Source organism: Streptomyces sp. BBFR51 (assembly GCF_044591655.1).
Lineage (GTDB): Bacteria > Actinomycetota > Actinomycetes > Streptomycetales > Streptomycetaceae > Streptomyces.
Map to the genome: position 1 here is coordinate 4,590,256 of NZ_CP172448.1, position 454,016 is coordinate 5,044,271.

The following is a 454,016-nucleotide window of genomic DNA, read 5'->3' on the forward strand; positions in this document are numbered from 1 at the left end:
ACGACCGCGACGTCCCAGCCGTCGCGGCACGGATGCTCTCCCGTGACGAATTCCAGTCGCGCGAAGATGTCGACGCGTAGATGGGGTGGAGGTACAGCCGCGAACTGGACCGGCGGGGTCAAGGGGGTATCGACCCATGATCGAGTGCCGCCCCAGTCGTCTGGGCGAATCTCAGGATCGGTGCCGGGCGGTGCGGCGTCCGATTCGCGGACGTACACGTGGGTGAGATGCAGGTACGCGGTGATCAAGGAGCGGGCGGCTGCTACCCGGGGAGACCCTGACCAAGATCTTCTCCCAGATTTCTCCCAAACGATCTCTAGGAACGAGTCAGGGGCCCGACCCGCGATGCGGATCAAGCCCCTGACCTGGTGTTTTAGCTGTCGGGGTGGCGGGATTTGAACCCACGACCTCTTCGTCCCGAACGAAGCGCGCTACCAAGCTGCGCCACACCCCGATTGTCGACGCTCGTCGCGGCGACGTCGTTTACTTTAGCCCACCGGTGGCCGGAGACGAAATCCGGTTTAACGGGGGCGGCGGAGCGGGTTCGGGCGGATGTGGTCGAGGGCGACGAGGAGCGCGGCCAGGGCGTAGAGGGCGAGGCCGATGAGGAGGGCGTTGCCGAGGACGCCCTTGTAACCGTGCTGGTCGACGTCGAGGAAGGGGTAGAGGTAGCGGTCCTGGGAGCCGGGGAGGAGCAGCTCGCCGCGGGCCAGGGAGAAGGCCAGGTAGGCCAGGGGGTAGAGGAGCCACGCGGGGGCCTGGCGCAGGTGCAGGTGGCCGGGGGCGGTGAGCAGGAGCCAGTCCAGGGCCGCGGCCACCGGCACCGCGGTGTGCAGGACGTGGGTCGCGGCGGTCTGCCAGCCCGCACCCGCGCCGTCCGTCACCGCGAACGGGCTCGACGCGTTGGCCAGGAGCACGTGGTGCACGAGGCCGGCGGCGGCGACGTAGAAGAGGGCCGCGCCGGTGAGGGCGCCCGGCAGGGGGTGGTGGGCGGACCAGGCGCAGCGGGCGGAGGCGAGCATGACCAGCGCCAGCAGGATGCCGCTCTGGATCGTGAAGTGACTCAGGACCGTCGTGGGCGAACCGCCCACGGCCAGCTCGATCGCCACGCCGGTCAGCGCCAGCACGGCGGTGAGGAGGCGGAACGCGGCGGCCGGCCTGCGGCGTACGGGGGTCACGACGGCCGTCGCGGGTACGACGGTGGGCAGCAGGGCGGCGTGGCCCGGGATCGGGGGGAGGTCCGGGAGATCCCTGGGTATCGGGGCTGTCATGGCCTCACGCTAGACAGACCGGACATAGGGGGCGATGTGGGTGGGCCGTGTGGGTTACCCCGCCCGATCGTCCCCCGGCCACGACCGTCCCCGGCCCGATCGTCCCCCGGCCACGACCGTCCCCCGGCCCGATCGTCCCCCGGCCACGACCGTCCCCCGGCCACGACCGACCTCCGGCCCGACCGTCCCCCGTCCCCGTCGGCCTCGACGCCGGCGTCAGCGCTCGCGGCTCACCAGCGTCAGCAGCGAGGCCTCCGGTGGGCAGGCGAAGCGGACCGGTGTGAAGCGGCTCGCGCCGCAGCCGGCCGAGACGTGGAGGTAGGACGTGCGGCCCTCGGCCGTGTGCGTGGACAGGCCCTTCACGCGGTCCGTGTCCAGGTCGCAGTTGGTGACCAGGGCGCCGTAGAAGGGGATGCACAGCTGGCCGCCATGGGTGTGGCCGGCCAGGATCAGCGGATAGTCGTCCGCGGCGTAGGAGTCCAGGACGCGCAGGTACGGCGCGTGCACCACGCCCATCGAGAAGTCCGCCGCGCCGGACGGGCCGCCCGCCACCTCCGCGTACCGGTCCCGCTTGATGTGCGGGTCGTCCAGTCCCGTCAGCTCGACCGACACGCCCTCGACCTTGAGCGTGCCGCGGGTGTTCGTGAGGTTCTGCCAGCCGGCGGCGTCGAAGCCGTCGCGGATGTCCTCCCACGGGTTGTGGACGACCCCCACGGCGGGCGCGTTGCCGTTCAGGCCGTGGCGGCCCTGGACCTTCTCGATCAGGTACCGGCCGGGGTTGCGGAACTTGGGGCCGTAGTAGTCGTTGGAGCCGAAGACGTAGGCGCCCGGGAACTCCATCAGGGGGCCCAGCGCGTCCAGGACCTCGGGGACGGCCTCCGGGTCGGACAGGTTGTCGCCGGTGTTGATCACGAAGTCGGGGCGCAGCCCGGCCAGCGAGCGCAGCCAGCGCTGCTTCTTGCGCTGACCGCCGACCATGTGGATGTCGGAGACCTGGAGCACGCGCAGCGGACGCATTCCGGCCGGCAGGACGGGGACCGTCACCCGTCGGAGCCGGAACGAGCGGGGTTCGATCCCCGTCGCGTAGGCCAGACCGGCGGCGCCAACCGCCGTGATTCCCAGGGGCACTCCGTATCGCGCGCGCATACGTCCATCGTGTCAGACGTGGTGGCGGGAAGCCGACCGTGCCCGGACGCGCCGGGGGCTCGCGAAATCAGGCGGCGCTCTTCCCCGCGCACCTGCGACAATCAGGTTCATGACCACGCTCAAGTCGAAGCTGCACGACGACCTCAACGCCGCGATCAAGAAGCGCGACGAGCTCCGCTCCTCGACCCTCCGGCTGACGCTCTCCGCGATCACCAAGGAAGAGGTCGCGGGCAAGGAGAAGCGGGAGCTCTCCGACGACGAGGTGCAGAAGGTGATCACCCGCGAGGCGAAGAAGCGCCGGGAGGCCGCCGAGGCCTTCGCCCAGGGGGGTCGTACCGAGAGCGCCGAGCGGGAGAAGGCGGAGGGCGAGGTGCTCGCCGCCTACCTGCCCAAGCAGCTGTCCGACGACGAGCTGAACGCGATCGTCGCGCAGGCCGTCGAGGAGGCGCAGGCGTCCGGCGCCGAGGGGCCGCGGGCCATGGGCGCCGTGATGAAGATCGTGAACCCGAAGGTGGCCGGGCAGGCCGAGGGCGGCCGGGTCGCCGCCGCGGTCAAGAAGCGCCTGGCCGGCTGAGCCGCACGGGCGCGAGCAAAGGGCGAGGGCACTCTCCGCGGCCGCGGAAAGTGCCCTCGCTTTCTCCACCCTTACGCCTGGTACGCGGGGTTATGACGCGTCAGTCCCGGCCGCCGGGGCCGTTGTTCCGGCCCTGGAACAGGTTGCCGGGGAAGCCGCCGTCGTCCGACCCGCCGTCGCCGGTCCCGCCGTCGCCCAGGCCGCCGATGAAGCCGCCGTCGTCGCCGTTGTTCCCGTCGTCGGGCTTGTCCTCGCCGCGGCCCTTGTCCTTGTCCTTGTTCTTGTCTTTGTTCTTGTCCTTGTCCTTGTCGCCGTCCGGGATGTCGACGAGGTTGAACGAGGGGGACTCCTTGCCCGACAGGGCGCCGGTCATGGCGTCCTTCCAGATCGGGCCCGGGACCGCGCCACCGAAGACGAGCGGGTGGTAGACGCCGCCGATCGTGATGTTCTTCATCTCGACCTTCTGGGTGGCGCTGCCGACCCAGACGGCGCCCGACATGTTCGGCGTGTAGCCGACGAACCAGGCGTTCTTGCGCTCGTCGGTCGTACCCGTCTTACCGGCGTTGTCGCGGTCGGTCAGGCCGGCCGCCGCGCCCGTACCGGAGTCGACCACGCCCTGCAGCAGGGTGTTCACGCTGTCCGCGGTCTTCTCGGTCATGGCCCGTGAGCAGGTCGACTTCGGGACCTCGAGCGACTTCTGCTTGTTGCCGACCTTCTGGGTGATCGACTCGATCGCGACCGGCGTGCAGTACATGCCGCGCGAGGCGAAGGTCGCGTAGGCGCTCGCCATCGTCAGCGGGGACATACCGACCGAGCCGAGGGCGAGGGCGGAGGGGTTCTGCGGCAGCTTGTCGCCGTTGCCCTGGTGGACGTGGAGCTTGTCCGCCATGTTGGAGACCGGGCACAGTCCGATGTCGGCGAGCATCTGCACGAAGTAGGTGTTGACCGACTTGGCCATCGCCTCCTTCAGCCGGTACGGGCCGACCTCCGACTCGTTCTCGTTCTCGACGCGGTAGCCCGAGTCGTTGATCCAGGGCTTGTCACAGGTCTGGATGGGGCTCGGGTAGTCCATGTCGTACGGCGACGCGTACTCCTTCGTCGCCGGGACGTTCTCCTCCAGCGCCGCGGCCGCCAGGAAGGGCTTGAAGGTCGAACCCGTCGGGAAGCCGTAGTTCGAGCCGCCGTAGGCCGCGTCGACCGAGTAGTTGTACTCCGTCTCGTTCTTGCCGTAGCCGTACGGCTTCGACTGGCCCATGGCGACGATCTTGCCGGTGCCCGGCTCGACCATCGTGATCGCCGCGGCCACCGAGTCCGCCTTGTAGACGTGGTCCTTCAAGGAGTCGTTCACCGACTCCTGGGCCTGCGGGGCGAGCGTCGTGCGGATGGTCAGGCCGCCCTGGTTCCAGATCTTGGCCCGGTCCTTGCGGTTCTTGCCGAAGACCGGATCGCTCAGGAACACCTCGCGCACGTAGTCGCAGAAGAAGCTCGCGCTGTTCACGGCGGTGATGCAGCCGTTCTTGGGCTTGCTGACCTTCAGCCCGAGCGGCGCCTTCTTCGCCTTGGCGGCCTCCGCCGTGGAGATGTCGCCGACCTGGGCCATGCGCGTCAGGACGACATTGCGCCGCTTGGTGGCCTCCGCCTCGTCGTTGACCGGGTCGTACCGGCTGGGCGACTGGACGATGCCGGCCAGGAGGGCGGACTCCTGGATGTTGAGGTCCTTGGCGTGCTTGGAGAAGTAGCGCTGGGCGGCCGCCTCGACGCCGTAGGCCTGCTGGCCGAAGAAGGTGATGTTCAGGTAGTTCTCGAGGATCTTCTTCTTGCCCAGCTCCTCCTCGACCTGGATCGCGAGCTTCAGCTCCTGGATCTTGCGGCCGATGGTCTGCTGGGTGGCCTGGGCGACCTTCGTCGGGTCGTCGCCCGCCTCCTCCACGAAGACGTTCTTGACGTACTGCTGGGTGAGGGTGGACGCGCCCTCGGAGACGCCGCCGCTGCGCGCGTTCTTGTTGAGCGCGCGCAGGACACCCTTCAGGTCGACCGCGCCGTGCTCGTAGAAGCGCGAGTCCTCGATCGCGACGATCGCCTTCTGCATGTACGGCGACATGTCCTTGAGGTCGACCACCGTGCGGTCGCGCGAGTACACCGTGGCGATGGTGCCGCCCTCGGCGTCGAGGATGGCGGTGCGCTGGCTCAGCGGGGGAGTCTTCAGGTTGGTCGGGAGGGCGTCGAAACTCTCCACCGACCCCTTGGCCGCCAGCCCCAGCGCGCCCACTGCGGGCAACGCGATGCCGGCCAGCACCGCTCCCGCGAGGACACTGACACCGAGGAACTTGGCGGCCTGCTGCGTTGGCGACAGACCACCGCCCGAGCGCTTCTTTGGCATGGAGGCAGCCTACGTTCTCATTCGCCGGACACGCGTATATGCCTTGGCCTAAGCTGCACTCAACTGTCACAGCAGTGCGGCCACGTATCAATACGTCCGGCGACCCCGAATCGTTCCGGACTCGCTCGATTTTTTTCCGAGGGGCCCCGCTGGGGGGCGCGTTGGTGTGTACCGGCGCGTGCCACGGCGTGTGGGGTACGTGTCCGAATCCGCCTCGTGTGTCAATCGGTGTCCGTTGTGGCGCAACGGAGATGACCTGAATGCCGGGATCATCACGCATGTCGCCAGCTCACTCCCCCGGGTGATCTGCCGCTTACCCATAGTCCGTTCGGGCCATTCAAGATTGGGCCCGACGGGGGTGTTGCGCTGTGCCCACCTTCCGTAACGTCCTCAACTGGCGGCGGTGAATATGCCGCTGCCGCCGTGGGGGAGCCTCGATTCGGGAGAGGACGGCGCCGGTATGGGCTGGGTAACCGACTGGAGTGCGCAGGCCGCCTGCCGCACTACCGATCCGGACGAACTGTTCGTTCAGGGAGCAGCGCAGAACAGGGCCAAGGCGGTGTGCACCGGATGTCCGGTACGCACCGAGTGTCTGGCCGACGCGCTCGACAACCGCGTCGAGTTCGGCGTGTGGGGAGGCATGACGGAGCGGGAACGCCGCGCACTACTGCGCCGGCGGCCCACCGTGACGTCCTGGCGCCGACTGCTGGAGACGGCGCGGACGGAGTACGAACGAGGGGTCGGCATCGTGCCTCTCGACGACGACGAGGTGTACGAGAACTACATGGCCGTGAGCGCTGTGAGCGCTGTGAGCGCCGTGAGCTGAGCCGGCCGGGCCTTCCGGAGACTCCTCGCACACCCCGGCCGGAGCCACGCTCTCCGGTCGGGATCACACGCCCGTCTCGGGCAGCTCGGGCCGGCCCGTCGCGAGACGGATGCCGATGTCCCGCAGCCCCGCGAGGTCGTGCACGTCGCCGGGCAGCGCGGCCACTTCGGTGACCGCGACCTCGGGATGACGCGCGGTGAAGCGGTCACGTGTGCGCTGCTCACGAGCGAGCAGCTGCATCCGGTCCGCGTGCAGCCTCAGCAGGCCCGCGGTGAGCCCGTCGACGGACCGCTCCGGAGTCCCGCCCGGCGCGGCGCTCGGTGTGTCGTCGGCTTCGCCGCCAGGTGCGGAGCCCGGTGTGTCGGAGACCTCGGAGTCGGGAGCGGAATCGGAGGGCTCTGAACTGCCGTACGTGTCGGGGGAGTTACGAACTCCAGCTTTCCCGCCGTCCTGATCCACAATGCGGGGATCCTCAAGATTTTCCGCGGCGGCGAGCGCCCGCTCGGCCGACAGCCGGTCGGCGCCGCTGCCGTGGACCCGGTTGAGCACCAGGCCGGCGAGCGGCATGTCCTCGGCCGCCAGCCGCTGGACGAAGTACGCGGCCTCGCGCAGCGCGTCCCGCTCCGGGGCCGCGACCACCAGGAACGCCGTCCCCGGTGCCTGGAGCAGCTTGTACGTCGCGTCCGCGCGCGTACGGAAGCCGCCGAACATCGAGTCCATCGCGGCCACGAAGGTCTGCACGTCCTTGAGGAACTGCCCGCCCAGCACCTTCCCCAGGACGCCGGTCATCATAGACATCCCGACGTTCAGGAACTTCATGCCGGCCCGGCCGCCGACCTTCGCCGGTGCCAGCAGGACCCGGATCAGCTTGCCGTCCAGGAAGGAACCCAGGCGCTTGGGGGCGTCCAGGAAGTCCAGCGCCGAACGGGACGGCGGCGTGTCGACGACGATGAGGTCCCACTCGTCCTTCGCCCGCAGCTGCCCCAGCTTCTCCATCGCCATGTACTCCTGCGTGCCCGCGAAGCCCGCCGAGAGGGACTGGTAGAAGGGGTTGCCCAGGATCGCCGCCGCCCGTTCGGGATCCGCGTGGGACTCGACGATTTCGTCGAAGGTCCGCTTCATGTCGAGCATCATGGCGTGCAGCTCACCGCCCGCCGAGTCGTCGACGCCCTTCACCCGGCGCGGGGTGTTGTCGAGCGAGTCGATGCCCATGGACTGCGCGAGCCGCCTGGCCGGGTCGATGGTGAGCACGACCACCTTGCGACCGCGCTCCGCCGCGCGCAGGCCCAGGGCCGCCGCGGTGGTCGTCTTGCCGACCCCGCCCGAACCGCAGCACACCACGATGCGGTTCTCCGGGTCCTCCAGCAGGCGGTCGACGTCGAGCACGCGCGCGGGGGTCAGGCGCCGCGCGCCCTCCTGGTGACGGGCCGGGTCGTCCGGACTCATGCGATCCCCTGCTTCCGCAGCTCGTGGGCCAGTTCGTACAGGCCCGCCAGGTCCATGCCCTCCGTGAGCAGCGGGAGTTCGTTCATCGGCAGGCCCAGCTCGCCCAGGGCCGCCCGCTGCTCCTGCTCCAGCGTGTACCGCTCGGCGTACTCCCCGGCCTGGGCGAGGAGCGGGTCCACCAGCCGCTCGGCGTGCCCGCCCCGCCGCGCCCCGCCCAGTCCCGCCCCGGACAGCGACCGGGCGAGCGCCGTACGCGGGGTGTCCCGTACGCGCTCCAGGTCGGTGGCGTCCAGGACCTGGGGCCGGACCATGTTGACGACGACGCGGCCCACCGGGAGCTGCGCCGCCCGCAGCTCGGCGATGCCGTCCGCGGTCTCCTGGACCGGCATCTCCTCCAGCAGCGTCACCAGGTGCACGGCGGTCTCCCGCGACTTCAGCACCCGCATCACGGCCTGCGCCTGATTGTGTATGGGGCCGACCTTCGCGAGCCCGGCCACCTCGTCGTTGACGTTGAGGAAGCGCGTGATGCGGCCGGTGGGCGGGGCGTCCATGACGACGTAGTCGTACGCGAAGCGCCCCTGCCGGTCCTTGCGTCGCACCGCCTCGCACGCCTTGCCGGTCAGCAGGACGTCTCTGACCCCGGGCGCGACGGTGGTCGCGAAGTCGATCGCGCCGAGCTTCTTCAGGGCCCGGCCGGCGCTGCCCAGCTTGTAGAACATCTGGAGGTAGTCCAGAAGGGCCAGTTCGGCGTCGATGGCGAGGGCGTACACCTCCCCGCCCCCGGGAGCGACGGCGATCTTCCGCTCCTCATAAGGCAGCGCCTCCGTTTCGAAGAGCTGCGCGATGCCCTGGCGACCCTCGACCTCGACGAGAAGCGCGCGCTTCCCCTCGGTGGCCAGGGCCAGCGCGAGGGCCGCGGCCACCGTGGTCTTGCCGGTACCGCCCTTGCCGCTGACGACCTGGAGCCTGCTCACGTATTCGAGCGTAACCAGTCCGCGCGCGGAGTACGCCCGGGGCTGTGGACAACGGCGCCGTGGTCGGCCCGCGAAGGCGCCTGTGACAACGGCTAGAGTCGGCCGCATGACCAAGTGGGAATACGCAACCGTGCCGCTGCTCGTCCATGCCACGAAGCAGATTCTGGACACCTGGGGCGAGGACGGCTGGGAGCTCGTCCAGGTCGTTCCCGGGCCGAACAACCCCGAGCAGCTCGTCGCCTACCTGAAGCGGGAGAGGCAGGCATGAGCGCCGTCGAGGCGAAGCTGGCCGAGCTGGGTCTGACGCTGCCCGAGGTCGTCCCGCCGCTGGCCGCGTACCAGCCGGCCGTGCAGTCCGGCCCGTACGTCTACACCTCCGGCCAGCTGCCGATGCTGGACGGCAAGCTTCCGGTCACCGGCAAGGTGGGCGCCGAGGTCACGGCCGACGAGGCCAAGGAACTGGCCCGCACCTGCGCGCTGAACGCCCTGGCCGCCGTGAAGTCCGTCGCCGGTGACCTCGACCGCGTCGCGCGTGTCGTCAAGGTCGTGGGCTTCGTCGCGTCCGCCACCGACTTCACCGGCCAGCCCGGTGTGATCAACGGCGCCAGCGAACTCCTCGGCGAGGTCCTGGGCGACAAGGGCGTGCACGCCCGCAGCGCGGTCGGCGTGGCGGTACTCCCGCTGGACGCGCCGGTGGAGGTCGAGGTCCAGGTGGAGCTCGTCCAGCCGTAGCGACGTCGGCGTCGAGGCGGGGGAGGCGTTGCCAGCCCGGCAACAAGGCTCGCCCCCGCCGCTCCGGCCCCGCAGGATCGAGTGCGGTGCCTCACAGGGGCCGGGAGGCGGTCGTGGCCGCCGGTCCCGGTCCGTTCGGGCGCCGACCGACCGTACGCGCCAGGAGGAGCCATGCCGCAGCAGCCCGTGACCGACCAGCACCCGGAGCGCGACCAGAACCCGGTGCACGTCCAGCACCCGGTGCGCGACCAGCCCGTCCACCGTCTGGTGCCCTCGCCCGCCGGCCGGATCCACCTGGTGGAGCAGGGCAGCGGACCGCTGGTCCTGCTCGTGCACGGTTTCCCCGAGTCCTGGTACTCCTGGCGCCGCCAGCTGCCCGCGCTGGCCGCCGCCGGGTTCCGCGCCGCCGCGATCGACGTGCGCGGCTACGGGCGCTCCTCGCGGCCGGACGCCGTCGAGGCGTACCGGATGCTCGACCTGGTGGCGGACAACGTCGCCGTGGTCGAGGCCCTGGGCGAGCACTCCGCCGTGATCGTCGGGCACGACTGGGGCGCGAACATCGCCGCACACTCCGCGCTGCTGCGGCCCGACGTGTTCCGCGCGGTCGGCCTGCTGAGCGTGCCGTACACCCCGCCGGGCGGCCCGCGGCCCAGCGACGTCTTCGCCGGCATGAGCGACCCCGCCGGGCCCTTCGGCGGGCAGGAGTTCTACGTCTCCTACTTCCAGGAGCCCGGCCGCGCCGAGGCGGAGATCGAGCCCGACGTACGGGGCTGGCTCGCCGGGTTCTACGCCGCGCTGTCCGCCGACACCATGCCCGCCGCCCAGGCACCCGACCCGCACTTCGTCGCCCCCGGAGGCACGCTGCGCGAGCGCTTCCCGGCCGGCGGGCGGCTGCCCTCCTGGCTGACCGAGGAGGAGCTGGACGTCTACGCCGGGGAGTTCGAGCGCACCGGCCTGACCGGCGCCCTCAACCGGTACCGCAACATGGACCGCGACTGGGCCGACCTGGCCGCACACGAGGGCGCCCCCGTCACCCAGCCCTCCCTGTTCCTCGGCGGCGCCCAGGACGCCTCCACCACCTGGCTGTCCGACGCGATCGAGGCGTATCCGGCCACCCTGCCCGGCCTGAGCGCCTCGCACCTCCTGGACGGCTGCGGCCACTGGCTCCAGCAGGAGCGCCCCGAGGAGACGAACCGGCTGCTCACCGAGTGGCTGACCGGCCTGCCCTCCTGACGCCCGCCCGGCCCCGGGGGCCACTCGAACATCCGCCCGTCACCGGATAGCCTCCGGCCATGGGGAACGATCGGGCGAGTGGTCGGGCAAACGGTCAGTGGTATCCGCCGGAGTGGCCGGACCGCATCCGCGCGCTGGCGGACGGCACCCTCACGCCGGTCGCCCCGAAGCGCGCGGCCACCGTCATGCTCCTGAAGGACACCGGCCCGGGCACGGACACCGCCGCGAGCACCGGCCCCGCCGTCCACATGCTGCGCCGCCGCACCTCCATGGCGTTCGCCGGTGGCGCGTACGCCTATCCGGGCGGCGGGGTCGACCCGCGCGACGACGACCGCGCCATCGGCTGGGCCGGCCCCACGCGCGCGTGGTGGGCGGACCGGCTGGGCGTCGACGAGGCGGGCGCCCAGGCGATCGTCTGCGCGGCCGTACGGGAGACGTACGAGGAGGCGGGCGTCCTGCTCGCCGGGCCGACCGCGGACTCGGTGGTCGGCGACACCACGGGCGCGGACTGGGAGGCCGACCGCGCCGCCCTGGTCGACCGCGAGCTGTCCTTCGCGGAGTTCCTGGACCGCAGGGGCCTCGTCCTGCGCTCCGACCTGCTGGGCGCGTGGGCGCGCTGGATCACCCCGGAGTTCGAGTCCCGGCGCTACGACACCTGGTTCTTCGTGGCCGCCCTCCCCGAGGGACAGCGCACCCGCAACGCCTCCACGGAGGCCGACCGCACGGTGTGGATCACGCCGTCGGACGCGGCGGCCGGCTACGACAGGGGCGAGCTGCTGATGATGCCGCCGACCGTCGCGGCCCTGCGCGGTCTCGCGGCCTGCGGCACGGCCGCCGAGGCGCTGGCGTCGGCTTCCGGCCGCGACATGACGCCCGTGCTGGCCCGGGCCCGGCTGTCCGGCGACGAGGTCGTCCTGTCCTGGCCGGGACACGACGAGTTCACCAAGCACGTCCCGAGTACCGCGCCGGCGCCGGCGACACCTTCCGACCCGACCGGGGGAGCCCCCGCATGACGGACGCAGCAGCACTGCCCGGGCAGCCGCGGGGCGGTGTCCTGTCGGGCCCGGCCACCGCGCGCGCGGTGAACGTCCTGGCGCCCAACGCCTCGGCGATGACCCTGGACGGCACGAACACCTGGATCCTCGCCGAACCCGACTCCGACCTGGCCGTCGTGGTCGACCCGGGCCCGCTGGACGACATCCACCTGCGGCACGTCGTCGACACCGCCGAGCGGGCGGGCAGACGCGTCGCGCTGACCCTGCTGACGCACGGTCACCCGGACCACGCCGAGGGCGCCGCGCGCTTCGCCGAGCTGACGCGCACGAACGTACGGGCACTGGACCCGGCGCTGCGGCTGGGCGACGAGGGGCTGGCCGCGGGTGACGTCATCGGGGTCGGCGGCCTGGAGCTGAGGGTCGTACCGACGCCGGGGCACACGGCCGACTCCCTGTGCTTCCATCTCCCGGCCGACCGGGCGGTCCTGACGGGCGACACGATCCTGGGCCGCGGTACGACGGTGGTGGCCCACCCCGACGGCCGTCTCGGCGACTACCTGGACTCGCTGCGCAGGCTCAGGTCGCTCACGGCCGACGACGGGGTGCACACGGTGCTTCCCGGCCACGGTCCCGTCCTGGAGGACGCCCAGGGCGTCGTGGAGTACTACCTCGCCCACCGTGCCCACCGCCTCGCCCAGGTCGAGACGGCGGTGGAGGACGGCCACCGGACGCCGGACGAGGTCGTCGCCCACGTGTACGCGGACGTCGACCGCTCCCTGTGGCCGGCGGCGGAGCTGTCGGTGCGGGCGCAGCTGGAGTACCTGGGCGAGCACGGGCTCATCTAGGCGGGCACGGGCTGACATCCAGGCGGGCACGGGCTGGTCCAGGCAGGCACGGGCTGCTTGAGCGGCCCGGCGCCCGCCGAGGTGCCGGCGTCGGCGTCGGCGTCAGCGGGAGCGCTTGGCGAGCCGCTCCACGTCCAGCAGGATCACCGCGCGGGCCTCGAGCCGGAGCCAGCCGCGCCCGGCGAAGTCCGCGAGCGCCTTGTTGACCGTCTCGCGGGACGCGCCGACCAGCTGGGCCAGCTCCTCCTGCGTCAGGTCGTGCACCACGTGGATGCCCTCCTCCGACTGCACGCCGAAGCGGCGGGAGAGGTCCAGCAGGGCGCGGGCGACCCGGCCGGGGACGTCCGAGAAGACCAGGTCGGACATGGCGTCGTTGGTCTTGCGCAGTCGGCGGGCGACGGCGCGCAGCAGCGCGGTGGCCACCTCGGGGCGGACGTTCAGCCAGGGCTGGAGGTCGCCGTGGCCGAGGGCGAGCAGCTTGACCTCGGTCAGCGCCGTGCCGGTCGCCGTGCGCGGGCCCGGGTCGAAGAGCGACAGCTCACCGATCAGCTCGCTGGGGCCGACGACGGCGAGCATGTTCTCGCGCCCGTCGGGGGACGTGCGGTGAAGCTTGACCTTGCCTTCCGTGACCACGTAGAGGCGGTCTCCGGGGTCCCCCTCGTGGAACAGGGTGTCGCCGCGGGCGAGGGTCACCTCACTCATGGAGGCGCGGAGCTCCGCGGATTGCTCGTCGTCGAGCGCCGCGAAGAGCGGGTTGCGCCGCAGAACGTCGTCCACGAGTTCTCTCCTTGTCGACCGGCTCAGAGGATCTTGTTCCCCCGGTGTACCAGGGGTCCGTGGTGCCCATTTTGCCGGACAGTCCAAACAGTGTGATCTGTCACAAGGATGCCGCACTGATGTCCGGGGGTATGCGGCAGGGGTCCAATTGGGCGCCGATCTTCGGGGTCCGGGGCGGATGTCGGTGCCGGGTCGTAGGCTGGCCGAGTGTCCAAATCGCCGGTGAGAGCACAGGCCGAGGGGGCTGCGCGGGTGAGTGTACGTCGCGATTCCGCTGTGGGCGAACAGGGCCCCGATGGCGGTAGGAAAACGGCGAAAGCGACAAAGAGGGCAGTGCCTGCCAACAGGGTGACTGCGGAGAAGGATGCCGTGAAGAAGACCACCGCCAAGAGCCCGGAGTCCGCGAAGAAGGCGGCCTCCGCCAAGAAGGCCGCGCCTGTGAAGAGGCAGGCGCCCGCGAAGAAGCCCGCCATCGCCCCCAAGAAGGCCACCGCCGCCGTCAAGGGAGTCGCACCGGCGAAGACCGTCGCCGCGAAGCCGCCGCGCGGCGAGTCGCGCACCGCACTGGTCCGCCGCGCCCGCCGTATCAACCGCGAACTCGCCGAGGTCTACCCGTACGCCCACCCGGAGCTGGACTTCGAGAACCCGTTCCAGCTGGTTGTGGCGACGGTGCTGTCCGCCCAGACCACCGACCTGCGGGTCAATCAGACGACGCCCGCGCTGTTCGCCAAGTACCCCACCCCCGAGGACCTGGCCGCCGCCAATCCGGAGGAGGTCGAGGAGATCCTGCGCCCGACCGGCTTCTTCCGGGCGAAGACCAAGTCGGTCATAGGGCTGTCCAAGGCCCTCGCGGAAGACTTCGGCGGCGAGGTCCCCGGCCGCCTCGAAGACCTCGTCAAGCTGCCCGGCGTCGGCCGCAAGACCGCCTTCGTCGTGCTCGGCAACGCGTTCGGGCGTCCCGGCATCACCGTGGACACGCACTTCCAGCGCCTGGTGCGCCGGTGGCAGTGGACCGAGGAGACCGACCCGGACAAGATCGAGGCCGCCGTCGGCGCGCTCTTCCCGAAGAGCGACTGGACCGACCTCTCCCATCACGTGATCTGGCACGGCCGCCGCATCTGCCACGCCCGCAAACCGGCCTGCGGCGCCTGCCCCGTCGCCCCGCTCTGCCCGGCGTACGGCGAGGGCGAGACGGACCCGGAGAAGGCGAAGAAGCTGCTGAAGTACGAGAAGGGCGGCCTCCCGGGCCAGCGTCTGAAGCCCCCGCAGGCCTACCTGGACGCCGGCGGGAAGCCGGCGCCGCCGCTGGGGGCCGGGTGACGGAACGATCTCGGGGGCGTCGGGCGTTGGAATCGGCAGGACGGGGGTGGAGATGACACGGGCGAGCGACACGCAGGGCCACACCCGGGGCGCGATTCTCAGCAAGGAGGGTCTGCCCGGCTGGCTGGACCCGGTGGTGCGGGCCGTCGAGACGGTGCGTCCCACACAGCTGAGCCGCTTCCTGCCGCCGGCGGACGGAGCCGGCCGTCAGTCCGCCGTCCTGATCCTCTTCGGCGACGGCGACGGCGACGGCGACAGCGACAGCGGCCGCAACGGCAAGAGCGCTGCCGAGCAGGGGGGCGTCGAACAAGCGGGTGAGGGCGGCAAGGGCGGCCGCGGCCCCGAGCTGCTGCTCATGGAGCGGGCCGGCTCCCTGCGCTCGCACCCGGGCCAGCCCGCCTTCCCGGGCGGCGCCCTCGACCCCGAGGACGGTGATGCTCTCGGTGACGGGCCGCTGCGGGCCGCCCTGCGCGAGGCCGAGGAGGAGACCGGCCTCGACCCGGCCGGCGTACAGCTCTTCGGGGTCCTGCCCAAGCTCTACATCCCGGTGAGCGGCTTCGTCGTCACCCCGGTGCTGGCCTGGTGGCGCGAGCCCACCCCGGTCGGCGTCGTCGATCCCAATGAGACCGCGCGGGTCTTCACGGTCCCCGTGGCGGATCTCACGGACCCGGCCAACAGGGTGACCACCGTCCATCCCAGCGGTCACCGGGGCCCGGCATTCCTGGTCGAATCGGCGCTCGTGTGGGGCTTCACCGCCGGCATCATCGACCGGTTGCTGCACTTCGCGGGCTGGGAGCGGCCCTGGGACCGGGAGAAGCAGGTCCCGCTGGACTGGCGCGCATGACAGGGTGGCCTGCGTACCGCAGACGACAAGGCGAGGCCTGAATCAGTGAACGTGCTGGACATCCTGTTGCTGCTGGCCGCCGTCTGGTTCGCGATCGTCGGTTACCGCCAGGGCTTCGTCGTCGGCATCCTGTCGGTGATCGGCTTCCTCGGCGGCGGGCTCGTCGCCGTATACCTGCTGCCGGTTGTCTGGGACGCGCTGACGGACAACGCGGAGGTGAGCACGACCGCCGCCGTCGTCGCGGTCGTCATCGTCATCGTGTGCGCCTCCGTCGGCCAGGCCCTGACGACCCATCTGGGCAACAAGCTGCGCCGGTACATCACGTGGTCCCCGGCCCGCGCGCTGGACGCCACCGGCGGCGCCCTGGTCAACGTCGTCGCCATGCTTCTGGTCGCCTGGCTGCTTGGCTCCGCCCTCGCGCAGACCACCATGCCGACGGTCGGCAAGGAGGTGCGGCGCTCCACCGTGCTCGCGGGAGTGCAGGAGGTGCTGCCCGAGCAGGCCAACAACTGGTTCCAGAACTTCACCTCGGTCCTCGCGGAGAACGGCTTCCCGCAGGTCTTCAGCCCGTTCTCCAACGAGTCGATCCCCCCGGTCCAGGCGCCCGACCCGGCGCTGGCGGGCAGCCCGGTCGCCACCACCGCCAAGCGTTCCATCGTCAAGGTCATGGGCACCGCCCCCGACTGCGGCAAGGTCCTCGAGGGCACCGGCTTCGTCTTCGACGACCGCCGCGTCATGACCAACGCCCACGTCGTGGGCGGCGTCGACGAGCCCACGGTGCAGATAGGCGGCGAGGGCCGGAAGTACGACGCGACGGTCGTCCTCTACGACTGGCGGCGCGACATCGCCGTACTGGACGTGCCGGAACTGGACGCGCCCGCGCTGCGGTTCACGGACGAGGACGCGGGCCGCGACGACGGCGCGATCGTCGCCGGCTTCCCGGAGAACGGAGCGTACGACGTCCGTGCCGCGCGGGTACGCGGGCGCATCACGGCCAGCGGACCGGACATCTACCACCGCGACACCGTCCGCCGGGACGTCTACTCGCTGTACGCGACCGTCCGTCAGGGGAACTCCGGCGGCCCGCTGCTGACGCCCCAGGGCGAGGTGTACGGCGTGGTCTTCGCCAAGTCCCTGGACGACCCCGACACCGGTTACGCGCTCACCGCGGACGAGATCCGCGACGACATCAGCAAGGGCCGCACCGCCGACCAGCAGGTGGACAGCGACAGCTGCGCGCTCTAGATCCAGAAGGTCCGGAGGCGGCCGGCCGGCTCCGGTGCGCTCAGGTGCGTGGATGGCGCAGGCGTACGGAGACCCAGCGGGCCCGGCGGCGCAGGATGCGCGGAATGCCCACCCGTAGGTCCGCACCCGCAAGTTGCGGGGTGCCGCCTCGTCGGTGGGTGCTGCTCACGCCGCTCGTGGAGCGGCCGTCGCGTGCTACGTCACTGTAGTCGTGCGTCCAGCCCATACCCGGACGTGTGCCCCCGCCCCAAGGTCGATAACCGTTCCCAGGGCCCCCAATTGGCCTATGCGCCGGGCAAGTGGCCGTTCATAGGACAACCATTCCGGTTCGGATACCGGGCGCGTCCGTTCGGTCACCGATGAGTCACCGATCGGGTTCGGGATCCTTCAGCCAGTTGATCAGTTCGGTCGAGAAAGCGACCGGGTCCTCTTCGTGCGGGAAGTGTCCGAGTCCGTCGAACAGCCGCCAGCGGTACGGCGCTTCGACGTACTGTCCGGACCCGGCCGCGCTCCGCGTCCGCATCACGGGGTCCAGCGAGCCGTGCAGATGCAGCGTCGGCACGCGCACCGGCCGCTTCATGCGGCGGTAGAACTGGATGCCGTCCGGGCGGGCCAGGGAGCGCACCATCCAGCGGTACGGCTCGACCGAGCAGTGCGCGGTGGAGGGGATGCACATGGCGCGGCGGTACGCCGTCACCGCCTCGTCGTCCAGCAGCCGGGGCCCCGACCAGTCGTGGAGCAGCCGGCCGACCAGCGCGCCGTCGTCCGCGGTCAGTTGACGCTCCGGGATCCAGGGGCGCTGGAAGCCCCAGATGTAGGAGCCCGCCCGGCTCTGGCGGACGTCCCCGAGCATGGCCGAGCGCCAGCGCCGGGGGTGCGGCATCGAGGAGACCGCGAGCCGCCGTACGAGCTTGGGGCGCATCGCGGCGGCCGTCCAGGCCAGGTAGCCGCCGAGGTCGTGGCCGACCAGCGCGGCGTCCGGCTCGCCGAGGGAGCGGACCACGCCGGTGATGTCCAGGGCGAGGCCGGCGGGGTCGTAGCCGCGCGGGGTGCGGTCGCTGCCGCCGACGCCGCGCAGGTCCATGGCGACCGCGCGGAAACCGGCGTCGGCGAGCGCCACCAGCTGGTGCCGCCAGGTCCACCAGAACTGCGGGAAGCCGTGCAGCAGCAGCACCAGCGGCCCGTCCCCCAGCTCGGCGATGTGGAAGCGGGCGCCGTTGGCCGCGACGTCCCGGTGGGTCACCTCGGGCCCGCCCGGGACACCGAGGCGTACGACCGAGTTGGGGTTGGGGTGCTGCGGCGAGGGGGTTTGCCCCGAAGGGGTGGTGGAGCCCGTCATGAGGACGAGCGTGCCACAGCCTCGATCGCTTCGGGGGACCGGTCCGCGGGCAGTTCCGGACGCGGGTGCGGCTTGGCGTTCTGGAGCACGCCCGCCGACTCCTTCACCGAGGCGGCGACCTTCTGCGGGCCGCGGCCCTTCTTGGCCTTCTTCGCGAAGACGAAGCCGATCAGGCCAAGGAGGCCGGCGACGATGAGATTCGCCAGGAAGGACAGCAGGAAGCAGAGCGCGAGGTTCCAGTCGCTCCAGGTCCGGATGCCGTAGGCCAGCGCGAAGCTCAGCATCGGCAGCGAGAAGAGCAGGACCAGGCCCGCGACCGACAACAAGCCGCCGCTCGTCACCCCGCGCTTGACGTCCTTCTTCAGCTGCGCCTTCGCCAGCGCGATCTCGTCGTGCACGAGCGCCGACATTTCGGTGGTCGCCGAGGCGAACAGCCGGCCGATGCTGTGTTCGGTGCCGACCGGGCTGCCGTCGGGTGCGCTCATCGCGGTCTCCCTCTTCTGCTGGCTCATCTGCGTACGGTTCCGTGGCGTCGCCCCGGGCCGGTCGTGTTCGGTCCGGCCCGGGTTGGGTTCGACTGCGTACGGTCCCGTCTTTTGTACCGTCTCGTCAGATCATGCCGGACCGTCGCCCTCATCGCCTGCCCCGCCCGCCACTTCGGCAAGCCGCGCCGACTCCATCTCCTCGGCGATCCGGCGGTGCTCGGCCGCCTTGCGCTCGTAGACGGCGGCCACGCGCAGGTGGTACGCGGGGTCGTCCTGCTCGTAGACGTCGGGGACGCCGCTGAGGTCGTCGTCGCGCTCCTCCTCCGCGACCATCCCCCGGTACTTGGCGTTCCGTATCTTCAGCAGCACCGTCGCCAGGGCCGCCGCGATGAGCGAGCCGGTCAGGACGGCGGCCTTGACCTGGTCCGTCATCGTCGCGTCGCCCTCGAAGGCCAACTCGCCGATGAGCAGCGAGACGGTGAACCCGATGCCGGCCAGGGTCGCCACCGCGAACACGTCGGCCCATTGCAGGTCGTCGCTGAGCGAGGCCCTGGTGAAGCGCGAGGTCAGCCAGGTGCCGCCGAAGATGCCCAGCGTCTTGCCGACGACGAGCCCGAGCACGACACCGAGGGTCTCCGGCTTGGTGAACACGTCGGCCAGCGCCCCGCCGGAGATGGCCACACCGGCGCTGAACAGCGCGAACAGCGGAACGGCCAGGCCCGCCGACAGCGGGCGGACGAGGTGCTCGACGCGCTCGCCCGGGGAGTGGTCCTCGCCTTCGCGCGTGTGGCAGCGCAGCATCAGGCCCATCGCGACGCCGGCGATGGTGGCGTGGACGCCGCTGTTGTACATCAGGCCCCAGATCACCAGGCCGAGCGGGACGTACACGTACCAGCCGCGTACGCCGCCCCGAAGCAGCAGCCAGAAGACGACGAGGCCGACGACCGCGCCGCCGAGCGCGGCGAAGTTGAGGCCGTCCGTGAAGAAGACCGCGATGATCAGGATCGCGAACAGGTCGTCGACGACGGCGAGCGTCAGCAGGAAGGCGCGCAGCGCGCTCGGCAGCGACGTGCCGATGACGGCGAGTACGGCGAGTGCGAAGGCGATGTCGGTGGCGGTCGGCACGGCCCAGCCGGACAGGGAGCCGCCGCCGGCCGTGTTGGTGACGGTGTAGACGACCGCCGGTACGACCATGCCGCACAGCGCCGCCACCACCGGGAGGGCGGCCGCCTTCGGGTCCTTCAGGTCACCGGCGACGAGTTCGCGTTTGAGCTCGATACCGGCGACGAAGAAGAAGACCGCGAGGAGCCCGTCGGCGGCCCAGTGCGCGACCGAGAGGTTCAGACCGAGGGCACCGGGGCCGAAGTGGAAGTCGCTGACGCTCTCGTAGCTGTCGTGCAGCGCCGGTATGTTCGTCCAGACCAGGGCGGCGATCGCGGCGACGAGCAGCAGGACACCGCCGACGGTTTCGGTGCGCAGCGCCTCCGCGACGTAGTTGCGCTCCGGGAGGGACAGCCGTCCGAAGGCTTTGCGGGGGGTGCGGGGCGCGGTCACGAGGAGAACCTCCGGTGGGTGGGCAGCACGGAACACATGCCGACCAGACTTCCCGGCGCACCATGAGGATCTTGATGAGTCTCTTACGTCCTCCCCAGCCTACCCGGGCCGCGGGCTCCGCACATGGCGAGGGCACCCGGCGCGTGTGCGACGCCGGGTGCCCTCGGTCCACGTGCCTCAGTCCTCGCTCGGTGCCGCCGGGAGCTTCGTCTGGATGAGGTCCATGACCGTCGAGTCGGTCAGGGTCGTCACGTCCCCGAGCTGCCGGTTCTCCGCCACGTCGCGCAGCAGGCGCCGCATGATCTTGCCGGAGCGGGTCTTCGGCAGCTCCGCCACCGGCAGGATCCGCTTGGGCTTGGCGATCGGGCCGAGGGTGGTGCCGACGTGGTTGCGCAGGTCGGCGACGAGGCCCTCGCTCTCCGCCGCCGTGCCGCGCAGGATCACGAAGGCCACGATGGCCTGCCCGGTGGTCTCGTCCGCCGCGCCGACCACGGCCGCCTCGGCGACCGACGGGTGGGAGACCAGCGCCGACTCGACCTCGGTGGTCGAGATGTTGTGGCCGGAGACGAGCATCACGTCGTCGACCCGGCCCAGCAGCCAGATGTCGCCGTCGTCGTCCTTCTTGGCGCCGTCGCCGGCGAAGTACTTGCCCTCGAAGCGGGACCAGTACGTGTCGATGAACCGCTGGTCGTCGCCCCAGATGGTGCGCAGCATCGACGGCCACGGCTCGGTGAGGACCAGGTAGCCGCCCCCGCCGTTCGGCACCTCGTTGGCCTCGTCGTCGACGACGGTTGCGGAGATGCCGGGCAGCGCGCGCTGGGCGGAGCCCGGCTTGGCCTCGGTGACACCCGGTAGCGGTGTGATCATCATCGCGCCGGTCTCGGTCTGCCACCAGGTGTCGACGACGGGGGTGCTGTCCGCGCCGATGTTCTTGCGGTACCAGATCCACGCCTCGGGGTTGATCGGCTCGCCGACCGAGCCGAGGACGCGCAGGGACGACAGGTCGAACTTCGCGGGGATGTCGTCGCCCCACTTCATGAACGTCCGGATCGCGGTGGGCGCCGTGTAGAGGATGGAGACCTTGTACTTCTGGACGATCTCCCAGAACCGGCCCTGGTGCGGGGTGTCCGGGGTGCCCTCGTACATGACCTGCGTCGCGCCGTTGGCGAGCGGGCCGTAGACGATGTACGAGTGCCCGGTGACCCAGCCGACGTCGGCGGTGCACCAGAAGACGTCGGTCTCGGGCTTGAGGTCGAAGACCGCCCAGTGCGTGTACGCCGTCTGCGTGAGGTAGCCGCCGGAGGTGTGCAGGATGCCCTTGGGCTTACCCGTCGTGCCGGACGTGTACAGGATGAACAGCGGGTGCTCGGCGTCGAACGCCTCGGGCGTGTGCTCGGCGGACTGCCTCTCGACGGTCTCGTGCCACCACTTGTCCCGGGAGTCGTCCCAGGCGACCTCCTGGCCGGTGCGGCGGACGACGAGCACGTGCTCGACGATCCCGGCGCGCTCGGCGGCCTCGTCGACGGCCGGCTTGAGCGCGGACGGCTTGCCGCGCCGGTATCCGCCGTCGGCGGTGATGACGACGCGGGCGTCGGCGTCCTGGATGCGGGTGGCGAGGGCGTCCGAGGAGAAGCCGCCGAAGACGACCGAGTGCGCGGCGCCGATGCGGGCGCAGGCCAGCATCGCGACCGCGGTCTCGGGGATCATCGGCATGTAGATGGCGACCCGGTCGCCCTTCCGCACGCCCAGCTCCAGCAGGGCGTTGGCGGCCTTGGAGACCTCGTCCTTGAGCTGCGCGTAGGTGATGGCGCGACTGTCGCCGGACTCGCCCTCGAAGTGGATGGCGACACGGTCGCCGTTGCCGGCCTCCACGTGCCGGTCCACGCAGTTGTAGGCGACGTTCAGGGTGCCGTCCTTGAACCACTTGGCGAACGGCGGGTTCGACCAGTCGAGCGTCTCCGTCGGCTCCTTCGCCCAGGTCAGACGGCGGGCCTGCTCGGCCCAGAAGCCGAGCCTGTCAGCCTTGGCCTGTTCGTACGCCTCTGCCCTGACGTTGGCGTTCGCGGCCAGGTCGGCGGGGGGCGCGAACCTGCGTTCTTCCTTGAGCAGGTTGGCCAAGGATTCGTTGCTCACGACATCTCCCTTTCTCAGGGTTGTCCGTTGTGTCCCAGGCCACAGCTCATCAGACCCGGGGGGCCGATGACAAGGGTCGACGGGCAACTGGTTTAGACCTGTGTGGCGGCCGCGTGTCCTGGTGCGTCCATGAGGGCCCTGCGTGTCCTTCGTGCTCCGTGGTCATCCGTACCCACGGATGCCGAAGGCGCGGGGTTCAGCGGCTGTAATGCCCCTCACACTCCCCGCGCCCCGGCTCCGGGAACGCTCAGGCGGTCAGGTCGGTCTCCAGCACCAGCTCGAACACGCCGTCTCCGGCGTCCTCGGAGAGCAGGTACGCCTGCGCCTCGCCCACGTGGAAGTACATGCCGTGCAGCTCCAGGTCCCCGGCGGCCAGTGCCCGGGACACCGACTCGTGGGCGCGCAGGTGCTCCAGCTGCTGGACCACGTTGGCCAGGCACAGCCGCTCGGCCGCGTCGGCCGGCCCGCGTCCGGCGAGCCGGGGTCGGGCACCCTCGTCCCCCTCCTCGCCCTCGGGCACCCGCTCCAGGCTCGGCAACCCGTGCCGCAGCCACCGCTGGAGCGGGGTCCGCGCACCTGCGGGCTCGGCGCTGAGCAGCGCCTGCATCGCTCCGCACCCGGAGTGCCCGCACACCGTGACGGACCGCACCTTCAGCACGTCCACCGCGTACTCGATCGCGGCGGCCACCGAGTCGTCGCCGCTCTCCGCGCCGGGCAGCGGCACGAAATTGCCGACGTTGCGCACCACGAAGAGGTCTCCGGGGCCGCTGGAGGTGATCATCGACGTGACCACCCGCGAGTCGGCGCAGGTGAGGAACAGCTGGGAGGGCTGCTGTCCCTCCCGGGCCAGCCGGGCCAGCTCACGGCGCACCAGCGGGGCGGTGTTGCGCTGGAACGCGCTGATCCCACGGGCGAGTTCGCGTCCGCTGGGACCACTGGGCCCGCTGAAGCCACTGGGTCTGTCGGGCCCGCCTGACCGTGGCCTTGGCTCGGGTGCGCCGGGCGTGCCGGGCGTGCCGGGTGCGCGGAGTGCGCCCGGGCCGGTTGGGACGGTCGGGTTGCTCGCCGTGCCGGGGGTCCAGCCGGTGGCGTCCTGCCGGTCCGTGCCGGATGGTGGCGCGGTCGGGGGGCGTTCGCACTGGTGGTTGCGCCAAGGTGTCCAGGGGCGGCAGCGGCAGCCGTCCACCTCGGCCGGTTCGGAGATCCGGGTGCCGGCCCGGCGGCCGGTGATGTCGACGGAACCGCCCTGCGCGGTGTGCGTCCTCTGCCAGTCCTGCAGCGACTCGTACGCGGCGTGGTCCATGAACGACCCGTCCAGCTCCACGACGGTGTCCGCCCCGTGGGGCACTTGGTGCAGGACCCGGCTGAGCCGTGGCACGGCCAGGAACGTCAACTGGCCTCGTACATGTACGTGGTGGACTCCCTCCGTCTCGTCGTGTGTGATCCGGGTGCGGGTCAGGCGGTGCAGGGCGACGCCGACGGCGGCGGCGATGCCCAGCGCGACGCCCTCCAGGACGCCGAGGAACACCACGCCGCAGGTGGTGACCGCGTAGACCAGCACCTCACGGTGGCGGGTCACCGTGCGAATGTGGTTCAGCGACACCATCTTGAGGCCGACGGCCATGACCAGGGCGGCGAGCGAGGCGAGCGGGATCAGCTCCAGGGCCGGGACCATCAGCAGTGCGGCGATCACTACGAGAACGCCGTGCAGCATCGTGGAGTTCCGGCTGACGGCGCCCGCCGCCACATTCGCGGAACTGCGCACGGCCACACCGGCGATGGGCAGCCCACCGAGGGACCCCGAGACGATGTTGGCGGCGCCCTGCCCGAGCAGTTCGCGGTCGAGGTCGGAGCGCTTGACGCGGCCGGTCGGGCTCGGCCTGGCGGCGGTCAGCTTGTCCACGGCGACCGCGCCGAGCAGGGACTGCACACTGCACACCAGCGTGGTGGTGAGGACGGCGGCGATGAGCCCGAGCACCGGACCGTCGGGCAGCGTGGCCAGGGCGTGGCTGCTCCATGACGGCAGGTCGACCTTGGTCAGGCGGAGCCCGGCGAGGGAGGCGACCGCGGTGGCGCCGGCGACGGCGATCAAGGCGGCGGGCAGCTTACCCAGAAGCTGCCCGGCCCGGCCCGGGACGCGCGGCCAGAGCAGCAGCAGGGTCAGGGTCAGCACGCTCACCGCCAGGTCGGCGGGGCGCGGGTGCGCCAACTGGGCGGGCAGCGCGACCAGGTTGTCGGGCACGGAGCTCTGCGGGGTGCCGCCGAGGACGATGTGGAGCTGGGCGACGGCGATGGTGACGCCGATGCCGGCGAGCATGCCGTGCACGATGGCGGGGCTCACGGCGAGCGCCGAGCGTGCCACGCGCAGGCAGCCCAGGCCCAGTTGGGCGAGACCGGCGAGAACGGTGATGGCGCAGGTCGTACGCCATCCGTAGTGCTGGATGAGGTCGGCGGTGACCACGGTGAGTCCGGCGGCGGGGCCGCTGACCTGGAGCGGGCAGCCGCCGAGCCGTCCGGCGACGATCCCGCCCACCGCGGCGGCGACGAGGCCGGCCTGGAGGGGGGCGCCGGTGGCGAGGGCGATGCCCAGGGAGAGGGGCAGGGCGATCAGGAAGACCGCGATCGAGGCCGACAGGTCGGCGCCCGCGACGCGGAAGCGCCGGGGGCCGCCGGGCGGCGGGCTGTGGGGTGGGTGGACGTGCTTGGTCCGGGCCGAATCGGCGCGGGCGGGGACGCAGGCAGACATGTTTTCCCGTCTCCTCCGGGGCTGCGCGGTCGCGGTCATGGGATCCCCGGCTGGGCGGGGAGGCGTTCGCGGCCGTGGGTCACGGCATGCAGCGGCGGGATACCCGAGCGCTCGGTGATTGCGCTCAGTAAACAGAGCGTAATTCAGAGTAAAGAAAAGGCATAGACTTTTCGCGCAAATGGAGTAATGGACCGCTCACCAGAGTGAATCAGGTATTTCATCGGCTTGTCGTACTAATTCCTTCTCATTTCCGTGTCACCTTGACGGCGCTGACGGCACGGCCCGGCTCAGCACCCGACATCGCCTCGTCGGCGTTGGCCCGAGAGAAGGAAGAAGGTGGGCGGACATGGCCGCCACCCGCAGGATGGCCACCCACAGGATGGCCACGCGTGCCGTGGTCGCCGCGATCTGCGCCGCGTCGCTCGCCGGTTGCGCGATCGACGGCGGCAGCGGTTCCGGCGAAGGGACGCACGGTCCGCAGAAGGAAAAGGGAAAAGCAGCCCCGGCGCCCAAGAACGCGGTCCGGCTGATCGGTGACGGCTCCACCGCGTACACCGGTGCCCAGCCGCACCTGCCCCGGCCCGAACGTCTCAAGCCGGGCCAGAAGCCCCCGCAGTTCGTGGTGTTCTCGTGGGACGGCGCGGGCGAGGACAGCCAGAAGCTGTTCTCCCACTTCCGCGAAGTGGCCAAGGAGAACAACGCCACGATGACGTACTTCCTGAGCGGCGTGTACATGCTGCCGAGCGAGAAGCGGGACCTCTACAACCCGCCCCAGCATTCCCCGGGCCGCTCCGACATCGGCTTCAACGACGAGCAGGGCATCGCCGACACCGTGAAGCAACTGCGGCTGGCGTGGCAGGAGGGCAACGAGATCGGCACCCACTTCAACGGGCACTTCTGCGGTGCCGACGGCGGGGTCGGCGAGTGGTCCGTCGAGGAGTGGAAGGAGGAGATCAGCCAGGCCAAGCAGTTCGTGAAGACCTGGAAGACCAACACCGGGATGAAGAACGCGGCGCCCCTCCCCTTCGACTACGACAAGGAGCTGATCGGCGCCCGCACCCCGTGTCTGGAGGGCCAGAAGAACTTCATGAAGGCCGCGAGCGAGATGGGCTTCCGCTACGACAGCAGCGGGGTGAACAACCAGGTCTGGCCGGCGAAGAAGGAGGGCCTGTGGGACCTGTCGATGCAGCTCGTGCCGTTCCCAGGCCACTCCTACGAGCAGCTCACCATGGACTACAACTACATGGTCAACCAGTCGGGAACGGCCACCCAGGGCGACCCCGCCAAGCGCGAGTTCTGGGGCGACCAGATGCGTGAGAGCCTCCTCAAGGGCTTCGACCGGGCCTACGACGGAAACCGCGCGCCCCTGATCATCGGCAACCACTTCGAGTCCTGGAACGGCGGCACCTACATGCGCGCCGTCGAGGAGGTCGTCGAGACGGTGTGCACCAAGAAGGAGGTGCGCTGCGTCTCCTTCCGGCAGCTCGCGGACTGGCTGGACGCCCAGGACCCGAAGGTCCTGAAGAAGCTGCGCACCCTCGGCGTCGGGGAGGCTCCCAAGAAGAGCTGGGCGTCCTTCCTGTCGGCCGCGCCCGCGCCGGCGCCCAAGGGCGTGCCCGGGGCGCCGGCCGCCAAGCAGTAGCGGCCGCCCGCCCGAAGGGCGTCACGCCGGGGCGACGATCTCCTCGCCCAGCACGAAGCCGGGGTCGACCTGCGCCGCCAGGTCGGCCCCGGTGCGCTCGTTGCCCCAGCTCTGGGCGTTCTTCAGGTGGAAGTGGACCATCTGCCGCGTGTAGCGCGCCCAGTCCCGCAGCTCGTACGTCGCGTCGGCGGCCGTGTGCAGCGCGCGCAACGCCCGGACGTTGGCCTCCTCCAGGAGCTCGAACCGGGGCGGGCGGCCCTTCTCCATGGCGCGCACCCAGTCCGAGTGCCCGACGGTGACCAGCAGGTCGTCTCCGACCTGTTCACGCAGGAAGTCGAGGTCGTCCGGCCCCTGCACCTTGTTGCCGACGACTTTCAGGGTGACGCCGAAGTCGCGGGCGTACTCCTTGTACTGGCGGTAGACGGAGACGCCCTTCCGAGTCGGCTCGGCGACGAGGAACGTGATGTCGAAGCGGGTGAACATGCCGGAGGCGAACGAGTCCGAGCCGGCGGTCATGTCCACCACGACGTACTCGTCACGTCCGTCGACCAGGTGATTCAGGCACAGCTCGACCGCTCCCGTCTTGGAGTGGTAGCAGGCGACTCCCAGGTCGGCGTCCGTGAAGGGCCCGGTGACCATCAAACGGACGGCCCCGCCGTCGAGTTCCACCGGCCGGGCGCAGGCCTCGTAGACCGGGTTGTCCCCGCGCACGCGCAGCAGGCGCGAGCCCTCGCCGGGCGGGGTCGTCTTGATCATCTTCTCGGTGGAGGAGATGCGCCGGTTGGTGCCGCGCAGGTGGTCCTTGATCAACGGAAGGTGCTCGCCCAGCGCGGGCAGAGCGGCCGCTTCGGCCTCGTCGAGGCCCAGCGCGGCCCCCAGGTGCTGGTTGATGTCGGCGTCGATCGCGACGACGGGTGCGTCGGTGGTGGCGAGATGGCGGACGAACAGGGAGGACAGGGTGGTCTTGCCGCTGCCGCCCTTCCCGACGAAAGCAATTTTCATGTTCACCAAGCGTAGTGCTTCGATAGCTGTACGTGGCACACGAGCCTGGTGACGGGTGAAGAAGACCACTCATTCGTGGGGCGTGGCGCCCGGGTGCGTAGGGTCGTACTCATGAGTACGACAGGGGCGAACGCCGATCCGCTCGCGGCCCTGGGCGCACTGCCCGGCGTGCCCGAGTCCGTGGAGTCCGTACGCAAGGCCGTGGACCGCGTCTACGGCCACCGGATCATGCGGCGCCGCAGCAACGAGATCACCTCCGAGGCGGCACTGCGCGGCGCCCGGGGATCGGCGGCACTGTCCGGGGCGGACTGGGCCCTGGAGGAGGTGCGCCGGCGCAGCGACTTCAGCGGCGACGACGAGGCGCGCGCGGTGGGCGCTGCGCTGCGGCTGACCGCGGAGGCGGGGCAACTGCTCTCCATCTGGCGCCAGTCGCCGCTGCGGGTGCTGGCCCGGCTGCACCTGGTGGCGGCCGCGGACAACGCCGACCAGGTGGGACGGCCCCGACAGCCGGGCGAGCCGGTGGACGAACCCCTCGTCGAGCTGCCGCTGCCCGACGCCGAAGAGGCGCACGGCCGTCTGGACGGGCTGGCCGCGCTGGTCATGGCCGGCGGTTCGGCGCCCGCGCTGGTGACGGCCGCCGTGGTGCACGGGGAAATCCTGGCGCTGCGCCCCTTCACCTCCCACAACGGCCTGGTCGCGCGCGCGGCCGAGCGCATCGTCCTGGTCGGCAGCGGACTGGATCCCAAGTCGGTCTGCCCGGCCGAGGTGGGCCATGCCGAGCCGGGGCGCGCGGCCTACCTGGCGGCGCTCGACGGCTACGTCTCCGGAACCCCGGAAGGCATGGCCGCCTGGATCGCCCACTGCGGCAGGGCGGTCGCGCTGGGCGCCCGGGAGTCGACGGCGGTGTGCGAGGCGCTCCAGCGCGGTGCGGCGTAGGCGAGCGGGACAGAAATGCGGCGGTACGAGTGCTCGTACCGCCGCTGGCATGACCACCCGGTTACCAGGCGTCCTCGATATGTGCCCATCAGGTCGGAACTTTGCCCGTCACCTGGTGCGGCTGGCCCGTAATCGACGGGTCGACGTCGCGTGGGTGCCCGGTGTCCATGCTCGGTCCGTGGGGCCAAATGCGTTTTTAAGGTGATCCTTTCGGATGTCCTTGGTCTCGCGGGCCGTTGAGTCCTTTGTACTCCTGGGCCCGAGCAAGCGGAAGTGCTCGCCGCACTTCTTTACTTTTGCGCGCATACGACGGTGAAAGGGCCGATCAGGCCGCGGCGGACCGCCGACGGCTCGCGTACCAGACGAGCCCCGCGGTGGCCGCCGCGGCGCCTATCGCCGCGGCGGCGACGAGCGCCGGCCGCGGCGGCACGGAGAATTTCCCAAGCCGCTGCTTGAGCCGCACCGGACGGTGGAAATCGAGAATCGGCCACTCGCGCGCGAGAGCCTCCCGGCGCAGCGCCCGGTCCGGGTTGACCGCGTGGGGGCGGCCGACGGCCTCCAGCATCGGCAGGTCCGTCGCCGAGTCGCTGTAGGCGTAGCAGCGGGACAGGTCGTACCCCTCGGACCGGGCCAGCTCACGGATCGCCTCCGCCTTGGTCGGGCCGTACGCGTAGTACTCCACCTCCCCGGTGAAGCAGCCGTCGTCACCCACGATCATGCGGGTCGCCACCACCCGGTCCGCGCCCAGCAGTTCACCGATCGGCTCGACGACCTCGGCACCCGACGTGGAGACGATCACGACGTCGCGGCCCGCGGTGTGGTGCTCCTCGATCAGGGAGGCCGCCTCGTCGTAGATGATCGGGTCGATCAGGTCGTGCAGGGTCTCGGCGACGAGCTCCTTGACCAACTGGACGTTCCAGCCGCGGCACAGCGTGGAGAGGTACTCGCGCATCCGCTCCATCTGGTCGTGGTCGGCTCCGCCGGCGAGGAAGACGAACTGGGCATATGCGGTACGCAACACGGCCCTGCGGTTGATCAGCCCGCCTTGGTAGAACGACTTGCTGAACGTGAGCGTGCTCGACTTCGCAATGACCGTCTTGTCCAGGTCAAAGAAGGCCGCTGTGCGGGGCATGGAGTGGGGCAAGGAGTGGTTTTCCACAACCCTGAGCATAGGCGCAGCCCATTCGGCGTAAGCTGGGGCGCGTGGGTTTGCCTGAGAAGGCTCTCGGGTACACCATGGAAGTCACGGATCGTTCGCGACCGTGCTAACCCGGTCCGACTCCTCCCCCCCCGAGTCGGCCGTGGAGACGACCCCCGCTCTCCCCCCCGGCGGGGGTCGTCGCATGTCCGGGTGGGTTTCTTCGCACTACCCGCGATCTGGGCCCCGCGCCGTTACGGCGCGGGGCCCACATGTCGTGCTACCCACTGTCGGCTACGCAGCGTAGTCGCCGGACTGCTCTGCGGGAGTCGCACAGGGGGTGGAGCGGGACGGGGCGAGGCTCACCGGTTTGGGTGAGTCGATATTCACAACCGTCGAGTTGTCCACAGTTTTTGACCAAGATCCACATGATTTTCCGGATCGCTGCACCGTGATTCCCATGCGTTCGGGCCGCGCCCGGTTCTACGGCCGGATCTTTTGCCGGACGCGTGTTGTCGGCCGTTGATGCGGGGACCGGTTTCCGGTTCTTCACACGGCTGCGGATCGCGGGGCCGCAGGGGCTGCGCGAGAGACCAGGAGACGCCGGGCGCGACCGCGGGAGCCGCGCCGAAGGGGGAAGCAGCCATGACCGGAATCATCACGCACGACCCACCGCCCGTAGCCGGAGGGCGCCAGAGCGGTCCCTTGATCGTCACCGAGGACACGGAGCTACTCGACGACCTGCTGCGCCTGTGCGCGGCGGCCGGCGCCACGCCCGAGGTGCACCACTCGCTGCCCGTGACGCCGGTGACGCCTTCGACGTCAGCGACGCCCTCCGCATCCCCGAGGTCCGGGCGGCGCACCGGCTGGGAGGCCGCGCCACTCGTCCTCGTCGGGGACGACGCGGCGCGGCGCGTGCGCGGAGCCGTGCGGAGACGAGGCGTCGTCCTCGTGGGCCGCGACCAGGACGACTCGGGGGTCTGGCAGCGGGCCGTCGAGATCGGCGCCGACCATGTCCTGATGCTGCCCGACGGCGAGCAGTGGCTGGTCGACCGCATCGCCGACGTGGCCGAGGGCGTCGGACGTCCGGCGCTCACCGTCGGCGTCATCGGTGGCCGGGGCGGCGCCGGAGCGTCCACTCTGGCCTGCGCGCTCGCCGTCACCTCCGCACGGGAAGGGCTGCGCAGTCTGCTGGTGGACGCCGATCCGCTGGGCGGCGGCCTCGACGTCCTCCTCGGCGGAGAGACAGCCGACGGGCTGAGATGGCCGGCGTTCGCGGCCTCCCGCGGGCGGGTCGGCGGCGGCGCCCTGGAGGAGTCGCTGCCCCAGCTGCATTCGCTGCGGGTCCTCAGCTGGGACCGGGGCGACTGCGTCGCGGTGCCCCCGCAGGCCGTACGTGCGGTACTCGCGGCGGCCCGGCGCAGGGGAGGCACGGTCGTCGTCGACCTGCCGCGCCGGATCGACGACGGCGTCGCCGAGGTACTCGCGCAGCTCGACGTCGGAATCCTCGTCGTCCCCGCCGAGCTGCGCGCCGTCGCGGCGGCGGGCCGGGTGGCGGCCGCGGTCGGCATGGTCCTGCGCGACCTGCGGGTCGCGGTACGCGGGCCCTACGCCTCCGGGCTGGACGACCGTGAGGTGGCCCGGCTGCTCGGCCTCCCCCTGGCCGGCGAAGTGCCGGTCGAGTCCGGGCTCCTGCGCGCCGCCGAGAGCAAACGTCCCCCGGGCACGTCCGCCCGCGGCCCGCTGGCGCGCTTCTGCCTGGGGTTCTGGGAGCGCGCGCTGGCGGAGTCGGCGGAGCGGGGTGAGGGCGGCTGATGAGTGACGTGACGCAGGGGGTGAGCGAGGTGGGCGAGATGGGCCTGACGAGTACCGGTGAGCACGGAATGACGCCCGTGGCGTGGCGAGGTGCCGGTGCGGCCGACGCGGACGGTCTGGCCGACGTGGCCGGGGCGGTGGATGCGGGGAGCGGTGGAAGGCGGGTCGAGGTGCTGGTGTCGGTCGCGGCGGCGGAGTCGGGCGGGAGCCCTGAGACGCTCGTGAGGCCGGCCTCCGGAGGGGGCATGGCCGGCCGAGGTTCCGGGCCGACTGGTGGGGTGACCGCGCGGGTGGCCCCGAGCTGGGCTGCCCGAGCGCCTGGAGGGTCGGCTGCTGGAGGGCCTGGGGGTGGGGCTGCCGGGGCTTCCGGGGCTCCTGGGGCTGTCGGGTCTTCGGGGGTTTTCGAGGGTCCTGGGGTTTCCAGGGGGTCGGCTGGAGGGCTTGAGGAGGTTTGGGCTTCCCAGGCGTCCGGGCGAGTGGGTAGTGGAGCGTCCGAGGGGTGGGCTGCCAGGACCCCTGCGGGACCGGCCCCTGTCGGGGGCACGGGACCGGCTTCCGGGGGAGTCGCCGGTTCGGCCGGTGGGCGGCCTTCAGGGCCGGTGTCCGAACCGCCTGCCGTGTTGCCCTCCGGGCGGGTACATGCGCGGGCCGCGGGAGGGTCTGCCGGGCCGGCTGCCGGGCGGGTGCGACCGCCGGCCCCCGGGCGGTACCCCGGACCTGCTTCCGGGCGGTTGCCGGCGCGAGTCTTCGGGGAGTCCCCGGGTGCTGCTCCTGGGAGGTCATCGGCGCCAGTCTCCGGGTGGTCCCCGGGTGCTGCTCCTGGGAGGACATCGGCGGCAGTCTCCGGGTCGTCCCCGGGTGCAGCTCCTGGGAGGTCACCGGCGGCACTCTCCGGGTGGTCCCCGGGTCCTGCTTCCGGGAGGTCACCGGCGGCGGCTTCGCGGAGCGGCCCGGGGCCCGCGCCCGGGATGCTCGACGGCGTGCGGCGGTGGCTTGCCGAGAGCGGGGCGGAGCCGACGCCCGCGCGTGTGGCGCAGGCTCTGCGGGAGCAGGGGCGGGTGCTCGGGGACGCCGAGATCCTCGGTGCCGCCGAACAGCTCAGGTCGGAGCTCGTCGGCAGCGGGCCACTGGAACCGCTGCTCGCCGACCCGTCGGTGACCGACGTACTGGTGTCCGCCCCGGACCGGGTCTGGGTGGACCGGGGCGGTGGCCTGGAGCTGGCGCCGGTCTCCTTCCCCGACGCGGGGGCGGTACGGCGGCTCGCACAGCGCCTCGCCACCGTCGCCGGACGCCGACTCGACGACGCCCGGCCGTGGGTGGACGCAAGGCTGCCCGACGGCACCCGGCTGCACGCGGTACTGCCACCGGTCGCCGTCGGCTGCACCTGCCTGTCACTACGGGTCGTACGGCCGCGCGCCTTCACCCTCGACGAACTGGCGGCGGCGGGCACCGTGCCGCCCGGCGGCGACCGCGTGCTGCGCGCGCTGCTGCGGGCCCGGCTGTCCTTCCTCGTCAGCGGCGGTACGGGCAGCGGCAAGACGACGCTGCTCAGCGCCCTGCTCGGGCTGGTCGGACCGGACGAGCGCATCGTGCTTGCCGAGGACTCCGCGGAGCTGCGCCCGGACCATCCGCACGTCGTCCGTCTGGAGACCAGACCCGCCAACCAGGAGGGCGCGGGCCTGGTGACCCTGGAGGACCTGGTGCGGCAGGCGTTGCGCATGCGACCGGATCGGCTGGTCGTAGGCGAGGTGCGCGGGCCCGAAGTGGTCCATCTGCTCGCTGCGTTGAACACCGGCCACGAAGGCGGCTGCGGGACGGTGCACGCCAACGCGGCCGCCGACGTACCGGCGCGGCTGGAGGCGCTGGGCACGGCCGCCGGTCTGGATCGCGCGGCCTTGCACAGCCAGCTCGCGGCGGCCCTCTCCGTGGTCCTGCACCTGGTCCGTGACCGCGCGGGACGCCGCCGGATCGCCGAGGTGCACGTATTGGAACGGGACCCGTCGGGGCTGGTGCGGACGGTGCCGGCGCTGCGATGGGGCACGGAGGCCTTCGTGGCCGAACGCGGATGGGAGCGGCTGCGCGAGCTGTTGCGCGGCGACGGGCTCGAAGGGCGAGCCGTCGGACGGGAGACGCGGAGGTGACGGAGGTGACGGAGGTGACGGGGATGACGGGGATGGCGGGCACGGGTGAGCTGTCGACAGGTGTGGCCCTCGCCTGCCTGGGGGCGGCCGCGTGGCTTGCCGGCGGGTGGCACTCCGGCGTGCGGCGGGCGCGGCGGGTGCTTGCCGAAGGCCGGACGGACGGGACGGCCGGTATCGGGCCGCCCCCGGCCCGCCGGGTGACGGACGAGCTGCGGCGCGTCCGTGGCCGGCTGAGGGCCGAATGGTGGTCACTTGCCGCCGGGCTGGTGCTGGCACTCCTGGGCCACTCGGTACTGCCGGTCGTCGCGGGGGCGGCCGGAGTGCCGGTGCTGCGGAGGACGCGGCTGGCCGGCCGGGCGAGGCGGGCCCGGGAGCATCGACAGGACGCGGTGATCGCGCTGTGCGGGACGCTCGCCGGTGAGGTGCGGGCGGGGCGTCAGCCGGGCGAGGCGCTGTTGTGCGCCGCGCACGACTCCGGGGGGCTCGGTGACGTGCAGGCGGCGGTGCTGGCCGCGGCCCGGTTCGGCGGGGACGTCCCCGGGGCGCTCACGGTGGCGGCGGGGCAACCCGGCGCCGAGGGACTGCGGGCTCTCGCGGCGTGCTGGCGGGTCGCGGTCGACCAGGGCGCGGGACTCGCGGCCGGTCTCGACCGGCTGGAGGGCGCTCTGCGCGCCGAGCGGGACCAGCGCTCCGACCTGCGCGCCCAGTTGGCGGGTGCCCGCGCCACGGCCGTGATGCTCGCAGGCCTGCCGGCCCTCGGCCTCCTGCTCGGCGTCGCCCTCGGGTCAGACCCCTTGCACGTGCTGCTGCACACCTCGGCCGGGCTGGGCTGTCTGCTGGCCGGCGGAGTCCTGGAGGGCCTGGGCGTGTGGTGGGTGACGCGGATCGTGCGCGGAGCGGAGGCGGCGTCGTGAACGGCGACCTTGTCCACAGGCTGTGGGCAGTGGCGGGGACGCTGCTGGTCACCGGCTGGCTGGTGTGGCGCTTCGGAGCCGCGCGGCGGGAGCGGGCGGTGAGCAGACGTCTCATGGGGCTGCTGACACCGGAACAGGACCACCCCGGTCCGCGACGCGCCGAGGCGTTGGGCGCCGCCCGCAGATGGCTGCCACTGGTGGGCACTGCGGTCGCCGGCTGGGCCGTGATCGGCGGCGTCGCCGGCGGCGTGGTGGGACTGGCGGGCGCTGCCGCCCTGTGGCGCTGGAGCACCCGACGCTCGGCCGCCGGTACATCGGCGGCGGAGGCCGCCGCCGCGGAGGCCGCACGCCAACTGCCCTTGGCGGCCGATCTGCTGGCGGCCTGCATCGCGGCGGGCGCGAGCCCGGTGGCGGCCGCTCGGGCGGTCGGCGATGCCCTGGGCGGGCCGGTCGGGGACGCGCTGGGCCGCGGCGCCGCCGAGGTGCGGCTGGGCAGCGAACTGGGCGAGGCCTGGCGCGGGTTGGCCGCGCTTCGGGGCGCCGGGCCCCTGGCGCGGCTGCTGGAGCGGGCCGAGGTGTCCGGTCTGCCCGCGGCGGGCCCGGTCGCCCGACTCGCCGCCCAGGCCCGTGCCGACTGGGCACGCACCACGACGACCCGGGCCCGTCGAGCGGCCGTCATGGTCACCGCGCCGGTGGGGTTGTGCTTCCTGCCCGCGTTCATCGCGGTGGGCGTGCTGCCGGTGGTCATCGGGCTGGCCGGCGGGGTGCTGGGCCCCGGGGGAGGTGGTGGCTGACGGATCGGGGACGACGTACGGGACGCGTATCGGCGCGGAGCCGGCGAGTGAGTGGCCTACGGACGACCGGACGACTTGACCGCCGGACGGCGGACGACTGGATGACCGAACGGCCGAGTAAGCAGCCGAGTAAGCAACAGGATCGAGCCACACGGGGGTTGCGATGTATCAGGTGGTACGGGCACGGGTGCGTGCCCTGGTGTGCGGAGTACGGACGGCGCTGCTGCGGCAGGCGGTGCGGCGGGACACGGGAATGGTCACTTCCGAGTACGCGATGGGGATCGTCGCGGCGGTGGCCTTCGCCGTGATCCTCTACAAGGTCGTGACGAGCGGCGCGGTCAGCGCGGAGCTGCAGGGCATCGTGAAGCGGGCACTCAATGCGAAAATGTGAGCGAGCGGCGAGGGCTTGGGCCCGCGGTGCCCGCGGACGCCACTCGGACAGAGGATTCGTGACGGCGGAGACGGCCGTGGTGCTTCCGGTGCTGGTGGTCTTCGCGATGGCGCTGGTGTGGGGGCTGCTCGTGGTGGCCGCTCAGATCCAGTGCGTGGACGCGGCCCGGACGGGCGCCCGTGCGGCGGCGCGTCAGGATCCGGCCGACGCGGTCGTCAAGGTTGCCAGCGAGGCGGCACCACGCGGGGCGCGGGTCACCCTCAGCCGTGAGGCGGACCTGGTCCGTGTGGTCGTCGTGGCCGACCCACCGGCTCTGCACGGGCTGCCCTTCGAGGTACGGGAGGAGGCCGTGGCATCGGTCGAGCAGGAGTTGGGGGCGGAGCCGTGAGGGGCGGCGCGCCGCTCCGGCCGGCTACCGACCGGACCCCCGGTCCTGGCTCCGGTCCCGGTCGCGGACCTGGCTCAGGCTCCGGTCACAGTCCTGGCTCAGGCTCAGGCTCAGGCTCCGGTGCCGGGGTTGGCCGTCGCCGTGGCTTCGGCTCCGACCAGGGGTCGGCCACCGTGTGGAGCGTTGGCGCGATCGCCGTTCTGTGCGTGGTGTTCGGCATCGTGCTGGCCCTGGGGCAGGCGGTCGTCGCCCGGCATCGCGCGGCCGGCGGTGCCGATCTGGCGGCGCTCGCGGCGGCGGACCACTGGGCACAGGGCGGCACGGCGGCCTGCGCCGGGGCTGAGCGGGTCGCGCGGGCCCAGGGCGCGCGACTGGTCCGGTGCGTGCTCACCAGGCAGGTCTCGGACGTGAAGGCGGCCTCGGGAAGGGGGCCGTTCGCGGCGGAGGTCCGGGCGAGGGCGGGCCCGGCCACGGAGGTGCCGGCGGTTGTGGGTGTACGCCCCGTGATGCCACCTCCGCCACCTCCGCCACTTCCGCCACTTCCGCCACCTCTCCCACCTCTCTCACGTCCTCTTCCGCCTACCCCGCCTCCGCGGCTCCCCGCAGCAGCACCGTGAGCAGGCGTACCGCCCCCCGCTTGTGCAGTGGCTCGTTGCCGTTGCCGCACTTGGGGGACTGGATGCAGGACGGGCAGCCGGCGTCGCACTCGCAGGAGGCGATGGCCTCCCGGGTCGCGGTGAGCCATTCGCGGGCCGTGTGGAAGGCGCGCTCGGCGAAGCCCGCGCCGCCGGGGTGGCCGTCGTACACGAAGACCGTCGGCAGCAGCGTGTCCGGGTGCAGGGGGATCGACACGCCGCCGATGTCCCAGCGGTCGCAGGTCGCGAACAGGGGCAGCATGCCGATCGAGGCGTGTTCGGCGGCGTGCAGGGCCCCGCCGAGGATCTCCGGGTTGATCCGGGCCGCGTCCAGCTGGTCCTCGGTGACTGTCCACCACACTGCGCGCGTGCGCAGCGTCCGGGGAGGGAGGTCGAGCTTCGACTCGCCCAGGACCTCGCCGGTGATCAGGCGCCGGCGCAGGAAGGAGACCACTTGGTTGGTGACCTCGACGGAGCCGTAGCAAAGGCGCCCGTCGCCCCAGGGGACCTCGACGTCGGTCTCCAGGACCGCGATCGCCGTCGTGTCGCGAGCCACCGTCGAATAGGCGGGGGTGGCCTGCTCGACGAGCGCGACGGAGTCCTCCAGGTCGAGGGAGCGGACGAGGTAGGTGCGCCCCTGGTGGAGGTGCACGGCTCCCTCGTGGACGCTCGTGTGGGCGGCGCCGGCGTCCACCGTGCCCAGCAGCCGCCCCGTACCGGCCTCGACGACCTGGACCGGACGTCCGCCCTCCCCGCGGATGTCCGTGAGGTCGGCGGCCCGCTCACGGCGTGTCCAGTGCCAGGCCCGGGTCCGCCGGCGCAGCAGCTTCGCCGCCTCCAGCTGGGGCAGCAGCTCCTCGCAAGCGGGACCGAAGAGCTTCAGATCCTCCTCGGTCAGGGGCAGCTCGGCCGCCGCCGCGCACAGGTGCGGGGCGAGGACGTACGGGTTGTCGGGGTCCAGGACCGTGGATTCGACGGGCTGGTCGAACAGCGCCTCCGGGTGGTGGACGAGGAAGGTGTCCAGCGGGTCGTCCCGGGCGACCAGTACGGCCAGGGCGCCCTGCCCGGCGCGGCCCGCCCGGCCCGCCTGCTGCCACAGGGACGCCCGGGTGCCCGGATACCCGGCGATCACGACGGCGTCCAGGCCGGAGATGTCGAGGCCGAGTTCCAGGGCGTTGGTCGCGGCGAGGCCGAGGAGATCACCCGAGTGCAGGGCGCGTTCCAGGGCGCGGCGCTCCTCGGGGAGGTAGCCGCCGCGGTACGCCGCCACGCGCCGGACCAGCGAGCGGTCGACCTCGGCCAGCCGTTCCTGGGCGATCACCGAGATCAGCTCCGCGCCACGCCGGGAGCGGACGAAGGTGATCGAACGCATGCCCTGCACGGTGAGGTCGGTGAGCAGGTCGGCCGCCTCTGCGGTGGCCGTACGGCGGACCGGTGCGCCCTTCTCGCCCTCCAGTTCGGTCAGGGGCGGCTCCCACAGGGCGAACACCAGTTCACCGCGCGGTGACGCGTCGTCGGCGACCTCGACCACCGGCAGCCCGGTCAGCCTGCGGGCCGCCACCGAGGGCTCGGCGGCGGTGGCGGAGGCGAGCAGAAACACGGGCGACGCGCCGTAGCGCGCACACAGTCTGCGCAGTCTGCGCAGCACCTGGGCGACGTGGGAGCCGAAGACGCCGCGGTAGGTGTGGCATTCGTCGATGACGACGTACTTCAGCGACTTCAGGAAGGAGGACCAGCGGGGGTGGGAGGGCAGGATGCCGCGGTGCAGCATGTCCGGGTTGGTCAGGACGTAGGTGCCGTACTGGCGGATCCACTCGCGTTCCTCGAACGGCGTGTCGCCGTCGTACACCGCGGCTCGCACGGAGGTGCCGAGAGGTTGTGAAAGTTCCTTCACGGAACGGCACTGGTCGGCGGCCAGCGCTTTGGTCGGAGCGAGGTAGAGGGCGGTGGCGCCACGCCCGTTCGGGGCCTCGGAGCCGTCCAGGAGCGTCGACAGCACGGGCACCAGGTAGGCCAGGGACTTGCCGGACGCGGTGCCCGTGGCGACGACCACCGAGTCGCCGTCCAGGGCGTGCTCGGCCGCGCGTGCCTGGTGGGCCCACGGGTGTTCGATGCCCGCGGCCTGCACCGCGGCGACGACCTCCGGCCGAATCCGGTCCGGCCAGACGGCATGACGGCCCGCACGCGGGGGCAAGTGCTCCGTATGAGTGATGCGCGCAGCCCGGCTCGGCCCCGCGGCGAGCCGGTCCAGGAGCATGCCCGGTTCCGGCCGGGAGCCGGGCTCCGCCGGGGGTTGATCGGGTCGGTGATTCTTGGCCATCGGCACCGAGTCTGTCACTGGCGTGACGGACAATGGGACCAAGGCGTCGTGCACGCCTGCCGGTAAGTGATTGAATGCCATCGCGGCTGGCGAACCGTCCTGGGGGCTTCAAGCCGAGGTGTCCCGAAGGGCGACCGCTCGATAGCAAGGTGCTGGAGGATCCGTGGACCTGTCCCTGTCGACCCGTACCGTCGGCGATCGTACGGTCGTCGAGGTCGGTGGCGAAATTGACGTATACACCGCGCCCAAGCTGCGTGAGCAGCTGGTCGAGCTCGTGAACGACGGGAGTTTCCACCTCGTCGTCGACATGGAGGGCGTGGACTTCCTCGACTCCACAGGGCTCGGCGTACTGGTCGGCGGACTGAAGCGGGTGCGTGCCCATGAGGGCTCGCTGCGCCTGGTCTGCAACCAGGAGCGCATTCTCAAGATCTTCCGTATCACCGGCCTCACCAAGGTGTTCCCCATTCACACCTCGGTCGAGGAAGCGGTGGCGGCCACCGACTGACGACCGGTTCCGGGCCCCTGGGGCCCGGGACAGCAAGAGAACGAGGGGGGTCCGGGCTGTCGGCGGCCCGGACCCTCGAAAGCACGCCCGCAGTTCCGAGGGGGATGCATGGCCACCGTCGAACTCCGCTTCAGCGCGCTGCCCGAGCATGTCCGCACCGCCCGTCTGGTGGCGGCTGCGGTGGCACGCAGGGCCGGAGTGGACGAGGCCGTCCTCGACGAGGTCAGGCTCGCCGTCGGCGAGGCCTGCACTCGGGCTGTGGGTCTTCATCAGCACGTCGGCATCACGGCGCCGGTCAAGGTGTCGCTGATCGAGGAGGAGAAGCAGTTCTCCATCGAGGTCGGTGACGAGGCGCCGCACGCGGTCCCCGGGGTCAAGACCTCGGGCGACGGCGCCGACGATCTGGAGGCCGAGGAGGACGAGATGGGCCTCGCGGTCATCAGTGGACTCGTCGACGACGTGGAGGTCACGGCCGGTGAGGGCGGCGGACTGATCCGCATGACCTGGCCGACCGCTCCGGCGGTGCTGCCGCCGGTCTGACATTCCCCGTGTCACCCAGAGGGCCCCACCTGGTGGGGCCCTCTGGCATGTGCGGACATACATTGGTCTCGTGCGGGCGCCAAGTGAATTCCTTCACGATCAGTCGCACGGGAAATCGATCATAAACAGGATCAGCAAAAGGATCACGAAAAGGATCACGCATTAATGCCGGAAGGGCATTACTACTTCCGGCGCCCTTGCGGTTGACAGGTCAATTCCTTTTGTCGTGCACTGTTTTGATCAGCTTCCGGTACCTACAATCCCGTCCACATCTTGAGCTCAGCCCAAGCGTCAAGGAGGACGAATGGCGGAGCTTTCCACCCCTCATCAGTTGGGCGACCCCTCGACCATCGCAGCCGCCGTGCTGACCGACTCGAACCGTGCCCTGGTCGCGGTCATCGCGGTCGTCGCGCTGGCCGCGCTGGTGCTCGCGGGAGTCCTGGTACGCCAGGTGCTCGCGGCGGGCGAGGGAACCGACAGCATGAAGAAGATCGCGGCGGCCGTCCAGGAAGGCGCGAACGCGTACCTGGCCCGGCAGTTGCGCACGCTTGGCGTATTCGCCGTCGTCGTGTTCTTCCTGCTCATGCTGCTGCCCGCGGACGACTGGAATCAACGTGCCGGACGTTCGATCTTCTTCCTGATCGGCGCGGCGTTCTCGGCGGCCACCGGCTATATCGGTATGTGGCTCGCCGTGCGCAGCAATGTGCGCGTCGCCGCGGCGGCGCGGGAAGCGACACCGGCCCCCGGCGAACCGGAAAAGGATCTCACTCTCGTCTCGCACAAAGCGACGAAGATCGCGTTTCGAACGGGCGGCGTGGTCGGCATGTTCACGGTGGGGCTCGGCCTGCTGGGCGCCTGCTGCGTGGTGCTGGTCTACGCGGCCGACGCGCCGAAGGTCCTGGAGGGCTTCGGCCTCGGTGCCGCGCTGATCGCGATGTTCATGCGGGTCGGCGGCGGCATCTTCACCAAGGCCGCCGACGTCGGCGCCGACCTGGTCGGCAAGGTCGAACAGGGCATTCCGGAGGACGACCCGCGCAATGCCGCGACCATCGCCGACAACGTGGGCGACAACGTCGGCGACTGCGCGGGCATGGCCGCGGACCTCTTCGAGTCGTACGCCGTCACCCTGGTGGCCGCGCTGATCCTCGGCAAGGTGGCCTTCGGCGACGCGGGACTGGCGTTCCCCCTGCTCGTCCCGGCCATCGGCGTGCTCACCGCCATGATCGGCATCTTCGCGGTGGCACCGAGGCGGTCCGACCGCAGCGGCATGAGCGCGATCAACCGGGGATTCTTCATCTCCGCCGTGATCTCGCTGGTGCTGGTGGCGGTGGCCGTCTTCGTCTACCTGCCCGGGAAGTACTCGGAGCTGGACGGCGTCACCGACGCGGCGATCGCCGGCCGGGACGGCGACCCGCGCGTCCTCGCGCTCGTCGCGGTGGCGATCGGCATCGTGCTCGCCGCCCTGATCCAGCAGCTCACCGGTTACTTCACCGAGACCACCCGGCGCCCCGTCAAGGATGTCGGCAAGAGCTCGCTCACGGGTCCCGCCACCGTCGTCCTCGCCGGTGTCTCCCTCGGTCTCGAATCCGCCGTCTACACCGCCCTGTTGATCGGCCTCGGCGTCTACGGGGCCTTCCTGCTCGGCGGTACGTCGATCATGCTGGCCCTGTTCGCGGTGGCGCTGGCCGGCACCGGCCTGCTCACCACGGTCGGCGTCATCGTCGCGATGGACACCTTCGGCCCGGTCTCCGACAACGCGCAGGGCATCGCCGAGATGTCCGGCGACGTCGAGGGCGCCGGCGCCCAGGTGCTCACCGACCTGGACGCGGTCGGCAACACCACCAAGGCCATCACCAAGGGCATCGCCATCGCCACCGCAGTCCTCGCGGCGGCGGCCCTGTTCGGGTCGTACCGCGACGCCATCACCACCGGCGCGGCGGACGTGGGCGAGAAACTCAGCGGCGAGGGAGCGCCGATGAGCCTGATGATGGACATCTCGCAGCCCAACAACCTGGTCGGGCTCATCGCGGGCGCGGCGGTCGTCTTCCTCTTCTCGGGGCTGGCGATCAACGCGGTGTCGCGGTCGGCGGGCGCGGTGGTCTACGAGGTGCGACGGCAGTTCCGGGAGCGTCCCGGAATCATGGACTACACCGAGAAACCGGAGTACGGCAAGGTCGTCGACATCTGCACCAGGGACGCCCTGCGGGAACTCGCCACGCCCGGGCTGCTCGCCGTGCTGGCACCCATCTTCATCGGGTTCACGCTCGGCGTGGGCGCGCTCGGCGCGTTCCTGGCGGGCGCGATCGGCGCGGGCACGCTGATGGCGGTGTTCCTCGCCAACTCCGGTGGCGCCTGGGACAACGCCAAGAAACTCGTCGAGGACGGCCACCACGGTGGCAAGGGCAGCGAGGCCCACGAGGCCACCGTCATCGGCGACACGGTCGGCGACCCCTTCAAGGACACCGCCGGACCGGCGATCAACCCGCTGCTGAAGGTTATGAACCTGGTGGCGCTGCTCATCGCGCCGGCGGTCATCAAGTTCTCCTACGGCCCCGACAAGAGCATCGGCGTACGGGTGCTGATCGCCGTCGTCGCGTTCGTCGTCATCGCGGCGGCGGTCTACGTGTCCAAGCGGCGCGGGATCGCCATGGGTGACGAAGACAACTCCGACCAGGAGCCCAAGTCGGCCGATCCGGCGGTGGTTTCGTAGCTCCCACCGCACTGCCTCACGCGAGGCGCAGCTCAAAGGACGGGCGGACGGCGCGTGTTGACGCGTCGTCCGCCCGTTTCGCGCGTACAGGCGCCCCTCACCGTGAGCCTTCTCTCTCTTGGTGCAAATGGCTTCAATACGGTCTTAACGGATGTTCGTCCGGCGGATGTCCCCCATCCGGCGTGTATGTTCCGGGGCCGAGAGCCATGGAAGGGGCCAATCCGGTGAACAAGAAGCTCGCGGCCGTACTGTCCGGCGGTGCGGTACTGGCACTGGCGCTGACGGGATGCGGCGGCAGCGACGACAACGAGAAGCTGGACGCCTGGGCGAAGCAGGTCTGCGAAGGGGTGCAGCCGCAGGCCAAGAAGATCGAGGCGGCCAACTCGGCGATCCAGAAGGAGACCTCGGACAACAGCACGCCGGCGGAGGTCCAGAAGACCGACGCCAAGGCCTTCCAGGACATGTCCGACGCCTACAAGGCGATGGGTACCACCGTGCAGAAGGCCGGTGCTCCCGATGTCGACGACGGCGAGAAGAAGCAGAAGGACGCCGTCACCGAGCTGAACGGCCTCTCCGCGTCGTACGCCTCCCTGCGCAAGCAGGTGGAGGAACTCGACACCAAGGACCAGGCGAAGTTCGCCGACGGCCTCAAGGACATCGCCACCGAGCTGAACAAACTCAGCAAGAGCGGCAGCAACGCGCTCAAGACCCTGGAGGAGGGCGACGTCGGCAAGGCGATGGCCGAGCAGCCCAGCTGCAAGGCGGCCACCCCGTCGGCGTCGACGGCCAAGAGCTGACGGCTGGGTCCAAGAACTGACGGCTACGGCCGAGAGCTGACGGCGGGGGCCAAGAGCCGACGACGACGGCCAGGAGCCGACCGGGACCGACCAGGAACCGGCGTCGGCTGCGGAGGCGCGGGGCGGGGTGCGGGCCACAATGGAGGGGTGAGTAACGCCAGCCTGTCCCCCCTGCCCTCCGCCGACCGCCCCGACGTCGCCGCCCGGCTGCGGGGCGCCCTGCTCGGGGCGTCCTTCACCGCCGACGGACTGCTGGAGCTGCTCGGCGCCCCCGCCTACGCGGCGCTGTCGCGCAGCGAGACCGTGCCCGCCCTCCGGGCGACCCGCGGCGACACGCCGCTCGAACTGCTCGTCCGGCTGTTCCTGCTCCAGCAACCCGTCCTCCACGCGCGCGTGGACGACGTTCTGCCCGTCGACGCCTGCCTGGAGAGCGGATGGCTCGTCCGCGCGGGCGACGAGGTCGCGGCCACCGTGGACGTACGGCCCTACGGCGGGCCCGGCGGTGAGGACTGGTTCATCGTCTCCGACCTGGGGTGCGCGGTCGGCGGCGCCGGAGGCATCGGCAGCCATGCCGAGGGCGTCGTCCTCGGCGTCGGCGGCGCCTCCACGACCCTCGCGGGCCTCACCGTCCGTACGCCCGTCTCCGCGGCCCTCGACCTCGGCACCGGCTCCGGCATCCAGGCGCTGCACGCCGCCGCGCACGCCACGCGCGTGACGGCCACCGACGTCAACCCGCGCGCGCTGCACATCACCGCGCTCACGCTCGCCCTGTCGGGGGCACCCGCCGCCGAACTGCGCGAGGGTTCCCTCTACGAGCCGGTCCACGACGACGAGACGTACGACCTCGTCGTCTCCAACCCGCCCTTCGTGATCTCACCGGGCGCCCGCCTCACCTACCGCGACGGCGGGATGGGCGGGGACGATCTGTGCCGCTCGCTCGTTCAACAGACGGGGGAGCGCCTGAACGAGGGCGGGTTCGCGCACTTCCTCGCCAACTGGCAGCACGTGGAGGGGGAGGACTGGACGGACCGGCTGCGCTCCTGGGTGCCGCGCGGCTGCGACGCCTGGATCGTGCAGCGCGAGGTGCAGGACATCACGCAGTACGCCGAGCTGTGGCTCCGCGACGCGGGCGACCACCGCGGCGAACCGGCCGAGTACCAGGCGCGGTACGACGCGTGGCTCGACGAGTTCGAGGCACGCAAGGTCAGAGCCGTCGGCTTCGGCTGGATCACCCTGCGCCGGACCGGGGCCGCCGAGCCCTCGGTCATCGCCGAGGAATGGCCGCACCCGATCGAGCAGCCGCTCGGCGAGACCGTGCGCGCGCACTTCGACCGCGTCGACTACCTGCGCGCCCACGACGACGCGGCCCTGCTCGAAGCGCACTTCACCCTGGCCGGCGAGGTCGTCCAGGAGCAGGTCGGGCTGCCCGGCGCCGAGGACCCGGAGCACGTCGTGCTGCGCCAGAACCGCGGCATGCGCCGGGCCACCCGGGTCGACACGGTCGGCGCCGGTTTCGCGGGCGTCTGCGACGGCACCATGAGCGCGGGGCGCATCCTGGACGCCATCGCCCAACTGGTGGGCGAGGACCCGGTGGCCCTGCGCGACCGCACGCCCGCCCAGATCCGGCTGCTGGTGGAGCAGGGCTTCCTCGAACCGGCGTAGTACGGCGTGGCACGGCGCGGCAGCCGGGCGTGGGTGTGCGCACCCAATTCTTTTTCCGCGCCGCGCCGCCCCCGCCCCGCCCCGCCGGCGTACCGGGAACGAGCCACGGCCGTCGGCGGGCGGCGGCCCCGTCGGCCCCGTCGGCCCCCCGTTCACCTCGGGTTCGCCTGCCCGCTGCCCGCGGGTGGCAGCCTCCCCGGAGGCTGGACACTCGCGGGCTTGAGAAAAGGGGCACGGGACCATGGAGCGCGGACCGGCGATCTTCGCGGGATTGGTGTTCGCCCTGTTCGGGGCCGGTCTGCTGGTGTGGACCACGACGCGGGTACGGCACGGCCGGCCCGTCGCGCACGGTGTGAGCCCCGTCGCATCGGCGACCGTCGCGAGCGTCGCCGCCGTGGTCGCGCTGGCCCTCGGCGCATGGTGCCTGACGCGCGTGTGAGAGGCCGGTTCCGACCCCTGCCCGCGGCGGCGCCCGAGTAATCGGGGGATCGCGCTCCGGATGCACGCGTCAGGGCAGGTGAGTACTCCGGGCGGCAGGAACTGGGTTCGTCGGGTTACCGTTCGAGTGGCCGTTGCGGGCTTTTCCCGTTTGACACGGGGGCGGGAGGTACCGTCACACTCCGCAGCGTCACGACCGAAATGCAGCACGACCCGACCCCGGGACCACGGCCTGGGGAGGCCCAGCGTCGACCGGAGAGAAGAGCGAAGTTGTCCCCGACCAGCGAGACCGCGAAGGGCGGCCGCCGACTCGTCATCGTCGAGTCGCCTGCCAAGGCGAAGACGATCAAGGGCTATCTCGGCCCTGGCTACGTCGTCGAGGCGAGCGTCGGGCACATTCGCGACCTTCCCAGCGGCGCCGCCGAGGTGCCCGAGAAGTACACCGGTGAGGTCCGCCGCCTCGGTGTGGACGTCGAACACGACTTCCAGCCGATCTATGTGGTCAACGCCGACAAGAAGGCGCAGGTCAGGAAGCTCAAGGACCTGCTGAAGGACTCCGACGAACTCTTCCTCGCCACCGATGAGGACCGCGAGGGCGAGGCCATCGCCTGGCACCTCCAGGAAGTCCTCAAGCCGAAGATCCCGGTCAAGCGCATGGTGTTCCACGAGATCACCAAGGACGCGATCCGGGCCGCCGTCGCCAACCCGCGCCAGCTCAACCAGAAGCTCGTCGACGCCCAGGAAACCCGCCGCATCCTCGACCGCCTCTACGGCTACGAGGTCTCGCCGGTCCTGTGGAAGAAGGTCATGCCGAAGCTGTCGGCGGGCCGCGTCCAGTCCGTCGCCACGCGCCTCGTGGTCGAGCGGGAACGCGAGCGCATGGCGTTCCGTTCCGCCGAGTACTGGGACCTGACCGGCACCTTCGCGACCGGCCGCGCGGGCGACGTCTCCGACCCGTCTTCGCTGGTCGCCCGCCTCCAGACGGTCGACGGCCGGCGCGTCGCGCAGGGCCGCGACTTCGACTCCCTGGGGCAGATCAAGAGCGCGAACACCCTCCACCTCGACGAGGCGAACGCCCGCGCGCTCGCCGCCGCCCTGGAGAACACACGCTTCGCGGTCCGCTCCGTCGAGTCCAAGCCGTACCGCCGCTCGCCGTACGCACCGTTCCGTACGACGACGCTCCAGCAGGAGGCGAGCCGCAAGCTCGGCTTCGGCGCCAAGTCGACCATGCAGGTCGCCCAGAAGCTGTACGAGAACGGCTACATCACCTACATGCGTACGGACTCCACGACCCTGAGCGACACGGCGATCACCGCCGCCCGCGCCCAGGTGACGCAGCTGTACGGCGCCGACTACCTGCCCGCGCAGCCGCGGACGTACGCCGGCAAGGTCAAGAACGCGCAGGAGGCGCACGAGGCGATCCGCCCCTCCGGCGACCGCTTCCGCACGCCCGCCGAGACCGGTCTGACCGGCGACCAGTTCAAGCTGTACGAGCTGATCTGGAAGCGGACCGTCGCCTCCCAGATGAAGGACGCGACCGGCAACAGCGTCACGGTGAAGATCGGCGGCGCCGCCTCCGACGGCCGGGACGTCGAGTTCAGCGCCTCCGGCAAGACCATCACCTTCCACGGCTTCCTCAAGGCCTACGTCGAGGGCGCCGACGACCCGAACGCCGAGTTGGACGACCGCGAGCGCCGTCTGCCGCAGGTCGCCGAGGGCGACGCGCTGACGGCCGAGGAGATCACGGTCGACGGCCACGCCACCAAGCCCCCGGCCCGCTACACCGAGGCGTCGCTGGTCAAGGAGCTGGAAGAGCGCGAGATCGGCCGCCCGTCGACGTACGCGTCGATCATCGGCACCATCCTGGACCGCGGCTACGTCTTCAAGAAGGGCACGGCGCTCGTCCCGTCCTTCCTGTCCTTCGCCGTGGTCAACCTTCTGGAGAAGCACTTCGGGCGGCTCGTCGACTACGACTTCACCGCCAGGATGGAGGACGACCTCGACGCCATCGCCCGCGGCGAGGCCCAGGCGGTGCCGTGGCTGCGGCGCTTCTACTTCGGTGAGGGCGGGGGCGCCGGCCACGGCGGCGCCGCCGACGCGGGCAACGGCGACGGGGACCACCTCGGCGGCCTCAAGGAACTGGTGACCGACCTCGGCGCGATCGACGCGCGTGAGGTGTCGTCCTTCCCCGTGGGCAACGACGTCGTGCTGCGCGTCGGCCGCTACGGCCCCTACGTCGAGCGCGGCGAGAAGGACTCCGAGAACCACCAGCGCGCCGACGTGCCCGAGGACCTGGCGCCGGACGAGCTGTCCGTGGAGCTGGCGGAGGAACTGCTCGCCAAGCCGAGCGGCGACTTCGAGCTGGGCCCCGACCCGGCCACCGGCCACGCCATCGTCGCCAAGGACGGCCGTTACGGCCCCTACGTCACCGAGGTGCTCCCCGAGGGCACCCCGAAGACCGGCAAGAACGCCGTGAAGCCGCGTACGGCCTCGCTGTTCAAGTCGATGTCGCTGGACACGGTGACGCTGGACGACGCCCTCAAGCTGATGTCGCTGCCGCGCGTCGTCGGCACCGACGCGGAGGGCGTCGAGATCACCGCGCAGAACGGCCGCTACGGCCCGTACCTGAAGAAGGGCACGGACTCGCGGTCCCTCCAGGCCGAGGAGCAGCTCTTCACGATCACGCTGGAGGAGGCGCTGGCGATCTACGCCCAGCCCAAGCAGCGTGGCCGGGCCGCGGCCAAGCCGCCGCTGAAGGAGCTGGGCACCGACCCGGTCAGCGAGAAGCCGGTCGTGGTCAAGGACGGCCGCTTCGGCCCGTACGTCACCGACGGCGAGACCAACGCGACCCTGCGCTCCGGCGACAGCGTCGAGGAGATCACGCCGGAGCGCGGCTACGAGCTGCTCGCCGAGAAGCGGGCCAAGGGGCCCGCCAAGAAGACGGCGAAGAAGACGGCCGCGAAGAAGGCCCCGGCCAAGAAGGCGACGGCCAAGAAGGCGACGGCGAAGAAGACCGCCGCCAAGACGACTGCCGCCAAGACGACCGCCAAGAAGACGGCCACCAAGAAGGCGACCGCCTCCAAGGCGTCGGAGGACTGAGCCCGGCTCAGAAACTTCGCGAAACGAACGCCCCGGCATCATTTCGGTGTCGGGGCGCGCGTACGTTCGGCCGGGCACGCCGGACTGTCGGTGACGACCGATAGGCTGAACGCATGACGCGAGCCGAGCAACCAACGGCCCCTCACCCCGCCCCGGACGACGCCCTGGTCGCGGACTCCCGCGAGCGCGCCGTCCGCGCCCTGCTGCGACGTCCGCAGCTGAGGCGTTTGTGGAGCGCACAGCTCGTGGGGGGTGTCGGCGACATCCTCGCCCTCCTGGTGCTGGTCCTCCTCGTCGTGCAGGCCGCGATCGGCGCGGGCTCGTTCGGCGGGGGCTACCGGGGCGTGGCGTTCGCAGTGGCGACCGTTTTCGGCGTACGCATCCTGGCGACGCTGCTCTTCGGCGCGGTGCTGCTCGGGCCCCTCACCTCACTCACCTCGCAGGACGGTCCGCTCGACCGCCGCTGGACCATGGTCGGCGCCGACGGGCTGCGGGCCGCGCTGCTCATCGTGGCGCCGCTGTGGATCGACTGGACGCCCGACGACGCCCTCGCCGTCCTCCTGGTGACCGCCTTCGTCACCGGAGTCGCCGAGCGCTTCTGGACGGTGTGCCGGGAGAGCGCGGCCCCCGCGCTGCTGCCGGCGCCGCCCCTGGAGGGCGCGACGGTACGGCCGCTGCCCGACCACATGGACGCCCTGCGCCGCCTGTCGCTGCGCACGGGCTTCGTGGCGATCCCCCTCGCCGGCGCGGCACTGGTCGTCGCGGGGCTGGTGAACAACCTGCTGGGCGCCGGCATCGACTGGTTCGCCGAGCACCAGGCGGCCCTCGGTTCGTACCTGGCGGCCGGGCTGTTCGCCGCGTCCCTGTCCGTGGTGACCTTCCTGGAGCTGCCCGGCGTGCGCACCCCCCGCGCGCGCTCGCCCCTGGAGGGCCTGCGCCGCCCGAAGAGCGGCACCGGCGTCGACAAGGGCCGCACCGGAGTGCTCCCGCTCCTGGTGTTCGCCTGCGCCGCGGTCGCCGCGGTGGTGGCCGCCACGGTCGCCGTGGCGGTGCTGCACGCCAAGGACCTGGGCGGCGGCCCCGTGCTGTACGGGCTGACAGTGGGCGCGCTGACCGGAGGCGTCGTCGTCGGCATCCGCACGGCCCCCGCCCTGCTGCCCTCCCTGTCCCGCCGGCGGCTCCTCGCCCTGGCGATCGCCTTCGTCGGCGTCGCCCTGCTGGCCGCCGGGCTCGTCCCGGACGACACCACCGTGCTGCTGCTCCTCGCGCTGGCCGGCGTCGGCGCGGGCGTGGCCGCGAACACCGGGCACGCGCTGCTCGACCAGGAGACCGAGGACCACCGCCGGGCCCGCACCACCGAGCACCTCCACGCGGTCGTCCGGGTCTACGTGGCGCTCGGCGCGGTCGTCGCGCCCGTGCTGGCCGCGGCGATCGGACCGCACCGGCTGGAGAACGGCAAGTTCGTCTTCGCCCACGGCGGCGCCGCGTTCGTCCTGATGCTGCTCGGCGCGCTGCTGCTGCCGCTGGCCGCGCTGGTGCTGGCCAAGGTCGACGACCGCTCCGGCGTGCCGCTGCGCCACGACCTGCGGGACGCGCTGCTCGGCGGCGACGACCCGGTGCCGACGCCCGCCACGGGCGGCTTCTTCATCGCCCTGGAGGGCGGCGACGGCGCCGGCAAGTCCACCCAGGCCGAGGCCCTCGCCGAGTGGATCCGGGGCAAGGGGCACGAGGTCGTGCTCACGCGCGAGCCCGGGGCGACCCCGGTGGGCAAGCGCCTGCGCTCCATCCTGCTGGACGTGTCCAGCGCCGGTCTGTCGCACCGCGCGGAGGCCCTGCTGTACGCCGCCGACCGCGCGGAGCACGTCGACACCGTGGTCCGGCCCGCCCTGGAGCGCGGTGCCGTGGTCATCTCCGACCGCTACATCGACTCCTCGGTCGCCTACCAGGGGGCGGGGCGCGACCTGTCGCCCACCGAGATCGCCCGCATCAACCGCTGGGCCACCAACGGGCTCGTACCGCATCTGACCGTCCTGCTGGACGTCGCGCCGGAGACGGCGCGCGAGCGGTTCACCGAGGCCCCGGACCGGCTGGAGTCGGAGCCCGCCGAGTTCCACGCGCGCGTGCGCTCCGGTTTCCTCACCCTGGCCGCCGCCGACCCCGGGCGCTACCTCGTCGTGGACGCGGGCCAGGAGCCCGAGGCCGTCACCACCGTCGTACGCCACCGGCTCGACCAGGTGCTGCCGCTGTCCGAGGCCGAGATCAAGGCCCAGGAGGAGGCGCGCCGCAAGGCCGAGGAGGAAGCCCGCCGCAAGGCCGAGGAAGAGGCCGCGCGCAAGGCCGAGGAGGAGCGCCTGGAGCGCGAGCGCCTCGAGGAGGAGGCGCGGGTGCGCGCCGAGGAGGAGGAGCGCAAGCGGCGCGAGCTGGAGGAGGCGCAGCGGCGCGAGGCCGAGCGCCAGGCCGAGGAGGCCCGGCAGCGGGCCGAGGAAGCGCGCCGGAAGGCCGAGGAGGAGCGGGCACGGCTCCTCGCGGAGGAGAAGGCGCGGGCCGAGGAGGAGGCGCGGCTGCGGGCCGAGGAGGAGCGGCGCCGCAAGCAGGCCGAGGAGGAGGAACGGCTGCGCGCCGAGGCCGAGGCCCGGCGACTGGAGAAGCAGCGCAAGGCCGAGGAGGCCCTGATGCGGGCCGAGGAGGCCCGCCGGGCGGCGGAGCAGGCGGCGGCAGCGGCCGCGGCCGGTCCCAGGTCGGCGGCCCCTGCGGCGGCTGACGCCCCCCGGCCTAAGCCGGCCGCTGCGCCGCCCTCCGACGCGGCGACCGTGCCGACGCCGGTCGTCACCCCGACGAACGCCTCCGGCGGACCCGTGGAGGACACGGCGGTACTGCGGCCGGTGCGGGACACGCGGGACGACGACCGGGACGACGACCGTGCAGACGCCGAGGGCGACGCGCGGGGTGGGCGCGGCGACGGCGGCCGGGCGCCCGGGGTGTCCGAGTCCGAGGTGACGACCGAGCTGCCCATGCCGCAGGTGCCGCCCGGCGCGGCGGACGAGACGGCCGTGCTGCCGGCGGTGGAGCCGAGGGACGCCGACGAGACGGCGGTCCTGCCGCCCGTGCCGCCGGGAGCCGTCGACGAGACGGCGGTGCTGCCGCCCGTACGCGCGGACGACCCCGCCGACCGGGTCCCGCCGGGCTACTTCCGGGAGGAGGAGCCGGCCGAGGGTGCCGACCGGACCGGGGAGCCGCAGGACACCACGCGCGAACTGCCCCAGATCGACCCCGACCGGATCCCGTCCCGCAGGCCCCGTTCCGACTGGGCCGAGGAGACCCCGCTGGACGACCTGCCGACGCTGGCGGACGAGCTGCTCGGGCCGCACGACGAGGACGAGGGCGGCCGGGACGACGACGGCCGGCACGACGGCGGCCGCGGAGGACGCGGCGGCGAGGGCGGCCGCCGGGGCAGGGGCCGGGGACGACGCTGAGGCACGAAGGCCACAGCGGGGACGCCCGGGGCCCGTGCCCGGGCGTCCCCGCCGCGTTGTCAGTGCCGCCCCGCACAATGGAGGACGCGGCGCCGATCAGGGCGGCGCGCAGTGCGACGGCGGACGTGACGGAAGGGCGGCGTGACCCATGACCGTGTGGGACGACCTCGTCGGGCAGGAGAAGGTGAGCGAGCAGCTCGCCGCCGCCGCCCGGGACGCCGACGCCTTCGTCACCGCCGCCGCGGCGGCGGGCCCCCTCCCCGAGGCGTCGAGCATGACGCACGCCTGGCTCTTCACCGGCCCGCCCGGCGCCGGGGTGACACAGACGGCGCGGGCCTTCGCCGCCGCGCTCCAGTGCGTGAGCCCCGACCGGTCACTCGGCGGCGTCCCCGGCTGCGGCTTCTGCGACGGATGCCACACGGCGCTCGTCGGCACCCACGCGGACGTCAGCACGGTGGCCGCCGTGGGCGCCGAGATCCTCGTGAGGGACATGCGGGACACCGTCCGCAAGTCGTTCACCTCACCGGCGAACGGCCGCTGGCAGGTCATCCTCGTCGAGGACGCCGAGCGGCTGAACGAGAAGTCCGCCAACGCCGTCCTCAAGGCCGTCGAGGAGCCCGCCCCGCGGACGGTCTGGATGCTGTGCGCCCCGTCCGTCGAGGACGTCCTGCCCACGATCCGCTCCCGCTGCCGCCACCTGAACCTGCGCACACCCTCGGTCGAGGCCGTGGCCGACATGCTCGTACGCCGTGAGGGCATCGAGCCGGACGTCGCCGCCGCCGCGGCCCGCGCCACCCAGGGCCACGTCGACCACGCCCGCCGTCTGGCCACCGACCCGGCCGCCCGCAACCGCCGCGCCGCCGTGCTGAAGCTGCCCCTGCGCGTCGAGGACGTCGGCAGCGCGCTCAGAGCCGCCCAGGAACTGGTCGACGCGGCGGCGGAGGACGCCAAGCAGCTCGCCGAGGGGATCGACGCCAAGGAGGCCGACGAACTGAAGGCCGCCCTGGGCGCCGCCCAGGGCGGCCGGCTGCCGCGTGGCACGGCGGGCGTCATGAAGGACCTGGAGGACAAGCAGAAGCGCCGCAGAACGCGCACGCAGCGTGACAGCCTCGACCTCGCCCTGACCGACCTCACCGCCTTCTACCGCGACGTCCTCGCCTACCAGCTCGGCTCCCGCGTGGCGATCGCCAACGCCGACGCGGAGGACGCCCTGGAGCGCCTCGCCCGCGGCGGCACACCCGAGTCCACCCTGCGCCGCATCGAGGCGATCGCCGCCTGCGGGGAGGCCCTCGACCGCAATGTGCCCCCGCTGCTCGCGGTGGAGGCGATGACGATGGCGCTCAGAGCGGGCTGAAAGGCTCCCCAGGCCGCCCGGGAGGCGCGGGGCACGGTTGACGACGTAACACGTACGAGGCACGCGAATCACACACCGCTCCTCCCTCGTCGCGGAGAGTTACGCTCGCTGAATGCACACAAGGCGCACTCACCGCAGGACCCGCACCGGCAGCACCCGTTTGCGAGCCACGCTGCTCGCCGCCGCGCTGCTCGCCACCGCCTGCTCGGCCGGGGGCGCGTCCACGTCCGCCGGTTCCCCCGCGGCGGAGGCGGCAGGCTCGACGGAGGCGGCGACGGCGTCCCTGGCCGCGCTGCCGAAGGCCACGCCGTCCGCGCTGTCGCCGTACTACGAGCAGAAGCTCGGCTGGCGCGACTGCGGCGTCCCCGGCTTCCAGTGCGCCACCATGAAGGCCCCCCTCGACTACGCGAAGCCGACCGAGGGGGACGTCCGGCTCGCGGTGGCCCGCAAGAAGGCCACAGGACCGGGCAAGCGGCTCGGCTCGCTGCTGGTCAACCCGGGCGGACCCGGCGGCTCGGCGATCGGCTACCTCCAGCAGTACGCGGGCATCGGCTACCCGGCGGACGTCCGCGCCCAGTACGACATGGTGGCCGTCGATCCCCGAGGCGTGGCGCGCAGCGAGCCCGTGGAGTGCCTCGACGGCCGTGAGATGGACGCGTACACGCGGACGGACGTCACCCCGGACGACCAGGGCGAGGCGGACGAGCTGGTCGACGCCTACAAGGAGTTCGCCGAGGGCTGCGGAAAGGACGCGCCGAAGCTGCTGCGCCACGTCTCGACGGTCGAGGCGGCCCGGGACATGGACGTGCTGCGCGCCGTACTGGGCGACGAGAAGCTGACCTACGTCGGAGCCTCGTACGGCACGTTCCTGGGCGCGACCTACGCCGGTCTGTTCCCGGACCGGGCCGGCCGTCTGGTCCTGGACGGCGCGATGGACCCCTCCCTGCCCGCGCGCCGCCTGAACCTGGAGCAGACGGCGGGCTTCGAGACCGCCTTCCAGTCCTTCGCGAAGGACTGCGTACGGCAGCCCGACTGCCCCCTCGGCGACAAGGGCACCGCCCCCGACCAGGTCGGCAAGAACCTCAAGGCCTTCTTCGACGACCTGGACGCGAAACCGATCCCCGCCGGTGACGCCGACGGCCGCAAGCTCACCGAGTCCCTCGCCACCACCGGCGTGATCGCGGCGATGTACGACGAGGGCGCCTGGCAGCAGCTGCGCGAGTCGCTGGCCTCGGCGATGAAGGAGAACGACGGCGCCGGCCTGCTGATCCTCTCCGACAGCTACTACGAACGCGAGGCCGACGGCGGCTACAGCAACCTGATGTTCGCCAACGCCGCCGTGAACTGCCTCGACCTCCCCGCCGCCTTCTCCTCCCCGGACGAGGTGCGCGACGCCCTCCCCGAGTTCGAGAAGGCGTCCCCGGTCTTCGGCGAGGGCCTCGCCTGGTCCTCCCTGAACTGCGCGTACTGGCCGGTGAAGCCCACCGGTGAGCCGCACCGCATCGAGGCGGCCGGCGCCACCCCGATCGTCGTGGTCGGCACCACCCGCGACCCGGCCACCCCGTACCGCTGGGCCGAGGCCCTGTCCGATCAGCTCTCCTCCGGCCGCCTCCTCACCTACGAGGGCGACGGCCACACCGCCTACGGCCGCGGCAGCACCTGCATCGACTCCGCGATCAACACCTACCTGCTGCGCGGCACCGCGCCGGAGGACGGCAAACGCTGCTCGTAGCCACCCCGCCCGGCCACATCCACCCCACCCGCCCCGGAGCCCCGGCCCTCGGGGCGGGTACGAAGCACCCCCGGAAACTGTGTAGACTTACCGACGTTGCTGATCGCACCATGGTGCCCAGCGCGCCGCCTTAGCTCAGATGGCCAGAGCAACGCACTCGTAATGCGTAGGTCTCGGGTTCGAATCCCGAAGGCGGCTCTGCCGAAGCCTCAGGACTCACTCGCCGTGACCTGGGGCTTTTGCTTTTGCCGGTCGGCGTCCACCCGCACCGTGGGCCGGGGTGGGCCGGGCGCCGACCGATGGTCTCGATCTTGGACTTCCGCCCTGGTGACGCCTCAGGCAACGTTCGCCCGCTTCTCGTCGTCCGGTGCCGAGGCGGCTGCGGTCAGCCGGTCGGTGATCTCTTCAGCGGTCAGCACGAGTGCGAAACCCTTGCGCAGGACCGCGAGTTCCGGTTCCTGCCGCGACTCGTCGTCGGTGGCCGTGACATCGGATCCGAAGACGACCTTGTAGCCACGTTCGTATGCCTGCCGGGCCGTGGTGCCACAGCAGTAGTTGGTGAGCGTTCCCGTGACGACGACCGTGTCGCGGTCGAGATTGCGCAGCATGGTGTCGAGCGGGGTGTCGTAGAACGCCCCGTAGGAGGGCTTACGGATCAGGACCTCATCGGGACGGGAGCCCATCTGGCCCCACACCTCTGCGGGGCCCGGTCGGCGCCAGTCGCTGTCGGCGTGCGGGAGATGGCGCAGTGCGTGCGGCCGGTCCAGACCGAGATGGGTGTCGTCGAAGATGGTCCAGATCACCGGGACCGAGGCGCCCCGGCAGTTTTCGACCAGCTGCCGCAGCCGGGGCGCCATCCGGGTGGCCGCGGGCACCCAGTAGGGACTCCAGCCGGGCCGGACGAACTCGTCCTGCATGTCGATGACCAGCAGCGCCGTCCGTTCGGGCCGTACGTCGAACGATGCCCGGCCGTGCTCGTACGCGTTGCGGGCTCGCTCGGTCACCCATTCCTCGGTGAACGTCATTTCCATCCCCTTCCATCGCCTTCCATCGCCTGACATTCCTACGTCGATTCGACGTACCTCGTATCGATGTACCTCGTATCGATGTGCGAGAGTAGCAGCATGCTCGAACTCGCGATCCTGGGATTTCTGGCCGAGGGGCCGCTGCACGGCTATCAACTGCGCCACCGGATAGCTCACTTGTCCGGCCATGCCCGGCCGGTCAGCGACGGCAGCCTCTACCCGGCGACCAACCGGCTGGTCAACGCCGGGCTGCTCGGCCGAATGACCGAACCGGGTGCCTCGGCCGCTCAGCGGCACACCCTGAGCCTGACGGATGCCGGCCGCTTCGAGCTGCTGCGCCGGCTGCGGGATGCCGACGGACTGGACATCAGCGACAGCACTCGGTACTTCACGGTTCTGGCCTTCCTGTCCCAGCTGCCCGACACCGCTGAGCAGCACGCGGTACTGCGTCGTCGGCTGGAGTTCCTGGAACAGCCCGCCAGCTTCTTCCACGAGGGGGACCGCCCGCTGGGTGCCGAGGACACCGAGGACCCCTACCGGCGCGGCATGCTCACCATCGCCCGCGCCACCAGCCGCGCGGAAAGGTCGTGGCTCCGCGGAGTGCTGGCCTGACGTGGCAGTCTCCGCAGGAGTGCCGTCAGGAGGGATCTGGCTGGGGGGCGGCGGGCGGTCGAGGCTGGGCGAATGGCTACCGCTGATACCGCCACCACCGCCGCGGCCGCCCCGCCGGACGGGGTCCGAATGACAGGCCCCACCTCCAGGCACCGGGAGTGCGCGGACACGCCGAGGCGGCTCTACGTGTCTGCGCACAGCGGGTCGAAGACCTCGCCGAGGAGCCGGAGCCGGAACTCATCGTCCTGATCGAGCGTGAACAGGGTCTCGCCGTACTTCTCCACTACGCGTCCCCCTGAGGCGTCGGCTGCCAAGTGACGTGCAGGAGCCATACACGTCACCGGCATGTGGAAGAGGGGCCGTCCGGCTTCTGACATCTTGCTGCCACCGCCCGCGAGCATCTTGCTGCCACCGCCCGCGAGCCGCGCCGAGGTGCGGCCCGGGCCGGCCGATCGGACCGGGAGTGTGGCCGGTCGGCAGGCGCGGGCGCGGGGCGGGGGTGGCTAGCGTCGTTCGGAGCAGTCGGGGCAGAGCGCCGCGCGGTGAGGAGACGTTCGATGAGGCAGCGAGGGACGACGGGAGACCGGGCCGGTGCCGGGCTCGGGGCGACCACGGAGTTCGAGCCGGACGTCGTGCGGCTGCTCGTGGCGACGGTGCGCCGGGCGGTGCGCAGCGAGCTGTCGGTCGTCGGGACGGACACCCTGCTGGGGGAGCTGGTGATGGGGGACTCGGAGGCGGGGGCGGTGATCGCCCCGGGGATGCGGAAGGCCGGGTCGCTCAGCGGACACATTCGGGCGCGGGCGGGCCGGGGCTGGGTGAGTGAGGACGACGCGCATCCGCGTGAAGCCGACGCAGACGCAGACGCCGACGAGGCCGAGGTCGACGCCGTCTGGCGTGAGGCGTGGTGGAGGTTCGGGCTGGGGCTGCGCGGGGCGGCGCGGGAGGATGCGCCGGTGCTGCCGCCCGCGATGACCGGGGCGATGCGGGACTGTCTGCTGCTCGCGCTCCGGTCGGCCCGTGCCGAGGGGACGTTCTCCGTGCGCTGCCGGCATGTGGCCAGGGCCCTGCTCGAGCTGCCGGACAGCAGGGCTCGGGAGGTGCTGCTGCTCGAGCGGCTGGACACGGCCGCGGCGGCGGCCGGGCTGGACCGGGTGGACGCCGAGGCCGCGACCGAAGTGGCCGAAGCGGCCGAGGGGGTGGAGTCGTACGGAGTGCTGCTCCTGCGCCGGGCCGGGACACTGGGCAAGAGCGGCAACCGGTTGACGCGTGCGCTGACTTCATGGACCTCACAGGTCGGGCTGAACGGCTCCCCGGTGCTGTTCGCCGTGAACGTCGAGGCCACGCGCCAAGCGGTGCGGTGCGGTCGCCGCGCGGCGGAACCGGTGGATCTGCTGCTGGCGGTGTTGGCCCTGGACCGGGCGTTGGCCGTGGCGGGGCGTTCGCTTCCGGAGAGCCTCGCCGAGGCCAATGCCGCGCCCGCCGTCCTGCGCAGGCACGGCGTGCGGCAGGAATCCCTCGTGGCTTCGGCTGTTGTCGCTACGGCCGCCTCTCCGGCTGATGGCTCTTCGGCCGCGGGGACTGCGGCCGACGGTGGGTCGTCGGGTGGGCCGGGTGGTCCCGGTGAGGATCGCGGCAGCGTGGGGCTGTCCGCCGCTGCCGACCGGGTCGTCGCGGTTGCCCGGCTGATCGCCGCCGAGCAGGGGTCGCCCACCGTCGGCACCGTCCATCTGCTGTCCGCGCTGCTCGACGAGACAGCGACGGCGACCACGACCGCGACGGCGACCACGACCGCGACGGCGACCACGACCGCGACCGCGACGGCTGCGACGGTGGTCGGCGACGATGCGGGCGGCGGTGGCACGGTCGTGGAGTTGCTGGTGGCCGAGCAGGTCGACGTGGCCGGGTTGCGGGCCGAGCTGGACGTCCGAGCGGGCGCGTGAGAGCGGCGACCGACCGGGCGGATACCGTTCGTTCCGGGGCAGAGGTGCACGGTGGGGCAGGGGTGAGCATGAGTCAGGTCTCCGACGGCCCGCGCGCGCCACGACCGTCCGGCCGGGTGCGCCGTGCGCCGGCCGATGCGTCGCGGTGGGTACGGCGGGAGGTGGTCGCCGGGTGGGCCGCGGCGCGTGGTGCCGAGCGTCGTACGGTCGTCGTCGAGGGGCTGCTCTGTGTCCTCGCGGCGGCCTTCGGGCTGGTGCCGCTGCTGTTGTTGGCACCGACCCGGCCGGTACCGGCGGTGCTGGGGGCCTTGTGGGCGGCGCTGCTCGTTCCCGCTCGCCGTGGCCGACCGGTCGCCGCCGTCCTGGGTGCCTCACTGCTGGTCGTCGGGAACAACGTGTGGGCGCTGGCGGTGCTGCCGCTGATCGTGATGTCCGCGGCCCGGCGCATCGCACCGACGCGACGTGCGTGGCAGGTCGTCGGAGCGGCCTGCGCCGTGGTCGGCGTGCTGACCGCCGTCACCGCCCCGTTCCGGGCCGAGCCCCTCGCGTTCCAGGTGGTGGGCAACGCGGTCTCCGTGGTGCTGCTTCTGGTACTTCCCGCCCTGGCCGGAACGCTGTTGGGGCAGCGGAGGCCCCTGGTCAGCCTGTTGCGGGAGCGCAACGCCTACCTGGAACAGGCTCGCACGCTGACCGCGACGGCGGCCCGCATGGCGGAACGGAACCGGATCGCGGGCGAGATGCACGACCTCCTGGGCCACCGGCTGAGCCTGATCTCCGTGCACGCCGGGGCACTCGAGCTGGCGGCGGCGAGGCAGGCGCCGGCCCTCGCCGGGCAGACCGAGCTGCTGCGCACGACCGCCGGTACGGCGATGGAGGAGCTGCGCGAGATCCTCGGTGTCGTGCGGCACGCGGACCTGGCCGGGGAGGCGGACGACCGGCCCGGGGGCGAGCGGGGCACGCGGGAGGACGTCGCCGCCCTGGTGGCGGAGTCCCGGCAGACGGGCAGCGTTGTCGAGCTGGACTGGTCGCTCTCCGACTCCGACGAGGTGGGGCCGCGTACGCGCCAGGCGATTCACCGGGTGGTCCGCGAAGGGCTGACCAACGTGCTCAAACACGCGTCCGGCGCGCCCACCTGGGTTCAGGTCAGGAGTGTGGGCGGCGGGATCGAGGTGTCCGTCACCAACGCCCCGCCCCGCGTGGCCCGCGCCTCCCACGGGGGCACCCACAGCGGGCTGGCCGGCTGCCAGGAGCGGATCGCGCTGCTCGGTGGCACGTTCGAGGCGGGGGCCCTGGTGAACGGCGGCTTCCGCGTCGCCGCCCGGCTGCCCGCGCAGGGGAACCCGCGCCAGGAAGCCGCCGGGTCCCCCGCGGGTGCCGCCCGTCCTTCCACCGCCCGTCCGGGACACGAGGGGGCCCGGGCTCCGCTGCCGGACGAGATCCTGACCTGGCCGCGTGTCCTCGGTTCGGGCTGCGCCGCACTGGTCGTGGTGCTGCCCACGGCGGGCTTCCTCGTCGTACTGCTGGTGCTGGCGGCCCTGAGATGACCTCTGGTGCCGCGGCCCGGGACGAGGGGCGCGGCACCCGCGGTCCTAGGATGAGCCGATGATCCGAGTCCTGGTCGCCGACGACGAGGCGCTGATGCGCGCGGGAATCCGGCTGATCCTGGCGAACGCCGACGACATCGAGGTGGTCGCCGAGGCGGGCGACGGCCGGGAAGCCGTCGAGGCCTGCCGCGCCCAGGACATCGACGTCGCCCTGGTCGACGTCCAGATGCCGGGCAGGGACGGCATCGCGGCCACCGAGGACATCTCCCGTCTCTCACCCCGCACCTGTGTCGTGATGCTGACGGCGTTCGGCGAGGATGCGCAGGTGACGCGCGCCCTGCGGGCCGGGGCCGGCGGCTTCCTCCTCAAGGACACCGGCCCCACCGAGCTGATCCGCGCCGTCCGGCTCGCCGCCCAGGGTGAACCGGTACTGGCCCCCCGGATCACCCGGCGACTGCTGGAACGGCACGTACGCTCCGGCCGGGACACCGAGGCCGCGCTGCGCCGGGTCGACGGGCTGACCCCGGCCGAACGGGACGTCCTGCGGCTGCTCGGCACCGGTCTGTCCAACGCGGAGATCGCCGACCGGCTGTATCTGAGCGCCGGCACGGTCAAGGCGCACATCAGCCGCATCCTCACCCGCACCGGCTGCGCCAACCGCGTCCAGGCGGCCGTCCTCGCCCACGACGCCGGGATGCTCGGCGACCGGTGAGCCCGGTGAGCCCGGTGAGCCCGGTGAGCCCGGCCAAGCGGCCGACCCGGTGAGCTACCCCCGCGCGGCCGCCGCCCCCGCTCACTTCGCGTCCGCGTAGCACTCCACCACCGCCGTCGTGAACGGGAACCGCACCGGCGTCGGCCCGAACGTCAGCCGTCCCGCCAGCTCCGCCGCGTCCCGGATCGCCGCGACGACGGTGTCGGCCTCCTCCTCGGGACAGTGCACGATCACCTCGTCGTGCTGGAAGAAGACCAGCTCGGCCGCCATGTCCGCGCAGGCCTGGCGCAGCCCGGCGAGCAGCAGCAGGGCCCAGTCGGCGGCGCTGCCCTGGACGACGAAGTTGCGGGCGAAGCGGCCCCGGGCGCGGGCGTTGGTGGAGGCGTACCCCGGCACCCATTCCTGCGGTCGGCCCGTGGAGTCGGAGGGATCGTCCTGCGGCAGGCCGGCCTCCTCGGCGCCGTCGGCCGCGCCGGCCGCGGGTGGGCAGGTGCGGCCCAGCCAGGTCCGCACCAGCCGGCCCTCCTCGCCCGCGCGGGCCGCGTCGTCGACGTACGCCACCGCGGCGGGGAAGCGGCGTCTGAGCGCGGCGAGGTTCTTCAGGCCGTCGCCGGAGGTCTGGCCGTAGACCGCGCCGAGCACGGCGAGCTTGGCCTGGGCGCGGTCGCCGGAGAAGGCGCGGTCGGAGACGGACTGGTAGAGGTCGCTCTCGCGGCCGGCCACCTCCATCAGCCCGGGGTCGCGGGAGATCGCCGCCAGCACGCGCGGTTCCATCTGGTCGGCGTCGGCGACGACCAGCCGCCAGCCCGGGTCGGCGACCACCGCCCGCCGGATCACCTTGGGGATCTGGAGTCCGCCCCCGCCGTTGGTCACCCAGCGCCCGGTGACGGTGCCGCCGGCCAGGAACTCGGGGCGGAACCGTCCGTCCCGCACCCAGTCCTGGAGCCAGGACCAGCCGTGGGCGACCCAGATCCGGTACAGCTTCTTGTACTCGATCAGCGGTTTCACGGCCGGGTGGTCCAGTGACTCCAGCTCCCACCGGCGGGTGGAGCCGACCTTGACGCCCGCCTGTCCGAAGGCCTTGAGCACGTCCGCGGGCAGGTCGGGCCGCACCCGGCGGCCGAACGCCGCCGACACCTCCTCCGCGAGCTCGGACAGGCGGCGCGGCTCGCCTCCGCCCGCGTACCGCTCGCCCAGCAGGTCGTGCAGGACTTCGCGGTGCACGTCGGCCCGCCAGGGGAGCCCCGCGTCGTTCATCTCGGCGGCCACGAGCATCCCGGCCGACTCGGCCGCGGTCAGCAGCCGCATCCGGTCGGGGTGCGCGGCCCGGTCGTGGCGGCGCTGCTGCTCGGCGTAGACGGCGAGCAGGTCGGCCAGGGGGAGGCGGACGGCCTGGGGTTCGAACAGCGGGGACTGCGCGCCCGGCTCGGCGGAGCGCTGCGGCGGATCGGGCGGTACGGGGCCGCCGTGCAGCCTGGCCAGGGCGGCGGTGGCCGAGTGCGGCTCCCCGTACCGCCCCTCGTGGCCGAGCAGGAGGGTCTCGGCGGCCTCCACGTCGTAGCACCGCTCCACTCGCACCCCCGTGGCGAGCAGGCGCGGCGCGACCTCGGTGGTGGACCGCCACACCCAGCGCGCGACCTCCGGCCGGCCCCGCACGGCCTCGGCGAGGCCGGGTTCGCGCCGCACGGGTCCGGCGGGCAGCCCGTCGGGGCCGAGGGGGGCGACGTCCACGCCACCGTCCTCGGCCACCGCGAGCGCCCACCTCTCGGCCATGTCGCGAGTGTCGCACCAGGGTCTGACAACGGCCCTCGCGGCGACCGGTCCTCAGCCCTCTTCGTGCCGGGGGCCGGACTCCCCGGACTCCTCAGTTTCCCCGGCTTCCCCAGCTTCCCCGGCTTCCCCAGCTTCCCCGGCTTCCCCGGCTTTCTCAGCCTCCCCGGATTTCTCCGTGACCTTGATGAACTCCGCCAGCGCCTCGGTGACGTAGCGCTCGGTGGCCTCCTTGCCGAGGCCGAGTCCGCTGAGCACGCCCTCGCCGTGCTCGTGCTCCAGCAGGGCGAGCAGGATGTGCTCCGTGCCGATGTAGTTGTGGCCGAGGCGCAGGGCCTCGCGGAAGGTGAGTTCGAGGACCTTCTTGGCCGCGGGGCCGTAGGGCACCAGCTCCGGGACCTCCGCGGCCGCCGGCGGGAGGGCCGCGGTCGCCGCCTCGCGGATCGCGTCCAGAGTCACGCCCTGCGCGGCGACCGCCTTGGCGGAGAGGCTCTCGCGCTCGGTGACCAGGCCGAGGACGAGGTGCTCGGGCAGGCCCTCGGCGTTGCCGGCGGTCTTGGACGCGTTGTGGGCGGCCATCACGACGTTGCGCGCGCGGGGTGTGTAACGGCTGAAGCCCTGGCTCGCGTCCAGGTCGGCCGACTCCTTGGGCACGAAGCGCTTCTGCGCCGCCTGCCGGGTGACACCCATGCTCCTGCCGATGTCCGTCCAGGACGCTCCCGAACGCCGGGCCTGGTCCACGAAGTGGCCGATGAGGTGGTCGGCCACCTCACCGAGGTGTTCCCCGGCGATGACGGCGTCCTGGAGCTGTTCCAGGGGCTCCGGATGCACCTTCTTGATCGCGGTGATGAGGTCGTCGAGTCGTACGGATGACGTGATGCTCGGGTTCGTCGTCATGTGTCAACCGTAGGTTGCGCTCTATGGGGTGTCAACCAGTGGTTGACACCCCCCTCCGGCCGTGGAAGTCGTGGCACCATCGCCGGGTGAGTACGCCCCGCACCGTCGAGCGAGCCTTCGAGGCCGCCCTGTACGACACCACCGACGACGCCCTCGACATCGCCGCCTCGCTGCTCGCGGCCGACCCGGCGGCGGACGCGGAACTGGCCGGGCGCGGCGAGGAGTTCGTGGCCACGGCCTGGCGGCGCGGCTGGCAGCCCGCCGACCTCGTACGCATCGTGCGGCGCGAACTGGACGACGTGCACGTCGCGCTGGTGGCCGCGCTGATCCGCGCCCAGGCGCCGCACGACCGCGCACGCGGGCCCCGCTGGGCCGCGCAGCTCGACGGCGTACGGGACGCGGACGGGACGGCGCCGCCCCGCACCGACCGTTTCTCGCACGCCACCGCCGTACTGGAGCTGTACCGCCTGCTGCTGCGGCTGCCCGCGCTGGAGCCCCTGGATGCGGGGGAGGCGGGGCAGGCGCCGCGCCGGGGCCGGGAGGGCCGGCCGGAGTCCCGCGCCCTCGCCCGCATCCGCGCGCTGCTCGCCAAGGCGGAGGCCACCGGGTATCCCGAGGAGGCGGAGGCGCTGAGCGCCAAGGCACAGGAGCTGATGGCCCGGCACAGCGTCGACGAGGCGCTGCTCGCCGCACAGGCGCACGCGCCCTCGCCCGACGCGCCGGGTGCCTGCCGGATCGGGGTGGAGGCGCCCTACGAGCAGGCCAAGGCGGTGCTGCTGGACGCGGTGGCCGACGCCAACCACTGCCGGGCCGTGTGGAACGAGCCGCTCGGCTTCTCCACCGTCGTCGGCTTCGAGGCCGACCTGGAGGCGGTCGAACTCCTCTACACCTCGCTGCTGGTGCAGGCCGAGGGGGCGATGACGAAGGCGGAGGCCACCCAGCGGGCCGGCGGCCGCAAGCGCACCAAGACCTTCCGCCAGTCCTTCCTCGCCGCCTACGCCTACCGCGCGGGCACCCGGCTGCGGGCCGCCGCCGAGCAGGCCACCGCCGAGAGCGGCACGGCGACGGGCGTGGACCTCCTGCCGGTCCTCGCCTCGCGCGAGGTCGCGGTCACCGACCGTCTGGAGCGCATGTTCCCCGAGACGACCACGACCCGTCTGCGCGGCGCCGGTGACGAGGCCGGCTGGACGGAGGGCACCCGCGCGGCCGACCGGGCCCGGGTCGGCCGCCGGCGGCCGCTGACGTAGCCCGCGTCGAGGCCGGGTGGCGTACGCCGTACAGGAACCGGAACCGGGCGCCGTTGAGGAACCGGAACCGGGCGCCGTTCAGGAACCGAGGCCGGCCGTCGGCAGTCCGGGCGGCAGTGAGCCGCCCTCGGACCTGGTGTACGTCTCCGCGCCCAGACCGCCCTGCCATGTCACCTTGAGCGATGTCCCGTCGACGGACTCGACCGTGCCGGTCGCCCGGTCGCCGCTGCCGTCGGCGCACTTCAGGTTGATGTGCCGGGTGCCGGAGTCCTCACCGGCGGTGCCGCTGCACACGGTCCCGCCGGTGGCGAAGAGGGCGGCCTTGTCCCCGGTGACCATCAGCGCGACGGCCTGGCCGTCGGTGGTGGCCAGCCAGCTGCCCTCGAGTTCGCCCGCGGCGGTCGGCGATCCGCCGGTACCGCCGGGGTCCGTGCTCGCGGACGCGTTGGGCGCCGCCGAGGACTTGTCGCCGCCCGCCGAGCCCTCGCCCGAGCCGCCGTCGTCGGAGTCACCCCCGTCGGTACACGCGGTCAGGGCCAGCGCGCCCACCAGAGCGAGCGTCACGCCGGCGGCGCGCACCGACCGCCGCACCGGGCGCGGGCCCTGCCCGTTCGCGCCCGCCGTACTCGCCGTACCCGATGTACCCGACGTACTCGTCTCGTTCGCCGTGCTCGCCGTACTCCGCGCAGTCACCAACGTCACCAACGTCACCGCAAGCTCCAAGCTGTAGCCGGACGGCCGGGTCGGCCCGGGACAGCCGCAAGCTACCAGGACGACTTGCGGACGCCCGGAAGATGTCCGGCGTGTGCCTGCTCACGCAGATTCACCCGGGACAGCCCGAAGACACGGAAGTAGCCGCGCGGGCGCCCGTCGATCTGGTCGCGGTTGCGCACCCGCGTGGGGCTCGCGTCGCGCGGCTGCCTGCGCAGTTCCCGCTGGGCGGCGAGCCGTTCCGCCTCCGTCGAGGAGGGCCGGCGGACGATCTCCTTGAGTTCGGCCCGGCGGGCCGCGTACCGCGCGACGGTCGTCCGCCGCTGCTCGTTCTTCGCGATCTTGCTCTTCTTCGCCATCAGATCCTCACTCCACGGGCACGAATGCGCGTCACGGCGGCCTCGACGCCGATCGCGTCGACCGTCCTGATCGCCTTCGTGGACAGCCGCAGCCGGACGTGCCGGCTCTCGCTGGGCAGCCAGTAGCGCTTGGTCTGGATGTTGGGGTCGAAGCGGCGGGAGGTGCGCCGGTGGGAGTGGGAGATGCGGTTGCCGAAGCCCGGCTGGGCGCCGGTCAGCATGCAGTGGGCGGACACGGGTGACGTACCTCTCCTTCAGGCCGGACGAGTCCAGCTGTTAATGGAATTCATTTTCAGTAAGATAGCAGTATGGCACGCAACGAACTCCGTCCGGTCATCAAACTCCGGTCCACCGCCGGGACCGGCTACACCTACGTCACCCGCAAGAACCGCCGCAACGACCCGGACCGGCTGACCCTGCGCAAGTACGACCCGAAGGCCGGCCGCCACGTCGACTTCCGAGAGGAGCGCTGAGACACCGTGCGCAAGGGAATCCACCCCGAGTACCGCCCGGTCGTCTTCCGCGACCGCGCCGCGAACTACGCCTTCCTCACCCGTTCGACCATGACGAGCGAGCGCACGGTCGACTGGGAGGACGGCAACACCTACCCGGTCGTCGACGTCGAGATCTCCGACGTCAGCCACCCCTTCTACACGGGCACCGCCCGCGTCCTGGACACCGCCGGACGCGTCGAGCGCTTCGAGCGCCGGTACGGGAAGCAGGACGGGGCATGAGTCACCCGGGCCGCCCCGGACCGCCGGTGGTGATCGTCGGCGGCCTGCACGCGGAGGCGCGCGGGGCGGCCGTGGCGCGGCTGCTGGCCGACGTGCCCGGCAGTGTCGTCCTCCACCACGACTTGGCGACGGCCACCGCGGGCACGGTCGTACGAACGGTGCGGGACGCCACCGGCATCCTCTCCGCCGGTGAGGCACCCCTCGTCAACGACTGCGCGTGCTGCGCCCTGCGCGAGGACCTCGTCCCCGAGCTGGTCCGGCTCGCGGAGGCCGGGGGCACCCCGCTGGCGGTGGTCGAGCTGTGGGACTCCGTCGAGCCCAAGGCGATGGCGGAGGTGGTGACCGCCGGCGGCTTCACCGTCACCGGCGTGATCACCGCCGTCGACCCGGCGCTCGTACTGCCGTACCTCGGCAACGGCGACGACCTCGCCGAGGGCGGCCTGGCCGCCGCGGCCACCGACCGGCGCACCGTCGCCGACACCTTCGCGCGCCAGCTGGAGTACGCCCCCGTCCTGGCCCTCGCCGACTCCCTCCCGGGCTCCCCGGAGGCCGACGACGAGGACCGCGAGCTGCTCGCCCAGCTGCATCCGACAGCCCGCCGGGTCCCGATCGGCCACGGCGACCCGGCGGGCGCACCACCGGCGTCCTCGGAGCTGGCGCGGGCCGCCCTCGCCGGGTTCGACGTCGAGGCCGCGGCCGCCGCGCAGCACCCGGCCTGCGCCCTGCTGCCCGCCGAGGCCGACGCGCACGGCGTCACCACCCTGGTCTGGCACCGCCGCCGCCCCTTCCATCCGGAGCGGCTGTACGCGGCCCTCGAGGACCTGACCTGCGCCGCGGCCCGCAGCCGGGGCCGGTTCTGGCTCGCCGGCAAGGGGGACACGCTGCTGCACTGGGACGCCGCGGGCGGGGCCCTGTGCGTGGAGGGCGCGGGTCCGTGGCTCGCCTCGCTCCCCGACGCCGCCTGGGAGCTGGTGCCGCCCGTGCGCCGTGCCGCCGCCGCGCTGGACTGGCACCCCGAGCACGGCGACCGCTGCCAGCACCTGGTCTTCACCTCACCCGGCCTCGACCGCGACGGCCTGGAACGGCTCCTGGAGTCCTGCCTGCTGACCGACGCCGAGTACGCCGCCGGGCAGGCCGCCTGGGAGCGGCTGCCGCCCGCGTTCGACGCCTTCCTGGAGGTCTGACCCCCGCCCCGCACGTACGTCGGCCACAAGGAGACCGATTTCCCGCGGCTCCTGCGAGGGGCCCGCTCCCGTGAGCGGGCCCCTCGGTGTTGTCGCAACTTGTTGCATATTCTTCGAATTCGGGGGCACATGCGGGAACGACTTCCAGGGAGCGGGCGTCAAAGAGAGCAGGGGCTCGGTAAAGCGGTCGTCAAAGCTGTAACCGCGGGAACACCGCGCGTGCACGTGCATTTGCTCATGCATCGGCACGTGAACAGGGTTATGATCCGGATCAGTTGACCACTGCATCAATGGCCACATCAGCCAGTGCACCACCGGGGAGCGACCTGTGGACCACGACGTGTACGACGTGTACAACGGCATGGCCGCCACGCAGTTGCACGACGCGGCCTGGCAGAAGAGCCGGCACAGCAACTCGCAGGGTTCCTGCGTGGAGTTCGCGCGGCTGCCCGACGGCGCGGTGGCGGTGCGCAACTCCCGCTTTCCCGACGGCCCCGCGCTCGTCTACACGCGTGCCGAGATCGAGGCCATGCTGCTGGGCGTCAAGGACGGGGAGTTCGACCACCTGATCGCGAGCTGAGCGCGGGTCACTCGCCGTGCGGCTGGAGCCGGAACAGGGCCCAGACGACCTTGCCGTTGAGCGTCCCGGCGAGCGGGTGCCAGCCCCAGCTGTCGCTGAATGAGTCGACGAGGAACAGGCCTCGGCCCGACTCCGCCGAGAAGTCGTCCGTCTCGCGGGCCACCGGGCTGTCGTGACTGGGGTCGCGCACCGCGCACACCAGCCGCTCGGTCCAGCGCATCAGGTGCAGGCGGACCGGACCGTTGCGCTCCTCGTGCCGCGGGGTGTCGGCGGGCAGCGCGTGCCGCAGGGCGTTGGTGACGAGTTCGGAGACCACCAGGCAGACGTCGTCGAAGCGGTCGTCCATGTCCCAGCCGTCGAGGGTCCTGCGCGTGAACCTCCGGGCCTCGCGCACCGCTTCGTAACGCGGCGGCAGGGCGCAGGAGGCGGCGTTGGACACGGCTGCGGGGTCGAGTGGCGGAAGGCCCTGCCGTAACGGCTGGAGCATGGTCGATCCATTCGTCCCCATGCGAGGCACTCCCGGGAGTTCGCGGTCGTAGCGATGCGGCGCGGTGGTGCGGGACCATGGTTTCGGATGCGTACCGCAGATGCAAGGGCAGATGCACGTGCACGTGACCGAAATGGACCTGCCCGTACCGCTTGTTGGTCAATTTTTCCGTCATCTTCGGCCCCCTTCCATCTCCCGTGAAGGCCGGTTCCTGCCCGCTCCGTGCATGATCCTGCGCGTTTCCTTTGGCTCGATTCCGTTTCCGTAACCGGACGAGTACTGCTCGGAGTGTTTTAGTGGCAGACTTCGGCCTCTGAAGACGGTTGGGGAGGCTGACGAACGTGAGCGCGGGAGAGCCCGGATCGGTGGTGCGGCGCATGCTGCTCGGATCACAACTCAGGCGACTGCGTGAGACGCGGGGGATCACGCGGGAGGCGGCGGGCTACTCGATCCGCGCCTCCGAGTCGAAGATCAGCCGGATGGAGTTGGGCCGGGTGAGCTTCAAGACACGGGACGTCGAGGACCTGCTGACGCTGTACGGCATCACGGACGAGCAGGAGCGCGCCTCCCTGCTCTCCCTGGCCAAGGAGGCCAATGTCGCGGGCTGGTGGCACAGTTACTCCGACGTGCTGCCCAGCTGGTTCCCCACCTATGTGGGCCTGGAGGGCGCCGCCTCGCTGATCCGGGTGTACGAGGTGCAGTTCGTGCACGGCCTGCTCCAGACCGAGGAGTACGCCCGCGCGGTCGTCCGGCGCGGCATGAAGGGCGCCGGCGAGGCCGACGTCGAGCGGCGGGTGGCACTGCGCCTGGAGCGGCAGAAGCACCTCGTCTCGGAGAGCGCGCCCGAGTTCCACATCGTCCTGGACGAGGCCGCCCTGCGCCGCCCGTACGGCGACCGCGAGGTGATGCGCGGCCAGCTCCAGCACCTGATCGAGATGTCCGAACGCCCCAATGTGCGCCTCCAGATCATGCCGTTCGGCTTCGGCGGGCACTCCGGCGAGAGTGGCGCGTTCACGCTCCTCAGCTTCCCCGAGTCCGACCTCTCGGACGTCGTCTACCTGGAGCAGCTCACCAGCGCGCTGTACCTGGACAAGCACGAGGACGTCACCCAGTACGAGACGGCGCTGAAGGAACTCCAGCAGGACAGTCCGGGTCCGGACGAGAGCCGGGACCTTCTGCGGGGGCTCCTTCAACTCTCATGAAACATCAGTACGATGACGCCCAATCAGGCGGCTCGCTCGGCTCGCGCGCGGCGGCTGCGGCAGCTAAGGGGATTGAGGGATCTCATGTCGTCGTACTTCACCGACCTCGCCCAGCAGTACATCGACGGTGAGTGGCGCCCGGGCACCGGCTCCTGGGACATCATCGACTTCAACCCGTACGACAACGAGAAGCTGGCCTCGATCACGATAGCCACGGCCGACGAGGTCGACGCCGCCTACCGGGCCGCCGAGCGGGCGCAGAAGCAGTGGGCCGCGACGAACCCGTACGCGCGCCGCGGGGTGTTCGAGAAGGCGCTGCGGCTGATCGAGGAGCGCGAGGACGAGATCAGCGAGGCGATCGTCGCCGAGCTGGGCGGCACCCGCCTGAAGGCCGCCTTCGAACTGCACCTCGCCAAGGAGTTCCTGCGCGAGGCGGTCCACCTGGCGCTGCGCCCCGAGGGCCGGATCATCCCCTCGCCGGTCGACGGCAAGGAGAACCGCGTCTACCGGGTGCCGGTCGGCGTCGTGGGCGTCATCAGCCCCTTCAACTTCCCCTTCCTCCTCTCCCTGAAGTCGGTCGCCCCGGCGCTCGCCCTGGGCAACGGCGTGGTCCTCAAGCCGCACCAGAACACGCCGATCGTCGGCGGCACCCTGGTCGCGAAGATCCTCGAGGACGCCGGACTGCCGGGTGGGCTGCTCAACGTCGTGGTCACCGACATCGCGGAGATCGGGGACGCCTTCATCGAGCACCCGGTCCCCAAGGTGATCTCCTTCACCGGCTCCGACCAGGTGGGCCGGCACGTGGCCACGGTGTGCGCCGCGAACTTCAAGCGCTCGGTCCTCGAACTGGGCGGCAACAGCGCCCTGGTCGTCCTGGATGACGCCGACGTCGACTACGCGGTCGACGCCGCCGTCTTCAGCCGGTACGTCCACCAGGGCCAGGTCTGCATGGCCGCCAACCGGGTGCTGGTGGACCGTTCGGTCGCCGACGAGTTCACCGAGAAGTTCGTCGCCAAGGTGAAGACCCTCAAGGTGGGCGACCCGCGCGACCCGTCTACGGTCATCGGCCCGGTGATCAACTCCTCGCAGGCGGACGCGGTCTCCGGTGTGGTCGAGCAGGCGCTCGCCGAGGGTGCCACCGCCCTGGTGCGCGGCTCGGTCACGGACAACCTGGTCGAGCCGTCGGTCCTGACCGGTCTGCCCGCCGACTCCGCGCTGCTGCGCCAGGAGGTCTTCGGCCCGGTCGCCTTCCTCGTCCCCTTCGACGGCGAGGAGGAGGCCGTACGCCTCGTCAACGACACCCCGTACGGGCTGAGCGGCGCCGTGCACACCGGGAACGTCGAGCGCGGCGTCAACTTCGCCAAGCAGATCGACACCGGCATGTTCCACGTCAACGACGGCACCGTGCACGACGAGCCGATCGTGCCGTTCGGCGGCGAGAAGCACTCCGGCCTCGGCCGCCTCAACGGCGACACCATGCTGGACGCCTTCACCACCCAGAAGTGGATCTCGGTGCAGCACGGGCGCAGCGGGTTCCCGTTCTGAGGCCACACAAGCCGGCGGACATGCATCCAGGTGTACACTAGATGCATGTCTGCTACTTACCCCATTGCCGAAGCGAGGGGCAAGCTCGGTGAGCTGGCCCGGCGAGCCGCGCAGCACGAACACATCACGCTGACCGACCGGGGTGTGCCGGCCGCGGTCCTCGTGTCACCGGCCGAGTTGGAGGACCTCGAGGACGCACTGGCGCTGGCCCGGTTGGAGCGGGACCGTGCGCTGGGGCGCAACGAGGCTCCCGTCCCGCACGCCGAGGCACGCCGCGCGCTGCTGGAGGCGGTCGGGCGGGGTGGCGAGTGACCTGGCAGGTCGTCTGGGAGCCGGCTGCCCTGGACGCGGCCACGGGGCACCTCAAGGGCGATCCTGCGGGGGTGGACGACCTCCTGCACGCCACTGATCAGCTCGCGGGGAACCCGCGGCCGGAGGGTTCCCGTGCCTGGGGAGTCGACCACCGGCGGCTCCATCACGGCCGATGGCGCATCCTCTACCGTCTCGGCGCGGAGGCCCGCACGCTGTACGTCGAGCACGTCGGGCGCACCGAAACCTGAGCGGGCGCGGGCCCTCGACGGCGCCTCGGCCTGGGACCTGGTGGCGAGGGAAGAGGCGGCGCCCGCCTAATCTGGACCCCATGTCAGCGATCCGTCTCCTCGTGCTCGGCGCCGTCCGCCAGCACGGGCGGGCCCACGGCTACCAGGTGCGCAACGACCTGGAGTACTGGGGCGCGCACGAGTGGTCCAACGCCAAGCCCGGCTCGATCTACCACGCCCTCAAGCAGATGGCGAAGCAGGGCCTGCTGCTCGCGCACGAGATCGCGCCGTCCACGGCGGGCGGGCCGCCGCGCGTGGAGTACGAGGTCACCGAGCGGGGCACCGAGGAGTACCTCACCCTGCTGCGCGCCTACCTCACCGCCTACGACCAGCGGCCGGACGTGCTCACCGCGGCGCTCGGCTTCATGGTCGACCTTCCGCGCGAGGAGGCCCTGGCGCTCCTTGAGGAACGGGTACGGAAGATCGAGGAGTGGCGCGCCTCCGTCACCGAGTACTACATGCCCGCGGAGGGGCCCGGCCAGTACGGGCACATCGGCGAGATCATGAACTTCTGGGTCCACTCGGCCGACTCCGGCGCCGAGTGGACCCGCGGTCTCATCGAACGCATCAGGGGCGGCGCATACACGTTCGCCGGCGAGGGCGAGCCGTTCGTCGGGGTGCTGGCGGAGGGCGAGGAGAACCCGTTCGCGGCGGGGCGGCCGCACTACGGGGACGCCCGCTAATCAAGTTTGACCTATCGAGGGAAGCGCGTTACCTTCGAGCCAGTAGTCAAATTTGGCTAGCAATGCCTGGCGAGGAGAGTGACAGTGGCCGACGCGGCGATCACCGTCGAAGGTGCACGCAAGAGGTGCGGCAGCAAGAACGCGCTGGACGGACTCGACCTCACGGTCGCCCGCGGCACGGTGCACGGCGTGCTGGGCCCGAACGGCGCCGGCAAGACGACCCTCGTCCGGGTCCTGTCCACCCTGCTGCGGCCCGACGCCGGCCGCATCGAGGTGGCCGGGCACGACGTCGTCGCCGAGGCGTACGCGGTACGGCTGCGCATCGGCCTGCTCGGCCAGCACGCGGCGCTCGACGAGGACTGGGCGGCCGGCAGAACCTGGAGACGTTCGGCCGCCTGCACCACCTGGGCACCCGACGGGCACGCGCGCGTGCCGACGAACTGCTCGCGCGCTTCGACCTCACCGACACCGGACGCAAGCCGGTCAGCGCCTACAGCGGAGGCATGCGGCGCCGCCTCGACCTGGCCGCGTCCCTCATCACCGAACCGGAGGTCCTCTTCCTGGACGAGCCGACCACGGGCCTCGACCCGCGCGGCCGCGCCGAGGTGTGGGACTCGGTCCGCTCCCTGGTCGGCGGCGGTACGACGGTCCTGCTCACCACCCAGTACCTGGAGGAGGCCGACCAGCTCGCCGACCGCATCTCGGTCGTCGACGCCGGCCGGGTCGTCGCCGACGGCACGGCGGACGAGCTGAAGGCCGCCACCGGCGGCGACCGCGTCGACGTCGTCCTGCGCGACGCCGGCCAACTGGGCGCCGCGGTGGCCCTGCTGCCGCTCACCGGCGTCCGCGTGGACCCCGACCGCCGGCTGCTCAGCGCCCCCGTCACCGACCGCATGGCCGCGCTCTCCGGCGTCGTACGGGCGCTGGAGGAGGCCGGTCTCGAGGCGGAGGACGTGGCCCTGCGCCGCCCGACCCTGGACGAGGTGTTCCTGCACCTCACCGACCGCACCAAGGAGGCCGTGTGAGTACCGGCGCGAGCACGGGCACCGTCCCGAAGCCCATGACGTACGCCCTGACCGACTCGTGGACCATGACCCGCCGGGAGCTGGCCCGCTGGGGACGGCAGCCGGTCGCGGTCGTCGTCGGCCTGGTCTTCCCGGTCATGCTGCTGCTGATGTTCGGCTACCTGGTCGGCGGCGGCCGGGGCGTGAGCGGCGAGTACGTCGACTACCTGGTCCCCGGGATGCTGGCCCTCACCATGGCCTTCGGCCTGGAGGGCACCATGATCGCCGTCACCCGGGACCTCGACAAGGGCGTCGTCGACCGCTTCCGCTCCCTGCCGATGACCAACGGCGCGGTCCTGGTGGGCCGTTCCGCCGCCGACATGCTCCAGTCGGCGCTCGGCCTCACGGTGCTGATCGCGGTCGGGTACGCGCTCGGCTGGCGGGCCCACGGCGGTCCGGGCGCCTTCCTGGGCGCGGTGGGCCTGCTCCTGCTCTTCCGTTTCGCCATGCTGTGGATCGGCATCTTCCTGGCCATGGTGGCGGGCAAGCCCGAACTGGTGCAGGCGGTGCAGATCCTGGTCTGGCCGGTCGGCTTCCTCTCCAACGCCTTCGCCACGCCCGACTCCATGCCCGGCTGGCTGGGCACGGTCGTCGAGTGGAACCCGATGTCCCAGACCGCCACGGCCGTCCGCGACCTCTTCGGCGGCCCCGGCGGCGAGTCCGGGCATCTCTGGGCAGCCGTCGCCTGGCCGCTGGCGCTGCTCGCGGTGTTCTTCCCGCTGGCGGTGGGGAGGTTCGCGCGGCTGAGCCGCTAGGGCAGGTCGGCCGAGGAGGCGCAGCCGCCTGTCGCCTACCGGACTTGCGTATGGGCGCGGATCTGTTCGGCCAGCCGCGCGAGTTCGGCCACCGTCGCGGGCGAGGCGTCGCTGAGTCCGCTGTGTACGGCCGTCGGGCTTCGCAGGAAGCGCCGCAGCGTGGCCACGAGCAGTCCTTCCGGCAGGGTCTGCAACGCGGCGAACCCGCGAGGGACCGGCGGCGTCGGCATGGCGGCCAGGTTCTGCCGCATGAGGCGGAGCATGCCGCGGACCGCGTCCGGATCGTCGGCCAGCGCCACCGGGCCGCCCGCCGTGTGCACCGCCTGCCCGAGCGGGACCTCGAACGCGGCGTGCGTCTTGAGCCAGGCATCCATCTTCGGCTCGGCCCTGGCGTTGATCCCGGTGGTCCGGAACGCCGCCACGATCCGTTCCAGTCGCGGGGTGGTCCGGCCGTCGGGTTCGCCGATCGGCGTCGCGATCCGGCGGGTCATGAAGTTTGGAGCGCGGTAGCGGACCACGTCGCCGTCCATCGTGCCGCCGGCCGTGCCGAAGCCGAGCAGCACCCGCTCGGGGCCGATCACCGCGCCCAGCGGCTCCGCGCCGGCCGCCCAGTTGAGCAGGAACAGCACGTCGCCTTCGAGACCAGCGAGTGACTCCAGCACCGCGTCCACCTGATGGGTGCGGACGAAGACCGCGATCAGGTCGTACCCGCCGGCCGGATGCTCGACCACCGGCACCGGCACCCGCCTGACGGCCGGGCTGTCCTCCTCGGCGAGCTGCACGCCGTGCCGGCGCAGGGCGGCCAGGCGCTTGCCCCGGGCGAGGAGCGAGACGTCGTGCCCGGCCTCATGCAGGCGGGCGGAGAACAGGCTGCCGAGCACCCCGGCGCCGTATACGAGCAGTTTCATGACCATCCCCTTTGTACGTTCGTTTCAGTCAAACGTTCGTTTCAATTGAACGTCTGTAGCGTACGCAGGTATGGCGCCACCTGACACCCGCACCCAGATCCTCGACGCGGCCGAACGCCTCTTCGCCGAGCGCGGTTACCGCGGCACCTCGGTCCGCGCGATCACCGACCTCGCCGGAGCGAACCTGGCCGCCGTCGGGTACCACTTCGGCTCGAAGGCAGAACTCCTGGCCGCGGTCGCCCGCCGCGTGATCGAGCCCATCAACGCCGCGCAGTGCGCCGGGCTCGACCGACTGCTCGCCAGCACCCCGGACCCTGCGGTCACCGAACTGGTGGAGGCATTCACGGGGCCGCTGTTCGACGAGATGCCGGCCGGTGACGAGGGCGGTGCCCGGACATCCCGGCTGATCGTGACGATCCTCAGCGACCCGGCCGAGGAGGTGCGCAGCTGGACCGGTCCGGCCGAGGACACGGTCCGTGAGCGCTACCTGGCGGCCTTCGGGCGCGCACTGCCCGGCCTTTCCCCGGAGGAGCTGCGGTTCCGGATGCGGGGGATCCTCGCCGTGACGGCGGTGGACCGCGTCGAGGTCTACCAGCAGCCCTCCCCGGCCTGCCAGTCCCAGGTGGCGGGCAAGGCAGCCCGGCACTGGGCGATCACGTTCCTGACGGCAGCGATGAGCGCACCACCGACGGGGACCTGACAACTCGGGTCGGTCCCCGCACACGGTGCGGGTACGTGGCCCTGGCACCCAAGGAATCCGCAGCGGGGTGGCGCAAGTCCTCCTACAGCAACGACCAGGTCGGCAGCTGCCTCGAAGTCCTCGACGGAACCCGCCGGCGGAGCCGTCAGTGGTGGAACCCGGTCGCCGCGCCCTTGTCCCGGGTCAGCGGGCCCGACTGGCGGCGCAGTTCCGGGAGCAGGCGCTCCAGATCGGCCAGCAGCAGGTCGGCCATGTCGGTCGAGAAGCCGTTGCGGCACACCACCCTCAGTACCGACAGGTCCTCGCGGTGTGGCGGGAAGGTGTACGCCGGTACCAGCCAGCCGCCCTCCCGCAGCCGCCGGGACACGTCGAAGACGTCGTACGCCCTCACGTCGTCGGCCGTCGTGAAGGCGAACACCGGCAACTGGTCGCCGTGTGTCAGCAGCCGGAAGTCGCCGAGCGCCGCCACCCGCCCGGCGAGGGAGCCCGCGATGTCCCGCGCGGACTGCTGCACGGCCCGGTAGCCCTCGCGGCCCAGCCGCAGGAACGTGTAGTACTGCGCGACCACCTGCGCGCCCGGCCGGGAGAAGTTCAGCGCGAAGGTCGGCATGTCGCCGCCCAGGTAGTTGACCCGGAACACCAGCTCCTCGGGGAGGGCGTCCGCGTCCCGCCACAACGCCCAGCCGACCCCGGGGTAGACCAGCCCGTACTTGTGCCCCGAGGTGTTGATCGAGGCGACGCGGGGCAGCCGGAAGTCCCACACCAGGTCCTCGTCCAGGAAGGGCGCGACCATGCCGCCGGAGGCCCCGTCGACGTGTACCGGGATGTCGAGTCCGGTCCGCTCCTGGAGTGCGTCGAGGGCGGCGCACAGCTCGGCGATCGGCTCGTAGGAGCCGTCGAAGGTGGAGCCCAGGATGCCGACGACCCCGATGGTGTTCTCGTCGCACAGCTCGGCGGCGGCCTGCGGGTCCAGGTGGAAGCGGTCGCCCTCCATCGGGACCTGGCGGGCCTCCACCTCCCAGAAGTTGCAGAACTTCTCCCAGCAGACCTGCACGTTCACGCCCATGACGAGGTTGGGCCGTACGTCCTTCGACGGATAGCGGTCGGCGCTGCGCAGCGCCCAGCGCCGCTTCAGCGCCATCCCGGCCAGCATGCACGCCTCGCTCGACCCCGTCGTCGAGCAGCCCACGGCCGCCTCCGGGTCCGGCGCGTGCCACAGGTCGGCGAGCATCGCCACGCAGCGCCGCTCCAGCTCGGCGGTGCGCGGGTACTCGTCCTTGTCGATCATGTTCTTGTCGCGGCACTCGCTCATCAGCACCCCGGCCTGCGGCTCCATCCAGGTGGTGACGAAGGTGGCCAGGTTCAGCCGCGCGTTGCCGTCCAGCATCAGCTCGTCGTGGACCAGCCGGTACGCGCTCTCCGGCGGCAGCGGGGAGTCGGGCAGCCGGTGGGAGGGCGGGGCCTCGGTCATGCCGCCGAGCGGGTTCGCCGCCGCGTGGAAGGGGTTCACGGCGAGCCGGCGCCGGTCCCGATCGTTGTCGTGGGGCGGGCGGGGACCCTGGTGCAGTGACATGCAACCGACGGTAGGTCCGGGCCCCGGACCCCGCATCCGGGCTTGCACCTCACGTCACGTGAGGCGGCAGCGTGGAGGGCGTCAGAGAAAGGAGCGGAAGTGAGCTACTCCGTGGGACAGGTGGCCGGCTTCGCCGGAGTGACGGTGCGCACCCTGCACCACTACGACGACATCGGCCTGCTCGTACCGAGCGAACGCAGCCACGCGGGCCACCGGCGCTACAGCGACGCCGACCTCGACCGGCTGCAGCAGATCCTGTTCTACCGGGAGCTGGGCTTCCCGCTCGAGGAGGTCGCCGCGCTGCTCGACGACCCGGCCGCGGACCCGCGCGCGCACCTGCGCCGCCAGCACGAGCTGCTGTCCGCCCGGATCGAGAAGCTGCAGAAGATGGCGGCGGCCGTGGAGCAGGCCATGGAGGCACGCAGCATGGGCATCAACCTCACGCCCGAGGAGAAGTTCGAGGTCTTCGGCGACTTCGACCCCGACCAGTACGAGGGGGAGGTCCAGGAACGCTGGGGCGACACCGACGCCTACCGCCAGTCGAAGGAGAAGACCGCCTCGTACACCAAGGAGGACTGGCAGCGCATCCAGGACGAGGCCGCCGAGCTGACCCGGCGCTTCGTCGCCCTGATGGACGCGGGTGAGCCCGCCGAATCCGAGGGGGCCATGGACGCCGCCGAGGAACACCGGCAGGGGATCGCCCGCAATCACTACGACTGCGGGTACGAGATGCACACCTGCCTGGGCGAGATGTACGTATCGGACGAACGTTTCACGCGAAACATCGACGCGGCCAAGCCGGGCCTCGCCGCCTACATGCGCGACGCGATCCTCGCGAACGCCGTCCGGCACACCCCCTGAACGGTGGTCGTGGCCCGGGTCTCACGCCCGGGTCTCGCTCCTGGGTCTCACTCCCGGGCCACGACCACCGCCGTCCCGTACGCGCACACCTCGGTGCCCACGTCCGCCGCCTCCGTCACGTCGAAGCGGAACGCCAGCACCGCGTTGGCACCACGCGCGCGTGCCTGCTCGACGAGCCGCTCCATCGCCTGGTTGCGCGTCTCCACCAGTGTCTTGGTGAGACCGCGCAGCTCACCGCCGACCAGCGACTTCAGCCCGGCACCGATCTGGCTCCCCAGGTGCCGGGAACGCACGGTCAGCCCGAAGACCTCCCCCAGCACCTCCTGCACCCGGTGGCCCGGCAGGTCGTTCGTGGTCACCACGAGCACCTCGGGCTGCGGACCCTGGCCGCCGCCGTATTCTTCAATACCCATGGTTCACAGGTTTCCCCGGGGAACGTCACAGTGCACCCCGAGAAGCCCGGTGGAACCTGGGGTGCCACGGCTGCGTTGTACGTTTGGGCAGCCAGGTCCAGCCCGCCTCCCCCAGCAGCAGGAGCCACAATCCCGTGACCACCCTTGCGCTCGGTCCCGAGTGGATCAGCCCGGACTATCTGATCGAGACGTTCAGTCTGCCGGGCATCCTGCTCATCGTCTTCGCCGAGTCCGGACTCTTCGCCTTCCTGCCCGGCGACTCGCTGCTGTTCACCGCGGGCCTCTTCGTCGCCCAGGGGCAGTACATCAGCCAGCCGCTGTGGCTGGTGTGCACCCTGATCGTGGCCGCCGCCGTCCTCGGTGACCAAGTCGGTTACATGATCGGCAAGTTCTTCGGTCCCAGGCTCTTCAGCCGCCCCAACTCCAAGCTCTTCAAACAGGAGAATTTGGAGAAGGCACACGAGTTCATGGACAAGTACGGCCCCAAGGCGATCGTCCTGGCCCGCTTCGTCCCGATCGTGCGCACCTTCGCGCCCATCGTGGCGGGCGCCGGCCGCATGAAGTACCGCACCTTCCTCACGTACAACGTCATCGGCGGTGTCGCCTGGGGCACCGGCGTCACCCTCGCGGGCTACTGGCTCGGCCAGATCGAGCTCATCCGGACCCACGTCGAGGCCATCCTCGTCCTGATCGTCCTGGTCTCCGTCGTCCCGATCGCCATCGAGTACCTGCGGGAACGCAAGAAGAAGAAGCGCGCCGCCGCGGCCGAGCCCGTCCCTGCGGCGGCCGGGCAGCCCGAGTACCCGTACCAGCCCATGGACGACGCCACCACCCAGCTCCGCCGCGTGGACCCGTACGACCAGCCGCAGCAGCAGTACGACCAGGGCTACGGCAACCAGTCCCACGGCAACCAGTCCTACGGCAACGAGTCCTACGGCGAGCAGCAGCAGCCCTACGCCCAGCAGTACCCGCAGGGCTACGGTCAGCAGCCCTACGGCGACCAGCAGGGCGGGCAGTACCCAAACAACCAGGGGTACTGAAACCCACCAGGGGCGCGGGGACCTGCGCGACCAGCCACAACGTGCTCGCAGCCGCCGACGGACAGAACCGTCCAAGCTCGTAGGCGCCCCGCCCTAGAAACCTCGCGTCCGCTTCGCCGCCCGGCGCCCCGCCGCACTCGCCGCGCCGGGCACCTTCAGGAACAGCCGCGAGATCTCCCCGCCCAGGTTGACCCCGATCGCGATGGCCATCGCCAGCGCCACCGCCTTGGACAGCGACAGCAGTCCCTCGTCGACCTCGCTCTGCGCGATCGCCAGCAGCCCGAAGTACGTCGCCGAACCGGGCAGCAGCGGACCGATCGCCGCGGTCGTGTAGGGCAGGGCCGACGCGAACCGGTACCGGGACATCAGCTGCCCGAACAGGCCCACGAGCCCCGCCGCCGCGGCCGTGGAGGCCACCGGTGAGATGTCGCCCACGTTGTGCATGGCGCCGTACACGCACCAGGCGACGCCGCCGTTCAGTGTCACCGCGAGGACGGTGGATCGTTCCTGCTGGAGCAGGATCGCGAAGGCCAGCGACAGGAGCATCGAGGCGAAGATCTGCACGATCGGATCGTCGCCCGAGCCCAGCGCCGCATCCGGATTGAGCTTGGCGCCCAGCTGGACGCCGAAGTACAGCACGATCAGCACCCCGCCGACGATGCTGACGAAGAAGTACATGACCTCCAGCAGGCGCGCGGCGGCGGTGATGTAGAAGCCGGTCAGACCGTCCTGCACCCCCGCGACCAGGGCACGCCCCGGCAGCAGCGCGAACAGGCCACCGGTGATGACCGCGGACGCCTTCACCTCGACGTGCGTCAGCGTCAGCGCGATACCGATCGCGGCCGGCGGCATCGCGGCCACCGCGAACTGGTAGAACTCCGGCAGCCCGCGCCCCGCGCACAGCCACGCCAGCCGGTCACCGAGCATCGCGCCGATCATCGCCGCGAAGAACACGACCACGTCACCGCCGACGAGCAGCGAGGCGCCGCCCGCGAGCAGTCCGCTCGCCGTGGTCAGCACCCATGTGGGGTACGGGTGCCGGTTGCGGCGCATCTCCGCGAGGCGCCTGTAGGCCTCCTCCAGGGAGATGCTCGTGTCGGGGTCGCTGAGGTCGTCGACCAGGTGGAAGACGGCCGCGAGCCGCGTGTAGTCGGTGCCCCGGCGGCGTACCGTGCGCGACGCCGTCACCGGGTCGTCGACCAGGGACGGCTGGTAGGAGATCGACAGCAGGGTGAACGTGACGTTGGGCTCGCAGCGGTCCAGGCCGTAGGACCGGCAGACGGCGAACATCGCCGCCTCCACGTCCTCGGCGCCCTCACCGCCCGCCAGCAGCAGCTCCCCGATACGCAGCGTCAGGTCGAGCACGCGCGGTACGGCGGGGCCCGTCTCGTCGTCGTGCTTCTGCGACGGCTCGGGAGCGGGCCGGTCGGCCACCGGCATCCGCAGCATGGCGCGCATCCGGTCCTGCCAGGGCACGTCCGTCAGGTTCACCGCCGGGAAGCCGCTCGCCGGGGTGAAGGCGGCCGGGGCGGTCCAGGCGCTGTGCGTGCTCGGCAGGGTGAAGGCCGAGCCCTCGGCGTCCGCGGGGGCGGGGGACGGCGCCTCCAGCCCGTCGGGCAGCGAGAACTCCGAGGTCGTCTCGGACTCCGTGTCCGCCTGCGGCGCGACGGTGAGCCCCTGCGGGATCTCGAATTCGGATGTCGTCGACGACTCGCCCTCGGCCGGTGCCGCGAGCCCACTGGGCTGCCGGAAGGCACTGCGGGCCTCGTCCGTCTGCGGCTTGCGGTCCTCCGCCTCCGTCACCTCGCGACTCTCCCTGGTTCGAACACACCCTCCTGTAGCCCTCAGTATGCGCAACCAAACGCGAACGGGCCGCACGCGTGTGCGTGCGGCCCGTTACGGGAGGGGCGCCTGATCAGTGGCCGCCCTGGTCCTTGAAGCGCTTGTACGACCGCTCGATCTCGGCCTCGGCGTCGGTGCGGCCCACCCAGTCGGCGCCCTCGACGGACTTGCCGGGCTCCAGGTCCTTGTAGACCTCGAAGAAGTGCTGGATCTCCAGGCGGTCGAACTCCGACACGTGGTGGATGTCCCGCAGGTGCTCCACGCGCGGGTCGGTCGACGGCACGCACAGCAGCTTGTCGTCGCCGCCGGCCTCGTCGGTCATCCGGAACATGCCGATCGCGCGGCAGCGGATGAGGCAGCCCGGGAAGGTCGGCTCGTCCAGGATGACCAGCGCGTCCAGCGGGTCACCGTCCTCGCCGAGGGTGTTCTCGACGAAGCCGTAGTCGGTCGGGTAGGCGGTCGAGGTGAACAGTCGGCGGTCCAGGCGGATACGACCGGTCTCGTGGTCCACCTCGTACTTGTTCCGCGAACCCTTCGGGATCTCGATCGTGACGTCGAACTCCACCGGACGCTCCTCCATGATCAGCACATAGTTCTGGTGGTTAAGTGTCCCTCACGCAGGTGGGTGATCGCGAAAGGGGCTGGTGATAGTGCCAGAGCTGAGGCCATGGCGGACCGTGAGACCGCACGTGGTGCGGGCCGCGGGCGCCGTACGTCCCCGTCTGGCACGCGTCGCCCGGGCCGCCGGACCGCGGGTCGCGCGGTTCGCACGGGCCACGACGCCGCGGCTCGCCCGGATCACGAGGCCGAAGACCTGGCAGTACACCGCCGGTGCCGCCACCGCCGGGCTGGCGCTCGCCGCCGGTGTGGTGACCGCCGCCGGCCCCTGGGACTCCACGGGTCAGCGTACGGCCGAGCGGGACCGGGCCGTCGCCCTGGAGCACACGGGTGGCACAGATCACGGCCGTGGACCCGGGGCCTCCGGACCCCGCCCCGCGCCCAGCGCGGGAGCCGTACTGGCCGGCCTCGGCGGCGACTCCGCGCCCGGCGGTGTCAAGGCGGCGCCCGGAGGCACGGCCCTCGCGGACCTCCTCGGGCCCCTGCTGGAGGACGACCCCGCGCTCGGCGAGCGCCGCGCGGCGGCCGTCGTCGACCTCACCACCGGCAAACGCCTCTACGGCCTGGGCGCCGACGTCCCCCTCACCCCCGCCTCCACCACGAAGATCGCCACCGCCGTCGCCGCCCTCACCGCCCTCGGCCCCGACCACCGCCTCACCACCCGCACCGCCCTGGAGGCCGACACCGGCGAACTCGTCCTGGTCGGCGGCGGCGACCCCACCCTCACCGCGCGCAAGGACGCCCGCGGCCTCGCGAGCCTGCGCACCCTCGCCGAGAAGACCGCCGCGGCCCTGAAGAAGCGGGACGTGCGCAAGGTGACGCTGTCCTACGACACGACGCTCTACTCCGGTACGGAAATGCACCCGATCGGGGTCAACGAGAACCTCGCCCGCGTCACCGCGCTGATGGCCGACGAGGCCCGCACCGACGACTCCGCCAGCGGCCCCGCCCCGCGCGCTGAAGACCCGGCCGCCGACGCCGCCCGCACCTTCGCCGGCTTCCTCGAGCAGCACGGCATCACCGCCTCGGCCCCCGGCCCCTCCAAGGCCACCAACCGCGCCGACACCCTCGCCAAGGTCTCCTCGCCCCCGCTGTCGGCCCTGGTCGAGCGGATGCTGACCAACAGCGACAACGACCTCGCCGAGGCCCTGGCCCGCCACACCGCCCTGGCGACCGGCAAGCCCGCCGACTTCGACGGGGCGGGCGCGGCCGTCGCGGCCCGGCTGAAGCAGCTCGGCCTTCCGGTGCGCGGCGCACGGTTCCACGACGGAAGCGGCCTGGACCGCGAGGACCTCGTCTCCGCCGAACTGCTCACCGCCCTGCTGGCCAAGGCGGCCGACCCGGCCGGGCCGCAGCTGCGCACGGTGCTCACCGGCCTCCCGGTCGGCGGCTTCACCGGCACGCTGACCAGCCGTTACACGGACGGAGCAGCCGGCCTCGTACGCGCCAAGACGGGCACCCTGACGGGCGTGAACACCCTCGCCGGCACGGTGGTCACCACCGACGGCCGCCTCCTGGGCTTCGCCTTCCTGGCCTCCGCGACGACGGACGCGTGGGCGGCCCAGGCGGCCCTGGACCGGGCGGCGACGAGCCTCGCGTCCTGCGGCTGCGCATAGCCCCGACGGCGCCGACGGCGCCCGCACAGCCTGCCCCAAGCGGCAGCGCTCCCGTACCGTTGACGCATGACGAGCATCGGCGCAAATTCCGGCATGGTCGACTGGAACCTCGCGGTGGCGACCGCGACCCGGCTCGTACGGCCGGGCCCCGAGGTGAGCCGCGACGAGGCCAGGGCCGTCGTCGCGGAGCTCCGCCGCCATGCCAAGGTCTCGGAGGAACACGTCCGGGCCTTCACCCGTATGGCCACCGACGAGATCCACGACACCCCCGTCCTCGTCGTCGACCGCCCGGGATGGGTCCGGGCGAACGTCGCCGGATTCCGGGAGATCCTCAAGCCCCTGCTGGAGAAGATGCAGGAGCGACGCGGCGGCGGCGCGGGCAACGCGGTCCTCGGCGCCGTCGGCGGCAAGGTCACCGGCGTGGAGCTGGGCATGCTGCTGTCGTTCCTGTCCTCCCGCGTCCTCGGCCAGTACGAGACGTTCGCCCCGGCCAGTCGCGAACTGCCCGCGGGCGCGAACGGCGGCGGCCGGCTGCTGCTGGTCGCACCGAACATCGTGCACGTCGAACGGGAACTCGACGTCGAACCACACGACTTCCGCCTGTGGGTGACCCTGCACGAGGAGACCCACCGCACGCAGTTCACCGCCGTGCCCTGGCTGCGCGACCACCTCGAGGGCGAAATCCAGTCGTTCCTCGCGGAGACCGACGTCGACCCCATGACCGTCCTCGAGCGGGTCCGCGAGGCCGCCCAGACCCTCGCCGGGGGCCGCCCCGAGGCGGAGGAGGACGACGGCGGCCGGTCGCTGGTGGAGCTGGTGCAGACCCCGGCCCAACGGGAGGTTCTCGGCCGCCTCACCGCCGTGATGTCCCTCCTGGAGGGGCACGCCGACTTCGTGATGGACGGGGTGGGCCCGGAGGTCGTGCCGAGCGTGGGGGAGATCCGCGAGAAGTTCCAGCAGCGCCGCGCCAAGGGCGCCTCCCGCCTCGACATGGCGCTGCGCAAGCTGCTCGGCCTGGACGCCAAGCTCCGCCAGTACCGGGACGGCGAACGCTTCGTGCGCGCCGTCGTCGAGGAGTGCGGCATGGACGGCTTCAACCGTGTCTGGACCTCGCCCAACACCCTCCCCACCAAGTCGGAGATCGCCAAACCGGCGGACTGGATCGCGCGGGTGCACCGCAAGCCGGAGTCGTGAGCCCCGCGGGCGGGGCGTGAACGATTCCGGCCGACGGCAGGCGAACGACCCTCCAATCACCCGTCCGAGGGACCGTGAGCCTTCGACAGGCGTGCGATGCTCGGGGAACGGCCCGTTTCTGTCACCATCTACACACTCTGCGTGACCGAACCTCGGGCTCATCCCCGAAAACTTCATGAAGGGCACCGGACATGGGTCCCCATCCTGCGGTCGCGGCGATACGCCTGGCGGTCCGCCGCGTCCTCCACGACGTCCTCTCCGAAATCACCGAACCGAGCACCACGGCCGGCGTCCCCGCCGCGACGGCCGCCGAACGAACGCCCGGGCGACCGCCGTCACCGCTCGTGCTCGTGGCGTGCTCGGGCGGCGCCGACTCGATGGCGCTCGCCTCCGCCCTCGCCTTCGAGGCCCCCCGCCTCGGCATCCGGGCCGGCGGCGTCACCGTCGACCACGGCCTGCAGAACGGCTCGGACCTGCGCGCCGAAGACGTCGTCCTGCGCCTGCGCGAACTCGGCCTGGACCCCGTCGAGGCCACCGCCGTGAGCGTCGGCCGCGCGGGAGGTCCCGAAGCCGCCGCCCGCGACGCACGCTACGCCGCCCTGGACGCCGCCGCCGCCCGCCACGGGGCCGCCGCCGTCCTGCTCGGCCACACCCGCGACGACCAGGCCGAGACCGTCCTGCTGGGCCTCGCCCGCGGCTCCGGCATCCGCTCCCTGTCGGGCATGGCCGCGGTCTCGGGGGCCGACGGCCGTTACCGGCGCCCCTTCCTCCAGGTCGACCGGCAGACCGCCCGCAAGGCCTGCATGGTCCAGTCCCTCCCCGTCTGGGACGACCCGCACAACGCCGACCCCGCCTACACCCGTTCCCGGCTGCGCCACGAGGGCCTGCCCGCCCTGGAGAAGGCCCTCGGCAAGGGCGTCGTCGAGGCCCTCGCCCGTACGGCCCAACTCTCCCGGGACGACGCCGACGCCCTCGACACCTGGGCCCGCCAGGCCGAGGCCGCCGTCCGCGACGCCACCGGCGTACTGGAGTGCGCCAAGCTCTACGCCCTGCCGCCCGCCGTACGCCGCCGGATCCTGCGCCGCGCCGCCATCGAGGCCGGTGCCCCCGCCGGCGCGCTGTTCGCCCGTCACATCGAGGAAGTCGACCGGCTGATCACCGGCTGGCGCGGCCAGGGGGCCATCAACCTCCCCGGCAAAGTCGTCGCCCAGCGGCAGGGTGGCAGACTGGTGATTCGGCAAGGCTGAATCCGGCCGGTGGGACGACCGAAAGTGATGCGGGTGGACGCGAACGACATGGGTGCCGACCTCGAGAAGGTACTCATCACCAAGGAAGAGATCGACGCGAAGCTGGCAGAGCTGGCCGCGAAGATCGACGCGGAGTACGCGGGCAAGGACCTGCTCATCGTCGGCGTCCTCAAGGGCGCGGTGATGGTCATGGCCGACCTCGCCCGGTCGCTGTCCACCCCCGTCACGATGGACTGGATGGCGGTGTCCTCGTACGGCGCGGGCACCCAGTCCTCCGGCGTGGTGCGGATCCTCAAGGACCTCGACACCGACATCAAGGGTAGGCACGTCCTGATCGTCGAGGACATCATCGACTCCGGACTGACCCTGTCCTGGCTGATCTCCAACCTCGGCTCGCGGGAGCCGGCCTCCCTCAAGGTGTGCACGCTGCTGCGCAAGCCCGACGCCGCGAAGGTCGCCATCGACGTGGAGTGGGTCGGCTTCGACATTCCCAACGAGTTCGTCGTCGGCTACGGCCTCGACTACGCCGAGAAATACCGCAACCTCCCGTTCGTCGGTACGCTCGCGCCCCACGTGTACGGCGGCTGACGCGGCGCTGTAACGGGCTTCACGGCGTTTCGGCGGGCGGACCGGGAACCCCGGAGGCCCTCGCGCCGTTGGAGCATGCAGACGGGACGCCAGCCCTCCCGTGCGGCTGACGGCCGCCGCGCTGGGGTACCGTCAGAAGAACTGTCTTATCAAACTCACTATGGCAGGAGGGACGGGGCGACACCGCTCCGTGTGGATGGACGTGAAGCGATACTTCCGTGGGCCAATCATGTGGATCGTGCTGGCCGTCCTTGCCGTGGTCGTGTTGATGCAGGTCGTGGGCTCGTCCGGTGGCTACAAGACGGTGGACACCGGCCAGGTCGTCCAGGCGATCAACGACAACAAGGTCGAGTCGGCCAAGCTGACCACCGGCGACGAGCAGACCATCAAGGTCCAGCTCAAGGACGGCACAAAGGTCGAGGACAGCTCGAAGATCCAGGCGAGCTACATCGGCGACCAGGGTGTGACCCTCGCCAACACACTGCAGAACAAGTACCAGGACAAGCAGATCCCCGACGGCTACACGGTGTCGCCGTCGAAGCAGAACCCCTTCGTGGGCATCCTGCTCTCCCTGCTCCCGTTCGTCCTGATCGTCGTCGTCTTCCTGTTCCTGATGAATCAGATGCAGGGCGGCGGCTCCCGGGTCATGAACTTCGGGAAGTCCAAGGCCAAGCTCATCACCAAGGACACCCCCAAGACGACGTTCTCCGACGTCGCCGGTTCCGACGAGGCCGTCGAGGAGCTCCACGAGATCAAGGAGTTCCTCCAGGAGCCGGCCAAGTTCCAGGCCGTCGGCGCCAAGATTCCCAAGGGCGTGCTGCTGTACGGCCCGCCCGGCACCGGCAAGACCCTGCTCGCGCGTGCTGTCGCGGGCGAGGCGGGCGTGCCGTTCTACTCGATCTCGGGTTCCGACTTCGTCGAGATGTTCGTCGGTGTCGGTGCCTCCCGAGTGCGCGACCTGTTCGAGCAGGCCAAGGCGAACGCCCCGGCCATCGTCTTCGTCGACGAGATCGACGCGGTCGGCCGCCACCGCGGCGCCGGCCTCGGCGGCGGTCACGACGAGCGCGAGCAGACCCTGAACCAGCTGCTCGTCGAGATGGACGGCTTCGACGTCAAGGGCGGCGTGATCCTCATCGCCGCGACGAACCGGCCCGACATCCTCGACCCGGCGCTGCTGCGCCCCGGCCGCTTCGACCGCCAGATCGCCGTCGACCGCCCGGACATGCAGGGCCGTCTGGAGATCCTCAAGGTCCACCAGAAGGGCAAGCCGGTCGCCCCCGACGTCGACCTGTCGGCCGTCGCCCGCCGTACGCCCGGCATGACCGGCGCCGACCTGGCCAACGTGCTGAACGAGGCCGCCCTGCTGACGGCCCGCAGCAACCAGAAGCTGGTCGACAACCACATGCTGGACGAGGCGATCGACCGTGTGGTCGCGGGCCCGCAGAAGCGGACCCGGATCATGTCGGACAAGGAGAAGAAGATCACCGCGTACCACGAGGGCGGACACGCCCTGGTCGCGGCGGCCTCACCGAACTCCGACCCGGTCCACAAGATCACCATCCTGTCCAGAGGCCGGGCCCTCGGCTACACGATGGTGCTCCCGGACGAGGACAAGTACTCGACCACGCGCAACGAGATGCTCGACCAGCTCGCCTACATGCTGGGCGGCCGCGCGGCCGAGGAACTGGTCTTCCACGACCCGACGACGGGCGCCGCCAACGACATCGAGAAGGCCACCGGCCTCGCTCGTGCGATGGTCACGCAGTACGGCATGACCGAGCGCCTCGGCGCGATCAAGTTCGGCGGCGACAACAGCGAGCCCTTCCTCGGGCGTGAGATGGGTCACCAGCGCGACTACTCGGAAGAGGTCGCCGCGCTGGTCGACGAAGAGGTCAAGAAGCTCATCGAGACGGCGCACAACGAGGCCTGGGAGATCCTGGTCGAGAACCGCGACGTCCTCGACAACCTCGTTCTCGCGCTGCTGGAGAAGGAGACGCTGGGCAAGGAGGAGATCGCCGAGGTCTTCGCCCAGATCGTCAAGCGCCCGGCCCGGCCCGCCTGGACCGGTTCCTCCCGCCGTACGCCCTCGACCCGGCCGCCGGTGCTCTCCCCCAAGGAGCTCGCACTGACGAACGGAGCGAACGGCGCGACGGCGGCGATCTCCACCGCCAAGAGCACCACGGTGGAGCCCGCCCCGGCACCGGAGCGAGCCCCGGAGGACCGCCCGGAGAGCTGACCCGGCCCTCCCGGCGGCCCCACCAGGCCCGGAATGTATGCCGCACCCCCCAGGTTTTAGCCTTGGGGGGTGCGGCATTTCCGTATGCCGACCGCAGGACGGATCAGGAACGAGGCATCACATGACCGACCCCGTGACGTTGGACGGCGAGGGCCAGATCGGCGAGTTCGACGAGAAGCGGGCCGAGAACGCCGTACGCGAGCTGCTCATCGCGGTCGGCGAGGACCCGGACCGCGAGGGTCTGAGGGAGACTCCGGCGCGCGTGGCGCGGGCGTACAAGGAGATATTCGCCGGCCTGTGGCAGCAGCCGGAGGACGTGCTGACGACCACGTTCGACCTCGGACACGACGAGATGGTCCTGGTGAAGGACATCGAAGTGTTCTCGACCTGCGAGCACCATCTGGTGCCCTTCCGGGGTGTGGCGCACGTCGGCTACATCCCGTCCGCCAACGGCAAGATCACCGGTCTGTCCAAGCTCGCCCGTCTCGTGGACGTCTACGCGCGCCGCCCCCAGGTGCAGGAACGTCTCACCACGCAGATCGCGGACTCCCTGATGGAGATCCTCGAGCCGCGCGGGGTGATCGTCGTGGTCGAGTGCGAGCACATGTGCATGTCGATGCGGGGCATCCGCAAGCCCGGCGCGAAGACCCTCACCTCGGCCGTGCGCGGTCAGCTGCGCGACGTCGCCACCCGCAACGAGGCGATGAGCCTGATCATGGCGCGCTGAGGGCGGCCGCGCTTCAGGTCGCCGACGCGGTGCCCGGGTGGTCGTCGTCCTCGTCCTCCGGGAGTTTGCAGACCCGCTCCATGAAGACGGCGGCCGCTATCACGGCGATGCCCGCCACGACCGAGAAGCCGGCGTAGATGGCCTGGTCGCGGCGGGCGGGGATGTCGAGGTACTCCAGCAGGAAGACGCCCGTGCCGCCGTACATCCCGGCGACGAGGGCGGCCACCAGAGCGCTGGCCTGCCCGAAGACGACCGCGCGGGCCGCCATCATCGGGTCCACGCCCTTGGCGCCCTGGACGCGCTCCCGCTGGGCCTTCAGGCGGGCGCGGATCGAGAGGGCCGTGGCCAGCAGGATCACGGCGATCAGGGCGAGGACGACGGGCGCGGCCAGCGGGACGCTCGGGAGGGTCCCGACCGAGTTCCACAGGCGGGCGCCGGCCCAGGACAGGATCCCGGCGACGACGAACACGCCGGCCAGCACCCTGATGCGCAGCTCTTTCACGGTGTCCCGGTGTCCCTTCGGTTCCCCTGCGTGGTCGTCCTGACCTCGTCGACCTTAACGACTACTCGGGCAGCCGGAGTTCCAGGTCGGCGCGGGGCGCGACACCGGCGCGGGTGACGGACTCCAGGAGGTCGGCGACAGAGCCCTGCCCGGGCAGGGCGGCCTCGGGGTCCACGTCGAGCCAGGGGGCGAGCACGAAGGCGCGCTCGTGGGCCCGCGGGTGGGGGAGGGTGAGCTGCGGGTCGTCGGAGACGACCTCGGCGTAGGCGACGATGTCGACGTCCAGGGTGCGCGGGCCCCAGTGCTCGTCGCGGACGCGGTGGAAGGCCTCCTCGACCGCGTGCGCGCGCTCCAGCAGGGACGACGGGGGCAGGGTGGTCTTCACGACCACGACCGCGTTGAAGTACGACGGCTGGCTGCCGGGGTCGACGCCCCACGGCTCCGTCTCGTACACCGGAGAGACCCCTTTGACGCGTACGCCCGGGGTGTCCTCCAGGGCGTCGATGGCTCCCTGGAGGGTCTCCAGCCGGTTGCCGAGGTTGGCGCCGAGGGCGATCACGGCGCGCTTGGGGTTGGACAGGGTGGTGTCCGCGGCGTCGACCTGCTCGATGACGGAGGCGGGCACGGGCTGTACGGTCGGGTCGCTGGGACCGCCTGCGAAGGGGGCGCTCATACACGGCTCCGGATGATGGTGACGGTCACGTCGTCGAAGGGCACGGTGATCGGCGCGTCCGGCTTGTGGACGCAGACCTCGACCTCCTCGACCCCTTCGTGCTTCAGACAGACCTGGGCGATGTGCTCGGCCAGCGTCTCGACGAGGTTCACCGGCTCGCCCTCCACGACGGCCACGACCTCTTCGGCCACGATGCCGTAGTGCACGGTCTTCGCCAGGTCGTCGTCGGCCGCGGCCGGTCGGGTGTCCAGGCCAAGGACGATGTCCACGAGGAAGGTCTGGCCGTCCTCGCGTTCCCTGGGGAACACACCGTGGTGCCCGCGGGCCTTCAGGCCGCGCAGCGCGACACGATCCACGCGAATCACTCCTGCAGTCGTCGGTCTCGGCCGGTCGCACCACGTGCGGGCGGTACGGCGGCCCCAGTCGAATCTACCCGCGGGCACCGACAGTGCCGGGCCGCGGGGGGTGTGGAGCCGGACGGGGACCGGCAGGTTTCACCGTGCGTTTCCCCTGGCGGCCCCGGTGGATCACGGGTTGGTAGCCGCATTTACCCGCCGGTCCGTGATTCCAACCACTTCTTGGTACGCCGGGTCAGTCAGGTGTGTCCTCGACGTCCCCGTCGTCGGTGTCGTCGGTCTCCGCCAGTACGGGGGAGGCGTGGTGGGACCAGAGCTTCCAGCCCGCGGGCGTGCGCCGGAACGTGTTGGTGGCGACCACGAGCTGGCCGACGAGCGGGCCCAGCTCCTCGTCGCCGTCGGGGGCGGGGCCGCCGCTGAGGATGTTCTCGGTGCAGGTGACCAGGGCGGTGTCGCCGGTGACGGAGACGTGCACGTCGGTGAGGAAGAACTGGATGTAGTCGGTGTTCGCCATGATCAGCGCGTAGGACCGCAGGACCTCGCCGCGACCGGTGAGGACCGGCCAGCCGGGGTGCACGCAGGAGACCACGCCGGTGTCGGCCGGGTCGTGGTACGACTCGTCGACGCCCAGGTCGGACGGGGTGAGCCAGAACGCGGAGACCTTCTCGAAATCGCCCTCCTCCAGCGCCTCGTAGAAGGCGGTGTTGGCGGCCTCGACCTGCTCGACGTCGAGGTGCGGCGCGTTCACCGGGCTCCTTCGACGGCGCGGGCGACCCGTACGGCGTCGGCCGTGGCGCGCACCTCGTGCACGCGTACCGCCCACGCGCCGGCGTGCGCCGCGAGCGCGGAGACCGCGGCGGTGGCCGCGTCGCGCTCGCGCGCGGGGGGCGGGGAGGCCCCCGGGCCGGCCAGGACCCGGCCGAGGAAGCGTTTGCGGGAGGCGGCGACCAGGAGGGGGTGGCCGAGGCCCAGCAGACGGTCGAGGTGGGCGAGGAGGACGAGGTCGTGCTCGGCGTCCTTGGAGAAGCCGAGGCCGGGGTCGACGACCACGCGGTCGGGTGCGATGCCGCCCTCCAGAACCGTCTCCACGCGCGCGTGCAGTTCGTCGGCCACCTCGGTGACGACGTCGTCGTAGACGCCCCTGACGTTGCCGCCCTCCAGGAGGCCGCGCCAGTGCATGACGACGAAGGGGGCGCCGGTGTCGGCGACGACCGGGATCATCCGGGGGTCGGCGAGGCCGCCGCTGACGTCGTTGACGAGGGCGGCGCCGGCGGCGAGGGCCTGCTCGGCGACGGAGGCGCGCATGGTGTCGACGGAGACCGTGACGCCCTCGGAGGCCAGGCCGCGCACGACCGGGACCACGCGCCTGAGCTCCTCGTCCTCGTCGACGCGGGTCGCACCCGGGCGGGTGGACTCGCCGCCGACGTCCACCAGGTCGGCGCCCTCGGCGACCAGGTCGAGGCCGTGCTTGATGGCGGCCGTGGTGTCGAAGAAGCGGCCGCCGTCGGAGAACGAGTCGGGGGTCACGTTGACCACCCCCATGACCGCGCAGCGGTCCCATGCGGTCAGTCCCGCGAGGTGGCGGCGGCGGCCGGTCTGCTTGCTCATGTGTTCAGCGTAGGCCCAGTGGGCGGGACACCTGCGGCGACCGGTGCGGGTCGGGCGACCGGGACCCGCCGGACCGTGCACGGCCTCACCCCCCTCTCCCCGCCCGCCCGGCCCCGCTCCGGACCCTCACGCCGCCCGCTCGGTCACCCCGTGCCCGCAGGGCCGCCGCACGGGTGCCCGGCGGCGCAGGAACCGCGGCAGCGGCACCGCGAGGGTGACGAACCCCTCGGCCTGCATCGCGGCGAAGCCGATGCGGGGGAGGTCGGCCGAGGCGCGGTAGACGACGAAGCGCGGCTCCCACCGGGGACGGAACTTGGCGTTGAACTTGTACAGGGACTCGATCTGGAACCACCGGGAGAGGAAGACCAGGAGTCCGCGCCAGACGCGGAGGACCGGGCCCGCGCCGATCTTCTCGCCGCGCGCCAGCGCCGCGCGGAACATGGCGAAGTTCAGCGAGATGCGCGCGATGCCCAGCTTCGGGGCGGCCTGGAGCGCGGCCACGATCAGGAGTTCGTTCATGCCGGGGTCGGCCGCGCGGTCGCGGCGCATGAGGTCCAGGGACACCCCGTCCGTGCCCCACGGCACGAAGTGCAGGATCGCCTTGAGGTCGCCGTACTCGCCCGGCTCGTCGTCCTGCTTGTGTGCCGTCGCGATCAGGCAGTCCCCGTCGGCGGGGTCGCCGACGCGGCCCAGGGCCATGGAGAAGCCGCGCTCGGTGTCGGTGCCGCGCCACGCGTCGGCGGCGCGGCGGACGCGGTCCAGTTCGGCGTCGGAGAGGTCAGCCACGCGTCGTACCCGGGTCTCGTAACCGGCGCGCTCGATGCGCTTGACCATCTGGCGCACATTGCGCATCGCGCGGCCGGCCAGGGAGAAATCCGCGACGTCCACCACCGCCTCGTCGCCCAGTTCGAGGGCGTCGAGCCCGGTCTCGCGGGTCCACACCTCGCCGCCGGTCTCGGAGCAGCCCATGACGGCCGGGGTCCAGGAGTGGGCGTGGGCCTCGTCCATGAAGCGTTCGATGGCGCCCGGCCAGGCCTCGACGTCGCCGATCGGGTCGCCGCTGGCCAGCATCACGCCGGAGACCACGCGGTAGGTGACCGCCGCCTTGCCGCTGGGGGAGAAGACGACGGCCTTGTCGCGGCGCAGCGCGAAGTGGCCGAGGGAGTCCCGGCCGCCGTGTCTGGCCAGCAGGGCGCGCAGCCGCGTCTCGTCGTCCTCGGTGAGGCGCGCGGCCGGGTGTTCGGGGCGGAAGGCCAGGTAGACGGTGGTGATGGCGGTCAGCAGGCCGAGCGCGCCCAGGGAGAAGGCGACCGTCCAGGAGGTGGTGCCCCGGTAGTCGACCGGGCCCTCCACGCCGAACAGGCCGTAGAGGACGTGGGTGATGCGGTCGGCCAGGCTCGGGTCGCCGAGCATGCGGTGCGGGTGGGCGTTGACGACCAGCAGGCCGAGCAGGACGGAACCGGCGCTCATGAGGACGAGGTTGGCCAGGGCCCGCCAGCGGCTGCGCGGGTCGGGCAGGGCCGCGAACTGGTCGCGGTGGCGCAGCAGCGGTGCGAGCAGGACGAGGGTGAGCAGCACGCCGAGGAGCGAGTGGCGGTAGCTGAACTGTGCGACGGCGCCCACCGGGAGGAGGGCCACCGCCGCCCGCCACGCCCGGCGCTTGCGGCGCCTGAGGCCGTGCGCGAGCAGCAGGAGCAGGACGCCGGCGCTGAGCGAGAGGGCCGCGGCGAACGGGCCGAACGCGCCCGGCAGCACCTCGGCGAGGGCGTGCATACGGCTGTGCCTGAAGCGCGGGAAGACGCCTGCGGCGATGTCCAGCAGGCCGACGAGCGCGCAGGCGCGGCCGACGAGGAGCGGCACGTTCGCCGGGCGGGGGCCGCGCAGCACGCGACGCACGCTGGTGGGCCTCGTCGGAACCGCACCCGACATTTCCTCATCTGTCCTGACAGACATCGCACCTGTAGTTCCGCGAGAGATCCGAGAGATCGTGGATCCGGGCCCGTTTCGGGCATCCGGCGACATTGCGCCCTCTAGGACGGTGTCTTGGGGGGACAGGTTCACTCCCCTTGATCGAAAAGCCCGGAAGGGCGGTCCGGGCGGAGGGTCCGCACGGATGCGTGGAAGAGCGCGGGCGGTAGCAAGGCATGGGTCTGACGAGCGACAAGGTGCTGGCAGTGGCGGTACTGGCCGGCGTGCTGCTGTTCGCCTGCACGGTGTGGCTGTGGCCGCGGCTGGCGCGGCCGAGTGTGCGGGCGGTACTCGGGCGGGTGGGCCTGCTGTTCGCGACCCAGCTGGCCCTCTTCGCGGCGGTGGGGCTGGTCGCCAACCAGTCCTTCGGGTTCTACGGCAGCTGGGCCGACCTGTTCGGCCGGGAGGACGGCCAGGGGATCGTCGTCGACCACTCCGCCGGTGACGCCGGTGTCATCGGTGACACCGGCGCGCCGCTGCGGGTCGTCGGCGACCGGCGGGTGACCCGGGCGGGCTCGACGCGGCCCGAAGTCGCGGGGCGGGTCGAGGAGATACGGGTCGTCGGCCGTACGACGCGGATCGCGGCGCCCGCGTACGTGTATCTGCCGCCGGAGTACTTCCAGGCGCGAAACCGGGGCCGTACGTTTCCCGCGGCGGTGGTGCTGACCGGTTATCCGGGCACCGCCGAGGCGTTGGTGGACAAGCTCCGCTATCCGCGTACGGCGCTGGAGCTGGCGAAGTCCGGCCGGATGCGGCCGATGATCCTGGTGATGCTGCGGCCCACGGTGGCGCCGCCGCGCGACACGGAGTGCGTGGACGTGCCGGGCGGGCCGCAGACGGAGTCGTTCTTCGCGAAGGATCTTCCCGAGGCCGTCACGGCTCATTACCGGGTGGACCGGGGGCCGGGAAGCTGGGGCGTCGTCGGCAACTCGACCGGGGGCTACTGCGCGCTGAAACTCGCCGCGCACCATCCGGAGGTGTACGCCGCCGGGGCGGGGCTGTCCGCGTACTACGACGCGCCGAGCGACCCCACCACGGGCGACCTCTTCCAGGGCGACACGGCGCGCAGGAACCGGGCCGACCTGCGGTGGTATCTCGAGAACACGCCCGCGCCGGACACTTCACTGCTCGTCACCAGCAGCAAGGTGGGCGAGACGAACTACAAGGACACGCTGAAGTTCATTGAGCTGGTGAAGGACAAGAAGCCGACGCGGATCTCGTCGATCATCCTGGAAAGCGGCGGGCACAACTTCAATACCTGGCGGCGTGAGATTCCCGCGACGCTGCGGTGGCTGGGCGAGCGGCTGGGCGGACGACAGAAATGATCATGGATTAATTCACCCGTCGTCGGGCTTGTGGATTCCTGATCCCGTGTGAACGCGTCGGAGATGGCGGTGTTTTTACGGGGCGGGGCGCCAAGATTCGCCTACGCGCGGTAAGTTTCTGGCCATGCCACGTGGACGTCACCGCCATTCCCCGCCTCTGCACAGGCTGCTTCCTCCGTCGGCGATCGCAGGCGTCTCCGTCGTCTGCGCCCTCGGCCCCTGGGTGTTCAGCGAGACCACGATCCTTCGCGTGCTGGCCGCGGCCGCCGCGGTGACGGCCGTCGTCGGCGCGGTCGTCATGCGGCACTGGGACGCCCAGGCGGGCAGGCGCGTCGCCGACCTCACGCGCGCGCGGGCCAGTGACGAGTGGCGTTTCGAGGAACGGGTCGCCGAACTGGAGTCCGACCTGGAGGAGTCGCGCGAGCTGCGGCAGAAGCTGGAGCACCGGCTGCGGGCCAAGCGCACCGAGCTGGCGGGCCTGCGCAACGAGCACGCCTCGCTGCTGCGGCGCTACGCCACGGCGGAGACCGAGCGCGCCAGTGCGCTGGAGGGCCGCCGCCTGCTCGAGATAGAGGCCGCGCCGCAGGCGCCCGCGCTGCCGGCGGCTCGACCGGCCCCGGAGCAGGACTCGGAGGCCGAGGACGGCATCCCGGCCGCCGAGGACGCCCACGAGGACACCAACGGCGAGACGAACGACGAGACGAGCGAGGCGACGGACGAGGTGGCGGGCGAGGAGAGCGGGGACGCCGAAGAGGCTCCCGCGGTCTTCTCGCCCGAGGGGTCCCGGCTGTTCCTGCGCGCGAACGCGGCGCTGGCACGCTTCGACGAGGACAAGCCCGCCGGCCCGGACGGTGACGACCGGGACGACGCCCGCGACGCCTCCGACGACGGTGACGACGACGCCCGCGACGCCTCCGACGACGGTCACGACGACGGAGACGACGGAGACGGTGGGGACGGCGGCGGCAAGGGCGGCGGCGGTGAGAGCGCGGCCGAGGCCGAGGCGGCGCAGGAGGACGAGGCGCAGGGGCAGCCCGAGGCGGCCGACGGACACGAGCGCACCGCCGCCGCCTCCCCGACGACGCAGTCCGGCGAGCGGCCCGCGCAGCCCACCCAGACCCACCAGCCGACCCGGCGGACCGACGGGCACTTCACGGTGCCGACCGCGGTGGCCGTCGTACCGGCGGCTCCGGCGCGGCGTCAGCCGGCGGAGGGCGGCTTCGACTTCTTCGGCACGAAGGCCCCCGGGGACGCGGCGGACGGGGCGGTCTCGTCCGACGCCCTGGAGACCGTCCAGAACGAGGACCTCGCCGACGTGGTCGGCCAGGAGGCGCTCGCCCTGCACAAGGCGGAGGCCGAGGCCTCCTTCAAGCCGGCCGGCGAGGAGTCCCGGGGGGTGGGCCAGGTCATCGACCTGACGGCCCACGACGAGACCGAGCAGATCGACGTACAGGGGCTGCGCAGCGCGGTGTCCTGACCGCGGTCGGCGGGGTCGGCGGGGTCGGCAGGGGGGCGGGGGCGGCGGGGTCCGTCTCAGGCCATCCACCGGTCCGGCAGCGCGTCCCGGCGCCCGGTCCGGGACCGTTCCGCCTGGCTCCGCAGCAGCTCCGCCGCCTCGTCGGCGTCCCGCAGCCGCGCGGTCACGGTCTTGTTCGCGCCCGTGTCCACCCGTACGTCGGCCAGCCGCAGGGCCCGCCGCCAGGGCCCCTGGGTCAGGCGGACGCTCTGGACCTTGGCATGTGGCACGAGTGCCAGGCTGCGGCGCAGCAGTCCGTACCGGGCGGCGAAGACCGTGTCGGTGACGGCGAGTCCGTAGCCCCGCCACCACAGCGGCCTGCACCGCGCCGCCCGCCGGGGCGGGCGCGACAGCACCGGACCCGCGGGCACGCTCACTCCGGGCAGCACGCGTGCGACGACCGACTCGGCGATCTCGCGCGGGGCGACCGGCAGCAGTACGGAGTTCGACGATCCGGCCACGTCCAGCTCCACCCGCACCCAGCCGCGGCGCCGCCACAGCAGCGGCTCCACGATCCGCACGGTCTGCACCCGGCCGGGCGGCACCGTCTCGTGGGTGCGGTCCAGCAGTCCGTGGTCGATGCGGAGCCCGTCCTGGGACTCGGCGACCGTCCAGTCGTACTCCCCGACGAACCGGCCCGCGCTGCTCGCGCCCGCGGCACCCACCAGCGGCAAGGCGGTCGCCAGCACCGTCCACAGGTTGTGGGTGGCCAGCCACAGCAGCGTCGGTACGACGGCGGCGGCCAGCAGAGTGCCCCAGGTCGCGCCGGTCAGCAGCAGCGAGACGGCGAGGACGCCGGGCGGCACCCGCAGCAGCTGCCGGGCGGGGGCCTCGCCGACCTCCTGCGCGGTCTCGGGCGCGAAACCGGCCGCCCGCGCGAGCAGCTCGGCCCGCAGCGCACGCGCCTCGTCGGCGCCCAGGAAGGCCAGTTCGTCCTTCTTGCCGGTGCCTATGACGTCGAGTTTGAGTTTGGCGACCCCCGCGACACGGGCCAGCAGGGGCTGGGTGACGTCGATGGCCTGGATGCGTTCGAGGCGGATGTGCGCGGTGCGCCGGAAGAGCAGCCCGGTACGGATGCGCAGCTCGGTGTCGGTCACCGCGAAGTGGGTGAACCACCAGGTCAGGAAGCCGTACAGGGCGGCGGCCGGGATCAGCACGGCGAGGCCGATCAGCAGGTGGGTCGTGGTCAGCCGGGTCAGCTGGCGCTGGGCCTGGTCCGGATCGTGCACGGCCCACCCGACGAGCACGGCGACCGGCGCCCACGCCCGCCGCAGGGGCGTGACGGGATGCAGCCGCCGCTCGACGACGCCGTCCGGGAGCGGGGGCGTGCGGTTCTTCGCCTCTCTCGTACCGCCCTCGGCCCCGGGCCCGGTCACAGCCCCGCCGATCGGGCCTCGCCCAGTTCGGTGAGGCGGTCGCGCAGGCGCTCCGCCTCGGCCGGGACGAGACCGGGGATGGTCGCGTCGGTCGCGGCGGCGGCCGTGTGCAGTTGCACGCTGGCCAGGCCGAAGTGCCGCTCGACCGGTCCGGAGGTCACCTCGACCAGCTGCATCCGCCCGTACGGGACGACGGTCTCCTCCCGCCACAGCACACCCCGGCTGATCAGCAGGTCGTCGGCGCGCTCGGCGTACCGCCAGGAGCGCCAGTTGCGCCCCAGCATCACCCAGCCCCAGGCCAGCAGGGCCAGCGGCAGCGCCGCCAGGGCGGCCCAGAAGGGGCCCAGGAACAGTCCGGGCAGCAGGCCCGCGGCGAGCGTCAGCAGCCCCAGCCACACCACCAGCAACAGCCGCCGCAGGTGGAGCAGTCCCGGCGGCAGGCCGGTCCACACCGGCTCGCCCGGTGCCGCCTTCGTCGCCCCCGCCGTGCCCGGGTCGTCCGGGCTCCCCGTCTCCATGCGCCCAGCGTACGTAGGGGAGACTGTGTTCATGACTCCTACGACGGAGACCACGGTCGGCATCGGCGGTGCCGCGGAGAGCACCGACATGGTGCTCAACATCGGACCCCAGCACCCGTCCACGCACGGCGTGCTGCGCCTCAAGCTGGTCCTGGACGGCGAGCGCATCACGAGTGCGGAGCCCGTGATCGGCTACATGCACCGCGGCGCGGAGAAGCTGTTCGAGGCCCGTGACTACCGTCAGATCATCATGCTCGCCAACCGCCACGACTGGCTGTCGGCGTTCTCCAACGAGCTGGGTGTCGTCCTCGCCGTCGAGCGGATGCTCGGCATGGAGGTCCCCACGCGCGCGGTGTGGACGCGCACGCTCCTCGCGGAGCTGAACCGCGTGCTCAACCACCTGATGTTCCTGGGCTCGTACCCGCTGGAGCTGGGCGGCATCACCCCGGTCTTCTACGCCTTCCGGGAGCGGGAGGTCCTCCAGAACGTCATGGAGGAGGTGTCCGGGGGGCGCATGCACTACATGTTCAACCGCGTCGGCGGCCTCAAGGAGGACCTGCCGGCGGGCTGGACCACCCGCGCGCGTGCCGCCGTCGCCGCCGTGCGCTCGCGCATGGACGTCTTCGACGACCTGGTGCTCGGCAACGAGATCTTCCGGGGGCGTACGCGGGGCGTGGGCGCCCTCGCCGCCGAGGCCGTGCACGCCTACGGTGTCAGCGGCCCGATCGCGCGCGCCTCCGGCGTCGACTTCGACCTGCGCCGCGACGAGCCCTACCTCGCCTACGGCGAACTCCAGGACACCCTGAAGGTCGTCACCCGGACCGAGGGCGACTGCCTGGCCCGCTTCGAGGTCCTCCTGGAGCAGACCCACAACGCCCTCGACCTCGCCGACGCCTGCCTGGACCGCCTGGCCGAGCTGCCGCCCGGACCGGTCAACCAGCGGCTCCCGAAGGTGCTGAAGGCGCCCGAGGGCCACACGTACGCCTGGACCGAGAACCCGCTCGGCATCAACGGCTACTACCTGGTCAGCAAGGGCGAGAAGACCCCGTACCGGCTGAAGCTGCGCTCGGCCTCGTTCAACAACATCCAGGCGCTGGCGGTACTGCTGCCCGGCACGCTGGTCGCGGACATGGTGGCGATCCTGGGGTCACTGTTCTTCGTGGTCGGCGACATCGACAAGTAGCGCGGCGGCGTCGAGGGCCCCCACCGGCTGGAGCAGCCACAGGAAGTCCCCCAGACCGCCCGGCCCGGTCAGTTCGGCGGCCTCGGAGGCGCTCGCGAGGGCGCGCACGTACGCCGCCGGGTCGCTGGAGGCCAGCGCGAGCGGGGGGCGTGCGCCCGTGACACCGAGGGCGCGCAGGGCCTCGCGCTGGGGGCGCGTGAGTGCATCGGGGGGCGTGCGATCCGGAGCGCACCTCGCTGCGTGGGCCGCCGCGCACGCGTCCAGCGCGACATGCGCGGTGAGGTCGCACGACCCGTCCGGCACCGGGAGGGTCTCCCGCCCCGCCCGGAAGCCGGTGAGCGTCCCGAACGGGGGGCGGGCGGCCGCGGTGTGCGCGTAGTCGGCCGCCACCGCGAGACCGCCGTCCAGGGCCGCCACGGCGGTCGCCCAGGCCTCGTCGCGGGGCAGCCCGATCTCCGCCCGCAGCCCCTCCTCCCCGGGCAGCGGCCACCACCGGGCCAGCCACCGGGCCTCCGCCCCGGCCACCGGCTCCCCTAGCCGCTCGGTCCCGTCGCCCCGGACGAGTACCCGCCGTGCCACGCCCGCGGCGTCCACCTCCGCCACCTCCACCGGCACGTTGTCCAGCCACTCGTTGGCGAACAGCAGCCCGCTGACGCCGTCCGGCGGCTCCCGGAGCCACTGGATCCGCGCGTCCAGCCCCTCCGGGCGGCCGGCGACCTCGACGGCGTACGCGCGCGTGCGGGCGGCCACGTCGGCGGGCAGGGCGGCCAGCACGCCGGTGACCAGCTCGCCCCGTCCGGCTGCCATGTCCACGAAGTCCAGCGACGCGGGCCGCCCCAGCGCCCGGTCGACCCGGCACAGCAGCCGCGCCACGGCCCCGGCGAACAGCGGCGAGGCGTGCACGGACGTGCGGAAATGTCCGGCCGGTCCCTCGGGGCCCGCGCGGTAGAAACCCTCCGGTCCGTAGAGGGCCTCCCGCGTGGCCTCCCGCCAGCCCCGCCAATCCCCGTGCGCCTGAGGGGCCCCGCTGAACCCTGCCGTCCCTGGTGTCACAGGCCCAGGCTAGGGGGCACGGAAGTGCACAGAAGATCGGAGCCTCCACCTTGCGGAGTATGCGCGGGGGATGCGGATCGGCCCTCCGGTTGACCCCTGCACCTATTCCGCTTCCCTACGCTGGGTTACGTGCAGCGCCTCTACGATTTCCTCCGCAGACACCCGACCGGGGTCGACACCTTCTGGGCCCTCGTCGTGCTCGGAATCTCCGCGGTCTCTGCCGCGACCCCGGGGACGCGGGCGGACGGGACGGACAACCTGGCGCTGATCCTGCCCTTCGTGGTGCTGCTCAGCTTCGTGATCGCGCTGCGCCAGCGGGCGCCGGAGCGGATGCTGCTGCTCGCCGTCGCGCTCGGCGTGGGACAACTGGCGCTCGACGTCTCGACGATGCCCGCCGACTTCGCGTTCCTGGTGATCATCTACACCGTCGCCGCGACCGGCGCCCGCTGGGCCTCCCGCACCGCGCTGGCCACGGGCCTGTGCGCGGCGCCCCTCGCCCAGTTGCGCTGGGCCGACAGCGAACTGGGCATGGGGACCACCGTCGCCGTGACGGTCTTCCAGGCCGTGCCGTTCGCGCTCGCCTGGGTGCTCGGCGACTCCATCCGCACCCGCCGCGCCTACTTCGCGCAGTTGGAGGAGCGGGCCGCCCGGCTGGAGAAGGAGCGCGAGGCGCAGGCAAAGGTCGCGGTCGCCGCCGAGCGCGCCCGGATCGCGCGCGAGCTGCACGACGTCGTCGCGCACAACGTCTCCGTCATGGTGGTGCAGGCCGACGGCGCCGCCTACGTCCTGGACGCGGCCCCCGACCAGGCGAAGAAGGCCCTGGAGACCATCTCCTCCACCGGCCGCCAGGCCCTCGCGGAGATGCGCCGCCTGCTGGGCGTGCTGCGCACCGGCGAGCACAAGGAGGCCGGCGAGTACGTCCCGCAGCCCGACGTCCAGCAGATCGAGGACCTCGTCGAGCAGTGCCGCACCTCCGGGCTGCCCGTCGACTTCAAGGTCGAGGGCACCCCCAGGCAGCTGCCCAGCGGCGTGGAGCTGACCGCGTACCGCATCGTGCAGGAGGCGCTCACCAACACCCGTAAGCACGGCGGGGAGAACGCGGGCGCGAGCGTGCGCCTTGTCTACTTCGACGACGGTCTCGGGCTGCTCATCGAGGACGACGGCAAGGGCGCCCCGCACGAGCTGTACGAGGAGGGCGGCTTCGACGGCCAGGGTCACGGCCTGATCGGCATGCGCGAGCGGATCGGCATGGTCGGCGGCACCCTGGACGCGGGCCCGCGTCCGGGCGGAGGATTCCGCATCAGTGCGCTGCTGCCGCTGAAGCCCGCACACTGACCACCGTGCCCGTACGCACGTACGGCATTGACACCTGTAAGGCAACGGAAGAAGAGGCCCGATGGCGATCCGCGTGATGCTCGTCGACGACCAGGTGCTGCTGCGCACCGGGTTCCGGATGGTGCTGGCGGCCCAGCCGGACATGGAGGTCGTCGCGGAGGCGGGGGACGGCGTCGAGGCCCTCCAGGTGCTGCGCTCGACCACCGTGGACGTGGTCCTCATGGACGTCCGCATGCCCAAGCTCGACGGCGTCGAGACCACCGGCCGGATCTGCGTCGACCCGAACGCGCCGAAGGTGCTGATCCTGACCACCTTCGACCTCGACGAGTACGCCTTCTCGGCACTGAAGGCGGGTGCCTCCGGCTTCATGCTCAAGGACGTGCCGCCCGGCGAGCTGCTCGCCGCGATCCGCTCCGTGCACAGCGGCGACGCGGTGGTCGCCCCCTCCACCACCCGGCGGCTCCTGGACCGGTTCGCGCCGATGCTGCCGGCCACCGGCCAGGAGCCCCGGCACAAGGAGCTCCAGCGGCTCACCGAGCGGGAGCGGGAGGTGATGGGGCTGGTGGCGCAGGGCATGTCCAACGGGGAGATCGCGGCGCGGCTCGTGCTGTCCGAGGCGACCGTGAAGACGCACGTGGGCCGCATCCTGACCAAGCTGGGCCTGCGCGACCGCGTGCAGGTGGTGGTCCTGGCCTACGAGACGGGGCTGGTGCGGGCCGGTGGGGGGCAGGGCTGACGGGGGCTTCGCGCAGGGCCCCGCTTCGGTAGGGTCTGCGCATGCTCCTGTGGATCAACGGCCCCTTCGGGGGCGGCGATCCGTCCAGTCGCTGCCTGCGCACGAGATACGGCGTCGGCTCCCCGGCAGCGTCGTCTGCGACCCCGAGCACGCAGGCTTCGGTCTGCGCCGCATGCTGCCGCCCGAACTGCGGGCGGACTTCCAGGATCTGGCCTCCTGGCGGCAGGGCGTCGTGGAGGTGCTGGACCTGGCCCTCACCCAGCACGACGGCGTGGTCATCGCGCCCATGACGGTCACCGACTCCGGATACTTCGCCGAGACCGTCGGGCGACTGCGCGAACTGGGCCACGACGTCCACCACTTCAGCCTCCTCGCCGAACGCGAGACCGTCCTGCGGCGGCTGCGCGAGCGCGGCCTCGGGCACCTTCTGCGCCACGTCGGCGGGAAGCGGCCCGGGCCGCGCGGCGAGAGCTGGGCCGTGCGGCAGCTCGACCACTGCCTGGAGCGGCTGGCCGAGCCGGAGTTCGCCGAGCATCTGTGGACGGACCACACGACCGTCCCGAAGACCGCCGACCGGATCGCCGTCCTGGCGGGACTCACCCTGAAGCCCAACAACGAGGGCGCGCTGCGCACCCGGCTGCGGCAGGCGGGGGTCGGGATCCGGCACATCCGGACCGACTGACCGCTCACGGCCCGGTGCGGGGCTACCGCAGGATCCCCTCCAGGAAGTCGCTGCCCAGCCGGGCCACGACCGTGACGTCCAGCTGGTGCAGCACGTACCGCCCGCGGCGGCGGGTGGTGATCAGCCCGGCCTTCTTCAGGACGCCCAGGTGCCGGGATATCTCGGGGGCCGTCATGCCGTGCACCTGCGCCAGCTCGCCCGTCGTGTACGCGCTGCGGGCCAGGTACCGGCAGATCCGCATCCGGACCGGGTGGGACAGCGCGGTCATCCGCATCGTGAGCTGCTCGACCGAGGGCGGCGACACCAGCTCGGGGGAGCCGACGGGGTAGTGCAGCACCGGCTGCCAGCCGTGCCGGTGCAGGACCATCAGGTGCGGCCAGCCCAGGCTGGTCGGGACGAGCAGGAGGCCGCCGTCCGCCGTCGCCGAACGGCCGTCGCCCAGCTTGTCGACCGTGATCCGCGCGGCGCCCTCCTCCAGCGTCACCGCCGGGGACACGGCGGCCAGCGTCTCCGCGAGGCCCTTGTGGCGCAGCAGGTCCGTCTTGTGACGGGCGTCCGCCGCGAGCTGGTGGCGCAGCCGGGACCAGGTCTCGGCGAAGAACGCCTCGTCGCAGTCCCGCGCGAACTGCCGCAGCCAGTCCCGGATCCGCGGCGGATCCGCCAGCAGCCGCTCGCTGAACCGCAGCTGCTGCGGTCCGCGCGCCGCGGCCAGGTCCAGCGCGCGCCGGCGCACCTCGGGGTCGTCGAGCGCCGAGACCCCACCGGTGCTGTACGGCAGCGCGCAGGTGAACTCCAGGGCCGCGTCCACGAACTGCTCGTCGGACAGCTTGTCGAGCAGGTCCAGGTCGTCGGCGAGGGTGGCGCCGGGCAGGGTGCTGCGGCCGGGCACGCCGGCGAACGGCATGAACAGGTCCGAGAAGGTCGTCCGCCACAGGAAGTCGGCCTCGCACATCCGGTCGGCCAGATGCGAGTCGAGCCGGGCGGTCACGCCCGTCGCCCAGCCCTGGAGGCCCGGGTGGTGCCCCGGCTCGGACAGCGCGTGCAGCGCCATGCCCAGCTCGGCCAGGGGTGAGGGCACGACGGCGATCCTCTCCGGCCGCAGCCCCGCGATGTCGATGCGCACGCTCATGCCCCCATGGTGCACGCCGCCACCGACAACGCCGCCGCCGATTGACCGCCGTCGTCAATCGGCGCGACCGCGCAGCCGTGGCGGAGCAGGCTGGGACCACCGGGGCAGCCGCGGAACCCGTCCCTTCCTCACTTCCACCTCTCGCTTCACGTCTCCATGAGAAGGCGATCCGCCATGAGCATCACGCAGCAGTACCTCCTCGACACCTACCGTGCCCGGCAGCTCGGCGAGCCCGCGCCGCCGGCGCCCGGCACCCACGACCGGCAGGTCGTGCGCGAATGGCACGACCGCCGCCAGTTCCAGGCCGTGCTCGCCGGCCGCCCCGCACACGGCCGCGTACGCCGGGCCCTGCGCCGGTGGTGGTCACTGTGGCCGCGCGCCCTGGGCTGAGCCGGCCAGGGCCAGCCTGGCCGCGAAGTCGGCGACCGCCGCCTTCACGTCGTCGGCCGTCCACTCCAGGCCCGCCGCCTCCACGCCGACCTCGGTGACGGCGATCCCCGGGCCCGCCGCGTCCCAGGCGCGGGAGAAGAGCACCGTCCCGGTCTCCTCGCCCTGCCGCAGCGCGGCCTCGCCCGCCGTGTCGGGATCGCAGGGCAGCCAGACCTGGAACTCGTGCGTGTGCGGCACCTCCGGGTGCACCCGCGCCCACGGCAGCCCTGCCTCGGCGAAGCCCTCGCGCAGCGCGGCGGCCACCACGCGCGCGTGGGTCACGTACTCGGGCAGCCGGGGCAGCTCACGCTCCAGGCCGGCCAGCGCGGACAGCACCGTGGGGAACTGCTGGAACAGCTGGCCGCCGTACCGGTGCCGCCAGGCCTTCGCCTCCTCGATCAGGGGCCGGGGACCGGCCAGGGCGGCGCCGCCGTAGCCCTTGAGGGACTTGTAGAACGAGACGTACACGCTGTCCGCCAGGCCGGCGATCTCGGCCAGCGGGCGGCCGAAGTGGACGGTGCACTCCCACAGGCGGGCCCCGTCGAAGTGCACCACCGCGTCGCGCTCCCGGGCGGCCTCGACGACCTCGGTGAGTTCCTCCCAGGTGGGCAGCAGATAACCGGCCTCCCTGAGCGGCAGCTCCAGCATCAGCGCCCCGAACGGCTCCTCGAAGTCGCGCACCTCGTCGGCGGTCGGCGGCCGGGGCGCGTCGGTCAGCCGTACCGGGTGCAGTGCGCTGACCCGGCTGAAGGCGTTGCGCTCGTGCATCTCGGGGTGGCCGAGCCCGTGCAGGGCGACGACCGGATTGCCGGTGCGGCCCGCCCAGCAGCGCAGGGCCACCTGCTGGGCCATGGTGCCGGTCGGGAAGAAGGCGGCGGCCTCGGCGCCGAGCAGGGCGGCGGTCTTCTCCTCCAGGGCCTCCACGATGCCGTTGCCGTACATGTCGGACGGCGCGTCGAGGTCGTACAGCTCGTCGGCCCCGTCCAGCAGGGCGATGCGCTCCCGCAGGGTCGTGATGAAGCCCGGGCGGGCCAGTACGCGCCGCGCGTCGCGGTGGACGGCCACGCGTCGCTCACGCTGCCGCCGGTGCCGCCGCTCCTCCGGTTCCGCCGGTTCTGCCTGGTCCGCCTGCTCCTGCTCTGCCGTATCGCTCATGCCGGGATCATGCCGCGCGGGCCGCCCGCCGGGCACCCGGGTTTCCCCACAGGAACCGACACGCGCGCGTGGTGTGTGCACCCGAGCCGCACGGAAACCCACAGCCTGTGGACAACCGGACGTCGCCCGAACCAATCGCGTTAACATGACGAGAAATCGTCCGGTACCCCGAGCGGACTGGAACGGGAAGGCCGCCGTCGCGTGAACACAACCCCACAGCCAGATCCCAAGGACCGCCCCGCGCGGCTCACCGTAGGCGTTGTCGGCGCCGGACGCGTGGGCCCCGCGCTGGCCGCGTCCCTGCAGCTCGCCGGGCACCGCCCGGTGGCCGTCTCCGGGGTCTCCGACGCCTCCAGAAGGCGCGCCGCGGCCCTGCTCCCCGACGTGCCGCTCATGCCGCCCGCCGAGGTCCTGCTCCATGCCGAGCTGGTCCTGCTGACCGTTCCCGACGACGCCCTGCCCGGCCTGGTGACCGGGCTCGCCGAGACCGGGGCGGTGCGCCCGGGCCAGCTGCTGGTGCACACCTCCGGGCGGTACGGCGCGAGGGTCCTGGACCCCGCGCTGCGCGCCGGCGCCCTGCCGCTGGCCCTGCACCCGGCGATGACCTTCACCGGCACCCCGGTGGACGTCCAGCGCCTGGCCGGCTGCTCCTTCGGCGTCACCGCGCCCGAGGAGCTGCGGCTGGCGGCGGAGGCCCTGGTCATCGAGATGGGCGGCGAGCCGGAGTGGATCGCCGAGGACAGGCGCCCGCTGTACCACGCGGCTCTCGCGCTGGGGTCCAACCACCTGATCACCCTGGTCGCGCAGTCCATGGAGCTGCTGCGCACGGCCGGCGTGGAGGCCCCCGACCGGATGCTCGGCCCGCTGCTGGGCGCCTCCCTCGACAACGCCCTGCGCTCCGGTGACGCGGCCCTCACCGGCCCCGTCGCGCGCGGGGACGCGGGCACGGTCGCCGCGCACATCGTGGAGCTGCGCGCACACGCCCCGCAGGCCGTCGCCGGCTACCTGGCGATGGCCCGCGCGACCGCGGACCGGGCGCTGGACCACGGGCTGCTGAAGGCCGAACTCGCCGAGGACCTGCTCGGAGTACTCGCCGACGGAGCCGACGGCACGACGGGCAGCACGGGCACCACCGGCAGCACGGGCACGGGCACCACCGGCACGGGCAGCACGGGCACCACCGGCACCGAAGAGGACCCGGGCACCGACGGCCCCGAGGGAGACGCCCGATGACCACCACCACGCCCGCCCTCCTGCGCACCGCCGACGAGCTGCACGCGCGCGTGCGTCACGGCCGCCGGGCCGTCGTGATGACCATGGGCGCCCTGCACGAGGGCCACGCCACCCTGATCCGCGCGGCGCGCGATCTGGCGGGCCCGGACGGCGAGGTCGTCGTCACCGTCTTCGTCAACCCCCTGCAGTTCGGCGCCGGCGAGGACCTCGACCGCTACCCGCGCACCCTGGACGCCGACCTGGGGATCGCCGGCCAGGCGGGCGCCGACGCCGTCTTCGCACCCTCCGCCGGCGAGGTCTACCCGGGCGGCGAACCCCAGGTGCGCATCACGGCCGGCCCCATGGGCGGACGCCTGGAGGGCGCCTCCCGCCCCGGCCACTTCGACGGCATGCTCACCGTCGTCGGCAAGCTGCTCCACCTCACCCGCCCCGACCTCGCCCTCTACGGACAGAAGGACGCCCAGCAGCTCGCCCTGATCCGCCGCATGGTCCGCGACCTGAACTTCGGCGTGGAGATCATCGGCGTGCCCACCGTGCGCGAGGAGGACGGCCTGGCCCTGTCCAGCCGCAACCGCTACCTCTCGACCCGGGAACGCCGTACCGCCCTCGCGCTCTCCCAGGCGCTCTTCGCCGGCCTGGACCGGCACGCCGCGCAGGAGGCGCTGTGCGCGCGGGCCCGCGAGGTGCCCGCCACCCAGGCGCGCGCCGAGGCGCTCAGCGCCCTGGGCGAGTCCCGCGCCGCGGCGGACGCCCACGCCGTCGCCACGTCCGCCCCGGGCAGCGCCACGGCCGTCCGGGCCGCCGCCCGCCTGGTGCTGGACGACGCCGCCCAGGCCGATCCGCCGCTGGAGCTCGACTACCTCGCGCTGGTCGACCCGTCCGACTTCACCGAGATCGACGACGACCACACCGGCGAGGCCGTCCTCGCCGTCGCCGCCCGGGTCGGCGCGACCCGCCTGATCGACAACGTCCACCTGACCTTCGGACCCCTCGGAGCCGCCTCGTGACCAGCACAGGCATACGACTGCACGCCCCCGCGCCCGGCTGGGCCCTCGCCGCGGACGTGGTGGTCGTCGGCTCCGGCGTCGCCGGCCTCACCGCGGCCCTGCGCTGCGAGGCCGCGGGCCTGCGCACGGTCGTCGTCACCAAGGCCCGCCTCGACGACGGCTCCACCCGCTGGGCGCAGGGCGGCGTCGCCGCGGCCCTCGGCGAGGGCGACACCCCCGAGCAGCACCTGGACGACACCCTGGTCGCCGGCGCGGGCCTGTGCGACGCGGAAGCGGTCCGCATCCTGGTCACCGAGGGCCCCGACGCCGTACGCCGCCTCATCGCGACCGGCGCGCACTTCGACGAGTCCACCGAGGGCGGCCTGGCCCTCACCCGCGAGGGCGGTCACCACCGACGCCGCATCGCCCACGCCGGCGGCGACGCCACGGGCGCCGAGATCTCCCGCGCCCTGGTGGAGGCGGTACGCGCGCATGGCGTGCGCACCGTCGAGAACGCCCTGGTCCTCGACCTCCTCACGGACGCCGAGGGCCGCACCGCGGGTGTCACCCTGCACGTCATGGGCGAGGGCCAGCACGACGGCGTGGGGGCCGTCCACGCCCCCGCGGTGGTCCTGGCGACCGGCGGCATGGGCCAGGTCTTCTCGGCGACGACGAACCCCTCCGTCGCGACCGGCGACGGCGTCGCGCTCGCCCTCCGCGCGGGCGCCGAGGTCAGCGACCTCGAATTCCTGCAGTTCCACCCCACGGTCCTCTTCCTGGGCCCGGACGCCGAGGGCCAGCAGCCCCTGGTCTCCGAGGCGGTGCGCGGCGAGGGCGCCCACCTGGTGGACGCGGACGGCGTGCGCTTCATGGTGGGACAGCACGAACTGGCCGAACTGGCCCCACGGGACATCGTCGCCAAGGGCATCACGCGCCGCATGCAGGAAAAGGGCGCCGCGCACATGTACCTGGACGCCCGCCACTTCGGCGCGGCGATGTGGGAGAACCGCTTCCCCACGATCCTCGCCGCCTGCCGCGCCCACGGCATCGACCCGGTCACCGAGCCGATCCCGATCGCCCCGGCCGCCCACCACGCCTCCGGCGGCGTCCGCACCGACGCCCACGGCCGTACGACGGTCCCCGGCCTCTACGCGTGCGGCGAGGTCGCCTGCACCGGCGTGCACGGCGCCAACCGCCTGGCCTCCAACTCCCTCCTCGAGGGCCTGGTCTACGCCGAACGGATCGTCTCCGACATCGCGGCGGGCCACGCGGACGGCACCCTCCACGCGCGCGTGCCCGCCCCCCTTCCGCGCCCGGCGGACCCGGCGCACCCCCTGCTGCCGTCCGAGGCCCGCCTCACGATCCAGCGGATCATGACCGAGGGCGCCGGCGTCCTGCGCTCGGCCGAGTCCCTCACGCGGGCGGCCGACCGGCTGCACCACCTCCACACCGAGGCCCGCGAGGCCCTGCACGACAACGGCAAGACGTCCGAGCCCGGCGTCGACACCTGGGAGGCCACCAACCTCCTGTGCGTGGCCCGCGTCCTGGTGGCCGCGGCGGCGCGGCGCGAGGAGACCCGCGGCTGCCACTGGCGCGAGGACCACGCGGACCGCGACGACACGACGTGGCGCCGCCACATCGTCGTACGGCTGAACCCGGACCGCACCCTCGCCGTGCACACCACGGACACGCCAGAATTCCCCCCGACCGTCCACGGCGCCCAGCCGACGCACCGTCCCCAGGAGCAGTGACAGCAGTGAACCCCTCCGACCTTCCCCTCGCCTCCGGCGGCGGCTGCGGCGACGACTGCGCCTGCGGCGCGGAAACCGAAGAAGACACCTACATGGAGTGCGGCCTCGACCCCGCGCTCGCGGCACTCCTGCTGGACTCCGGGCTCGACCCGGTGGAGGTCGAGGACATCGCGAACGTCGCCATCCAGGAGGACCTGGCGGGCGGCGTGGACGTGACGACGGTCGCGACCATCCCCGAGGACGCGGTGGCCACGGCCGACTTCACCGCCCGTGAGGCGGGCACGGTGGCCGGTCTCAGGGTCGCCGAGGCGGTGCTGTCGATCGTCTGCACCGACGAGTTCGAGGTGGAGCGCCACGTCGAGGACGGCGACCGCGTGGAGGCCGGCCAGAAGCTCCTCTCCGTGACCACCCGCACCCGCGACATCCTCACCGCCGAACGCAGCGCGCTGAACCTGCTGTGCCGCATGTCGGGCATCGCGACGGCCACGCGCGCGTGGGCGGACGTCCTGGACGGCACCAAGGCCAGGGTCCGCGACACCCGCAAGACGACGCCCGGGCTGCGCAGCCTGGAGAAGTTCGCGGTTCGCTGCGGCGGCGGCGTGAACCACCGCATGTCCCTCTCGGACGCGGCGCTGGTGAAGGACAACCACGTGGTGGCCGCCGGGGGCGTGGCAGCGGCCTTCCAGGCCGTGCGCGAACACTTCCCCGACGTGCCCATCGAGGTCGAGGTCGACACCCTGCACCAGCTGCGCGAGGTGCTGGACGCGGGTGCCGACCTGATCCTGGTGGACAACTTCACGCCCCAGGAGTGCGAGGAGGCGGTGGCCCTCGTCGCGGGCCGCGCCGCGCTGGAGGCCTCGGGCCGCCTCACCCTCGTCAACGCCAAGGCGTACGCCGACACGGGCGTCGACTACCTGGCGGTGGGGGCCCTCACCCACAGCTCCCCGATCCTGGACATCGGCCTGGACCTGCGAGCGGCGGAGTAGGCCCATGCTGCTGACGATCGACGTGGGCAACACGCACACCGTGCTGGGCCTCTTCGACGGCGAGGACATCGTCGAGCACTGGCGCATCTCCACGGACTCGCGCCGTACGGCCGACGAGCTGGCGGTCCTCCTCCAGGGCCTGATGGGCATGCACCCGCTCCTCGGCGACGAGCTGGGCGACGGCATCGACGGCATCGCCATCTGCGCGACCGTCCCCTCGGTGCTGCACGAACTGCGCGAGGTCACCCGCCGCTACTACGGCGACGTCCCCGCGGTCCTGGTCGAACCGGGCGTCAAGACGGGCGTCCCGATCCTCACCGACCACCCCAAGGAGGTCGGCGCCGACCGCATCATCAACGCGGTCGCCGCGGTGGAGCTGTACGGCGGTCCGGCGATCGTCGTGGACTTCGGCACGGCGACGACGTTCGACGCGGTCAGCGCGCGCGGGGAGTACATCGGCGGGGTCATCGCGCCCGGCATCGAGATCTCGGTCGAGGCGCTCGGCGTCAAGGGCGCCCAGCTCCGCAAGATCGAGGTGGCCAGGCCGCGGAGCGTGATCGGCAAGAACACGGTCGAGGCGATGCAGTCCGGCATCGTGTACGGCTTCGCCGGTCAGGTCGACGGGGTCGTCAACCGCATGGCCCGCGAGCTGGCCACCGACCCCGAGGACGTCACGGTCATCGCGACGGGTGGGCTGGCACCGATGGTGCTGGGCGAGTCCTCGGTCATCGACGAGCACGAGCCGTGGCTGACGCTGATCGGACTCCGCCTGGTCTACGAACGCAACGTGTCCCGCATGTAGCGCGAGGGCGCCCCCGTGGTCCGGCGCTTGCCGGGTGCCGCTGCGCCCACCCGTGCCGCCCTGGGGGAGGCACGACTGCCCGCAGCTGCGGGGTGGCGGGGGCGACTGCCCGCGGCTGCGGCGGAGAGCCGCGGACGGCGGACGGGCGCGGGCGGCGGGAGGCGGGCGGAGAGCCGCGTGCGGCGGGAAGGGGTCGTGTCGGGGGGTGTCCGCCCGCAGCGGTTGGCGCGTCAACGCGTCCGGCATCTGTGGCCGACCGATTCCGCGCCGTTCCGAGGACGGACACCCCCCGGCGCGGCACCGACCCACCACCGAACCGAACGCGCTACGCGCACCCCCACCCACCCCGCACAGGCCGCCGCAGGCACCCCCGCACCCCCACCGGACCCGCACAGGCCGCCGCAGGCACCCCGCACCCCGCCCAACCGCCGGAGGCACCCGCATCCGGGTAAGTCCCCGCGCCACACCCGCCCCCTATGCCGAGTTTGTCTGATTAGCGCGTATCGTCGCCGCATGCCCACGCCCTACGGACCCCGCGGCGGCATGGCGTTCGGTGCTCAGGAGCTGCGCGTGCTCCGGCGAGCCCTCGCCCTCGCCCTGAACCCCAGCCCCGTCTCGGCCCACGAGGCCCAGGACTGCCTCCGCCTCGCAGAGTCGCTCGACGAGGCGATGCGGGAGAGTGCCCGGCTGCGCGCCTTCCTGGTGGCCGACCTCGCCCGGTACCGCGCCGCCCTCCCCGGCACCGCCACCGGCTACCTGGCGCTCCTGGACGAGGCCCTGGGCGCCGGCCACCACCCCCACGGGGACGACCTCGCCGCCCTGGGCGCCCTGCGCGGCAACCCCGTCGCGGCCGCCCTCCTGGCCCGCTGCGCCCCCGGAACGTCCACGACGTCCACCACGGCCACCGTCACGCTCCCCGCCGCCCGCACCCGCCTCCACGCCCTCCCCGGCGGCCGGCAGTCCGACAAGGACCCCGCGCAGAAACCCGCCGAGAAACCGGCCCCGCGCCCCGCCCCGGCCACCCCAAAGCGCCCCGTCCCCACCCCCGGCGAGGTCTTCCCGCGCCGCAAGCCGGCGCCCCCGCCCGCCCCGCCCGCGCCGGGCTCCCGGCACCACCTCGCCGCCGGCTGACGGCGCCTGGCTACCCTGGTTCCATGGACTACGTCTCCGCGCTCCTGCCCCCGGCCGTCATGGCCGTGTTCTTCATCGGCTTGATCAGGGTGATCGTGAAGACCCAGGGTGGCGCCAACAAGGCCAAGGAGGACGCGGTCGTCGACGCCGCCCTCGCGCGCGCGGAGGGTGCCCGGCAGGCGTCCGCGCACCCCGAGGCCTGACCGGTCCCGTCCCGGCCCCGTCCCGGCACCGGACCGCACCGCACCCCGCGTACGACTCCCGCATCCCCGCGCGGAGTCGTACGCCCCTTTTGTGCACGTTTGCCAGCGAAAGCGCACGTCCGGCACGCGATCGCCCCCATCTCCCACTATCGTTCGAAGCGTGCCTCGCCCATTGGGAGAACTCGAAGACGCGGTCATGACGAGGGTGTGGAAGTGGAACCGCCCCGTGACCGTTCGAGAAGTCCTGGAAGACCTGCAACAGGAACGGTCCATCGCGTACACCACCGTGATGACCGTTTTGGACAATCTCCATCAGAAGGGCTGGGTGCGCCGCGAGTCGGAAGCCCGGGCCTATCGATATGAGGCGGTCTCCACTCGCGCCGCCTACGCCGCCGCCCTCATGAACGACGCCTGGTCGCAGAGCGACAACCCCGCCGCCGCCCTCATCGCCTTCTTCGGCATGATGAGCGAGGAACAGCGCGAGGCACTCAGAGACGCCATCCGCATCGTGCAGGGACCGGAAACCCCCGCGCCGGGCCCCGGCGCGGTACCGGACGGCGGCGAACGATAGCGTCCCCACATGTCAAATGCCATCAGCGTCCGGCGGGCCCGCACCAGGGATGTCCCGGACGTACGCCGGCTCCTCGACACGTACGTCCGAGACCGCATCCTGCTCGACAAAGCGATGGTGACGCTTTACGAGAGCATCCAGGAGTTCTGGGTCGCGGAACGGGACGACAACGCCGAGGTGGTCGGCTGCGGCGCCCTGCACGTGATGTGGGAAGACCTCGCGGAAGTGCGGACTCTCGCGGTGAAGCCCGGCCTGAAGGGTGTGGGCGTCGGTCATCAGTTGCTGGGGAAGTTGCTGGACACGGCACGCTGGCTCGGTGTTCGCCGCGTTTTCTGTCTGACCTTCGAAGTGGACTTCTTCGGCAAGCACGGCTTCGTGGAGATCGGTGAGACACCGGTCGACACCGATGTGTACGCGGAGCTGCTGCGTTCCTATGACGAGGGCGTTGCGGAGTTCCTGGGTCTCGAACGAGTGAAACCGAACACCTTGGGCAACAGCCGGATGCTTCTGCACCTGTGATCGCCCGAGAGTGACGGCATCCACGGCCCTTCGTACGGCATCGCACACTCCATCGCACACTGCACCGTAGTCCTTCGCAGCCCTTCGCAGTCCTTCGCCAGGTTTATTCCACCGACAGACCCTTCGCGGGTTCCCTATGTCCGAAACGCGCATGTTTCCGGCCCGGAGACGGACTACCGGTCTCTGCCGGGGGTTTGTGTTTTTCCGGCAAAAGCGGTTTGCTTTCCGGCGTACTGCAGTACTGCATATAACAAGGGACGGCGATACGGCGGACGCCGGCGGACCTCCGGCCCTCAAGTTATCGATGAAAGGAAATCCGGTGGCACAGAAGGTTCAGGTCCTTCTTGTCGATGACCTCGACGGTGGCGAGGCAGACGAGACCGTGACGTTCGCACTGGACGGCAAGACCTACGAGATCGACCTCACCACCGCCAACGCGGACAAGCTCCGTGGTCTTCTCGATCCGTACCTGAAGGGTGGCCGTCGCACCGGGGGCCGTGCCTCGGGCGGTCGCGGCAAGGCCCGCGCCGCTTCCGGCGGCAGCCAGGACACCGCGGCGATCCGCGCCTGGGCGAAGGAGAACGGCTACGAGGTCAACGACCGCGGCCGTGTTCCCGCGAAGGTGCGCGAGGCGTACGAGCAGGCCAACGGCTGATCACCCGACCCGCGCCACGGGCCGAGTCCGCGGTGGGCCGGACGTGGCGAGTCGGACCCGGTGGCACTGCGTGGCCAGTGTGTGGACCAGCCGTGCGAGATCGAGGGCGGTCCCCGCACCCCCAAGGGCCGACAGCGCCGGCAGCGAGGACTCGACCTCGCCCCCCGGCTCCGGGGGCCGCAGCCAGACGGCGGCCCCCCGCAGGCCGTCGCGGTCCGGGGGACGCGACGGCAGGCCGGCCGGGCCGGGCTCCGGGGCAAGGGGCGCGTCCATGAGGCCGCCCGCTCCGAGCGCCGTCAGGTCGAGCGCCAGCGAGCCCCACTCCAGCCACTCCAGGAGCCCGGGCAGCTCCTCCGCACCGCCCGCCGCCACGAGCAGCAGCATCCGCTCGCCCCGCACGGCCACCGGAAAGTCCGGCCACGACGGGACCGCATCGCACCGTCCGGGTGACCGCTCCGGCGTCCGCTCGGGCGACCGCGCAGGCCGCCACAGCCGTTCCAGCGCCGCGTGCCCGGCCTCGGCCGGGACGTCCAGGACGTCGAAGCGGACCCCCGTGCGCAGCCGTACCGGCTCCCCGGGCGCCGTCGGCCAGCCGAGCGCGCTCTCGTACCAGCACCGCACCCGCTCCCGGGCCGAGCCGCCGTGTTCGGCGGGCGGGCGGGGCGACGGCACGAGGCGGGCCCCGGCAGTGACGGGGGCAGCGACGGGGGCAGTGAAGGGGACCGGGGGCAGGGCGCCAACCATGCCAAGTGCAACAGCCCGAAAAGCCCTCGGGTTACGCTGGGTGGTGTTACGAATGCGCAGAGTGCCGGAAAAGGGGGCGTGCGGGGGTGCGGGGAGGCGCAAGGTTGTTCGCCCGTAGCGGAGGGAACCGGTACACGCGGCATGGAGTGTCAGTCCCCGCGGGTAAGACATCCCTAGTGGGAGGGGGCGACACGCAGCCCGGGCCGTCTCGCGTTCGCCATCGGCGTACTGGCGAGTGGGGTAAGTGCCTGGCCTGCGGGAACATCGTCTCGCACCATCGGGTTGTGGCAGATGTCGGCGTCAGGGGTCAGGAGGCCATCGACGGTGTCGGCAGTTGGAATGAGCGGTCCCCGCTTGCGGGACTAAGCTGCGGAAGGACAGGGAGGGGAAGTTCCCCTTACTGCCTGACCGCTCTGAGGAGCGATTAACGATGTTCGAGAGGTTCACCGACCGCGCGCGGCGGGTTGTCGTCCTGGCTCAGGAAGAAGCCCGGATGCTCAACCACAACTACATCGGCACCGAGCACATCCTCCTGGGCCTGATCCACGAGGGTGAGGGTGTCGCCGCCAAGGCCCTTGAGAGCCTCGGGATTTCGCTCGAGGCGGTCCGCCAGCAGGTGGAGGAGATCATCGGGCAGGGCCAGCAGGCCCCGTCGGGTCACATCCCCTTCACCCCCCGTGCCAAGAAGGTTCTGGAGCTGTCGCTCCGCGAGGCCCTCCAGCTGGGCCACAACTACATCGGCACGGAGCACATCCTGCTCGGCCTGATCCGCGAGGGCGAGGGCGTCGCCGCCCAGGTCCTGGTCAAGCTGGGCGCAGATCTGAACCGGGTGCGGCAGCAGGTCATCCAGCTGCTCTCCGGCTACCAGGGCAAGGAGACCGCCACCGCCGGCGGTCCTGCGGAGGGCACGCCCTCCACGTCCCTGGTCCTCGACCAGTTCGGCCGGAACCTCACCCAGGCCGCTCGTGAGTCCAAGCTCGACCCGGTCATCGGGCGCGAGAAGGAGATCGAGCGGGTCATGCAGGTGCTGTCCCGCCGTACCAAGAACAACCCGGTGCTGATCGGTGAGCCCGGCGTCGGCAAGACCGCCGTCGTCGAGGGCCTCGCGCAGGCCATCGTCAAGGGCGAGGTGCCCGAGACCCTCAAGGACAAGCACCTCTACACCCTGGACCTCGGCGCGCTGGTGGCCGGCTCCCGCTACCGCGGTGACTTCGAGGAGCGCCTGAAGAAGGTGCTCAAGGAGATCCGCACCCGCGGCGACATCATCCTGTTCATCGACGAGCTGCACACGCTGGTCGGTGCGGGTGCCGCCGAGGGCGCCATCGACGCCGCGTCGATCCTGAAGCCCATGCTGGCCCGCGGTGAGCTGCAGACCATCGGTGCGACCACGCTGGACGAGTACCGCAAGCACCTGGAGAAGGACGCGGCCCTCGAGCGCCGCTTCCAGCCGATCCAGGTCGCGGAGCCGTCGCTGCCGCACACGATCGAGATCCTCAAGGGCCTGCGCGACCGGTACGAGGCGCACCACCGCGTCTCCATCACGGACGAGGCCCTGGTCCAGGCGGCGACGCTCGCCGACCGCTACATCTCGGACCGCTTCCTGCCGGACAAGGCGATCGACCTGATCGACGAGGCCGGCTCGAGGATGCGCATCCGCCGGATGACCGCGCCGCCGGACCTGCGCGAGTTCGACGAGAAGATCGCCGGCGTCCGCCGCGACAAGGAGTCCGCGATCGACTCGCAGGACTTCGAGAAGGCCGCCTCCCTGCGCGACAAGGAGAAGCAGCTCCTGGCCGCCAAGGCCAAGCGGGAGAAGGAGTGGAAGGCCGGCGACATGGACGTCGTCGCCGAGGTCGACGGCGAGCTGATCGCCGAGGTCCTCGCGACCGCCACCGGCATCCCGGTCTTCAAGCTCACGGAGGAGGAGTCGTCCCGCCTGCTGCGCATGGAGGACGAGCTCCACAAGCGGGTCATCGGCCAGATCGACGCCGTCAAGGCGCTGTCCAAGGCGATCCGCCGTACCCGTGCCGGTCTGAAGGACCCCAAGCGTCCCGGCGGCTCGTTCATCTTCGCCGGTCCGTCCGGTGTCGGTAAGACCGAGCTGTCCAAGGCGCTCGCGGAGTTCCTCTTCGGTGACGAGGACGCGCTGATCTCCCTCGACATGTCGGAGTTCAGCGAGAAGCACACGGTCTCGCGTCTCTTCGGTTCGCCCCCCGGCTACGTGGGCTACGAGGAGGGCGGCCAGCTGACGGAGAAGGTCCGCCGCAAGCCGTTCTCGGTCGTCCTCTTCGACGAGGTCGAGAAGGCCCACCCGGACATCTTCAACTCGCTGCTGCAGATCCTGGAGGACGGTCGCCTGACCGACTCCCAGGGCCGGGTCGTGGACTTCAAGAACACGGTCATCATCATGACGACCAACCTCGGCACCCGGGACATCTCCAAGGGCTTCAACCTCGGCTTCGCCGCCGCGGGTGACAAGAAGACCAACTACGAGCGCATGAAGAACAAGGTCCAGGACGAGCTCAAGCAGCACTTCCGGCCCGAGTTCCTCAACCGCGTCGACGACGTGGTCGTCTTCCCGCAGCTCAGCCAGGACGACATCCTGCGGATCGTCGACCTGATGATCGACAAGGTCGACGAGCGACTCAAGGACCGGGACATGGGCATCGAGCTCTCCCAGTCCGCCAAGGAGCTGCTGTCCAAGAAGGGTTACGACCCGGTGCTGGGCGCGCGTCCGCTGCGTCGCACGATCCAGCGCGAGGTCGAGGACACGCTTTCGGAGAAGATCCTCTTCGGCGAGCTGCGCCCCGGTCACATCGTGGTCGTGGACACCGAGGGCGAGGGCGAGACCAAGACCTTCACCTTCCGGGGTGAGGAGAAGTCGGCCCTCCCCGACGTCCCGCCGATCGAGCAGGCCGCGGGCGGCGCTGGGCCCAACCTGAGCAAGGAGGCGTAGCCCTCCGGGGTGAGCCTGGAAAGGGGCTGCCCGGGACTTCGGTCCCGGACAGCCCCTTTCCCCTTTCGCAGTCAGATCCCGAGGATCCGGGCCCCGGGGAAGAGGCCGGTGAGCCGGGTGGTGTCACGCCCGCGGGAACCGAGCAGTTGGACGGTGCGCACGCCGGGCAGGGCGGGCAGTGCGTCCGGGTCGATCTCCAGGACTGAAGCGTCCAGCAGCAGAAACGCGAGCTGTGGCAGCTGGGAAAGCTCCGTCCAGTCCGCGGTGGTGACGCGGAAGCCGGGCAGGCTGAGTTCGCGCAGCATGGACCAGTGGGACAGGCCGCGAAGACCGGTGTCCGCGGTGACCCCGCGGCCGAGATAGAGCTGCCTCAGGCACGCCACCATCGGGAGGGAGTCGGTCAGGCGGGTGCCCGGGAGCCGTTGCATCACGGACAGTTGCTGAAGCGAGGCCAGTTCGTTCAGGCCCGTGAGGTCGCCGCCGCCGACGATCGTGAGGTTCTCCAGAGGCAGTGCGGAAAGGCGCCCGATGCCCCGCGCGGGCCCGCAGTCGAACAGTGCCAGGTGCCGCAGGGAGCTGAGGACCGCCAGCGCGTCCAGGTCGCTCACCTCCGGGTTGTCGAGCATGGACAGCTCCTCGACCGCGCCCGGATCCGGCACACAGGCGAGGATGTCGTCCAGGGTGTGCGCGCCGCGGAACTGGAGCTTGGGCCACGGCCGCATGCTCGCGAGCACCGCGCGCTGCGCCGCTGTCGTGCAGGCCAGGAACAGCTTCGTCGGGTCCAGGTGATCCAGAACCTCCACCGCGTACTTCCGCGCGTCGAACCGCTCCCACGTCCCCACGAGCTGCCGCCGCACGCTGAGAGCCGCGTGCTCCCGGAACCGGCGCAGGACCGCCAACGCACCGCCCGGTTCCTGTCCCGCCAGCAGCGAGGCCGTAACCGTCACCCCGTGCGCCTGCGCGTCCGTCAGCCCCTCCGGCCCCGGCAGCAGCTCCAGCACCAGCGGTCCCGCCTCCGCCAACACCTTCGCTTCCTCCGTCGACCCCGGCGGAATCAGCGCCCCGGCCCGCGCCTCCACCTCCGTCCGCACCGCCGGGTCCAGGGCGGTCGCGTGCTCCAGGCAGGCCAGGGCGAGCAGCGTCAGCCGCGGCTCGTTCTCCGCCAGCAGCCGCCGCAGGAGCATCGCCCGCTCCCCGGGCCGGGCGTGGGCCACGGCCATGCGGATGACGTCCTCCCACTGGGTGTCGCCGGCGTGCCCGGCCAGGACGTCGAGGTGGCCCTCCTCGACCGCGTACCGCGCGCCCAGGTAGTCCTGGAAGGTGCGGTGGACGAAGTGCAGGACCCCCTCGCCGGGCTGCCGGAGCAGCCCGCTGCGCAGGACCAGCGCGCGCAGGACCGTCGCCGCGTCGCCCTGCCCCGCCGCCGAGGCGACCGACGGCAGCGAGCGCTCCACGATGCCCTCCGCCGTCTCCACCTCCATCTCCGTGCGCCCGCTCAGCACCAGCGCGTACGCCAGCCGCTGGAGCAGCTCGAGTTGGGCCTCCTCGCTCAGCTCCACCGTCTCCATGCCGCGCTCCCGGTCCCGGCGGGCGAGCAGCATCGTGAGGGCGGCGTCGTACAACTCCTTGCGTCCGGTGGGGAGGTAGCCGCGCCGTTCCCGGTGCAGGGCGCAGATCAGGCCGCACATCAGCGGGTTGGTGGCGAGCCGGGCGAGGTCGCGCTTGGTGCGCAGCGCGTCCAGCAGCCGCGCCTCGTACTCGGGTGCCCGGGCCGCCGCGTGCCAGCGCCGTACGAAGGTCGCGACGTCGGCCTGGCGCATCGGGGTGAGGGCGAGTTCCCGGAAGCCCTCGGCGGCCAGCCAGTCGGGGCGTACGGCGGAGGGGCGCGAGGTGAGCAGCCAGCGGTTGCCGGGGAAGGCGCGGATCAGGGCGAGGAGCCAGTCGCGGGTGCGGTGCCGGTCGGCGGCGGGGATCTCGTCCAGGCCGTCGACGAGGACCAGGCCCCGGCCGGCGCTCAGCACCCGTTCCGCCCAGCCCTCCGCAGGGGTGAGCGGGCAGCCCACCGCGGTGAGGAAGGCCGCGGGGGAGGGCAGCGCGCCCGCACGGATCAGCGTGCGCAGCGGCAGCACGTACGGGATCCGGTCGCCGTCCCGCGCGGCGGTCACCGCGAGCCACTGCACCAGCGTCGTCTTGCCGGAGCCCGCGTCGCCGCGCAGCAGTACGCGCTCGTGGGTGAGCAGTGCGTCCTCGGCGGGGAGGCGGACGGTGCGCTCCGGTTCCGTGTACTCCACCGGGAGCGCGGCGGGTTCCTCGTCCCCCGTCGCCTCCAGGCTCAGGTAGGCGACTTCGAGGGGCCAGCGGTCGGGGGAGTCGCGCAGGTCGATGCCGTAGATGGTGACGCGGTTGTGCTGTTCGGCGACGTACGGCAGGTAGCGGCGCTCGAAGGCCGTGTCGCGGGCGTCGGGCCTGGGCGTGCGGGTGATCAGCTCGTCGATCTTCGCGATCAGCTCGGCCTGGCCGCGGGCCTGTTCCACCAGCGTGCGGGCGACGAACGTGGAGCGCCGGGTGAAGAACTCCAGGATGTGCAGGCAGGCACACTCGGTCGCCGAGTCGAGGAAGTAGCGGGCGTCGCCGCAGAGGCCGTCGCCGGACCGGGGGGCCTGCCGCCGCAACCGGACGGCCAGCTCACCGTGTCCCAGCCGCACCGCCTGGACGTCGTCCATGTCCAGGTCGCCCAGGGCGAGGAGCCGTGCCGCCAGGGCGTCGGTGACGGCGTCGGTCTCGTCGGGTGGGAAGGGCGGCTCTCCGGGGAAGTCCAGGGCCGCCCCCACCAGCCGCCCGGCGAGCCGCCGCACCTCCGTCTCACCGAGGTGGCGCCGCTCGCCCCTGAAGGACACCAGGTCGGTCAGCCGGACCGGTCGGTCGACCAGTCCGGCGCCGGGCCCGCCCGTCACGAAGAGCTTCTTCACCAGCGGGGCGACCAGGCTGGACGCCAACTTCCCGCCGAGTACCGCCGGTTCCATGCGCCCCCCGTGGTCGGTCGCCGTCCACGGGAGCCTAGCGGGCGTCAGGACACCCGCGTCACGACAACTGGCCGTCGTAGTCCGGGAGATTGAACGTCCGCTCGGCGTGGCCGCCCGACAGGTCGGTGGCGCTGTTGCCGATGTTCGCGATGATCGTGTAGCCCTCCGACTCGATCTCGGCGCGCTGCTCGGTCTTGTACTCGGCGACGTCCTTGAACAGGTCGAGGAACCCGCGGACGTACAGGCCGGAGGACTCGTACCCGGCGTGGGCGAGGTTCCACTCGGTGGGCGCCTCGACGATGCTGCGGCGGTAAGGTGCTTTCGGGGGTCGAGTTAGCCCGATCGTGTGATGGTACGGGCGCAGGCTTGCGGTTCTCTGGGCTGATCGGGTTGACGTGATCGTGCGATCTGGGACGCCGGGAACGGAGCCGGCGTGCGGGGCCCCCTCTCCTCCGGAGTGAAGGTTTGGGGCTTCTCCGTCGCCCTCTGTCCGTGCCCACTTGGCTAGGTCGTGAGGGAACTGGCCTGCCTGGGGCGGACCACGCACGGGATGCGTGTCGCCACCCAGGGGTCGAGTACGCCGGGGACCAGTGCACCCAGGACCGTTCGGGGTGTGCGGCTGAGCAGACTCCTGCTCAGCCTCCAGGGACGGTGGGGTCCCCTCATGTCAACGCGGATGCCTGACGGCAACTATCGCGTGCATGCTTGACCGGGCAGGTGGCCGGACGGCAGCGATCGGACTACTGAGTGGTAGTCAGCCGTCCGGCCAGAGCTCACGCCGTGATCTCCACCCCGTTCGGCACGTTCCGCACCCGGGGCAGCCGGGGGTTGACCCGCAGCACCCGCAGCCGGGGGAAGCCGGACAGCCAGGAGACGTCCGTGTCGGGCAGCTCCGCGTTGAGCCACAGGTGGGTCAGCTGATCGGGGAGCAGCCCCGCCAGCAGCTCCTCGGCCCGCATCACACCGGCCACCTGGATGCGCGGGCGTCCGCCGAGTTCACGCAGCGCCGCCAGCTCGGCGGTGTCGGAGACCGGGAAGTAGAGGCCGTCCGGGTCCAGGTGGGCGATGATCTCCTGGGCGTACCGCTCGGTGTCGAAGTGCCGCCAGCCCCGAGCGAGTTCGGTCCGCACCGGCAGCGCGGCGCGGGAGCGCAGACGGACCAGGTAGTCGATGGCCGCGTCGTCCTGGACGCGGGTCGCGGTGTACGCGAGCAGCAGCGCCTGCCGGTCGTCGGGGACCTGGCCGGGGTCGGGCAGCAGCTCCAGGACGATGGGGCCGACCCAGCCGAGGCCCCGGGCGGCCAGCTCCGTCGTCGGGCGCACCAGGTTCTTCGTCCGGTCGTGGACGAGCCGCTGGACGGCGGGGTCCAGCTCGGTGACGTGGTCCAGGCAGGCCGCGGCCATCAGCCTGCGGTGGTTGATCTGCGACCGGCGCAGTCCCGGCGCGGGCGCGAGCAGCCGTTCCAGGAACTGGGCGCACTCCTCGGGCCGGGCGTGGGCGGCGGCCATGCGGATGACCTCCTCCCACTCGGACTGGTGGGCGTGGTCCACCAGCGTGGGGAACCGGCCGCGCGCCACGATCTCCTTCGCGGCCAGGTAGTCCTGGAAGGTGCGGTGGACGAAGTCGACCGACTCGCCCGACCGTTCGCGCAGCAGGCCCGTACGGTGCAGCAGATGCCGGAAGATCTTCGCGCCGTCCCCCTGCGCGCGGGCGGCGGGCATCGCGGGCAGCGCGGCGTCCAGGATGCCGACCGCCCGTTCCCGGGTCAGCTCGGAGGCGTCCTCCTCCAGCATCGCGTGGGCCAGCTTCTGCAGCAGCCGCTCCCGGGTGCTCTGCTGGAGCCGCACGTCGTCGGCGTACAGGACGTCCCGTTCGGGGTCGCGGCGCTGAAGGAGCATCTCCAGGGCGGCGTCGTACAACTCCTTGCGGCCGCTGGGCAGGGAGCCGGCCCGGTCCCGGTTCAGCGCGCATATCAGGCCGCACATCAGGGGGTTGGTGGCGAGCTGGCGCAGCTCGCGGTAGATCCGTACGGAGTGCAGGAGCCGCTGTTCGTACTCGTCCAGCGTGGCCCGCTCCCGCTCCCGCGGCGCCGGGGAGCGGCTCTGCTCGTCCAGCCGGGCCGCGGAGTGCCAGTCCCGGATGAACCGCGTCACCTGGTCCCGTGACATGGGCGCGAGGGACAGTTCGACGAAGTCCTCCTCGGTCAGTCCGTCCCCCGAGAGCCAGCCGTCCGACACGGCGGAGGGCCGGGAGGTGACCAGGCAGCCGTTGCCGGAGAAGACCCGCAGCAGGCGCCGCAGCCGGTCGCGCAGCTCGCCGCGGGTCTTCTCCGGCGCCTCGTCGATGCCGTCGACCAGCAGCACGGCCCGGCCCGCGAGCAGGGTCCGCACCACCCAGCCCTCCGGCGCCCGGTCGGCGAGCGGGTGCCGGACCGCGTGCAGGAAGTCGTCCGGGACCGGAAAGCCCTCGCGGGCGAAACGGCGTACGGGGAGCACGAAGGGGACCCGGGAGCCCTCGCGGGCGGCGGCCACGGCCAGCCACTGCACCAGGGTCGTCTTGCCCGAGCCCGCGCCGCCGCGCAGCAGCACACGGTCATGGTCCTCCAGGGCTCGGTCCGCAAGCAGCACGGTGCGCTGCTCGTCATCCGCGCCGGCCACGCCGCCGCTACGCTCCTCCGCCTCCAGGCTCAGATAGGTCTCCTCCAGCGGCCAACGGTCGGGCGCGTTGGGGAAGTCCACGCCGACGATGGTCAGCCAGCCGTGCCGCCGGGCCACCCATTGGGCGTACTCGGCCTCGAACGCCACGTCCTCCTCGGGCCGTTCGGGCTGCCGGGCCGCGACCTCGGCGTCACCCAGGTCGACCAGCTGGGCGATCCGGCCGGCCCGCCCCGCCAGTTGGCGCTGGAGGTAGGGGGAGCGCCGCACCAGGTGGTGCAGGACGTGCAGGCACACCGAGACCAGCAGAGCGTCGTGGAACCAGGCCGCGTCCGGCGACAGTTCCCGGTCCGCGCCCTGCACCGCGCCCCGCAGCCGCCGCGCGTAGTCCTGCGGCCCGAGCCGCACGGCGTCGGCGTCGGTGACGTCGACCTCGGCGATCGCGAGCAGGGTGCGGGCCAGGACGTCGACGACGGGGGCCAGTTCGGCGGTGGGCGCGGCATGCCGCTCGGCGGCGAGGTGCACCAGGTCGGCGGCGGTGCGGTGGACGTCGTCCGGAGTGGCCGAGGCCTTCGTGCCGCGCCAGGTGACCAGGCCGGGGACCGGCTCGGAGAACACGGGCGGCCGGGCGGGGTCGCGGAAGAGCCGGTGGACGAGGGGGGCGGCCAGGTGGGAGGGGGTGCGGACGACGGCATCCATGAATGTGGGCTACTCCCCGAGGTGGGTGCGGTCTACGGTCGCCAGGGTCTCGAACTCCTCCACCCAGGCCGGTATCTGCCCGGCCACGGACCCGTCCACTTCCCCGCCCACGTAGACGGAGGTCAGGCGGGGGAAGGCCGACAGCCAGGACAGCCCCTCCACCGGATGCGGCGCCTCCAGCGCCAGGTGGGTGAGCTGCTCGGGCACGATCAGCGCCGTCAGGTCCTCGACCCGGTAGGCGCCCCGGATCGTGAGGCGCTGCCAGCCGCCCAGTGAGTGGAGGGTGCGGAGATCATCGGGCGTGGTCACCATGAGGTACGACTGGTAGGACAGGTGCGCGAGGATCTCGTGCGCGTACCGGGCCCGGTCGAACTGGTCCCAGGCGCCGGCCAGGGCCCGCTGGACGTCCTCGCTCGGATGGTCCCGGAAGCGGGTCAGGAAGTGCAGCGCGGCCTCGCTGCCCACCTCGATCGCGGTCTGCACGGTCATGTAGGCCGTCCGGTCCTCGATGCCGTCCGGGCCCGGCAGCATGCCCAGCACCAGATCGCCCCCGGCCCGCGCCACCTCCTGCGCCGCAGCCAGGCCGGCCGGCGGGACGTGCGCCGCCAGCCCCTCCTCCACCCGCTCGCGCACGACCGGCTCCACCTCCGCCGCATAGCGCAGCCCGGCCGCAGCGAGCAGCGAGCCGCGGGGGGTGCCCTGGTCGGCGAGCCGGCGCAGCATGTGCTCCGCCTCCTTCGGGCGGGCGTGCGCGACGGCGAGCAGGATGACGTCCTCCCACTCGTCCCGGTGGGCGTTGTCGACCAGCAGGTCGAAGTCCATCTCCTGCACGGCCAGCCGTGCGCCCAGATAGTCCTGGAAGGTGCGGTGGAGGAAGTCCACCCGCCCCTCGGCGGGTTCGCGCAGCAGCCCGGAGCGCAGCAGCAGCGCGTCGTAGACCCCCTCGCCGCCGACAGCGGACAGATTCAGCGCGGGCAGGGCCCGGCCGATGATCTGGAGCGCCTCGGCCCGGTCCATCTCCGCACGTCCGTTGCGGATCAGCCACCACGCCAGCTTCTGCAGCAGCTGGACCTGGGTCGTGTACGGCAGCGCGGTCCCGGCGGGGGCGTGCAGCTCGCGCTCGCGGTCCCGGCGTTCGAGGAGCATGGTCAGGGCGGCCTCGTACAGGGACCGGCGGTCCTGCGGGAGGAAGCCGCGCCGGTCGCGGTGCAGGGCACACAGCATGCCGCACATGAGGGGATTGGTGGCGAGCCGGTTCAGTTCGGAGGAGGTCCGCACGGAGTGGCGCAGCGCCACGCCGACCGACTCCTCCGCGCCGGCCGCGCGGTGCCAGCGCCGTATGAACGTGTCGACCTCCGCACGACCCATCGGGGCGAGGTCCAGCTCGTGGAAGCCCTCGGCGGCCAGCCAGTCCTGCGGTACGGCCGAGGGGCGCGAGGTGACCAGCCACAGGTTCCCCGGGAAGACCCGCACCAGTTCACGGAGCCAGCGGCGGACGGTGGCGCGGCGGTCGTCGGCGATCTCGTCGATGCCGTCGACCAGCAGCACCCCGCGGCGCGCCCGCAGGACGCGCTCGACCCACCCGGGCGGCTGCTCCCCCGCCACGGGGGCGCCGACGGCCCGCAGGAAGTCCCCGGGCACGGGCAGCTCGGCCCCCGGGCGCACGATCCGGCGCATGGGCAGCACGAACGGCACCCGCCCGATCAGGTGGGGCAGCCCGTGGTCGTAGGAGCGGCTCGACGTGGTGACCGCGAGCCACTGCACGAGCGTGGTCTTGCCGGAACCGGCGACTCCGCGCAGGAACACCTGGTCGTGGCCGGCCAGCACCTGCTCGGCGGACAGGCGCAGCCGCTCGGCTCCGACGGGCTCCTGGCGTCCGTGGCGTGCGCGGGTCGCCGCCAGGCTCAGATACGCCGTGTCCAGCGGCCACTCCCGGGTCCCCGCGTCCAGCCCGTAGATGGTGAGCGTGCCGTGGCGGGCGGCGATGTGGTCCGCGTAGCGCTCCTCGAACCCGGCGTCCTCGGCCGACTGGGACGGCAGCCGTTCCAGCAGTACGTCGACGGCCTGGACCAGCCGGGCCAGCTGCTGGGTCTGGACGGTCTGCTGGCGGGCGACGTAGGTGGAGCGCTGGGTGAGGAAGTTCAGGATGTGCAGTGAGGCGGTGTGCAGCAGCCGCTCGTACAGCAGCAGGCCGCTCTCGCCGAGCCCGTACGGGGACAGCGGCACCCCGGTGCGCAGCTCGCGGGCGAAGCGCTCGGGGCCGAGCCCGACGGCCTCGTAGTCCTCGACGGTGATCTCGCCGAGCCGGGCGAGGGTGCGGGCGAGGGCGTCCTTGACGGCGGTCGCCTCGGCGGCGTCGACGGGCTCCTCCCCGGGCCCGGCCGCCGTCAGGGCCCTGCGGACCAGCTCCCCGGCGATCTTTTCGACGTCCTTGGGCGAGACGGTCCGCTTCTCGCCCCGGAACGACACCAGCGCCGATATCCGCACCGGCCGGTCCACAAGACCCGCTCCCGGGCCGTCCCGGACGAAGAGCCGGCGGACCAGGGGCGCGACCGCGCTGGACGCGACACGGGCCCCGAGTGCTGTGACGTCGACCATGGTCCGAGCCTAGGTGAACCCCCTTGCGCGGGGGGCGGGTTAGCCGGGACGGGAGTAGCCCCCGTCACATTCACCGGTGCTTCGATCATGGGCGCCGGTGATGTGCCGCACAGGGCTTTTGCCCCGTACTACGGGGAATAGTGGAAACGGCAAGAGCCAGCAAATCGGACATATCGGGACGTGTGAGGGGTCGGCGTCCGGGGTCCTGAGCTGGTTTTGTCCTGAATGGCGGCTCTGTCGAGAGTCATGACGTTTCGCGCTCAAGTACTAAATACGGTCGTAGGTCACACCTTTGTGCGGTTCGGGGCCGTCGGGTTACCAAGGTGGAGCCCGCCCGACGAGCGCCCTGTGCGTCCCGCCGGAGGGGCATTCCTCTGCTCCCGTCCCCATGAGGTTCGAATGTTTCCGCGTGTCACGTCCCGTTCTTCCCGTACGACCCTCCGCACTCGCGCCGCGGTGATGGCCGCAGGCCTCGGAGCCTCGGTCGCACTGGGAGCCGGGGTCGCGGCCGCCACCGGCACCACGGCGGCCTCCAGCACCAACGCCGCCGCGAGCGCCGTAGAGGCCCAGGCCGCGGCGCAGGCCAAGGCGGCCAAGGCCGAGAAGGCCGCCGCGAGCGCCAAGAAGAGCACCACCGCCACGAAGACGGCCACCAAGAAGAAGGCCGCCTCCTGGGTGGACCCGGTCAAGAAGTACGAGCTGAGCGCCAGCTTCGCCCAGAACGGCGGCATGTGGGCGCACAAGCACAGCGGCCAGGACTTCGCCGTGCCGATCGGCACCAACGTCGTCGCCGCCCACGGCGGCACCGTCGTCAAGGCCGGCGGCAACGGCGCCGGTGACGGCCCCGCCTACGGCAACGCGATCGTCGTCAAGCACGGCAACGGCATGTACTCCCAGTACGCGCACCTGTCCAAGATCAACGTGAAGATCGGGCAGGTCGTGAAGACCGGCCAGTCGATCGCCAAGTCCGGCAACACCGGTAACTCCAGCGGTCCGCACCTGCACTTCGAGATCCGCACGACCCCGAACTACGGCTCGGCCGTCGACCCGGTCTCCTTCCTGCGTGCCAAGGGCGTGACCGTCTAAGGGCCCGTCCAAGGGCCGTCTAAGAAGCGGGGGCCTCGCGCCCGCCCGCGGTACCCCGGTGCGCCTGGGTGACCAGATCGGTGGCGACCTCGAGAACAGCGACACGCTGCTCCTCGGGGTCGCCTTCGAGGTCCCGCAGGATGAACATCCCGGCGTGCAGCGTGAACAGCGCGCTGATGCAGCGGACCTGGTCCACCAGGTCCGCTTCCGGGTCCATGAGGATGTCGCGCAGGCCGAACATGCGGGTCTTGAACAACTCGCCGATGCGCAGGTCCCGCACCGTCGCCTGGTTCTCCTGCATGAAGCGGAACAGTGGCGCGGCGCCCGCCAGCGCCGCGCTGTAGCGACGGATGATCTCCTGCTTCGTCTCCAGGGTGTGCGGCTGCTCCCGCCCCCAGGCGATCAGGTCCTCCAACGGCCGCGAGAGATCCTCGAAGATGCTCACGAGGATCTCTTCCTTGGTCTTGAAGTGGTAGTACAGCGCGGCCTTGGTCACGTCCAGGCGCTCGGCGATCTCGCGCAGCGAGGTCTTCTCGTACCCCTGCTCGGCGAAGAGTTCGAGTGCCACGTCCTGGATGCGCTGGCGGGTGTCCCCGCGGCGCCGCTGCTGCCTGGTGCCGTTCATCGTGCCGCCCATCCTCCTACGCACCTCCTGCTCCGCGCACTCTGCCTGCTCCGCGCACTTTCCGAAAAACTTACTTGACGCCCGGCTAGTTACGCGTCTACCTTCCCGAGTGTAGTCAACTTGCCGGGCGGCAAGTAAGTGGGAAGCGCAAACAGCGGTAGCTGGGGGAGTAGGAGTCATGGCGGACACAGTGGAGGCGGCGACCGGCGGCGCCGGCGCCGGTGCCGGAAAACAGCCGAGGAGCGTGCGGGTCGTCCTGCTCGCCCTCATGATCGCGATGATGCTCGCGATGCTCGACAACATGATCATCGGTACCGCGATGCCGACGATCGTGGGTGAGCTGGGCGGCCTGGAGCACCTCTCCTGGGTCGTCACCGCCTACACCCTGGCCACCGCGGCCGCCACCCCGCTGTGGGGCAAGCTCGGCGACATGTACGGGCGCAAGGGCGTCTTCATGACGTCCATCGTGATCTTCCTGGTCGGCTCGGCGCTCAGCGGCATGGCGCAGGACATGGGCCAGCTCATCGGCTTCCGCGCCGTTCAGGGCCTGGGCGCCGGCGGTCTGATGGTCGGCGTCATGGCGATCATCGGCGACCTGATACCGCCCAGGGAGCGCGGCAAGTACCAGGGCATGATGGCCGGCGTCATGGCGCTGGCGATGATCGGCGGACCGCTGGTCGGCGGCACCATCACCGACAACTGGGGCTGGCGCTGGTCCTTCTACATCAACCTGCCGCTCGGCGCGATCGCGCTGATCGCCATCAGCGCCGTACTGCACCTGCCGAAGAAGCGCAGCCAGGCGCGGATCGACTATCCGGGCGCCGCGCTGCTGACCGTCGGCATCACCGCCATCGTGCTCGTCACCACCTGGGGCGGCACGGAGTACGCCTGGACCTCCGCGCGGATCATGGAGCTGATCGGCATCGGAGTCGTCGCGCTGGTCGGGTTCGTGTTCTGGCAGACCAGGGCCGCCGAGCCGATCCTGCCGCTGCACATCTTCCGCAGCCGCAACTTCACGCTGATGTCCGTCATCGGCTTCATCGTCGGCTTCGTGATGTTCGGCGCCACGCTCTTCCTGCCGCTGTACCAGCAGTCGGTGCAGGGCGCGTCCGCCACCAACTCCGGGCTGCTGCTCCTGCCGATGCTGGGGGCGATGCTCGTCACCTCGATGGTCGCCGGGCGGATCACCACCAACACCGGCCGCTACAAGATCTTCCCGCTGGCCGGCGGCGCGCTGATGACGGTCGGGCTGTATCTCCTGTCCACGATGGACACCGACACCACCCGGTTCACCTCCGGTCTGTACATGGCCGTCCTCGGTCTCGGCATGGGCTGCCTGATGCAGATCACCATGCTGGTGGCGCAGAACAGCGTGGAGATGAAGGACATGGGCGTCGCGTCCTCCTCCACGACCCTCTTCCGTACCCTCGGAGCCTCCTTCGGCGTCGCGATCATGGGCGCGCTGTTCAACCACCGCGTCCAGGACGTCATGACCGAGCGGGCCGGTGCGGCGGGCTCGAAGATGACCGAGCAGTCGGCGCAGCTGACGCCGGACGCGCTGGCGAAGCTGCCCGAGGTGCTGCGCGACGCCTACCAGCACGCGGTGTCCTCCGGTGTCCACGGCGCCTTCCTGCTCGGCTCCGTGGTGGCGGTGGTCGCGCTGGTCGCCGCGGTCTTCGTGAAGGAGGTCCCGCTGAAGGGCGCGGGCTCGAAGCCGGCCGACGCCCCGGCCGACGGCGACGACGCCACGGCGAAGGCACCGGTGACCGAGTCGGTCTGACCCCGCGGCGGTCCGCCGCCTGCCCCGCACCGGGCCTCCGGGTGGTTTCGGCCACCCGGAGGCCTTCGTCGTGGCCGTCCGGGTTCGGGGCCGGGGTTGGGCGTCACCTCCTGCGCGCGGTGACCAGGGCGAAGGAGAGGTACTCGCCGCGGTCGGCGTGGAGCATGTCGATCACGGCCCGGTCGGCATCCGTGCTCGCGTCGTCCGTGCTCCGGGCGTCGACCCGGTACGCGGCCCCCGCCCGGGCCCACAGCAGCCAGTCCCGCCAGGCGCCCGGTTGCAGGCGCGCGGAGGTGACGTCCACCAGCTCGGTGGTCGCCCACTGGAAGCGCCACCACTCGGCGGTGTGCCAGGCCATCGCCTCCCAGCCGACCACGTCCCTGATGTGCGGCGGTATCGCCCCCAGCTCACGCACCTCCCGCGTCATGGCGGGAGTCGCCACGCCCAACTGCCCACCGGGCCGCAGGAACCGGACGAGATACGGCAGATAGCCGTCCGCCGTCCCGAAGTACTCGAACGCGTCGACGCTGACGACGGCATCGAAGTCCGCCTCCTCGAACGGCAGGGCGTGCGCCTCCGCCCGCACCGCCGTCACCCGGTCGCCGACCCCCGCCTCGGCGAAGACGGCCGCCGCCTCCTCGGGCGCGATCCACCAGTCGGCCGCGACGACCTCCGCGCCGTACTCACGGGCCAGGAACACCGACGTCGCGCCCTTCCCGGAACCGAGGTCGAGAACCCGCATCCCCGGCCGCAGCTCCAGGTCCCGGGCGAGGTCCTCCAACAGCCACAGCGGGTTCGGCCCCATGTCGAGATCGAGCAGCCAGCCGGGGTCGTAGCGGGAGGAGCGCGGATAGCGGTCCGGACGTACGAGATCACTCAAGTCGGTCACGCCCACGAACCCAAGCCGATCGCCCAGCCGGGGACAACCGGGTTTCGCCGACCCGGGTGGCTAGGGTGGATGCGCAATCGCCGGGGCGGCGGGCGGGGACTGGGGTGCGGCATGGATGGCAACAGCGGAAGACCTTTCCGACGAGCGGAGCTGATGGGCGCCGCCGGGACCGCGGTCCTACCGGTCGCCGCGGTCGTCCTGGCGGGCGTGAGAGCCTCGTTGCCCTGGTGGGCGGTGGCCGGTATGGCCGTGCTGACGGCCGGCCTCGCCGGTTGGGCGGGAGTACGGATCGGCCGACGCCGCTCCGCGCGCGCCGAGGCCCTGGAGCCGGGGGAGAAGGTCCTCGGCACCTACACCGTCCGGCCTCCGTACCGCGAACACACGCCACCCGCGGCGCACGAGGGCCCGCAGTACCAGCTGGTGGTGACCAGCCACGGCCTGCAACTGTGGGAGCGCTCCGCACTCCTGTGGCGCCACCCGTGGCCGGAACTGCGCGTCCTGGTCGACGGCCCGCGCCTACGCGTCCACCACGAGGGCCGTGAGGCCGGGAACATGCTGCTGGAACCACCGGGCGCCGCCCAGGAGATACGCCTCGCCGCCACACGGCACGCGGCGGGCTGAGGTGCCGGTCACGAACGCGGCGACGGCGGGCCCGCTTTGCCGGCGCACTCGAACCAAACCACCTTGCCCCGACCGTCCGCGTACGGCGTGACACCCCACCGGTCGGTCACCGCCGCGACGATCACGAGCCCGCGCCCGCCCTCGCTCAGCGTGTCGGCAGCCGCCGGAACCGGCAGCTCCGGGCAGCCGTCGGCGACCTCCACCCGCACCCCGCCGGGCTGGAGCAGGAAGCACACGCGGCAGCGACGGCCGGGCACGTGCCGTACGACGTTGGCGACCAGCTCCGTGAGCGCCAGCTCGGCGGCGTCGGCCACGTCCGGCATCCCCGAGCGGACTAGGTACAGCCGCAGGACGCGGCGCAGATGGCGGGCCGAGTGCGCGCCCATGGCGAACTCGGCGTTGTACTGGCTCTCAACGTCCGCCGCCTGCGGACCGGTTACGTGATTCACGCCACAAGACTGCGACGCGCTGCGTACGCTCGACTACGCAGCGAAGCGAACATCGTCGGACGTTGCCGTCCGCAGCCCCGGAGTGAGGTGCCGCAGTGGCCAACATCCAGTCCCTCGACCCGACCGCGTCCCCCCTCGACTACTACGGCTGGGAACTGCGCCGCCAGCGCGAGGCCCACGGCCTCAAACAGGGCCAGCTCGGCGACATCATCTTCTGCACCGGCTCACTGGTCGGCCAGATCGAGACCACGAAGAAGGTCCCGACGCGGGACTTCTCCGAGCGCGTGGACGCCGCGCTGGGCACGGACGGCTTGTTCTCGCGGCTGATCGGCCTGGTGCTGCGCAGCCAACTCCCCACCTGGTTCCAGCCGTACGCGGAGATGGAGGCGAAGGCGGCGTACATCTCCACGTATCAGGCCCAGTTGGTGTACGGGCTGCTGCAGACGGCGGAGTACGCGCGGGCGGTGTTGGCGACGGGTATGCCGGACGACGTGGAAGGTCTGCTGGCGGCCCGGATGGAACGCCAGCGCATTCTGGAGCGTGAGCGGCCGCCGCTGGCCTGGGTGGTGCTGGACGAGGCCGTCCTGCACCGCCCCATCGGAGGTCACGAGGTGATGCGGCGGCAACTGGCCCGGCTGTTGGAGTTCGCCGGTCACCGCTGGATGCATGTCCAGGTGCTGCCGAACGAGGCGGGGGCCCACGCCAGTCTCGCCGGTTCGTTCACTGCCATGCGCTTCGATGACAACCCGGACATCATCTACACGGAAGACGTCATCTCCGGTCACATGACGGCCAATCCGGAGACCATCAGGGAAGCCGCGCTCCGTTACGCTCGCTTGCAGGCCGCTGCCCTCTCCGTGGAGGATTCGGCGGAACTGATCATCCGGGTGATGGAGGAACGCTATGGACACGGCTCCCAGCCAGAGGAACAGCCAGTGGCGTAAGTCCAGTTACAGCGGAAACACCGGCGGCGAATGCGTCGAGGTGGGGGCGAACGGCCCCGTCGGGTCCGTTCCCGTGCGGGACAGCAAGAACCCGGGCGGTCCGATCCTGACCATCCCCGCCCCCGCCTGGCACTCCTTCATCCAAGGACTGCGCTAGCCATCTGTCATCGGGCCGCTCATTCGAGCAGCCCGATGACAGTCACCCCCAACATGCTCACGCTTCTTACTGCCCACCCGGGTCTGCCTGCCGGGCGAGGAACTCCTCGGGGTGAGCCAACTCCGGCCCCTCCGTCCCGGCGTGGTCCGCCGCCGGGCAGGCGGTGGGCGCCCAGTGCTCCCAGCCGAGCCCTGCCTGAATCCTTAGGCCCATGGCGCCTCAGGCCATGGGCACGCCCCGAGGCCTAGACCAGCCGCTCCACCAGCAGCAGGGCGCCGACAAGGATCATCGCCGCGCCCGAGAAGCGGGACACCACCGTGGCGACGGCCGGGCGGGCGCCCAGGATCCGGCGCGCGGTGGTGCCGACCCCGGCGTAGACCACGGCACAGTTGGCCGTGTGCACCAGGCCGAGGGCGACGATCTGCGCGGCGAAGGGCCAGTCGGCGTCCCGGGCGGCGAACTGCGGCAGGAGGGCGAGGAAAAGCAGCAGCGCCTTGGGATTGAGCCCGCTGATGCCTGCCCCTCTGGCCACCCGCCCCACCCACGAGTCGGCCCCGCCGTCACCGCCCTCGGCCCGGGGCGCGGCGGGGCGGACCAGGGTCGTGGCGCCGAGCCAGACCAGGTACGTCGCCCCGGCGGCCGTCAGCGCGGTCAGTACCGTCGGCGAACCGGCGACCGCGGTGGCCAGGCCCGCGGCGACGACGGCGGTCAGCAGGACGTAACCGCTCAGCAGCCCGCCGACCGCGGGCAGCACCGACCGGTGCCGCAGCCCCGCCGTGATCGCGTAGGCCCAGTCCGCTCCCGGAACGAGCACCAACAGGAAGGACACCGACCAGAACGCCCCGATGCCGGCGATTTCCACGTCTCCACCTCACACTTCTTCCGACTCTCCGGGGCAGATTAGGAGAGATTGCCGGAAAGATGCTTTCAAATTTTCCCCACTTCCTTCCCGCAAGTGGAAGAATTTCCCCCATGGACGACGTGGACCGGAAGATCCTTGCCGAGCTGCAGAAGGACGGCCGGCAGACCCTGACCGAACTCGCCGAGCGGGTCCGGCTCAGCGTCTCCCCGTGTCACCGGCGTCTGCGCGCCCTGGAACGCTCCGGTGCGATCACCGGCTACCACGCGGCACTGAACGCGCCCGCGCTCGGCCTGGGCTTCGAGGCTCTGGTCTTCGTCACCATGCGCTACGAGGACCGCCAGACCGTGGCCGCCTTCGAAGCGGCCGTGGCCGAGATCCCCCATGTCCTCCAGGCCCAGCGGCTGTTCGGCGACCCCGACTACCTCCTGCGCGTCGTCACCCGCGACCTGGAGGCGTACCGGCGCCTCTACGACGAACGCCTCGCCTCCCTCCCCGGCGTCCAGCGCCTCAGCTCCACCCTCGTCATGGCCAACCTGGTCGAGGCCCGCCCCCTGCCCCTGTGACATCCGGCATCGGGCATCCGGCCGTTGTCAGTGCCCCGTGCCACCTTCGGCGTACGGACAAGCTGCGGCAGTTGCGGCCCGGCCAGTACCTCAGAGCCGCCCGGGCGGCCTAGGACCGGCTCTGCGACCCGCTCGGGGTCCGGTCCGGGAGCATCGGGTAGCTCCCCGTGTTCGTCGGTGCGTGTTCCGGCAGCCACAGGACGGCGACCGCACCCTCGGCCGGTACGTGGGCGGGGGCGCCGGGTGGGCGTACGTTGCGGAAGGTGAGGCGGGCGCCCAGTACGCGGGCCTGGCCGGCCGCGATGGTCAGGCCGAGCCCGTGTCCGCGGCCGGCCCGGTCCGTGCTGCCGGTGCGGAAACGGCTCGGGCCCTCCGCCAGCAGGTCCTCGGGGAAGCCCGGCCCGTGGTCGCGGACCCGGATCACCCGGCCCTCGACGCCGACCTCGACGGGCGAGCGGCCGTGCCGGGCGGCGTTGGCGAGCAGGTTGAACAGCACGCGCTCCAGGCGGCGCGGGTCGGTGGTGACCTCCGACTCGTGGATCACCCGGACCTCGACGGCCGGGTCCTTGGCCGCCACCCGCCGGGTCACGAAGTCGCCCAGCATGATGTCCTGCAGCTCGGCCCGCTCCGAGGCCCCGTCGAGCCGGGCCACCTCCAGGACGTCCTCGACGAGCGTGCGCATCGCCTTCGCCCGGTCCAGCACCAGCTCGGTGGGCCGCCCCGGCGGCAGCAGCTCGGCGGCGGTGAGCAGGCCGGTCACCGGGGTGCGCAGCTCGTGCGCGATGTCCGCGGTGACCCGGCGCTCGGCCTCGATGCGCTGCTGCAACGCGTCAGCCATCGCGTCCACGGCACTCGCGACGTCGTCCGTCTCGTCCCGGACCACGCCGCCGATGGCGTCCCGCACCCGGACGTCCGCCTCACCGCCCGCGACCCGGTTCGCCGCGGCGGCGGCCTTGCGCAGCCGGCGCGAGAGCTGACCGCCGATGAGCACGCCGAGCGCGCTGCCACCGAGGACGACCGCGATGGATCCGATGACCAGGGCCTGGTCGAGGTCCTTGAGGATGTCCGCGCTGCGGTCGGTGAAACCGGAGTGCAGGGACATCACGTGCCCGTCCTTGAGCGGCACCGCGGCCCAGATGTCCGTCACCCCGTCGGGTCGCTCGGAGACGTAGGTCGCCCGGCGCCCGGCCTCGATCTTGTGACGCAGCTCGGCCGGCAGCTCGGGGTCGTCGATCTTGGCGTTAGGGAAGTTCTGGCGCCCGGACAGCTCGTAGTTGCGCTGGGCGATCAGGACCCGGTCGTCCGCGAGGTCACGGGCGTTGTCCAGCATCGACACCCGGGCGGCGTTGTGCACGACCAGGCTCAGGGCGACCGCCACCAGCGCGCCGACCAGTGCGATGGCCGCGCTCAGCTTCCAGCGCAGCCCGGTGCGGATGCCGCGCGTGAGGACGCCCGGCCCCCCGCGGTCGTCCGGGCGCCCCGGAGGCGAGGCGGTCCGGCGTCGGAAGAACCCCCGCATATCCCTGTATCCCCGCTCAGGCCTTCAACTTGTAGCCGAAGCCGCGGACCGTCTCGATCCGGTCCTGGCCGATCTTGGTGCGCAGCCGCTGCACATGCACGTCGACGACGCGGGTGTCCCCGCCCCAGCCGTAGTCCCACACACGCTCCAGGAGCTTGTCGCGCGAGAGCACGGTGCCCGGCGCGGAGGAGAACTCCAGCAGCAGCCGCATCTCGGTGGGGGTGAGCGCCACCGGCCGCCCGGCCCGGTGCACCTCCATGCCCTCCGTGTCCACCTCCAGGTCACCGAAGGTGAGCACGCCCCCGGTGTCCGCGGCGCCCGCGCCCTCGCCCCGGTCGTCGCCGGCGGCGTGACCGAAGCGGCGCAGCACCGCCCGGATCCGGGCGACCAGCACGGCCCCGTCGAAGGGCTTGGTGACGTAGTCGTCGGCGCCCGCCTCCAGGCCCAGCACGACGTCGATGGAGTCCGCCCGCGCCGACAGCATGATCACCGGCACGGTGGACTCGTCCCGGATGCGGCGGCACAGGCTGACGCCGTCGAGACCGGGGACCATGACGTCGAGGAGCGCGATGTCGGGGCGGTCGGCCCGGAAGGACTCCAGGCCCGACAGCCCGTCGGGCATCGCGGTGACCGCGAAGCCGTCCCGCTCCAGGGCGAGCTGGGTGGCCTCGCGGATGACATCGTCGTCCTCGACGAACAGGACGTGGGTCTGGTCTGCCATCCCGGTGCTCTCAGTCCTCGTTGTGTTGTCGGGTCGGTCGGTCGGGTCGGGCGTGGGGTCTGTCGGGTGCGGTCGGCGGACGCGGAGCGGTCACTCGCGCCCGCTCGGGCAGACGCCCGGATCGCGCACCGCGTTCACTCCCTCATCGGTGCGGGCGGCCCGATCGGTTCACGAGCCGCCCGCTACGTCAGCTGTCCGGCTCCGGAACCGGGGTCGGCGCGTTCCCCACGGCGTTGCTGTAGTCGTTGTGGGTGCGGTACTCCTCGGCGAAACGGCCCGACGCCCAGCGGTACGTGATCACGTTCTCGCCTGACGGACTGGACACCGGGTCGCCCTTCTCGTACACCTGCTTGGTCACCACCAGGTCGCCGCGGTCGATCTCCGCGTAGACCGGAGGCTCCTCGGCCTTGAACACATTCTGGTACGCGCCGTCCTCCTCGCGGTACACGTAACTGCCCACACCCACCGCGTCACCGCACGTCAGCACGTTGACGACGACGTCCTCCGCCGAGCCCTTGGTCAGCTCGCCGTACGACACGTCGACGGGGTACTCGTCGGCGACACACGGCTTCAGCTCGCGCTTGACCTCCGCGGAGACCTTGGGGTCGGACTTGACCAGCCGCACGGCGTCCACGCGGTCGGGGACCTTCGAGGGGGACGCCTTCGCCGCGGGCGAGGAGGAGGCCGCGCCGCCCACCGCGTCCGCGTGGGCCGGGCCCTCGTCGCGGGCGCCGGTGCCGCCGGTCCCGCAGCCGGAGAGGGAAACGCCGAGGGCGACGAACACGGCCACCGCCGTACTCGCCGCCTGCGTGGTTCTCCGGGTCTCCCCGGGAGTCCGACCGTCGGTCAGGCCGCGCAACGCTCCCGCTCCTCACGCTCCAGCGCCCGCGCGTCCAGATCGCGGGCGACCAGCTCCTCGCGGAGCCGGGCGAGCGCCCGGTGCAGCGTGCTCTTGACCGTTCCCGCCGACATGCCGAGGGCGGCGGCGGTCTCCTCCGTTGACATCTGCTCCCAGTGTCGCAGCACCACGACGCTGCGCTGCTTCGGGGCGAGCACCTTCATGACGTCCATCAGCAGGGCGCGGTCCGCGTGCTGCTCGGTGGCGTCGTCCATGGGGGACTCGGGGAGCTGCTCGGTCGGCACCTCCTCCAGCTTCCGCGCCCGCCACCACTCGGTCCGCGTGTTGATCATCACCCGGCGCAGGTAGGCGTCCGCGAGGCGCTTGTCCTCGATCGTCGACCAGCGGCGGTACGTGCGTGCCAGCGCGGTCTGCAGCAGGTCCTGGGCGTCGACGGGGTCCGGGACCAGGCGCCGGGCGCTGCGCAGCAGCGCGTCCTGCCGGGTGCGGACGTACTCCTCGAACTCGAGCACCTCGCCCATGTCAACCGCCTTCCGATCCCCGTACTCCGCCGGTGTCGTCACCGCCGGCCCACTGCCTGTGGTCCGTAGTCGTGCTGTGCCCAGGGGGCATGCAAACGAAGGTAGGGAAGCGTTGTCACGGCGCTGTGCGAAGCAGCCTGCGGCAAACCCTCGGCTGTCCGTCGGTTGTGTAACGGAGGGAGGAACCGGGCACGTCAGCGGGCCACTTGATTGTCATATCGGACGATTTGCCCGACTTGGGAGCCGTCACAGAAGTACCTTCCACCTCTGTGCTCCGGCTGTCCGTCAGCTCGGCTCAGCTCAGCGGCAGCCTGTACAGCCCGTCCGCCAGCGGCTCCACCAGACCGTCGGCCACGAGGCCGTCCAGGGCGCGGGCGCGCTGGACCGGCTCCTGCCACACCTGGTCGAGGGCCGCCTGCGGCACCGGCCCGGTCGCCTCGCGCAGCACCGCGAGCAGCCGCCCGCGCACCTGACGGTCGGTGCCCGCGTACGTCTGACCGCGCCGCGGCGGCCCGTCGTGCGCGGGCTTGCCGGCCAGCCGCCAGGCGCACTGGGCCGCGATCGGACAGCGGTGGCACGACTCGTTCTTCGCCGTGCAGACCAGCGCGCCCAGCTCCATCGAGGCGGCGGCCCAGCGGGAGGCGCTCGCGTCGTCCTGCGGCAGCAGCGCCCGGGCCAGTTTCCGCTCGGCGGCGGTGGTGGCGTTCGGCGGGTACTGCACACCGGTGACCGCGCGGGCGAACACCCGGCGGACGTTGGTGTCCAGCACGGCGTGCCGCTGGCCGTAGGCGAAGGAGGCCACCGCGGCGGCCGTGTACTCGCCGATGCCGGGCAGCGCCAGCAGCTGGGCGTGGTCGGCGGGTACGTCACCGCCGTGCCGTTCCGTTATGGCCGCGGCGGCGCCGTGCAGGCGCAGGGCGCGGCGCGGGTAGCCGAGCCGGCCCCAGGCGCGGACGGCCTCGCCGGGCGCCTCCGCGGCGAGGTCGGCGGGGCGCGGCCAGCGGGCCAGCCACTGCTCGTAGACGGGCTGGACGCGGCTCACCGGCGTCTGCTGGAGCATGAACTCACTGACCATCACACCCCAGGCACCGGCCTCCGGGCGCCGCCACGGCAGGTCACGGGCGTGCTCGTCGAACCAGTCGATCACGGGGGAGTGCAGCGGCACACCGGACGCGGCCCGCCCGCCGGCCGGGGTGGCGGCGGAGGCCGCGGCCGCGGCGGGGTCGGAGGGGCCGTTGGGCGAGGGCTTCGTGGGCGCAGTCATGACCCTCCGATCCTGCCACGGGAGGACCACCACACGGGCGCATCGCCACCCGGTGGCGCCCAGGACACCTGACGATCGACAGGGGCGCGGCCCTGCCCGCCGCTTGTAGCGTCGCTGCCATGAACGCCACCCACCCGGCCGACGCCGCCGCAACCGGCGAGGACACCCTGGGCGGCAAAGCGACGCCGACCGCCCGACCGACACCGAGCACAGAAGCACCACCTGGCGGGGACACGGTGCCTGGTGGGGGCGCGGCGCCTGGTGGGCACACGGTGCCCGGCGGGTACGCCACGCCTGGCGGGGACACGGTGCCTGGTGGGCACACGGTGCCCGGCGGGTACGCCACGCCTGGCGCGGACACGGTACCTGGCGGGGACGTGGCGCCCGGTGGGGACACCGCGCCTGGTGGATACGCCACGCCTGGCGGGGGCACGGTGCCTGGCGGAGACGTGGTGCCTGGCGGGGGCACGGTGCCCGGTGGGGACACCGCGCCTGGTGGGGACACCGGGCCTGGTGGGGACACCGGGTCTGGTGGGGACGCGGCGCCTGGTGGGTACGCCACGCCTGGCGGGGGCACGGTGCCTGGCGGGGGCACGGTGCCCGGTGGGGACACCGCGCCTGGCGGGTACGCCACGCCTGGTGGAGACACCGGGCCTGGTGGGGACACCGGGTCTGGTGGGGACGCGGCGCCTGGTGGGTACGCCACGCCTGGCGGGGACACGGTGCCTGGTGCGGACACCGCGCCCGGCGGGTACGCCACGCCTGGTCGGGACGCCGCGCCCGACGAGGACAGCGCACCCGCCGGAGAAACGGCGCCCAGTGGGCATGCGAAGCCTTGGAGGCGTGCCGTGTCCGGCGTTGGCGCCAACGGGCCGGTGGAGGCCGATCGGGGAGAGGCCGTCGGCCGGACGGGCCGCGCCGACACGGCTGCCTCCGGCGTGAAGCCTGCCGACATCGCTCCCGACCCCACCGCAGGCTCCGCTGCCCCCGCCGTACGCCCCGCCCGCCTCGCCTCCCTCGGCCGAGGCGTCCTGCTGTGGGCTGTCCTCGCCCTGCCCGCGATCACCGCGGACCGGCTGGGGATGAATGAACCGCGTGCGATGTGGCAGCAGCTGGCCGGCCTGGGGGTGCTCGCCGCGGCCGTCGCGCTCGCCCGGCGCCGGCCGCTCGCCGCGTACGCGCTGGCGGCCGTCCTGAGCGTGGCCGCCGCCCCGGCCCTGTTCAGCGTCTCCTACGGCCCCGCCCTCGGCACCCTCGCCCTCCTGCTGGGCCTGCGTGCACAGCGGCCGCACCCCGCGGTGGCCGGTTTCGTCGGCGTCGGTGTCGCCGGCACGGTACGGATCGCGCTGGCCGGAGTCGACCCGGTGCCCGAGACGCTGGTCCTGACCGGCACGCTGCTCTTCGGCTGCGTCTTCCCCTGGCTGGCCGGACGCTACTGGCGGCAGAGCCGGGCGCTCGCCGAGGCCGGCTGGCTCAGGGCGGCCCGGCTGGAGGACGAGCAACGGCACGCCGAGGAACGGGCCAGGCTGCGCGAACGGGCCCGCATCGCCCAGGACATGCACGACTCCCTCGGCCACGAACTGAGCCTGCTCGCGCTGCGCGCCGCCGCCCTCCAGGTCGCCCCCGGTCTCGCCGCCGACCACCGTGCCGCCGCGGCCGACCTGCGCGCCGCCGCCGCGGACGCCACCGACCACCTGCACCGCATCATCGGCGTACTGCGCGAGGACGACGAACCCGTCCCGCTGGCCCCGGCGGGCGAGAGCGTCGAGGAACTCGTCGCCCGCGCCGCCGAGTCGGGCCTCCCCGTCCGCTGGGAGGCGCGGGACACCGCCGAGGCGGCCCCCGAGCCGGGCGGCATCGCCGAACGGCTGCTGCACCGGGTCGTGCGCGAGGCCCTGACCAACGCCGCCCGGCACGCCCCGGGCGCCCCCGTCGTCGTGGCGCTCGGCGGGCAGCCCGCCGGAACCACGGTCACGGTCACCAACGGACCGGCCACCGAACCCGCTTCCCACTCCTCGGGCGGCTCGGGCCTGCTCGGGCTGCGCGCCGCCGTGACCTCGGTCGGCGGCGACTTCAGGGCGGGCCCGCACGGAGAGGGGTTCCGGGCCTGCGCGTACGTCCCCGCCCAGCCGAGCGCCCCCCGTGTCTCCCCGCCCGCCCCCACGGCCCCCTTCACCCGCGCCCGCCGCCGCGTCGCCCTCGGCCTGGGCGCCGCGGCCGGTGCGGGACTCGTCCTGGTGGGCGCCGCGTTCGGCTGGTACGCGTTCACCGAGACGCACTCGGTGCTCACCCCGAGCGCGTACGCGAAGCTGCGCCCGGGCACGCCGTACGACGAGGTCGCCCCCGTCCTGCCGGACCGCGAGGCCCACGATCCGCCGACCGACCGCGCCCCGGCGCCACCGGAGGGGACGGACTGCCACTACTACCGGGCGAGCGGCGAACTCCTCGTCTCCATCGACCACTTCCGGCTCTGCTTCGACGAACACGGGGAGCTGGCCGCCAAGGACGTCGTCCCCGGCGTCGGCGGACCGGACCACAAGAACGAGAAGGAGCCCGCACGGTGATCCGGGTACTGCTGGCCGACGACGAGGCGATGGTGCGGGCCGGCGTCCGCGCCATCCTGGCGAGCGGCGGCGAGAGCGAGGTCGTCGCCGAGGCGGGCGACGGCCGCGAAGCGGTCGAACTGGCCCGCGCGCACCGCCCCGACGTGGCCCTGCTGGACATCCGCATGCCCCGCCTGGACGGACTCGCCGCCGCGCGGGAGATCGTACGGACCGCACCCGGCACCGCCGTCGCCATGCTCACCACCTTCTCCGAACAGGCCTACGTCGCCCGCGCCCTGGCCGCGGGCGCCACCGGCTTCCTGCTCAAGTCCGGTGACCCCTACGAACTGATGGCCGGTGTGCGGGCCGTGGCGCAGGGCGCCGCCTTCCTCTCCCCGAAGGTCGCCCGGTACGTCATCGAGGACCTCGGCAGGGGCGGTGGTGGCGGCCGCCTCGCCCGCGAGGAGCTTGCCCGCACGCGGGCGGCGCGGCTGAGCCCCCGGGAGCGCGAGGTCCTCGGCCTCGTCGGCGCGGGCCTGTCCAACCCGGAGATCGCCGCCCGGCTCCACCTGGTCGAGGGCACGGTGAAGGCGTACGTGAGCGCGGTCCTGGACCGGCTGGAGGTACGCAACCGGGTCCAGGCCGCGATCGTGGCCTACGAGGCGGGACTGGTCGAGCCGGGCGCCTGAGCCGCCGCCCCGAGGCGCGTCAACGGCGCCGGTGCGAGGCGACGCAGGAGGCCGGAGGCTCGGCGGAGGCGGCAGGCCCCGGCCCGGTCAGCCACCGCACCCCGGGCGCCGTCGAGGCACGCATCGCCTCGGCCAGCCGCGTCACCGGTCGCGTGCCCAGACGTACGGCCGCTGCGGCGACGACGGCGCCCAGCAGCAGACCGGCGGCGACGTCGTGCGGGTAGTGCACGCCGACGAAGACCCGGGAGAAGGCCATCAGGAGGGCGAGCGGGGCCGTCAGCAGGATGACCGCCCGCCGGACCAGGGCCAGGGCGACGGCCGAAGCGCCCGCGATCGTCGCGTGGTTGCTCGGGAAGGACCAGTCACCGGCCGCCGGACACTCCACCAGGGACGGCACCGCCGCGGAGACCGCCCGGCACGGACGCTCCTCCGTGAAACCCGACTTGAGCAGCTCACTGCACACATACGCCAAAGCCGTGGCCACAGGTGCAAGCACCGCGATGGCGAACGCCCGGGTGTCACCACGCCGCGACCGCCACCAGGCGACGACGAACAGCGCCCCGAACACCAGGATTCCGGCCTCCGTCCACACCTCCGCCGCGTGCCGCACCCACGTCGGGGTGTCCTGGGCGAAGCCGGTGATGTCGCGGTACAGCTCGTCGTCTCCGAAGGTCATGCTCACGGACGGTAGGCGGGCGCCCGATACGGTCACACCCTGCGATCGACACGTGGGTCACCTGACGATCGGCAGGGGTCCGGAACGATCTCCGGAATGATGATCCGTAAAAGATGCGCGCCCGAACGGCGGGTGGGACAGGGGAACGCGCCGATCTCTCGTACAGTTTGCGCCGTGGGATCTCTGCGCAATCCGGTCGGGCCGCTTCCCTCCTCCATCTACTGGCGACGGAGGGGCGTACTGCTGTCTCTTTTCGCCCTGTTGGCGCTACTGATCACGTGGATCGTGGTCTCCGGCGGCGGGGACGGCGGCAAGGGACGCGACGACGGAGCCAACGGCAAGAACCCGGCGCCGTCGATCACGCCGGGGCCCTCGGGATCCGGGCCCGCGATCAGTCAGGCCCCGGGCGGGCGCGACGAGTCGGGCAGCGGGGGCTCCGGCGGGTCGGACAGCGGGTCGGGCTCCGGTTCCGGCGAAGACGACGGCAACGGAACCGGCGACGGCAACGGAACCGGCGAAGGCTCCGACTCCGGTGGCGACGACGGGTCGGCCGGTGGCGGCGGTGGCGGCGGCTCCGCGGGCGGTGCGGCGACCGGCGTCGGCGCGGGCGACACGCTGCCGGGCGGATCGTCCCTGCCCAACTGCACGCCGGGCGCGGTGAAGTTGAGCCTGCGCAGCGTGCGCAACAGCTACACGCCCGGGCAGACTCCCGCCTTCGAACTCACCGCGCGGAACACCTCGGGCAGCGACTGCCAGGTCGATCTCGGCCCGAAGCACGCGGTGTTCACGATCACCCCGGCCGGCGCCGACGACGCCTACTGGTCCTCCGACGACTGCGTCGAGGGCTCGGGCAGCCTCAAGTACCGGGTGGCCGCCGGCAGCGGCATCGCCTACACCGTGAAGTGGGACCGCAAGCCGAGCGCCTCCGAGTGCGGGACGCCTCCGGCGGGGTCGGCCAAGGCGGGGACGTACCTGGTGGAGGCCAAGGCGGCCGGCTTCGAGAAGGTGCGGACGTCGTTCGTGCTCAAGAGCGACTGACGAGGGCGCGGCCGTCCCGACCGCGCCCACTCGTGACGCAGCGCTGAGACACGACGCCCAGCCGGAGCGCTCAGCCGGAGCCCTCAGACGTAGCGCTCAGCCGGAGCCCTCACACAGCCCTCACACAGCCCTCAGACGTAGCGCTCAGCCGGAGCCCTCAGACGTAGCGCTCCAGGATCGACGACTCCGCCAGCCGCGACAGCCCCTCCCGCACGCTGCGCGCCCGCGCCTCGCCGACGCCGTCCACCGTCTGGAGGTCGTCGACACTGGCGGCGAGCAGCTTCTGCAGGCCGCCGAAGTGCTCCACCAGCCGGTCGATGATCGCGCCCGGCAGCCGCGGCACCTTCGCCAGCAGCCGGAAGCCGCGCGGCGACACGGCCGAGTCCAGCGTCTCGGGCGACCCGGTGTAGCCCAGGGCACGGGCCACCGTCGACAGTTCCAGCAGCTCGGCGTGGCTGAGCTTGTCCAGCTCGGCGAGCGCCTCGTCGACCGTGCGGGAGCGCTTCGCGGTCGGCTCGGGCACGTAGTCCCGTACGACCAGCTCCCGCTCCGGCTCCACACCGGCGATCAGCTCGTCCAACTGAAGCGCCAGCAGCCGCCCGTCCGTGCCCAGCTCCACCACGTACTCGGCGATCTCGGTCGCGATGCGGCGCACCATCTCCAGGCGCTGGGCGACCGCCGAGACGTCCCGGACGGTGACCAGGTCCTCGATCTCCAGCGCCGACAGCGTGCCCGCCACCTCGTCGAGCCGCAGCTTGTACCGCTCCAGGGTCGCCAGCGCCTGGTTGGCCCGGGACAGGATCGCCGCCGAGTCCTCCAGCACACGGCGCTGGCCGTCGACGTACAACGCGATCAGCCGCATCGACTGCGAGACGGACACGACGGGGAAGCCGACCTGCTTGCTGACCCGGTCCGCCGTACGGTGCCGGGTGCCGGTCTCCTCGGTGGGGATCGTCGGGTCCGGAAGGAGCTGCACCCCCGCCCGGAGGATCTTCGACAGGTCCGAGGACAGCACGATGCCGCCGTCCAGCTTGCACAGCTCGCGCAGCCGGGTCGCGGTGAACTCCACGTCCAGCACGAAGCCGCCCGTGCACATCGACTCGACGGTCTTGTCCGAGCCCATCACCATGAGCCCGCCGGTGTTGCCGCGAAGGACCCGCTCCAGGCCGTCCCGCATCAGCGTGCCGGGCGCCACGGCGCTCAGCGAGGCGCGCATCAGCCCGTCGGCACCGGCACTCCCACCGGACTTTCCGGGAGCTGCCGCCCGGTCGTTGGCTGCCACTGCACTCCTCCGGTCGCAGGTTCTTCAGGCGCTCCCCTGTCGCACACTCGGTCGTACGGACGGGCGAGACCAGGGCAAAGTCTACCGGCGGTCCTCGTCCTCCCGCGGGGCCTCTCGCCGACGCGAGCGCGGAAGCACCCGCAGGGCCTCCCCTATGTCCGCGACTTCCAGGACCTTCATGCCGTCAGGGACCCTGCCCGGATCGGCCGGTACCAGGGCATGCGTGAAGCCCAGGCGGTGCGCCTCGGAGAGCCTGCGCTGCACGCCCGTGACCCGTCTCACCTCACCGGCGAGGCCGACCTCACCGATCGCGACGAGGTTCTTGGGCAACGGGGTGTCGCTCGCCGCACTGGCCAGCGCGAGCGCGACGGCGAGGTCCGCGGCGGGCTCGGACAGCTTCACCCCGCCCACCGTCGCACTGTAGATGTCCCTCTTGCCCAGCGCGCTGATCCGACCGCGCTGCTCCAGCACGGCCAGCATCATGGACACCCGGGACGTCTCCAGACCGGACGTGGTGCGCCGCGGGGACGGAATCTGGGAGTCGACGGTCAGCGCCTGCACCTCGGCCACGAGCGGCCGGCGGCCTTCCAGGGTGACGGTCAGACAGGTACCGGGCACGGGTTCGGCACGCCGGGTGAGGAACAGCCCGCTGGGGTCGGTCAGGCCCGTGATGCCCTCGTCGTGCAGCTCGAAGCAGCCGACCTCGTCCGTCGTCCCGTACCGGTTCTTGACGCCCCGCACCAGCCTCAGCCGCGCGTGCCGGTCGCCCTCGAAACTCAGCACGACGTCCACGAGGTGCTCCAGCAGCCGCGGACCCGCGATGGCGCCGTCCTTCGTGACATGGCCCACCAGCAGCGTGGACATGCCGCGGTCCTTGGAGGCGCGGATCAGCGCGCCCGCCACCTCCCGCACCTGCGCCATGCCGCCGGGTGCGCCGTCGATCTCGGGCGAGGCCACGGTCTGCACGGAGTCGAGGATCAGCAGCGACGGCTTCACGGCGTCCAGGTGCCCCAGGACCGCCGCGAGGTCGGTCTCGGCGGCGAGGTACAGGTGGTCGTCGATGGCGTGGATCCGGTCGGCCCGCAGCCGCACCTGGCTGGCCGACTCCTCACCGGTGACGTAGAGAGTCCGGTGCTCGTCGCTCGCGGACTTGGCCGCCACGTCCAGCAGCAGCGTGGACTTGCCGACACCGGGCTCGCCCGCGACGAGCACCACGGCGCCGGGCACGAGACCGCCGCCGAGCACCCGGTCCAGCTCGGGCACCCCGGTGGAGCGAGCGGTCGCCTGCCGCCCGTCGACCTGCCCGATGGGCAGCGCGGAGGTGGTCACCCGCCCCGGCGTGGTCGTACGCACCGCGGGCGCGCCGTACTCCTCGACCGTGCCCCAGGCCTGGCATTCGGGGCAGCGGCCGAGCCACTTGGCCGTCTGCCAGCCGCACTCGGTGCAGCGGTAGGACGGCCGTTCCTTGGTGGACTTCGTACGGGCAGCCATGCACGAACCGTAACCGCCCCCACTGACAGCGAACCCCGGGCTCCGCCCCCGGGACACCCCCGCCCCCCACCGCCGGAGACCCCGGCAGGCACCCCGAACCACCCCGAACGGACGACCGTCACCCCGAACCGGGCGCGGAACAACAGGTTCCTGTCCCCTTATGAGGGATCGTTTCACCCGTACGGATTAAAAGTGCCCAACGCGCCAGTTCGCGCCACCCATAGGCCCCTACGGTCGCCGAGTGATGAGGAGCAGTCCGGAGACCACGACCCGCACGACCGGCGCACACCGGGCGCACAGGGAAGCGCGCGACCGTACCGCGGCGCGCACGCTGGCCCAGCGCCCGCCCGCGCGCTACGCCGCGTACGACGCGTATCTGGACGGCCTGTTCACGTACTGCCTGTCCGTGCTCTGCGATCACGACGCCGCGACCGCCGCCCTGGGCGACGTCCTCGCGCTCGCCGAGCGCCGCGGCCACCGCGGCCCCGGCTCCGTGGCCGACCGCAGGGCCTGGCTGTACGCGCTGGCCCGCTGGGCCTGCCTGCGCAAGCTGGCCGAGGCCAAGCAGAAACGTCCGAGCAGCCACGCGGCGGGCCGCCCCGACCCCGGCGGACCACGCACCGCACCACGGCAGCGCACGAAGCCCGCGAAGCCGACGCAGCCCACGAAGCCCGTGCAGCCCGCCACCGGCACCGACGAGGCCCGGCAGCAGCACCGCCGCGAACTCGCCCTCCTCGCCTGGCCGGAGGCCGCCGGCACCACCCCCGAGCAGCGCGAGGCCCTCGAACTCGCCGTGCGCCACCACCTCGCCCCGCACGAGGTCGCCGCCGTCCTCGGCATGGACCCGGCCGGCGCCCGGGAACTGCTCGCCTCCGCCGCCTGCGAAGTGGAACGCACCCGGGCCGCCCTGGCCGTCGTCGAGACCGGCACCTGCGCGGGCGTCGCCCGCCTCACCGGCGACAACCGCTACGTCCTGAGCAGCGCCCTGCGCCGCGAGCTGGTCCGGCACGTGGACGACTGCCCCCGCTGCCGCCGCACCGCCGAGCGCGCGATCCCCGGCCGCTGGCCCGGCACCAGCGTCACCCCCGCCGAGCTGCCCGTTCTGGAGGCGCCCCGCACGGCGCTGCACGTCGCGTCGGCGCACGCCCCGCGGGCCAGGGGCACCGCACCCCGCTTCGACCGGCGCGGCTTCCCGATGGACCCCAAGGACCGCGCGGCCCGCCGGGACCGCCTGCGCGCCCGTGCCGTCACCACCACCGTCGTCGCCACCGTCGTGGCGGCCCCCGTGCTCGCCCTGTGGGCGGCCTACCGCGGCACCCCGGTCGTCGAGGGCGAGGGCGGCCGCTCGGCCAGCGCCAGCGAGGCACAGGACCCCGACGGCCTGGAGGGCGCGTCGGCGGGCGGCTACGAGAACGCCGGCAACGCGAGCACCAGCCCCGGCACGGACACGGACGACGGCTTCGGCGAGAACGGCAAGGCCGACGTCTCCGTGGAGGTCGTCAGCGTCTCCGGCGCCGGCGAGAAGGGGGCAGGCCACCTGGCGGTGACCGCAGGACACGACCGCGACACCACGCTGGTCACCCTCACCGCGACCGGCGACGCCCCGGTGCGCTGGTCCGCCTCCACGGGCGCGTCCTGGCTCTACCTCAGCCAGTCCTCGGGCACCCTGCGTCCCGGCGAGGCGTCGACCATCAGGGTGTACGTCGACCATCTGCGCGAGCCGTCCGGCCACTGGAGCGCACGGGTGGCCGTCTCGCCCGTCGGCGCCGTCGTCTCCATCGAGGGGTACGGCACCGCGCCCGGTCCGTCCCACCCGGGCCCGCGCCCAAGCCCGCCCGACGACACCCCGTCCCCGTCCCACCCGGGCCCGGATCCGGACCCCGACCCGACCACCTCGCAGCCGCCGGACCCGACGCCCACCGACGACCCGCCGCCGACGTCACCCGGCCCGGACCCGACGCCCACCGAGCCGTCCCCGACCGGCGGTACGGACGGCTCGTCGCCGCCGCCGGGCGACAGCGGCGACCCGAGCCCGTCCACCTCGTAGGACCGGGCCGGCGCCGGCCTCGTACGGCCGGCGCGGGTATGGCCGGCGCGCGAGGGGCCTCAGCGAGCGGGGTCCGCCGGATGCGGTGCCAGCAACGGCAGCTGCGAGGCCAGCCGCTCCTCGCACAGCTCGACCAGCCGGTCGTAGCCCGCCTTGCCCATCAGCTCGACCAGCTCCGGCCGGTAGGAGACGTACACCGGGTCGCCCGCGCCGTGCGCGGAGGTCGCCGAGGTGCACCACCAGTGCAGGTCGTGACCGCCCGGGCCCCAGCCGCGCCGGTCGTACTCACCGATCGACACCTGGAGCACGCGTGTGTCGTCGGGCCGGTCGATCCACTCGTAGGTCCGCCGGACCGGCAGCTGCCAGCACACGTCCGGCTTGGTCTCCAGCGGTTCCCGCCCCTCCTTCAGGGCCAGGATGTGCAGCGAGCAGCCCGCGCCCCCGGAGAACCCCGGCCGGTTCTGGAAGATGCACGAGCCCTGGAAGGGCCGGGTCTGTCGGGAGCCCTCGTCGTCCTCGGAGACCCAGCCGTCGCGTGTGCCCTCGCCGTGGTGCTGCCAGATGTCCGGCGTGAGCCTCGCCACGTGCTCGGCGACCCGCTTCTCGTCGTCCTCGTCGGAGAAGTGGGCGCCCAGCGAGCAGCACCCGTCGTCCGCGCGGCCCGCCTGGATGCCCTGGCAGCCGCTGCCGAAGATGCAGTTCCAGCGGGAGGTCAGCCATGTCAGATCGCACCGGAAGACCTGCTCGTCGTCCGCCGGATCCGGAAACTCCACCCACGCGCGCGCGAAGTCGAGACCCTGCTCGTCGCCCGCTTTGCGCTTCTTGTCGCTCTTGGCCGACTTTTCGTCCTTCGCCTTTTTCGTCTTTGGCACGGCTCCAGGGTAAGTCGCCGAAGCCGGATGACGGCACCGCCGCACACCTGGGCGGCAGTAGCGTTCCGTACATGAGACTCGGTGTCCTCGACGTGGGTTCGAACACGGTGCATCTGCTGGTGGTGGACGCACACCCGGGCGCGCGCCCGCTGCCCGCCCACTCGCACAAGGCGGAACTGCGCCTCGCCCAGCTCCTCGACGAGGACGGAGCGATCGGCCCCGACGGCGTCGAGCAGCTCGTCGCGGTCGTCCGGGAGGCGCTCCAGGCCGCCGAGGACAAGGGCGTCGAGGACCTCCTGCCGTTCGCCACCTCCGCCGTGCGCGAGGCGAGCAACGCCGACGACGTCCTCGCGCGCGTGCGGGCCGAGACCGGCGTCGAGCTGACGGTCCTCGCCGGCCCCGAGGAGGCCCGGCTCACCTTCCTCGCCGTCCGCCGCTGGTTCGGCTGGTCCGCGGGCAGGCTGCTGGTCCTCGACATCGGCGGCGGCTCCCTGGAGATCGCCTACGGCATCGACGAGGAACCCGACGCCGCCGTGTCGCTGCCGCTCGGCGCGGGCCGGCTGACCGCCGCCCGGCTGCCCGGCGACCCGCCCCACCCGGACGACGTCAGGACACTGCGCCGCCACGTCCGCACCGAGATCGCCCGCGAGGTCGGCGAGTTCAGCCGCTTCGGCGCCCCCGACCACGTGGTCGCCACCTCCAAGACCTTCCGGCAGCTGGCCCGCATCGCCGGCGCCGCCCGCTCCGCCGAGGGCCTCTACGTCCAGCGCGAGCTGAAACGGGCCTCCCTGGAGGCCTGGGTGCCCCGCCTGGCCGCCATGACCAGCGCCGAGCGCGGCGAACTCCCGGGCGTCTCCGAGGGCCGCGCCGGCCAGCTCCTGGCCGGCGCCCTGGTCGCCGAGGCCGCGATGGACCTCCTCCACGTCGAGAGCCTGGAAATCTGCCCGTGGGCCCTCAGGGAGGGCGTGATCCTGCGCCGCCTTGACCACATGGGGGATGAACGTGCCCCTGAAAGGGGCGCGGGACCGTATTGATGTGCGGCTCCGCCGCGTGGGCGCGAGCGACCGCAACGGACCGGCACCCGCCAGGTATGGCAATCACCACAACGGCGAATAGGCACCCCGCAGCTCCCAACCCCCACCCCGTAACCTGACCCCCGTGGCAAAACCAAGGGACGTAGTCCGCATCCCGGACGCGAAGGTCGCCCTGTCGACGGCTTCCGTCTACCCGGAGTCGACGGCGACGGCCTTCGAGATCGCCGCGCGCCTCGGCTACGACGGCGTGGAGGTCATGGTCTGGACCGACCCGGTCAGCCAGGACATCGACGCGCTGCGCAGACTCAGCGACTACCACCGCATGCCGATACTGGCCGTGCACGCGCCCTGCCTGCTCATCACCCAGCGCGTCTGGTCCACCGACCCCTGGGTCAAGCTCCAGCGCGCCCGCGCCGCCGCCGAGAAGCTCGGCGCGTCCGCCGTCGTCGTGCACCCGCCGTTCCGCTGGCAGCGGCAGTACGCCCGCGACTTCGTCAACGGCATCTGGCGGATGGCGAACGAGACGGACGTCCGGTTCGCCGTCGAGAACATGTACCCCTGGCGCTACCGCGACCGCGAGATGCAGGCGTACGCCCCCGACTGGGACGTGACCAAGGACGACTACCGGCACTTCACGATCGACCTCAGCCACGCCGCCACCTCCCGCACCGACGCCCTCGACATGATCGACCGCATGAGCGACCGCCTCGGCCACGTCCACCTCGCCGACGGCAAGGGCTCCGCCAAGGACGAGCACCTCGTCCCCGGCCGCGGCAACCAGCCCTGCGCCGAGGTGCTGGAGCGCCTCGCGCACACCGGCTTCGACGGCCACGTCGTCGTCGAGGTCAACACCCGCCGCGCGATGTCAGGCGCCGAACGTGAGGCCGACCTCGCCGAGGCGCTGGCCTTCACCCGCCTGCACCTGGCGTCGGCGTCGTCGGCGTCGGCGCCCTCCGGGGCGCGGACGGACCGCCGGTGAGCGACGCCGGCGGGGCCACCCGTCGCCGCGGCCGCCCGCCCCGTACGGAATCCGCGGACACCCGCGACCGCATCCTCGCCACGGCACGCGAGGAGTTCTCCGAGCGCGGCTACGAGAAGACGTCGGTGCGCGGCATCGCCAAGACGGCGGGCGTGGACCCGGCGCTGGTGCACCACTACTTCGGCACCAAGGAGCAGGTCTTCGCGGCGGCGATCGAAGTCGCCTTCGCGCCCGCCCTCGGAGCCCCCGAGGCCATCGGCGACGGCCCCCTCGACGGGGTCGGCGAGCGGTTCACCCGCTTCATCTTCGGCCTCTGGGAGAACCCCACCACCCGCACCCCGCTGCTGGCCATCGTCCGCTCCGCCGTGAACAACGAGACGGCCGCCGCCGTCTTCCGCCGCCTGATCGCCGCCCAGCTGCTGCGCCGCGTCGCGGCCCAGCTGGACCTGCCGGACGCGGAGCTGCGCGCCGAGCTGGCGGCGGCGCAGCTGGTGGGGTGTGCGATGCTCCGGTACGTGATCAAGGTGGAGCCGCTGGCCTCGGCGGATCCGGAGCAGATCATCGCCCGCGTGGCACCGGTCGTACAGGGCCACCTCACCGGCCCCTGAGGGCACCCGCCGACGGCGTACGACGAGATGCTCGTCCCGCATTCCGGACACCCTGTCCCGACCCCTGGATGACCGGCGTACGCTCGACGGCAGTCATAACTCTCCGAAGGAGCGAGCGACGATGCCCGAACTGAGGTCCCGCACAGTCACCCACGGCCGCAACATGGCGGGCGCCCGCGCCCTTATGCGTGCCTCCGGTGTACCCGGCGCGGACATCGGGCGGAAGCCGATCATCGCCGTCGCCAACAGCTTCACGGAGTTCGTGCCCGGCCACACGCACCTCGCCCCGGTCGGCCGCATCGTCAGCGAGGCGGTCGTCGCGGCCGGCGGCATCCCGCGCGAGTTCAACACGATCGCCGTGGACGACGGCATCGCCATGGGCCACGGCGGCATGCTGTACTCCCTGCCCTCCCGCGACCTGATCGCGGACAGCGTGGAGTACATGGTCGAGGCCCACTGCGCCGACGCCCTGATCTGCATCTCCAACTGCGACAAGATCACCCCGGGCATGCTCAACGCCGCCCTGCGCCTGAACATCCCCACGGTCTTCGTCTCCGGCGGCCCGATGGAGTCCGGCCGCGCCACCCTGGTCGACGGCACGGTCCGCACGCTCGACCTGGTCGACGCGATGTCGGAGGCGGTCAACGACAAGATCTCCGACGCGGACATCCTCCGCATCGAGGAGAACGCCTGCCCCACCTGCGGCTCCTGTTCCGGCATGTTCACCGCCAACTCGATGAACTGCCTGACCGAGGCCATCGGCCTCTCCCTGCCCGGCAACGGCTCGGTCCTGGCCACCCACACCGCCCGCAAGGCGCTCTACGAGAACGCCGCGCGCACGGTCCTCGACCTGACCCGCCGCTACTACGAGCAGGACGACGACTCGGTCCTGCCCCGCAACATCGCCACCTCCGCGGCCTTCGAGAACGCCATGGCGCTGGACATCGCGATGGGCGGCTCCACCAACACGATCCTGCACCTGCTGGCCGCCGCCCAGGAGGCGGAGGTCTCCTACGGCCTCGCCGAGATGGACGCCCTCTCGCGCAGCGTCCCCTGCCTGGCCAAGGTCGCGCCCAACGTCGCCAAGGACCGCACGTACTACATGGAGGACGTGCACCGCGCCGGCGGCATCCCCGCCCTCCTCGGCGAACTGCACCGAGGCGGCCTGCTCAACGAGGACGTCCACTCCGTGCACAGCCCGTCCCTGGCCGACTGGCTGAAGACCTGGGACGTGCGCGGCGGCTCCCCCTCCAAGGAGGCGGTCGAGCTGTGGCACGCCGCTCCCGGGTGTGTGAGGTCGGCGGAGGCCTTCTCCCAGTCCGAGCGCTGGGACTCCCTGGACGAGGACGCCGAGGGCGGCTGCATCCGCTCCGTCGAGCACGCCTACTCCAAGGACGGCGGTCTCGCGGTCCTGCGCGGCAACCTGGCCGTCGACGGCTGTGTCGTGAAGACGGCGGGCGTCGACGAGTCGATCTGGACCTTCGAGGGCCCGGCGGTCGTCTGCGAGTCGCAGGAGGAGGCCGTCGAGAAGATCCTCACCCAGCAGGTCAAGGAGGGCGACGTCGTCGTCATCCGCTACGAGGGCCCCAAGGGCGGCCCCGGCATGCAGGAGATGCTCTACCCGACCTCGTACCTGAAGGGCCGCGGCCTCGGAAAGGCCTGCGCCCTGGTCACCGACGGCCGCTTCTCCGGCGGCACCTCGGGCCTGTCCATCGGCCACGCCTCGCCCGAGGCGGCGGCCGGCGGCACCATCGCCCTCGTCGAGGACGGCGACCGGGTCCGCATCGACATCCCGAACCGCTCCATCGAGCTGCTCGTGGACGACGCCGAGCTGACCCGCCGCGAGCAGGCACTGGGCGGCGTGTACGCCCCGAAGAAGCGCGACCGCAAGGTCTCCGCGGCCCTGAAGGCGTACGCCGCCATGGCGACCAGCGCCGACAAGGGCGCGGTCCGCGACGTGTCCAAGCTGGGCTGACCTCGCCGGGGCCCCGCTCACCAGGCGGCGGGGTCCCGCCCGTCCACGCCGAACACGGTCCCGTCGGGCGCCCCGGCGTAGACGTGCCCGCCCGCGAGCACGGGCTGGGGCAGCGACGCAGGGACGCGGTCGGAGTCGGCGCCCAGCCGCGGCCGGGTCTGCCCGAGGAGCCTGCCGCTGCGGGCGTCGACGCCCAGCAGCCGCCCGTCGGGAGCGGTGACGTACACGTGCCGGCCGTCGGACACCGGCGCCGAGCCCCGGCTGACGCCCGTCTCCAGCCGCCACGCCTGCTTCCCGGCCGCCATGTCGACGGCCACGAGCGAGCCGCCCGTCCCCGCGAGGTAGACGGTGTCCCCGTGCACGCCGACGGCCGCCGCCTCGACCGGCACCGGCAGGTCCACCCGGTGGGTCTCCCCGGTGGCGGGCGTGTAGCGGACCACGGCCTTCGCGTTGCCGTCGGTCGTTCCTTCGGGGACGAGGTACACGGACCCGTCCGCCGCCCCCTCGAGCGCCAGCGTGCCCTCCAGCTCCGCCTCCCACCGCACGTCCCCGCTCGCCGGGTCCACCGCGGTGACCCGGGTGCGGTTCCCGTCCGCGGACGGGCTCGCCGCGTACGCCGCCGGCCGCTTCTCCCCGGCGAACGAGGTGAAGTACGGCACGGACTGCCCGGGGATCCGGTGCGCCCACCGGGTCCGTCCCGAAGCGCTGTCCACGCCGGTGACCATCCCGTCGGCGCGGGTGAGCAGGAGCATGTCGCCGACGCACCGCATTCCGTCGTACGCGGGCATGTCCTCCTGCCACGCCGGCTCGCCCGTGGCGGGTTCGAGCGCCTCCAGCGGGCCCAGCAGACCGACCTCGGGCTGCACGAGCCCGCCCGACACGACCGGCGGTTCGCTCCGCACGGTCTCCTCGACGGCGTGCCGCCACAGGATGCCGCCGTCGGCCGGATCGACGGCGAAGACCAGGCCGGGCCGCGCGCACAGCAGCCGCCCCGCGGCGTACGAGCACTGGGGCATGCCACCGCCCTCGGCGGCGGGCGTCGCCTCCCACGCGCCGAAGCCGTCCGAAGCACTCCGGACGGCGCCCGCCTCCCGCGTCGGCGCGGCGCTGCCGCCGCCCCACACCTGGACCGAGGCCAACCCGCCGACCACGGCCAGGCAGAGCACGCCGGCCACCAACACCGTCCGTCGGCCGAGCCGACGCGCGGGCCGCTTCCCGACGGCGTCGGCGTCGGCGTCCGCTTCCGCGTCGGCCCCGGCCGCGCCCTTGGGCCGCGCGTCGTGCGTCTCCTCGGCCCCGTCGTCGCCCCGCGGCCGCTGCGCCGGTATGAACACCTGCGTGTCGTAGGCCGCCGCGACCGACCGCAGCTCCCGCATCAACTCGTCCGGCGTCGGCCGGTCCTCGGGTTCCTTGGCGAGGCACCGCAGCACCAGCGGCGCGAGCGACTCCGGTACGCCGGTCAGATCGGGCTCGTCGTGCACGACCTGGTAGGCGACGACGTACGGGCTGTCGGAGTCGAAGGGCCCGCGCCCGGTCGCGGCGTGCACCAGGAGCGACCCGAGCGCGAAGACGTCGGCCGCGGGCCCCACCTCCCGGGGCCGCCGGAATTGCTCAGGCGCCATGAACGGCGGCGTCCCGATCAACTTCCCGGTCTCGGTGCGCAGTTCGCTGTCCTTCGGCCGGGAGATGCCGAAGTCGATGACCTTGGGCCCGTCCTCGGCGAGCAGTACGTTGCTCGGTTTCAGGTCCCGGTGCACGACGCCGACCCGGTGGATGTCGCGCAGCGCCTCGGCGAGTCCGGCCATCAGCCGGCGCAACTGGGCCTCGTCCATCGGCCCGTTCCGCTTCACCTGTTCCGAGAGGGTCGGACCGGGGATGAACAGCGTGGCCATCCAGGGCCGGCCGGCCTCCGGATCGGCGTCGACGACCGGTGCCGTGAAGGCCCCGCTCACCCGCCGCGCCGCGGCCACCTCCTGCCGGAACCGGCCCCTGAACTCGGGGTCCTTGGCATACGTCGCATGCACGACCTTCACCGCGACACGCATCCCGGAGGTGCTGCGGGCCAGGTGCACCACGCCCATGCCGCCCGAGCCCAGGCACGACTCCAGACGGTAGTGACCGGCGTACTCCGGAAGTTCCGCTTCCGCGCCCGCTCCGGCATCCCGCTGCGGCGCCATGGAACCACCCCCGTGCTGTTCGTTCGCGCGAGCGACGTTCGGAGCCTAGTCGATGGGGCGTACGGGACAGAGGAGGCCTGCCGACCTCCGTGTGCGAGTTGCGAACTGGTGTTTTATGGCTTGTTCTTGGGGTATCAACGGCACCCCATGACAGTCGTGGGGTTCAACGGGGGAGGTTTCTTATGTCTGTCGACCAGGTCCAGGGCATCGGCGGCGGCGAGGACGAGAGCGCGACCCAAGCAGCGACCGAGGGGGCCAACGACGGGGCGGCCGAGGGGGCGGTGACCACGGTGGCCGCGGCCCTGCGTTCCTACCCGGTCGCGCCGGGCTACCGCCTGAACGTCCGCAGCGGCCCGGGCACCAACTACTCCGTGGTGCGGGTCCTGTCCGAGGGCGCCAAGGTCGCGATCAACTGCCAGCGCCCGGGGCAGTGGGTGGCGGGCCCCTACGGCACCTCGAACGTGTGGGACAACATCGGCAGCGGCCAGTACGTCTCCGACGCGTACATCCTCACCGGAAGCGACGGCTACGTGGCTCCTCGCTGCTGACCGTGTAACAGGGACGTCTTGGCGCTGTACCAGGGAGGTGCTGGGCGGAACGGGGTGCCGGAGGGGCGGGTCTTGATGATCAGAAACGCTCCGGCACCCCAACCGACACCGAGGAAAAAACGATGCGCGTTCGCAAGCTCACCCTCGTAGCCGTGGCCGTCGTCGCGGGCCTCTCGCTCACCGCCTGCCAGAACGACGACGGCGGCACGGCAGAGAGCGCCCCCTCGGCCGCCTCCACCGAGTCCTCCTCGAACGGCGGCTCGGAATCGACCGGCTCGGGCTCCGCCGGCTCGGACTCGGACCAGGGCGGCGGTACGGACTCCGCGGGCAATAGCCCCGACGGGCAGGGCACGGCCGCCGGGACCGGCTCCAACGAGGACGGCAAGGCCACCAAGTGCCGCACCGACGAGCTGGAGATCACGGCGATCGACAGCACCATCGGCGGCGACACCGAAGGCACCGTCGCGGTGGACCTGAAGAACGGCGGCGGCCGGGACTGCACGCTCGCCGGTCACGCGGGCGTCGACCTGAAGACCAGCGCGGGCACGCTGTCCGCGACGCGCACGGGTGAGCCGGCCGACACGGTCGTCCTCAAGGACGGCGAGACCGTCTCCTTCGGCATCGGCTACCCGATCAACGACTCCGGCGGCTCCGGCGTCCGCGTCACGGGCCTGGTCGTGACCCCGCCGGACGAGACGAAGTCGGTCACCCTCGACTGGCCGGGCGGCGCCACGCTGCCCGTCACGGACGGCTCCGGCTCCGCGGTGGAGGTCGGCCCGATCGGAAGCGCCGGCCAGGGCGGCTGACCCGCACCTCCCGCGGGGCGGGCCCGGCGCCATAATCGAGGCGTGAGCGCAGAGAACGGTAAGAACGGCATCCCGGACACACCCGCGGGCCCCCGCCCCGAACCCCTCCGGTTCTACGGCACGACCTGGGTGGACCACTCCAGCGGCTACGCCGCCCGCCGGGCCGGCCTCGCCGTCGGGTCCCTCGCCGCGGCGGCCGCCGCCTGCCTCGTGCTCCGCCTCGCCTACCAGGGCCTCCAGATCGCCGACATCGGCAGCTTCGTCTCGCTGCTGATGATCGTCATGTTCGCGATCTGCAGCGCCCTGGCCTTCCGCCACACCTGGACCGGCTTCACCAGCCGCCCCGACCCCGACCGCCAGGCCTCCATGCGCGGCCTGCTCGCCATCGGCTTCGTCGGCTCCCTCCTCGCCTACTTCTTCCGCACCCTCACGGAGGCCCCGGGCGAGAAGCTCCACCGCGAGGAGTACGAAAAGTCCCGCACGGACTACGAAAAGCGCACCACCCGCCGCTCAGGCAACCCCTCAAAGAAACGCCGCCACCGCTAGCACCCCCGAACGCCGGCCCGATCACCCACGGCGCCGCCCAACCACCCCCGAACGCCGGCCCGATCACCCACGGCGCCGCCCGCACGGCCCCGGGCGCGTCCCCGCAGGAGCCCGCGCGACCCCCGGGCCGCCGGGGGACCGGTCGCCGGGCGGACCGTCCGGCCTCACGGGCGATCGGCTGCGCAGGGTGCCTCGGCCGCTGGCCGATCCGGAGGCAGTCCGTACTTCAGTTCGCTGCGTATCTTGGCGGGTCACCGTGGCAGCTTGCGTGCCCTCTGGCCGGGGGGGCCGGGCGGACCGTCCGGCCTCACGGGCGACCGGCTCCGTAGGGTGCCTCGGCCGCTGGCCGGTCCCGGAGGCCGTCCGTACTGTGGCTCGCTGGTCACCTTGGCGCGTCACCGCGGCCGCCCGCGCGGCTCCCGCGGCACCTGCTGACCGTCTTCCCGGACGGAGTCGTCGAGGAGGCGTACGACGTCCACCTGCTGCTGGCGACGACCCCGGCGCCGCCGCACCTCCCAACGGCTTGACGTCATCGGCGCTTCGGGAGGAGTATTCATCGGATGATGAATTACCCCTCCCGGTCGTCCGGAGAACCCGGAGAACAGGGTGGCGACCCCGCCCCGCCCGCCGTCCGCGCCGAGGACCTCACCGTCGTACGCGGCCCCCGCACCGTCCTGCGCGGCCTCGGCTTCACCGTCCCGCGCGGCCGGATCACCGGTCTCCTCGGCCCCTCCGGCTGCGGCAAGTCGACCCTGATGCGAGCCGTCGTCGGCACCCAGGCCAAGGTCACCGGCACCCTGGACGTCCTCGGCCGCCCGGCCGGCCACCCCGCCCTGCGCACCCGCATCGGCTACGTCACCCAGGCGCCCTCCGTCTTCGACGACCTCACCGTCCGCCAGAACCTCGACTACTTCGCCGAGATCCTCGCCCCGGGCCGCGCCGCCTCCGACCGGCGCCGCGAGAACGTCATCCGGGTCATCGCCGACGTCGACCTCACCACCCACGCCGACTCCCTGGCCGGCAACCTCTCCGGCGGCCAGCGCAGCCGCGTCTCCCTGGCCGTGGCCCTGCTCGGCGCCCCCGAACTCCTGGTCCTCGACGAACCGACGGTCGGCCTCGACCCCGTCCTGCGCCGCGACCTGTGGACCCTCTTCCACTCCATCGCCGCCGACCGCGGCGCCACCCTCCTCGTCTCCTCCCACGTCATGGACGAGGCCGAGCGCTGCCACCGCCTGCTCCTGATGCGCGAGGGCGAGGTCCTCGCCGACGACACCCCCGACGCCCTGCGCACCCGCACCGACTCCGAGACGGTCGAGGAAGCCTTCCTGCACCTGGTCGACGAGGCGACCGCGGCGGCCCGCACGAAGGAGACCACCCGATGAGCACCCCGGCGGCCCCCAGCACCCCCACGGCACCACCCCCCGCCCCCACCCGCCCCCTGAGCCTCTCCCGCACCACGGCCACCGCGACCCGCGTCCTGCGCCAGCTCGGCCACGACCCGCGCACCATCGCCCTGCTGATGCTGATCCCCTGCGTGATGCTCTTCCTGCTGCGCTACGTCTTCGACGGCAGCCCGCGCACCTTCGACAACATCGGCGCCTCGCTCCTCGGCATCTTCCCCCTGATCACGATGTTCCTGGTGACCTCCATCGCGACCCTGCGCGAGCGCACCTCGGGCACCCTCGAACGCCTCCTCGCCATGCCGCTCGGCAAGGGCGACCTCATCGCCGGCTACGCCCTCGCCTTCGGGGCCCTCGCCATCGTCCAGTCGGCCCTCGCGACCGGCCTCGCGGTCTGGTTCCTCGGCCTGGACGTGACGGGCAGCCCCTGGCTCCTGCTCCTGGTCGCGCTGCTCGACGCCCTCCTCGGCACCGCCCTCGGCCTCTTCGTCTCGGCCTTCGCGGCCTCCGAGTTCCAGGCGGTGCAGTTCATGCCGGCCGTGATCTTCCCCCAGCTCCTGCTCTGCGGCCTCTTCACCCCGCGCGACAAGATGCACCCGGCCCTGGAGGCCATCTCCGACGTCCTGCCCATGTCCTACGCGGTCGACGGCATGAACGAGGTCCTGCGCCACACCGACATGACCGCCACCTTCGTACGCGATGCCCTGATCGTCGCCGGCTGCGCCCTCCTGGTCCTGACCCTGGGCGCGGCCACGCTGAAACGCCGAACGGCATAGTCAGCCCGTCCGGCGCCTGAGGACGAGGCCGTCCAGGCCGAATAAAAGGGGGGTCTGGGGGCGCAGCCCCCAGGGACGGGAACGGGAAGGGGCGGCGGGGGCGAAACCCATTGACGGCACCCCCACCAACGTCCCGCGGACTGGACCCCACCCCCCACCCACCCCCACGAATGCGAGGATGACGACGACGGACGACGCACCACGCACCACGCACCCAAGAACAGCCAGGGCACCGGAGGGCACCAAAACCCATGACCCAGAAAGTCGCAGTCCTCGGCACCGGCAAGATCGGCGAAGCCCTCCTCAGCGGCATGATCGGAGCCGGCTGGGCCCCCGCCGACCTCCTGGTCACCGCCCGCCGCCGGGAACGCGCCGACGAACTCCGCACCCGCCACGGCGTCACCCCGGTCACCAACGCCGAGGCCGCCAAGAACGCCGACACCCTGATCCTCACGGTCAAGCCGCAGGACATGGGCACCCTCCTCGACGAACTCGCCCCGCACGTCCCCGCCGACCGCCTGGTCATCAGCGGCGCGGCGGGCATCCCGACCTCCTTCTTCGAGGAACGACTCGCCCCCGGCACCCCGGTGGTCCGCGTCATGACGAACACCCCGGCCCTCGTCGACGAGGCCATGTCCGTGATCTCGGCCGGCACCCACGCGACCGCCGCCCACCTGACCCACACCGAGGAGATCTTCGGCGCCGTCGGCAAGACCCTCCGCGTCCCCGAGTCCCAGCAGGACGCCTGCACCGCCCTCTCCGGATCGGGACCGGCGTACTTCTTCTACCTGGTCGAAGCCATGACCGACGCCGGCATCCTCCTCGGCCTGCCCCGCGACAAGGCCCACGACCTGATCGTCCAGTCCGCGATCGGCGCGGCGAAGATGCTCCGCGACAGCGGCGAACACCCGGTCAAGCTCCGCGAGAACGTCACGTCCCCCGCCGGCACCACCATCAACGCCATCCGCGAACTCGAGAACCACGGCGTCCGGGCCGCCCTCATCGCCGCCCTCGAGGCAGCCCGCGACCGCAGCCGCGAACTGGCCTCCGGCACCAAGGACTGACGACTGGGGGGCGAGCCCTCACACCCGAGCCCTCCCACCCGAGGGCTCACTTCGCCGCGTTCAGAACGTCCCCCGTCGTCACCACCTCGGCGAACCCGCCCCCGTGCAGCGACACCGCCGACGCCCGCGCCAGCTCCTCCGCGCTCTGCCGCCAGCCGAAGGGCCCCTCCAGACCGAAGGTGTACGTCGCGTCGAACGCGACCACGACCTCGTACCCGAGGTTCCCGCCCATCCGTGCCGTCGTCTCGACGCACATGTTCGTCTGGATTCCGGCCAGCACGATCTGCGAGACCCCGGCCGCCCGCAGCCAGTCACCCAGGTCCGGCGCCCCGAGGAACGCCGAGTTCACGCTCTTCGTGACCAGCAGCTCGGCCCCGCCCCCCTTCCCGCGCCGCCGCTCCACGTACTCCTTGAACCCGTTCCCCTCGTACCCCGCCCGCAACGGCGACCCCGCCTTCACCGAGTCGTGCCGCACGAAGACGACCGGCCGCCCCGTCGACTGCCATACGTCGATGAGGGCGGCGATGTTGTCGTCGGCCGCCGGGTTGTTGCGCGTACCCCAGAAGTCCAGCTCCTCGAAGCCCCTCTGCACGTCCACGACCACCAGTGCTGCGTTCTGCGCGATGTCCATGCCCCGATCGTGCCGCCGGGCACCACCAGGACCCAGGGGTCCATAAGCCAGCGATCGATGATTTACTGCCACCCATGGCAGCTCCTCCGGCAGCCCCTTACCGCGTCGCCCTCGTCGCCTTCCCCGGCATCCGCGCCTTCGACGTCTCCGTCATCACCGAGGTCTGGGGCACCGACCGCACCGACCGCGGCGCCCCCGCCTTCGACCTGCGCCGCGTCGCCACCGACGGCACCACCGACGTGCCGATGCGCGGCGGCCTCGCCCTCCACCCCGACCGCGCCCTCGACTGGCTGGCCGACGCCGACCTCGTCGTGGTCCCCGGCCTGGACGACCACCTCACCCCGGCACCGGCCCCGGTCCTCGACGCCCTCCGGCGCGCCCACGCCCGCGGCACCACCGTCGCCGCCCTGTGCGGAGGCGCCTTCACCCTCGCCCAGGCCGGCCTGCTCGACGGCCGCCGCGCCATCACCCACTGGCGGCTGATCGACCTCCTGCGGACCCACCACCCCCAGGTCACCGTCGTCCCCGACGCCCTCTTCATCGAGGACGACAACATCTGGACCGCCGCCGGCACGGCAGCCGGCATCGACCTGTGCCTCCACCTGGTCCGCCTGGCCCACGGCGCCGAGGCCGCCGCCACCATCGCCCGCTCGATGGTCACCGCGCCCTTCCGCACCGGCACCCAGGCCCAGTTCATCGAGCACCCCACGCCGCACGCCGACCGCGACGCCGACGCCCTCGCCGCCGTCCGCGAACACGCCCTGCGTCACCTCGACGAGCCCCTCACCGTGGCCGACCTGGCCGACCGCGCCGGCATGTCCCCGCGCTCCTTCGCCCGCCACTTCACCGCGGCCACCGGAACCACCCCGCTCCGCTGGCTTCTGGACCAGCGCGTCGCCGCGGCCCAGAAGCTCCTCGAACGCACCGACCTGCCCATGCCCGAGGTCGCCCGCCGGGCCGGCTTCGGCAGCGAGGTCACCATGCGCCAGCACTTCGCATCGCGCCTCGCCACCAGCCCCCGCGCCTACCGGTCCGCGTTCACCGGAGGCAGCAACCCGATGGCCCGATAGGCGGCGTCCACCGTCGGCCGCGCCATCGCCCGCGCCATCCCGGCCCCCTCCCGGAGCACGCCCTCCACATACCCGGGATCCGCGCACAGCTCCTTGTGCCGCTTCTGCACGGGCCGCAGCACCTCGACGACCGCCTCCGCGGTGTCCTTCTTCAACGCGCCGTACGAGTCGTACGCCCCCGCCAGCTCCGCCGGGTCGCCGCCCGTGCAGGCGCCGAGGATCTCCAGCAGATTCGCGAGCCCCGGCCGCTCCGCCCGGTCGTACACGACCTCGCGCCCACTGTCGGTCACGGCCCGCATGACCTTCTTCCGCGCCACGTCGGGCTCGTCCAGCAGATAGACGATCCCGGGCCCGACGTCGTCGCTCTTCCCCATCTTCGACTCGGGTTCCTGCAGATTCATCACCCGGGCCGCCACCGCCGGACTGGTGGCCCGCGGCACCACGAACGTGTGCCCGTACCGCTGGTTGAACCGCACCGCGAGATCCCGCGCCAGCTCCACATGCTGCGTCTGGTCGTGCCCGACCGGCACCTCGTCGGTCCCGTACGCCAGGATGTCGGCCGCCATCAGCACGGGATACGTCAGCAGCGACAACCGCACACTCCCGCCCCGCTCCCGCTCCCGCGCGGCCTTCTCCTTGTACTGGATCATCCGCCGCATCTCCCCGTCCGTCGCGACGCACTCCAGTACGTACGACAGCCGGGCGTGCTCGTCCACGTGGCTCTGCACGAACACCGTGCACGACTCCGGATCCAGCCCCGCCGCCAACAGCAGCGAGGCCGCCTGACGGCTCAGTCTGCGCACCCGCGCCGGATCATGGTCCACGGTCAGTGCGTGCAGGTCGACGACGCAGAACAGCGCGTCCGACCGGTGTTGGTCCTCCACGGCCCACCGCCGCATGGCTCCCAGATAGTTCCCCAGCGTCAGATGCCCGGTCGGCTTGACCCCACTGAAGACCCGCGTCATCTCTCTACCTCCTGGTCGGGGCCGCCGCCACCGGCCGGCCGCCCCTCCTGGAGGGAGATACGAAAACGGCCGCCGAAGCGGCGGCCGTTGAGTGCATACGTGCGTACGGCCGCCGTCAGGCGGCCCACCAGAGCTGAGTACACGTACGCGTCATCACGCCTCCCACACTACGCCCGCGGAGGCCGCCCGTCCCGGGATTTGACACGCCCCTGCCGCGCTCGTAGTGTTCTCCGAGTTGTCCGACGTGAGCGCCGACTCCGGTCGGTCCCCGGACAGCGATTCCGCGAGTACCAACCACTCTTCGACGAACAGTCGCGTTGTCGGCGTCGTCTTCCTGTCGGTGCGTGTATTCACGGAATGAGGAATCCACGTTCGAAAGAACGCGGCCCCCCGATTAGCTCGGGAGCCGGGACTCCGCTAGAGTCTCACTTCGTCGAAACGGCCCAACGGCCGTGGAGACAACCCCTTCTGACGGGGAATCAGAGTCCGAAAGGATCTGATAGAGTCGGAGTCGCCGGAAAGGGAAACGCGAAAGCGGGAACCTGGAAAGCACCGAGGAAATCGGGTCGGAAAGATCTGATAGAGTCGGAAACGCAAGACCGAAGGGAAGCGCCCGGAGGAAAGCCCGAGAGGGTGAGTACAAAGGAAGCGTCCGTTCCTTGAGAACTCAACAGCGTGCCAAAAGTCAACGCCAGATATGTTGATACCCCGACCTGATCGGTTCTTCTGATCGGGTTGAGGTTCCTTTGAAGTAACACAACAGCGAGGACGCTGTGAACGGTCGGATTATTCCTCCGACTGTTCCGCTCCCGTGATGTAAAGCATTCACGGAGAGTTTGATCCTGGCTCAGGACGAACGCTGGCGGCGTGCTTAACACATGCAAGTCGAACGATGAACCACTTCGGTGGGGATTAGTGGCGAACGGGTGAGTAACACGTGGGCAATCTGCCCTGCACTCTGGGACAAGCCCTGGAAACGGGGTCTAATACCGGATACTGACCCTCGTGGGCATCTGCGAGGTTCGAAAGCTCCGGCGGTGCAGGATGAGCCCGCGGCCTATCAGCTTGTTGGTGAGGTAATGGCTCACCAAGGCGACGACGGGTAGCCGGCCTGAGAGGGCGACCGGCCACACTGGGACTGAGACACGGCCCAGACTCCTACGGGAGGCAGCAGTGGGGAATATTGCACAATGGGCGAAAGCCTGATGCAGCGACGCCGCGTGAGGGATGACGGCCTTCGGGTTGTAAACCTCTTTCAGCAGGGAAGAAGCGAAAGTGACGGTACCTGCAGAAGAAGCGCCGGCTAACTACGTGCCAGCAGCCGCGGTAATACGTAGGGCGCAAGCGTTGTCCGGAATTATTGGGCGTAAAGAGCTCGTAGGCGGCTTGTCACGTCGGTTGTGAAAGCCCGGGGCTTAACCCCGGGTCTGCAGTCGATACGGGCAGGCTAGAGTTCGGTAGGGGAGATCGGAATTCCTGGTGTAGCGGTGAAATGCGCAGATATCAGGAGGAACACCGGTGGCGAAGGCGGATCTCTGGGCCGATACTGACGCTGAGGAGCGAAAGCGTGGGGAGCGAACAGGATTAGATACCCTGGTAGTCCACGCCGTAAACGGTGGGCACTAGGTGTGGGCAACATTCCACGTTGTCCGTGCCGCAGCTAACGCATTAAGTGCCCCGCCTGGGGAGTACGGCCGCAAGGCTAAAACTCAAAGGAATTGACGGGGGCCCGCACAAGCGGCGGAGCATGTGGCTTAATTCGACGCAACGCGAAGAACCTTACCAAGGCTTGACATACACCGGAAACGTCTGGAGACAGGCGCCCCCTTGTGGTCGGTGTACAGGTGGTGCATGGCTGTCGTCAGCTCGTGTCGTGAGATGTTGGGTTAAGTCCCGCAACGAGCGCAACCCTTGTCCCGTGTTGCCAGCAAGCCCTTCGGGGTGTTGGGGACTCACGGGAGACCGCCGGGGTCAACTCGGAGGAAGGTGGGGACGACGTCAAGTCATCATGCCCCTTATGTCTTGGGCTGCACACGTGCTACAATGGCCGGTACAATGAGCTGCGATACCGCAAGGTGGAGCGAATCTCAAAAAGCCGGTCTCAGTTCGGATTGGGGTCTGCAACTCGACCCCATGAAGTCGGAGTCGCTAGTAATCGCAGATCAGCATTGCTGCGGTGAATACGTTCCCGGGCCTTGTACACACCGCCCGTCACGTCACGAAAGTCGGTAACACCCGAAGCCGGTGGCCCAACCCCTTGTGGGAGGGAGCTGTCGAAGGTGGGACTGGCGATTGGGACGAAGTCGTAACAAGGTAGCCGTACCGGAAGGTGCGGCTGGATCACCTCCTTTCTAAGGAGCAATAGCCGACTGCAGGCAAATGTCCTGCACGGTTGCTCATGGGTGGAACGTTGACTACTCGGCACGATCGACTTGAAGGATCACTAGTACTGCTTCGGCGTGGAACGTGGTTTCTGAGAGGGATCGGGTCGGGCACGCTGTTGGGTGTCTGAGGGTACGGCCGTAAGGCCTTGTCTTCAGTTGCCGGCCCCAGTGAACTTGCCTGTGAGGGCAGGGTGATGGGTGGTTGGTCGTTGTTTGAGAACTGCACAGTGGACGCGAGCATCTGTGGCCAAGTTTTTAAGGGCGCACGGTGGATGCCTTGGCACCAGGAACCGATGAAGGACGTGGGAGGCCACGATAGTCCCCGGGGAGTCGTCAACCAGGCTTTGATCCGGGGGTTTCCGAATGGGGAAACCCGGCAGTCGTCATGGGCTGTCACCCGCTGCTGAACACATAGGCAGTGTGGAGGGAACGCGGGGAAGTGAAACATCTCAGTACCCGCAGGAAGAGAAAACAACCGTGATTCCGGGAGTAGTGGCGAGCGAAACCGGATGAGGCCAAACCGTATACGTGTGAGACCCGGCAGGGGTTGCGTGTGCGGGGTTGTGGGATCTCTCTTCTGTTGTCTGCCGGCAACAGGACGAGTCAGAAACCGTTGATGTAGGCGAAGGACATGCGAAAGGTCCGGCGTAGAGGGTAAGACCCCCGTAGTCGAAACATCAGCGGCTCGTTTGAGAGACACCCAAGTAGCACGGGGCCCGAGAAATCCCGTGTGAATCTGGCGGGACCACCCGCTAAGCCTAAATATTCCCTGGTGACCGATAGCGGATAGTACCGTGAGGGAATGGTGAAAAGTACCGCGGGAGCGGAGTGAAATAGTACCTGAAACCGTGTGCCTACAAGCCGTGGGAGCGTCGGACGGAGAGCTTGCTCTTCGTCTCGTGACTGCGTGCCTTTTGAAGAATGAGCCTGCGAGTTTGCGGTGTGTTGCGAGGTTAACCCGGGTGGGGAAGCCGTAGCGAAAGCGAGTCCTAATAGGGCGTTTGAGTAGCACGCTCAAGACCCGAAGCGGAGTGATCTAGCCATGGGCAGGTTGAAGCGGCTGTAAGAGGTCGTGGAGGACCGAACCCACCAGGGTTGAAAACCTGGGGGATGACCTGTGGTTAGGGGTGAAAGGCCAATCAAACTCCGTGATAGCTGGTTCTCCCCGAAATGCATTTAGGTGCAGCGTCGTGTGTTTCTTGCCGGAGGTAGAGCACTGGATAGGCGATGGGCCCTACCGGGTTACTGACCTTAGCCAAACTCCGAATGCCGGTAAGTGAGAGCGCGGCAGTGAGACTGTGGGGGATAAGCTCCATGGTCGAGAGGGAAACAGCCCAGAGCATCGACTAAGGCCCCTAAGCGTACGCTAAGTGGGAAAGGATGTGGAGTCGCACAGACAACCAGGAGGTTGGCTTAGAAGCAGCCACCCTTGAAAGAGTGCGTAATAGCTCACTGGTCTAGTGATTCCGCGCCGACAATGTAGCGGGGCTCAAGCGTACCGCCGAAGTCGTGTCATTGCAGCAATACGGCCAACGCCGGCTGTGATGGGTAGGGGAGCGTCGTGTGCCGGGTGAAGCAGCCGCGGAAGCGAGTTGTGGACGGTTCACGAGTGAGAATGCAGGCATGAGTAGCGATACAAACGTGAGAAACGTTTGCGCCGATTGACTAAGGGTTCCTGGGTCAAGCTGATCTGCCCAGGGTAAGTCGGGACCTAAGGCGAGGCCGACAGGCGTAGTCGATGGATAACCGGTTGATATTCCGGTACCCGCTGTGAAGCGTCAAACATCGAACCAGGCGATGCTAAGTCCGTGAAGCCGTTCCGGACCCTTCGGGGAATGGAAAGTGGTGGAGCCGGCGAACCAGACTTGCAGTAGGTGAGTGATGGGGTGACGCAGGAAGGTAGTCCATCCCGGGCGGTGGTTGTCCCGGGGTAAGGGTGTAGGCCGTGCGGTAGGTAAATCCGTCGCACACAAGGCTGAGACCTGATGCCGAGCCGATTGTGGTGAAGTGGATGATCCTATGCTGTCGAGAAAAGCCTCTAGCGAGTTTCATGGCGGCCCGTACCCTAAACCGACTCAGGTGGTCAGGTAGAGAATACCGAGGCGTTCGGGTGAACTATGGTTAAGGAACTCGGCAAAATGCCCCCGTAACTTCGGGAGAAGGGGGGCCACACCCGGTGACCGGATTTACTCCGTGAGCTGGGGGTGGCCGCAGAGACCAGCGAGAAGCGACTGTTTACTAAAAACACAGGTCCGTGCGAAGCCGTAAGGCGATGTATACGGACTGACGCCTGCCCGGTGCTGGAACGTTAAGGGGACCGGTTAGTCACATTTCGGTGTGGCGAAGCTGAGAACTTAAGCGCCAGTAAACGGCGGTGGTAACTATAACCATCCTAAGGTAGCGAAATTCCTTGTCGGGTAAGTTCCGACCTGCACGAATGGCGTAACGACTTCTCGACTGTCTCAACCATAGGCCCGGTGAAATTGCACTACGAGTAAAGATGCTCGTTTCGCGCAGCAGGACGGAAAGACCCCGGGACCTTTACTACAGTTTGATATTGGTGTTCGGTTCGGCTTGTGTAGGATAGCTGGGAGACTTTGAAGCTCGCACGCCAGTGTGGGTGGAGTCGTCGTTGAAATACCAGTCTGGTCGTGCTGGATGTCTAACCTGGGTCCGTGATCCGGATCAGGGACAGTGTCTGATGGGTAGTTTAACTGGGGCGGTTGCCTCCTAAAGAGTAACGGAGGCGCCCAAAGGTTCCCTCAGCCTGGTTGGCAATCAGGTGTTGAGTGTAAGTGCACAAGGGAGCTTGACTGTGAGACCGACGGGTCGAGCAGGGACGAAAGTCGGGACTAGTGATCCGGCGGTGGCTTGTGGAAGCGCCGTCGCTCAACGGATAAAAGGTACCCCGGGGATAACAGGCTGATCTTCCCCAAGAGTCCATATCGACGGGATGGTTTGGCACCTCGATGTCGGCTCGTCGCATCCTGGGGCTGGAGTCGGTCCCAAGGGTTGGGCTGTTCGCCCATTAAAGCGGTACGCGAGCTGGGTTTAGAACGTCGTGAGACAGTTCGGTCCCTATCCGCTGTGCGCGTAGGAGTCTTGAGAAGGGCTGTCCCTAGTACGAGAGGACCGGGACGGACGAACCTCTGGTGTGCCAGTTGTCCTGCCAAGGGCATGGCTGGTTGGCTACGTTCGGGAGGGATAACCGCTGAAAGCATCTAAGCGGGAAGCCTGCTTCGAGATGAGGACTCCCACCCCCTTTGAGGGGTTAAGGCTCCCAGTAGACGACTGGGTTGATAGGCCGGATCTGGAAGCACCGTGAGGTGTGGAGGTGACCGGTACTAATAGGCCGAGGGCTTGTCCTCAGTTGCTCGCGTCCACTGTGTTGGTTCTGAAACCACGAACAATCAGACCGTGTTGGTTACCGGTTGGTTGTCTGTTTCATAGTGTTTCGGTGGTCATAGCGTAGGGGAAACGCCCGGTTACATTTCGAACCCGGAAGCTAAGCCTTACAGCGCCGATGGTACTGCAGGGGGGACCCTGTGGGAGAGTAGGACGCCGCCGAACAATCATTGCGAGAAAACCCCGCACCGGGAACGGTGCGGGGTTTTCTGCGTTTAGGGTCTTCGTATGCGCTACGACTTGGTTATCTTCGACAACGACGGCGTCCTCGTCGACAGTGAGCCGATCTCCAATCGGCTGCTCGCCGGCTATCTCACCGAGCTGGGGCACCCGACGTCCTACGAGGACTCCCTCAGGGACTACATGGGCGGCGCGATGCACCGCGTCCATGACCTCGTCCTGGAGCGGACGGGGCGGCGGCTGCCCGAGGACTTCGACGACGTCTTCCACGAGCGCGTGTTCGCCGCCTTCGAACGTGATCTGGAGCCCGTTCACGGAGCTGTCGGCGTGCTGGAGAAGCTCGCCGCGGACGGGGTGGCGTACTGCGTGGCCTCCTCCGGGAGTCACGAGCGGATCCGGGTGGGGCATCGGAAGGCCGGGCTTGACCGGTGGTTCGACGACGGGCGGATCTTCAGTTCGCAGGACGTGGGGCGCGGCAAGCCGGCGCCGGACCTGTTTCTGCACGCGGCCGGGCGGATGGGTGTGGCGCCGGAGCGGTGTGCCGTCGTCGAGGACAGTCCGCTCGGTGTGCAGGCCGCGGTCGCCGCCGGGATGGACGTGTACGGGTTCACCGCGATGACGTCGGCCGCGAAGCTCGCCGGAGCCACCCGACTCTTCGCGGACATGGGGGAGTTGGCCGACCTGCTCGTGCGCTGACGGCTGACATTTGTCATGCGTGGCTCTGGACGGTTGTTTCTACTGGAGGACCCCGCTCTGCCGCGAAGCTGAGTGCATGACCAAGCCTCGTAAGTCTCGTACCTTCGTGTCGCTGCTCCTGGACGTGGGAGTACCCGTCGGGTCGTACTACCTGTTCAAGGGTGCGTTCGGGATGAGTGCCGTCGCGGCGCTGGGGTGGAGCAGTGTGGTGCCCGTGCTGCGGACCGGGTGGGGGCTGCTCAGGCAGCGGGAGGTGAACGCGCTTCCTCTGCTGATCCTGCTGGCCAACCTGGTCGGGCTGCTCCTCAGCTTCGGGACGGGGGACGCCCGGCTGATGCTGGTCAAGGACAGTGCGGTCGGGAGCCTGGTCGGGTTCGCGCTGCTGGGTTCCGTGGTCCTGGGGCGGCCGATGATGACGGCGACGCTCAAGCCGTGGCTGGTCAAGGGGGACGCGGGACGGGAGGCGGCCTGGGGGAGGCTGGGGCGGGAGTCGGTGGCGTTCCGGCGGGCGGAGTCGCTGTTCTCCGCGGTGTGGGGTGTCGCCTTCGTCGCCGAGTGTGCGCTGCGGGTCGTGGGGGTCTACACGTTTCCGGTCGACACGATGGTCTGGCTCGGGACGGTCGTCATGGTCCTCACGATGGTGCTCGCCTTCGTGGTGAGTGGTGCGCTGGGGGCAGGGCCCATGGCCCACATGGTCGGAGCCGCCGCTGCTGCGGATCGTGCTCCCGAGAGTGTCACCGCCGGCCTCGAAGCTGAGAAGAATTCATCTTTGGCTGGATCTACCCACGGGTAAGCCGGGGCTCTACGCTCGCCGCCATGACTGATGTGCTGCGGCGCGGCAGGGCCTCGCTCGCGTTCGGCTTCTTCGCCCAGGGGGTCGCGTTCGCGCTGTTGGTGACGCGTATCCCGGCCATCCAGGACCGGTACGGCGTTTCCGACGCGCTGCTGCCGGTCTTCCTCGCCGCCGTGCCGATCCTGGCCGGCGTCGGGAGTGTGGTGACCGAGCGTCTGGTGCGCCGGGTGCGTCCGAGCCGGCTGCTGCGGTGGTCCCAGCCCGTGGTGCTCCTGGCGCTGCTCGGGGTCGGGGCGGGGGACCGGGTGGCGCTGCTGACTGTGTCACTGGCCGTCTTCGGGCTGGCCGTGGGTGCGCTGGACGCCTCGATGAACATGCTCGGGGTGAGCCTGCAACGGGCGTACGGGCGCAGCATCATGCTGGGGTTTCACGCGGCGTACAGCCTCGGCGGGATCTTGGGGGCCTCGCTGGCGTGGGCGGGCGCGCACTGGGATCTGGCGCTGTGGGTGTCGTATCTGCCGGTGGTCGTCGTGCTGATGCCGGCCGCGATGGTGGGGAGCCGGTGGTACGTCGACGCGGCGGGCGCCGGTGAGGTCGAGGGGACGACGGAGGCGCCGCGGAAGGGTGAGGGCGGCGCGGGAGTCGGCTTCAAGGTGCTGTTGCCGCTGTGCCTGGTGATGACGTTCGCGTACATCGGGGACTCCACCGTCTCCAACTGGAGCGCGAAGTACTTGCAGGACGTGCTGGGGAGTTCGGAGCAGCTGGCCACCGTGCCGTACAACGTCTACATGGTGACCACGCTGGTGGGGCGGGCCGTCGGGGATTTCGGGGTGCGGCGGTTCGGTGCCGTGGCGGTGGTGCGGGGTGGCGCTGTCGTCGCGGCGGGCGGGTTCGCCGTGGTGGCGTCGGCGCCGGGGGCCTGGGTGGGGATGCTCGGGTTCACGCTGCTGGGTCTTGGACTGTGTGTGCTGGTACCGCAGACGTTCGCGGCGGCGGGGCGGCTGGCGGCGGAGCGGGACGGTCGTCCGGGGGCGTCCGACGCGGCGGTGGCGCGGCTCAACGTGTTCAACTACGTCGGCTTCCTGATCGGTTCGCCGTTGGTGGGGGCGCTCGGGGACGCCTGGAGCTATCGCGGGGCGATGCTCGTACCGATGGTGTTGGTGCTGGTGACGGTCGTGTACGCCAGGTCGTTCGAGGCTCAACCGGACCGATACGGTGGCGGGCATGAGCGGCCGCGCACAGCTGATGTGGGACGAGGCAGTAACGGGCTATGACTTCGGTCCGGAGCATCCGATGGATCCGGTCCGGCTCGCCCTGACGCGAAGTCTGGTCGGCGCCCTCGGGCTCGACCGGGAGGTGGAGGTCGTCGCGGCGCGCCCGGCCGGCGAGTCGACGCTGCGGCTGGTCCACCGGGGGGACTACATCGACGCGGTGAAGGCGGCGTCGGCGAATCCGCGTGCGGCGGACGGGTCGTACGGGCTCGGCACGATCGACGACCCGGCCTTCGCGGGGATGCACGAGGTGTCCGCGCTGATCGCCGGGCAGTCGGTGGGGGCGGCGGAGGCGGTGTGGCGCGGGGACGCGCCGCACGCGGTGAACTTCGCGGGCGGGCTGCACCACGCGATGCCGGGCGCGGCGTCCGGGTTCTGCGTGTACAACGACGCGGCGCTGGCGATCGCGCGGCTGCTGGAGCTGGGGGCCGAGCGGGTCGCGTATGTGGATGTGGACGTGCATCACGGGGACGGGGTGCAGGCGGCGTTCTGGGAGGACCCGCGGGTTCTGACGGTGTCGCTGCACGAGCATCCGGCGACGCTGTTCCCGCAGACCGGGTGGCCGGAGGAGACCGGGGCCGACTGCGCGGAGGGCTCGGCGGTGAATGTCGCGTTGCCGGCGGGCACCGGGGACGCGGGGTGGGTGCGGGCGTTCCACGCGGTGGTGCCGGAGGTGCTCGCGCAGTTCCGGCCGCAGGTGCTGGTGACGCAGCACGGGGCGGATACGCACTTCGAGGATCCGCTGGCGCATCTCGCGGTGTCGCTGGACGCACAGCGGGCGGTGCAGGTGGCGTGTCATGAGCTGGCGCACGAGTACGCCGGGGGGCGGTGGGTGGCGCTCGGCGGGGGTGGATATGCCGTGGTGGAGGTGGTGCCGCGGTCGTGGACGCATCTGGTGGGGATCGCGGCGGGGCGGCCGGTGGAGCCGGAGACGGTGATTCCCGAGGGGTGGCGGCAGGAGGTGTTCGCGCGAACGCGGGAGCTGGGGCCGCAGCGGATGACCGATGGGCGGTGGCCGGTGTCGTGGGCCTCGTGGGAGGCGGGGTACGACCCTGCGGATCGGTTGGATCAGGCAGTGCGGGCGGCTCGGCGGGCGGCGTTTCCGCTGCGGGGGCTGTTGGCCTGACGGTGTGCCGCCTCGCCTTTGCGGTGAACCGGCGTTGCGGTGAACCGGCGTTGCGGTGGGCCGGGGGGTGGGTCGCGCTGCCCGGCGCTTACGGGGGCGCCGCCTGCGCCCACCCGTGCCGCCTGGGGGTACCTCCCGGGCCGTTCAGGCACTGGGGGAGGCACGACTGCCCGCGGCTGGGATGGGATCGGGGGCGGGCGACTGCCGGCAGCTGGGCGGGGGGCGACTGCCCGCAGCTTGGGTGGGGGCGACTGCCCGCAGCTGGGTGGGGGAGCGGGTGTTACGCCGACCGTGCGGGGATTCTTCCGTTTTCTGTTCCGCTTGCCGGGAGATCCGGCAGCATCGGAGGGGTGTTGACCCGTGGAGCTCTTCGGGCTCATCTTCTGGATGTCCGGCTTGCCGGGGTGGTGGCCACCTCTCGGGAGGTGAGTCTGCGGAGTTATCGGCTGTTCGCCGCCCGGGATCCGCGGGTGCTGATCGGGATCGACCCGGCGGGGGACTGGGGGCAGCGGGAGCTGCTCGGGCTGATGGCGGACAGGTGCGGGGTTTCGGCCGATCCGCGTGACACCTCGGGCCAGGACGTGATCGACCCCGATCGGACGCTCGCGGCCCTGGACGCCTTCGCGGGCCGGCTCGCCGCGGTTGCCCGGCGTCGCGCTCCGGTGCTCCTCGGCACCGGGCATCCGCATCGACTGCTCGGTTTCTACGTCGCCTTGGCCGAGGCGCTGTCGGCGGCGGGATGTGCCGTCCTCACCCCGGCGAAGGGTCGCTGTGTCGACATAACGACCCGGTTCGGTCTACGCACGCACAACCTCGACTACGTCCGGGGAGTCGCGTTGGTGCGGGAACCCGACGCCGGGCGCGCCGGTGGTGAGCCCGGCGCGCACACGCACTCGCCGCTGCCGGTTCGGGTCGCGCTGGCCGCCGCGGCCGAGCGGGGCGGGCCGCTGCCCGAGCTGGTGATCGGGGATCACGGCTGGGTCTGCGGAGCAGGTCAGCTGGGGTTCGAGGCCATCGGTCCGGCCGATACGGATGATCCCGCGCTCTTCGTCGGGGAGGCCGAGGGGTTCGTGTCCGTCGCCGTTCCACTTGATGACGCTGTGCGGTCTGAGTACTACCGGCCGCTTACCCGCTACGTACTCAATCGGGCGTGTCTGTCACGGTAGGGAAGCGATGGGTGCACCTCTTCCCCATTCGCATCACCCGCCCCTACATTGGGGAGTGAGCACGCAACGACGAAGAGTCACCGGAAGGGGAAGCCGGTGGCCGTCGAGTGCGGAAGGTTCAGGTGTGTCATGGCTGCAGCTGGCGAAAGGCCTCTGAACGAGGTTCAGTTCCTTACCGTGGCGGAGGTCGCCTCGGTGATGCGCGTGTCCAAGATGACCGTGTACCGGTTGGTGCACAGCGGTCATCTGCCCGCGATCCGGGTGGGACGGTCGTTCCGCGTCCCGGAGCAAGCGGTTCACGAGTACCTCCGCGAGAGCTACGTGGGGGTGGAAACGGCCTGACGGGCCTCGATTACGAGCTCAGCGCTCGGACCGGTAGGCTGGCCCCTCGTAGGTCGTGTGGGCCCATGGCGCTCACCAACCGAGTGATGAGAAGTGAGCGAGGATAGTCGTGGGCTCTGTTATCAAGAAGCGGCGCAAGCGGATGGCCAAGAAGAAGCACCGCAAGCTGCTGAAGCGCACGCGCGTTCAGCGTCGCAACAAGAAGTAGGCGACGCTGCGCCGTCAGCGTGTTCTGTGGCCCCCCACCGCATCCGGTGGGGGGCCACAGTCGTTCGGCCGCGATTTTTCGTCACGTGCCGCGTCCGGCGGTCATCACGGCGCAACACCTACCGGCTAAGTTGGGCCGCAGGCGGGGAACGCGGCAGGCTGTGGTGCAGGCGGAAGGAAGGCGCTGATCTTGGGCAAGGTCGTGCTCGTGACCGGAGTGGCCCGGCAGCTGGGCGGCCGGTTCGTCCGGCGCATCCAGCGTGATCCCGACGTGGACCGGGTCGTCGGCGTGGACGCCGTCGCGCCGGAGCACCATCTGGGCGGCGCGGACTTCGTGCAGGCGGACATCCGGCAGTCCGCCATCGGGCGGGTGCTCGCCCAGACCCGGGCCGACACGGTCGTCCACCTTGACGTGACGGGCACGCCGCTGGGCAGCGGCAGCCGAACGTCGGTCAAGGAGACCAACGTCATCGGCACGATGCAGCTGCTCGGCGCCTGCCAGAAGTCGCCGACCGTGCGGCGGCTGGTGGTGAAGTCCAGTACCAACGTCTACGGGTCCGCGCCGCGCGACCCGGCCGTCTGCACGGAGACCACGGCGCCCAAGTCCCTGCCCAGCGGCGGCTTCGCCAAGGACGCGGTCGAGGTCGAGGGGTATGTGCGGGGCTTCGCGCGCCGTCGGCCGGACGTCGCGGTGACCGTGCTGCGGTTCGCCAACATCCTCGGCCCGGCCGCGGACACGCCGCTCGCCTCGTACTTCGCACTGCCGGTGCTGCCGACGGTGTTCGGCTACGACCCGCGGCTGCAGTTCGTGCACGAGGACGACGTGATCGAGGTGCTGCGGGTCTCCTCGCACGAGGCCCGGCGGGGCACGCTGAACAGCGGGACCTTCAACATCGCCGGGGACGGTGTCCTGACGCTCTCCCAGTGCTCGCGCCGCCTCGGCCGCCCCACGGTGCCGTTGCTGCTGCCGGCGGTCACCTGGGCGGGCTCGCTCGTGCGTACGCTGGGGATGACGGACTTCTCCCCCGAGCAGATCCGGCTGCTCACCCATGGGCGGGTGGTGGACACCACGCAGATGCGCGAGACGCTGGGTTTTCGGCCGAAGTACTCGACGGCCGGGGCGTTCGCGGACTTCGCGCGCGGCCGCGGTGCCGGGCTGCTGCCGCCCGAGGCCCTCGCGGGGGCCGTCGACCGGATCGCGGAGCTGTCCCTGCGGGGCAGCGGCCACCTCCCGACGCAGAGCGCCAACTGAGGAGCGCATCAACGATGGCGGACGCCAAGGTCATTCCGTTCGACGACGACCGGTCGAGGGGGAGCGGTGCGGGCGGCGGGAGCGGCGGCGGTGCGGCACCGCGCCCGGCGCGGCGTCGCGGTGCGGGCAGCCGGCGCAAGGGTGCGGCCGATCCGGCGTCGGTGGGCGAGGTGCAGCCGCTGCCCGTGCGGGGGGCCGCCGGGGAGAAGGACGACCCCGTGCCGCCCGGGTCGCGCGAGTCGCCCAAGTCACCCGGGGCGCCCGGGTCGCAGTCGCGGGCCGGGGGTGGCGGCGACGAGGACGGCGGCCTGGAGCGGCGTATCGCGGGCGGCCTGTCCTTCCTGCGTCGCCGGCTCACCGGGGACTACGAGGTCGACGACTTCGGCTTCGACGCCGAGCTGACCGACCAGGTGCTGATGTCCCTGCTCCGCCCGGTGTACGAGAAGTACTTCCGGGTCGAGGTGAAGGGCGTGGAGAACATCCCCGCCGAGGGCGGTGCGCTGATCGTCGCCAACCACTCCGGGACGCTGCCGCTGGACGGGCTGATGATGCAGGTCGCCGTGCACGACCACCATCCGGCCGACCGGCATCTGCGGCTGCTGGCGGCGGACCTGGTGTTCGTGCTGCCGGTGGTCAACGAGCTGGCCCGCAAGCTCGGTCACACGCTGGCCTGCGCGGAGGACGCCGAACGGCTGCTCGGTCAGGGCGAGCTGGTCGGCGTGATGCCGGAGGGCTTCAAGGGCGTCGGCAAGCCGTTCGGCGAGCGCTACAAGCTCCAGCGCTTCGGGCGGGGCGGCTTCGTGTCCACGGCGCTGCGGCAGGGTGCGCCGATCGTTCCGTGCTCGATCGTCGGGGCGGAGGAGATCTACCCGATGATCGGCAACTCCAAGACCTTGGCACGGCTGCTGGGCTTCCCGTACTTCCCGCTCACGCCGACCTTCCCGTGGCTGGGACCGCTGGGCGCGGTGCCCCTGCCGACGAAGTGGACGATCCAGTTCGGCGAGCCCATCCCGACGGACGGCTACGCACCGGAGGCGGCCGAGGATCCGGTGCTCATGTTCAACCTGACCGACCAGGTGAGGGAGCAGATCCAGCACACGCTCTACAAGTTGCTGGTGCAGCGGCGGTCGGTGTTCTTCTGACGGGCCATGCGGTACGGCGGTGGGGCGCACCCGAAGCAAGGGGGCGCCCCACCGCCGTACGCACGTCGGCTCAGTCCGCGTCGTCCGCCTCGATGCCCAGGCCGGGCAGGAGGCCCGGGAGGAGGGGCGGGAGGGTGACGTCGGGCTCCGGGGGCGGGGTGTTGCCGCCCGTGGGCGGGGAGGCGGTGCCGGTGTGGTCCTTCGGCGGGTCGAGCAGGCCGCCGGTGCCGCCGCCGAGCAGGCCGTCGTCCTCGTGGCCGGAGTCGGCGGACTCGCTGGGCCGGTCGGTGCCGGTGCGCCCGCGTTCGGACGTGCCGTCGTCGCCGGTGCTGGGCGCGGACGAGTGACCGGAGCCGGGGGTGTCGGTGGTCGCCGAGCCGGAACCGCCCGGCCGGCCGCCGGTACCGCTGTCGTCGTCCTGGGCCGGCGGCTGCGGCAGCATGGACTGCAGCGGGGCGACGTCGTCCTCTATGGCGTCGAACACCGACGACACCTGCTCACTGACGTCCCCGAGCTGCACGGGCAGCCGATCGCGCAGTGCTCCCCAGGTCTCCCGGTGGGACCGGGAGAAGGCGGAGAGGGCCTGCATGGGGGCGAGCGAGTCGGGATCGTGGGCGTAGGCCGCGCTGAGCAGGCGGTGCCCCTCGGAGGCGTCGTGCCGCATGCCGGACAGGGCGCGTCGGACCTCGCCAAGGGACTCGTGGTCGAGGGGGCCGCTGCGGCCGCGCTCCATCAGCCTGCGTGCTTCGCTGAACCGGGTCGAGGCGAGGTCCAGGTAGGCCCGGCCGCGCTCGTCGTTGCCGTCGGCGAGGCCGAGGCGGAAGTCCTCTATGCCGCGCTTGAGGCCGTACAGCGAGTCCCCGGGCAGGGCGTCCGAACTGGCGGCGGCGACTCCGCCGAAGGCTCCGGCGGCCACGCTCACGCTCAGTCCGCCCGCGGTGAGGCCCTTGGCCAGCCGCGAGCGGGGCCGGAACCTCGCCGCGCGGTGGGTGCCACGCGCCCGGCGCTGCTCGGGTACCGAACGGTCCGCCGCCCCGCCGCCCGCGGTGCCCTCCTGCAGCATGGCCTCGAAGGCGGCCACGAGCTGGGCCCGCTGGACGACCTTGACCTCGGGATCCAGCTGGGGCCGGGGCAGCGTCCCCAGACCGTTGGCGAGGGTCACCAGACGACCCTGCTCGGTCGGTTCCGCGGTGGCCCCGGCGGTTGCCGGTCCTCCGGACTGCTCGGCCGCCGCCCCGGGATCGGACTGCTCCTCCAGAGCCTGGGCGAAGGCGTTCGCCCGCCGGTGTGCCGATACGTTCGCGATCACTGGCGGCACCTCCTCTCGTCATCACGGTCGACTCCCCAGGGGGTCCTGAGGGTTGCACGCCCTGATCGGAACCATCCGATCGGGTGATCGGAGTCGGCCAGGGAGTGACCACAGGGAGCCTGCATCCGGCACAACGAGCGGCGCGGCACTTGGGTTACGGACGGCGGATGATCGGACCGCGGACCCAACCGACTTTCACCGAAGGTGATTTGGCGGATGCGGAGCGTTCTGGTGGGTTGGGGCACCCCGGGGGCGCCGGAGGGTCAGCGCGCGTCGTCCGGGAGCAGCCGGGCGAGGGTGCGCACGGCCCGGTACTGGAGCGTCTTGATGGCGCCCTCGTTCTTGCCCATGACGCGGGCGGTCTCGGCGACCGAGAGGCCCTGGAGGAAGCGCAGGGTCACGCACTCCTGCTGCTGCGGGTTGAGCCGCCGCACGGCCTCCAGCAGGGCGGCGTTGGAGAGTGATTCGAGGACGGAGTCCTCGGGGGAGCGCTCGACCTCGTTGGCGTCGAGCATCTCGCCGGTGGTGACCTCGAGGCGGAAGCGGCTGGACTTGAAGTGGTCGGCGACCAGGTTGCGGGCGATGGTCACCAGCCAGGCGCCGAAGTCGCGGCCCTGCCAGGTGAAGGTGCCGATGCGCCGCAGGGCGCGCAGGAACGTCTCGCTGGTGAGGTCCTCGGCGGTGGCCTTGCCCCCCACGCGGTAGTAGATGTAGCGGTACACGGTGTCGCTGTACTGGTCGTAGAGCCGGCCGAAGGCGTCGGCCTCGCCCGCCTGGGCCCGTTCGACCAGGTCCATCATGCGGGCGCTGTCGCTGTCCGCGGCGGGGCGGCGGTGGGTGGTGGCGGCGGCCCCGGACGAGGACGACCGCGCGCGTCTGCCGACGGCGGCGCTTCCTTCGGCCAGTGCGTAGCACGGACCGGCGGGCACGGCGGCCGCGGCGAGGGCGGGGACGGCATACGCGGTGGGGACGAAGCCGCGCAACAGGTCTTGGGCTGATTTGACCGTTGCGCGCAGCGTAGCCAGGCCCGAGGCGTCAACCCCGACGTGTGGGTACACGGGACTCCCAGAGGCAGAGCTTCCATCACGTGCAGTACGGAACCATTCACCCGTCGTAGCGAAGGTGGGGTACCGGAATGCGTCTGAGGAGAATAACGCTTCGTGCAGGCACTGCTACGCCCAGTTGCTCAAATCATCGATTACGTCGCTTCTGTGCCCGATTGACGCTCGATCAGGTGTGACGAAGTGATCGGTTGATGACCGGAACGGTTCGGATTCTTGGTAACTACAGAGCGTGTTGTGGCCGATGTGAGGAAAGGTGACTGGAGGGCGTGTCCCTGGGGTACGTCATCCCGATTGGGGCGAGGTCACCGGCGGCGGCGGTGCAGCGCGATGGCGGCCGCGGTGCCGCCGGCCACCGCGCCGACGCCCGCGGCCGCGGGGATGCCGACCTTGGCCGCCTTGCGGCCGGTGCGGTAGTCGCGCAGGCGCCACTCCAGCTCGCGGGCGTGCTTGCGCAGCTTGGAGTCCGGGTTGATCGCGTACGGGTGTCCGACCAGGGACAGCATCGGGATGTCGTTGTGGGAGTCGCTGTAGGCGGCGCAGCGGGACAGGTCCAGGGCCTCGGCGGTCGCCAGGGCCCGCACCGCCTCGGCCTTCGCGGGGCCGTGCAGCGGTTCGCCGACCAGCTTGCCGGTGTAGACGCCGCCGATGGACTCGGCCACCGTGCCGAGCGCGCCGGTCAGGCCGAGGCGGCGGGCGATCACCTGGGCGATCTCCACCGGGGCCGCGGTGACCAGCCAGACCTTCTGCCCGGCGTCCAGGTGGGCCTGGGCGAGGGCGCGGGTGCCGGGCCAGATCCGCTCGGCCATGTACTCGTCGTAGATCTCCTCGCCGATCGACTTCAGCTCGGAGACGCGGTGGCCCTTGACGATCGACAGCGCGGAGTCGCGGGCGTCCTGCATGTGCTCCGGGTCCTCGAGCCCGGCCAGCCGGAAGTACGCCTGCTGCCAGGCGAAGCGGGCGAGGTCGCGGGTCTCGAAGAACTTCCGCTTGTACAGGCCGCGGCCGAAGTGGAAGATCGCGGCGCCCTGCATCACGGTGTTGTCGAGGTCGAAGAAGGCGGCTGCCCTGTCGTCGCCGTGGACCGGGAACTCCGCTTCCGCGCCGGAGTCGGGGGCGGTCTCCTCCGCCGTCTGCGCGGACTTGCGGGCTGCCTCCGCCGAGGCCTCGCCTGCCAACACGCTCCGCGCCGTGGCGGAGCGCCTACGGGGAGTGAGCCATCGAAGAGCGGCCATGCCCGTGAGCATAGCCAGTTTGTTCGGAGGCTTCGGACTCGAGAGGTTCGCGGGCCGTGAACTCTGGGCGACCGTGTCGTTAAAGGGCCGCCCGCGGGGGTGGGCCGGCGGGCCGACCCGGCAGGCGGTCCGCCCGTCGCCGAGGGGTCGGCTTACGCGGGCCCGCGCGCGAGAATGGCCGGCATGAGTCCCCTCTTCCGCCGAAAGCCCGCGCAGACTTCGCAGGACCCCGGGGCTCCGCAGCCCGCGCAGCCCCCTGAGCACTCCGAGAACCATCTCGTCACCCTCATCCGCAAACCCGGCTGTCATCTGTGTGATGACGCACAGCTCGTCGTCGAGAAGGTCTGTGCCGACCTCGGTGTCCCCTGGGAGGGGAAGGACATCACCCAGGACCGCCAACTCCACGACGCGTACTGGGAGCAGATCCCGGTCGTGCTGGTCGACGGCAGGCAGCACACCTTCTGGCGTGTGAACGAGGAACGACTGCGCAAGGCACTGACCGACCAGTCCAAGTAGTCCGTATGGTCGCTTAGGATCGATGGCGACTTGGTCTCGGGGGCGTTGATCGTGAGGAGCGTGTGCGGCTTTGCCCTCGATGAGTGAGGAACGAGAGTCCGTATGCGCCGGTTCCCGTACCGTGCGCCGGGGGCGCGTGACCCCGGTCACGTTGGCCGGGCAAATCGGACACCATCTTTGTGCACGCGTTCACAAAGACATAGCCTGCATTCGACGGGGCGGTCATGTAGGGACGTATGACCGCCTACAGCCCCGCTCTACCCGCAGGAGCACCGTGGCAACTGGCCGAGCACACCGACCGGCGACCCGCAGCCGAGGGATTCCCGAGGCCACCGTCGCCAGGCTTCCGCTGTACCTCCGCGCGCTGACCGCGCTCTCCGAGCGCTCGGTGCCCACGGTCTCCTCCGAGGAGCTGGCGGCCGCGGCGGGAGTCAACTCCGCGAAGCTGCGCAAGGACTTCTCCTACCTCGGCTCCTACGGGACCCGGGGCGTCGGCTACGACGTCGAGTATCTCGTCTACCAGATCTCGCGTGAACTCGGCCTGACCCAGGACTGGCCGGTTGTGATCGTAGGAATCGGCAACCTCGGCGCCGCCCTCGCCAACTACGGCGGGTTCGCCTCCCGCGGATTCCGGGTCGCGGCCCTCATCGACGCCGATCCGGGGATGGCCGGAAAGCCCGTCGCCGGGATCCCGGTGCAGCACACCGACGAGCTGGAGAAGATCATCCAGGACGACGGTGTCTCGATCGGTGTGATCGCGACCCCCGCCGGTGCCGCCCAGCAGGTCTGCGAACGGCTCGTGGCCGCCGGTGTCACCTCCATCCTGAACTTCGCGCCGACCGTGCTGAACGTCCCCGAGGGCGTCGACGTGCGCAAGGTCGACCTCTCCATCGAGCTGCAGATCCTCGCCTTCCACGAGCAGCGCAAGGCCGGCGAGGAGGCCGCCGCCGACGGCGCGGTGCCGCCCGTCGCCGCCCGCAAGCAGCGGCACTCCACCGACCAGGGACCCGACGGGGACGTACCCGCCGTGATGCCGGCATGAGCCTCCTCGTCGTCGGGCTGAGCCACCGCAGCGCCCCCGTGAGCGTGCTGGAGCGGGCCTCCCTGAGCGTGGACGCGCAGCTCAAGCTGCTCCAGGACACGGTCGCCACCGAACCGGCCGCCGAGGCCGCGGTCCTGGCCACCTGCAACCGCATCGAGCTCTACGCCGACGTGGACAAGTTCCACGCCGGTGTCGCCGAGCTGTCCACGCTGCTGGCCCAGCACAGCGGGGTCGGCCTGGAGGAGCTCACTCCCCATCTCTACGTGCACTACGAGGACCGGGCCGTCCACCACCTGTTCTCGGTGGCGTGCGGGCTGGACTCGATGGTGGTCGGCGAGGGGCAGATCCTCGGCCAGATAAAGGACTCCCTGGCCCGTGCCCAGGACCTGCACACCGCCGGACGCCTGCTGAACGACCTGTTCCAGCAGGCGCTGCGCGTCGGCAAGCGCGCCCACTCCGAGACCGGCATCGACCGCGCCGGACAGTCCCTGGTCACCTTCGGCCTGGAGCAGCTGTCCGCCGGAGCCGACGTCCAGCAGTGGGCGCGGGGCAAGAAGGCGCTGGTCATCGGCGCCGGTTCGATGTCCTCGCTGGCCGCCGCGACGCTGGCGCGAGCCGGGGTCGCCGAGATCGTGGTCGCCAACCGCACCATCGAGCGCGCCGAGCGCCTCGCACAGATCCTTTCCGAGGGCGACGACACGGACGTGCTGGCCCGCGCGGTACCGATGGACGCGGTGCCGGGCGAGCTGACACGTGCCGACGTGGCCGTCTCCTGCACCGGCGCCACCGGACTGGTCCTCACGGCCGACTCCGTGGCGGCGACGGTCGCGGGCCGCACCGGCGCGCCCGCCGTCGAGGCCGACTCGGGCTCCGTCGGCGGCTCCGTCGGCGTACGCGACGAGCGGCAGGGTGCGGAAACGCCACTGCCGGGCGCGGGCGCCGACGAGAACTGCCCGCTGGACCTGTCGTCCGTGCCGTCCGGCTTCTCCGTCATGGGCGAGGCCGCCGTGGCTGGCATGGACGCGGCGACACTGGAGCAGCACGGCGCCTGGGCCGCCGGCGGTACGGCGGTGGACCGCACGCGCGAGGCCGGACGCCCCGGACCCGAGGCGGACGCCGAGCTGATCGACGCGCTCGCCGCGACGGCGACGCGCGTCGGCCGCATCCCCGAGCGCCGCCGCCCGGAGCCGGTCGCCGAGGTGCCGCGCCCGCAGCCCGTGCTCTTCCTCCTCGACCTCGCCATGCCGCGCGACGTCGACGCCGCCGTGCAGCGGCTGGCCGGGGTGCGCCTGGTGGACATCGAGTCGCTCGCCGACGCCTCGGCCACGGTGTCCAATCAGGGGACCGCGTCCGCGGGCCCGATGGCCGCCGACGTCGGCATGGTCCGCCGGATCGTCGCCGACGAGGTCGCGGCCTTCGGTGCCGCCCAGCGGGCCGCGCACATCACGCCGACCGTCGTCGCGCTGCGCAGCATGGCCGCGGACGTCGTGGCCGGCGAGATCGCCCGCCTCGAGGGGCGGCTGCCGGCGCTCGACGACAAGCACCGCGCCGAGATCACCCAGACCGTCAAGCGTGTGGTCGACAAGCTGCTGCACGCGCCGACGGTGCGGGTCAAGCAGCTCGCCGCCGAACCCGGCGGTGCCGGGTACGCGGACGCGCTGCGCACCCTGTTCGACCTCGACCAGGAGACGGTGGCCTCCGTCTCCCGCGCCGAGAACAGCACTGAGAAGAACCGAGGGCCGGCATGACTGAGAAGGCACTGAGGCTGGGGACCAGGCGAAGCAAACTCGCCATGGCCCAGTCCGGGCAGGTGGCGGACGCCGTGAGCCAGGTGACCGGTCGGCCCGTTGAGCTGGTCGAGATCACCACGTACGGCGACACGTCGCGCGAGCACCTGGCGCAGATCGGCGGCACGGGCGTGTTCGTCGCCGCGCTGCGCGACGCACTGCTGCGGGGAGAGGTGGACTTCGCGGTTCACTCGCTCAAGGACCTCCCCACCGCGGAGCACGAGGGCCTGGTGGTGGCCGCCGTACCGGAGCGCGAGGACCCGCGGGACGTGGTCGTCGCCCGGGACGCGCGCAAGCTGACGGACCTGCCGCGCGGGGCGCGGATAGGTACGGGCGCGCCGCGTCGCATGGCGCAGCTGAACGCGTACGCCCGCAGCCACGGGATGGAGATCGACACGGTCCCGATCCGGGGCAACGTCGACACGCGCATCGGATACGTCCGCAGCGGTGAGCTGGACGCGGTCGTCCTGGCCGCGGCCGGGCTGAACCGGGTGGGACGCATCGACGAGGTGACCGACTTCCTGTCGGTCGACACGGTTTTGCCGGCCCCCGGCCAGGGGGCACTGGCGATCGAGTGCGCGGCGGACAACGCCTCGCTGATCGCCGCGCTCGGCGAACTCGACGACCCGTTCACGCGGGTCGCCGTAACGGCCGAGCGGTCACTGCTCGCCGCCCTGGAGGCCGGCTGCAGCGCCCCGGTGGGCGCGCTGGCCGACCTCTTGGCCGACGGGCAGATTGTCAAGGAGATGCGCCTGCGCGGCGTCGTCGGCACGACCGACGGCTCGACGCTGGTGCAGCTGTCCACCACCGGTCCCGTGCCTGAAACGCACGAGGCGGCACTCGCACTCGGTCGCGAACTCGCCACCGAGATGCTCGCCCAGGGCGCGGCCGGTCTGATGGGGGAGCGAGCACATTGAGCCCCACCGCCTTTCCCGCCGGTCCGGAACACGGGCACGTCACCTTCCTCGGTGCCGGACCCGGAGATCCGGGACTACTGACTCTGCGCGCCGTGGAGGCGCTGTCCCACGCGGACGTACTGGTCGCCGAGCACGAGGTGCTCGACGTCGTACGCACGCATGCGAGGCAGGGCGTGTCCGAAGTGCACACGGATGCCGATCCGTCGGATCCGGGCACAGGCGCGCCCCAGCTGAAGGTAGTTGACGGAGCGTCAACGACCTCGGGCGTCCCCGCCGTGCGGGATGCCGCACATCTTGTCATGGAGGCCGCGCGGGGCGGCAGGCGGGTCGTGCGTGCGGTGACCGGGGACCCCGGGCTCGACGCGTACGCCGCCGAGGAGATGCTGGCGTGCGCCGCGGCCGGGGTGCCCTTCGAGGTCGTCCCCGGTATCGCGAACGCCGTCGGCGTGCCCGCGTACGCCGGTGTGCCGCTGCGCGACGCCGAGGGCGCCGACGTGCGGTTCGTGGACGCCCGTACGGCGTCGGACCGCTGTTGGACCGAGGTCGGCGCCTCCGACGGCACGGTGGTCGTGTCGACGACGCTGGACTCGGTCGCGGCGGCCGCCGGCGAGCTGGTGTCGGCGGGCCGCAAGCCGGACACCCCGCTGACGGTGACGGTCGCCGGTACGACGACGAGGCAGCGCACCTGGACGGCGACCCTCGGCACGGTCGCCCAGACGCTGAAGCAGGCGAAGGTGCTGCCGTCCCCGGACGGCGGCCGCCCGGTGATAGCCGTGGTCGGCGAGCGCAGTGCCCCCGCCCGGCGCGACCAGCTGTCGTGGTTCGAGTCCAAGCCGCTGTTCGGCTGGAAGGTCCTCGTCCCGCGTACGAAGGAGCAGGCGGCGTCGCTCTCCGACCAGCTCAGGTCCTACGGCGCGGTCCCGCACGAGGTCCCGACCATCGCGGTCGAGCCGCCCCGCACCCCGCAGCAGATGGAGCGCGCGGTCAAGGGCCTGGTCACCGGCCGCTACGAGTGGATCGCGTTCACGTCGGTCAACGCGGTGAAGGCGGTCCGCGAGAAGTTCGAGGAGTACGGCCTCGACGCCCGCGCCTTCGCCGGCATCAAGGTCGCGGCAGTGGGCGAGCAGACGGCCAACGCCCTCATCGCCTTCGGCGTGAAGCCGGACCTGGTGCCGAGCGGCGAGCAGTCGGCGGCGGGCCTCCTGGAGGACTGGCCGCCCTACGACCCGGTCTTCGACCCGATCGACCGGGTCTTCCTCCCCCGCGCCGACATCGCCACCGAGACCCTCGTCGCCGGTCTCATCGAGCTGGGCTGGGAGGTCGACGACGTCACCGCCTACCGCACGGTGCGCGCGTCGCCGCCCCCGGCCACGACCCGGGAGGCCATCAAGGGCGGCGGCTTCGACGCGGTGCTCTTCACCTCGTCGTCCACGGTCCGCAACCTGGTCGGCATCGCGGGCAAGCCGCACAACGTCACGGTGATCGCCTGCATCGGCCCGGCCACGGCCAAGACCGCCGAGGAACACGGGCTGCGCGTCGACGTCATGGCTCCCGAGCCGTCCGTCCACAAGCTGGCCCAGGCCCTGGCCGACTTCGGCCTGCGCCGCCGCGCGGCGGCCCTGGAGGCGGGGGACCCGGTGACGCGGCCGAGCGAGCGGCGGCCGGGGGCGCGGAGACGGCGGTCCTCTACCTGAGGTGAGGCGGGGCGCTCCTGGTTCGGGGCGCCCCGTTGTCGTTGCGCGGCTCAGGTCGCGGAGGGCCAGTCCAGCACGGGTCAGCTCGGGCCACCGTTGACGCCAGCGGGCTGCCTTCGCCTCGTACACAGCGCGTGGTGCGAGGAGGGGGTTGGGGCGTACGACGAGTCCGAACACGTCGGAGAGCCCGTGCGGCGCGTAGACGCGCCACCGGCCGTCGGGCTCCAGCCGTACCCCGAGACGGCAGGTGGTGGCGGCGAAGCTGTCGATCGCTGCTTCCGTGGACGTGTGCGGGGCGCGGGCGACGCCGAACTTCGGCTCGTACCACAGATGGACTCGGGCCTCGTCACCCGGTCCTTCGCCTCCCACGACAGATCACGGTCGTCGACGTAGAAGACGTCGTAGTCCTTGATTCCGTCGGTGGGAGCCCGGCCCGTGACCGTGTTCCACGGCCGGTGCCGTCTTGGCCGAACACGCGGTGGGCGGCGCCGTCGAGCTCGGGGTTCAGGTCCGCTGACGCAGCCAGTGCGCGGTGTCGGCGTAGTCGAACTCGACGCGGGCCACGTCGGCCAGGGCGGGCGGAAGTCGGCGGTCGTCGTCGGGTGTCTCGGTCACGGGCGCACCGTAGCCGTCCGCCCTGACACCGGCCGGTGCAGGCCGGTCAGGTCCATGGGTGGCGCCGGTGGGAGGGGGCCGGGGCGGGACGGTGGGTGGGCCTGGAAGGACTGGAAGAGGTAGGTGAGGAGGCGGTGGGCGGCGGGGAGGGCGGTTTCGGGGGGTTGGGTGGCCAGGCCGCTTACCGCGAGGAGGAGGAGGGGGATGTCGGCGGGGGCGAAGTCCTCGCGGAGCTGGCCGGCGTCGCGGGCGCGCTGGATCAGGTGGGCCAGGCCCTCCTCGGCGCAGGCGCGTTCCCGGTCGTAGTCCAGTGCCTCGGGGAAGCCGGCCATGAACACGGTCTCGAAGCCGCGGTCCGTGACCAGGGTGGTGCACACCTTTTCCAGCAGGCCGTACAGGCCGTGGCCCGGGTTGGGGTCGGCCAGGGCGTCCTCCAGGGCGGCCGCGCACACGGCGAGCTGGTCGTCGAAGGCGGCGGTGACGAGTGCGGAGCGGGTGGGGAAGCGGCGGTAGAGGGTGGCCACGCCGACGCCGGCCCGGCGGGCGACCGCGCTCATGGGGGCGTCGACGCCCTGGGCGGCGAAGACCTCGCGTGCCGCCTCCAGGACGCGTTCGCGGTTGCGGCGGGCGTCGGCGCGCAGGTCCCGGTCCGGCGGAGCGTCCGCGGCGGGGTGCTCGGGGGGTTTGTGAGAGGGCTGATCAGGCATGTTTCTCACTTCCGGCCAAGTGGATGGTGTCGTCCACTTATGGGTCCAGCATGAGGGTAGCAGCGGGCGTATGCGATGCCCCGCGCTCCCCGAACGCGATATGGGACATGAATCATGAGCGAGATGGACGCGGTTCTCTTCGATCGTTACGGGCCTCCGGACGTGCTCTACGTCGGTCGGCGGCCGGTGCCGGTCATCACCCCCGGGCAGGTGCTGGTGCGGGTGCGTGCCGTCGGGGTCAACGGCGGTGAGCTGCTGGCCCGGGCCGGGAAGGTGCCGCTGGTGAGCGGCCGGTCCTTTCCCAAGGCGAGCGGCATCGACTTCGCGGGGGAGGTGGCCGAGGTCGGGGCGTCCGTCACCGGGGTGCGCGAGGGGGACCGGGTGTGGGGGCTGCTGGGGCGCAGCACGGGAAGTCTGGCCGAGTACGTCGCCGTGAGCCCCCGGCGGATCGCCTCCGCTCCGGAGAACCTCACCCTGGAGGAGGCCGTCTCGATGCTGGCCGGCGCGACCACGTCGGTGACCGCCCTGCGTGACAAGGCCGGACTCCAGCCCGGTGAGCGGCTCCTGGTGCGGGGCGGGAGTGGTGGCGTGGGCAGCTTCGCCGTCCAGATCGGCAAGCTCCTCGGGGCGCATGTCGTCGCCCTCGCGGGTGGGAAGAACCTCGACTTCGTGCGCGGACTGGGCGCCGACGAGGCGCTGGACCACCGTACGACCGCGCTGTCCGCCCTCGGCCGCTTCGACGTCGTCGTCGACACGGTCGGCACCGAGCAGTCCCGCGTCCGTCGCCTGCTCGCGCCGGGTGGGCGCATGGTCGCCGTCAGCGTCGACTTCGACCGGCTCCTGGCCGGGATCGCCACCGTTCTCGCCTCCACCGTGCACGGGAGGAGCCGTATTCGCGCCTTCAGCGGCAACCCCGACAGCGCGCTGCTCAGCGAGGTCACCCGACTCGCGGAGCGCGGCGACATCGTCCCCGCCGTGGACACCGTCCACCCGCTCGACCGCGCCGCCGAGGCCCACCGGGCCCTGGAGGCCGGCGGCGTCCGGGGCAAGCACGTCATCCGGGTCGGGTAGGCGGCAACCGGCGGCACCGGGGCCTGCGTTGACAGGCCGGTGGGCGGATGCGTGTAATGACGGTGGTGCCGCGTGGCGCCGGTCGAAGAGCAGTGGGCAGACCGGTGGTCGGGCGAGCGCCCTTCATCCAAGGGGTACGTGATGCGTTCATACTCCGCGCCCTGATTCCGACGTAGCGCTTCCGCACGTCGTCATCCCTCACTCGTCGCATCTTCCGGCGTGTGCCGCTGCCGCGGCCTGCCGTCATGGAGACACAGAACCGTATGCCCACGTCATTCCAGCAGTCCGTCATCGATGAGTTCCGCGCCAACGAGGGGAAGGTCGGCGGCCCCTTCGAAGGCGGGGACCTGCTCCTGCTGACCACCACCGGCGCCAGGTCGGGCGCCTCGCGGACCACGCCGCTCGGTTACGTCCGCCACGGGGACTCCCTCCTCGTCGTCGGGTCCAACCTCGGTGGCCCGCGGCACCCCGGCTGGTACCACAACCTGCTCGCCCATCCCGTGGTCCGGGTGGAGGTGGGCACGGCGGGCTTCGAGGCGCTCGCGGTGCCCGCCGAGGGGGCCCGGCGCGAGGAGCTGTTCGCGCACGTCGTGCGGGCGGCGCCCGGGTACGGCGACTACCAGGCCCGCACCAGCAGGGCGCTGCCGGTCGTGGTGCTGGAGCGGGCCGAGCCCGAGGGCTGGGAGGGGCGGCCCCGGGAGGTGCGTACGCTCGCCGACAAGCTTGTGGACGTGCACAGTTGGCTGCGGGGGCAGGTGAGGCAGGTGCGGGCGGAGGTCGAGGCCCACTTCGCCTCCCCGGGGGCAGCCGGTGCGCCGCCGAGTCTCGGGCTGCAGATCAGGCAGCGCTGTCTGGCGTTCTGCCAGGCGCTGGAATTCCACCACGCGAGCGAGGACGGGCACCTCTTCCCCGGGATCGCCCGTCACCATCCCCACCTGACCGGCGTCTTCGACCGGCTCGCCGACGAACACCGCACGGTCGCCCGCATCCAGGGCGAGCTGGCCGCCCTGCTGGACGGCGTGGCCATCGCCGACCCGGCGCGCTTCCGGGCCGAGCTTGAGGAGATGTCCGCACGGCTCAACGCCCACCTCGACTACGAGGAGGAGGTGTTGCTGCCGCTGCTGGCCGACGTGCCGTGGCCGCCCCTCACGCCGCCGGCCGGGCCGCCCGCCGCGCCTTAGGCGGACTCCATCAGCTCCTTGAGCCGGGCCAGGTCGGCGGCGACCGTGCCGGCGTCGCGCTCGAAGTCGGCGTCGCTCGTCTCCGGCTGCCGGCGGAGAGTGAACACCACCTCGCTCCCCGTGGCGTCGGCGATGACGCGGACCGGGTTGTAGACGGTCTCCCCGGTGGGCAGCGTGACGTGGTGGTCGAGGACGCCCAGCTCGTTGCGCGGGGCGAAGGCGACCGCGACCCGGCCCAGCGGGGCGGACTCCGCGATCCATCGGTCTCCGACCCGCTCGATGGATCCGCCGAGGCCATGGGCCCAGGCGGGCAGGTTGGCGGGGTCCGAGGCGTAGGCGTAGACGGCGTCGACGCTGCGGTCGACATGGATGCTGAGGTGGCGTGATCCCGTGCCGGTGCCGTTCATGGCAGCGACGGTAGCGGGCCGTCGGGGCCGTTCTCTTGAACGAATCGGACACCTTCCGGGCCGACTCCCCGTCGGCAAAGGCATGGGTGGAGCGGGCGTAGCGTAGGTGGTATGTCGACGTACGGATCCTTTCCCGGCACCCGGCCCCGGCGGCTGCGGAGCACTCCTGTCATGCGTCGGATGGTCGCCGAGACCCGGCTGCACCCCGCCGACTTCATCCTCCCCGCCTTCGTGCGCGAGGGAGTGCGCGAGCCGGTGCCGATCGCGGCGATGCCGGGCGTCGTCCAGCACACGCGGGACACGCTGAAGAAGGCCGCCGCGGAGGCGGTCGAGGCGGGGATCTCCGGGATCATGCTCTTCGGGGTGCCGCAGGACGAGAAGAAGGACGCCGCCGGGACGGCGGGCACCGACCCCGACGGGATTCTGCAGGTCGCGCTGCGGGACGTGCGGGCCGAGGTCGGGGACGAGCTGCTCGTCATGTCCGACCTGTGCCTCGACGAGTTCACCGATCACGGGCACTGCGGGGTGCTGGACGGTCAGGGGCGCGTCGACAACGACGCCACCCTCGAGCGGTACGCCGAGATGGCGCAGGTCCAGGCCGACGCGGGCGCCCACGTGGTGGGCCCCAGCGGGATGATGGACGGGCAGATCGGGGTCGTTCGCGACGCCCTCGATCAGATCGGGCGGGAGGATGTCGCGATCCTCGCGTACACCGTCAAGTACGCCTCCGCCTTCTACGGGCCCTTCCGCGAGGCCGTCGGCTCCTCGCTCAAGGGGGACCGCAAGACCTACCAGCAGGACGCCGCCAACGGGCGGGACGCCATGCGGGAGCTGGCGCTGGATCTGGAGGAGGGCGCCGACATGGTGATGGTCAAGCCGGCCGGACCCTACCTCGACGTCCTCGCCAGGGTCGCCGACGCCGTGGACGTGCCCGTCGCCGCCTACCAGATCTCCGGCGAGTACTCGATGATCGAGGCCGCCGCCGAGAAGGGCTGGATCGACCGCGACCGGGCCATCCTGGAGGCACTCACCGGGATCAAGCGGGCGGGCGCGCGCAACATCCTGACGTACTGGGCAACCGAGGTCGCTCGCACGCTGCGCTGAGCGACCTGTGCCGGCCCGTCACACAGGGGGTGCGGGTGCGCGGACCCCTTCAGTACTCGAGCGCGTTCGCCGCGCTGGTCTGCCAGTAGGTGACCGTCAGCGCGGTGTCGACGTACACGCCGCCCGAGGGCAGCCCGACCGTGGCGATGGAGCCGTCCTCGAAGGGGATCGTGAGGGTCTTCGCGTCGTAGCCGTTCTCGCCGCTGCCGTCGGCGGACGACAGGAGCACGCCCGCGTAGCCGGCCTCGCCGGGGGCCAGCGTCGTCAGCGCCTGCGGCTGGCTGGACTCGGCGACCGGGGGCACCGACTGGGCCTCGCCGAACCGCGCCGCCGGGTACGGGGGCAGCGCGCACGTCTTCGAGCCGGTGTTGGTGGCGGTCAGCAGCAGGTGGTTGACCGGGCGGGGGGCGTTCGCCGCGGTGATGCGCACGTCGGACGCGGAGCACTTGCCGGGCAGGTCCGAGTCGGAGCCGTCGCCGGCTCCCGCGCCGGAACCGGAGCCCGAGCCGGAGCCCGAGCTGCCGGAACCGCTGCCGCCGGAACCGCCGCTGCCCGAGTCCGACGCGTTGTCCTTGTCCCCGGAGCCGTTCGAGCCCGACGCACCGGTGTCGCCCTTCGCGTCGTCCGAGGGCGGGGCGGTCTTCCCGTCCGCCGGCGTGGAGGTGGAGGAGGCGGGCGCCGGGGAGCCCGTGAGTTCGTCGCCCTCGCAGGCCGTCAGGGAGAGTGCGGCCAGCGCGACCGTGGTGGCGGCGAACAGGCGGGTACGGCGGGTGCGGCGTGTGGACATGGAAGTTCCCCTTCGGATGTGAGAGTTGAGGGCGAGCCGCTCGACCGTTCACCGGGAGCGGCTGCTTTGATGACCACAGCTTGCGGCCGTGCTCGTCCCGGCCGCCAGCGATGGGGGACCATGAGGGACGATGGGACGCCCGGAACGCTCTGACCTGCGGGAACAATGTCCCTCTGGGATGCGGTACGGGGATGCGAGGAGAGGGAGGAACGGTGGCGGGGGACGACTTCGCGGGACTGCTGCGGGAGCTGAAGGAGCGGTCCGGACTCAGCTACGGGGTACTCGGCAAGCGGCTGCACATGAGCGGCTCGACGCTGCACCGGTACGTCAGCGGAGAGGTGGTCCCGGTCGAGTTCGCGCCCGTGGAACGCCTCGCCCGCGTGTGCCGGGCGACGCCCGAGGAACTGCTCGAACTCCACCGCCGCTGGATCCGCGCGGACGCGCTGCGCGGCCTGAAGAAGGAGGAGCCCGAGGGCGGAGGGGCCGGAGGGGTCGGAGAAGCGGGAGAGGCCGGAGAGGCCGGAGACGTCGGAGAGATCGGCGAGGGCGGTGAGGGTCCGGTCGCGGACAGTGCGCCGCCCCCACCGACCGCCACCCAGACCGCCACCCCGACCGCCCTCACCGCACCCGGAGGCCCGTCCCGCCGCCGCGTTCCGCGCGCCGCGCTCTACGCCGCGACCGGCGTCGTCGCCGTCAGTGCCGCCGTGGCGCTCGTGGCCAACCTCGTGTCGACCCCGGACGGCGAGGGCCGGCACGGTCCGGCCGGGGCCGTCGCGCGGACCTCCGCGTCGGTGTCCGGCACCGCCACCGCCCCGGCGTCGCCGAGTCGCAGCGCCTCACCGTCACCGTCCCGCTCCTCGTCGCCGCCCGCGTCCCCCTCGACCGCCCCGTCGCGTCCGGGCACCGCGACGCCGAGCCGCGAGGCAGCCGACGAGGGCCCCCCGCTGACCGTGTCGACCACCCCGTACTACTGGGACCTGCCCTGCGACCACGCCTTCCTGGTCGACCGCAGCCCGCAGAACGTGCCGAAGCCGCCCCCTCAGCAGGACGCGGTCGGCTGGGCCACGCCCCTCAACGCGGTCTCCGCGAACCGGCAGACGGTCGTCCTCACCGTGCAGGGCACCGGCCCGGAGACGGTGGTCCTGGAGGATCTGCACGTCCGGGTGAAGAGCAGCGGACCGGGGCTGGACTGGAACCAGTACGTGATGGGCAACGGCTGCGGCGGCCAGGTGCACACCACGGCCTTCGACGTCTCGCTCGACCTGGCCACCCCGACGGCGACCCCGATCGGGGGCCAGCGGGACTTCCCGTACAGCGTCAGCGAGTCCGACCCCGAGGTCTTCCACGTCAACGCGCACACCAGCGGCCACGACGTCAGCTGGGAGCTGGAACTGGAGTGGTCCAGCGGCGGCCGGCACGGCACGACGCTCATCGACGACAACGGCAAGCCGTTCCGCACCAGCGCCTCCCGGGACGAGTCCTACTACGCCTACCCCCTCGGCAGCGACGCCTGGGAGCTGGTCGAGGGCGGCTGAGACGGGACCCGGGCTCCGCCAAGTGCTCCCGGGGGCTAGGTTGTTGGCCGACACTCCGGTTCGCTTCGTCAGGAGACGCCCATGCCCGGTGACGCCCTCAGTCAGGACCCCGCGGAGCTGCGAAGGAGGATCGACAGCAGCAAGGCGCACCCGGCGCGCGTCTACGACGTCTTCCTCGGGGGCAAGGACCACTACCCGGCCGACCTCGACGCGGCGGCCGCCGGGCTCGCCGCCAACCCGCGCGGCTACCTCGACGTACGGCACAACCGCGACTTCCTGCGGCGCGCGGTGACCACGCTCGCCCGCGAGGACGGCATCCGGCAGTTCCTCGACATCGGCACCGGGCTGCCGACCGCCGAGAACGTGCACCAGATCGCCCAGCGCATCGCCCCCGAGTCGCGGGTCGTCTACGTCGACAACGACCCGGTCGTCCTCGCCCACGCCCGCGCACTGCTGACCAGCGGAGCCGAGGGGCGTACGGACTACATCGACGCCGACCTGAAGAATCCGGCGCAGATCCTCGAACAGGCCGCCAAGACCATCGACTTCGACCGGCCCGTGGCGCTGTGCCTCGTCGCCATCCTGCACTTCGTCGAGGACGCGGAGGCGTACCCGATCGTCCGCGAACTGGTCGACGCGCTGCCCGCCGGCAGCCGTCTCGTGCTCAGCCACCTCACCGAGGACCTCAACGCGGAGAACGTGCGCGCGGTCCAGCGGACGTACACCGAGCGGGGCTTCACCTTCGTGCTGCGTTCCCGCGACGACGTCGAGCGGTTCTTCACGCAGAGCGGGCTGGAACTCGCCGCCCCGGGCGTCGTCCCGGTGCACCACTGGCGGCCGGACCACGCGGCGCCGGTGCCCGAGCAGCCGGAGGCGTCGTACCTCGCCGAGCTCGACGACATCGAGAAGGTCCGGTACAAGGACATCAACGACGTCACGGACGCCGACATCAACGTGTACGGCGGGCTGGGCGTCAAGGCCTGACGCCCCCGGCGGTCGCACGGGTGTCCGGATCGCGGAAAGTTCCCTGTAAGCGGCACGTATTTACCTACGCTGCGCGCATGACCGTGACTGAGACCGCGTCCGCCGCCACCGCCCACGCCCCGCTGCCGCCGCTCGCCGCGCGGGCCCGGTCGACCGGCGGTTCGCCGGTCCGGGACATCCTCGCCGTCACCGCCCGCCCCGAGGTGATCAACTTCGCGGGCGGGCTGCCGGCCCCCGAGCTGTTCGACGCGGAGGGCATCGCCGCCGCGTACCGGGACGTCCTCGCCGAGGCGCCCGCGCGGGCCCTGCAGTACTCCACCACCGAGGGCGAGCCCACCCTGCGGGCCGCGCTCGCCGCCCGCACCTCGGCGCGCGGACTCGACACCGTCGCCGACGACGTCCTCGTCACCACCGGCTCCCAGCAGGCCCTGTCGCTCCTGGCCACCGCCCTGCTCGAACCCGGCGACACCGTCCTCGTCGAGAGACCCTGTTACCTGGCCGCGCTCCAGGCCTTCGGCTTCGCGGGTGCCCGGGTGGTGGCCGTGCCGGGGGACGAGGACGGGATCGACCCCGAGGCGCTGGAGGAACTGGTGGTGCGCGAGCGCCCCAAGCTGCTCTACACCGTCCCCACCTTCCAGAACCCCACCGGCCGCACCATGCCCGCCGCCCGCCGCGCCGCGGTGGCCGAGGTCGCCGGGCGGTGCGGGCTGTGGATCGTCGAGGACGACCCGTACGGGGAGCTGCGCTTCGAGGGCGAGCGGCTGCCGTGGATCGCCTCCTACGAGGGTGCCCGGGACCGGACCGTGCTGCTGGGCTCCTTCTCCAAGGTCATGGCACCCGGCCTGCGCCTGGGCTGGCTGCGGGCGCCCGCCGAGCTGCGCCGGGCCTGCGCGGTCGCCAAACAGGCCGCCGACCTGCACACCCCGACCGTCAACCAGCTCGCCGCCGCCCGCTACCTGGCCGACCGCGATCTGGACGCCCACGTCGCCCGCGTCGCCGCCGTGTATGGCCGGCGCCGCGACGCCATGCTCGCGGGCCTGGCCGACGCGCTCCCGGCGGGGTCGGTGTGGACCCGCCCCGAGGGCGGCATGTTCCTGTGGGCCCGGCTGCCCGAGGGGTACGACACCACGGCCCTGCTCCCCGAGGTGGTCCGGCACGACGTGGCGTACGTCCCCGGCGCCCCCTTCCACGCCGGCGAGCCCGACCGCGCCACGCTGCGGCTCTGCTTCGTCACGCAGACGCCGGACGAGATCGCGGAGGGGCTGCGGCGGCTCGGGGAGGGGCTGCGGGCCACGGTCTAGACCGGCGCCGGCGGGGGCACTCGCGGGCCGTCGCGACCGTGACCGCCCGGACCCGCAGGGCCGCCCGGCCGGTCATGCCGACGCCGAACGCGGTCAGGACGGACAGGGCGATGGCGCTGCCGAGTGTGGTGGCGAGCAGGAGCAGCGACAGGGTCTCGGTGCGCAGCATGCGCAGCACCTGGCGGCGGGTGGCCCCCGCGAGGCGCAGCAGCGGCGAACTCGCGGACCCGCTCGGAGACCGACATGGCGAGCGTGTTGACGACCGCGACCGCAACCGCGATCGCGGTGAAGGCGGAGGACGAGGCCCATGGCGTGGAGGTTCACCTCGGCGTCGGCCTGTTGGCGCTCGGCCTGGGGGGAGTCCGCGGCGGCCGGGGTGAGGACGGTGAGCCCCGGGAAGTCCCGCAGCGCGGCGGCCGGTTCGCCACGGGCCGGTCCGTGCCGACGAGCAGGGTGGCGGCCCATCGGACCGCCAAGACCGGCCCGTAGGCTTCTGGGTGTGAGGGACCCCGCCCCCGTGTTCCCGCACCACGGACACGATCCGTGCCACCGGACAGGGCGCGAACGCGGGCGACCAGGACACCCGGAACCGTTCGGGATGTCCGCAGCGACCAGGATGGGGCCAAGACCCACTCCTGCTCACTGAGTCGGAACGGTTGTCCCCACCCCGGCGCCGAAATGCCGGGACGTCCCCGGCGGGCGCCCGTACGGTGTGGCCATGTCTGACAGCGCACCGGCACCTCGGTTCGACCTCGACGCGTACCTCGAGCGCATCGGCTGGGAGGGCGGGCGGCGGCCCGACGCGGCCACCCTCCGCGGCGTGCAGCTCGCCCACCTGCGGGCCATCCCCTTCGAGAACCTGGACGCCCTCGGCGGCACGGCCCCCTCCCTCGACCTCGCCGACCTGACGGTCAAACTGGTCCACGGCCGCCGGCGCGGCGGCTACTGCTACGAGCACAACACCCTGTTCGCGGCGGCCCTGGAGGCGCTCGGCGTCCGGGTGACCCGGCTGACTGCGCGGGTCGTCGTCGGCGCGGACCGCTTCGAGGACCGCCCGCGCACCCACATGGCCCTGCTCGCCGAAGCGCCCGGCGACCCGCGGCCGTACCTGGCCGACGTCGGCTTCGGCGCCCTCGGCTCCCTGCTGGAACCGGTGCCGCTGACGGCGGACACGGAGTTCCAGGACGCCGGACGCCGGCACCGGCTGGTGCACACGCCGCACCGGGGGCCGCTGGAGATGTGGGTGCTGGAGGCCCACGGCGCTGGAGGCTGGGTGGCGCAGTACGCCTTCACCCTGGAGCCGTTCGAGCCGTCCGACTACGAGATGATCAACTGGCACATCGCCACCAACCCGCGCTCCCCGTTCTCCCGGCGCCCCTATGTCCAGCGCCTCACCCCGGACGCGCACCTGCTCCTCGACGGCGACCGTCTCACCGTGACGCGCGCCGACGGCGGAGTCGAGGAACGGAAGTTGGCCGACGAGGCGGCGGCCCGCCGGGCGCTGGCCGAGGAGTTCGGCATCGACGTCCCGGACGGCCTGACGCTACTGCGGTGAGGGCGACCGGCTCGCGCCCGCGGCACCGCCCACGCGGGCGTCGACGCACTCCCGTTCGCCGTCGGCCGACGCGGGCCGGAAACAGGCCCGGACGACGGCCCCGGGGCGGGCCGCGGTCATGACCGTGTAGACGTAGTTCTCCGCGTCCACCTCGTCCGCGATGCGCGCGCGCCGGATCGGCCCGCCCGCCGTCATCTCCAGCCGGTCCCCGACCCGCGTCCCCCACATCCGGGCCCAACTGGCCCCGCACCCGCGGCTGTAGCGCACCTCCACGCGAGCCCCGGTCGTGGTCCGCTCCGCGGTGAGGGTGTCGGGGCCGGCTCCGCAGTACATCTGCATCGGGTCCTGGCCCTCGCAGGCGGTGCCCCGGCAGCGGGGGCCGGGACCCGATGCCGACGCGGCGCCGGACTGCGGGCCCGCCCCGTCCTGCCGGTGCGGCAGCAGCAGGATCCCCGAGACGACACCGCCCACGGTGACGGCACCCACCACCGCCAGCACCGCCACCAGCCGTCCCCGTCCCCGGCCGCGTCCCTCTCCCGGGCCGGTGCCGGTTCCGGTGCCGCCGCCGTCTGCGCGGGACGGGCGCGGGTCGGAAGGGTCCGGGGCGGTCTCCGCCGCGCGTCCGCTCGACTCCGACTCCGCGATCTCCCACAGCGCCAGCAGCCGGCCCTCCGGTTCCCGGGCGAGCCGGCACAGGTCCTGCACGGCCCGGCGCGGTGGCACGGTCTTGCCGTTGAGGTACCGCTCCCAGGACGACTTGCTGAACGTCGTGCGCTCCGCCAGCGCCGCCAGGCTCAGGCCCGTACGCATGCGCAACTCCCGTAGCGCCGCGCCCAGTTTGCCCCGTTCCGGCGTCACGCCGGTGCCTTCCCCCGCAGCGCCTTCCAGGTGTGCGGGCCGATGATGCCGTCGACGACGAGGCCGTTCCGCTTCTGGACGCGTTTGACCGCGCGCTGCGTCAACGGGCCGAAGATCCCGTCGATCTCCCCGGGCGAGAGCCCCGCCCGCTCCAGCAGGCACTGCGCCTCGGCCACCTCGGGCCCGGCCTCGCCGTAGGCCACGATGGCGTCCCGTGTGCGGCTGTTGCCCGCGTACCAGCGGCCGTCGGCCTGTTTCAACCGGCACGTGTGGGTGACCGGTGAGCGGGATGCCGTCGAGGCGGCGGACGCCCGTGCGGCCGTCGCCGTACCGCCCGCACGGTCTCCGTCCCCGGAGCCCGGGGTACCGGTGAACCGCACGGCCAGCAGGACGGCCGCGGAAACGGCCAGTACCAGGGCCACTGCACCGGCCACCACGGCCACGCGCGACGAACGCCCCAGGAAATCCCCGCTCCTGCCGCTCCTGGCGCCCCTGCCGCCTCTGGGCACGGGCTCGGCCACCGTGCTCTCCGGCTCGGCGAGGACGATCCCGCGCGTCCGCGCCCAGCGCTCGGCGGCGACCTCGTGCAGCGCGAGCAGCCGGGTCGGCTCCTCACCGGCGATCCGGGCCATCGCCTCGACGGCGTCCCGGGGCGGCAGCGACCGTCCGCCCAGATAGCGCTCCCACGACTTCGCGCTGTACCCCGTCTTCGCGGCCAGTTGCCGCATGCTCAGTCCGCCGTGGTCCTTCAGCCGCCGTAATCGCACCACCAACTGGCGCACACGCGGGTCAAGTTCGGCGGGCAGCTCTTTCCAACGCGACATGTTCCCCCCACTCGCGTCCGGGCTCGCTCTGCATCAGTGACCACGACACCCACCGGGTGGCGGTTCCCGTGCCCGTACGGAATCGGCCATCGCCGCCCCAGCCGTCCCGCCGCGCCGTCCCGGCGTACGGCATTCCCGCAGGCAGAGGGGTGGGACGTCCCGTCCGGACGTCAGTCGTGGGGCGAGTGTGGCGGGCCGGGCCGCCCGGGCCACAGGCTCGTCGTCGACAGCACCGCGAACGCATCGGAGGGGAATCATGCGAGCTTTGACCAGGGCACTGGTGAGTGTGACCACCGCGGCCGGGATCGCCGTCGGGGGTCTGGCCGCCGCGAGTACCGCGACGGCGGCGCCCGAGCCGGCACAGCAGCGGACGGCGAGCGCCGGGGCGGTCTCCGTGCTCGCGGTGAACAACCTGGGGCTGAGTACGGGGCCGGCCAGGGAGTGGCAGCGCCACCTGCTCAAGTACGGCTACAACCCCGGCAAGCTCGACGGGCTGCTCGGCACCCAGAGCTGGAAGGCGGCGCAGGACTATCTCAACCACATGGGCTTCAGGGCCGGCACGGTCGACGGCATCGTCGGACCCGACACGATCCGGGCGCTGCAGCGCTTCCTGAACCACGAGGGCTTCCACCTCGTGGTCGACGGGGTCGCCGGGGCGCAGACCAAGGCCGCCTTCCGGCACTACAACTGCGGCTGCTGACCCGGCCCGGCGCCCACACAGCCACGCACGGCCCGTCCTCCACCGGGGGAGAGGACGGGCCGTGCGTGTCTGTGTGGGCGCTCGCTCAGGTGCTCGGGTGCTCAGAGCCGCTCGGGCGTCCGGATGCCCAGCAGGGCCATGCCCCGGTGCAGGGTGCGGGCCGTGACCTCGCACAGGAGCAGCCGGTTCTCCGCCACCTCCCGCGGGGGCGCCGGCTTGATCACCGGGCACTTGTCGTAGAACGACGTGAACAGGGACGCCAGCTGGTACAGGTACGCCGTCAGCTTGTGCGGGGCGTACTCCGCGGCCGCCTCGAAGACCGTGTCCCCGAACGCGTCCAGGTGCAGGCCCAGCGCGCGCTCCGCCTCGTGCAGCTCCAGCTCCGGGTGGGCCGCGGGGCCGACCTCGCCGGCCTTGCGCAGGATGGACTGGATACGGGCGTAGGCGTACTGGAGGTACACGCTGGTGTCGCCGTTGAGCGAGACCATCTGGTCCAGGTCGAACTTGTAGTCGCGGCTCGGCGACGTCGACAGGTCCGCGTACTTCACGGCGCCGATGCCGACCTGCGCGGCCCGCTCCTGGATCTCGTCCTCGGTGAGGTCCCGCGCCTTCTCCCGTACGACCTCCGCCGCACGCTGCACCGCCTCGTCCAGCAGGTCCTCCAGGCGTACGGTCTCGCCCGCACGCGTCTTGAAGGGCTTGCCGTCCGCGCCGAGCACCGTGCCGTAGCCCATGTTGTGCGCGGTGACGTCGTCGCCGAGCCAGCCGGCCCGGCGGGCGGTCTCGAAGACCATCCTGAAGTGCAGCGACTGGCGTACGTCCACGACGTACAGCAGCGTGGTGGCGTGCAGGTCCTGGACCCGGTTGCGGATCGCGGTCAGGTCGGAGGCCGCGTAGCCGAAGCCGCCGTCCGCCTTCTGCACGATCAGCGGGACCGGCTGGTCGTCCTTGCCGCGGATCTCGTCGAAGAACACCACGAGCGCGCCCTCGGAGCGCACCGCGACGCCCATCTCCTCCAGGAGGCGGGCGGTCTCGGGCATGCCGTCGTTGTACGCGGACTCGCCGACGATCTCCTCGTCGCGGATCTCCATGTCGAGCTTCTCGAAGACGGAGTAGAAGTAGACCTTCGACTCGTCCACGAACTGCTGCCACAGCTCGAGGGTCTCCTTGTCGCCGGACTGGAGGGCGACGACCCGCCTGCGGGCCCGCTCCTTGAACTCCTCGTCCGAGTCGAAGACCGCACGCGACGCCTTGTACACCCGGTTCAGGTTCGACATGGCCTGCTCGCCGTCGACGTCCTCGGCCGGGGCCAGCTCGCCGGGGTGCTCGAACAGGTACTGGATGAGCATGCCGAACTGGGTGCCCCAGTCGCCGATGTGGTGCCGGCCGATCGTCCGCTCGCCGGTGAAGTCGAGCATGCCGCGCAGGGCGTCGCCGATGACCGCCGACCGAAGGTGGCCGACGTGCATCTCCTTCGCCACGTTCGGCTGGGCGTAGTCCACGACCGTGACGCCCGCGTTCTCCTTCAGCGGCACGCCGAGGCGCTCGCCGTCCGCCAGCCGCGCGGCGAGGTTCCCCGTGATCGCGCGGTCGCCGACGGTGATGTTGAGGAAGCCGGGCCCGGAGACCTCGACGTCCTTGATCAGGTCGCCGGTGGTGATGTGCGTGACGACCTCGGTGGCCAGCTCCCGCGGATTCGCCTTCGCCTTCTTGGCCAGCGCGAGGATGCCGTTGGCCTGGTAGTCCGCCCGGTCGCTTCGTCGCAGCAGCGGGTCGACGCCGGCGGCCTCCGGCCGGGTGGCCGTGAGGGCGGACGCGAGGTGCTGCTGGACGGAGGCGCTGAGGGACGTGACCGAGGCCATGAAGTGGCTGCCGTTCTGCTCGGGTTCCTGGAGTACTGCGGAAACCGAGTATCCCACGCGGTGAAAAGCGGTTTTCGCGGATGCGTGCCGGGCTGGGAGAATGGAACGGTCAGCCGTGCGACCGTACCGGCTGCTTCAGGAGTAGTTCCAGAGAGTTCCAGGGAAGAGGACGTGCCGATCGTGGCTCAGAGCACAGAGACCACCGACTGGGTCTCGCGTTTCGCGGACGAGGTCATCGCCGAGTCGGAGCGCCGTGCCGCGGGCGCGAAAACGTCGGACGCCACCGCCCCGGGTGTCGTCGTCGCGTCCGGACTCTCCCCCTCCGGCCCCATCCACCTGGGCAACCTGCGCGAGGTCATGACCCCGCACCTGGTCGCCGACGAGGTGCGCCGCCGGGGCCACCGGGTCCGGCACCTGATCTCCTGGGACGACTACGACCGCTACCGCAAGGTCCCGGCCGGTGTCGCCGGGGTCGACGAGTCCTGGGCCGAGCACATCGGCAAGCCGCTGACCTCCGTCCCGGCCCCGAAGGGCTCCCCGTACCCGAACTGGGCCGAGCACTTCAAGGCCGCGATGGTCGACTCGCTCGCCGAGATGGGCGTGGAGTTCGACGGGATCAGCCAGACCGCGCAGTACACCTCCGGCGTCTACCGCGAGCAGATCCTGCACGCGATGAGGCACCGGCGGGACATCGACGCGATCCTCGACCAGTACCGGACGAAGAAGGCGCCCGCGAAGAAGTCGCAGAAGCCCCTCGACGAGGCCGAGCTGGAGGCCGCCGAGGGCTCCGGCGCCGCCGCCGAGGACGACGGCGGCTCCGGCTCCGCCGGGTACTTCCCGTACAAGCCGTACTGCGGCAACTGCGAGAAGGACCTCACCACCGTCACCGCCTACGACGACGACTCGACCGAGCTGACGTACGCCTGCACCGCCTGCGGCTTCTCCGAGACCGTGCGGCTGAGCGAGTTCAACCGCGGCAAGCTGGTCTGGAAGGTCGACTGGCCGATGCGCTGGGCCTACGAGGGCGTGATCTTCGAGCCGAGCGGTGTCGACCACTCGTCACCCGGCTCGTCCTTCCAGGTCGGCGGGCAGATCGTCGGGATCTTCGGCGGCGAGCAGCCGATCGGGCCGATGTACGCCTTCGTCGGCATCAGCGGCATGGCGAAGATGTCCTCGTCCAAGGGCGGGGTGCCCACCCCGGCCGACGCGCTGAAGATCATGGAGCCGCAGCTGCTGCGCTGGCTGTACGCCCGGCGCCGCCCCAACCAGTCCTTCAAGATCGCCTTCGACCAGGAGATCCAGCGGCTGTACGACGAGTGGGACCGCCTGGACGCCAAGGTCGCCGAGGGCGGCGCGCTGCCCGCCGACGTCGCCGCGCACGCGCGGGCCGTGGGCACCGCCGCCGGTGAGCTGCCGAGGACGCCCAGGCCGCTGCCGTACCGCACGCTCGCCTCCGTGGCCGACATCACCGCCGGCCACGAGGACCAGGCGCTGCGCATCCTCGCCGAGCTGGACCCGGCCGACCCGATCGCGTCGCTGGAGCAGGCCCGGCCTCGCTACGACAAGGCCGAGGCGTGGATCAACACCCACGTCCCCGCCGACCAGCGCACCGTCGTACGCCAGGAGCCCGACGCCGAGCTGCTCAAGTCCCTCGACGAGCCGAGCCGGCAGTCACTGCGGCTGCTGCTCGACGGGCTGGCCGACCACTGGTCCCTGGACGGACTCACCCACCACGTCTACGGCGTCCCCAAGGTCCAGGCCGGCTTCCCCGCCGACGCCACGCCCAAGGAACTGCCGCCCGAGATCAAGACCGCCCAGCGGACGTTCTTCGCGCTGCTCTACCACCTGCTCGTCGGCCGCGACACCGGCCCGCGCCTGCCCACGCTGCTCCTCGCGGTGGGACAGGAGCGGGTACGGACCCTGCTCGGGGAGTAGCACCCGCCCGGTACGGCGGATGCAGGACCCGCCGCCACGGCCAAGGGGGCGCCCGGTGTTCTCCGGGCGCCCCCTTCGCCGTACGCACGCAAGCGCGGGCGTCAGGCGATGTGGTCCTCCTCCAGCTCCGCGCTGTGGCGGTTGGTGAACTGGGTGACCAGGCGCTTCGTCTCGTGGTCGGCCAGCTGCGTGCCGTAGGTCGCCTCCACGTTGTCGCCGAACTCCCGGGGCGTCGGATAGCTGCCGTTGATCGACTGCTTGAAGACCTGGTAGTACGCGTCCTCGTCCGGGCCCTGCGGCGCCGGGGGTCCGCCGCCCTCACCCAGCGCGCGGGTACGGCCCGGGACGACCGGTATCGGGAAACTGCCCGTCTCCTCCGGCGAGGGCTCCTGGAGCGGGGGCTCCTCCTCGTACTGGTCCCGGTACTCGTCGGCCTGCTGCTGCTCCTCGTACCACTGGGCGTACTGCTCGGCCGGGTCGTAGGTGGGGTCGTAGCCGCCCTGGTAGGCGACCTGGCGGGTGTTGAACCAGGGGCTCTGCTCGGGCCCCTCCTCCTCGCCGCCCTGCGGCGACTGCTCCGGCTGCCGCCGCCGGTCCGCCTCGGGGCCCTTGACCAGCTCGGGACGCTGCTCGGCCGCCGGCGCCGCCTGCGGGTCCGCCGGCTGCGGCCGGGGCGCCGGCGGCAGCAGGGCCGGCTCGATGCCCGCCGCCGCCAGGCCCGACGGGGCGGTCTGCGCCAGGGGGACGCCGTAGCGGGCCAGCCGCAGCGGCATCAGGGACTCCACCGGGGCCTTGCGGCGCCAGGCGCGGCCGAAGCGGGAACGCAGCCGGGCCTGATAGACCAGCCGCTCCTGCTCCAGCTTGATGACCTGCTCGTAGGAGCGCAGCTCCCACAGCTTCATGCGCCGCCACAGCAGGAACGTCGGCAGCGGCGAGAGCAGCCAGCGGGTGAGGCGGACACCCTCCATGTGCTTGTCGGCGGTGATGTCGGCGATCCGGCCGATCGCATGCCGGGCGGCCTCGACGGACACCACGAACAGGATCGGGATCACGCCGTGCATGCCGACACCCAGCGGATCCGGCCAGGCCGCCGCGCCGTTGAACGCGATCGTCGCCGCCGTCAGCAGCCAGGCCGTCTGCCGCAGCAGCGGGAAGGGTATGCGGATCCAGGTCAGCAGCAGGTCCAGCGCCAGCAGCACGCAGATGCCCGCGTCGATGCCGATCGGGAAGACGTAGCTGAAGTTGCCGAACCCCTTCTGCAGGGCCAGCTCCCGCACCGCCGCATACGAACCCGCGAAGCCGATCCCGGCGATGACGACGGCGCCGAAGACGACCACGCCGATGAGCACACGATGCGTCCGTGTCAGCTGAAGTGGCGCGGCCACCCGTACTCCCCTCCCAGTGCGTGTTGTTGCGCGCAACAGAGTGGCACATGTGTGCGGGGGACGGGTGGCCGGTAGGTGGAAGAGAGCGTCAGCTCGACTTCGCGGGCGCCTTCGAGGACGACTTGGACGACTTGGACGCCGAGTCCGAAGGGGACTTGGAGGACGTCCCGGAGGGCGACGGCGCGCCGCTCGACGCGCCCCCGCCGGCACCGCCGTTGGCCTTCGTCACCGCGGCCACCGCCTCCTTGGCCGCCTTCTGCGCGTCCTTCACCAGGTCGTCGGCGTCCGGCGTCTTGTCGCCGGCCAGACCCGCGCCGTTGTAGTCGACGGTGACGACGACGTTCTCGACGCGCGCCACGACCGTCTGCTGCTTGAAGGTGCCCTCCTTCTTCTTCAGGTCGTAGCGCACCACCGACGCCTCGTCGCCCACGCCGCTCACCGGCGCGGTCTTGACGCTCTTCGCACCCTCCGCGCCCTGGGCGTCCTTGAGTTGCTTCAGGTAGTAGTCGCGCGCCAGCTTGTCGCCCTCGCCACGCGTCACGTCCGACTCGAAGCGCAGCATCGACACACTCAGCCAGCGGAACTGAGAACCCTTCACGCCGTTGTCGTCGAGGCTGTCCCAGGAGCAACTGGAGCGCATGGCCGTGTCGTTGGACGCGCCCTCCTTGCCGGAATCAGCCTTGGGCGCCAGGTCTTCCAGCGTCTTCTTCGGCAGCACCGCACACGGCTCCGGCAGCTTGCGGAACGCCGCCGCCTGCACCGTCGGGGACGGGCTCGCGGACTTGGACGCGGCGGACTCCTGCGCGGCCTTGTCCTTGCCGTCGTCGGAGCCGGAGTCCGAGGAGCAGCCGGCTGCCACCAGCATCACGGGTACGGCGGCCGCGCCGACAAGGACGCGGGTGAGTCGCTTCGCTCGCTTCGCTTGCTGGTCTCGCTGGTCACGCTGGGCTCGTAGCTGCATGGTTCCTTCACCTGATTCTTGTGACGAGGCTCCGGCCTTCACACCGGGGAGAAATGGCATCCGGGTGTTGGGGCGCGGAGCCTCGACGCAGTCCGGTCCCGGGCGCGGAGCGCCCGTATTGCTGTCAGCACGATCCAAGGCAATGGGAACGTGCGTTCCCGGGATCGCTGGTCGGGGTTGCTGGTGTGGGATTGGCGGTTGCTTGTACGGCTGTCGTACGTATGGTCCTTCGTGGGGGTCGGGACGGCACGGTTCCTGTTCGCGGCCGTGAAGGGGGGCGAGATGGCGCAGGCGGGGGCGGATGAGACGGGCCGACATGTTCGGTACACGTACCGGTTGCGGGTGTCGTCTGCGGCTCGCGCCCTGCTGGCGGCGGAGTGGGGCCGGTGTCGCTGGGTGTGGAACGAGTGCGTCGCCAGGTCCAGGGCGGTGCATCTGCACAACAGGGCGACTGGTGAGAAGGCCACGTGCGGTCCGGCCCAGCTCGACAGGATGCTGACCGAGGCCCGTTGCCGTACGCCATGGCTGCGGGAGGGCTCGTGCGTTCCCCAGCAGCAGATCATCCGCGACTTCGGTCGCTCCCGTGCCAAGGCCCTGCAGGGCATTGCCGAGCACCTGCCGTCGGCGCGTCGAGCCGGGATGCCGACATGGAAGACCAGACGCGAGGCACTGCCGACCCTCAACTACACCAAGCGCGGATTCCGGCTGAAGGGTGACCGGCTGTACTTGGCGGGGGACATCGTTCTGACAGTGGTGTGGTCGAGGAAACTCCCGGCCGAGCCGTCCTCGGTACGCGTGTACCGGGACAGCCTCGGACACTGGTACGCCTCTTTCGTCGTCCCCGCCCAGGTCCAGCCCTTGCCGAAGACGGGCCGCGTCCTCGGTGTCGACTGGGGCGTGCAGCAGACCGCGACGACGACGTCCGACGCGCACGACCAGCCGCACCCCGGGCATGGCGGAAAGGCACGGGCGAGGCTGACCCATTACGACCGGATGATGGCCCGCCGCAGGCCGAAGAAGGGGACGGCCGGAACGAGGGGCTACCGTGCAGCGAAGAGGCTGCGAGCGAAGGCTCACAAGAAGGTCGCGAGGCAGCGTGCGGACACCGGCCGCAAGTGGGCGAAGAAGGTCGTCCGCGACCATGACGCCGTCGCGGTCGAGGACTTCCGCCCGAAGTTCCTGGCCAAGACGAACATGGCCCGCAAGGCGGCGGACGCCGCCATCGGCGCCACCAAGACGGCTTTGATCGAGATGGGACGCAAACACGGGCGGGACATCCGCCTGGTCCACCCCGCGTACACCACGATGGACTGCGCGCAGTGCGGAGCGAGAGCCAAGCACGCCCTGCCGTTGGGTGAACGCACTTACACTTGCACTGCCTGCGAAACCGCGTCCCCACGGGACAAGAACTCCGCACGCGTCATGCTCCTCCGGGCTGGTCTCAACCCGGCTGACGTCGACGGCGCAAGACCTCCTGGAGCGCTGCTCCAGGAGGCAGCCTGAGTCAGGAATCGCCTCCCGTGAGGGAGGGGAGGATTCAATCATGGCACTCGTGGTTCTCCTGCGTGCGGAACGGGTCCGAGGGGCCACCGTACGCGGTGAAGAAATCGTGCGGTCCCGCTTCGGCGGCAGCGCACGCGGGCGCGGGGGAGCCCCGGAACGACTCAACCGCCCAGTGAATCCGCCAGCTGGGAAGCCAGTTTCCGCGCCATGTCCTGCATTTCCTCACTGTCCGGCACCACTCCGAGCGCCGCCGACTGCTCCGCGTACTCGATGGTCACCACGACGTTCGACGTGCGGAACGCCACAGTCACCGTGCGCCGCTTCGCCGTCGAACCGGAGTCGCTCAGCGCCTCGTCCACGAACGCCTCGTCACCCAGATCGTCGAGAAGCCGGGGCTGCACCTCGGTGGGCGTCGCGCCGGGAGACGCGCTCGACGATGACGAGGGGGCGGTGGCCGAGCCGGAACCGGAGGCCGGGGCGGAGGGCGAGCCGCCGGAGCCGGCGGACGGCGACCCGGAGGACGGAGTGCCGGACGGCGAGTCCGAGGCGGACCCGGACTCCGAGACGACCGGTTCGGGCAGGTCGGCCGCGTCCACCTGCTTCGCGAACAACTGCTCGGCCTGGCTGTCGTCGCTCACGGAGTTGTCGTACGACACCACCCGCTCGAAGTCGACGAAGAGGTGGTCGGTCGCGTCCGCCGACTCCACCTTCCAACGGCAGCCGACCTTGCGGTCGGTGTCGTACGCGAGGGTCGGCTCGCCCGCGTACGCCTTCTCGCGTTGCTCCTCGTCCGTGATCTCCTCGATGCCGGGCAGCAGCGAGTCGAGCGCCTTCTGGCCGACCGCGCCGCACGGCTCCGGGAGGGTGCGGTACTTCCCGGGCTCGGCCGCCTCGGTCGCGACACCGGGCTGGCCCGGATTCGAGTCGTCCGCCGTGGCACCGTCGCCCGAGCCGCCGGTGCAGCCGGCCAGCAACGCCGCCAGGAGGGCGGCGACGCCGGGTACGTAGGCCTTCCGCTGCACGGTGCGGCTCCTCTCGCCGGGGTGGCTGTGGTTCGGGACTCCAGTGTCCCCGCTGGTTATTCGCTTGCCGCACGGGGGCGTCCCCTGGAGACAATGTGTATCGCACGCGCTGCCGTGAACGCCGGTCGGTCGTCCCTTTGGCTGCCTTTGGCGCCGGTTTTGCGCTTCGAGACTTCTGTTTGTTTTCCGGGGGAATGAGGACGATATGTCGTACGTGGAAATGCCGGGCGCGAAGGTGCCGATCCGGATGTGGGCCGACCCGGCGACGGTCGAGGACGGCGCGCTCCAGCAGCTGCGCAACGTCGCGACCCTGCCGTGGATCAAGGGCCTCGCGGTCATGCCGGACGTGCACTACGGCAAGGGCGCGACGGTCGGCTCCGTGATCGCGATGCAGGGCGCGGTGTGCCCGGCGGCGGTGGGGGTCGACATCGGCTGCGGAATGTCGGCCGTGAAGACGTCCCTGACCGCGAACGACCTCCCGGGCGACCTCTCCCGGCTGCGCTCGAAGATCGAGCAGGCGATTCCGGTGGGGCGCGGCATGCACGACAGCCCGGTCGAGCCGGGGCGCTTCCACGGGCTCGCGACGGGCGGCTGGGACGGCTTCTGGGGGCGGTTCGACGGGGTGGCGGAGGCGGTGAAGTTCCGTCACGAGCGGGCCGGGAAGCAGATGGGGACGCTCGGATCCGGAAATCATTTCATCGAAGTGTGCATGGATACGACCGGTTCTGTCTGGCTGATGCTGCACTCCGGTTCTCGCAACATCGGCAAGGAGCTGGCCGAGCATCACATCGGAATCGCCCAGAAGCTTCCGCACAACCAGGGCCTGATCGACCGCGACCTCGCGGTCTTCGTCGCGGACACCCCGCAGATGGCCGCGTACCGCAACGACCTGTTCTGGGCGCAGGAGTACGCGAAGTACAACCGCACCCTCATGATGGCGCTCCTGAAGGACGTGGTCCGCAAGGAGTTCAAGAAGGCCAAGCCGGTCTTCGAGCGGGAGATCAGCGCACACCACAACTACGTGGCCGAGGAGCGGTACGACGGGATGGACCTGCTGGTGACTCGCAAGGGCGCGATCCGAGCGGGTTCCGGGGACTACGGGATCATCCCCGGTTCCATGGGCACGGGTTCGTACATCGTCAAGGGCCTCGGGAACGCCAGGTCCTTCAACTCCGCGTCCCACGGAGCCGGTCGGCGGATGAGCCGGAATGCCGCCAAGCGCCGCTTCTCCACCAAGGACCTGGAGGAGCAGACGCGGGGCGTGGAGTGCCGCAAGGACTCGGGCGTCGTGGACGAGATCCCGGGCGCGTACAAGCCGATCGACCAGGTCATCGACCAGCAGCGCGACCTCGTGGAGGTCGTGGCGAAGCTGAAGCAGGTCGTCTGCGTGAAGGGCTGACGCGCCGGTGCACCGGGGGGCCTACGCCTCCCGGTGCACCTTCGTGTTCGAGGCCTGGGCGCGGGGGCGGACGACCAGGAGGTCGATGTTGACGTGGGCGGGGCGGGTGACCGCCCAGGTGATGGTGTCGGCGACGTCGTCGGCGGTCAGGGGGTCGGCGACGCCCTGGTAGACCTTGGCCGCCTTGTCCTGGTCGCCGGCGAAGCGGGTCAGGGCGAACTCGTCGGTCTTGACCATGCCGGGCGCGATCTCGACGACGCGGACCGGGCGGCCGACGATCTCCAGGCGGAGGGTCTCGGCGAGGACGTGTTCGCCGTGCTTGGCGGCGACGTAGCCCGCGCCGCCCTCGTAGGTGGCGAAGCCCGCGGTCGAGGAGACGACGACGATGGTGCCGTCGCCGCTCGCCTCCAGCTTGGGGAGCAGGGCCTGGGTGAGGTTGAGGGTGCCGATGACGTTCGTCTCGTACATGCGGCGCCAGTCGTCGGGGTCGCCGGTGGCCACCGGGTCGGCGCCGAGCGCGCCGCCCGCGTTGTTGACCAGGACGCCGACCGACTTGAACGCGGTCGCGAACTCGTCGACCGCTTCGCGGTCGGTGACGTCCAGGGGGTACGCCGTCGCCTTGTGTCCGGCCGCCTCGATCTCCTGCGCCAGGGCCTCGATGCGGTCCTTGCGGCGGGCGGTGAGGACGACGCGGTAGCCGGCGGCTGCGAGCTGCCGGGCCGTGGCGGCACCGATGCCACTGCTCGCACCTGTGACGACGGCGATGCGGGAGGCGGCGGACGGGGCGGCTGCGGTGGCCATGGGCTGCTCCTTGGTCGGGGTTGCCGGTCGCCGCCCAGGGTAGGTCGTGGGTCAGCCGCCGTTGCGCGGCGCCCACATGATCACGGCCATTCCGGCGAGGCAGATCAGCGCGCCCGCCACGTCGAAGCGGTCCGGCCGGTAGCCGTCGGCGGCCATGCCCCACAGGATCGAGCCGGCCACGAAGATCCCGCCGTACGCGGCGAGGATGCGGCCGAAGTGGGCGTCGGGCTGGAAGGTGGCGACGAAGCCGTAGGCGCCGAGGGCGAGGACGCCGCCGGTCGCCCACAGCCAGCCGCGCTGTTCGCGCACCCCCTGCCAGACCAGCCAGGCGCCGCCGATCTCGAACAGGGCGGCGACGACGAAGAGGGCGGCGGAGCGGAGCACGAGCATGCGGGCAGCTTCGCACGCGAGCACGCGCGCAATGGGCCTGCGGGGATCTGCGGGGACCTGCGGAATAACGGCCCGGGGTCCGCCGTTCCCCCGGTATAGTTGAAGCGTCAACAAACTGGAGGTTGAGCGATCATGCAGTTCGGCATCTTCACCGTCGGCGACGTCACGCCGGACCCGACCACGGGTCGTACGCCGACCGAGCGTGAGCGCATCAAGGCCATGGTCGCCATCGCGCTCAAGGCTGAGGAGGTCGGGCTCGACGTCTTCGCCACCGGCGAGCACCACAACCCGCCCTTCGTGCCCTCGTCGCCGACCACCATGCTCGGCTACGTCGCGGCGCGCACCGAGCGGCTGGTCCTGTCCACCTCCACCACCCTCATCACCACCAACGACCCGGTGAAGATCGCCGAGGACTTCGCGATGCTCCAGCACCTGGCCGACGGCCGGGTGGACCTGATGATGGGGCGCGGCAACACCGGCCCGGTCTACCCCTGGTTCGGCAAGGACATCCGCGAGGGCATCAACCTCGCCGTCGAGAACTACGCCCTGCTGCACCGCCTGTGGCGCGAGGACGTCGTGAACTGGGAGGGGAAGTTCCGTACGCCCCTGCAAGGGTTCACGTCCACGCCCCGGCCGCTGGACGGCGTCGTGCCGTTCGTCTGGCACGGGTCCATCCGCTCGCCGGAGATCGCCGAGCAGGCGGCCTACTACGGCGACGGCTTCTTTCACAACAACATCTTCTGGCCCGCCGACCACACCAAGCGGATGATCGAGCTGTACCGGGCCCGCTACGCCCACCACGGGCACGGCACGCCCGAGCAGGCGATCGTCGGCCTCGGCGGCCAGGTGTTCATGCGGAAGAACTCGCAGGACGCCGTGCGCGAGTTCCGGCCGTACTTCGACGAGGCGCCGGTGTACGGGCACGGACCGTCCCTGGAGGACTTCACCGAGCAGACGCCGCTGACCGTCGGCTCGCCGCAGCAGGTGATCGAGAAGACGCTCGCCTTCCGCGAGTACGCCGGTGACTACCAGCGCCAGCTGTTCCTGATGGACCACGCCGGGCTGCCCCTGAAGACCGTCCTCGAGCAGCTCGACCTGCTCGGCGAGGAGGTCGTGCCGGTGCTGCGCGAGGAGTTCGCCAGGAACCGTCCGGCGAACGTGCCGGACGCGCCGACCCACGCGTCCCTGCTGGCCACCCGGAAGGAAACCGCCGAGGAAACCGCCGAGGAAGGAGTCCACGCATGAAGCTCGTCGTCGTCTCCGCGGGACTGAGCGTCCCGTCGTCCACCCGGCTGCTCGCCGACCGGCTGGCCGCGGTCGCCGCCCCGGCCGCCACCGCGCCCGAGCCCGCTCCGGCCGACGTCCGGGTGATCGAGCTGCGCGACCTCGCCGTGGAGATCGCGCACACCTTCACCAGCGGGTTCCCGGCCGCGGCGCTGGCCGAGGCCTTCGAGGCGGTCGCGGCCGCCGACGGCCTGATCGTGGTCACGCCGGTGTTCTCGGCGTCGTACAGCGGGCTGTTCAAGTCGTTCTTCGACGCGCTGGGCGTCACCGACGAGGACGCCCTCACCGGGAAGCCGGTGCTGATCGCCGCGACCGGCGGCACCGCCCGGCACTCCCTGGTGCTGGAGCACGCCCTGCGTCCGCTCTTCGCCTACCTGAAGGCGGTCGTCGTCCCCACCGGTGTGTACGCCGCCTCGGAGGACTGGGGCGCCGAGGGCCTCGACGCCCGGATCGAGCGGGCCGCGGGCGAGCTGGCGGCCCTGATGGCGGGCCTGTCCGGCACCCGCCCGCTGCCCGGGCGGGACTCCTTCGAGCAGGTCACGCCGTTCGAGGAGCGGCTCGCCGCGCTGAGCGTCCCGGGCCGGACCCCGGCGCCGTAGGGCGCTCACCCCGACCCGGCGCGATACACGCCGCGTCGCCGTGACTCGCCGCTCAGTGCCGGGCCGTCACCGGATCGGGTGACGCCGACCGGGTTCCCGTCCGGGCCCGGCCGGCGGCTTCCTACGGTGTGCCCGAGATGAGCAGAACCGAGCCCGCCCGCCAACCCCACCCGTCACCCGAGCCCCCGATTCCCCGGTGGTTCCCTGCGGTGTTCCCCGTGTCCGTCCTGGTCGCCGTCCAGTGGGGACCGACGTACGCCGCGGTGCTGTGCGCCGTGGCCACCGTGGCCGTGCTCCACGCCACCACCAGGAAACCGGCGCTGTGGCACCTGGCCGGCGGGACCGCCCTGTGCTGCCTGGGCGTCCTGTTGCTGGCCTATGCCCACCACCGGACCGTGCGGACCGGATTGCTCGGCGGCAACTTCTCCCTGTACCTCCTGGGCCACCTGGTCTTCGTGCGGGGGACGAAGGCGCGGCACGCGGCCCAGCTCGCCCTGTCCGGGCTGCGGCGCCACCGGGAGGAGGCCGGGCTGCTGAAGCGGGCCGAGGCGCCCGGCGAACCACGTGCCGGGGGGCGACTGGTGCCGTTCACGCTGACGGGCGCCACGGGGTCGGTGGTCTGCGGAGTCGGCGCGATGTGCTTCTCCTTCGCCGCACTGGCCCTGCACGACATCCTGACGACCGACGACCATCCGTGGTGGGGGCCGCTCGCCGTCGCCGTCCTGCTCGTACAGGCGGTCGTCATGGTGGGCATGGGCAACACGATCCTGCGCACCGGAGTGCAGTACTACGACAAGGTCATCTCCTCCCCGGACGACCTCGCGGGCCGCCCGTACGTCCTGTACCTGCGCTCCTTCCGCGACGACCACCGGCTGTCGCGCCCCCATCGCGTCCCCCTGGTGGGCGCCTGGCTGGCCGCGGCCGTCGGCCTGGGCCGGGGCGAGGAGGAGCGCATCGCCGCCGCCCTCTCCTGGGCCGCCCCCCTCGTCGGCGTCGGAGCCCCCGGGGAACGGGTGCCCAAGGCCGGCGCCCGGCGGATGTACCTGCCGCGGGACGACTGGCAGACCCCCGTGAGCACCATGATGCGCGGCGCCACCCTCGTCGTGATCGTGCTCGGCAGGGGGCAGGGAACGCTCTGGGAGATCCGCGAGGCGATGCGGATCCTGCCCCCGGAGCGGCTGCTGCTGCTCGTGCCGATGAAGGAGAAGGCGTACGACGAGTTCCGCGCCCTCGCCGCTGACTGGGCGCCCGTCGACCTGCCCGCGTACCGGCGCGGGCGCCTGCTGTCGTCCCGGGTCCGGGGGCTCGTCCACTTCACGCCGGACTGGGAGGCGGAGTTCGTCGCCCTGAAACGGCCCTCACCGCTCGAGGACCAGCTCATGGGCTCCCTCGACCGTGCCCTGTGGCCCGTCATGGAGCGGCTGACCGCACTCGAGCGCGGGGCGGACGGGAGGGGCGTCGGGTCGTGAGTGACATCGGGGACGCGTTGTGGAACCCGGCGGTCGGCCCGTCCGAGTACACGGAGGCCGACAACCGCTACCGGGAGGCGGTACTCGAGCAGTACAAGCTCTGCGTGGAGATGGCCGACCGGATCAGTTCCCGGCGCAATCTGACCAACACGTTCTTCCTGTCGCTCAACAGCGCGGTCGTGGCCGTCGCGGCCGCGGTGTCGGCCGGCTCGCTGTCCCGTCTGTCGGTCCCGCTGCTGCTGGCCGGTCTGGTCGTCCTGCTCGCCCAGTGCGCCGCCTGGTGCGTCATGGTGCGCTCGTACCGGCAGCTCAACCGTGCCAAGTACGCGGTGATCGGTGCCCTCGAGGAGCGGCTGCCGGCGTTCGCGTACTCCCGGGCGGAGTGGGGCGCGCTGGGCGAGGGCCGCGACTGGCGCAGGTACCTGCCGCTGACCTACGCCGAGCAGTGGGTCCCGGTCGTCTTCGCCGTCTCCTACCTGGTGGGCTTCTGCGGCGTCCTCGCCCGGTGAGTCCCCGGCCGGATAGGATCCGTGGCCTGCCGTAGGGCCACCGACCGAGGGGGAGACCGTGACGGTTCTCGCGGTGACCGGGCACATGGACCTCACCGAGGGCAGTCTCGGTCCGGTCCGCGCCGCCCTGGACGAGCTGCTGGACCGCTACCGGGGCCAGGGCCAGGGCCAGGGCCTGGATCGGGATCGGGTCCCGGGCCGGGACCGGGACCCCGGGGAGACGCTCGTCGGGATCTCCTGCGTCGCCAAGGGCGCCGACTCCCTGTTCGCCGAGGCCGTCCTGGCCGCCGGCGGCCGTCTGATCGCCGTCATCCCCTCGCGGGACTACCGGCGCAACACCGTCGAGCCGGCCGACGCGCCCCTCTTCGACCGCCTGGTCGAAGCCGCCGACGAGGTCGTCGTACTGCCCCGCGAGAGCGCCGACCGGCAGGCGTACGAGGCCGCCAACGCCCTGCTCCTCGAACGCGCCGACCGGCTGGTGGCCGTATGGAACGGGGAGCCGCCCGGCGGCCGGGGCGGCGGCACCGCCGACGTGGTCCTTCAGGCGCGGGCGGCGGGCATGCCCGTCGACGTCGTGTGGCCGGACGGGGCCGCCCGCCGGGTGAGATCTGGGTAAGAAGCCCGGCCGTCCGGTCGCCGTGCCGTTCGCCTTGGCAGACTGGACGCGTGCCCCGGACTGTTCTGCTCGCCGAAGACGACCGCGCCATCCGCCACGCCCTGGAGCGCGCCCTCACCCTGGAGGGGTACCGGGTCACCGCGGTCGCCGACGGCGTCGAGGCGCTGGCGCAGGCCCACCGCGGCCGGCCGGACGTCCTCGTCCTCGACGTGATGATGCCGGGGATCGACGGCCTCCAGGTCTGCCGGGTGCTGCGCGCCGAGGGCGATCCCACGCCGATCCTGATGCTGACGGCGCTGGTGGAGACCGCCGACCGCATCGCCGGCCTGGACGCGGGCGCCGACGACTACGTCGTGAAGCCCTTCGACGTCGAGGAGGTCTTCGCCCGGCTGCGCGCCCTGCTGCGCCGCACCGACCGGGCGGAACCCGACGCCGCCGGGCCCGACGCCCCCGAGCAGGCCGCCGGGCCGGAGGAGCCGGACCGCCGATACCTGGAGGCGGCGGGCCTGCGCATGGACCCGCAGGCCCGGCGCGCCTGGCGCGACGGACGCGAGCTGGAGCTGACCCGCACCGAGTTCGAGCTGCTGGAGCTGCTCGTGCGCAACGCGGGCATCGTGCTCGACCACTCCACGATCTACGACCGCATCTGGGGCTACGACTTCGGGCCCGGCTCCAAGAACCTCGCCGTGTACGTCGGCTATCTGCGCCGCAAGCTCGACCAGCCGGGCGCCCCGCAGCTGATCCAGACCGTGCGCGGCGTGGGTTACGTGCTGCGGGCGGACTGAGTGGGCGCCGCCCCGCTCGGGCGCCGGCCCCGGCTGCTGTCGCTGCGCACGACGTTCATGGTGTCCTTCGCGACGATCACCGCCGTCGTCACCGTCCTCGTCGGAGGACTGTCCTACAACGCGGCGGCCCGGCTGGTGCGGGTGGACCAGGAGTCCGTCTTCGAGCAGGCCGTGCGGGACCTGCGGGCCGAGGTGGGCAGACAGCGGCTGTCACCCGCCGACTTCTCCTCCTCCGCGCCCGGCCACGACATCGTGCGCCCCGCCCGCACCGACGTACAGGTCCTCGGGCCGGACGGCGGGGTCCTGGACCCGGCCGAACCGCGGCTGCCGGTGACCGACGCCGACCGGCGCACCGCGGGCGCGAGAACGGCCGGGCGGGTGGTGCAGCACGACGACGTCGACGTCGGCGACGACGTCTTCCGGGTCGCGACGGTCTCCCTCGGCGACGGCCGGGGCGGGGTGCAGGTGGCGCAGGAGTTCAGTGACACCGAGGACCTGCTGCGGGCCCTGCAGCGGCGGACCCTGCTGCTGATGGCGGCGGTGGTGGTCGCCGCGGGCCTGTTCGGCTGGTGGCTGGCCCGGCGTATCACCCGGCGGCTCGTGGTCCTCACCTCCGCCGCCGAGAGCGTCGCCCGCACCCGCCGGCTCGGCGTCCAGGTCCCGGTCACCGGACCCGACGAGGTGGGCCGGCTCGGCCGCGCCTTCGACCTCATGCTGGGCCGCCTCGCCCAGTCGGAGGAGGACCAGCGGCGGCTGGTCCAGGACGCGGGTCACGAGCTGCGGACGCCGCTGACCTCGCTGCGGACCAACATCTCGTTGCTGCGCCGGATCGACGAACTCCCGCCGGACGCCCGCGAGGAACTCGTCGCGGACCTGGGGCAGGAGGCCCGGGAGCTGACGGACCTGGTGAACGAACTGGTCGAGCTGGCGGCCGGGCAGTCCGCGGGCGAGCCTCCGCAGCCGGTCGACCTGGCCGGCGTCGCGCACGACGTGGCGGCCCTGGCCCGGCGCCGTACCGGGCGGGAGATCGCCGTACGGGTCTGCGGCGAGACGGCGACCGAGGGGCGGCCCGCCCTGCTGACCCGGGCGATCTCCAACCTGGTCGAGAACGCCGCGAAGTTCGACCCCGACGGCACCGGCCCCATCGAGGTCGCCGTCGCCGGACCCGCGCTGCCCGGCGCCATCCGCGTCGAGGTCCTCGATCGCGGCCCGGGCATCTCCGACGCCGACCTGACCCGGGTCTTCGACCGCTTCTACCGCGCCGCCGGCGCCCGCTCCCAGCCCGGCTCGGGCCTCGGCCTGTCCATCGTGCGCGAGGTGGCGCTGGCCCACGGCGGCGCGCCGTTCGCCTACCGGCGGGACGGGGGCGGGTCGGTGATCGGCTTCACGGTCGGCACGGTGCCCGCGGGGGACGACGCCGGATACGACGCGGGGTACGGGGACGACGGGCGTACGTGAGGGGAGACCGGCTGCGCCCAGCGCGGGCGAGGGGCTTGCGTGAGGGACGGTCCGGACCGCCACGTACGCGGAAACGGCGGGCGCGGGCGCGAGGCCACCCGCCCCTCACGGGCACGGGGTCGCGTGTACGACGGCGGGCGTGCGGGGTACCCGCGCACGGCGTGGGCGTGCGCGCGGCCCTCGCCGCCACCGTCCGGGCCGGAAGCGGTTCGGAAGCGGTGGGCCGGTGGTGTCGGAAGCGGGAACGTTGGTGCCCTTAGGGCATGTCGACGTCACCGGCGGCCGTACGCCCCACCGCTGTCGCCGGCGCCGGCTCCGGTGTCCTGGCTCCCGGTGCCGGCGCCGACGTCGGTGCTGGTGCCCGGCCGCCGCGAGGTGCGCAGATAGGCGCCGAGCGCCGACAGGTCGGTCCGCTCCAGGTCGGCCGGGCGGATCACGACGCGCAGCTCCGGGGCGGTCGTCGGCTCGCGGCGGCAGTGGGCGGCGAAGCTCTCCACGATCATGAGCAGCAGCTGGGTGCGGTCCAGTTCCACGACCCGGGCGAGTCCGGAGCCGATCAGCGGGATCGCGACCGGCTTGTACATGCCGTACCGGGCGACGGCCGGCCAGAGGGTGTCCAGGCTCGCCCGCAGATCGGCCGGACCGGAGCGGGCGACCAGGTCGTTGCCGAGGCGGGAGTAGGCCACGGCGAAGACCCGGCGGCCGTCCACCGCCAGCGGGACGGTGGTGCCGAGCGGATAGCGGACGCGCCGGCCGCGCGGCTTGTCCTGGGGGCGTTCGGTGCGCAGCGGGGTGAAGGGCCGCAGACCGGCCTGGATCCGGTCGTCAAGGAGCTTGCGCTCACCGCCGAACAGCCGCTCCACCAGCTGCCCCTGGACGCTCTCCCGGCTGATCACCAGGTCCTGCTCGGTGGCGGTGTCGAAGGTGTCGGTGAACCCGACCACCAGGTTGGCGTCCTCCTGGTCGAACAGGTCGCCGCGCACCACCACGAGGTCCCCGGCGCCGGGGAACGGCTGCCGCAGCAGCTCCCTCCCGTGCCGCTCCCGCAGCCGGGTGCGCAGCGATCCGAGCAGCTCGGCGACGTCCCTGTCGTCCGGCCGCTCCCGGGCCATCCGCTCCGCGACCGGCAGGGCGAGGTCGTGGCGGCCCAGGTCCATGCGGCTGCGGATCAGCTGCCGGCGGGCCGTCTCGTGCAGCGCGGTCAGCCGGCGTACCAGCGGCCGTGCGAAGTCCTCGTCGCCGGCCTCGGCCAGCGGCGCGCCGCGGACGAGGGCGAGCGCCGCGGCCAGCCGGTCGGCGGCCGACGCGGGGGCCGCGAGCAGCGCGGAGTTGACCAGCTCGGTGAACTCCGCGCAGTCCAGCTCGTCGGGTTCGAGCACCAGCCGGTACGCCGTCTCGGGCGCCGGGGCGGCCAGCAGCTGCTCGGTGCGCAGCACCCGGGCGCCGTCACCGCGGTGGGCGGCGTCGAGGGCGCGGCGCAGTTCGAGGACGCGCTTTTGCACCTCGTTGCGGTGCCGCACGGCCGCGTGCGGCTGCCCGCCGTCGACCGCCCACACGTCCCGGTGCAGCCGGCGGACCGGTACGGGCTCGCCCTCCGCCGCCACCAGGCGGACCAGCAGCCGTGTCGTCAGCGGCGTCAACCGGGTGGGCACACCGTCGACTTCGAGCTTGGCCGGGCCCAGGACGCTCACACGGATGCGCGCCATACAAGTGGTCTCCACTCGCTTCGCCCTCTCCCGCCCGGTGGTCGCGGGAGAGGTTTCGGCAGCGTATCAATTGTCCGTTTGGGGGAGTTGTGGATTCGGTCGGTTCGCGCGGGGCCCCTCCGGCCGTACGTCCGTCGCGGCGGGGCGGCCGGCTGAGTCCCGGGGGCGGGCGACGCGGGCCGGGGGCCCGTCGGGGCGCGGTCGGCCGGCGCGGCCCGTTCGGCGGGGCGCGGACCCGGAGGCTGTTCGTCGGCAGCGTGATGGCGGCCTTCGGCGGGGTGTCGGCGGTGCTCCAGTTCGTGGGGCAGCTGTGGCCGGAGGCCATACCCGCTCCGGCGCCGGTGACGGCGGCGTCGGTGCTGCTGTGTCTGGCCTGGGCCCTGGTGCGCAGCCGGCCCACGGTGGTCGTGCGCCAGGAGTTCGGGCGGCCCCGGATGTCCGTGACGGTCGGGCCGGGCGACCTCTTCGACGAGTCCGCCCACCTCGTCGTCGGGTTCTGCGACACCTTCGACACCGACGTCCGCGACGGCGTCGTCATCAGCGGCACCAGCGTGCAGGGGCAGTTGCTGGAGCGCCGGTACGACGGTGACGCGCGGCGGCTGGACGACGAGCTGGACGCCGCTCTGCGCGCGGCCGTGCCGGTGGCCCGGGAGACGCGTGAGGACAAGCCGTACGGCAAGCTCGACCGCTACCCGGTCGGTACCGTGGCGGTGCTGGGCAGCCGGCCGCGGCTGGTCTTCGGGGTCGCGTACAGCCGGATCGGCAACGACTGCGTGGCCCGGTCGAGCACGGAGGACCTGTGGCTCAGCCTCGGCCGGGTGTGGGACGCCGTTTACCGGCACGGGCAGCTGGACCGGGTGGCGGTGCCGTTGATCGGCTCGGGCCTGTCCCGGCTGCACGGGCTCGACGAGGAGAGCCTGCTGCGCCTGATCCTGCTCTCCTTCATCACCCACTCCCGGGAACGGGTGATCTGCCGCGAACTGCGGGTCGTGCTGCGGCCCGCCGAACTGGAGCGGGTCGACCTGGCGGAGGTCGCGGCGTTCCTCGGGGTGCTGGCGGCGGCCGGCTCGGGCAGCGCGGGGTAGGCGGGTCCGCCCGAGCGGTGGCCGGGGACGGCGCCGGCCCCCGGGGCGCGTTCCGTGGTGACGGGACGTGCCCCGGGGGCCGGTTGCGCCGGTCCCCCGAGCGGCGCGGGATCCGCCGGACCACTACGGCCGGCGGTGGTAGGCGGACAGGTGCTGGAACGGGTAGGTGTGGCGCCAGTCCGAGCCGGTGTCGTTGACCGTGCAGCCCGCCAGCTTCAGCCGCTCCACGACCTTGCCCAGCGCCGTTTCGGAGCCGTCGAAGCGGATGACGTTGCGGCCCGCGATGTCGGCGATCGGCCGTACGCCGCCGACCTCGACGATCAGCGTGCGCTCGGGGTAGGCCATCAGCACCATGCCCAGCTCGATCAGGACGTTCGGGCGCGGCTGGCACACGGGCCGGGTCTCGTACTCGGGCTCGTGGTGCCCTCGCAGGTCCGGGTGGAGCGTGACGACGTCGTCCGGAGTCAGCAGGACGAGCGCCGCCTGGGCCTGCGCCGGGGCGCCCGCGACCACGTCGCCGAGGAAGGGGGAGGCGTGACCGGTCGCTCTGACCAGGTCCTCCCACTCCTTGGGGCGCAGATCGAGCCGCCGCAGCAGCTCGTACATCTCGCGCCGCACCTGGTCGTCGCGGCCGTGGACGACGAAGACGCTCCGCGCCCGGTCGGCGTCCGAGGGCACCGCGGCCGCGTCGGGCCGCCACCCGCCGGCGTACGGCTGTCCGCCCGGGGCCGGGGCCGGGGCGTGGACCGGGGAGTTGTCGCCGAAGGTCTGGGTGGTGTCGCTGTTGCCGACGCTCTGGTTGCCGCCGAAGTTGTTGATGCCGCCCTGACCGAAGCTGTTGCCGTGGAACTGCTGGCCGCTCATGCCTGCCGTGCCTCCCTGGTGACGCCGGAGTTGTTGCCGAAGGTCTGGGTGGTGCCGGTGTTGCCGACGCTCTGGTTGCCGCCGAAGTTGTTGGTGCTGTTGGCGCCGAAGTTCTGCTGGAGGATGTTGGTCTGGTTCGCCTCGTGCTCACGGGTGTCGACGTCGTGGTCGCGCAGGAAGTCGCCGACGATCTGCAGCAGATGGCGCTCGATGATCTGGATGTACTTGATCGTGTCCGACTCCTGGAAGAAGTGGTGGAAGTCGTGGTTGGGCGCCAGTTCGCGGACACTGGTGAGGGCGCCGCAGTCCACGGCGGTCAGGGCGTAGCGGCCGAGCCGGAACTCGCTGGTGTCGGCCGGCTGGCCGACCAGCTTGCGGACGGTGTCGGTGCCGAAGCGGCTGGGCAGCCGCTCGCGCAGCGGGTTGGCGATCAGCCGCAGGAGTTCGCCGGGAGCGCTGCGGGTCACGTCCCAGGCGATGCGGCCCATGAGCCTGCCGTCGATCGTGGCGGGCAGCCGGTCGGCGAGGTGGAAGCTCTCCGGCACGGGACCGAGTACGTAGGTGTAGAACTCGGTGTGCAGGGTGCTGCCCTTGATGTCGAAGCCGATGAACACCGAGGTGACCAGCTCCTGTTGCCAGGCGCCGATCCGGATGCACAGGTACTCGCGGCTGGCGTCGTAGTCCTCCCGCCAGTGCTCGTCCGTGTGGTCGGGGTCGGGCGAGTCGAGGAGCACGGCGACGGGGTCGGAGCCCTCCGCGGTGCGTACGGCCTTGCTGAAGCGGCGGCGGTCGACGGAGAGCAGCTGGATGCGGTCGCTCGGCGCGGGCTTGTCGCGCAGTTCGGCGAGCATCTCCGCACGGACCCGGCCGGTGATGTCCTCGACCGTGAAGGGGATGATCGGCTTGCGTTCGGTCCGCCCCGGCTCGCCCGCGCCGTCCGCTCCGTCGGCCGGCCCGTGCTGGGCGGGGACGTGCCCGTTGAGCAGCCCCTGGCCGAGCGCGCCGCCCCGGGACTTCGGGGCGCCGAGCAGCAGCTCCGCGTTGGCCCACCGCTTGATCGAGTGGCCCGCGCCGACGAACGGCTTGTAGCCGCCGTAGTACACCGTGTCGGAGGCCTGCTCCCGGTTGATCTTGCCGACCAGCTCCGGGGTGAGGCGCGAGGTCACCGGGTGGGCGCCGTCGAAGCCCCGCCGGTCGTCGGCCGGCGGGGCGAGGTGCTCGGCGAGGGTCTGGAGGATGGCGAGCCGGCGCAGGAACATCGTCGCCCAGGCGATCCAGAAGACGAACAGGACCGCGGTGAGCCCGTTGAGCACCCCCGCGGCCAGCAGCAGGGCGACGAGGACGGCGCCCGTCCCGAGGGCGATCAACTGGTTGCGGCGCAGGTTGTGGGCGGCGAGCGCGTGCGCCAGCACGGGCGCGGCGTCGTAGCCGTAGGAAGGGGCCACGACCCGGTAGCGGTGGGTCAGCAGCTCCCGGATGACCGCCTTGCGGTAGACCGGGTCGAGGTAGGTGCCCGCGCACAGCAGGCGGGTGGCGTTGCTCGTCGCGTCCGGCGGCGGCGGGCCGGCGTGGGTGGTCATGGCTGCTCAGTTCCCTTCCCGCATGTCGGCCGAGGTGATGACGCCGTCGCTCACCGTGTAGGTGCCCTCGTACGTCGTCTGCGTGCCGTCGGTCTCCCAGGCCACGATCGTGATCGACACGTCGTCGCCCGACGTGCCGGTCACGGTGACGTCGTCCCGCTGGGTCGTCTCGAAGCCGGCGACGAAGTGGTCGTAGTCCTGGTCGAAGTTCTTGCCGCCAAGCTCCCAGGCCGTCGCGAAGTCGCGGTTGTTGATGGCCTCGAAGTACGCCGTCACGGTCGCCTCGGGCCCGTCCTCGTCCGTGGCCGTGTCGTCGGTGGAGGTGTCGTCCGTGGCCGTGTCGTCCGTGGGGTCGTCGTACGTGCCGTCGTCGTACGTGCCGTCGGTCGGCTCGTCGGTCGTTCCGTCGTCCCAGGGGTAGGTGTCCTCGCCGGTCAGGCCGCCGGAGCCGTCGGGGTTGGTCCCGTCGTCCGAGGTCCCGTCGTCCGTCGTGCCCTCGTCCGCGCCGTCGGCCCCCCAGTCCGGAAGCGCACCGCTGCCGTAGAGCCCGTCGGTGGAGGAGGTTCCGTCGTCGCGGCCGGTCGTGGCGAGCACGACGGCCAGCACGACTATGAGGACGAACGGGATCGCGATCACGGTCAGGGCCTGGTTGCGTACCTGACCGGGCGTGAGTGCGAGCCCGGGTGCGGGGTAGGAACCCCGCGCGCCGGGCGGGACGCGTGTATTACTCATCTGTCACCTCATTGCCGCCGGTATCCGGCCGAGCGGATACGGCACGCGCCCCGAGTGGGCCGATGTGCCTTGTGCATCGACCGATCCGACCAGTGGCAGCGCTTCCGGAACCAGATTTCTGCAGTTCCGATGCGCTTCCGATCGGCTTCCGGTATGGCGCGGCGCGGGTACGCCGAAGGGCCTTGGAATATACCCCTGGGGGGTATTGTTCCTCCGGTGTGACCGACACACGTACCGGGAAGGGAAGGCCATGGACGACACCGCTCACCACACCGCCCCGCACACGGCGTCCTGGGGAACGGCGGCGCGGGCGACCCTGCACTGCCTGACCGGCTGTGCCGTCGGCGAGATCCTCGGCATGGTCATCGGCACCGCCCTGGCCTGGGGCAACGCGCCGACCATGGCCCTGGCGATCGCCCTCGCCTTCGTCTTCGGCTACTCCTTCACGCTGTTCGGCGTGGTCCGGGCCGGCCTGGACCTCAGGTCCGCGGTCAAGGTCGCGCTGGCCGCCGACACCGTCTCCATCGCGGTGATGGAACTGGTCGACAACGGGATCGTCGCCCTCACGCCGGGTGCGATGGACGCCCAGCTGTCGGACGGCCTGTTCTGGGCCGCCCTGCTCGGTGGCCTCGCCGTCGCCTTCGTCCTCACCACGCCGGTCAACAAGTGGATGATCGGCCGCGGCAAGGGCCACGCCGTCGCCCACGCCCACCACTGATCCACCCGCCGAACCGGGTCCGTACGGCGCCCACTTGGCGGATCACCGGCATTCAAGCACCGGTGAACGCTTCCGGAAACCGGCAATGCGCATAGGTGGCACCCTCACGCATCATGGGTGCACGGGGAGCACTGCGGAGACGGGGGGCAGACGATGACGACGAACAGTCCTTTCGTCCGCCCGCTCCACAGGCTCCGCCCGGACGAACCCGGCCGCGCCGCTCGCGCCGCCCACGCCGTCTGACGACCGCACTTCGCCCCTGGCCGGGGCCTCGGCACGGCCGCCGCCTGCCGTGAACCGGCCTTCGCCCGCCCGACGGGCCCACCACATCGAACGGCCGCCGTCCCAGTCGTCTGGTGCCGTCTCGTGCCGCCTCATGCCGTCTCATGCCGTCTCATGCCGTAAGGACGTACGCCTCATGGAAGTCATCGGTGTCCTCGCCGTCGTCTGTCTGCTCCTCGTCGCCGTCGTGCTGTTCGGCGTCTCGCGGCTCTTCCGCAAGGTGGAGCAGGGCAAGGCGCTGATCGTCTCGAAGATGCGCAAGGTGGACGTGACCTTCACGGGTCAGGTGGTGCTGCCGGTGCTGCACAAGGCCGAGGTGATGGACATCTCGGTGAAGACGATCGAGATCACGCGGGCCGGCAAGGAGGGGCTGATCTGCCGGGACAACATCCGCGCGGACATCCGCATCTCGTTCTTCGTCAAGGTCAACAAGACCGCCGAGGACGTCGTCAAGGTCGCCCAGGCGGTCGGCACGGCCCGCGCCAGTGACCGGGACACGTTGCAGGAGCTGTTCCACGCGAAGTTCTCCGAGGCGCTGAAGACCGTCGGCAAGCAGCTGGACTTCACCGACCTCTACACCAAGCGCGAGGAGCTGCGGTACCGGATCATCGAGGTCATCGGCGTCGACCTCAGCGGGTACCACCTCGAGGACGCGGCGATCGACTACCTCGAGCAGACGCCGCTGACCCAGCTGGACCCGGCGAACGTCCTGGACGCCCAGGGCATCCGGAAGATCACCGAACTGACCGCCGTGGAGCACGTACGCACCAACGAGGCGCGGCGCACGGAGGAGAAGGAGATCACCCGGCAGAACGTCGACGCCCGCGAGGCCGTACTGGAGCTGGAGCGCCGGCAGGCGGACGCCGAGATCAAGCAGAAGCGCGAGATCGACACGACCCGGGCCCGCGAGGAGGCCGAGACGGCGCGGGTGGTGGAGGAGGAGCGGCTGCGGTCGCAGGGGGCGTTCCTGCGCACGGAGGAGCAGCTCGGTGTGCAGCGCGAGAACCAGGCCCGTGAGGTCGCGGTCGCCGCGAAGAACCGCGAGCGGGTCATCGCCGTGGAGAACGAGCGCATCGAGAAGGACCGCATGCTCGAGGTCATCGGCCGCGAGCGGGAGACCGAGCTGACGCGGATCGCCGCCGAGAAGGAGGTCGAGGCGGAGAAGCGGGACATCGCCGAGGTCATCCGCGAGCGCGTCGCCGTGGACCGTACGGTCGCCGAGCAGGAGGAGTCCATCAAGAAGCTGCGCGCCGTGGAGGAGGCCGAGCGGGACCGGCAGACCGTGATCATCGCCGCCGAGGCCCAGGCGCAGGAGCGGCTGGTCAAGGACATCAAGGCCGCCGAGGCGGCGGAGGCGGCGGCCACCCATCGTGCCGCCGAGGAACTCACCCTGGCCGAGGCGCGGTTGAAGAGCGCCGACCTCGACGCGCAGGCCAAGCTGCGGATGGCCGAGGGGCTCCAGGCCGAGGCCGCCGCGACGGGACTGGCCGCGGTGCAGGTCCGCGACAAGGAGGCCGAGGTCATCGAGAAGGCCGGCCGCGCCGAGGCGGAGGCGACCGGGGCCCGGATGCGTGCCGAGGCCGAGGGCGCGCGGGCCAAGGCCGTCGCCGAGGCGGAGGCCATCGGCGCAAGCTGAAGGCGGAGGCCGCCGGGCTCACCGAGAAGGCCGCGGCGATGGCCGCCCTGGACGACGCCTCGCGCGGCCACGAGGAGTACCGGCTGCGCCTGGAGGCGGAGAAGGACATCCGGCTCGCCGGTCTCGACGTGCAGCGGCAGGTCGCCGAGGCGCAGGCCACGGTGCTCGCCACCGGCCTGGAGAACGCCGACATCGACATCGTGGGCGGCGACACGGTCTTCTTCGACCGCCTGATGTCCTCGATCGCGCTCGGCAAGGGCGTCGACGGGTTCGTGAAGCACTCCGAGACCGCACAGGCCCTGGCCGGTCCCTGGCTGGACGGTTCGTCGAGCTTCACCGACGACCTGACCCGCGTACTCGGCTCGTTCTCCACGGCCGACGTGCAGAACCTGACGGTCTCCGCGCTGCTGATGAAGCTGATGAAGTCGGGCGGCACGGACTCCGGGCAGGTCCAGCGGCTCCTGGACCGCGCGGGTGAACTGGGCCTCGCCGACACGCCGCTCACCGCCCTGAACGGCACGACCAGGGTCTGACCGGCCACCACAGACCGGGTGCCGAGGCTGCCGCACGGGGGTCGGCGGCTTCGGCACCCCGCATCCTGGAAGGACCAACCGCTCATGGCCACCGCTCCGGAGACGGCTACGACGGGCACGAGGGACACGACGGGTACGAGGGACACGACGGGGACGCACGACTCCGCCGACGCCGGCGCGTACGAGGTGCTGCGCGACCGGCTCGCGGCGCAGAGCGCCGAACTCACCCACCGGGCCGAACTCCTCAACACCCGCCGGGTGGAGGAGTTCGGGTCGGCACGGCTCGAACTGGCCGGCACCGAACGGCTGCGCACCGGGCACCCGGGCGTGCCGTGCGACATCGCCGCCGTCGGCGACACCCTGCTCCTCGGCTCCACCGGCCGCCCGGGCCACCGCGCGCAGACCGAGGTGGCGGACGTCTTCACGCTCTACGACCGCGACCTGAACCCGCTGCCCCACTCTGCCGTACCCGGACTGCTCGACGACCCGGCCTTCGTGCGGGAGTTCGCCGACCTGCACCGCTACTACCGGCAGGCCCGGCTGCTGCGGCTGCGTCCCGTCGACGGCAGACTGCTGGCCGTCTTCCGCACCGGCGAGAAGGCCGACGACATCCGCGTCCTGCGCTGGACGCTCACCGAGGACGGGCGGGCCGCGTTCCTGGACGCGCGGGGGGAGCGTGACGACGTCTTCCCCCCGTCCCACGACTTCGAGTGGACCGGCGCGAGTCGCGAGGACCACGTCCTGGGCCGCCACCCGCACGTTTCCGTCCGGGGCGAGTTCTACGTCAGCGCCGTGGGCGGCACCCTCACCGTCAAGCTGGACGACGACACCGAGACGGACCGGGGCATCCACAGCGAGCCGGTCGCCGAGCCCCTCCAGGCACTGGCCGACGCGGACATCGCCCACGCCCGGGTCGGGGCCCTGATCCTGCTGCGCGTACGGCCCTACAAGGAGGACACCGACCGCCACCTGGTGTTCAACACCCTCACCAAGTCGGTGGTCCGCCTGGACGGCATCGGCCTGGCCTGCCGCCGCCTGCCCGACGACCAGGGCATCGTCTTCCCCGGCGGCTACTGCCTGGCCACGGGCGCCCACAAGGCGTACGAACTCGACGCGCAGGGGCTGGAGTTCGAGCGGGAGGTGCGCTCCCCGAACGGTGAGGACGTGCTGTACGCCTTCCACGCGCGCGGCGAGAGCCGGGGCCTGCTGCTGTCGTACAACACCATCCGCAAGGAGGTCGCGAACCCGCTGCCCTGCCGGGGCTGGGCGCTCTCCGGCGACGGCACCTTCGCCGTGCTGCGCGCGGACGGCGACGAACCGGCCCAGGTGCATCCCGTGCAGCTGTGGCACTCGCCCTACGTATCCGACACCCACGCCGCCGCCGCGCCCACCGGGAGCGGCCCGCTGGGCCGCGTCGGCAACGCCGACCTCGTGCGCGGCATCTCCGCCTGTCTGTCCGTCGCGGGCGCCGTCGGCGAGGGCATCACCACGGCCGAGGGCTACCGGGCGCTGACCGCGGCCTGCGTGCGCGCGGCCGACGGCCACCACTGGCTGGGCGAGACGGATCTGGGCGACCTGGCCGGCGCCCTGGCCGCCGTACGGGAGACCGCCGAGCAGGTACTGGCCGAGTTCGAGACGGTGCGAGACCTTACCCGGCGGGCGGCCGAGGCCCGCGACGAGGCCGCCGAGCGGATCGCCGCCGTGGTCCGGCGGCTGCGCGGCGAGGCGCCCAAGGAGGCCGCCGCCTGGGTACGCGGCCTCACCGAACTCCGGCACGCCCACGGTCACCTGCTGAACGTCAAGGAGTTGCGGTACGCCGACGCCCCCGGCATCGACGCCCTCGCCGAGGAGGCCGAGGACGCCCTCGCCGAACTCGGACAGCGGGCGGTGACCTTCCTCGCCCGCGAGGACGCCTTCGACGCCCAGCGCGAGGACGTGGAGCGGCTCGTCGCCGACGCGGAGGCCGTCACCACCGTCGCCGAGGCGGGCCCGGTCGCCGCCCGGCTCGACGAACTCGCCGACGGACTGCGCACGGTCACCGACGTCGTGGCCGAACTCGACATGGGCGACGCCACGGTCCGCACCTCCCTGCTGGAGCGCGTCGCCGCGGTCCTCGGCGGGGTCAACCGCGCCCGCGCCGTCCTCGCCGCCCGCCGCCGCGCGCTCCTCGACCACGAGGGCCGCGCCGAGTTCGCCGCCGAGACTGCCCTGCTCGGCCAGGCGGTCACCGCCGCGCTCGCCGCCGCCGACACCCCCGAGCGCTGCGACGACCAACTGGCGCGGCTGCTGGCCCGCCTGGAGGACCTGGAGTCCCGCTTCGCGGAGTTCGACGGCTTCCTCGGCGAACTCGCCGACAAACGCGCCGAGATCTACGAGGCGCTCGCCGCCCGCAAGCAGACCCTCAACGACACCCGCGCCCGCCGCGCCGAACAACTCGCCGCCTCCGCCGCCCGCATCCTGGAGACGATCACCCGGCGGTGCGCCGGCCTCGCCGACGCCGACGCGGTCACCACCTACTTCGCCTCCGACCCGATGCCGGCCAAGGTCCGCCGCACCGCCGACGAACTGCGTGCCCTCGGCGACACCGTCCGCGCGGAGGAACTGGACGGCCGCCTCAAGTCGGCCCGCCAGGAGGCGGCCCGCGCCCTGCACGACCGCACCGACCTGTACGCCGACGACGGCCGCACCCTGCGCCTGGGCGCCCACCGCTTCGCCGTCAACACCCAGCCCCTCGACCTCACCCTCGTCCCCGACGGCGACGGACTCGCCTTCGCCCTCACCGGCACCGACTACCGGGCGCCGGTCACCGACCCCGGCTTCGCGGCCACCAGCCCCTACTGGGACCGCTCCCTGCCCTCGGAGTCGCCCGAGGTCTACCGCGCCGAACACCTCGCCGCCCGCCTGCTGCGCGAGCACGGCGCGAACGCCCTCGCCACCGCCGACGACCTGCCCGCCCTGGTCCGCGAGGCCGCGCAGGAGGCGTACGACGAGGGCTACGAGCGGGGCGTGCACGACCACGATGCGACGATCCTCCTGACCGCGCTGCTCCCCCTGCACGAAAGGGCCGGGACGCTCGTCCACGAGCCCGCCGCCCGTGCCGCCGCCCAGCTCTTCTGGACCCACGGCACCACGCCCGACGCGCGCCAGACATGGCAACGGCGCGCGGCGTCCCTGGCCCGGGCCCGCGACACCTTCGGCCTCTCCACCGCGATCGCGGATCTGGAGGCCGAACTGGCGGAGGCCATCCGCGCGTGGTCCCGTCCAGGGGAGGCTGCGACGGGTCGTGCGGGTCGTGCGGGTCGTGCGGGTCGTGCGGGCCGTACGGGCCGTACGGGCGGTACAGGCCGCACGGGCCCCACGGTTCGTACGGCCGCGGTCGCGGGCCTCGGCCGAGCGGCGGCCGGCGGCTCGGGGGGCCCGGCGGGCCCGGCCGGTGAGTCGGCTGTCCCGCTGGTGGAGGCGGTGGGGGCGGCGGGCCCCGGGGTGGAGGTTGCGGGTCCGGCCGGTCCGGCGGCGGGGAGAGCCCATCCGGCCGTCGGGACGGTCGTGGCCGCGAGCGGGACGGCCGGAGCGCCGCAGGAGTCGGCGGGCTCCGGCGAGGAGGTCGCCCGCGCCGCCGCCTCGTACCTCTTCCACGAACTGACCGCCGCCCCCGAGGGCTTCGTCCTCGGTGCGGGGACGCGCACGCTGCTGGAGAAGTTCCGCCGCACGGTGGGCACCCCGGCCTACGACGAGGACCTGGCCGCGCTCGACGACCCGGCCGCGCGCCGGCAGCTCGCCGAGGCGTGGATCTCGTCGTACGCCGCCGCCACCGGCACCGACCTGACCCCCGGTGACCTGGCGGAGGCGGTCGCCGCCGAACTCTGCCCCGACCTGACCCGCTACGACGGCGACGCCCCGCCCACGGCCACGGCGGAGGGGCTGCTGGGCTCGCACCCGCGCGTCACCGGTGGCCGACTGGCGCTGCGCCTCGACGAGTTCCTCGCCCGTACCGCGCGCTTCGCCGCGACGGACGCACCCGCCTTCCGCGCCTACCAGCGGCGGCGCACCGCGCTGGTCGCGGCCGAGCGCGCCCGGCTGCGGCTGGACGACCACCGCCTGCGGGTCATGTCCGCCTTCGTCCGCAACCGCCTCGTGGACGAGGTCTACCTCCCGCTCATCGGCGACAGCCTGGCCAAACAGCTCGGCGCCACCGGTGGGAGCAAGCGCACCGACACCGGAGGCCTCCTGCTGCTCCTCTCCCCGCCCGGCTACGGCAAGACCACCCTGGTCGAGTACGTCGCCGACCGCCTCGGCCTGATGCTGGTGAGGATCAGCGGCCCCGCGCTCGGTCACACCGTCACCTCGCTCGACCCGGCCGACGCCCCGAACGCCACCGCACGCCAGGAGATCGAGAAGATCAACTTCGCGCTGGCGGCGGCGAACAACACGCTCCTCTACCTGGACGACATCCAGCACACCTCCCCGGAGCTCCTCCAGAAGTTCATCCCGCTGTGCGACGCCACCCGCCGCGTCGACGGCGTGTGGGACGGCCGGCCCCGCACCTACGACCTGCGCGGCAAACGCTTCGCCGTCTGCATGGCCGGCAACCCCTACACCGAGTCCGGCGCCCGCTTCCGCGTCCCCGACATGCTCGCCAACCGGGCCGACGTCTGGAACCTGGGCGACGTCCTGACCGGCAAGGAGGACGCCTTCGCGCTGAGCTTCCTGGAGAACGCGCTCACCGCGAACCCGGTCCTCGCCCCGCTCGCCGGCCGCGACCGGGCCGACCTGGAGCTGCTCGTCCGCCTCGCCGCCCAGGACCCCACCGCCCGCGCCGACCGCCTCGCCCACGCCTATCCGCCGGCCGAGCTGGAGCGCGTCCTGTCCGTCCTGCGCCACCTCGTCGCGGCCCGCGAGACGGTGCTGGCGGTCAACGCCGCATACATCGCCTCCGCGGCCCAGGAGGACGCCGCGCGTACGGAGCCGCCCTTCCGGCTCCAGGGTTCCTACCGCAACATGAACAAGATCGCCCAGCGCGTGCGCCCCGTCATGAACGACGCCGAGCGCGCCGCCGTCCTCGACGACCACTACACCGCCGAGGCGCAGACCCTGACCCACGGTGCCGAGGCCAACCTCCTCAAGCTCGCCGAACTGCGCGGCACGCTCACCCCCGAGGAGGCCGCCCGCTGGGCCGAGGTGCGCACCGCCCACGTCCGCGCCCGCACCCTCGGCGGCCCGGGCGACGACCCCCTCACGCGTGCCGTCGCCGCCCTCGGTCTCCTCGCGGACCGCGTCGCCGCCGTCGAGTCCGCCATCACCCGCGCCGCCGACCCCCGCCACCTGCTCGCCAACCCGCACGCCCGCCATGCCGACGGCGGAACGGAGCGGTGATCACGGGGGCGTTCACCGTTCCGGCACGTCCGACAGGTCGAACGCGTCCAGCAGGTCCGACGGGTCCGGCGGCCCCGCGTCGAGGTTCTGCTCGGACCAGATGGTCTTGTCGTGGCGGCTGTGCCGGACGCCCCAGTGGGTGCTGAGCCGCATGACGACGAACAGGCCGCGGCCGCCCTCGTCGCTCTCCCGGGCCCGGCGCAGGTGGGGGCTCGCGCTGTTGGCGTCCGTGACCTCGGTCAGCAGCCGGCCGCTGTCGTGGATGAGCCGCAGCCGCACCGGGCCCTTGCCGTAGCGGATGGCGTTGGTGACGAGTTCGCTGACGACGAGTTCGGTGGTGTAGGCCGCCTCGTCGAGGCCCCAGGCGGCCAGTTGCCGGTCGACGAGCCGGCGTGCCGTGCCGACGACGGAGGCGTCGGCGGGCAGCGTCCAGTCCGCGACGTGTTCCTGGGACAGGGCGTGGGTGCGCGCGAGCAGGAGGACGGCGTCGTCGTGGCGGGAGGGCGCCATGTGGTAGACGGCGGTGTCGCACAGTTCCTGCAACGGCCGCGTGGTGGAGGCGAGGATGTGCTCGAGCCGGCGGGCGGCGGTCGCGCGGTCGCCGCCGTCGCCCCTGACGAGGCCGTTGGTGTAGAGGGCGAGGAGACTGCCCGGGGCCAGTTCGAGCACGGCCGGGGTGAAGACGTGTCCGCCGCCCGTCCCCAGCGGCGGCCCCTGCGGAACCTCCACGTTGCGGGGCGCTCCGTCGGGTTCGATGACGACGGGGGCGGGGTGTCCCGCGCGGACCATGGTGCAGTGCCGGGAGACGGGGTTGTAGACGGTGACCGCGCAGGTCGCCACCGGGGCGCCCGCACCCGGCGCGGAGGCGTCCGCGAGCTGGGAGGCGACCTCGTCCAGGCGGGTCAGCAGCTCGTCCGTCTCCAGGTCCTGGAGGGCGAGGGTGCGCAGGGCCAGGCGGAGCTGACCCATCGTGGCCGCCGCCTCGATGCCGTGGCCGGCGACGTCGCCGACGACGAGGGCGACGCGCGTACCGGAGAGGGGCACGACGTCGAACCAGTCGCCGCCCGCGCTCTCGGGCAGGTACACGTGGGCGGTCTCCACCGCCGTGAGCCGGGGGATCGCGCCGGGCTGGAGTCTGCGCTGAAGGGCGGACGCCACGGTGTGCTCGCGCCGGTAGCTGTGCGCGTTGTCCACGTGCACGGACGCGGTGAAGGCCGCCTGCCTGGCCACGTCCAGATCGGCCTCCTCGAAGGGGTCGGTCCGGTGCCGGTACAGGGTCAGCAGCCCGAGGACGGTGTTCCGTGCCATGAGCGGGGCGACGATCATGGAGTGCACGCCCGTCCTGATCAGCGGCGCGAAGCGGTCCGGGTCGGCGGACAGCCAGGGGTCGTCCGGCGAGACCCGGACCAGACGGGCCCGCATGTCGTTGAGGACCTGCGTGTACGGGGTGGGGAAGGGAAGCGGACGGCTGTCGCCCTCCCTCCGGCTCACCTCGGCGGTCGGGGGAGCGAAGGACACCCGGCGCAGCGCGACCCCCGGCGGCGGGGGGCCGGGCGGGCGTTCGGGCCCGGTGACACCGTCGTCCAGCAGGTCGACGGTCGCCGCGTCGGCGAAGTCGGGCACCAGGGCCCGTACCAGCTCGTCGCCCGTGGCCCGCACCTCCAGCGTGGAGCCGACGGTCGCGTGCACCTTGCTGAGCACGGCGAGCCGGTCCGCCGAGGCCTGCCGCTCGGTGACGTCCTCGACCACGCCCACCAGCCCGGGCCTGCCGTCGCCGAGGTCGTGCAGCGGGAAGAGGGACACCTCGACCGAGAGGGTGCGGTGCGGGTCGGACGGCGACTTCCCCCGCACCAGCCGCCCCCGCAACGGCCGGCCGCTCGCGAGTACCTCGTCGATCAGGTCCCGGAGTTCACCCGCCTCGAAGCCGGGGGTGAAGTCCCCGACGCCCCGCCCGATGACCTCCTCGGCGGCCAGCCTCCGCACTCCCCGGCCGGCCGGGTTGTAGCGCGTGACCTTCTGCTCGCTGTCGAAGACGAACAGACCCTGTGGTGAGTTGGCGAACAGCGCGTTGAGCACCGCGGCGTCGCCGATGGGATCGCCTGTCACCGCACGCCCCCTTCCCGGGCCGCCCCCCTCACCTTCTCGCATCGGCCCCGCCCGGCAACTCGGCCGGCGGGGCGGCACGTGCCGCGTCCGGTGCCGATCACCGCCGCGTCGCGCCCCTGCGCCCGGTGCCGGTCACCGCCGCGTCACGCCCCCGCGCCCGGTGCCGGTCCCGGCGGCGTCAGGTGCGGCGGCGCCCGGCGTCGATCTCGGCGACGAGGGCCTCGACGCGGGTTCTGATCTCGTCCCGGATGGGGCGGACGGCTGCCACGCCCTGGCCGGCCGGGTCCTCCAGGGCCCAGTCGAGGTACTTCTTGCCGGGGAAGACCGGGCAGGCGTCACCGCAGCCCATGGTGATGACGTAGTCGGACGCCTGGACGGCCTCGGGGGTGAGGATCTTCGGCCGGGCCTCGGCGATGTCGACGCCGGCCTCCTTCATCACCTCGACGGCCGCCGGGTTCACCCGGTCGCCGGGAACGGAACCGGCGGAACGGACCTCCACGCGGTCGCCCGCGAGGTGCTGGAGGAACCCGGCGGCCATCTGGGAGCGGCCGGCGTTGTGGACGCAGACGAACAGGATGGACGGCTTGTCGGCCACGGTGATCGTTCTCTCTCGTCGCATGGCGGAAGGTGCCGCCCATGACTTCAGCCTCCGCTGGTATCAGCAGACGGTGATGTGAAAGTATCAGTGCATGCTGACTTCAGTCGATCCTGACGTGATCCGCGTGCTGGGTGATCCGCTCCGCCTGAGGATCGTGACCCTGCTGGCGCGGGAGACGCTCTGCACGACGCACCTGGTCGAGGAGACCGGAGCCAAGCAGACCAACCTCTCCAACCACATGAAGGTGCTGCGCGAGGCCGGGATCGTGGAGACCGAGCCCTGCGGCCGCTACACCTACTACAGGCTCAAACCCGAGGTCCTGGCCGGGCTCTCCGAGGGGTTCGCCGAACTCGCCGCCTCCGCCCGCGCCGCCGCCGGGAACAAGAGGGCCTGCCCGTGACCTCCACCGAGCCCACCACCGCCTCCGCTCGGGCCGGGGGCGGGGACGACTCGATCGTCAGGAAGCTCTCCACCCTCGACCGCTACCTGGCGGTGTGGATCCTCGTCGCCATGGCCGTCGGTCTCGGGCTCGGACGGATCGTCCCGGGGCTGAACGACGCGCTGGCGAAGGTGGAGGCCGGCGGGATCTCCCTGCCGATCGCGCTCGGGCTGCTGATCATGATGTATCCGGTCCTGGCGAAGGTCCGTTACGACCGGCTGGACGCCGTCACCGGCGACCGGAAGCTGATGATCTCCTCCCTGGTCGTCAACTGGATCCTCGGGCCGGCGGTCATGTTCGCCCTGGCGTGGATCTTCCTGCCGGACCTGCCCGAGTACCGCACGGGCCTGATCATCGTCGGCCTGGCCCGCTGCATCGCCATGGTGATCATCTGGAACGACCTCGCCTGCGGCGACCGCGAGGCCGCGGCCGTGCTGGTCGCGCTCAACTCGGTTTTCCAGGTCCTGGCGTTCGGCCTGCTGGGCTGGTTCTATCTCGACCTGTTGCCCGGCTGGCTCGGCCTGGGCGACGGCGAGCACCTGGACATCTCGATGTGGGAGATCGCCCTGAACGTGGTCGTCTTCCTCGGCGTCCCGCTGCTGGCCGGCTTCCTGACCCGCCGGATCGGTGAGAGGAGGAGTGGCCGCGAGTCCTACGAGCAGCGCTTCCTGCCGAAGATCGGGCCGTGGGCGCTGTGCGGGCTGTTGTTCACGATCGTCGTCCTCTTCGCCCTGCAGGGCAGGACCATCACCTCTCAGCCGCTGGACGTCGCCCGGATCGCGCTGCCGCTGCTGGTGTACTTCGCGGTCATGTTCTTCGGCACCTTCCTCCTCGGCAAGAGCCTGGGGCTCGCCTACGACCGCACCACCACCCTGGCCTTCACCGCGGCGGGCAACAACTTCGAGCTGGCCATCGCGGTGGCCATCGCCACCTTCGGCGTCACCTCCGGCCAGGCCCTGTCCGGCGTCGTCGGGCCGCTCATCGAAGTCCCGGTCCTGATCGGCCTGGTCTACGTCGCGCTCGCCTGGCGCAAGAGGTTCACCACCGAGGCGGTGCCCACGGCCCCGTGACGCAGCACGCCGATGCGGTCGGTGGTGGTCGGTGGCCGCGGTGCCCGGCCGCGGGTCCGGCTCGGGCGGCGGTCAGCCGCGCAGGTCGAGCATGGCGGACATGGCCGCCACCACGGACGGGGCGACCCGGTAGTAGACCCAGGTGCCGCGCCGCTCGGAGGTCAGCAGGCCCGCCTCGCGCAGCTTCTTGAGATGGTGGGAGACGGTCGGCTGGGAGACGCCGACGTCGGCGATGTCGCACACGCAGGCCTCTCCCCCCGGGTGGGCGGCGATCTTGGAGAACAGCCGCAGCCGTACCGGGTCCGACAGCGCCTTGAACATGGCGGCCATCCGCTCCGCGTCCGCCCGGGACAACTCCCCGGCCGTGATCGGCGGGCAGCACGGCACGACATCGCCGCCCTGCACGGCCTCGCCGCCCTGTATGACGGGCAGCTCCACAACTTCCGACTTCGACATGCGTCTATGTTGACACCTGTCGATGCCGGTGCCAAGCTCCGATGTATCGACAGATATCGAAACAAGGAGACGTCATGAGCAGCAGGCAGCTCCCGGTCGTCGTCGTCGGAGCGGGCCCCGTCGGCCTCGCCGCCGCCGCCCACCTGGCCGAACGGGGCATCGAACCCCTCGTCCTGGAGGCGGGCCACAGCGCCGGTGCGGGCGTACGCGAGTGGAGCCACGTGCGCCTGTTCTCCACCTGGCGCGAGGTCGTCGCCCCGGCCGCCGAGAAGCTCCTCGCCCCCACCGGCTGGACCCGGCCCGACCCCGCGACGTACCCGTCCGGCGGCGACTGGGCCGAGCGCTACCTCCAGCCGCTCGCCGACGCCCTCGGCGACAGGGTCCGTACCGGCGCCACCGTCACCGGGGTCTCCCGGGCAGGCCGCGACCGGATTGTCGACGCCGACCGGGAGCAGCAGCCGTTCGTCGTGCACGTCGCGTACGCCGACGGCCGCGAGGAGCGGATCCCCGCCCGCGCCGTGATCGACGCCTCGGGCACCTGGACCACCCCGTCCCCGGCCGGCGGCAGCGGCCTGCCCGCGCTCGGCGAGAGGGCGGCGGCCGACCGCATCACGTACCGCGTCCCGGACCTGACGGACCCGGCCGTCCGCGCCCGCCACACCGGCAGGCGCACGGCCGTGATCGGCTCCGGCGCCTCCGCCTTCACCGCGCTCGCGTACCTCGCCGAGCTGGCCGAGGCGGCCGACGGGGCCGGCACGAAGGCGGTGTGGATCCTGCGCCGGGGCGTCTCCGGTTCCACCTTCGGCGGCGGCACCGCCGACCAGCTGCCCGCCCGCGGCGCGCTCGGCCTCGCCGCGAAGGCCGCCGTCGACGACGGCCACGCCGACGCCGTCACGGGCTTCCGCACCGAGGCGTTCGAACGCGACGGTGACGGCCGCCTGGTCCTGGTGGGCGAGGACGGCCGCCGCCTGGAGCCGGTGGACGAGGTGATCGTGCTGACCGGATTCCGTCCCGACCTGTCCTTCCTCTCCGAGGTCCGCCTCCGCCTCGACGAGCGCCTCCAGGCCCCGGTGGAACTCGCCCCGCTGATCGACCCCAACCAGCACTCCTGCGGCACCGTGTACCCCCACGGCCACCGCGAGCTGTCCCACCCCGAACAGGGCTTCTACCTGGTCGGCATGAAGTCCTACGGCCGTGCCCCGACGTTCCTCGCCATGACCGGGTACGAACAGGTCCGCTCCGTCGTCGCCGCGATCGCCGGCGACCTCGACTCCGCCGACCGCGTCGAACTCACCCTCCCCGAGACCGGGGTCTGCGGCGGCGCGGGCCTGTTCGACACCCCCGACGCGCAGCAGGACGACGACGGCGGCGGCTGCTGCGCGCCCGCGCCGCAGCTCGTCCAGCTCGGGGCGATCGCGACGACGGGGGCGGCCGCCGAGGAGACTTCAGGCGGGGGCTGCTGCGGCTCGTAACCGCCCGCGGCGGGCGGGAGGCCGGACCGTGTGCTTGGGTGTGGGGCGCTGCGACGACTGCGACGGCTCCCCGGCCGACCGCTCCGCGAAGGGAACACGCCCCACGTGCACGTGCTGATCCTCGGCGGCACCACGGAGGCCCGCCGCCTCGCCGAACTGCTGGCGGCCGGACCGCCGCCGGGGCCGCGCGTGACGAACTCCCTGGCGGGACGGGTGACCACGCCCCGGACGCCGCCCGGCGAGGTCCGCATCGGCGGCTTCGGCGGCGCCGAAGGACTCGCCGCCTGGCTCCGCGAGCACACGGTCGACCTGCTGGTCGACGCCACCCACCCCTTCGCCGGCACGATCGGCTTCCACGCGGCACGGGCCGCCGCCACCGCCGGTGTCCCCCTCCTCGCGCTGCGCCGCCCCGGCTGGACGCCGGTCGAGGGGGACGTCTGGCACGACGCCGGTTCCCTGGCGGAAGCCGCGGCACTGCTGCCCGCGCTCGGCCGGCGGGTCTTCCTGACCACCGGCCGACTGGGCCTCGCCGCCTTCGCCGGCCCGGCCGGACCGGCCGACCTGTGGTTCCTCGTACGTTCCGTCGAGGCACCCGAGGCACCCGAGGGGCCCCTTCCGCCCCGCACGGAGATACTGCTCGACCGCGGCCCCTTCACCCTCGACGCGGAGCGCGCACTGCTGCGCCGGCACCGGATCGACGTCCTGGTCACCAAGGACAGCGGGGGAGCGGCCACCGCCCCCAAGCTGACGGCCGCCCGTGAGGCCGGGGTGCCCGTGATCGTGGTACGCAGGCCACCGGTGCCCGAGGACGTCCCGGTCGCAACCGGGCCGGAGCAGGCGGCACGGTGGGTCCGGGAGGCGTACGCGCGACGCCCGCCGGGGGTCTGACCCGGTGCCGGACCCGACCGGGACGCCCGCCCGGGGTCTGACCCGGCGGCGGACTCCACTGGGACGTCCGCGCGGGGGACTGCCCGGCCGGGACCGCGCGCCCGCCGGCGGGACGCCCGCCCGGGGGTCTGACCCAGCGGCGGACTCCAATGGGGCGTCCGCGCGGGGGACTGCCCGGCCGGGACCGCACGCCCGCCGGCGGGACGCGCGTCCGGGACCGCACCCCCCGGCGGAACGCCCACCCCGGGACTGACCCGGCGCCGAACCCGACCGGGACGCCCGCCCGGGGACCGTCCGTGCGGGGGACCGTTCGTGCGGGGGACCGTTCGTGCGGGGGACCGGCCAGCCCGGGGGACGGGCAGCCCCGTACTACCTCCCCCCGCCGCTCATTCCTCCTCGCTCGCGATCGCGTTGATCGCGGCGGCGGCCATGGCACTGCCGCCGCGACGGCCCCGTACGACCAGGTGCTCCAGGCCCGAGGGGTGGGCGGCCAGGGCGTCCTTGGACTCGGCCGCGCCGACGAAGCCGACGGGTACGCCGATGACGGCGGCCGGGCGCGGGGCCCCCTCCTCGATCATCTCCAGGAGGCGGAAGAGCGCGGTGGGCGCGTTGCCGATGGCGACCACGGCCCCCTCCAGCCGGTCCCGCCACAGCTCCAGCGCGGCGGCACTGCGCGTGGTGCCGAGCCTCGCCGCCAGGGCGGGGACGGCGGGGTCGGAAAGGGTGCACAGGACGTCGTTGTTCGCGGGCAGCCGCCTGCGCGTCACGCCGCTGGCAACCATCCGCACGTCGCAGAGGACGGGCGCCCCGGCCCGCAGGGCCTCGCGGGCGCGGGCCACCACACCGGGCGTGTGACCGAGGTCGCGGACGAGGTCGACCATGCCGCAGGCGTGGATCATCCGGACCGCGACCCGGCTGACGTCGGCGGGCAGACCCGAGAGGTCGGCCTCCGCGCGGATGGTGGCGAAGGACTGGCGGTAGATCGCCGCGCCGTCCTTCTCGTAGTCGTACGTGGTCACGGCGGGGAGCTTACCGACCGCCACCCGCGGGCACGCCCCGCCCTCCCGCCGTGCTCCCGGGGCAGAGGCCGTTTGCCGTGCGCCGCGCGGTGAAACCCGGCAGGCACCGAGGCGAGGGGCGCTGCTCGGTGCCCCGGCCGACCGCCGAAGAGGAGCGCCACCATGACCACCACCGTCAACGACCTTCTCCGCACCTACCCGGCCGACCTGGGCGGGGTGGACCGGGACGCCATGGCCACGTGCATCGAGGAGTGCCTCGCCTGCGCACAGACGTGTACCGCGTGCGCCGACGCCTGCCTGTCGGAGAGCACGGTCGCCGAGCTGACCAAGTGCATCCGCACCGACCTGGACTGCGCCGACGTCTGCAACGCCACGGCCTCCGTCCTGTCCCGGCACACGGGCTACGACGCCAACATCACGCGGTCCGTCCTCCAGGCCTGCGTGACCGTGTGCAGGGCGTGCGGCGACGAGTGCGCCCGCCACGCCGGCATGCACGAGCACTGCCGGGTCTGCGCCGAGGCGTGCCGAAGCTGCGAGCAGGCGTGCGACGAACTGCTCGCCCACCTGGGCTGAGCGGGCTCGGACCGCGTCACCACGCCTCCGAGTCCCGCTCGCCGCCCCGCCCGCCGCCGTTCGGCGAGGGCGTCTGCCGGCCGCCGGTTCCGCGGGCCCCCGAGCGCAGCCGCATCGCGATCAGCGGGAGCACGAGAACGGAGATCATCGAGGCGCCGACCAGCGAGGCCGCCTGGTCGGTGTCGAGGAGTTCCTGATCGACACCGATGGTGGTGATGGCGACGACCAGCGGCAGGCACGTCGAGGCGAACAGCGCCAGCGCCACCCGGTCCGTACGGCCGAGATCCCTGGGCGCGAGCGCGTACACGGGGACACCGCGGACCAGAAGGACGAGCAGGAGGAAGCCCGGCACCAGCAGCAGGGCGCCCGGTTCGTGCAGCAGCGCCGCCAGGTCGAACTCGATGCCCGTGACCACGTAGAAGAGGGGCACGAGGAAGCCGAAGCCCATGGCCTCCACCTTGCCCAGGACCACCTCGCTGCTGGCGGGCGCGGCCCGGTGCAGCACGAGACGGGTCAGGACGCCCGCGGCGAACGCGCCCAGCAGGACGTCGAGGCCGAAGACCTCGGCCAGGCCCAGCATGCACGCGAGCAGCAGCATCACGAACCGGACCGCGAACTGGCCGCTGCTGTGCAGGGTCCGCTCGGTCAGCCGCGCGAACCACGGCGGCCGCGGGCGCAGCGCCCAGCACACGGCGGCGGCGGTGATCGCCCCGAACGCGGCCAGCAGCGCCGCCGACTCGGCCGGCCTGCGCCCGCTGAGCAGCAGCGCCACGGCGACCACGGGCCCGAACTCGCCGACCGCGCCGAACGCCGACATGACCGCCCCGAACCGGCCGCGCTGTTCGCCGCTGTCCCGCAGCATCGGCAGTACGGTGCCCAGCGCGGTGCTGGTCAGCGCGGTACCGATGACGAACGCCTCGAAGACGTCCCCGCGGCTGATCGCCAGGGCCAGCGCGATGCCGGCGGCGAGGGAGACCAGCCAGGACCACAGGGAGCGGCGCAGCGTGTCGCCCCGGACGGCGGCGAAGTCGATCTCGTACCCGGCCAGGAAGATCAGCATGGACAGGCCGAGGTCGGCGAGCGTGTCGACGACGTCGTCGGGGTGGGCCCAGCCGAGCACGTCCGGGCCGATCAGGATGCCCAGGCCGATCTCGAAGATGACCAGGGGGATGCGGATCCGCCGCCCCGTCGCGTGGACGAGGAGAGGCGCCAGCACGGCGGCGGCCATGATCAGGACGAGGGTCCCCGGGTGCGTCATGAGGCGGGACCGCGGCGCACGTCCGCCCGCACCGCGGCCCGCGGCTCCGTGGTCCGAGACATCGACGCTCCCTCGCAGACGGTGGACCGGGACCAGGACCGGGACCGGGACCGGGACCAGGACCGGGACCAGGACCGCGACCTGGACCGCGACCTGGACCTGGACCTGCACCTGGACCCGGGCCGACAGCGCACGGCCAGTGCCACTGTCGCCCGCCGAGGAGACCCGGACTACCGGGCGTACGCCGTAGGAGGGACCGCGTGAATCCACCTTTTGCGCCCCAAATCTACCCGTAAGAGAATTGGGAGGCGTTGCACTTGGAGGTGCGCCATGTCCGCTCCCGGCCCGGCCCTCACCCGACGAGGCACGACCGCGGCAGAACGAGGACCCGATCCGGTCCGGATCACGCTGTCGGTCAACGGCACCGAGCACGGCCTCGACATCGAACCACGCGTCAGCCTTCTGGACGCGTTGCGGGAGGACCTGGACCTGACCGGCGCCAAGAAGGGCTGTGACCAGGGCACCTGCGGAGCCTGCACCGTGTGGGTCGACGGGCGGCGGGCGCTCGCCTGTCTCACCCTGGCGGTGACCTGCGAGGGCCGCGAGGTCACGACGATCGAGGGACTCTCCCCGGGCCAGGGTCCGGGTGACGAACTGCACCCCGTGCAAAGGGCCTTCGTCGAGCAGGACGCCTTCCAGTGCGGCTACTGCACGCCCGGCCAGATCATGTCCGCGGTGGCACTGATCGAGGAAGGACACGCGGGCGACGACACCGAGATCAAGGAGTGGATGAGCGGCAACATCTGCCGCTGCGCCGCCTATCCCAACATCCGCGCCGCGATCCGCGCCGTCCGCGACCAGAGCCAGAGCCACAGCCAGAGCCAGAGCCAGAGCCAGAGCTAGGAGACTCCTCGTGCGGCCCATCGCCTACCTCCGCGCGACCGACGCGGCGAACGCCGTCGAGGCCGTCAGCACGGACCCCACCAGCGACTTCCTCGCCGGCGGTACCACCGAGGTCGACCTGCTCCGTCAGGAAGTGCTGAACCCGCGCCGGCTGGTCGACATCAACGACCTGCCGCTGACCGGCATCGACGTCACCCCCGAAGGCGGCCTGCGCATCGGCGCACTGGCCCGGATGAGCGACGTCGCCGCCGACCCCGTCGTACGCGAGCGCTTCCCGATGATGGCCGAGGCGCTGGAGTCGGGAGCGTCCCCGCAGTTGCGCAACATGGCGTCCATGGGCGGCAATCTGCTGCAACGCGTGCGCTGTTCGTACTTCCGCGATGCCGAGTCCCCGTGCAACAAGCGGGAACCAGGCACCGGCTGCTCGGCGATCGACGGGTTCAGCCGCACCCACGCCGTGCTCGGCACCAGCGAACACTGCATCGCCACCCACCCCTCGGACCTGGCCGTGGCCGTGGTGGCACTGGACGCCCGGGTGCACACCCTGGGACCGAAGGGTGAACGGACCCACGCCGCCGACGACTTCTTCCTCCTCCCCGGTCACTCCCCGCACCGTGAACACCCCATGGAGCACGGAGAGTTGATCACCGGGATCGAGGTGCCGGCCACACCGGTGGCACGCCAGTCCCTCTACCTCAAGGTCCGCGACCGCGCGTCGTACGAGTTCGCGCTGGTCTCGGTGGCGGTCGCGCTGTCCATGGTGGACGGCACGATCGCGGACGTGCGCATGGCCCTCGGCGGCGTCGCCACCAAACCCTGGCGGGCCCGCCGGGCCGAGGACTTCCTCGTCGGAGCGGCCACCGCACCCGACAACTTCGCCATGGCCGCACGCGTGGAGATGGCCGACGCCCGGCCCACCTCCATGAACGCCTTCAAGGTCGAACTCGCCCAGCGCGCGATCGTCCGCGCCCTGCGCACGCTCAGCGAGAAGACGGGAACCGGGCAGGCTCCCGGGCCCGGGACCGGGAGCCCGTCATGACCGCGACCATCCCGCCCGCGACGGGACAGCCCCTCGACCGCGTCGACGGCCACGCCAAGGTCGCCGGACACGCCCGGTACTCCGCCGAGATTCCCATCCCGGACATGGCGTACGCGTACGTCGTCGGCTCCCGCATCGCCGCCGGACGCGTCACCGGCATCGACGCCGGTGCCGCACAGGCCGAGGAGGGCGTACTGGCCGTCCTCACCCATCAGACGCTGCCGAGAATCGCCGAACAGCCCCCGCTCATCCCCTCGCTCGGCGGCACGGCGGCCCCCGGACAGACCTTCTTCCCCATGCAGGACGACACCGTGCACTACGCGGGCCAGCAGATCGCGCTGGTCGTCGCCGACACCTGGGAGCGGGCCCAGCACGCGGGGCGGCTGCTGCGCGTGACCTACGAGGAGACTCCTCCCGTCACCACCCTCGACCAGGGCCGCGACCTGGCCTACGAACCGGAGCGGATCTTCGGGGGCTGGCTGCCGGGCCGCATCGAACGCGGGGACGTGGACGCCGGGCTGCGGGAGGCCGACGTCACGGTGGACGGCACGTACACCTACGCGGCCAACCACCACAACCCGCTCGAGGCGTCCTGCACCACGGCCCAGTGGGACGGCGACGACCTGCTGCTGTACGACGCCACCCAGGGCGTCAATGCCACGCAGATGACCGTCTCCCGGCTGCTCGGCATTCCGATGTCGCGGATCCGGGTCCTCGGCCACTTCGTCGGCGGCAGCTTCGGATCGAAGGCGATGATCCACGCCCACCCGGCCCTCGCCGCGATGGCGGCACGCGCGGTCGGCAGGCCGGTCAAGCTCTTCCTCACCCGCGAGCAGATGTTCACCTCGGTCGGTCACCGCGAGGAACAGGAGCAGCACCTGACGCTCGGTGCGACCCGCGAGGGCAGGCTGACCGCCATCCGGCACCTCAAGCTCTCCCCGACCTCGCACTTCGACGACTGGGCGGAACCGTCCATCGGCACGTCCTCGCAGATCTACGCCTGCCCCCACTACGAGGGCGCGTACCGGCTGTTCCGCGCCAACACCATGACCCCCACCTTCATGCGCGCGCCGGGCGAGGCCAGCGGCATGCACGCGCTCGAGTGCTCACTGGACGAACTCGCGCACGAACTCGGCCTGGACCCGATCGAGCTGAGGCTGCGCAACCACACCGACGTCGACGCCATGACGGGACATCCCTGGTCCAGCAGCGGCCTGCGGGAGTGCTACGAGCGCGGTGCCGGCCGCTTCGGCTGGGCCGGCCGCGACCCCCGCCCGGGCACCCGCAGAGAGGGCGACTGGCTGATCGGCACCGGCATGGCCACCGCCAGTTACCCGGTCGCCCCGCTCGCCAACCCGCAGCGGGCCCGCGCGCGTCTCTACGCCGACGGCACGGCGGTCGTCCAGGCCGCCACCCCCGACTTCGGCACCGGTGTCGCCACGGTCATGGCCCAGGTCGCGGCCGACGGCCTGGGAATCGGCGTGGACCGGTGCCGCTTCGAGAACGGTGACACCGACCTGCCCAGCATCGCCGCCGCGGTCGGCTCGGCCGGCGCCGGCATGATCAGCGCGGCCGTGCACAGCGCCGCCACGGCTCTGCGCCGGCAACTCGTGAACAGCGCCGTCGCCGACCCCGGCTCGCCCCTGTACGGCGCGGACCCGATCCGCGTGGTCGTGCGGGACGGCGTCATGATCGCCGAGGACGCGTCCGAGTCGTACAGCGACCTTCTGCGGCGCACCCTGCGGCCGGACGCCGAGGCCGTGGGGCAGTGGAATCCGCCCGCCCACGACATTCCCTACGGGATGATGACCTTCGGTGCCCAGTTCGCCGAGGTCGCCGTCGACGCGGACCTGGGCGTCGTGCGGGTGCGGCGGCTGACCGGGGCCTTCGCGCCCGGCCGGGTCCTCAACGCCAAGACGGCGCGCAGCCAGCTCATGGGCGGCATGCTCTGGGGCCTCGGCCAGGCCCTGCTGGAAGCCAACCACACGCACCCCGACACGGGACGCTGGTCCAACACGAGCCTCGGCGAGTACCTCGTGCCCGTCAACGCGGACGCACCCGACGTCGACGTCGAACTCATCGAGGTCGAGGACGAAGTCGTCAACCCCCTCGGCGTCAAGGGTGTCGGCGAGATCGGCCAGGTCGGCGTCTCCGCCGCCATCGCCAACGCGGTGCACCACGCCACCGGCCGGCGGATCCGCACACTGCCGATCACGATCGAGGACCTGATCTGAGCCCACGCGCTCCCGCTCAGGAGCGGGGCGAGGAGGTGCCGGTGCCCCTGCCGACCTGGGAGCGGTGGGCACGGATCTCCTCGTGGTGGTCCGCGGCCCAGCCGATCAGCCGCATGGCGATCTCGTGCAGGCCGCGGCCGAGCGGGGAGAGGGCGTACTCCACCCGCGGCGGAACCTCCGCGTAGGCGGTGCGCGTGATCAGGCCGTCCTCCGCGAGCTGGCGCAGCGTGTGCGTGAGCATGCGCTGGGAGATGCCGGGGATCTGGCGCTGCAGGTCGGTGTAGCGCACCGGGCCGTTCTCCAGGACGGCGATGATCAGCATGCTCCACTTGTCGCCGACCCTGTCCAGCACCTGCCGGATGAAGGCCATGCTGTCGGCGGGGATGCTCGCACACGGCCCGATCGCGGCCGCCATCTCCGTATCGGTGCTGTCCGGCATGGCACCCATTCCTCTCCGTCGCGCACACCTGTGTGCCTTTTGTAACGCCTTCCATACTGTCGCATCATGGCGCTACGAACAAAGAGTAGGAATTGGAGGTAGGGCCATGAAAGTAGAGATCTGGGCCGAGGTCACCTGCCCCTGGTGCGGGCTCGGCAGCCACCGTGTGGCCCGGGCCGTGGAGCGGTTCGAGCACAGCGACGAGGTCGAGGTCGTCCACCACCCCTTCCCGCTGGGCGACAGCCTCCCCACCGACCGCACGATCAGCGTCCGCGAGCTCCTGCTGCGCAAGTACGGCATGAGCGGCGCGCGGGCGGAGACGGCGACCCGGCAGATCGAGACGCAGGCCGCCGCCGAGGGACTGAGCCCCTACCGGGTGCTGGACAACGTCGTCGGCAACACCGACCTGGCACACGAGTTCCTGGCCCACGCCTCCGCGCAGGGCAGGAACCGCGAAGCCTGGGACACGGTCTTCCGCACCTACTTCGGCAAGGCGGAGCCCGTCTTCACCCTGGACGACCTGCTCCGCCTCCCCGACGAGCTGGGCCTGGACCATGACCTGACGCGCCAGGCCCTCACCGAGCGCCGCTACCGCCCCCAGGTCCAGGCGGACGCCCGCCGCGCCCGGCGCCTGGGCGCCACCGGCGCCCCGTTCACCGTCGTCGACGGCCGCTACGGCGTCCCCGGCGCCCAGAGCAGCGACGCCCTGCTCGACCTGCTCCGCACCGCCTGGGACGAATCCCACCCGCTCACCCTCACCCCCGCGGGCGCCGCCCCGAGCTGCGGCCCCGCCGGCTCCTAACGATCACCTTCTCCCTCCGAATCTCTTCGAAAGGCACAATCGCCATGTCGTACCTGCTGCACATCGACTCCTCCGCGCGCGGCGAGGCCTCCGTATCCCGCCAGGTCGCCCAGTCCTTCCGCGACCAGTGGCAGGGTCCGGTCGTCCACCGCGACCTCGCCGCCGCACCGGTGCCGCACCTGACGGCGGCGGGCGTCACGGCCCGCGACATCGACCCGGCCCGGCACACCCCCGAGCAGGCCAAGGCCCAGGCACTCCAGGACGAGCTGATCGAGGAGTTCCTCGGCGCCGGCGCCTACCTGTTCACGGTGCCGATGTACAACCTGTCCATGCCCTCGGCCTTCAAGGCGTGGCTGGACCAAATCCTCGTCACGGACCGCACCTTCACCCACGCCGGCCCCTCCCCGGCCGCGGGCCGCCCCGCCCTGCTGATATCCGCCCGTGGCGGCAGCTACGGCCCCGGCGCCCCCAGGGAGGGCTTCGACTACCTGGTGCCCACGCTGGAAGCCGTCCTGGGCCACGAAGACCTCCTCGGCCTGGACGTCACCACCGTGACTCCCGAACTGACCATGGCCCCCCACGCCCCGGCCCTCGCCGCCCTCCTCCCCCTCCACGAGGCGTCCATGACGTCCGCCCACACCCACGCCCGCACCCTCGCCACGACCTTCGGCGCCCCACGGGCCGCCTGACCCCCAACTGCCCCGGCCTACCGCAGGTCGGGGCAGTCTCGTGCATCCACCGACCGCTACCGCTGGGAGGAAGTGCTGGAGCTGCTGGCTCCCCAGCTGCCCGCAGGGCGCTGATCAGTGATGCCGTGATGACCTCGCCGCCCGACGGCCCTCCCCGGCACGGAAAACGGAAAAGGGCGAGGCCCGAAGACCCCGCCCACGATCACCGAAACCCGGCTCAGGGCCACACCAGGCAATACGGCTGATGCCCCGCCTCATGCAGCCGATGCGAGAAGTCCTGCCACTCGTGCAGCAGCTGGTACACGTTGAACGCGTCGCGCGGGCCGCCCCGGTCCGGGACCGTCGACCAGATGAAGGCGGCCGCGCCGACCGCTTCCTCGCCGATGCCGCGCAGGGGGTCGACGACGGTCATCGGGAGTTTCACGACGGCGTAGTCGGGGTGCAGGACGACCAGTTCCAGCGGGGGGACCTTGTACAGGGGGACGCCCTCGATGCCGGTGAGGACCATGGCGGCCATGGTCTCCGGCTTGATCTTGGTGAACATGCCGTTCATCCCGAGCTCGTCTCCGCCGAGTTCTTCGGGGCGCATCGAGATCGGGACGCGGGCCGCGGTCGCGCCGTCGGGCGCGCCGAAGTACTTGTAGGTCACCCCCACCCGACCACCATTCCTGCTCCCCGCCCCCAGCTGGTCGGCCCGCCTCCCGAGCCCGTCGGGCTCGCTCGGTGTGCCGTGTGCCTGACGTGCTTCGGACGCTTCCTCCGCCTCGCGTCGGTGCCTTCCCCGCCGGGCACGTCGAGGACCCAGGTCGTCGGTCCCCTCGCCCAGTCCGCCACCGCGATGCATATCTCCACCCGACTGCTTTTCTAGGACGCGTGGCCCCCGCCGCGCAACCCGATCATCGTGTCAGTGACCTCCCCCACGTCCGCTCGGCGAAACGTGCGGTGAAACATATGTCCGCAGGACGCCGGCAGCCGCTCTCCACGCCGCCCTGGTGAGCTGTGTGGACGGGCTCCAGTCTGGCAGACGGTACGGCGATCGGGGCGGTTGTCTACCCTGAGGAGGTCACCCTGGGCAACCAGAGGTCGGGCGCGGGCCGAGCAGGGCCCGAGCGGAGTCCGAGCAGAGTCCGATACGTCGGAGAAGGTCAAGAAGGTCGGAGAAGTCGCAGGTCATGAGCGAACTGGCATATCCATACGAAGCACCGGCCTCGCAGGCTCTGTTCGACCGTGCGGCGGCCGTCACACCCGGCGGTGTGAACTCGCCGGTGCGGGCCTTCCGCGCCGTCGGCGGCACGCCCCGGTTCATGGTGTCCGGCACGGGGCCGTATCTGACCGACGCCGACGGGCGGGAGTACGTCGACCTGGTCTGCTCCTGGGGGCCGATGATCCTCGGGCACTCCCACCCCGAGGTGATCGCCGCCGTGCAGGACGCGGTCGCGCGCGGGACGTCGTTCGGTACGCCCGCCGAAGGTGAGGTCGCCCTCGCGGAGGCGATGGTCGAGCGGGTCGCCCCGCTGGAGCAGGTGCGGCTCGTGTCCAGCGGGACCGAGGCCACCATGTCCGCCATCCGGCTCGCCCGCGGCTTCACGCGGCGCACCAAGGTGATCAAGTTCGCCGGGTGCTACCACGGCCACGTCGACTCGCTGCTGGCCGCCGCCGGCTCCGGCGTCGCCACCTTCGCGCTCCCCGACACCCCGGGCGTCACCGGCGCCCAGGCGAGCGACACGATCGTGCTGCCGTACAACGACCTGGAGGCCGTACACGCCGCCTTCGCCGCCCACCCCGACGAGATCGCCTGCGTGATCACGGAGGCGTCCCCCGGCAACATGGGCGTCGTACCGCCGCTGCCCGGCTACAACCAGGGGCTCAAGGACGCCTGCGCGGCGAACGGCGCGCTGTTCGTGTCCGACGAGGTGATGACCGGATTCCGGACCAGTCGCGCCGGGTGGTACGGGGTGGAAGGCGTCGTTCCCGACCTGATGACCTTCGGGAAGGTCATGGGCGGCGGGTTCCCCGCGGCCGCGTTCGGCGGGCGGGCCGACGTCATGGCCCACCTCGCCCCCGCCGGGCCCGTCTACCAGGCCGGCACCCTCTCCGGGAACCCGGTCGCCACCGCCGCCGGCCTCGCCCAGCTGCGGCTCCTCGACGACGCGGCGTACGACAAGGTCAACGCCGTGTCGGCGCGGATCCAGTCGCTCGTCACCGAGGCGCTCACCAAGGAGGGCGTCGCGCACACGGTGCAGAACGCCTCCAACATGTTCTCCGTCTTCTTCACCGACCGGCCGGTCGTCAACTACGAGGACGCCAGGGCGCAGGAGTCCTTCCGGTTCACCGCCTTCTTCCACTCGCTGCTCGCGAACGGCGTCTATCTGCCGCCTTCCTCCTTCGAGTCCTGGTTCGTGTCCACCGCCCACGACGAGCGGGCCGTCCAGCGCATCGCCGACGCCCTCCCGGCGGCGGCCCGCGCGGCCGCGGAGGCGACGGCATGAGCAACGACAGCCACGACAGCAACGCAGAGCTGACCGTCGTCCATGTCATGCGGCACGGCGAGGTCGAGAACCCCACCGGCGTCCTCTACGGCCGGCTGCCCGGCTACCACCTCTCCGAGCTGGGCCGGCGCATGGCCGACCGGGTCGCCGAGCACCTCGCGCCCCGCGACGTGACGTACGTCGTGGCCTCCCCGCTGGAGCGGGCGCAGGAGACGGCGACGCCGATCGCCAAGACGCACGGGCTCGACCTCGACACCGACGAGCGGCTCCTGGAGGCCGAGAACGTCTTCCAGGGCAAGACCTTCGGCATCGGCGACGGCGCGCTGCGCCGGCCCGCCAACTGGAAGCACGTGGTCAACCCGTTCAAGCCGTCCTGGGGCGAGCCGTACGTCGACCAGGTCGTGCGGATGAAGGGTGCGCTGGACGCGGCCCGGGACCGGGCCCGCGGGCACGAGGCCGTGGTCGTCAGTCACCAGCTGCCGATCTGGATCCTGCGGTCCTATGTCGAGCGGCGGCGGCTGTGGCACGACCCGCGCAAGCGGCAGTGCACGCTGGCCTCCCTGACGACGTTCACGTACCGGGGCGACCGGATCGTCTCCGTCGGCTACACCGAGCCCGCCCGCGACCTCGTCCCGGCCCACCTCCTCGCGGGGGCCAGGCCCGTGAAGGGGCAGGGGAAGGCCTACGGGGCCTGACGGACGGCGCACGGCCTGACCGGCGTCGTACGGCCTGACGGGCGGCGCACGCCTGACGGTCGTACGGCCTGACGGTCGTACGGCCCGGTGGGCCGTGACACCTGTTACCGAATCCGCACAGATTTCCGGAACCCGCTCGTTCGTCGCGTCCTCTCACCTAGTGACCACCAAGGACGCGACGAACGAGGTTGCGATGCGCACTTCCAACCGCACTCTCACCCGCAGGGGGATACTCGGACTCGGCGCGGGGGCCGCGGCCGCCGCCGGGCTCGCGGGCTGCGGCTCCGGCTCCCACACGTCGGGGGACGGCTCGCACCAGACCGGCGATTCCGCGAAGCCCTCGCCCTCCGGCAGCAGCAAGGCACCCGCGAAGCCCATCGGCGACGGCTCCACGTCGTACACCGGCAAGCAGCCGCACCAGCCGGACGCGCCCGTGCCGCTCGAGCCCGGCCAGACCCCGCCGCAGTTCGTCGTCTTCTCCTGGGACGGAGCGGGCGAGGTCGGCAACGGGCTCTTCCCGCGCTTCCTGGACCTCGCCCAGGAGCACGACGCGCACATGACCTTCTTCCTCTCGGGCCTGTATCTGCTGCCCGAGTCGAAGAAGCGCCTCTACGACCCGCCGAACAACCCGCGCGGCGCCTCCGACATCGGCTACCTCACCGACGAGCACATCAAGGCGACGCTCACCAACGTCCGCCGGGCCTGGCTGGACGGCCATGAGATCGGCACCCACTTCAACGGCCACTTCTGCGGGGGCGGCGGCAGCGTCGGCAACTGGACGTCCGCGCAGTGGCGCAGCGAGATCGACCAGGCGAAGTCCTTCGTGAAGGAGTGGCGGACCAACAGCGGCTGGACCGACCTGCCGTCCCTGCCCTTCGACTACGACAAGGAACTCGTCGGCGGCCGCACGCCCTGTCTGCTCGGCCAGGACAAGCTGCTGCCCACCGCCCGCGAGCTGGGCTGGCGCTACGACGCCTCCTCGCCCGGCGGCCGGCAGGTGTGGCCGGCGAAGAAGGACGGGATCTGGGACCTGCCGTTGCAGCAGATACCCTTCCCCGGCCACTCCTTCGAGGTCCTCTCGATGGACTACAACATCCTCGCCAACCAGTCGGTCAACTCGACCAACGCCCCCGCGCACAACTACCCGGGCTGGCGCGAACAGGCCACGAAATCGTACATATCCGGCTTCAAGCGGGCGTACGAGTCGAACCGGGCGCCCTTCTTCATCGGCAACCACTTCGAGGAGTGGAACGGCGGCATCTACATGGACGCCGTGGAGAGCGCCCTCAAGCACATCGCGCGGGAGAAGGAGAGGGGCGGGGACATCCGGCTCGTCTCCTTCCGCCAGTTCACCGACTGGCTGGACGTGCAGAAGCCGGAGGTGCTCGACAAGCTCCGCACCGTCGAGGTCGGGCAGCAGCCCACCGGCGGCTGGAACGCGTTCCTCAAGGACTCGCCGGCCACCTCGGGAGCGCCCTCGAACGCCGCCTGAAATGCGGGTTTCCGCCCGTGAGGGGGGTGCGCAAGATCCCCGGAACGGACATGCGAAACTTTTCACATGAGTGCCGCCAGCCGCGCCCCCCTGCGCTCGAACCGCTCGAACCGCCCGAACCGCACGCTCCGCGTCGGCATCGCCGCCCGCGCCCGTCGCCGGGCCGCCCTGACCACCGGCGCCGCCGCGGTCGTGCTGCTCGCCACCGCCTGCGGCTCCGGCGGCACCTCGGGGGGCGGCGGCGACACCGGCTTCGTCACCGGCGCGGACGGCATCTCCACCGTCGACAAGGGTGAGCGGGCCGACGCCCCCGACCTGTCCGGCAAGACGGTCGACGGAGGGCAGCTCGACGTCGACGACTACAAGGGCAAGGTCGTCGTCCTCAACGTGTGGGGCTCCTGGTGCCCGCCCTGCCGCGCCGAGGCCAAGAACTTCGAGACGGTCTACCAGGACGTCAAGGACCAGGGCGTCCAGTTCGTCGGCATCAACACCCGCGACACGTCCACCGGACCGGCCCGCGCCTTCGAGAAGGAGTTCGGGGTCAGCTACCCGAGCCTGTACGACCCGACCGGCAAGCTGATGCTCCGCTTCGCGAAGGGCACCCTCAACCCGCAGGCCATCCCCTCCACGCTCATCATCGACCGGGACGGGAAGGTCGCCGCGCGCACCCTCCAGGCGCTCAGCGAGGAGAAGCTGCGCAAGATGCTCGCGCCGCACCTCGACGCCGGGTCGGGCAAGACGGACGGCTCGGGGAAGTGACGTGTCCGCAGTGACCACGCTCGCCGCCGAGGGCTACAACGGCACGGTGCTGAACGGCGCCCTGCTGGTGGCCCTCCCCATCGCGCTGCTCGGCGGCCTCGTCTCCTTCTTCTCGCCCTGCGTCCTGCCGCTCGTCCCCGGCTACCTCTCCTACGTGACCGGTGTCACCGGCACGGACCTGGGCGAGGCCCGGCGCGGCCGGATGGTCGCCGGCGCCTCCCTCTTCGTCCTCGGCTTCACCGCCGTGTTCGTCTCCAGCGGGGCCCTCTTCGGCTACTTCGGCTCCACGCTCCAGGAGGAACGGGGCACCCTGACCAAGGTGCTCGGCGTGCTCATGATCCTCATGGGCGTCTTCTTCGTCGGCCTCATGCCCTGGTTCACCCAGCGCGAGTTCCGCTTCCACAAGCGCCCCGTGACCGGCCTGGTCGGCGCGCCCCTGCTGGGCGCGCTGTTCGGCATCGGCTGGACGCCCTGCATCGGCCCGACCCTCGCGTCCGTCCTCGCGCTCTCCGCCGACCAGGGCACCGCGGGCCGCGGCGCCATACTGACCGTCGCGTACTGCGTCGGCCTCGGCGTGCCCTTCGTCCTCGCCGCGGTCGCCTTCCGCAAGGCGCTCGGCGCCTTCGGCTGGATCAAGCGCCACTATGTCTGGGTGATGCGGGTCGGCGGCGTCATGATGATCGCGACCGGCCTGCTCCTGCTGACCGGCGCGTGGGACAGCATCGTGCAGGACATGCAGACCTGGTCCAACGGCTTCACTGTAGGGATCTGACCGATGAGCAACACCACCACGGGCAAGACCCCGACGACCGACGAGGACCAGGACCTCGGCGCCGCCGGCTCCCAGCTCTCCACCGCCCCCAAGGAGGAGGCACCCAACCTCCCCTCCCTCGGCGTCATCGGCTGGGCCCGCTGGTTCTGGCGGCAGCTCACCTCGATGCGGGTCGCGCTGCTGCTGCTCCTGCTGCTGTCGCTGGGCGCGATCCCCGGCTCGCTGATCCCGCAGGACGGCGTCGACGCCGTGAAGGTCGAGGACTTCCGTCAGAAGCACGACGTCCTCGGGCCGCTCTACGACAAGCTCGGCCTCTTCCACGTCTACAGCTCGGTGTGGTTCTCCGCGATCTACATCCTGCTGTTCGCCTCCCTCATCGGCTGCATCGTCCCGCGCACCTGGCAGTTCGTCGGCCAGCTGCGCGGCCGCCCGCCCGGCGCCCCCCGGCGCCTGAACCGGCTGCCCGCCTACACCACCTGGCGCACCGGCGCCGAGCCCGAGCAGGTCCGCGAGGACGCGCTCGCCCTGCTGAAGAAGCGCCGCTTTCGCGCCCACACCGTCGGCGACGCCGTCGCCGCCGAGAAGGGCTACGTCCGCGAGGCCGGCAACCTGGCCTTCCACGTCGCGCTGATCGTCATGCTGATCGCGTTCGCCTGGGGCCAGCTGTTCAAGTACGAGGGCAACAAGCTGATCCTGGAGGGCGACGGCTTCTCCAACACCCTCACCCAGTACGACGACTTCAAGTCCGGCAACCTCTTCGACCCGGACCACGACCTGGCCCCCTTCAGCTTCGGCCTGAAGGACTTCCACGGCACCTACGAGGCGACCGGCCCCAACCGCGGCACCCCGCGCATCTACGAGGCCAAGGTCAACTACAGCGAGGGCGCCTACGGCGAGGACCGCACGACCACCATCAAGGTCAACGAGCCGCTGGAGATCGACGGCTCGAAGGTCTACCTGGTCAGCCACGGCTACGCGCCCATCCTCACCATCAAGGACGCCAAGGGCGACGTCGTCATGGACCGCGAGGCGACCGCCCTGCTGCCGCTGGACTCCAACGTCACCTCGTCCGGCGCCGTCATGGTCCGCGACGGCTACCGCAACGCCAAGGGGGACAAGGAGCAGCTCGGCTTCAACGCCTTCTTCCTGCCGACGTACGGCGGTCAGGGCAGCACGATGCTGTCGACCTTCCCCGCGCTGACGAACCCGATGCTGGCGCTCTCCGCCTACCACGGCGACCTCGGCGTCGACGCGGGCTTCGCGAAGAGCATCTACCAGCTCGACAAGACCAACCTGAAGGAGTTCAAGGACTCCGACGGCAAGCTGTTCAAGAAGCAGCTCAAGGTCGGCGAGACCATGACCCTCCCGGACGGCGCCGGCACGGTCACCTTCAACGGCGTCCAGGAGTGGGCGGGCTTCCAGGTCACCCAGCAGCCCGCCAGCGGCTGGGCGCTCGGCGGCGCCGTCGTCGCCATCCTGGGCCTCGCCGGCTCCCTGTTCATCCAGCGCCGCCGGGTCTGGGTGCGCGCGGTCGAGGGCGCCGACGGCGTCACGGTCGTCGAGATGGCCGGCCTCGGCCGCAGCGAGTCCGCGAAGGTCCCCGAGGAACTGGGCGACCTCGCCGGAATCCTGTACGAGCGGGCACCGGACGCGCCCGAGGACGCCGCGCCCGAGAGCGACGCGGCCGAGAACGACGACGACACCCCCGATTCCCCCGACACTCACGTCGTATCTGCCGAAGGGGCTGAGAAATGACTCTCGCCGCCGCAACCGAGCTGGCCGCCGCGACCAACGAGAACCTCGCGAACGTCAGCAACACGCTGATCTACTCCGCGATGGCCGTCTACACACTGGCGTTCTTCGCCTACATCGCCGAGTGGCTCTTCGGCAGCCGCAGCAAGGTCGGCCGTACCGCGGCCGCCCTGACCGCCCAGGCCGACGCGAAGGCGAAGGCCGGTCCGGCCGTCACCGTGAACAAGGCCGGCGGCACCGCCGTACTGGAGCGGCCCAAGGTCGTCGTCCGCTCGGCGACCGGCAGCCGTGACGTACCCGACGGGCCCGGCGCGCACGGCGGCACCGTGCAGGGCGACCTGTACGGGCGGATCGCCATCTCGCTCACCGTCCTCGCGTTCGCCGTCGAGGCGGGCGGCGTGCTCACCCGCGCCCTGTCCGTGAAGCGGGCGCCGTGGGGCAACATGTACGAGTTCAACATCACGTTCACGACGGTCGCCGTCGGCGTGTACCTCGTCCTGCTCGCCCTGAAGAAGAACGTCCGCTGGCTCGGCCTGCCCCTGATCATCACGGTCCTGCTGGACCTCGGTCTCGCCGTCACGGTCCTCTACACCGCCAGCGACCAGCTCGTCCCGGCGCTGCACTCGTACTGGCTGTACATCCACGTCTCCACGGCGATCTTCTGCGGCGCGGTCTTCTACGTCGGCGCGATGGCCGCGATCCTGTACCTGTTCAAGGACTCCTACGAGAACAAGCTGGCCACCGGCGGTACGCCCGGCCGCTTCGCCAACTCCGTCCTGGACCGGCTGCCGGCCGCCGCCTCCCTCGACAAGTTCGCCTACCGCGTCAACGCGGCCGTCTTCCCGCTGTGGACGTTCACGATCATCGCGGGCGCCATCTGGGCGGGCGACGCCTGGGGCCGCTACTGGGGCTGGGACCCGAAGGAGACCTGGTCCTTCATCACCTGGGTCGCCTACGCCGGCTACCTGCACGCCCGCGCCACCGCCGGCTGGAAGGGCCGCAAGGCCGCCTACCTGGCCCTGGTCGCCTTCGGCTGCTGGCTGTTCAACTACTACGGCGTCAACATCTTCGTCTCCGGCAAGCACTCCTACGCGGACGTGGGCCTGGGCGCCCTCCAGTCGGTCGGTTTCTGAACCGGGCACCTCACCGGGCCGGTTCCCGTGGTCCACGTCACGGGAACCGGCCTTCGCGGGTCCCGGTCGGCCCGCCGCCTACCGGCCGGCCGGAATGAGCCCCAGGTGGGGTTCCACGCCGGTCAGTTCGCAGGAGGCGGCCCACAGGCGGGCGGCCACGGCGGCGTCCGCCATGTGGGCCGGGACGGGCTCGGAGCGCGGTGCGCCGCGCAGGCCGAAGACCCTCGGCCCCCACAACTGTCCTCCCCGTACGCCCGGGTCCAGGACCGCCCGGACGACGGGCCACGCCCCGGCCTCCTTGCCCTGCACCATCAGCGCGGCGGGCAGAGCGCGCAGCCGCTCTCCGGCCGTCGTCGTGTGGAGCGGCGGCCGGGAGGGGGTGAGGGAGTCCAGGGCGCCGCCGGGATGGGCCACCACGCTCGACACGGTGCTCCCGGCGGCACGCAGACGCCGGTCGAGTTCGAAGCCGAAGGTCATCTGCGCGAGCTTGGAGCGGCCGTAGGTGCGCCCCGGCCGGTAGTCCCCGGCGGACTCCAGATCGTCCAGGTCCAGCCGCTCGGACCGGGCCGCGAAGCTCCCCACGGTCACGACGCGGGCGGCCGGCGCGGCGGACAGCAACGGGGCCAGCCACCGGGTCAGCGCGAAGTGGCCGAGGTGGTTGGTCCCGAACATCAGCTCGTGACCGTCGTCGGTCTCGCGCCGCGGCGGGTCGTCCAGCGCGACCCCGGCGTTGTGGACGACGGCGTCGAGGCGCTCCACGTCCAGCCGCTCCACCGCGCCCTCGAGCGAGGAGAGGTCGGCGAGGTCCAGCCGCAGGTGCCGCACCCGGGCGTCCGGGACATGTGCACGGATCGAGTCCGCGGCGGCGCCCGCCTTCCCGGCGTCCCGGCTGCCGAGGACCACGACGGCGCCGGTGGCGGCCAGTTGCTCCGCCAAGAAATAGCCGATGCCGGCATTGCCACCGGTGACCAGGAAGGTCCGGTCCGCGGCGACCGGCAGCCGGTGAACGTCCCACGGCGGATTCGGGGGATTCGGGGGTGCGGAAGACATGACGGCGGACTCCTTCGTACGGGGGCGGCGCACCGGACGGTTTCGCCGACTCCGCCAAGGTCACAGGTGCGACCGACATGACGCCGACAGATTCCCTACAGCACCGACAGATCCCCGACCTTCCCACGACGATCGTGTGACCATGCATTTCCGCCGTGGACAGTGCCGTAGCCCCTTTGATAGGGCTGAGAGCCTGAAGGGGCAAAAGAGTCAGGCATATTGAATGGGGGAAAAGTGAAACTGCTCGACCGACGTAAGGCATCGGGTGCGGCGGTCGTCGCGGCCGCACTCTCGCTGTCCTTCGCGCAGGCCGCCCAGGCCGCCCCGGCCGGCGGCGGATGGGACGACCTGGGTACGCGCGAGGTGTACTACCAGAGCCACTACCGGACGAAGACCGTGAAGTCGGCCGGCGGCGACTTCCGGGCCTGCATCACGTCCTCGACCACCACGAAGCGGTCCTACAGCCTGTACGAACAGGACGCCGAGGTCTACAACGCGAAGCTGGTGGCCACGGCCGAGGGCGCCGGCTGCCTGGTGTTCCGCGACATCGGGGATTATGTCGACGGGGACAACAATCGCGCGGAATTCTACATCGGCACGGAGGACGACCCCGAAATGGTGCGCGTCCACTATTACGACTGACGCCTGAGTCAATTCGCCGCCGAATGAGAACGGGCGACGCCCGTGACGATGTCCCGCAGCCGCTCGACGTACAGCCGCAGGTTCTTGTGCGCGATGTCGGTGTCCGGATAGCGGCTCGCGAACCACAGGCCCTCCGGGAGCCGGGTGACCCACGCGCACACCTGGTCGCCGTACGACACCCGGAGCAGGGCGTACGCCGTCCGGTCCGGCCACTGGCCGGAGCCGGGGACGTCACGGGCGTCGACGTACGACACGATCGAGTACAGATCGGGTGAGGTCGGCCGGAAGTCCGTGCCGAGCAGACGCAGCACCCGGTCGATCGGCATGCGGGACATCCGCCGGTTGGCCTGGAGTTCGGCGCGGACGGTGCGCAGGGCGCTCGGGAAGTCGTGCGCCCGCGCCACCGGCACCTCGATCGGCGCGCCGCCCACATACCAGCCCACGGACTCCGACCACTGGGACCGCGACCTGGTGTGGAAGGGCACGACCGTGCGGTAGACGGGCTCGCCGCCGATCTCGTGGACGATCAGCGCGGTCGCGGCCAGGACGCCGACCAGACTGCCGCCGTGGGGACGGCAGTACGCCTCGAAGGCGGCGGCGTCCTCCGCGTTCACCAACGGCTCGCGCAGCAACCGCTGTTCGGGCAGCGTTTCGCCGGGCTCCACGCCGAGGTCGACCGGGAAGGAGGGCAGCACCCCGCCGCAGCGCCGGATGAACTCCCGCCAGCGGGCCACGATGTCGTGGGTGCCGTCGATCCGGTCCGCGTCCGCGCGCTCGGCCTCGCAGAAGTCGACGTAGGAGCCGACCCGGGGCTGCGGCACGGTGCGGCCCTCGACGCCGGCCGTGTACAACTCCTGGACCTCGGCGGGGATGCGGTAGATGGAGTAGGCGTCGACGTTGCTGTGGTCGAAGGCCATGTAGACGCTGACGCCGTCGTCGCGGACGACCGCCGTGTAGATGAGGTTGGGCCAGCGCAACGCGTCGGCGACACGGTCGAAACGGTCCTGGAGATGCCGGGCGAGGCCGGTCGCGTCCGGAAAGTCACCGACGACCTCGCGTTGCAGGGTCACGGCGTCGGGATCGAGGGTGAAGCGCCGCATCACGTCACCGGCCGCCCCGCTCCACCGGAAGCCGCTGCGCAGCGTCTCGTGCCGCAGGGTCCAGGCGCGCAGGGCCCCCTGGAGCACGTCGAGGTCGACCGGGCCCGGGATGTCGAAGGCCGCACCGAGCCAGGTGGGCACGAACAGGCCGTCCTCGCGCACCGACCGGGCCGTCCGGATGTGCGACTCCTGGATGTACGCCGGCGGTCGCGCGTCCTCGGGCAGCGCCGCCGCGATGTCGAGCGTCCTGGGACTGAGCGTCCACTCGACGAGGCGCCCGGGCCGGATCTCGCAGCGTTGGATGTCGGTCATTCGCACGAGGGGGGTCTCCGTTCGCAGATGTAACAGACCCGACCAAGGGAATGCCGTGTCCGCGACCGTGCACCTGGTGTGTCGGCACTGTTCAACGAAACGGATGGCTCTTCGAACGCCGATACGCCCGCAACCCCGGGCCACCGGACCGTTGTTCACGCGAGGTACGCGTGCAGGGCGCCCGCCCCCGCCAGCATCGCCCGCGTCCGCGCGGTGAGCCGGTGCCCGCGTGCCTCGAGCGCCGCCCGCAGCGCCTCGCTGCCGCCCTCCCGCCGCAGTCCGTCCAGTACGGGCCTGATCTGGTCGAAGAGGTGATGACCGCGACGCAGCGTGCGCACCACCCGCGCGTCCCGCACATCGGCGGGCCCGTACACGCGGTACCCGGTGCCGCGCTCCCGCCCGGGCGTGAGCAGCCCCGCGCCCTCCCACACCCGCAGCGCGGACGTCCGTACGCCGATCAGCGAGGCCACCTCGCCGATGCGCAGGCCGCCCGGACCGGGCAGCGGCTCGGGCTCCCGGCCGGCCAGCGCCTGAAGCGCCTCGCTCGCGGCCCGCAGCGAGACCCGCTCCTCGTGCAACTCGGCGTGCGCGGCGTCGACCAGCGCGAGCGCCCCGGGTACGTCCCCCTCGTGCACGGCCCGCATGACCCGCGGGGCCGTCACAGGCCCGTACCCCTGCCGCAACGTCCGGTACGTCAGCAGCGCGTCCCGGTGCCGCTCGCCGAACACCCGGTACCCGGCCTCGGTCCGCCCGGCCGGAGGCAGCACCCCGGCGTCCTCGTAATTGCGCACCTGCTGCGTCGAGAGCCCGACCGCGCGGGCCAGATCGACGGTCCGCAGAGGGCGATCGTCGTTCCTCATCGGCGGCAGCCTAGGCGGGTTCATAATGCGGGGCATGTCGCTGCGGGGGACGGACGCCTACGAGGACGACGCCACTCTTCCGACCCCGGTCGCCCGGGCGGTGGCGGCCGCCCGCGCACACGGCTTCGCCTTCTCGTGCCGTCCCGAACAGGGGCGCCTGCTCCAACTGCTGGCCGCGGGCGCGTCGCACCGCATCGCCGAGACCGGCACGGGCTGCGGCGTCGGACTGGCCTGGCTGGCCTCCGGAGCCCGCCCGGGTGTCCGCCTGGTCAGCGTCGAACGCGACCCGGAGCGGGCCCGCGTCGCCGAGTCCGTCTTCCGGGACCACCCCCGGACCGAGATCCTGCACGGCGACTGGCGGCGCGTCGAGGAACACGGCCCGTACGACCTGCTGGTGCTGGACGGCGGCGGCCAGGCCAAGGGCGACGGCACCGCGGACCCCACTCGCCTCCTGACCCCCGGCGGCACGCTCGTGGTCGACGACTTCACCCCCGCCACCACCTGGCCGCCCCTCTTCGCCGGCGCCCCCGACCACCCCCGACCACCCCCGACTCCACTGGCTCACCCACCCCGCCCTGCACTCCACCGAACTCCACCTCGCCCCTGACCTCGCGGTGATCGTCGGTACCCGGCTGCCTGGTGTCCCGGGTGTGCCCGTGCCGCCATCCCGCTGAGCGAGGTCCTCAGCGAGGCGATGAAGGCAGTACGCGGGTGCGATCAGTGGTCGCGGTCACCCCGGGGTGTCGGCCGTCCCGCGAAGGGCGGTGCTCGCCACGTCCGCGAGGAGGGCGTAGTACTCGGCGGGCCGGGTGTCGAAGTCGACCCGCGCGCAGAGGCCGGCCGGATCACCGTCCGCCCCTCTCAGCAGGTCGACGGAGGCCTGGGCGAACTGCTGCGCCACACCGTCCCGCTCGGCCTCGTACAGCAGGCTGCGCAGCTCGGCCACGGCCGTCGGCACCGCCTTGCGCTCTTCACGACCCGCGTCCAGCATCGGCCTCCATCCGGAAGCCGGCGCGGCGTCGGCCAGTCCCGCTTCCAGTGTCGCGGCCAGCCGGCCGCCCCTCTCCGCCACCCTCCGCGTCGCCGGTCCGGCCTCCACCAGTACCCGCAGCGCGTTGAGCAGCGCCACGGTGGGGGCGTCGGGCCGGTCCGCGTCCAGTCGTACCGTCGTGTCCTGGCCCACGCTGTCGGCCGTCCGTCGCGCGGCTGCCCACACCTTCTCGGCGTCACGTCGCCCCAGGCCGGAAGCGTGTGCCACACCCCATGTGCCGGCTTCGAGTACGTCCCGCACGGTGCGGATGCCGTTCCGCTCCAGTTCCGTCACCGGCAGGCGCTCCCGGGTGGCCTTGCGCAGCCGTGCGACCGGGATCCGGCCGAGTTGTTCACTCACCAGTTCCTCGTGCAGGGGCGCCCACGCCTTCCGTACCGCCGCCACGGCTCGCGCGTGGTCCTTCGCCACCTGAGCGGCTACTTCCCGCAGTCGCCGCGCCCGGCGGACGACCGCCGGGGACACGCCGCTCAGGCGGGACAGCGAGCGGATGTTCCCCCCGATGACGCCGACGATCGTCAGGAGTACTCCGGCCACCAGCAGTTGATCGGACACTCGCAGCGACTCGTCGGTGTCCTCGTCCTCGTCCAGTGAGTACAACTCGCCCTTGTGCGGGCCCTCGGCGAGGACCCAGCCCGAGTCCCAGCCGAGGTTGGTACCCGGTTTGTAGTCCGGTGCCTTCAGTATGTCGTCCCGGTCCGGGTCGCACCGGTACGGCCCCACGTGCTCGCCGAGTTCGAACGGATCGGTCCACCGAACCGTGCAGGCGCCGTCGGTGTCCTCCCGCAGGACGGTCAGATCGACCTGTTCCAACTCGGGATAGTCCGACGCCGCGTATACGCCCACGGCACAGCCGATCAGCACCAGCCCCAGTGCCACGACCCACCGGAAGAACGGCACGTGCTTCATCCCGGCCCCCTGGCTCTCGCCCGCCGCGGCAGTTGCCGCCGGGCAAGTTTGTCCGTGTCCCATCACGCCGACAAGGGCGGAGACCGGCAATCGCACCCCCGCGCACGCTTCCGGAACAGCGACAAAGACCCCGGGCCGTGGCGGGGGAAGCCACGGCCCGGGGCCGGTCTGTGGGGTGGGGCGGGTCAGTGCTGGTGGGCGGCGCGGGCCGTGACCTTCTGGACGGCCTTGAGGGCGAGGTCGGGGCGGTCGACGTGGATGTAGTGGCCGCTGCCCTTGGCGGTGGTGAGGTGGCTGTTGCGGGAGATCCGCTGCCACTCGTGCTGGCCCTTGGCCCACATGCGCTCCAGGGCGGGGCCGTACTCGGGGACCTCGCCGTACTGGGACTCGTGCTTGAGGATCTCGACCGGGATGCGTCCGGCGGAGTGGACGCGGCCGTCGGCGATGACGAACTGCTCGGGGTTCTGGCCCTCGTTGGCGGCGATGGCGCCGTCGCGGACCTGGGCGGCCATGCCGGTGGCGTCGGCGGGGATGGTGCGGTTCATGTCGCGGGTGAGGTGGGGGATGGTGGCGTCGAGGAGGACCAGGCCCTTGACGCGGTCGGTGTGGCCGGGGGTGTAGCGGGCGGCGATGTAGCCGCCCAGGGAGTGGCCGGCCAGGACGACGGGGCGGTCGCCGGCGAGGCGGTCGAGGACCTTGGTGAGCAGGGCGCCGGTGTCGGCGGCGGTCTGCAGGCTGCCCGCCTCGGGCTTGTCGCTGGCGCCTTCGCCGAGGCGGTCGTAGGAGCAGACGCGGGAGGTCTTGCCGAGGGACTTCTGGAGCGCGGCCATGTTGTCCAGGCCCTCGCCGCCGCCGGCCATCAGCATCACCAGGGGCTCGCCGCGGTGGGTGCGGCCGGAGCAGGAGACGTTGACCGAGTGGCCGTCGATCCGGATCTTCTTCGTGCCGGTGAAGGACTCCCCGACCGAGGCCGCGACCGTGGTCGTGGTCGCCGCGGTCGCCGTCGTGTCGGACTGCGCCCCGGCGTGCTCCTCGTCGAGGGCGAGTCCCGCACCGGCCACGGTGCAGACGACGGCGATGGCGGCGGTCGTCTTGGCGAGGATGCGGAACATGGGGGCCTCCAGCAGGCAAGGGTGGGGTACGGATCGGCTACTCGGGGGTTTCTCGGGGCTTGTTCCCGGGGTCTGTCTCAGTCGGCCTGTCGTTCCCGGCGACTGATGAAAACTCTATGGATCCGGCCGCCCCGGATCGTCACCCCGCGGTGGACACCTGCGCGTAGCTCCCCCGGGGGACAAGCGCGACGGCCCTACGTCCCGTCCGTGCTGATCGACCGCCAGATCCGCTCCGGCAGGATCCGTGCGGCCTCGTCCAGGTCGACGTCCCGGACCCCGGAGAGCCGGCGGCGGGCGACGGCGACGACCGGGCCCATGACCAGGGTCTCCAGCAGGGGCAGCGGGAGCGGCGCCACCTCACCGGCCTCGATACGGGGCTGGACCCACCGGGCGAACGCCGAGACGGCCGGCCCCTGCGCGGCCCGCACCTCCTGACCCCGCGCCATCAGGCGGCGGTCCGCGCGCGGGGAGTGGACCAGGAGTGCCGCGCCCGGATGGTCGCGGACGAAGGCGAGGTAGGCCCCGACCACCGCACGGATTCCCTCGCGGGCGGTGTCGGTGCTGGTCAGGGCGGTGAGCAGCTGTCCCAGCAGTCGGCCGGTCCAGCGGTCGGTGAGGGCGGTGAGCAGTCCGTCGAGGCTGCCGAAGTGGTGGTAGAGGCTGCCGAGGCTCACCCCGCTCGTCCTGGTGACGGCGGTGACGGTGACGCCCTGCTCGCCCGACTCCGTGTACAGGCGCAGCGCGGTGTCCAGGAGGAGGTCGGAGGTGACCTCGCCGCGGTGCTGCTTGGGAGACATCGCAGGCCGCCCCCCTCGTCGTCCGTCAGTTTCTAGATCGGGTTTCTAGAAAGTTCTTCCAATCATACCCGCGCCTGGCTCAGACTGTCCCCGTCGGATGCGCGCGTCCGCCCGGATTCAGGAGGGGAACGGGCGGGCCGCGGGTCTGCGGTCGGCAGGACAACGGGGAGACGAGGCAGGCGTGTTGGAGCTGAACGGCAGTGGGGCCGAGCCGTTGGAGGACGAGGACCCGCGGCGGGTCGGGCCGATCCCGTTGATCGGACGGCTCGGCGCCGGCGGCATGGGCCGGGTCTACCTCGGCGTCCACGAGGGGCGCTACGCCGCCGTCAAGCAACTCCTGCCGTCGATCGTCGCCGAGGACCAGGACTTCCTGCGCCGCTTCGGACACGAGCTGGACAACCTCGCACGCTTACCCGAGGGAGCCACCGCTCCGCTCCTCGCGGGCGACCGTACGGCGCGGCCCCCGTGGTTCGCCACGGCCTACGTCCCGGGACTCACCCTCACCGAGGCGCTCGAGGTCCACCAAGGGCCGCTGCCCGCCGACGCACTGTGGCTGCTGCTGCGTCATGCCGCCTCGGGGCTGGCCGCGGTGCACGCGCTGGACATGGTGCACCGGGACCTGAAGCCGTCCAACGTGATGCTCACCCTCGACGGACTCACCCTCATCGACTTCGGCGTGGCCCGGGCCGCCGAGCAGAGCCAGGTGACCAGGACCGGCATGGTGGTGGGCACGCCCGCCTTCATGTCGCCCGAACAGGCCTCGGGGGCCAGGAGTTCCTCGGGGGCCGTCGACGTGTTCGCGCTCGGCTCCGTCCTCGCGTACGCGGCGAGCGGCCGACCGCCCTTCGGCGAGGAGTCGGGGCACGCGGTGCTCTACCGGATCGTGCACGAGGAGCCCGACCTCGACGCCGTACGCGAGCTGGACCCGGATCTCGCCGAGGTGGTCGCGGCCTGCCTGGACAAGGACTACGAGGGCCGGCCCACCGCCGCCGAGCTGACCGGACTCGCCGAACGGCACGGTCCGTTCACCCCGCCCCTGTGGCCGGAGTCCATCACCGCGCGCCTGACCGAGCGGGCCGACTTCGCGGGCAGGCCGGTGCCGGACGCGAAGGACCTGCCCGCGCCCGTCGTCCCCGCCACCGCCGCCCCCGCCACCGCCGAGCCGGAGCGCCGCGAGCGCCGACGCCGTACGCGCGTCGTGCTCGCCGTCCTGCCGGTCGTGTTGGCCGCCGCGGGCACGCTCGCGGTCCAACTCCTGCCGTACGCCATGGACTCGGGCGCGGACTCGGGCTCGGGAGCGGACGCGGGCGCCGCGCCGAGCGCCTCGGTCCCGGCGTCGCTCGACCCGACGGCGGCACCGTCGAAGTCCCGGGACGCGGGTCCCGGGGCGAGCACGTCCGCCTCCTCGTCCTCGTCCCCGTCGCGGGCCGCGGACTCGCCGTCGTCCGGGGAGAACGGGGCCGGCGGCGGCTCGGCGGACGGAGGGGACAGCGGGCGCTCGGGTGCGGGCGCCGGCACCGGTACGGATAGCGACACCGGGACCGGGACCGGGAGCGGCACCGGCGCCGGTGGCGGCGATTCCGGCGACGGAAAGGGCTCGGGCGGAGGTTCCGGCGGTGGCACGGGCGACTCCGGCGACGCCGAGGCACCCGCCTCCGGTTACGCCGGTCTGAAGAACGGTGAGGACGGCAAGTGCCTCGTCCAGGTCTTCAGCGCCACCGACACCGGATCCTGTGCGGGCGCGGCGGCCCGATGGACGTTCAGGAGTGGCACGGGCGGTGCGGTCAAGGTCGTCAACGAGTCGGGCTCCTGCCTGAGCGCCAACATGAAGGGCCAGTCCGTCGTCACCGCCGACTGCGCGGCCAACAGCACCGCCCTCCTGTGGCGGACCGGCTCCGGCGGCACCCTCAGGAGCGTCTTCAACGACGGCTGCCTCGACCTGGCCTTCGGCTCCGGCACCGCCACCCAGACCTGCGCGTCCGGAGCGTCGTCGCAGAGCTGGACGCGGACCTAGAGGGACCCCCATGGGACCCAGAGGCGCCTAGGGTGCCTCGTACGCCGCGATCGCGGTCCGGACGAACGAGCGGACCAGCGGATTCGGGGCACCCCCGGTCCAGGCCACCAGCACGCGGCTCGGCGGCATGCCGGTCAGCGGCACCACGGTGAGCCCGGCGGCCGGCTCGTGATCCAGGAGGGTCATGCCGACCGTGCCGTTCCACAGGACGGCCTGCTGGCACTCCTGGACGGTGCGCACGACCGGCCCCCGGCGCGTCCGTCCGCCGTTCCAGTACGTCTGCCACTGCGGGTCGGTGCCGGCCGGGAACCGGAACCAGTCGCGGTCGGCCAGGTCGGCCGGCGTCAGGCTGTCGCGGCCGGCGAGCGGATCGTCGGCGCGCAGCAGTGCCCCCACCGGGTCGGCGCGCAACTCGTGCGTGTCCAGGCCGGTCCGGTCGAAGGGGCCGCGGGTGAGCGCCACGTCGACCAGCCCGGCGTGCAGCCCGCAGGTGGGATCGGTCAGGTCCGTCTCGCGGATGGTGACCCCGACGTGCGGGTACCGCCGCCGGTAGGCGTCGGCCAGCCGTGTCACACCCGGGTCGGCGCTGTCACCGAGGATGCCGACGGTGAGGCTCGCGGCACCGGCCGCGGCGGCCACGCGCGCGCGTGCCCGTTCCGCCCGGTCGAGCAGCTCGCGCGCCTCGGCCAGCAGCACCGCCCCGGCCCCGGTGAGCGTGACGCCGGTGGAGCTCCGGTGGAACAGCGTGGCGCCGAGTTCCGTCTCCAGCCGCTTGATCGCCCGGCTCAGCGGCGGCTGGCTCATGTGCAGGCGGACGGCCGCCCGGCCGAAGTGGAGTTCCTCGGCGACCGCCACGAAGTAGCGCAGCGTACGCAGCTCCATCCGATCCATCCTGCGACGATACCCGTGCGGTATCAAGCGCGCCGAACGGGTCTTGGACGCTCCCGGTGCCCCGGCGGTGGAATCGAAGCATGACCGACGAACCGCAGAACAGTGAGCCGGGCGCGGACCCCGCCGTGGAGGACCCCGCCGTGGCGGACCCCGCCGTGTCGGTGGTCGGCCCGGGAGACGGCGAGACGATCCTCCTCGGCACCACCCGCATGCGCGTCCTGGAGGACGGCAGCCGCACCGGCCACCGCCTCGGGATGGCCGAGTCCGTACTCGCCCCGCACACCCCGGGGCCGCCCCAACACCGTCACGCCCGACACGACGAGGGCTTCTACGTCGTCTCCGGCACGGTCCGGTTCACCGTGGGGGACGAGGACGTCGACGCGACGGCGGGCACGCTCGTGATGGTCCCGCCCGGCGCACCGCACACCTTCGCCAACACCACCGACGAACCCGCCCGCATGCTCAGCACGTTCACCCCGGACCTGTACGTGCAGTACTTCCGGGACCTGCGGGAGCTGTACGCCGACGGCCGCACCCCGACACCGCGGGAGAGCCTGCGGACGATGAGCCGCTACGCGACCGAGCCCGCCGCCGACTTCCCCCGGGGAGCCGGCTCGTGAACGTCGCGTACTGGATCGTCGCCGCTCTCCTCGCCGCCTTCTACCTCTACGGCGGCGGAGTGAAGGTGGTCCGCAGCCGTGAGCGGCTCCGGCCGATGATGGCGTGGGTGGACAGCGTGCCGATGCCGGCCGTCCGGGCCGTCGGGCTGGTCGAGGTACTCGGCGCGGCGGGCCTGCTCCTGCCTCCGCTGACGGGTGTCGCGCCCTGGCTGGCCCTGGCCGCGGCCGTCGGGTTCGTGGTCCTCCAGATCGGCGCGACCGGCGTGCATCTCAGGCTCGGGGACCGCCAAGTCGCCCTCAACATCACGCTCCTGACCACCGCCGCCGTCACCGCCTGGCTGGCCACGACCTGGCTGTGACCGGCGTCCGGGTCAGCCGGAGGTGCGTCGGGCCGACTCCATGAGCCGGTCGGCGAGGCCCGCGACGAGATCACGCAGCGCGTCGGGCCGCTCGACGACGAACGGGCGGTCCAGCGAGGCCAGTGCACCCGGCAGCCAGTCGAGGCGTTCGGCACGGATCTCCACCCGGGACCACGGCTCCTCCCCTTCTTCCATTTCTTCTATTTCTTCCATTTCTTCCGTCCCGGTCACGATCGCGACGCTGCCCGGCAGCCGGGTGCGGATCTGCTCGGCCGTCCCCTGGATCCGCAAGGTCACCGCATGCCGGTACGGGGCGGTGGCGAGCGAGGTCAGGACGCGCTCCGCCGGATCGTGCCCGGCGGGCGGCTCGAACGAGCCGGGCAGGATCCTCGCACCGGCGACCCGGTCCAGCCGGAACGTCCGCTCCTCGCCGGCCGACAGGTCCCGGCCCGTCACGTACCACCGGCCCGAGTGGGCGACGAGCCCGTACGGGTACAGCGTGCGTTCGCTGCGCCGGCCACCGGCGGCGGTGTACCGGATCGCGACCGGCCGGTGACGGCGCACCGCGTCGGCGATCGGCAGCAGCACGGCGGTCTCCGGAGCGGGCGGTTCGGCCGGCGGGGCCGTGAAGGTGAGGGAGTCGAGTACGGCGTCCAGGCGGTGGCGCAGCCGCTCCGGCAGCACCCGCCTGACCTTCGCCGCCGCCGTCTCGCCCGCCGTGCCCGCCGTCGCGGTCATCCCGCTGCGCCGGCCGGCGACCAGACCCAGCAGCACGGCCAGCGCCTCCTCGTCGGTCAGCATGAGCGGCGGCATGCGGTGGCCGGGGGCGAGCCGGTATCCGCCGTAACGGCCGCGCACCGACTCCACGGGGATGTCGAGGTCGACGAGGTGGTCGACGTACCGGCGCACCGTGCGCTCGCCGACGCCGAGCCGGCCGGCGAGTTCGGCCACGGTCCGGACGCCGCCGGCCTGGAGGAGTTCGAGCAGCGTGAGCACGCGGGACACGGGACGGGACATGCCCGCAAGTCTGCCGCCGATACCGGCCGGATAGTGACCGGTATCGCTCGTAGCGTGCGGGTTGTCAGCACCGACGACCAGGACGGCCGAACCGGACGACCAGTACGGCCGAACAAGGAGCCCCCATGAACCTCGTCTCGATCCGCGTCATCACGGACGACGTCGCCCGCCTCGTCGACTTCTACGAGCGCGCCACCGGCATGCCCGCGACCTGGTCCACCGAGGACTTCGCCGAGCTGCGCACCCCCTCGGGCACCCTCGCGATCGGCAGTACCCGCACCGTGCCGCTGTTCGCCCCCGGATCGGCCCGTCCGGCCGACAACCGCAGCGTCGTCATCGAGTTCCTCGTCGACGACGTGGACGCCGTGCACCGGAACCTGACCGGCTTCGTCACGGACTTCGTCAAGGAACCCACCACCATGCCCTGGGGCAACCGCGCGCTGCTGTTCCGCGACCCCGACGGCAATCTGGTCAACTTCTTCACCCCGGTCACCCCGGCCGCCGTGGAGAAGTTCGCGGGGTTCGCCCGCTGAGATCACGGCCGTTCGAGCGGCGTACGGACGTTCGAGGCGGTGTGGGTGCCTGCCCCTATGCTGGATCCGCCCGCAGGGCCGAGATCGAGATCGCACGCCGGGAGGCATCTGTGTCAGCGCTGGAGCCGGACGACCCGCGCTCCGTCGGGGAGTACCGGTTGCTGAGCCGGCTGGGCGCGGGCGGCATGGGCCGGGTCTTCCTCGGCCGTTCGCCGGGCGGGCGGCTCGTCGCGGTCAAGGTGGTGCACCCCGAGCTGGTGCGCAGGCCGGAGTTCCGCGACCGCTTCCGCCGCGAGGTCCAGGCCGCCCGGATGGTCAGCGGCGCCTTCACCGCCCCGGTCGTCGACGCCGACCCGGACGCGCCCCTGCCCTGGCTGGTCACCAGCTACATCGCCGGGCCCTCGCTGGAGCAGGCGGTCGCCGAGCGGGGCCCGTTCGACCCGCGCGCGGTGCTCGCGCTGGCGGCCGGGCTGGCCGAGGCGCTGGTGTCGATCCACGCCGCGCACCTCGTCCACCGCGACCTCAAGCCCTCCAACGTGCTGCTCGCCGAGGACGGGCCCCGCGTCATCGACTTCGGCATCGTCCGCAGTATCGACGCCGACTCGATCACCGGCACCGGGCACATGGCCGGCTCCCCCGGGTTCATGTCCCCCGAGCAGGTCAACGGGGACCCGGTCACCTGGGCCAGCGACGTCTTCTGCCTGGGCGCGGTGCTGGCCTTCGCGGCCACCGGCGCCAACCCCTTCGGCAGCGGCCCCACCCCCGCGCTGCTCTACCGCGTCGTGCACAGCGCCCCCGACGTGGACGCCGTCACCGAGCCGGCCCTGCGCGCCCTGATCGGCGACTGCCTCGACAAGGACCCGGCCCGCCGGCCCGCCCCGCGCGAGATCCTCGCCCGTATCGGCCCGCTGGGCGAGGAGAGCACGGCGGCCCTGCCGTACGCCGGTCAGTGGACACCGGCCGCCGGTCCGACCCGCGCGGACGCCGTGCCCACCATGGTCGTCCCACCTCCCGCGCCGCCCCACCCGCACACCCGGGTCGACGGCACACGTCCGCCGGCGCCCGCACCGGCGGACGTCCACCCGACGGCGACGGCGACGGGGAGCGGCGGCCGCGGCAGCCGGCGGGCCTTCCTGCTCTCCGGGGCGGGCGCTCTCGCCGCGCTCGGTGTCGGAACGGGGTTCTGGCTCAACCGCCCCGCCGCCTCGGACGCGTCGGACGGCGCCGCACCCTCGCCGTCGCCCTCCGCCACGAAGCCGAAGCCCGCGGGACCCGTCGGGCGCTGGCCCCTCGACGAGACCTCAGGCCGGGTCGCGCGGGACACCGCCGGCGGACACGACGGCACCGCGACCCGCGTCGCCTGGCAGCCCGGCGGACCAGGAGCCGCCTTCGACGGGACCGGCAGCCAGATCGTGACCGACGGGCCGGTGCTCAGGACCGGAGCGGGCCGCAGCTTCACGGTCGCCGCCTGGGTCCGCCTGGCCGCCGTGCCGGGGACCTTCGCCACCGCCGTCAGCCAGGACAGCGACACCGCCAGCGGCTTCTACCTGCAGTACGCCGGCGCGGACAAGGGCTGGGCCTTCGCCCGCCCCGGCCGGCGCGCCGTCGGCCGCAGCGCGCCCGCCGCGAACGTCTGGACCCACCTGGCCGGCGTCTGCGACGGCCCGGCCCGCAAGCTGCGCCTGTACGTCAACGGCGTCCAGGAAGCGGTCGTCGAGGACACCGACCCGGTCCCCGCCAACGGCGCCTTCGTCATCGGCCGGGCGTCCTTCGACGGGCAGCCCCACGACTTCTTCCCCGGCGCCATCCGGGACGTGCGGGCCTTCGACCGTGCCCTGGCACCCGCCGGCATCAGGACGCTGGCCAGGCGCAACTGACGGCCCCTCACCCGATGTTCACCGCACCGCACTTGGGACGGGCGTGCTAAAGATGTAGCTTCCCGGGAGCGGCCGTGACGGCCCGCCCCGGGCTCGCGGAAGCCGGTGAACGGGGAGAGAGTTGAGCGGGGAAGCCGGATTCGGTCTCACGGGCAGTGGCGCCGAACCCTTGGAGGACGACGACCCACGCCGGATCGGAGCGATCCCGCTGCTGGGCCGGCTCGGGGTCGGCGGCATGGGCCGCGTCTATCTCGGCGTCCACGAAGGCCGGTACGCGGCCGTCAAGCAGGTACTGCCGTCGGTCGCCGGGGAGGACAAGGACTTCCTGCGCCGCTTCGGACACGAACTGGACAACCTCTCCCGGCTCCCCGCCGACGCCACCGCGCCGCTGCTCGCGGGGGACCGGGACGCCCGCCCGCCGTGGTTCGCCACCGCGTACGTGCCCGGCATCACGCTGCGCGAGGCCGTCGACCTGCACGGGCCGCTGCCCGCCGAGGCGCTGTGGCTCATCCTGCGGGACGCCGCCGCCGGACTCGCGGCGGTGCACGCCCTGGACATGGTCCACCGCGACCTCAAACCGTCCAACGCCATGCTCACCCTCGACGGCCTCACCCTCATCGACTTCGGCGTGGCCCGGGCCGCCGAGCAGAGCCAGGTGACCAGGACCGGCATGGTGGTGGGCACGCCCGCCTACATGTCGCCCGAACAGGCCTCCGGGAAACGCGCGTCGAGCGGTGTCGTCGACGTCTTCGCGCTGGGCTCGGTGATCGCGTACGCGGCGTCCGGCCGCCCGCCCTTCGGCGACGAGTCCGGGCACGCCGTGCTGTACCGCATCGTGCACGAGGCCCCCGACCTCCAGCCGCTGCGGGACCTGGACCCCGAACTCGCCGACGTCGTCGCGTCCTGCCTCGACAAGGACCACGAGGGCCGACCGACCGCCGCCGAACTCGTCGAACGCGCCTCGGGACACGGTCCGTCGGCCGCGCCCCTGTGGCCGCGCGCCATCACCGAGCGGCTGTCCGAACGGGCCGCCTTCGCCGCACGCCCACCGGATCCGGAAACCCTCGCACTGCTCGGACCCGCGACGCAGCCGGACCTGAAACCGGACCTGAAACCGGACCCCGAGCCGGGCCCGGCGGCGAAACCGAAGACGGACCCGAAGACGGAGCCGGAGAAGGAGCAAGGGAAGGCGGGTAAGCCCGAGGCGCCCCGCAAGGAGCGCCGCCGCCGCATCCTGCCCGTCTTCATCCCCGTCGTGGTCGTCGCGACGGGAACGACCCTCGCCTTCCAACTCCTGCCCCACGTCACCGACTCCAACGACGCCACGGGAACCGCCCCCTCCTCCTCCGTCACGGTCTCCGCGACCACGACGCCGTCGGGGACCGCCGGCGCGTCCGCGAAGCCGTCGCCGTCCACCAGCGCCTCCTCTTCGAAGAAGCCGAAGCCGGAGGGGAAGGAGTCAGCGACCGCCCCCGGGGCGGCGGACGCGGGGGACGGCAAGGACGGCAAGGGCGACGGCGGTGCGGACACGGGTGCCGGTACAGGCTCGGGCGCCGGCGGTTCCGGCAGCGACTCCGGCAGTGGCAGTGGCAGCGCTGGCGGTGACGACTCCTCCTCCGACACGGGAACGGAGACCAAGGCCCCCTCGACGGGCGGCTTCACCCTGCTCAACGCGTCGAGCAACCGGTGCCTCGTCGCCTCCGACAGCGCTTCGTACGGCAATGTCTCCGGCGGTGGCTGCGGTGCCGCGACGGCCCGCTGGAGCCTGCGGAGCGTCTCGTCCGGTACATACCGGATCGTCCACCAGGCGTCCGGCACCTGCCTGTCCGGCTACGGCTCGATGCACAGCGCGACCTGCGGTGCGGACAGCGCCCAGGAGTGGCGTCTCGGTTCGGGCGGCACCGTGATCCTCACGAACCAGGACCTGTGTCTGGAGCACGCCTCCCCGAGCGGCATGATCATGCGGCGGACGTGCTCCGGCTCGGCGACCCAGAGCTGGACCCGGGCCTGACGCGGGGCTCGCCCGGCGCCGACGCGGGGCTTCCCCCGGGGTGCGGTCAGGCGGGTCCGCCCCGGTCGCCGTCCCCGGGCTTGTCCCCGTCCTTGTCCCCGTCCCTGTCGTTCTCCTCGTCCTTCTCCAGGGACTTCAGGAAGTCGGGGTTGTCGTCCGGCGCCACCCACTGGCGCCGCCCGCCGCCGCCCTGCCAGGGCGCCGCGCCGGCCGGCTGCCGCTTCTTGCCGGCGATGATCCAGGAGATCGAGCCCACCAGCGGGAAGACCAGCACGAGGATCGCCCACAGCGGCTTGGGCATGTGGCGGATGTCGGCGTCCTTCGTGCTGATGCAGTCGATGAAGGCGTAGACGCTCAACGCCAGTGGAACGAGGAACATCAGCACCCGGAGCATGGGGCCTCTCCAGCGGGAAGCGAGGGGTGGGGACGCGTCACGGCCCCCAGGTACAGGGCCAGGGTAGCCGCTCGGGGATACTGGACGGCATGGCTTACGACGATCTTCGCTCCCTGCTCAGGGCGCTGGAGCGCGAGGGCGACCTCAAGCGCATCAAGGCCGAGGTGGATCCGTACCTGGAGGTCGGGGAGATCGTCGACCGGGTGAACAAGGCCGGCGGCCCCGCCCTGCTCTTCGAGAACGTGAAGGGCTCCGACATGCCCCTCGCGATGAACGTCTTCGGAACCGACCGGCGCCTGCTCAAGGCCCTCGGCCTGAAGTCGTACTCCGACATCTCCGACAAGATCGGCGGACTGCTCCGCCCCGAGCTGCCCCAGGGCTTCGTCGGCATGCGCGAGGCCTTCGGCAAGCTCGGCACGATGGCCCACGTACCGCCCAAGAAGGTGAAGCCGGGCAGCGCGCCCGTCCAGGAAGTCGTCCTCACCGGCGACGACGTGGACCTGGACCGCCTCCCCGCCCTCTTCACCTGGCCGGACGACGGCGGCTCCTTCTTCAACCTGGGCCTCACCCACACCAAGGACCCGGAGTCCGGCATCCGGAACCTGGGCCTGTACCGGCTCCAGCGCCACGACAAGCGCACCATCGGCATGCACTGGCAGATCCACAAGGACAGCCGCAACCACTACCAGGTCGCCGCCCGGCGCGGCGAGCGCCTGCCCGTCGCGATCGCCTTCGGCTGCCCGCCCGCCGTGACCTACGCCTCCACCGCCCCGCTCCCCGGCGACATCGACGAGTACCTCTTCGCCGGGTTCCTCCAGGGCAAGCGGATCGAGATGGTCGACTGCAAGACGGTCCCCCTCCAGGTCCCGGCGCACGCCGAGGTCGTCATCGAGGGCTGGCTGGAGCCCGGCGAGATGCTGCCCGAGGGCCCCTTCGGCGACCACACCGGCTTCTACACGCCGCAGGAGCCGTTCCCCGCCCTGAAGATCGACTGCGTGACGATGCGGAAGCGCCCGCTGCTCCAGTCGATCGTGGTCGGCCGCCCCCCGACGGAGGACGGTCCCCTCGGACGCGCCACGGAGCGCTTCTTCCTCCCGCTCCTCAAGATCATCGTCCCGGACATCGTGGACTACCACCTGCCCGAGGCCGGCGGCTTCCACAACTGCGCGATCGTCTCGATCGACAAGAAGTACCCCAAGCACGCCCAGAAGGTGATGCACGCCATCTGGGGCGCGCACATGATGTCCCTGACCAAGCTGATCGTGGTCGTCGACTCCGACTGCGACGTCCACGACCTGCACGAGGTCGCCTGGCGCGCGCTCGGCAACACCGACTACGGCCGCGACCTCACCGTCGTCGAAGGCCCGGTCGACCACCTCGACCACGCCTCCTACCAGCAGTTCTGGGGCGGCAAGGCGGGCATCGACGCGACGCGGAAACTGCCCGAGGAGGGGTACACGCGGGACGGGGGCTGGCCGGACATGGTGCTGTCCGACCCGGATACGGCGGCGAAGGTCGACCGCCGCTGGAAGGAGTACGGACTGTGACGTCGGCTTCCGCCGCCCTGCCGCAGCAGCCGGGGCGCACCAAGGCGTTCCTGCGCCTGGTGATGATCGAGCACTCGGTGTTCGCGCTGCCCTTCGCCTACATCGCCGCGCTGACCGCGATGTACGAGTGGGACGCGAACATCCACTGGGGCCGGCTGCTCCTGGTCACCGTCGCCATGGTGGGCCTGCGCACCTTCGCGATGGCGGTCAACCGGATCATCGACCGCGAGATCGACGCCCGCAACCCCCGCACCGCCCACCGCGAACTGGTCACCGGCGCCATGTCGGTCAAGCACGCCTGGACCGGCGCGCTGATCGCCCTCGTCGTCTTCCTGGGCGCGGCGGCCCTGCTCAACCCGCTCTGCCTGGCCCTCGCCCCCGTCGCGGTGATCCCGATGGTGGTCTACCCGTACGGCAAGCGGTTCACGAACTTCCCGCAGGCCATCCTCGGCCTCGCCCAGGCCATGGGACCGATCGGCGGCTGGCTGGCCATCACCGGCGAATGGTCCTGGGACGCGGTGCTCCTCGGTCTCGCCGTCGGCATCTGGATCGGCGGCTTCGACCTGATCTACGCCTGCCAGGACGTCGAGACCGACCGCGAGGTCGGCGTCATGTCGGTCCCGGCCCGCTTCGGCGTCCCGGCTGCCATCTGGGGCGCCCGCGCCTGCCACACGATCACCACGGCCCTGTTCGTCTGGTACGCCGTCGCCACCGACGCCGGTGTCTTCTTCTGGCTCGGCCTGCTGATCGTCGCGGGCGCGTTCCTCTACGAGCACACCATCGTCCGGCCCACCGACCTGACCCGCCTCAACAGGGCGTTTTTCTCGGTCAACGGCTTCATCGGCATCGCCCTGTTCGTGTGTGCGCTGCTGGATCTGCTGGTGCGGGGCCTCACGGTCTGAAAACCCTGAGCCTGCGACTAGGCTCGACACCATGAACCCAGGACAGACGCAGCGCGTGCCTTGGATCGTGGGGGTGTCCGGAGCATCCGGCACCCCGTACGCCGCCGCCGTGCTGCGCGCGCTGCTCGCCGCCGGCGAGAGCGCCGACCTGGTGGTCAGCCGGGCCTCGCGGCTCACCCTGCTCGACGAGACCGGCATCTCCTTCCGCGACGCCCACTGGCGGCACGACCTGCGCGAATGGCTGTCCCGCGGAGCCGACGGCAAGCCCGGCACCTTCGACGTCGACCTCGAAGGGGACCGGGTACGGCACTGGAGCGCGGGCGACCTCGCGGCCGGGCCGTCCTCGGGGTCGTACGCGACGAAGGGCATGCTGATCGTGCCCGCGTCGACGGCCTGCGTCGCGGGCGTCGCGCTCGGACTGTCGAAGGACCTGCTCCAGCGCGCGGCGAGCGTGACCCTCAAGGAGCGGCGCAGGCTGGTCGTGGCCGTCCGGGAGACCCCGCTGGACGGCCGGACGCTGCGGCACCTGGTGACCCTGGACGACGCCGGCGCGAGCGTGGTGCCCGCGTCCCCGGCCTTCTACGCCGGGGCGACGCACATCCAGGACCTGGTGGACTTCGTCGCCGGACGCGTCCTCGACGCGGCGGGTGTCGGACACGACCTCTACCGCCGCTGGCGCGGCGAGCTGGGCGGGGCCCGCCCCACCGGCTGAGCAGCGCCGCAGCACCACCTCCCCCCCACATGTTCGTGACCCACACGTTTGTTACCCACATCTTCAGAACTCTTCAGTGGAAGGCTTCGATCGCATGGACGCGGTGGACAGGCAGCTCATCCAGGCCCTGAGAGAGAACGGCCGGGCCTCGTACGCGGAGCTGGGGCGCCTCGTCGGACTCTCGGGACCCAGCGTCACCGACCGCATCAACCGGCTGGAGGCGGCCGGGGTCATCACCGGCTACCGGGCCACCGTGGACGCCGCCTCGCTCGGTCTCGGCGTCACCGCCCTGATCGGCGTCTCGCTCTCCGACGCCGCCGACCACGAGGACGTGGCCCAGCGCCTCAAGGAGCTGCGGGAGATCGAGGACTGCTGGTTCATCGCCGGCGACGACTCCTACATGCTCATGGTGCGCGCCGCCGACGTCGACGGCCTGGAGAGCATCATCCGGCGGCTGTCGGGCACCAAGGGCGTGTCCAGGACCCGTACGACCATCGTTCTCTCCACCAAGTGGGAGAACCGGGTGGGCGAGCTGCCGGAAGAGGTCCAGTAGCAGGGGCGTACGGTTGACGAGTCGGTCTCAGAAAGAGGTATCGCATGGACGCCGGGCTCAAGCGGGAGCTGGAGCAGAAGGTCCGCTCCGGGGAGCGGCTGACCCGCGAGGACGGCATCGCGCTGTACGAGTCGGACGACCTGGCCTGGCTCGGCGGCCTCGCACACGAGGTGCGGACGCGGAAGAACGGCGACGTCGTCCACTTCAACGTCAACCGCCACCTCAACATGACCAACGTGTGCACCGCGTCCTGCGCGTACTGCTCCTTCCAGCGCAAGCCGGGGGAGAAGGACGCGTACACGATGCGCATCGAGGAGGCGGTGAAGCTCGCCAAGGCGATGGAGGGCGAGAACCTCACCGAGCTGCACATCGTCAACGGCCTGCACCCCAACCTGCCGTGGCGCTACTACCCGCGCTCGCTCAGGGAACTGAAGGCCGCGCTGCCCGACGTCTCGCTCAAGGCCTTCACGGCCACCGAGATCCACCACTTCGAGACCATCTCCGGGATGAGCGCGAGCGACATCCTCGACGAGCTGATCGACGCCGGTCTGGAGTCCCTGACCGGCGGCGGCGCGGAGATCTTCGACTGGGAGGTGCGGCAGCACATCGTCGACCACCGCACCCACTGGGAGGACTGGTCCCGCATCCACCGCCTGGCGCACGAGAAGGGGCTGAAGACCCCGTGCACCATGCTCTACGGCCACATCGAGGAGCCGCGCCACCGCGTGGACCATGTGCTGCGCCTGCGGGAACTCCAGGACGAGACGGGCGGTTTCCAGGTCTTCATCCCGCTGCGCTACCAGCACGACTTCGTGGACATGAAGGACGGCAAGGTCCGCAACCGGCTCCAGGCGCGGACGCAGATGGCGACCGGCGCGGAGGCCCTGAAGACCTTCGCCGTCTCCCGCCTCCTCTTCGACAACGTCCCGCACGTCAAGGTCTTCTGGGTCATGCACGGCGTCCAGACGGCCCAGCTGGCCCTCCAGCACGGCGCCGACGACATGGACGGCTCGGTCGTCGAGTACAAGATCACGCACGACGCTGACGACTTCGGCACGCCGAACAAGCTGACGCGGGACGACCTGCTGGACCTCATCCGCGACGCCGGGTTCCGTCCGGTGGAGCGGAACACGCGGTACGAGATCCTCCGGGAGTTCGAGGGACCTGACGCGGGGCGCCGGGAGGCGCCGCAGCCGATGCGGGTCTGATCTCTCGCGGTTGCTCTCCCACTGCCGGCCGGTGGGCGCTGGTCGCGCCCACGCGGCGGAGCCGCGCATCGGCGCAGCCCCGCGCTCCGAAGGGGCGCGTTGCCCGGATCGTCGTTCCGGGTCACACGGGTGCGGGCACGGTGCTGGGGGAGGAGATTCACGTAATGGTTACTATGGCTTGGTGCCTCTTACCTTCACTTTCGAACCGGCCGTCACCCCCGACCTCCGCGACGGCGTCCTCGACCTGTGGACCGACGTCTCCAACGCGGGCGGCTCCGTGGGCTTCGTGCCGCCGGTGACGCGGGAGGACGTCCGGCCCGAGCTGGTCAAGCACCTGGTGGGCATGGCCGAGGGCCGTACCCGCCTGCTCGTCGGCCACGACGAGGAGGGGCGGGTGGCCGCCACCGCGTTCCTCGCCCTCAACACGCACCGGCTGATGCGGCACTGGCTGTGGCTCTACACGGTCATGGTCCACCCGAGCCACCAGGGCCGGGGCTACGGCCGGGACCTGATGGCCGCCGCCGCGGACGCCGCCCGCACCTGCGACGGCGTCGAGGCGATACGGCTCACCTGCCGCGGCGGGCTCGGCCTGGAGCGCTTCTACGAGTCCTGCGGCTACAAGGAGGTCGGCCGGGTGCCCGGCGCGATCCGGGTCGCCCCCGGCGACGACCGGGACGACGTCTTCATGCTGCTGCCGCTGGGCTGAGCCCGGCCCCGCGGGACACGACCCCCCTGCAAGATCGGCAGACCGGCATGTTTCACTGGACGGTGCCTCTTTGTGCCAGAAACGGAAGAGTGGATTGAGATGCTCCGCTACACGCTGATGCGCCTCGGGATCTTCGTGGGCTGCCTCGTGGTCGTCTGGGGGCTCGTCTACGCCGGAGTGTTCCCGCGCGGCCTCGGCGACTCCAACGGCATGTGGATCCTCCTGCTCTCCCTGCTGATCTCCGCCCCCATCAGCTACGTCGCACTGCGCAAGGAGCGGGACCGGGCCTCGGTCCAGGTCGTGGGCCGGGTGGACCGCATGAAGGCCAACCTGGAGGCCAGCCGCGGCCAGGAGGACACCGCCGACGACGCGGCGCGGGCCCAGGGCCAGACCTCGTAACGTCCGTCACGCACCCGAACGCCCCGGTCTCCTAATTCACAGGAAACCGGGGCGCTTTGCGTTTTGCGGGCAGTAGTGCACTCCTGCCTCTCAAAGTATGGCTTTGGGGGTCCCAAAGCATGGGTGTTAAAGTCGTGTGCATGAAGCACGCAGTCGCGCCCTCCACACCGCCGAGCCTCGCGCTCGTGGCGCGCCTGCACGTGGACCTCTGTCGGTGCGCGTCCGCGAACTGTCGCCCCTGACGTCCCCCCTCATCCCGTCGTTCTCCACGTCAGCTCAGCGCATCCCTTTCCGCGTCCCGTCCCCCTCCGGAGCCTGTCCGTGTCTTCAGCCCCTTCACCGTCTTCGGTGTCCTCCGTCACGAAGTACTTCAAGGTGCCCTTCTGGGCCCAGATACTCGCCGGCCTCGTCCTCGGCGTCCTGCTGGGCTGGCTGGCCCGCAACCAGGACATATCCTGGCTGGTCACCACCCTGGAGAAGGTCGGTGACACCTTCATCGGCCTGCTGAAGCTGGCCGTCGCACCGCTCGTCTTCTTCGCGATCCTCGTCTCGATCACCAACCTGCGGAAGGTCAACAACGCGGCCCGCCTGGCGTCCCGCACCCTCCTCTGGTTCATGATCACGTCGCTGATCGCGGTGGCCATCGGCCTCGTCATCGGCCTCGTCACCAACCCCGGCTCCGGCACCGGCCTCACCCCGGCCGACGGCGCGAAGCCCGAACACACCGGTTCCTGGATCGACTTCCTGACCGGCATCGTGCCGACCGACGTCATCACGCCGTTCACCGAGCTGAACGTCCTCCAGATCGTCTTCATGGCCGCCGTCGCCGGCATCGCCGCCCTCCAGCTCGGCGAGAAGGCCCAGCCGATCCTCAACCTGAGCGAGTCGATCCTCGAACTCCTCCAGAAGGCCCTGTGGTGGGTCATCCGCCTCGCCCCGCTCGGCACGGTCGGCCTCATCGGCAACGCCATCGCCACCTACGGCTGGGACCTCATCGGCAAGTACGCCACCTTCACCGCCGACATCTACGTCGGCTGCGCCATCGTGATGTTCGTGGTCTACCCGGTGCTGCTCGCCACCGTCGCCAAGGCCAGTCCGCTCCAGTTCTTCAAGGGCGCCTGGCCCGCCATCCAGCTGGCCTTCGTCTCCCGCTCCTCCGTCGGCACCATGCCGCTGACCCAGAAGGTCACCGAGCGCCTCGGCGTCCCGAAGGAGTACGCGTCCTTCGCCGTGCCGTTCGGCGCGACGACCAAGATGGACGGCTGCGCCGCGATCTACCCGGCCATCGCCGCGATCTTCGTCGCGCAGATCTTCGACATCCAGCTCGGTGTCGGCGACTACCTGCTGATCGCCTTCGTCTCGGTGGTCGGCTCCGCCGCCACGGCCGGCCTCACCGGCGCCACGGTCATGCTCACCCTGACCCTGTCCACCCTGGGCCTGCCCATGGAGGGCGTCGGCCTCCTCCTCGCCATCGACCCGATCCTGGACATGATGCGGACGGCGACCAACGTCGCAGGTCAGGCGCTGATCCCCGTGATCGTCTCGGCCCGCGAGGGCATCCTCGACCGCAAGGCCTACGACGAGGCGCACGCCTCGCCGATCGACGAGCCCGAGCGGGAGAAGCAGGAGTCCGAGCCGGTTCCGGTCGCCGCCTGACCGTCGTGATCGGGGTGTCGGCGTCGCGCTGACGCCCTGATCACCGCCGCACGGACCGTACGCTGATTCGCATGGGTGCAGGGAAGACCAAGCGGATGCCGCGTGCGGTCCGTGAGCAGCAGATGCTGGACGCCGCAGTGAGCGTCTTCGGGCAGCGCGGGTACATGGCGGCGTCGATGGACGAGATCGCCGAACTGGCGGGCGTGTCCAAGCCGCTGGTGTACCTCTACCTGAACTCGAAGGACGACCTCTTCAGCGCCTGCGTACGCCGCGAGGCCCGCGCCCTCACCGAGGCGGTGCGGGCCGGTGTGCGTCCGGGGCTGCCCGCCGACGGGCAACTCTGGTCGGGACTGCGGGGGTTCTTCACCCACACCGCGCACCACCCGGACGCCTGGCGGGTGCTGCACGTGCACGCCCGTACGCACGGCGAGCGGTTCGCGGCCGAGGTCGCGGTCATGCGCGAGGACATCGTCGCGTTCGTGACGCAGCTGATCGCCGCCGCCGCGCGGGACGCGCACCGGGACCCGCACCTGCCCGAGGGCGAGGTCGCCGGTCTTGCCGAGGCACTGGTCGGCGCCGCCGAGTCGCTCGCCGACTGGGCGGGCGCCACCGAGGGCGTCACCGCGAAGCAGGCGGCGGCGACCCTGATGAACTTCGCGTGGGCCGGCCTCGGCGACCTGATGGCGGGGCGGCCCTGGTCCCCGCCGGAGGAGCCCGAGGTGAGGCCCGAGGCGGAGCCCGAGCCGATGGCTCAGGTCGCGGGGTAGGGCCCGACCTCGCCGGACAGGTGCAGCCGCCGCCCCTCGTCGCCGCGCAGCTCGAACCGGCCGACCTCGCCCCCCGCGCCGTACTCGGCCCCGTACGTCACCGTCCCCGGCAGCAGCACCGGTGCCCGGAAGTCCGCCCGCACCACGGCCGCGTCCGGTGTCCCGTGCTCGGCCAGACACCGGGCGACGGTCCACATGCCGTGCGCGATGGCCCGGGGGAAGCCGAACAGGCGGGCGGTGAGCGGGTGCAGGTGGATCGGGTTGCGGTCCCCGGACGCCGAGCCGTAGCGCCGCCCGACGTCACCGGCGAGGCGCCACTCGGCGCGGGCGGTGAGCGGCTCGGGGGTTCCGGGGGCCTCCTTGACGGGGTGCCGGGTGCTGGTGCTGGTGCGGTGCCGGGCCAGGTAGGTGCTGCGGGACTCCCACACGAGGTCCGTTCCCGAGCGCAGCTCCGTCACCACCGACGCCTCGGTGCCGCGCCAGTGGGGGGCCAGCCCCTCGACGTACGTGGTGAGTTCGTACTCGGCGGTCGCGGGCACGGCGGTGCGCCGGGTGATGCCGATCGACGTGTGGACCAGCCCGAGCAGGGGCAGCGGGAAGTCCCGGCCGCTCATCAGGCGCATGGCCATCGGGAAGCCCAGCACGTGCGGATACGTCACCGGTAGCGCGTCCGCGCCGGTCGGGAAGCCGCAGACCCGCTCGTACGCCGCCAGCCGCGCGAGGTCCACACGCAGGCCGGGCAGGACCAGCCGGGTGCGGGGGAAGTCCGCGTCCGGGCGGGGCCGCTTGAGGGGCGACAGCAGGGCGCCGCGGGCGAGGAGCGGCGCGAGGGCGGGGACGCCGGTGAGGGTGCTGGTCGTCGGGGCCGCGGTGGTCATCAGGCCCCCAGCAGGCTCTGGCCGCAGACCCGTACGACCTGGCCGTTGACCGCGCCGGAGGCCGGGTGGGCGAGCCAGGCGGTGGTCTCGGCGACGTCGACGGGCAGGCCGCCCTGGGCAAGGGAGTTCATGCGGCGGCCGGCCTCGCGGATGAGGAGCGGGACCGCCGCCGTCATCTTCGTCTCGATGAACCCGGGCGCCACCGCGTTCACCGTCACCCCGTGTTCGGCGAGCGCGCGCGGCGCGAGGGAGCGGACGAGTCCGACGATCCCCGCCTTGCTCGCGCCGTAGTTGGTCTGGCCCGCGTTGCCCGCGAGCCCGGCGATGGAGGCGGTCGCCACGATCCGGCCGCCACGGTTGACCGCACCGGCCGCGAGCAGCGCGTCCGTGGTGCGCAGGACACTCGCGAGGTTGACGTCGAGCACGGAACTCCACCGGTCGGCGGGCATGTTGACCAGGCGCCGGTCGCGGGTGACGCCGGCGTTGTGGATCAGTACGTCGAGTCCGCCCGGCAGGGCGGCGGCGATGCGTTCGCCCGCGTCGGCGGCCGTGATGTCGAGGGCGAGGGCGGTGCCGCCGAGGCGTTCGGCGGCCTTGCGTGCCTCCTGCTCGGCCTGCGGCACGTCGAGGACGACGACCTGGGCGCCCTGCCCGGCCAGCGTCTCGGCGACCGCCGCGCCGATGCCCCGGGCGGCGCCGGTGACCAGGGCGGTACGCCCGGCGAGGGGCAGGTCCCAGTCGTCGGGGGCGGCACTCTCGGCCGTCGCCGCGACCTCGATCACCTGGCCGCTGACGTAGGCGGAGGCGGGGGAGAGGAGGAAGCGGAGGGTGGACTCGGCGGCGGACGCGGCGGACGCGGCGGACGCGGTGGTGAGGCGGACGAGGTTGACCGTCCTGCCCCGTCCGATCTCCTTGCCGAGGGAGCGGGTGAACCCCTCCAACGCCTGCTGGGCGGCGGCCTGGTGGTGGTCGGCCGGGTCGAGCGGGGCGCCGAGCACCACCACGCGGCCGCTCGCGGCGACGGACCGTACGACGGGGTGCAGCGCGGCGTGCACCTCGGCGAGGGAGTCGACGTCCCGCACCCCGGTGGCGTCGAGGACGACGGCGGCGGGGCGGCCGTCCTCGTCCCGGGCGAGGCCCGTGCGGGCCAGGACCGGCGCGAGGTCGAGGTCCGTCTTGCCGGCCGCGAGGTGCAGCAGGCCGCCGGTGAGCGAGCCGCGTTCCAGCGCGGCGGGCTGCGGCAGCCCCAGCCTGCGGGTGAGGAATCGGCCGGGTGCGGTACCGGTGAAGCTGAGATAGCGGTCGGCCATGTCCTGTCTCCCCAACGCGTCTGTCGTGCCCACACGTGATCACGAGTGCTTACTCCAGAGTAAGGTTACCGGAGGTAAGCCTGTGTCGTCCTGTGTCGTGCGGGCACTGCCGACTACGTCCGGACCGCACCCCACGGCGCCCCGCTCCCCTCCCAGGGGTTCGCGCTGAGACCGCACACGTACGTCGCGGAGGTGAGCAGCCGGGGGGTCACGCGGATGCCCGTGAGGCGCTCGGCGAGGGCGAACGAGGCGTTGACGGTGGAGTACCCCCAGCCGTGCGTGTCGTCGTCGTTCTCGCCGGTGAGGTCGAAGCCGCATTCCGCCATGTCGGCGAGGAGTCCGTCCGGGTCACCGCCCTCGCGGGAGTCGGCGAAGAGCGCGTCGAAGTCCAGCCGGAGCGTGCCGTCGGCGAACCAGCAGAAGCGGTGCAGCGCGTTGGCGTTGCGGTAGTGCGACACCACCGTGCGGCCCGCGGAAAGGGGCTGCAGGGCCTCGTCGGTGGCCCCGAGGAAGCCGTTGTACTCCACCATCACGGACCAGTCGCCGAGCGAGGTGGCCCCGACGAAGAACCGCTCGTCCTCCTCGATGTGGGCCGCCGTCAGCTCCGGCAGCCGGCTCACACCGGTGATCCGCTCCGTCAGGTCGGCGCCCAGGGTCCGCAGGAGTTCCCCGGGCGCGATCCCCTGGACGTAGGTGACGCAGTACGCCTCCATCCAGTCCTCGTACTGCTCGGTGATCCACAGGTAGTCGGCGGCGGTGGGTTTGTCGGTCATGCCGGCATCCTGCCATCCGGCAGAGCCGCCGATGGCTGACCCCCGGCCCCGCGTAACATCGCGCCGGGGGACGACCGTTGGGACCATTGAGGGGGAGTACCGCATGGCCGGCAGGGCCGGACGGGTTCTCGTGGCCGACGACGACGTGAGCACACGGCGTTCGCTGGCACGAGGGCTGCGGCTGGGGGGTTTCGAGGTCGCACTCGCCGAGGACGGAAACGCCGCGCTGGAGGCGTTGCGCGGACAGCCGCCGGACATCGTCGTCCTCGACGTCTGCATGCCGGGGCTCAGCGGCATCGAGGTGTGCCGGGCCCTGCGCGAGAGCGGGGACGACGTGCCGGTGCTCATGCTCTCCGGGCTGGACGAAGTGGCCGACAGGATCGCCGGGTTAGAGGCCGGCGGCGACGACTACCTGGTCAAGCCGTTCGCACTGCAGGAACTCAAGCTGCGGCTGCACGCCCTGCTGCGCAGACGCCCTCCGGCCGCCACGGACCGCGTCCAGGCCGGCGGCCTGGTCCTGGAACCGTCCGCCCGCCAGGCGTCACTGGACGGACGGCCACTGCGCCTGACGCCCCGCGAGTTCCACCTGCTGGAGATGCTGGCCCGCAACGCGGGCATCGTCCTGACCCGTGGCCGGTTGCTGGAGCAGGTCTGGGGGTACGACGCCGACGTCCGCACCGACGCGGTGGACACGTTCGTCAGCTATCTGCGGCGCAAGACGGAGGCCCACGGACGCCCCCGCATCCTGCACACCGTGCGCGGCCTCGGGTTCGTGCTGCGCGTGGACGAGAGCGCCCGAGAGGCCGGGACCGCCCGGGAGCCCGGGACCGCCCGAGAGGCCGGGACCGCCCGAGAGGCCGGGACCGCCCGAGAGGCCGGGACCGCCCGGGAGCCCGGGACCGCCCGAGAGGCCGGGACCGCCCGGGAGGCCGGGACCGCCCGGGAGGCCGGGACCGCCCGGGAGCCCGGGACCGCCCGAGAGGCCGGGACCGCCCGAGAGGCCGGGACCGCCCGAGAGGCCGGGACCGCCCGAGAGGCCGGGACCGCCCGAGAGGCCGGGACCGCTCCGTGAGGCTCTCCACCCGCATCGCCCTGTCCGCCGCCCTGATCGTGCCCGTGCTGGCCCTCGCCACCAACTACCTGCTGCTGGCCTGGTTCACCGGCGACCTGCGCGCGGAGCAGGAGAGACAGCTCCTTTCCCGTGCCACCACCCTCACGCACAACGCCCAGGCCTATCTGCAGGCCGTCGAGGCCGGCCACCCCGTCGCCGCCAGGAACGCCCGGCGCCGGCTGGTCGTCTCGTCGCCGGACGTCGGCTTCCGGCTGACGGGGCCGAAGGGTGTCGTGGCGGCCGGTCCGCGGCACGACCCGGCGCTGTCACTGCCGGCCGAGGCCAAGCAGCCCGTCGTCCTGGACGGCGCGGACGCGGGCGGCACGAAGTGGCTCGTCATGTCCCGCCGGATCACCCCGCCGAACGGCACACCCCCGGACCGGCCCAACCTGTGGATGTTCTCCCCGGACACCGCCTACCGGGCGCAGCTGTCGCGGGTGCGGCAGCGGATCCTGATGGTCGCCCTGCTGTCCGCCCCCGTCACCGGGGCGATCGCCTGGCTCATCGCGAGCCGCGCCACCCTGCCGCTGCGCCGCCTCCAGCACCGCGCGAACGGACTCGACCCCCGCATCACCGTGCTCCGCCTGGAGCACACCCCGAGCGGGGTCACCGAGGTGGACGACCTCGCCGGCACGCTGAGGACCGTACTGGCCCGGTACGACGAGCAGGCGGCGCGCGCCAAGGAGGCGCTGGAGACCGCCCGGTCCTTCGCCGCGGCGGCCTCCCACGAGATGCGCAACCCCCTGACGAGCATGCGCACCAACCTCGACGTCCTCACCGAGTATCCGGATCTGGACGCGGCCGACCGGGAGGAGGTCCTCGCCGACCTGGCGCGCGAGCAGGCCCGGCTGCTCGGACTGCTGGGGATGCTGCGCACGCTGGCCCAGGGCGACCTGGTCGAGGCCGACGCCTTCACCTCGCTCGACCTGGGCGAACTCGTCCGCGCCTGCGCGGCGGACCTGCGCCGGTCCCGTCCCGACGCGCGGTTGACGGTGCGGGTCGCCGGGGGTCCGCTGGTCCACGCCTGGCACGAGGGGCTGCGCTCGGCCGTGGACAACCTGCTGGTCAATGCCTGGACCCACGGCCGTACGAAGACGGGTGACGTCCGGGTGGAGGTGACCCTGCGGACCGTCCAGGAGGCCGGCGCGCCGGTGGCCGTCCTCACCGTCGACGACCACGGACCCGGTGTCCCACCGGCCCTGCGCGAGGCGATATTCCGGCGCTTTTACCGCAGCGGCGACAGCCCCGGCTCCGGCCTCGGTCTCACCCTGGTCGCCCAGCAGATCGCCCTGCACCAGGGCCGGATCGTGGTGAGCGACCGTCCGGACGGGACACCCGGAGCGCGCTTCGAGGTGCGTCTGCCGGTCACCGGCGTCCAGGACGTCACGCACACCCTGCCGCTGCTCCGCCGCGACTGGCTGACCGCCGCCGACTGACCGGGCGGGCACGCCGCAGGAGTCACAAAGATTTCACAAGGTCGGTCCCTACGTTCCTCCCCACAGCAGGCACGGACTGCTACGGGGAGGGATGCCGGAAGTGCCGGATGTGCGAACGCACTCGGACCAGGTACTGCGGTCGTTGCGCCAGTCGGGCCCCCTGACCAGGGGCGAGCTGGCGGAGCTGTGCGGACTGTCCCGCACCACGCTGTACGAGGTCGTCAGCAGGCTCGTGGACCACGGGCTGGTGGTCGCCACGGTGCCGGACACCGTCCCGCGCGGACGCGGGCGCCCGGCGGAGCAGTTGGCGCTGAACCCCGATGCCGGGCGCAGCCTTGGCATCGACTTCGGCCGGCGGGTCGTGCGCGTGGCCGCGATGGCCGTGCTGCACGACGACATCGGCACCGCCAGTGAGCCGTGCCGCCCCGACGCCCCCTGGCCGGAGCGTGTCGCCCTCGCACGACGACTGGCGGGCACCCTGACCGGCGGGCGGCCGCGGTTTGACGTGCTCAACGGGGTCGGGGTCGCGGTGACGGACCCGGCCGCCGATGCGTCCGCCCAGGTCGACCGGCGGGCCCTGGCGGCGCTGATCGGCCGCGGCTTCGGCACCCGGGTACGGCTGGACGGCGCCCCGCGGCTCGCCGCGCTGGCCGAGACGGTGTGGGGCGCCGCCAAGGGGCAGCGGGACGTGCTCTACCTGCAACTGTCCGACCGGGTCGGCGGCGCGCTGGTGAGCGCAGGCGCGCTGCACCACGGCGCGCACGGCCGGTCGGGGGAGTTCGGGCACATCGGCGTGGAGCCCGCGGGCACGCCCTGCGCCTGCGGCGGCCGGGGATGTCTGCAGACGGTGGCCTCCACCACGGCCGTACTGAACGCGTACCGGGCCACGGCCGGCGTACGGGACCTGGCGGCCGCGCTGTGCGCCGGTGAACCGGCCGCCCACGCGGCGGTACGGCGGGCGGGCACGTACGCGGGCCGAGTGCTGGCCGGCCTGGCGAACGCGCTCGGACCCGGTGCCGTCGTCGTGGGAGGTGAACTCGTCACCGCCGCACCGGCACTCATGGAAGCGGTGCGGCGAGAACTGTGGGCGAACGTCGTGCGGTGGGGTTCGCGGCCGCCGTTGCTCGTCCGCCGCGCCGAACTGGGCGACTTCGCCGCCGCCCTCGGCGCCGTCCTCCTGCTGCGGCGGCCCGCCGACACCGCCTCGATTAAATCCGCCCGCGGGGCATTTAATCCGGCCCCGGAATATTGACGGTCCTCGACGGCAGAATTGACGGCTTTCTAAACTCGCGATGTCCGGGTGTGTTCATTCCACCCGCCCTCAGAAGGGACCAACTCACCATGCTCATCAATCGCCGTGTCAGTGGTGTCGTCAGCATCGGCCTGGCCGCCGCCCTTCTGGGTGTCGCGCAGGCGAGTCCGGCCTCCGCGGTGCCCATCGGAAAGGTGCGGAAGGGGAAAGCCACCTTCTACACGAGCAGTGGTATCGGCGCCTGCGGCAAGTGGGTCGACGCGTCGACCCAGTCGATCGTCGCCGTACCCCGGAAATGGTGGACGACCGCCAATTCGACCAAGGACCCGCTGTGCCGTCTCAACGTGGTCGTGACCTACAAGGGACATTCCGTCATCGTGCCGGTCATGGACAAGTGCGGCGGCTGCGGACCCAACCAACTCGACCTCGGACGGCTCGCTTTCGCGAAGCTGGCCGCTCCCTCCAAGGGCGTCATCAAGGGCGTCAAGTGGAAGTTCGTCCGGTAACGGATCAGACGACACCGGTAACGGATCAGACGACAAAGGAGTTCGATCGATGGCCAAGCCCCGCATACTCACCGGGCTGCTCGCAGCCCTGACGCTCTCGACCCTGGCCGGACCGCTGGCCACCACGGCGTCGGCCGCCCCGGCCTCCCCGACCGCACAGGCCGGATTCGTGGTCGGCAAGGCCGAGTTCAACCGGATGTTCCCGCAGCACAACACGTTCTACACCTATGCCTCGCTGACGAAGGCGATGAAGGCGTTCCCGGCCTTCGCCCACACCGGCAGCGCCGCCGTCAGGAACCGCGAGGCCGCCGCCTTCCTCGCCAACGTCTCCCACGAGACCGGTGGGCTGAAGCACATCGTCGAGCAGGACAAGTCCAACTACGACCACTACTGCGACACGAGCAAGCCCTACGGCTGCCCGGCCGGCAAGGCCAAGTACTACGGACGCGGCCCGATCCAGCTGAGCTGGAACTACAACTACAAGGTCGCGGGTGACGCCCTCGGCATCGACCTGCTGCACAACCCCGGTCTGGTGCAGAAGAACCCGGTCGTCGCCTGGAAGACGGCCCTGTGGTTCTGGATGCGGCAGACGGGCTCCGGCCCCATGACCGGCCACCGCGCCATGGTCGGCGGGGCCGGTTTCGGCCAGACCGTCCGCAGCATCAACGGTGCCGTCGAGTGCGACGGCCGCAGGCCGGACCAGGTCCGCCACCGGGTGGCCCTGTACGACAGGTTCGCCAAGGTCCTGCGCGTCGCGCCCGGCAAGAACAAGAGCTGCTGAGGGAACGGGAACATGCCCATATCGCGGTACCTCGCCACGGCCCTGACCGTCGCCGCGGCGACGAGCGCCCTGTCCGCCGGCTCCGCCACCGCGGCCTCGGCCGCCGTGCCGTCGCCCAAGGCGCTCAAGGCCAATGTGCTCAAGCTGACCAACGCCGAACGGGCCAAGGCCGGCTGCCCCAGGCTGAAGTTCGACGCGGCGCTCGCCGGGGCGGCGCAGCGGCACTCCGCCGACATGGCGGGGCACGACTTCGTCGGCCACGTCGGATCGGGCGGCAGCACGATCGCGACCAGGGCCGAGGCCGCCGGCTACACCCACTGGAACGCGCTCGCGGAGAACGTCGCCGCCGGCCAGAAGACCGCGGCCGCCGTGGTGAGGAGCTGGATGAAGTCCCCGGGGCACCGGGCCAACATCCTCAACTGCTCGCTCGAGCACCTGGGCGTCGGCTATGTGAAGAGGCCCGGAACGCGCTACGGGACGTACTGGACCCAGGACTTCGGCGCGAAGTTCTGACCCACGGATTCCGACGCCGACCGCCGCGTGCGGTGTGCCGCTGCATCGGCACACCGCACGCGGCGGTGGTGTGTCCGGGGGACGGGGGCGTCGCGGATCAGAAGGGAGTGAGCGTCAGGCGCAGGCGCTGGGGCGCGTTGTCCTGGATGTACGTGGCGAAGTCGCCGACGTCGTCGAAGGCGAAGCCGTACGCCTTGCCGTTGTTCACCACCGAGTGGATCGCCTGCGCGTAGTGGTTGGTGACGGGGGTCCGGTAGAAGGCCGCAGCGCCGGTCGTGGGCTGGGCGCCGGCGCGCAGGAGCACGGAGCGGTTGAAACCGGCGCCGAGGACCGCGGCCACCGGGCCGCGCAGCCCGTCGTTGGGCGCGGCGAGGCTGCCGTCGCAGAAGAGGATGTCGCGGGTGGTGGGCCGGTCGAAGGTGAGCGTGGCGGGACCGTGGAAGGTCAGCTTTCCGTCGCGTACCCGGCCGGTGAAGGTGCCCGCGTTGGTCCGGACGGTGAGGTTCTGCCGCGTGTAGCGCCGCCAGACCTGGTCGATGTACGGGCCGTAGTAGTTCCCCGGGAAGCGGCCGGCGTCGAGACCGTGTCCGGGGGCGATGGCCCGCAGGTCCTTCACCACCAGACGGTCGAACGCGCCGCGCCGCCGCAGGGCGGCGAAGACGGCCTTCCTGCCTCCCTTGCGCACCGCGCCGGTGGTGTGCCGGCCGCGCCCGGTCAGCTGAAGGCTCATCGGGACGCTGAACATGTCGACCATGGTGGTGTTGCAGAACATCCCGTCGGCGTTGTGCGTGAACTCCGCGCAGTCGTGCAGCACCGGGTGGTTGGGGTCCGACGCGACCCAGCCGGCCGGGGTCTGCAGCGCGGGCCGCCCGTTGCCGTCGCGAACCACCTTGAGTTTCAGTTTCCCGCCCAGGGACACGTAGATGCGGCCCGACATACGGGGGAGTGAGAGATGCGTTTCCCCCTTCGCCGCGAGCGGGATCGCGTAGTCGGTGAATCCGCCCGCCTTGTTGTCCGCGAGGGCGAGCGGGACGGCCTTTCCGGACCGGTCGACCCTGACCTGCCGGTCGTTGCGGGTTCCCACGATGTACACGTGGACCGACGCGTTCTTGAATTCCCCGCTGTTGTTGACGATCGTCAGTGGCAGCCGCCCTCCGGCCGCGGCGTGGGCCACCGGCGCGGTGGCGGAAAGAAGCGGACCGGCCAGTGCGGCCCCTCCCGCCGCCACGAGAAGTGAACGGCGCGCTATTGCGCTCGGACGGTCGTGCGTCCGGTCGTGCGTCCGATCGTGCTGCGTCATCCCGTAATTCTCCTTATTTGGTGAAGGGTTACGGCGAAGGTGAACGTACAGCAATTCAAGGCGCTCTCTGATTTGTCCCGGATTTTTTCCCGTAGGCGCCACAAGGGGCTACTCTGGAGTAGGGTTACCGGTGGTAAGTCCCATGTCCCGGGTGAGGAGCAGGTCGAGATGAGTCCCCTGGCAGCGCAGTCCACCCGCCGCGTCGCGGTCGTCGGCGGCGCGCGCGTCCCCTTCGCCCGCTCCGACGGGCCGTACGCCACCGCCTCCAACCAGGAGATGCTCACCGCCGCCCTCGACGGCCTGGTCGAGCGCCACGGACTCCAGGAGCCGGGCGCGGTCGGCGAGTTCGTGGCCGGTGCGGTCCTCAAGCACAGCCGCGACTTCAACCTGGCCCGCGAGACGGTCCTCGGCTCGGCGCTCGACGCGCGCACCCCCGCCTACGACATCCAGCAGGCCTGCGGGACCGGACTCCAGGCCGTGATCGCCGCCGCCAACAAGATCGCCCTCGGCCAGACCGAGTCGGCGATCGCGGGCGGCGCGGACACGGCGAGCGACGCACCGCTCGGGGTCAACGACCGCCTGCGCCGCATCCTGCTGGAGGCCCGCCGGGCGAAGTCCCTCGGCGGTCGGGCGAAGGCACTGGCCGGGATCCGCCCGGGTCACCTGGTCCCCGACATCCCGCGCAACGCCGAGCCGCGCACCGGCCTTTCGATGGGCGAGCACGCCGCGGTCACCGCCCGGACCTGGGGCATCGGCCGCGAGGCCCAGGACGAACTGGCCGCCACGAGCCACCAGCGGCTGGCGGCGGCGTACGAACGCGGCCTCTTCCAGGACCTGGTGATCCCCTTCCGGGGCCTGGCCCGCGACCAGAACCTGCGCCCCGGCTCGACGGTGGAGAAACTGTCCACCCTGAAGCCGGTGTTCGGCCTGGACGGCGCCGCCCCCACGATGACCGCGGGCAACTCCACGCCCCTGACCGACGGCGCGGCGACCGTGCTGCTGGCGAGCGAGGAGTGGGCCGAGGCCCGCGGCCTGGAGCCGCTGGCCTACCTGACGGCGTACGAGACGGCGGCCGTGGACTTCGTCGGTGGCGATGTCGCGGGCGGCGAGGACGGGCTCCTGATGGCACCGGCGTACGCGGTCCCGCGCATGCTGGAGCGGGCCGGGCTCGGGATCGAGGACTTCGACCTCGTCGAGATCCACGAGGCGTTCGCGTCCCAGGTACTGGCCACGCTGGCCGCCTGGGAGAAGCGCGGTCTGGCCCCGGTGGACCGGGCCCGCCTGAACGTGGCCGGCTCCTCCCTCGCCACCGGGCATCCCTTCGCCGCGACCGGCGCCCGGATCGTGGCGACGCTGGCCACGCTGCTCGCCGAGCGCGAAGGGCCGGGGCGCGGACTGATCTCCGTCTGCGCGGCGGGCGGCCAGGGCGTCACGGCCGTACTGGAACGAACGTGACTTACCCTCAGGTAACTCCCAAGCTTGCACACACCCGGCGCGGGACCATCCCGGAACACGCACCAACTCCCCACGCGGGCGCCGTACGATCCCGAGACTGACCGCCGGTAACCCATGTCCGCGGGACCGGCGATGAACGCCTCGGCGCGCGAGGCACGTACGTCATGCAGCAGAGCAGTGACACCACAAGCAGTGTCTCTGCTGCACGTCCCAGGAGCCGCCCGTGTCCACCCCGCTTCCCTCCTTCGCCGCATCCGCCGCCTATGCCGACTCGCCCGGCCCCACCCTGGTGGCCCCCGAGACGCGGCGGCTGGACGGGGCCGTACGGGAGGCCTACGTACCGCCGTTCGCCCCGCCGGTGCGCCGCGGCTCCCTCGCCGACCTGCCCTTCGACAACGCGGCCGCGGTCCCGGGCCAGGTCGTCCTCAGCCGCCGCTCGCCGGACGGCGACTGGTCCGACGTGACGGCGGCCGAGTTCGCCGGGCAGGTGCAGGCGGTGGCCAAGGGCATGATCGCGGAGGGCCTCATGCCGGGCGACCGCATCGCGATCATGGCGCGGACGACGTACGAGTGGACGCTGCTGGACTTCGCCGCGTGGGCGGCCGGCCTGGTCACCGTCCCGATCTACCCCACCTCCTCCCTCTTCCAGACCCGCTGGATCCTCCAGGACTCCGGCGCCGTCACCCTGGTCACCGAGACCACCGCGCAGGCCGCGGCCCTCGGCCCCGAGCTGGACCGCATCCCCGACCTGGGGCACCTGTGGGTGATGGAGAAGGGGCACGTGGAGCGTCTCGCGGAGCTGGGCGCGCGACTGCCGGACGCGGAGGTGGAGGTGCGCCGCGGCATGCTCGGCCCGAGCACGCTGGCCACCCTGATCTACACCTCGGGCACGACCGGCCGCCCCAAGGGCTGCGTGCTGACCCACGGCAACTTCTTCGCCGAGGTCGACAACGCGATCGAGCTGCTCTACCCCGTCTTCAAGGCGGAGACCGGCGAGGAGCCCTCGATCCTGCTCTTCCTCCCGATGTCCCACGTCTTCGGCCGCATGGTCGCCGTGGCCTGCGTCCGCGCCCGGGTCCGCCTCGGCCACGCCCCGAGCCTGAAACCCGAGGACCTGCTGCCCGACCTGGCGGCCTTCCGCCCGACCTGCCTGCTGACCATCCCGTACATGCTGGAGAAGGTCTTCAACAGCGCCCGCGCCAAGGCCGAGTCCGGCGGCCGGGCCTCGGCCTTCGACCGCGCGGTCTCGGTGGCGGTGCGCTACGGCGAGGCCAAGGAGGCCCGCCAGCTGGGCTCGGGCGGCGGCCCCGGCCGCGGCCTGCGGACCGCCCGCTCCTTCTACGATCCCCTCGTCTACCGCAAGATCCGCAACGCCATGGGCGGCCGGGTCAAGTACGCCATCTGCGGCGGCTCCCCGCTCGGCCGCCGCCTGGCCGCCTTCTACACCGGGGCCGGCATCGAGATCTTCGAGGGCTACGGACTGACCGAGACCACGGCCGCGGCCACCGTCACACCCCCGCTCAAGCCACGCCTGGGCACCGTCGGCTGGCCGCTGCCCGGCACCCGCATCCGCATCGCCGCCGACGGCGAGATCCTCGTCGCCGGCGAGCAGGTCCTGCACGGCTACTGGGACCCGCAGGCCGGCGGCGTCGTCCAGGCCGCCCCCGGCGGCTGGTTCGCCACCGGCGACATCGGCAGCCTGGACGACGAGGGGTACCTGACGATCACCGGCCGCAAGAAGGAACTGCTGATCACCGCGGGCGGCAAGAGCGTCGCCCCGGCCCCGCTGGAGAACTGGCTGCGCTCCCACCCCCTGATCTCCCAGTGCATCGTCCTGGGCGACCGCCGCCCCTACGTCTCCGCCCTGTTCACCCTCGACCCCGACGGCGTCACCCACTGGCGCCGCATGAACGGCAAGCACCCGGTGCCGCCGGAGCTGCTGACCGACGACGAGGAGGTCCACGCGGTCCTCCAGCGGGCGGTCGACGAGGCCAACAAGCTGGTCTCCCGCCCGGAGTCCATCCGCCGCTTCGCCGTCCTGCCCAGGGACTTCACCGAGTGGGACGGCCACCTCACGCCCTCGATGAAACTGCGCCGCGAGGCGATCATGCGGGACTTCGCGGGGGCGGTGGAGGGGCTGTACGAGGCGTAGGGCCCGCTCGGGCGGGCTCAGCGGGGGCTCAGCGGCGGGCGATGAGGAACGCCTGGGGGACCTGGGCGACGGTGGTCTCCTCGGTGGTCCGCACCGTCCGGGACAGCACGGTGAACCCGGCCTGCTCCAGCAGCTCCGCCATCGGCTCCGGCCGCCGCCGTTCGAAGTCCAGGGCGACCGGGTGGCCCCACGGTCGGTCGTGGTGGTTGGGCTCGTCACCGACCTGGAAGCCGAGCAGCAGGTGCCCGCCCGGGGCCAGCACGCGCCGCACCTCGCCGAAGAGGTCCGGCAGCCGCTCCCACGGCGTGTGGATCGACGAGTACCAGGAGACCGCCCCCGCGAGGGCGCCGTCCGGCAGGTCGAGGTCCAGCATGGACCCCTGCTCGAACCGCAGCCCCGGGTTCTCGCGGCGCGCGATCGAGAGCATCGAGGAGGACAGGTCGAGGCCGAAGACCCGCAGGCCCAGCGAGGCGAGGTGCGCGGTGACCAGGCCGGGCCCGCAGCCGAGGTCGGCCACCTGCCCGTCCGGCCCCACCAGCTCGGCGAAGGCGCCCATCAGCGCCCGGTCCAGCGGGGCGTCGTCGAGCACGGTGCGGAAGCGGACGTGGTAGTCCTCGGCGACGGCGTCGTAGAAGGTCCGTGTGGTGGTCACGAAGGCGGGGTCGGTCATGGCGGCGTCGGTCATGGCGGGACCCTAGCGGCAGCCACTGACAGCAAGGCCGGGTGAAAAGGGCAGGAGCCCCGTCGCCGAAGACGGCGCGGGGCTCCTTGGGTACTGCTGTCAATCAGACAGGAGTGACATTCTCCGCCTGCGGGCCCTTGGGACCCTGCGTGACGTCGAAGTTCACCTGCTGGTTCTCCTCGAGCGAGCGGAAGCCGCTCGCGTTGATCGCGGAGTAGTGGACGAAGACGTCGGGGCCGCCGCCTTCCTGGGCGATGAATCCAAAGCCCTTTTCGGCGTTGAACCACTTCACGGTTCCGGTAGCCATAAGCCCTCCTTGGGCCCAAAGGGTTGCCCTGCTCCAGAACCAGCAAGTGTGAAGACTGGAATTCTGCACAACTGCATATGTCTGAGAACGACGAGAGCCCGCGGTCACATGCTCCGCAGGCTCTGTACTGCAAGGGAAACCAAACTGCAACTTGCTGTGAGCCTAGCACGCAGGCCCCCGAGCGCAACAGAGGCCAAGATCACTTCACCCGGACGTTTGAACAACTGCGCCGTTCGGCTGACACCCGCCGGCGCCGGGGGTCGGCGGCGGGCGGCCGCCGGGGGAGGGCTAGCCTCGCGATGTGGACAATTCTCGCACCCGGCCGCGCGTCGGCCACATCCAGTTCCTGAACTGCCTGCCCCTGTACTGGGGGCTCGCGAGAACAGGCACGCTCCTCGACTTCGAGCTGACGAAGGACACCCCGGAGAAGCTCAGCGAGCAGCTGGTGCGGGGCGATCTCGACATCGGTCCCGTGACCCTGGTCGAATTCCTCAAGAACGCCGACGACCTGGTCGCCTTCCCCGACATCGCCGTGGGCTGCGACGGCCCGGTGATGTCGTGCGTGATCGTCTCGCAGGTCCCGCTGGAGCGGCTGGACGGTGCCCGGGTCGCCCTCGGGTCGACCTCGCGCACCTCCGTACGCCTCGCCCAGCTCCTCCTGGCGGAGCGCTACGGCGTCCAGCCGGACTACTACACCTGCCCGCCGGACCTGAGCCTGATGATGCAGGAGGCCGACGCGGCCGTCCTCATCGGCGACGCCGCCCTGCGGGCCAACATGATCGACGGCCCGCGCTACGGCCTCGAGGTGCACGACCTGGGCGCGCTGTGGAAGGAGTGGACGGGCCTGCCGTTCGTCTTCGCGGTCTGGGCGGCCCGGCGCGACTACGCGGAGCGCGAGCCGGTCATCACCCGCAAGGTGCATGAGGCCTTCCTCGCCTCCCGCAACCTCTCCCTGGAGGAGGTGGAGAAGGTCGCCGAGCAGGCGGCCCGCTGGGAGGCCTTCGACGAGGACACCCTCGCGAAGTACTTCACCACCCTCGACTTCCGCTTCGGCGCCCCGCAGCTGGAGGCGGTCACCGAGTTCGCCCGCCGGGTCGGCCCCACCACGGGCTTCCCGGCCGACGTGAAGGTCGAGCTGCTCCAGCCCTGACCCGCCGGGGGTGCCCGCACGGGGCGGCCCACTACCCTGCTGGCAGGTACCGGCGTACGGGGGAGGGGTGGACGCCATGCGGCCGCTCGAAGTCGACGAACCCACCGTCGTGGGGCCCTACCGGCTGCTCGGCCGGCTGGGCTCCGGCGGCATGGGCCGGGTCTACCTGGGGCGCAGCGCCGGCGGTCGCACGGTCGCGGTGAAGATCGTGCACCCGCACTTCGCGCTGGACGAGGAGTTCCGGGCCCGGTTCCGGCGCGAGGTGGACGCCGCGCGCCGGGTGGGCGGCGCCTGGACCGCGCCCGTACTGGACGCCGACCCCGAGGCGCGCGTGCCGTGGGTGGCCACGGCGTACGCGGCCGGTCCGTCCCTGACGGCGGCCGTCGCGGACGGCGGCCCGCTGCCCGCCCACTCGGTACGGGCGCTCGGCGCGGGCCTCGGCGAGGCGCTGGCCGCGGTGCACGAGCTGGGCCTCGTCCACCGAGACGTCAAGCCGTCCAACGTGCTGCTGACCCTCGACGGCCCCCTCCTGATCGACTTCGGCATCGCCCGCGCCACCGAGGGCACCGCCTCCCTGACCTCGACGGGCGTCTCGATCGGCTCACCCGGCTACATGTCGCCCGAGCAGATCCTCGGCAAGGGCGTGACCGGCGCGGCGGACGTCTTCTCCCTGGGCGCCGTCCTGGCCTTCGCCGCGATGGGCGCGCCGCCCTTCCCCGGGGACTCCTCGGCCGCGCTGCTCTACAAGGTCGTCCACGAGGAGCCCCGGCTCGACGACCTGGACGGGGAGCTGCGCGCGCTGGTCGCGTCCTGCCTGGCGAAGGACCCGGCCGCCCGCCCGGCCCCCGCCGAGGTGGCCCGGCGCCTGGCACCCGGGGGCGCGGCACGGCTGGTGACCGGCGGCTGGCTGCCGGGGGCGCTGGTGGAGCGGGTCAGCCGGAGCGCCGTACAGCTGCTGAACCTGGAGGCGGCGGAGTCGGAGCCCGGGGTATCGGGACCCGTGGGGTTCAGCCGCCCGTCGGTCACGGCGGCAGGCGAGGCCGGGGCGGCGGACCCCACTGCCGGTGCGGCGGCGGACCCCACTGCCGGTGCGGCGGCGGACCCCACCGCCGGTGCGGCGTCCGCCCCCACTGCCGGTGCGACGGCAGCCCCCACCCCCAGTGCTGCGTCGGCCCCCATCGCCGGCGCCTTCGGGCCCCCGCCGGTGATGCCGACGCCCACCCCGCCCTCATCGTCGTCCTCGTCCGTCCCCGGCCCGAGGGACGCCGACCCGGGTGCGGAACCGGGCACGGCGCACCCGCCCGGCAGGCTCGCCCTCTCCGTCGCGGCGACCTCCACCCAGGGCGCCGGGGGCCGCGGCCGGCGCCTCAGCTGCACCGTCGCGCTCGCGGTGGCGGGAGCGCTGGCGGCGGTGACGGTCGGGTCGGTGTTCGTCCTGGACCTGCTTCCGGGCTCGGGCAACGACACGAACAACGCGGGCGGCAGCGACGCCTCCCACGAGCCCCCCGCCGCCACCTCCGGCAGCCTGCCCTCGCGCTACGTCGGCACCTGGGAGGGGCAGGCCGCCGCCCTGGACGGCAAGCTGCCGCTGGGCACCTTCCGCATCACGATGAAACAGGTGAACGTCGGCCAGGAGCTGGGCAAACTCCGCCAGACCGACGCGCTGGGCGGTGTCTGCGTGGACGTGATCACGCTCAAGAAGGTCACGGGCAAGCAGATCGTCGCCGCGTCCGTCGGCGCCGAGGGCAACCACGACGGCTGCAACCCCGCACCCACCACCGTCACCTTCACCCCGGTCGGCGACGACCTCGACTACGCGTCGGAGAGCGAGGAGTCCGGGCGGCCCGAGGCGCGGCTGTCGAAGGTCAAGTAGCGGGTTCCGGCACGGTCTTGCCGCGCGTGACGCGGCGGACGAGCAGCGCGACCAGTACGGCGGTCACGGCGACCGCGGCGGCCAGGCCGACGGCCCACAGGTACGGGAACCGCTCGTGCACCCAGCACGCCCCGCCCTCGCGGTGGCAGTCGCCGTCCCAGTCCTGATGCTCCTTCGGCCGCCAGGTCGCGCCGATCACCCCGAGTACCAGCCAGCCGGCCGCGAGGGCGGGAAGGGCGGCGACGGCCCAGGCCAGCGAACGGAGCCTGCTCGCCCGCCACTTCATCCGGGTCAGCGGCGCCACGAGGGCGGCCAGGAGCAGGGGCAGCAGAGCGCCCAGGGTGGCGCCGAAGGCGTACGTGCCGCCCGGCCACGCGGGCGCCAGGTCGCCCCAGACCTCGTGACCCCAGCGCATGTCGACGAGGACCAGCGGCAGGATCAGGGCGAGGAACGCGGGGAACATCAGGCAGCCGAACACCCGGTCCCGGCGGCGCGTGCCGGAACGCGGGGCGGACGACCGCCCGTCCCGACGGTGCTCGTACCGCAGGGCGGGCCCGGCGGCCCTGCGCCGTCCAGGTCGCGCCGATCCGCCTGCCACCGGCTCAGCCCGGGACCACGACCGTGCGCAGCTCCCCGTCCCCGAGGTGCAGCATGCCCTTGCCGGGCGTGACCTGGCCGCCGACCATGCCGCGGGAGACGCGCAGGCCGATGAGGTCGCCGCTGGAGGACTCCTGCGGGGAGAGCAGGATGCCGCGGCGGGCCTTCTTGGCGTCGACCTGCCAGCCGGAGAAGCCGCTGCACACGTCCTCCTCGTCACCGGCGATGACGAGGGCGAGGCCGCGTTCGGAGCCCCGGGAGACGATCTTCTTCATCTGGCTCTCGGCGTCGCAGTCCTCGAGGATCTCGCCGTCGTCGATCAGGACGGCGATCGGCTCCTGAGGGCTGGCCTCGTCGATCAGCTCCTCGAACTCGTCCTCGTCGATGTCGTCGCCGGTGAAGACCTTCAGCACGCCTTCCGAGCCGTCCAGTTGACGCAGCGGCGACTGGCGGGGCGCTGCGACGACGAGGCGGGTGCCCTGGGCGAGCAAGGAGTTCGCGATGTTCATCAGCACCGTGGAGCGGCCCGACTTGGCCGGCCCCGCGATGACGAACGCCGGGACGCCGTCGGCGAGGTCGGGGCCGAAGCCGACGATCTCGTCGCCGCCGATGCCGACCATCGCCCACAGCTTGGAACGGGACGCCTCCGGGTCGCGCAGCTCCCAGGCCTCGGTGAAGGAGATCCGGCTGGGCAGGCTGTCGACGCGGAACGGACGCCGGGCGCGGGGGACTTCGGCGTCGCGGGCCGCGGCCGCCTCGCCGATCGCGGTGATCGCCGCCGCCTGCCCCTGACCGGTGGTGTCCTCGGAGAGCAGCGCGAACTGCGTCTCCGTACCCGCTTCGTTGCGGAAGGCGCGGCCCGGCGGGATCTCCTCCGGCACCTTGCGGGACGGGATGCCGAGGGAGGCGAAGTCGCTGCGGTCGGCCAGGCGCAGGCCGTACTTGTCCTCGGTGAGCGTCGCGATGCGCCCGACGAGGAGGGTGCGGTCGCCGGTGAGGACCAGGTGGATGCCGACGCTGGCACCCTCGCGCATCATCGTCTGCAACGCGTCGGTCAGCGAGCCGTGGTCCACCTCGCCGAGGGTCGGCACCCAGCCCTCCCAGCGGTCCAGCAGGACGACGATGTGCGGCAGCCGCTCGTCCTGCGCCGCCGAGGCCCGCTGCTCGCCGATGTCGGCGAAGCCGGCGTCCGCCAGCAGGTCCTGACGGCGCGACAGCTCGCCCTTGAGCCGGTTGACGAGTCGTATGACCCGCTCGGTCTGGTTGCGGCCGACGACCGCGCCGCAGTGCGGCAGCCGGGTCAGCGCGTTCAGGGCACCGTTGCCGCAGTCGATGCCGTACAGGTGGACGTCGGCGGTGGAGTGGGTGCGGGCCAGCGAACCCGCGATGGTCCGCAGCACCTGGGAGCGGCCGCTGCGCGGGGCGCCGCCGATCATCAGGTGCCCGAAGCTCGCGAAGTCGACGACGACCGGGCGGCGGGCCTGGTCGGAGGGCAGGTCCTCGATGCCGTACGGGGCGGGCGGCAGCTTGCCCGGGGCGGCACCGGCGAGGACCGGGGCCTCGATCTCGTCCAGCAGCAGCGTCTCGTCCAGCGCGGGCAGCCAGGGGCTGTGCTGGGCGGGGATGGCGAGGGAGCGGTTGGCGTCGAGCACCGCGTCGACCAGGACCTTCAGGTCGGTGATCTCGTCGTCCTCGCGGGACTCGGTCTTCGGCTTGGTCAGCGCCGACCGGCCCAGGTCCTCCCAGCTCAGCGGCCCGACCCAGGGCGCGAGCGCGGCCGGGTCGGCGGCACCGGGCCGACGGCCTCCCACCCGGCCCGACTGGAAGGGGACCAGGGAGGAGTGGCCGAGGCGGACGTAGGCGCGGCCCGGGGTGTTCTTGGAGATGTGCCCGGCCTCGGGTGCGTCGATGACGTCGGACGACTCGCCGCCGTCGGTCACGCGCAGCGCGATGCGGAGGTTGGTGTTGGCGCGGATCTCGGGAGACACGACACCGCTGGGCCGCTGCGTGGCGAGCAGCAGATGGATGCCGAGGGAACGGCCTCGCTGGGCGATGTTGACGAGCCCGGTGACGAAGTCGGGCAGGTCGCGCACCATGGACGCGAACTCGTCGATGACGATGAGCAGCCGAGGCACCGGAGCATGCGAGGGATCCCTTCTCACGAGATCCTGGTAGTCCTCGATGTCCTTGGCGTCGGCGGCGGCGAGGATGTGCTCGCGCCGCTTCAGCTCGGCGCCCAGCGACTCCAGGGCCCGCTCGACGAGGTGCGCGTCGAGGTCGGTGACCATGCCGACGGTGTGCGGCAGCTTGACGCAGTCCTTGAAGGCCGAACCGCCCTTGTAGTCGACGAGGACGAAGGTCATGTTCTCGGGCGTGTTCGCGACGGCCAGCGCGGCCACGATGGTCTGCAGCAGCTCGGACTTGCCGGAACCGGTCGTACCGGCGATCAGCCCGTGCGGCCCGTCCTTGCGCATGTCGATGCCGAAGGGGCCGTCGTACGACTCGCCGATGACGGCCATCGTCGACTGGCCGCCCATCCGCCACCGCGCGCTGATCGCGTCGGCCGTCGGCGGCTCCAACTGGAGCACGTCCAGGAGCCGGCTCGAGCCGGGCAGTGCCGAGTCCTCGCTCTCGCCGCTGATGTCGCGCAGCGCGGACAGCGCACGCGCCAGCCGCAGACACCAGGCGGGCGTGACGAAGTCGGGCCGTACGTCCGTGATGCGCTCGACGCCCGCCTCCTCGACGCGCAGCCGCAACCGGTCGGCGACGGCCCGCTGTTCGGGTTCGGCGGGAGCACCGGTGTGCCAGGCCTGGAAGGACGGAAACCCACCGGCGACCTGCTGCGCCTGCCGCTGCTCGTTCTGCTCCGGCCCGCCCGTCCCCGTCCCCGTCCCCGTTTCCTCGGCCTTGGGCTCGGCGACGACGAACGCCTGGCACTCGCCCGGCAGGAACCGCTCCTCGGCGTCGAGACACACGGCGAACATGGACACGGCCGGACCTTCACGCAACAGCCGTACGACACCCGGCAACGACCGCAGCCGCCGCGACCCGTCCCATACGACGACGATGTCCGGATCGCTGAAACTCGACCCCTGCGCGCTGTTGCCCTTCTGCTCGGCGGCCTTCTTGCGGGCGTCGAGGATCTGCGTCAGCTCGCCGATGCGGGCGCCGACGGTCTCCGCGTCGGTGCCGATGAGGATGTTGACGTCCTGGCCACCGAGGGGCCGCGAGTGCGGCAGCCAGCGCACCCAGTCCCACTCGGCCTGCGCGGAGTTCTCGCTCAGCACATAGAACTGCACGTCCATCGGGCTGTGCAGCGCGGCGGTCTGCGCGACGGCCCAGCGCCCCAGCGACCGGGCGGAGTCCCCCGGCCCCGCGATGCCGACGACTCCGAGGCCGCGCAGCGACAGCGCGACGGGCGCGTCCTCGATCTTCCAGGTGACCTGCCGGCGGTGGTCGTCCTGCTCGGGGTCGTCGAGCACGACTTCGGAGGGCAGTCGCCCCGTCCCCACCCGCACCAGCAGATGATCACGATCGGTCCGCCGCCGTTCCCACAGCCGCGTCCGCGGCCCGGTCCCCACGGAGAGCACGACCGCCGGGTCGGGTATGGCCTGCCGCCGGTCGGTGCGCTCGGCGACCAGCGCGTCCTGCGCGTCCTTCTCGATGCGCGCCTTCTGCTCCTCGTACTCCTTGACCTGCTTGGCGTGGGACTTGCGCCCGTGCTTCTTGTCGTTGAAGTAGTTGGCGAACAGGAGGATCGGGCTGAGACCGGCCATGATCAGGTAGTACCAGCGCCCGAACACCATCACGGCGACCACGGCACCGACGAGCGGCGTCAACGCCATCAGCCAGGGCAGCGGCCGGGCCTCGTAGTCGCGGGGCGGAGAGGGCAGCCGGAAGTTGGTCTGCCGCTCGGGCGGACGCAGCCGCGGCGGCCGGTTGTAGTCCAGCCCGACCCCGTCCTCGGACCACTTCAGGGCGGCGTTGGGAGCGGTGTACCGGGCCAGCTCGACGAGCGAGTTCCCGACGCCGATCTGCGCCCCCAGCGGCCATGCGTCACCGTCCCGCTCCTTCACGGACTCGCCGTCGAGGGTGACCTTGTCCTTGTCGCAATGCACGGCGACCTTGCAGGTGCCGTCGGTGGCGACGGAGAGGGTGAGGGCGCGCGCGTCCACCTCGGGATCGTCGATCCGGATGTACGACGCGGGCCCGCTGCCGATGTCGTACTTCCCGACGCCGAGCCGGTGCACGAACCCGGCGCCCGGACCGCCGACGACCCGCAACTCCACGAGCCCGGTGGGCTCCCCGGGCAGACATCCCGACGGATCCTGGAGACTGACGACCGCACCCTCGCGCAACGGCGACCCGATCACGGTGGCCGACGGATCGACGGCGTACCCGTCGACGTAGACGAGGGGCGCGTCGCCCCCGGCCCCCTGACGCTGATGCCCGATGGGAATGACCTGCGCACCCGCGACACCGACCTGCTTGGCCAGCTCCTCGGCGATGTCCCCGACGGTGGACTCGGGATCGGCATCGAGCACGACGTCGGCGGCGTTCCCGCCGTACGGGTCGACGACGGTCAGAGTCAGTCGCACGCTTGTCCTCCCCAGGAGAGCCCCTGCGGCCGCTTCCACAACACGGTTCACAGTCCAGGCGACGATATCCGCTGGGTGTCGCGGTCCGGCAACAGGGCGGTGACCGGTCGTTCCCGATGGCAATGCGGGGATGTGACACCAAGGGCCTCCCCCGTAAGCTGCTGCCTCAAGAGCGGACGATCACACCGGTTGTTACCCACGACCGGCGTGACCGGTGCGCCGGTTCGATCCGCAAACGAGGAGCCACGGGGGTTGGCCCTGCGGCGTTGTGAGAGGAAGCGGCTTCATGCCCAAAGACCTTGACATCACATATCAGGACATGCGGGATGCCGCCAAGCATGTCGTGAAGGAGAAGGAAAAGCTCCAGGAGAAGCTCGACGGCCTCCGCAAGTACATCGCGAACCTGGTCGAGTCGGGCTACGTCACGAAGTCCTCCTCCAAGGCCTTCGACGACAACTTCGACGAGTTCACCCGCGGCGCCAAGGACACCCTCGACGGCCTCGACGGCATGGGCGACTACCTCACCATGGCAGCCGACAAGTTCGAGCAGATCGACGATGAGCTGGCGAAGCAGGCTCGGAGCAAGTAGCGCCGCACGGACGCCCGGTGCAACGGCGCAGGCCCGTGCGCCGGGCGTCCGTCAGGTCGGCGATCAGTGCCGGGTGAGAGGGTCAGTTGTCGGGCAGGGGCTGACGGAGCAGATAGGCGTGGAGACTGCTGCGAGGCTCCTCCGTGTCGAGGCGCAGCCAGGAGCCGTCCCGGAAACGAATCAGGACCATGCGTGTGTCGAACTCACCATTGAAGGGGTCTATCAGCATGGCTTCGGCGGCGGGGAGACGAGCGACGATCTGCATCCGCTTCTCCCTTCCTGTGGTGACACGCTGAGGCGGAGCTGCAAGGACAATGCCGTCCTCGGTCGCGAGGATCAGTCGCTGATGGTGGGTGGAGTGGCTGTACCAACGCAGCAGGAACTGACCGGCACCGCCGTGCCAGTTTCCGTCGAAGACCTGGTCGAACCCCCGCTCGGCAGTGATGGTGTCCCGGCGGTTGTCGTCCTCGTCCTTGGCCCGCAACCGCTCCCTCTCCTCCTTTGTGGCGAGCGCCCGCTTCAGCGCTTCCTCCGCATTGGACAGAAGTGTCAACAGCAGTACGAGGGGCGTGAACAAGACGGCGAGTGCAGCACCGACCATGCCCAGGGGCCGCAGTCTTCCCGGGCGAAGTCGGGGGTTGCCTGCGGACTCGAGCACGTCCGTCGGCGGTTGCGGGACCTTGTCGATCGTGCACCACTCGCAGGCCTCGGCGTGGACACCGAGGCGGTCCGCTATCACGCGCTGCTCGCTCCTGGATGTCACGGCAGGGTCTCCTTAAGCTCTACGCGGGACGTATCCACTTTCACGAGAGCGTATCCGGTCCGGGCCATCGCGAGCAGTGGGAAGGCCCGCAATCGGACCCATACTTGGGGTATTTCGACGATATCACCACAGAGAGGAAGCGCTCATGGGGGACCATATCAAGGCGGATCTCGCCACGATCAAGAAATGTTCACGTGATCTGGGCAAGATCCACGGGGAGTTCGAACGGAATGGCAACCCCGCAGAAGACTACGGGCAGGCGGTAGGCCATGGCGGATTGAAGGATGCCTTCGAAGAATTCGGAGACACCTGGAAGAAGACGCGGAAGAAACTCATGAAGGAACTCGAGTCCCTGGCTGAGTTCACGGCCACCGCTGCGAAGGCATATGACAAAATAGATCAGGAACTGGCAAAGGCCATCCGGGACGCCAAAGCTAAGAGCAAGGGGAAGAAGTGAGCAGGACGGACTCCGACTGGCCTCCTCTGTGGCACGACGACCCGACGCCGGGTGACCCGGAGGAAGTGGCTGAACTTGGTCGCAAGTTGCGCAAAATGGCCGAGATGATCGATGAACAGTCCCGGGTTATCGAGGCGCTGGCTTCTGTGGAGGGATGGGACAGTGAAGCCGGCAAGGGATTTCATGAACTGGCCGATGGTACGGCAGACAAGCTGAAGAAGTCCTTCGAGCGCTACGATGAGGCCGCCAAGGCCATCGGTGAAGACGCGAGTGAGGGTAGTTCCGACAAGTTCGCAAGTGAAATGCGTCGCGCCCAGCGGAAGGCAGACAAGGCGCTGAGCGACTATCGCGAGGCCAAGGGAGAGCATGACCTGGCCGACCGAGAAGTGAAGAAATTCACTGATAAGCACCCTCTTGGTGACATTCCGGCGGGGGACAAGGAAGAATACGACCGCTGGGTGAAGAAGCGGGCCGACGCTCTACACGACATCGGAAGCGCCCGAAAGGCCGTGAAGGACGCACGAGAAATTTACGACGACGCGGGTGACAAAGCTGCTCGTCATATCAAGAATATCGTCCATCATGATGCAGTTCGGGATCCGGGTGGATTCATGAACTTCCTCGCGGACTGGGCAGACATGCTGTCGAACATCTCGGCCGTCCTGTCGGTGCTCGCGGTGATATGTGCCTTCGTCCCACCCCTGCAGTTCCTGGCCCCCATTTTCGCCGCCCTTGCCGTACTGACCAGTGCGGCCGCCCTTGCAGGCCATGCTTACGACATGAGCGTGCGCGGCGGGAAGGTGGACTGGCTGAAACTGGGTGCCGATGCGCTCGGAGTACTGCCTGGTCTTGGAGCGCTGAAGGGGTTCCGGGCCCTCACTGGCCTCAAGGGGTTGGCGAAACTCAAGGCGTTTGGAAAGCTGAAGACGTGGGGGTCGTTCAAAGGTCTTGCCGCGGTCGACGGAATTGGCCACAACTTTCTGAACGGCGTCAGCGTATCGCTGGTCAACAAGGTTCTCGGCAGAACCGCACGAAATGAACTGATCGACGGCAAGAAGATCACGGCTGTGATCAAGGGCACCGGACTCGCGAGCGCCTTGAACAGAATGCTCAGTGGTGAGAACGGCGGTAAGACGGGCTATCAGGCCCCAGCGGCCACCGGTCCCACTCCGTCGCCGTCTCCAGGCCCCGCGCCGAGCGTTTCGCCGAAGGCGTTCAAGGCGGCCCTGGCTGCTTAGGGACTTGGAGGAGCAGTGAGGGAGACAAAATGAACACGAGCGAAAATCGCGACTTGGGTGAGTGGGAGTTCATCGGTCGCCGGGGCGGGGATGTCGTCACTCTGGTCGGCGGTTCGGTGATCGCTGCTGTGCCGGAGGCCAGGGAAGTTGCCGAGAAGTCTCGGGACGAGCTCCGATTCGACTTCCTGGACGACGGTGCCGTGCTCGCACTCCTGCGCAGTCGACACCTCGACGAAGAGGACATGTTCAGGGCAGGGTTCGTGCACGGTGTTCCCCTGGCGTTCGTGGGCCTTGGGGCCTTCGTGTACTGGGGTGGTGTGGTTCAGTACTGGGAGACCGCTGCCAACCGCACCGCCTATTTCGCAGTTGCAGCCGGCGTCGTGGGCACCCAACTCTTCTTTTTCCTGCGGAGCGCCATGGCCCACTGGGGTGATCCGATACGCCAGAACCTGCGGGCAAGAGCTCGAAGGTACCGGGAGATCGCCCACATCGCGCGACGAGGAGGAGCCGAGATTCCGGCACACTATCCGCATTACGGACCGTATCCTTTCGCTGCGAGATTCCATCCAGAAGTAGACACTGCCGCACGGTCTGAGAGCGAAGGTCCGGATGAGCACTGACGCCGTTGACGAAACCCGGCGCAGCCTGATGGAGGCCAGTGGCATAGAGATTCGCTGGATCATGCCTGAAGGCTTCCTGGAGTTGCCGTTCGAGGCAGACGACTTGGACGAACTCGCCGATCGAATAGTTGAGCTGGCCAAACGGGCGCTCCCAGGCGCAGACGAGGAAGTGCAGCGGCAATGGGCTGCCATGTGTGCTGCGAATTATGATGACTTCATTGAGGCTGGGGTACAGTACGCCGGCTTTGTCACGACGGAGGTCGACGGAGTTCGCTGCACGGCTACCGTGAATGTCAGCATCATGGACCTGGACGACAGAGCCGGCAGCAACCCCGTGGGCTTCATAGCCTCCACGCTGCGACACTTGGAACTCGGGCAGATCGAGGAAGTTCCCTTGCCCTGCGGGCCGGCCGTGATCTGCGTCGGCAATCGATCCGCTGACGTCGACGCCAGTCTGACGCAATCGGGTCGGCCCGAACCGATCTGGACCTCGTTCATTCAGGTCCACATCCCATTGGTCAATGGGACTGTTCTGCTACTGGAGATGGGAACACCGACGGCGGAAGGATGGGACGTGTTCTCCGCCATGTTTGCCGGTGTCACCAAGAGCGTCCGCCTCTTCGACGATCAGGGAGCGCCCTTGGTGATGCCAGGGTGAAGGGAACGCCACGCACCGAAGCCACGCCACCGGGAGGCATCCCGAAGGACTACAAACTACTTGTTCCCCGCGAGTGGTTCCGTATCGACCTCACGCGAGACCGGTGGCGCGCCCAGCTCAAGACTTTCGTAGACCGGCAGATCCAAGGCAGGCAAGTCTCCGCAGAGCTCACACGGAACGTGTGGACCACCTTGCGCAACACCGCAGAAGTCGGCCGGGCGCGAGGCGCGATGGAGTTCTTTCTTCTGACAACCTCCGAGAACGGAGGTATGCCCGCTTCCCTCCTCGTCTCATCGGTGCCGCTGAGCAGGACGCCGGCCGATCCGGAGAAGTACGCGGCATGGCTGGAGTTGCGCCAGGCAGACAGCCGGGACCGAAGGGCGGTGTCGGTGGTCGAACTCTCTGCAGGGTCTGCCGTGCGGCTGCTGGGCAACACGACACTTGACTTCCACGTCTGTATGCCTGGCGGGATTGGCTACCTGACGCTCTGCTTCTCGGCGCCCGTGACGGGGATGTCCGCGCCGATGGAGCAGTTGTGTGACGCGGTCGCGGGCTCTCTGCGATGGGTCAGGTGACCAGGGAGGGGGTGCCCTGGTTCCGGGACTCGGAGCGCAACGACATCCAGCACGAGCTTCCGGGGTGGCCGGAAGGCCCGTCCTTCACCCCTCCGTCCACCGGTGACACTGTCGCTCACCGGTTGTTCAGAGGTGCAGCAAGGGTCACTGGAGCGACCGTCATGGCTGGTCGTCGAGCTCCCTTACGACGGGAAAAATCTGGAAGCAATCGACGACGAACTCCTCTTGCAGGCTCCTCGCGCCGACATCAGTGTGGTCGAGCCGAAGGATCTCAGGATGGCGATGACTTTACGATCACGTTCCTGGACGGGTCGTGTTGCAGGCTGAGCTGCAAATCGCGGGTGCAGATGACCTGAGATCTCACGCGTGGGCCGGAATTGATTTCTTTGGCTGACCTTAACGAGTCGTCCTCCGGAGGCATGCGGCTGTTCTTCCTCTACCTGTACCTTGTTCGTCTCGCCGTGACGCTTCACCGTCGGGCGAGGTACCTCGGGCGACTTAGGTGAGTGAAGGATTCGGGGGCCAGTCGACCCCGGCGTTGCGCAGTACGCGACGGTATTTCGTGTGCCGACGTCGCGCGATGCCCAGACCCGCCAGCCACAGTGCGGCGAAGAACAGCCAGACAGCGGCGCACACGAGTAGCGACTGAGGACTGAACCCGGTCTGGGACAGTGGAATGAGCATGATTACCGGGATGACCAGGAGAGCGGTCAGTCCTCGCCGCCTGTGGGTGCGGCTGTAGTCGACCATGATGCGGGCGTGCAGGAGATCCACCTCGTGCTGCACCTCGGGCAGTGGCCGCAAGCGGTTGCCCTTGGGCCGCATGCCGGGAAGCTGCCCACCTTCCGGGGCGGCGGGATAGTGCTGTGCGCTCCAGGCTGCTCGCTCCGGCGCGTCCGGCAGTCGGCGGAAGGCGAAGTACGGGTTCGGGCTTCCCTTGGGGGAGAGCGGGGACAGCCCCTCATACCTGTATCCGTACTGTTCGGCGATGTAGGCGAAAGCTGCGAATTTCCGCCACGAACGTTGCAGATTGCGGGCGTCATGCCGTTCGGCCCCCTGAGAGCCGTCCCGCAGCAGTGCTCTGAGCTGGGGCTGCAGGAACATCGAACCAACCTCCTGGGACCGGGCCGTAGCACGACGCCGGGACGCCGTTACCGTGTGATCGGCGAGATGGCGGAACCACTCGCCCCACGGATAGCTTCCTATCACTGGGCCAGGCAAGCTCCCCGCCGCGGGAGGCACTCGACACACAGTTCGATACGCAGGGGGACAGCAGTGGGTTCGTCCAAGTACCCCAATCTGGGATTCGACCCGGCTCCGGGAGACCTGGAGACGGTGCGGTTGATGGTGGGTGCGATCGGCCGGGTCAGCCGCGAAAGCGGCACGGCGCACACGCAGCTCAGCAAGATCGGTACCTCCGACGGCATCTGGACGGGCAAGGCCGCCGACGCGTTCGCGAAGTCCGTCGACAAGATCCCGCCCTACCTGAAGAAGGCCCTCGACTCGGTCGGTTCCGCCCACCGGGCGCTGTCCAACTGGGAGACGAGCCTGGACGGGTTCCAGTCGCGGGCTCGCTCCCTGGAGGAGGAGGCGGCAGCCGCGGCCCGGAAAGTGAGTACGGCCAAAGGCACCTTGGACGGCCTGCCCGACGACACGTCCCGGATGACGGACAAGGAGAAGGAAGAGCACGACAAGGACAAGAAGGGCAAGGAGGCGGCCTACGACTCGGCGAACGGTGAGCTGGAGGCCGTGCGGGGACGGGCGCACACCCTGCACGCGGAGTACGTCACCGCGGCGGACACGACGGCACGTACGGTCAAGCAGGCCGCGGACGACGCCCCGCCCGAGCCCGGCTGGTTCGACGACCTCGTGGACGGTTTCACCGAATTCCTGTCCGACGCCTGGAATGTCCTCAGCGACCCCAACTTCTGGAAGCTCGTCGGCGACATCCTCGCCGACATCGCCATGGTCATCGGCGTGGTGTGCCTCGTCGCCCTGATGCTGGGCACCGGCGTGGGGGCGCTGGGGCTCATCGGTTTCATCGTCGGTGTCGGCGCGCTGGCCGCCCACGGTGCCGCGATGGCCGGCGGCGCGGAGGGCGTCACGTGGCAGACCCTGGCCTGGGACGCGCTCGGCGTGGTCGCGGGCGGTGCCTCGCTCGGCGGGGCGAAGCTGGCCCAGGCCGGACGGGCGCTGGTGCAGTCCGGACGCTCCCTGCGTGCCTCGCAGGGAATCATGGCGACGCTCGGCAGGATCGGGCCCGGCGGGTGGGGCAACATCGCGAAGATTCCCAGCGGTATGGCGAGCTCGCTGCGTGGGTTCGCCACGGCGGGCAAGGGCTGGGTGCACGTCGCCACGGGCAGGACTCTCGACGTCGTGGGTACGGTGACCGGCGCGGGCTTCGCGTTCGGCTCCAACACCAATGACGGCCGATGGCTGGACGGCGACTGGAACATCTCCGACATACCCGTCGTCGGTCCCGGAGCCGGCTTCGTCGACTACGAGGCACCGGACAACGAGCCGAAGACGATGGCACCGGGTCCGCTGGGCCCCCGGTTCGACAGCAGCACCACACTCACCTCGGCCGGCGACAGCTTCACCAAGGGCCTGCAACCCGGCAACTTCGGGACCGCGGCATGACACGAACACCGATCGACGACGCCGCCGCCGCCCGTCAGGTTCCCTACGCGTTCCAGTACACGGTCCCCGACGAATTCGTGCGGCTGCCCGACCCCACCGCTGCCGAGGGCTGGGAAGAGGCGCTCAAGAGACTCGTCCCGGATGCCGACGACGAGCAGTTGGCCTCGGCCTCGGAACAGATGCGAGCCACGCTGCCGGGGCTCTCCGCGGGTGGCGAGGACACCGTCGACCTGACGGCGATGTGCCTGGGCACCGAGGACGTCTCGGGCGAGGAACGGCTGTCCATGGGCCTGCTCGCCGTCACCGTGAAGCCGAGCGAGCACCACGACCGGCTTCTGACGGCCGAGGGTATCTACCGGGCGAAGCACCACAGGTTCTTCTCCGACGAGAGCGGGTTGCAGGAGCTCGACTTCGACCTGGGCAAGGGCGTGCAGGGGCGACAGGACATGCTCCTGGCGGTCAAACTGCCCTCCGGCCCGGCTGTGATGTCCGCTTCGTTGCGTCTGCTCACCCTGCCCGCGAGCTTCGTCGCCGAGAGCGGGGTCATGGACGGCGCCGACTCCGGCGACGACGGCGAGGTGATACGCCCGACCTTGCCGGTGGCTTCACTCCAGCTGATCGTCCCCGCGCCACGTGACTACTGCGTCTACGTGACGATCTCCACGCCCTCGGTGTTCCTGCTCGACTCGTACTGCGGGCGGCTCGCCCAGATCGGCCGGACCTTCACCTTCGAGGTGGACAACGGCAATCGCTGAAGTCGAGTCGTGAAGCCCACCGAGTTACTTCTTACCCTCGTTCTGCTTCTTCTTCAGCTCGTCGTACAGCTTCTGATCGAGCTTGGTGAACTCCTCCGAGGACTTCTTGGCGAATTTGGAAACGCCCTTGGTCAGCTTCGACAACTGGCCGAAGCCGTAATCCCAGGAGTCCGCGAAGTCGTCGCACGCGGACTCCAGACCGCTGTGCCCGACCTGCTTGGAGTCGGCGTGCTTCATCTCCTTCGACGCGGATTTCATCTGGCCGCCACTGGTCTCCAGCGTTCCGGCCATCCCAAGGACCTCATCACTTGCGAACCGCAGGAAGGACAACCTGGCCCACCTCTTCCCCTCTCGATGAGCACGGGTACCTGAGCGTACCCCCGGCTCATCGGTTGACGGACTGGATCTCCTGAACGGTGATGGCCTGCGCGTTCTCGAAGGTCCCGTCGGGCAGGTCGCCGCCCGCGCCGCCGGTGCCGGTCCAGGCGATCTCCCAGGTGATGGTGGCCTGGAGGTCGAAGGTGCCGTCTCCGGACGAACGGAGGTACTTGATGCCGCAGGGCGGGGTCCGGTCGGCCTTGCCCTTGGCGTAGGGCTCGCCGATGGAGCCGTCGTCGTTGATCGTGCACTCGCCGGACGCCGGATAGGTCTGGGCGTCCTCGGTGCCCGGCTCCAGCCTGAGGGACACCGGCTTGGCGGTGGTCGTGGCCTGGAGGGCGAAGCCGGGGACGTTGATGGCCGCCGTGGCCTGGACCTCGTGGAAGTCGGCCTTGTCGAGCCAGGCCCAGGTCGGCAGGTTCACCTTCGTGGTCTGCGCGGGGGCGAGAGTGACCTCGGTGCCGGGAAGCTCCATGTGCTGGTAGGCGAGGGCGGCGAGTATCTCCGGAGTGATGGCCTCCTCGTACTGGGGCGGCGGGGCCTCGCCGTTGTCGACCCAGAAGGGGAGGTCGGTGCAGGAGTTCCGCTTGAGGAAGTCCGGTTCGTTGGGATTCTCGACGCCGGCCCAGAACATCCCCTCGCCGTCCTTGGCGACGTTGTAGTCCTTGTAGCCCGGCGTGTCCTCCCAGCCGTAGTCGTCCTCGTAATGCCGCTTCGTCTCACCGATCGCCGCGGCAGGAGTCCCTGTCATACCAGGTGCGCTCGCGGCCTCCTCGATGTCGGCGGACATCTTCTTCTTGAAGTCCTTGGCGCCGAGGTAGGGGGCGTACCAGCAGGGCGGCGGGGTCCAGTTGACATTGCTGGACGTTACGTTCCCCGTGCCGCCCTTCGGGGCGACGGATCCGGAGTACTGGATGCGGGCGGCAGCGTGGATGCCGGTTTCGTCAGCTCCGCCTTCCTGCTCCGTTTCAGCGCCATTGTCAGAGCCGACTGGCTTCGCCGCGTAGGCAGGCGCAGTGAGAAAGAGAGCGCTGAGGGCGAACGTCAGTGTCGTGATGCCGACAGTTGTGCGTAGTGATGACCTCACTGGCACTTTGCCGCCTTTGTCTCGACGAAGACCTTGGATGCCTGCCACAGCTCATCAGACGTGGGGTACTTGACCATGATGAGCTTGTAGTAGTCGAAGTCCTCGATGCTGGGCTTGGTGGTGAGGACCTTGTTGGTCTTGATCTCTTTGCCGTAGAACTTGCTGGAGTCGGCGCAGAACGCCACCTCCACGGATGTGCCGTTCTCGGCAGACCGCGTGGTGACGTCGTAGTGGCGAAGAGTGCCCGTGGCGGTCCAACCACCCTCGACCCAGGCCTCGATCTGCGTTTGGGCGTACTTCAGCCCACCGCCCGTCGAGTATGCCGCCACGGCGGCGTCCTTGGTCGTGCGCTTGTCGACGCCCCGATAGATGGCCCGGAAGAAGTTGGCCGCGTCGTCCATGGCGGCCGCTTCGTTCGCGTTCTTCGGCTTGTTCCAGTCGAAGACCAGGTTCATGTCCTTGGGAAGTGACACGTCCACGCCGTCCGGCTTGTCCTCCGTCGGTGCGCCCGAGGGCTTCGCCGACTCCTTCGGTGTCTCCGTTCCCTGGTCGGCCCCCGCGATCTTGTCGTTGTCGCTGGACTTGTCGTCCCCGCCCCCGCAGGCCGTCAGCAGCAGGGCTGCTGAGGCGGCGAGCGCGGCAGCAACGGGCAAAGAGCGGCGCTTCACAGTGAACTCCCCGTGAGACAGAAGTGCGGTCAAGGCTACTGACGGTATCCGCGGGGTTGCTGGTTTCGCCAGAGTGAACTGCGTCAGGCATCGTTACGGTGCCCTGGTCGACCAGGGAGCCAGTGAGGGGTGGGGAGCCACGTGGCTGACGTCATATTTGGGACGCGGGTCAGATCCGACGTGGTGCGGTGGCTGGTGTTCAGCCTCGTGTGCGCCGGCGGCTCGTTGGGGCTGTTCCTGGCTGGGGCCCGTCGTGCCGCTGATCGCCGGAATGGCCATGGGGTTCCCTCGGCATGGCCGCCGGGGGCACGGCTGCCCTGGCGGACCGGGGCGTGTGGGCCGACGCGGTGGTCGTCAGTGCGGACTACAGCAGTACCAACCACTGCGAACTGCGCACCGTTGACGGACAGAACATCTCACCCTCGCTGTCGGAAGGCGACGGCTGCCGGGACTCGGTGTCGAAGGGCGACGAGCTGCGCGTGCGGTATGACCCCGAAGGCGTCGCGAGTCCCGATGTCGGGCGCGCCAGCTCTGACGTAGTGCTCCTCGCGGCGCTTTTCGGGGCGGCCGTCGTGATGGGCACGTGGGGCGGCGTGCGTCAGAGCCGGTGGGATCGGGCGTATGACGGGGCGTGAGCGGGGCGCGGTGGAGGCGACGGCTCGCGACCCTCGGTTCCGGGTGCGCGACGGCATCGGGTTGGTGCTGTCCGTCGTGGTCGGAGCCGCGGTGCTCGTCTGCGTCTTCGGACTTTCGCGGTGGGCCGCACGCGCGAGTGCGCCCATGCTGTACGACCTGCCCGGAGGGTCTTGGGGTATCGGGGGTGTCCTTGGGGTGGTCACCCTCCTCGGGTGGGGCGGTGCCATGGCGAAGAGGTTCGAGAGCCGGACAGCGACCGGCTCGGGCATGGCGTCCAGGGTGTTGGGCGGGGTTGCCCGCGGTGGGTGCTACGTGGCTGCCGGAGCCAGGTTGCTCGTACGTCCCCGGGGCGGGCCCCGCGCTCCTCGTGTACGTCGGCTGCGTGGCCGCAGTGGGATGGCTCAGCTACCGCCGGCGGCGCGCCGTCCTCGAAGAGCGCCGTGCTCGAGAGCGTGAACACCTGCGGAAGCTGCGCAAGAAGGGCAAGGGGAAGAGTCGCGCCGCTCGGCAGCGGTAGGCATGCCGGGTCGGGCCTCTCCCCTCACCCGAACGCCCCCTTCGGTATCTCCACGGTCTGCAGACTCACCCACCGCCCCAGCCGCACTCTCACGGCCCCGCCACCACGAACGGCAGGAGCGGCGCCGGCACCAGTACGCGGACCGGATCGAGGCCGACGGGCTCGCCATGGCCTGTCCGTCACGCCGGAAAGGCGAACGCGCGACCGAGCCGTGCCGCGGGCGCTCACCGTGTGCTCATCGTCGGGTCCTGACACGGCCCCGTCGCCCGCTCCCCCGGGATGCCGCTGCCCGGTCTCGGGCCTCCTGCTCCGCCTGGCAGAGCGCGAGCCCCTGCTCGGTGGCCCGAGTGTCGGGGTGGTCGGGGCCCAGCACCCGCCGCCGCTGGGCGAGCACCTGTTCGTAGCGGTCCGCCGCATCGGCGTGGTCACCCGCGTCGCGAAGCGCCCCGGCGAGCTGATGACCACTGAGCAGCGTGTAGGGGTGGTCGGGGCCCATGACGCGCATACGGTCGGCCAGTACTCGTCCGTGCAGTTCCAGCGCGCGGGTGTGTTCGCCGCACCGGCTCAGCGACTCGGCGACATGGCTCCGGCTGGCGAGGGTGTCCCGGTGGTCCGGTCCCAGGAGTCGGAGCCGGTCGGCGAGGATCTCCCGGTGCAGGGTGACGGCCAGCAGGTGGTTGCCCCGGCCGTCGATGGCGTTGGCGAGATTCTGCCTGCTGACCAGGGTGTGCCGGTGGTCGGGGCCCAGAACCGTGAGCCGGTCGGCCAGGGTGTGCTCGTGCAGCGCCTCGGCCTCCTCGTAGTCACCAAGCAGCTCGCAGACGAAACCCACGTTGTTCCGGCTCACCAGGGTGTCGGGGTGGCGGGGGCCGAGTACACGCTCGCGGGCGGCCAGCACCGTTCGGTGGGCGGCGAGCGCCTGGGCATGGTGCCCGAGACTCAGCACGCTGTTGGTGACGTGGTTGCGCGACAGGAGCGTGTCGGGGTGGTCCACCCCCAACTCCTGTTCGCGCCGGTCGAGCACGGCCTGGCGGACCACGCGTTGTAGAGCGTAGTCACCCGAGTCGCCGAGCACGTCCCCGAGCCGGTCGACGACCGCTGCCGCCTCCGTGAGTGGGACGGTCCGTGGCGCGGACAGCAGCAGCGGCGCGTGCCGAGCCAGCAGCCGGGCCGTCGGCCAGCCTGGCAGCCCCTCCGGCAATCCGGTCACCGCCGTGGAGAGGGCGTGCGCCCGGGCGCGGACACAGCGGTCGAGGTCCGCGCCGCGGTCCGACCGCAGGGCCAGGGCACTCATCTCGCGCACCAGAGGATGGAGCAGAACGGAGCCCGGCACCTCGGATTCGGTACCGAGTAGCCCGTAGCGCTCCAGCGCGGTGAGGGCGCCGTCGACCTCCCCGGCGCTCACTGAACGGCCCACGGCCGTGGTCATCAGACGGGGAGTGATGAGTACGGGCGGTATCGCGGCGGGCCCGTAGAGGGCCAGTTGCCGCAGCAGGGGGCGGGCCAGTGGCAGGCCCTCGCTGTCGAGCTGGTCAAGGGACAGTTCCCAGGTGTGGCGCAAGAACGTGCGCGCCACGGCCGGATCGCGCGCATGCGAGGGGTCCGTGCCGACGAGCAGCTCCGCCTCCCGGTCCAGGGCCTCCCGGTAGGCGGCGAAGTCACGGTGACGGCTCGTGGCGGCCCCCACGTAGCGACTGGCGGCCTGGAGCGCGAGGGGCAGGCCGCCGAGTCGGCCGGCGAGCGCCTTGGCCTCCTCGTGACTGCCCGCGCCGGGTGCCGAGTCCAGCAGGACCCGGCCACCGGACGCGGTGTCGAGGGGGCCGAGCCGCAGGATGTCGGCAGCCGGCCCCCAGGTCTGCGCGCTGGTGTCGCGGCTGGTCACCAGCAGCAGCCCGCGGCCATCCGGTCGGACCCAGCCTCGGTAGTGGGCGACCGGGTCGTCTGGGCCGCCCAGGCGTTCGGTCTCGTCGGCGTTGTCGAGGACCACGAGCCACTTTCGGCGCCCTGCCAGGTACCGCCACACGGCGTCCGGGAGGCTGTCGCGACCGGACCGGGCCGCCCGTACATCCTCCTCGGGCATCCCGCAGGCCATCGCGACCCTGACCAGGTCGTCGGCGGTCGTGCCAGGGTCGCGCCACCGGGTCCAGAAGACCGACCAGCCCTCGGCGTCGGCCCGTGCGGCCACGGCGGCGGCCAGCGTGGTCTTGCCCACGCCGCCCACCCCGCAGACGACCGCAAACTTCTTTGCCGGGTCGCGCAGCAGGGCGGTGAGCCGCTCCAGTTCCGCCTCCCGGCCGCGCAGGCGCCGTTCGATACGGGGCGGGCGCAGAGAGGTGGTCGTCGCGGCGGCGACCGGTTCGACGGGCCCGGGGGCGAGCGGAGGCGGGGCGTCCGCGGTGGTGGCACCGCTCGGGGGAAGGAACGTGCCGAGCACTCCGCCCAGCACACACAGCAGGACGAACAAAGACCAGGCGGCCCAGGGCTGCACGGTCGCTCCGTCGGTGAGCGACGAACCAAGGTGCTCGGTCAGCGGTGCGAGCACCCCGCCCAGCAGAGCACCGGCTCCGGCACCTGCCGCTCCCCGCCCCCGTCTCATGCCTCATCCCCCCGGTGGACGGCGGCTTCCCGGCGACCCGGTGCGCCGCGCCGGCCGAGCCCCGATGCGCCCGTCGGGGGCACGATAGACGCGTTGGCGGTGTCGGCCAATAGCGCGTCGGTCTGCTCCCCGCACCGGTAGTAGGCCCATTTGCGCCTCTCCAGTCTGTCTGCGTATCCGCCGTCGCCGATCCGGGCGAAGGCCATGGCAAGCGCCGCCCGCTCCCGCGTGAGTGAATCGTGCAGGGCTCATGGGTGCACCGTGACGAACAGCACGCGGACGGTGCCCGGCCCTGGCCGTTTTCCATTCGCGTGAGCACAGTGGGAGTGACTGCTTGGCGGCCCGCGCTCAAGGGGGTTCCACCGGTGCGAAGTTGCAGATGAGTAACGCTGTGCGGGGTGAGCGAGCAGGGGGCCGGCACGCCTTGAGGGGCTTATGGGCGGCTGATACGGTGCGATGGCTTGACACTCGCCTTACTGCTGGTGATTCGCCCAGGTCGGGCGGGTGCGTCAGGGGATGTGTCCCCGGACGTCACCGGTCGGGCGGGCGCAGGTGGAGTGTCCGAATTTGCAGGTGATTCCGCGTACTTGGGTGATCGGCGCCCGAGTTGGTACGTGGCAGACAATTTTCTTGGGTGTACGGGGAGCGGTTGCGTGAAGATCCAGGAGCGTACGGGGGCGGGCGCGGGGCGTTCCGCGGCTCCGGCTCAGCCGTCGGTCGGTGACCGGCTTCCCAGCCCTCCTCGCGAGCGCAAACCGGCGCTGGCGGCGCTGGCGGTGCTGCTGATCCTGGTAGGGGCGCTGGGTGCGACGATGCTTGTGTTGCGTGCCGGGGACCGGGTCGAGGTCGTCAAGGTGACCGCGGACGTCCAGGCAGGCGAGTCCGTCGGCAACAACGTCACGTCCGTGATGGTGGCCGCCGACGACAGCATCAACTACATCGAGTGGTCAAAGCTCGACGCGCTCAAGGACTTGAAGGCCAAGTCCACGATCTACGCCGACACGGTCGTGATGGGGCAGATGTTCAGCGCGAAGGAACAGCTTCCCGAGGGCAAGGCGTCGGTCGGCCTCGCCCTCAAGGAGGGGCAGTACCCGGCGGGTGTCAAGACGGGTGACATCGTCGCCGCCTACCGCGTCGGCTCGAACGGCTCCAGCAGCTCCGACTCCTCCGACAAGGACGCGTCGTCCGCCTCCGGTGGCGCGATCGTCCCCGACGCCCGCGTGAACAGCGTCACGGACGAGAGCGACTCCACCGTGAGTACCGGCAGCAAGTCGCTCACGCTCCTGGTGGACGAGGCCGACGCGGCCGCACTCGCCTCGGCCGCGGCCGCCGGCGAAGTCGCCATCGTGCGCGTTCCCGGCAACTAGAAGGGGCCCAGAAGCCATGGCCCTCATCGCCCTCGCCGCCGACAAGGGTTCCCCCGGCGTCACCACCGCGGCCGTCGCCCTCGCGGCGGTCTGGCCGCGCCGTGTCCTGCTCGCCGAGACCGACCCGGCGGGCGGCGACCTGGTGTACCGGTCGGCCGCCGCGCACGGCGGTCCGCTGAACCCGAACACCGGCATGCTGTCGATCGCCGCGACGGCCCGCCGCGGCCTCGTACCCGACCAGCTCTGGGACCACGTACAGCCGCTCAGCGGTGGCCTCGAGGTCCTCGTCGGACTCGGCATCTCCGAGCAGGCCGCCGGGCTCGCGGGCCTGTGGCCCACCCTGGGCCGGGCCTTCGCCTCCCTCGCCGACTCCCCGAACGCGCCCGCCGACGTCATCGCCGACTGCGGCCGCATCAGCGGGGACTCCCCGGCGACCGAGCTGTTCCCGCACGCGGCCCTGGTGCTGCTGATCTCCCGTACCGAGCCCGAGGCCATCGCCCGCGTCCGGGACCGCGCCGCCGCCCTGAACAACAGGCTGCACGGCGGGCCGCGCGGTGTCGGGAGCCTCGGCACGCCGTTGATCGGCGTCGTCCTGGTCGCCGACACGAACAACGCCGCCAAGCTGTCGGGCCAGGTCAACGACATGCTGGTGCACGCCCAGACCGGCGCCCGCGTGGTCGGCACGATCGCCGACGACCCGGCGGGCGCCGACCAGTTGGCCGGACGCAGGCGCGGGCGGCTGGAGAAGTCGCTGCTCATCCGCTCGGCCCGCAAGGTCACCTCGGACCTGTACCAGCAGTTCGGCGCCGCCTGGTCCATGCCCACCGGACCCGGGCCCGCCGGCGCCGACCTGACCGGTCACCCGGGGGCCGGCCGATGACCGCTGTCGACCACTCGTTGGTCAAGCGGTTCCGGCAGGACGCCGGCGACCGCATCTCCGAGCAGCGCCGCCAGGACCAGGCCGGCGGCGTCACGCCGATGTCCACCGAGGACGAACGGCACTACGCGCGCGCCGTCATCGCGCAGATACTCGAGGAGTACGCCCGCGCCGAGATCAACGCCGGGCGTACGCCGCTGGACGCGGAGACGGAGGAGGCGTACGCGGCCGCCGTGCACGCCGCGCTGTTCGGCGTCGGGCGGCTCCAGCCGCTCCTGGACGACCCCGAGGTCGAGAACATCGACATCAACGGTTGCGACCACGTCTTCGTCGGCTACTCCGACGGGCACGAGACGCGCGGCGAGCCGGTCGCCGAGACCGACGAGGAACTCATCGAGCTGATCCAGATCCTCGGCGCCTACTCGGGCCTGTCGTCCCGCCCCTTCGACTCCGCCAACCCGCAGCTCGACCTGCGACTGCCGGACGGTTCGCGTCTGTCGGCGGTCATGGACGTCGCCCGGCGCCCGGCACTGTCCATCCGCCGCGCCCGTCTGGGCAAGGTCTTCATCTCGGACCTGGTCGGCAACGGCACCCTCACCCCCGAGCTGGGCCACTTCCTGGCCTGCGCGGTCCGCGCCCGCAAGAACATCATGATCGCCGGCGCCACCAACGCCGGAAAGACGACGCTGCTGCGCGCCCTCGCCAACGAGATCCCGCCGCACGAGCGGCTGATCACCGTCGAGCGCGCACTGGAGCTGGGTCTCGACACCTTCCCCGAACTCCACCCCAACGTCGTGGCGTTCGAGGAGCGGCTGCCCAACTCCGAGGGCCAGGGCACGATCGGCATGGCGGAACTGGTCCGCCGCTCCCTGCGTATGAACCCCTCCCGCGTCATCGTCGGTGAGGTGCTCGGCGACGAGATCGTCACCATGCTGAACGCGATGTCGCAGGGCAACGACGGCTCGCTCTCCACGATCCACGCCAACAGCTCGCACGAGGTCTTCAACCGCATCTCCACGTACGCCCTCCAGGCGACGGAGCGGCTGCCGATCGAGGCCAGCCAGATGCTGGTGGCCGGCGCGGTCAACTTCGTCGTCTTCGTCCAGCGGCGCAACGACTTCCAGAGCGGCGGACGCCTCCAGCGCATGGTCACCTCGGTCCGCGAGGTCAACGGCGTCGACGGCCGCGTGCTGTCCAGCGAGGTGTTCGCCGAGGCGCCCGACGGCCAGGTCGTACCGCACGCCCCCATCGCCTGCCTGGAGGAACTCATCGCCTACGGCTACCGGCCCAACGGAATGTGGGGGTGAGGCGGACATGAGCGACACGAAGGGCATGACCACCACACTCGCGGCGCTGGACTCGCTCGGCTCCATGGGCGGGCTGTTCTCCACCACGGTCCTGTACGCGCTCGGTTGCGGCGTCGCCGTCGGCGGCGGCCTCGCCCTCTTCCTGGTCGCCGTACGCGGACTGCCCGCCAAGCCCGAGCACGAGAAGCGGCAGGCCAGCGAGCGCGTCAACGAGCTGATCCGCTGGGCGGGCAGGCGCGGCTCCGCCGCGGCCATCGTCGGCCTCGTCGTCCTGCTCCTCACCCGCTGGGCGGTGCTGGGCATCGCGGCCGGGATCCTCGTCTTCTTCTGGGACCGGCTCTTCGGCGGCGCCTCCGAGGAACGCGCCGCCATGAAGCGGGTCGAGGCCCTCGCCTCCTGGACCGAGTCGCTGCGCGACACCATCGCGGGCGCGGTCGGCCTGGAGCAGGCCATCCCGGCCTCCGCCCGCGCCGCCGCCCCGGTCCTGCGGCCCCACCTGGACTCCCTCGTCGACCGGCTGCGCTCCCGCACCCCGCTGCCCGAGGCGCTCCAGCACCTCGCCGACGAGATCGACGACGCGTCGGCCGACATCATCGTCGCGGCGCTGATCCTCAACGCCCGGCTGCGCGGCCCCGGTCTGCGCCAGGTCCTCGGCGCGCTCGCCAAGTCGGCGCGCGAGGAGGTCGACATGCGCCAGCGCGTGATGGCGCAGCGCGCCTCGACCCGGCGCTCGGTGCAGATCGTCGTGGCGGTGTCGGTCCTCTTCGTCCTCGGCCTGTCCATCTTCAACCGGGACTTCGTCGAGCCGTACGGCTCGCCCGTCGGCCAGCTCGTCCTGGCCTGCGTGTGCGGCCTGTTCGCGCTGGGCTTCTGGTGGCTGCGCAAGCTGTCGACCATCGAGACGCCAGAGCGCTTCCTGGTCCGGGACGGCTCCGACGTCCAGTTCGTGCGCCCCCGCACCCCGGGCCAGCCGGGCCCCTCCGGCCGGCCGGGGCAGCCCGTACAGCGCCTGCCGCAACCGTCCCAGCCGTCGCCGGCGTCTGGGGACGAGGGGGTACGACGATGAACCTGACAATGCCGGTCCTGGTCGGCGCCGTCATCGGCCTGGGCATCTACGCCCTGGTCCGCGCCCTGATGCCGAGCAGACGCAGCCCGATCCAGCAGGTCGCCCGCATCGACGCGATGCGGGCCCGCGGAGCGGCGTACGAGTCGTCCCGTGCGGCGAAGGACACCAGCCGCCTCGGCTCGCTGCGCGCCCAGGTCGGGGCCCGTGTCGCCGAGTTGTACCTCCAGCAGGGCTGGGAGCAGCGCTCGCTGCGCGCGGACCTGGCGGTGCTGGACCGCAGCTGGGAGAAGTTTCTGGCGACGAAGGCACTGCTGGCCGCGGGCGGGCTGTTCTTCGGCCCGTTCCTGTTCGCGATCGTCTGGCAGCTCGGCTTCGGCAGCAGCCCGATCATCCCGGTCTGGCTGGCCCTGCTCTGCGCGGCGCTCTTCTTCTTCCTCCCCGACCTGGAGGTACGCCGGGACGCCGCCGACAAACGCCGTGACCTGCGGCGCGTGATCGGCGCGTACTTGGACCTGGTGTCCATGAGCCTGGCCGGCGGCCGCGGCCTGCCGGAGGCCCTGATGGCGGCGGCGGAGGTGTCGGACGGCTGGGCGACGCACCGCATCCGCAACGCCCTGGCCGACGCGCGCATCACCGGCATCAGCCAGTGGCAGGCGCTGGGGCAGCTCGGCGAGGACCTGGGCGTCGAGGAACTCAAGGACCTCTCCGCCTCGCTCGCCCTGGTGGCGGACGACGGCGCCAAGGTCCGCGAGTCCCTCGCCTCCCGCGCGGAGACCATGCGGCACCGCGAACTCTCCGACATCGAGGGCAGCGCGGGTGAGAAGTCCCAGTCGATGCTCGTCGCCCAGCTCCTGCTGTGCGCCGGGTTCCTGGTGTTCCTGATCTATCCGGCGGCGATGCGGGTGTTCCAGGTGTGACGCGGCTTTCGACGCGGTTGTCCCGGTTCCGATACTGCAGCTCCGAGCCGCTTCGCTCCCAGAACCCCCAGAACTCCCTGAACTGCCAGAACTACCAGAACTGACACGAGAGGACACAACCCACCATGAACGGACGGAACCTCCGCACCGGCACCACGGGCATCGTGCCCGTGGACTTCCTGATCACCTTCCTGCGGGCCCGCGTCGAGCGCGCCCGCTCCGGCGAACTGGACCGCGGTGCCTCCGCCGTGGAGTGGGTCATCATCTCCGCGGTCGTCGTCGCGATCGTCGGCGTGGTGGCCGCCATCATCAACGCCGCGCTCAGCGACGGCGCCAACAAGGTCGGCGACTGCATCAAGGGTGCGGACGCGGGCAAGACCTGCTGACCGGCCGACGTACGGCGCTGACGGGGACGACGTGACGTGACGGGACAGACGGGGATGGGGACGGAGACGCCGGGCGCTGTGCGCGGCGTGCTCAGCGGCTTCCTCAGACGGGTGCGCCGCAGGGTGGACACCGCGCGCGAGGCCGCGACCACCCGCGGCGACGACTCCGGCATGACCGCGATCGAGTTCGTGCTGCTCACCCCGGTCCTGTTCTTCATGATCTTCGCGACGGTGCAGTTCGGGCTGTACTTCTTCGCCGACCACGTGGCGCAGGCGGCGGCCCAGGCCGGTGCCCGCAAGGCCCGCGCGACGGCCGACGCCCAGCCGGGGGCGTGGCGGGGCGAGGCCCAGGACGTGGTCGACAGCTACATCCGCCAACTCGGCCCCCAACTGGTCCTGTCACCGGACGTGAAGACCCTCCAGCCGGAACAGAACACGGTCGGAGTGGAGATCACGGCCCGTATCCCCACCGTCTTCCCGGGCCTGGACCTGACGGTGCACGCCCAGTCGATGGGGCCGGTGGAGCGGTTCGTGCAGGAGGGGGAGAACTAGATGAACCCGCACGGGGACGGGGGTGACCGGGGCTTGTCCACCATCGAGGTGGTCATCCTGGCCCCCGTGATGATCCTTTTCATCCTCGTCCTGGTGGCCTTCGGCCAGCTGGTCGACGGCCGCGGCGCACTCGACGGCGCGGCCAGGGACGCGGCACGCGCGGGCTCGATCCAGAAGGACCACGGTACGGCGATCGCGGAGGCGAAGAAGGCCGCCGAGTCCAACCTGACGGACGTCTGTTCCGGTCCCGTCTCGGTCGTGCAGAAGAGCGCGGGCTTCGAACCGGACACCCTCTTCACGGTCGAGGTGAGCTGCGAGGTACGCGGCCTGGACTCGATCGGCCTGAACATCCCGACGACCCTGTCGGCGACCTTCAGCTCCCCGCTGGACCCGTACCGGAGGACGGCGTGAGATCTCTCGTACGCGAGTGGCTCGCGGACCGGCGCACCCGGCTGGACGACCGGGGTTCGGGCGCCGGCGCGGTCATCATCTTCGCCCTGGTCTTCCTCTCCCTCTCGGCCTTCGTCATCGACGGCGGCATGTCCATCTCCAAGCGCGAACGCGCCGCGGACATCGCCGAACAGGCCGCCCGCTACGCCGCCCAGGACATCGACCGCGAGGCGCTCTACGACGACGTGGGCGGCCCCGCCCCCATCAACTACGAGAACTGCGACGCCCGGGTCAAGGCCTTCGCCGCCGAGATGGACATGACCGGCGCGGACATCGCCGCGACCCACTGCGTCACGGCCGACGCCGCCCAGGTGGAGGTCGAGGTGCAGCTCACGTACTCCCCGGTCTTCACCGGCATGTTCTACGGCGGCGACGTGGTCGTCCACGGGCAGGCGGTGGCGGAGAACGAGGTGGGGTGACCGGGCGGGCCGGGGCGATGGGCCGGGCTCAGCGCTGGTCGTCGCCCCGCATCTTGCGCAGCGCCTCGTCGGCGGTGGCGATCTCCGTGTAGTACTGCCGGTGCACCTTGTACGTCCGATCCAGCTCGATCTTGTGGTACATCCCGGTCGGCTCGCCGAAGCGGAGGTCGCGGGGGAGTCGTTGCACGCCGCCGCGGCCGATGATCAGGACGGCGCGGTCGGTGGCCACGAACGTCCACACCCGCACGGTGAAGACCGACGAACCGCTCTGCGCGATGAACCCCGTCTGGATCTTCTCTCCGGGCTCCAGGTGCGGTGCGGCCCGTTTGGCGATCAGTGCGACTCGTCGTTCCTGGTAGCCCACGATTTCCTCCGCAGCGAGACGTGCGCACATCGTAGGGCGGGGCCCCGGGACCGGTCCCGACCGTGACCGACCGCTTCCCCTGGCCGCGGCGCGCGCCTACGGCTCGGGGAGGCGGGCGAGGGCCTTGCGGGCCAGCTCCTGGGCGAGGGAGCACAGCTTCTGCCTCGAGGAGTCGCCGGCGACTCCCACCGTGACCACCTCGGTACGACCCTCGACGGTCGGTCCCGCCGCGCCGTACTCGGCATCGACCGAGCAGCTCGGCAGGGAGGGTCCGAGCAGCGAGCTGTCCTCGTCGACGGGGCTGTACTTCACCGCCGCCTTGCGGCCCCCGACCGTGAGCGGACGTCCCTGCAGCGCGTCGTCCTGGTGCCCGAAGAGGATGTACAGGTGCGGTTCGTCTATGTTCTCGGGGCCCCAGGTGCAGCTCTGGCCGGTGAACGTGGCGTGCCGGTCGCGGGGGTCGATGTCCGGGACGCGCGCCGCCTCGCTCTCCTTGATCAGGTCGCACGCGTCCTGGTTCGCCAGCGAGTCGGGAGCGTGACGGGCAGAGGGAAGATCGCCGGACTTGAGCAGGCGGATCACGCCGGTGGCGGCGGTGTCGGCGATCCGGCAGGCGCGGGTGCCCGTTTCGTCTCCGTAGACGCCTATCGCGACCGCCCCGGTCCCCTCCGGTACCATCACGTCCCGCGTGCAGTCCTTGTCGTCGCTGAGCTCGCCGTAGCCCTCGCTCTCGTAGACGGTGACGCCGTCCCGCAGCACCGGCGTCGGTGCGGGATTGTCCGGGGACACCTCGCTCGGTCCGGACTGCAGCTCCACGAAGATCGAGACGGACCAGTCGTCGCGTCCGTCGAGCCGGATGTCGCACTCGCCGTACCTGATCCCCCGGTCGTACTCGACCTTCCCGAACCCGGCCAGCACCTTCCTGTCGATCAGCTTGCAGGGATCGGCGCCCCGCAGATCCTCGGGGGCGACGGGCAGGGAGACCTCGCTGGGTGCGGAGGTTGCGGAGGTTGCGGAGGTTGCGGAGGGTGTGGAGTCGGCCGAGGCGCGAGAAGGTGCGTCCTGAGACGCGCTGTCCTGTGCGGAACATCCCGCCGCGAACAGCGCGATGGCCAACGCCCCCGCGGATAGCGCCGACCCACGAGCCACCCGCCCGGAGCGACCTGTGTCGTTCACCTGTGTCCTCCTTCGTCCCCATCCGCGAACAACGGGCCGCAGCCCACGTACGAGCTGGGCGTCATCGAATATGGGTCAGGGCAGCGGCGGCGACGGACGCCCCGGCGGGACACGTGGTGTCCTGCGGTTCCCCGGGCTCCGGAATGGTGGTGGTGCCGACCAGGCGATCGGTGTCGTGCACCGCGACGAAGATGAAGCAGATCCGTTGGAATTCGGCTTGGATGGCCTTGTGCTGCCCCACCGGCACCTGCGTGACGCGACCGTTCTTGGTCATGGTCTTCGCGTAGGACAGGGGCAGGTCCAGGCCGAGGTTTACGCTCTGCCCTGCCAACTTCCACCTGCAGGTCGGTCCGTTCTTGCCGGACTCCTGTTCTCCCCGGCCGGTGATACCGAGGGCGGCGAGGTCGTGCCCGTCGAGAGCGAGACACGGCTGCGACGCCAGCTGCGCCTGGCTGTACTTGCTCGGCTGCGCTTCGGCGGAGGGTGAGGACGGGGCGGCGGTGGCGGACGGGGTGGCGACGGAGGTCGAGGTGGGCTGCGTGGACGACGACCCCGGCGTGCCTTGCCCGCCCGAACACCCGGCGCTGAGCAGGCCCACGGCGACTACAGCCCCGAGTGCGGCTGTTCGTCGGGAGCGCCCGCGCCGGGAACGCTGATCAGGATCGAATCGCGGCATGTCGGCACGGTAGTGGCGCCGAGCCGGGACCGGTCCCGGCACAAGTCCGCCTCGCAGACCGGACTCACTGAGGGGCAGGGCTCATCCGGAGGCCACCACGGAGTCGGCGCCCAACGACCCTACTTGCCCCCGCTGTTGCCCTTGCCGCCCCGCTTGTCCTCCGTCTTCACGGCGTCGTTGACCTGCTTGGTGAGTTCGTCGTCGAGCTTCTTGAACTCGCGGACCACGGCGTCCGACATGCTGCCGAGGGCGTCGAGCTGCTGGGTGATGTCCTCGCGGCCGTCCTCCCAGTTGGACTCGAAGTCGTCGAGCGCGTCGTTGACGCTGCCGTCGCCGATGTCGTCCTTGTAGGACTCGAAGAGCTTCTTGGTGTGGTTCAGCCGCGTCTTCAGTGACCGCAGCCGGCGCCCGTAGTCCTCCAGCTCGGTCAACGGCAGTGCGAGGTCGCTCTTGCCCATGGCCCGAAGTCCTCTCTGCGGGTCAGACGAAACGGAACGTGCCGGTCACAGCGTCGAAGATGTCGTGGAACGCCTCGGCGAGATCCAGCACCGGGCTGGCTCCGGAGACGAGGACCACCTGGTCGGTGGTTCCCGGTACGGGGATGTACGTCTGCGTCAGCACCATACGAAGGGTACGGCTGTCGCCCTGCGCGACGGGCACGTCTTCCACGCCGTACGTCCGCGCCGCCGGGCCCACTTCGGGAATGTCGACGGTCGTCACCTTGCGCCAGGCGTCGCCTTCGCGGCGCGCGGTGATCGTACGCAGGCTGTCGGCGATGGCCCGGGGATCGGTGGACAGGGCGACCCCCTGCTTGTTCCTGGCGCCCAGAACGGACACGGTGACGGTCGCGGCGAGCGGGACACCCTCGAAGTTCTCGGCCATGCATCCCAGGTAGAGGGCCCCGGAGTCGTGGGCTTCCTTGGCCATCTTGCGGAGCATGGCGGTCAGGTCGGCGCGGTACGGCGCCAGTTCCGGTGTTTCGTCGAGGCGTTCATCCACCAACGCGCGGATCGTCGCGTCCCGACCCTCGGGGCGGATATCGAACTCCCACCAAGTTTCCGGGACGGAGAGCGAGAGACCACCGGAAAGTGCAGGGGCACCTGCGGCGCCTTCGTTCGAATCATCACTTCTTTCGGTAGTCAATTCCTGTCACCTCTTCCAGGATGGAGAACAATGTGTCCTGGCTGAGTTGCGGCACAACGTAGTCGTGCGATCTGATGGTCTGGAGGAAATCTTCCGGTAGAGCCACATGGTAGGAATCCACGTAGTGAGGCAGATCGAGGCGCCACACCCAGTCGCCATCTGTCTTCAAGGACGCGCCGCCTGCGATGGGGAAGTTGTCGGCGGACAGGATATCCGGTTCTGCGCCCATCTCGCTGAAAATATCAGTCCCGTTGGCCAGGTAGTTGACGATCTCTACCTCATCTGCTTCGCCGGCTGGGCGTACAAGGTCGTGGATCGAACATTCCCTTTCGATTCCCCAACTGGAGGGCTGTTCTCGGAAGAAGCCGACGGTTCTGATCATTTCACTTTCCTTGCTGTTGGTCAGTCACAGGAGAGGAAGGAAGGTTCTCCAGCTTCCATTGTCCATGATGGCGGGTGCGAATGGTCCGTCACCGATGGTTGGTACCCCTACCGCGTTGGTGGGGGCTTTTACTGTGGTTCCAAGAATATTGGCCATCTCCTGGGCGGGTGCAATTCCGCCGGTCGGTATTGCACCGCTGTGGCACGATAGCAAGCGGACCGGGCCGCCGTCGTAGTCAGGTGACCGGCGGATTGCGTCCGCCACTTGGTGTGGGTTGACGGTCTCTCCCGCAGCCCGGAAGCCGGACAGGTTGTCAGCGCCGGCCAAAAACGTTCCGTCGCGCAGACCATGGATCACTGCGTCCTGATGTCCTGGGAGGCGCTCTGCTACTTGGAAGTTGCGTAGCGTCGAGCTGTCGTACCCGATGGCGAGTATGCGATTGCCGTGGTAGATGGGCATCCCTGAGGCGAGCGCATCGTCGCCGGGATGCTTCGGAGGAGCGGCAATCTTGGATCCCGTTCGCTCTGGGTGGCCCTTGCCCATAGTGCGGAGGAAAAGGATCTTGAGACCCGATCGTCCACTTCTGATAACGGCTGCGAGGTTCTTCAGACCGCCGCCGATGCCGCCCATGGCCCCGGCGCCAAGAGCTTTCAGGCCCCCGGCTTTCCAAAGCTTGCCGAGCTTGGCGAGGCTGGTGAAGCCCTTCGTGGCGGGTATGCAGTCCAGGGCAGCCCATAGGAGATCGCCCCAGCCGGCCTCTCCCTTGATGACTTTTCTTATCGTGTCGGCCATCACGACGAGCGCCGCCGCGAACACCAGCCAGCCCAGCGGGCCGCCCACGATCATCACGATGATGCCGACGATCGTCACGACCCACTTGCATATGGTGACGATCTCGTCCCAGTGGTCGGAGACCCAGTCGCCGATCTCCTCCCACCAATGCCGGTTCGGAACCCCGGCGTCGGAGGCTTCCCGGAGCTTGGTCACCGTCCGGCGAGCGGCTTCCTCGCGCAGGCCCTTCGCCTGACCGGCGAGCCTCTTGGCCGCGTCCAGGGCGCTCTGAGCGCCTTCGACGTTCCGTTCCGCTGCCGTCTGGCGAGCCTTCGCGTGCTGGGCGTCGCGGGTGGCGCGGCGGACGTCGGCCTCGTCGGGCTTGGGGACGTCCTTGCCGCCGTTCTTGGCGGGGTCGTACGAGTCGGTCTTCTCGGTCGCCCTGCGGACCCAGTCGTCGGCGCCGGTCAGAGCGGTCTGGGCCGTGGTGAGTTCCTCACGGGCCTTGCGGCCGTCGCGCAGTGCCTTGTCGGCCTTCTCCTGGGCGTCCTGGAGATCGGGCCAGAAGGTGGCCAACGCGTCGCCCGCCAGGTTGTACGACTTCTTCAGCTTGCGCAGCTTCTTCGGGGCGTCCTCGAACTCCTCGGCGAACACCTCCGCCGTCTTGCCCGCCCACGAGAGGATCTCGTCCTCCTTGGCGATGCCCTTGAGGTCGCGCAGGACGTCGGACACGTCGTCGGCGAAGTCGTGCAGGGTGCCGGCGAGTTTGCGTATGCGGTCCGGGTCTCCCGGTGTCGGGTCCTTGTCCAGGTCGAGTACGTGCCAGTCCGCCGGCCTGTGTGACACCGTGTTCTCCCCCGTACACGTGCGATGCCCACTGCTTGGAACGCGCGTCTGAATTTATCGCATGCGACCGCCTTGCAGATCAGGCGATAGTCCTCTTGAGGCTATGGACGAGGGCGGTGAAAGAGCCGACCGGGACGGTGAGTGTGCCCTGGGACGGGGCCTTCGAGTCGCGTATCGCGACTCGGGTGCGCAGTGGTGCGATCTCCACGCACGTGTTGCCGTCGCCGCCGCCGGAGAACGACGACTTCCGCCAACACAGCGTCTCGGTCACTGCTCGCCTCACAGTTCCTTCGTCATACGGTGGATGAAGTCCCGCGACGCCGTGGGGCTCAGCGACGCCTTCTCCACCTTACGGAACAGTGTTCGAAGCTGGTTCAGTTGAGGTTCCGCGTCGATGAAGGCGGTCCCTGTGGGGGAGTCCCGAAGTACGGTGTCCAACTGGGCCACGGGCCCGCAGGCCTGCATCATCGAAGCCTCGGCGCCGGCGAAGCCGTCCTGGTCGGCGGGGATGACCCGGACCGTCGTGTGACCGTCCTCGATCTGCGCCAGGATCCGGCGGAGTTGAGCCTGGGCCACTGAACGGTCGGCCACACGAACTCTGAGTGCGAACTCGTGGATGATCGTCTCGTACGGCTTCGGATTGTCGCCCTCGATCACGGAGCGCCGCCGCGCCCGGTGCTCTACCCGGGGGACCAGTTCGCTGTCGGGCAGGCCCGGCATCATGTACGTGTACACGGCGCGGGCGTAGTCGGTGGTCTGGAGCAGCCCAGGGACGTGCGTGATCACGATCTCGCGCAGGGCCGTCGCGTGGTGTTCGACCTCGGCGGTGTCCAGGAACACCGGCGGCAGTACGCCCCGATACTCCTCCCACCAACCACGGGTGCGGTCGGTCGCCATGGCAACCAGCGCCTCGATCAGCCCTTCGTCCGTGCAGGCGTAGTGAGCCGCGAGGCGCCGTACGCGTTTGGCGCTCACCCCCGCGACCCCGGACTCGATCTGGCTCATCTGGACGGAGTCGGCACCCAGGAGTTCTGCGGCCTCCCTGGACTTCATTCCCATGGCTTCGCGAAGTTTGCGCAGCTCAGCGCCCAACCGCACCCTGCGGGCCGTGAGATGTCTCTTCGGCGGCAACCGATGCCTCCTGGTTTCAACTGCTCGCGCTGTGTAGCTCGTTCGGGGGTCAGAATACGGCAGCCACTTGCTGTTTCCTAAAACTAGGAAATACCGTCTGTGGTGTGACGCGCACCCTGTGGCGTCAAAAGTGCCGGAAGTGCACCGTTTCGTCGTGCCTCGACGAGCGGCGATGCCACCAGGCGCCCCATCCACCGAACGGAGTTCACCCATGCCCGAGACCGAGCCCGTCGACTCGACGGCCCCCTGGGAGTACACCCTCTACATCCCGAACGACCTGCGCGCCGTCACCGTCTGCCGTCGCGCCCTCCGACTCATCCTCACGATGCACGGCCTCATCCGCCTCGTGGACACCGCCGAGCTGCTCGCGACCGAGCTGGTCTCCAACGCCGTACGCCACACCAAGGGCCCCGCCGCGCTGCGGGTGCGGTGGGCGGCCGGCGTGCTGCGGGTCGGGGCGTGGGACGCCGACCCGGGGCCGCCCGAGCCGCCGGGGAGGCTGGACGCGCTCACGGAGGCGGAGGAGGGGCGAGGCCTCGCGCTCGTGCGGGCGTGCGCGGACCTGTGGGGGTGGCAGCCGCTGACCAGGGACGGGAACCGGGGGAAGTACGTGTGGGGTGACCTTGTCGCGGCGTAGCTCGTTGATCGCGTCGTACAGGAGGGAGAGCTGATGGTCAGCTCGTCGCACGAGGCGCTGCACTGGGTCTTCCAGAAGGACCCAGCGCTGCTGACGCGGGCGTTTCAGAAGGTGCTGCGCGTTCCGTTCCCGGAGCCGCGTGACTTCGCGGTCCTGAACGCCGACGTCACGGAGATCGAGCCCGTCGAACGGCGCGTGGACACGCTGATGCGGGTGGAGACGGACGACGGAGCCTACCTCCTCGTCGTCGAGGCTCAGGGGAAGAGGGACGAGAAGAAGCGCGGCAGCTGGCCGTACTACCTCGCGTATCTGTACGAGAAGTATCGCTGTGAGCCGGTACTCGTCGTGATCACGCAGAACAGCGCGACGGCGCGCTGGGCGGCGCAGCCGATCCGGCGGGGGTTGCCCGGCTGGGATTCGCTGACGGTACGACCGCTGGTGATCGGTCCGGACAACGTGCCGGTGATCGCCAGTGAGCGGGAGGCCGAGAGGGACGTCCCGCTTGCCGTTCTGTCGGCCATGACACACGGGCGAGGCTCACAGGCCGCCGCCATACTGGAACCGTTGGCTTCCGCTCTGCGGACCGTTGACGGCGACAGCGCTGCGGTGTTCGGACAGTTCATCGAATCATGCCTGGGTGACCCCCGGGCCAAGGACCTCTGGAGGGACCTGATGTCGGAGATCCGCTACTTCTTCAACAACCCTGTGGCCGAGAAGGTCCGTGAGGAAGGCCGCGTGGAGGGGCGCGAAGAGGGCCGGGTCGAGGATCGGGCCGGGATGACTCTTCGGATTCTGGAGTGGCGGGACATCCCGGTGCCCGGTGCCGTGCGGGAGCGGGTGCTTTCCTGCGCGGACCTCGGCCAACTCGAAGTCTGGGCCCGGCGGGCGCTGACGGTGGAGCGGGCCGAGGATCTGTTCAGCGGTTGATGGACTGGATCTCCTGGACTTCCATGTCCTGGGTCGTCTCGAAGGTGCCGTCCGGCAGGTCGCCCTGGGCGCCGTCCGTGCCCTCCCAGGAGATCTCCCAGGTGATCGAGGCCTTCAGTTGGTACGGGTCACCGCTCGAGGCGCGCAGGTAGCGGATGCCGCAGGGTGGGGTCTGGTCGGCCTTGCCCTTCGTGTACGGCGTGCCGATGGAGCCGTCCGCGTTGATCTCGCAGTCGCCGGATGCGGGGAACGTCTCGGCGTCGGCCGTGCCGGGCTCCAGGTGGAGGGCGACGGGCTTCGCGGTCGTCTCCGCCCACAGACCGGTGTTGGGCAGCTCGGCGCGGACCTTGACCTCCTTGAAGGTGCCCTTGTCGAGCCAGACCCAGGTCGGGAGGTTGACGGTCGATTTGGCTGCCGGCTTCGCCTCGATCTCGGTGGCGGGGACCTCGACCTTGTCGTAGGCGTACTCCGCGAGTGTCTGCGGCGTTGGAGCGTTCGGCACGTCGGGGATGTCGCCCGCGTCCTGCCAGAACATGAGCCTGTTGCAGAGTGACGTGTCGTCAAGGGCGGCAAGCTTCGGGGCGACTCCGCGCCAGAAGTAGCCCTTCTTGCCGAGGTTGTAGTTCTTGTAACCATTCGCGGACGACGGGGTTCCGAAGTAGTTGGGTGCGTCCTTGCCGTCCTTGAAGTGGTCGGTCCACAGCTTGGATCCGTACCAACCCTGGCGGATGCTGACGTCACCGCCGCCGTCGTTCTCCGCGAAGTCCTTCAACTGCTCGGGTGTGAAGACCGGCTCGTACCAGCAGGGCGGGGGCTCCCAATCGACGTCGGTCGCGCTCAGGCTTCCCCGCTTGCCGCCGGTCGGGCCGCTCACTTGCGTGACCTTGATGCTGGTGTGCTGTGCCGAAGCGGTCAGTTCCTTGCCCTCTGCCTCGCCCCTTGTGTCGGATCCGCCGAAGGCGTGGGCAGGGGTGGAGTACGCGAGGGCAGTGGCCAGTGACGCGGCGATCACCGGCAGCCCCCTGTGCCAGGCCCTCACTTCGCGCACTCGCCCCTCTCCGAGCGGACGGAGTCGTTCTGCCACACGCCTTGGCTGCTCTTCTTGAGCGTGACCAGGTAGTACACCTCGGGATCCATGTCCTTGGGATTTCCTTCGACCTTGCCGGTCTTCCGGTGCTTGGTGTACGCCTCGCTCTCGTTCGTGCAGTAACCGAGAGACGCCGTCGTGCCGTCGTCGAGGAGAGTCACCTTCGGGTCGAAGACCGGGAGCTTGCCGATGACCGTCACGTTCTTGTCCGTGTACGACTTGATCCACTTCTTGCTCTGCGAGCGGCCGGAATCGGTGTCGTAGAAGGTGACGGCTTTGCTGTCGGGGTCGTTGGCGATGATCGCGGCGTATCCCGCCCGCAGCTCTTCCTTGGCATCGTTGAGCACGGCCTGCTGCTTGGCGTCGCTGTTCTCCCAGTCTTCGAAGGTCAGCTGGAAGCTGCTGGGAAGCTCGATCACCGGACGCTCGACGCCGGGCGCTGCGGAGGGGGACGTGGACGCCGACGGCGAAGAGCTCCCCGTCCCCGCCCCCTTGATGTCGTCCGGTGACGCGTCGTCGCCGTTTCCGCCGCAGGCGGTCAGGAGCAGGGCCGCCGTTGCGGTGAAGGTGGCGGCGGTCATGGTGAGGGCGCTGCTGCGGGCCACTGGTGTTCCCCCCGGGGTACGGCGTGTGCGACAGGGAACGAAGTTATCAGGGGGGCGTGCACGCACTCTGGCCGGTTTTCGGGGATTGTGTGCGGGGTGTGAAGGGGTGGTCGACGTAAGCGGGCAAACGGCGTGAAGCGGGCGGACGTTGTGATGTGGGCCTCTCTTGCCCCTTCGCCGCTGTCGGTGGGAGTCCATAGGATCTCTGTAGGCTCAGCACACCCCTCATACCGGACGCCCCCGCGGCCTCCTCCGCCCACGACCACGACCCAGGACTCCACCCATGCCGCGACGCCGCACATCAAGCTCCTCCAGCTCGACGGCTCCCTCGGCTCCCTCGGCACCCTCGGCACCCTCGGCACCCTCGGCACCGAGGAACCGGACACCCCAGCGGGTGCGGGTGCGGCGGCGGTCGTTCGGGGACCTCGTCAAGGCGTTCCTCGCCTTCCTCGTGCTGGCCGTGCTGGTCGTCGGGGTGCCCCTCGCGCTGGCCGTCACCGCCGGGTGGCCGTTCCCCGGCGGTGCGCCCAGCCTCGACTGGCTGCAGCGTGAGATCACCGTCACCACCTTCCTGCACATCCTCACCGTCATCGTCTGGTTCGCGTGGGCGCAGTTCACCGCCTGCGTGCTCGTCGAGGTCAAGGCCGCGCTGTCCGGCGTCGGGGTGCCGGGGCGGGTGCCCGGGTCCGGGCCCAGTCAGCTGCTGGCCCGGCAGCTCGTCGCCGCACTGCTCCTCGTCGGCGCCACCGCGGCGAGCCTCACGCCGGGGCTGTCGCAGCTCGGGCAGAGCCTGGAGGGGAACCAGAAGCCGTCCGTCGCCGCCGCCCAGCAGACGCCGGGGCTCTTCGCCCAGCAGCAGGAGCAGGCCGCCGCCACGGCCAACGCCCTTGCCGAGCAGGCCGGACAGGCCGGGCAGGCGGCGGCCCGGGCCGACGGTGGGGCCTCCGCCGCGCACGGCGACACGAAGTACTACCGGATCCAGCCGCCAGAGGGGCGTCACCACGACTCCCTCTGGGAGGTCGCCGAGCGGCACCTCGGTGACGGGCGCCGGTACAAGGAGATCTTCGAGCTGAACAAGGACCGGGTGCAGCCCGACGGGTCGAGACTTTCGGAGGCCTCGCTCATCCGGCCCGGGTGGATCATGGAGATGCCCGGCGACGCCCGCGGCGGCGAGCTGGTCGAGATGCCCGACGCGGCGCCGAACGTCTCCGAGCAGGTGCAGCAGCAAATCAGCGACTACGCCCGGAGCGGGGACCACGCGCAGGGCGGAGGCGGAGCGCAGGGGAGCGGTGACGCCCAGGTCTCCCTGCCCGAGCAGCGGCCCGCACCCACCCCCGCCACTCCCGCCAACCCCGTCACGCCCGCGACCCCCGCTCCCAGCGCCGGGCAGGAGCATGCCGCCCCCGCCGCCGAGCAGACCGGCCGGTCCTTCGGGCTGCCCGAAGCCCTTCTCGCCGCGCCCCTTCTCGCCGCCGGTCTCCTCGGCGCCCTCGGACGGCGACGCCGGCAGGCGCTGTGGCAGTCGGCGCTCGGAGCCGTCGGCGGGCGGCGCGGCATGGAGCCGCCCACGCCGACCGGCGACGCCCAGGACGCCCACGACGCGCTGCTCGTCGGCGCCGACCCCGAAGGCGTACGCCTGCTCGACCGGTCGCTGCGCGGGCTGGCCGCGTCCCTCGCCGCCGAGTCCCGCCCGCTGCCCGTCGTCTACGCGGCCTGGATGAGCGGCAACGGCGACCTGCACCTCCAGCTCGCCCAGCCGGCCGGGAAGCCGCCCTCGCCCTGGCGGCAGGGACAGGACCAGACCTTCTGGATGCTGGCCCGCGCCGACGCCGAGCGGTACGAGGACGCCGACACGGCCGCGCCGTACCCCGGTCTCGTCAGCCTCGGCACCATGGACGACTCCCGGCTGCTGCTGAACCTGGAGGCCGTGCCCGGCCTGGTCTCGCTCAGCGGCGCCGAGGCCGACCGGGCCGCCGTGTTCGCGTCGGTCGCCGCCGAACTGGCCACCAACGGCTGGTCGGACCGTATGACCATCACGCTCGTCGGGTTCGGGGACGACCTCACGCCTCTCGCGCCCAACCGGATCCGTCACCTCGACGGCTTCGAGGACCTCTTCGAGACGATGTCCGCCGAGACCCGGCAGCGGCGCGGCGCGCTCGGCGCCGCCGGGCACGACTCCGTACTCACCGGGCGCACCGGACCCGCCCAGCACACGCGTTGGGCTCCGCACCTGGTGCTGCTCGCCGCCCAGCCCTCCGACGAGGACGCCCTGCGCCTCGCCGAACTCGCCGCCGACGCCGGACGCCTCGGCATCGGCTACCTCGTCGGCACCGAGGGCGCCGACCTGCCCGGCGCCGCCTGGGAGATGGAGATCACCGGCGAAGGCAGGCTCCTCGCGCCGCTCCTCGGCCTCGAACTGGACGCCCAGTTGCTGCCGGCCGCCCAGCAGCGCGCCGTCGTCGAGCTGTTCACCGAGGCCGACCCCGAGCGCGGACCCGGCCGCCCCGCCAACACCCCGCCGTTCCTCGTCGACATCAGCGAGCAGGGGCGGCCCGCGGTGTACGCCCGCCTCGTCGGGTCGTACGAGATCATCGGCCTGGACGCGCCCGACGGCGAACGCAGCGCCCAGCTCCACGAGGCGCTGGCGCTGCTCCTGCTGCACCGCGAGGGCGTCCACCCGCGGGTGCTGTCCTCCGCGCTGTGGCCGCGCGGTGTGACGGGCGACGTGCGCGACGCGCTGCTCGAGCGGCTGCGGGCCTGGCTCGGCACCGACGCCGACGGCGCGCCGAGGCTCGGCACCGACGCCACCGGGCGGCTCACCCTCGCCAAGTCCGTCGTCTCCGACCTCGACGTACTGCGCTCCCTCTACTACGAGGCCACGCAGGGCCGGGGCGTCGACAGCCGCCAGGTACGCGGGCGGCTGCTCACCGACGCGCTGGTGCTGGTGCGCGGGCCGCTGCTCGCCGACCGGCCCGAGGGCCGCTACCGCTGGCTCACCCACGAGATCATCGACGCCCAGCTCCCGCTGCTCGTCGCGGACACCGGGCTGGCGCTCTCCGAGTTCCACCTGGAGAGGAACCGCGCGGAGAAGGCCATCGAGGCGCTGAACGCCGCGCTGCGCACCGCCCCCGCCGACGAGCGCCTGTGGCACGAACTGCTGCGCGCCACGCACGCCACCGACGACACCGGCCGGCTCCGCGCCCTCGCCGCCGACCTCATCGGGCGCAGCGGCGCGCGCGGTCTGCCGCCGCGCACCGAGGCACTGCTCGACGAGCTGCTGCCGACCTGGCGCGACGGCGTCGCGGCGGCGGGCTGAGCATGCCGAGCGGGCTGAGCGGGCTGAGCATGCCGATTGGGCTGAGCCGAATGGCCGGGTGGACCTCCTGATCGCCATCGACATGGGCATCGGCATCGACCTCCTGGTCGTCCTCGTCGCCGCGTTCTGGGGCGCGGCGGCGGGCGGGCTGCTGCCGCGCGCCGCCTACCGCTTCTCCGCCCCCTCCGGGGAGGCGTGGCGTCAACGGTGTCCCCGGGAACACCCGGTGCGCGGCTGGCTCGGGCGGGCGCGGTGCGGGCAGTGCGACGCCGGCCAAGCGTCGTACGGCGCTCGAACCGCCTCCCTCGCCGTCGCCACCGCGCTCGTCTGCGCCGCCCTCGCCGCCGCCACCGGGACCCGTCCCGAGCTGGCCGTCTGGCTGCTGCTCGCGCCGGTGGGCGTGCTGCTGGCCGTCGTCGACCTGAAGGTACGGCGGCTGCCCGACCCCCTCACCCTGCCGCTCGCCGCCGCCGCGCTCGTCCTCCTGGGCCTCACCGCGCTCGTGCCCGAGCACGCCGGGGAGTGGACCACCGCTCTGCTGGGCGCCCTCGCCCTCGGCGCCGGCTACCTGGTGCTCTTCCTCATCAACCCGGCCGGCATGGGCTTCGGCGACGTGAAGCTCGCCCTCACCGCCGGTGCCGTCCTCGGCTGGTACGGCTGGCCCACGCTGATGCTGGGCACCTTCGCCGGGTTCCTGCTCGGGGCGTTCTACGGCGGCGCCCTCCTCGTCGCCCGGAAGGCGGGGCGCAAGACGGCCATCCCCTTCGGGCCGTTCCTGATCGCGGGCGCCTTCCTCGGCCTCCTGGTCGGGGCCTACGCGGCCTGAGCACGAGCGGGCAAAAGGCCTGGCGTACGCTGGGCAGGTCTGTCCACAACCCTTACGAACCTTGCGAAAGGGACGCCGGTGACCGAGAAGGCCGACCTTCAGCCCATCCTCGACCGCGCCGCCGCCGGTGGGCGGATCACCCCGGAGGAAGCGCTCGACCTGTACCGCGACGCCCCGCTGCACGCGCTGGGCGCCGCCGCCGACGCCGTACGCAGGCGCCGGTACGCCGGTACGGAGCACATCGCCACGTACATCATCGAGCGCAACATCAACTACACGAACGTGTGCGTCACCGCGTGCAAGTTCTGCGCCTTCTACGCGGCCCCCAAGGACACCAAGAAGGGCTGGAGCCGCGACCTCGACGACATCCTGCGCCGCTGCGCGGAGACGGTCGAGCTGGGCGGCACCCAGATCATGTTCCAGGGCGGCCACCACCCGGACTACGGCGTCGAGTACTACGAGAAGCACTTCGCCGCCATCAAGAAGGAGTTCCCGCAGCTCGTCATCCACAGCCTGGGGGCGAGCGAGGTCGAGCACATGGCCCGGATCTCGAAGGTCTCCGTGGAGGAGGCGATCCAGCGCATCCACACGGCCGGGCTCGACTCCTTCGCCGGCGCCGGTGCCGAACTCCTGCCGGAGCGTCCGCGCAAGGCCATCGCGCCGCTCAAGGAGTCCGGCGAGCGCTGGCTGGAGATCATGGAGATCGCGCACGGCCTCGGCGTGGAGTCGACGTCCACCATGCTCATGGGCACCGGCGAGACCAACGCCGAGCGCATCGAGCACCTGCGCATGATCCGGGACGTGCAGGACCGCACCGGCGGCTTCCGCGCCTTCATCCCGTACACCTACCAGCCCGAGAACAACCACCTGAAGGGCCGCACGCAGGCCACGCTCTTCGAGTACCTGCGGATGATCGCCATCGCCCGGCTGTTCATGGACAACGTCGCCCACATCCAGGGCTCCTGGCTGACGACCGGCAAGGAGGTCGGCCAGCTCTCCCTGCACTACGGCGCCGACGACCTCGGCTCGATCATGCTGGAGGAGAACGTGGTGTCGTCGGCCGGGGCCAAGCACCGGTCCAACCGGCTGGAGATCATCGACCTCATCCGCAAGGCGGGGCGCGTCCCGGCGCAGCGCGCCACGACGTACGAGCACCTCGTCGTGCACGACGACCCGGCGAACGACCCCGTCGACGAGCGCGTCGTCTCCCACATCTCGTCCACGGCGATCGAGGGCGGCACGGCCCATCCCGAGCTGAAGCTGCTCGCGTCCAACTGATGCCGCCATGCTGACGATCCACGTCTGTGAAGCCTCGCCCGAGGCGGCCGTCGTGGTCGACGGTGCGCGGCTCGCCGCCGTCGGCCCGTACGAGGCGCTGGCCGCCGATCACCCGCGGGCGCGGGTACGCCGGTGGCCCGGCATCCTGACGCCCGGGCTGCTCAACCCGTACGGCCCGGAACTGCTGGAGCAGGCGTACCACCCCGACCCGCGCGAAGCGGACCGGCTGGGCACCGAGCCGCTCTTCGGGGAGCGCGCGCTCGCCCTCCTCGGCGCGGACGCGTCCGCGCGGGGCGCCAGCGCGCGCCGAGGGGTGCAACGCATGCTGGCGCACGGCACGGTCGCCGTCGCCGGGGAGCTGCGGGGCCGCGCGGCCCTGGACGCGGTGCGCGGGGCGGGGCTCGCCCTGGCGGGGCGCCCGGCCACCCTGCCGGGGCCCGCGGCCCTCTCGCCGGTGCCGCTGGTGCTGCTTCCCGGGCTCGCTCCCGGGAAGCCCGCCCGGTTCGCGGTGTTCGACGTACCCGACCGGGCCGCGCTCGTGCGGGAGGGCGCGTCCACATGCGTGGCCACCGTCGTGGGCGGCCGTCTGGTGTACCGGGGGCGCTGAGCGCGCGGTCCGCGGGGCTCGTCCGACGGGCCTACGTACCGAACGCCGTCCCGAACGCCCCGTCCTTCTGCTCCACGCCGCTGCACGTGGTGAGCGCATCGGTGGTCGACGCGTCCTCGGCGCACTGCTTGTCCCGGAACGCCGCCCACATCGAGACCCAGGCGATCCCCTTCTCCTCGGCGAAGGCGCGGACCTCCGCCGCGTCCGCGAGCGTGAACGTCTCACCGGCGACGTCGTTGACGCCGAGCATCGAGGTCAGCGCCATGCCCCGCCAGGCGTCCGCGTCGGACGTCCCGAAGACCTTCCTCAGCTGGGTGTGCGCGGCCTTCGCCGAGGTGAGGGCGTACTCGCCCATGTCGTCGGTGTACGACTCGCCGTAGTTCATGGTCATGAGGTTGACCGTGGAGACCTGTACGGCGTGGTCGTTGGCGGACGCCAGCAGCGCCAGGCCGTCGGCGTCCAGGCCGGAGGGCATGACCGGGAGGGTGAAGGACACCTCCAGGCCGTCGCGTTGCTTCTGGAGCAGCGCGATCGCCTCCGAGCGCAGGGCGACGGAATCGGCGTCGGTCAGCTCGTCGCCCTCGATGTCGAAGTCCGCCTTCGTGGCCCCGGCCGCGTCCAGGGCCTCGCCGTACGCCGCCGCCAGCTCCGAGGCGCTGTCGCAGGCCGCCGCCAGTTCCGTGCCGGAGGCGCCGCCGAAGGAGACGCGGACGGTGGCGCCGGACTGCTTCAGCTCCTCGACGCGGGAGGCGACGGAGGCGTCGTCGATGTCCTGCACGCCGTTCCAACGCGGGGCGCAGTCGTCGCCGGAGGAGATGACGAACGCCAGGTTGTACGTCGCGGGGGAGCCCGCGGCGTCGTTCGCGGAGGCGGTGGTGGCGCTGACGTAGGGCGCGTAGCCGGTGGCCGACGCGGACGACCCGGCGGACCGCGACGACTCGGACGGCGCCGCGGGGGCCGCGTCGGTGCCGCCGTCCTGTCCCGCGCAGCCCGCGGTGGCCAGGGCGAGCGACAGGGCGTACCCGGCCGCCGCCTTCCGGTATGCCCTCATGTGCGTACGCTCCCCATCTCGTCGGTGTCCGTGCTCGGACGAGTGAATGTCGCACGTCTGCCTGGGTCTTCGCTGAGGAAAGGGCGCGGTTTGCCGCCTTCTCCCAGGAAACGGACAGGGTGGGCCGCTTTTCAGCGGGATCTCACAACAAGCGCCCAGTTCACGGCAGGCAAAGCTCCCTAACGTCCCGGGAATGCACTCCGAGCCTGCCTTCGCATCCCGCGCCGCCGCGCGCGGTCGCCGTCGCAAACGCGGCAACGGGTCCGCCGAGGGCCCCGTGTTCGTCGACAGCACCGGACGGCGGGCCCGGCTGCTGCGCCGCTTCGGCCTCCTGCTGGGTGCCGTGTGCGTCGGCTACGCGGCCGTCCTGGGCCTGGCCTTCATGGGGGTCGGCATCTCGGTCAACCCGGCCTCGCTGCTGCCCTTCGGGGCCGGCGGCGGCGGAGGGGACGGCCCGGGGCCCGGCGCAGGCGGCGCACGCCCCCAGGGCGGGCTCGCTCCCACGGGCGCCCCGCCGAGCGGCGGCCCCGCCGTCTCCCCGAGCGCTCTCCCCACGGCCACCGCCACCGCCACCGCCGGCACAGCCACCGCCACCGTCGGCACAGCCACCGTCACCGCCGCTCCCACCGACTGACCGGACGCCCCCACTCCATGAGCACGCCCACCACACCCCCCTCCCCACCCGCACGGGGCCGCCGCCGGGCCCCCTCCCGCATCGAGCGGGCCGCCGGCCGGGCCGCCGCGCTACAGCGCCCCCGCGTCCTGCTCGCCCTGCTGCTCCTGCTCGCACTGACCTGCGCGATGCTCCTCGACGGCTATCTGCGCGCCGAGGTCGGCGGAGACCAGCGCGTCCGTACCGGCGCCAGTGCGAGCGACGTACCCGACGACGTCCTCGACGGCGGGCCGATCCTGTCCTTCCCGGGCGGACAGGCCGCCACCGTCTCCGTCCCGGACAAGACGATCGTGCTGACCTTCGACGACGGTCCGGACCCCACCTGGACGCCGCAGGTGCTGGAGATCCTGGAGAAGTACGACGTGCCCGGCACGTTCTTCCTGGTCGGCTCGATGATCTCGCGCAATCCGGACATCGTGCGGGACCTGGTCGAGCAGGGCAACGAGGTGGGCGTCCACACCTTCACCCACATCGACCTCTCCTACCAGAGCCAGGCCCGCGTCACGCGCGAGATCGAGCAGACCCAGCTCGCCCTGGCGGGCGCGGCGGGCATCACCACCACGCTGTTCCGGGCGCCGTACTCCTCCGAGACGAACGCCATCGACAACTACAGCTGGCCCGTCTACCAGAGCCTCGGCGAGGACGGCTACACCAGCGTCTTCATCGACACCGACAGCGACGACTGGAAGCGCCCCGGCGTCTCGAAGATCGTCGAGTGGGCCACGCCGGAGGACGACGAGGGCGCGTCCGTCCTCTTCCACGACGCCGGGGGCGAGCGCTCGCAGACGATCGAGGCGCTGCCGAAGTACATCGAGAAGATGAAGGCGAAGGGCTACACCTTCACCACCGTCAGCGGCGTCATGGCCGAGCAGCAGAAAGAGCAGCACCAGACACAGCAGCAGCAGTCGGCGGGCGGGCCCTCCGCCGCTCCTGGAGCCGACTCCGGAAACGCTCTCCAGGCCGCGCACCACAAGGCCACCGGCACGACCCTCTACGAGGGCAAGGCGCTCATCGCGGCCGTCGCCGTCGCCGAGTGGACGGTGCCGGCGTTGTCGGTGGGGCTCGTGATCGTGGGCGTGGCCGTCATGGGCCGGTTCGCGATGATGCTGGTCCTCGCCCGCCGCCACCACAGACAGCGCAACAGACGGCGCTTCAGCTGGGGGCCGCCCGTCACGGGGCCCGTCAGCGTGATCGTCCCGGCGTACAACGAGAAGGAGTGCATCGAGAGCACCCTCAAGTCACTGGCGCGCAGCACGCACCCCATCGAGATCATCGTGGTGGACGACGGTTCGACGGACGGCACCGCCGACATCGCCGAGTCCCTCGGTCTGCCGAACGTCCGCGTCGTCCGGCAGGCCAACGCGGGCAAGCCCGCCGCCCTCAACAACGGGGTGCGGCACGCCCGGTACGACATCGTCGTGATGATGGACGGCGACACCGTCTTCGAGCCGGACACCGTGGGGCACCTGGTGCAGCCCTTCGCCGACCCCGGCGTCGGCGCGGTCGCGGGCAACGCCAAGGTCGGCAACCGGCGCACCCTCATCGGCGCCTGGCAGCACATCGAGTACGTGATGGGCTTCAACCTCGACCGGCGCATGTACGACCTGCTGCGCTGCATGCCGACCATCCCGGGCGCGATCGGCGCGTTCCGGCGCGAGGCGGTCCTCCAGGTCGGCGGCATGAGCGACGACACCCTCGCTGAGGACACCGACATCACTATCGCCCTGCACCGCGCGGGATGGCGGGTGGTCTACGAGGAGCACGCCCGCGCCTGGACGGAGGCCCCGGGCTCGCTGGGGCAGCTCTGGTCCCAGCGCTACCGCTGGTCGTACGGCACGATGCAGGCGCTGTGGAAGCACCGCCGGTCCCTGACGGACAAGGGGGCCTCGGGCCGCTTCGGGCGGGTCGGCATGCCGCTGGTGGTGCTCTTCCAGGTGGTCACGCCGGTGTTCGCCCCGCTGATCGACGTCTTCACCGTCTACTCGATGATCTTCATCGACTTCCGGGCGGCGCTGCTCGCGTGGCTCGCGGTGCTGGGCGTGCAGCTGGTGTGCGCGGCGTACGCCTTCCGGCTCGACCGGGAGAAGTACCGGTACCTGCTGATGATGCCGCTCCAGCAGCTGGCGTACCGGCAGATGATGTACCTCGTCCTCATCCACTCCTGCGTCACCGCCCTGACCGGCGGCCGGCTGCGCTGGCAGAAACTGAAGCGGACGGGCGAGGTGGGGACGCCGGCGGGGAACGGGTGATGGGCGCGCACAGCAAGGGGGCGGTGCGGGGCGAGTGCGAGGGGACGGCGGCGCGCGGCGCGGGGACGGCGGTGCGCCCTGCCGCCGCCGTGGCCGGGGCGCCGACGCGGGACCGGTACTTCGACGTCCTGCGCGCCCTCGCCCTGGTCCGGGTCGTCGCCTACCACGCCTTCGGCTGGCCCTGGGCCGGGCTGGTCTTCCCGTCCATGGGGGTCATGTTCGGCCTGGCCGGCACCCTCATGGCCCGCTCGCTCCAGCGGCCCGCGGCAGCGGTGGTCCGTGGCCGGCTGCGTCGCCTGCTTCCGCCGTTCTGGTGCTGGGGTCTGTTCGTGGTGGGGGCGATGCTGGTGCGCGGCTGGATGCCGGGGTGGCAGATCGTCTACTGGGTCGTGCCGCTCGGCGACCCGCCGGGCAGCGCCTGGGGCGAGCAGGCCTGGGAGATCCTCTGGTACCTCAGGACGTACCTGTGGTTCGTCCTGCTCTCCCCGCTGCTGCTGCGGGTGTTCCGGCTCGCGCCCGTGCCGGTGCTGCTGCTGTCCCTCGCCCCGGTCGTGGTGTTCCAGTTCCTCCGGGAGCCGCCGCAGAACCGCTTCGGCACCGGACTGCTCGACCTGGCGACGTACCTCTTCTGCTGGGTCCTCGGCTTCGCGCACCGCGACGGCGTACTGGCACGCCTGAAGCCGGCCGTCGTCGTCGCCCTGTCCCTCGCGGCCCTCGCCTGCGGCGCCTGGTACGCCTTCGCGCACCAGGGTGAGTACGGCACCTACGACCTGGACGACATCCCGTTCGCGCAGGCCTTCTGGTCGGCCGGGTTCGTGACGCTGCTGATGTACTCCAAGGCGCGGCTCGGGGTCGACTTCTCGGGACTGGTCCGGCTGCGCCGGCTGGACCGGCTCGTGACCGTGTTCAACGCCCGCGCGGTGACCGTCTACCTCTGGCACGAGCTGGCCCTGGTCCTGGCCGTGCCGCTGATCGACCGGTTCTGGGACGTGCCCGCCTTCGAGGCGTATCTGCCGCTGGAGAGTCAGTGGTTCCTGCTGGGGGTGGGCTGGGTCCTGATCGCGGTGTTCGTGCTGCTGTTCGGGTGGGTGGAGGACGTCGCCGCGCGGAAGAGGCCGCGCCTGCTGCCGTGAGCCGGGGCTGCGGCTCGGGGTCGTGGGGCGGAACTGCAACAATGGGCCCGTGACCCGCGCTTCCCTGAACAAGCAGCCGCACGAAGTCGCCTCGATGTTCGACCACGTCGCGGAACGGTACGACCTGACGAACGCCGTGCTCTCGCTCGGCCAGGACCGGGCGTGGCGCAAGGCGGTCGCCCAGGCCGTCGACGCCCGCCCGGCGCAGAAGGTCCTGGACCTCGCGGCCGGCACGGCGACCTCCTCCCTGCCCTTCGCCCGCACCGGCGCCTACGTCGTCCCGTGCGACTTCTCCCTGGGCATGCTCCAGGTCGGCAAGGAACGGCACTCCTGGCTGCCGTTCACCGCGGGCGACGCGACGCGGCTGCCCTTCAAGGACGACGTCTTCGACGCCGTCACCATCTCCTTCGGGCTGCGCAACGTGCAGGACACGGACGCCGCGCTGCGCGAGATGTACCGGGTGACGCGGCCCGGCGGCCGGGTCGTCATCTGCGAGTTCTCGCACCCGACCTGGACACCCTTCCGCACCGTGTACACCGAGTACCTGATGCGCGCCCTGCCGCCGGTCGCCCGCGCGGTGTCGTCCAACCCCGACGCGTACGTCTACCTCGCCGAGTCCATCCGCGCCTGGCCCGACCAGCCGGCCCTCGCGGCGCGACTGGGCAAGGCCGGCTGGTCCCGGGTGGCGTGGCGGAACCTGACGGGCGGCGTGGTGACGCTGCACCGGGGGTTCAAGGCAGGCTGAGGACGGCGTAGCGGGGCGGCGGCTCGCCCGGCTCGGTCAGCTCCCGCTCGAGCCCGCCCAGCGGCGGCCGCGGCACGCGCGGCTCGCGGATGCCCCCGCCGCCCTCGCCCTCCCCGAAGTCGAACCACACGTACACCATCGAATCCCGCGGCACCTGTGCGCCGGGCTGCGGATACTGGCGTACGACGTAGTCGACGACCGGGAGCCGGACGTCGGGCCGGTCCGGTGCGGTCAGGGACAGGCCCTCGGCGCGGGCGGCCTCGTGCGCGTCCACGGCCATCAGACCGACCAGGCGCGGCACGCGGACATCGGGACTCTTGGATACCAGGCGCACGGACGTCACCCCCAGCGGTACCCGGCAGAGTAGCTCCGCCGCGCACCGCCCGGAAGCGTCAAGTGGCTTACTGCGACAGTCGATTACCCTGCGTCACGCGACGTGCAGGGGGAGGCGGTAGCAGTGGCCCTGCTGCTCGGCGGACGGGATCGTGAAGACCTCGGCGAGTCGCATGCCCAGCCGCTCCGTGACCGCGATGGAGCGGGTGTTGCGCGCGTTGACCATCGCGACCACCTCCGCCACACCGGTGGCCCGCACCCGCTCCAGGGTCTGCCGGGCCGCCGCCGTGACGTACCCCTTGCCCCAGTGCGCCCGGCCGAGCCGCCAGCCGATCTCGATCTCGCCCTTGGGGCCCCAGTCGCCCGGCCACGGCTGGGCGCCGGTGAAGCCTATGACCTGCCCGGACTCGTCCACCATGGTCCACAGGCAGAAGCCGTGCTCGGCGTCGTGCCGGCGCTGGCGGGCGGTCAGCTCCTCGTAGACGGACAGCTCCGCGGACCTCCCGCCGTGGAACTCCATGACATCCGGGTCGTCGAAGACCCGGTGCCAGGCGACGGCGTCCTCGTCGGTGGGGACGCGCAGCCGTACAACGGGGAGAGGTCGCTTCACTGGGCAGCCCTTCAGCCGGGTGATCGGTGACGCTGAATAGACTGCCCATGTCCAGTGCCCGTCGGCACGCACATTTTCGAACTCTGGGGAGATCCCGCCGTGACCGAGCCCCTCTCCGACAACACCGCCGATGTGATCGTCGTGGGCGCGGGGCCAGCCGGCTCCACCACCGCGTACCACCTGGCCAAGGCCGGGCTCGACGTCCTCCTGCTGGAGAAGACCGCCTTTCCCCGGGAGAAGGTCTGCGGCGACGGCCTGACCCCGCGCGCGACCAAGCAGCTCGTCGCCATGGGCATCGACATCTCCGAGGAGGCCGGCTGGCTGCGCAACAAGGGCCTGCGCATCATCGGCGGCGGCTCCCGCCTCCAGCTGGACTGGCCGGATCTGGCCTCCTTCCCCGACTACGGACTCGTCCGCAAGCGCGACGACTTCGACGAGCAGCTCGCCCGGCAGGCCCAGAAGGCCGGCGCGCGCCTCTACGAGCGCTGCAACGTCGGCGCCCCCGTCGTCGACGACCGCACCGGCCGCATCACCGGCGTGCACGCCAAGCTGGGGGAGGACAAGCGCGAGGTCACCTTCCACGCGCCGCTGGTGGTGGCCGCCGACGGCAACTCCACGCGCCTGTCCCTGGCGATGGGCCTGCACCGCCGCGAGGACCGTCCGATGGGCGTCGCGGTCCGCACGTACTTCACCTCGCCCCGCCACGACGACGACTACCTCGAGTCCTGGCTGGAACTCTGGGACCGGCGCGGCGCGCAGGACCGCCTGCTGCCGGGCTACGGCTGGGTCTTCGGCATGGGCGACGGCACCTCGAACGTCGGTCTGGGCGTCCTGAACACCTCCGCCGCCTTCAAGGAACTCGACTGGCGCGAGATCCTCAAGGCCTGGTGCGCGTCCATGCCGGAGGACTGGGGCTACACCCCCGACAACATGACCGGCCCGATCCGCGGCGCCGCCCTGCCCATGGCCTTCAACCGCCAGCCCCACTACACCAAGGGCCTGCTCCTCGTCGGCGACGCCGGCGGCCTGGTGAACCCCTTCAACGGCGAGGGCATCGCCTACGCCATGGAGTCCGGCCAGATCGCCGCCGACGTCATCGTCCAGGCCCACGCGCGGGCCACGCCGGCCCAGCGGGAAATCGCCCTCCAGCGCTACCCGCGCGTCCTCAAGGACACCTACGGCGGCTACTACAACCTGGGCCGCGCCTTCGTGAAGCTCATCGGCAACCCGAAGGTCATGCAGATCGCGACCCAGCGCGGCCTCACCCACCCCATCCTGATGAAGTTCACCCTGAAGATGCTCGCCAACCTGACGGACCCGACGGGCGGCGACGCGATGGACCGCATCATCAACGGACTGAGCAAGGTTGCACCGAAGGCCTGACCGGCCTCAGCCTCAGCCTCAGCTTCGGTCTCGGTCTCGGTCTCGGTCTCGGTCTCGGCCTCGGTCGAGAGCCGCGGCGTTGGCGGTCCGGCGCGCGAGGACCTCCTCGCGCCGGTCCGCCGACTGCCGCAGCGCCGCCTTCCGTTCCCGGCCGGAGAGCCGGTCCAGGTAGACGTGCCCGTTCACGTGGTCGGTCTCGTGGGCGAGGCAGCGCGCGAAGTATCCGGTGCCCTCGACGACGAGCGGCGCGCCGTCCTTGTCGAGGCCCCGCACGACCGCGCGGTCGGGCCGCGGTACGGCCATGACGGCGCCCGGCACCGACAGGCACCCCTCGCCCTCGTCCAACAGCCGCCGTGCGGCCGGGTCGAGGGTGTCCAGCACCGGGTTGACGATGTGCCCGACATGCCGGACTCCGTCGTCGTCGGGGCAGTCGTACACGAACAGGCGCAGATCGACTCCCACCTGATTGGCGGCCAGCCCGGCTCCCTCGGCGACGTACATCGTGCGGAACATGTCGTCGATGAGCGCGGCCAGGTCGGGCCCGAACTCGGTGACGTCCCGGCACGGCCTGTGCAGCACCTCCTCGCCGACCTCGGTGACGCGCCGCACCGCTCCGTGCCGGGCCTCGGGCGCGAACGGGGGATAGGAGGCGGTGGGCCGCCCCTGGACGAACACACTCGGCATGACGTTCTCTCCTTCGGCTCGTGGACGGGCCGATGGGGACACCGGCCCGCGCCGAGCATCCCAGGAGACGTCAGGGGGCGTCAGGGGACTTCAGGAGAGCCGTGGGACCCCGAAGGGCCGCAGCCCCCGAGCGGCTGCGGCCCTTCGTGCGGATGTGTCCACTTTCGCGTGGACGTGCCCGCGTTGTACGTCGTTTGAGTGTGGGTGGGTTACAGCACGCGCACCGCACCGCTCGGCGGGTCGTACGACAGCGGCTTCTCGACGACACCGGTGGAGGAGTTCTGCGCGCCGACGAACATGCCGTCGCCGACGTAGACGCCCACGTGGTACGCGCTGCCCGCGGCGCCCCAGTACAGGATGTCGCCCGGCTGGAGGTTGTCCAGCCCGACCTGGGTGCCGGCGGTCGACTGGGCCTGGGAGACGCGCGGCAGGCTGATGCCGACCTGGTTGAAGGCGGCCTGCACGAGTCCGGAGCAGTCGTAGGCGGACGGGCCGGTGGCGCCGGAGACGTACGCCTTGCCGACCTGGGCCTGGACGAAGGAGACGATGGCGGCGGCCGAACCGGTGGCCGTGGACGTGCCGGTGCTGGTGCCGCCGGTGTCGCTCGAGGAGCCGGTGTCCGCGGAAGCGCTCAGGGTGGCGCGCTCGGCGGTGCGGGAGGCGCGCTCGGCGGCCTCCTTGCGTGCGGCCTCCTCGGCCTTCTTCTTCTCTTCCGCGGCCTTCTTCTTGGCCTCGGCGAGGTCCGTCTTGGCCTGCTTGGCGGCCTTTGCGGCCGCGGCGTCGCGCTCGGCCTGCAGCTGGTAGCTCGCGGCCGCCTGCTGCGTGACGTCCGCGGACTGGGCGACCTGAGCGGCCAGGTCGGCCGTCAGGGTGGGCAGTTCGAGGGTCTGCGTCACCGGCTCGGCCGCGTTGGCCGAACCCGACGCCCCGGCCACTGCCAGGGTGCTGAGGACGCCACCGGCAACTCCGGCCCGCATCGCGATGGTCGACGCGCTGCGGCGGGGCTTCCGGTGGCTGCGTATGTGAGCGGTGTGGGACATAGGGACAACCGGTATCAGTAGCTCCTCCATACCTTCAAGAAACGTGTGCTGCGCCACAGTTGTTCAATCGAGTCGCCGAATCCCGGGCGTGTCGCTCTTTATTGACGCCGTAACGGACATTGCGGACGTCCGTGATCGGCCTGTGATCACGGTGTTTGATCGTTTCGCCCGAATTGCCCCGCGCTTAGCACTTGTTGGGACAGTTGGCCAAGCCCGGTTCTCAGACGCCTCTCATGAATGTGGCGCAGGTCACGGAACGGTTACCCCGGTGCTCGCGTCCGTGCGGCGGGGCGGTCGCGTGCGAGCCGGCTCGGTCCGGGTGCCGGCGCTCGTGAACGCGTGCACGTGTCCACATCGCCCCCGGCCCTCCCTCTGATGTGTGAACGCGTCCTCTATCAAGCGCTCGCGTCCAGCACCAATTTGCATGCAAGGGAAGCATCTTGATATTGAGACGCTCCTTGCTCGCAGGCCCTGGCCAGCGGCGATGAGCGAAAATGTCACCTCTGGTGATCAGCTGAACGCTTCTTGTGTGAAGATCACCGCTCATCCGACTTCATGATCGTTCGTCAGGTGGTGGAGATCACAAAGCTTGTGCAATACCCCGTGTCGCAGATCACAGAGCGGCGGGCATAAGATGCGAGGCAGTTGGGCTTGTGACCTGCTTCACATGTTCGCGATCTTCGTCGGGACGGGCGGGGCTCGTGGGGCTGTTGGGGCGGCTGTGAGTCCGATGCAACCGCCAGCAGTCAGTGCCGACTGAGAGGAGCGAGGAGCGGTGAACGCGTATGCGCCCATCCTCGTACTGGGAGCCCTCGGGGCAGGCTTTGCGATCTTCTCCGTGGTCATGGCCACGCTGATCGGTCCGAAGCGGTACAACCGGGCGAAGCTCGACGCCTACGAGTGCGGCATCGAGCCGACCCCCACGCCGGCCGGCGGCGGGCGCTTCCCCATCAAGTACTACCTGACGGCGATGCTCTTCATCATCTTCGATATCGAGATCGTCTTCCTCTACCCCTGGGCCGTCACCTTCGACGCCCTGGGGATTTTCGGGCTCGTGGAGATGCTGCTCTTCGTGCTCACCGTCTTCGTCGCGTACGCGTACGTATGGCGGCGCGGCGGCCTGGAATGGGACTGAGGGGCCTTTGACATGGGACTCGAAGAAAAACTGCCGAGCGGCTTCCTGCTGACCACCGTCGAGCAGGCCGCGGGCTGGGTGCGCAAATCGTCCGTCTTCCCGGCCACGTTCGGCCTCGCCTGCTGTGCCATCGAGATGATGACCACCGGCGCCGGCCGCTACGACTTGGCGCGGTTCGGCATGGAGGTCTTCCGCGGCTCGCCGAGGCAGGCGGACCTGATGATCGTCGCGGGCCGGGTCAGCCAGAAGATGGCGCCGGTGCTGCGGCAGGTCTACGACCAGATGCCGAACCCGAAGTGGGTGATCTCCATGGGGGTCTGTGCCTCCTCGGGCGGCATGTTCAACAACTACGCCATCGTCCAGGGCGTCGACCACATCGTCCCGGTCGACATCTATCTCCCCGGCTGCCCGCCGCGGCCCGAGATGCTGATGGACGCCATCCTCAAGCTCCACCAGAAGATCCAGGGCTCCAAGCTCGGGGTCAACGCCGAGGAGGCGGCCCGCGAGGCGGAGGAGGCGGCGCTCAAGGCCCTGCCCACGATCGAGATGAAGGGGCTGCTGCGGTGAGTGACGCGAAAAACACCGCGGGTGATCCGAACGAGGTCAACCCCGAGAAGGACCTGTCCGCGGAGAACCTCCCGGGCCAGCGCGGTCAGGGCGGCGAGGAGATCCGCGTCCAGCGCGGCATGTTCGGCGCCAACAACGGCGGCGACACCTCCGGCTACGGCGGCCTGGTCCGCTCCGTCCGACTCCCCGGACCGGCGAGCAGGCCCTATGGCGGCTGGTTCGACGAGGTCGCCGACGAACTCGAGGGCGCGCTGGAGGAGCAGGGACTCCTGCCCGACAACGCCATCGACAAGACGGTCGTCGACCGCGACGAGCTGACCTTCCACATCGAGCGCGAGCACCTGGTCCGCGTCGCCCGCACCCTGCGCGACGACCCGGCCCTGCGCTTCGAACTGTGCACCGGCGTCAGCGGCGTCCACTACCCGCACGACAAGGGCCGCGAGCTGCACGCCGTCTACCACCTGCGCTCGATCACCCACAACCGGCTGATCCGCCTCGAAGTCAGCGCGCCCGACAGCGACCCGCACATCCCGTCGCTGGTCCCCGTCTATCCGACGAACGACTGGCACGAGCGCGAGACGTACGACTTCTTCGGCATCGTCTTCGACGATCACCCGGCCCTGACGCGGATCATGATGCCGGACGACTGGCAGGGCTTTCCGCAGCGCAAGGACTACCCCCTCGGCGGCATCCCCGTCGAGTACAAGGGCGCCCAGATCCCGGCTCCGGACCAGCGGAGGTCGTACTCGTGAGCAGCACACAGTCCACATCCGCGGCCTCCGCGCGGGAGACCACCGAGGGCACCGTCTACACGGTCACCGGCGGCGACTGGGACGAGGTCGTACAGTCCGCGGCCCGTGCCGACGACGAGCGCATCGTCGTCAACATGGGACCGCAGCACCCGTCCACGCACGGCGTGCTCCGCCTCATCCTGGAGATCGACGGCGAGACGGTCACCGAGGCCCGCTGCGGCATCGGCTACCTGCACACCGGCATCGAGAAGAACCTCGAGTACCGGAACTGGACGCAGGGCACCACGTTCGTGACGCGCATGGACTACCTGACGTCGTTCTTCAACGAGACGGCGTACTGCCTGGGCGTCGAGAAGCTCCTCGGCATCGAGGACGAGATCCCCGACCGCGCCACCATCATCCGGGTCCTCCTGATGGAGCTGAACCGGCTCTCCTCCCACCTGGTGTGCATCGCCACCGGCGGCATGGAGCTCGGCGCGACCACGATCATGATCTACGGCTTCCGTGATCGTGAACTGATTCTCGACATCTACGAACTGATCACCGGCCTGCGGATGAACCACGCGTTCATCCGCCCCGGCGGGCTCGCCCAGGACCTGCCGCCCGGCGCGGTGGACCACATCCGCGAGTTCGTGAAGAAGATGAAGAAGAACCTCCCGGAGTACGACAAGCTCGCCACCGGGAACCCCATCTTCAAGGCCCGCATGCAGGACGTCGGCTACCTCGACCTGGCCGGCTGCATGGCCCTCGGCGCCACCGGCCCGGTCCTCAGGTCCACCGGCCTGCCGCACGACCTGCGCAAGACCCAGCCGTACTGCGGCTACGACACCTACGACTTCGACATCCCGACCGCCGACACCTGCGACGCCTACGGCCGCTTCCTGATCCGTCTCGAGGAGATGCGCCAGTCGCTGCGGATCGTCGAGCAGTGCCTGGACCGGCTCCAGCCCGGTCCGGTCATGGTCGCCGACAAGAAGATCGCCTGGCCCGCCCAGCTCGCCCTGGGACCGGACGGACTGGGCAACTCCCTCGACCACATCAAGAAGATCATGGGCACCTCCATGGAGGCCCTGATCCACCACTTCAAGCTGGTCACCGAGGGCTTCCGCGTGCCGCCCGGACAGGTGTACACGGCGGTGGAGTCGCCCAAGGGCGAGCTCGGGGTGCACGTCGTCTCCGACGGCGGCACCCGTCCCTTCCGGGTCCACTTCCGCGACCCGTCCTTCACCAACCTTCAGGCCATGGCGGCGATGTGCGAGGGCGGCCAGGTCGCCGACGTCATCGTCGCCGTGGCATCCCTCGACCCCGTGATGGGAGGCGTCGACCGGTGACCACCTCTTCTTCGGAGCGGGGCGTCAGCCTGGGCATGCCGGAACTGCCCGCGCCCGCCTACCCGGACGACGTCCGGGACCGGCTGGAGACCGACGCGCGCGAGATCATCGCCCGCTACCCGGACTCCCGGTCCGCCCTCCTGCCGCTGCTGCACCTCGTGCAGGCGCAGGAGGGACACGTCACGCGCACCGGGATGCAGTTCTGCGCGGACATGCTGGACCTCACCACCGCAGAGGTCACCGCGGTCGCCACCTTCTACACCATGTACCGGCGCAGGCCGAGCGGCGACTACCAGGTGGGTGTCTGCACCAACACGCTGTGCGCGGTCATGGGCGGCGACGCCATCTTCGAGTCCCTCCAGGAGCACCTGGGCGTCGGCAACGGCGAGACCACCGAGGACGGCAAGGTCACCCTCGAGCACATCGAGTGCAACGCGGCCTGCGACTTCGCGCCGGTCGTGATGGTCAACTGGGAGTTCTTCGACAACCAGACGCCGGCGAGCGTCCGCGGCCTCGTCGACGACCTGCGTGCGGGACGGCCGGTGACGCCCACGCGCGGTGCGCCGCTGTGCACCTTCAAGGAGACCGCCCGGATCCTGGCGGGCTTCCCCGACGAGCGGGACGGCGCCGTCGCGGCCGGCGGCAGCGCGGGTCCCGCCTCCCTGGCCGGCCTGAAGCTGGCCAAGGGCGAGGTGCCCGCCGCGCGCGTGGTGCACCCGCGGGACGGCGGACCGCACGACGCACCGCAGGACCGGGCCGTGCACGACCCGTCCCCGACGGAACACCTCAGCTCGCACGACGCGCCGCAGGACACATCGGCCTCCGACCCCTCCTACCCGTCGCCCACCACCACCCGTGATGGAGGGGCTTCGCCCCGCCCTGCTGACCAGGCGGGGCCTACCGCCGAGGAGGGGGAGTGATGACCGTGGCAGCCGAGATCAAGGGCAGCAGTCCGGAGAAGCTGCTCGCACCCGTGCTGTCGGCCTTCTGGGACGAGGACGAGTCCTGGACTCTCGACGTCTACCGGAGGCACGAGGGGTACGAGGGGCTCCGCAAGGCACTGGCGATGGCGCCGGACGACCTGATCGCGTACGTCAAGGAGTCCGGTCTGCGCGGACGCGGCGGCGCGGGGTTCCCGACGGGGATGAAGTGGCAGTTCATTCCCCAGGGAGATGGCAAGCCTCACTATCTAGTTGTCAACGCCGACGAGTCGGAGCCGGGGACCTGCAAGGACATCCCGCTCCTCTTCGCGAACCCGCACAGCCTCATCGAGGGCATCGTCATCGCGTGTTACGCCATCAGGTCTTCGCATGCCTTCATCTATCTGCGTGGTGAAGTCGTCCCAGTGCTGCGGCGGTTGCACGAGGCCGTGCGCGAGGCCCACGAGGCCGGCTTCCTCGGCGAGAACATCCTGGGCAGCGGACTCGACCTCACACTCACCGTGCACGCGGGCGCGGGCGCGTACATCTGCGGTGAGGAGACCGCACTGCTCGACTCGCTCGAAGGCCGCCGGGGTCAACCGCGGCTCCGTCCCCCCTTTCCTGCCGTCGCGGGCCTCTACGCGTGCCCGACTGTGGTGAATAACGTCGAATCGATCGCGTCAGTTCCCGCGATCCTGAACAAGGGCAAGGACTGGTTCAGGTCGATGGGCAGCGAGAAGTCCCCGGGCTTCACGCTCTACTCGCTCAGTGGCCACGTCGCGGGCCCCGGCCAGTACGAGGCCCCGCTCGGCATCACGCTGCGCCAGCTCCTCGACATGAGCGGCGGCATGCGCCCCGGCCACCGCCTCAAGTTCTGGACACCCGGCGGCTCCTCGACGCCGATGTTCACCGACGAGCACCTCGACGTCCCTCTTGACTACGAAGGAGTGGGCGCCGCGGGTTCCATGCTCGGCACGAAGGCACTCCAGTGCTTCGACGAGACGACCTGCGTCGTGCGCGCCGTCACGCGCTGGACCGAGTTCTACGCCCACGAGTCCTGCGGCAAGTGCACACCCTGCCGCGAAGGCACGTACTGGCTCGTCCAACTGCTGCGCGACATCGAGGCCGGCAAGGGCGTCATGTCCGACCTCGACAAGCTGAACGACATCGCCGACAACATCAACGGCAAGTCGTTCTGCGCCCTCGGCGACGGCGCCGCCTCGCCGATCTTCTCCTCGCTCAAGTACTTCCGCGAGGAGTACGAGGAGCACATCACGGGCCGCGGATGCCCCTTCGACCCGGCCAAGTCGACGGCCTGGGCCGACCGCACGGAGGTGAAGGCATGACTGTGACCACCAACGCTCCCTCGGGAGGGGGAGAGGCGGCGGTCCCGCCGGAGGATCTCGTTTCGCTGACGATCGACGGCGCCGAGATCAGCGTGCCCAAGGGCACCCTGGTCATCCGGGCCGCCGAGCAGCTCGGCATCGAGATCCCCCGGTTCTGCGACCACCCCCTCCTCGACCCGGCCGGCGCCTGCCGCCAGTGCATCGTCGAGGTCGAGGGCCAGCGCAAGCCCATGGCTTCCTGCACCATCACCTGCACCGACGGAATGGTGGTGAAGACCCACCTGACCTCGCCCGTCGCCGAGAAGGCCCAGCACGGTGTGATGGAGCTGCTGCTCATCAACCACCCGCTGGACTGCCCGGTCTGCGACAAGGGCGGCGAGTGCCCGCTGCAGAACCAGGCCATGTCGCACGGCCAGTCCGACTCCCGCTTCGAGGGCAAGAAGCGGACCTACGAGAAGCCCGTGGCGATCTCCACGCAGGTGCTGCTCGACCGCGAGCGCTGCGTGCTGTGCGCACGCTGCACCCGCTTCTCCAACCAGGTCGCGGGCGACCCCATGATCGAACTGATCGAGCGGGGCGCGCTCCAGCAGGTCGGCACCGGTGAGGGCGACCCCTTCGAGTCGTACTTCTCCGGCAACACCATCCAGATCTGCCCGGTCGGCGCGCTCACCTCGGCGGCGTACCGGTTCCGCTCCCGCCCCTTCGACCTGATCTCCTCGCCGTCCGTGTGCGAGCACTGCTCCGGCGGCTGCGCGACCCGCACCGACCACCGGCGCGGCAAGGTCATGCGGCGCCTCGCGGCCAACGAGCCCGAGGTCAACGAGGAGTGGATCTGCGACAAGGGGCGCTTCGGGTTCCGGTACGCGCAGCAGCGGGACCGGCTCACCACACCCCTGGTGCGCAACGCGGAGGGCGACCTGGAGCCGGCCTCCTGGCCGGAAGCCCTGCAGATCGCCGCGCAGGGGCTGCTCGCCTCCAAGGGGCGCACCGGCGTCCTGACCGGCGGGCGGCTCACCGTCGAGGACGCCTACGCGTACAGCAAGTTCGCGCGCGTGGCGCTCGACACCAACGACATCGACTTCCGCGCGCGCGTGCACAGCGCCGAGGAGGCCGACTTCCTGGCCGCCCGGATCGCCGGCCGCGGTCGTGACCTCGACGGGACGGGCGTCACCTACACCGCGCTGGAAAAGGCGCCCGCCGTCCTGCTGGTCGGGTTCGAGGCCGAGGAGGAGGCGCCCGGCGTCTTCCTGCGGCTGCGCAAGGCCTGGCGCAGGCACGGTCAGAAGGTCTTCTCGCTGGCCACGCACGCCACCCGGGGCCTGGAGAAGGCCGGCGGCACGCTTCTTCCGGCGGCTCCCGGCACCGAGACCGAGTGGCTGGACGCCCTCGCGAGCGGTGTCGGACTGGAGACCGGCGGCGCCCAGGCGGCCGAGGCCCTGCGCGCCGAGGGGGCCGTGATCGTCGTGGGCGAGCGGCTGGCCTTGGTGGCCGGCGGTCTCACCTCCGCCGTACGGACCTCCGCGGCGACCGGTGCCCGGCTGGCGTGGATCCCGCGCCGGGCCGGGGAGCGCGGCGCGATCGAGGCGGGTGCGCTGCCTTCGCTGCTGCCCGGCGGGCGTCCGGCGACCGACCCGCGCGCGCGTGAGGAGGTCGCCGCGATCTGGGGCCTGGCCGACCTCCCGCACCGCTACGGCCGTGACACCGGCGAGATCGTCGAGGCCGCGGCCCGCGGCGAACTGCAGGCGCTGCTGGTGGCGGGCGTGGAGGTCGCCGACCTGCCCGACCCCACGCGCGCGCGTGCGGCACTCGACGAGGCCGGCTTCGTGGTGTCGCTGGAGCTGCGGCCCAGCGAGGTCACCGAACGCGCCGACGTCGTCCTGCCCGTCGCCGCGGTCGCCGAGAAGCCCGGGACCTTCCTGAACTGGGAAGGCCGGGTGCGTCTCTTCGAGGCCTCGCTCAAGCCCGACCAGATGACCCGCCGCGTGGCGCCCGCGGACGCCCGCGTCCTGCAGATGCTGGCCGACGCCATGGACGTACACCTCGGCCTGCCCGATCTGCGCACCGCGCGCGCGGAGATCGACCGGCTCGGAGCCTGGGACGGGCCGCGGGCCGGTGAGCCGCTGCAGACCGCGAGCGCGCTGCCGCGGCCGGCCGCCGGAGAGGCCGTACTGGCCGGGCACCGGCTGCTGCTCGACCAGGGCCTGCTCCAGCAGGGCGACGAGGCGCTCGCCGGCACCCGGCACGCCGCACGCGCGCGCGTGTCGCCCGCCACGGCCGCCGAGGCGGGCGTCAAGGACGGCGACCTCCTCGCCGTGACCGGCCCCGCCGGAGTCGTGGAACTCCCGCTTCAGGTCACCGAGATGCCCGACCGGGTGGTCTGGCTCCCGCTGAACTCGGCCGGCACCGGCGTCGCCTCCGACGCCGGGGTCCTGCCCGGAACCCTCGTCCGCATCGGTCCGGCGACGCCCGCGGGCGCAGCCCCCAAGGAGGTGGAGGCATGAGCCCGTACCTCGCCGCTGAAGACCTCTCGATGTTCGGCACCGACCCCTGGTGGCTGGTGGTCATCAAGGCGGTGTTCTGCTTCGCCTTCCTGATGGTGACCGTGCTGTTCTCCATCGTGTGGGAGCGCAAGGTCGTCGCCTGGATGCAGCTGCGCGTCGGCCCCAACCGGCACGGCCCCTGGGGCATGCTCCAGTCGCTCGCCGACGGCATCAAGCTGATGCTCAAGGAAGACCTCATCGTCAAGCGCGCCGACAAGGCGGTGTACGTCCTCGCGCCGGTCGTCGCGGCCGTCCCGGCCTTCATGGCGATCGCGGTGATCCCCTTCGGGCCGGCCGGCAACGAGATCTCGATCTTCGGCCACCGCACCGCCATGCAGCTCACCGACCTGCCGATCGCCATGCTGTTCATCCTGGCGGTCGCCTCGGTCGGCATCTACGGCATCGTGCTCGCCGGCTGGAGCTCCGGATCGACGTACCCGCTGCTCGGCGGACTGCGCTCGTGCGCACAGATGATCTCCTACGAGATCGCGATGGGCGCCGCGTTCGCCTCGGTGTTCCTCTACTCCGGTTCGATGTCCACCTCGGAGATCGTCGCCCAGCAGGACGACCGCTGGTACATCGTGCTGCTGCCGGTCTCCTTCATCCTCTACATCGTCACGATGGTCGGCGAGACCAACCGCGCCCCCTTCGACATGCCCGAGTCCGAGGGCGACCTGGTGGGCGGCTTCAACACCGAGTACTCGTCGATCAAGTTCGCGATGTTCATGCTCGCCGAGTACGTGAACATGGTGACCGTCTCGGCGGTCGCCACCACGCTGTTCCTCGGCGGCTGGCGGGCCCCGTGGCCGATCAGCACCTTCTGGGAGGGCGCCAACCACGGCTGGTGGCCGCTGCTCTGGTTCGTGGTCAAGGTCCAGCTGTTGCTGTTCTTCTTCATCTGGCTGCGCGGCACCCTTCCCCGCGTCCGCTACGACCAGTTGATGAAGCTCGGCTGGAAGGTCCTCATCCCGGTCTCCCTGGTCTGGCTGATGCTGGTCGCGACCGTGCGGGCCCTCAGGAACGAGAACTACGGCTTCACCGACATCGCCCTCTACATCGGCGGCGGCGTCCTCGCCCTGCTGGTGCTGTCCTTCGTCGTGGACATGTACCGCGACAGGGGCCGGAAGGCCGAGGAACCCGCCGACGGCACGGCCGGGGAGCCGGCCGCCTTCGACCCGATGGCCGGCGGGTTCCCCGTACCGCCGATGCCCGGGCAGGAGCTGCCGCCGGTGCCCAGGCGCCGTCCCCGCCGGGAGCGGGAGCTGATTGTCAGTGGTGGGCCCGATACTCAGAGTGACGGATCTCTGAGCGGATCTACGGATGGAAAGGAGGCGTCCGATGGCTGAGGAACCCAAGGAGACCGACCCCGGTTTCCTGAACCCCGTGGCCGGCTTCGGCGTGACCTTCAAGGCCATGTTCAAGAAGCGGCTGACCGAGCAGTACCCGGAGCAGCAGAAGACCACTGCCCCGCGCTTCCACGGACGGCACCAGCTCAACCGCCATCCGGACGGTCTGGAGAAGTGCGTCGGCTGCGAGCTGTGCGCCTGGGCCTGTCCCGCCGACGCCATCTACGTGGAGGGCGCGGACAACACCGACGAGGAGCGCTACTCGCCGGGCGAGCGGTACGGCCGCGTCTACCAGATCAACTACGCCCGCTGCATCCTGTGCGGCCTGTGCATCGAGGCGTGCCCCACGCGCGCGCTGACGATGACCAACGAGTTCGAGCTGGCCGACTCCAGCCGCGCCAACCTCATCTTCACCAAGGACCAGCTGCTCGCCGGCCTGGAGGAGGGCATGGTCGACTCGCCCCACGCCATCTACCCCGGCACCGACGAACAGGACTACTACCGGGGCCTGGTGACCGAGGCCGCGCCGGGCACCGAACAGCAGGTCGCCCACTCCAAGGGAGAGGTGGTCCAGGAGGCCGCCTCCACCTTCGGTCCGGAGGAACCTGCGTCGGAGGAGGTGATCCGCCGATGAGCGCGCAGCTCGCCGCCGCAGCGACTCTCGCCGTCGGCACCTCCACCGGAGAGGCCGTCCAGTTCTGGATCCTCGGCACCGTCGCGGTGATCGGCGCCCTGTGCACCGTCTTCATGAAGAGGGCCGTGCACAGCGCGCTGTGCCTCGCCGGAACCATGATCGTCCTGGCGGTGTTCTACCTCGCCAACGGCGCCTACTTCCTCGGCATCGTGCAGATCGTCGTCTACACCGGCGCCATCATGATGCTGTTCCTGTTCGTGGTGATGCTCGTCGGAGTCACCGCGGCGGACTCGCTGAAGGAGACCATCAAGGGCCAGCGCTGGCTGGCCCTGCTGTCCGGGCTCGGCTTCGGCATCCTGCTGATCGCCGGCATCGGCAACGCCTCCCTCACGGAGTTCACCGGCCTCGGCCAGGCCAATGCGAACGGCAACGTGGAGGGCATCGCGTCCCTCATCTTCACGAAGTACGTCTTCGCCTTCGAGATCACCGGTGCGCTGCTCATCACGGCCGCCGTCGGCGCCATGGTGCTCACCCACCGCGAGCGCACCGAGCGCGCCAGGACCCAGCGCGAGCTGTCCGAGCAGCGCGTCCGCGACGGCAAGTACCTGCCGCCGCTGCCCGCGCCCGGCGTGTACGCCCGGCACAACGCGGTCGACATCGCGGGCCTGCTGCCCGACGGCACCCCCTCCGAGCTGACCGTCAGCAAGACGCTGCGCGAGCGGGGTCAGATCCGGGACGTGTCGATGGAGGCACTGGGCGACCTGAAGGCACTGGAGCAGCGGTCCGAGGAGCGCCTGGAACGCAAGGCGGTCGGCCCGGCGGGCTCCACGCGGTCCGAGGAGGCGTCGAAGTGAACCCCGTCAACTATCTCTATCTCGCGGCCCTGTTGTTCACGATCGGTGCCACCGGCGTGCTGATCCGGCGCAACGCGATCGTGGTCTTCATGTGCATCGAGCTGATGCTCAACGCCTGCAATCTCGCGTTCGTCGCCTTCTCCCGGATGCACGGCAACCTCGACGGCCAGATCATCGCCTTCTTCACGATGGTCGTCGCCGCCGCGGAGGTCGTGGTCGGGCTCGCGATCATCGTGTCCCTGTTCCGTTCCCGCCACTCGGCCTCGGTCGACGACGCCAGCCTGATGAAGCTGTGAGGGGTCGCTGAATCGTGGAGAATCTGATTGCGCTGCTGGTGGCGGCGCCTCTGCTCGGAGCCGCGGTCCTGCTGTGCGGCGGACGTCGGCTGGACGCCGTCGGTCACTGGATCGGCACGCTGCTGGCCGCCGTGTCCTTCGTGATCGGCGTCGTGCTCTTCGCCGACCTGCTCGGCAGCGGTGCCGAGGACCGCACCCTGACGCAGCACCTGTTCAGCTGGATCCCGGTGGAGGGCTTCCAGGCCGACGTCGCCTTCCGGCTCGACCAGTTGTCGATGACGTTCGTCCTGCTGATCACCGGCGTCGGCTCGCTCATCCACCTGTACTCGGTCGCGTACATGGAGCACGACGAGCGCCGCCGCCGCTTCTTCGGCTATCTGAACCTGTTCCTCGCGGCGATGCTGCTGCTCGTCCTCGCCGACAACTACCTGCTGCTGTACGTCGGCTGGGAGGGCGTCGGACTCGCCTCCTACCTGCTGATCGGCTTCTGGCAGCACAAGCCGAGTGCCGCCACCGCCGCGAAGAAGGCCTTCCTGGTCAACCGCGTCGGCGACATGGGCCTGTCCATCGGCATCATGCTGATGTTCCTGTGGTTCGGCACCTTCGCCTTCGGGCCGGTGCTCGGCGGCCACGGGGAGGCCGGACTCGCGGCAGGGGCGGACGAGGGCAAGCTCACCGCGATCGCCCTGATGCTGCTGCTCGCCGCCTGCGGCAAGTCCGCCCAGGTACCGCTGCAGTCCTGGCTCGGGGACGCGATGGAGGGCCCGACCCCGGTCTCCGCCCTCATCCACGCCGCGACCATGGTGACTGCGGGCGTGTACCTGATCGTCCGCTCCGGCGCGATCTTCAACGGCGCGCCCGACGCGCAACTGGTGGTCACCATCGTCGGCGCGGTCACGCTGCTCTTCGGTGCGATCGTCGGTTGCGCCAAGGACGACATCAAGAAGGCGCTGGCCGGCTCGACCATGTCGCAGATCGGCTACATGGTGCTGGCCGCGGGCCTCGGCCCCATCGGCTACGTCTTCGCGATCATGCACCTGGTGACGCACGGCTTCTTCAAGGCCGGGCTGTTCCTCGGCGCCGGCTCCGTCATGCACGGCATGAACGACGAGGTCGACATGCGCCGCTACGGCGGACTGCGCAAGTACATGCCGGTCACCTTCGTCACCTTCGGCCTCGGCTACCTCGCCATCATCGGCTTCCCGGGTCTGTCCGGCTTCTTCTCCAAGGACAAGATCATCGAGGCGGCGTTCGCCAAGGGCGGCACCGAGGGCTGGATCCTCGGCGCCTGCGCCCTGCTGGGCGCGGCCATCACGGCGTACTACATGACGCGCGTGATGCTGATGACGTTCTTCGGCGAGGAGCGCTGGCGCAACGCCTCGACGCCGTCGCCGGCGAAGCCGGACGTGGAGCCCGCCGCCGAGACGCGCGGCGAGTACGAGCCTCCGCACCCGCACGAGTCGCCGCGGCTCATGACGATCCCGATGATCGTGCTGGCCGTCGGATCGGTCGCGGGCGGTGCCTTCTTCAGCATCGGCGACCGCTTCCTGCACTGGCTGGAGCCCATCACCGGGCACGACCACGGCGACGCGCCGATCAGCGCCGGGGTGGTCACCGGGGCGACCGTGGCCTGCATGGTCGTCGGCGTCGCCATCGCCTGGGCGCAGTACGGGCGCCGTCCGGTCCCGGCCGTCGCCCCGCGCGGGTCGCTGCTCACCCGGGCCGCCCGGCGTGACCTGCTCCAGGACGACTTCAACCACGTCGTCCTGGTCCGCGGCGGCGAGCACCTCACGCGCTCCCTGGTCTACGTCGACCACACCCTGGTCGACGGAGTCGTCAACGGCACGGCGGCCTCGGTCGGCGGCCTGTCCGGGCGGATGCGCAAGCTGCAGAACGGCTTCGCGCGCTCGTACGCGGTCTCGATGTTCGGCGGTGCGGCACTCCTCGTCGCCGCGACCCTGCTGATGAGGGCGGTCTGATACCGATGTCCTTTCCCCTGCTGACAGTCACGGCGGCCCTTCCGGCCGTCGGGGCGATCGCCACGGCAGCCGTGCCGGCCGCGAAACGCACCGCGGCCAAGTGGCTGGCGCTGCTGGTCTCGCTGGCCACGCTCGCGCTGGCGATCACGGTCCTGGTCCGCTTCGACCCAGAAGGCGACCGCTACCAGCTCACCGAGTCCCACTCCTGGATCGCGGACTTCGGCGTCCGGTACGAACTGGGCGTGGACGGCATCGCGGTGGCGCTGATCGCGCTGACCGCCCTGCTGATCCCGTTCATCATCCTGGCCGGCTGGCACGACGCCGACCCGCTGGAGACCGGCAGCAGCCGGTGGCGGCCGACGCAGGGCTTCTTCGCCCTGATCCTGGGCGTCGAGGCGATGGTGATCATCTCTTTCGAGGCCACCGACGTCTTCCTCTTCTACATCTTCTTCGAAGCCATGCTGATCCCGCTGTACTTCCTGATCGGCGGCTTCGGGGACCGGGCCCACGAGCACGGTGAGAAGACGGCCGCCACCCAGCGGTCCTACGCGGCGGTGAAGTTCCTCCTCTACAACCTGGCCGGCGGTCTGATCATGCTGGCCGCGGTGATCGGGCTCTACGTGGTCGCCGGGAACTTCTCCCTCGCCGAGATCGCCGAGGCCCGGGCCAACGGTTCGCTGGACATGGCGACCAACACCGAGCGCTGGCTGTTCCTCGGCTTCTTCTTCGCCTTCGCGGTGAAGGCGCCGTTGTGGCCGCTGCACACCTGGCTGCCCAACGCCATGCAGGAGTCCACCGCCCCGGTCGCCGTGCTCATCACCGCGGTCGTAGACAAGGTCGGCACCTTCGCGATGCTCCGCTTCTGCCTCCAGCTCTTCCCGGAGGCGAGCAAGTGGGCGACGCCGGTGATCCTGGTGCTGGCGGTCGTCAGCATCATCTACGGGGCGCTGCTCGCGGTCGGCCAGCGGGACATCAAGCGGCTGATCGCCTACGCGTCGATCTCGCACTTCGGCTTCATCATCATGGGCATCTTCGCGATGACCAGCCAGGGCCAGTCCGGCGCCACGCTGTACATGGTCAACCACGGCATCTCGACCGCCGTGCTGATGCTGATCGCCGGATTCCTGATCTCGCGGCGCGGCTCGCGGCTCATCGCCGACTTCGGCGGTGTGCAGAAGGTCGCTCCGATCCTGGCCGGCACCTTCCTGATCGGCGGGCTGGCGACCCTGTCACTGCCGGGGCTGGCGCCCTTCGTCAGTGAGTTCCTGGTCCTGGTCGGCACGTTCACGCGCTATCCGGTGATCGGGATCATCGCCACCTTCGGCATCGTGCTCGCCGCGCTCTACACGCTCGTCCTCTACCAGCGGACGATGACGGGCCCGGTGAAGCCCGAGGTGTCCGCGATGCCCGACCTACGGGTTCGTGAGCTGGTCGTCGTGGCGCCGCTGGTGGCGCTGCTGATCTTCCTGGGCGTCTTCCCGAAGCCCGTCACGGACATCGTCAATCCCGCGGTGGAGCAGACCATGTCCGACGTACACAAGAAGGACCCCCAGCCTGAGGTGGAGGCGGCCAAGTGAGCGCAACAGCCGTCCACAGCCTGTGGACAACGGCGGCGACGGCGGCCGACCCGATCGCCAAGATCGACGCGCCGAAGATCGAGTACGGGCAGTTGTCGCCCGTTCTCATCGTCCTCGGCGCGGCGATCATCGGAATCCTGGTCGAGGCCTTCGTGCCCCGCAGGTCCCGCTACTACGTACAGATGTTCGTGTCCGTGGTCGCCCTGGTCGCGGCGTTCGCCGCGGTCGTCGCGCTCGCGGCGGACGGGTACGGCACGACCAAGGCCGGCATCGCGGCGATGGGCGCCGTCGCCGTCGACGGACCGGCCCTGTTCCTCCAGGGCACCATCCTGCTGACCAGCCTGGTCGGCCTGTTCACCTTCGCCGAGCGGCGGCTCGACCCGGAGGCGCACGGCAACCGCGTCGACTCCTTCGCCGCGCAGGCGGCGGCCGTACCGGGCAGCGAGAGCGAGCAGAAGGCGGTGAAGGCCGGGTTCACCACCACCGAGGTGTTCCCGCTGCTGCTCTTCGCCGTAGTCGGCATGCTGGTCTTCCCGGCGGCCAACGACCTGCTGACCCTGTTCGTGGCCCTGGAGGTCTTCTCCCTCCCGCTCTACCTGCTGTGTGCACTGGCCCGCCGCAAGCGGCTCATGTCGCAGGAAGCGGCCGTCAAGTACTTCCTGCTCGGTGCCTTCGCCTCCGCGTTCACCCTGTTCGGCATCGCGCTGCTCTACGGCTACGCGGGCTCCATGTCGTACGGCACGATCGCCCAGGTCGTCGACGGCACCGTCCAGAACGTCACCCCGGCGCTCGCCGAGACCATGGGCAACGACGCGCTGCTGCTCGTCGGCTCCGCGCTGATCGTCATGGGGTTGCTGTTCAAGGTGGGCGCGGTGCCGTTCCACATGTGGACGCCGGACGTGTACCAGGGCGCGCCGACGCCGGTGACCGGCTTCATGGCGGCGGCGACCAAGGTGGCCGCCTTCGGCGCCCTGCTCCGCATCCTCTACGTCGTTCTGCCCGGCCTGCGCTGGGACTGGCGGCCGGTGATGTGGGCGGTGGCGATCGTCACCATGCTGGCCGGCGCGATCGTCGCGATCACGCAGACCGACATCAAGCGGCTGCTGGCGTACTCGTCGATCGCGCACGCGGGCTTCATCCTCGCCGGTGTCATCGCGACCACGCCGGAGGGCATCTCCTCCGTCCTCTTCTACCTCGCGGCGTACTCCTTCGTCACGATCGGCGCCTTCGCGGTCGTCACACTGGTGCGCGACGCGGGCGGCGAGGCGACGCACCTGTCCAAGTGGGCCGGGCTCGGTCGCAGGTCACCGCTGGTGGCGGCGGTGTTCGCGATCTTCCTGCTGGCCTTCGCGGGCATCCCGCTGACCTCCGGGTTCTCGGGCAAGTTCGCCGTGTTCAAGGCGGCGGCGGAGGGCGGCGCGGCTCCACTGGTCGTGATCGGCGTGATCTCGTCGGCGATCGCGGCGTTCTTCTACATCCGCGTGATCGTGCTGATGTTCTTCAGCGAGCCGCGCCCGGAGGGCCCGACCGTCGCGGTGCCGTCACCGCTGACGATGACGGCGATCGGTGTCGGAGTCGCGGTGACGGTGGTGCTCGGCGTGGCGCCGCAGTACTTCCTGGACCTGGCCGGTCAGGCGGGGGTGTTCGTGCGCTGACGCGTGCGCTGCGTACGCTCGCCCGGCGGGATCGCGGCGGCCCGGCACCCCAGGAGCAGGGTGCCGGGCCGCCGTCGCGTGCTCTGGGTGCCTACGCGTTGCCAGGACGGGCCTTGATGGCCGTCAGGTCCAGGTCCATCGGGAAGGGCGCACTCACCTTCATGCGTTCGCGGAAGATGCCGACGCTGGTGTAGGCCTCGACGGTGGGCTCGAGCTCGAAGGCATGCACCACCGCAAGACCCTTCTCGCTCTCGACCCGCCAGTAGTGCGGGATCTTCGCCCTGGCGTACTTCAGAGGCTTGGTCTCGCGGTCTCGGGAGACCGATTCGGTGGAGACCACCTCGACTGCCAGCAAGACGGCCGATGACGGAAACCGGGTCTGGGCCGACTCCGTCCAGGCGTCTGCCCGAAACACGATGACGTCCGGCTCCGGCCTGTTCTGCGCGTCGATGTCGATCGTGAACTCACGGAAGACCTCGAACTCGGCAGGTGCCAGCGACTGCAACTGCCACTTGAAGAAGTCGACAGCTCGTTCATGAAAGGCGGTCTGCGGACTCACGAAGACGAGGCTCCCGTCGATCAGCTCCGTATGCGGCGGCAGGTTCGGAAGCCGGTCCAGGTCGTCTGCGGTCCAGCCGCCCTCCGGCGGGATCGGCCAGGTGGGCTCGGACGCCTTCGGTGCGACGCTCATCAGTGCTCCCATGGGACGGAGTCTCGCGGGTGCAATCAGACTATCCGCCGGAAACGGGCGCGGTCTCCCGCGAACGTGTGAACGACTGTCGCGCCCTTGACGCGGTGGCGGTCGCGATGGCAGGCGAGCCTGTGGATAACTCCGAGGCTGTCGGCGCGGACCCCTATCGTTGAGGCAGTGGTCGGGACAGGACGGGCCAGAAGGACCTGACAGACAAGACTGGCGAGGCAGGGCGTACGGGGGACGGGACGATGGGCGGGACGGGCGTGATCGGCGAGATGGCAGAGGCGACAGAGGTGGCAGGGGCGGCAGGGGCCGGGCGGCTGGACAGCGAGACGCGGGCCACCCTGCATCGGGTCTTCGGGTACGAGGCATTCCGCGGCGAGCAGGAAGCGGTCGTCGACCACGTGGTGGCGGGCGGCGACGCCGTCGTGCTCATGCCGACCGGCGGCGGCAAGTCGCTGTGCTACCAGATTCCGGCCCTGGTCAGGCCCGGCACGGGCATCGTGGTCTCGCCGCTGATCGCGCTGATGCAGGACCAGGTGGACGCGCTGCGGGCGCTCGGCGTGCGGGCCGGGTTCATGAACTCCACGCAGGACTTCGACGAGCGACGCGTGGTGGAGGCCGAGTACCTGGCCGGTGAGCTGGACCTGCTGTACCTGGCGCCCGAGCGGCTGCGTCTGGAGAGCACCCTCGACCTGCTCTCCCGCGGCAAGATCTCCCTCTTCGCCATCGACGAGGCGCACTGCGTCTCCCAGTGGGGCCACGACTTCCGGCCCGACTACCTCGCGCTGTCGCTGCTCGGCGAGCGCTGGCCGGATGTGCCCCGGCTCGCGCTCACGGCGACGGCCACCGACGCGACCCACCGCGAGATCACCGAGCGGCTGAACATGCCGACGGCGCGGCACTTCGTGGCCAGCTTCGACCGGCCCAACATCCAGTACCGGATCGTGCCCAAGTCCGACCCCAAGAAGCAGCTGCTGAGCTTCCTGCGCGAGGAGCACCCCGGGGACGCGGGCATCGTGTACTGCCTCTCGCGCAACTCCGTCGAGAAGACCGCCGAGTTCCTCTCGCGCAACGGTGTCGAGGCGGTGCCGTACCACGCGGGCCTGGACGCGGGCACCCGCGCGGCGCACCAGTCGAGGTTCCTGCGCGAGGAGGGCCTGGTGGTCGTGGCGACCATCGCCTTCGGCATGGGCATCGACAAGCCGGACGTGCGGTTCGTCGCCCACCTGGACCTGCCCAAGTCGGTCGAGGGCTACTACCAGGAGACCGGACGCGCCGGCCGGGACAGGCTGCCGTCGACGGCCTGGATGGCGTACGGCCTCAACGACGTCATACAGCAGCGCAAGCTGATCCAGTCCGGCGAGGGCGACGAGGCGTTCCGCCGCCGGGCCCAGTCCCACCTGGACGCGATGCTCGCCCTGTGCGAGACCGCCCAGTGCCGCCGCGGCCAGCTCCTCGCCTACTTCGGACAGGACCCGGACCAGGCCGGCTGCGGGAACTGCGACACCTGCCTGACGCCGCCCCAGACCTGGGACGGCACGGTCGCGGCCCAGAAGGTGCTGTCGACGGTCGTGCGGCTGAAGCGGGAGCGTGGACAGAAGTTCGGCGCCGGGCAGATCATCGACATCCTGTTGGGCAAGCGCACCGCCAAGGTGATCCAGTTCGACCACGACCAGCTCTCCGTGTTCGGCATCGGCGAGGAGCTGAGCGAGGGCGAGTGGCGCGGTGTCGCCCGGCAGCTGCTGGCCCAGGGGCTGCTCGCGGTCGAGGGGGAGTACGGCACGCTGGTGCTGACCGAGACCAGCGGCGAGGTTCTGCGGCGGGAGCGGGAGGTGCCGCTGCGCAAGGAGCCCAAGAAGCCGGCCACGGCCAAGGCGGCGGGCGGCGGCCGCGGCGACCGCAAGGCGAAGGCGGCCGTGGCCGAACTGCCCGCGGAGCTGCTCCCCGCCTTCGAGGCGCTGCGCGCCTGGCGCGCGGAACAGGCCCGCGAGCAGGGCGTCCCGGCGTACGTCATCTTCCACGACGCCACCCTCCGGGAGATCGCCACCGTGTGGCCCACCTCGGTCGGGCAGCTCGGGGGGATCAGCGGGGTCGGCGAGAAGAAGCTGGCGACGTACGGGGAGGGTGTGATCGAGGTGCTGGCGGGACTGGACGGACCGGCCGCCGCCGGCACGCCCGCGCCACCGGCACCGTCGACCGACCCGGGCACCGGCCCTGGCTCAGGCACCGGTCCCGGTTCGCATTCCGGCGCGGACGACTGGCCCGAGCACGAACCGGAGCCCGAGCCCGACGACTGGATATAGGCGACTGGACGCAGGGGGCTCGCCGGGGAGGCTTCCGCGTCCGGGGGGTCACAGCGCCCGGGTCGCGTAGGCCCTGACATCGGCGTCCGTGTCGCTGGTGACGGTCGCGAGCGCCGTCCGGGCGTCCTCGGTGGTGGCAGTGTGCCGGGTCAGGGCCAGGACGGCCGCCTTGCGGACGTCGGCGTTCGGATCGGCGAGAGCCTTGGCGAGGACGGGGACCGCCCTGTCGGAGCCCGCCGCGGACAGCGCGGTGGCCGCGCCGGCCCGTACCTGCCAGGCGGGGTCGGACAGCGCGGTGACCGCCCGTGCCGCCAGTGAGACGGGGCAGCCCGTCTGCGCCAGCGCCGCGAAGGCGGCACCGCGGACCAGAGCATCGGGGTCCTCGGTGAGCCGGTCGAGAGCGCTGCCGGTGCCGGGCGTCGCCCGCAGTGTCCCCAACGCCTTGGCGACCGTGACCCGTACCTCGCGGGAGGGATCCTCGGCGGCCGGGGCGAGCGACTCCGCGGCGTCCAGCGAGACCAGCCCGCGCACCGCCTCGACGCGCACCGACGTGTCGCGGTCGCCGAGGGCCGCGGCGAACGTGCCGACGCTGCCCAGCCGCAGGACGCGCAGCAGGTCGAGCGCGGTGGCGCGGACCACGGCGTCGGGCTGGGCCAGCGCCTCGACGAGCGGTTCGCCCAGGGCCGGTTCGGGGGTCAGCGTCTCGACCAGTTCGAGCAGGGAGGCGGCCGCGGCGGCGCGTACCTCGCCGTCGGGGTCGGACAGGGCGGCGGCGAGCGCCGGGCCGGTCCCGGTCGGCACGGTCTCGGTGAGCACGGTGACCGCCGTGCGCCGGACGGTCGGTTCCGGGTCGGACAAGTAGGGGCGGAGGGTGGAGAGTTCGGGTTCGTCCTCGGCCAGGGCCAGCAGTTCCAGCAGCCGGGGGGAGCCGGTGGCGGTGGGCTCGGCGGCGTCATGGCCGCCGTCGCCCGCGACGGGCGCGGGGGGCGTTCCCGTGGCGAGGGGCGCGGCATCACGGGCCCCGGCCGTCGCCACCTGTTCCGGATGCACCTCGCCGAGGTGCCGGGAGGGGCCGCCGACCGGCGTGAACTCGTCGATCGGAACCAGATAGGGAGCCACGGGACGTGCCGTGAACTCCATCGCACCCAAGGGGGACTTGTGCAGATCGAGGTGGTGGAACCAGGAGGCGTCGTCGCGCTCGGGGATGTCGACGCGCTCGTGGTAGAGGCCCCAGCGGGACTCCGTGCGGGCCAGCGAGGCCCGGGCGGCCATCTCCGCGCAGTCGCGGATGAAGGTGACCTCGGCGCAGCGCATCAGCTCGTGCGGGGTGTGGGCGCCCATGGCCGCGATGTCCGCGCGCATCCGCTCGAACGACTCCAGGGCGAGCGACAGCCGCGCGCCGGACTTCGGCGGAGCCACGTAGTCGTTGACGAAGCGGCGCAGCTTGTACTCGACCTGGGTCTGCGGCGGGCCCTCGGGGTTGCGCAGCGGCCGGTAGACCAGCTCGTGCGCCTCGCGCAACTGCTCGGGCGGCAGCTCGCCCGCGTACGCCGAGTACTGGGCGGCGTCCGCACCCGCCAGGTCGCCGAAGACGAACGCCCCGATCATGTAGTTGTGCGGCACACAGGCCAGGTCGCCGGCCGCGTAGAGGCGGGGGACGGTGGTGCGGGCGTGGTCGTCCACCCGGACGCCCGAGGCGGAGTGGCCGCCGCACAGACCGATCTCGGAGATGTGCATCTCGACGTCGTGGGTGCGGTAGTCGTGCCCGCGGCCCGCGTGGAAGGTGCCGCGGGTGGGGCGCTCGGTGGAGTGCAGGATGGACTCCAGGGCGGAGACCGACTCCTCCGGGAGATGGCTGAGCTTCAGGTACACCGGGCCGCGGTCGCTGGCGACCTCAGCGGCGAACTCGGCCATCATCTGGCCCGACCAGTAGTCGGAGTCGACGAAGCGTTCGCCGTGCCGGTTGACCTGGTAGCCGCCGAAGGGGTTGGCGACGTAGGCGCAGGCCGGCCCGTTGTAGTCCTTGATCAGTGGATTGATCTGGAAGCACTCGATGCCGGTCAGTTCGGCGCCCGCGTGGTAGGCCATGGCGTAGCCGTCACCGGCGTTGGTGGGGTTCTCGTAGGTGCCGTAGAGGTAACCGGAGGCGGGCAGGCCGAGCCGGCCGGCCGCCCCGGTCGCGAGGATCACGGCGCCCGCGCGGACGGTCACGAACCGCCCCGTGCGGGTGTTGAAGCCCGCGGCGCCCACCGCCCGGCCCTGGGCCGTCAGGACTCGCACCGGCATCACGCGGTTCTCGATGCGAATCCGCTCCCGCATCTCGCGGCGCCGCAGTTGCCGGTACAGGACCTTCTTGACGTCCTTGCCCTCCGGCATCGGCAGCACGTAGGAACCGGACCGGTGCACCTGGCGGACCGCGTAGTCGCCGTGCTCGTCCTTCTCGAACTTCACCCCGTACGACTCCAGCCGCTGGACCATGGCGAAGCCGCGGGTGGCGGTCTGGCGGACGGTGGACTGGTCGACGATGCCGTCGTTGGCGCGGGTGATCTCGGCCACGTAGTCGTCGGGTTCGGCGCGGCCGGGGACGACGGCGTTGTTGACACCGTCCATGCCCATGGCGAGGGCGCCGGAGTGGCGGACGTGGGCCTTCTCCAGCAGCAGTACGTCCGAGCCGTGCTCGGCGGCGGTCAGCGCGGCCATGGTGCCGGCGGTACCGCCACCGATGACGAGGACGTCGCAGGAGAGTTCTTCGGCGTCGGTGAGGGCGGGGATCTCCACCAGAGGGCCTTTCAGGTGCCGAGGGATGTCAGGACGTCGCGCCGCAGCGCCACCCGCGTCGGGTCGTCGTGCGCGGTGCGGTCCCGGGGCCGGGGCACGTCGCGTACGGCGGTGAGGCGGCCGGCGCCGAGCAGGGCGACGCGGTCACCGAGGAACAGGGCCTCGTCCACGTCGTGGGTGACGAAGACGACGGTGGCGCCCGTGCCGTGCAGTACCTCCACCAGCAGGTCCTGCATGCCGGCGCGGGTCTGGGCGTCGAGGGCGCCGAACGGCTCGTCCATCAGGACGGCACGCGGGCGTCCGGCCAGCGCGCGGGCCAGCTGGGCGCGCTGGCGCTGGCCCCCGGAGACACGGTGGGGCAACTGCCGGGCCTGCGCGGCGAGTCCGACCCGCTCCAGCCAGGCCGCGGCCTGCTCGCGGCGTTCGATGCGGGGCAGGCCCTGGATGGCGAGGGGCAGTTCGACGTTGGCGCGCAGGGTGCGCCAGGGCAGGAGGGCGTCCTCCTGGAAGACCAGTGCGCGGTCGGCGCCGGGCCCGTGGATCGGGTGTCCGTCCTGCTCCGCTGTCCCGGCCAGCGGGGGCAGCAGCCCGGCCAGGGTGCGCAGCAGCGTCGACTTGCCGCAGCCCGAGGGGCCGACCACGGTGAGGATCTCGCCGGGGGGCACGTCGACCTCCACACCGGTCAGCGTGACGGCGTCCGGGCGGCCGAGGGCGGCGTCGCGCAGCGCGAGCCGGGTGCCGCGCGGGGACGTCCCCGCTCCGGCCGACCGTCCGGCCCTGACGGTGGTGCTCCCGGGCCCGCCGCCGGACACGGTCGCGGCCTGGGTCAGGGTCGCGGCCTGGGTGTCAGTACCGGTCCCAGTACCGGTCCCAGTCCCGGTCCCAGTCCCGGTCCCAGTCCCGGCCCCAGCACCGGCCCCAGCACCGGCCCCAGCACCGGTCCCGGTCCCGGCTCTGGCCCCGGCCCCGGTCTCCGTCCCGTTCTCAGTCTCGGACGAGGTGCTCATCGCGTGCCTCCTCGGGCTGGGCGTCCTTGCGTACGGCGGTGCGGGCGGGCGGTGGCGCCGCGCCGGCCCGCGCGGTCTTCGGACGGGGGGCGGGGACGTGCGCCGTGCGGGGCAGCCAGCGGGTCAGGCGGCGGCCCAGCAGTTCCACGGCCGTGGAGGTCAGCCAGCCGAGCACGCCGATGGTGGCCATGCCGACGAAGACGCCCGGGTAGTCGACGACCGTGTAGTCCTGCCAGGTGCGGTACCCGACGCCGTACTGGCCGGAGATCATCTCGGCGGAGATCACGCAGATCCACGAGACACCGATGCCGACCGACAGACCACCGAAGACGCCGGGCAGCGCGCCCGGCAGGACCACGGAGGCGAGGACCCGCCACCGGCCACCGCCCATCGTGCGTACCGCCTCCTCCCACACGGGGGTCAGCGCGCGTACCGCGTGCCGGGTGGAGACCAGGACGGGGAAGAAGGCGGCGGCGCAGGTGATGAAGACGATGCCCTGCTCGTTGGAGGGGAAGAGGAGGATCGCGACCGGGACGAGGGCGATGGCCGGAATGGGCCGGATCACCTCGAGGACCGGGCCGAGCAGGTCCTCGGCGAGTCGCGAGCGCGCCACGAGCACGCCGGTGGCGACGCCCAGGACGGCAGCGAGCAGGAAGCCGGTGAGGATGCGGGTCAGACTGTCGGTGAGGTCCGTCCAGTAGTCGGGCCCCGCCAGCCGGTCGGCGAAGGTGTGGGCCACGTCGGTGACGGTGGGGAACTGCGACAAGCGCAGCCACAGGTCGATGTCCTGGCTGGTCAGCAGCTGCCACAGGCCCAGAGCGACGGCGAGCGAGGCGATCCGCAGCGCGTAGCGGGCGTACCGGATCACGACGCCCGCTCCAGTGCCTCGGCGTATGTGACGACGCGCGCTCCGCCGTGCCCGGCGACGTACGTCTTCGCGGTCTCCGGCGCGACGAAGGGCAGCAGTTCGGTGCCGTCTGCCACCCACACCGCCTGGTCGGCGAACCACAGGGTGCCGGTGGTCGCGTCGGGGACGTAGGCGGCGCGGACCTCGCCGCGATGAGCGGCCACGTGCTTCAGCAGCGCGGCGGGAGAGGCGAAGGGGAGGGTCTTCCGCGCGCCCTTGGGCCAGACCTCGCCGGCCGGTTTCGGGGGCGTGGCGGCGAGCCGCTCGGCGTACTCGGCGGGGCCGAGCGCCTTCTTCACGTACCGGTCGTCGACGAAGGCGTCCACGTCCACGTCGCCGGTGAGCTTCGCGTCCTTGAGGATCGACACGTCCTTCTTGAGGGCCGCGACGAGCTGGGGCTTGATCGCCGGGTCGAAGGTGGCGATGCCCTGGGCGCCGTTGTAGAGGTAGACGGCCTCGGCGGGCAGGCCGGTGGCCTTCGCGACCTTCTCGGCGGCCGCCACGGGGTGGGCGTCGAGGTAGTCGGTCGCCTGAGTCTGGGCCTTGAGGAAGGCCTCCAGCACGGCGGGGCGCTTCTTCGCGAAGTCCTCGCTCGCGGTGACGCCGTGGAAGGTGGGCAGGTTCAGCTGCGCGCCGTCGTACAACGCCTTCGCCTTGCCCTGCTGGGCGAGCAGACCGGGCCAGGCGACGAACTGCGACAGGGCGTCCGCGCTGCCCGAGGCCAGGGCCGAGGCGCCCACCGCGGGCTGCTGGTTGAGCTTCTCGATGTCCTTGGCGGCGTCGAGGCCGACGCGTTGCAGGGCACGTACGAGGGTGCCGTCGGCGGCCGAGCCGACGCTCGTCGAGACCTTCTTGCCCTTGAGGTCCTTGAGGGAGCTGAGAGAGGAGCCGGGTGCGGTGACGATGGTGTTGAGGCCGCCGCGGAGGTTGTAACCGGTGATCGAGACCAGGCGGGTCGGCTTGTCGAGCTGCTTGCCGCGGGCCGCGTTGATGAGCAGCGGGAAGTCGCCCATCGAGCCGATGTCGATCTTCCCCGCGGTCATCTGGGCGGTGATGGGGGCGCCGGTCGCGTAGTCCTGCCAGTCCACCTTGTAGGTGACGCCGTCGCCCAAGGAGTTGAGCTGCTTCTCGAAGTAGCCGAGGGAGCGCAGGAGGGTGCCGGCGGTGACCGTGTTGATCGTCCTGGACTGGTAGCCGACGGTCACGGTGACCGTGGAGCCGTCTCCGTCGGCGGACGCGTCGCCGCCGCAGGCGGTGAGGGAGAGGAGCAGGGCGGCGGTGGCCGCGGACGCGGCGACGGGGAGTGCGGGGTGTTTCGGTTTCATGGGAGTCGGCCTCTCACCGGAGCAGGTAGGGCATGTTGACCGTGACCGCCCCGGTGGGGCAGCGGGCGGCGCACGGGCCGCAGTACCAGCACTCGTCGACGTGCATGTACGCCTTGCCGTTGCGCTCGTCGATGGCGAGGGAGTCCAGCGGGCACATGTCCACGCAGAGCGTGCAGCCTTCGATGCACTTCGACTCGTCGATGGTCACGGGCACGTCGGCCCGCTGGGGCGCCAAGGGCATGGCTGTCTCCAGGGAGGGTGCGCGAAAGGGGTGTTCAGAGGGTCACAGGGACCGGTGCAGCAGGCCGCTCATCGAGATGCGGTCGCCGCGGAAGCGGACGAACTCCAGGTCGACGGGGCGGCCGTCGGCGAGATGGGTGAGCCGTTCCAGCATGAGGACCGCCGTGCCGCGCGGAGCCTCCAGCACGGCGGCGGAGTGCGCGTCCGCGGTGACGGCCTCCAGGGTGATCTCGGCGTGGCCGAGCGGTCGGCCGGTGACGGACTCCAGGAGGCGGAAGACGTCGGTGTTCTCCAGGTCGGCGCCGAGCAGGGAGGTGCCGATGTCGAGGGGCAGGTAGGTGAGGTCCAGGGAGAGGGGGACACCGCCCAGGCGGCGCAGGCGCTCGATGTAGAGGACGTCGGAGCCCGGCGGGACGCGAAGGCGTTCGGCGACCGGGGCGGGCGCCGGGACGGGGACGGTCGTACGGACCTCGTTGGTGACGCGGCCGTGTTCGTGCAGGGTCTCCGCGAGGCCCATCAGACGGTTGAGCCCGTGGGCGTACTTACGGCCCACGACCACGGTTCCGATGCCGGGCTGGCGGGCCACGAGGCCTTCGGCGCGCAGCAGGTCCAGGGCCTGGCGGACCGTGTTGCGGGTGGCGTCGTAGTCGGCGGCGAGGGCCTCCTCGTGGGGGAGAGTGCCGTCGGGGAACGCGTCGTCGAGGAGTTGACGGCGGAGCAGATCGGCCAGTTGACGGGCCCGGTCGGCGCGCAGCCGACGCCGCGTGCGGTGGGCGGCGACGGTCGTCGCGCCCTGGCCGGCGTGGTCTCGGATGCGGTCGGTGGGCGGCATGGCTGGAACCATACCTATCCGGTGGGATTAGTGGTGTTGCTGGATTGTTGCGCCACCGGGGGCTTCGGCGCTTGTGCGGATGAGCTGGGGTTTCTGTTGGGGAAGCGGGACTTCTGCCACCGGGTCGCGCGTGCCGCCCTGGGTGTACCTCGCAGGCCGTTCAGGCACTGGGGGATGGGGGGAGGCGCGACTGCCCGCAGATGGGCGGCACGGGCGGCGGGTGACTGCCCGCGGCTCGGCCGGCTACGTCAGGGCCGTCAGGCCCGGGGCGAAGGTGATCAGGAGGGGGATGAGGGGGACCAGGGCGGCTGTCGCCGTGGTCAGGGCCCGGTGGCGGCGGGTCAGGCGGGGCTGGGGTTCCAGGAGGCGGTCGACGCGTTCGCCGAGGAGGCGGTGGCTGGAGGAGCAGGACAGGACGCCGCGGTGCTGGTTCAGCTCGATCAGGGCCAGCGCGGTCGTCAGGTGGCCGCAGCGGCGGGACGCGGTGTCGTCGGCGGAGAGTTCGACCAGGCGGTGGGTCTGGTCGCAGAAGTGCGCGAAGAGCGGGACACGCGGGAAACCGGTGGCCAGGGCGGTGGACAGGTGCAGCAGCCAGTCGTGGCGGGCCCGGGCGTGGCCGCGCTCGTGGGTGAGGACTGCGTCCAGCTGATGGTCGGTGAGGCGGTGCAGGGCGCCGGTGGTGACGATCAGCTGGGGTGGGTTGCCGGGCATCCACCAGGCGTCCGGGTACTCGTCCTCCAGGACCAGCAGGGGACCGCGGGCGGCGGGGAGCCCGGCGGGCAGGTCGGGGGCACGCTCGCGCAGGTGGGCGCGGGACCGGGCGCGCCGCCGACGGGCCTCGACGAGCTCGCGGCCGAGCATCGCGGTCGTCCAGGCGGCACCGCCCGCCAGCAGCAGGGTGAGGGCGGCCGCCCAGGGCGGGCCGGCGGAGAGGTTGTACGCCGCGGTCACCGCGGGCGGCGCCGGCGCGAAGAGTTGCGCGCGGACGGTGCCGAAGACGGCGGCGGCACCGAGCACGAGAGCCGTCAGACAGCACAGCAGGACGGTGGCGACCAGGCACTGCCACACCCACAGCGCGACCACGGGATCCCGCTCGGGCCACACCGAACGGGTCAGCGCGCGAGGCACCGGCACCGCGGCGGTCACGGCGACGACGAACAGCAGGAGCAGGCAGACGGTCATGCCACTGGCTCCGGATCCTGGTCGAAGGACGGTCGGCTCTGGCTGTACAGGGGCTGTGCAGGGGCTGTACAAGGGCTGTGCTGTGCTGAGCAGGCTGAGCGAAACTGTGTGCCCGGCCGGTGTCGTGGTGGTGCGGCTCCCGGTCCTGCCGGAGGAGAGGGACGCGGCACGCACACCGCCCGACGCCAGTATGACGGGGTCGGGCGGTGCGAGTCAGGGGTCGGCGCCACCGGATCCGGAATCCCGACGTACGGGATCCCCCGGCGCACGCCCCCGCGGGGCGCCACTCGGACGCTCCGTCACACGCCCCGTCACACGTCCCCTCAGACGTCCCGTCCGACCACCCGACCGGTCACCTCGCCCAGCCCCACCCGGACGCCGCCCGGTCCCGGAGCCCAGGCCGACAACGTCACCACGTCCCCGTCCTCCAGGAACGTGCGCTTGCCGTCGGGGAGTTCCAGCGGATCGCGGCCGTTCCAGGTCAGTTCCAGCAGCGACCCGCGCTCCCGCTCGGCGGTCCCGCTCACCGTGCCCGAGCCGTAGAGGTCGCCGGTGCGCAGCGAGGCGCCGTTGACCGTCATGTGGGCCAACTGCTGGGCGGCCGTCCAGTACATGGTGGCGAACGGCGGCTCGGAGACGACATGACCGTTGACGGCGACGGAGATCCGCAGGTCGTAGCCGCCGGGTTCGTCCCGGTCGGCGCCCGTGTCGTCCAGGTAGGGCAGCAGCTCGTGCGTGCGCTCGGGCGGCGCCACCCGTGCCTCCTCCAGCGCGTCGAGCGGCGTGATCCACGCCGACACCGACGTGGTGAAGGACTTGCCGAGGAACGGGCCGAGAGGGACGTACTCCCAGGCCTGGACGTCCCGCGCGGACCAGTCGTTGAGCAGGCAGAGCCCGAAGACGTGCTCGCGGAAGTCGCCGAGCGCCACCGGGCTGCCCAGTTCGGACGGCAGGCCCACCACGAAGCCGACCTCGGCCTCGATGTCGAGGCGGACGGACGGGCCGAAGACGGGAGCGGCGTCGGCCGGAGCCTTGCGCTGCCCCGACGGGCGTACGACGTCCGTGCCGGACACGACGACCGTGCCGGAGCGGCCGTGGTACCCGATGGGGAGGTGCTTCCAGTTCGGGGTGAGGGAGTCGGCGGCGTCGGGGCGGAAGATCCGGCCGACGTTGCGGGCGTGGTTCTCGGACGCGTAGAAGTCGACGTAGTCCGCCACCTCGAAGGGCAGGTGAAGGGTCACCGACGACAGCGGGTGGAAGAGGGGTTCCAGCGTCTCGCGGTGGGACGGGACCGTCACCCAGGCCGTCAGCGCCCGCCGTACGTCGGACCAGGCGGTGCGCCCGGCCGCCAGCAGCGGGTTGAGGGTGGGCCGCGCGAGCAGGGACGCGTACGGCGAGCCGAGCGCGTGGGCCGCCGCGCCCGCGTCGAGGACGTGGTCGCCGAGCCGGACGCCCACCGTCCGCTCCGGCGAGCCGGGGATCGAGAACACACCGTACGGAAGGTTGTGCGGGCCGAAGGGATCGCCCTCGGGGACATCGAAGGGGGGCATCGGGTGCTGCCTCGCTTTCGTGCTCGCCATGTGCGCGGTGCGCGCCGTGTGCGCCGTGTGCGCCACGTGGTCGGTGTGCGCCACGTGGCGCGTGGTCGGGCCACACGTTACGGGGGACATACCGGTCTTGGGCAGTGCGGAGGCAGGTGACGCCTCGTGGCGGCGGAGGGCGCGCGCAGGCACGCTGACGTGCGGGGAGCGCCGCGCGCGCCGGGGCGCGGGCGGAGGAAAGCGGACCGCGGGACGTCTCATCGGCGTGCGCCCGCGCGAACGGTCACGGTTGTTGCGCTCCGCTTCCGCTTGTGCACACATGGTTGTCCACAGGCCGGTACGCAATCTTGACGGAGCGGTGCGAACTGGGTGACTCTGGGCGGGTGCCGGAGGGCCTCGGGGAGGGGGCCTTCGACGGCGCATCAGGGGGAGCGGATGGCCATTGGGGAGGCCGGTCCGGGTTCGGTGCGGGACGGTTCGCGGCCGAGGAGACGGCTGGAAGCGACCCTGCGCGACAGACTCGGTCGGGAATGCGTGTACGTACCGTCATGCCGTTTCGGGCTGTACGCGGCACTGCGTCACTGGTGCCCGCCCGGCGGCCGGGTGCTGATGTCGCCGGTCAACGACGACGTCATCTTCTTCGTCGTCCTCGCGGCCGGACTGCGCCCGGTACAGGCGCCGCTCGACCCGTCGGACGCGTCCATCGACATCGATGCCGTGCCCGAGGAGACGTGGGGCTCGCTGTCCGCCGTACTGACGACGAATCTGTACGGAAACCCGGACCCGGCGCCCCGGCTGCGGATCCGGTGCGACGCCCTGGGCATCCCGCTGTTCGAGGACGCGGCGCACGCCATAGGCAGCGAAGTGGGCGGCCGGCCGGTCGGCGCCTGGGGCGACGCCTCCGTCTTCAGCCTGTCCAAGCACGTCGGTGCCAAGGCGGGGGGCATCCTCGCGGTCGCCGACCCGGGCCTGCGCGAGGGGCTGGAGAAGTCCTGCGACGACCTCCTGCTGCCGCGCCGTACGACCGCCGAACTGGCCTACGCGGTACGGCCGTACGCGGAGGCCGCCGTCCGCGGGCTGCGGCTGCGGCGGGCCGCCTGGGCCACGCTGCGGCTGCTGGGGCTGACGGAGCGCGAGGGGATCCGGATGCCGCTGCGCCCGGACGAACTGGCACGCGCGGCCGCCTCGGCACCCGGCCTGGACGCTCACGACCCCTGGGTCCGCGTCGACATGCACGACTACCGGCTGCGGGCCGGCCGGTTCCGGCTCGGGCGCATCGGGCGCAGGCTCGACCGGCTGGACGACGTACTCGCGGGCTGCCGGGCCGGGACGGAGCTGCTGCTGTCCACGCGCTGGGCGGGGCCGGCCGCCCGGGCAGGCGAGGGCAGCGGGTCGGCGGCGGGCACGGGCGGCGGGTCGGCGGCGGGGGCGGTACAGCCGTTGTTCCGCGTGCCGTTGCTGGTGGCGGACCGGGACGCGGCCGTCCGCGCGCTGGCCCGGCGCGGCATCGTCGTCGGCTACCTCTACGACCCGCCCCTGGACGACTACGCGGGCGCGGCCTTCACCGATCTGTCGCCCGCCCCCGAGGGGGCGCGCTGGTTCGCGCGGCACGCGCTGCCCGTGGATCCGCTGCGGGCCCGCGCGGTCGTCGCCGCGTTGGAGGAGTCCGGAGTACGACCGGCCGAGACGCCGGAAGGGCTGGTTGCGTCCGGTGGCTGAGACCCGGGTGCACGAGGCCGCCGCGGCACCCGCGGGCGGCGGCTCGACCGTGCCCCCGGACGGACACGGTGGCGACTCGCTCTTCAAGAACGCCTACTTCCTGATGCTCAGCACCGGCGTCTCCGCCGTGCTCGGCCTGGGCTTCTGGCTCGTGGCCGCCCGCTACTACTCGGAGGAGGCCGTCGGCCAGGGCTCCGCGGCCATCGCCGCCATGCGGCTGCTCGCCAGCATCACCGCGACCACGATGATCGGCGCCGTCGTCCGCTTCGTGCCGCGCGCCGGTCGCGCCACCGGAGGGCTGGTGTGGCGTGCGTACGCGGCGAGTTCGGTCGTCGTCGCCGTGGCCGCCGTCGTCTTCCTTCTCACCCTCGACCTGTGGGGCGCCTCGTACGCCCCGCTCGGCACGCTCGAGGCGGGGACGCTGTTCGTCGCCGCGTGCGTGGCCTGGGCGCTGCTCACTCTCCAGGACGGGGTGCTGACCGGGCTGCGCAAGGCGGAGTGGGTGCCCGCCGGGAACGCGGTGTTCTCGGTCGGGAAGCTGATCCTGCTGGCCCTCTTCGCCACCACGCTCCCGGTGCTCGGCATCTTCGTGTCCTGGGCGGTGGCCATCGCCTTCTCCACCGTGCCGCTCGGCTGGCTGATCTTCCGCAGACTCATCCCGCGCCAGGCCGCCGCCGACCGCGAGGTGGAGCCGCCCGCCGTCCGCGAGATGGGCCGCTTCCTGGCCGGGGACTCCCTGGGCGCGCTCTTCAGCCTGGCGATGATCAACCTGCTGCCGGTGATGGTCGCGGTCAACTTCAGCGCCGCGGAGAACGGCTACTTCTACGTGGCCTACACCGTCGGCGGCACCATGGAGTTCATGGCCATCAACATGGCCTCCTCCCTCACCGCGCACGCCTCGCACGACCCGCGCCGCCTCGCCGACGGCGTCCGGGGAGCGCTGCGCCGCATGACGCTGCTGCTGGTGCCGGTCGTCCTCTTCCTGGTCGTCTTCGCCCCGCAGATCCTCGCCCCCTTCGACGCGGACTACGCCGAGCACGGCTCGACGGTGCTGCGGCTGCTGGCCGTCGGGGCGCTGCCGAGGGTCGTGGTCGAGCTGTACATCGGGGTGCTGCGCGTCCAGGGCCGGACCGGGGTGCTCGCCGCCGTGCAGGGCACCATGTGCGTCCTCGTACTGGGCAGCGCGGCGATGCTGTTCACGCCGGCCGGGATCGCGGGCGCCGGCTGGGCGGTGCTGGTGAGCATGACGGTGGTCGCCGTCGGTTGCGCGCCCGGCCTGCGCGCGGCGCTGCGCGGCATGGACGACGCCGGCCGCAAGGGTCCGCGGGCGGGCGGCAGACGGCGCGGCCGCAGGGGCCCGGCCGTCACCGGCCCGGACTTCGGCACCCGCTGGGCCCGGCTGAACGCGGCCGCCGGCTACGGCACCAACTGGGCGCGCTGGGCGGACTACGAGCAGCGGAACCTCGGCCAGGGCACCGCCGGGCCCGTCGGACGAGTCGACCCCGCCGACACCGCCGGACTGTTCATCGGCCGTCCCGGGTACGAGCGCGAGGCGCTGCAGGCGGACACCCTGGCGCTGGTCGTCCGGCCGCACCCGGCCGACGCGGACGCCGCCACCGGTACCGCTACCGCCACCGGTACCGCTACCGCCACCGGTACCGCTACCGCCACCGGTACCGCTACCGGTGCCGGTGCCGGGAGCGACGTCGGAGCCGGCGTCGAGGCCAGGTCCGGGACGGATGCCCGGGAGCGGTGGCTGAGAGGCGTCCTGTGGTACCTGCTCGCCGTCGCCACCGCCGTCTTCTGGGCGGCGCTGCGCGGCCTGCCGTGGCTCGACGGCGCCTCCGGCAGCAGCCGAACGGCCGGACTGACGGGGCGTCGGCTGCTGGAAGAACTGCCGGTCACCGCCCTGGTCGCGGGAGGCGTGCTGCTCCTGGTGTTCGTCGCCTCGCTGACGCTGTGCACAGTGCGCGACGCCCGGCTGCCCGGGGCCGCTCTCGGCTCCGCACTACTGGCCCTGCACGCCGCGCCCGTCGCCCTCGGACGGGAACCCCGGGAAGTCGGCGGGGCGTTGTACGCGAGGACGGCCGGCGCACTCGCGGACGCGGTGGGGCTGGGCGGGCCCGAGCCCTTGCTGCGGTGGGTGCCGCAGGTCGCCCTTCTCCTGTGCCTCGTTCCGCTGGGGCTGCTGCTCGTGCGCGCGGTCGGACGGCTGACGTGGCCCGGGTGCTGGGGCGTCCTGTATCTCGCCGCGGTGGGCGGCTGGGTGTGGCGGCAGACGCTCGCGCCCGCCGCACTGCCGCTGCTCGTCGCACTGGCCGTACTCGTGGTACTGGTCGCACTCCTGCTCCGGCTCCTGCCGGTCAGCGGGACGGCACGGGCTGGTGGAAGTACCCGTTCTTCCCCGCCTCCCGGTAACCCTCGAGCCCCGGCCCGTCGTTGACCGTCAGGTCGCACGCGGGCTCCTCGGAGGGCGGCCGGTTCCAGTGCACCAGCGCCTTGACCTGCGGGAGCTTCTTCACGTCGGCCGGGATCCGGGTGTACCAGTCGCGCTGACGCGTCGGGTTGTCGGCGTCGGGTGCGGTGGCGAACTCCGCGAGCATCACCGGCTTGCCGTCGGTGACGTTCTCCCGCAGCCATGCGTAGCTGGGCCGCTGGCTGCGCAGGAAGTCCTTCCAGTCCGTGGTGTTGTGGCACTGGTAGTAGTTGTACTGGTCCATGGCGATCCAGTCGACGTACTCGTCCCCGGGGTAGAGCGCCTTCATCTCGTCCGCGCTGCCGAGGTAGCCGGAGACGGTCCACACCCACACGACGTTGTCGGCGCCCAGCTCACGGAACCGGTCGTGCAGATGGCGGTACGCCGCGACGAACTCCTCGGGTTTGCCCGCGCCTTCCTTGATGCGGGCGTCGGTCTCCTGGTCGAAGGAGACGAAGACCCGTTTGCCGTAGGCCTTGATGCGCCGGATCTGCGGGTCGAGGATCTCCTCGTCGTACTTCCCCGAGGCGATGTTCTTCCAGCCGAGCTGGGTCTCGGTCCAGTTCTCGTGGTGCGGCTCGGTCCAGATCGTGGACTCCCAGGCCAGCATGAGCAGCCTGTCCCTGCCGAGCTCCTGCTCGTCCGGGGTGAGCAGTTGGCCGTCGAGTTCGGTGCCGGACATGTCGTGGTAGTTGTAGACGAGGTCCAGCTTCCGGCCGATCCGTTTCTCGAAGCCGAGCACCGCGTCCTTGAGCGACCCGTTCCCCGCGTACGGCACGTACGCGCCCCACCAGGCCCCGCAGCCGGGTACGAGTGTGTCGCTGGGCGCGCACGGACCGGTGGGCGCCTTTCCGGAGGCCGCGTTGCCGGGCAGGGCGTCCCCGGAGGCGTCCGGTTCCTCCGAGCGGCCGGCCCAGATGCCGAGCCCGGCGATCAGCGCGGCCACCGCCACCAGTACGACGGCCGTGTAGGCGCGTTTCGCCGAGCCCCTGCCTGCTGCCCCCGTGCCTGCTACCCCGGTGCCTGCCACTCCCGTGCCGGTCACTCCCATGCCCGTCGCCCCACCGGAATCGGACGGCTCGTGTCCCCTCTGCCGGCCCGTCACGTGCCGCCGCCCGGGGCGGGCCGGCGTTGGGCGCGGTCGGCCGCGGCGCGCCGGGCGGCGGGCAGCGGGAGACCCGGCAGTGCCGCGGTGACCGTGGTGAAGACGGCGAGCGACACGACGAACGCGGTCGTCGAGAAGGCCTCCACCAGGAACAGCGCGGTGGCGGTGAGCACCCCGAGCGAGAGGCTGACGGGCGCGGCGAGCGCGGCGGCCTCCAGCCGGGCGCCCTCGGCCAGGCCGCGCGGCTGCGGATACAGCGCCGCGCAGCCCGGTCCGAACAGGGTGAAGAGCAGCACCGGTATCCAGCGCAGCGGTGACGGGCCGGGTACGGCGGTGGCGGCCAGCGCCAGCCAGCCGGAGGCGGCGACGAGGACTCTGAGATGTGCCGGGGTCACCCTGGAGCCCCGGGTCCCTTCGGTGCGGCCGGTGTTCTGGGAGTCCGTGGAGTCCGTGGGGTCTGTGGTGTTCATGGACTGACCTGACTGCCCTTCGTCGCGTCGGTTTTCGGGTCACCTGGTGGTCGTCATGGGGTGGTCGTCATGGGATGGCCGGGCGATACTCCAGAACCACGCCGTACGGATGGCTCTCGACGGTCCTGAAGAGCGGCGAGGCGGACAGCTCGGTGCGCAGCCTCGCGAAGCCGTCGGCAGGCAGCAGGCCCTCTCCGGCGGTGTAGACGTCCTGGGTGCGGGTGAGGATCACGTACGCGGTCGTCCGCGGCGGGATCCCGTCGGCGAGGTAGCCGGCCGGGTCTTTCAGCATCCGCTCGTTCTCGGGGAGTTCCTGCTCGGCGAAGTACCAGTGCTCGAGGCTGTCGTAGCGGTGCAGCGCCTGCGGGAAGGAGCCGGTGGTGGCGAGGATCAGCGAGCCCTCGGGGGCGTTGTCGAGGGTCCGGGTGACCAGGGCGGTCTCCGCGGGCGGCGTGTAGTACATCTTCTCCTTGCCGTAGTACGACGGCAGGAAGCCGGCCAGCAGCACCAGCAGGACCGTCGGCAGCGCGACGGCCGCGACCCTCTGCCGCGGCGCCTTGGCGAGCCCCGGTCGGTCGCGGTGGGCGCCCGCGAAGGCCGGCACGAGCGCCGCGGCGGCGAAGAACGCCCCGCCGGGCAGTGCGAACAGGTAGACGCGGAAGAGCATTTCGCCGCCGTAGTCGTTGACGACGAACAGCGGCACCGGGGCGACGGAGACCAGCAGCAGCGGCAGCGCGCTACGGGTCAGCCGTCGCCGCAGCACGACGGCGGCACCGGCGAGGGCGATGATCGCCAGCACCATCGCGACGTTGGCGGTGCCGGCGAGTTCGGGTCCTGGCCCGGTGAGCTGACCCGCGTAGCCGGCGCGGGAGTTCTGGGTCAGTTCGCCGAGGGACTCCTTCAGGGTGGAGAGCGTCTCGACGAAAAGTGGCCGCCCCATGGTCAGGTCCCACGTCAGCATCAGCAGGCCGGCGACGACCAGCAGCCCGACGTTGCGGTAGCGGCGGGTGAGGTTGAGGGCGAGCAGACAGACGCAGAGCATCACCGGTGTGAGCTGGTGCGTGGCGTTGATCGCGGCGATCAGCGGGGCGAGGATCACCACGCAGATCGTGCGCTGTCCGCTTCCGGTCGGCGGGGGGACGCCGGCCGCCGCCGGGTCGAGGAAGGAGCGGTCGCGCAGCCGTCCGGCGGAGCCGGGGCGCACGAAGTGCCGCAGCACCACCGCGAGGACCGTCAGGTGCAGCAGGTAGGCGAGTCCCTGCGGGGCGAAGTAGTCCTGGCCCACCCAGTTGGCGAGCTGGAAGATCCAGACGGCGGCCCACACCAGCCGCCAGTCCCGGCAGAAGGTGCGGTAGATCAGCACCAGTACCGGCATCATGAGCAGGCCGAAGACGATCGGGGCCCAGTTGGCGTACGCGGCGGCGCTCTCCACACCGAAGGCGCGGACCAGGCCGCCGTTGAGCGTGAAGAACCCCGGCCACTGGTCGTACGCCGACATGTTGCCCGACAGCGCCGCCTCCGGCCGGAGTTCCCCGTTCGCGAGCAGCGTGTTGACGACGGCGTCGTGCTTGGAGGCCCACGGGTAGCGCACCGCGTCGTAGAGCACCGCCGGTGGTGCCTTGAGGGCGAACAGCATCGCGGCACAGTGCGCGGCCGGCCACCAGGGGGCGGTGGCCGCGCGCCGCAGGCTGAGCACGAAGCCCGCGGTGAGGACCAGCAGCGAGAGGTAGTAGGGGAGGGGCAGGCGGTCCAGCAGGCCGTAGTCGCCCATCTCACGGAAGCCGATGCGGGGCAGCGCGTACACCCACAGCGCGGTGGCGGGCAGCAGCGTCAGCAGGCCGAGGGTGCGGGGGCGGCGGAGGGCGGCCCGCCAGGAACCGGGCCCGCCGGGCTCCCCGCCGGTGGGCCGTCCCGGGGCGGTGAGGGGATCGGCGGGCGGCGGCATGCTGCTCTCGGCGGTCGGAACGGGCACATGGTGCTGCACGCTGAAGCTCCCCTCCCCTGGGGCCAAGTATAGGAATTTACTCGGCTTTTCACACCCAAATCATCCGGTTCCCCGCGGCTCGCTCACCCGGGGAACACGGGGCCGTGCAGGACGGCACGGGCCCGGCGGTACCACCGCCAGCCGACCGTCTTCGGGCCGTCGCGGTAGGGCGCGGTCCGGGCGCCGTCCCCCGCCAGCCAGCCCTCGACGTCGGCGACCGTGTGGCCACGCCGCACGATGAGCCGGGCGATGCGGTACCGCTCGTCGCGGTCCGAACTGAGCGCGTGCCGCACGGCGGTCGCCGTCTCGTACCCGGCACGGGCCGACAGCGCCCGGACCTTCGCGCTGTTGTAGCCGTGCGGGTAGGCGAGGTGACGGACCGGATGGCCGAGGGCGTCCTCCAGTACCGCCTTGGAGGTGCGCAGTTCGTACGCGAGGTCCTCGGTGGACAGGGTGTCGAGCTGGGCGTGGGTGACGGTGTGACTGCCGATCTCCATGCCGGAACGTTCCAGCGCGGCCACCGCGTCCAGGGTCATCATCGGGGCGGGCGGCAGCAGACTGCGGCCGCCCGGAGTGATGGCCCCGGTGGTGAGATAGGCGGTGGCGGGCAGCGCGCGCCCGGCCAGCGCCTCGGCCGTGGGACCGGGCAGGTCGGCGAAGCCGTCGTCGAAGGTGAGCAGCACCGGCCGGGGCGGCAGCGGTGCCCGCCGGGCGAGGTGGTCGGCGAGCGCACCGATCGTGACCGGCTTCCTGCCGCTGTCGGCGATCGCGTCCAGGTGTGCGGCGAACTCCTTCGGCGTGACGCTGAACTCGGCGATCCACGAGGGCGGATCGTCCATCACCGCGTGGTAGAGGAAGACGGGGATGTGCCGTGCCCAGGCCTCGCTCATCGCGCCTCCCGTGCGACCGTGCGCAGGGCGCGGCGGGCGCGCAGATAGCCGACGGGGCCGTACAGCATGCCCCGGCGCTGCAACCGCGACAGGCGGCGCGGCCAGGGATGGGTCCGTTCGTCGTGGGCGCCGGGCGCACCGCCGCCCCCCGTTTCCCGTACGGCGGTCAGGCCCCGCGCGTGTGCCAGCCCGCCCGGCAGCCGGACGAGGAGGGCCGGCAGCAGCGCGGGCCGGTTCACCAGGACCGCGGTGAGATACGCGGTGAGGCCCGCGCCGTAGCCGAACGCCTGGGTCTCCAGGTCCCGCCAGGTCTCCCGGTGGTGGTGCCAGACCAGTGCCGAGGGCGTGTAGCGCAGCCGCCGCCCCTGGGCGAGGACGCGGACGAACCCGTAGAGGTCGTCGCCGCCCCGCGCGCGCGTGCCCGCGCCGGTCGCCGGGTCGAAGCCGCCGACCGTCCGCAGCACCGCCGTACGGAAGGCCATGTTGGCGCCGGAGCCGAAGCGGCCCGCGGTGAACGGGAACAGCGGCTCGTCGGCGGGCGGGTGCTCCGGGTCGTACGTCCGTGGCGTGAACCCCTTCGCGAAGCCGCCGTGGCTCTCCAGCAGGACCTGGGCGGGGGTGCCCAGCCGCGCGGGAAGGATCAGTCCGGTGGTGCAGCCGAGGCGCGGGTCGGCGGTGAAGGGCGCGGTCAGTTCGGTGAGCCAGCGCGGGTCGGCGACCACGTCGTCGTCGGTGAAGGCGGCCACCTCGCCCCGCGCGAGGGCGAGACCCCGGTTGTGCGCGACGGCGAGGCCGGGCACCGGTTCGCACACGTAGCGGACGCGTTCGCCGTACTTGCGCAGCACCAGGTCCCGCGTCTCGCCGGTCAGGGGCGCGTTGTCGACGACGACGACGTCGAAGTCCGGGTGGTCCTGCGCGAGCAGCGAGTCCAGGGCGCGGGCGAGCGGACCCGCGCGCTCCCGGGTGGCGACCACGACCGTGGCGGACGGCGGTACGGAAGGCGGTACGGAAGGCGGTGCGGACGGCGCTGCGGTCGGCGACTCGGTCGGCGACTCGGGCGGCTCCCCGCGGGGCAGCTGCCGGGCGAGTCCGGCGAGCACCCGGGTGGGGTCCGCGCCCTCGGGCACCCGCCCGACCAGCGTGCCGACGGGCCGGCCCGCCCGTCTGACCAGAAGGAACACCGCGCCGGACGCGACCGGCGGGCTCCCCGGCCCGGGTCTGAGCACCGCGTCCCCGGCGCCATCGGCACCCCCGGCGTCCTCGCCGCCGAGATCCAGCTCGGCCACCTGCACCGACCCGAGGCCGAGGAACTCCGCGATCTCCCGCCGTGTCTCCGCTCGCGCACGCCCCGCACCGGCCATGCGCCCACCCCCCTAGTGGCTGCCACCGTCGGTGGTCGTCTCCGTCATGACCGGCGCAGCCGGCCCGCGCCCCTCAACGTCCGTGCCGCCAGCGACGCCAGCCGCGGCCGGTCGCGTACGAAACCGTGCGCGAGGCGGGCCGGTTCGCGGCCGAGCCAGTGCAGCGCGGCGCCCGCCCCCACGCGCGTCGCCGCCCCCTCGTACACGGGCATCTCACCGGTCTTGAGGGAGTCCTTGTACTCCGCCGGGCCCCGCCCCAGGTCGAGCAGGCCGATGCCCTCGGCGGCCGCGGCCTCGGCCATGCGCAGATGCAGCACCAGTCCCGGCGAGTACTTCGCGAAGTCCGGGTCGTACGCCGGGAACCAGCAGGCCAGGACCTTCGCCGAGCGCAGCCCGAAGTGAGCGGCGACCGGCCGGCCGCCGGCGTAGAGCACGGACAGCGTGCCGGTGCACTGCGGCGCCCGGGTCTCGGCGAGCCGGGTGACGAGCCGGGTGATCCACTCCTGTGCGAACCGGTCCCGGCGCCCCGTCCTGCGGTACTGCGCCGACTTCCACTCCATGAGCGTGCGCAGCGCGGCCGGAGCGCGCTCGTCGAACACGAAGCGGACGTCCCCGGCCTGGCGGCCCAGCCTGCGCTCCTTGGCGAGGGTGGTCTTCAGGAACTTCGGCGACCGGTCGCGCAGTACGTCCTCGTACGCCTCGTAGCCCTTCTCCACGTCGATGACGTAGGTGGTGTGCTCGTCGGCGGCGTGCGGCACGAACAGCCCCTGCTGCGCCTCCAGGTTGTCGAAGGCGAAGCTCGACAGGGAGCAGGCCCGCAGCAGTTCGCGGAGGTTCGGGGTGAGGTCCTGGCGCAGTACCGCGCCCTGGCAGTCCGACACCCCGAGTCCGATCGCCCGGCCCTGGCCCAGTGGTCCGCGCTCGTAGGGCAGGAAGCCGGCCGCCTCACCGCCGTCGTGGACCACCGCCACCCGCGCCCGCGGCCGTACCCGGCCCACGACGTCGGTGAACTCCGGTTCCATGAACGGGTTGCGCGGCGCCGTCGACCTGGCGCGCAGCTCGCGCCAGTGCGCCCGCTCGCCCTCGCCCAGTTCCTCCGGCCTGAGCACACGCACACGTCCGCTGTTCAACCCGACCCCCCGATCAAGTCCCCCCTGAACAACAGTGAAGGTACCCCGGGGGCCGCCCGGCGGGTAGGTAGCGGACCATCTTGTTGCCAACCGGTGCACAGGCCTTTAACCGGCCTTAGACGATGATGTGCCAGGTTTCGGACATGATCGGGCGCGCTCGTGCATCCTCGTGCGGGTTCGAACGCACTCGCTACGTCCTCGTTCGGAAGCGGTCGCGGGTGAGTCGGACGGGTGCGGTGTCCGTATTCTCTGATCATGGACCGCACCGCATATTCACTCGTCGCGACCGACCTGGACGGCACGCTGCTCCGCGGCGACGACACCGTCTCCGACCGGTCGCTGGCCGCGCTGGAGCGGGTGGCCGGGGCCGGTGCGCGGCATCTGGTGGTGACGGGACGGCCGGCCCCCCGGGTGCGGTCCCTGCTCGACCGCCTCGGCGCCACGGGGCTCGCGGTGTGCGGGCAGGGCGCGCAGGTGTACGACGCCGGCGCGCACCGCATGCTGTGGTCGGTCACCCTGGACCGGGAGCTGGCCGAGACCGCGCTCGGCAAGATCGAGGCCGAGGTGGGCCAGGTGCACGCCGCGGTCGACCAGGACGGCGTGGACGGGCTGACGCTCATCGAGCCGGGGTACCTGATGCCCCACCCGACACTGCCCGCGGTGCGCGTCGAGCGGCGCGACGAGCTGTGGGCCACGCCGATCAGCAAGGTGCTGCTGCGCCACCCCGAGCTGACCGACGACGAGTTGGCGGCGACGGCGCGCGCGGTGGTCGGTTCCCTCGCGACGGTCACGATGTCCGGGCCCGGAACCGTGGAACTCCAGCCCTGCGGCATCACCAAGGCGACCGGACTGGCACTGGCCGCCGAGCACCTGGGCCTGGGGCGGCGGCGGACGATCGCCTTCGGGGACATGCCCAACGACATCCCCATGTTCCACTGGGCGGCCCACGGCGTCGCCATGGCCGGCGCCCACCCCGAACTCAAGGCGGTGGCCGACGAGGTCACCCTCACGAACGAGGACGACGGCGTGGCCGTCGTCCTCGAGCGGATCTTCGCTACCTCTTAGTACGGCTCAGTACGCGCTGAAGACGTTGTCCATCGAGCCGTAGCGGTCGGCCGCGTAGTTGCAGGCCGCGGTGATGTTGGCGACCGGGTCGTACGGGTCCCAGGAGGTGCCCTCCACGTGGTACGCCTGGAAGGTCGGGTCGATCACCTGGAGCAGGCCCTTGGACGGGGTGCCGTTGACGGCGTTGATGTCCCAGTTGTTGATCGCGAGCGGGTTGCCGGACGACTCCCGCATGATGTTGCGGTGAATGCCGTCGTACGACCCGGGGATGCCGTGCTGCGCCATGATGTCGAGCGACTCCCGGATCCAGCCGTCCAGGTTGTCCGGGTACGTGGTCGCCGCCGCCGTGGTGGCGGTGGTGGCGGCCGGGGTGGCCGCGGAGGCCGTGGTGGCGCCGATGAGCGGCAGCGCGAGCACCGCGGCACCGGTGCCGGCCACGGCGAGCTTGCGGGCGAGGCGGCTGGTGCGGGCGTGACGGTTCTGACCGTTGACAGACATGTTTCCCTCTCCTTACGCCTACGAGGTGAGCTGTCGGGTTCGGGCGGGGAGGTGCCCGGCCGTGCCCTGACGGGTACGGCTTCACCCCGAGCCGCTCCGGTGGTGACCGGTGCGGCGACTTACCTGGGTCCCCCGCTCCTGCCTGCGAGTTTGTTGGGTGGATGACTGTGCGTCCGGGCGGTGGCAGGATTCGGCGTCCGCCCGACAGGCCGGGAACGTATGCGAGAGCACATGTCCGGAACAAGTGCAGGAATCACCCAACATGCCTGTTGACCTTGGTCTGAGGTGTTTGGGGCTCTTGATCCTTTGCTGTTGCCAAGCCCCAACTGGCTTGCGGCGCAAAGGGAGGGCACAGATTGCGGCGGGGTTGCCTGAGGGCGGTTCGGAGTGAGCCAACTCACGGGCCTCAACAAGCGCGGCAAAACGGGCATTAGTCTCAAGTGCTCTTCAACCGACCTCCGGTGGGGAGGGCTTCGGGTGTCGGATGGGACGGGGAGGGAAGCGGGGTGAGGGGAGAGGTGGAGGACGGGGGTGCAGGGGGAGTGGAGTGGGGGCGGAGTCGCGTAGCGCGTCTGCCGGGCCGGCGCGTGTCGGGCGGGTGACGTTCTCGAAGTGCGGGCCGTTGGGAGGAGTGATGGGATCTTGGGTGGCGGCTTCCGGCCCGCTCGCGCTCCGGGGCACATTCCCTCTGGCGATATCAATCAAAATCTGCTCATATCACCTGATCAAAAACATACCGTTCATGATCCGATACCGACCGGCCTGTAACGGTGGGCGCTAGCGGTGATCGAAACGTGACCGGATACGCTGACTTGAGTGGTGGCAGCGACCTATCGACAAACCAGGTAATCGCCAGTAGACACCAGCAGACAGGAGACCCCTCGTGACCGTCGTCGGGCCGTTCGGGCTGAGCGTGCGGGACCAGGTTCTGGAAGCCGATGTCCAGGCCGGATTGGTTGCTGTCGAGGAAGGGTTGCTTGAGGCAACCAAAAGCGAGGTGCCGTTCATCACGGAGGCCGCCCAGCACCTGGTGCGGGCCGGCGGCAAACGGTTCCGACCGCTGCTGGTGATGCTCTCCGCCCAGTTCGGCGACCGCTACGCCCCCGGGATCGTCCCCTCGGCCGTGGTCGTGGAGCTGACCCACCTCGCCACGCTGTACCACGACGACGTGATGGACGAGGCCGCCGTGCGGCGCGGGGTGCCCAGCGCGAACACCCGCTGGGACAACTCGGTCGCGGTCCTCACCGGCGACTTCCTGTTCGCCCGCGCCTCGCAGATCCTCGCCGACCTCGGACCCGAGGCGGTGCGGGTCCAGGCCCTCGCGTTCGAGCGGCTGGTCACCGGTCAGATCCTGGAGACGGCCGGCCCGCAGGACGGCCGGGACCCGGTCGACCACTACCTGGACGTGCTGGGCGGCAAGACGGGCTCGCTGGTGGCCGTCTCCTGCCGTTTCGGCGCGATGATGTCCGGCGCCGACGAGACGGTGGTGGACGTACTGACCCAGTACGGCGAGCGGCTCGGCGTCGCCTTCCAGCTCGCGGACGACGTCCTGGACATCGCCTCCGACTCCCACGAGTCGGGCAAGACGCCCGGCACCGACCTGCGTGAAGGCATCCCCACCCTGCCGGTGCTGCGGCTGCGCGAGCGCGCCGCCCGGCTGGGGCTCGCCGAGGACGTCGCGCTGTGCGAGCTGCTCGACTCCGACCTGAGCGACGACGCGCGGCACGCCGAGGCGCTGCGCCTGCTGCGCGCCCACCCCGCACTGGAGCAGGCGCGACGGGACACCGTCCGGTACGCCAAGGACGCCCGGGCGGCGCTGGCCCCGCTGCGGGAGTGCGACGCGAAGGCCGCGCTGGTGGAGCTGTGCGACGCGGTGGTCCACCGGGCCGGCTGAGCGCCCCGCCCGCCGGATGGTGTGCCCCACCCCTACGGGCCGGGGGAGACCCCGCCCCCGCGTGTCATACCGCAGGAGTAGGCGGAGTTGAGCCCGCGGTCTGACGATTCCGCTCCGGTGATTTGGTCAGATGGACACCACGGAAAAACACCAATCCTCACCGATTCGGGTGAGAATGGCGGCGCACGGGTCACCAAGTGCGAGGTCGCGAGACAGCCGCCGCCGACGACGGAGGTAGGGCACACATGGCACCGATCGATTCCGACGACAACACGACCGCCGGGGCGGGCGAGGAACTGCGGGCCGGACGGCGCAAGGCCGCGCGGTACGTCGTCCCGGTCACGGTGATTGGAGTGGCGGCCGCGACGATCGGGCTCGTCCCCGCGCTCGCCGACTCCGGGGACCCCGACCTGCCGAAGGTCACGGCGGAGCAGCTCATCGAGAAGATCGCCAAGTCGGACGTCCAGCAGATGTCCGGCACGGTGCGGATCAGCACGGACCTGGGCCTGCCGGACCTCGGTGGGCTGGAGAGCGGCCTGATGTCCGGAATGTCCGGAGGTCCTGGCTCGGGCGGCGGCGACGAGGGCTCCGCCGCCGACCCTTCGGCCAAGCTCACCGAGCTGGTGTCCGGCACCCACACCCTGCGGGTCGCGGCCGACGGTCCCGACCGGCAGAAGGTCTCCCTGCTGGAGAACGCCGCGGAGTACAGCCTGATCCACGACGGCAAGGACGTCTGGGGCTACGACAGCAAGTCCAACGAGGTCTACCACTCCACCGCCCCCGACGGCGCCGAGCGGCCGGAGAAGGACGTGCCGGCCACCCCGAAGGACTTCGCCGACCAGGCGCTCAAGGCGATCGACGACACCACGTCCGTGACCGTGGACGGCACCGCGCAGGTGGCCGGCCGGGACGCGTACAAGCTGGTCGTCAAGCCCAAGCAGGACGGTTCCACGGTCGGTGCGATCACCGTGGCCGTGGACGCCGAGACCGGCACGCCGCTGAAGTTCACGCTGACCCCGGCGAGCGGCGGCGCCGCCGTCGTCGACGCGGGCTTCACCAAGGTCAGCTTCGCGAAGCCGGACGCGTCGACGTTCGACTTCACGCCGCCCGAGGGAGCGAAGGTCACCGAGGGCGACGAGGCGGCCAAGGCCCCGGAGCACGGGCGCAAGGCCCCGGAGCGCGGAGGCAAGACCGAGGGCGACCTCGCCAAGGGGATGGACGGCCTCGAGGTCATCGGCGAGGGCTGGAACTCGATCGCCACCTTCGACACCGGCGGCCAGGGTCTGCCCACGGCCTCCGCGGGCGGCGACCTCGGCGACCTCGGCGGCTTCCTCGGCTCCTTCGGCGACCAGGTCAAGGGCGACTTCGGCTCGGGCACGGTCTTCAAGACCCGCCTGGTCAACGCCCTGATCACGGACGACGGCAAGGTCTACGCCGGCGCGGTCACCAAGGACGCCCTGGTGAAGGCGGCCGACGCCGCGAAGTAGGCCGTACACCGGCCCGTACGGCGACCGCGTACGGCGACCGCGTACGGCGACGAGGACGAAGAGAGGGAGCCGATGGCCGAAGCGTCCGCCACGGAGCGGGAGCGCCCGGACCAGGAGAGCGCGGATGACGCCGTCATCGCCACCCGCGCCCTCACCAAGCGCTACCGCGGCGGACAACTCGCCGTCGACGGTCTGGACCTGACCGTCCCGGCGGGCAGCGTCTTCGGCTTCCTCGGCCCCAACGGCTCCGGCAAGACCACCACCATCCGCATGCTGATGGGCCTGATCGAGCCCACCTCGGGCAGCGCCCGGGTCCTCGGCCGGCCCATGCCGCGCGCGGCCCGCACCGTACTGCCCAGGGTCGGCGCCCTCATCGAGGGCCCGGCCCTGTACGGCTTCCTCTCCGGCCGCGACAACCTGCTCCGCTACGACGCCGCCGACCCCACCGCCGACCCGCGCACCCGGCGCGAGCGCGTCGGGACGGCGCTGGACCGGGTGGGCCTCGCGGCCGCCGCCGGCAAGAAGGCGAAGGCGTACTCGCTCGGCATGAAGCAGCGCCTCGGCCTCGCCGCGGCGCTGCTCCAGCCGCGCGGCCTGCTCGTCCTGGACGAGCCGACCAACGGGCTCGACCCGCAGGGCATGCGCGAGATCCGCGCCCTCGTACGCGAACTGGCCTCCGACGGCACCACCGTCTTCCTCTCCTCCCACCTGCTGGACGAGATCGAGCAGGTGTGCACCCACGCCGCCGTGATGGCACAGGGGCGGCTGATCACCCAGGGCGCGGTGGCCGACCTGGCGGCCGGGGCGCGTGGCCGGCTGGTGGTGACGACGCCGGACACGGGCGAGGCCGCCCGGGTGCTCAAGGAGCAGGGCGCCGGGGACGTGGTCGTCGCCGAGGACCGGGTGACGGCGGAACCACCGGACCGCGACCTCGCCGAGGTGAACGCCGCCCTGGTCGCGGCCCGCGTCCGGGTCCGCGGCTTCGTGTCGGAACGGGCCTCCCTGGAGGACGCGTTCGTGGCACTGACCGGGGAGGGCTTCGATGTCGCGGGCTGAGGCGGCCCAGGAGCCGATGCCGGGGGCCGGAGCGTCGACCCCGGTGATGGCCGCCGGCGCTCCGCGGGCCCCGAGCCCGCTGTGGCCCTTCGGGCTCCTGCGCAGTGAACTGCTGACCACCTTCCGGCGCTGGCGCACCCTCGCCCTGCTGGGCGTACTCGCCGCCGTGCCGATCCTGGTGGGCATCGCCGTGAAGATCGAGACGAGCGACGGGTCCTCGGTCGGCGGCGGGGGAGGCGGTGGCGGCGCGGGACCGGCGTTCATCTCGCAGGTCAGCAACAACGGGCTGTTCCTCGTCTTCACCGCGCTCGCCGCGACCCTCCCGTTCTTCCTGCCGATGGCCATCGGCGTCGTCGCGGGCGACTCGATCGCGGGCGAGTCGAGCGCGGGCACCCTCCGCTACCTGCTGGTCGCCCCGGCCGGCCGCTCCCGGCTGCTGCTGACCAAGTACGCGACGGTGATCGCCTTCTGCCTCGCCGCCACCCTGGTGGTCGCGGTCTCGGCGCTCGCGGTCGGCGCGCTGCTGTTCCCGGTCGGCGACCTGATCACCATCTCCGGCACCCGGATCAGCTACACCGAGGGGCTGGGACGGGCGCTGCTGATCGCCCTGGTCGTGGCCGCCTCACTCGTCGGCGTGGCGGCCCTCGGCCTGTTCGTCTCCACCCTGACGGGCAGCGGCATCGCGGCGATGGCGACCACGGTCGGGCTGCTGATCACCATCCAGATCCTCGACCAGATCCCCCAGCTCGACGCCCTCCAGCCGTACTTCTTCTCGCACTACTGGCTGTCCTTCGCCGACGTGATGCGCGAACCGGTCTACTGGGACGACCTGGTGAAGAACCTCGGCCTCCAGGCCCTCTACGCGGCGGTCTTCGGGTCGGCCGCCTGGGCCCGGTTCACGACGAAGGACATCACCTCGTAGCCGTGGCCCGCGCGGGCCGCCGCTGTGCTCAGCGCACCCGCCGGGTGAGGCGGGCCAGGGAGTCGGTCCCCCTCGGCGGGCCGGCATCGATCTCGCCCAGGCGCCAGGCGGTGACCCACGGGACGCGGTGGACGTCCACGGTCGATTCGAGCAGCCTCACGCGCTGGGCGAGCGGCCGGGGGAGCCGCCCGGGCGCGTCCGCGACAAGGACGACGGAGTCGAGGTCGAGTCCCGCCGGGGCCCGTCCGCGCCGGAAGTCCTCCACGGCCCGGGCGAGGGCCACCAGTCCGGCCGCGTGCGTACGGGCCACCAGCAGGACCGACGGCGGGTCCGCCGGGCCGGGCCAGCGGCGCCCGCAGTCCTGCCCGCCGTACACCGCGGCGAGCGTCGAGACCCCCGCGCCGCCGTGCGTGCCGACCCAGGAGAAGTGCCGTGCGCGTGAGGCGGCCGGCTCCGGGGCGGGCGGTTCCGGTGCGGGTGACTCCGGGGCTGCTGGCGGCTCCGGCACGGTCACCGGTCCGCGGATCCATATCTCCGGTCCCTGTCGCATGCCTGACCGCCTGCCCGTTCGCCTCCCGCGTCACTCGCCCGCGTCCCGCGCCCCGCCTCCCACAACCCCCGCGCGCCCGCCTGGTACCGACCCGCCGACACCGGCGTGACCTCCTGGAACGAGCCTGTGACACCCCGGTGACGTGAGAATCGCGAGCGAGCGGAGAGACTCGACTGTAGGTGCACGACAGGCATGACAGGCTCTGGACGGCAGGGAACAGAAACCGCCGACGGAAGCCGCCGATGAGTGGGGGAACGATGTCTCGACTCGGCCGCGACAAGCAGCGGGACCACGAGCGCGCCGAGCGCTCGCCCGACCTTGCGGCGACGCCGATCGACGTCCGCGTGCCGGAGGGCGACTCCGGCGCACGCAGTGCTTCGGTCGACGGTTCACTGGTCGTCGCGGCCCCGGGCGAGGAGATCCAGAACGCCGTTCTGAACCGCCTCCACCACCTCGCCCTGGCGATCGGCCACCCCGTCCTCGCCACGATCCACGACCGGCGCATCGGCTACTCCGTCCCCCTCCGGGTCGACCCGGACGGCTCCAGCCACCTCGCCGCGGAACCGGTGCCGACGGCGCCCGAGGAGGCACCGGAAGAGGCACCGGAAGAGGCACTGGAGGAGGCACCGGACAAGGCACCGGAAGAGGCATCCGTATGGCAGGACCGGGCCACGCACGTCCTGCGCTCGGTGGAACCCGTGCGGGACAGTTCCCCGACGTTCCCGTTGCCCGCGGTGCCCGAGACGCGACGGGCCGCCCGGGAGGGTGACTCCGCGCCGACGTTCACCCTGCGCGCCCTGCCGGAACCGGCCGAGGGGACGACGCCCGGGGGTACGGCACCCGGCACGGTGGCGCCGCCGACGGGCGCGTTCGGGCCGCCGCCCGTCATGGACGGTGCCGCCACGACCGGCGCCCCGGAAGACGCGGAGCCGCGGCCCGTGCCCGGACCGTTCACCGCACCCAAGCCGACCGCCGCACCGCCTGAGCCGACCGCCGCACCACCGGGGCCGGCCACCGCACCGGAACCGCTCACCGCACCGGAACCGGTCTCCGCACCGGAGCCGACCGTCGCACCGGAGCCGGTCTCCGCCCCCGAGCCGCCTGCCGCACCGGAACCGGTCCCCGCCCCCAAGCCGGTCCCCGCCCCCAAGCCGGTCCCCGCCCGCAAGCGGGAGGCCGCCACCAAGCGTCAAGCCGCCCCCGCCTCGGACCTCGTCCGGGACCTCGACCCCGACCCCAAGCCCACCCCCGCCCGCGGCTTCGACGCCGTGGCCGAGGCCGTGCTCGGCGACGAACCGATCACCGCCCCCGGTGACGCCACCGTCCCCGCGCTCCTCGCGGAGCCGACGGCCCGGATCAACGAGGCCGTCAAGGAGGGACGTACGGAGGCCGCGGCGCGGCTGGCGGAGCAGACGGTGACGGACGCCTCGCAGACGCTGGGGCCGGAGCACCCCGAGGTACTCCGGCTCCGCGAACTCACCGCGTACATCGCCTACCTGTCGGGCGACCCGGGTCGTGCCTTCCACCTCTCCCTGGACCTGTCCCGGATACATCGGCGCACGGGCGACGCCGAGGCCGCGTACGGCAACGTGCAGAGCGCGGCGACCGCCTGGCGTGCCGTACGCGACCCCGCCCGGGGCCTGGAGCTGGGGCGCGACCTGGTCGGCCTGTGGGACGAACTCGCCACCGAGGACGGCCCGGCCGCCGAGGACGCCGAGCAACTGGAGTCCGCCCGCGCCCGCATGGACCGCCTCGCCGAACGCGTCCGCGCCCAGGCAGGCTGACCGGACACGGCGCACGCGCGGACGGCGCACGCGGCGCGGACGGCGCACGCGGGGGCACCGGCCGCGGAGGCGCCCGCCCCTACTGGGACAGTTCCCACACGGCGTACGCGATCGCGTCGCTGTTGCGGTCCAGGGCCGTGTCGTCGATGTTGGCGGTGGTGTCGCAGGACGAGTGGTAGCAGCGGTCGAACGGCTGGCCCACGGTGCCGCCCCACTTGGCCGCCTGTGCGGACGTCTTGCGGTAGTCGGCGCCGCTGAAGAGGCCGCCCACGGGGACGCCCGCGTTCTTGAAGGGCGCGTGGTCGGAGCGGCCGTCCCCCTCGGTCTCGATCTCGGTGGAGATGCCGAGACCGGCGAAGTAGTCCTTGAAGGTCTTCTCGATCGTGGGATCGTCGTCGTAGACGAAGTAGCCGGGGTTGGGTGAGCCGATCATGTCGAAGTTCAGGTAGCCGCTGATCTTCGCGCGGTCGGCGGAGCCGAGACTGCTGACGTAGTGGCGGGAGCCGACGAGGCCCAGCTCCTCCGCGCCCCACCAGGCGAAACGCAGGTGCTTGGCGGGCTGGTAGCCGGAGCGGGCCACGGCGAGCGCGGTCTCCAGGACCGCCGAGGAGCCCGAGCCGTTGTCGTTGATGCCGGGGCCGGAGGTGACGCTGTCCAGATGTGACCCGGCCATGACAACCTCATTCGCGTCGCCGCCGGGCCAGTCCGCTATCAGGTTGTAGCCGGTGCGGCCGGAGGCGGTGAACTGCTGGACGCGGGTGGTGAACCCGGCCGCGTCGAGCTTGGCCTTCACGTAGTCGAGCGAGGCCTGGTAGCCCGCACGGCCGTGCGCGCGGTTGCCGCCGTTCGCCGTGGCGATCGACTGCAACTTCGTCAGGTGGGCCTTGACGTTGGCTATCGGTATGTCGGGCGCCGCGACGACGGCCGCGGGAGCGGAGGCGGGCGCGGTACGCGCGGACGCAGACGCAGACGCAGACGCAGACGCAGGCGCGGACGCGGATGCCACGCCGGCGGCGGAACCGCCGGTCACCAGTGTGGCGACGGCGACGGCACCGGCCGTCAGCGCACGCCCGGAAAGGGGGAGCTTCATGTGGGGGGCTCCGGATTCCTAGGGAGTCCCTGGGGAGGGACTCCGCAGTGAATGGGGTGCCTGGATGGTGTGGCCGGGACTGACCCTGCGTCAAGACCGCTATTCGGCCACGGCATCGCGCATACCGGAACCCCCCTGGTCGCGGCTAGTGGACGCAGAACTCGTTCCCTTCGGGGTCCGCCATTACCACCCACTCCCCGCCCGGCTCCTTCACCTGCCGCAGTACGCTCGCTCCCAGCCCCTGAAGCCGGGCGACCTCCTGCTCGCGCTGCCCGTCCCGCGCGTGCACGTCGAGGTGGACCCGGTTCTTGACGGTCTTGGCCTCCGGTACACGCTGGAAGAGCAGCCGCCGGCCCAGTCCGGTGCCGCTCTCCTCCTGGAACGGGTCGTCGGGGTGCCGCACGGCGGCCAGGTCCCGCCAGGCGCGGCGGCCGTGGGACTCGACGGTCAGCTCGGCCGGCGCCGCCCCGAAGCCCAGCAGTTTCTCGATGAGCGCGCTGTTGTCCTCCACCTCGTAGTGGAGGGCGGCGGCCCAGAAGTCCGCCTGCGCGTGCGGGGCGGCCGCATCGATGACGATCTTGAAGTGCAGGGGAGCGGGCCCTGAGGTCGGTGTCATGAAGCCAGTCATATGGGATGCACGAGCGGACGGGCAACGGAATCGCCGGAACCGACCCCGGGCGCCCGGGGCGCCCGGGGCGGGCGGGCGAGGAGGGGCGTGGGAGGGGCGTGGGAGCGGCGTGGGAGGGGCTACGGCTTGGGACGCGCCGTGGCATCGAGGTGCCCGGGCGCGGCGGAATCGGACGCCGGCGTCCCGGAGGCCACGACCCCCGTCCCCGGCTCCCGCACGGCGGCGCTTCCCTTGGCCGGCGGTACGCCCGCGCCCGCCCGGTCCAGCTGCTCCCTGAGCGCGCGGGCGGTCCGGTGGGCGGTACGCAGCGCGTCCCAGGTGAGCAGCGTGAGTGCCAGCCACACCAGCGCGAACCCGGCCCAGCGCTCGGGCGGCATGGCCTCGCCGAAGTAGAGGACGCCGAGCACGAACTGGAAGACCGGCGCCAGGTACTGCAGCAGCCCCAGCGTGGACAGCGGTACGCGGATCGCCGACGCGCCGAAGCAGACCAGCGGGATCGCGGTGACCACGCCGGTCGCGGCGAGCAGGGCCGAGTGACCGAGGCCCTCCGTGGTGAAGGTCGACTCGCCCTGAGAGCCCAGCCACAGCAGATAGCCGAGCGCCGGCAGGAACTGGATCGCCGTCTCGGCGGTCAGCGACTCGACGCCGCCGAGGTTGACCTTCTTCTTCACCAGGCCGTACGTGGCGAAGGAGAAGGCGAGGCAGAGCGAGATCCACGGCGGCTGGCCGTAGCCGATGGTGAGGACGAGCACGGCCGCGAAGCCGGTCCCGACCGCCGCCCACTGCGCGGCGCGCAGGCGCTCCTTGAGCAGCAGCACGCCCATCGCGATGGTGACCAGCGGGTTGATGAAGTACCCGAGCGAGGCCTCGACGACATGGCCGCTGTTCACGGCCCAGATGTAGACACCCCAGTTGACGGTGATGACCGCGGCGGCCACCGTGACCAGGGCGAGCCTGCGCGGCTGCCGCAGCAGCTCGCCGGCCCAGGCCCAGCGCCGTACGAAGAGCAGGGCGACGCCGACGAAGGCGAGGGACCACACCATCCGGTGGGCGAGGATCTCGCCGGCCCCGGCGGGCTTGAGGAGCGGCCAGAACAGCGGGACGAGGCCCCACATCCCGTACGCCGCGAAGCCGTTCAGCAGGCCTATGCGCTGCTCACTCCTGGGCGACCCGGCCACGGGCACCTCCTTCTACGCACACGGCATGCCGGGGACGGGGAGGAGGCATGCCAGGACGAAGGTAGCGCCGCACCCGGCCGCCTGTCATGCCCGTATCGGAATACGGTCATGACAGGCGGCCGGGTGCCGTGCGGCCGGTGCGGCGGTCAGCCCTTGAGCGCGACGGCGACGGCCTCGGCGAGCGGCGTGGTCGGGCGGCCGGTCAGCCGGGACAGGTCACCGGTGGAGACGACCAGCTCGCCCTTCCCGATGGAGGCGTCCACGCCCGCGAAGACGTCCGCCAGTGGTCCGGGCACCCCGGCGCCGGTCAGGATGCCGGTGTAGGCCTCGAGGGAGACGGGGTTGTAGGCGATCTCCTTGCCGGTCTGCCGGCTCAGCTCGGCGGCGTACTCGGCGAAGCTCCACGCCTCGTCGCCGCCCAGCTCGTACGCCGTGTTCTCGTGGCCCTCGCCGGTCAGTACGGCGACGGCAGCGGCCGCGTAGTCGGCGCGTGAGGCGGAGGAGACCCGGCCCTCGCCGGCCGCCTGCACGACGGCGCCGTGCTCCAGGACCGGGGCGAGCTGCTCGGTGTAGTTCTCGTGGTACCAGCCGTTGCGGAGCAGCGAGTACGGCACGCCCGAGCCGACCAGCACCTCCTCGGTGGCGCGGTGGTCGTCGGCGAGCGCCGCCTTGAGGCTTTCGGGGGCGCTGGTGTAGGCGAGCAGGGCGACGCCGGCCTTCTTCGCCGCCTCGATCACGATCGTGTGCTGCCGGACGCGGTCCTTGTCGAACTCGTTGCCGGAGATCAGCAGCACCCGGTCGCCGGCCGCGAACAGGTCGTCGAAGGTCTCGGGGGAGTTGTAGTCGGCGACCGCGAGCCGTACGCCGAGGTCGGCGAGGTCGGCGGCCCTGGCGCGGTCCCGGACGACCGCGGTGACCTGGTCGGCCGGCACCTTCTCCAGCAGTTGCCGTACGACGTGGCGGCCGAGGTGCCCGGTGGCTCCGGTGACGACGATGCTCATGGCTTTCAGTGCTCCTTGCGGGGGGTGCGTTTCTGCGTTTCCACTAACCCTATGAGCTGCGCTATCTGAACGAAAGTGCCAACTTTGAAGTAAGTTACGCACCTGAAAGTAAGTGAAGACCGCGGCAGACCGCCGTATGTACGCAGACCGCCTTATGCACAGAGGCAGAGGCCCGGACGTCCCCGTCCGGGCCTCTCGCATGCGGTGCACCGGTCGTCGGTGTCAGCCGACGACCGTCCAGGTGTCGTTGCCGGCGAGCAGCGCGGCGAGGTCGCCCTTGCCGTTCTGTTCGACGGCGGTGTCGAGCTGCTCCGACATGAGCGTGTCGTAGACCGGCCGGTCGACCGAGCGCAGGACACCGATGGGCGTGTGGTGGAGGGTGTCGGGGTCGGCGAGGCGGGACAGCGCGAAGGCGGTGGTCGCGGACTTCGCGTGGGCGTCGTGGACCAGGATGTCCGCCTCGTTGTCCGCGGTGACGGTGACGACCTCCAGGTCACCGGTCCGCGGATCCCGTACGACGCCCTTGGAGCCGTCGGTGCCGAAGCGGATCGGCTGCCCGTGCTCCAGGCGGATCACCGCCTCCTCGGCCTGCTGCCTGTCCTTGAGGACCTCGAAGGCGCCGTCGTTGAAGATGTTGCAGTTCTGGTAGATCTCGATCAGCGCCGTGCCCGGGTGCTCGGCGGCCTGGCGCAGCACCTCGGTGAGGTGCTTGCGGTCCGAGTCGACGGTGCGGGCGACGAAGGACGCCTCCGCGCCGAGGGCGAGCGAGACCGGGTTGAAGGGCGCGTCCAGCGAACCCATCGGCGTCGACTTGGTGATCTTCCCGACCTCGGAGGTCGGGGAGTACTGGCCCTTGGTCAGACCGTAGATCCGGTTGTTGAACAGCAGGATCTTGAGGTTGACGTTGCGGCGCAGTGCGTGGATGAGGTGGTTCCCGCCGATGGACAGGGCGTCGCCGTCGCCGGTGACGACCCAGACGGACAGGTCCCGGCGGGAGGAGGCGAGGCCGGTGGCGATGGCGGGGGCACGGCCGTGGATCGAGTGCATCCCGTAGGTGTTCATGTAGTACGGGAAGCGGGAGGAACAGCCGATGCCGGAGACGAAGACGATGTTCTCCTTCGCCAGACCGAGCTGGGGCATGAAGCCCTGCACGGCGGCAAGGACGGCGTAGTCGCCGCAGCCGGGGCACCAGCGCACTTCCTGATCGGACTTGAAGTCCTTCATGGACTGCTTGCCCTCGGCCCTGGGGACGAGCTGGAGCAGTGCGTTGCCGTCAGCCATCGATGGCCTCCTTCAGGACCGTGGCGAGCTGTTCCGCCTTGAACGGCATGCCGTTGACCTGGTTGTACGACGCCGCGTCGACCAGGTACTTCGCCCGGATCAGGGTGGCGAGCTGCCCGAGGTTCATCTCGGGGATCACCACCTTGTCGTAACTCTTCAGCACCGCGCCGAGATTGGGCGGGAAGGGGTTGAGATGACGCAGGTGGGCCTGCGCGATCCGGCCGCCCTCCTTGCGGATCCGGCGCACGGCCGCGGTGATGGGGCCGTACGTCGAGCCCCAGCCCAGCACCAGCGCCTTCGCGCCGTCCGGGTCGTCGACCTCCAGGTCGGGGACGTCGATGCCGTCGATCTTGGCCTGGCGGGTGCGGACCATGAAGTCGTGGTTGGCCGGGTCGTAGGAGATGTTCCCGGTGCCGTCCTGCTTCTCGATGCCGCCGATGCGGTGCTCAAGGCCCGGCGTGCCCGGCACCGCCCAGGGGCGGGCGAGGGTGTGCGGGTCGCGCTTGTACGGCCAGAAGACCTCGGTGCCGTCGTCCAGCGTGTGGTTGGGGCCCTGTGCGAACCGCACCGCGAGATCCGGCAGCTCGTCCACCTCGGGGATCCGCCAGGGCTCCGAGCCGTTGGCCAGATAGCCGTCGGACAGGAGGAAGACCGGGGTGCGGTAGGTGAGCGCGATCCGTGCCGCCTCCAGGGCGGCGTCGAAGCAGTCCGCAGGGGTGCGCGGGGCGACCACCGGCACCGGTGCCTCGCCGTTGCGCCCGTACATCGCCTGCAGCAGGTCGGCCTGCTCCGTCTTGGTCGGCAGACCGGTGGAGGGACCGCCGCGCTGGATGTCCACGACCAGCAGCGGCAGCTCCAGGGAGACCGCCAGGCCGATCGTCTCGCTCTTGAGCGCCACACCGGGGCCCGAAGTCGTCGTCACCGCGAGCGAACCGCCGAAGGCCGCGCCCAGCGCCGCGCCGATCCCGGCGATCTCGTCCTCGGCCTGGAAGGTCCGCACTCCGAAGTTCTTGTGCCGGCTCAGCTCGTGCAGGATGTCCGAGGCCGGGGTGATCGGGTACGAGCCCAGGAAGAGCGGCAGGTCCGCCTGCCGGGACGAGGCGATCAGGCCGTAGGCCAGCGCCAGGTTCCCCGAGATGTTGCGGTAGGTGCCGGGCGGGAACGCCGTCGCCGCCGGTGCCACCTCGTAGGAGACCGCGAAGTCCTCCGTCGTCTCACCGAAGTTCCAGCCCGCGCGGTAGGCGGCGATGTTGGCCGCGGCGATGTCGGGCTTCTTCGCGAACTTCGACTTCAGGAACTTCTCCGTGCCCTCCGTGGGCCGGTGGTACATCCAGCTCAGCAGCCCGAGCGCGAACATGTTCTTGCTGCGCTCGGCCTCCTTGCGGCTGAGGTCGAACTCCTTGAGGGCCTCGACGGTCAGCGTGGTCAGCGGCACCGGATGCAGGTGGTACCCGTCGAGGGAGCCGTCCTCCAGCGGAGACGTGTCGTAGCCGACCTTCTGCATCGCCCGCTTGGTGAACTCGTCCGTGTTGACGATGATCTCCGCGCCGCGCGGCAGGTCGCCGACGTTCGCCTTCAGCGCGGCCGGGTTCATCGCGACCAGCACGTTGGGGGCGTCGCCCGGCGTGAGGATGTCGTGGTCGGCGAAGTGCAGCTGGAACGACGAGACGCCCGGCAGGGTGCCGGCGGGTGCCCGGATCTCGGCCGGGAAGTTCGGCAGAGTCGACAGGTCGTTGCCGAACGACGCCGTCTCCGAGGTGAAACGGTCCCCGGTGAGCTGCATCCCGTCGCCCGAGTCCCCCGCGAACCGGATGATCACCCGGTCCAGCCGGCGGACGTCCTTCGCCCCGACCGGTTTGCGCTGCGCTCCCACGACGGTCTCGTCGGTTCCGTCGGCCTGCTCCGCTGGGCTGCTGACCTGGCTGGTCACTGAACTGGACCTCCCTCGGGACGGCTGTCCGGGGACTGGTCTCCCACCGACCGTCCCGGGATCAACCCTACGTCCGCACGCCATGACTTCCGGTGGACATTCGCATGATGGATATGACTTCGAGACGGCCCGCAGCCCTGGTATTCCAAGGGTTTTCCGCCTCCCGGCACTGGTGGGGACGCCGCCTGCCCGCGCTTCGGTTTCTCATTCGTCCGGATGAGTACCCGACCCGCCGAGCCGGCCAACCGCTTCCGGTACGTGAGCCACTCGTGTCAGGAATTGAGATAGGTGAGTACGGCGAGCACCCGCCGGTGATCACCGTCGCTCGGGGACAGGCCCAGCTTCATGAAGATGTTGCTGACGTGCTTCTCCACGGCACCGTCGCTCACGACCAGCTGCCGGGCGATCGCCGAGTTCGTCCGGCCCTCGGCCATCAGCCCCAGCACCTCGCGCTCCCGCGGGGTGAGCCCCGCCAGCACGTCCTGCTTGCGGCTGCGCCCGAGGAGCTGCGCGACCACCTCCGGGTCCAGCGCCGTACCCCCCTGCGCCACCCGGACCACCGCGTCCACGAACTCCCGCACCTCGGCCACCCGGTCCTTGAGCAGATAACCGACGCCCCGGCTGGAACCGGCCAGCAGCTCCGTGGCGTAGCGCTCCTCCACGTACTGGGACAGCACCAGCACGCCGAGGCCGGGGTGCGCCTTGCGCAGCCGCACCGACGCGCGCACCCCTTCGTCGGTGTGCGTCGGCGGCATCCGTACGTCCGCCACCACGACGTCCGGCAGCTCACCCTGCGCGTCCAGCTCGGTGATGGTCTTGATCAGTGCCTCACCGTCGCCGACACCGGCCACGACGTCGTGCCCGCGGTCGGTCAGCAACCGGGTCAGCCCCTCCCTGAGCAGCACTGAATCCTCGGCGATGACCACCCGCACCCTGTCCTCCACGATCCTCGGTCCCCCCACAGCCCCGTGCACCCCACGGCCCGCGCGGCCCACGCCGCGTCCACGAACCGTCCGTGCGACAGGTCCAGCATTCCAGCATCGGAGGCCGAACGCCCTCGGGCAATGGGATGAGAAGGGGAAGTCAGGAGTGTCAGTCCGGGTTCGGCCGCTCGGTGGCCGGTTTTCGCCCGCCCGCGCCCGCCGCCCGCCCGCACACGTCGCCCGCCCCCTGCGGGCGTGTGCCGGGGTCAGGCCGGTCTCTACCGGGCGACCGGCTCGGTCCGCCACGGCAGCTCCGCCGTGACCCGCGTCGGCCCTCCGGCCGGGGAGTCCACCACGAGGATGCCGTCCACCGCGTCGAGCCGCTCCGCCAGTCCGGCCAGCCCGGACCCGGCGGAGGCGTCCGCACCGCCCATGCCGTTGTCCACGACCTGGAGCATCAGCCGGTTCTCCACCCGCCACACCTCCACGGCGGCCGACGTGGCCCGCGCGTGCTTGCTTATGTTCTGGAGCAGCTCCGAGACGGTGAAGTAGGCGATGCCCTCGATCGCCGACGCCGGCCGCTGCGTCAGGTCCACCTCCACCCGCACCGGCACGGCGCAGCGCGAGGCGACCGCCGACAGCGCCGCGTCCAGACCGCGGTCGGTCAGGACCGCGGGGTGGATGCCCCGGGCCAGGTCCCGCAGTTCCTGCAGGGCCGTCTTCACCTCGCCGTGTGCCTCGTCGACCATGACGGCCGCGGCCCGGGGGTCTTCCCTCAGCTTCTCCTTGGCCAGGCCCAGATCCATGGCCAGGTTGACCAGGCGGGCCTGTGCCCCGTCGTGCAGGTCGCGCTCGATGCGCCGCAGGTCGGCCGCGGCCGTGTCGACCACGACCCCCCGGTCCGACTCCAGCTCCACGACGCGCGTCGCGAGCCGCGACGGTCCGAGCAGCCCGTGCACCATGACCCGGTCCACCATCGTCAGCGCCCGCACCAGCCACGGCGTCGCCAGCGTGAACAGCAGCCCGACCAGCGCGGTCACGGTGATCTCGAAGGGGTTGTCCAGATAGACCTGGTGCGTCTCGTCGCCGTACAGCTGGAGCCCGTCCTGGCCCGCGTACATCGGGAACACCCAGAACCACAGCGGATAGGTCAGCATCGACCAGCCGGTCGTCCAGACGGCCACCGAGACGACGAAGGAGAACACGGCCCACGGGAACTGCAGCAGCGCGTACAACAGGCTCCGCCAGGAGGTGCCGCTCTTGAGCACGGCCCCCATCCAGCCCATCGCGCCCTGCTTCTTCAACCGCAGCGGTTCCGGGTCGGACACCTGGAGCCCCAGCAGGGCGCGGGCCCGCATCCGCTCCATCGCCCCGAAGCCCCGGCACCCGGCGAGCGCCGCCGCCAGTACCGGCACACCCAGGAACGTCACCAGCAGGCCCGCTCCCAGCGACACCATCGTGACGGCGTACGTGAAGAGCAGGATGCCGACCGGCAGACCCACCAGGACATAGCCGAACTCTCGCCAGCTGCGTGCCTCGAACGGTGCCCGCAGCCCCGCCGGCAGCCGGTGGCGCCGCGCCCCGGTGTCCCCGGGGAAGCCGGGCCCGCTCCCGAGCCCGTAACCCTGTCCGTATTCCGTGGCCATCGGTGCCGTCCTTCTCCTCGTCCCAAGGCTGTGCTGTGGTAACTCCACCCTCCTCGAGGGCACCGTCCCGGCCAATGGAGCCCGTCGGCGTCTGGAGAGGGGGGTTTTCCCTACCCCGACACCCGGACACACCCTGACCCGCGGAGGAGCGCGGCGTGGTTCGGGGCTTCAGCCACTTCAGTACTTCGTGGCGGAGGTACGGGAGATGCCCGAGGACGCGTCGGCCTCCGTGCGGTCCCGCCACGGCAGCTCGGCCGTGATGGACGTCGGGCCGCCCTGCGGCGAGTCGACGACGAAGAGACCGTCGACGGCGGACAGCCGGTCGGCGAGGCCCTTCATCCCCGTACCGCCGTCGAGGCTCGCGCCCCCGTGGCCGTCGTCTCCCACCTGTATGAGCAGTCGGTCGGACGACCGCCACACCTCCACGGAGGCGGTTCTCGCCCCACTGTGCTTGCTGACGTTCTGGAGCAGCTCCGAGACGGTGAAGTAGGCGATGCCCTCGATGGCGGCCGCCGGGCGCTCCGTCAGGTCGACGGTCACCTTGACCGGCACGGTGCAGCGGGAGGCGACCGACGAGAGCGCCGCGTCCAGGCCGCGGTCGGTGAGGACGGCCGGATGGATGCCGCGGGCCAGGTCCCGCAACTCCTGGAGGGCCAGCTTCACCTCGCCGTGCGCCTCGTCGACCATGGCAGCCGCCGTGTCGGGGTCCTCCAGGAGCTTCTCCTTGGCCAGGCCCAGCCCCATGGCCAGGTTGACCAGGCGGGCCTGTGCCCCGTCGTGCAGGTCGCGCTCGATGCGCCGCAGGTCGGCCGCGGCCGTGTCGACCACGACCCCCCGGTCCGACTCCAGCTCGGCGATCCGCCGCTCCAGCTCGTCGGACGGCGACAGCAGTGCGCGCACCATCGCCCGGTCGGCGTTGGCCAGGACCCGCGCGATGAACGGCAGCACCGGCCACAGCACGAACAACGACGTCAGCGTGACGGCGAAGGTGAGAACGCCCCAGGGGAACCGGATGAAGTCGTACAGAACGGTGCGCCACCCCACCGGGTCCTTCAAGGACATCCACAACTGAGAGAAGAAGCCGTCATTCCCCCGCAACGGCAGCGGGCTCGGCTCGTCCACCCGCACCCCGAGCAGCGCCCGGGCACGCGCCCGCTCCAGCTTGCCCAACTGCCTGGCCCCCAGCAGGCCTGCCGCCAGCAGCGGGAACCCGATCACCGTGACCGTCAACCCGACGCCCACGGCCAGCATCGTCGCGACGTAGGTGAAGCCGATCAGCGCCGCCGGGAGATTCGCCAGCAGGTGGGCGATCTCCTTCCAGGTGTGCCGGTCGTAGGCGAACCGGGCCGGCGGCAGGTGGCCACCGGTCGCCCCACCGGCGAGCCCGGTGGGGGTCGAAGTCGAGACGTGTTCGGTCATACGAGCCAGCGTGCCGTGCGGCGAGGCAGCGCGCCATGAGGTGGACCGCCGGGATGCACTGAGGAAAACCCCACCCTCGCGTCTCAAGGTACGACGGGCTGCTTACCGTCTCTTTATCAGGCCCTAGACTCCCGTGCGTACAGATCGTCGAACAGCCGCGTTCACGACAGGGAGCGAGGAACGCACGTGCCGGAACCGACCGTCGGGCTCGCCGCGGACTATTTCCAGTCCTACTCGGTCGTCGGCCTGCTCGCCGTCGTGGGGGTGCTCTTCGTCGCCGTCGCCTTCGGTGCCGGGCGCCTGCTGCGGCCGGTGGTCCCGACGCCCGAGAAGCTGCTGACGTACGAGTGCGGCGTCGACCCCGTCGGCGAGGGCTGGGCCCACACCCAGGTCCGCTACTACGTGTACGCGTTCCTCTACGTCATCTTCGCGGTCGACTCGATCTTCCTCTTCCCCTGGGCGACGGTCTTCGCCGACCCTGGTTACGGCGCGACGACCCTCGTGGAGATGTTCATCTTCCTCGGCTTCCTCGCCGTGGGTCTGTTGTACGCATACAAGAAGGGCGTCCTGTCGTGGACGTGAACCCCGCCGATCCCGTACCCGTGGCGCTTCCCGAGCCCAAGCGGCTCGGCACCCTCGCACGCCTCGCCCCGGAGCCGATGAAGGTCGTCCTGAACTGGGGCCGCCGGTACTCCCTGTGGGTCTTCAACTTCGGCCTCGCCTGCTGCGCGATCGAGTTCATCGCCGCGTCGATGGCCCGCCACGACTTCATCCGGCTCGGCGTCATCCCGTTCGCGCCGGGCCCGCGCCAGGCCGACCTGATGGTCGTCTCGGGCACCGTGACCGACAAGATGGCGCCGGCCGTCAAGCGCCTGTACGAGCAGATGCCCGAGCCGAAGTACGTCATCTCCTTCGGCGCCTGCTCCAACTGCGGCGGCCCCTACTGGGACTCCTACTCCGTGACGAAGGGCGTCGACCAGATCATCCCCGTCGACGTCTACGTTCCCGGCTGCCCGCCGCGCCCCGAGGCGCTGCTCCAGGGGATCCTCAAGCTCCAGGAGAAGATCGCACGGGAGTCGCTGGGGGAGCGGTACGGCACCTCGCCCCGGCCGTCGACGGCCGCGCTGCAGAGCGGCCTGGTGCGACCGCCGGACACGGACACGGACACGGACGCGGGCACGGGAACGGACTCGGGGGAGGGCCGATGACCGCGGTCGGCTGGCTGCCCGCCGGCGTCGGGGAACTCTTCGGTACGGAGGCCACGGCCGAGGAGTCGTACGACGTCCTGACCGTGGACGTGCCGCCGGCGTCCTGGATCTCCGCCCTGGAGACCGCGCGCGACCGCCTGGGCTGCACGTACTTCGACTGGCTGAGCGCGGTCGACGAACCGGGCACCGGGTTCCGCGTCGCGGCCCATGTCGTGGCGCTGGGGCCGGTGCGCCGGCTGCTGCTGCGTACGACGGTCCCGCACGAGGCCCCGGTCCTGCCCACGGCCGTCGCGGTGTACGCGGGCGCGGCCTGGCACGAGCGCGAGACCCACGAGATGTTCGGTGTCGCCTTCGAGGACCACCCCGCGCTGGAGCACCTGCTCCTGCCGGAGGGCTTCGAGGGCCACCCGCTGCGCAAGGACTTCGTCCTCGCCGCCCGCGTCGCCAAGGCCTGGCCTGGCGCCAAGGAGCCCGGCGAGTCCGATCACGGCGGCCCCCGTCGCCGCCAGATGCTGCCGCCGGGCGTCCCCGACCCCAACGAGTGGGGTCCGCTGAAGGGCCAGCTGCCACCCGCTCCGGCCCGCCCGGCCCGCGGTGCGGGGCGTGCGGCCGGGGAGCGTCCGGCCCGCGTGGCGGGCGAACGCCCTGCCCGTCGCACCCGTACGGCCGCCGAGGGTTCCGTCGGTCAGGCGGCACCCGGCACCGAAACCCCGGCCGCTCCGCGCCGTTCCCGCACGGCCGCCGAGGGCTCGGCCGGCCAGGCATCCCAGGGCGGCCAGGAGTCCACGGCGGACCAGCCCACAGCCGCACCGGCGCCCCGGCGGTCGCGCAGTGCGAGTCAGGGCTCCGCGTCCCAGCGAACGTCCGGCCCCGCGGACGAACCCACCGCCGGGTCCGTCACCGGGCAGCGGCACGTCGCCGATCCCGTTGCCCCGGCGAACCGGCGGGACGCCTCGGGCACCGGGCCGTCGGACGATGCGGGCTCCGGCCCGGCTCCCGGGGGCAGCGACGACACCGCCGCCTCCTCGCCCCCCGAGGAACCGGCCCCGCAGCGGCCGCCCTCGACACCGCGCAGCACGGACGCGCCGTGGCACCACGCCCGCCCGGCGTTCGACGAGCCCGCCGAACCCGGGCTCCGGAGCGAGCCGGGCACCTCCGCGGAACCGGACGCCCCCGAGGAACCTGCCGTTCCCGACGAGCCGGACGCCCCCGAGGAACCTGCCGTTCCCGACGAGCCGGACACGCCCCAGGAGTCCGACACCCCCGGCGACTCCGACAGCCCCAGGAAGCCCCCCAACTCCCCAGGAGGCCCGCAGTGAACGACGCGCTCGACGTCACGCTGCGGCTCCTGGTCGTCTTCGTCGTCTTCCTCGCCTTCCCCCTGATCGTCGGCCAGACCGAGCACAAGGTGATGGCCCACATGCAGGGCCGCCTGGGCCCGATGTACGCCGGCGGCTTCCACGGCTGGGCCCAGCTCGTAGCCGACGGCGTGAAGTTCGCGCAGAAGGAGGACGTGGTGCCCGCCGACGCGGACCGCCGCATCTTCCAGCTCGCCCCCGCCGTGGCCCTGCTGCCGTACCTCCTGGTTCTCCTGGCCATCCCCGTCGGGCCCGGAGAGGGCGCGGTCGGTCAGGTCGTCGACGCGGGCGTCTTCTTCGTCCTCGCCGTCATGGGCGTGGGGGTTCTCGGCTCGCTCATGGCCGGCTGGTCCTCCGCCAACAAGTTCTCCCTCCTCGGCGGCCTGCGCACCGCCGCCCAGCTCCTGGCGTACGAACTCCCGATGCTGCTGACCGCCGCCTCCGTGGCGATGGCGGCCGGCACCGTCTCGCTCGTCGGCATCCTCGACGCCTTCGAGTGGTGGTGGCTGCCCTGGCAGATCGTCGGCGCGATCGTCTTCTTCGTCGCCGGGCTCGCCGAACTCCAGCGGCCCCCCTTCGACATGCCGGTCGCCGACTCGGAGATCATCTTCGGTGCCTACACCGAGTACACCGGCCTGCGCTTCGCTCTGTTCCTCCTCGCCGAGTACGCCGGAATCGTCGTCCTGTGCGGTCTGACCACCGTCCTCTTCCTGGGCGGCTGGCACGGCCCCTGGGGTGCCGACGGCCTCGGCTGGGTGTGGACCCTGCTCAAGGCGGCCGTCCTCGCCTTCGTCGTGATCTGGCTGCGCGTGACCTACCCGCGCCTGCGCGAGGACCAGCTCCAGAAACTGTCCTGGACGCTCCTCGTCCCCCTCTCCCTCGCCCAGATCGCCCTCACCGGCATCGTCAAGGTGGTGATCGCGTAATGGCCCCCATCCCCGGCAGCGGCCTGGCCAAGGGCCTGGCCGTCACCCTGCGCACGATGACGAGGAAGACCGTCACCGAGCAGTACCCGGACGCCCAGCCGGAACTCCCGCCCCGCACCCGCGGAGTGATCGGCCTGTTCGAGGAGAACTGCACGGTCTGCATGCTGTGCGCCCGCGAGTGCCCCGACTGGTGCATCTACATCGACTCCCACAAGGAGACGGTCCCGGCGGCGACCCCCGGGGGCCGCGACCGCAGCCGCAACGTCCTCGACCGTTTCGCCATCGACTTCTCCCTGTGCATGTACTGCGGTATCTGCATCGAGGTCTGTCCTTTCGACGCCCTGTTCTGGTCCCCGGAGTTCGAGTACGCCGAGACCGACATCCGTGAACTCACCCATGAACGCGACAAGCTCCGCGAGTGGATGTGGACGGTCCCGGCCCCGCCCGCCCTCGATCCCGGCGCGGAGGAACCCAAGGAACTCGCCGCCGCCCGCAAGACCGCCGACAAACTGGCCGCGCGGCAGGAGACGGACCAGCCCGGACAGGAGGGCCCGGAATGACCCTCGCAGCGACCGTCGGCCGGCTCGCCGCGGACTCGACGACCCGGGCCGCCGCATCGCACGGCTTCCTCTCCCCGACCGGCGTGGAGATCGCCTTCCTCCTCGTCGGCCTGGTCACCCTCGGAGCCGCCGTCGCCACCGTCACGACCCGCCAGCTCGTCCACGCCGCCCTGTGGCTGGTGGTGGCCCTCGGCGGCCTCGCCGTCGAATACCTCCTGCTCACCGCCGAGTTCATCGCCTGGGTCCAGGTCCTCATCTACGTCGGTGCCGTCGTCGTCCTCATCCTGTTCGGTCTGATGCTGACCAGGGCGCCCATCGGCCGCTCCCCGGACGCCGACTCCGGCAACCGCTGGGCCGCCCTCACCGTCGCCGTGGCCTCCGCCGCGGCGCTGGTGTGGGTCGTCGTCGACGCCTTCCGCACGACCTGGATCGACCTGGACGGCCCGGCCGCCGGCTCCACGGCCGTCACCGGAGCGAGCCTCTTCCAGAACTGGGTCCTCCCCTTCGAGGCCCTCTCCGTCCTCCTCCTCGCCGCCCTGGTCGGCGCCATCGTGCTGTCCCGCAAGGCCAAGGCGGACCGGGCGGCCGACGTGGCCCGGACCGGCACGGCACGGACAGCCCACGCCGACCGGCAGACCGACGCGGACCGCGGTAGCGCCCCCGACGGTGCCGACAAGGACGGTGTCCGCTGATGCACCTCGCCTATCCGGCCGTCCTCTCCGCCCTCCTCTTCTGCACGGGCCTCTACGGCGTCCTCGCCCGCCGCAACGCGATCCTGGTCCTGATGTCGGTCGAGCTGATGCTCAACGCCGTCAACCTCAACCTGGTCGCCTTCGACGTGTGGCTCAGCAAGGCCGCGGAAGAGACCCTGCACTCCGGCCAGGCCCTGACACTGTTCACGATCGCCATCGCGGCCGCCGAGATCGGCATCGGCCTGGCGATCGTCCTCGCCGTCCACCGCAACAGCGGTACCTCGGACATCGACAAGCTCCGCGACACCGCCGAGGGTCACGCACCGGACGGATCCGACACCGACAACCCCGCGACCGGGACGGCCGAGAAGGCTGAGGCCACCGCGTGACCACGACCACCCTCGCCGTACTCGTCCCCCTCCTTCCCTTCCTCGGGGCAGCCGTCGGCCTCCTGCTGGGCCGGTCGGCGCCCGGGTTCGCCCGCCCCCTCGCCGTCCTGCCCACGCTGGCGGCCCTCGTTCTCGCCGTACTCGTCGCGGCCCGCCAGGGCGGTGGCCGGGCCGTCGACGCCGTCACGGAGCTGACACCCACCGGTTCGGTCCCCGTCGAACTCGCCCTGCACATCGACGGCTTCGCCGCCCTCGTCGCCGTCCTGGTCGGCTGCGTCGCCACCTGCGTGCAGATCTACTCCACGGGCTACCTGCGCGACGACCCGCGCTACGCCTCGTACGCCGCACTCGTCTCCCTGTTCACCTCCGCCATGTTCCTCGTCGTCTACTCCGGCGACCTGATGGTGCTGCTGGTCGGCTGGGAGATCATGGGCATCTGCTCGTACTTCCTGGTCGGCCACTACTGGGAGACCCCGGAGGCGCGCGCCGCCTCCCTCAAGGCCTTCCTGGTGACCAAGCTCGGAGACGTCCCCTTCCTGATCGGTCTGCTGGCGCTGGCCACCGAGGCCGGCTCCTTCCGCCTCACCGAGATCCTCGGTGCGGTGGCGAGCGGATCACTCGACCACCCGACGCTGATCGCGCTCCTGCTCCTGGCCGGTGTGGCGGGCAAGTCGGCGCAGTTCCCGCTGCACACCTGGCTCCCCGACGCGATGGCGGGCCCGACGCCCGTCTCCGCGCTGATCCACGCCGCGACGATGGTCGCCGCCGGTGTCTACTTCGTCGCCCGGCTCCTTCCGCTCTTCGAGGCCTCACGGGCCGCGATGGTCGTCCTCGCCGTCATGGCCGCCGTCACGATGGTCGGCTCGGCGCTCGCCGCACTCGCCCAGGACGACATCAAGCGCGTCCTCGCCTACTCGACGATCGGACAACTCGGCTACATGACCGGCGCCCTCGCCGCGGGAGACCGCGGTGCCGCCGTCTTCCACCTCCTCACGCACGGCGCCTTCAAGGCGCTGCTGTTCCTCGCCGCCGGCGTGATCATCCACGCTGCCGGCACCAATTCGCTGGCCGCCATGTCCCGCATGCGGGGCCTGCGCGAACGAGTCCCCGACGCCTACTGGACGATGACCGTGGCGCTGCTCGCCCTCGCCGCGATCCCGCCCTTCAGCGGCTTCTTCTCCAAGGAGTCCGTCCTCGGCGTCGCGGAGCACGTCGCCACCGGCCACACCGAGCACGCTCCCGGCGCCGCCGGCTGGACCGTCCTCGTCGCCGGACTGATCACGGCCCTGCTCACCGCCGCCTACGCGACCCGCCTGTGGCTGCTGGCCTTCCGCGGACGCGGCGCCGAGGCCCCGGACCACGGCAGGCAACCGGTGGTCATGAACGCCGTGCTCTGGGCGCTCGCCATCCCCTCACTCGCGCTGGGCGGGCTCGCCTTCCGCCTGCTGCCCGACTGGTTCGACGGCCACGACCTCACCCCGACCCTCACCACCTCCGTGCTCGGCACGGGCGTGGCCCTGGTCGGCGGCATCGTCACCTACGCCGCCTGGCGGCACACCACGGCACTCGCGGCCGCGACCCCGCTCGGCGCGGTCGCGGCCCACCCCGAGGGCGACGCCGCCCTGGTGGAGGCCGAGGCCATCGCCAGCCACAGGCCCGCATACGGAAACCTCGCCTCCGCGCCCGACCCCTCGGATCCGGGACGGCTGCTGCTGGGCCCGATGCACCGGCACGCGGCCGTCGGCTTCCACCTGGACGCGGTGTACACGACCCTCTTCGTCCGCCCGGTCCAGGCCGGCGCGAGCCTCGTCCGGTTCCTCGACCGCGAGGTCGTCGACACCTACGTACGCGCCGCGGGCAGCCTGCCCCGCCTGCTCGGGGTCGCCGTGCGACGCGCCCAGACCGGCAATGTGCAGACCTATGTGACCGCGCTGCTCGCCGGCACCGTCGTCCTCGCGGTCGCCGCCGTCCTCGTCGCCACGGGAGCGTGAGCAGGCGTGATCGATATCAACGAGTCCGTGATGCAGTTCCTTCTCGCGTTCGTCGTCGTCGGCCCGCTTCTCGGCGCCGCCGCCGCTCTTCTGCCGGCCCCGCCCGGACTGAAGGGGAAGTCACCCGAGCAGGCCGTACTCCGGCACGGCCTGACCGTCACCGGCGCCGTCCTCATCGCCGCGATCGTCCTCGTGCTCGGCTTCGACCACGACCATCCGTCGAAGATGCAGGCCAGCACGGACATCAGCTGGATCCCCGCACTCGACGTGCGCATCCACCTCGGCATCGACGGCATCTCCCTCCCCCTGCTGGTCCTGACCGCGCTGCTGACCTTCCTCTGCGCGCTCTACTCGTACTTCAAGCAGCCCCAGGGCCCCAGCCCCAAGGCCTTCGTCGCGCTCCTGCTCGTCCTGGAGTCCGGCACCCTCGCGAGCTTCGCCGTCCTCGATCTGATCCTGTTCTTCCTCGCCTTCGAGATGGTCCTCATCCCGATGTACTTCCTCATCGCCCGCTGGGGCGGCGAGGGACGGGCCGCGGCCGCCTGGAAGTTCATCCTCTTCACGCTCCTCGGCTCCGTCGTCATGCTGCTCGGCCTGCTCCTGATCGGAATCACGGCGGGCACATTCGACATGGTGGCACTCGCCACTGACAACGGCCGGTCGCTGACCACGTCCGTGCAGGTCATCGCGGTCCTGGCGATCGGGATCGGGCTCGCGGTGAAGACGCCGATGTGGCCGCTGCACAGCTGGCTGCCCGACGCCCACACCGCCGCGCCGACCGTCGGTTCGGTCCTGCTGGCCGGTGTCCTGCTGAAGATGGGTACATACGGGTTCGTCCGGATCCTGCTCCCGGCCGCGCCGGACGGTTTCCGCGTCTTCGCGCCCTACCTCGCCGCGCTCGCCGCGGTCGGCATCATCTACGGCTCGCTGGCCTGCCTGGCCCTCGCCAAACGGGGCGCGAAGGGCGACCTCAAACGCCTCATCGCCTACTCCTCCGTCGGCCACATGGGCTTCGTCCTGCTCGGCATCGCCACGATGACCCCGACCGGAGTGAACGGCGCCCTGTTTGCCAACATCGCCCACGGCCTCATCACCGGCCTGCTCTTCTTCGTGGTCGGAGCCCTCAAGGACCGCACCGGCACGACCGACCTCGACACCCTCGCCGAGGAGACCGGAGCGGCCCTGTACGGCAGGGCACCGCGCCTCGGCGGCCTGCTCGCCTTCGCCGCGGTCGCCTCGCTCGGCCTGCCGGGCCTGGCCGGATTCTGGGGCGAGATGCTCGCCCTGTTCGGCGCCTTCGACCCGCACGACGACCTCAGCCGCCCCGCCTTCCTCACCTTCATGGCGATCGCCGCGTTCGGCACCCTGCTGACCGCCGCTTACATGCTGATCGTGGTCCGCCGCGTCTGCATGGGCGCCGTACCGCGGGACGCCCCGGCCCTCGCCGACGTGCGCACGTACGAGTTCGCCGCCTGGACCCCGCTCGTCGCCCTCACCGTCGTCGCCGGACTGTGGCCCAGGACCCTCCTCGGGCTGACCGACCCGGCCGTGCAGCAACTCCTCTCAGGAGGCACCCGATGAGCGTCCCGGCCCAGCCCCTCGCCGAGCCCCTGTCGCAGCCCCTGGCCCAGAACCTCGTCCAGTCCGTCGACTGGCTCGCCATCGCGCCGCCCACCATCACGGCGCTCGTCGGACTCGTCGTCCTCGTCGCCGACCTCTTCGTCAAGGACGCCCGCAAGTCCCTGCTCGGCTGGATCTCGGTCGCCGGACTCGCCGCCTCCGCCCTCATGCTGCTGCCCCTGGTGAACGACGACCGCTCGACGTTCTGCCTGTCCGGCGAGCCCGGCGTCTGCAGCTACACCGCGGACACGTTCACCCTCGCCATCCAGTTCCTGGTGCTCGGCGGCGCGCTCCTGACCGCCCTCCTGTCCGTCACCGCCGTGAAGGACGCCGACCGGGGGCTCCCCGAGGGCGAGTTCTGGTTCCTGCTGCTCTCCTCCGCGGCCGGCGCCGCCCTCCTGCCCGCCTCCCGCGACCTGGCGACCCTCGTCGTCGCCCTGGAGGTCGCCTCCCTGCCCGCCTTCGCCCTCGTCGGCCTGCGGCAGGGCGACCGCAGGTCCTCCGAAGCGGCCCTGAAGTTCTTCCTGTCCTCGGTCACCGCGACCGCGGTCAGCCTCATGGGCATCAGCTTCGTCTACGCCACCACGGGCACCCTCTACCTCACCCAGGTGGCCGACCGCATCCAGCACGTCGACGGTCAGTTCACCACGCTCGCCCAGACCGGCGTCGTCCTCACCCTCGTCGGCTTCGCCTTCAAGACGGCCGCCGTGCCCTTCCACTTCTGGGTGCCCGACACCTACGTGGGCGCCCCCCTGCCGATCGCCGCCTACCTGTCCGTCGTGGGCAAGGCGGTCGGCTTCTCGGGCCTGATCCTCGTCACGGTCGTCGCCCTCCCCTCCTACGCCGACGTCTGGGGCCCGGCCCTCGCGGCCCTGGCCGCGCTCACCATGACCGTCGGCAACGTCGCAGCCCTCCGGCAGCAGGCCACGCGCGCGTACAGCGCGGTACGCCTGCTCGCCTGGTCGTCCGTCGGCCAGGCCGGCTACCTCCTGGTGCCGATCGCCGCCGCCGCGTACTCCGACAACCCCGAACGCTCGATCGGCTCCACCGTCGCCTACGCCCTCATGTACGCCGCGGTGAACCTCGGTGCCTTCGCGGTGGCCGCACTCGTGGGCCGCACGAGGTCCCTGAACCGCGTGGCCGACTACCGCGGCCTGTACGCGTCCCACCCGCTCACCGCCCTGCTCCTGGCGTTCTTCCTGCTCTGCCTCGCCGGACTGCCGCCCGGCATCATCGGCCTCTTCGCCAAGGTCACGGTGTTCTCCGCGGCCGTCGACGCCGGACTCGGCTGGCTGGCCGTCGTCATGGCCGTCAATGTCGTGATCGCGCTCTTCTACTACCTCCAATGGACGGCTCTGCTGTTCCGGACGCCCGAGGACGCGACCGTCGGGCACCGCGTCCCCGCCCCCCTCACGGCCGCGATCAGCGTGACCGCGGTCCTCGCCGTCGCCCTGTCCGGAGCACCCCAGCTGATCCTGCGCTTCGCCGACACCGGGCTCTTCTGAACGCAGCCGTTCAGGCACGCGCGCGTGCGGCACCCGGCCGCCACGCGCGCGTGACGCCCGCTGCGGCCGTCACCCGTACGGACCACGCGCCCCCGCGCCGGGCGCCGGGGAACTGGTGACCCTCGCCTGGCGTTGACCAGTACGGAAGGGTCCACTGGACGTGTCGCCACGGCACCGGTGGCACCGGAGACCAGCAAGCGACCGACAGCGAGCGAGACCAGCAAGCAAAGGGTTCCCCTGCTGCACCACTTGGAGGGCGTACCGTGCACCGCCGGCACAACGGGCTCAGGACCGCGGTCCTCCTCGGGGGACTGTCCGCGCTCATCATCGTCATCGGCAGCTTCTTCGGCCGAGCGGGGCTCGTCGTCGCCGTCCTCGTCGCCCTGGGTACCAACGCGTACGCGTACTGGAACAGCGACAGGCTCGCGCTGCGCGCGATGCGCGCCCGTCCGGTGAGCGAGTTCGAGGCCCCGGCGCTCTACCGCATGGTGCGCGAGCTCTCCACCCAGGCCCGCCAGCCGATGCCCCGCCTGTACATCTCGCCGACGGAGGCGCCGAACGCCTTCGCGACGGGCCGCAACCCGCGCAACGCGGCCGTGTGCTGTACCGAGGGCATCATGCGCCTGCTCGACGAGCGCGAGCTGCGCGGTGTCATCGGGCACGAACTCAGCCATGTCTACAACCGCGACATCCTGATCTCCTCCGTGGCCGGCGCCCTCGCCTCCGTGATCATGTTCCTGGTCAACTTCGCCTGGCTGATCCCCGTCGGACGGTCCAACGACGACGACGGGCCGGGCCTGCTGGGCATGCTCCTCATCATGCTTCTCGGACCACTCGCGGCCACCGTCATCCAACTGGCGATCAGTCGCTCGCGGGAGTACGAGGCCGACGCCTCCGGCGCCCAGCTCACCGGAGACCCGCTCGCCCTCGCCGGCGCCCTGCGCAAACTGGAAACGGGCACGAAGCAGCTCCCGCTGCCACCCGAACCCCGGATCGAGACCGCCAGTCACATGATGATCGCCAACCCCTTCCGCCCGGGACAGGGGCTCTCGAAGATGTTCTCCACCCACCCGCCGATGGCGGAGCGAATCGCCCGACTCGAAAAGATGGCAGGTCGTCAGCAGTGAAGACCATTCTCAACGTCGTTTGGCTCGTGCTCAGCGGCTTCTGGCTGTTCCTCGGCTACCTGTTCGCCGGCGCGCTGCTCTGCATCACGATCATCGGAATCCCGTTCGGCATCGCGGCGTTCCGTATCGGTGTCTACGCACTGTGGCCCTTCGGGTACACGGCGGTCGAGCGCCGCGACGCCGGAGCACCCTCCTGCATCGGAAACGTGCTGTGGCTCGTCCTCGCGGGCTGGTGGCTGGCCCTCGGCCACATCGTCACCGGCATCGCGCTGTGCGTCACGATCATCGGTATCCCGCTCGGCATCGCCAACTTCAAGCTGATCCCCGTGTCCCTGCTTCCGATGGGGCGCGAGATCGTGCGCACGGACCAGCCGTTCACGGCTGCCGGCCCCACCCAGCGAACCGGCTGGTAAGAGCCGTCGTTGTCCACAACTTCCGGGTTGTCCACAGGCCCACCCGGATGTCAGTGACGCCCTGCATCATGAACACATGACCGAGAACGAGCAGTTGCTGGAACGGGTGGCCGCCAAAGCGCGGAGCACCCGCCCGTGGGGCTGGGCCTCCCTGCCGGAGCCCGTGGACGTGGCGACACCGGCCCGCGCCGAGGCCGCCCTGGGCTTCCCACTCCCCTCGCTGCTCACCGAGCTGTACCTGCGCATAGGGGACGGCGGATTCGGCCCGGACTACGGTCTGTTGCCCCTGCTCGACAACCCGCCCTCGGGCGAGCCCGCCGCCGTCGCCCAGTACCTCGCCAACCGCGAGAGCGCCATCAAGGACCCGCAGTGGCCGTGGCCCGAGGGCGTCCTGCCGATATCCCACTGGGGCTGCGCGATGTACGCGTGCGTCGACTGCCGCTCCCCGCAGGCCACCGTCCTCCTCTTCGAGCCCAACGCCGGCGATGCCGACCACGCCTGGTACGTCGACGCCCCGAGCCTCACCGACTGGCTGCGCGCCTGGGTCGACGGCACGGGCTGGTACGAGGAGGCCAACGAGGGGCCGGAGCCGACCCCGTGGGCCGACTTCCCCATACGCGCCGGGAGACGGCCCGGTACGACGGACAAGGCGCCCGCACAGGCGTCCTGAGACAACCGGCCGAGCCCACGCCCACCGGAAGACGACGGGTGCCGACGAGCGGCCCGGGGTCGGCGCGCCCGCCCACGGCCGGGATGCCGACGAGCGGCGGGCGTCGGTGTGCGCCCCGTCCAGGGTCGCCGCCTACCGCGAAACCTGCTGCCCCCGCACCCCGTACACCACCACACCCACCGCCAGCACACCCACACCCACGACGACCGACACCACCGGAAGCGAGAACGCGAGCACCACACACCCGATCAGCCCCAGCGCCGGTACGACCCGCGACGCCCTGGACGGCTCGAGCGTCCAGGCCGACGCGTTGGCCACGGCGTAGTACGCCAGCACACCGAAGGAGGAGAAGCCGATCGCCCCACGTACGTCCACCGTGGCCGCCAGGACCGCGACCACCGCGCCCACGGCCGCCTCCGCCCGGTGCGGTACCTGAGAACGCGGATGCACCGCGGCCAGCACCCGTGGCAGGTGACGGTCCCGGGCCATGGCCAGCGTCGTCCGTGAAACGCCCAGGATCAGTGCCAGCAGAGAGCCCAGCGCGGCCACGGCGGCGCCCACCCGCACGACCGGCGCCAGCCCCGGCAGCCCGGCCGCCCGTACCGCGTCGGCCAGCGGCGCCGTCGCCTGACCCAGACCGCCCGGGCCCAGCACGGAGAGGACCGCCACCGCCACACACCCGTACACCGCCAGCGTGATGCCGAGGGCCAGCGGGATCGCGCGAGGAATCGTGCGCCGCGGATCCCGCACCTCCTCACCGAGGGTCGCGACGCGGGCGTACCCCGCGAACGCGAAGAACAGCAGGCCGGCCGCTTGCAGCAGCCCGCCGGTGCCGCCCGACAAGCCGACGCCCAGCCGCCCGGAGCCGGCCCGTCCCGACCCCAGACACACCACCACCACGGAAGCGAGGACGGCGAGGACCACCGCCACGATCACCCGCGTAACCCGGGCGGATTTCTGAATCCCGCCGTAGTTCACCGCGGTCAGCGCCACCACGGCCCCGACCGCCACCACGTGCGCCTGCTCCGGCCAGACGTATGCGCCCGCGGTGAGCGCCATGGCAGCACAGGAGGCCGTCTTCCCGACGATGAACGACCAGCCCGCGAGATACCCCCAGAAATCACCGAGCCGCGCCCGCCCGTAGACATACGTGCCACCCGAGGCCGGATACCGGGCGGCCAGCCGCGCCGAGGACATGGCGTTGCAGTAGGCGACGACGGCTGCCAGGGCGAGGGCCAGGAGCAGCCCCGACCCGGCGGCGCGCGCCGCGGGTGCCAGGGCGGCGAAGACGCCGGCGCCGATCATCGAACCGAGACCCACGACGACGGCATCGCCCACGCCGAGCGTGCGACACAGCGCCGAACCCGCAGGTGTCATGGGTCGCACCATACTGATCAGCGCAACCATCGGGCGCGGTCGGAACGTCCTCCCCACCAAGAGGACATGAACACCGCGGAGGAAGATGCCCACAGCACTGGGACAGTGCGGGCACAGTGAGAAAGGGCAGGATCACGGCATGACCGTCATCAGCTGGATCATCCTCGGACTGTTGGCCGGAGCCATCGCCAAGTTCCTGCTGCCGGGCCGCGACCCGGGAGGGTTCATAGGCACCACTCTCATCGGCGTCGCGGGCGCGTTCATCGGCGGCTGGATATCGGCGCGCTGGCTGGACCACCCGATCAGCAAGGACTTCTACGACGGTGCCACCTGGGCGTCGGCGATCGGCGGCTCCCTGGTGCTCCTGGTCGCCTACCGGCTGCTGTTCGGCAACTCGCGCAACTGAACGCGCGCGGACCGCAGACGAGAAGGGTGGGCACCGTCGGTGCCCACCCTTCCTCGTCAACGGAGTCCTGCACGCCGCCACTGCCCCGTCGGCTCAGCAGGTCACCGGTAGTTCACGAACTGCAGTGCGAAGTCGAAGTCCTGGCCCTTGAGCAGGGAGATCACGGTCTGCAGGTCGTCCCGGCTCTTCGAGGAGACCCGCAGCTCCTCGCCCTGCACCTGGGCCTTCACGCCCTTGGGGCCCTCGTCGCGGATGAGCTTGGCCACCTTCTTCGCGTTGTCCTGGGAAATGCCCTCCTCGATCGACGCGAAGATCTTGTATTCCTTGCCGGAGAGCTGGGGCTCGCCCGCGTCCAGAGCCTTCAGCGAAATGCCCCGCTTGATCAGCTTGGACTGGAAGACGTCGAGGACGGCGCTCACCCGGTCCTCGGAGTTGGCCTCCATGAGGATCTTCTCCCCGGACCACGAGATCGAGGCCCCCACGCCCTTGAAGTCGTAGCGCTGAGAGATCTCCTTGGCGGCCTGGTTGAGGGCGTTGTCGACCTCCTGCCGCTCGACCTTCGAGACGATGTCGAAACTGGAGTCGGCCATGTCCTGTGGCTCCTTGTATCTGGGTGCGTGTCGGGCCGCGTATCGGGTCCGTACCGGCATACATCGGCGGCCGCCGTGCCCCGCGGGGTCCTCGGCCGCATCCGGACAAGCCTAGCCACCCGCCGCGCCCCGAGCGGCGATCAATCGGGTGGCGAAGCACCCCTCCGCATCAGGTATCGTTTACGTCGTTGCCACGGAGCACCGCCCAAAAGCGGTTCAACGGGCAGCGAACCCCGGCGGTGTGCCCGAGCGGCCAAAGGGAGCAGACTGTAAATCTGCCGGCTCAGCCTTCCCAGGTTCGAATCCTGGCGCCGCCACACGGGAACGAAAGGGCCCCGTGACCTGCCCGAACAGCAGGTCGCGGGGCCTTCGTCATGCGCCGGCCAGGGGTCGGGCCCGACAGGGGGCCGAGGGGCGCGGCTCATGGCTTGCGCCCGGCGGGCAGACTGGTGCCATGGCCTCGTCCTCCCGTCGCAGAAACTGCCCCGAGTGCCGTCGCGAGATCGCCGTCGTCGCGGGGCGTTACGCGCGCCATGACCCGCCCGGTGTGCGGGGGAGCGGTGAGCTGGTCTCCTGTCCCGGTTCGCGTCGGCCGGCGCAACTCGGAGCGGCGCAGCCGTCCTTGGACGGGTACGTCGTCCCCGAGTTCCCCGGACAGCTGCCCCTGTTCTGACCGGTCGTGACCCGCGCCGCCCTCAGTTCCCGGCCACCGACTTCACCGCCACCGAAGCGGGCGTCGAACCGCTGATCAGCTCCAGCGTCAGGCCGTTCGTGGCCGGGGTGTCGACCAGCTCCGCCAGGACGGCGGCGACGTCGTCGCGCGGAACGGGGCCGCGGCCGGTGTGCGCCTCCAGACGGACGAGGCCCGTGCCCGCGTCGTCCGTCAGGGCGCCGGGGCGCAGGATCGTCCAGTCCAACGCGTCCAGCGAACCCACGTACGCGTCGGCCTCGCCCTTGGCACGCAGGTAGACGTCGAAGATCTCGTCCCCCCGGTGCCCGGGGTCGGCGCCCATGGACGACACGATCACGAAGCGCCGCACGCCCGCCCGGACCGCCGCGTCCGCGAAGAGGACCGCCGCCGCCTTGTCCACCGTGTCTTTGCGGGACACCCCGCTTCCGGGGCCCGCACCGGCCGCGAAGACCGCCGCGTCCGCGCCCCGCAGCCGTTCCGCCACCTGCTCGACCGAGGCCGACTCCAGGTCCAGCACGACCGGTTCGGCGCCGGCCGCACGCAGATCGTCGGCCTGCTCGGCCTTGCGGATGATGCCCGCCACCTCGTCACCGCGCGCGGCGAGCAACCGCTCGAGCCGCAGCGCGATCTGACCATGACCACCAGCGATGACAATGCGCATGTCTTCGACCGTACGCCCCGACGGCCGCCCGCGCCGCACGACTTCGGCCGCCCACGCCGCACCACTTTCGCGACTCACCTTCGCGGCTCACCGCTCTCCGTCGGTACGGCATGAGCCCCCGAAGACCGGGAGCGATGCAAGCGCGAGCACGCCGCGGGTGCCCGGCCGGGCCGAGTCTCCGGCCCCCGCCCCGCCGCTCCTCAGGCGATGTCCCCGGGCCCGCCCCGCCCGCCGCGCCGCCCCTGTCCGCCACGCCCCTGCCGGGGCAGCCCCAGGTCCGCCGCGGTGGTCGAGTCGCCGTACTCCCGTACCGCGCTGGTCCGCGCCACCACGCGCCCCCGGTGCACCACAAGACGGCTGTACGCCAGGGAGAGCGCGCCCGCCAGCCGGTCCCCGCGTACGGCGACGAGTTCCGCCGGGAAGCCCGCCTCCACCCGCACCTCGGGCAGACCCATGGCCGCCCGGGCCGCCGCGCTCACCGCGTCGTACGCCTCCTCGGGGTGCAGCCCGTGTCGGGAGGCCAGCAGGTACGCCGCCTCCAGGGGGTCCCCGCGCCCGACCGGGTTGGACACGTCCCGCAGCGCACCGCTCCCGGCGGCGACCCGCACCCCGGCCGCCCGCAGCAGCCGTACCGGAGCGGTGCCGTCGGGAAGCTCCACGGCGCCGCAGGCGCCCTGCGGCAGGCAGACCACCGTCACTCCGGCCGCCGCGAGCTGGTCCGCGGCCCGGGAGACCAGCTCGGCGGGCAGCCGGCCCAGGCCGTCGCAGGGGCCGAGGGCCACGCCGGGACGCAGCCCGCCCGCCATCGCCGCCAGGCGGGCCAGCCGTGCCGGGTCGGCGGCGTCCGTGTGCAGGTCGACCGGGCAGCCGTGCTCGGCGGCGACCTCCAGGACCGCCTCCACGTACCCCGTCGGATCGGGGTCCAGGTCGGGACACCCGCCCACCACGTCCGCGCCCATCTTGAGCGCGTCCCGCAGCATCGCCAGCCCGTCGGCCCCGGCCAGCCCGGTCAGGACCCTCGGCATGGCCACCGCGGTCAGTTCGGCGAGCCCGCGCAGCGAGCGCCGGGCCCGCAGTACGGCGGTCAGCGCACCCAGCCCCGCGACGTCGCCCACCCGAACGTGCGCCCGTAGCGCGGTGGCCCCGTGCCCCAGCTGGAGCAGGGCGGCCTCGGTGGCCCGGCGCTGGACGTCCTCGGGGTCGTAGGAGACGGGCCCGGGGGCGTCGGCCGTCAGCGCCGTGTCGGCGTGGACGTGGGGATCGGCGGGGGCGGGGAGGAGCAGGTAACCGCCGAGGTCCAGGCGGGTGCCGGGACCCGGAGTGCGGCCCGGGGTCAGGCTGCCGGCCGTGCCGACCGCCTCGATACGGCCGCCGCACAGCCGTACGTCCACGGTCCGGCCGTCGGTGAGCCGCGCCCCGCAGAGCAGGAGCGAGCCGCGGTCGGCGGGGCCCGAGGGGGAGGGCGAGTGGGGCGGCTGCGGCTGGCTGTCGGGCATCGCGCTCCTCTGGGCTCGGGGCTGCGCAGTGGGGGACGCAAGATCACGCAGAGTGAGTCGAGCCTAGGACGGTGATCAGCCCGTGGCGCGGAGGAGCGCAATAGTCGTACCGGTGCGGTCCGCCCTCCCGCAGCGGCCGGGACGGGACGGGGCAGGGGCGGCGAAACGGATTTGGGCGAACGGCGGGCGACCGTGTAATGTCTTCATCGCTCGCCCCAATAGCTCAGTCGGTAGAGCGTCTCCATGGTAAGGAGAAGGTCAACGGTTCGATTCCGTTTTGGGGCTCTGGTGTGAAAGGTTCCCGTCGCGAGGCGGGGCCCGATCGCATCACAGCGGTGTAGCTCAGTCGGTAGAGCAAGCGGCTCATAATCGCTGTGTCACCGGTTCAAGTCCGGTCACCGCTACTCTCAGTAGCCGATTGCGGGGTCGGTCCTTCAGTCGGCTACTCTTTCTTGCGTTAATACCATCAATCCGTTCGTCAAGGAGTGCACTCACGTGGCTGCCACCGACGTCCGCCCGAAGATCACGCTGGCCTGCGTGGAGTGCAAGGAGCGGAACTACATCACCAAGAAGAACCGGCGTAACAACCCGGACCGACTGGAGATGAAGAAGCACTGCCCGCGTTGCAACGCGCACACCGCGCACCGCGAAACGCGATAGAAAGTCAGGCTCGTACACGAGGCCGTCCCCGAGGTTTGGGGGCGGCCTCGTGTCGTTGTCACAGCCACTCGTCGGCACAGTCACGAAGAGCAGCAGCAGGAGGTTGCGAGCCCATGGCGCTCGACCAGTCGTTCGTGGGGCGGACCTATCCGCCGACCGTGCCCTACGAGGTGGGCCGGGAGAAGATCCGTGAGTTCGCTCAGGCGGTGGGAGACACCAACCCCGCGTACACCGACGCGGAGGCCGCGAAGGCGCTCGGCCATCCGGACGTGATCGCCCCGCCGACCTTCGTGTTCTCGATCACCTTCAAGGCGGCCGGTCAGGTCGTCGAGGACCCGCAGCTCGGCCTGGACTACAGCCGGGTGGTGCACGGCGACCAGAAGTTCGCCTACGCCCGCCCGGTGCGGGCCGGTGACCGGCTCACGGTCACCTCGACCATCGAGGCGATCAAGTCGATGGCCGGCAACGACATCCTGGACATCCGCGGCGAGGTCCACGACGAGGCCGGCGAGCACGTCGTGACCGCCTGGACCAAGCTCGTGGCCCGCGCGGCCGAGGAGGCGTGAGCACCCCATGACGCAGCCCATGACGGCGAAGGTCGCCTACAGCGACGTCGAGGTCGGCACCGAACTGCCCGCGCGGAGCTTCCCGGTGGACCGCGCGACGCTCGTGCGGTACGCGGGTGCCTCCGGCGACTTCAACCCGATCCACTGGAACGAGAGGTTCGCCAAGGAGGTCGGCCTGCCGGACGTCATCGCGCACGGCATGTTCACCATGGCCGAGGCGATCCGCGTCGTCACCGACTGGACCGGGGACCCGGGCGCGGTCGTGGAGTACGGCGTCCGCTTCACCAGGCCCGTCGTCGTCCCGGACGACGACCGCGGTGCCGTGATCGAGGTCAGCGGCAAGGTGGCGGCCAAGCTCGACGACCACACCGTCCGCGTCGACCTCACGGCCACCAGCGCCGGCCAGAAGGTCCTCGGCATGTCCCGGGCGGTCGTACGACTGGGCTGACCGGCCCGTTCGGTCCCCGTCTGTTCCGTACACGTGGGATCGCCGGAGTAAGGGGCGTTCTCCATTGAGGACGCCCCTTACCGCTGCGCGGCTCCTCCCGCCCGTCTCCGCGCAACCGTGTGTGCGGGAGCCGCCCTTGACGAAGTTAGTGATTGAGTACTAACTTACTTCCATGGTCAGGATGAGCGCAGAGGAACGGCGCGAGAGCGTCATTCGCGCGGCGACGAGCGAGTTCGCGCGGGGTGGCTTCTACGGCACCTCCACGGAGGCGATCGCCAAGCGGGTGGGGGTCTCCCAGCCGTACCTCTTCCGGCTCTTCCCGGGCAAGAAGGCGATCTTCCTCGCCGCGGCGGAACGGTGCCTGCGCGACACGCGTCGCGTCTTCGAGTCGGCGTCCGAGGGGCTGCACGGTGAGGAGGCCCTGCAATCCATGGCCGAGGCCTACCGGCGGCTGATCGCCGAGGAGCCCGAAAAGCTGCAGATGCAGATGCAGGTCTACGTCACGGTCGCCGCGGCCGAGGCCGCCGGTGACCACGAGTTCGGCGAGATGGTGCGCAAGGGCTGGTTGGAGCTCTGGGACACCGTGCACCTGCCCCTGGGCGGCGACATCAACGAGACGACCGGCTTCATGGCGTACGGCATGCTCATCAACACCCTGTCCGGCATGGGCTTCCCGCCGGAGCACCGGGTCTGGGAAGGGCTCTCCCCTACGGCGCCGATCCAGCGTGACGAGGAAGACGCGTAGGCGTGTAGGCGCGCAAGAGCGCACGCGGAGATGCGGGATCGGTCGACCGGTGGTCGCTCCCGTCTGCCTTCAAAAGTTAGTCATCGATCACTAATTGAACTGCCCGAACCAACCATACCGACCGCACTCACAACGGCCAGTGCACACCCTCTGGGGGAGAGATGTCACAGCTCGGCACACGTCAGAACTCACGCGGCGGGGGAGCGGCCTGGGCCCTCGTCATCACCAGCGTCGCCGGTTTCATGGCGGCCCTGGACAATCTCGTCGTCACCACCGCCCTGCCCTCCATCCGAGAGGACCTCGGCGGGGCCCTGCACGATCTGGAATGGACGGTGAGCGCCTACACGCTCACCTTCGCCGTCCTCCTGATGTTCGGCGCGGCCCTCGGCGACCGCTTCGGCCGGCGCAAGCTCTTCCTCGTCGGCATCACCGTCTTCACCGGCGCCTCCGCCGCCGCGGCCATGGCGCCGGGCATCGACTCCCTCATCGCCGCCCGCGCGGTCCAGGGCGTCGGCGCGGCGATCATGATGCCGCTGACGCTGACCCTGCTGACCGCCGCGGTACCCGCCGAACGCCGCGGGATGGCGTACGGCATCTGGGGCGCCGTCAACGGGCTCGCCGTGGCCTCCGGCCCGCTGGTCGGCGGCAGCCTCACCGAACACATCTCCTGGCAGTGGATCTTCTGGCTGAACGTTCCGCTGGGACTGGCCCTGCTGCCCCTCGCCCGCCTCCGCCTCGCCGAGTCGCACGGCACCGGCGCCCCGCTCGACATACCCGGCACCCTCCTCGCCAGCGGTGGACTCTTCGGCATCGTGTACGGCCTGGTCCGTGGCCCCGTGGACGGCTGGACCGGCGCCGTGGTGCTGACGGCCCTGTTCGCCGGTGCCGCGCTGCTCGTCGGCTTCGTCCTCTACAGCACCCGCGCCAGGAACCCCATGCTCCCCATGCGGCTGTTCCGCTCGCGTGCCTTCGCCGGCGTCAACGCGGCGAGCCTGCTGATGTTCCTGGGGATGTTCGGCTCGATCTTCCTGCTCAGCCAGTACATGCAGGGTGTGCTCGGCTACTCGCCCACCGAGGCGGGCCTGCGCATGCTGCCCTGGACCGGCATGCCCATGCTGGTCGCGCCGATCGCCGGCATCCTGTCGGACCGGATCGGAGGACGCCCGGTCGTCGCCGCCGGACTCTTCCTCCAGGCGGCCGGCCTCGGCTACCTCGCCTCCGTGATCACGGCCGACGCCTCCTACGCGATCCAGCTGCCCGGTCTGATCATCAGCGGAATCGGCATGGCGCTGTACTTCGCCCCCGCCTCCGCCCTGGTGATGTCAAGCGTCAAGGCGAAGGAGCAGGGCATCGCGTCCGGCGCCAACAACGCCCTGCGCGAGGTGGGCGGCGCGCTCGGTATCGCCGTCATGTCGTCGATCTTCGCGGCCCAGGGCGGCTACGAGTCCTCGCAGTCCTTCGTCGACGGACTGCGGCCGGCGGTCGCGGTGGGCGCGGGGATGGTGGCGCTCGGCGGCGTCGCGGCCCTGCTGATCCCGTCCCGCCGCCAAACCGGCGGCACGGGAACCACGCCCGCACCGGGAGCGAAGCAGGCCCCGACACCGGAACCGGCCCTCGCCACGACGGCGCAGCCGCCCACGCACTGACCGAACGAAACAAAACAAACGAAACGGAATGAGTCGGAAAGGACGAGACGAGACGAACGAGACGGCACAAGACGGAACGCACAGGACACGAGAGGAGCACGACATGCCCACCCTTCCCTGGACCGTGCCGAACCGGCCCCCGCAGGCCACCGAGGTCCACGTCTTCGCCTCCCGCTTCGAGACCCGCACCCTGTGGGGAGCGCTCAAGTTCCTGGCGCGCACCCCCGGCGTGTGGCGGCAGGTCGGGAACGCGCCGGGAGCCTACGGCGCCACCCTGAAGGCGCAGCCCTTCCGGCGGACCTTCTGGACGCTCTCCGCCTGGGAGTCGCCAGAGGCCCTCAAGGAGTTCGCCCGCTCCGGCCCCCACGCCCCGACCTCCCGCGGCCTGTCCGCACAGATGCGGGACGCGAAGTTCGCCTCCTGGCCGGCGTCGAGCGACGACCTGCCGGTGAGCTGGGCCGAAGTACGGCAGCGCCTGACATGAACCGGGAAACGCCCCCGCCGCCCGGCCGGGGCGTTTCCCGCTGCCCGACGCTGTCAGTGCCGTCTCGTAGTCTTGAGCGCGTGCAGGAACTCCACGACGCTCCCCTCGCCCCGCTGACCACCTTCCGACTGGGCGGACCGGCGACCCGGCTGGTCACGGCCACGACCGACGCCGAGGTGATCGCCGCCGTCCGCGAGGCGGACGACACCGGCACGCCCCTGCTGCTGATCGGCGGCGGATCCAACCTGGTCATCGGCGACAAGGGCTTCGAGGGCACCGCCCTGCACATCGCCACCCGCGGCCTCACCCTCGACGGCACCACGCTGGAGCTGGCGGCCGGCGAGATCTGGACCGACGCCGTCGCCCGCACCGTCGAGGCCGGACTGGCGGGCGTCGAGTGCCTGGCCGGCATCCCCGGCTCGGCGGGCGCGACGCCCATCCAGAACGTCGGCGCGTACGGCCAGGAGGTGTCCTCCACGATCACCGAGGTGATCGCGTACGACCGCAGGTCCCGCGAGACGGTCTCCCTCTCCACCGCCGACTGCGTCTTCTCCTACCGCCACAGCCGCTTCAAGGCCGAGCCCGAGCGGTACGTCGTCCTGCGGGTCCGCTTCGCGCTGGAGGACGCCGGCGGCCTCTCCGCGCCGCTGCGTTATGCGGAGACGGCCCGCGCCCTCGGCGTCGAGGCGGGCGACCGGGTGCCGCTGACGACCGCCCGGGAAACCGTGCTGAAGCTGCGCGCGGGGAAGGGGATGGTGCTGGACCCCGAGGACCACGACACCTGGTCGGCCGGGTCGTTCTTCACCAACCCGATCCTCACGGACGAGGAGTTCGCCGCGTTCCGCTCGCGCGTGGCCGAGCGCCTCGGGGACGCCGCGGAGCCGCCCGCCTTCCCGGCCGGCGAGGGCCGCGTCAAGACCTCCGCGGCCTGGCTGATCGACAAGGCGGGCTTCACCAAGGGCTACGGCACCGGCCCCGCCCGCATCTCCACCAAGCACACCCTCGCCCTCACCAACCGCGGCGAGGCGACCACGGAGGATCTGCTCGCCCTGGCCCGCGAGGTCGTCGCCGGGGTCCAGGAGGCCTTCGGCGTCACCCTGGTCAACGAACCGGTGACGGTCGGCGTGAGCCTGTGACCGCAGGCCGCGCAGGCCGCGCAGGCCGCGCAGGCCGCGCAGGCCGCGCAGGCCGCGCAGGCCGGGACGCAGGCCGGGTCGCAAACCGCGACGCAGGCCCTCAGTAGGCCACCCCGACGCCCTGCTTCACCGTCCCCGTGTCCTCGGTCATGGCGAGCATCGCGTGGGCGACGTCGGCGCGGCCGATGAAACGCCCCTTGGACGGAAAACCGCCGACCACCGTCCGGTACCGGCCGGAGAGCGGCTTGTCCTGCAGCCGCGGCGGCCGGACGGCGGTCCAGTCCGTGGCGCTGCGCGCGATCTCCGCCTCCATGGCACGCAGATCGGCGTAGACGTCCTTGAGGACGGCGGAGACGACACGGCGCGCGGCCCGGTCCAGCAGCCCCGCGTCCTGCGGCTCCGGCCCGACCGGAGCCGCGCTGACGACCAGCAGCCGGCGCACGCCCTCCGCCTCCATCGCGCCGAGGACCGTACGGGTCAGCCTGGTCCCGACCCCGGCGTCGGCGCGGCTGCGGGCGCCGAGCCCGGACAGCACGGCGTCCCGCCCGGCCACCGCGGACCGCACCGCCGCCGGGTCGCCCAGGTCCGCCCGGAACACCTCCAGGCGCTCCCCGTCCACGGGCAGCCGCGCCGGATCCCGTACGACTGCCGTGACCCGATGCCCGGCGCCGAGCGCTTGCCGGACGATCTCCTGACCGATGCCCCCGGTGGCACCGAACACGGTGAGTTCCATGACGTACTCCCTTCCACACGGCCTGGCCGGCCGGGGTGGGTGAGTACTCACTCACCCACGTCTCCTCTAGAGTGAGTAAGTACTCACCCACTCGTCAAGCCCGACTGGAGCAGCCATGCCGCCCGCCAAGCCGGCCCGGGAGCGCATCCTGGACGCCGCCCACGAGCTGATGCTGACCGTCGGGCTCGCCCGTGCCACCACCAAGGAGATCGCGCGGGTGGCCGACTGCTCCGAGGCCGCGCTGTACAAGCACTTCGCGAGCAAGGAGGAACTCTTCATCCGGGTCCTCTCCGAACGGCTCCCGAGGCTGACCCCCTTGCTGCGGGGCCTCACGGCCGAGCCCGGACGGGCCCCGCTCGAGGACAACCTCACGGAGATCGCCCACCAGGCGGCGCTCTTCTACGAGCAGAGCTTCCCGATCGCCGCGTCGCTGTACGCCCAGACGCAGCTCAAGCGCCGGCACGACGAGGCGATGCGCGAGCTGGGCACGGGCCCTCACCTGCCCATCGAGGGCCTCGACACGTACCTGCGGGCCGAGCAGGCCGCGGGCCGGGTCGCCGCCGACGCGGACACCTTCGCGGCGGCGTCACTCCTGCTGGGGGCCTGCGCGCAGCGGGCGTTCGCGTACGACGCCACGGCGACCGGCGCACGCCCGCCGGCCGACGCGTTCGCCCGCCGCCTGTCCCGAACGCTCCTCGCGGGACTCCGCTGACCCGGTGCGCGGGCGGGGGTCGGAGCGGGTCAGCCGCGTACGGCCCGACCCACCACCGAACCCGCACAGGCGCCGCAGGCATCCCTCACCCGCCTGTGCCCCTGTGCCCCTGTGCCCCCATGCGCCTATGCCGTCAGCCAGTCGTCCACCCCCGCCAGCAGCTTCCCCTTCACCTCCTCCGGCGCGGCCGACCCCCGCACCGACTGACGCGCCAGCTCCGCCAACTCCGCGTCGGTGAACCCGTGGTGTTCCCGCGCGATCTCGTACTGGGCGGCCAGCCGCGCCCCGAACAGCAGCGGATCGTCCGCGCCCAGAGCCATCGGCACCCCCGCCTCGAACAGCCTCCGCAGCGGCACGTCCTCCGGCTTCTCGTACACGCCCAGCGCGACATTCGACGCCGGACACACCTCGCACGTCACCTGCCGGTCGGCGAGCCGCTTCAGCAGCCGCGGATCCTCCGCCGCCCGCACGCCGTGCCCGATCCGGTCCGCCTCCAGGTCGTCCAGGCAGTCCCGCACCGACGCGGGACCCGTCAGCTCACCCCCGTGCGGCGCGGACAGCAGCCCGCCCTCCCGCGCGATCGCGAACGCCCGGTCGAAGTCACGGGCCATGCCCCGCCGTTCGTCGTTCGACAGCCCGAAGCCGACCACGCCCCGCTCCGCGTACCGCACCGCGAGCCGCGCCAGCGTCCGCGCGTCCAGGGGGTGCTTCATCCGGTTCGCGGCGACCAGCACCCGCATCCCGATCCCGGTGTCCCGCACGGTCGTCTCCACCGCGTCCAGGATGATCTCCAGCGCCGGGATCAGCCCGCCAAGCCGCGGTGCGTAGGACGTCGGATCGACCTGGATCTCCAGCCAGCCCGACCCGTCCCGCACATCCTCCTCCGCGGCCTCCCGCACCAGCCGCTGGATGTCCTCGGGATCCTGCAGACACGACCGCGCCGCGTCGTACAGCCGCTGGAAGCGGAACCAGCCCCGCTCGTCGGTCGCCCGCAGCTTGGGCGACTCCCCGCGGCCCAGCGCGTCGGTCAGCGTGTCGGGCAGCCGCACGCCGTGCTTGTCGGCCAGTTCCAGCAGGGTCGTGGGCCGCATCGACCCGGTGAAGTGCAGATGCAGATGGGCCTTCGGCAGTTCAGAGACATCACGTACACGCTCCATTCCGTGATCCTGCCGCACGACACGCCCGGCCCGACAGCACTTTCCCCGTACGTGGTCTTGCTCGCACAAACAAAGCAGGGGTCACACCTCAACGTGGAGGTGTGACCCCGGGCCGGAAGAAGGACGGTCAGTCCCGTGCCTCCGCCAGCAGCTTCTGGATCCGGCTCACGCCCTCGACGAGGTCCTCGTCCCCGAGCGCGTACGACAGCCGCAGGTACCCGGGCGTACCGAACGCCTCACCCGGCACCACCGCGACCTCGGCCTCCTCCAGGATCAGCGCGGCCAGCTCGACCGAGTCCTGCGGGCGCTTGCCGCGGATCTCCTTGCCGAGCAGCGCCTTCACCGACGGGTAGGCGTAGAACGCGCCCTTGGGCTCCGGGCACAGCACGCCGTCGATCTCGTTGAGCATCCGGACGATGGTCTGGCGGCGCCGGTCGAAGGCCTCCCGCATCTTCGCCACGGCGTCCAGGTCGCCGGAGACCGCGGCGAGCGCCGCCGCCTGGGACACGTTGGAGACGTTGGACGTCGCGTGCGACTGGAGGTTCGTCGCGGCCTTGACGACGTCCTTCGGGCCGATGACCCACCCGACCCGCCAGCCGGTCATCGCGTACGTCTTCGCCACACCGTTGACCACGATGCACTTGTCGCGCAGCTCGGGCATCAGCGCGGGCATGGACACGGAGAAGGCGTCGCCGTAGACGAGGTGCTCGTAGATCTCGTCGGTCAGCACCCACAGACCGTGCTCGACGGCCCACGCGCCGATCGCCTCGGTCTCGGCCTCGCTGTACACGGCGCCCGTCGGGTTCGACGGGGACACGAAGAGGACGACCTTCGTCTTCTTCGTACGCGCGGCCTCCAGCTGCTCCACACTCACCCGGTAGCCGGTCGTCTCGTCGGCGACGACCTCGACCGGGACACCGCCGGCCAGCCGGATCGACTCGGGGTACGTCGTCCAGTACGGCGCCGGGACGATGACCTCGTCGCCCGGGTCGAGGATCGCGGCGAACGCCTCGTAGATGGCCTGCTTGCCGCCGTTGGTGACCAGGATCTGCGACGGGTCGACCTCGTACCCGGAGTCGCGCAGCGTCTTCGCGGCGATCGCGGCCTTCAGCTCGGGCAGCCCGCCGGCCGGTGTGTAGCGGTGGTACTTCGGGTTCTTGCACGCCTCTACGGCGGCCTCGACGATGTAGTCCGGCGTCGGGAAGTCGGGCTCACCCGCGCCGAAGCCGATCACTGGACGCCCGGCGGCCTTGAGGGCCTTCGCCTTGGCGTCCACGGCGAGGGTCGCGGACTCGGAGATCGCGCCGATGCGGGCGGAGACCCGGCGCTCGGTGGGAGGGGTTGCAGCGCTCATGGCCCCATCGTTCCAGACCGGAAACCGGCCCGGCACACGGGTTTCACGGACTGGGCAGGACGGGACGGAGCCCAGAACAACAGTCCGGAACCCCTTTCTGTTCGACGCCCGGCCCCTGAACACGTACACTCTCACCTCGTTGGCCTTCAGCGGCCCGCGATCATCCGGTGCACACCAAGCATCCGGGCGGATGCGGTACGTTGGGGGACACACAAAGGGTCGTAGCTCAATTGGTAGAGCACTGGTCTCCAAAACCAGCGGTTGGGGGTTCAAGTCCCTCCGGCCCTGCTACACACACCTTCGCCAGGATGTGTGCGCATGTACGTACAGCAATGCACCGCCGTGCGGCTCCAACCGGGCGCGGCACGGCCACGACCCGGAATCAGGTGAGGACGAGTGACGGACGCCGTGGGCTCCATCGACATGCCTGATGCCCAGGACGAGGCGCCCGACTCCAAGAGGAAGTCGCGCAAGGGCGGCAAGCGAGGCAAGAAGGGCCCGCTGAAGCGGCTCGCGCTCTTCTATCGCCAGATCGTCGCGGAGCTTCGCAAGGTTGTCTGGCCCAGCCGCAACCAGCTGACGACGTACACCACCGTGGTGATCATCTTCGTGATCGTCATGATCGGCCTGGTGACTCTGATTGACTATGGCTTCTCTCACGCCGCCAAGTACGTCTTCGGCTGAGTCGAGAGCGAAGGGCGCCGAGGTACCCGGCGCCCCTTTCGCGTGTTCCACCCCTATGTATCCAGGAAGAAGCAGCCACAGTGTCTGACCCGAACGTGAACGACGCCATCGAGCCGGTCGAGTCCGTCGAGGACGAGCTCGGCACCGTCGAGGGCGCCGACAACGAGGACACCGAGGCCTCCGCAGAGGCCGAGGCTGCCGACGACACCGTCGTCGCGGAAGCGCCGGCGGAAGCGGAAGCGGACGCGGACGAGACCGCGGAGTCTGCCGACGCGGAGGCCGGCGAGGCCGAAGCGGAGGCGGACGAGCCCGCGGCCGAGGAGCCCGAGCTCGACCCGATCGACAAGCTCCGCCAGGAGCTGCGCGTCCTCCCCGGCGAGTGGTACGTCATCCACACCTACGCCGGTTACGAGAACCGCGTGAAGACCAACCTCGAGCAGCGTGCCGTCTCGCTCAACGTCGAGGACTACATCTTCCAGGCCGAGGTGCCGCAGGAAGAGGTCGTCCAGATCAAGAACGGCGACCGCAAGACGATCCGTCAGAACAAGCTGCCGGGCTACGTCCTGGTCCGCATGGACCTGACCAACGAGTCCTGGGGTGTCGTCCGCAACACCCCCGGCGTCACCGGCTTCGTCGGCAACGCCTACGACCCGTACCCGCTGACGCTGGACGAGATCGTCAAGATGCTCGCCCCGGAGGCCGAGGAGAAGGCCGCCCGCGAGGCCGCCGAGGCCGAGGGCAAGCCGGCTCCGCAGCGCAAGGTCGAGGTCCAGGTCCTGGACTTCGAGGTCGGCGACTCGGTCACCGTCACCGACGGTCCGTTCGCGACGCTGCAGGCCACGATCAACGAGATCAACGCCGACTCGAAGAAGGTCAAGGGCCTCGTCGAGATCTTCGGCCGCGAGACCCCGGTCGAGCTGAGCTTCGACCAGATCCAGAAGAACTAGTACCCCACCGGTACTCCTCTGGACGTACTGCTTCCGAGCAGGTCAGGTGGACGCTCGCGCGTCGCCTGACCTGCTCGGTTTTTGGCCGCACATCCATACCCGTTATCGTTGTGCGGTATGCCTGTGTCCGGGTAGCTCCCGAACGCGGGCAGGACCCGAATCGAAAGGACCCGGAGAGCTATGCCTCCCAAGAAGAAGAAGGTCACGGGGCTCATCAAGCTCCAGATCCAGGCCGGTGCCGCGAACCCGGCTCCGCCGGTCGGCCCCGCGCTGGGTCAGCACGGCGTCAACATCATGGAGTTCTGCAAGGCCTACAACGCCGCGACCGAGTCGCAGCGTGGCTGGGTCATCCCGGTGGAGATCACGGTCTACGAGGACCGCTCCTTCACCTTCATCACCAAGACCCCGCCGGCCGCGAAGATGATCCTCAAGGCCGCGGGCGTGGAGAAGGGCTCCGGCGAGCCGCACAAGACCAAGGTCGCGAAGATCACGCGTGACCAGGTCCGTGAGATCGCCACCACCAAGATGCCCGACCTCAACGCCAACGACCTGGACCAGGCGGAGAAGATCATCGCCGGTACCGCTCGTTCCATGGGCGTCACGGTCGAGGGCTGACCTCCACCCCGTAAGCCAGCCACGCGGCGCCAGCCGCAAGGTCAGGACAGTGTGGCAGGGCCGGCTCGGCCCGCACCACGACTCCTCAGAAGCCAACAGGAGCAGTAGTGAGCAAGCGCAGCAAGTCTCTCCGCGCTGCGGACGCCAAGATCGACCGGGACAAGCAGTACGCCCCGCTCGAGGCCGTCCGTCTCGCCAAGGAGACCTCCACGTCCAAGTTCGACGGCACCGTCGAGGTCGCCTTCCGTCTGGGTGTCGACCCGCGCAAGGCCGACCAGATGGTCCGTGGCACCGTGAACCTCCCGCACGGCACCGGTAAGACCGCCCGGGTCCTGGTCTTCGCGACCGGTGACCGTGCCGAGGCCGCGCGTGCCGCGGGCGCCGACATCGTCGGCGCCGACGAACTGATCGACGAGGTGTCGAAGGGCCGTCTGGACTTCGACGCCGTCGTCGCCACCCCGGACCTCATGGGCAAGGTCGGCCGCCTCGGCCGCGTGCTCGGTCCCCGTGGTCTCATGCCGAACCCCAAGACCGGCACCGTGACCCCGGACGTGACCAAGGCCGTCACCGAGATCAAGGGCGGCAAGATCGAGTTCCGCGTCGACAAGCACTCGAACCTGCACTTCATCATCGGCAAGACGTCGTTCGACGACACCAAGCTGGTGGAGAACTACGGCGCGGCGCTGGAGGAGATCCTCCGTCTGAAGCCGTCCGCCGCCAAGGGCCGCTACATCAAGAAGGCCGCCATCAGCACCACGATGGGCCCCGGCATTCCGCTCGACTCCAACCGCACCCGCAACCTCCTCGTCGAGGAGGACCCGGCCGCGGTCTGAGCGAGCAGCTCGCCCCACCGGTTCACGGGCCCCGCACCTTCCGAGGTGCGGGGCCCGTCCCTTTTCCCGGCGCCCTGGGTTAGCGTGCGGGCAGCGGACTCGCGCATGGGGTGCAAGAGCCGTACGGGGCGCAAGGGGTGGGCGGATGACGGGCACGAGGGCACGCCGTACGGTCGTCTCGATCGCGGTGTCGGCCGCGCTGGCGTGTGTCACCGCCTGCACCGCCTTCGGGGGATCCACCGACTCCGCCGATGCCACCCCGCCGTCCGCCTCCGCCCCACCGCGCCCGGCCACGCCGTCCTCCGGCGCGCCTGCCCTCACCGGCCCTTCGGCCGACTCCCTGCGGGCCGTGGAACGGGCCACCGGGCGGGCGGGTTCGGCGCGGGTGGAGTCCGCCACCGTGATGGGCGACGAGCTGTCCCTGGAGGCCACCGGCGCCCTCGGCTGGCGCGACGGTCTCACCGGCACCCTGACCATCACGTACACCGGCGGCACGACCGCCGAGACCATGCGTCGCCTGGGCACCGAGGCGATGGAGGCCCGGTATCTGTCCGACGCCTACTACGCCAGGATGGGCGACGAGTTCGCCGACCGGGTGGGCGGCCGGCACTGGATCAAGTACGTGTACGCCGACCTGGAGGACCTCGGCGGCGGCGCGGGCGCCGGGTTCGCCGACCAGATGCGCAACACCACGCCCCACCAGGCGGTGAAGCTGCTGCTGGGCTCCGACACCGTGCGCAAGGTGGGCCAGGAGACGACGCGCGGCCGGCGCACCACGCACTGGACGGGCAAGGTGGGCGGGGCCACCGCCCAGACGGTCGACATCTGGGTGGACGACCGGGACCTGCTGGTCAAGAAGGTCGAGCGAGGGCGGACGGAGACGGGGGAGCTGACCCAGACCGCCTACTACAGCGACTACGGAGTGGCCGTCTCCGCCAAGCGTCCGCCGGCCGCCGACACGGCGGACTTCAAGGAACTGCTGGCAGCACAGGGTCGTTGAAGAAGAAATCACAAGATCGTTCGAACCGATTCGGATACGCTCGCGTCCTTGTGATGAAGAGCTGCTGTGGAGCAGCGGTGCGTCTCCTGTGCGCCTTGAATCCCGTGGGGGGAATTCCATGAAGACTTCCGTACGCGTGCCCGTGGGCGCCGGACTGGCCGCCCTACTGCTCGCCGCCGGGGCGGTGGGCTGTTCCAGCGGGGACAAGGCAGACAAGGCAGACAGGGCAGACAAGGCGGAACAGTCCACGGACATGACCCCGGCCGCGGCCGTCGCCAAGGCGGCGAAGAACACGGAGGAGATCGACTCCTTCCGCTACCGCATGACCGGCAAGGTCCCCGAGGAGGGACGGGTCAAGGCCGAGGCCCAGATGCAGATCAAGCCCACGCTCGCGATGAGCATGAAGATGACGGCGCTCGACCAGGGGGCCGACGGGAGCGCGGAGATCCGGCTCGTCGACAACGCCATGTACATCGGCGGCGGCCCCGAGGCCGCCAAGGAGATGGACGGCAAGAGCTGGATCAAGTTCGACCTGTCCGCGATGGGCGCCGGCGACGAGCTGAACCAGCTGGGCGGCGCCTCCCAGGCCGACAAGAACCCGGCGACCGAGTCCACCTTCCTCACCGGGGCCAAGGACGTCGAGAAGGTCGGCACCGAGACCGTCGAGGGCGTGAAGACCACCCACTACAAGGGCACGGTCACCGTGGCCGACCTGGAGAAGTCCCTCGGCGACGAGGACAAGGCCACCCGGGACAAGCGCCAGAAGAGCCTCGAGCAGTACGAGAAGATGGGCGTCGACAAGCTCACGATGGACATGTGGATCGACGGCGACGACCAGACCAAGCAGTTCCGCATGCGCGGCGACGCCGACAAGGGCCCGCTGGACATGACCATCACCTTCCTCGGCGTCAACGAGCCCGTGAAGGTCACCGCCCCGCCGGCCAAGGACACCGCCGACCTGGCCGAGATGATGCAGGACGCCCAGCAGGGCTGAGGCAGCCGCGCACGGCCCGCCGCGCCCGCCGTTCCCGGCGCGTCGGGTCGCCGCAGGGGCGGATTTGCTTGACACTGCCCCGTTCGCGTACGCTTCCACCGAAGCCAAAGACCGCTGGTCGTTGCCGTGTGCTCGCGAGAGGACACGGTGGCCGAAGGATCCGCTGAACTGCGGACGACCCGCGCAGGTGACTGTGGATGAGCTCCCATCGGTCCGCGCCTCGTGCGTGTGACAAACGGTCGAGCCACGCCCCGTGCGCCTGCGCCGGGGCGTTTCGTTTTCCCCAGTCCTCCTTCGGGTCCGCGCGGTCCGAATCACCCGGAAGGAGGCCGAGGCTCTATGGCGACGCCCGACAAGGCTGCCGCGGTTGCCGAGCTGACGGACAAGTTCCGCAGCTCGAACGCCGCCGTGCTGACCGAGTACCGCGGTCTCACCGTGGCGCAGCTCAAGACGCTGCGCCGGTCGCTCGGTGAGAACGCCCAGTACGCCGTGGTGAAGAACACGCTGACCAAGATTGCGGCCAACGAGGCCGGGATCACGACGCTGGACGACCACTTCAATGGTCCGACGGCTGTCGCCTTCATCACCGGTGACCCGGTGGAGTCGGCGAAGGGTCTGCGCGACTTCGCCAAGGACAATCCGAATCTCGTCATCAAGGGCGGTGTCCTTGACGGCAAGGCGCTGTCCGCCGACGAGATCAAGAAGCTTGCGGACCTCGAGTCCCGCGAGGTTCTGCTCTCCAAGCTGGCGGGTGCCTTCAAGGGCAAGCAGTCTCAGGCTGCTCAGCTCTTCCAGGCGCTTCCCTCGAAGCTCGTCCGCACCGTGGACGCGCTCCGTGCCAAGCAGGACGAGCAGGGCGGTGCCGAGTAATTCGGCTCGCTTTCCGATCCTCGCCGCATGAACCGCATGAGGTGAGGGTCGACGCGGGCCCGACGTACGCCCGCCTCACCCCGTACATCCGGCACCTGCCGAATTAGTGGAAGGACCGCCATCATGGCGAAGCTCAGCCAGGACGACCTGCTCGCCCAGTTCGAGGAGATGACCCTCATCGAGCTCTCCGAGTTCGTGAAGGCCTTCGAGGAGAAGTTCGACGTCACCGCCGCCGCCGCGGTCGCCGCCGCCCCGGTCGGCCCGGCCGCCGCGGTCGAGGCCGAGGCCGAGCAGGACGAGTTCGACGTCATCCTCACCGGTGCCGGCGACAAGAAGATCCAGGTCATCAAGGTCGTGCGCGAGCTGACCTCCCTGGGTCTGAAGGAGGCCAAGGACCTCGTGGACGGCGCCCCGAAGCCCGTCCTCGAGAAGGTCGCCAAGGACGCCGCCGAGAAGGCCGCCGAGTCCCTCAAGGGCGCCGGCGCCTCGGTCGAGGTCAAGTAACACCGCACGGGCACCACGGACTCCAAGAGGGTCTGTAACGCTCAGGCACCGAAGAGCGATCATCCATCCGGGTGGTCGCTCTTCGGCGTATCCGGGGTCCGGCGGCGGCTGCCTTGCACGCGCGACGGCGAAGAGTAGGGTGATCTTCGTCGTGCCGTCGCCGAGGCCCTGAGAGCCTCCTGGCGACAACCGGTTTGGGCAAGGGGGGCCTTGACGAACCGCACGCAGCGCGCAATTCTCAGGGCGTCGTCACAAGGATCCGAATCCGAGGCATGGATCGACGGCGAAGAGGGCAGTATCTGGGTGCGTTGAGGGCGAGGCCTTGCCGCACAGGTGGTGAGAACAACGAGGAGCGAACACGGTCCCCGAGAACCGCACTGGACATCAGTGTGCCAAGTGGCTACACTGACCCTTTGCGCTGCCTGTTAGCTGCCCCCTGCCCGTCACCAGGGGTCTACCCTCGCCCGAGCACTGACGACCAGAGCATGTCTGACCTGGCTCTTTAGCCACATCAGGCACCCCCTGTCTTCGTGCACGGAAGAGGGGCCGGTACGCGCGTAGTGAGTCCGAGCCCTCGGAAGGACCCCCTCTTGGCCGCCTCGCGCAATGCCTCGACCGCGAATACGAACAACGCTGCCAGCACCGCCCCGCTGCGCATCTCCTTTGCAAAGATCAAGGAGCCCCTCGAGGTTCCGAACCTTCTCGCGCTGCAGACCGAGAGCTTCGACTGGCTGCTCGGCAACGACGCGTGGAAGGCTCGCGTCGAGTCGGCTCTGGAGTCCGGTCAGGACGTCCCCACCAA

General features: G+C 71.5%; 413 protein-coding genes, 6 tRNA genes, 3 rRNA genes, 7 pseudogenes and 1 riboswitch (1 of these 430 running past the window's edge). Of the genes and pseudogenes, 271 read left to right on the forward strand and 158 right to left on the reverse strand.

Annotated elements, in window-relative coordinates; translation table 11 throughout:
• Positions 1-380 precede the first annotated feature (380 nt).
• From ACGH7X_RS21010 to ACGH7X_RS21020, 3 genes are all read right to left on the reverse strand, one after another.
• Positions 381-454, reverse strand: a tRNA-Pro gene (locus ACGH7X_RS21010).
• 67 nt (positions 455-521) lie between these two features.
• Positions 522-1,271, reverse strand: coding sequence for a Pr6Pr family membrane protein (locus tag ACGH7X_RS21015; protein ID WP_399886943.1), 750 nt, complete (start codon positions 1,269-1,271; stop codon positions 522-524).
• Between the two features lie 216 nt (positions 1,272-1,487).
• Positions 1,488-2,417 (reverse strand): metallophosphoesterase, encoded by a 930-nt coding sequence (locus tag ACGH7X_RS21020; RefSeq protein WP_399886944.1) that lies wholly within the window; start codon positions 2,415-2,417, stop codon positions 1,488-1,490.
• Between the two features lie 109 nt (positions 2,418-2,526).
• Here ACGH7X_RS21020 and ACGH7X_RS21025 point away from each other — a divergent pair, with 109 nt between their 5' ends.
• A complete protein-coding gene (locus ACGH7X_RS21025; protein WP_399886945.1) occupies positions 2,527-2,991 on the forward strand; it encodes a GatB/YqeY domain-containing protein in 465 nt (154 codons plus the stop codon).
• 100 nt (positions 2,992-3,091) lie between these two features.
• On the opposite strand, the gene ACGH7X_RS21030 is transcribed toward ACGH7X_RS21025, so the two are convergent.
• Positions 3,092-5,371 carry a transglycosylase domain-containing protein gene (locus ACGH7X_RS21030; RefSeq protein ID WP_399886946.1) on the reverse strand — a complete coding sequence of 760 codons (2,280 nt, stop codon included), beginning with the start codon at positions 5,369-5,371 and terminating at the stop codon, positions 3,092-3,094.
• 460 nt (positions 5,372-5,831) lie between these two features.
• On the opposite strand from ACGH7X_RS21030, the gene wblA reads away from it, so the two are divergent.
• Positions 5,832-6,197, forward strand: coding sequence for a transcriptional regulator WblA (wblA, locus tag ACGH7X_RS21035; protein WP_399886947.1), 366 nt, complete (start codon positions 5,832-5,834; stop codon positions 6,195-6,197).
• Between the two features lie 63 nt (positions 6,198-6,260).
• Here the strand turns inward: wblA and ACGH7X_RS21040 are convergent, their stop codons facing one another.
• Positions 6,261-7,643, reverse strand: a complete 1,383-nt coding sequence (locus ACGH7X_RS21040; protein WP_399886948.1) for an ArsA family ATPase — start codon at positions 7,641-7,643, stop codon at positions 6,261-6,263.
• Complete coding sequence (locus ACGH7X_RS21045) at positions 7,640-8,617, reverse strand: ArsA-related P-loop ATPase (protein ID WP_399886949.1); 978 nt, start codon at positions 8,615-8,617, stop codon at positions 7,640-7,642. Before ACGH7X_RS21045 ends, ACGH7X_RS21040 begins: the two co-directional genes overlap by 4 nt.
• Before the next feature lie 106 nt (positions 8,618-8,723).
• Between ACGH7X_RS21045 and ACGH7X_RS21050 the strand changes: the two genes are divergently transcribed.
• The 5 genes from ACGH7X_RS21050 to ACGH7X_RS21070 all read left to right on the forward strand — a co-directional run bounded on the left by ACGH7X_RS21050 (position 8,724) and on the right by ACGH7X_RS21070 (position 12,422).
• A complete protein-coding gene (locus tag ACGH7X_RS21050) occupies positions 8,724-8,885 on the forward strand; it encodes a DUF4177 domain-containing protein (protein WP_010986011.1) in 162 nt (53 codons plus the stop codon).
• Positions 8,882-9,349: a RidA family protein gene (locus ACGH7X_RS21055; RefSeq protein WP_399886950.1), complete on the forward strand. Its 468-nt coding sequence runs from the start codon at positions 8,882-8,884 to the stop codon at positions 9,347-9,349. Before ACGH7X_RS21050 ends, ACGH7X_RS21055 begins: the two co-directional genes overlap by 4 nt.
• 171 nt (positions 9,350-9,520) lie before the next feature.
• A complete protein-coding gene (locus ACGH7X_RS21060) occupies positions 9,521-10,582 on the forward strand; it encodes an alpha/beta fold hydrolase (RefSeq protein ID WP_399886951.1) in 1,062 nt (353 codons plus the stop codon).
• 59 nt (positions 10,583-10,641) lie between these two features.
• On the forward strand, positions 10,642-11,595 hold the full coding sequence (locus tag ACGH7X_RS21065; protein WP_399886952.1) for an NUDIX hydrolase: 954 nt from the start codon (positions 10,642-10,644) through the stop codon (positions 11,593-11,595).
• Complete coding sequence (locus ACGH7X_RS21070; RefSeq protein ID WP_399886953.1) at positions 11,592-12,422, forward strand: MBL fold metallo-hydrolase; 831 nt, start codon at positions 11,592-11,594, stop codon at positions 12,420-12,422. The genes ACGH7X_RS21065 and ACGH7X_RS21070 overlap by 4 nt, the downstream gene beginning before the upstream one ends.
• Positions 12,423-12,524: 102 nt before the next feature.
• Here ACGH7X_RS21070 and ACGH7X_RS21075 read toward each other — a convergent pair whose 3' ends face one another.
• On the reverse strand, positions 12,525-13,199 hold the full coding sequence (locus ACGH7X_RS21075; protein WP_064729047.1) for a Crp/Fnr family transcriptional regulator: 675 nt from the start codon (positions 13,197-13,199) through the stop codon (positions 12,525-12,527).
• 348 nt (positions 13,200-13,547) lie between these two features.
• On the opposite strand from ACGH7X_RS21075, the gene nth reads away from it, so the two are divergent.
• From nth to ACGH7X_RS21090, 3 genes are read left to right on the forward strand one after another with little or no spacing between them, the layout of a single operon-like run.
• The gene (gene nth, locus ACGH7X_RS21080) at positions 13,548-14,519 is read left to right on the forward strand and encodes an endonuclease III (protein ID WP_399897202.1); all 972 of its coding nucleotides are present in this window, start codon (positions 13,548-13,550) and stop codon (positions 14,517-14,519) included.
• A 52-nt stretch (positions 14,520-14,571) separates the two neighbouring features.
• A complete protein-coding gene (locus ACGH7X_RS21085) occupies positions 14,572-15,363 on the forward strand; it encodes an NUDIX hydrolase (RefSeq protein ID WP_399886954.1) in 792 nt (263 codons plus the stop codon).
• Between the two features lie 45 nt (positions 15,364-15,408).
• The gene (locus ACGH7X_RS21090) at positions 15,409-16,608 is read left to right on the forward strand and encodes a MarP family serine protease (protein WP_399886955.1); all 1,200 of its coding nucleotides are present in this window, start codon (positions 15,409-15,411) and stop codon (positions 16,606-16,608) included.
• A 40-nt stretch (positions 16,609-16,648) separates the two neighbouring features.
• Here ACGH7X_RS21090 and ACGH7X_RS21095 read toward each other — a convergent pair whose 3' ends face one another.
• The 6 genes from ACGH7X_RS21095 to ACGH7X_RS21120 all read right to left on the reverse strand — a co-directional run bounded on the left by ACGH7X_RS21095 (position 16,649) and on the right by ACGH7X_RS21120 (position 24,865).
• Positions 16,649-16,834 (reverse strand): hypothetical protein, encoded by a 186-nt coding sequence (locus ACGH7X_RS21095; protein ID WP_078582024.1) that lies wholly within the window; start codon positions 16,832-16,834, stop codon positions 16,649-16,651.
• Between the two features lie 138 nt (positions 16,835-16,972).
• Positions 16,973-17,947: an alpha/beta fold hydrolase gene (locus tag ACGH7X_RS21100; protein WP_399886956.1), complete on the reverse strand. Its 975-nt coding sequence runs from the start codon at positions 17,945-17,947 to the stop codon at positions 16,973-16,975.
• Positions 17,944-18,432 carry a phage holin family protein gene (locus tag ACGH7X_RS21105; protein WP_399897205.1) on the reverse strand — a complete coding sequence of 163 codons (489 nt, stop codon included), beginning with the start codon at positions 18,430-18,432 and terminating at the stop codon, positions 17,944-17,946. Before ACGH7X_RS21105 ends, ACGH7X_RS21100 begins: the two co-directional genes overlap by 4 nt.
• A gap of 129 nt (positions 18,433-18,561) precedes the next feature.
• On the reverse strand, positions 18,562-19,986 hold the full coding sequence (gene nhaA, locus ACGH7X_RS21110; protein ID WP_399886957.1) for a Na+/H+ antiporter NhaA: 1,425 nt from the start codon (positions 19,984-19,986) through the stop codon (positions 18,562-18,564).
• Between the two features lie 177 nt (positions 19,987-20,163).
• Positions 20,164-22,119 carry an acetate--CoA ligase gene (gene acs / locus ACGH7X_RS21115; RefSeq protein WP_399886958.1) on the reverse strand — a complete coding sequence of 652 codons (1,956 nt, stop codon included), beginning with the start codon at positions 22,117-22,119 and terminating at the stop codon, positions 20,164-20,166.
• 247 nt (positions 22,120-22,366) lie between these two features.
• Entirely contained in the window at positions 22,367-24,865 is a 2,499-nt protein-coding gene (locus ACGH7X_RS21120; protein ID WP_399886959.1) for a SulP family inorganic anion transporter, read from the reverse strand.
• Between the two features lie 346 nt (positions 24,866-25,211).
• Here ACGH7X_RS21120 and ACGH7X_RS21125 point away from each other — a divergent pair, with 346 nt between their 5' ends.
• Positions 25,212-26,507: a hypothetical protein gene (locus ACGH7X_RS21125; RefSeq protein ID WP_399886960.1), complete on the forward strand. Its 1,296-nt coding sequence runs from the start codon at positions 25,212-25,214 to the stop codon at positions 26,505-26,507.
• Between the two features lie 21 nt (positions 26,508-26,528).
• Here ACGH7X_RS21125 and ACGH7X_RS21130 read toward each other — a convergent pair whose 3' ends face one another.
• The gene (locus ACGH7X_RS21130; RefSeq protein ID WP_399886961.1) at positions 26,529-27,509 is read right to left on the reverse strand and encodes an ATP-binding protein; all 981 of its coding nucleotides are present in this window, start codon (positions 27,507-27,509) and stop codon (positions 26,529-26,531) included.
• Positions 27,510-27,620: 111 nt separating this feature from the next.
• On the opposite strand from ACGH7X_RS21130, the gene ACGH7X_RS21135 reads away from it, so the two are divergent.
• Positions 27,621-28,445 (forward strand): oxidoreductase, encoded by an 825-nt coding sequence (locus tag ACGH7X_RS21135; RefSeq protein ID WP_399886962.1) that lies wholly within the window; start codon positions 27,621-27,623, stop codon positions 28,443-28,445.
• A 325-nt stretch (positions 28,446-28,770) separates the two neighbouring features.
• On the opposite strand, the gene ACGH7X_RS21140 is transcribed toward ACGH7X_RS21135, so the two are convergent.
• Positions 28,771-29,616, reverse strand: coding sequence for an HAD family hydrolase (locus ACGH7X_RS21140; protein WP_399886963.1), 846 nt, complete (start codon positions 29,614-29,616; stop codon positions 28,771-28,773).
• Positions 29,617-30,228: 612 nt separating this feature from the next.
• Here ACGH7X_RS21140 and ssd point away from each other — a divergent pair.
• The 7 genes from ssd (at position 30,229) to ACGH7X_RS21175 (ending at position 36,643) form a co-directional block, all read left to right on the forward strand.
• Positions 30,229-31,398 carry a septum site-determining protein Ssd gene (gene ssd, locus ACGH7X_RS21145; protein WP_399886964.1) on the forward strand — a complete coding sequence of 390 codons (1,170 nt, stop codon included), beginning with the start codon at positions 30,229-30,231 and terminating at the stop codon, positions 31,396-31,398.
• 968 nt (positions 31,399-32,366) lie between these two features.
• Positions 32,367-33,539 carry a TadA family conjugal transfer-associated ATPase gene (locus ACGH7X_RS21150; RefSeq protein ID WP_399886965.1) on the forward strand — a complete coding sequence of 391 codons (1,173 nt, stop codon included), beginning with the start codon at positions 32,367-32,369 and terminating at the stop codon, positions 33,537-33,539.
• A gap of 32 nt (positions 33,540-33,571) precedes the next feature.
• Positions 33,572-34,453, forward strand: coding sequence for a type II secretion system F family protein (locus tag ACGH7X_RS21155; RefSeq protein WP_399897208.1), 882 nt, complete (start codon positions 33,572-33,574; stop codon positions 34,451-34,453).
• Entirely contained in the window at positions 34,450-35,247 is a 798-nt protein-coding gene (locus ACGH7X_RS21160) for a type II secretion system F family protein (RefSeq protein WP_399886966.1), read from the forward strand. Before ACGH7X_RS21155 ends, ACGH7X_RS21160 begins: the two co-directional genes overlap by 4 nt.
• A 163-nt stretch (positions 35,248-35,410) precedes the next feature.
• A complete protein-coding gene (locus ACGH7X_RS21165) occupies positions 35,411-35,638 on the forward strand; it encodes a DUF4244 domain-containing protein (protein ID WP_399886967.1) in 228 nt (75 codons plus the stop codon).
• The gene (locus tag ACGH7X_RS21170; protein WP_399886968.1) at positions 35,625-36,026 is read left to right on the forward strand and encodes a TadE family type IV pilus minor pilin; all 402 of its coding nucleotides are present in this window, start codon (positions 35,625-35,627) and stop codon (positions 36,024-36,026) included. Before ACGH7X_RS21165 ends, ACGH7X_RS21170 begins: the two co-directional genes overlap by 14 nt.
• Positions 36,023-36,643, forward strand: a complete 621-nt coding sequence (locus ACGH7X_RS21175) for an Rv3654c family TadE-like protein (RefSeq protein ID WP_399886969.1) — start codon at positions 36,023-36,025, stop codon at positions 36,641-36,643. The genes ACGH7X_RS21170 and ACGH7X_RS21175 overlap by 4 nt, the downstream gene beginning before the upstream one ends.
• On the opposite strand, the gene ACGH7X_RS21180 is transcribed toward ACGH7X_RS21175, so the two are convergent.
• Positions 36,606-39,062 (reverse strand): DEAD/DEAH box helicase, encoded by a 2,457-nt coding sequence (locus ACGH7X_RS21180; protein ID WP_399886970.1) that lies wholly within the window; start codon positions 39,060-39,062, stop codon positions 36,606-36,608. The two genes, ACGH7X_RS21175 and ACGH7X_RS21180, sit on opposite strands and share 38 nt — an antisense overlap.
• An 82-nt stretch (positions 39,063-39,144) precedes the next feature.
• Between ACGH7X_RS21180 and bldG the strand changes: the two genes are divergently transcribed.
• From bldG to ACGH7X_RS21235, 11 genes are all read left to right on the forward strand, one after another.
• Positions 39,145-39,486, forward strand: coding sequence for an anti-sigma factor antagonist BldG (bldG, locus tag ACGH7X_RS21185; protein ID WP_003975386.1), 342 nt, complete (start codon positions 39,145-39,147; stop codon positions 39,484-39,486).
• 108 nt (positions 39,487-39,594) lie between these two features.
• Entirely contained in the window at positions 39,595-40,026 is a 432-nt protein-coding gene (locus tag ACGH7X_RS21190; RefSeq protein WP_399886971.1) for an ATP-binding protein, read from the forward strand.
• A 304-nt stretch (positions 40,027-40,330) separates the two neighbouring features.
• Positions 40,331-42,736 carry a sodium-translocating pyrophosphatase gene (locus ACGH7X_RS21195; RefSeq protein ID WP_399886972.1) on the forward strand — a complete coding sequence of 802 codons (2,406 nt, stop codon included), beginning with the start codon at positions 40,331-40,333 and terminating at the stop codon, positions 42,734-42,736.
• Between the two features lie 206 nt (positions 42,737-42,942).
• Positions 42,943-43,533, forward strand: a complete 591-nt coding sequence (locus ACGH7X_RS21200; protein ID WP_399886973.1) for a small secreted protein — start codon at positions 42,943-42,945, stop codon at positions 43,531-43,533.
• A gap of 147 nt (positions 43,534-43,680) precedes the next feature.
• The gene (locus ACGH7X_RS21205) at positions 43,681-45,195 is read left to right on the forward strand and encodes a methyltransferase (RefSeq protein WP_399886974.1); all 1,515 of its coding nucleotides are present in this window, start codon (positions 43,681-43,683) and stop codon (positions 45,193-45,195) included.
• Between the two features lie 241 nt (positions 45,196-45,436).
• Positions 45,437-45,634, forward strand: a complete 198-nt coding sequence (locus tag ACGH7X_RS21210; protein ID WP_399886975.1) for a hypothetical protein — start codon at positions 45,437-45,439, stop codon at positions 45,632-45,634.
• Positions 45,635-45,903: 269 nt separating this feature from the next.
• Positions 45,904-48,732, forward strand: a complete 2,829-nt coding sequence (gene topA, locus ACGH7X_RS21215) for a type I DNA topoisomerase (protein ID WP_399886976.1) — start codon at positions 45,904-45,906, stop codon at positions 48,730-48,732.
• 113 nt (positions 48,733-48,845) lie between these two features.
• Positions 48,846-52,205: a dTMP kinase gene (gene tmk, locus ACGH7X_RS21220; RefSeq protein ID WP_399886977.1), complete on the forward strand. Its 3,360-nt coding sequence runs from the start codon at positions 48,846-48,848 to the stop codon at positions 52,203-52,205.
• 148 nt (positions 52,206-52,353) lie between these two features.
• Complete coding sequence (locus tag ACGH7X_RS21225; RefSeq protein ID WP_399886978.1) at positions 52,354-53,559, forward strand: DNA polymerase III subunit delta'; 1,206 nt, start codon at positions 52,354-52,356, stop codon at positions 53,557-53,559.
• Between the two features lie 112 nt (positions 53,560-53,671).
• Entirely contained in the window at positions 53,672-55,291 is a 1,620-nt protein-coding gene (locus tag ACGH7X_RS21230; protein WP_399886979.1) for an alpha/beta hydrolase, read from the forward strand.
• Positions 55,292-55,415: 124 nt separating this feature from the next.
• Positions 55,416-55,489: transfer RNA gene (locus tag ACGH7X_RS21235), tRNA-Thr, on the forward strand.
• Between the two features lie 137 nt (positions 55,490-55,626).
• Here the strand turns inward: ACGH7X_RS21235 and ACGH7X_RS21240 are convergent.
• Complete coding sequence (locus ACGH7X_RS21240) at positions 55,627-56,316, reverse strand: cysteine hydrolase family protein (RefSeq protein ID WP_399886980.1); 690 nt, start codon at positions 56,314-56,316, stop codon at positions 55,627-55,629.
• A 99-nt stretch (positions 56,317-56,415) separates the two neighbouring features.
• On the opposite strand from ACGH7X_RS21240, the gene ACGH7X_RS21245 reads away from it, so the two are divergent.
• The 5 genes from ACGH7X_RS21245 to ACGH7X_RS21265 all read left to right on the forward strand — a co-directional run bounded on the left by ACGH7X_RS21245 (position 56,416) and on the right by ACGH7X_RS21265 (position 61,124).
• Complete coding sequence (locus tag ACGH7X_RS21245; RefSeq protein WP_399886981.1) at positions 56,416-56,928, forward strand: PadR family transcriptional regulator; 513 nt, start codon at positions 56,416-56,418, stop codon at positions 56,926-56,928.
• A 158-nt stretch (positions 56,929-57,086) separates the two neighbouring features.
• On the forward strand, positions 57,087-57,227 hold the full coding sequence (locus ACGH7X_RS21250; protein WP_399886982.1) for a hypothetical protein: 141 nt from the start codon (positions 57,087-57,089) through the stop codon (positions 57,225-57,227).
• 258 nt (positions 57,228-57,485) lie between these two features.
• Entirely contained in the window at positions 57,486-58,868 is a 1,383-nt protein-coding gene (locus ACGH7X_RS21255) for a hypothetical protein (protein ID WP_399886983.1), read from the forward strand.
• Between the two features lie 68 nt (positions 58,869-58,936).
• Positions 58,937-60,412, forward strand: a complete 1,476-nt coding sequence (locus ACGH7X_RS21260) for a sensor histidine kinase (RefSeq protein WP_399886984.1) — start codon at positions 58,937-58,939, stop codon at positions 60,410-60,412.
• A gap of 58 nt (positions 60,413-60,470) precedes the next feature.
• Positions 60,471-61,124, forward strand: a complete 654-nt coding sequence (locus ACGH7X_RS21265) for a response regulator (protein WP_399886985.1) — start codon at positions 60,471-60,473, stop codon at positions 61,122-61,124.
• Between the two features lie 81 nt (positions 61,125-61,205).
• Here ACGH7X_RS21265 and ACGH7X_RS21270 read toward each other — a convergent pair whose 3' ends face one another.
• Positions 61,206-62,897: a bifunctional 3'-5' exonuclease/DNA polymerase gene (locus tag ACGH7X_RS21270; RefSeq protein ID WP_399886986.1), complete on the reverse strand. Its 1,692-nt coding sequence runs from the start codon at positions 62,895-62,897 to the stop codon at positions 61,206-61,208.
• 51 nt (positions 62,898-62,948) lie between these two features.
• A complete protein-coding gene (locus ACGH7X_RS21275) occupies positions 62,949-63,791 on the reverse strand; it encodes a Clp protease N-terminal domain-containing protein (protein ID WP_399886987.1) in 843 nt (280 codons plus the stop codon).
• Positions 63,792-63,877: 86 nt separating this feature from the next.
• Between ACGH7X_RS21275 and ACGH7X_RS21280 the strand changes: the two genes are divergently transcribed.
• Positions 63,878-65,038 carry a DUF2786 domain-containing protein gene (locus tag ACGH7X_RS21280; protein ID WP_399886988.1) on the forward strand — a complete coding sequence of 387 codons (1,161 nt, stop codon included), beginning with the start codon at positions 63,878-63,880 and terminating at the stop codon, positions 65,036-65,038.
• Between the two features lie 78 nt (positions 65,039-65,116).
• On the opposite strand, the gene ACGH7X_RS21285 is transcribed toward ACGH7X_RS21280, so the two are convergent.
• The 3 genes from ACGH7X_RS21285 to rpmB form a co-directional block, all read right to left on the reverse strand.
• Entirely contained in the window at positions 65,117-65,740 is a 624-nt protein-coding gene (locus ACGH7X_RS21285; RefSeq protein ID WP_399886989.1) for a hypothetical protein, read from the reverse strand.
• A gap of 62 nt (positions 65,741-65,802) precedes the next feature.
• Positions 65,803-66,108: a 30S ribosomal protein S14 gene (rpsN, locus tag ACGH7X_RS21290; RefSeq protein ID WP_399886990.1), complete on the reverse strand. Its 306-nt coding sequence runs from the start codon at positions 66,106-66,108 to the stop codon at positions 65,803-65,805.
• Positions 66,108-66,344, reverse strand: coding sequence for a 50S ribosomal protein L28 (gene rpmB, locus ACGH7X_RS21295; protein ID WP_399886991.1), 237 nt, complete (start codon positions 66,342-66,344; stop codon positions 66,108-66,110). The genes rpsN and rpmB overlap by 1 nt, the downstream gene beginning before the upstream one ends.
• 72 nt (positions 66,345-66,416) lie before the next feature.
• Here rpmB and rpmG (ACGH7X_RS21300) point away from each other — a divergent pair, with 72 nt between their 5' ends.
• The 4 genes from rpmG (ACGH7X_RS21300) to ACGH7X_RS21315 all read left to right on the forward strand — a co-directional run bounded on the left by rpmG (ACGH7X_RS21300) (position 66,417) and on the right by ACGH7X_RS21315 (position 68,606).
• Complete coding sequence (rpmG, locus tag ACGH7X_RS21300) at positions 66,417-66,581, forward strand: 50S ribosomal protein L33 (protein ID WP_399886992.1); 165 nt, start codon at positions 66,417-66,419, stop codon at positions 66,579-66,581.
• A 6-nt stretch (positions 66,582-66,587) separates the two neighbouring features.
• Positions 66,588-66,842 carry a type B 50S ribosomal protein L31 gene (locus tag ACGH7X_RS21305; protein WP_399886993.1) on the forward strand — a complete coding sequence of 85 codons (255 nt, stop codon included), beginning with the start codon at positions 66,588-66,590 and terminating at the stop codon, positions 66,840-66,842.
• Positions 66,839-68,026 (forward strand): CobW family GTP-binding protein, encoded by a 1,188-nt coding sequence (locus tag ACGH7X_RS21310; protein WP_399886994.1) that lies wholly within the window; start codon positions 66,839-66,841, stop codon positions 68,024-68,026. The genes ACGH7X_RS21305 and ACGH7X_RS21310 overlap by 4 nt, the downstream gene beginning before the upstream one ends.
• Positions 68,027-68,354: 328 nt before the next feature.
• Entirely contained in the window at positions 68,355-68,606 is a 252-nt protein-coding gene (locus tag ACGH7X_RS21315) for a DUF397 domain-containing protein (RefSeq protein WP_399886995.1), read from the forward strand.
• A 7-nt stretch (positions 68,607-68,613) separates the two neighbouring features.
• On the opposite strand, the gene ACGH7X_RS21320 is transcribed toward ACGH7X_RS21315, so the two are convergent.
• A complete protein-coding gene (locus ACGH7X_RS21320; protein WP_399886996.1) occupies positions 68,614-69,114 on the reverse strand; it encodes an ATP-binding protein in 501 nt (166 codons plus the stop codon).
• Positions 69,115-69,470: 356 nt separating this feature from the next.
• On the opposite strand from ACGH7X_RS21320, the gene ACGH7X_RS21325 reads away from it, so the two are divergent.
• The 7 genes and pseudogenes from ACGH7X_RS21325 to ACGH7X_RS21355 all read left to right on the forward strand — a co-directional run bounded on the left by ACGH7X_RS21325 (position 69,471) and on the right by ACGH7X_RS21355 (position 74,941).
• Positions 69,471-70,295 (forward strand): helix-turn-helix domain-containing protein, encoded by an 825-nt coding sequence (locus ACGH7X_RS21325; protein ID WP_399897210.1) that lies wholly within the window; start codon positions 69,471-69,473, stop codon positions 70,293-70,295.
• Positions 70,296-70,379: 84 nt separating this feature from the next.
• Positions 70,380-71,840 (forward strand): aldehyde dehydrogenase family protein, encoded by a 1,461-nt coding sequence (locus tag ACGH7X_RS21330; RefSeq protein ID WP_399886997.1) that lies wholly within the window; start codon positions 70,380-70,382, stop codon positions 71,838-71,840.
• A 45-nt stretch (positions 71,841-71,885) separates the two neighbouring features.
• Entirely contained in the window at positions 71,886-72,152 is a 267-nt protein-coding gene (locus ACGH7X_RS21335; RefSeq protein ID WP_399886998.1) for a type II toxin-antitoxin system prevent-host-death family antitoxin, read from the forward strand.
• Entirely contained in the window at positions 72,149-72,400 is a 252-nt protein-coding gene (locus ACGH7X_RS21340; RefSeq protein ID WP_399886999.1) for a type II toxin-antitoxin system RelE/ParE family toxin, read from the forward strand. Before ACGH7X_RS21335 ends, ACGH7X_RS21340 begins: the two co-directional genes overlap by 4 nt.
• Positions 72,401-72,480: 80 nt before the next feature.
• Positions 72,481-73,122, forward strand: a complete 642-nt coding sequence (locus ACGH7X_RS21345; RefSeq protein WP_399887000.1) for a PadR family transcriptional regulator — start codon at positions 72,481-72,483, stop codon at positions 73,120-73,122.
• A gap of 84 nt (positions 73,123-73,206) precedes the next feature.
• A pseudogene (locus ACGH7X_RS21350) lies at positions 73,207-74,147 on the forward strand (ATP-binding cassette domain-containing protein).
• A 35-nt stretch (positions 74,148-74,182) separates the two neighbouring features.
• Complete coding sequence (locus ACGH7X_RS21355; RefSeq protein WP_399897213.1) at positions 74,183-74,941, forward strand: ABC transporter permease; 759 nt, start codon at positions 74,183-74,185, stop codon at positions 74,939-74,941.
• A gap of 35 nt (positions 74,942-74,976) precedes the next feature.
• Here the strand turns inward: ACGH7X_RS21355 and ACGH7X_RS21360 are convergent, their stop codons facing one another.
• Complete coding sequence (locus tag ACGH7X_RS21360; protein WP_399887001.1) at positions 74,977-75,849, reverse strand: ketopantoate reductase family protein; 873 nt, start codon at positions 75,847-75,849, stop codon at positions 74,977-74,979.
• Positions 75,850-75,919: 70 nt separating this feature from the next.
• Here ACGH7X_RS21360 and ACGH7X_RS21365 point away from each other — a divergent pair, with 70 nt between their 5' ends.
• A complete protein-coding gene (locus ACGH7X_RS21365; protein ID WP_399887002.1) occupies positions 75,920-76,549 on the forward strand; it encodes a TetR/AcrR family transcriptional regulator in 630 nt (209 codons plus the stop codon).
• Between the two features lie 145 nt (positions 76,550-76,694).
• On the opposite strand, the gene ACGH7X_RS21370 is transcribed toward ACGH7X_RS21365, so the two are convergent.
• Positions 76,695-78,122: a glutamate decarboxylase gene (locus ACGH7X_RS21370; RefSeq protein ID WP_399887003.1), complete on the reverse strand. Its 1,428-nt coding sequence runs from the start codon at positions 78,120-78,122 to the stop codon at positions 76,695-76,697.
• 99 nt (positions 78,123-78,221) lie between these two features.
• Between ACGH7X_RS21370 and ACGH7X_RS21375 the strand changes: the two genes are divergently transcribed.
• On the forward strand, positions 78,222-78,983 hold the full coding sequence (locus ACGH7X_RS21375; protein WP_399887004.1) for a MerR family transcriptional regulator: 762 nt from the start codon (positions 78,222-78,224) through the stop codon (positions 78,981-78,983).
• Positions 78,984-79,030: 47 nt separating this feature from the next.
• Here ACGH7X_RS21375 and ACGH7X_RS21380 read toward each other — a convergent pair whose 3' ends face one another.
• On the reverse strand, positions 79,031-79,396 hold the full coding sequence (locus tag ACGH7X_RS21380; RefSeq protein WP_383286150.1) for a YbjQ family protein: 366 nt from the start codon (positions 79,394-79,396) through the stop codon (positions 79,031-79,033).
• Between the two features lie 134 nt (positions 79,397-79,530).
• Between ACGH7X_RS21380 and ACGH7X_RS21385 the strand changes: the two genes are divergently transcribed.
• Entirely contained in the window at positions 79,531-80,436 is a 906-nt protein-coding gene (locus ACGH7X_RS21385; RefSeq protein ID WP_399887005.1) for a DedA family protein, read from the forward strand.
• Between the two features lie 93 nt (positions 80,437-80,529).
• Here the strand turns inward: ACGH7X_RS21385 and ACGH7X_RS21390 are convergent, their stop codons facing one another.
• Entirely contained in the window at positions 80,530-82,239 is a 1,710-nt protein-coding gene (locus ACGH7X_RS21390) for a threonine/serine exporter family protein (protein WP_399887006.1), read from the reverse strand.
• A gap of 112 nt (positions 82,240-82,351) precedes the next feature.
• Positions 82,352-82,843 carry an inorganic diphosphatase gene (locus ACGH7X_RS21395; protein ID WP_007452023.1) on the reverse strand — a complete coding sequence of 164 codons (492 nt, stop codon included), beginning with the start codon at positions 82,841-82,843 and terminating at the stop codon, positions 82,352-82,354.
• Between the two features lie 79 nt (positions 82,844-82,922).
• On the opposite strand from ACGH7X_RS21395, the gene dacB reads away from it, so the two are divergent.
• From dacB to folE, 6 genes are all read left to right on the forward strand, one after another.
• Positions 82,923-84,512: a D-alanyl-D-alanine carboxypeptidase/D-alanyl-D-alanine-endopeptidase gene (dacB, locus tag ACGH7X_RS21400; RefSeq protein WP_399887007.1), complete on the forward strand. Its 1,590-nt coding sequence runs from the start codon at positions 82,923-82,925 to the stop codon at positions 84,510-84,512.
• A 66-nt stretch (positions 84,513-84,578) separates the two neighbouring features.
• Positions 84,579-85,706 (forward strand): zinc-dependent metalloprotease, encoded by a 1,128-nt coding sequence (locus tag ACGH7X_RS21405; RefSeq protein ID WP_399887008.1) that lies wholly within the window; start codon positions 84,579-84,581, stop codon positions 85,704-85,706.
• A gap of 191 nt (positions 85,707-85,897) precedes the next feature.
• Positions 85,898-86,953 carry a tRNA lysidine(34) synthetase TilS gene (gene tilS / locus ACGH7X_RS21410; RefSeq protein ID WP_399887009.1) on the forward strand — a complete coding sequence of 352 codons (1,056 nt, stop codon included), beginning with the start codon at positions 85,898-85,900 and terminating at the stop codon, positions 86,951-86,953.
• Between the two features lie 27 nt (positions 86,954-86,980).
• Positions 86,981-87,541: a hypoxanthine phosphoribosyltransferase gene (gene hpt, locus ACGH7X_RS21415; protein WP_059301661.1), complete on the forward strand. Its 561-nt coding sequence runs from the start codon at positions 86,981-86,983 to the stop codon at positions 87,539-87,541.
• 196 nt (positions 87,542-87,737) lie between these two features.
• On the forward strand, positions 87,738-89,777 hold the full coding sequence (gene ftsH / locus ACGH7X_RS21420) for an ATP-dependent zinc metalloprotease FtsH (RefSeq protein WP_399887010.1): 2,040 nt from the start codon (positions 87,738-87,740) through the stop codon (positions 89,775-89,777).
• 121 nt (positions 89,778-89,898) lie between these two features.
• Positions 89,899-90,504: a GTP cyclohydrolase I FolE gene (folE, locus tag ACGH7X_RS21425; protein WP_399887011.1), complete on the forward strand. Its 606-nt coding sequence runs from the start codon at positions 89,899-89,901 to the stop codon at positions 90,502-90,504.
• Positions 90,505-90,517: 13 nt separating this feature from the next.
• Here folE and ACGH7X_RS21430 read toward each other — a convergent pair whose 3' ends face one another.
• The 6 genes from ACGH7X_RS21430 to ACGH7X_RS21455 all read right to left on the reverse strand — a co-directional run bounded on the left by ACGH7X_RS21430 (position 90,518) and on the right by ACGH7X_RS21455 (position 95,572).
• A complete protein-coding gene (locus ACGH7X_RS21430) occupies positions 90,518-91,006 on the reverse strand; it encodes a DUF3180 domain-containing protein (protein ID WP_399887012.1) in 489 nt (162 codons plus the stop codon).
• 61 nt (positions 91,007-91,067) lie between these two features.
• Entirely contained in the window at positions 91,068-91,679 is a 612-nt protein-coding gene (folK, locus tag ACGH7X_RS21435; protein ID WP_399887013.1) for a 2-amino-4-hydroxy-6-hydroxymethyldihydropteridine diphosphokinase, read from the reverse strand.
• Positions 91,676-92,035 (reverse strand): dihydroneopterin aldolase, encoded by a 360-nt coding sequence (folB, locus tag ACGH7X_RS21440; protein ID WP_217165965.1) that lies wholly within the window; start codon positions 92,033-92,035, stop codon positions 91,676-91,678. Before folB ends, folK begins: the two co-directional genes overlap by 4 nt.
• A 235-nt stretch (positions 92,036-92,270) precedes the next feature.
• Positions 92,271-92,783 (reverse strand): nuclear transport factor 2 family protein, encoded by a 513-nt coding sequence (locus ACGH7X_RS21445; RefSeq protein ID WP_399887014.1) that lies wholly within the window; start codon positions 92,781-92,783, stop codon positions 92,271-92,273.
• Positions 92,780-93,643 (reverse strand): dihydropteroate synthase, encoded by an 864-nt coding sequence (gene folP, locus ACGH7X_RS21450; protein WP_399887015.1) that lies wholly within the window; start codon positions 93,641-93,643, stop codon positions 92,780-92,782. The genes ACGH7X_RS21445 and folP overlap by 4 nt, the downstream gene beginning before the upstream one ends.
• 126 nt (positions 93,644-93,769) lie before the next feature.
• On the reverse strand, positions 93,770-95,572 hold the full coding sequence (locus ACGH7X_RS21455) for a phosphatidylglycerol lysyltransferase domain-containing protein (RefSeq protein ID WP_399887016.1): 1,803 nt from the start codon (positions 95,570-95,572) through the stop codon (positions 93,770-93,772).
• A gap of 215 nt (positions 95,573-95,787) precedes the next feature.
• Here ACGH7X_RS21455 and ACGH7X_RS21460 point away from each other — a divergent pair, with 215 nt between their 5' ends.
• Together ACGH7X_RS21460 and ACGH7X_RS21465 are read left to right on the forward strand one after the other, a co-directional pair.
• Complete coding sequence (locus ACGH7X_RS21460) at positions 95,788-96,936, forward strand: alpha/beta hydrolase (protein WP_399887017.1); 1,149 nt, start codon at positions 95,788-95,790, stop codon at positions 96,934-96,936.
• Between the two features lie 124 nt (positions 96,937-97,060).
• The gene (locus ACGH7X_RS21465; protein ID WP_399887018.1) at positions 97,061-98,413 is read left to right on the forward strand and encodes a hypothetical protein; all 1,353 of its coding nucleotides are present in this window, start codon (positions 97,061-97,063) and stop codon (positions 98,411-98,413) included.
• Between the two features lie 56 nt (positions 98,414-98,469).
• On the opposite strand, the gene ACGH7X_RS21470 is transcribed toward ACGH7X_RS21465, so the two are convergent.
• A complete protein-coding gene (locus tag ACGH7X_RS21470) occupies positions 98,470-99,828 on the reverse strand; it encodes a PH domain-containing protein (protein ID WP_399887019.1) in 1,359 nt (452 codons plus the stop codon).
• Entirely contained in the window at positions 99,825-100,346 is a 522-nt protein-coding gene (locus ACGH7X_RS21475; RefSeq protein ID WP_399887020.1) for a PH domain-containing protein, read from the reverse strand. Before ACGH7X_RS21475 ends, ACGH7X_RS21470 begins: the two co-directional genes overlap by 4 nt.
• A gap of 31 nt (positions 100,347-100,377) precedes the next feature.
• On the opposite strand from ACGH7X_RS21475, the gene ACGH7X_RS21480 reads away from it, so the two are divergent.
• Positions 100,378-101,529 (forward strand): NADH-quinone oxidoreductase subunit D, encoded by a 1,152-nt coding sequence (locus ACGH7X_RS21480; RefSeq protein WP_399887021.1) that lies wholly within the window; start codon positions 100,378-100,380, stop codon positions 101,527-101,529.
• On the opposite strand, the gene ACGH7X_RS21485 is transcribed toward ACGH7X_RS21480, so the two are convergent.
• Positions 101,494-102,582 carry an SAM-dependent methyltransferase gene (locus ACGH7X_RS21485; protein WP_399887022.1) on the reverse strand — a complete coding sequence of 363 codons (1,089 nt, stop codon included), beginning with the start codon at positions 102,580-102,582 and terminating at the stop codon, positions 101,494-101,496. The two genes, ACGH7X_RS21480 and ACGH7X_RS21485, sit on opposite strands and share 36 nt — an antisense overlap.
• Positions 102,583-102,711: 129 nt before the next feature.
• Here ACGH7X_RS21485 and ACGH7X_RS21490 point away from each other — a divergent pair, with 129 nt between their 5' ends.
• The 3 genes and pseudogenes from ACGH7X_RS21490 to ACGH7X_RS21500 all read left to right on the forward strand — a co-directional run bounded on the left by ACGH7X_RS21490 (position 102,712) and on the right by ACGH7X_RS21500 (position 105,335).
• Positions 102,712-103,917 (forward strand): sensor histidine kinase, encoded by a 1,206-nt coding sequence (locus ACGH7X_RS21490; protein ID WP_399887023.1) that lies wholly within the window; start codon positions 102,712-102,714, stop codon positions 103,915-103,917.
• A 61-nt stretch (positions 103,918-103,978) separates the two neighbouring features.
• Positions 103,979-104,653 carry a response regulator gene (locus ACGH7X_RS21495; protein WP_399887024.1) on the forward strand — a complete coding sequence of 225 codons (675 nt, stop codon included), beginning with the start codon at positions 103,979-103,981 and terminating at the stop codon, positions 104,651-104,653.
• Positions 104,654-104,694: 41 nt separating this feature from the next.
• A pseudogene (locus tag ACGH7X_RS21500) lies at positions 104,695-105,335 on the forward strand (ATP-binding protein).
• A 22-nt stretch (positions 105,336-105,357) separates the two neighbouring features.
• On the opposite strand, the gene ACGH7X_RS21505 reads toward ACGH7X_RS21500, so the two are convergent.
• Positions 105,358-106,464, reverse strand: a complete 1,107-nt coding sequence (locus ACGH7X_RS21505) for a DUF5937 family protein (protein WP_399887025.1) — start codon at positions 106,462-106,464, stop codon at positions 105,358-105,360.
• Positions 106,465-106,638: 174 nt separating this feature from the next.
• On the opposite strand from ACGH7X_RS21505, the gene ACGH7X_RS21510 reads away from it, so the two are divergent.
• On the forward strand, positions 106,639-106,854 hold the full coding sequence (locus tag ACGH7X_RS21510) for a hypothetical protein (RefSeq protein ID WP_399887026.1): 216 nt from the start codon (positions 106,639-106,641) through the stop codon (positions 106,852-106,854).
• On the opposite strand, the gene ACGH7X_RS21515 is transcribed toward ACGH7X_RS21510, so the two are convergent.
• On the reverse strand, positions 106,828-108,048 hold the full coding sequence (locus ACGH7X_RS21515) for a threonine aldolase family protein (protein ID WP_399887027.1): 1,221 nt from the start codon (positions 108,046-108,048) through the stop codon (positions 106,828-106,830). The two genes, ACGH7X_RS21510 and ACGH7X_RS21515, sit on opposite strands and share 27 nt — an antisense overlap.
• Positions 108,049-108,249: 201 nt before the next feature.
• Between ACGH7X_RS21515 and ACGH7X_RS21520 the strand changes: the two genes are divergently transcribed.
• The 10 genes from ACGH7X_RS21520 (at position 108,250) to ACGH7X_RS21565 (ending at position 116,885) form a co-directional block, all read left to right on the forward strand.
• A complete protein-coding gene (locus ACGH7X_RS21520) occupies positions 108,250-109,281 on the forward strand; it encodes a Rossmann-like and DUF2520 domain-containing protein (protein ID WP_399887028.1) in 1,032 nt (343 codons plus the stop codon).
• Entirely contained in the window at positions 109,278-110,288 is a 1,011-nt protein-coding gene (gene panC / locus ACGH7X_RS21525) for a pantoate--beta-alanine ligase (RefSeq protein WP_399887029.1), read from the forward strand. The genes ACGH7X_RS21520 and panC overlap by 4 nt, the downstream gene beginning before the upstream one ends.
• A complete protein-coding gene (locus ACGH7X_RS21530; protein WP_399887030.1) occupies positions 110,285-112,018 on the forward strand; it encodes an L-aspartate oxidase in 1,734 nt (577 codons plus the stop codon). The genes panC and ACGH7X_RS21530 overlap by 4 nt, the downstream gene beginning before the upstream one ends.
• Positions 112,019-112,023: 5 nt before the next feature.
• Entirely contained in the window at positions 112,024-113,004 is a 981-nt protein-coding gene (nadC, locus tag ACGH7X_RS21535) for a carboxylating nicotinate-nucleotide diphosphorylase (protein ID WP_399897217.1), read from the forward strand.
• A gap of 4 nt (positions 113,005-113,008) precedes the next feature.
• Positions 113,009-113,806 (forward strand): type III pantothenate kinase, encoded by a 798-nt coding sequence (locus tag ACGH7X_RS21540; protein ID WP_399887031.1) that lies wholly within the window; start codon positions 113,009-113,011, stop codon positions 113,804-113,806.
• A 543-nt stretch (positions 113,807-114,349) separates the two neighbouring features.
• Entirely contained in the window at positions 114,350-114,937 is a 588-nt protein-coding gene (locus ACGH7X_RS21545; protein ID WP_399897220.1) for a hypothetical protein, read from the forward strand.
• A 23-nt stretch (positions 114,938-114,960) separates the two neighbouring features.
• A complete protein-coding gene (locus ACGH7X_RS21550; protein WP_399887032.1) occupies positions 114,961-115,140 on the forward strand; it encodes a hypothetical protein in 180 nt (59 codons plus the stop codon).
• A gap of 160 nt (positions 115,141-115,300) precedes the next feature.
• Entirely contained in the window at positions 115,301-115,711 is a 411-nt protein-coding gene (locus ACGH7X_RS21555) for a BlaI/MecI/CopY family transcriptional regulator (protein WP_399887033.1), read from the forward strand.
• 9 nt (positions 115,712-115,720) lie between these two features.
• Positions 115,721-116,230 (forward strand): amino-acid N-acetyltransferase, encoded by a 510-nt coding sequence (locus ACGH7X_RS21560; protein ID WP_399887034.1) that lies wholly within the window; start codon positions 115,721-115,723, stop codon positions 116,228-116,230.
• 319 nt (positions 116,231-116,549) lie between these two features.
• The gene (locus ACGH7X_RS21565) at positions 116,550-116,885 is read left to right on the forward strand and encodes an Lsr2 family protein (protein ID WP_271319599.1); all 336 of its coding nucleotides are present in this window, start codon (positions 116,550-116,552) and stop codon (positions 116,883-116,885) included.
• Here ACGH7X_RS21565 and ACGH7X_RS21570 read toward each other — a convergent pair whose 3' ends face one another.
• Positions 116,886-117,629, reverse strand: coding sequence for an SCO3374 family protein (locus ACGH7X_RS21570; protein WP_399887035.1), 744 nt, complete (start codon positions 117,627-117,629; stop codon positions 116,886-116,888).
• Positions 117,630-118,059: 430 nt separating this feature from the next.
• Here ACGH7X_RS21570 and ACGH7X_RS21575 point away from each other — a divergent pair, with 430 nt between their 5' ends.
• Positions 118,060-120,585: an ATP-dependent Clp protease ATP-binding subunit gene (locus ACGH7X_RS21575; RefSeq protein ID WP_399887036.1), complete on the forward strand. Its 2,526-nt coding sequence runs from the start codon at positions 118,060-118,062 to the stop codon at positions 120,583-120,585.
• A gap of 71 nt (positions 120,586-120,656) precedes the next feature.
• On the opposite strand, the gene ACGH7X_RS21580 is transcribed toward ACGH7X_RS21575, so the two are convergent.
• From ACGH7X_RS21580 to ACGH7X_RS21595, 4 genes and pseudogenes are all read right to left on the reverse strand, one after another.
• A complete protein-coding gene (locus ACGH7X_RS21580) occupies positions 120,657-123,608 on the reverse strand; it encodes an NACHT domain-containing protein (protein WP_399887037.1) in 2,952 nt (983 codons plus the stop codon).
• Positions 123,609-123,666: 58 nt separating this feature from the next.
• Positions 123,667-123,918 (reverse strand): annotated as a pseudogene (locus ACGH7X_RS21585) (HAD family acid phosphatase); the annotation flags it as partial.
• Positions 123,919-124,381: 463 nt separating this feature from the next.
• Complete coding sequence (locus ACGH7X_RS21590) at positions 124,382-126,961, reverse strand: NACHT domain-containing protein (protein ID WP_399887038.1); 2,580 nt, start codon at positions 126,959-126,961, stop codon at positions 124,382-124,384.
• 9 nt (positions 126,962-126,970) lie between these two features.
• Complete coding sequence (locus ACGH7X_RS21595) at positions 126,971-129,559, reverse strand: NACHT domain-containing protein (protein WP_399887039.1); 2,589 nt, start codon at positions 129,557-129,559, stop codon at positions 126,971-126,973.
• A 399-nt stretch (positions 129,560-129,958) separates the two neighbouring features.
• On the opposite strand from ACGH7X_RS21595, the gene ACGH7X_RS21600 reads away from it, so the two are divergent.
• On the forward strand, positions 129,959-130,645 hold the full coding sequence (locus tag ACGH7X_RS21600; RefSeq protein ID WP_399887040.1) for a M23 family metallopeptidase: 687 nt from the start codon (positions 129,959-129,961) through the stop codon (positions 130,643-130,645).
• Positions 130,646-130,664: 19 nt separating this feature from the next.
• Here ACGH7X_RS21600 and ACGH7X_RS21605 read toward each other — a convergent pair whose 3' ends face one another.
• Positions 130,665-131,282, reverse strand: coding sequence for a TetR/AcrR family transcriptional regulator (locus ACGH7X_RS21605; RefSeq protein WP_399887041.1), 618 nt, complete (start codon positions 131,280-131,282; stop codon positions 130,665-130,667).
• A 166-nt stretch (positions 131,283-131,448) separates the two neighbouring features.
• On the opposite strand from ACGH7X_RS21605, the gene ACGH7X_RS21610 reads away from it, so the two are divergent.
• Positions 131,449-133,050: an MDR family MFS transporter gene (locus ACGH7X_RS21610; protein ID WP_399887042.1), complete on the forward strand. Its 1,602-nt coding sequence runs from the start codon at positions 131,449-131,451 to the stop codon at positions 133,048-133,050.
• A 103-nt stretch (positions 133,051-133,153) separates the two neighbouring features.
• Here the strand turns inward: ACGH7X_RS21610 and ACGH7X_RS21615 are convergent, their stop codons facing one another.
• On the reverse strand, positions 133,154-133,939 hold the full coding sequence (locus ACGH7X_RS21615) for an SAM-dependent methyltransferase (protein WP_399887043.1): 786 nt from the start codon (positions 133,937-133,939) through the stop codon (positions 133,154-133,156).
• A 153-nt stretch (positions 133,940-134,092) separates the two neighbouring features.
• Between ACGH7X_RS21615 and ACGH7X_RS21620 the strand changes: the two genes are divergently transcribed.
• Positions 134,093-134,560: a hypothetical protein gene (locus ACGH7X_RS21620; protein ID WP_399887044.1), complete on the forward strand. Its 468-nt coding sequence runs from the start codon at positions 134,093-134,095 to the stop codon at positions 134,558-134,560.
• Between the two features lie 8 nt (positions 134,561-134,568).
• On the opposite strand, the gene ACGH7X_RS21625 is transcribed toward ACGH7X_RS21620, so the two are convergent.
• On the reverse strand, positions 134,569-134,946 hold the full coding sequence (locus ACGH7X_RS21625) for an ATP-binding protein (protein ID WP_399897223.1): 378 nt from the start codon (positions 134,944-134,946) through the stop codon (positions 134,569-134,571).
• Between the two features lie 158 nt (positions 134,947-135,104).
• Between ACGH7X_RS21625 and ACGH7X_RS21630 the strand changes: the two genes are divergently transcribed.
• Positions 135,105-135,953, forward strand: coding sequence for a helix-turn-helix transcriptional regulator (locus ACGH7X_RS21630; RefSeq protein ID WP_399887045.1), 849 nt, complete (start codon positions 135,105-135,107; stop codon positions 135,951-135,953).
• Positions 135,913-136,110 carry a DUF397 domain-containing protein gene (locus ACGH7X_RS21635; RefSeq protein WP_399887046.1) on the forward strand — a complete coding sequence of 66 codons (198 nt, stop codon included), beginning with the start codon at positions 135,913-135,915 and terminating at the stop codon, positions 136,108-136,110. Before ACGH7X_RS21630 ends, ACGH7X_RS21635 begins: the two co-directional genes overlap by 41 nt.
• Positions 136,111-136,354: 244 nt before the next feature.
• On the opposite strand, the gene ACGH7X_RS21640 is transcribed toward ACGH7X_RS21635, so the two are convergent.
• Positions 136,355-136,966 carry a LysE family translocator gene (locus ACGH7X_RS21640; RefSeq protein ID WP_399897226.1) on the reverse strand — a complete coding sequence of 204 codons (612 nt, stop codon included), beginning with the start codon at positions 136,964-136,966 and terminating at the stop codon, positions 136,355-136,357.
• 116 nt (positions 136,967-137,082) lie between these two features.
• Here ACGH7X_RS21640 and ACGH7X_RS21645 point away from each other — a divergent pair, with 116 nt between their 5' ends.
• Positions 137,083-137,535, forward strand: coding sequence for an Lrp/AsnC family transcriptional regulator (locus ACGH7X_RS21645; RefSeq protein ID WP_399887047.1), 453 nt, complete (start codon positions 137,083-137,085; stop codon positions 137,533-137,535).
• A 109-nt stretch (positions 137,536-137,644) separates the two neighbouring features.
• Here the strand turns inward: ACGH7X_RS21645 and cseC are convergent, their stop codons facing one another.
• The 5 genes from cseC to ACGH7X_RS21670 all read right to left on the reverse strand — a co-directional run bounded on the left by cseC (position 137,645) and on the right by ACGH7X_RS21670 (position 142,419).
• On the reverse strand, positions 137,645-139,054 hold the full coding sequence (cseC, locus tag ACGH7X_RS21650; protein ID WP_399887048.1) for a two-component system sensor histidine kinase CseC: 1,410 nt from the start codon (positions 139,052-139,054) through the stop codon (positions 137,645-137,647).
• Positions 139,055-139,070: 16 nt separating this feature from the next.
• Positions 139,071-139,775, reverse strand: coding sequence for a two-component system response regulator CseB (cseB, locus tag ACGH7X_RS21655; RefSeq protein WP_399887049.1), 705 nt, complete (start codon positions 139,773-139,775; stop codon positions 139,071-139,073).
• A gap of 187 nt (positions 139,776-139,962) precedes the next feature.
• Positions 139,963-140,634 (reverse strand): hypothetical protein, encoded by a 672-nt coding sequence (locus ACGH7X_RS21660; RefSeq protein WP_399887050.1) that lies wholly within the window; start codon positions 140,632-140,634, stop codon positions 139,963-139,965.
• Positions 140,622-141,155, reverse strand: coding sequence for a SigE family RNA polymerase sigma factor (locus ACGH7X_RS21665; protein ID WP_399887051.1), 534 nt, complete (start codon positions 141,153-141,155; stop codon positions 140,622-140,624). The genes ACGH7X_RS21660 and ACGH7X_RS21665 overlap by 13 nt, the downstream gene beginning before the upstream one ends.
• Before the next feature lie 295 nt (positions 141,156-141,450).
• Complete coding sequence (locus tag ACGH7X_RS21670; protein WP_399887052.1) at positions 141,451-142,419, reverse strand: A/G-specific adenine glycosylase; 969 nt, start codon at positions 142,417-142,419, stop codon at positions 141,451-141,453.
• Positions 142,420-143,267: 848 nt separating this feature from the next.
• On the opposite strand from ACGH7X_RS21670, the gene ACGH7X_RS21675 reads away from it, so the two are divergent.
• Entirely contained in the window at positions 143,268-144,983 is a 1,716-nt protein-coding gene (locus ACGH7X_RS21675; protein ID WP_399887053.1) for a sensor histidine kinase, read from the forward strand.
• Positions 144,980-145,651, forward strand: coding sequence for a response regulator (locus tag ACGH7X_RS21680; protein WP_399887054.1), 672 nt, complete (start codon positions 144,980-144,982; stop codon positions 145,649-145,651). Before ACGH7X_RS21675 ends, ACGH7X_RS21680 begins: the two co-directional genes overlap by 4 nt.
• Before the next feature lie 19 nt (positions 145,652-145,670).
• Here the strand turns inward: ACGH7X_RS21680 and ACGH7X_RS21685 are convergent, their stop codons facing one another.
• Positions 145,671-146,327 carry a phosphatase PAP2 family protein gene (locus ACGH7X_RS21685; protein ID WP_399887055.1) on the reverse strand — a complete coding sequence of 219 codons (657 nt, stop codon included), beginning with the start codon at positions 146,325-146,327 and terminating at the stop codon, positions 145,671-145,673.
• Between the two features lie 174 nt (positions 146,328-146,501).
• Between ACGH7X_RS21685 and ACGH7X_RS21690 the strand changes: the two genes are divergently transcribed.
• On the forward strand, positions 146,502-147,365 hold the full coding sequence (locus ACGH7X_RS21690; RefSeq protein ID WP_399887056.1) for a hypothetical protein: 864 nt from the start codon (positions 146,502-146,504) through the stop codon (positions 147,363-147,365).
• A gap of 157 nt (positions 147,366-147,522) precedes the next feature.
• On the opposite strand, the gene disA is transcribed toward ACGH7X_RS21690, so the two are convergent.
• Together disA and radA are read right to left on the reverse strand one after the other, a co-directional pair.
• Complete coding sequence (gene disA / locus ACGH7X_RS21695; protein ID WP_399887057.1) at positions 147,523-148,647, reverse strand: DNA integrity scanning diadenylate cyclase DisA; 1,125 nt, start codon at positions 148,645-148,647, stop codon at positions 147,523-147,525.
• A gap of 81 nt (positions 148,648-148,728) precedes the next feature.
• Positions 148,729-150,138 carry a DNA repair protein RadA gene (gene radA, locus ACGH7X_RS21700; protein WP_399887058.1) on the reverse strand — a complete coding sequence of 470 codons (1,410 nt, stop codon included), beginning with the start codon at positions 150,136-150,138 and terminating at the stop codon, positions 148,729-148,731.
• A gap of 244 nt (positions 150,139-150,382) precedes the next feature.
• Here radA and ACGH7X_RS21705 point away from each other — a divergent pair, with 244 nt between their 5' ends.
• On the forward strand, positions 150,383-152,185 hold the full coding sequence (locus ACGH7X_RS21705) for a hypothetical protein (RefSeq protein WP_399887059.1): 1,803 nt from the start codon (positions 150,383-150,385) through the stop codon (positions 152,183-152,185).
• 59 nt (positions 152,186-152,244) lie between these two features.
• Here ACGH7X_RS21705 and ACGH7X_RS21710 read toward each other — a convergent pair whose 3' ends face one another.
• On the reverse strand, positions 152,245-153,057 hold the full coding sequence (locus tag ACGH7X_RS21710) for a hypothetical protein (RefSeq protein ID WP_399887060.1): 813 nt from the start codon (positions 153,055-153,057) through the stop codon (positions 152,245-152,247).
• A 71-nt stretch (positions 153,058-153,128) separates the two neighbouring features.
• Between ACGH7X_RS21710 and ACGH7X_RS21715 the strand changes: the two genes are divergently transcribed.
• The 4 genes from ACGH7X_RS21715 to ilvD all read left to right on the forward strand — a co-directional run bounded on the left by ACGH7X_RS21715 (position 153,129) and on the right by ilvD (position 157,653).
• Positions 153,129-154,091 carry a Ppx/GppA family phosphatase gene (locus ACGH7X_RS21715; protein WP_399887061.1) on the forward strand — a complete coding sequence of 321 codons (963 nt, stop codon included), beginning with the start codon at positions 153,129-153,131 and terminating at the stop codon, positions 154,089-154,091.
• Positions 154,092-154,215: 124 nt separating this feature from the next.
• Positions 154,216-155,070, forward strand: coding sequence for a sugar phosphate isomerase/epimerase family protein (locus tag ACGH7X_RS21720; RefSeq protein WP_399887062.1), 855 nt, complete (start codon positions 154,216-154,218; stop codon positions 155,068-155,070).
• A complete protein-coding gene (locus ACGH7X_RS21725) occupies positions 155,067-155,678 on the forward strand; it encodes a TetR family transcriptional regulator (protein ID WP_399887063.1) in 612 nt (203 codons plus the stop codon). Before ACGH7X_RS21720 ends, ACGH7X_RS21725 begins: the two co-directional genes overlap by 4 nt.
• A 121-nt stretch (positions 155,679-155,799) precedes the next feature.
• A complete protein-coding gene (gene ilvD / locus ACGH7X_RS21730) occupies positions 155,800-157,653 on the forward strand; it encodes a dihydroxy-acid dehydratase (RefSeq protein ID WP_399887064.1) in 1,854 nt (617 codons plus the stop codon).
• Positions 157,654-157,670: 17 nt separating this feature from the next.
• Here the strand turns inward: ilvD and ACGH7X_RS21735 are convergent, their stop codons facing one another.
• A complete protein-coding gene (locus ACGH7X_RS21735) occupies positions 157,671-159,830 on the reverse strand; it encodes a PQQ-binding-like beta-propeller repeat protein (protein ID WP_399887065.1) in 2,160 nt (719 codons plus the stop codon).
• A gap of 182 nt (positions 159,831-160,012) precedes the next feature.
• Here ACGH7X_RS21735 and ACGH7X_RS21740 point away from each other — a divergent pair, with 182 nt between their 5' ends.
• The 6 genes from ACGH7X_RS21740 to proC all read left to right on the forward strand — a co-directional run bounded on the left by ACGH7X_RS21740 (position 160,013) and on the right by proC (position 164,970).
• The gene (locus tag ACGH7X_RS21740) at positions 160,013-160,378 is read left to right on the forward strand and encodes an SH3 domain-containing protein (protein WP_399887066.1); all 366 of its coding nucleotides are present in this window, start codon (positions 160,013-160,015) and stop codon (positions 160,376-160,378) included.
• A 122-nt stretch (positions 160,379-160,500) separates the two neighbouring features.
• Complete coding sequence (locus ACGH7X_RS21745) at positions 160,501-161,184, forward strand: DUF4232 domain-containing protein (RefSeq protein WP_399887067.1); 684 nt, start codon at positions 160,501-160,503, stop codon at positions 161,182-161,184.
• Between the two features lie 42 nt (positions 161,185-161,226).
• Positions 161,227-161,730, forward strand: coding sequence for an EamA/RhaT family transporter (locus tag ACGH7X_RS21750; RefSeq protein ID WP_399887068.1), 504 nt, complete (start codon positions 161,227-161,229; stop codon positions 161,728-161,730).
• Positions 161,731-162,290: 560 nt separating this feature from the next.
• Complete coding sequence (locus ACGH7X_RS21755; RefSeq protein ID WP_399887069.1) at positions 162,291-163,112, forward strand: ABC transporter ATP-binding protein; 822 nt, start codon at positions 162,291-162,293, stop codon at positions 163,110-163,112.
• Positions 163,109-163,906: an ABC transporter permease gene (locus ACGH7X_RS21760; protein WP_399887070.1), complete on the forward strand. Its 798-nt coding sequence runs from the start codon at positions 163,109-163,111 to the stop codon at positions 163,904-163,906. Before ACGH7X_RS21755 ends, ACGH7X_RS21760 begins: the two co-directional genes overlap by 4 nt.
• A 251-nt stretch (positions 163,907-164,157) precedes the next feature.
• Positions 164,158-164,970 carry a pyrroline-5-carboxylate reductase gene (gene proC, locus ACGH7X_RS21765; RefSeq protein WP_399887071.1) on the forward strand — a complete coding sequence of 271 codons (813 nt, stop codon included), beginning with the start codon at positions 164,158-164,160 and terminating at the stop codon, positions 164,968-164,970.
• Positions 164,971-165,016: 46 nt separating this feature from the next.
• Here proC and ACGH7X_RS21770 read toward each other — a convergent pair whose 3' ends face one another.
• Complete coding sequence (locus ACGH7X_RS21770) at positions 165,017-165,601, reverse strand: cysteine hydrolase family protein (protein WP_399887072.1); 585 nt, start codon at positions 165,599-165,601, stop codon at positions 165,017-165,019.
• Positions 165,602-165,675: 74 nt separating this feature from the next.
• Here ACGH7X_RS21770 and ACGH7X_RS21775 point away from each other — a divergent pair, with 74 nt between their 5' ends.
• Positions 165,676-166,671: a GlxA family transcriptional regulator gene (locus tag ACGH7X_RS21775; protein ID WP_399887073.1), complete on the forward strand. Its 996-nt coding sequence runs from the start codon at positions 165,676-165,678 to the stop codon at positions 166,669-166,671.
• On the opposite strand, the gene trpS is transcribed toward ACGH7X_RS21775, so the two are convergent.
• On the reverse strand, positions 166,626-167,636 hold the full coding sequence (gene trpS / locus ACGH7X_RS21780; protein WP_399887074.1) for a tryptophan--tRNA ligase: 1,011 nt from the start codon (positions 167,634-167,636) through the stop codon (positions 166,626-166,628). The two genes, ACGH7X_RS21775 and trpS, sit on opposite strands and share 46 nt — an antisense overlap.
• 824 nt (positions 167,637-168,460) lie before the next feature.
• Here trpS and ACGH7X_RS21785 point away from each other — a divergent pair.
• From ACGH7X_RS21785 to ACGH7X_RS21840, 12 genes are all read left to right on the forward strand, one after another.
• Positions 168,461-169,987 (forward strand): 16S ribosomal RNA (locus tag ACGH7X_RS21785).
• A gap of 278 nt (positions 169,988-170,265) precedes the next feature.
• A 23S ribosomal RNA gene (locus tag ACGH7X_RS21790) occupies positions 170,266-173,388 on the forward strand.
• Between the two features lie 85 nt (positions 173,389-173,473).
• A 5S ribosomal RNA gene (gene rrf / locus ACGH7X_RS21795) occupies positions 173,474-173,590 on the forward strand.
• The 16S, 23S and 5S rRNA genes sit together here, the layout of an rRNA operon.
• 63 nt (positions 173,591-173,653) lie before the next feature.
• Positions 173,654-174,301, forward strand: coding sequence for an HAD family hydrolase (locus tag ACGH7X_RS21800; protein ID WP_399887075.1), 648 nt, complete (start codon positions 173,654-173,656; stop codon positions 174,299-174,301).
• Positions 174,302-174,377: 76 nt separating this feature from the next.
• Positions 174,378-175,094, forward strand: a complete 717-nt coding sequence (locus ACGH7X_RS21805; protein ID WP_399887077.1) for a VC0807 family protein — start codon at positions 174,378-174,380, stop codon at positions 175,092-175,094.
• Positions 175,095-175,117: 23 nt separating this feature from the next.
• Positions 175,118-176,368 (forward strand): MFS transporter, encoded by a 1,251-nt coding sequence (locus ACGH7X_RS21810; protein ID WP_399887079.1) that lies wholly within the window; start codon positions 175,118-175,120, stop codon positions 176,366-176,368.
• A complete protein-coding gene (locus ACGH7X_RS21815; protein ID WP_399887080.1) occupies positions 176,319-177,491 on the forward strand; it encodes an acetoin utilization protein AcuC in 1,173 nt (390 codons plus the stop codon). The genes ACGH7X_RS21810 and ACGH7X_RS21815 overlap by 50 nt, the downstream gene beginning before the upstream one ends.
• Before the next feature lie 350 nt (positions 177,492-177,841).
• Positions 177,842-178,657, forward strand: a complete 816-nt coding sequence (locus ACGH7X_RS21820) for a phosphatase (protein ID WP_399887082.1) — start codon at positions 177,842-177,844, stop codon at positions 178,655-178,657.
• A 129-nt stretch (positions 178,658-178,786) separates the two neighbouring features.
• Positions 178,787-178,999: a helix-turn-helix domain-containing protein gene (locus tag ACGH7X_RS21825; protein WP_004984898.1), complete on the forward strand. Its 213-nt coding sequence runs from the start codon at positions 178,787-178,789 to the stop codon at positions 178,997-178,999.
• Between the two features lie 109 nt (positions 179,000-179,108).
• Positions 179,109-179,207, forward strand: a complete 99-nt coding sequence (locus ACGH7X_RS21830; protein ID WP_003948845.1) for a 30S ribosomal protein bS22 — start codon at positions 179,109-179,111, stop codon at positions 179,205-179,207.
• A 189-nt stretch (positions 179,208-179,396) separates the two neighbouring features.
• Positions 179,397-180,458: an NAD-dependent epimerase/dehydratase family protein gene (locus tag ACGH7X_RS21835; protein ID WP_399887084.1), complete on the forward strand. Its 1,062-nt coding sequence runs from the start codon at positions 179,397-179,399 to the stop codon at positions 180,456-180,458.
• A gap of 14 nt (positions 180,459-180,472) precedes the next feature.
• A complete protein-coding gene (locus ACGH7X_RS21840; protein ID WP_399887086.1) occupies positions 180,473-181,600 on the forward strand; it encodes a lysophospholipid acyltransferase family protein in 1,128 nt (375 codons plus the stop codon).
• A gap of 70 nt (positions 181,601-181,670) precedes the next feature.
• Here ACGH7X_RS21840 and ACGH7X_RS21845 read toward each other — a convergent pair whose 3' ends face one another.
• From ACGH7X_RS21845 to ACGH7X_RS21855, 3 genes are all read right to left on the reverse strand, one after another.
• On the reverse strand, positions 181,671-182,909 hold the full coding sequence (locus ACGH7X_RS21845; protein WP_399887088.1) for a DUF5667 domain-containing protein: 1,239 nt from the start codon (positions 182,907-182,909) through the stop codon (positions 181,671-181,673).
• Positions 182,910-183,172: 263 nt separating this feature from the next.
• The gene (locus ACGH7X_RS21850; protein WP_164383732.1) at positions 183,173-183,967 is read right to left on the reverse strand and encodes an ECF subfamily RNA polymerase sigma factor, BldN family; all 795 of its coding nucleotides are present in this window, start codon (positions 183,965-183,967) and stop codon (positions 183,173-183,175) included.
• Between the two features lie 308 nt (positions 183,968-184,275).
• Complete coding sequence (locus ACGH7X_RS21855; protein WP_399887090.1) at positions 184,276-185,205, reverse strand: HAD family hydrolase; 930 nt, start codon at positions 185,203-185,205, stop codon at positions 184,276-184,278.
• A 174-nt stretch (positions 185,206-185,379) separates the two neighbouring features.
• On the opposite strand from ACGH7X_RS21855, the gene ACGH7X_RS21860 reads away from it, so the two are divergent.
• The 5 genes from ACGH7X_RS21860 (at position 185,380) to ACGH7X_RS21880 (ending at position 191,161) form a co-directional block, all read left to right on the forward strand.
• Complete coding sequence (locus ACGH7X_RS21860; protein ID WP_399887092.1) at positions 185,380-185,721, forward strand: glutaredoxin family protein; 342 nt, start codon at positions 185,380-185,382, stop codon at positions 185,719-185,721.
• A gap of 274 nt (positions 185,722-185,995) precedes the next feature.
• Complete coding sequence (locus tag ACGH7X_RS21865) at positions 185,996-186,763, forward strand: redox-sensing transcriptional repressor Rex (protein WP_399887094.1); 768 nt, start codon at positions 185,996-185,998, stop codon at positions 186,761-186,763.
• On the forward strand, positions 186,760-188,511 hold the full coding sequence (locus ACGH7X_RS21870; protein WP_399887096.1) for a glutamyl-tRNA reductase: 1,752 nt from the start codon (positions 186,760-186,762) through the stop codon (positions 188,509-188,511). Before ACGH7X_RS21865 ends, ACGH7X_RS21870 begins: the two co-directional genes overlap by 4 nt.
• Positions 188,508-189,467 carry a hydroxymethylbilane synthase gene (gene hemC / locus ACGH7X_RS21875; protein ID WP_399887098.1) on the forward strand — a complete coding sequence of 320 codons (960 nt, stop codon included), beginning with the start codon at positions 188,508-188,510 and terminating at the stop codon, positions 189,465-189,467. Before ACGH7X_RS21870 ends, hemC begins: the two co-directional genes overlap by 4 nt.
• On the forward strand, positions 189,464-191,161 hold the full coding sequence (locus tag ACGH7X_RS21880; RefSeq protein ID WP_399887100.1) for a uroporphyrinogen-III synthase: 1,698 nt from the start codon (positions 189,464-189,466) through the stop codon (positions 191,159-191,161). The genes hemC and ACGH7X_RS21880 overlap by 4 nt, the downstream gene beginning before the upstream one ends.
• 50 nt (positions 191,162-191,211) lie before the next feature.
• Here ACGH7X_RS21880 and ACGH7X_RS21885 read toward each other — a convergent pair.
• Together ACGH7X_RS21885 and ACGH7X_RS21890 are read right to left on the reverse strand one after the other, a co-directional pair.
• Positions 191,212-191,610, reverse strand: a pseudogene (locus ACGH7X_RS21885) (nucleotidyltransferase family protein); the annotation flags it as partial.
• Positions 191,611-191,772: 162 nt separating this feature from the next.
• Complete coding sequence (locus tag ACGH7X_RS21890) at positions 191,773-192,483, reverse strand: TetR/AcrR family transcriptional regulator (protein WP_399887102.1); 711 nt, start codon at positions 192,481-192,483, stop codon at positions 191,773-191,775.
• A 114-nt stretch (positions 192,484-192,597) separates the two neighbouring features.
• Here ACGH7X_RS21890 and ACGH7X_RS21895 point away from each other — a divergent pair, with 114 nt between their 5' ends.
• Complete coding sequence (locus tag ACGH7X_RS21895; RefSeq protein WP_399887104.1) at positions 192,598-193,554, forward strand: NAD(P)-dependent alcohol dehydrogenase; 957 nt, start codon at positions 192,598-192,600, stop codon at positions 193,552-193,554.
• A 263-nt stretch (positions 193,555-193,817) separates the two neighbouring features.
• Positions 193,818-194,735, forward strand: coding sequence for a nitroreductase/quinone reductase family protein (locus ACGH7X_RS21900; RefSeq protein WP_399887106.1), 918 nt, complete (start codon positions 193,818-193,820; stop codon positions 194,733-194,735).
• On the opposite strand, the gene ACGH7X_RS21905 is transcribed toward ACGH7X_RS21900, so the two are convergent.
• Positions 194,732-195,142: an SRPBCC family protein gene (locus tag ACGH7X_RS21905; RefSeq protein ID WP_399887108.1), complete on the reverse strand. Its 411-nt coding sequence runs from the start codon at positions 195,140-195,142 to the stop codon at positions 194,732-194,734. The two genes, ACGH7X_RS21900 and ACGH7X_RS21905, sit on opposite strands and share 4 nt — an antisense overlap.
• A 111-nt stretch (positions 195,143-195,253) precedes the next feature.
• On the opposite strand from ACGH7X_RS21905, the gene hemB reads away from it, so the two are divergent.
• The gene (hemB, locus tag ACGH7X_RS21910; protein ID WP_399887110.1) at positions 195,254-196,246 is read left to right on the forward strand and encodes a porphobilinogen synthase; all 993 of its coding nucleotides are present in this window, start codon (positions 195,254-195,256) and stop codon (positions 196,244-196,246) included.
• 49 nt (positions 196,247-196,295) lie between these two features.
• Here hemB and ACGH7X_RS21915 read toward each other — a convergent pair whose 3' ends face one another.
• Complete coding sequence (locus ACGH7X_RS21915) at positions 196,296-197,033, reverse strand: DUF4232 domain-containing protein (RefSeq protein WP_399887112.1); 738 nt, start codon at positions 197,031-197,033, stop codon at positions 196,296-196,298.
• A gap of 212 nt (positions 197,034-197,245) precedes the next feature.
• On the opposite strand from ACGH7X_RS21915, the gene ACGH7X_RS21920 reads away from it, so the two are divergent.
• The 6 genes and pseudogenes from ACGH7X_RS21920 (at position 197,246) to ACGH7X_RS21945 (ending at position 202,408) form a co-directional block, all read left to right on the forward strand.
• Positions 197,246-198,568: a helix-turn-helix domain-containing protein gene (locus ACGH7X_RS21920; RefSeq protein WP_399887114.1), complete on the forward strand. Its 1,323-nt coding sequence runs from the start codon at positions 197,246-197,248 to the stop codon at positions 198,566-198,568.
• Between the two features lie 81 nt (positions 198,569-198,649).
• A complete protein-coding gene (locus ACGH7X_RS21925; protein WP_399887116.1) occupies positions 198,650-199,552 on the forward strand; it encodes an SAM-dependent methyltransferase in 903 nt (300 codons plus the stop codon).
• Between the two features lie 77 nt (positions 199,553-199,629).
• A complete protein-coding gene (locus tag ACGH7X_RS21930; protein ID WP_399887118.1) occupies positions 199,630-200,853 on the forward strand; it encodes a PLP-dependent aminotransferase family protein in 1,224 nt (407 codons plus the stop codon).
• A gap of 243 nt (positions 200,854-201,096) precedes the next feature.
• A complete protein-coding gene (locus tag ACGH7X_RS21935; RefSeq protein ID WP_399897775.1) occupies positions 201,097-201,342 on the forward strand; it encodes a hypothetical protein in 246 nt (81 codons plus the stop codon).
• Positions 201,316-201,500: pseudogene (locus tag ACGH7X_RS21940) on the forward strand (IS200/IS605 family accessory protein TnpB-related protein); the annotation flags it as partial. The gene ACGH7X_RS21935 and the pseudogene ACGH7X_RS21940, both read left to right, overlap by 27 nt.
• 71 nt (positions 201,501-201,571) lie before the next feature.
• Positions 201,572-202,408: an arylamine N-acetyltransferase gene (locus ACGH7X_RS21945; RefSeq protein WP_399887120.1), complete on the forward strand. Its 837-nt coding sequence runs from the start codon at positions 201,572-201,574 to the stop codon at positions 202,406-202,408.
• Here the strand turns inward: ACGH7X_RS21945 and ACGH7X_RS21950 are convergent.
• Both ACGH7X_RS21950 and ACGH7X_RS21955 read right to left on the reverse strand, forming a co-directional pair.
• The gene (locus ACGH7X_RS21950; protein ID WP_399887122.1) at positions 202,397-203,266 is read right to left on the reverse strand and encodes a helix-turn-helix domain-containing protein; all 870 of its coding nucleotides are present in this window, start codon (positions 203,264-203,266) and stop codon (positions 202,397-202,399) included. The two genes, ACGH7X_RS21945 and ACGH7X_RS21950, sit on opposite strands and share 12 nt — an antisense overlap.
• Positions 203,263-204,090 carry a peptidoglycan-binding protein gene (locus ACGH7X_RS21955; RefSeq protein ID WP_399887124.1) on the reverse strand — a complete coding sequence of 276 codons (828 nt, stop codon included), beginning with the start codon at positions 204,088-204,090 and terminating at the stop codon, positions 203,263-203,265. The genes ACGH7X_RS21950 and ACGH7X_RS21955 overlap by 4 nt, the downstream gene beginning before the upstream one ends.
• A gap of 256 nt (positions 204,091-204,346) precedes the next feature.
• Here ACGH7X_RS21955 and ACGH7X_RS21960 point away from each other — a divergent pair, with 256 nt between their 5' ends.
• Positions 204,347-204,790, forward strand: coding sequence for a peptidoglycan-binding domain-containing protein (locus ACGH7X_RS21960; RefSeq protein WP_399887126.1), 444 nt, complete (start codon positions 204,347-204,349; stop codon positions 204,788-204,790).
• Positions 204,791-204,891: 101 nt separating this feature from the next.
• Here ACGH7X_RS21960 and argS read toward each other — a convergent pair whose 3' ends face one another.
• Entirely contained in the window at positions 204,892-206,652 is a 1,761-nt protein-coding gene (gene argS, locus ACGH7X_RS21965) for an arginine--tRNA ligase (protein WP_399897229.1), read from the reverse strand.
• Positions 206,653-206,823: 171 nt separating this feature from the next.
• Between argS and lysS the strand changes: the two genes are divergently transcribed.
• Positions 206,824-208,587: a lysine--tRNA ligase gene (gene lysS / locus ACGH7X_RS21970; RefSeq protein ID WP_399887128.1), complete on the forward strand. Its 1,764-nt coding sequence runs from the start codon at positions 206,824-206,826 to the stop codon at positions 208,585-208,587.
• 101 nt (positions 208,588-208,688) lie between these two features.
• On the opposite strand, the gene ACGH7X_RS21975 is transcribed toward lysS, so the two are convergent.
• Together ACGH7X_RS21975 and ACGH7X_RS21980 are read right to left on the reverse strand one after the other, a co-directional pair.
• Complete coding sequence (locus ACGH7X_RS21975) at positions 208,689-209,972, reverse strand: DUF2637 domain-containing protein (RefSeq protein WP_399887130.1); 1,284 nt, start codon at positions 209,970-209,972, stop codon at positions 208,689-208,691.
• Between the two features lie 88 nt (positions 209,973-210,060).
• Positions 210,061-210,933 (reverse strand): DUF3558 family protein, encoded by an 873-nt coding sequence (locus ACGH7X_RS21980; RefSeq protein WP_399887132.1) that lies wholly within the window; start codon positions 210,931-210,933, stop codon positions 210,061-210,063.
• 282 nt (positions 210,934-211,215) lie between these two features.
• Here ACGH7X_RS21980 and ACGH7X_RS21985 point away from each other — a divergent pair, with 282 nt between their 5' ends.
• Entirely contained in the window at positions 211,216-212,436 is a 1,221-nt protein-coding gene (locus tag ACGH7X_RS21985) for an RNA-guided endonuclease InsQ/TnpB family protein (RefSeq protein ID WP_399887134.1), read from the forward strand.
• Positions 212,437-212,597: 161 nt separating this feature from the next.
• Here the strand turns inward: ACGH7X_RS21985 and ACGH7X_RS21990 are convergent, their stop codons facing one another.
• A complete protein-coding gene (locus ACGH7X_RS21990; RefSeq protein ID WP_399887136.1) occupies positions 212,598-213,458 on the reverse strand; it encodes a DUF3558 domain-containing protein in 861 nt (286 codons plus the stop codon).
• Positions 213,459-213,663: 205 nt separating this feature from the next.
• Between ACGH7X_RS21990 and ACGH7X_RS21995 the strand changes: the two genes are divergently transcribed.
• Positions 213,664-214,857: an RtcB family protein gene (locus ACGH7X_RS21995; protein WP_399887138.1), complete on the forward strand. Its 1,194-nt coding sequence runs from the start codon at positions 213,664-213,666 to the stop codon at positions 214,855-214,857.
• Positions 214,858-214,878: 21 nt separating this feature from the next.
• On the opposite strand, the gene ACGH7X_RS22000 is transcribed toward ACGH7X_RS21995, so the two are convergent.
• Together ACGH7X_RS22000 and ACGH7X_RS22005 are read right to left on the reverse strand one after the other, a co-directional pair.
• Positions 214,879-215,658 carry an SDR family NAD(P)-dependent oxidoreductase gene (locus ACGH7X_RS22000; RefSeq protein ID WP_399887139.1) on the reverse strand — a complete coding sequence of 260 codons (780 nt, stop codon included), beginning with the start codon at positions 215,656-215,658 and terminating at the stop codon, positions 214,879-214,881.
• Between the two features lie 51 nt (positions 215,659-215,709).
• Positions 215,710-216,048, reverse strand: a complete 339-nt coding sequence (locus ACGH7X_RS22005) for a YnfA family protein (protein ID WP_399887141.1) — start codon at positions 216,046-216,048, stop codon at positions 215,710-215,712.
• 132 nt (positions 216,049-216,180) lie between these two features.
• Between ACGH7X_RS22005 and ACGH7X_RS22010 the strand changes: the two genes are divergently transcribed.
• The 7 genes from ACGH7X_RS22010 (at position 216,181) to ACGH7X_RS22040 (ending at position 222,768) form a co-directional block, all read left to right on the forward strand.
• A complete protein-coding gene (locus ACGH7X_RS22010; protein ID WP_399887143.1) occupies positions 216,181-217,293 on the forward strand; it encodes an LLM class flavin-dependent oxidoreductase in 1,113 nt (370 codons plus the stop codon).
• Positions 217,290-217,931, forward strand: coding sequence for a CE1759 family FMN reductase (locus ACGH7X_RS22015; RefSeq protein ID WP_399887145.1), 642 nt, complete (start codon positions 217,290-217,292; stop codon positions 217,929-217,931). The genes ACGH7X_RS22010 and ACGH7X_RS22015 overlap by 4 nt, the downstream gene beginning before the upstream one ends.
• Before the next feature lie 218 nt (positions 217,932-218,149).
• The gene (locus ACGH7X_RS22020) at positions 218,150-219,400 is read left to right on the forward strand and encodes a transferase (RefSeq protein WP_399887147.1); all 1,251 of its coding nucleotides are present in this window, start codon (positions 218,150-218,152) and stop codon (positions 219,398-219,400) included.
• The gene (locus tag ACGH7X_RS22025; protein ID WP_399887149.1) at positions 219,397-219,909 is read left to right on the forward strand and encodes a hypothetical protein; all 513 of its coding nucleotides are present in this window, start codon (positions 219,397-219,399) and stop codon (positions 219,907-219,909) included. Before ACGH7X_RS22020 ends, ACGH7X_RS22025 begins: the two co-directional genes overlap by 4 nt.
• Before the next feature lie 58 nt (positions 219,910-219,967).
• Complete coding sequence (locus ACGH7X_RS22030) at positions 219,968-220,525, forward strand: hypothetical protein (protein WP_399887151.1); 558 nt, start codon at positions 219,968-219,970, stop codon at positions 220,523-220,525.
• A gap of 50 nt (positions 220,526-220,575) precedes the next feature.
• Positions 220,576-221,310, forward strand: a complete 735-nt coding sequence (locus tag ACGH7X_RS22035; protein ID WP_399887153.1) for a response regulator transcription factor — start codon at positions 220,576-220,578, stop codon at positions 221,308-221,310.
• A 57-nt stretch (positions 221,311-221,367) separates the two neighbouring features.
• A complete protein-coding gene (locus tag ACGH7X_RS22040; protein ID WP_399897232.1) occupies positions 221,368-222,768 on the forward strand; it encodes an ATP-binding protein in 1,401 nt (466 codons plus the stop codon).
• A 272-nt stretch (positions 222,769-223,040) separates the two neighbouring features.
• Here the strand turns inward: ACGH7X_RS22040 and ACGH7X_RS22045 are convergent, their stop codons facing one another.
• Positions 223,041-224,474, reverse strand: a complete 1,434-nt coding sequence (locus ACGH7X_RS22045) for a macro domain-containing protein (RefSeq protein WP_399887155.1) — start codon at positions 224,472-224,474, stop codon at positions 223,041-223,043.
• A 260-nt stretch (positions 224,475-224,734) separates the two neighbouring features.
• Between ACGH7X_RS22045 and ACGH7X_RS22050 the strand changes: the two genes are divergently transcribed.
• A complete protein-coding gene (locus ACGH7X_RS22050; RefSeq protein WP_399897235.1) occupies positions 224,735-225,559 on the forward strand; it encodes a macro domain-containing protein in 825 nt (274 codons plus the stop codon).
• A gap of 123 nt (positions 225,560-225,682) precedes the next feature.
• On the opposite strand, the gene ACGH7X_RS22055 is transcribed toward ACGH7X_RS22050, so the two are convergent.
• The 3 genes from ACGH7X_RS22055 to ACGH7X_RS22065 are packed head-to-tail and all read right to left on the reverse strand — an operon-like array spanning position 225,683 to position 228,735.
• Entirely contained in the window at positions 225,683-226,423 is a 741-nt protein-coding gene (locus ACGH7X_RS22055; RefSeq protein ID WP_399887157.1) for a TIR domain-containing protein, read from the reverse strand.
• On the reverse strand, positions 226,420-228,003 hold the full coding sequence (locus ACGH7X_RS22060) for a hypothetical protein (RefSeq protein WP_399887159.1): 1,584 nt from the start codon (positions 228,001-228,003) through the stop codon (positions 226,420-226,422). The genes ACGH7X_RS22055 and ACGH7X_RS22060 overlap by 4 nt, the downstream gene beginning before the upstream one ends.
• A 6-nt stretch (positions 228,004-228,009) precedes the next feature.
• The gene (locus ACGH7X_RS22065; RefSeq protein WP_399887161.1) at positions 228,010-228,735 is read right to left on the reverse strand and encodes a hypothetical protein; all 726 of its coding nucleotides are present in this window, start codon (positions 228,733-228,735) and stop codon (positions 228,010-228,012) included.
• Positions 228,736-228,985: 250 nt separating this feature from the next.
• On the opposite strand from ACGH7X_RS22065, the gene ACGH7X_RS22070 reads away from it, so the two are divergent.
• The 3 genes and pseudogenes from ACGH7X_RS22070 to ACGH7X_RS22080 all read left to right on the forward strand — a co-directional run bounded on the left by ACGH7X_RS22070 (position 228,986) and on the right by ACGH7X_RS22080 (position 237,277).
• A complete protein-coding gene (locus ACGH7X_RS22070; protein ID WP_399887163.1) occupies positions 228,986-229,453 on the forward strand; it encodes a DUF4396 domain-containing protein in 468 nt (155 codons plus the stop codon).
• A gap of 418 nt (positions 229,454-229,871) precedes the next feature.
• Positions 229,872-231,904: pseudogene (locus ACGH7X_RS22075) on the forward strand (flotillin family protein).
• An 84-nt stretch (positions 231,905-231,988) separates the two neighbouring features.
• Positions 231,989-237,277, forward strand: a complete 5,289-nt coding sequence (locus ACGH7X_RS22080; protein ID WP_399887164.1) for a DNA repair ATPase — start codon at positions 231,989-231,991, stop codon at positions 237,275-237,277.
• 12 nt (positions 237,278-237,289) lie between these two features.
• Here the strand turns inward: ACGH7X_RS22080 and ACGH7X_RS22085 are convergent, their stop codons facing one another.
• Complete coding sequence (locus ACGH7X_RS22085) at positions 237,290-239,383, reverse strand: SpoIIE family protein phosphatase (protein ID WP_399887166.1); 2,094 nt, start codon at positions 239,381-239,383, stop codon at positions 237,290-237,292.
• Between the two features lie 178 nt (positions 239,384-239,561).
• Positions 239,562-240,002, reverse strand: a complete 441-nt coding sequence (locus tag ACGH7X_RS22090; RefSeq protein WP_399887168.1) for an arsenate reductase ArsC — start codon at positions 240,000-240,002, stop codon at positions 239,562-239,564.
• 70 nt (positions 240,003-240,072) lie between these two features.
• Here ACGH7X_RS22090 and ACGH7X_RS22095 point away from each other — a divergent pair, with 70 nt between their 5' ends.
• A complete protein-coding gene (locus ACGH7X_RS22095) occupies positions 240,073-240,381 on the forward strand; it encodes an ArsR/SmtB family transcription factor (protein WP_399887170.1) in 309 nt (102 codons plus the stop codon).
• A complete protein-coding gene (arsB, locus tag ACGH7X_RS22100) occupies positions 240,378-241,490 on the forward strand; it encodes an ACR3 family arsenite efflux transporter (RefSeq protein ID WP_399887172.1) in 1,113 nt (370 codons plus the stop codon). Before ACGH7X_RS22095 ends, arsB begins: the two co-directional genes overlap by 4 nt.
• Positions 241,491-241,562: 72 nt before the next feature.
• Here the strand turns inward: arsB and ACGH7X_RS22105 are convergent, their stop codons facing one another.
• Complete coding sequence (locus ACGH7X_RS22105; protein ID WP_399887174.1) at positions 241,563-241,946, reverse strand: ArsR/SmtB family transcription factor; 384 nt, start codon at positions 241,944-241,946, stop codon at positions 241,563-241,565.
• Between the two features lie 74 nt (positions 241,947-242,020).
• Here ACGH7X_RS22105 and ACGH7X_RS22110 point away from each other — a divergent pair, with 74 nt between their 5' ends.
• On the forward strand, positions 242,021-243,418 hold the full coding sequence (locus ACGH7X_RS22110) for an NAD(P)-binding domain-containing protein (protein WP_399887176.1): 1,398 nt from the start codon (positions 242,021-242,023) through the stop codon (positions 243,416-243,418).
• 105 nt (positions 243,419-243,523) lie between these two features.
• Entirely contained in the window at positions 243,524-244,306 is a 783-nt protein-coding gene (locus tag ACGH7X_RS22115) for a cobalt-precorrin-6A reductase (RefSeq protein ID WP_399887178.1), read from the forward strand.
• Positions 244,307-244,692: 386 nt separating this feature from the next.
• On the opposite strand, the gene ACGH7X_RS22120 is transcribed toward ACGH7X_RS22115, so the two are convergent.
• A complete protein-coding gene (locus tag ACGH7X_RS22120; RefSeq protein WP_399887180.1) occupies positions 244,693-245,325 on the reverse strand; it encodes a precorrin-8X methylmutase in 633 nt (210 codons plus the stop codon).
• Positions 245,326-245,487: 162 nt separating this feature from the next.
• Between ACGH7X_RS22120 and ACGH7X_RS22125 the strand changes: the two genes are divergently transcribed.
• Positions 245,488-245,898, forward strand: coding sequence for a four-helix bundle copper-binding protein (locus ACGH7X_RS22125; protein WP_399887181.1), 411 nt, complete (start codon positions 245,488-245,490; stop codon positions 245,896-245,898).
• 16 nt (positions 245,899-245,914) lie between these two features.
• On the opposite strand, the gene ACGH7X_RS22130 is transcribed toward ACGH7X_RS22125, so the two are convergent.
• Positions 245,915-247,156, reverse strand: a complete 1,242-nt coding sequence (locus ACGH7X_RS22130; protein WP_399887183.1) for a cation:proton antiporter — start codon at positions 247,154-247,156, stop codon at positions 245,915-245,917.
• Between ACGH7X_RS22130 and ACGH7X_RS22135 the strand changes: the two genes are divergently transcribed.
• From ACGH7X_RS22135 to ACGH7X_RS22150, 4 genes are all read left to right on the forward strand, one after another.
• Complete coding sequence (locus tag ACGH7X_RS22135) at positions 247,148-247,420, forward strand: hypothetical protein (RefSeq protein WP_399887185.1); 273 nt, start codon at positions 247,148-247,150, stop codon at positions 247,418-247,420. The two genes, ACGH7X_RS22130 and ACGH7X_RS22135, sit on opposite strands and share 9 nt — an antisense overlap.
• Before the next feature lie 66 nt (positions 247,421-247,486).
• On the forward strand, positions 247,487-248,059 hold the full coding sequence (locus ACGH7X_RS22140) for a (2Fe-2S)-binding protein (RefSeq protein WP_399887187.1): 573 nt from the start codon (positions 247,487-247,489) through the stop codon (positions 248,057-248,059).
• Between the two features lie 10 nt (positions 248,060-248,069).
• Entirely contained in the window at positions 248,070-249,098 is a 1,029-nt protein-coding gene (locus ACGH7X_RS22145) for an FAD binding domain-containing protein (protein WP_399887189.1), read from the forward strand.
• Positions 249,095-251,332 (forward strand): xanthine dehydrogenase family protein molybdopterin-binding subunit, encoded by a 2,238-nt coding sequence (locus ACGH7X_RS22150; protein WP_399887190.1) that lies wholly within the window; start codon positions 249,095-249,097, stop codon positions 251,330-251,332. Before ACGH7X_RS22145 ends, ACGH7X_RS22150 begins: the two co-directional genes overlap by 4 nt.
• A 16-nt stretch (positions 251,333-251,348) precedes the next feature.
• Here ACGH7X_RS22150 and ACGH7X_RS22155 read toward each other — a convergent pair whose 3' ends face one another.
• The gene (locus tag ACGH7X_RS22155; RefSeq protein ID WP_399887192.1) at positions 251,349-251,780 is read right to left on the reverse strand and encodes a winged helix-turn-helix transcriptional regulator; all 432 of its coding nucleotides are present in this window, start codon (positions 251,778-251,780) and stop codon (positions 251,349-251,351) included.
• A 97-nt stretch (positions 251,781-251,877) separates the two neighbouring features.
• Here ACGH7X_RS22155 and ACGH7X_RS22160 point away from each other — a divergent pair, with 97 nt between their 5' ends.
• Both ACGH7X_RS22160 and ACGH7X_RS22165 read left to right on the forward strand, forming a co-directional pair.
• Positions 251,878-252,573 carry a DsbA family protein gene (locus tag ACGH7X_RS22160; RefSeq protein ID WP_399887194.1) on the forward strand — a complete coding sequence of 232 codons (696 nt, stop codon included), beginning with the start codon at positions 251,878-251,880 and terminating at the stop codon, positions 252,571-252,573.
• 44 nt (positions 252,574-252,617) lie between these two features.
• Positions 252,618-253,262: an FMN-dependent NADH-azoreductase gene (locus ACGH7X_RS22165; protein ID WP_399887196.1), complete on the forward strand. Its 645-nt coding sequence runs from the start codon at positions 252,618-252,620 to the stop codon at positions 253,260-253,262.
• Between the two features lie 217 nt (positions 253,263-253,479).
• Here ACGH7X_RS22165 and ACGH7X_RS22170 read toward each other — a convergent pair whose 3' ends face one another.
• Positions 253,480-254,106, reverse strand: a complete 627-nt coding sequence (locus tag ACGH7X_RS22170; protein WP_399887198.1) for a hypothetical protein — start codon at positions 254,104-254,106, stop codon at positions 253,480-253,482.
• Positions 254,107-254,434: 328 nt separating this feature from the next.
• Here ACGH7X_RS22170 and hemL point away from each other — a divergent pair, with 328 nt between their 5' ends.
• The 7 genes from hemL to ccsB all read left to right on the forward strand — a co-directional run bounded on the left by hemL (position 254,435) and on the right by ccsB (position 262,354).
• The gene (hemL, locus tag ACGH7X_RS22175; protein WP_399887200.1) at positions 254,435-255,751 is read left to right on the forward strand and encodes a glutamate-1-semialdehyde 2,1-aminomutase; all 1,317 of its coding nucleotides are present in this window, start codon (positions 254,435-254,437) and stop codon (positions 255,749-255,751) included.
• The gene (locus ACGH7X_RS22180; RefSeq protein ID WP_399887202.1) at positions 255,748-256,446 is read left to right on the forward strand and encodes a histidine phosphatase family protein; all 699 of its coding nucleotides are present in this window, start codon (positions 255,748-255,750) and stop codon (positions 256,444-256,446) included. The genes hemL and ACGH7X_RS22180 overlap by 4 nt, the downstream gene beginning before the upstream one ends.
• Before the next feature lie 193 nt (positions 256,447-256,639).
• Entirely contained in the window at positions 256,640-257,938 is a 1,299-nt protein-coding gene (locus ACGH7X_RS22185; protein WP_399887204.1) for a hypothetical protein, read from the forward strand.
• Positions 257,939-258,004: 66 nt separating this feature from the next.
• Complete coding sequence (locus ACGH7X_RS22190) at positions 258,005-258,697, forward strand: TlpA family protein disulfide reductase (protein WP_399887206.1); 693 nt, start codon at positions 258,005-258,007, stop codon at positions 258,695-258,697.
• Position 258,698: 1 nt separating this feature from the next.
• The gene (locus ACGH7X_RS22195; protein ID WP_399887208.1) at positions 258,699-259,469 is read left to right on the forward strand and encodes a cytochrome c biogenesis CcdA family protein; all 771 of its coding nucleotides are present in this window, start codon (positions 258,699-258,701) and stop codon (positions 259,467-259,469) included.
• Between the two features lie 3 nt (positions 259,470-259,472).
• On the forward strand, positions 259,473-261,224 hold the full coding sequence (locus ACGH7X_RS22200; protein WP_399887210.1) for a cytochrome c biogenesis protein ResB: 1,752 nt from the start codon (positions 259,473-259,475) through the stop codon (positions 261,222-261,224).
• Entirely contained in the window at positions 261,221-262,354 is a 1,134-nt protein-coding gene (gene ccsB, locus ACGH7X_RS22205) for a c-type cytochrome biogenesis protein CcsB (protein ID WP_399887212.1), read from the forward strand. Before ACGH7X_RS22200 ends, ccsB begins: the two co-directional genes overlap by 4 nt.
• 78 nt (positions 262,355-262,432) lie before the next feature.
• Here the strand turns inward: ccsB and ACGH7X_RS22210 are convergent, their stop codons facing one another.
• Complete coding sequence (locus ACGH7X_RS22210) at positions 262,433-263,404, reverse strand: SDR family NAD(P)-dependent oxidoreductase (RefSeq protein ID WP_399887214.1); 972 nt, start codon at positions 263,402-263,404, stop codon at positions 262,433-262,435.
• A gap of 234 nt (positions 263,405-263,638) precedes the next feature.
• On the opposite strand from ACGH7X_RS22210, the gene ACGH7X_RS22215 reads away from it, so the two are divergent.
• A complete protein-coding gene (locus ACGH7X_RS22215; protein WP_399887216.1) occupies positions 263,639-264,046 on the forward strand; it encodes a hypothetical protein in 408 nt (135 codons plus the stop codon).
• A gap of 8 nt (positions 264,047-264,054) precedes the next feature.
• Here the strand turns inward: ACGH7X_RS22215 and ACGH7X_RS22220 are convergent, their stop codons facing one another.
• Both ACGH7X_RS22220 and ACGH7X_RS22225 read right to left on the reverse strand, forming a co-directional pair.
• Positions 264,055-265,464: a condensation domain-containing protein gene (locus ACGH7X_RS22220; RefSeq protein WP_399887218.1), complete on the reverse strand. Its 1,410-nt coding sequence runs from the start codon at positions 265,462-265,464 to the stop codon at positions 264,055-264,057.
• Between the two features lie 149 nt (positions 265,465-265,613).
• Complete coding sequence (locus ACGH7X_RS22225; protein ID WP_399887220.1) at positions 265,614-266,318, reverse strand: MerR family transcriptional regulator; 705 nt, start codon at positions 266,316-266,318, stop codon at positions 265,614-265,616.
• 34 nt (positions 266,319-266,352) lie between these two features.
• On the opposite strand from ACGH7X_RS22225, the gene ACGH7X_RS22230 reads away from it, so the two are divergent.
• A complete protein-coding gene (locus ACGH7X_RS22230; protein ID WP_399887222.1) occupies positions 266,353-266,925 on the forward strand; it encodes an O-methyltransferase in 573 nt (190 codons plus the stop codon).
• A 123-nt stretch (positions 266,926-267,048) separates the two neighbouring features.
• Here ACGH7X_RS22230 and ACGH7X_RS22235 read toward each other — a convergent pair whose 3' ends face one another.
• The 3 genes from ACGH7X_RS22235 to ACGH7X_RS22245 form a co-directional block, all read right to left on the reverse strand.
• Complete coding sequence (locus ACGH7X_RS22235) at positions 267,049-268,275, reverse strand: hypothetical protein (protein ID WP_399887224.1); 1,227 nt, start codon at positions 268,273-268,275, stop codon at positions 267,049-267,051.
• Between the two features lie 185 nt (positions 268,276-268,460).
• On the reverse strand, positions 268,461-269,387 hold the full coding sequence (locus ACGH7X_RS22240; RefSeq protein WP_399887226.1) for an alpha/beta fold hydrolase: 927 nt from the start codon (positions 269,385-269,387) through the stop codon (positions 268,461-268,463).
• 194 nt (positions 269,388-269,581) lie between these two features.
• The gene (locus ACGH7X_RS22245; RefSeq protein ID WP_399887228.1) at positions 269,582-270,184 is read right to left on the reverse strand and encodes a TetR/AcrR family transcriptional regulator; all 603 of its coding nucleotides are present in this window, start codon (positions 270,182-270,184) and stop codon (positions 269,582-269,584) included.
• 181 nt (positions 270,185-270,365) lie between these two features.
• Here ACGH7X_RS22245 and ACGH7X_RS22250 point away from each other — a divergent pair, with 181 nt between their 5' ends.
• The gene (locus ACGH7X_RS22250) at positions 270,366-272,198 is read left to right on the forward strand and encodes a protein kinase (protein ID WP_399887230.1); all 1,833 of its coding nucleotides are present in this window, start codon (positions 270,366-270,368) and stop codon (positions 272,196-272,198) included.
• A gap of 27 nt (positions 272,199-272,225) precedes the next feature.
• Here ACGH7X_RS22250 and ACGH7X_RS22255 read toward each other — a convergent pair whose 3' ends face one another.
• Complete coding sequence (locus ACGH7X_RS22255) at positions 272,226-273,080, reverse strand: LysR family transcriptional regulator (RefSeq protein ID WP_399887232.1); 855 nt, start codon at positions 273,078-273,080, stop codon at positions 272,226-272,228.
• 89 nt (positions 273,081-273,169) lie between these two features.
• Between ACGH7X_RS22255 and ACGH7X_RS22260 the strand changes: the two genes are divergently transcribed.
• Both ACGH7X_RS22260 and ACGH7X_RS22265 read left to right on the forward strand, forming a co-directional pair.
• A complete protein-coding gene (locus ACGH7X_RS22260; RefSeq protein ID WP_399887234.1) occupies positions 273,170-273,709 on the forward strand; it encodes a cupin domain-containing protein in 540 nt (179 codons plus the stop codon).
• Positions 273,706-274,068 (forward strand): DoxX family protein, encoded by a 363-nt coding sequence (locus ACGH7X_RS22265; protein ID WP_399887236.1) that lies wholly within the window; start codon positions 273,706-273,708, stop codon positions 274,066-274,068. Before ACGH7X_RS22260 ends, ACGH7X_RS22265 begins: the two co-directional genes overlap by 4 nt.
• A gap of 12 nt (positions 274,069-274,080) precedes the next feature.
• Here ACGH7X_RS22265 and ACGH7X_RS22270 read toward each other — a convergent pair whose 3' ends face one another.
• Positions 274,081-275,085: a helix-turn-helix transcriptional regulator gene (locus ACGH7X_RS22270; RefSeq protein ID WP_399887238.1), complete on the reverse strand. Its 1,005-nt coding sequence runs from the start codon at positions 275,083-275,085 to the stop codon at positions 274,081-274,083.
• A 125-nt stretch (positions 275,086-275,210) separates the two neighbouring features.
• On the opposite strand from ACGH7X_RS22270, the gene ACGH7X_RS22275 reads away from it, so the two are divergent.
• The 3 genes from ACGH7X_RS22275 to ACGH7X_RS22285 all read left to right on the forward strand — a co-directional run bounded on the left by ACGH7X_RS22275 (position 275,211) and on the right by ACGH7X_RS22285 (position 279,506).
• Positions 275,211-275,618: a VOC family protein gene (locus ACGH7X_RS22275; RefSeq protein ID WP_399887240.1), complete on the forward strand. Its 408-nt coding sequence runs from the start codon at positions 275,211-275,213 to the stop codon at positions 275,616-275,618.
• Positions 275,619-275,728: 110 nt separating this feature from the next.
• Complete coding sequence (locus tag ACGH7X_RS22280; RefSeq protein ID WP_399887242.1) at positions 275,729-277,495, forward strand: LamG-like jellyroll fold domain-containing protein; 1,767 nt, start codon at positions 275,729-275,731, stop codon at positions 277,493-277,495.
• Between the two features lie 121 nt (positions 277,496-277,616).
• The gene (locus ACGH7X_RS22285) at positions 277,617-279,506 is read left to right on the forward strand and encodes a protein kinase (RefSeq protein WP_399887244.1); all 1,890 of its coding nucleotides are present in this window, start codon (positions 277,617-277,619) and stop codon (positions 279,504-279,506) included.
• 46 nt (positions 279,507-279,552) lie between these two features.
• On the opposite strand, the gene ACGH7X_RS22290 is transcribed toward ACGH7X_RS22285, so the two are convergent.
• Positions 279,553-279,900 carry a PLD nuclease N-terminal domain-containing protein gene (locus ACGH7X_RS22290; protein WP_399887245.1) on the reverse strand — a complete coding sequence of 116 codons (348 nt, stop codon included), beginning with the start codon at positions 279,898-279,900 and terminating at the stop codon, positions 279,553-279,555.
• Between the two features lie 89 nt (positions 279,901-279,989).
• Here ACGH7X_RS22290 and ACGH7X_RS22295 point away from each other — a divergent pair, with 89 nt between their 5' ends.
• From ACGH7X_RS22295 to ACGH7X_RS22340, 10 genes are all read left to right on the forward strand, one after another.
• The gene (locus ACGH7X_RS22295) at positions 279,990-281,447 is read left to right on the forward strand and encodes a menaquinone biosynthesis decarboxylase (protein WP_399887247.1); all 1,458 of its coding nucleotides are present in this window, start codon (positions 279,990-279,992) and stop codon (positions 281,445-281,447) included.
• Positions 281,444-282,349, forward strand: coding sequence for a menaquinone biosynthesis prenyltransferase MqnP (gene mqnP / locus ACGH7X_RS22300; RefSeq protein WP_399887249.1), 906 nt, complete (start codon positions 281,444-281,446; stop codon positions 282,347-282,349). Before ACGH7X_RS22295 ends, mqnP begins: the two co-directional genes overlap by 4 nt.
• A 55-nt stretch (positions 282,350-282,404) precedes the next feature.
• Complete coding sequence (locus ACGH7X_RS22305; protein WP_399897238.1) at positions 282,405-283,061, forward strand: UbiX family flavin prenyltransferase; 657 nt, start codon at positions 282,405-282,407, stop codon at positions 283,059-283,061.
• Between the two features lie 94 nt (positions 283,062-283,155).
• Complete coding sequence (locus tag ACGH7X_RS22310) at positions 283,156-283,614, forward strand: Lrp/AsnC family transcriptional regulator (protein WP_399887251.1); 459 nt, start codon at positions 283,156-283,158, stop codon at positions 283,612-283,614.
• 44 nt (positions 283,615-283,658) lie between these two features.
• Positions 283,659-284,822, forward strand: coding sequence for an aminofutalosine synthase MqnE (gene mqnE / locus ACGH7X_RS22315; RefSeq protein WP_399887253.1), 1,164 nt, complete (start codon positions 283,659-283,661; stop codon positions 284,820-284,822).
• A 181-nt stretch (positions 284,823-285,003) separates the two neighbouring features.
• Entirely contained in the window at positions 285,004-285,528 is a 525-nt protein-coding gene (locus ACGH7X_RS22320) for a GNAT family N-acetyltransferase (protein ID WP_399887255.1), read from the forward strand.
• Between the two features lie 99 nt (positions 285,529-285,627).
• Complete coding sequence (locus tag ACGH7X_RS22325; RefSeq protein WP_399887257.1) at positions 285,628-285,927, forward strand: DUF4229 domain-containing protein; 300 nt, start codon at positions 285,628-285,630, stop codon at positions 285,925-285,927.
• A gap of 140 nt (positions 285,928-286,067) precedes the next feature.
• Positions 286,068-286,169 (forward strand): putative leader peptide, encoded by a 102-nt coding sequence (locus tag ACGH7X_RS22330; protein WP_399887259.1) that lies wholly within the window; start codon positions 286,068-286,070, stop codon positions 286,167-286,169.
• Positions 286,170-286,275: 106 nt separating this feature from the next.
• Positions 286,276-287,583: a dicarboxylate/amino acid:cation symporter gene (locus ACGH7X_RS22335; protein ID WP_399887260.1), complete on the forward strand. Its 1,308-nt coding sequence runs from the start codon at positions 286,276-286,278 to the stop codon at positions 287,581-287,583.
• A 71-nt stretch (positions 287,584-287,654) separates the two neighbouring features.
• Entirely contained in the window at positions 287,655-288,350 is a 696-nt protein-coding gene (locus tag ACGH7X_RS22340; protein ID WP_399887262.1) for a TetR/AcrR family transcriptional regulator, read from the forward strand.
• On the opposite strand, the gene ACGH7X_RS22345 is transcribed toward ACGH7X_RS22340, so the two are convergent.
• From ACGH7X_RS22345 to ACGH7X_RS22355, 3 genes are all read right to left on the reverse strand, one after another.
• A complete protein-coding gene (locus ACGH7X_RS22345; protein ID WP_399887264.1) occupies positions 288,335-289,228 on the reverse strand; it encodes a MaoC family dehydratase in 894 nt (297 codons plus the stop codon). The genes ACGH7X_RS22340 and ACGH7X_RS22345 overlap by 16 nt on opposite strands.
• Complete coding sequence (locus ACGH7X_RS22350) at positions 289,228-290,538, reverse strand: 3-oxoacyl-ACP reductase (protein WP_399887266.1); 1,311 nt, start codon at positions 290,536-290,538, stop codon at positions 289,228-289,230. Before ACGH7X_RS22350 ends, ACGH7X_RS22345 begins: the two co-directional genes overlap by 1 nt.
• Before the next feature lie 113 nt (positions 290,539-290,651).
• Positions 290,652-291,311, reverse strand: a complete 660-nt coding sequence (locus ACGH7X_RS22355) for a DUF6461 domain-containing protein (RefSeq protein ID WP_399887268.1) — start codon at positions 291,309-291,311, stop codon at positions 290,652-290,654.
• Between the two features lie 103 nt (positions 291,312-291,414).
• Here ACGH7X_RS22355 and ACGH7X_RS22360 point away from each other — a divergent pair.
• From ACGH7X_RS22360 to ACGH7X_RS22385, 6 genes and pseudogenes are all read left to right on the forward strand, one after another.
• Positions 291,415-292,101 (forward strand): annotated as a pseudogene (locus ACGH7X_RS22360) (response regulator transcription factor); the annotation flags it as partial.
• Between the two features lie 278 nt (positions 292,102-292,379).
• Positions 292,380-293,858 carry a sensor histidine kinase gene (locus ACGH7X_RS22365; protein ID WP_399887270.1) on the forward strand — a complete coding sequence of 493 codons (1,479 nt, stop codon included), beginning with the start codon at positions 292,380-292,382 and terminating at the stop codon, positions 293,856-293,858.
• A 100-nt stretch (positions 293,859-293,958) separates the two neighbouring features.
• On the forward strand, positions 293,959-295,110 hold the full coding sequence (locus tag ACGH7X_RS22370; RefSeq protein ID WP_399887272.1) for an ROK family protein: 1,152 nt from the start codon (positions 293,959-293,961) through the stop codon (positions 295,108-295,110).
• An 89-nt stretch (positions 295,111-295,199) separates the two neighbouring features.
• Positions 295,200-295,616 (forward strand): hypothetical protein, encoded by a 417-nt coding sequence (locus ACGH7X_RS22375; protein WP_399887274.1) that lies wholly within the window; start codon positions 295,200-295,202, stop codon positions 295,614-295,616.
• A gap of 49 nt (positions 295,617-295,665) precedes the next feature.
• The gene (locus ACGH7X_RS22380; RefSeq protein WP_399887275.1) at positions 295,666-296,397 is read left to right on the forward strand and encodes a chitinase; all 732 of its coding nucleotides are present in this window, start codon (positions 295,666-295,668) and stop codon (positions 296,395-296,397) included.
• Positions 296,398-296,409: 12 nt separating this feature from the next.
• Positions 296,410-296,910: a CAP domain-containing protein gene (locus tag ACGH7X_RS22385; protein WP_399887277.1), complete on the forward strand. Its 501-nt coding sequence runs from the start codon at positions 296,410-296,412 to the stop codon at positions 296,908-296,910.
• 97 nt (positions 296,911-297,007) lie between these two features.
• Here the strand turns inward: ACGH7X_RS22385 and ACGH7X_RS22390 are convergent, their stop codons facing one another.
• Positions 297,008-298,210, reverse strand: coding sequence for a beta-1,3-glucanase family protein (locus tag ACGH7X_RS22390; RefSeq protein ID WP_399887279.1), 1,203 nt, complete (start codon positions 298,208-298,210; stop codon positions 297,008-297,010).
• Positions 298,211-298,378: 168 nt separating this feature from the next.
• On the opposite strand from ACGH7X_RS22390, the gene ACGH7X_RS22395 reads away from it, so the two are divergent.
• Both ACGH7X_RS22395 and ACGH7X_RS22400 read left to right on the forward strand, forming a co-directional pair.
• Positions 298,379-299,665, forward strand: a complete 1,287-nt coding sequence (locus ACGH7X_RS22395) for an acetyl-CoA C-acetyltransferase (protein WP_399887281.1) — start codon at positions 298,379-298,381, stop codon at positions 299,663-299,665.
• 223 nt (positions 299,666-299,888) lie between these two features.
• A complete protein-coding gene (locus ACGH7X_RS22400; protein ID WP_399887283.1) occupies positions 299,889-301,817 on the forward strand; it encodes an AMP-dependent synthetase/ligase in 1,929 nt (642 codons plus the stop codon).
• 28 nt (positions 301,818-301,845) lie between these two features.
• Here the strand turns inward: ACGH7X_RS22400 and ACGH7X_RS22405 are convergent, their stop codons facing one another.
• Entirely contained in the window at positions 301,846-302,502 is a 657-nt protein-coding gene (locus ACGH7X_RS22405; protein ID WP_399887285.1) for a class I SAM-dependent DNA methyltransferase, read from the reverse strand.
• A 100-nt stretch (positions 302,503-302,602) separates the two neighbouring features.
• Positions 302,603-302,806, reverse strand: a complete 204-nt coding sequence (locus ACGH7X_RS22410) for a cold-shock protein (protein ID WP_046908818.1) — start codon at positions 302,804-302,806, stop codon at positions 302,603-302,605.
• A 301-nt stretch (positions 302,807-303,107) separates the two neighbouring features.
• Here ACGH7X_RS22410 and ACGH7X_RS22415 point away from each other — a divergent pair, with 301 nt between their 5' ends.
• Both ACGH7X_RS22415 and ACGH7X_RS22420 read left to right on the forward strand, forming a co-directional pair.
• Complete coding sequence (locus ACGH7X_RS22415; protein ID WP_399887287.1) at positions 303,108-303,956, forward strand: menaquinone biosynthetic enzyme MqnA/MqnD family protein; 849 nt, start codon at positions 303,108-303,110, stop codon at positions 303,954-303,956.
• Positions 303,957-304,032: 76 nt separating this feature from the next.
• Entirely contained in the window at positions 304,033-305,829 is a 1,797-nt protein-coding gene (locus ACGH7X_RS22420) for a serine/threonine-protein kinase (RefSeq protein ID WP_399887289.1), read from the forward strand.
• Here the strand turns inward: ACGH7X_RS22420 and ACGH7X_RS22425 are convergent.
• Together ACGH7X_RS22425 and ACGH7X_RS22430 are read right to left on the reverse strand one after the other, a co-directional pair.
• A complete protein-coding gene (locus ACGH7X_RS22425) occupies positions 305,822-306,427 on the reverse strand; it encodes a hypothetical protein (protein WP_399887291.1) in 606 nt (201 codons plus the stop codon). The two genes, ACGH7X_RS22420 and ACGH7X_RS22425, sit on opposite strands and share 8 nt — an antisense overlap.
• A gap of 4 nt (positions 306,428-306,431) precedes the next feature.
• Positions 306,432-311,024, reverse strand: a complete 4,593-nt coding sequence (locus ACGH7X_RS22430) for an FtsK/SpoIIIE domain-containing protein (RefSeq protein ID WP_399887293.1) — start codon at positions 311,022-311,024, stop codon at positions 306,432-306,434.
• Positions 311,025-311,310: 286 nt separating this feature from the next.
• Here ACGH7X_RS22430 and ACGH7X_RS22435 point away from each other — a divergent pair, with 286 nt between their 5' ends.
• Positions 311,311-311,613 (forward strand): WXG100 family type VII secretion target, encoded by a 303-nt coding sequence (locus ACGH7X_RS22435; protein ID WP_016326975.1) that lies wholly within the window; start codon positions 311,311-311,313, stop codon positions 311,611-311,613.
• An 82-nt stretch (positions 311,614-311,695) separates the two neighbouring features.
• Here ACGH7X_RS22435 and ACGH7X_RS22440 read toward each other — a convergent pair whose 3' ends face one another.
• Entirely contained in the window at positions 311,696-312,352 is a 657-nt protein-coding gene (locus ACGH7X_RS22440) for a hypothetical protein (RefSeq protein ID WP_399887295.1), read from the reverse strand.
• A 169-nt stretch (positions 312,353-312,521) separates the two neighbouring features.
• Here ACGH7X_RS22440 and ACGH7X_RS22445 point away from each other — a divergent pair, with 169 nt between their 5' ends.
• The 6 genes from ACGH7X_RS22445 (at position 312,522) to ACGH7X_RS22470 (ending at position 316,251) form a co-directional block, all read left to right on the forward strand.
• Positions 312,522-312,833 (forward strand): WXG100 family type VII secretion target, encoded by a 312-nt coding sequence (locus ACGH7X_RS22445; protein WP_399887297.1) that lies wholly within the window; start codon positions 312,522-312,524, stop codon positions 312,831-312,833.
• The gene (locus ACGH7X_RS22450) at positions 312,830-314,071 is read left to right on the forward strand and encodes a putative T7SS-secreted protein (RefSeq protein ID WP_399887299.1); all 1,242 of its coding nucleotides are present in this window, start codon (positions 312,830-312,832) and stop codon (positions 314,069-314,071) included. Before ACGH7X_RS22445 ends, ACGH7X_RS22450 begins: the two co-directional genes overlap by 4 nt.
• Before the next feature lie 29 nt (positions 314,072-314,100).
• Positions 314,101-314,691, forward strand: coding sequence for a hypothetical protein (locus ACGH7X_RS22455; RefSeq protein WP_399887301.1), 591 nt, complete (start codon positions 314,101-314,103; stop codon positions 314,689-314,691).
• Complete coding sequence (locus ACGH7X_RS22460) at positions 314,681-315,349, forward strand: hypothetical protein (protein WP_399887303.1); 669 nt, start codon at positions 314,681-314,683, stop codon at positions 315,347-315,349. Before ACGH7X_RS22455 ends, ACGH7X_RS22460 begins: the two co-directional genes overlap by 11 nt.
• Positions 315,346-315,924: a hypothetical protein gene (locus tag ACGH7X_RS22465; protein ID WP_399887305.1), complete on the forward strand. Its 579-nt coding sequence runs from the start codon at positions 315,346-315,348 to the stop codon at positions 315,922-315,924. The genes ACGH7X_RS22460 and ACGH7X_RS22465 overlap by 4 nt, the downstream gene beginning before the upstream one ends.
• Positions 315,925-316,026: 102 nt before the next feature.
• On the forward strand, positions 316,027-316,251 hold the full coding sequence (locus tag ACGH7X_RS22470; RefSeq protein ID WP_399887307.1) for a hypothetical protein: 225 nt from the start codon (positions 316,027-316,029) through the stop codon (positions 316,249-316,251).
• Positions 316,252-316,422: 171 nt separating this feature from the next.
• Here ACGH7X_RS22470 and ACGH7X_RS22475 read toward each other — a convergent pair whose 3' ends face one another.
• Positions 316,423-317,028, reverse strand: a complete 606-nt coding sequence (locus ACGH7X_RS22475; protein ID WP_399887309.1) for a hypothetical protein — start codon at positions 317,026-317,028, stop codon at positions 316,423-316,425.
• 171 nt (positions 317,029-317,199) lie between these two features.
• Here ACGH7X_RS22475 and ACGH7X_RS22480 point away from each other — a divergent pair, with 171 nt between their 5' ends.
• Positions 317,200-318,564, forward strand: a complete 1,365-nt coding sequence (locus ACGH7X_RS22480) for a putative T7SS-secreted protein (RefSeq protein ID WP_399887311.1) — start codon at positions 317,200-317,202, stop codon at positions 318,562-318,564.
• Positions 318,561-319,319, forward strand: a complete 759-nt coding sequence (locus tag ACGH7X_RS22485; RefSeq protein ID WP_399887312.1) for a hypothetical protein — start codon at positions 318,561-318,563, stop codon at positions 319,317-319,319. The genes ACGH7X_RS22480 and ACGH7X_RS22485 overlap by 4 nt, the downstream gene beginning before the upstream one ends.
• A 24-nt stretch (positions 319,320-319,343) precedes the next feature.
• On the opposite strand, the gene ACGH7X_RS22490 is transcribed toward ACGH7X_RS22485, so the two are convergent.
• Genes ACGH7X_RS22490 through ACGH7X_RS22500 form a run of 3 tightly spaced genes read right to left on the reverse strand, consistent with a single transcriptional unit; the run spans position 319,344 to position 321,452 of the window.
• Positions 319,344-319,649, reverse strand: a complete 306-nt coding sequence (locus ACGH7X_RS22490) for a hypothetical protein (protein WP_399887314.1) — start codon at positions 319,647-319,649, stop codon at positions 319,344-319,346.
• Positions 319,650-319,704: 55 nt separating this feature from the next.
• Positions 319,705-320,754 carry a hypothetical protein gene (locus ACGH7X_RS22495; RefSeq protein ID WP_399897240.1) on the reverse strand — a complete coding sequence of 350 codons (1,050 nt, stop codon included), beginning with the start codon at positions 320,752-320,754 and terminating at the stop codon, positions 319,705-319,707.
• A 26-nt stretch (positions 320,755-320,780) separates the two neighbouring features.
• On the reverse strand, positions 320,781-321,452 hold the full coding sequence (locus ACGH7X_RS22500) for a hypothetical protein (RefSeq protein ID WP_399897243.1): 672 nt from the start codon (positions 321,450-321,452) through the stop codon (positions 320,781-320,783).
• 293 nt (positions 321,453-321,745) lie between these two features.
• Here ACGH7X_RS22500 and ACGH7X_RS22505 point away from each other — a divergent pair, with 293 nt between their 5' ends.
• Entirely contained in the window at positions 321,746-322,087 is a 342-nt protein-coding gene (locus tag ACGH7X_RS22505; RefSeq protein ID WP_399887316.1) for a hypothetical protein, read from the forward strand.
• A gap of 753 nt (positions 322,088-322,840) precedes the next feature.
• Here the strand turns inward: ACGH7X_RS22505 and ACGH7X_RS22510 are convergent.
• Positions 322,841-325,201 (reverse strand): tetratricopeptide repeat protein, encoded by a 2,361-nt coding sequence (locus ACGH7X_RS22510; RefSeq protein ID WP_399887318.1) that lies wholly within the window; start codon positions 325,199-325,201, stop codon positions 322,841-322,843.
• 653 nt (positions 325,202-325,854) lie between these two features.
• On the opposite strand from ACGH7X_RS22510, the gene ACGH7X_RS22515 reads away from it, so the two are divergent.
• The 9 genes from ACGH7X_RS22515 (at position 325,855) to ACGH7X_RS22555 (ending at position 332,542) form a co-directional block, all read left to right on the forward strand.
• A complete protein-coding gene (locus ACGH7X_RS22515; protein ID WP_399887320.1) occupies positions 325,855-326,568 on the forward strand; it encodes a hypothetical protein in 714 nt (237 codons plus the stop codon).
• Between the two features lie 16 nt (positions 326,569-326,584).
• Positions 326,585-327,448: a hypothetical protein gene (locus ACGH7X_RS22520; protein ID WP_399887321.1), complete on the forward strand. Its 864-nt coding sequence runs from the start codon at positions 326,585-326,587 to the stop codon at positions 327,446-327,448.
• Complete coding sequence (locus tag ACGH7X_RS22525) at positions 327,445-328,752, forward strand: CpaF family protein (protein WP_399887323.1); 1,308 nt, start codon at positions 327,445-327,447, stop codon at positions 328,750-328,752. Before ACGH7X_RS22520 ends, ACGH7X_RS22525 begins: the two co-directional genes overlap by 4 nt.
• A 64-nt stretch (positions 328,753-328,816) precedes the next feature.
• Complete coding sequence (locus tag ACGH7X_RS22530) at positions 328,817-329,818, forward strand: type II secretion system F family protein (protein WP_399897246.1); 1,002 nt, start codon at positions 328,817-328,819, stop codon at positions 329,816-329,818.
• On the forward strand, positions 329,815-330,735 hold the full coding sequence (locus ACGH7X_RS22535; protein ID WP_399887325.1) for a type II secretion system F family protein: 921 nt from the start codon (positions 329,815-329,817) through the stop codon (positions 330,733-330,735). The genes ACGH7X_RS22530 and ACGH7X_RS22535 overlap by 4 nt, the downstream gene beginning before the upstream one ends.
• A gap of 125 nt (positions 330,736-330,860) precedes the next feature.
• On the forward strand, positions 330,861-331,121 hold the full coding sequence (locus ACGH7X_RS22540; protein ID WP_016326983.1) for a hypothetical protein: 261 nt from the start codon (positions 330,861-330,863) through the stop codon (positions 331,119-331,121).
• 54 nt (positions 331,122-331,175) lie between these two features.
• Positions 331,176-331,673 carry a TadE family protein gene (locus tag ACGH7X_RS22545; protein ID WP_399897249.1) on the forward strand — a complete coding sequence of 166 codons (498 nt, stop codon included), beginning with the start codon at positions 331,176-331,178 and terminating at the stop codon, positions 331,671-331,673.
• The gene (locus ACGH7X_RS22550; RefSeq protein ID WP_399887327.1) at positions 331,674-332,084 is read left to right on the forward strand and encodes a TadE/TadG family type IV pilus assembly protein; all 411 of its coding nucleotides are present in this window, start codon (positions 331,674-331,676) and stop codon (positions 332,082-332,084) included.
• Positions 332,081-332,542 (forward strand): TadE/TadG family type IV pilus assembly protein, encoded by a 462-nt coding sequence (locus tag ACGH7X_RS22555; protein WP_399887329.1) that lies wholly within the window; start codon positions 332,081-332,083, stop codon positions 332,540-332,542. The genes ACGH7X_RS22550 and ACGH7X_RS22555 overlap by 4 nt, the downstream gene beginning before the upstream one ends.
• A gap of 28 nt (positions 332,543-332,570) precedes the next feature.
• Here the strand turns inward: ACGH7X_RS22555 and ACGH7X_RS22560 are convergent, their stop codons facing one another.
• The 9 genes from ACGH7X_RS22560 to ACGH7X_RS22600 all read right to left on the reverse strand — a co-directional run bounded on the left by ACGH7X_RS22560 (position 332,571) and on the right by ACGH7X_RS22600 (position 338,953).
• Positions 332,571-332,906, reverse strand: coding sequence for a hypothetical protein (locus ACGH7X_RS22560; RefSeq protein ID WP_399887331.1), 336 nt, complete (start codon positions 332,904-332,906; stop codon positions 332,571-332,573).
• A gap of 96 nt (positions 332,907-333,002) precedes the next feature.
• The gene (locus ACGH7X_RS22565; protein ID WP_399887333.1) at positions 333,003-334,082 is read right to left on the reverse strand and encodes a DUF3558 family protein; all 1,080 of its coding nucleotides are present in this window, start codon (positions 334,080-334,082) and stop codon (positions 333,003-333,005) included.
• A 61-nt stretch (positions 334,083-334,143) separates the two neighbouring features.
• Positions 334,144-334,758: a DUF3558 family protein gene (locus ACGH7X_RS22570; protein WP_399887335.1), complete on the reverse strand. Its 615-nt coding sequence runs from the start codon at positions 334,756-334,758 to the stop codon at positions 334,144-334,146.
• A 119-nt stretch (positions 334,759-334,877) separates the two neighbouring features.
• The gene (locus tag ACGH7X_RS22575; protein WP_399887337.1) at positions 334,878-335,216 is read right to left on the reverse strand and encodes a hypothetical protein; all 339 of its coding nucleotides are present in this window, start codon (positions 335,214-335,216) and stop codon (positions 334,878-334,880) included.
• A 22-nt stretch (positions 335,217-335,238) separates the two neighbouring features.
• Positions 335,239-335,757, reverse strand: coding sequence for a hypothetical protein (locus tag ACGH7X_RS22580; protein WP_399897252.1), 519 nt, complete (start codon positions 335,755-335,757; stop codon positions 335,239-335,241).
• 124 nt (positions 335,758-335,881) lie between these two features.
• Positions 335,882-336,283: a hypothetical protein gene (locus tag ACGH7X_RS22585; protein WP_399887339.1), complete on the reverse strand. Its 402-nt coding sequence runs from the start codon at positions 336,281-336,283 to the stop codon at positions 335,882-335,884.
• A gap of 24 nt (positions 336,284-336,307) precedes the next feature.
• On the reverse strand, positions 336,308-337,900 hold the full coding sequence (locus ACGH7X_RS22590; protein ID WP_399887340.1) for a putative T7SS-secreted protein: 1,593 nt from the start codon (positions 337,898-337,900) through the stop codon (positions 336,308-336,310).
• Between the two features lie 79 nt (positions 337,901-337,979).
• Complete coding sequence (locus ACGH7X_RS22595) at positions 337,980-338,171, reverse strand: DUF397 domain-containing protein (protein WP_399887342.1); 192 nt, start codon at positions 338,169-338,171, stop codon at positions 337,980-337,982.
• A gap of 8 nt (positions 338,172-338,179) precedes the next feature.
• Positions 338,180-338,953 carry a DUF5753 domain-containing protein gene (locus ACGH7X_RS22600; protein ID WP_399897255.1) on the reverse strand — a complete coding sequence of 258 codons (774 nt, stop codon included), beginning with the start codon at positions 338,951-338,953 and terminating at the stop codon, positions 338,180-338,182.
• Positions 338,954-339,242: 289 nt separating this feature from the next.
• On the opposite strand from ACGH7X_RS22600, the gene ACGH7X_RS22605 reads away from it, so the two are divergent.
• Together ACGH7X_RS22605 and ACGH7X_RS22610 are read left to right on the forward strand one after the other, a co-directional pair.
• Positions 339,243-339,668, forward strand: a complete 426-nt coding sequence (locus ACGH7X_RS22605) for an ATP-binding protein (RefSeq protein WP_399887344.1) — start codon at positions 339,243-339,245, stop codon at positions 339,666-339,668.
• 33 nt (positions 339,669-339,701) lie between these two features.
• Entirely contained in the window at positions 339,702-340,595 is an 894-nt protein-coding gene (locus ACGH7X_RS22610) for a hypothetical protein (RefSeq protein WP_399887346.1), read from the forward strand.
• Here ACGH7X_RS22610 and ACGH7X_RS22615 read toward each other — a convergent pair.
• Both ACGH7X_RS22615 and ACGH7X_RS22620 read right to left on the reverse strand, forming a co-directional pair.
• Complete coding sequence (locus ACGH7X_RS22615) at positions 340,585-341,634, reverse strand: hypothetical protein (protein WP_399897258.1); 1,050 nt, start codon at positions 341,632-341,634, stop codon at positions 340,585-340,587. The two genes, ACGH7X_RS22610 and ACGH7X_RS22615, sit on opposite strands and share 11 nt — an antisense overlap.
• On the reverse strand, positions 341,631-342,287 hold the full coding sequence (locus ACGH7X_RS22620) for a hypothetical protein (RefSeq protein ID WP_399887348.1): 657 nt from the start codon (positions 342,285-342,287) through the stop codon (positions 341,631-341,633). Before ACGH7X_RS22620 ends, ACGH7X_RS22615 begins: the two co-directional genes overlap by 4 nt.
• A gap of 283 nt (positions 342,288-342,570) precedes the next feature.
• On the opposite strand from ACGH7X_RS22620, the gene ACGH7X_RS22625 reads away from it, so the two are divergent.
• The 4 genes from ACGH7X_RS22625 to ACGH7X_RS22640 all read left to right on the forward strand — a co-directional run bounded on the left by ACGH7X_RS22625 (position 342,571) and on the right by ACGH7X_RS22640 (position 348,314).
• A complete protein-coding gene (locus ACGH7X_RS22625; protein WP_399887350.1) occupies positions 342,571-345,603 on the forward strand; it encodes a BTAD domain-containing putative transcriptional regulator in 3,033 nt (1,010 codons plus the stop codon).
• Between the two features lie 82 nt (positions 345,604-345,685).
• Positions 345,686-346,429, forward strand: coding sequence for a prepilin peptidase (locus ACGH7X_RS22630; protein ID WP_399897261.1), 744 nt, complete (start codon positions 345,686-345,688; stop codon positions 346,427-346,429).
• A gap of 78 nt (positions 346,430-346,507) precedes the next feature.
• A complete protein-coding gene (mqnC, locus tag ACGH7X_RS22635; protein WP_399887352.1) occupies positions 346,508-347,707 on the forward strand; it encodes a cyclic dehypoxanthinyl futalosine synthase in 1,200 nt (399 codons plus the stop codon).
• A gap of 7 nt (positions 347,708-347,714) precedes the next feature.
• A complete protein-coding gene (locus ACGH7X_RS22640; protein WP_399887354.1) occupies positions 347,715-348,314 on the forward strand; it encodes an imidazolonepropionase-like domain-containing protein in 600 nt (199 codons plus the stop codon).
• Between the two features lie 31 nt (positions 348,315-348,345).
• On the opposite strand, the gene ACGH7X_RS22645 is transcribed toward ACGH7X_RS22640, so the two are convergent.
• Positions 348,346-349,365: a chitinase gene (locus tag ACGH7X_RS22645; RefSeq protein ID WP_399887355.1), complete on the reverse strand. Its 1,020-nt coding sequence runs from the start codon at positions 349,363-349,365 to the stop codon at positions 348,346-348,348.
• Positions 349,366-349,558: 193 nt separating this feature from the next.
• On the opposite strand from ACGH7X_RS22645, the gene ACGH7X_RS22650 reads away from it, so the two are divergent.
• The 4 genes from ACGH7X_RS22650 to ACGH7X_RS22665 are packed head-to-tail and all read left to right on the forward strand — an operon-like array spanning position 349,559 to position 354,165.
• A complete protein-coding gene (locus ACGH7X_RS22650) occupies positions 349,559-349,999 on the forward strand; it encodes a hypothetical protein (protein WP_399887357.1) in 441 nt (146 codons plus the stop codon).
• 17 nt (positions 350,000-350,016) lie between these two features.
• Entirely contained in the window at positions 350,017-352,287 is a 2,271-nt protein-coding gene (locus ACGH7X_RS22655) for a bifunctional polysaccharide deacetylase/glycosyltransferase family 2 protein (protein ID WP_399887358.1), read from the forward strand.
• A complete protein-coding gene (locus tag ACGH7X_RS22660; protein ID WP_399887360.1) occupies positions 352,287-353,420 on the forward strand; it encodes an acyltransferase in 1,134 nt (377 codons plus the stop codon). Before ACGH7X_RS22655 ends, ACGH7X_RS22660 begins: the two co-directional genes overlap by 1 nt.
• 49 nt (positions 353,421-353,469) lie before the next feature.
• Positions 353,470-354,165, forward strand: coding sequence for a demethylmenaquinone methyltransferase (locus tag ACGH7X_RS22665; RefSeq protein WP_399887362.1), 696 nt, complete (start codon positions 353,470-353,472; stop codon positions 354,163-354,165).
• Here the strand turns inward: ACGH7X_RS22665 and ACGH7X_RS22670 are convergent.
• Both ACGH7X_RS22670 and ACGH7X_RS22675 read right to left on the reverse strand, forming a co-directional pair.
• Positions 354,152-354,499, reverse strand: coding sequence for a PASTA domain-containing protein (locus tag ACGH7X_RS22670; RefSeq protein WP_399887364.1), 348 nt, complete (start codon positions 354,497-354,499; stop codon positions 354,152-354,154). The genes ACGH7X_RS22665 and ACGH7X_RS22670 overlap by 14 nt on opposite strands.
• A 93-nt stretch (positions 354,500-354,592) precedes the next feature.
• Entirely contained in the window at positions 354,593-355,108 is a 516-nt protein-coding gene (locus ACGH7X_RS22675; protein ID WP_399887366.1) for a GNAT family N-acetyltransferase, read from the reverse strand.
• A gap of 99 nt (positions 355,109-355,207) precedes the next feature.
• Between ACGH7X_RS22675 and ACGH7X_RS22680 the strand changes: the two genes are divergently transcribed.
• Positions 355,208-356,491: a geranylgeranyl reductase family protein gene (locus tag ACGH7X_RS22680; protein WP_399887368.1), complete on the forward strand. Its 1,284-nt coding sequence runs from the start codon at positions 355,208-355,210 to the stop codon at positions 356,489-356,491.
• 18 nt (positions 356,492-356,509) lie between these two features.
• Here the strand turns inward: ACGH7X_RS22680 and def are convergent, their stop codons facing one another.
• Both def and ACGH7X_RS22690 read right to left on the reverse strand, forming a co-directional pair.
• Positions 356,510-357,175 carry a peptide deformylase gene (def, locus tag ACGH7X_RS22685; RefSeq protein WP_399887370.1) on the reverse strand — a complete coding sequence of 222 codons (666 nt, stop codon included), beginning with the start codon at positions 357,173-357,175 and terminating at the stop codon, positions 356,510-356,512.
• A gap of 209 nt (positions 357,176-357,384) precedes the next feature.
• Positions 357,385-358,215: a C40 family peptidase gene (locus ACGH7X_RS22690; RefSeq protein ID WP_399887372.1), complete on the reverse strand. Its 831-nt coding sequence runs from the start codon at positions 358,213-358,215 to the stop codon at positions 357,385-357,387.
• 775 nt (positions 358,216-358,990) lie between these two features.
• On the opposite strand from ACGH7X_RS22690, the gene ACGH7X_RS22695 reads away from it, so the two are divergent.
• Genes ACGH7X_RS22695 through nuoN form a run of 14 tightly spaced genes read left to right on the forward strand, consistent with a single transcriptional unit; the run spans position 358,991 to position 375,147 of the window.
• Entirely contained in the window at positions 358,991-359,350 is a 360-nt protein-coding gene (locus ACGH7X_RS22695; RefSeq protein ID WP_114531077.1) for an NADH-quinone oxidoreductase subunit A, read from the forward strand.
• Positions 359,351-359,362: 12 nt separating this feature from the next.
• On the forward strand, positions 359,363-359,917 hold the full coding sequence (locus ACGH7X_RS22700; RefSeq protein ID WP_005313804.1) for an NADH-quinone oxidoreductase subunit B family protein: 555 nt from the start codon (positions 359,363-359,365) through the stop codon (positions 359,915-359,917).
• The gene (locus ACGH7X_RS22705; protein WP_399887375.1) at positions 359,914-360,669 is read left to right on the forward strand and encodes an NADH-quinone oxidoreductase subunit C; all 756 of its coding nucleotides are present in this window, start codon (positions 359,914-359,916) and stop codon (positions 360,667-360,669) included. Before ACGH7X_RS22700 ends, ACGH7X_RS22705 begins: the two co-directional genes overlap by 4 nt.
• Positions 360,666-362,000 (forward strand): NADH-quinone oxidoreductase subunit D, encoded by a 1,335-nt coding sequence (locus ACGH7X_RS22710; protein ID WP_399887377.1) that lies wholly within the window; start codon positions 360,666-360,668, stop codon positions 361,998-362,000. The genes ACGH7X_RS22705 and ACGH7X_RS22710 overlap by 4 nt, the downstream gene beginning before the upstream one ends.
• Complete coding sequence (nuoE, locus tag ACGH7X_RS22715; RefSeq protein ID WP_399887379.1) at positions 361,997-362,920, forward strand: NADH-quinone oxidoreductase subunit NuoE; 924 nt, start codon at positions 361,997-361,999, stop codon at positions 362,918-362,920. The genes ACGH7X_RS22710 and nuoE overlap by 4 nt, the downstream gene beginning before the upstream one ends.
• Positions 362,917-364,266 (forward strand): NADH-quinone oxidoreductase subunit NuoF, encoded by a 1,350-nt coding sequence (nuoF, locus tag ACGH7X_RS22720; protein ID WP_399887381.1) that lies wholly within the window; start codon positions 362,917-362,919, stop codon positions 364,264-364,266. The genes nuoE and nuoF overlap by 4 nt, the downstream gene beginning before the upstream one ends.
• Positions 364,263-366,767 carry an NADH-quinone oxidoreductase subunit G gene (locus ACGH7X_RS22725; RefSeq protein WP_399887383.1) on the forward strand — a complete coding sequence of 835 codons (2,505 nt, stop codon included), beginning with the start codon at positions 364,263-364,265 and terminating at the stop codon, positions 366,765-366,767. The genes nuoF and ACGH7X_RS22725 overlap by 4 nt, the downstream gene beginning before the upstream one ends.
• Positions 366,764-368,152 carry an NADH-quinone oxidoreductase subunit NuoH gene (nuoH, locus tag ACGH7X_RS22730; RefSeq protein ID WP_399887385.1) on the forward strand — a complete coding sequence of 463 codons (1,389 nt, stop codon included), beginning with the start codon at positions 366,764-366,766 and terminating at the stop codon, positions 368,150-368,152. The genes ACGH7X_RS22725 and nuoH overlap by 4 nt, the downstream gene beginning before the upstream one ends.
• Positions 368,145-368,786, forward strand: coding sequence for an NADH-quinone oxidoreductase subunit NuoI (nuoI, locus tag ACGH7X_RS22735; protein WP_399887387.1), 642 nt, complete (start codon positions 368,145-368,147; stop codon positions 368,784-368,786). Before nuoH ends, nuoI begins: the two co-directional genes overlap by 8 nt.
• On the forward strand, positions 368,783-369,640 hold the full coding sequence (locus tag ACGH7X_RS22740; protein ID WP_399887389.1) for an NADH-quinone oxidoreductase subunit J: 858 nt from the start codon (positions 368,783-368,785) through the stop codon (positions 369,638-369,640). The genes nuoI and ACGH7X_RS22740 overlap by 4 nt, the downstream gene beginning before the upstream one ends.
• Positions 369,637-369,936: an NADH-quinone oxidoreductase subunit NuoK gene (gene nuoK, locus ACGH7X_RS22745; protein ID WP_003974374.1), complete on the forward strand. Its 300-nt coding sequence runs from the start codon at positions 369,637-369,639 to the stop codon at positions 369,934-369,936. Before ACGH7X_RS22740 ends, nuoK (ACGH7X_RS22745) begins: the two co-directional genes overlap by 4 nt.
• Positions 369,937-369,950: 14 nt before the next feature.
• Positions 369,951-371,915: an NADH-quinone oxidoreductase subunit L gene (gene nuoL, locus ACGH7X_RS22750; RefSeq protein ID WP_399887391.1), complete on the forward strand. Its 1,965-nt coding sequence runs from the start codon at positions 369,951-369,953 to the stop codon at positions 371,913-371,915.
• Between the two features lie 5 nt (positions 371,916-371,920).
• On the forward strand, positions 371,921-373,492 hold the full coding sequence (locus ACGH7X_RS22755; RefSeq protein WP_399887393.1) for an NADH-quinone oxidoreductase subunit M: 1,572 nt from the start codon (positions 371,921-371,923) through the stop codon (positions 373,490-373,492).
• Positions 373,489-375,147, forward strand: coding sequence for an NADH-quinone oxidoreductase subunit NuoN (gene nuoN, locus ACGH7X_RS22760; RefSeq protein WP_399887395.1), 1,659 nt, complete (start codon positions 373,489-373,491; stop codon positions 375,145-375,147). The genes ACGH7X_RS22755 and nuoN overlap by 4 nt, the downstream gene beginning before the upstream one ends.
• A 91-nt stretch (positions 375,148-375,238) precedes the next feature.
• Here the strand turns inward: nuoN and ACGH7X_RS22765 are convergent, their stop codons facing one another.
• Entirely contained in the window at positions 375,239-375,838 is a 600-nt protein-coding gene (locus tag ACGH7X_RS22765; protein WP_399887397.1) for a Uma2 family endonuclease, read from the reverse strand.
• A gap of 251 nt (positions 375,839-376,089) precedes the next feature.
• Between ACGH7X_RS22765 and recQ the strand changes: the two genes are divergently transcribed.
• Positions 376,090-378,147, forward strand: a complete 2,058-nt coding sequence (gene recQ, locus ACGH7X_RS22770; RefSeq protein WP_399887399.1) for a DNA helicase RecQ — start codon at positions 376,090-376,092, stop codon at positions 378,145-378,147.
• Between the two features lie 48 nt (positions 378,148-378,195).
• On the opposite strand, the gene ACGH7X_RS22775 is transcribed toward recQ, so the two are convergent.
• From ACGH7X_RS22775 to fahA, 8 genes are all read right to left on the reverse strand, one after another.
• Positions 378,196-380,925 carry a fumarate reductase/succinate dehydrogenase flavoprotein subunit gene (locus tag ACGH7X_RS22775; protein ID WP_399887401.1) on the reverse strand — a complete coding sequence of 910 codons (2,730 nt, stop codon included), beginning with the start codon at positions 380,923-380,925 and terminating at the stop codon, positions 378,196-378,198.
• A gap of 11 nt (positions 380,926-380,936) precedes the next feature.
• Entirely contained in the window at positions 380,937-381,650 is a 714-nt protein-coding gene (locus ACGH7X_RS22780; protein WP_399897264.1) for an ABC transporter ATP-binding protein, read from the reverse strand.
• Between the two features lie 259 nt (positions 381,651-381,909).
• Positions 381,910-382,800 (reverse strand): ABC transporter permease, encoded by an 891-nt coding sequence (locus tag ACGH7X_RS22785; RefSeq protein ID WP_399887403.1) that lies wholly within the window; start codon positions 382,798-382,800, stop codon positions 381,910-381,912.
• Entirely contained in the window at positions 382,797-384,164 is a 1,368-nt protein-coding gene (locus tag ACGH7X_RS22790) for an ABC transporter substrate-binding protein (protein WP_399887405.1), read from the reverse strand. Before ACGH7X_RS22790 ends, ACGH7X_RS22785 begins: the two co-directional genes overlap by 4 nt.
• A gap of 13 nt (positions 384,165-384,177) precedes the next feature.
• Positions 384,178-384,405 (reverse strand): ferredoxin family protein, encoded by a 228-nt coding sequence (locus tag ACGH7X_RS22795; RefSeq protein WP_030145386.1) that lies wholly within the window; start codon positions 384,403-384,405, stop codon positions 384,178-384,180.
• 42 nt (positions 384,406-384,447) lie between these two features.
• Positions 384,448-385,236 (reverse strand): GntR family transcriptional regulator, encoded by a 789-nt coding sequence (locus ACGH7X_RS22800; RefSeq protein WP_399887407.1) that lies wholly within the window; start codon positions 385,234-385,236, stop codon positions 384,448-384,450.
• A 243-nt stretch (positions 385,237-385,479) separates the two neighbouring features.
• A complete protein-coding gene (locus ACGH7X_RS22805) occupies positions 385,480-386,418 on the reverse strand; it encodes a M56 family metallopeptidase (protein WP_399887409.1) in 939 nt (312 codons plus the stop codon).
• Positions 386,419-386,741: 323 nt separating this feature from the next.
• On the reverse strand, positions 386,742-387,968 hold the full coding sequence (fahA, locus tag ACGH7X_RS22810; RefSeq protein ID WP_399887411.1) for a fumarylacetoacetase: 1,227 nt from the start codon (positions 387,966-387,968) through the stop codon (positions 386,742-386,744).
• 498 nt (positions 387,969-388,466) lie between these two features.
• Here fahA and ACGH7X_RS22815 point away from each other — a divergent pair, with 498 nt between their 5' ends.
• Both ACGH7X_RS22815 and ACGH7X_RS22820 read left to right on the forward strand, forming a co-directional pair.
• Positions 388,467-389,678, forward strand: coding sequence for a DegT/DnrJ/EryC1/StrS family aminotransferase (locus ACGH7X_RS22815; RefSeq protein WP_399897267.1), 1,212 nt, complete (start codon positions 388,467-388,469; stop codon positions 389,676-389,678).
• Entirely contained in the window at positions 389,671-392,121 is a 2,451-nt protein-coding gene (locus ACGH7X_RS22820; RefSeq protein ID WP_399887413.1) for a lipopolysaccharide biosynthesis protein, read from the forward strand. Before ACGH7X_RS22815 ends, ACGH7X_RS22820 begins: the two co-directional genes overlap by 8 nt.
• On the opposite strand, the gene ACGH7X_RS22825 is transcribed toward ACGH7X_RS22820, so the two are convergent.
• The 6 genes from ACGH7X_RS22825 to ACGH7X_RS22850 form a co-directional block, all read right to left on the reverse strand.
• Complete coding sequence (locus tag ACGH7X_RS22825; RefSeq protein WP_399887415.1) at positions 392,042-393,205, reverse strand: glycoside hydrolase family 26 protein; 1,164 nt, start codon at positions 393,203-393,205, stop codon at positions 392,042-392,044. The genes ACGH7X_RS22820 and ACGH7X_RS22825 overlap by 80 nt on opposite strands.
• A 50-nt stretch (positions 393,206-393,255) precedes the next feature.
• On the reverse strand, positions 393,256-393,729 hold the full coding sequence (locus ACGH7X_RS22830) for a hypothetical protein (protein ID WP_399887416.1): 474 nt from the start codon (positions 393,727-393,729) through the stop codon (positions 393,256-393,258).
• A 67-nt stretch (positions 393,730-393,796) separates the two neighbouring features.
• Entirely contained in the window at positions 393,797-395,674 is a 1,878-nt protein-coding gene (locus ACGH7X_RS22835; protein WP_399897270.1) for a hypothetical protein, read from the reverse strand.
• Positions 395,675-395,796: 122 nt separating this feature from the next.
• Positions 395,797-396,603 carry a polysaccharide deacetylase family protein gene (locus ACGH7X_RS22840; RefSeq protein ID WP_399887418.1) on the reverse strand — a complete coding sequence of 269 codons (807 nt, stop codon included), beginning with the start codon at positions 396,601-396,603 and terminating at the stop codon, positions 395,797-395,799.
• Positions 396,600-397,964 carry a glycosyltransferase gene (locus ACGH7X_RS22845; protein ID WP_399887420.1) on the reverse strand — a complete coding sequence of 455 codons (1,365 nt, stop codon included), beginning with the start codon at positions 397,962-397,964 and terminating at the stop codon, positions 396,600-396,602. Before ACGH7X_RS22845 ends, ACGH7X_RS22840 begins: the two co-directional genes overlap by 4 nt.
• Positions 397,965-398,008: 44 nt before the next feature.
• Entirely contained in the window at positions 398,009-399,079 is a 1,071-nt protein-coding gene (locus tag ACGH7X_RS22850) for a GNAT family N-acetyltransferase (protein ID WP_399887422.1), read from the reverse strand.
• 270 nt (positions 399,080-399,349) lie between these two features.
• On the opposite strand from ACGH7X_RS22850, the gene ACGH7X_RS22855 reads away from it, so the two are divergent.
• A complete protein-coding gene (locus tag ACGH7X_RS22855) occupies positions 399,350-400,159 on the forward strand; it encodes an HAD family hydrolase (protein WP_399887424.1) in 810 nt (269 codons plus the stop codon).
• Positions 400,160-400,165: 6 nt separating this feature from the next.
• On the opposite strand, the gene ACGH7X_RS22860 is transcribed toward ACGH7X_RS22855, so the two are convergent.
• A complete protein-coding gene (locus ACGH7X_RS22860; protein WP_399887426.1) occupies positions 400,166-400,657 on the reverse strand; it encodes a transglycosylase SLT domain-containing protein in 492 nt (163 codons plus the stop codon).
• 1 nt (position 400,658) lies between these two features.
• Positions 400,659-400,827: riboswitch (cyclic di-AMP (ydaO/yuaA leader) on the reverse strand.
• A gap of 713 nt (positions 400,828-401,540) precedes the next feature.
• Between ACGH7X_RS22860 and ACGH7X_RS22865 the strand changes: the two genes are divergently transcribed.
• From ACGH7X_RS22865 to ACGH7X_RS22880, 4 genes are all read left to right on the forward strand, one after another.
• Positions 401,541-402,551 carry a polyprenyl synthetase family protein gene (locus tag ACGH7X_RS22865; RefSeq protein ID WP_399887428.1) on the forward strand — a complete coding sequence of 337 codons (1,011 nt, stop codon included), beginning with the start codon at positions 401,541-401,543 and terminating at the stop codon, positions 402,549-402,551.
• Positions 402,552-402,796: 245 nt separating this feature from the next.
• Entirely contained in the window at positions 402,797-404,038 is a 1,242-nt protein-coding gene (locus ACGH7X_RS22870; RefSeq protein WP_399887430.1) for an outer membrane lipoprotein carrier protein LolA, read from the forward strand.
• Between the two features lie 72 nt (positions 404,039-404,110).
• On the forward strand, positions 404,111-405,094 hold the full coding sequence (locus ACGH7X_RS22875; RefSeq protein WP_399887431.1) for an ABC transporter ATP-binding protein: 984 nt from the start codon (positions 404,111-404,113) through the stop codon (positions 405,092-405,094).
• Positions 405,081-406,016 (forward strand): ABC transporter permease, encoded by a 936-nt coding sequence (locus ACGH7X_RS22880; RefSeq protein ID WP_399887433.1) that lies wholly within the window; start codon positions 405,081-405,083, stop codon positions 406,014-406,016. Before ACGH7X_RS22875 ends, ACGH7X_RS22880 begins: the two co-directional genes overlap by 14 nt.
• Before the next feature lie 28 nt (positions 406,017-406,044).
• Here ACGH7X_RS22880 and ACGH7X_RS22885 read toward each other — a convergent pair whose 3' ends face one another.
• Positions 406,045-406,566 (reverse strand): DUF6668 family protein, encoded by a 522-nt coding sequence (locus ACGH7X_RS22885; RefSeq protein ID WP_399887435.1) that lies wholly within the window; start codon positions 406,564-406,566, stop codon positions 406,045-406,047.
• Between the two features lie 257 nt (positions 406,567-406,823).
• Between ACGH7X_RS22885 and ACGH7X_RS22890 the strand changes: the two genes are divergently transcribed.
• Positions 406,824-408,350: a tetratricopeptide repeat protein gene (locus ACGH7X_RS22890; RefSeq protein WP_399887437.1), complete on the forward strand. Its 1,527-nt coding sequence runs from the start codon at positions 406,824-406,826 to the stop codon at positions 408,348-408,350.
• A gap of 79 nt (positions 408,351-408,429) precedes the next feature.
• Here ACGH7X_RS22890 and ACGH7X_RS22895 read toward each other — a convergent pair whose 3' ends face one another.
• The 9 genes from ACGH7X_RS22895 to ACGH7X_RS22935 all read right to left on the reverse strand — a co-directional run bounded on the left by ACGH7X_RS22895 (position 408,430) and on the right by ACGH7X_RS22935 (position 419,446).
• Complete coding sequence (locus ACGH7X_RS22895; RefSeq protein ID WP_399887439.1) at positions 408,430-409,440, reverse strand: M28 family metallopeptidase; 1,011 nt, start codon at positions 409,438-409,440, stop codon at positions 408,430-408,432.
• 145 nt (positions 409,441-409,585) lie between these two features.
• Positions 409,586-410,056: a VOC family protein gene (locus ACGH7X_RS22900; protein WP_399887441.1), complete on the reverse strand. Its 471-nt coding sequence runs from the start codon at positions 410,054-410,056 to the stop codon at positions 409,586-409,588.
• A gap of 131 nt (positions 410,057-410,187) precedes the next feature.
• The gene (gene rarD / locus ACGH7X_RS22905; RefSeq protein WP_399887443.1) at positions 410,188-411,246 is read right to left on the reverse strand and encodes an EamA family transporter RarD; all 1,059 of its coding nucleotides are present in this window, start codon (positions 411,244-411,246) and stop codon (positions 410,188-410,190) included.
• Positions 411,247-411,392: 146 nt separating this feature from the next.
• Entirely contained in the window at positions 411,393-412,247 is an 855-nt protein-coding gene (locus ACGH7X_RS22910) for an SDR family oxidoreductase (RefSeq protein ID WP_399887445.1), read from the reverse strand.
• 222 nt (positions 412,248-412,469) lie between these two features.
• Positions 412,470-413,528, reverse strand: coding sequence for a 2-oxoacid:ferredoxin oxidoreductase subunit beta (locus ACGH7X_RS22915; protein ID WP_399887447.1), 1,059 nt, complete (start codon positions 413,526-413,528; stop codon positions 412,470-412,472).
• On the reverse strand, positions 413,521-415,458 hold the full coding sequence (locus ACGH7X_RS22920; RefSeq protein WP_399887449.1) for a 2-oxoacid:acceptor oxidoreductase subunit alpha: 1,938 nt from the start codon (positions 415,456-415,458) through the stop codon (positions 413,521-413,523). Before ACGH7X_RS22920 ends, ACGH7X_RS22915 begins: the two co-directional genes overlap by 8 nt.
• Before the next feature lie 272 nt (positions 415,459-415,730).
• Complete coding sequence (locus tag ACGH7X_RS22925; RefSeq protein WP_276209026.1) at positions 415,731-416,390, reverse strand: response regulator transcription factor; 660 nt, start codon at positions 416,388-416,390, stop codon at positions 415,731-415,733.
• Between the two features lie 269 nt (positions 416,391-416,659).
• Entirely contained in the window at positions 416,660-418,027 is a 1,368-nt protein-coding gene (locus tag ACGH7X_RS22930) for a sensor histidine kinase (protein ID WP_399887451.1), read from the reverse strand.
• Positions 418,028-418,204: 177 nt separating this feature from the next.
• Positions 418,205-419,446, reverse strand: coding sequence for a sensor histidine kinase (locus ACGH7X_RS22935; protein ID WP_399887453.1), 1,242 nt, complete (start codon positions 419,444-419,446; stop codon positions 418,205-418,207).
• Positions 419,447-419,632: 186 nt separating this feature from the next.
• On the opposite strand from ACGH7X_RS22935, the gene ACGH7X_RS22940 reads away from it, so the two are divergent.
• The 13 genes from ACGH7X_RS22940 (at position 419,633) to ACGH7X_RS23000 (ending at position 431,905) form a co-directional block, all read left to right on the forward strand.
• Entirely contained in the window at positions 419,633-420,028 is a 396-nt protein-coding gene (locus tag ACGH7X_RS22940) for an NADH-quinone oxidoreductase subunit A (protein WP_217170232.1), read from the forward strand.
• Positions 420,019-420,654, forward strand: coding sequence for an NADH-quinone oxidoreductase subunit B (locus ACGH7X_RS22945; protein ID WP_399887455.1), 636 nt, complete (start codon positions 420,019-420,021; stop codon positions 420,652-420,654). The genes ACGH7X_RS22940 and ACGH7X_RS22945 overlap by 10 nt, the downstream gene beginning before the upstream one ends.
• The gene (locus ACGH7X_RS22950) at positions 420,651-421,973 is read left to right on the forward strand and encodes an NADH-quinone oxidoreductase subunit C (protein WP_399887457.1); all 1,323 of its coding nucleotides are present in this window, start codon (positions 420,651-420,653) and stop codon (positions 421,971-421,973) included. Before ACGH7X_RS22945 ends, ACGH7X_RS22950 begins: the two co-directional genes overlap by 4 nt.
• Positions 421,970-422,938: a complex I subunit 1 family protein gene (locus ACGH7X_RS22955; RefSeq protein WP_003974345.1), complete on the forward strand. Its 969-nt coding sequence runs from the start codon at positions 421,970-421,972 to the stop codon at positions 422,936-422,938. Before ACGH7X_RS22950 ends, ACGH7X_RS22955 begins: the two co-directional genes overlap by 4 nt.
• Positions 422,938-423,498, forward strand: a complete 561-nt coding sequence (locus tag ACGH7X_RS22960; RefSeq protein ID WP_399887459.1) for a NuoI/complex I 23 kDa subunit family protein — start codon at positions 422,938-422,940, stop codon at positions 423,496-423,498. Before ACGH7X_RS22955 ends, ACGH7X_RS22960 begins: the two co-directional genes overlap by 1 nt.
• On the forward strand, positions 423,495-424,190 hold the full coding sequence (locus ACGH7X_RS22965) for an NADH-quinone oxidoreductase subunit J (RefSeq protein ID WP_399887461.1): 696 nt from the start codon (positions 423,495-423,497) through the stop codon (positions 424,188-424,190). Before ACGH7X_RS22960 ends, ACGH7X_RS22965 begins: the two co-directional genes overlap by 4 nt.
• Positions 424,190-424,579, forward strand: coding sequence for an NADH-quinone oxidoreductase subunit NuoK (gene nuoK / locus ACGH7X_RS22970; protein ID WP_399887463.1), 390 nt, complete (start codon positions 424,190-424,192; stop codon positions 424,577-424,579). Before ACGH7X_RS22965 ends, nuoK (ACGH7X_RS22970) begins: the two co-directional genes overlap by 1 nt.
• Positions 424,576-426,570, forward strand: coding sequence for an NADH-quinone oxidoreductase subunit L (locus ACGH7X_RS22975; protein WP_399887465.1), 1,995 nt, complete (start codon positions 424,576-424,578; stop codon positions 426,568-426,570). Before nuoK (ACGH7X_RS22970) ends, ACGH7X_RS22975 begins: the two co-directional genes overlap by 4 nt.
• A gap of 6 nt (positions 426,571-426,576) precedes the next feature.
• A complete protein-coding gene (locus ACGH7X_RS22980; protein ID WP_399887467.1) occupies positions 426,577-428,151 on the forward strand; it encodes a NuoM family protein in 1,575 nt (524 codons plus the stop codon).
• Positions 428,148-429,695, forward strand: coding sequence for an NADH-quinone oxidoreductase subunit N (locus ACGH7X_RS22985; protein ID WP_399887469.1), 1,548 nt, complete (start codon positions 428,148-428,150; stop codon positions 429,693-429,695). Before ACGH7X_RS22980 ends, ACGH7X_RS22985 begins: the two co-directional genes overlap by 4 nt.
• A 263-nt stretch (positions 429,696-429,958) precedes the next feature.
• Positions 429,959-430,822 carry a zinc metalloprotease HtpX gene (gene htpX / locus ACGH7X_RS22990; RefSeq protein WP_399887471.1) on the forward strand — a complete coding sequence of 288 codons (864 nt, stop codon included), beginning with the start codon at positions 429,959-429,961 and terminating at the stop codon, positions 430,820-430,822.
• A complete protein-coding gene (locus tag ACGH7X_RS22995; RefSeq protein ID WP_399887473.1) occupies positions 430,819-431,235 on the forward strand; it encodes a YccF domain-containing protein in 417 nt (138 codons plus the stop codon). Before htpX ends, ACGH7X_RS22995 begins: the two co-directional genes overlap by 4 nt.
• A 76-nt stretch (positions 431,236-431,311) precedes the next feature.
• Entirely contained in the window at positions 431,312-431,905 is a 594-nt protein-coding gene (locus ACGH7X_RS23000) for an SMI1/KNR4 family protein (RefSeq protein WP_399887475.1), read from the forward strand.
• Between the two features lie 132 nt (positions 431,906-432,037).
• On the opposite strand, the gene ACGH7X_RS23005 is transcribed toward ACGH7X_RS23000, so the two are convergent.
• The gene (locus ACGH7X_RS23005) at positions 432,038-433,282 is read right to left on the reverse strand and encodes an APC family permease (RefSeq protein WP_399887477.1); all 1,245 of its coding nucleotides are present in this window, start codon (positions 433,280-433,282) and stop codon (positions 432,038-432,040) included.
• Between the two features lie 139 nt (positions 433,283-433,421).
• Between ACGH7X_RS23005 and ACGH7X_RS23010 the strand changes: the two genes are divergently transcribed.
• Positions 433,422-433,688, forward strand: coding sequence for a GlsB/YeaQ/YmgE family stress response membrane protein (locus ACGH7X_RS23010; RefSeq protein ID WP_399887479.1), 267 nt, complete (start codon positions 433,422-433,424; stop codon positions 433,686-433,688).
• A gap of 101 nt (positions 433,689-433,789) precedes the next feature.
• Here the strand turns inward: ACGH7X_RS23010 and ACGH7X_RS23015 are convergent, their stop codons facing one another.
• A complete protein-coding gene (locus ACGH7X_RS23015; RefSeq protein WP_399887481.1) occupies positions 433,790-434,278 on the reverse strand; it encodes a YajQ family cyclic di-GMP-binding protein in 489 nt (162 codons plus the stop codon).
• Between the two features lie 235 nt (positions 434,279-434,513).
• Between ACGH7X_RS23015 and ACGH7X_RS23020 the strand changes: the two genes are divergently transcribed.
• Positions 434,514-434,595, forward strand: a tRNA-Tyr gene (locus ACGH7X_RS23020).
• Between the two features lie 137 nt (positions 434,596-434,732).
• The gene (locus ACGH7X_RS23025; RefSeq protein ID WP_399887483.1) at positions 434,733-434,951 is read left to right on the forward strand and encodes a hypothetical protein; all 219 of its coding nucleotides are present in this window, start codon (positions 434,733-434,735) and stop codon (positions 434,949-434,951) included.
• Positions 434,952-434,973: 22 nt separating this feature from the next.
• Here ACGH7X_RS23025 and ACGH7X_RS23030 read toward each other — a convergent pair whose 3' ends face one another.
• Positions 434,974-435,630, reverse strand: coding sequence for an NAD(P)H-binding protein (locus ACGH7X_RS23030; protein WP_399887485.1), 657 nt, complete (start codon positions 435,628-435,630; stop codon positions 434,974-434,976).
• Between the two features lie 200 nt (positions 435,631-435,830).
• Complete coding sequence (locus ACGH7X_RS23035; protein ID WP_399887487.1) at positions 435,831-437,126, reverse strand: hydrolase; 1,296 nt, start codon at positions 437,124-437,126, stop codon at positions 435,831-435,833.
• Between the two features lie 212 nt (positions 437,127-437,338).
• Between ACGH7X_RS23035 and ACGH7X_RS23040 the strand changes: the two genes are divergently transcribed.
• The 9 genes from ACGH7X_RS23040 to ACGH7X_RS23080 all read left to right on the forward strand — a co-directional run bounded on the left by ACGH7X_RS23040 (position 437,339) and on the right by ACGH7X_RS23080 (position 442,811).
• Positions 437,339-437,411: transfer RNA gene (locus tag ACGH7X_RS23040), tRNA-Thr, on the forward strand.
• A gap of 46 nt (positions 437,412-437,457) precedes the next feature.
• Positions 437,458-437,530, forward strand: a tRNA-Met gene (locus tag ACGH7X_RS23045).
• A gap of 91 nt (positions 437,531-437,621) precedes the next feature.
• Positions 437,622-437,786 carry a 50S ribosomal protein L33 gene (rpmG, locus tag ACGH7X_RS23050; protein WP_003948671.1) on the forward strand — a complete coding sequence of 55 codons (165 nt, stop codon included), beginning with the start codon at positions 437,622-437,624 and terminating at the stop codon, positions 437,784-437,786.
• Positions 437,787-437,899: 113 nt separating this feature from the next.
• Positions 437,900-438,352 carry a MaoC family dehydratase N-terminal domain-containing protein gene (locus ACGH7X_RS23055; protein ID WP_399887489.1) on the forward strand — a complete coding sequence of 151 codons (453 nt, stop codon included), beginning with the start codon at positions 437,900-437,902 and terminating at the stop codon, positions 438,350-438,352.
• A 19-nt stretch (positions 438,353-438,371) separates the two neighbouring features.
• Positions 438,372-438,800: a MaoC family dehydratase gene (locus ACGH7X_RS23060; protein WP_399897273.1), complete on the forward strand. Its 429-nt coding sequence runs from the start codon at positions 438,372-438,374 to the stop codon at positions 438,798-438,800.
• 172 nt (positions 438,801-438,972) lie between these two features.
• Positions 438,973-439,545 carry a TetR/AcrR family transcriptional regulator gene (locus ACGH7X_RS23065; RefSeq protein ID WP_399887491.1) on the forward strand — a complete coding sequence of 191 codons (573 nt, stop codon included), beginning with the start codon at positions 438,973-438,975 and terminating at the stop codon, positions 439,543-439,545.
• A 161-nt stretch (positions 439,546-439,706) separates the two neighbouring features.
• Positions 439,707-441,191, forward strand: coding sequence for an MFS transporter (locus ACGH7X_RS23070; protein WP_399887493.1), 1,485 nt, complete (start codon positions 439,707-439,709; stop codon positions 441,189-441,191).
• Between the two features lie 103 nt (positions 441,192-441,294).
• A complete protein-coding gene (locus ACGH7X_RS23075; RefSeq protein WP_399887495.1) occupies positions 441,295-441,675 on the forward strand; it encodes a DUF3291 domain-containing protein in 381 nt (126 codons plus the stop codon).
• A gap of 80 nt (positions 441,676-441,755) precedes the next feature.
• On the forward strand, positions 441,756-442,811 hold the full coding sequence (locus ACGH7X_RS23080; RefSeq protein ID WP_399887497.1) for a UDP-N-acetylmuramate dehydrogenase: 1,056 nt from the start codon (positions 441,756-441,758) through the stop codon (positions 442,809-442,811).
• A gap of 100 nt (positions 442,812-442,911) precedes the next feature.
• Here ACGH7X_RS23080 and ACGH7X_RS23085 read toward each other — a convergent pair whose 3' ends face one another.
• Positions 442,912-443,544, reverse strand: coding sequence for an NAD(P)-dependent oxidoreductase (locus tag ACGH7X_RS23085; protein ID WP_399887499.1), 633 nt, complete (start codon positions 443,542-443,544; stop codon positions 442,912-442,914).
• Between the two features lie 115 nt (positions 443,545-443,659).
• Here ACGH7X_RS23085 and ACGH7X_RS23090 point away from each other — a divergent pair, with 115 nt between their 5' ends.
• Positions 443,660-444,256 (forward strand): TetR/AcrR family transcriptional regulator, encoded by a 597-nt coding sequence (locus tag ACGH7X_RS23090; protein ID WP_399887501.1) that lies wholly within the window; start codon positions 443,660-443,662, stop codon positions 444,254-444,256.
• 125 nt (positions 444,257-444,381) lie between these two features.
• Here the strand turns inward: ACGH7X_RS23090 and ACGH7X_RS23095 are convergent, their stop codons facing one another.
• A complete protein-coding gene (locus ACGH7X_RS23095; protein ID WP_399887503.1) occupies positions 444,382-445,413 on the reverse strand; it encodes an adenosine deaminase in 1,032 nt (343 codons plus the stop codon).
• Between the two features lie 127 nt (positions 445,414-445,540).
• Complete coding sequence (locus ACGH7X_RS23100; protein WP_399887505.1) at positions 445,541-446,767, reverse strand: pyridoxal phosphate-dependent aminotransferase; 1,227 nt, start codon at positions 446,765-446,767, stop codon at positions 445,541-445,543.
• A gap of 215 nt (positions 446,768-446,982) precedes the next feature.
• Between ACGH7X_RS23100 and ACGH7X_RS23105 the strand changes: the two genes are divergently transcribed.
• The 10 genes from ACGH7X_RS23105 to rpoB form a co-directional block, all read left to right on the forward strand.
• Positions 446,983-447,055: transfer RNA gene (locus tag ACGH7X_RS23105), tRNA-Trp, on the forward strand.
• A 108-nt stretch (positions 447,056-447,163) separates the two neighbouring features.
• Positions 447,164-447,451 (forward strand): preprotein translocase subunit SecE, encoded by a 288-nt coding sequence (secE, locus tag ACGH7X_RS23110; RefSeq protein ID WP_399887507.1) that lies wholly within the window; start codon positions 447,164-447,166, stop codon positions 447,449-447,451.
• An 80-nt stretch (positions 447,452-447,531) separates the two neighbouring features.
• Complete coding sequence (nusG, locus tag ACGH7X_RS23115) at positions 447,532-448,398, forward strand: transcription termination/antitermination protein NusG (RefSeq protein WP_399887509.1); 867 nt, start codon at positions 447,532-447,534, stop codon at positions 448,396-448,398.
• Positions 448,399-448,578: 180 nt separating this feature from the next.
• Positions 448,579-449,013 (forward strand): 50S ribosomal protein L11, encoded by a 435-nt coding sequence (gene rplK / locus ACGH7X_RS23120; protein WP_003974315.1) that lies wholly within the window; start codon positions 448,579-448,581, stop codon positions 449,011-449,013.
• A 107-nt stretch (positions 449,014-449,120) separates the two neighbouring features.
• On the forward strand, positions 449,121-449,846 hold the full coding sequence (gene rplA, locus ACGH7X_RS23125) for a 50S ribosomal protein L1 (protein WP_271319815.1): 726 nt from the start codon (positions 449,121-449,123) through the stop codon (positions 449,844-449,846).
• Between the two features lie 145 nt (positions 449,847-449,991).
• A complete protein-coding gene (locus ACGH7X_RS23130; RefSeq protein WP_399887511.1) occupies positions 449,992-450,846 on the forward strand; it encodes a hypothetical protein in 855 nt (284 codons plus the stop codon).
• A gap of 118 nt (positions 450,847-450,964) precedes the next feature.
• Positions 450,965-451,840, forward strand: a complete 876-nt coding sequence (locus ACGH7X_RS23135) for a DUF1396 domain-containing protein (protein WP_399887513.1) — start codon at positions 450,965-450,967, stop codon at positions 451,838-451,840.
• A gap of 339 nt (positions 451,841-452,179) precedes the next feature.
• Entirely contained in the window at positions 452,180-452,710 is a 531-nt protein-coding gene (rplJ, locus tag ACGH7X_RS23140; RefSeq protein ID WP_399887515.1) for a 50S ribosomal protein L10, read from the forward strand.
• 123 nt (positions 452,711-452,833) lie between these two features.
• Positions 452,834-453,214: a 50S ribosomal protein L7/L12 gene (rplL, locus tag ACGH7X_RS23145; RefSeq protein WP_399887517.1), complete on the forward strand. Its 381-nt coding sequence runs from the start codon at positions 452,834-452,836 to the stop codon at positions 453,212-453,214.
• A 590-nt stretch (positions 453,215-453,804) separates the two neighbouring features.
• Positions 453,805-454,016 carry the start of a DNA-directed RNA polymerase subunit beta gene (gene rpoB, locus ACGH7X_RS23150; protein ID WP_399887519.1) on the forward strand. Its footprint extends 3,274 nt past the window's final position, so the window shows 212 of its 3,486 coding nt (coding positions 1-212); it begins with the start codon at positions 453,805-453,807; its stop codon lies off the right edge, out of view.

Excerpts from the sequence above, each read along its gene's own strand:
- ACGH7X_RS21015 (WP_399886943.1), bottom strand. The coding sequence starts at position 1,271 with ATGACAGCCCCGATACCCAGGGATCTCCCGGACCTCCCCCCGATCCCG.
- ACGH7X_RS21020 (WP_399886944.1), bottom strand. The coding sequence starts at position 2,417 with ATGCGCGCGCGATACGGAGTGCCCCTGGGAATCACGGCGGTTGGCGCC.
- ACGH7X_RS21025 (WP_399886945.1), top strand. The coding sequence starts at position 2,527 with ATGACCACGCTCAAGTCGAAGCTGCACGACGACCTCAACGCCGCGATC.
- ACGH7X_RS21030 (WP_399886946.1), bottom strand. The coding sequence starts at position 5,371 with ATGCCAAAGAAGCGCTCGGGCGGTGGTCTGTCGCCAACGCAGCAGGCC.
- wblA (WP_399886947.1), top strand. The coding sequence starts at position 5,832 with ATGGGCTGGGTAACCGACTGGAGTGCGCAGGCCGCCTGCCGCACTACC.
- ACGH7X_RS21040 (WP_399886948.1), bottom strand. The coding sequence starts at position 7,643 with ATGAGTCCGGACGACCCGGCCCGTCACCAGGAGGGCGCGCGGCGCCTG.
- ACGH7X_RS21050 (WP_010986011.1), top strand. The coding sequence starts at position 8,724 with ATGACCAAGTGGGAATACGCAACCGTGCCGCTGCTCGTCCATGCCACG.
- ACGH7X_RS21055 (WP_399886950.1), top strand. The coding sequence starts at position 8,882 with ATGAGCGCCGTCGAGGCGAAGCTGGCCGAGCTGGGTCTGACGCTGCCC.
- ACGH7X_RS21060 (WP_399886951.1), top strand. The coding sequence starts at position 9,521 with ATGCCGCAGCAGCCCGTGACCGACCAGCACCCGGAGCGCGACCAGAAC.
- ACGH7X_RS21065 (WP_399886952.1), top strand. The coding sequence starts at position 10,642 with ATGGGGAACGATCGGGCGAGTGGTCGGGCAAACGGTCAGTGGTATCCG.
- ACGH7X_RS21070 (WP_399886953.1), top strand. The coding sequence starts at position 11,592 with ATGACGGACGCAGCAGCACTGCCCGGGCAGCCGCGGGGCGGTGTCCTG.
- ACGH7X_RS21085 (WP_399886954.1), top strand. The coding sequence starts at position 14,572 with ATGACACGGGCGAGCGACACGCAGGGCCACACCCGGGGCGCGATTCTC.
- ACGH7X_RS21095 (WP_078582024.1), bottom strand. The coding sequence starts at position 16,834 with ATGGGCTGGACGCACGACTACAGTGACGTAGCACGCGACGGCCGCTCC.
- ACGH7X_RS21100 (WP_399886956.1), bottom strand. The coding sequence starts at position 17,947 with ATGACGGGCTCCACCACCCCTTCGGGGCAAACCCCCTCGCCGCAGCAC.
- ACGH7X_RS21105 (WP_399897205.1), bottom strand. The coding sequence starts at position 18,432 with ATGAGCGCACCCGACGGCAGCCCGGTCGGCACCGAACACAGCATCGGC.
- ACGH7X_RS21120 (WP_399886959.1), bottom strand. The coding sequence starts at position 24,865 with ATGTCTGCCTGCGTCCCCGCCCGCGCCGATTCGGCCCGGACCAAGCAC.
- ACGH7X_RS21125 (WP_399886960.1), top strand. The coding sequence starts at position 25,212 with ATGGCCGCCACCCGCAGGATGGCCACCCACAGGATGGCCACGCGTGCC.
- ACGH7X_RS21130 (WP_399886961.1), bottom strand. The coding sequence starts at position 27,509 with ATGAAAATTGCTTTCGTCGGGAAGGGCGGCAGCGGCAAGACCACCCTG.
- ACGH7X_RS21135 (WP_399886962.1), top strand. The coding sequence starts at position 27,621 with ATGAGTACGACAGGGGCGAACGCCGATCCGCTCGCGGCCCTGGGCGCA.
- ACGH7X_RS21140 (WP_399886963.1), bottom strand. The coding sequence starts at position 29,616 with ATGCTCAGGGTTGTGGAAAACCACTCCTTGCCCCACTCCATGCCCCGC.
- ssd (WP_399886964.1), top strand. The coding sequence starts at position 30,229 with ATGACCGGAATCATCACGCACGACCCACCGCCCGTAGCCGGAGGGCGC.
- ACGH7X_RS21150 (WP_399886965.1), top strand. The coding sequence starts at position 32,367 with ATGCTCGACGGCGTGCGGCGGTGGCTTGCCGAGAGCGGGGCGGAGCCG.
- ACGH7X_RS21155 (WP_399897208.1), top strand. The coding sequence starts at position 33,572 with ATGGCGGGCACGGGTGAGCTGTCGACAGGTGTGGCCCTCGCCTGCCTG.
- ACGH7X_RS21165 (WP_399886967.1), top strand. The coding sequence starts at position 35,411 with ATGTATCAGGTGGTACGGGCACGGGTGCGTGCCCTGGTGTGCGGAGTA.
- ACGH7X_RS21170 (WP_399886968.1), top strand. The coding sequence starts at position 35,625 with ATGCGAAAATGTGAGCGAGCGGCGAGGGCTTGGGCCCGCGGTGCCCGC.
- ACGH7X_RS21180 (WP_399886970.1), bottom strand. The coding sequence starts at position 39,062 with ATGGCATTCAATCACTTACCGGCAGGCGTGCACGACGCCTTGGTCCCA.
- ACGH7X_RS21190 (WP_399886971.1), top strand. The coding sequence starts at position 39,595 with ATGGCCACCGTCGAACTCCGCTTCAGCGCGCTGCCCGAGCATGTCCGC.
- ACGH7X_RS21195 (WP_399886972.1), top strand. The coding sequence starts at position 40,331 with ATGGCGGAGCTTTCCACCCCTCATCAGTTGGGCGACCCCTCGACCATC.
- ACGH7X_RS21200 (WP_399886973.1), top strand. The coding sequence starts at position 42,943 with ATGGAAGGGGCCAATCCGGTGAACAAGAAGCTCGCGGCCGTACTGTCC.
- ACGH7X_RS21210 (WP_399886975.1), top strand. The coding sequence starts at position 45,437 with ATGGAGCGCGGACCGGCGATCTTCGCGGGATTGGTGTTCGCCCTGTTC.
- tmk (WP_399886977.1), top strand. The coding sequence starts at position 48,846 with ATGACGCGAGCCGAGCAACCAACGGCCCCTCACCCCGCCCCGGACGAC.
- ACGH7X_RS21225 (WP_399886978.1), top strand. The coding sequence starts at position 52,354 with ATGACCGTGTGGGACGACCTCGTCGGGCAGGAGAAGGTGAGCGAGCAG.
- ACGH7X_RS21230 (WP_399886979.1), top strand. The coding sequence starts at position 53,672 with ATGCACACAAGGCGCACTCACCGCAGGACCCGCACCGGCAGCACCCGT.
- ACGH7X_RS21240 (WP_399886980.1), bottom strand. The coding sequence starts at position 56,316 with ATGACGTTCACCGAGGAATGGGTGACCGAGCGAGCCCGCAACGCGTAC.
- ACGH7X_RS21245 (WP_399886981.1), top strand. The coding sequence starts at position 56,416 with ATGCTCGAACTCGCGATCCTGGGATTTCTGGCCGAGGGGCCGCTGCAC.
- ACGH7X_RS21255 (WP_399886983.1), top strand. The coding sequence starts at position 57,486 with ATGAGGCAGCGAGGGACGACGGGAGACCGGGCCGGTGCCGGGCTCGGG.
- ACGH7X_RS21260 (WP_399886984.1), top strand. The coding sequence starts at position 58,937 with ATGAGTCAGGTCTCCGACGGCCCGCGCGCGCCACGACCGTCCGGCCGG.
- ACGH7X_RS21265 (WP_399886985.1), top strand. The coding sequence starts at position 60,471 with ATGATCCGAGTCCTGGTCGCCGACGACGAGGCGCTGATGCGCGCGGGA.
- ACGH7X_RS21270 (WP_399886986.1), bottom strand. The coding sequence starts at position 62,897 with ATGGCCGAGAGGTGGGCGCTCGCGGTGGCCGAGGACGGTGGCGTGGAC.
- ACGH7X_RS21275 (WP_399886987.1), bottom strand. The coding sequence starts at position 63,791 with ATGACGACGAACCCGAGCATCACGTCATCCGTACGACTCGACGACCTC.
- rpsN (WP_399886990.1), bottom strand. The coding sequence starts at position 66,108 with ATGGCGAAGAAGAGCAAGATCGCGAAGAACGAGCAGCGGCGGACGACC.
- rpmG (WP_399886992.1), top strand. The coding sequence starts at position 66,417 with ATGGCACGCAACGAACTCCGTCCGGTCATCAAACTCCGGTCCACCGCC.
- ACGH7X_RS21310 (WP_399886994.1), top strand. The coding sequence starts at position 66,839 with ATGAGTCACCCGGGCCGCCCCGGACCGCCGGTGGTGATCGTCGGCGGC.
- ACGH7X_RS21320 (WP_399886996.1), bottom strand. The coding sequence starts at position 69,114 with ATGGGGACGAATGGATCGACCATGCTCCAGCCGTTACGGCAGGGCCTT.
- ACGH7X_RS21325 (WP_399897210.1), top strand. The coding sequence starts at position 69,471 with ATGCTGCTCGGATCACAACTCAGGCGACTGCGTGAGACGCGGGGGATC.
- ACGH7X_RS21330 (WP_399886997.1), top strand. The coding sequence starts at position 70,380 with ATGTCGTCGTACTTCACCGACCTCGCCCAGCAGTACATCGACGGTGAG.
- ACGH7X_RS21335 (WP_399886998.1), top strand. The coding sequence starts at position 71,886 with ATGTCTGCTACTTACCCCATTGCCGAAGCGAGGGGCAAGCTCGGTGAG.
- ACGH7X_RS21345 (WP_399887000.1), top strand. The coding sequence starts at position 72,481 with ATGTCAGCGATCCGTCTCCTCGTGCTCGGCGCCGTCCGCCAGCACGGG.
- ACGH7X_RS21355 (WP_399897213.1), top strand. The coding sequence starts at position 74,183 with ATGACGTACGCCCTGACCGACTCGTGGACCATGACCCGCCGGGAGCTG.
- ACGH7X_RS21360 (WP_399887001.1), bottom strand. The coding sequence starts at position 75,849 with ATGAAACTGCTCGTATACGGCGCCGGGGTGCTCGGCAGCCTGTTCTCC.
- ACGH7X_RS21365 (WP_399887002.1), top strand. The coding sequence starts at position 75,920 with ATGGCGCCACCTGACACCCGCACCCAGATCCTCGACGCGGCCGAACGC.
- ACGH7X_RS21370 (WP_399887003.1), bottom strand. The coding sequence starts at position 78,122 with ATGTCACTGCACCAGGGTCCCCGCCCGCCCCACGACAACGATCGGGAC.
- ACGH7X_RS21380 (WP_383286150.1), bottom strand. The coding sequence starts at position 79,396 with ATGGGTATTGAAGAATACGGCGGCGGCCAGGGTCCGCAGCCCGAGGTG.
- ACGH7X_RS21405 (WP_399887008.1), top strand. The coding sequence starts at position 84,579 with ATGACGAGCATCGGCGCAAATTCCGGCATGGTCGACTGGAACCTCGCG.
- tilS (WP_399887009.1), top strand. The coding sequence starts at position 85,898 with ATGGGTCCCCATCCTGCGGTCGCGGCGATACGCCTGGCGGTCCGCCGC.
- hpt (WP_059301661.1), top strand. The coding sequence starts at position 86,981 with ATGCGGGTGGACGCGAACGACATGGGTGCCGACCTCGAGAAGGTACTC.
- ftsH (WP_399887010.1), top strand. The coding sequence starts at position 87,738 with ATGGACGTGAAGCGATACTTCCGTGGGCCAATCATGTGGATCGTGCTG.
- folE (WP_399887011.1), top strand. The coding sequence starts at position 89,899 with ATGACCGACCCCGTGACGTTGGACGGCGAGGGCCAGATCGGCGAGTTC.
- folK (WP_399887013.1), bottom strand. The coding sequence starts at position 91,679 with ATGAGCGCCCCCTTCGCAGGCGGTCCCAGCGACCCGACCGTACAGCCC.
- folP (WP_399887015.1), bottom strand. The coding sequence starts at position 93,643 with ATGAGCAAGCAGACCGGCCGCCGCCGCCACCTCGCGGGACTGACCGCA.
- ACGH7X_RS21455 (WP_399887016.1), bottom strand. The coding sequence starts at position 95,572 with ATGTCGGGTGCGGTTCCGACGAGGCCCACCAGCGTGCGTCGCGTGCTG.
- ACGH7X_RS21460 (WP_399887017.1), top strand. The coding sequence starts at position 95,788 with ATGGGTCTGACGAGCGACAAGGTGCTGGCAGTGGCGGTACTGGCCGGC.
- ACGH7X_RS21465 (WP_399887018.1), top strand. The coding sequence starts at position 97,061 with ATGCCACGTGGACGTCACCGCCATTCCCCGCCTCTGCACAGGCTGCTT.
- ACGH7X_RS21475 (WP_399887020.1), bottom strand. The coding sequence starts at position 100,346 with ATGGAGACGGGGAGCCCGGACGACCCGGGCACGGCGGGGGCGACGAAG.
- ACGH7X_RS21480 (WP_399887021.1), top strand. The coding sequence starts at position 100,378 with ATGACTCCTACGACGGAGACCACGGTCGGCATCGGCGGTGCCGCGGAG.
- ACGH7X_RS21495 (WP_399887024.1), top strand. The coding sequence starts at position 103,979 with ATGGCGATCCGCGTGATGCTCGTCGACGACCAGGTGCTGCTGCGCACC.
- ACGH7X_RS21505 (WP_399887025.1), bottom strand. The coding sequence starts at position 106,464 with ATGAGCGTGCGCATCGACATCGCGGGGCTGCGGCCGGAGAGGATCGCC.
- ACGH7X_RS21510 (WP_399887026.1), top strand. The coding sequence starts at position 106,639 with ATGAGCATCACGCAGCAGTACCTCCTCGACACCTACCGTGCCCGGCAG.
- ACGH7X_RS21515 (WP_399887027.1), bottom strand. The coding sequence starts at position 108,048 with ATGAGCGATACGGCAGAGCAGGAGCAGGCGGACCAGGCAGAACCGGCG.
- panC (WP_399887029.1), top strand. The coding sequence starts at position 109,278 with ATGACCACCACCACGCCCGCCCTCCTGCGCACCGCCGACGAGCTGCAC.
- ACGH7X_RS21540 (WP_399887031.1), top strand. The coding sequence starts at position 113,009 with ATGCTGCTGACGATCGACGTGGGCAACACGCACACCGTGCTGGGCCTC.
- ACGH7X_RS21545 (WP_399897220.1), top strand. The coding sequence starts at position 114,350 with ATGGCGTTCGGTGCTCAGGAGCTGCGCGTGCTCCGGCGAGCCCTCGCC.
- ACGH7X_RS21550 (WP_399887032.1), top strand. The coding sequence starts at position 114,961 with ATGGACTACGTCTCCGCGCTCCTGCCCCCGGCCGTCATGGCCGTGTTC.
- ACGH7X_RS21560 (WP_399887034.1), top strand. The coding sequence starts at position 115,721 with ATGTCAAATGCCATCAGCGTCCGGCGGGCCCGCACCAGGGATGTCCCG.
- ACGH7X_RS21570 (WP_399887035.1), bottom strand. The coding sequence starts at position 117,629 with ATGGTTGGCGCCCTGCCCCCGGTCCCCTTCACTGCCCCCGTCGCTGCC.
- ACGH7X_RS21575 (WP_399887036.1), top strand. The coding sequence starts at position 118,060 with ATGTTCGAGAGGTTCACCGACCGCGCGCGGCGGGTTGTCGTCCTGGCT.
- ACGH7X_RS21580 (WP_399887037.1), bottom strand. The coding sequence starts at position 123,608 with ATGGAACCGGCGGTACTCGGCGGGAAGTTGGCGTCCAGCCTGGTCGCC.
- ACGH7X_RS21590 (WP_399887038.1), bottom strand. The coding sequence starts at position 126,961 with ATGGATGCCGTCGTCCGCACCCCCTCCCACCTGGCCGCCCCCCTCGTC.
- ACGH7X_RS21595 (WP_399887039.1), bottom strand. The coding sequence starts at position 129,559 with ATGGTCGACGTCACAGCACTCGGGGCCCGTGTCGCGTCCAGCGCGGTC.
- ACGH7X_RS21600 (WP_399887040.1), top strand. The coding sequence starts at position 129,959 with ATGTTTCCGCGTGTCACGTCCCGTTCTTCCCGTACGACCCTCCGCACT.
- ACGH7X_RS21605 (WP_399887041.1), bottom strand. The coding sequence starts at position 131,282 with ATGGGCGGCACGATGAACGGCACCAGGCAGCAGCGGCGCCGCGGGGAC.
- ACGH7X_RS21610 (WP_399887042.1), top strand. The coding sequence starts at position 131,449 with ATGGCGGACACAGTGGAGGCGGCGACCGGCGGCGCCGGCGCCGGTGCC.
- ACGH7X_RS21620 (WP_399887044.1), top strand. The coding sequence starts at position 134,093 with ATGGGCGCCGCCGGGACCGCGGTCCTACCGGTCGCCGCGGTCGTCCTG.
- ACGH7X_RS21625 (WP_399897223.1), bottom strand. The coding sequence starts at position 134,946 with ATGGGCGCGCACTCGGCCCGCCATCTGCGCCGCGTCCTGCGGCTGTAC.
- ACGH7X_RS21635 (WP_399887046.1), top strand. The coding sequence starts at position 135,913 with ATGGACACGGCTCCCAGCCAGAGGAACAGCCAGTGGCGTAAGTCCAGT.
- ACGH7X_RS21645 (WP_399887047.1), top strand. The coding sequence starts at position 137,083 with ATGGACGACGTGGACCGGAAGATCCTTGCCGAGCTGCAGAAGGACGGC.
- cseC (WP_399887048.1), bottom strand. The coding sequence starts at position 139,054 with ATGCGGGGGTTCTTCCGACGCCGGACCGCCTCGCCTCCGGGGCGCCCG.
- cseB (WP_399887049.1), bottom strand. The coding sequence starts at position 139,775 with ATGGCAGACCAGACCCACGTCCTGTTCGTCGAGGACGACGATGTCATC.
- ACGH7X_RS21665 (WP_399887051.1), bottom strand. The coding sequence starts at position 141,155 with ATGGGCGAGGTGCTCGAGTTCGAGGAGTACGTCCGCACCCGGCAGGAC.
- ACGH7X_RS21670 (WP_399887052.1), bottom strand. The coding sequence starts at position 142,419 with ATGACTGCGCCCACGAAGCCCTCGCCCAACGGCCCCTCCGACCCCGCC.
- ACGH7X_RS21685 (WP_399887055.1), bottom strand. The coding sequence starts at position 146,327 with ATGACCTTCGGAGACGACGAGCTGTACCGCGACATCACCGGCTTCGCC.
- radA (WP_399887058.1), bottom strand. The coding sequence starts at position 150,138 with ATGGCTGCCCGTACGAAGTCCACCAAGGAACGGCCGTCCTACCGCTGC.
- ACGH7X_RS21705 (WP_399887059.1), top strand. The coding sequence starts at position 150,383 with ATGAGGAGCAGTCCGGAGACCACGACCCGCACGACCGGCGCACACCGG.
- ACGH7X_RS21715 (WP_399887061.1), top strand. The coding sequence starts at position 153,129 with ATGAGACTCGGTGTCCTCGACGTGGGTTCGAACACGGTGCATCTGCTG.
- ilvD (WP_399887064.1), top strand. The coding sequence starts at position 155,800 with ATGCCCGAACTGAGGTCCCGCACAGTCACCCACGGCCGCAACATGGCG.
- ACGH7X_RS21735 (WP_399887065.1), bottom strand. The coding sequence starts at position 159,830 with ATGGCGCCGCAGCGGGATGCCGGAGCGGGCGCGGAAGCGGAACTTCCG.
- ACGH7X_RS21740 (WP_399887066.1), top strand. The coding sequence starts at position 160,013 with ATGTCTGTCGACCAGGTCCAGGGCATCGGCGGCGGCGAGGACGAGAGC.
- ACGH7X_RS21745 (WP_399887067.1), top strand. The coding sequence starts at position 160,501 with ATGCGCGTTCGCAAGCTCACCCTCGTAGCCGTGGCCGTCGTCGCGGGC.
- ACGH7X_RS21755 (WP_399887069.1), top strand. The coding sequence starts at position 162,291 with ATGATGAATTACCCCTCCCGGTCGTCCGGAGAACCCGGAGAACAGGGT.
- ACGH7X_RS21760 (WP_399887070.1), top strand. The coding sequence starts at position 163,109 with ATGAGCACCCCGGCGGCCCCCAGCACCCCCACGGCACCACCCCCCGCC.
- proC (WP_399887071.1), top strand. The coding sequence starts at position 164,158 with ATGACCCAGAAAGTCGCAGTCCTCGGCACCGGCAAGATCGGCGAAGCC.
- ACGH7X_RS21770 (WP_399887072.1), bottom strand. The coding sequence starts at position 165,601 with ATGGACATCGCGCAGAACGCAGCACTGGTGGTCGTGGACGTGCAGAGG.
- ACGH7X_RS21775 (WP_399887073.1), top strand. The coding sequence starts at position 165,676 with ATGGCAGCTCCTCCGGCAGCCCCTTACCGCGTCGCCCTCGTCGCCTTC.
- trpS (WP_399887074.1), bottom strand. The coding sequence starts at position 167,636 with ATGACGCGGGTCTTCAGTGGGGTCAAGCCGACCGGGCATCTGACGCTG.
- ACGH7X_RS21800 (WP_399887075.1), top strand. The coding sequence starts at position 173,654 with ATGCGCTACGACTTGGTTATCTTCGACAACGACGGCGTCCTCGTCGAC.
- ACGH7X_RS21805 (WP_399887077.1), top strand. The coding sequence starts at position 174,378 with ATGACCAAGCCTCGTAAGTCTCGTACCTTCGTGTCGCTGCTCCTGGAC.
- ACGH7X_RS21810 (WP_399887079.1), top strand. The coding sequence starts at position 175,118 with ATGACTGATGTGCTGCGGCGCGGCAGGGCCTCGCTCGCGTTCGGCTTC.
- ACGH7X_RS21815 (WP_399887080.1), top strand. The coding sequence starts at position 176,319 with ATGAGCGGCCGCGCACAGCTGATGTGGGACGAGGCAGTAACGGGCTAT.
- ACGH7X_RS21825 (WP_004984898.1), top strand. The coding sequence starts at position 178,787 with ATGGCTGCAGCTGGCGAAAGGCCTCTGAACGAGGTTCAGTTCCTTACC.
- ACGH7X_RS21840 (WP_399887086.1), top strand. The coding sequence starts at position 180,473 with ATGGCGGACGCCAAGGTCATTCCGTTCGACGACGACCGGTCGAGGGGG.
- ACGH7X_RS21855 (WP_399887090.1), bottom strand. The coding sequence starts at position 185,205 with ATGGCCGCTCTTCGATGGCTCACTCCCCGTAGGCGCTCCGCCACGGCG.
- ACGH7X_RS21860 (WP_399887092.1), top strand. The coding sequence starts at position 185,380 with ATGGCCGGCATGAGTCCCCTCTTCCGCCGAAAGCCCGCGCAGACTTCG.
- ACGH7X_RS21870 (WP_399887096.1), top strand. The coding sequence starts at position 186,760 with ATGAGCCTCCTCGTCGTCGGGCTGAGCCACCGCAGCGCCCCCGTGAGC.
- hemC (WP_399887098.1), top strand. The coding sequence starts at position 188,508 with ATGACTGAGAAGGCACTGAGGCTGGGGACCAGGCGAAGCAAACTCGCC.
- ACGH7X_RS21890 (WP_399887102.1), bottom strand. The coding sequence starts at position 192,483 with ATGCCTGATCAGCCCTCTCACAAACCCCCCGAGCACCCCGCCGCGGAC.
- ACGH7X_RS21895 (WP_399887104.1), top strand. The coding sequence starts at position 192,598 with ATGAGCGAGATGGACGCGGTTCTCTTCGATCGTTACGGGCCTCCGGAC.
- ACGH7X_RS21900 (WP_399887106.1), top strand. The coding sequence starts at position 193,818 with ATGCCCACGTCATTCCAGCAGTCCGTCATCGATGAGTTCCGCGCCAAC.
- ACGH7X_RS21905 (WP_399887108.1), bottom strand. The coding sequence starts at position 195,142 with ATGAACGGCACCGGCACGGGATCACGCCACCTCAGCATCCATGTCGAC.
- hemB (WP_399887110.1), top strand. The coding sequence starts at position 195,254 with ATGTCGACGTACGGATCCTTTCCCGGCACCCGGCCCCGGCGGCTGCGG.
- ACGH7X_RS21915 (WP_399887112.1), bottom strand. The coding sequence starts at position 197,033 with ATGTCCACACGCCGCACCCGCCGTACCCGCCTGTTCGCCGCCACCACG.
- ACGH7X_RS21925 (WP_399887116.1), top strand. The coding sequence starts at position 198,650 with ATGCCCGGTGACGCCCTCAGTCAGGACCCCGCGGAGCTGCGAAGGAGG.
- ACGH7X_RS21930 (WP_399887118.1), top strand. The coding sequence starts at position 199,630 with ATGACCGTGACTGAGACCGCGTCCGCCGCCACCGCCCACGCCCCGCTG.
- ACGH7X_RS21935 (WP_399897775.1), top strand. The coding sequence starts at position 201,097 with ATGGCGAGCGTGTTGACGACCGCGACCGCAACCGCGATCGCGGTGAAG.
- ACGH7X_RS21945 (WP_399887120.1), top strand. The coding sequence starts at position 201,572 with ATGTCTGACAGCGCACCGGCACCTCGGTTCGACCTCGACGCGTACCTC.
- ACGH7X_RS21955 (WP_399887124.1), bottom strand. The coding sequence starts at position 204,090 with ATGTCGCGTTGGAAAGAGCTGCCCGCCGAACTTGACCCGCGTGTGCGC.
- ACGH7X_RS21960 (WP_399887126.1), top strand. The coding sequence starts at position 204,347 with ATGCGAGCTTTGACCAGGGCACTGGTGAGTGTGACCACCGCGGCCGGG.
- argS (WP_399897229.1), bottom strand. The coding sequence starts at position 206,652 with ATGGCCTCGGTCACGTCCCTCAGCGCCTCCGTCCAGCAGCACCTCGCG.
- ACGH7X_RS21980 (WP_399887132.1), bottom strand. The coding sequence starts at position 210,933 with ATGCAGCTACGAGCCCAGCGTGACCAGCGAGACCAGCAAGCGAAGCGA.
- ACGH7X_RS21985 (WP_399887134.1), top strand. The coding sequence starts at position 211,216 with ATGGCGCAGGCGGGGGCGGATGAGACGGGCCGACATGTTCGGTACACG.
- ACGH7X_RS21995 (WP_399887138.1), top strand. The coding sequence starts at position 213,664 with ATGTCGTACGTGGAAATGCCGGGCGCGAAGGTGCCGATCCGGATGTGG.
- ACGH7X_RS22000 (WP_399887139.1), bottom strand. The coding sequence starts at position 215,658 with ATGGCCACCGCAGCCGCCCCGTCCGCCGCCTCCCGCATCGCCGTCGTC.
- ACGH7X_RS22005 (WP_399887141.1), bottom strand. The coding sequence starts at position 216,048 with ATGCTCGTGCTCCGCTCCGCCGCCCTCTTCGTCGTCGCCGCCCTGTTC.
- ACGH7X_RS22010 (WP_399887143.1), top strand. The coding sequence starts at position 216,181 with ATGCAGTTCGGCATCTTCACCGTCGGCGACGTCACGCCGGACCCGACC.
- ACGH7X_RS22015 (WP_399887145.1), top strand. The coding sequence starts at position 217,290 with ATGAAGCTCGTCGTCGTCTCCGCGGGACTGAGCGTCCCGTCGTCCACC.
- ACGH7X_RS22040 (WP_399897232.1), top strand. The coding sequence starts at position 221,368 with ATGGTGTCCTTCGCGACGATCACCGCCGTCGTCACCGTCCTCGTCGGA.
- ACGH7X_RS22045 (WP_399887155.1), bottom strand. The coding sequence starts at position 224,474 with ATGGCGCGCATCCGTGTGAGCGTCCTGGGCCCGGCCAAGCTCGAAGTC.
- ACGH7X_RS22050 (WP_399897235.1), top strand. The coding sequence starts at position 224,735 with ATGGCGGCCTTCGGCGGGGTGTCGGCGGTGCTCCAGTTCGTGGGGCAG.
- ACGH7X_RS22055 (WP_399887157.1), bottom strand. The coding sequence starts at position 226,423 with ATGAGCGGCCAGCAGTTCCACGGCAACAGCTTCGGTCAGGGCGGCATC.
- ACGH7X_RS22060 (WP_399887159.1), bottom strand. The coding sequence starts at position 228,003 with ATGACCACCCACGCCGGCCCGCCGCCGCCGGACGCGACGAGCAACGCC.
- ACGH7X_RS22065 (WP_399887161.1), bottom strand. The coding sequence starts at position 228,735 with ATGAGTAATACACGCGTCCCGCCCGGCGCGCGGGGTTCCTACCCCGCA.
- ACGH7X_RS22070 (WP_399887163.1), top strand. The coding sequence starts at position 228,986 with ATGGACGACACCGCTCACCACACCGCCCCGCACACGGCGTCCTGGGGA.
- ACGH7X_RS22080 (WP_399887164.1), top strand. The coding sequence starts at position 231,989 with ATGGCCACCGCTCCGGAGACGGCTACGACGGGCACGAGGGACACGACG.
- ACGH7X_RS22090 (WP_399887168.1), bottom strand. The coding sequence starts at position 240,002 with ATGCGACGAGAGAGAACGATCACCGTGGCCGACAAGCCGTCCATCCTG.
- ACGH7X_RS22095 (WP_399887170.1), top strand. The coding sequence starts at position 240,073 with ATGCTGACTTCAGTCGATCCTGACGTGATCCGCGTGCTGGGTGATCCG.
- ACGH7X_RS22105 (WP_399887174.1), bottom strand. The coding sequence starts at position 241,946 with ATGTCGAAGTCGGAAGTTGTGGAGCTGCCCGTCATACAGGGCGGCGAG.
- ACGH7X_RS22110 (WP_399887176.1), top strand. The coding sequence starts at position 242,021 with ATGAGCAGCAGGCAGCTCCCGGTCGTCGTCGTCGGAGCGGGCCCCGTC.
- ACGH7X_RS22125 (WP_399887181.1), top strand. The coding sequence starts at position 245,488 with ATGACCACCACCGTCAACGACCTTCTCCGCACCTACCCGGCCGACCTG.
- ACGH7X_RS22130 (WP_399887183.1), bottom strand. The coding sequence starts at position 247,156 with ATGACGCACCCGGGGACCCTCGTCCTGATCATGGCCGCCGCCGTGCTG.
- ACGH7X_RS22140 (WP_399887187.1), top strand. The coding sequence starts at position 247,487 with ATGTCCGCTCCCGGCCCGGCCCTCACCCGACGAGGCACGACCGCGGCA.
- ACGH7X_RS22150 (WP_399887190.1), top strand. The coding sequence starts at position 249,095 with ATGACCGCGACCATCCCGCCCGCGACGGGACAGCCCCTCGACCGCGTC.
- ACGH7X_RS22155 (WP_399887192.1), bottom strand. The coding sequence starts at position 251,780 with ATGGGTGCCATGCCGGACAGCACCGATACGGAGATGGCGGCCGCGATC.
- ACGH7X_RS22160 (WP_399887194.1), top strand. The coding sequence starts at position 251,878 with ATGAAAGTAGAGATCTGGGCCGAGGTCACCTGCCCCTGGTGCGGGCTC.
- ACGH7X_RS22165 (WP_399887196.1), top strand. The coding sequence starts at position 252,618 with ATGTCGTACCTGCTGCACATCGACTCCTCCGCGCGCGGCGAGGCCTCC.
- ACGH7X_RS22170 (WP_399887198.1), bottom strand. The coding sequence starts at position 254,106 with ATGCATCGCGGTGGCGGACTGGGCGAGGGGACCGACGACCTGGGTCCT.
- hemL (WP_399887200.1), top strand. The coding sequence starts at position 254,435 with ATGAGCGAACTGGCATATCCATACGAAGCACCGGCCTCGCAGGCTCTG.
- ACGH7X_RS22180 (WP_399887202.1), top strand. The coding sequence starts at position 255,748 with ATGAGCAACGACAGCCACGACAGCAACGCAGAGCTGACCGTCGTCCAT.
- ACGH7X_RS22185 (WP_399887204.1), top strand. The coding sequence starts at position 256,640 with ATGCGCACTTCCAACCGCACTCTCACCCGCAGGGGGATACTCGGACTC.
- ACGH7X_RS22190 (WP_399887206.1), top strand. The coding sequence starts at position 258,005 with ATGAGTGCCGCCAGCCGCGCCCCCCTGCGCTCGAACCGCTCGAACCGC.
- ACGH7X_RS22200 (WP_399887210.1), top strand. The coding sequence starts at position 259,473 with ATGAGCAACACCACCACGGGCAAGACCCCGACGACCGACGAGGACCAG.
- ccsB (WP_399887212.1), top strand. The coding sequence starts at position 261,221 with ATGACTCTCGCCGCCGCAACCGAGCTGGCCGCCGCGACCAACGAGAAC.
- ACGH7X_RS22210 (WP_399887214.1), bottom strand. The coding sequence starts at position 263,404 with ATGTCTTCCGCACCCCCGAATCCCCCGAATCCGCCGTGGGACGTTCAC.
- ACGH7X_RS22225 (WP_399887220.1), bottom strand. The coding sequence starts at position 266,318 with ATGAGGAACGACGATCGCCCTCTGCGGACCGTCGATCTGGCCCGCGCG.
- ACGH7X_RS22230 (WP_399887222.1), top strand. The coding sequence starts at position 266,353 with ATGTCGCTGCGGGGGACGGACGCCTACGAGGACGACGCCACTCTTCCG.
- ACGH7X_RS22235 (WP_399887224.1), bottom strand. The coding sequence starts at position 268,275 with ATGAAGCACGTGCCGTTCTTCCGGTGGGTCGTGGCACTGGGGCTGGTG.
- ACGH7X_RS22240 (WP_399887226.1), bottom strand. The coding sequence starts at position 269,387 with ATGTTCCGCATCCTCGCCAAGACGACCGCCGCCATCGCCGTCGTCTGC.
- ACGH7X_RS22245 (WP_399887228.1), bottom strand. The coding sequence starts at position 270,184 with ATGTCTCCCAAGCAGCACCGCGGCGAGGTCACCTCCGACCTCCTCCTG.
- ACGH7X_RS22255 (WP_399887232.1), bottom strand. The coding sequence starts at position 273,080 with ATGGAGCTGCGTACGCTGCGCTACTTCGTGGCGGTCGCCGAGGAACTC.
- ACGH7X_RS22260 (WP_399887234.1), top strand. The coding sequence starts at position 273,170 with ATGACCGACGAACCGCAGAACAGTGAGCCGGGCGCGGACCCCGCCGTG.
- ACGH7X_RS22270 (WP_399887238.1), bottom strand. The coding sequence starts at position 275,085 with ATGTCCCGTCCCGTGTCCCGCGTGCTCACGCTGCTCGAACTCCTCCAG.
- ACGH7X_RS22275 (WP_399887240.1), top strand. The coding sequence starts at position 275,211 with ATGAACCTCGTCTCGATCCGCGTCATCACGGACGACGTCGCCCGCCTC.
- ACGH7X_RS22290 (WP_399887245.1), bottom strand. The coding sequence starts at position 279,900 with ATGCTCCGGGTGCTGATGTTCCTCGTTCCACTGGCGTTGAGCGTCTAC.
- ACGH7X_RS22295 (WP_399887247.1), top strand. The coding sequence starts at position 279,990 with ATGGCTTACGACGATCTTCGCTCCCTGCTCAGGGCGCTGGAGCGCGAG.
- ACGH7X_RS22310 (WP_399887251.1), top strand. The coding sequence starts at position 283,156 with ATGGACGCGGTGGACAGGCAGCTCATCCAGGCCCTGAGAGAGAACGGC.
- mqnE (WP_399887253.1), top strand. The coding sequence starts at position 283,659 with ATGGACGCCGGGCTCAAGCGGGAGCTGGAGCAGAAGGTCCGCTCCGGG.
- ACGH7X_RS22325 (WP_399887257.1), top strand. The coding sequence starts at position 285,628 with ATGCTCCGCTACACGCTGATGCGCCTCGGGATCTTCGTGGGCTGCCTC.
- ACGH7X_RS22330 (WP_399887259.1), top strand. The coding sequence starts at position 286,068 with ATGAAGCACGCAGTCGCGCCCTCCACACCGCCGAGCCTCGCGCTCGTG.
- ACGH7X_RS22340 (WP_399887262.1), top strand. The coding sequence starts at position 287,655 with ATGGGTGCAGGGAAGACCAAGCGGATGCCGCGTGCGGTCCGTGAGCAG.
- ACGH7X_RS22345 (WP_399887264.1), bottom strand. The coding sequence starts at position 289,228 with ATGACCACCGCGGCCCCGACGACCAGCACCCTCACCGGCGTCCCCGCC.
- ACGH7X_RS22350 (WP_399887266.1), bottom strand. The coding sequence starts at position 290,538 with ATGGCCGACCGCTATCTCAGCTTCACCGGTACCGCACCCGGCCGATTC.
- ACGH7X_RS22355 (WP_399887268.1), bottom strand. The coding sequence starts at position 291,311 with ATGACCGACAAACCCACCGCCGCCGACTACCTGTGGATCACCGAGCAG.
- ACGH7X_RS22375 (WP_399887274.1), top strand. The coding sequence starts at position 295,200 with ATGCTCATCAATCGCCGTGTCAGTGGTGTCGTCAGCATCGGCCTGGCC.
- ACGH7X_RS22380 (WP_399887275.1), top strand. The coding sequence starts at position 295,666 with ATGGCCAAGCCCCGCATACTCACCGGGCTGCTCGCAGCCCTGACGCTC.
- ACGH7X_RS22385 (WP_399887277.1), top strand. The coding sequence starts at position 296,410 with ATGCCCATATCGCGGTACCTCGCCACGGCCCTGACCGTCGCCGCGGCG.
- ACGH7X_RS22390 (WP_399887279.1), bottom strand. The coding sequence starts at position 298,210 with ATGACGCAGCACGATCGGACGCACGACCGGACGCACGACCGTCCGAGC.
- ACGH7X_RS22395 (WP_399887281.1), top strand. The coding sequence starts at position 298,379 with ATGAGTCCCCTGGCAGCGCAGTCCACCCGCCGCGTCGCGGTCGTCGGC.
- ACGH7X_RS22405 (WP_399887285.1), bottom strand. The coding sequence starts at position 302,502 with ATGACCGACGCCGCCATGACCGACCCCGCCTTCGTGACCACCACACGG.
- ACGH7X_RS22410 (WP_046908818.1), bottom strand. The coding sequence starts at position 302,806 with ATGGCTACCGGAACCGTGAAGTGGTTCAACGCCGAAAAGGGCTTTGGA.
- ACGH7X_RS22420 (WP_399887289.1), top strand. The coding sequence starts at position 304,033 with ATGCGGCCGCTCGAAGTCGACGAACCCACCGTCGTGGGGCCCTACCGG.
- ACGH7X_RS22435 (WP_016326975.1), top strand. The coding sequence starts at position 311,311 with ATGCCCAAAGACCTTGACATCACATATCAGGACATGCGGGATGCCGCC.
- ACGH7X_RS22445 (WP_399887297.1), top strand. The coding sequence starts at position 312,522 with ATGGGGGACCATATCAAGGCGGATCTCGCCACGATCAAGAAATGTTCA.
- ACGH7X_RS22455 (WP_399887301.1), top strand. The coding sequence starts at position 314,101 with ATGAACACGAGCGAAAATCGCGACTTGGGTGAGTGGGAGTTCATCGGT.
- ACGH7X_RS22460 (WP_399887303.1), top strand. The coding sequence starts at position 314,681 with ATGAGCACTGACGCCGTTGACGAAACCCGGCGCAGCCTGATGGAGGCC.
- ACGH7X_RS22475 (WP_399887309.1), bottom strand. The coding sequence starts at position 317,028 with ATGTTCCTGCAGCCCCAGCTCAGAGCACTGCTGCGGGACGGCTCTCAG.
- ACGH7X_RS22485 (WP_399887312.1), top strand. The coding sequence starts at position 318,561 with ATGACACGAACACCGATCGACGACGCCGCCGCCGCCCGTCAGGTTCCC.
- ACGH7X_RS22505 (WP_399887316.1), top strand. The coding sequence starts at position 321,746 with ATGGCCGCCGGGGGCACGGCTGCCCTGGCGGACCGGGGCGTGTGGGCC.
- ACGH7X_RS22510 (WP_399887318.1), bottom strand. The coding sequence starts at position 325,201 with ATGAGACGGGGGCGGGGAGCGGCAGGTGCCGGAGCCGGTGCTCTGCTG.
- ACGH7X_RS22520 (WP_399887321.1), top strand. The coding sequence starts at position 326,585 with ATGGCCCTCATCGCCCTCGCCGCCGACAAGGGTTCCCCCGGCGTCACC.
- ACGH7X_RS22525 (WP_399887323.1), top strand. The coding sequence starts at position 327,445 with ATGACCGCTGTCGACCACTCGTTGGTCAAGCGGTTCCGGCAGGACGCC.
- ACGH7X_RS22530 (WP_399897246.1), top strand. The coding sequence starts at position 328,817 with ATGGGCGGGCTGTTCTCCACCACGGTCCTGTACGCGCTCGGTTGCGGC.
- ACGH7X_RS22535 (WP_399887325.1), top strand. The coding sequence starts at position 329,815 with ATGAACCTGACAATGCCGGTCCTGGTCGGCGCCGTCATCGGCCTGGGC.
- ACGH7X_RS22540 (WP_016326983.1), top strand. The coding sequence starts at position 330,861 with ATGAACGGACGGAACCTCCGCACCGGCACCACGGGCATCGTGCCCGTG.
- ACGH7X_RS22545 (WP_399897249.1), top strand. The coding sequence starts at position 331,176 with ATGGGGACGGAGACGCCGGGCGCTGTGCGCGGCGTGCTCAGCGGCTTC.
- ACGH7X_RS22550 (WP_399887327.1), top strand. The coding sequence starts at position 331,674 with ATGAACCCGCACGGGGACGGGGGTGACCGGGGCTTGTCCACCATCGAG.
- ACGH7X_RS22570 (WP_399887335.1), bottom strand. The coding sequence starts at position 334,758 with ATGCCGCGATTCGATCCTGATCAGCGTTCCCGGCGCGGGCGCTCCCGA.
- ACGH7X_RS22575 (WP_399887337.1), bottom strand. The coding sequence starts at position 335,216 with ATGGGCAAGAGCGACCTCGCACTGCCGTTGACCGAGCTGGAGGACTAC.
- ACGH7X_RS22585 (WP_399887339.1), bottom strand. The coding sequence starts at position 336,283 with ATGATCAGAACCGTCGGCTTCTTCCGAGAACAGCCCTCCAGTTGGGGA.
- ACGH7X_RS22600 (WP_399897255.1), bottom strand. The coding sequence starts at position 338,953 with ATGAAGTCCAGGGAGGCCGCAGAACTCCTGGGTGCCGACTCCGTCCAG.
- ACGH7X_RS22605 (WP_399887344.1), top strand. The coding sequence starts at position 339,243 with ATGCCCGAGACCGAGCCCGTCGACTCGACGGCCCCCTGGGAGTACACC.
- ACGH7X_RS22610 (WP_399887346.1), top strand. The coding sequence starts at position 339,702 with ATGGTCAGCTCGTCGCACGAGGCGCTGCACTGGGTCTTCCAGAAGGAC.
- ACGH7X_RS22625 (WP_399887350.1), top strand. The coding sequence starts at position 342,571 with ATGCCGCGACGCCGCACATCAAGCTCCTCCAGCTCGACGGCTCCCTCG.
- ACGH7X_RS22630 (WP_399897261.1), top strand. The coding sequence starts at position 345,686 with ATGGGCATCGGCATCGACCTCCTGGTCGTCCTCGTCGCCGCGTTCTGG.
- ACGH7X_RS22640 (WP_399887354.1), top strand. The coding sequence starts at position 347,715 with ATGCTGACGATCCACGTCTGTGAAGCCTCGCCCGAGGCGGCCGTCGTG.
- ACGH7X_RS22645 (WP_399887355.1), bottom strand. The coding sequence starts at position 349,365 with ATGAGGGCATACCGGAAGGCGGCGGCCGGGTACGCCCTGTCGCTCGCC.
- ACGH7X_RS22650 (WP_399887357.1), top strand. The coding sequence starts at position 349,559 with ATGCACTCCGAGCCTGCCTTCGCATCCCGCGCCGCCGCGCGCGGTCGC.
- ACGH7X_RS22655 (WP_399887358.1), top strand. The coding sequence starts at position 350,017 with ATGAGCACGCCCACCACACCCCCCTCCCCACCCGCACGGGGCCGCCGC.
- ACGH7X_RS22660 (WP_399887360.1), top strand. The coding sequence starts at position 352,287 with ATGGGCGCGCACAGCAAGGGGGCGGTGCGGGGCGAGTGCGAGGGGACG.
- def (WP_399887370.1), bottom strand. The coding sequence starts at position 357,175 with ATGCCGAGTGTGTTCGTCCAGGGGCGGCCCACCGCCTCCTATCCCCCG.
- ACGH7X_RS22690 (WP_399887372.1), bottom strand. The coding sequence starts at position 358,215 with ATGTCCCACACCGCTCACATACGCAGCCACCGGAAGCCCCGCCGCAGC.
- ACGH7X_RS22700 (WP_005313804.1), top strand. The coding sequence starts at position 359,363 with ATGGGACTCGAAGAAAAACTGCCGAGCGGCTTCCTGCTGACCACCGTC.
- ACGH7X_RS22725 (WP_399887383.1), top strand. The coding sequence starts at position 364,263 with ATGACTGTGACCACCAACGCTCCCTCGGGAGGGGGAGAGGCGGCGGTC.
- nuoH (WP_399887385.1), top strand. The coding sequence starts at position 366,764 with ATGAGCCCGTACCTCGCCGCTGAAGACCTCTCGATGTTCGGCACCGAC.
- nuoI (WP_399887387.1), top strand. The coding sequence starts at position 368,145 with ATGGCTGAGGAACCCAAGGAGACCGACCCCGGTTTCCTGAACCCCGTG.
- ACGH7X_RS22740 (WP_399887389.1), top strand. The coding sequence starts at position 368,783 with ATGAGCGCGCAGCTCGCCGCCGCAGCGACTCTCGCCGTCGGCACCTCC.
- ACGH7X_RS22755 (WP_399887393.1), top strand. The coding sequence starts at position 371,921 with ATGTCCTTTCCCCTGCTGACAGTCACGGCGGCCCTTCCGGCCGTCGGG.
- ACGH7X_RS22765 (WP_399887397.1), bottom strand. The coding sequence starts at position 375,838 with ATGAGCGTCGCACCGAAGGCGTCCGAGCCCACCTGGCCGATCCCGCCG.
- recQ (WP_399887399.1), top strand. The coding sequence starts at position 376,090 with ATGGGCGGGACGGGCGTGATCGGCGAGATGGCAGAGGCGACAGAGGTG.
- ACGH7X_RS22790 (WP_399887405.1), bottom strand. The coding sequence starts at position 384,164 with ATGAAACCGAAACACCCCGCACTCCCCGTCGCCGCGTCCGCGGCCACC.
- ACGH7X_RS22795 (WP_030145386.1), bottom strand. The coding sequence starts at position 384,405 with ATGCCCTTGGCGCCCCAGCGGGCCGACGTGCCCGTGACCATCGACGAG.
- ACGH7X_RS22800 (WP_399887407.1), bottom strand. The coding sequence starts at position 385,236 with ATGCCGCCCACCGACCGCATCCGAGACCACGCCGGCCAGGGCGCGACG.
- ACGH7X_RS22805 (WP_399887409.1), bottom strand. The coding sequence starts at position 386,418 with ATGACCGTCTGCCTGCTCCTGCTGTTCGTCGTCGCCGTGACCGCCGCG.
- fahA (WP_399887411.1), bottom strand. The coding sequence starts at position 387,968 with ATGCCCCCCTTCGATGTCCCCGAGGGCGATCCCTTCGGCCCGCACAAC.
- ACGH7X_RS22825 (WP_399887415.1), bottom strand. The coding sequence starts at position 393,205 with ATGGGAGTGACCGGCACGGGAGTGGCAGGCACCGGGGTAGCAGGCACG.
- ACGH7X_RS22830 (WP_399887416.1), bottom strand. The coding sequence starts at position 393,729 with ATGAACACCACAGACCCCACGGACTCCACGGACTCCCAGAACACCGGC.
- ACGH7X_RS22835 (WP_399897270.1), bottom strand. The coding sequence starts at position 395,674 with ATGCCGCCGCCCGCCGATCCCCTCACCGCCCCGGGACGGCCCACCGGC.
- ACGH7X_RS22840 (WP_399887418.1), bottom strand. The coding sequence starts at position 396,603 with ATGAGCGAGGCCTGGGCACGGCACATCCCCGTCTTCCTCTACCACGCG.
- ACGH7X_RS22845 (WP_399887420.1), bottom strand. The coding sequence starts at position 397,964 with ATGGCCGGTGCGGGGCGTGCGCGAGCGGAGACACGGCGGGAGATCGCG.
- ACGH7X_RS22855 (WP_399887424.1), top strand. The coding sequence starts at position 399,350 with ATGGACCGCACCGCATATTCACTCGTCGCGACCGACCTGGACGGCACG.
- ACGH7X_RS22860 (WP_399887426.1), bottom strand. The coding sequence starts at position 400,657 with ATGTCTGTCAACGGTCAGAACCGTCACGCCCGCACCAGCCGCCTCGCC.
- ACGH7X_RS22870 (WP_399887430.1), top strand. The coding sequence starts at position 402,797 with ATGGCACCGATCGATTCCGACGACAACACGACCGCCGGGGCGGGCGAG.
- ACGH7X_RS22875 (WP_399887431.1), top strand. The coding sequence starts at position 404,111 with ATGGCCGAAGCGTCCGCCACGGAGCGGGAGCGCCCGGACCAGGAGAGC.
- ACGH7X_RS22880 (WP_399887433.1), top strand. The coding sequence starts at position 405,081 with ATGTCGCGGGCTGAGGCGGCCCAGGAGCCGATGCCGGGGGCCGGAGCG.
- ACGH7X_RS22885 (WP_399887435.1), bottom strand. The coding sequence starts at position 406,566 with ATGCGACAGGGACCGGAGATATGGATCCGCGGACCGGTGACCGTGCCG.
- ACGH7X_RS22890 (WP_399887437.1), top strand. The coding sequence starts at position 406,824 with ATGTCTCGACTCGGCCGCGACAAGCAGCGGGACCACGAGCGCGCCGAG.
- ACGH7X_RS22895 (WP_399887439.1), bottom strand. The coding sequence starts at position 409,440 with ATGAAGCTCCCCCTTTCCGGGCGTGCGCTGACGGCCGGTGCCGTCGCC.
- ACGH7X_RS22900 (WP_399887441.1), bottom strand. The coding sequence starts at position 410,056 with ATGACACCGACCTCAGGGCCCGCTCCCCTGCACTTCAAGATCGTCATC.
- ACGH7X_RS22910 (WP_399887445.1), bottom strand. The coding sequence starts at position 412,247 with ATGAGCATCGTCGTCACCGGAGCCACCGGGCACCTCGGCCGCCACGTC.
- ACGH7X_RS22915 (WP_399887447.1), bottom strand. The coding sequence starts at position 413,528 with ATGGCTGACGGCAACGCACTGCTCCAGCTCGTCCCCAGGGCCGAGGGC.
- ACGH7X_RS22930 (WP_399887451.1), bottom strand. The coding sequence starts at position 418,027 with ATGGCCACGGAATACGGACAGGGTTACGGGCTCGGGAGCGGGCCCGGC.
- ACGH7X_RS22935 (WP_399887453.1), bottom strand. The coding sequence starts at position 419,446 with ATGACCGAACACGTCTCGACTTCGACCCCCACCGGGCTCGCCGGTGGG.
- ACGH7X_RS22950 (WP_399887457.1), top strand. The coding sequence starts at position 420,651 with ATGACCGCGGTCGGCTGGCTGCCCGCCGGCGTCGGGGAACTCTTCGGT.
- ACGH7X_RS22960 (WP_399887459.1), top strand. The coding sequence starts at position 422,938 with ATGGCCCCCATCCCCGGCAGCGGCCTGGCCAAGGGCCTGGCCGTCACC.
- ACGH7X_RS22965 (WP_399887461.1), top strand. The coding sequence starts at position 423,495 with ATGACCCTCGCAGCGACCGTCGGCCGGCTCGCCGCGGACTCGACGACC.
- nuoK (WP_399887463.1), top strand. The coding sequence starts at position 424,190 with ATGCACCTCGCCTATCCGGCCGTCCTCTCCGCCCTCCTCTTCTGCACG.
- ACGH7X_RS22985 (WP_399887469.1), top strand. The coding sequence starts at position 428,148 with ATGAGCGTCCCGGCCCAGCCCCTCGCCGAGCCCCTGTCGCAGCCCCTG.
- ACGH7X_RS23000 (WP_399887475.1), top strand. The coding sequence starts at position 431,312 with ATGACCGAGAACGAGCAGTTGCTGGAACGGGTGGCCGCCAAAGCGCGG.
- ACGH7X_RS23005 (WP_399887477.1), bottom strand. The coding sequence starts at position 433,282 with ATGACACCTGCGGGTTCGGCGCTGTGTCGCACGCTCGGCGTGGGCGAT.
- ACGH7X_RS23010 (WP_399887479.1), top strand. The coding sequence starts at position 433,422 with ATGACCGTCATCAGCTGGATCATCCTCGGACTGTTGGCCGGAGCCATC.
- ACGH7X_RS23015 (WP_399887481.1), bottom strand. The coding sequence starts at position 434,278 with ATGGCCGACTCCAGTTTCGACATCGTCTCGAAGGTCGAGCGGCAGGAG.
- ACGH7X_RS23025 (WP_399887483.1), top strand. The coding sequence starts at position 434,733 with ATGGCCTCGTCCTCCCGTCGCAGAAACTGCCCCGAGTGCCGTCGCGAG.
- ACGH7X_RS23030 (WP_399887485.1), bottom strand. The coding sequence starts at position 435,630 with ATGCGCATTGTCATCGCTGGTGGTCATGGTCAGATCGCGCTGCGGCTC.
- ACGH7X_RS23035 (WP_399887487.1), bottom strand. The coding sequence starts at position 437,126 with ATGCCCGACAGCCAGCCGCAGCCGCCCCACTCGCCCTCCCCCTCGGGC.
- ACGH7X_RS23055 (WP_399887489.1), top strand. The coding sequence starts at position 437,900 with ATGGCGCTCGACCAGTCGTTCGTGGGGCGGACCTATCCGCCGACCGTG.
- ACGH7X_RS23060 (WP_399897273.1), top strand. The coding sequence starts at position 438,372 with ATGACGGCGAAGGTCGCCTACAGCGACGTCGAGGTCGGCACCGAACTG.
- ACGH7X_RS23065 (WP_399887491.1), top strand. The coding sequence starts at position 438,973 with ATGGTCAGGATGAGCGCAGAGGAACGGCGCGAGAGCGTCATTCGCGCG.
- ACGH7X_RS23070 (WP_399887493.1), top strand. The coding sequence starts at position 439,707 with ATGTCACAGCTCGGCACACGTCAGAACTCACGCGGCGGGGGAGCGGCC.
- ACGH7X_RS23075 (WP_399887495.1), top strand. The coding sequence starts at position 441,295 with ATGCCCACCCTTCCCTGGACCGTGCCGAACCGGCCCCCGCAGGCCACC.
- ACGH7X_RS23085 (WP_399887499.1), bottom strand. The coding sequence starts at position 443,544 with ATGGAACTCACCGTGTTCGGTGCCACCGGGGGCATCGGTCAGGAGATC.
- ACGH7X_RS23090 (WP_399887501.1), top strand. The coding sequence starts at position 443,660 with ATGCCGCCCGCCAAGCCGGCCCGGGAGCGCATCCTGGACGCCGCCCAC.
- ACGH7X_RS23095 (WP_399887503.1), bottom strand. The coding sequence starts at position 445,413 with ATGGAGCGTGTACGTGATGTCTCTGAACTGCCGAAGGCCCATCTGCAT.
- ACGH7X_RS23100 (WP_399887505.1), bottom strand. The coding sequence starts at position 446,767 with ATGAGCGCTGCAACCCCTCCCACCGAGCGCCGGGTCTCCGCCCGCATC.
- rplK (WP_003974315.1), top strand. The coding sequence starts at position 448,579 with ATGCCTCCCAAGAAGAAGAAGGTCACGGGGCTCATCAAGCTCCAGATC.
- ACGH7X_RS23130 (WP_399887511.1), top strand. The coding sequence starts at position 449,992 with ATGACGGGCACGAGGGCACGCCGTACGGTCGTCTCGATCGCGGTGTCG.
- ACGH7X_RS23135 (WP_399887513.1), top strand. The coding sequence starts at position 450,965 with ATGAAGACTTCCGTACGCGTGCCCGTGGGCGCCGGACTGGCCGCCCTA.
- rplJ (WP_399887515.1), top strand. The coding sequence starts at position 452,180 with ATGGCGACGCCCGACAAGGCTGCCGCGGTTGCCGAGCTGACGGACAAG.
- rplL (WP_399887517.1), top strand. The coding sequence starts at position 452,834 with ATGGCGAAGCTCAGCCAGGACGACCTGCTCGCCCAGTTCGAGGAGATG.